Source organism: Pseudaquabacterium terrae (genome assembly GCF_013266755.1).
GTDB lineage: Bacteria > Pseudomonadota > Gammaproteobacteria > Burkholderiales > Burkholderiaceae_C > Pseudaquabacterium > Pseudaquabacterium terrae.
Genome location: NZ_JABRWJ010000006.1, coordinates 281864 through 617637, shown reverse-complemented (window position 1 = coordinate 617637; position 335774 = coordinate 281864). Strand labels below are relative to the sequence as shown.

307 protein-coding genes, 1 tRNA gene, 1 pseudogene and 1 riboswitch (1 of these 310 cut by a window edge) are annotated in these 335774 nt (G+C 70.4%); of the genes and pseudogenes, 149 read left to right on the top strand and 160 right to left on the bottom strand.

All coding sequences use genetic code 11. The features are described 5' to 3' along the window. Positions 1-168: 168 nt before the first annotated feature. Positions 169-1164: a Bug family tripartite tricarboxylate transporter substrate binding protein gene (locus tag HLB44_RS22080; protein ID WP_173127049.1), complete on the top strand. Its 996-nt coding sequence runs from the start codon at positions 169-171 to the stop codon at positions 1162-1164. 118 nt (positions 1165-1282) lie between these two features. Next, a complete protein-coding gene (locus HLB44_RS22075; protein ID WP_173127045.1) occupies positions 1283-1453 on the top strand; it encodes a hypothetical protein in 171 nt (56 codons plus the stop codon). 3 nt (positions 1454-1456) lie between these two features. Here the strand turns inward: HLB44_RS22075 and HLB44_RS22070 are convergent, their stop codons facing one another. The 3 genes from HLB44_RS22070 to HLB44_RS22060 are packed head-to-tail and all read right to left on the bottom strand — an operon-like array spanning position 1457 to position 3689. Continuing rightward, complete coding sequence (locus HLB44_RS22070; RefSeq protein WP_173127041.1) at positions 1457-2557, bottom strand: hypothetical protein; 1101 nt, start codon at positions 2555-2557, stop codon at positions 1457-1459. Positions 2558-2586: 29 nt separating this feature from the next. Continuing rightward, positions 2587-3099, bottom strand: a complete 513-nt coding sequence (locus tag HLB44_RS22065; RefSeq protein ID WP_173127038.1) for a hypothetical protein — start codon at positions 3097-3099, stop codon at positions 2587-2589. Next, complete coding sequence (locus HLB44_RS22060; protein WP_173127035.1) at positions 3099-3689, bottom strand: RNA polymerase sigma factor; 591 nt, start codon at positions 3687-3689, stop codon at positions 3099-3101. Before HLB44_RS22060 ends, HLB44_RS22065 begins: the two co-directional genes overlap by 1 nt. 159 nt (positions 3690-3848) lie before the next feature. On the opposite strand from HLB44_RS22060, the gene HLB44_RS22055 reads away from it, so the two are divergent. The 4 genes from HLB44_RS22055 to HLB44_RS22040 all read left to right on the top strand — a co-directional run bounded on the left by HLB44_RS22055 (position 3849) and on the right by HLB44_RS22040 (position 6890). Then, positions 3849-4007, top strand: coding sequence for a hypothetical protein (locus HLB44_RS22055; RefSeq protein WP_173127031.1), 159 nt, complete (start codon positions 3849-3851; stop codon positions 4005-4007). 119 nt (positions 4008-4126) lie between these two features. Next, a complete protein-coding gene (locus HLB44_RS22050) occupies positions 4127-5599 on the top strand; it encodes a sensor histidine kinase (protein WP_173127028.1) in 1473 nt (490 codons plus the stop codon). After that, positions 5599-6057: a hypothetical protein gene (locus HLB44_RS22045; RefSeq protein ID WP_173127025.1), complete on the top strand. Its 459-nt coding sequence runs from the start codon at positions 5599-5601 to the stop codon at positions 6055-6057. Before HLB44_RS22050 ends, HLB44_RS22045 begins: the two co-directional genes overlap by 1 nt. Further along, the gene (locus tag HLB44_RS22040) at positions 6054-6890 is read left to right on the top strand and encodes a LytR/AlgR family response regulator transcription factor (protein WP_173127022.1); all 837 of its coding nucleotides are present in this window, start codon (positions 6054-6056) and stop codon (positions 6888-6890) included. Before HLB44_RS22045 ends, HLB44_RS22040 begins: the two co-directional genes overlap by 4 nt. A gap of 19 nt (positions 6891-6909) precedes the next feature. On the opposite strand, the gene HLB44_RS22035 is transcribed toward HLB44_RS22040, so the two are convergent. The 3 genes from HLB44_RS22035 to HLB44_RS22025 all read right to left on the bottom strand — a co-directional run bounded on the left by HLB44_RS22035 (position 6910) and on the right by HLB44_RS22025 (position 10332). Further along, positions 6910-7443 (bottom strand): hypothetical protein, encoded by a 534-nt coding sequence (locus HLB44_RS22035; RefSeq protein ID WP_173127019.1) that lies wholly within the window; start codon positions 7441-7443, stop codon positions 6910-6912. 127 nt (positions 7444-7570) lie between these two features. Further along, a complete protein-coding gene (locus HLB44_RS22030) occupies positions 7571-8242 on the bottom strand; it encodes a lysoplasmalogenase (protein WP_173127016.1) in 672 nt (223 codons plus the stop codon). Positions 8243-8253: 11 nt separating this feature from the next. After that, positions 8254-10332, bottom strand: a complete 2079-nt coding sequence (locus tag HLB44_RS22025; protein ID WP_173127013.1) for an ATP-dependent helicase — start codon at positions 10330-10332, stop codon at positions 8254-8256. A gap of 101 nt (positions 10333-10433) precedes the next feature. On the opposite strand from HLB44_RS22025, the gene HLB44_RS22020 reads away from it, so the two are divergent. Then, on the top strand, positions 10434-14078 hold the full coding sequence (locus tag HLB44_RS22020) for a glycosyltransferase (RefSeq protein ID WP_173127010.1): 3645 nt from the start codon (positions 10434-10436) through the stop codon (positions 14076-14078). A 27-nt stretch (positions 14079-14105) separates the two neighbouring features. Here HLB44_RS22020 and HLB44_RS37955 read toward each other — a convergent pair whose 3' ends face one another. After that, positions 14106-14237, bottom strand: coding sequence for a hypothetical protein (locus tag HLB44_RS37955; protein ID WP_281375209.1), 132 nt, complete (start codon positions 14235-14237; stop codon positions 14106-14108). Positions 14238-14333: 96 nt separating this feature from the next. Between HLB44_RS37955 and HLB44_RS22015 the strand changes: the two genes are divergently transcribed. From HLB44_RS22015 to HLB44_RS37410, 5 genes are all read left to right on the top strand, one after another. Then, a complete protein-coding gene (locus tag HLB44_RS22015) occupies positions 14334-14750 on the top strand; it encodes a PhoD-like phosphatase N-terminal domain-containing protein (protein WP_173127007.1) in 417 nt (138 codons plus the stop codon). A 17-nt stretch (positions 14751-14767) separates the two neighbouring features. Beyond that, positions 14768-15721: an AEC family transporter gene (locus HLB44_RS22010; RefSeq protein WP_173127004.1), complete on the top strand. Its 954-nt coding sequence runs from the start codon at positions 14768-14770 to the stop codon at positions 15719-15721. A gap of 168 nt (positions 15722-15889) precedes the next feature. Further along, entirely contained in the window at positions 15890-16222 is a 333-nt protein-coding gene (locus tag HLB44_RS22005) for a hypothetical protein (RefSeq protein WP_173127001.1), read from the top strand. 4 nt (positions 16223-16226) lie between these two features. After that, the gene (locus tag HLB44_RS22000; protein ID WP_173126998.1) at positions 16227-17171 is read left to right on the top strand and encodes a hypothetical protein; all 945 of its coding nucleotides are present in this window, start codon (positions 16227-16229) and stop codon (positions 17169-17171) included. 25 nt (positions 17172-17196) lie between these two features. Continuing rightward, the gene (locus HLB44_RS37410; protein WP_246312380.1) at positions 17197-18087 is read left to right on the top strand and encodes a peptidoglycan-binding domain-containing protein; all 891 of its coding nucleotides are present in this window, start codon (positions 17197-17199) and stop codon (positions 18085-18087) included. 19 nt (positions 18088-18106) lie between these two features. Here the strand turns inward: HLB44_RS37410 and HLB44_RS21990 are convergent, their stop codons facing one another. Further along, positions 18107-20158, bottom strand: coding sequence for a primosomal protein N' (locus HLB44_RS21990; RefSeq protein ID WP_173127157.1), 2052 nt, complete (start codon positions 20156-20158; stop codon positions 18107-18109). Between the two features lie 389 nt (positions 20159-20547). Beyond that, a complete protein-coding gene (gene hemE / locus HLB44_RS21985; RefSeq protein ID WP_173126995.1) occupies positions 20548-21639 on the bottom strand; it encodes a uroporphyrinogen decarboxylase in 1092 nt (363 codons plus the stop codon). Between the two features lie 126 nt (positions 21640-21765). Here hemE and HLB44_RS21980 point away from each other — a divergent pair, with 126 nt between their 5' ends. Beyond that, positions 21766-22377, top strand: a complete 612-nt coding sequence (locus HLB44_RS21980; RefSeq protein WP_173126991.1) for an HD domain-containing protein — start codon at positions 21766-21768, stop codon at positions 22375-22377. A gap of 12 nt (positions 22378-22389) precedes the next feature. On the opposite strand, the gene HLB44_RS21975 is transcribed toward HLB44_RS21980, so the two are convergent. The 16 genes from HLB44_RS21975 to HLB44_RS21900 all read right to left on the bottom strand — a co-directional run bounded on the left by HLB44_RS21975 (position 22390) and on the right by HLB44_RS21900 (position 35691). Next, positions 22390-23148, bottom strand: a complete 759-nt coding sequence (locus HLB44_RS21975; RefSeq protein WP_173126988.1) for a hypothetical protein — start codon at positions 23146-23148, stop codon at positions 22390-22392. Between the two features lie 7 nt (positions 23149-23155). Next, positions 23156-24277 carry a beta-ketoacyl-ACP synthase III gene (locus HLB44_RS21970; RefSeq protein WP_173126985.1) on the bottom strand — a complete coding sequence of 374 codons (1122 nt, stop codon included), beginning with the start codon at positions 24275-24277 and terminating at the stop codon, positions 23156-23158. 149 nt (positions 24278-24426) lie between these two features. Beyond that, a complete protein-coding gene (locus HLB44_RS21965) occupies positions 24427-24843 on the bottom strand; it encodes a F0F1 ATP synthase subunit epsilon (RefSeq protein WP_173126982.1) in 417 nt (138 codons plus the stop codon). Positions 24844-24855: 12 nt separating this feature from the next. Continuing rightward, positions 24856-26268: a F0F1 ATP synthase subunit beta gene (gene atpD, locus HLB44_RS21960; protein WP_173126979.1), complete on the bottom strand. Its 1413-nt coding sequence runs from the start codon at positions 26266-26268 to the stop codon at positions 24856-24858. 53 nt (positions 26269-26321) lie between these two features. Then, positions 26322-27215, bottom strand: a complete 894-nt coding sequence (gene atpG, locus HLB44_RS21955) for a F0F1 ATP synthase subunit gamma (protein ID WP_173126976.1) — start codon at positions 27213-27215, stop codon at positions 26322-26324. A 26-nt stretch (positions 27216-27241) separates the two neighbouring features. Beyond that, entirely contained in the window at positions 27242-28795 is a 1554-nt protein-coding gene (atpA, locus tag HLB44_RS21950) for a F0F1 ATP synthase subunit alpha (protein ID WP_173126974.1), read from the bottom strand. A 58-nt stretch (positions 28796-28853) separates the two neighbouring features. Further along, positions 28854-29384, bottom strand: a complete 531-nt coding sequence (locus HLB44_RS21945) for a F0F1 ATP synthase subunit delta (RefSeq protein WP_173126971.1) — start codon at positions 29382-29384, stop codon at positions 28854-28856. Between the two features lie 2 nt (positions 29385-29386). Continuing rightward, on the bottom strand, positions 29387-29857 hold the full coding sequence (locus HLB44_RS21940) for a F0F1 ATP synthase subunit B (protein ID WP_173126968.1): 471 nt from the start codon (positions 29855-29857) through the stop codon (positions 29387-29389). A 133-nt stretch (positions 29858-29990) separates the two neighbouring features. Then, complete coding sequence (gene atpE / locus HLB44_RS21935; protein ID WP_009548357.1) at positions 29991-30254, bottom strand: F0F1 ATP synthase subunit C; 264 nt, start codon at positions 30252-30254, stop codon at positions 29991-29993. 71 nt (positions 30255-30325) lie between these two features. Beyond that, entirely contained in the window at positions 30326-31162 is an 837-nt protein-coding gene (atpB, locus tag HLB44_RS21930; RefSeq protein WP_173126965.1) for a F0F1 ATP synthase subunit A, read from the bottom strand. A 27-nt stretch (positions 31163-31189) separates the two neighbouring features. Continuing rightward, positions 31190-31681, bottom strand: a complete 492-nt coding sequence (locus HLB44_RS21925) for an ATP synthase subunit I (protein WP_246312379.1) — start codon at positions 31679-31681, stop codon at positions 31190-31192. Between the two features lie 173 nt (positions 31682-31854). Beyond that, positions 31855-32748 carry an SMP-30/gluconolactonase/LRE family protein gene (locus HLB44_RS21920; protein ID WP_173126962.1) on the bottom strand — a complete coding sequence of 298 codons (894 nt, stop codon included), beginning with the start codon at positions 32746-32748 and terminating at the stop codon, positions 31855-31857. A 9-nt stretch (positions 32749-32757) separates the two neighbouring features. After that, on the bottom strand, positions 32758-33627 hold the full coding sequence (locus tag HLB44_RS21915; RefSeq protein WP_173126959.1) for an aldose 1-epimerase: 870 nt from the start codon (positions 33625-33627) through the stop codon (positions 32758-32760). Between the two features lie 38 nt (positions 33628-33665). Beyond that, entirely contained in the window at positions 33666-34484 is an 819-nt protein-coding gene (locus HLB44_RS21910) for an HpcH/HpaI aldolase family protein (RefSeq protein ID WP_173126956.1), read from the bottom strand. 13 nt (positions 34485-34497) lie between these two features. Further along, entirely contained in the window at positions 34498-34989 is a 492-nt protein-coding gene (locus tag HLB44_RS21905) for a GNAT family N-acetyltransferase (RefSeq protein WP_173126953.1), read from the bottom strand. Between the two features lie 27 nt (positions 34990-35016). Continuing rightward, on the bottom strand, positions 35017-35691 hold the full coding sequence (locus tag HLB44_RS21900) for a cytochrome b/b6 domain-containing protein (protein WP_425500839.1): 675 nt from the start codon (positions 35689-35691) through the stop codon (positions 35017-35019). Positions 35692-35871: 180 nt separating this feature from the next. Here HLB44_RS21900 and HLB44_RS21895 point away from each other — a divergent pair, with 180 nt between their 5' ends. Continuing rightward, complete coding sequence (locus HLB44_RS21895) at positions 35872-36330, top strand: c-type cytochrome (RefSeq protein ID WP_173126948.1); 459 nt, start codon at positions 35872-35874, stop codon at positions 36328-36330. 55 nt (positions 36331-36385) lie between these two features. Here HLB44_RS21895 and HLB44_RS21890 read toward each other — a convergent pair whose 3' ends face one another. The 7 genes from HLB44_RS21890 to HLB44_RS21860 form a co-directional block, all read right to left on the bottom strand. After that, entirely contained in the window at positions 36386-37117 is a 732-nt protein-coding gene (locus HLB44_RS21890; RefSeq protein WP_173126945.1) for an alanyl-tRNA editing protein, read from the bottom strand. Next, complete coding sequence (locus HLB44_RS21885; RefSeq protein WP_173126942.1) at positions 37110-37766, bottom strand: VOC family protein; 657 nt, start codon at positions 37764-37766, stop codon at positions 37110-37112. The genes HLB44_RS21890 and HLB44_RS21885 overlap by 8 nt, the downstream gene beginning before the upstream one ends. Positions 37767-37771: 5 nt before the next feature. After that, entirely contained in the window at positions 37772-38608 is an 837-nt protein-coding gene (locus HLB44_RS21880; protein WP_173126939.1) for a PhzF family phenazine biosynthesis protein, read from the bottom strand. A gap of 19 nt (positions 38609-38627) precedes the next feature. Then, positions 38628-39611, bottom strand: coding sequence for a threonine dehydratase (locus HLB44_RS21875; protein ID WP_173126936.1), 984 nt, complete (start codon positions 39609-39611; stop codon positions 38628-38630). 15 nt (positions 39612-39626) lie between these two features. After that, the gene (locus tag HLB44_RS21870) at positions 39627-40832 is read right to left on the bottom strand and encodes an aminotransferase-like domain-containing protein (protein WP_173126933.1); all 1206 of its coding nucleotides are present in this window, start codon (positions 40830-40832) and stop codon (positions 39627-39629) included. A 106-nt stretch (positions 40833-40938) separates the two neighbouring features. Further along, a complete protein-coding gene (locus HLB44_RS21865) occupies positions 40939-41403 on the bottom strand; it encodes a GNAT family N-acetyltransferase (RefSeq protein WP_173126931.1) in 465 nt (154 codons plus the stop codon). Next, positions 41400-42323 (bottom strand): DMT family transporter, encoded by a 924-nt coding sequence (locus HLB44_RS21860; RefSeq protein WP_173126928.1) that lies wholly within the window; start codon positions 42321-42323, stop codon positions 41400-41402. The genes HLB44_RS21865 and HLB44_RS21860 overlap by 4 nt, the downstream gene beginning before the upstream one ends. Positions 42324-42524: 201 nt before the next feature. Here HLB44_RS21860 and HLB44_RS21855 point away from each other — a divergent pair, with 201 nt between their 5' ends. Beyond that, positions 42525-44012 (top strand): aminotransferase-like domain-containing protein, encoded by a 1488-nt coding sequence (locus tag HLB44_RS21855; protein ID WP_173126925.1) that lies wholly within the window; start codon positions 42525-42527, stop codon positions 44010-44012. A 161-nt stretch (positions 44013-44173) separates the two neighbouring features. Continuing rightward, the gene (locus HLB44_RS21850; protein ID WP_246312378.1) at positions 44174-44878 is read left to right on the top strand and encodes a hypothetical protein; all 705 of its coding nucleotides are present in this window, start codon (positions 44174-44176) and stop codon (positions 44876-44878) included. 79 nt (positions 44879-44957) lie between these two features. On the opposite strand, the gene HLB44_RS21845 is transcribed toward HLB44_RS21850, so the two are convergent. From HLB44_RS21845 to HLB44_RS21830, 4 genes are all read right to left on the bottom strand, one after another. Continuing rightward, positions 44958-46094 carry an ABC transporter substrate-binding protein gene (locus tag HLB44_RS21845; RefSeq protein WP_173126919.1) on the bottom strand — a complete coding sequence of 379 codons (1137 nt, stop codon included), beginning with the start codon at positions 46092-46094 and terminating at the stop codon, positions 44958-44960. 175 nt (positions 46095-46269) lie between these two features. Further along, entirely contained in the window at positions 46270-48186 is a 1917-nt protein-coding gene (locus tag HLB44_RS21840) for an ATP-binding cassette domain-containing protein (protein ID WP_173126916.1), read from the bottom strand. A 25-nt stretch (positions 48187-48211) separates the two neighbouring features. Next, entirely contained in the window at positions 48212-49162 is a 951-nt protein-coding gene (gene gshB, locus HLB44_RS21835; protein ID WP_173126913.1) for a glutathione synthase, read from the bottom strand. A 16-nt stretch (positions 49163-49178) separates the two neighbouring features. Next, on the bottom strand, positions 49179-50357 hold the full coding sequence (locus tag HLB44_RS21830) for a benzoate/H(+) symporter BenE family transporter (protein ID WP_173126910.1): 1179 nt from the start codon (positions 50355-50357) through the stop codon (positions 49179-49181). A gap of 107 nt (positions 50358-50464) precedes the next feature. Between HLB44_RS21830 and HLB44_RS21825 the strand changes: the two genes are divergently transcribed. Both HLB44_RS21825 and HLB44_RS21820 read left to right on the top strand, forming a co-directional pair. Continuing rightward, entirely contained in the window at positions 50465-51226 is a 762-nt protein-coding gene (locus tag HLB44_RS21825; protein WP_173126907.1) for a class II glutamine amidotransferase, read from the top strand. 139 nt (positions 51227-51365) lie between these two features. Further along, positions 51366-51899 carry a GNAT family N-acetyltransferase gene (locus tag HLB44_RS21820; protein ID WP_173126903.1) on the top strand — a complete coding sequence of 178 codons (534 nt, stop codon included), beginning with the start codon at positions 51366-51368 and terminating at the stop codon, positions 51897-51899. Here the strand turns inward: HLB44_RS21820 and HLB44_RS21815 are convergent. The 6 genes from HLB44_RS21815 to HLB44_RS21790 form a co-directional block, all read right to left on the bottom strand. Next, positions 51896-53779, bottom strand: coding sequence for a KUP/HAK/KT family potassium transporter (locus HLB44_RS21815; RefSeq protein ID WP_173126901.1), 1884 nt, complete (start codon positions 53777-53779; stop codon positions 51896-51898). The genes HLB44_RS21820 and HLB44_RS21815 overlap by 4 nt on opposite strands. A gap of 96 nt (positions 53780-53875) precedes the next feature. Beyond that, positions 53876-55165 (bottom strand): glutamate--cysteine ligase, encoded by a 1290-nt coding sequence (gshA, locus tag HLB44_RS21810; protein WP_173126898.1) that lies wholly within the window; start codon positions 55163-55165, stop codon positions 53876-53878. Positions 55166-55262: 97 nt separating this feature from the next. Further along, positions 55263-56009, bottom strand: coding sequence for a sensor histidine kinase (locus tag HLB44_RS21805; RefSeq protein WP_173126895.1), 747 nt, complete (start codon positions 56007-56009; stop codon positions 55263-55265). 153 nt (positions 56010-56162) lie between these two features. After that, the gene (locus HLB44_RS21800; RefSeq protein WP_173126892.1) at positions 56163-57692 is read right to left on the bottom strand and encodes an ammonium transporter; all 1530 of its coding nucleotides are present in this window, start codon (positions 57690-57692) and stop codon (positions 56163-56165) included. A 28-nt stretch (positions 57693-57720) separates the two neighbouring features. Next, complete coding sequence (locus HLB44_RS21795) at positions 57721-58059, bottom strand: P-II family nitrogen regulator (protein WP_173126889.1); 339 nt, start codon at positions 58057-58059, stop codon at positions 57721-57723. A gap of 17 nt (positions 58060-58076) precedes the next feature. Then, positions 58077-58805, bottom strand: a complete 729-nt coding sequence (locus HLB44_RS21790; protein ID WP_173126886.1) for a TorF family putative porin — start codon at positions 58803-58805, stop codon at positions 58077-58079. Between the two features lie 270 nt (positions 58806-59075). Here HLB44_RS21790 and HLB44_RS21785 point away from each other — a divergent pair, with 270 nt between their 5' ends. Both HLB44_RS21785 and HLB44_RS21780 read left to right on the top strand, forming a co-directional pair. Then, positions 59076-60602 carry a YifB family Mg chelatase-like AAA ATPase gene (locus HLB44_RS21785; RefSeq protein ID WP_173126884.1) on the top strand — a complete coding sequence of 509 codons (1527 nt, stop codon included), beginning with the start codon at positions 59076-59078 and terminating at the stop codon, positions 60600-60602. A 233-nt stretch (positions 60603-60835) separates the two neighbouring features. Then, entirely contained in the window at positions 60836-62218 is a 1383-nt protein-coding gene (locus tag HLB44_RS21780) for a hypothetical protein (RefSeq protein WP_173126881.1), read from the top strand. A gap of 89 nt (positions 62219-62307) precedes the next feature. Here the strand turns inward: HLB44_RS21780 and HLB44_RS21775 are convergent, their stop codons facing one another. The 4 genes from HLB44_RS21775 to metH all read right to left on the bottom strand — a co-directional run bounded on the left by HLB44_RS21775 (position 62308) and on the right by metH (position 68980). Beyond that, complete coding sequence (locus HLB44_RS21775; protein WP_173126878.1) at positions 62308-62574, bottom strand: H-NS histone family protein; 267 nt, start codon at positions 62572-62574, stop codon at positions 62308-62310. 80 nt (positions 62575-62654) lie between these two features. Continuing rightward, positions 62655-64214: a DUF1501 domain-containing protein gene (locus tag HLB44_RS21770; RefSeq protein WP_173126875.1), complete on the bottom strand. Its 1560-nt coding sequence runs from the start codon at positions 64212-64214 to the stop codon at positions 62655-62657. A 14-nt stretch (positions 64215-64228) separates the two neighbouring features. Further along, on the bottom strand, positions 64229-66046 hold the full coding sequence (locus HLB44_RS21765) for a DUF1800 domain-containing protein (protein ID WP_173126872.1): 1818 nt from the start codon (positions 66044-66046) through the stop codon (positions 64229-64231). Positions 66047-66238: 192 nt separating this feature from the next. After that, entirely contained in the window at positions 66239-68980 is a 2742-nt protein-coding gene (gene metH / locus HLB44_RS21760; RefSeq protein ID WP_173126869.1) for a methionine synthase, read from the bottom strand. 28 nt (positions 68981-69008) lie between these two features. Then, a riboswitch (S-adenosyl-L-homocysteine riboswitch) is annotated at positions 69009-69082 on the bottom strand. An 86-nt stretch (positions 69083-69168) separates the two neighbouring features. Here metH and HLB44_RS37950 point away from each other — a divergent pair. Next, positions 69169-69714 carry an OmpA family protein gene (locus HLB44_RS37950; RefSeq protein WP_173126866.1) on the top strand — a complete coding sequence of 182 codons (546 nt, stop codon included), beginning with the start codon at positions 69169-69171 and terminating at the stop codon, positions 69712-69714. Here the strand turns inward: HLB44_RS37950 and HLB44_RS21750 are convergent. The 6 genes from HLB44_RS21750 to HLB44_RS21725 form a co-directional block, all read right to left on the bottom strand. After that, on the bottom strand, positions 69708-70988 hold the full coding sequence (locus HLB44_RS21750) for a hypothetical protein (RefSeq protein ID WP_173126864.1): 1281 nt from the start codon (positions 70986-70988) through the stop codon (positions 69708-69710). The genes HLB44_RS37950 and HLB44_RS21750 overlap by 7 nt on opposite strands. A gap of 67 nt (positions 70989-71055) precedes the next feature. After that, positions 71056-72120: a homocysteine S-methyltransferase family protein gene (locus HLB44_RS21745; RefSeq protein ID WP_173126861.1), complete on the bottom strand. Its 1065-nt coding sequence runs from the start codon at positions 72118-72120 to the stop codon at positions 71056-71058. A 22-nt stretch (positions 72121-72142) separates the two neighbouring features. Next, positions 72143-73639, bottom strand: a complete 1497-nt coding sequence (locus tag HLB44_RS21740) for a putative bifunctional diguanylate cyclase/phosphodiesterase (RefSeq protein WP_173126858.1) — start codon at positions 73637-73639, stop codon at positions 72143-72145. A gap of 84 nt (positions 73640-73723) precedes the next feature. After that, the gene (locus HLB44_RS21735; RefSeq protein WP_217283756.1) at positions 73724-76042 is read right to left on the bottom strand and encodes an ATP-binding protein; all 2319 of its coding nucleotides are present in this window, start codon (positions 76040-76042) and stop codon (positions 73724-73726) included. Positions 76043-76163: 121 nt separating this feature from the next. Beyond that, complete coding sequence (locus HLB44_RS21730; RefSeq protein WP_173126854.1) at positions 76164-76427, bottom strand: BTH_I0359 family protein; 264 nt, start codon at positions 76425-76427, stop codon at positions 76164-76166. A gap of 52 nt (positions 76428-76479) precedes the next feature. After that, positions 76480-77577 (bottom strand): DUF3108 domain-containing protein, encoded by a 1098-nt coding sequence (locus tag HLB44_RS21725; protein ID WP_173126851.1) that lies wholly within the window; start codon positions 77575-77577, stop codon positions 76480-76482. 39 nt (positions 77578-77616) lie between these two features. On the opposite strand from HLB44_RS21725, the gene HLB44_RS21720 reads away from it, so the two are divergent. From HLB44_RS21720 to glcF, 11 genes are all read left to right on the top strand, one after another. Beyond that, positions 77617-78606, top strand: a complete 990-nt coding sequence (locus HLB44_RS21720; protein ID WP_173126848.1) for a fumarylacetoacetate hydrolase family protein — start codon at positions 77617-77619, stop codon at positions 78604-78606. Positions 78607-78699: 93 nt separating this feature from the next. Further along, a complete protein-coding gene (locus tag HLB44_RS21715) occupies positions 78700-79323 on the top strand; it encodes a hypothetical protein (protein ID WP_173126845.1) in 624 nt (207 codons plus the stop codon). 86 nt (positions 79324-79409) lie between these two features. Continuing rightward, on the top strand, positions 79410-80444 hold the full coding sequence (locus tag HLB44_RS21710; RefSeq protein WP_173126842.1) for a TraB/GumN family protein: 1035 nt from the start codon (positions 79410-79412) through the stop codon (positions 80442-80444). 128 nt (positions 80445-80572) lie between these two features. Continuing rightward, positions 80573-81394 (top strand): PhaM family polyhydroxyalkanoate granule multifunctional regulatory protein, encoded by an 822-nt coding sequence (locus HLB44_RS21705; protein ID WP_173126839.1) that lies wholly within the window; start codon positions 80573-80575, stop codon positions 81392-81394. Between the two features lie 33 nt (positions 81395-81427). Next, positions 81428-82666 carry an FIST signal transduction protein gene (locus HLB44_RS21700; protein ID WP_173126836.1) on the top strand — a complete coding sequence of 413 codons (1239 nt, stop codon included), beginning with the start codon at positions 81428-81430 and terminating at the stop codon, positions 82664-82666. After that, positions 82663-83223: a GNAT family N-acetyltransferase gene (locus tag HLB44_RS21695; protein ID WP_343051459.1), complete on the top strand. Its 561-nt coding sequence runs from the start codon at positions 82663-82665 to the stop codon at positions 83221-83223. Before HLB44_RS21700 ends, HLB44_RS21695 begins: the two co-directional genes overlap by 4 nt. Before the next feature lie 7 nt (positions 83224-83230). Further along, the gene (locus HLB44_RS21690) at positions 83231-84118 is read left to right on the top strand and encodes a LysR substrate-binding domain-containing protein (protein WP_173126833.1); all 888 of its coding nucleotides are present in this window, start codon (positions 83231-83233) and stop codon (positions 84116-84118) included. Between the two features lie 70 nt (positions 84119-84188). Further along, positions 84189-85688, top strand: coding sequence for an FAD-linked oxidase C-terminal domain-containing protein (locus HLB44_RS21685; RefSeq protein ID WP_173126831.1), 1500 nt, complete (start codon positions 84189-84191; stop codon positions 85686-85688). Between the two features lie 2 nt (positions 85689-85690). Further along, entirely contained in the window at positions 85691-86776 is a 1086-nt protein-coding gene (glcE, locus tag HLB44_RS21680; RefSeq protein ID WP_173126828.1) for a glycolate oxidase subunit GlcE, read from the top strand. Next, positions 86777-87436, top strand: coding sequence for a class I SAM-dependent methyltransferase (locus tag HLB44_RS21675; RefSeq protein ID WP_246312377.1), 660 nt, complete (start codon positions 86777-86779; stop codon positions 87434-87436). Positions 87437-87450: 14 nt separating this feature from the next. Continuing rightward, positions 87451-88689: a glycolate oxidase subunit GlcF gene (glcF, locus tag HLB44_RS21670; protein WP_173126825.1), complete on the top strand. Its 1239-nt coding sequence runs from the start codon at positions 87451-87453 to the stop codon at positions 88687-88689. Between the two features lie 13 nt (positions 88690-88702). Here glcF and HLB44_RS21665 read toward each other — a convergent pair whose 3' ends face one another. Beyond that, positions 88703-89659: a DMT family transporter gene (locus tag HLB44_RS21665; protein WP_173126822.1), complete on the bottom strand. Its 957-nt coding sequence runs from the start codon at positions 89657-89659 to the stop codon at positions 88703-88705. 102 nt (positions 89660-89761) lie between these two features. On the opposite strand from HLB44_RS21665, the gene HLB44_RS21660 reads away from it, so the two are divergent. Next, on the top strand, positions 89762-90436 hold the full coding sequence (locus HLB44_RS21660; protein ID WP_246312376.1) for a protein-L-isoaspartate(D-aspartate) O-methyltransferase: 675 nt from the start codon (positions 89762-89764) through the stop codon (positions 90434-90436). An 18-nt stretch (positions 90437-90454) separates the two neighbouring features. On the opposite strand, the gene HLB44_RS21655 is transcribed toward HLB44_RS21660, so the two are convergent. Both HLB44_RS21655 and HLB44_RS21650 read right to left on the bottom strand, forming a co-directional pair. After that, the gene (locus tag HLB44_RS21655) at positions 90455-92566 is read right to left on the bottom strand and encodes a TonB-dependent receptor plug domain-containing protein (protein WP_173126819.1); all 2112 of its coding nucleotides are present in this window, start codon (positions 92564-92566) and stop codon (positions 90455-90457) included. An 8-nt stretch (positions 92567-92574) separates the two neighbouring features. Beyond that, complete coding sequence (locus HLB44_RS21650) at positions 92575-93414, bottom strand: AraC family transcriptional regulator (protein ID WP_173126816.1); 840 nt, start codon at positions 93412-93414, stop codon at positions 92575-92577. A 155-nt stretch (positions 93415-93569) separates the two neighbouring features. Between HLB44_RS21650 and HLB44_RS21645 the strand changes: the two genes are divergently transcribed. The 3 genes from HLB44_RS21645 (at position 93570) to HLB44_RS21635 (ending at position 99240) form a co-directional block, all read left to right on the top strand. Further along, positions 93570-95129: a methyl-accepting chemotaxis protein gene (locus HLB44_RS21645; protein WP_173126813.1), complete on the top strand. Its 1560-nt coding sequence runs from the start codon at positions 93570-93572 to the stop codon at positions 95127-95129. 59 nt (positions 95130-95188) lie between these two features. Then, a complete protein-coding gene (locus tag HLB44_RS21640; protein WP_173126810.1) occupies positions 95189-98365 on the top strand; it encodes an ATP-binding protein in 3177 nt (1058 codons plus the stop codon). Positions 98366-98436: 71 nt separating this feature from the next. Continuing rightward, on the top strand, positions 98437-99240 hold the full coding sequence (locus tag HLB44_RS21635) for a hypothetical protein (protein WP_173126807.1): 804 nt from the start codon (positions 98437-98439) through the stop codon (positions 99238-99240). Here HLB44_RS21635 and HLB44_RS21630 read toward each other — a convergent pair. From HLB44_RS21630 to glpD, 10 genes are all read right to left on the bottom strand, one after another. Continuing rightward, on the bottom strand, positions 99177-101498 hold the full coding sequence (locus tag HLB44_RS21630) for an EAL domain-containing response regulator (protein WP_173126804.1): 2322 nt from the start codon (positions 101496-101498) through the stop codon (positions 99177-99179). The genes HLB44_RS21635 and HLB44_RS21630 overlap by 64 nt on opposite strands. Before the next feature lie 22 nt (positions 101499-101520). Beyond that, positions 101521-102858, bottom strand: a complete 1338-nt coding sequence (locus tag HLB44_RS21625; RefSeq protein ID WP_173126801.1) for a sensor histidine kinase — start codon at positions 102856-102858, stop codon at positions 101521-101523. A gap of 10 nt (positions 102859-102868) precedes the next feature. Beyond that, positions 102869-104035 carry an FIST signal transduction protein gene (locus HLB44_RS21620; RefSeq protein WP_173126799.1) on the bottom strand — a complete coding sequence of 389 codons (1167 nt, stop codon included), beginning with the start codon at positions 104033-104035 and terminating at the stop codon, positions 102869-102871. A gap of 174 nt (positions 104036-104209) precedes the next feature. Next, a complete protein-coding gene (locus tag HLB44_RS21615; RefSeq protein WP_173126796.1) occupies positions 104210-105940 on the bottom strand; it encodes an ABC transporter substrate-binding protein in 1731 nt (576 codons plus the stop codon). Between the two features lie 91 nt (positions 105941-106031). Continuing rightward, positions 106032-106340: a DUF2160 domain-containing protein gene (locus HLB44_RS21610; RefSeq protein WP_173126794.1), complete on the bottom strand. Its 309-nt coding sequence runs from the start codon at positions 106338-106340 to the stop codon at positions 106032-106034. A gap of 10 nt (positions 106341-106350) precedes the next feature. Beyond that, positions 106351-107163, bottom strand: coding sequence for a carbohydrate ABC transporter permease (locus HLB44_RS21605; protein ID WP_173126791.1), 813 nt, complete (start codon positions 107161-107163; stop codon positions 106351-106353). After that, a complete protein-coding gene (locus HLB44_RS21600; protein WP_173126788.1) occupies positions 107156-108040 on the bottom strand; it encodes a carbohydrate ABC transporter permease in 885 nt (294 codons plus the stop codon). The genes HLB44_RS21605 and HLB44_RS21600 overlap by 8 nt, the downstream gene beginning before the upstream one ends. Further along, on the bottom strand, positions 108037-109089 hold the full coding sequence (locus HLB44_RS21595; protein WP_173126785.1) for an ABC transporter ATP-binding protein: 1053 nt from the start codon (positions 109087-109089) through the stop codon (positions 108037-108039). The genes HLB44_RS21600 and HLB44_RS21595 overlap by 4 nt, the downstream gene beginning before the upstream one ends. Positions 109090-109168: 79 nt before the next feature. Continuing rightward, a complete protein-coding gene (locus HLB44_RS21590; RefSeq protein ID WP_173126782.1) occupies positions 109169-110248 on the bottom strand; it encodes an ABC transporter ATP-binding protein in 1080 nt (359 codons plus the stop codon). Continuing rightward, positions 110239-111894: a glycerol-3-phosphate dehydrogenase gene (gene glpD, locus HLB44_RS21585; RefSeq protein ID WP_173126779.1), complete on the bottom strand. Its 1656-nt coding sequence runs from the start codon at positions 111892-111894 to the stop codon at positions 110239-110241. The genes HLB44_RS21590 and glpD overlap by 10 nt, the downstream gene beginning before the upstream one ends. A 194-nt stretch (positions 111895-112088) precedes the next feature. On the opposite strand from glpD, the gene HLB44_RS21580 reads away from it, so the two are divergent. Continuing rightward, positions 112089-112874, top strand: coding sequence for a DeoR/GlpR family DNA-binding transcription regulator (locus tag HLB44_RS21580; protein WP_173126776.1), 786 nt, complete (start codon positions 112089-112091; stop codon positions 112872-112874). Between the two features lie 172 nt (positions 112875-113046). Beyond that, positions 113047-114540 (top strand): glycerol kinase GlpK, encoded by a 1494-nt coding sequence (gene glpK, locus HLB44_RS21575; RefSeq protein ID WP_173126773.1) that lies wholly within the window; start codon positions 113047-113049, stop codon positions 114538-114540. 36 nt (positions 114541-114576) lie between these two features. Here the strand turns inward: glpK and HLB44_RS21570 are convergent, their stop codons facing one another. After that, positions 114577-114960: a hypothetical protein gene (locus tag HLB44_RS21570; RefSeq protein ID WP_173126770.1), complete on the bottom strand. Its 384-nt coding sequence runs from the start codon at positions 114958-114960 to the stop codon at positions 114577-114579. Between the two features lie 113 nt (positions 114961-115073). Then, positions 115074-116276, bottom strand: coding sequence for an alanine transaminase (gene alaC, locus HLB44_RS21565; RefSeq protein ID WP_173126767.1), 1203 nt, complete (start codon positions 116274-116276; stop codon positions 115074-115076). Positions 116277-116399: 123 nt separating this feature from the next. On the opposite strand from alaC, the gene HLB44_RS21560 reads away from it, so the two are divergent. From HLB44_RS21560 to HLB44_RS21525, 8 genes and pseudogenes are all read left to right on the top strand, one after another. After that, complete coding sequence (locus HLB44_RS21560) at positions 116400-118745, top strand: penicillin-binding protein 1A (protein ID WP_173126763.1); 2346 nt, start codon at positions 116400-116402, stop codon at positions 118743-118745. 166 nt (positions 118746-118911) lie between these two features. Beyond that, the gene (gene queA, locus HLB44_RS21555) at positions 118912-119961 is read left to right on the top strand and encodes a tRNA preQ1(34) S-adenosylmethionine ribosyltransferase-isomerase QueA (protein ID WP_173126760.1); all 1050 of its coding nucleotides are present in this window, start codon (positions 118912-118914) and stop codon (positions 119959-119961) included. 36 nt (positions 119962-119997) lie between these two features. Beyond that, positions 119998-120399: a hypothetical protein gene (locus HLB44_RS21550; RefSeq protein ID WP_173126757.1), complete on the top strand. Its 402-nt coding sequence runs from the start codon at positions 119998-120000 to the stop codon at positions 120397-120399. Next, positions 120396-120944 (top strand): hypothetical protein, encoded by a 549-nt coding sequence (locus HLB44_RS21545; RefSeq protein WP_173126754.1) that lies wholly within the window; start codon positions 120396-120398, stop codon positions 120942-120944. The genes HLB44_RS21550 and HLB44_RS21545 overlap by 4 nt, the downstream gene beginning before the upstream one ends. Next, positions 120941-121835 (top strand): annotated as a pseudogene (sigJ, locus tag HLB44_RS21540) (RNA polymerase sigma factor SigJ). Before HLB44_RS21545 ends, sigJ begins: the two are co-directional and overlap by 4 nt. Before the next feature lie 135 nt (positions 121836-121970). Next, positions 121971-123197 (top strand): tRNA guanosine(34) transglycosylase Tgt, encoded by a 1227-nt coding sequence (gene tgt, locus HLB44_RS21535; RefSeq protein ID WP_173126749.1) that lies wholly within the window; start codon positions 121971-121973, stop codon positions 123195-123197. 63 nt (positions 123198-123260) lie between these two features. After that, positions 123261-125234: a DEAD/DEAH box helicase gene (locus HLB44_RS21530; protein WP_173126746.1), complete on the top strand. Its 1974-nt coding sequence runs from the start codon at positions 123261-123263 to the stop codon at positions 125232-125234. A gap of 24 nt (positions 125235-125258) precedes the next feature. Continuing rightward, positions 125259-125795: a hypothetical protein gene (locus HLB44_RS21525; RefSeq protein WP_173126743.1), complete on the top strand. Its 537-nt coding sequence runs from the start codon at positions 125259-125261 to the stop codon at positions 125793-125795. 19 nt (positions 125796-125814) lie between these two features. On the opposite strand, the gene HLB44_RS21520 is transcribed toward HLB44_RS21525, so the two are convergent. Next, entirely contained in the window at positions 125815-127809 is a 1995-nt protein-coding gene (locus tag HLB44_RS21520) for an ATP-binding protein (protein ID WP_173126739.1), read from the bottom strand. A gap of 127 nt (positions 127810-127936) precedes the next feature. Between HLB44_RS21520 and HLB44_RS21515 the strand changes: the two genes are divergently transcribed. Together HLB44_RS21515 and HLB44_RS21510 are read left to right on the top strand one after the other, a co-directional pair. Beyond that, on the top strand, positions 127937-128908 hold the full coding sequence (locus tag HLB44_RS21515) for a TAXI family TRAP transporter solute-binding subunit (protein ID WP_173126734.1): 972 nt from the start codon (positions 127937-127939) through the stop codon (positions 128906-128908). Positions 128909-128917: 9 nt separating this feature from the next. After that, positions 128918-129289 carry a DUF1850 domain-containing protein gene (locus HLB44_RS21510; protein ID WP_173126729.1) on the top strand — a complete coding sequence of 124 codons (372 nt, stop codon included), beginning with the start codon at positions 128918-128920 and terminating at the stop codon, positions 129287-129289. A 4-nt stretch (positions 129290-129293) separates the two neighbouring features. Here HLB44_RS21510 and HLB44_RS21505 read toward each other — a convergent pair whose 3' ends face one another. From HLB44_RS21505 to HLB44_RS21475, 7 genes are all read right to left on the bottom strand, one after another. Then, entirely contained in the window at positions 129294-130607 is a 1314-nt protein-coding gene (locus tag HLB44_RS21505) for a GGDEF domain-containing protein (RefSeq protein WP_173126726.1), read from the bottom strand. 9 nt (positions 130608-130616) lie between these two features. Beyond that, positions 130617-131291, bottom strand: a complete 675-nt coding sequence (locus HLB44_RS21500) for a CAAX prenyl protease-related protein (protein WP_173126723.1) — start codon at positions 131289-131291, stop codon at positions 130617-130619. 45 nt (positions 131292-131336) lie between these two features. Continuing rightward, positions 131337-133226 (bottom strand): MFS transporter, encoded by a 1890-nt coding sequence (locus tag HLB44_RS21495; protein ID WP_173126720.1) that lies wholly within the window; start codon positions 133224-133226, stop codon positions 131337-131339. Positions 133227-133283: 57 nt separating this feature from the next. Continuing rightward, the gene (locus tag HLB44_RS21490) at positions 133284-134120 is read right to left on the bottom strand and encodes a DUF2145 domain-containing protein (RefSeq protein ID WP_173126718.1); all 837 of its coding nucleotides are present in this window, start codon (positions 134118-134120) and stop codon (positions 133284-133286) included. Further along, the gene (locus HLB44_RS21485) at positions 134117-134533 is read right to left on the bottom strand and encodes a hypothetical protein (protein ID WP_173126716.1); all 417 of its coding nucleotides are present in this window, start codon (positions 134531-134533) and stop codon (positions 134117-134119) included. Before HLB44_RS21485 ends, HLB44_RS21490 begins: the two co-directional genes overlap by 4 nt. Positions 134534-134556: 23 nt before the next feature. Beyond that, positions 134557-135021: a YiaA/YiaB family inner membrane protein gene (locus HLB44_RS21480; protein ID WP_173126714.1), complete on the bottom strand. Its 465-nt coding sequence runs from the start codon at positions 135019-135021 to the stop codon at positions 134557-134559. A 102-nt stretch (positions 135022-135123) separates the two neighbouring features. Continuing rightward, on the bottom strand, positions 135124-136383 hold the full coding sequence (locus HLB44_RS21475; RefSeq protein ID WP_173126713.1) for an amidohydrolase family protein: 1260 nt from the start codon (positions 136381-136383) through the stop codon (positions 135124-135126). Between the two features lie 122 nt (positions 136384-136505). Between HLB44_RS21475 and HLB44_RS21470 the strand changes: the two genes are divergently transcribed. Next, the gene (locus tag HLB44_RS21470) at positions 136506-137303 is read left to right on the top strand and encodes a helix-turn-helix domain-containing protein (RefSeq protein ID WP_173126711.1); all 798 of its coding nucleotides are present in this window, start codon (positions 136506-136508) and stop codon (positions 137301-137303) included. Between the two features lie 3 nt (positions 137304-137306). Here the strand turns inward: HLB44_RS21470 and HLB44_RS21465 are convergent, their stop codons facing one another. Further along, on the bottom strand, positions 137307-138500 hold the full coding sequence (locus HLB44_RS21465; protein ID WP_173126709.1) for a CaiB/BaiF CoA transferase family protein: 1194 nt from the start codon (positions 138498-138500) through the stop codon (positions 137307-137309). A 95-nt stretch (positions 138501-138595) separates the two neighbouring features. Between HLB44_RS21465 and HLB44_RS21460 the strand changes: the two genes are divergently transcribed. Beyond that, complete coding sequence (locus HLB44_RS21460) at positions 138596-139690, top strand: alkene reductase (protein WP_173126707.1); 1095 nt, start codon at positions 138596-138598, stop codon at positions 139688-139690. Positions 139691-139711: 21 nt separating this feature from the next. On the opposite strand, the gene HLB44_RS21455 is transcribed toward HLB44_RS21460, so the two are convergent. Then, positions 139712-140311, bottom strand: coding sequence for an MOSC domain-containing protein (locus tag HLB44_RS21455; RefSeq protein WP_173126706.1), 600 nt, complete (start codon positions 140309-140311; stop codon positions 139712-139714). A 320-nt stretch (positions 140312-140631) separates the two neighbouring features. Here HLB44_RS21455 and HLB44_RS21450 point away from each other — a divergent pair, with 320 nt between their 5' ends. From HLB44_RS21450 to HLB44_RS21440, 3 genes are all read left to right on the top strand, one after another. Further along, complete coding sequence (locus HLB44_RS21450; protein WP_173126704.1) at positions 140632-142497, top strand: phosphoenolpyruvate carboxykinase (GTP); 1866 nt, start codon at positions 140632-140634, stop codon at positions 142495-142497. Positions 142498-142573: 76 nt separating this feature from the next. Further along, complete coding sequence (locus HLB44_RS21445) at positions 142574-143365, top strand: metallophosphoesterase (RefSeq protein ID WP_173126694.1); 792 nt, start codon at positions 142574-142576, stop codon at positions 143363-143365. 41 nt (positions 143366-143406) lie between these two features. After that, positions 143407-143829 (top strand): universal stress protein, encoded by a 423-nt coding sequence (locus HLB44_RS21440; RefSeq protein WP_173126691.1) that lies wholly within the window; start codon positions 143407-143409, stop codon positions 143827-143829. A 28-nt stretch (positions 143830-143857) separates the two neighbouring features. Here HLB44_RS21440 and HLB44_RS21435 read toward each other — a convergent pair whose 3' ends face one another. The 3 genes from HLB44_RS21435 to prsT all read right to left on the bottom strand — a co-directional run bounded on the left by HLB44_RS21435 (position 143858) and on the right by prsT (position 148038). Next, the gene (locus HLB44_RS21435; protein ID WP_173126688.1) at positions 143858-144067 is read right to left on the bottom strand and encodes a hypothetical protein; all 210 of its coding nucleotides are present in this window, start codon (positions 144065-144067) and stop codon (positions 143858-143860) included. 176 nt (positions 144068-144243) lie between these two features. Further along, positions 144244-145041: an exosortase-dependent surface protein XDP1 gene (gene xdp1 / locus HLB44_RS21430; protein ID WP_173126685.1), complete on the bottom strand. Its 798-nt coding sequence runs from the start codon at positions 145039-145041 to the stop codon at positions 144244-144246. A gap of 177 nt (positions 145042-145218) precedes the next feature. Next, positions 145219-148038, bottom strand: coding sequence for an XrtA/PEP-CTERM system TPR-repeat protein PrsT (gene prsT / locus HLB44_RS21425; RefSeq protein ID WP_173126682.1), 2820 nt, complete (start codon positions 148036-148038; stop codon positions 145219-145221). 199 nt (positions 148039-148237) lie between these two features. Here prsT and HLB44_RS21420 point away from each other — a divergent pair, with 199 nt between their 5' ends. The 3 genes from HLB44_RS21420 to HLB44_RS21410 all read left to right on the top strand — a co-directional run bounded on the left by HLB44_RS21420 (position 148238) and on the right by HLB44_RS21410 (position 151580). Continuing rightward, the gene (locus HLB44_RS21420; protein ID WP_173126679.1) at positions 148238-148858 is read left to right on the top strand and encodes a LysE/ArgO family amino acid transporter; all 621 of its coding nucleotides are present in this window, start codon (positions 148238-148240) and stop codon (positions 148856-148858) included. A 32-nt stretch (positions 148859-148890) separates the two neighbouring features. Further along, a complete protein-coding gene (locus tag HLB44_RS21415) occupies positions 148891-150219 on the top strand; it encodes a D-amino acid dehydrogenase (RefSeq protein WP_173126676.1) in 1329 nt (442 codons plus the stop codon). A gap of 68 nt (positions 150220-150287) precedes the next feature. After that, positions 150288-151580 carry an Hsp70 family protein gene (locus HLB44_RS21410; RefSeq protein WP_173126673.1) on the top strand — a complete coding sequence of 431 codons (1293 nt, stop codon included), beginning with the start codon at positions 150288-150290 and terminating at the stop codon, positions 151578-151580. Here HLB44_RS21410 and HLB44_RS21405 read toward each other — a convergent pair. Next, complete coding sequence (locus HLB44_RS21405; RefSeq protein ID WP_173126670.1) at positions 151577-152284, bottom strand: YecA/YgfB family protein; 708 nt, start codon at positions 152282-152284, stop codon at positions 151577-151579. The genes HLB44_RS21410 and HLB44_RS21405 overlap by 4 nt on opposite strands. Positions 152285-152317: 33 nt before the next feature. On the opposite strand from HLB44_RS21405, the gene HLB44_RS21400 reads away from it, so the two are divergent. From HLB44_RS21400 to HLB44_RS21390, 3 genes are all read left to right on the top strand, one after another. Further along, positions 152318-153250 carry a delta(1)-pyrroline-2-carboxylate reductase family protein gene (locus HLB44_RS21400; RefSeq protein WP_173126667.1) on the top strand — a complete coding sequence of 311 codons (933 nt, stop codon included), beginning with the start codon at positions 152318-152320 and terminating at the stop codon, positions 153248-153250. Between the two features lie 240 nt (positions 153251-153490). Beyond that, positions 153491-154660 (top strand): Acg family FMN-binding oxidoreductase, encoded by a 1170-nt coding sequence (locus tag HLB44_RS21395; RefSeq protein WP_173126664.1) that lies wholly within the window; start codon positions 153491-153493, stop codon positions 154658-154660. Between the two features lie 31 nt (positions 154661-154691). Then, positions 154692-155333: a TetR/AcrR family transcriptional regulator gene (locus HLB44_RS21390; protein WP_173126661.1), complete on the top strand. Its 642-nt coding sequence runs from the start codon at positions 154692-154694 to the stop codon at positions 155331-155333. On the opposite strand, the gene HLB44_RS21385 is transcribed toward HLB44_RS21390, so the two are convergent. Beyond that, positions 155330-156271: a LysR substrate-binding domain-containing protein gene (locus HLB44_RS21385; RefSeq protein ID WP_173126658.1), complete on the bottom strand. Its 942-nt coding sequence runs from the start codon at positions 156269-156271 to the stop codon at positions 155330-155332. The genes HLB44_RS21390 and HLB44_RS21385 overlap by 4 nt on opposite strands. A 137-nt stretch (positions 156272-156408) precedes the next feature. Here HLB44_RS21385 and HLB44_RS21380 point away from each other — a divergent pair, with 137 nt between their 5' ends. From HLB44_RS21380 to HLB44_RS21370, 3 genes are all read left to right on the top strand, one after another. Then, positions 156409-157929, top strand: coding sequence for a CoA-acylating methylmalonate-semialdehyde dehydrogenase (locus HLB44_RS21380; RefSeq protein WP_173126656.1), 1521 nt, complete (start codon positions 156409-156411; stop codon positions 157927-157929). A gap of 66 nt (positions 157930-157995) precedes the next feature. Continuing rightward, on the top strand, positions 157996-158964 hold the full coding sequence (locus HLB44_RS21375) for a chemotaxis protein CheX (protein WP_173126653.1): 969 nt from the start codon (positions 157996-157998) through the stop codon (positions 158962-158964). Between the two features lie 14 nt (positions 158965-158978). Continuing rightward, the gene (locus HLB44_RS21370) at positions 158979-159347 is read left to right on the top strand and encodes a response regulator (protein ID WP_173126650.1); all 369 of its coding nucleotides are present in this window, start codon (positions 158979-158981) and stop codon (positions 159345-159347) included. A gap of 31 nt (positions 159348-159378) precedes the next feature. Here the strand turns inward: HLB44_RS21370 and HLB44_RS21365 are convergent, their stop codons facing one another. Genes HLB44_RS21365 through HLB44_RS21355 form a run of 3 tightly spaced genes read right to left on the bottom strand, consistent with a single transcriptional unit; the run spans position 159379 to position 162068 of the window. After that, complete coding sequence (locus tag HLB44_RS21365; protein ID WP_173126647.1) at positions 159379-160206, bottom strand: ABC transporter permease; 828 nt, start codon at positions 160204-160206, stop codon at positions 159379-159381. Positions 160207-160209: 3 nt separating this feature from the next. Beyond that, the gene (locus tag HLB44_RS21360; protein ID WP_173126644.1) at positions 160210-161037 is read right to left on the bottom strand and encodes an ABC transporter ATP-binding protein; all 828 of its coding nucleotides are present in this window, start codon (positions 161035-161037) and stop codon (positions 160210-160212) included. Next, positions 161037-162068 carry an ABC transporter substrate-binding protein gene (locus HLB44_RS21355; protein WP_173126642.1) on the bottom strand — a complete coding sequence of 344 codons (1032 nt, stop codon included), beginning with the start codon at positions 162066-162068 and terminating at the stop codon, positions 161037-161039. The genes HLB44_RS21360 and HLB44_RS21355 overlap by 1 nt, the downstream gene beginning before the upstream one ends. Positions 162069-162125: 57 nt before the next feature. On the opposite strand from HLB44_RS21355, the gene HLB44_RS21350 reads away from it, so the two are divergent. After that, entirely contained in the window at positions 162126-162875 is a 750-nt protein-coding gene (locus HLB44_RS21350; protein ID WP_173126639.1) for an SDR family oxidoreductase, read from the top strand. A gap of 86 nt (positions 162876-162961) precedes the next feature. Here the strand turns inward: HLB44_RS21350 and HLB44_RS37400 are convergent, their stop codons facing one another. The 6 genes from HLB44_RS37400 to HLB44_RS21320 form a co-directional block, all read right to left on the bottom strand. Then, the gene (locus HLB44_RS37400) at positions 162962-163603 is read right to left on the bottom strand and encodes a PEP-CTERM sorting domain-containing protein (protein ID WP_173126636.1); all 642 of its coding nucleotides are present in this window, start codon (positions 163601-163603) and stop codon (positions 162962-162964) included. A 167-nt stretch (positions 163604-163770) separates the two neighbouring features. Continuing rightward, on the bottom strand, positions 163771-166008 hold the full coding sequence (locus HLB44_RS21340) for a TonB-dependent receptor domain-containing protein (RefSeq protein WP_173126633.1): 2238 nt from the start codon (positions 166006-166008) through the stop codon (positions 163771-163773). A gap of 90 nt (positions 166009-166098) precedes the next feature. Then, positions 166099-167049, bottom strand: a complete 951-nt coding sequence (egtD, locus tag HLB44_RS21335; RefSeq protein ID WP_173126630.1) for an L-histidine N(alpha)-methyltransferase — start codon at positions 167047-167049, stop codon at positions 166099-166101. Next, a complete protein-coding gene (gene egtB, locus HLB44_RS21330) occupies positions 167046-168326 on the bottom strand; it encodes an ergothioneine biosynthesis protein EgtB (RefSeq protein WP_425500838.1) in 1281 nt (426 codons plus the stop codon). Before egtB ends, egtD begins: the two co-directional genes overlap by 4 nt. 128 nt (positions 168327-168454) lie before the next feature. Beyond that, positions 168455-169447 carry a septal ring lytic transglycosylase RlpA family protein gene (locus HLB44_RS21325; RefSeq protein WP_173126624.1) on the bottom strand — a complete coding sequence of 331 codons (993 nt, stop codon included), beginning with the start codon at positions 169445-169447 and terminating at the stop codon, positions 168455-168457. Between the two features lie 39 nt (positions 169448-169486). Further along, a tRNA-Arg gene (locus HLB44_RS21320) sits at positions 169487-169561 on the bottom strand. A 126-nt stretch (positions 169562-169687) separates the two neighbouring features. On the opposite strand from HLB44_RS21320, the gene HLB44_RS21315 reads away from it, so the two are divergent. Continuing rightward, positions 169688-170257, top strand: coding sequence for a c-type cytochrome (locus HLB44_RS21315; RefSeq protein WP_173126621.1), 570 nt, complete (start codon positions 169688-169690; stop codon positions 170255-170257). A 115-nt stretch (positions 170258-170372) separates the two neighbouring features. Here HLB44_RS21315 and HLB44_RS21310 read toward each other — a convergent pair whose 3' ends face one another. From HLB44_RS21310 to purU, 4 genes are read right to left on the bottom strand one after another with little or no spacing between them, the layout of a single operon-like run. Beyond that, positions 170373-170906: a DUF2946 family protein gene (locus HLB44_RS21310; RefSeq protein ID WP_173126618.1), complete on the bottom strand. Its 534-nt coding sequence runs from the start codon at positions 170904-170906 to the stop codon at positions 170373-170375. A 15-nt stretch (positions 170907-170921) separates the two neighbouring features. Further along, the gene (locus HLB44_RS21305; RefSeq protein ID WP_173126616.1) at positions 170922-171893 is read right to left on the bottom strand and encodes a YheT family hydrolase; all 972 of its coding nucleotides are present in this window, start codon (positions 171891-171893) and stop codon (positions 170922-170924) included. A gap of 5 nt (positions 171894-171898) precedes the next feature. Continuing rightward, positions 171899-172348 carry a YybH family protein gene (locus HLB44_RS21300; protein ID WP_173126613.1) on the bottom strand — a complete coding sequence of 150 codons (450 nt, stop codon included), beginning with the start codon at positions 172346-172348 and terminating at the stop codon, positions 171899-171901. Positions 172349-172357: 9 nt separating this feature from the next. Beyond that, on the bottom strand, positions 172358-173242 hold the full coding sequence (gene purU / locus HLB44_RS21295) for a formyltetrahydrofolate deformylase (RefSeq protein WP_173126610.1): 885 nt from the start codon (positions 173240-173242) through the stop codon (positions 172358-172360). A 59-nt stretch (positions 173243-173301) separates the two neighbouring features. Here purU and HLB44_RS21290 point away from each other — a divergent pair, with 59 nt between their 5' ends. Continuing rightward, complete coding sequence (locus HLB44_RS21290) at positions 173302-173934, top strand: sigma-70 family RNA polymerase sigma factor (RefSeq protein WP_173126607.1); 633 nt, start codon at positions 173302-173304, stop codon at positions 173932-173934. A 78-nt stretch (positions 173935-174012) separates the two neighbouring features. Continuing rightward, complete coding sequence (locus HLB44_RS21285; RefSeq protein ID WP_173126603.1) at positions 174013-174741, top strand: anti-sigma factor; 729 nt, start codon at positions 174013-174015, stop codon at positions 174739-174741. A gap of 15 nt (positions 174742-174756) precedes the next feature. On the opposite strand, the gene HLB44_RS21280 is transcribed toward HLB44_RS21285, so the two are convergent. From HLB44_RS21280 to alr, 7 genes are all read right to left on the bottom strand, one after another. Further along, entirely contained in the window at positions 174757-176682 is a 1926-nt protein-coding gene (locus HLB44_RS21280) for a sensor histidine kinase (RefSeq protein WP_173126601.1), read from the bottom strand. Between the two features lie 10 nt (positions 176683-176692). After that, positions 176693-176905, bottom strand: a complete 213-nt coding sequence (locus HLB44_RS21275) for a zinc-finger domain-containing protein (protein WP_173126598.1) — start codon at positions 176903-176905, stop codon at positions 176693-176695. A gap of 2 nt (positions 176906-176907) precedes the next feature. Further along, positions 176908-177831: a branched-chain amino acid transaminase gene (locus tag HLB44_RS21270; protein ID WP_173126595.1), complete on the bottom strand. Its 924-nt coding sequence runs from the start codon at positions 177829-177831 to the stop codon at positions 176908-176910. 45 nt (positions 177832-177876) lie between these two features. Beyond that, on the bottom strand, positions 177877-178281 hold the full coding sequence (locus HLB44_RS21265) for a hypothetical protein (protein WP_173126592.1): 405 nt from the start codon (positions 178279-178281) through the stop codon (positions 177877-177879). After that, positions 178278-179087: a metallophosphoesterase family protein gene (locus HLB44_RS21260; RefSeq protein ID WP_246312375.1), complete on the bottom strand. Its 810-nt coding sequence runs from the start codon at positions 179085-179087 to the stop codon at positions 178278-178280. The genes HLB44_RS21265 and HLB44_RS21260 overlap by 4 nt, the downstream gene beginning before the upstream one ends. Before the next feature lie 214 nt (positions 179088-179301). After that, positions 179302-180663 (bottom strand): DNA repair protein RadA, encoded by a 1362-nt coding sequence (gene radA / locus HLB44_RS21255; protein ID WP_173127133.1) that lies wholly within the window; start codon positions 180661-180663, stop codon positions 179302-179304. Further along, positions 180663-181748 (bottom strand): alanine racemase, encoded by a 1086-nt coding sequence (gene alr / locus HLB44_RS21250; RefSeq protein WP_173127135.1) that lies wholly within the window; start codon positions 181746-181748, stop codon positions 180663-180665. Before alr ends, radA begins: the two co-directional genes overlap by 1 nt. A gap of 216 nt (positions 181749-181964) precedes the next feature. Between alr and lplT the strand changes: the two genes are divergently transcribed. Then, positions 181965-183242 carry a lysophospholipid transporter LplT gene (gene lplT, locus HLB44_RS21245; RefSeq protein WP_173126589.1) on the top strand — a complete coding sequence of 426 codons (1278 nt, stop codon included), beginning with the start codon at positions 181965-181967 and terminating at the stop codon, positions 183240-183242. 5 nt (positions 183243-183247) lie between these two features. Beyond that, positions 183248-184138, top strand: a complete 891-nt coding sequence (locus HLB44_RS21240) for a DMT family transporter (protein WP_343051448.1) — start codon at positions 183248-183250, stop codon at positions 184136-184138. 6 nt (positions 184139-184144) lie between these two features. Here the strand turns inward: HLB44_RS21240 and HLB44_RS21235 are convergent, their stop codons facing one another. Then, complete coding sequence (locus HLB44_RS21235; RefSeq protein WP_173126586.1) at positions 184145-185068, bottom strand: response regulator; 924 nt, start codon at positions 185066-185068, stop codon at positions 184145-184147. A gap of 144 nt (positions 185069-185212) precedes the next feature. Between HLB44_RS21235 and HLB44_RS21230 the strand changes: the two genes are divergently transcribed. Continuing rightward, on the top strand, positions 185213-185704 hold the full coding sequence (locus HLB44_RS21230) for a glutathione peroxidase (protein WP_173126583.1): 492 nt from the start codon (positions 185213-185215) through the stop codon (positions 185702-185704). A gap of 15 nt (positions 185705-185719) precedes the next feature. On the opposite strand, the gene HLB44_RS21225 is transcribed toward HLB44_RS21230, so the two are convergent. Continuing rightward, positions 185720-186406 (bottom strand): Crp/Fnr family transcriptional regulator, encoded by a 687-nt coding sequence (locus HLB44_RS21225; RefSeq protein WP_173126580.1) that lies wholly within the window; start codon positions 186404-186406, stop codon positions 185720-185722. 65 nt (positions 186407-186471) lie between these two features. Here HLB44_RS21225 and HLB44_RS21220 point away from each other — a divergent pair, with 65 nt between their 5' ends. The 5 genes from HLB44_RS21220 (at position 186472) to HLB44_RS21200 (ending at position 191035) form a co-directional block, all read left to right on the top strand. Beyond that, positions 186472-187611 carry a DUF2332 domain-containing protein gene (locus HLB44_RS21220; RefSeq protein ID WP_173126577.1) on the top strand — a complete coding sequence of 380 codons (1140 nt, stop codon included), beginning with the start codon at positions 186472-186474 and terminating at the stop codon, positions 187609-187611. A 60-nt stretch (positions 187612-187671) separates the two neighbouring features. After that, entirely contained in the window at positions 187672-188874 is a 1203-nt protein-coding gene (locus HLB44_RS21215; protein ID WP_173126574.1) for an amino acid aminotransferase, read from the top strand. Between the two features lie 183 nt (positions 188875-189057). Continuing rightward, positions 189058-189315: a BufA2 family periplasmic bufferin-type metallophore gene (gene bufA2, locus HLB44_RS21210; RefSeq protein WP_173126572.1), complete on the top strand. Its 258-nt coding sequence runs from the start codon at positions 189058-189060 to the stop codon at positions 189313-189315. Positions 189316-189377: 62 nt separating this feature from the next. After that, a complete protein-coding gene (gene bufB, locus HLB44_RS21205) occupies positions 189378-190226 on the top strand; it encodes an MNIO family bufferin maturase (protein WP_173126569.1) in 849 nt (282 codons plus the stop codon). Then, positions 190223-191035, top strand: a complete 813-nt coding sequence (locus tag HLB44_RS21200) for an HvfC/BufC N-terminal domain-containing protein (RefSeq protein ID WP_173126566.1) — start codon at positions 190223-190225, stop codon at positions 191033-191035. The genes bufB and HLB44_RS21200 overlap by 4 nt, the downstream gene beginning before the upstream one ends. A 12-nt stretch (positions 191036-191047) precedes the next feature. Here HLB44_RS21200 and HLB44_RS21195 read toward each other — a convergent pair whose 3' ends face one another. From HLB44_RS21195 to HLB44_RS21170, 6 genes are read right to left on the bottom strand one after another with little or no spacing between them, the layout of a single operon-like run. After that, a complete protein-coding gene (locus HLB44_RS21195) occupies positions 191048-192100 on the bottom strand; it encodes an alpha/beta fold hydrolase (RefSeq protein ID WP_173126563.1) in 1053 nt (350 codons plus the stop codon). Beyond that, the gene (locus HLB44_RS21190) at positions 192097-194547 is read right to left on the bottom strand and encodes a serine/threonine protein kinase (RefSeq protein ID WP_173126559.1); all 2451 of its coding nucleotides are present in this window, start codon (positions 194545-194547) and stop codon (positions 192097-192099) included. The genes HLB44_RS21195 and HLB44_RS21190 overlap by 4 nt, the downstream gene beginning before the upstream one ends. Positions 194548-194565: 18 nt before the next feature. After that, positions 194566-195345, bottom strand: coding sequence for a glucose 1-dehydrogenase (locus HLB44_RS21185; protein ID WP_173126556.1), 780 nt, complete (start codon positions 195343-195345; stop codon positions 194566-194568). A gap of 19 nt (positions 195346-195364) precedes the next feature. Continuing rightward, the gene (locus HLB44_RS21180; RefSeq protein ID WP_173126553.1) at positions 195365-195781 is read right to left on the bottom strand and encodes a type II toxin-antitoxin system VapC family toxin; all 417 of its coding nucleotides are present in this window, start codon (positions 195779-195781) and stop codon (positions 195365-195367) included. Then, positions 195778-196038: a ribbon-helix-helix protein, CopG family gene (locus tag HLB44_RS21175; protein WP_173126550.1), complete on the bottom strand. Its 261-nt coding sequence runs from the start codon at positions 196036-196038 to the stop codon at positions 195778-195780. The genes HLB44_RS21180 and HLB44_RS21175 overlap by 4 nt, the downstream gene beginning before the upstream one ends. A gap of 40 nt (positions 196039-196078) precedes the next feature. Further along, positions 196079-197533 (bottom strand): aldehyde dehydrogenase family protein, encoded by a 1455-nt coding sequence (locus HLB44_RS21170; protein WP_173126547.1) that lies wholly within the window; start codon positions 197531-197533, stop codon positions 196079-196081. 81 nt (positions 197534-197614) lie between these two features. On the opposite strand from HLB44_RS21170, the gene HLB44_RS21165 reads away from it, so the two are divergent. From HLB44_RS21165 to HLB44_RS21100, 14 genes are all read left to right on the top strand, one after another. Continuing rightward, complete coding sequence (locus HLB44_RS21165; RefSeq protein WP_173126544.1) at positions 197615-198577, top strand: ABC transporter permease; 963 nt, start codon at positions 197615-197617, stop codon at positions 198575-198577. 44 nt (positions 198578-198621) lie between these two features. After that, the gene (locus HLB44_RS21160; RefSeq protein ID WP_173126541.1) at positions 198622-198912 is read left to right on the top strand and encodes a nucleotidyltransferase family protein; all 291 of its coding nucleotides are present in this window, start codon (positions 198622-198624) and stop codon (positions 198910-198912) included. Beyond that, positions 198905-199258, top strand: coding sequence for a HepT-like ribonuclease domain-containing protein (locus HLB44_RS21155; RefSeq protein ID WP_173126537.1), 354 nt, complete (start codon positions 198905-198907; stop codon positions 199256-199258). Before HLB44_RS21160 ends, HLB44_RS21155 begins: the two co-directional genes overlap by 8 nt. Next, positions 199255-200103, top strand: coding sequence for an ABC transporter permease (locus HLB44_RS21150; RefSeq protein ID WP_173126534.1), 849 nt, complete (start codon positions 199255-199257; stop codon positions 200101-200103). The genes HLB44_RS21155 and HLB44_RS21150 overlap by 4 nt, the downstream gene beginning before the upstream one ends. A gap of 81 nt (positions 200104-200184) precedes the next feature. Further along, positions 200185-200994, top strand: coding sequence for a 3-methyl-2-oxobutanoate hydroxymethyltransferase (gene panB, locus HLB44_RS21145; protein ID WP_173126531.1), 810 nt, complete (start codon positions 200185-200187; stop codon positions 200992-200994). A gap of 10 nt (positions 200995-201004) precedes the next feature. Next, complete coding sequence (gene panC, locus HLB44_RS21140) at positions 201005-201844, top strand: pantoate--beta-alanine ligase (protein WP_173126527.1); 840 nt, start codon at positions 201005-201007, stop codon at positions 201842-201844. Positions 201845-201971: 127 nt separating this feature from the next. Then, complete coding sequence (locus tag HLB44_RS21135; RefSeq protein ID WP_173126524.1) at positions 201972-202661, top strand: flavin reductase family protein; 690 nt, start codon at positions 201972-201974, stop codon at positions 202659-202661. 48 nt (positions 202662-202709) lie between these two features. Further along, on the top strand, positions 202710-204122 hold the full coding sequence (locus HLB44_RS21130) for a hypothetical protein (protein ID WP_173126521.1): 1413 nt from the start codon (positions 202710-202712) through the stop codon (positions 204120-204122). Positions 204123-204162: 40 nt separating this feature from the next. Then, entirely contained in the window at positions 204163-204678 is a 516-nt protein-coding gene (locus HLB44_RS21125) for a class IV adenylate cyclase (RefSeq protein ID WP_173126518.1), read from the top strand. 1 nt (position 204679) lies between these two features. Next, a complete protein-coding gene (locus HLB44_RS21120; RefSeq protein WP_173126515.1) occupies positions 204680-205675 on the top strand; it encodes an ABC transporter ATP-binding protein in 996 nt (331 codons plus the stop codon). Then, complete coding sequence (locus HLB44_RS21115; protein ID WP_173126512.1) at positions 205672-206658, top strand: ABC transporter ATP-binding protein; 987 nt, start codon at positions 205672-205674, stop codon at positions 206656-206658. The genes HLB44_RS21120 and HLB44_RS21115 overlap by 4 nt, the downstream gene beginning before the upstream one ends. 19 nt (positions 206659-206677) lie before the next feature. Next, a complete protein-coding gene (locus HLB44_RS21110; protein ID WP_173126509.1) occupies positions 206678-208174 on the top strand; it encodes an ABC transporter substrate-binding protein in 1497 nt (498 codons plus the stop codon). A 73-nt stretch (positions 208175-208247) separates the two neighbouring features. Then, positions 208248-208721, top strand: coding sequence for a nuclear transport factor 2 family protein (locus tag HLB44_RS21105; RefSeq protein WP_173126506.1), 474 nt, complete (start codon positions 208248-208250; stop codon positions 208719-208721). Positions 208722-208728: 7 nt separating this feature from the next. Then, positions 208729-210111, top strand: a complete 1383-nt coding sequence (locus HLB44_RS21100; protein WP_173126503.1) for an amidase — start codon at positions 208729-208731, stop codon at positions 210109-210111. 122 nt (positions 210112-210233) lie between these two features. Here HLB44_RS21100 and HLB44_RS21095 read toward each other — a convergent pair whose 3' ends face one another. From HLB44_RS21095 to HLB44_RS21085, 3 genes are all read right to left on the bottom strand, one after another. Next, on the bottom strand, positions 210234-210749 hold the full coding sequence (locus HLB44_RS21095; protein ID WP_173126500.1) for a hypothetical protein: 516 nt from the start codon (positions 210747-210749) through the stop codon (positions 210234-210236). Positions 210750-210888: 139 nt separating this feature from the next. Then, a complete protein-coding gene (locus tag HLB44_RS21090; RefSeq protein ID WP_173126497.1) occupies positions 210889-211653 on the bottom strand; it encodes a CPBP family intramembrane glutamic endopeptidase in 765 nt (254 codons plus the stop codon). Continuing rightward, positions 211650-212456, bottom strand: a complete 807-nt coding sequence (locus tag HLB44_RS21085) for a M14 family metallopeptidase (protein ID WP_173126494.1) — start codon at positions 212454-212456, stop codon at positions 211650-211652. The genes HLB44_RS21090 and HLB44_RS21085 overlap by 4 nt, the downstream gene beginning before the upstream one ends. 66 nt (positions 212457-212522) lie before the next feature. On the opposite strand from HLB44_RS21085, the gene HLB44_RS21080 reads away from it, so the two are divergent. Further along, a complete protein-coding gene (locus tag HLB44_RS21080; protein ID WP_343051446.1) occupies positions 212523-214367 on the top strand; it encodes an ATP-binding protein in 1845 nt (614 codons plus the stop codon). 14 nt (positions 214368-214381) lie between these two features. Here the strand turns inward: HLB44_RS21080 and HLB44_RS21075 are convergent, their stop codons facing one another. After that, positions 214382-215431 carry an ornithine cyclodeaminase gene (locus HLB44_RS21075; RefSeq protein WP_173126488.1) on the bottom strand — a complete coding sequence of 350 codons (1050 nt, stop codon included), beginning with the start codon at positions 215429-215431 and terminating at the stop codon, positions 214382-214384. A 135-nt stretch (positions 215432-215566) separates the two neighbouring features. Between HLB44_RS21075 and HLB44_RS21070 the strand changes: the two genes are divergently transcribed. From HLB44_RS21070 to HLB44_RS21055, 4 genes are all read left to right on the top strand, one after another. Continuing rightward, positions 215567-215992 (top strand): Lrp/AsnC family transcriptional regulator, encoded by a 426-nt coding sequence (locus HLB44_RS21070; protein ID WP_173126485.1) that lies wholly within the window; start codon positions 215567-215569, stop codon positions 215990-215992. 155 nt (positions 215993-216147) lie between these two features. Further along, positions 216148-216687 (top strand): TRAP transporter small permease subunit, encoded by a 540-nt coding sequence (locus tag HLB44_RS21065; RefSeq protein WP_173126482.1) that lies wholly within the window; start codon positions 216148-216150, stop codon positions 216685-216687. Then, positions 216687-218195: a TRAP transporter large permease gene (locus HLB44_RS21060; RefSeq protein WP_343051468.1), complete on the top strand. Its 1509-nt coding sequence runs from the start codon at positions 216687-216689 to the stop codon at positions 218193-218195. The genes HLB44_RS21065 and HLB44_RS21060 overlap by 1 nt, the downstream gene beginning before the upstream one ends. A 39-nt stretch (positions 218196-218234) precedes the next feature. Continuing rightward, positions 218235-218567, top strand: a complete 333-nt coding sequence (locus HLB44_RS21055) for a DnaJ family domain-containing protein (protein ID WP_173126476.1) — start codon at positions 218235-218237, stop codon at positions 218565-218567. Positions 218568-218570: 3 nt separating this feature from the next. Here HLB44_RS21055 and HLB44_RS21050 read toward each other — a convergent pair whose 3' ends face one another. Further along, positions 218571-219230, bottom strand: coding sequence for a glutathione S-transferase family protein (locus tag HLB44_RS21050; protein ID WP_173126473.1), 660 nt, complete (start codon positions 219228-219230; stop codon positions 218571-218573). 74 nt (positions 219231-219304) lie between these two features. Between HLB44_RS21050 and HLB44_RS21045 the strand changes: the two genes are divergently transcribed. The 3 genes from HLB44_RS21045 to HLB44_RS21035 are packed head-to-tail and all read left to right on the top strand — an operon-like array spanning position 219305 to position 223501. Continuing rightward, positions 219305-221542, top strand: coding sequence for a hybrid sensor histidine kinase/response regulator (locus HLB44_RS21045; RefSeq protein WP_173126470.1), 2238 nt, complete (start codon positions 219305-219307; stop codon positions 221540-221542). 4 nt (positions 221543-221546) lie between these two features. Beyond that, positions 221547-221921, top strand: coding sequence for a response regulator (locus HLB44_RS21040; protein ID WP_173126467.1), 375 nt, complete (start codon positions 221547-221549; stop codon positions 221919-221921). A 5-nt stretch (positions 221922-221926) separates the two neighbouring features. Further along, positions 221927-223501 (top strand): response regulator, encoded by a 1575-nt coding sequence (locus HLB44_RS21035; protein ID WP_173126464.1) that lies wholly within the window; start codon positions 221927-221929, stop codon positions 223499-223501. Here HLB44_RS21035 and HLB44_RS21030 read toward each other — a convergent pair. Continuing rightward, the gene (locus HLB44_RS21030; protein WP_173126461.1) at positions 223471-224406 is read right to left on the bottom strand and encodes a LysR family transcriptional regulator; all 936 of its coding nucleotides are present in this window, start codon (positions 224404-224406) and stop codon (positions 223471-223473) included. The genes HLB44_RS21035 and HLB44_RS21030 overlap by 31 nt on opposite strands. A 146-nt stretch (positions 224407-224552) precedes the next feature. Between HLB44_RS21030 and HLB44_RS21025 the strand changes: the two genes are divergently transcribed. The 5 genes from HLB44_RS21025 to HLB44_RS21005 are packed head-to-tail and all read left to right on the top strand — an operon-like array spanning position 224553 to position 229339. Beyond that, on the top strand, positions 224553-225866 hold the full coding sequence (locus HLB44_RS21025; protein WP_173126458.1) for an NAD(P)/FAD-dependent oxidoreductase: 1314 nt from the start codon (positions 224553-224555) through the stop codon (positions 225864-225866). 12 nt (positions 225867-225878) lie between these two features. Then, positions 225879-226661, top strand: coding sequence for a 3-hydroxybutyrate dehydrogenase (locus HLB44_RS21020; protein ID WP_173126455.1), 783 nt, complete (start codon positions 225879-225881; stop codon positions 226659-226661). 46 nt (positions 226662-226707) lie between these two features. Next, positions 226708-227184, top strand: coding sequence for a cupin domain-containing protein (locus HLB44_RS37395; RefSeq protein WP_173126452.1), 477 nt, complete (start codon positions 226708-226710; stop codon positions 227182-227184). Between the two features lie 56 nt (positions 227185-227240). After that, positions 227241-228329 (top strand): patatin-like phospholipase family protein, encoded by a 1089-nt coding sequence (locus HLB44_RS21010; protein ID WP_343051467.1) that lies wholly within the window; start codon positions 227241-227243, stop codon positions 228327-228329. Next, complete coding sequence (locus HLB44_RS21005; protein WP_246312374.1) at positions 228329-229339, top strand: YeeE/YedE thiosulfate transporter family protein; 1011 nt, start codon at positions 228329-228331, stop codon at positions 229337-229339. The genes HLB44_RS21010 and HLB44_RS21005 overlap by 1 nt, the downstream gene beginning before the upstream one ends. On the opposite strand, the gene HLB44_RS21000 is transcribed toward HLB44_RS21005, so the two are convergent. Further along, positions 229248-229595 carry a hypothetical protein gene (locus tag HLB44_RS21000; protein WP_173126446.1) on the bottom strand — a complete coding sequence of 116 codons (348 nt, stop codon included), beginning with the start codon at positions 229593-229595 and terminating at the stop codon, positions 229248-229250. The genes HLB44_RS21005 and HLB44_RS21000 overlap by 92 nt on opposite strands. A 40-nt stretch (positions 229596-229635) precedes the next feature. On the opposite strand from HLB44_RS21000, the gene HLB44_RS20995 reads away from it, so the two are divergent. Further along, positions 229636-229794 (top strand): hypothetical protein, encoded by a 159-nt coding sequence (locus tag HLB44_RS20995; RefSeq protein ID WP_173126443.1) that lies wholly within the window; start codon positions 229636-229638, stop codon positions 229792-229794. Between the two features lie 2 nt (positions 229795-229796). Further along, entirely contained in the window at positions 229797-232154 is a 2358-nt protein-coding gene (locus tag HLB44_RS20990) for a YncE family protein (protein WP_173126439.1), read from the top strand. Between the two features lie 18 nt (positions 232155-232172). Here HLB44_RS20990 and HLB44_RS20985 read toward each other — a convergent pair whose 3' ends face one another. Both HLB44_RS20985 and HLB44_RS20980 read right to left on the bottom strand, forming a co-directional pair. Continuing rightward, entirely contained in the window at positions 232173-233471 is a 1299-nt protein-coding gene (locus HLB44_RS20985; RefSeq protein ID WP_173126436.1) for a YncE family protein, read from the bottom strand. Positions 233472-233561: 90 nt separating this feature from the next. Further along, complete coding sequence (locus HLB44_RS20980; RefSeq protein ID WP_173126433.1) at positions 233562-234566, bottom strand: XdhC family protein; 1005 nt, start codon at positions 234564-234566, stop codon at positions 233562-233564. Positions 234567-234755: 189 nt separating this feature from the next. Here HLB44_RS20980 and HLB44_RS20975 point away from each other — a divergent pair, with 189 nt between their 5' ends. The 6 genes from HLB44_RS20975 (at position 234756) to HLB44_RS20950 (ending at position 241168) form a co-directional block, all read left to right on the top strand. After that, positions 234756-235229: a (2Fe-2S)-binding protein gene (locus tag HLB44_RS20975; protein ID WP_173126430.1), complete on the top strand. Its 474-nt coding sequence runs from the start codon at positions 234756-234758 to the stop codon at positions 235227-235229. Positions 235230-235239: 10 nt separating this feature from the next. Next, entirely contained in the window at positions 235240-237600 is a 2361-nt protein-coding gene (locus HLB44_RS20970) for a xanthine dehydrogenase family protein molybdopterin-binding subunit (protein ID WP_173126425.1), read from the top strand. A 20-nt stretch (positions 237601-237620) separates the two neighbouring features. Then, entirely contained in the window at positions 237621-238409 is a 789-nt protein-coding gene (locus HLB44_RS20965) for an FAD binding domain-containing protein (protein ID WP_173126422.1), read from the top strand. 62 nt (positions 238410-238471) lie between these two features. Next, positions 238472-239380, top strand: coding sequence for an AAA family ATPase (locus HLB44_RS20960; protein ID WP_173126419.1), 909 nt, complete (start codon positions 238472-238474; stop codon positions 239378-239380). 15 nt (positions 239381-239395) lie between these two features. Beyond that, positions 239396-240595 carry a vWA domain-containing protein gene (locus tag HLB44_RS20955; RefSeq protein WP_173126416.1) on the top strand — a complete coding sequence of 400 codons (1200 nt, stop codon included), beginning with the start codon at positions 239396-239398 and terminating at the stop codon, positions 240593-240595. A gap of 33 nt (positions 240596-240628) precedes the next feature. Then, on the top strand, positions 240629-241168 hold the full coding sequence (locus tag HLB44_RS20950) for an SRPBCC family protein (protein WP_173126413.1): 540 nt from the start codon (positions 240629-240631) through the stop codon (positions 241166-241168). 9 nt (positions 241169-241177) lie between these two features. Here HLB44_RS20950 and HLB44_RS20945 read toward each other — a convergent pair whose 3' ends face one another. The 3 genes from HLB44_RS20945 to HLB44_RS20935 all read right to left on the bottom strand — a co-directional run bounded on the left by HLB44_RS20945 (position 241178) and on the right by HLB44_RS20935 (position 243378). After that, on the bottom strand, positions 241178-241861 hold the full coding sequence (locus HLB44_RS20945; RefSeq protein WP_173127127.1) for a helix-turn-helix transcriptional regulator: 684 nt from the start codon (positions 241859-241861) through the stop codon (positions 241178-241180). Between the two features lie 113 nt (positions 241862-241974). Further along, a complete protein-coding gene (locus HLB44_RS20940; protein ID WP_343051441.1) occupies positions 241975-242361 on the bottom strand; it encodes a VOC family protein in 387 nt (128 codons plus the stop codon). Positions 242362-242439: 78 nt separating this feature from the next. Beyond that, positions 242440-243378 carry a LysR family transcriptional regulator gene (locus HLB44_RS20935; protein WP_173126407.1) on the bottom strand — a complete coding sequence of 313 codons (939 nt, stop codon included), beginning with the start codon at positions 243376-243378 and terminating at the stop codon, positions 242440-242442. 118 nt (positions 243379-243496) lie between these two features. On the opposite strand from HLB44_RS20935, the gene HLB44_RS20930 reads away from it, so the two are divergent. The 6 genes from HLB44_RS20930 to recG all read left to right on the top strand — a co-directional run bounded on the left by HLB44_RS20930 (position 243497) and on the right by recG (position 251475). Beyond that, entirely contained in the window at positions 243497-244513 is a 1017-nt protein-coding gene (locus tag HLB44_RS20930) for a zinc-binding alcohol dehydrogenase family protein (RefSeq protein WP_173126404.1), read from the top strand. Positions 244514-244597: 84 nt separating this feature from the next. Beyond that, complete coding sequence (locus HLB44_RS20925) at positions 244598-245959, top strand: M16 family metallopeptidase (RefSeq protein ID WP_173126401.1); 1362 nt, start codon at positions 244598-244600, stop codon at positions 245957-245959. Next, positions 245959-247419 carry a M16 family metallopeptidase gene (locus tag HLB44_RS20920; protein ID WP_246312403.1) on the top strand — a complete coding sequence of 487 codons (1461 nt, stop codon included), beginning with the start codon at positions 245959-245961 and terminating at the stop codon, positions 247417-247419. Before HLB44_RS20925 ends, HLB44_RS20920 begins: the two co-directional genes overlap by 1 nt. Before the next feature lie 25 nt (positions 247420-247444). Then, entirely contained in the window at positions 247445-248452 is a 1008-nt protein-coding gene (locus tag HLB44_RS20915; protein ID WP_173126394.1) for a cupin-like domain-containing protein, read from the top strand. 55 nt (positions 248453-248507) lie between these two features. Further along, a complete protein-coding gene (locus HLB44_RS36805) occupies positions 248508-249332 on the top strand; it encodes a M90 family metallopeptidase (RefSeq protein WP_217283751.1) in 825 nt (274 codons plus the stop codon). A gap of 31 nt (positions 249333-249363) precedes the next feature. Further along, positions 249364-251475 carry an ATP-dependent DNA helicase RecG gene (gene recG / locus HLB44_RS20910; RefSeq protein WP_217283750.1) on the top strand — a complete coding sequence of 704 codons (2112 nt, stop codon included), beginning with the start codon at positions 249364-249366 and terminating at the stop codon, positions 251473-251475. On the opposite strand, the gene HLB44_RS20905 is transcribed toward recG, so the two are convergent. From HLB44_RS20905 to HLB44_RS20890, 4 genes are all read right to left on the bottom strand, one after another. Further along, positions 251472-252470, bottom strand: coding sequence for a hypothetical protein (locus HLB44_RS20905; protein WP_173126388.1), 999 nt, complete (start codon positions 252468-252470; stop codon positions 251472-251474). The genes recG and HLB44_RS20905 overlap by 4 nt on opposite strands. A gap of 136 nt (positions 252471-252606) precedes the next feature. Next, positions 252607-253086 (bottom strand): Lrp/AsnC ligand binding domain-containing protein, encoded by a 480-nt coding sequence (locus HLB44_RS20900; RefSeq protein ID WP_173127121.1) that lies wholly within the window; start codon positions 253084-253086, stop codon positions 252607-252609. 129 nt (positions 253087-253215) lie between these two features. Further along, the gene (locus HLB44_RS20895) at positions 253216-253728 is read right to left on the bottom strand and encodes an Lrp/AsnC ligand binding domain-containing protein (protein WP_173126384.1); all 513 of its coding nucleotides are present in this window, start codon (positions 253726-253728) and stop codon (positions 253216-253218) included. Between the two features lie 76 nt (positions 253729-253804). After that, entirely contained in the window at positions 253805-255073 is a 1269-nt protein-coding gene (locus tag HLB44_RS20890; protein ID WP_173126381.1) for a Glu/Leu/Phe/Val family dehydrogenase, read from the bottom strand. A gap of 201 nt (positions 255074-255274) precedes the next feature. On the opposite strand from HLB44_RS20890, the gene proC reads away from it, so the two are divergent. Continuing rightward, a complete protein-coding gene (gene proC, locus HLB44_RS20885) occupies positions 255275-256117 on the top strand; it encodes a pyrroline-5-carboxylate reductase (protein WP_173126378.1) in 843 nt (280 codons plus the stop codon). Between the two features lie 4 nt (positions 256118-256121). Here proC and ubiA read toward each other — a convergent pair whose 3' ends face one another. Continuing rightward, a complete protein-coding gene (gene ubiA / locus HLB44_RS20880) occupies positions 256122-257030 on the bottom strand; it encodes a 4-hydroxybenzoate octaprenyltransferase (RefSeq protein WP_173126374.1) in 909 nt (302 codons plus the stop codon). 37 nt (positions 257031-257067) lie between these two features. On the opposite strand from ubiA, the gene HLB44_RS20875 reads away from it, so the two are divergent. The 3 genes from HLB44_RS20875 to HLB44_RS20865 all read left to right on the top strand — a co-directional run bounded on the left by HLB44_RS20875 (position 257068) and on the right by HLB44_RS20865 (position 259854). Further along, positions 257068-258024, top strand: a complete 957-nt coding sequence (locus HLB44_RS20875) for a PfkB family carbohydrate kinase (protein WP_173126371.1) — start codon at positions 257068-257070, stop codon at positions 258022-258024. Continuing rightward, positions 258021-258953 carry a pseudouridine-5'-phosphate glycosidase gene (locus tag HLB44_RS20870; protein WP_173126368.1) on the top strand — a complete coding sequence of 311 codons (933 nt, stop codon included), beginning with the start codon at positions 258021-258023 and terminating at the stop codon, positions 258951-258953. Before HLB44_RS20875 ends, HLB44_RS20870 begins: the two co-directional genes overlap by 4 nt. A gap of 100 nt (positions 258954-259053) precedes the next feature. Continuing rightward, on the top strand, positions 259054-259854 hold the full coding sequence (locus tag HLB44_RS20865) for a hypothetical protein (protein ID WP_173126365.1): 801 nt from the start codon (positions 259054-259056) through the stop codon (positions 259852-259854). A gap of 174 nt (positions 259855-260028) precedes the next feature. Here HLB44_RS20865 and HLB44_RS38220 read toward each other — a convergent pair whose 3' ends face one another. The 3 genes from HLB44_RS38220 to HLB44_RS20850 are packed head-to-tail and all read right to left on the bottom strand — an operon-like array spanning position 260029 to position 265735. Then, complete coding sequence (locus tag HLB44_RS38220; protein WP_343051440.1) at positions 260029-261069, bottom strand: PoNe immunity protein domain-containing protein; 1041 nt, start codon at positions 261067-261069, stop codon at positions 260029-260031. After that, positions 261066-262583, bottom strand: coding sequence for a hypothetical protein (locus tag HLB44_RS20855; protein WP_173126362.1), 1518 nt, complete (start codon positions 262581-262583; stop codon positions 261066-261068). Before HLB44_RS20855 ends, HLB44_RS38220 begins: the two co-directional genes overlap by 4 nt. Beyond that, positions 262580-265735 carry a type VI secretion system Vgr family protein gene (locus HLB44_RS20850; RefSeq protein ID WP_173126359.1) on the bottom strand — a complete coding sequence of 1052 codons (3156 nt, stop codon included), beginning with the start codon at positions 265733-265735 and terminating at the stop codon, positions 262580-262582. The genes HLB44_RS20855 and HLB44_RS20850 overlap by 4 nt, the downstream gene beginning before the upstream one ends. 162 nt (positions 265736-265897) lie before the next feature. Between HLB44_RS20850 and tssA the strand changes: the two genes are divergently transcribed. Then, positions 265898-266797 (top strand): type VI secretion system protein TssA, encoded by a 900-nt coding sequence (gene tssA, locus HLB44_RS20845; RefSeq protein WP_173126356.1) that lies wholly within the window; start codon positions 265898-265900, stop codon positions 266795-266797. 20 nt (positions 266798-266817) lie between these two features. Here the strand turns inward: tssA and HLB44_RS20840 are convergent, their stop codons facing one another. The 6 genes from HLB44_RS20840 to HLB44_RS20815 form a co-directional block, all read right to left on the bottom strand. Continuing rightward, on the bottom strand, positions 266818-267615 hold the full coding sequence (locus HLB44_RS20840; RefSeq protein WP_173126353.1) for an OmpA family protein: 798 nt from the start codon (positions 267613-267615) through the stop codon (positions 266818-266820). 2 nt (positions 267616-267617) lie between these two features. Further along, entirely contained in the window at positions 267618-268607 is a 990-nt protein-coding gene (tagF, locus tag HLB44_RS20835) for a type VI secretion system-associated protein TagF (protein WP_173126350.1), read from the bottom strand. A gap of 70 nt (positions 268608-268677) precedes the next feature. Continuing rightward, a complete protein-coding gene (gene tssM / locus HLB44_RS20830) occupies positions 268678-272580 on the bottom strand; it encodes a type VI secretion system membrane subunit TssM (protein WP_173126347.1) in 3903 nt (1300 codons plus the stop codon). Between the two features lie 13 nt (positions 272581-272593). Continuing rightward, on the bottom strand, positions 272594-274045 hold the full coding sequence (locus HLB44_RS20825) for a hypothetical protein (protein ID WP_173126344.1): 1452 nt from the start codon (positions 274043-274045) through the stop codon (positions 272594-272596). A 38-nt stretch (positions 274046-274083) separates the two neighbouring features. Then, positions 274084-274353 carry a PAAR domain-containing protein gene (locus HLB44_RS20820; RefSeq protein WP_173126341.1) on the bottom strand — a complete coding sequence of 90 codons (270 nt, stop codon included), beginning with the start codon at positions 274351-274353 and terminating at the stop codon, positions 274084-274086. A gap of 40 nt (positions 274354-274393) precedes the next feature. Further along, complete coding sequence (locus HLB44_RS20815; protein ID WP_173126338.1) at positions 274394-275254, bottom strand: M15 family metallopeptidase; 861 nt, start codon at positions 275252-275254, stop codon at positions 274394-274396. A gap of 446 nt (positions 275255-275700) precedes the next feature. On the opposite strand from HLB44_RS20815, the gene HLB44_RS20810 reads away from it, so the two are divergent. Further along, the gene (locus tag HLB44_RS20810; RefSeq protein ID WP_173126335.1) at positions 275701-276354 is read left to right on the top strand and encodes a hypothetical protein; all 654 of its coding nucleotides are present in this window, start codon (positions 275701-275703) and stop codon (positions 276352-276354) included. Between the two features lie 101 nt (positions 276355-276455). On the opposite strand, the gene HLB44_RS20805 is transcribed toward HLB44_RS20810, so the two are convergent. The 14 genes from HLB44_RS20805 to HLB44_RS20740 all read right to left on the bottom strand — a co-directional run bounded on the left by HLB44_RS20805 (position 276456) and on the right by HLB44_RS20740 (position 292979). After that, positions 276456-276836, bottom strand: coding sequence for a hypothetical protein (locus HLB44_RS20805; RefSeq protein ID WP_173126332.1), 381 nt, complete (start codon positions 276834-276836; stop codon positions 276456-276458). A 27-nt stretch (positions 276837-276863) separates the two neighbouring features. Then, on the bottom strand, positions 276864-277526 hold the full coding sequence (locus HLB44_RS38215) for a GAD-like domain-containing protein (protein WP_173126329.1): 663 nt from the start codon (positions 277524-277526) through the stop codon (positions 276864-276866). A gap of 15 nt (positions 277527-277541) precedes the next feature. Beyond that, the gene (locus HLB44_RS20795; protein ID WP_173126326.1) at positions 277542-278909 is read right to left on the bottom strand and encodes a polymorphic toxin type 15 domain-containing protein; all 1368 of its coding nucleotides are present in this window, start codon (positions 278907-278909) and stop codon (positions 277542-277544) included. A 162-nt stretch (positions 278910-279071) separates the two neighbouring features. Beyond that, entirely contained in the window at positions 279072-282170 is a 3099-nt protein-coding gene (locus HLB44_RS20790) for a type VI secretion system Vgr family protein (protein ID WP_173126323.1), read from the bottom strand. Positions 282171-282194: 24 nt separating this feature from the next. Continuing rightward, complete coding sequence (gene tssH, locus HLB44_RS20785) at positions 282195-284990, bottom strand: type VI secretion system ATPase TssH (RefSeq protein ID WP_173126320.1); 2796 nt, start codon at positions 284988-284990, stop codon at positions 282195-282197. Between the two features lie 45 nt (positions 284991-285035). Beyond that, positions 285036-286109, bottom strand: a complete 1074-nt coding sequence (gene tssG, locus HLB44_RS20780) for a type VI secretion system baseplate subunit TssG (RefSeq protein ID WP_173126317.1) — start codon at positions 286107-286109, stop codon at positions 285036-285038. A 9-nt stretch (positions 286110-286118) separates the two neighbouring features. Continuing rightward, entirely contained in the window at positions 286119-287981 is a 1863-nt protein-coding gene (gene tssF / locus HLB44_RS20775; protein WP_173126314.1) for a type VI secretion system baseplate subunit TssF, read from the bottom strand. Next, on the bottom strand, positions 287974-288477 hold the full coding sequence (tssE, locus tag HLB44_RS20770; RefSeq protein WP_173126311.1) for a type VI secretion system baseplate subunit TssE: 504 nt from the start codon (positions 288475-288477) through the stop codon (positions 287974-287976). Before tssE ends, tssF begins: the two co-directional genes overlap by 8 nt. Next, positions 288474-289046 carry a hypothetical protein gene (locus HLB44_RS20765; protein ID WP_173126308.1) on the bottom strand — a complete coding sequence of 191 codons (573 nt, stop codon included), beginning with the start codon at positions 289044-289046 and terminating at the stop codon, positions 288474-288476. The genes tssE and HLB44_RS20765 overlap by 4 nt, the downstream gene beginning before the upstream one ends. Further along, positions 289009-289590, bottom strand: a complete 582-nt coding sequence (locus tag HLB44_RS20760; protein WP_173126305.1) for a hypothetical protein — start codon at positions 289588-289590, stop codon at positions 289009-289011. Before HLB44_RS20760 ends, HLB44_RS20765 begins: the two co-directional genes overlap by 38 nt. A 92-nt stretch (positions 289591-289682) precedes the next feature. Next, on the bottom strand, positions 289683-290201 hold the full coding sequence (locus HLB44_RS20755) for an Hcp family type VI secretion system effector (RefSeq protein WP_173126302.1): 519 nt from the start codon (positions 290199-290201) through the stop codon (positions 289683-289685). A gap of 24 nt (positions 290202-290225) precedes the next feature. Then, positions 290226-291713, bottom strand: coding sequence for a type VI secretion system contractile sheath large subunit (gene tssC / locus HLB44_RS20750; protein WP_173126299.1), 1488 nt, complete (start codon positions 291711-291713; stop codon positions 290226-290228). A gap of 21 nt (positions 291714-291734) precedes the next feature. Beyond that, on the bottom strand, positions 291735-292250 hold the full coding sequence (tssB, locus tag HLB44_RS20745; RefSeq protein ID WP_173126296.1) for a type VI secretion system contractile sheath small subunit: 516 nt from the start codon (positions 292248-292250) through the stop codon (positions 291735-291737). A gap of 33 nt (positions 292251-292283) precedes the next feature. Then, positions 292284-292979, bottom strand: coding sequence for a tetratricopeptide repeat protein (locus HLB44_RS20740; protein WP_173126292.1), 696 nt, complete (start codon positions 292977-292979; stop codon positions 292284-292286). Positions 292980-293012: 33 nt separating this feature from the next. Between HLB44_RS20740 and tssJ the strand changes: the two genes are divergently transcribed. From tssJ to icmH, 3 genes are all read left to right on the top strand, one after another. Then, entirely contained in the window at positions 293013-293849 is an 837-nt protein-coding gene (gene tssJ, locus HLB44_RS20735; RefSeq protein ID WP_173126288.1) for a type VI secretion system lipoprotein TssJ, read from the top strand. Positions 293850-293910: 61 nt separating this feature from the next. Beyond that, a complete protein-coding gene (gene tssK, locus HLB44_RS20730) occupies positions 293911-295257 on the top strand; it encodes a type VI secretion system baseplate subunit TssK (protein WP_173126285.1) in 1347 nt (448 codons plus the stop codon). Between the two features lie 13 nt (positions 295258-295270). Further along, positions 295271-296071: a type IVB secretion system protein IcmH/DotU gene (gene icmH, locus HLB44_RS20725; protein ID WP_173126282.1), complete on the top strand. Its 801-nt coding sequence runs from the start codon at positions 295271-295273 to the stop codon at positions 296069-296071. A 60-nt stretch (positions 296072-296131) separates the two neighbouring features. On the opposite strand, the gene HLB44_RS20720 is transcribed toward icmH, so the two are convergent. Continuing rightward, a complete protein-coding gene (locus HLB44_RS20720) occupies positions 296132-296902 on the bottom strand; it encodes a helix-turn-helix transcriptional regulator (RefSeq protein WP_173126279.1) in 771 nt (256 codons plus the stop codon). Positions 296903-297307: 405 nt separating this feature from the next. On the opposite strand from HLB44_RS20720, the gene HLB44_RS20715 reads away from it, so the two are divergent. The 22 genes from HLB44_RS20715 to sctR all read left to right on the top strand — a co-directional run bounded on the left by HLB44_RS20715 (position 297308) and on the right by sctR (position 322161). Further along, positions 297308-299251 carry a flagellar biosynthesis protein FlhA gene (locus HLB44_RS20715; protein ID WP_173126276.1) on the top strand — a complete coding sequence of 648 codons (1944 nt, stop codon included), beginning with the start codon at positions 297308-297310 and terminating at the stop codon, positions 299249-299251. Between the two features lie 4 nt (positions 299252-299255). After that, complete coding sequence (locus HLB44_RS20710; RefSeq protein ID WP_173126273.1) at positions 299256-299522, top strand: EscS/YscS/HrcS family type III secretion system export apparatus protein; 267 nt, start codon at positions 299256-299258, stop codon at positions 299520-299522. Beyond that, positions 299519-301225, top strand: a complete 1707-nt coding sequence (gene sctC, locus HLB44_RS20705; RefSeq protein WP_173126270.1) for a type III secretion system outer membrane ring subunit SctC — start codon at positions 299519-299521, stop codon at positions 301223-301225. Before HLB44_RS20710 ends, sctC begins: the two co-directional genes overlap by 4 nt. 23 nt (positions 301226-301248) lie before the next feature. Further along, positions 301249-305025, top strand: coding sequence for a hypothetical protein (locus HLB44_RS20700; RefSeq protein ID WP_173126267.1), 3777 nt, complete (start codon positions 301249-301251; stop codon positions 305023-305025). Between the two features lie 511 nt (positions 305026-305536). Next, positions 305537-305845 (top strand): hypothetical protein, encoded by a 309-nt coding sequence (locus HLB44_RS20695; RefSeq protein ID WP_173126264.1) that lies wholly within the window; start codon positions 305537-305539, stop codon positions 305843-305845. Positions 305846-306002: 157 nt separating this feature from the next. Then, the gene (locus HLB44_RS20690) at positions 306003-306446 is read left to right on the top strand and encodes a DUF2846 domain-containing protein (RefSeq protein WP_343051437.1); all 444 of its coding nucleotides are present in this window, start codon (positions 306003-306005) and stop codon (positions 306444-306446) included. Between the two features lie 92 nt (positions 306447-306538). Then, complete coding sequence (locus tag HLB44_RS20685) at positions 306539-307669, top strand: FHA domain-containing protein (protein ID WP_173126261.1); 1131 nt, start codon at positions 306539-306541, stop codon at positions 307667-307669. A 171-nt stretch (positions 307670-307840) separates the two neighbouring features. Next, positions 307841-308047: a hypothetical protein gene (locus HLB44_RS20680; RefSeq protein ID WP_173126258.1), complete on the top strand. Its 207-nt coding sequence runs from the start codon at positions 307841-307843 to the stop codon at positions 308045-308047. A 148-nt stretch (positions 308048-308195) separates the two neighbouring features. Next, positions 308196-308624, top strand: a complete 429-nt coding sequence (locus tag HLB44_RS20675; protein ID WP_173126255.1) for a hypothetical protein — start codon at positions 308196-308198, stop codon at positions 308622-308624. 41 nt (positions 308625-308665) lie between these two features. Next, positions 308666-309430, top strand: coding sequence for a type III secretion system inner membrane ring lipoprotein SctJ (sctJ, locus tag HLB44_RS20670; protein ID WP_246312373.1), 765 nt, complete (start codon positions 308666-308668; stop codon positions 309428-309430). Positions 309431-309497: 67 nt separating this feature from the next. Beyond that, positions 309498-313205, top strand: a complete 3708-nt coding sequence (locus HLB44_RS20665) for a hypothetical protein (RefSeq protein WP_173126249.1) — start codon at positions 309498-309500, stop codon at positions 313203-313205. A 23-nt stretch (positions 313206-313228) separates the two neighbouring features. Then, on the top strand, positions 313229-314023 hold the full coding sequence (locus tag HLB44_RS20660) for an Imm49 family immunity protein (protein WP_173126246.1): 795 nt from the start codon (positions 313229-313231) through the stop codon (positions 314021-314023). Positions 314024-314157: 134 nt separating this feature from the next. Next, entirely contained in the window at positions 314158-314487 is a 330-nt protein-coding gene (locus HLB44_RS20655) for a hypothetical protein (protein WP_173126243.1), read from the top strand. A gap of 58 nt (positions 314488-314545) precedes the next feature. Then, positions 314546-315478 carry a hypothetical protein gene (locus HLB44_RS20650; RefSeq protein ID WP_173126240.1) on the top strand — a complete coding sequence of 311 codons (933 nt, stop codon included), beginning with the start codon at positions 314546-314548 and terminating at the stop codon, positions 315476-315478. Between the two features lie 21 nt (positions 315479-315499). Continuing rightward, the gene (locus tag HLB44_RS20645; protein ID WP_173126237.1) at positions 315500-316156 is read left to right on the top strand and encodes a SctK family type III secretion system sorting platform protein; all 657 of its coding nucleotides are present in this window, start codon (positions 315500-315502) and stop codon (positions 316154-316156) included. Next, positions 316138-316752, top strand: a complete 615-nt coding sequence (gene sctL, locus HLB44_RS20640; protein WP_173126234.1) for a type III secretion system stator protein SctL — start codon at positions 316138-316140, stop codon at positions 316750-316752. Before HLB44_RS20645 ends, sctL begins: the two co-directional genes overlap by 19 nt. Next, positions 316749-318086 carry a FliI/YscN family ATPase gene (locus HLB44_RS20635; RefSeq protein WP_281375196.1) on the top strand — a complete coding sequence of 446 codons (1338 nt, stop codon included), beginning with the start codon at positions 316749-316751 and terminating at the stop codon, positions 318084-318086. The genes sctL and HLB44_RS20635 overlap by 4 nt, the downstream gene beginning before the upstream one ends. After that, the gene (locus HLB44_RS20630) at positions 318086-318580 is read left to right on the top strand and encodes a hypothetical protein (RefSeq protein WP_173126231.1); all 495 of its coding nucleotides are present in this window, start codon (positions 318086-318088) and stop codon (positions 318578-318580) included. The genes HLB44_RS20635 and HLB44_RS20630 overlap by 1 nt, the downstream gene beginning before the upstream one ends. A 10-nt stretch (positions 318581-318590) precedes the next feature. Continuing rightward, the gene (gene sctT, locus HLB44_RS20625) at positions 318591-319370 is read left to right on the top strand and encodes a type III secretion system export apparatus subunit SctT (protein WP_173126228.1); all 780 of its coding nucleotides are present in this window, start codon (positions 318591-318593) and stop codon (positions 319368-319370) included. Positions 319371-319382: 12 nt separating this feature from the next. Continuing rightward, entirely contained in the window at positions 319383-320420 is a 1038-nt protein-coding gene (locus HLB44_RS20620; protein ID WP_173126225.1) for an EscU/YscU/HrcU family type III secretion system export apparatus switch protein, read from the top strand. Further along, the gene (gene sctQ, locus HLB44_RS20615; RefSeq protein ID WP_173126222.1) at positions 320417-321481 is read left to right on the top strand and encodes a type III secretion system cytoplasmic ring protein SctQ; all 1065 of its coding nucleotides are present in this window, start codon (positions 320417-320419) and stop codon (positions 321479-321481) included. Before HLB44_RS20620 ends, sctQ begins: the two co-directional genes overlap by 4 nt. A gap of 20 nt (positions 321482-321501) precedes the next feature. Continuing rightward, entirely contained in the window at positions 321502-322161 is a 660-nt protein-coding gene (sctR, locus tag HLB44_RS20610) for a type III secretion system export apparatus subunit SctR (RefSeq protein WP_173126219.1), read from the top strand. Between the two features lie 16 nt (positions 322162-322177). Here sctR and HLB44_RS20605 read toward each other — a convergent pair whose 3' ends face one another. After that, on the bottom strand, positions 322178-322450 hold the full coding sequence (locus HLB44_RS20605; RefSeq protein ID WP_173126215.1) for a ribbon-helix-helix protein, CopG family: 273 nt from the start codon (positions 322448-322450) through the stop codon (positions 322178-322180). Between the two features lie 19 nt (positions 322451-322469). Continuing rightward, positions 322470-324098, bottom strand: a complete 1629-nt coding sequence (locus HLB44_RS20600) for a peptide chain release factor 3 (RefSeq protein WP_173126213.1) — start codon at positions 324096-324098, stop codon at positions 322470-322472. Positions 324099-324176: 78 nt separating this feature from the next. Here HLB44_RS20600 and HLB44_RS20595 point away from each other — a divergent pair, with 78 nt between their 5' ends. Next, complete coding sequence (locus HLB44_RS20595; protein ID WP_173126210.1) at positions 324177-325076, top strand: Fpg/Nei family DNA glycosylase; 900 nt, start codon at positions 324177-324179, stop codon at positions 325074-325076. Between the two features lie 12 nt (positions 325077-325088). Here HLB44_RS20595 and HLB44_RS20590 read toward each other — a convergent pair whose 3' ends face one another. Further along, on the bottom strand, positions 325089-326423 hold the full coding sequence (locus HLB44_RS20590) for a M20/M25/M40 family metallo-hydrolase (protein WP_173126207.1): 1335 nt from the start codon (positions 326421-326423) through the stop codon (positions 325089-325091). Between the two features lie 78 nt (positions 326424-326501). Here HLB44_RS20590 and HLB44_RS20585 point away from each other — a divergent pair, with 78 nt between their 5' ends. Beyond that, a complete protein-coding gene (locus tag HLB44_RS20585; protein WP_173126204.1) occupies positions 326502-327398 on the top strand; it encodes a LysR substrate-binding domain-containing protein in 897 nt (298 codons plus the stop codon). 87 nt (positions 327399-327485) lie between these two features. Next, a complete protein-coding gene (locus HLB44_RS20580; protein WP_173126201.1) occupies positions 327486-330266 on the top strand; it encodes a transporter substrate-binding domain-containing protein in 2781 nt (926 codons plus the stop codon). Positions 330267-330281: 15 nt separating this feature from the next. On the opposite strand, the gene HLB44_RS20575 is transcribed toward HLB44_RS20580, so the two are convergent. From HLB44_RS20575 to HLB44_RS20550, 6 genes are all read right to left on the bottom strand, one after another. After that, positions 330282-330779 (bottom strand): Dps family protein, encoded by a 498-nt coding sequence (locus tag HLB44_RS20575; RefSeq protein WP_173126198.1) that lies wholly within the window; start codon positions 330777-330779, stop codon positions 330282-330284. 51 nt (positions 330780-330830) lie between these two features. Next, the gene (locus HLB44_RS20570; protein WP_173126196.1) at positions 330831-331754 is read right to left on the bottom strand and encodes a LysR substrate-binding domain-containing protein; all 924 of its coding nucleotides are present in this window, start codon (positions 331752-331754) and stop codon (positions 330831-330833) included. A gap of 280 nt (positions 331755-332034) precedes the next feature. Beyond that, positions 332035-333168 carry a branched-chain amino acid ABC transporter substrate-binding protein gene (locus tag HLB44_RS20565; RefSeq protein ID WP_173126193.1) on the bottom strand — a complete coding sequence of 378 codons (1134 nt, stop codon included), beginning with the start codon at positions 333166-333168 and terminating at the stop codon, positions 332035-332037. A 28-nt stretch (positions 333169-333196) separates the two neighbouring features. Continuing rightward, positions 333197-334162: a porin gene (locus HLB44_RS20560; RefSeq protein ID WP_173126190.1), complete on the bottom strand. Its 966-nt coding sequence runs from the start codon at positions 334160-334162 to the stop codon at positions 333197-333199. Between the two features lie 331 nt (positions 334163-334493). After that, entirely contained in the window at positions 334494-335279 is a 786-nt protein-coding gene (locus HLB44_RS20555) for a CsgG/HfaB family protein (RefSeq protein WP_425500840.1), read from the bottom strand. 29 nt (positions 335280-335308) lie between these two features. Then, positions 335309-335774, bottom strand: the 3' portion of a protein-coding gene (locus tag HLB44_RS20550; protein ID WP_173126184.1) for a YggS family pyridoxal phosphate-dependent enzyme. The gene runs 239 nt beyond the window's last position; only the last 466 of its 705 coding nucleotides appear in the window; the start codon falls outside the window, past its right edge; it ends in the stop codon at positions 335309-335311.

The window sequence follows — 335774 nt, the reverse complement described above, 5'->3', positions numbered from 1 at the left end:
CGCAACGTCACGCGCTCGATCTGATCAAGCAGATCCGGCCGTAGACAGAAACGCGAACCCAGATCTCACGCCAAGTGCCTGTGGCACAAGAACAAACTCGTTCGGCGGGTGCTGGAACTTCGGCCTAGCCTGGGGTCACGGTTTCGACGCTGATCGGAAGGGGTATCGATGATCCATCGTCGCCAGTTTTTGCAAGGTGGTCTGGGCGCACCCGTGCTGGCCACCGGATTCGCAGCCGGGCTCGGGCTCCTGCCCACGGCCCGCGCGCAGGCGCTTGCACCGCGCGCGCGGCTGAAGCTGCTGGTGCCGGCCAATCCCGGCGGCGGCTGGGACCAGACCGCGAAGGCCGTGGCCGCGACGCTGCAGGCGACCAGGCTGGTCGAGCAGGTCGAGTTAGAGCACAAGCCCGGCAAGGGCGGCGTGCCGGGGCTCGCGCACTTCGTCGACAAGTACAGCGGCGATGCCGACACGCTGATGATCGGCGGCCTCGTGATGTGCGGCGCGATCGCGCTGCACCGCGCGCCGGTCGACCTGACGCAGGTGCAGCCGGTGGCCAAGCTGACGACCGACACCCTGGTGATCGCGGTGCCGCGCGAGTCGGCGTTGACCAGCGGCAAGGCGCTGGTCGAGGCGATGAGAAGTCGCCCGCAGACGCTGTCCTTCGGCGGCGGCAGCGCCGGCGGCGTCGATCACATGCTGCTCGGCATGATCGCCCGCGCGATCGGCGTCGACGCGGCGACGCTGAAGTACGTGCCCTCGAGCGCCGGCGCCGACTTCGCGCGCGCGCTGAAGCAGGGCGCGCTGTCCGCCGGCATCGCCGGCTACAGCGAGTTGAAGGACGGCATCGCCGACGGCTCGCTGCGCGCGCTGGCCGTGTCGTCGGCGCGCGGGCTCTTCAGCGTGCCCTCGCTGCGCGAGCAGGGCATCGCCACCGAACTCGGCAATTGGCGCGGCCTGTTCGCCGCGCCGGGCGCGCCGCGCGAGGCGGTGGAGGGCTGGGGCCAGCTGCTGCAGAAGATGGCGGGCACGACGGAATGGAAAGCGCAGCTCGAGCGTCACAACTGGCGCGCCGCGCCACTGTACGGCGCCGCCTTCCGCCACTTCGTCGACTACGAACAAACCAGCGCGCGCGTCGTGATCCACCTGCTGAAGATGCAAGCCTGATGGCCCATCGCGCGCGTCTCGACAGCCGCCGATAACAGCAGCGTAACGCTGCCTCGCCTACAACTGGAGCGAGAAGCCGGCCCGCCACGGGCCGGCATTCGGTCAGGCGAGGACAACGATGAACACACCCCTTGGCGCCACGCTGTGGGCGCGACCGGCGCTGCCCGACGAAGAACCGCTGCACGCGCTCGACCGCGAGGAGCGCGTGATGATGGGAGTGCTGCGGCTGATCGTCGCCGCCGGGCTGGCGGTCGGCCTGCTCGGCGCGACGGTGCGCCTGATGGGCTGACGCTCAGCCGCGCCCGCGCGGCGTGGACGGTGCCGTCGGCGCGGTCGGCGGCGTCGGCGCGCCGTGGCCGCGCCGGGTGTAGTCCGCCGGCACCTGCATCAGCACCGGATCGGGCTCGCCGCGCTTCAGGTTGGTCAGTCGGTAGCGCGTCTCGCCGCTGCGCGGATCGAAGTCGGTGGTCGACAGCGTCAGCAGCAGATCGGGCGAGCGCCAGACCTCGCGCAAGATGTGAATCGGCTTCTCGTTGCCGACCTTGCCGGCCTCGATGGTCCAGGTGCTGCGCTCGCCGCCGGCGCGCACGCCGTCGATGTCCTTGCTGCCGAGCGCGGTGACCACCGCCGGCCCGCGCGGCGCCAGCCCGGAAGCGCGCCAGGCCATGCCGGGCGGCAACGGCAGCTCGGCGCCGCCGGCGTGGTCGGCGCGCAGCACGCGCATCTGCAGGCCCTGCGCTCCGGGTTCGCCGGCGGCGATGACCACCGGCGCCGGTGCGGCGAGCGGGGCCACCTGCGGCACCGGCGGCAGGGGCGGCACCGCCGGCGGCGCGGCGCCCGGCGCGCCGTGCCCCCGCGACATGCGCTCCGACACCCCGCGCGCCCATTCACGCATGCGCTCCCCGTACTCGTGCCAGGCCGAGTGGTCGATCAGCGGCCCTTCGAACGCGCCCATCGGGCCGCGGCCGAGCTTGCGCGCGGTCTTGCGCTGCGGATCGAGCACCCAGTTCTCGCGGCCGACGGGATCGCGCAGATAGATGCGGCGCTGGCCCTGGTTGTCGACCTCCTGGCGCGTGCGGCCCTCGCCGTCGCGGCACAGCCGCGTCTGCTGCCGGCGCACGATGCGGTTGCCGATCGCGCCGTTGGCGTCGGGCAGCAGCTGCACGCTCTCGTGCACCGCGTCGGCGCAATAGGGCGCGCCGCGCACCGGCCGCTCGGCTTCGAGCTCGGCGGCCATGAAGGCCTGCGTGTCGTTCAGCTCGGCCTGCGCCAGCCGCATCACGTCGCCAGCGACGGCGCTGAAGACCGATTCGAAGGCCAGCGCCGGCGCCAGCGGCGCGAGGGCGAAGGCGGCGCCGGCCAGCACGGCGGCGCGGTGGATGGACGTGGCCATGGTGAGCCCTCCTGTAGCGTTGACCGGCCCTAGCGGTGGAGCACGCGCACCGCGAGCAGCTCGCCGGACGAGTGCAGCAGCAGTTCGGCGCGCACGGTCTCGCCGGCACGCGACGGGTCGTAGGGCAGGCCGAGCGCGGCCAGGCGCTCGCGCGGCAGCTCCGACGGCACGACCCAGGCCGCCGCGGCGTCTTCGCCGCGCAGCAGGTGCTGCCAGCGTTCGGCACCGGCCACCGGAACGAAGCCGCTGTCGGCCGACAGACCGGCCTGGTCCTGCGGCGGATCGAGCCGCTCGCCGCGCCACGGCCCGTCGTCCTGCAGCACCAGCACCACCGAGCCGAACAGCGCCAGAGCGCACAGCACGGCCCCCGGGAAGCCGAAGACCAGCCGGCGCCAGGCCGGCGGCCGCACGCGCCGCAGCGTGCGCACGACACGCGGCGCCAGCGGCGGCGGCGCGATGCGCGCGAGGTCGCTGCCCATGCCGTCGAGCAGGTCCTGCAGCGGCAGCGCCGTCGCGGCGGGGGGGTGGGTCGGTGTCGTCATCACGAATCTCCGGAGCCGGCACCGAGCAGATCGGCGAGCCGGTGGCGCGCACGCAGCACGCGCGTGCGCAAGGTGTTCAGTTCACAGCCGGCGATGCGCGCGGCTTCGGCATAAGGCCTTCCCTGCAGGTCGACCAGCACCAGCGCCTCGCGCTGCGGCCACGGCAAGGCGCGCAGTGCGAGCCAGACCTGTTGCAGCGCCTGCTGCTGCACCAGCCGCCGCTCGGGGCAGCTGGCTTCATCGGGCGCTCGCTCGCCGCTGTCGTCGTCCCATTCGATCTCGCGGCCGCGCCGCCGCCACTGCGCCAGCAGCGCGTGGCGGGCAATGCCGGCCAGGTACGCACCGAGCGTGCCGAGCCCGGCATCGAAGGCGCCGGGCCGCTCGGCCAGCGCGACGAAGGCGTCCTGCGTCGCATCGGCCGCCGCGGCCGCATCACCGGCCAGCGCCAGCACGTAGCGGTAGACCGCCGGCGCCTCCTGGCGGTACAGCGCGTCGAGCGCCAAGCGGTCACCCTGCGCCAGCGCCCGCAGCCATGCGGCGGTGCCGGTCGCGGCCGCGGGCGGAAGGGTCCAGGGGACGAAAGGCGTCATCGGCGCGAGTGGGTTGTCCAGAGCTATTGGCTCGAACGCGCCAAAAAGTTCCCGCGCGATCCGACTTCGTTGCGCTTAACGGCACGGTAACGGCCCGCGGCCTACAACCGGGACGCTTACCCGAGATGCCGGACAACGATGAATTCACCGGAGGATCCCATGATCAGCCCCCCGCTCGACCTGCTGCTCCCCGACGATCAAACCCGTGAACCACCCGGCCAGCGCCTGCTGCTGGCCGCCGCCGCAGCGGCGCTGGTGGCGCTGCTTGCGCTGTCCATGCTGCTCGGCGGCTGGCTCGGCCTTTCGCTTGCCGGCTGATCCGCCCGTGTTGCAGCCTGTCGACCCGGCCCGGCATCGCGTCACATGCCCCGTGCGCGGCCACGGGGTGCTTGCGTACAGTGCGGCTCATTGCTGCTGCCGTACCCAAGTTTTTCCTCATGACCGCATCCGCCGGAACCGACTGGTCAGACCGCTGGCAAAGCTTCGCCAGCTCGACCGTCAAGGCCTTCCACCGCTACGCCAACTGGCTGGTCGGCATCTCGTGGCGGCGCTTCGCCGTGCTGTCGATCCTGCTGCTGGTGAGCACGGCGATCCTCAAGGAGCTGCCGCCGTTCCGCTGGAAGTACACCGAGACGGTGTCGACGCCGCGCGTCGTGCGCGTGCCGACGCCAACGGCACCGCCGGCACCCCCTGCGGCCCCGAGCCCGCCGCGTGAAGCGCGCGAGCCGATCGTCAAGATCGAGAAGGGCGACGGCAACTCGCGCGCGGTGGACATCTCGATCGACGAGCGCGGCGTGCGCATCACGCCGCGGCGCAAGGCGGCCGAAGCCGCGGCATCGGCGGCGTCCGCGGCGGCCGCCGCTGCAGCGGCGGCCGAGAGCGCCAGAGAGGAGGCGGTCGACATCCGGCTGCCCGCCGGCACGCAGAGCGAAGCGGTGCGCGAGGCGGTGGCCGAAGCGCGGCGCGCCATCCGCGAATCGATTGAAACAGCCCGGCGCGAGGCCGCCGATGCGGCTCGCGAAGCCGCCGACGCCGCCCGCGAAGCCGCCGAGCAGGTCCGCGCCGAAGCGGAAGCCGAGGCCGACAACATCGACAAGCCCGGCCGCCACTCGGTGGTGATCGAGCCGCACCACCGCGTGCGCATCGTCGAGTACGGCGATTTCCTGCCCAACCTGGCGCTGCTGTGGATCCTGGCCTCGGCAATCATCAAGATCACCTACAAGCGCCAGATCCAGGCCGAGGCGCAGGCAGCGCAGGCGGTCGAGACGGCCGAGGCCGAGGCGCTGAAGCGCCAAGTCGTCGAGGCCCGCATGGCGGCGATGCAGGCGCAGGTGGAGCCGCACTTCCTGTTCAACACGCTGGCGTCGATCGACCACCTGATCGAGGTCGACCCGAAGCGCGCCAGCCAGATGCAGAAGAACCTGATCGCGCTGCTGCGCGCCAGCATGCCGACGATGCGCGAAGCCAGCGACGGCGGCGTGCGCGACCTGTCGCGCGAGCTGGCGGTGATCCGGCCCTACCTCGAGATCCTGAAGGTGCGCATGGAAGAGCGCCTGGAGACCCACATCGACGTGCCCGAGGGCCTGGTCTCGGCCGAGTTCCCGCCGATGATGGTGCAGACGCTGGTCGAGAACGCGATCAAGCACGGCCTGGAGCCCAAGCCCGAAGGCGGCAAGCTGACGCTGAAGGCCGAGATCGTGCACGGCAAGCTGGCGGTCACCGTCTCAGACACGGGCCTGGGCTTCGGCCGCGCGGCCACCGCCGGCACCGGCGTCGGCCTGGCCAACATCCGCGAGCGGCTGCAGCTGCTGTACGGACCGAAGGCCGGCTTGACGATCGCCGAGAACGAAGGCGGCGGCACGCGGGCGACGATCACCGTGCCCTACCGCCCGATCGAAGGAGCGCACTGATGACGAAGATGACGGTCTACCGCGTCGGCCGCCGCAGCGGCGGCAGCTCGCTGGTGCTGGTGCTGCTGGTGCTGCTGCTGGCCGGCATCGGCCTGTACGTCGGCCTCGACCAGGGCCTCGCCGCCTGGGGCGACACGCCGGTGCGCATCATCATCGACGGCGAGGAGATCGTCGACGGCCTCGAGCTCGGCACGCTGTCCGCCGGCGGCAAGCTGGTGCTCGTGCTGGTGCTGCTGTCGGTCGGCGTGATGCTCGCGCTGCTGCTGCCGATGGTGATGCTGCTGGTGCTGGTGGTGGTGGCGTTCGCGCTGCTGGTCGGCCTCGGGCTGCCGCTGATGGCGCTGGCGGCGGTGCTGCTGCTGGTGGCGTCGCCGCTGCTGCTGCTGATGTTCGCCATCGCCCGCTTGCTGCAGCGCTCGCCGCGGGGCCCCAAGGCCTCCGCTACGATCGTCGGATGAATACCGAAGCCGACCCCTCCCCCACCCCCGGCACCGCCGTGCGGGCGGTGATCGCCGACGACGAGCGCCTGATGCGCGAACAGCTGCGTGCCCGGCTCGCCGAGGTCTGGCCCGAGCTGCAGATCGTCGGCGAAGCGAAGAACGGGCTCGAGGCGGTCGAGCTGGTGCAGCAGCACCGGCCCGACCTGGTGTTCCTCGACATCCGCATGCCCGGGCTCACCGGCGTCGACGCGGCGCGCCAGATCGCGCAGATGGAGATCGGCGAGGACGAGTCGCTGCCCGAGATCGTCTTCATCACGGCCTACGACCAGTACGCGGTCGAGGCTTTCGAGCAGGGCGTCTGCGACTACGTGCTAAAGCCGGCCGAGCGTGAACGCCTGCAGCTGACCATCGCGCGCGTGCAGCAGCGCCTGCAGCGCCGCGGTACGCCGGACGCTGAAGGCGCGCCGCCGGTGCAGCAGCTGCTGCACAAGCTGGCCGCGCAGCTCAACCCCGGGGGTGCGCCGCGTTACCTCGAGTGGATCCAGGCCACCGTCGGCCAGGCGATCCAGATGATCCCGGTCGCCGACGTGCTGTTCTTCATCAGCGACGAGAAGTACACGCGCGTGCAGACGCCGACGATCGAGGCGCTGATCCGCAAGCCGATCAAGGAGCTGGTCGACGAGCTCGACCCGCAGCTGTTCTGGCAGATCCACCGCTCGACGCTGGTCAGCGTCAAGGCGATCGGCGGCATCAGCCGCGATTTCCGCGGCCGCCAGATCGTGGCCATCAAGGGCCACACGGAGAAGCTGGAGGTCAGCCGCAGCTACACGCACCTGTTCAAGGGCATGTAGCGGCGGCAGGAACTGCCGATTAATCGCTCGGCGCGGCCGGCGGTGCCGGATCGACCGCCGGTTGCGGCGGTGCCATGGGAGTAGGCGTCGGCGCCGGCATCGGCGTGACCGCGGGCTCGATCGGCTTCGGCGTTTCGGGCAGCGGCCTCAGCGCGGCTTCGGCGACCCGCGCCGGCGGCGTGGCGTTGGCGCTGCGCTCGGCGCGTGTCGCCGGGTTCGGCGACACGTTGCGGCGCGGCGCGGCGGTGCTGCGCACCTCGGCCGACGAGTCGGCGGCGGCCGCCGGGGCCGGCGGCAGTGCCGGCAGCTCGGTGACCGGCGGCGCGGTGCTCTCCGTCGGGACGGGCAGCGTCACCTGCTCGCCCGCCGGGGCCATGGCCACGGTGGACTTCGGCTCTTCCTGCCGCATGTACAGGCCGACCGCAGCCGCGACGCCGAGTGCCAGCACCACGACGCCGGCGACCGGGCCGACGGCGCGCGAGCGTGACTCGCCGCGCGGGTTCCAGGTCGGAGAACGCATCTCGCCGATCTCGCCGATCGAATCGTGCCGCACGGACGACTGCGGCGTTGCGGGCAATTCAAGGTCCAGGGGGGAAGTTTTGTATTCCATGCCCGGAACTGTGCTGGCCGCTCCGTGCGCCCGGCATAGGTCGTCGACGCGAGCGCTTGTGAGCGTCGTCCTACCCTGGTAACGAGGCTTTACGCGGCGCCAGCGTGCTGGCGATCAACCACTGCGCGGCCCAGTAGGCGGGCAGGATCCACAGGCTGGCGGCCGGCAGCGGCTGCGCAAAGCGGTCGATGGCGATTATCGCGTCGGAGAACACGAACAGAGCGCCGCCGATCGCCGCCAGCCGCGCGCGTGAGGCGTTCACGCTGCCGCGCTGCATCCACCACGCGACCGCGGCTTGCGCCGCCATCGAGGCCAGGCAGACGACGTAGGCCACGACCGGCAGCCGCAGCGCGGCAGGCACGCCGGACCACAGCAGCGCGAGCAGCCCACCCGCCACCACCGCATAGGCGATGAAGGCCGGCGGCCAGCCGACGAAACGCGCGCGGCGGGTGAAGGCGACCAGGTACGCGAGGTGCGCGAGCAGGAAGGCGACCAGCCCCGGCACGAAGCCGCGTTCCGGCCACAGCAGCGCGATGTCGCCTAACAGCGACAGCCCGAGCCCGGCCAGCACAGCGCGGCGCTCGGGGCTGCCCGGCTCGCCGCGCCGCGCCGCATGGGCGATCACCGCAATCGTCGCCAGCGGCTTGAAGATCCAGGCCAACCACGGCAGGCCGAGCGCCCACGGCGCGGCGAGCACCGCGAGCGCGGCGCTGATCACGAAGAGCGGAAACAGCGCGGCCATCGCCTGCAGGATCAGCCGGCGGCCGCCTTGGCGGCCAATTCAGCACGCAGCTTCTTCAGCCGCTCGCGCGGATCCTCGCGGTTCGGCGCCTCGTCGAGCTTCATCTCGGCGATGAAGCGGCTCGGGATGCCGACCACCGTGTCGCGGCCCTTCTTGCGCCGCTTCAAGGTCGACACCGCGAGCGTCGAGCGCGCCCGGGTGATGCCGACGTACATCAGCCGGCGCTCTTCCTCGAGCCGCTCGACCGTCATGTCCTCGGCGTCGCTCTTGAACGGCAGCAGGCCTTCATTGATGCCGGCCAGCAGCACGTGCGGCCACTCGAGGCCCTTGGCCGCGTGCAGCGTCGACAGGGTCACGACGTCCTGCTCGTCGCCGCGCTCGGCCAGGCTGATGATCACGCTGATCGTCTGCGCGACCTGCAGCACCGTCTGCCGCTCCGTTTCGAAGTTACCACTGTCCTGCGTGATCTGGCCGCCGCAGCGCTTGGCGATCCAGTCGACGAAATCCAGCACGTTCGACCAGCGCGACGCGGCGAGCTTCTCGCTGTCCTCGCCGTCGTACAGGTGCTGCTCGTAGCCGATGTCCTTGAGCCACTCCAGCAGCAGCGCCTTGGCGTCCTCGCCGCCCGAGGTGTGGCGCGCCTTGTGCTCGAGCTCGTTGACGTAGCGGCCGAACTCGTGTAGCGAGCCGACCGCCTTGGCGCCGAGCTGCGCGGGCAGGCTCTCGGCGAACAGCGCCTCGAACAGGCTGACCTTCCACTTGCCGGCGAATTCGCCGAGCTTGCCGAGCGTGGTATGGCCGATGCCGCGTTTGGGCGTCGTCACCGCACGCAGGAAGGCCGGGTCGTCGTCCTGGTTGACCAGCAGCCGCAGCCAGGCGCACAGGTCCTTGATCTCGGCGCGGTCGAAGAAGCTCTGTCCGCCGCTCACTTTGTACGGTATCTGCGCGCCGCGCAGCTTCTGCTCGAAGATGCGCGCCATGTGGTTCGCGCGGTAGAGGATCGCGAAGTCGCTCCACTTCACGCCGCCCCCGCCGCCGCGGCTGTCGGCCCCGGCACCGCCGCTGGCGCGCAGCGACTGGATGAATCCGACGGCCCGCTCGGCCTCGTGCTCCTCGCCGTCGCAGGCGATCAGGCGCACCGGCTCGCCGTCGCCGAATTCGCTCCACAGCTTCTTCTGGAACAGCTTCGGGTTGCCGGCGATCACGTGGTTCGCGGCGCGCAGGATGCTGCCGGTCGAGCGGTAGTTCTGCTCCAGCGGAATGACCTTCAGGTTCGGCCAGTCGGTGGGCAGGCGCTTCAAGTTCTCGATCGTCGCGCCGCGCCAGCCGTAGATGCTCTGGTCGTCGTCGCCGACCGCGGTGAAGAGGCCGCGCCGGCGCTCGTCGGGGTGGTCGACCAGCGCCTTCAGCAGCTCGTACTGCACCGCGTTGGTGTCCTGGTACTCGTCGACCAGCACGTGGCCGAAGGCGTCCTGCCACTTGGCGCGCGCCTCGGCGTCCTTGCGCAGCAGCTTCAGCGGCAGCCCGATCAGGTCGTCGAAATCGACCGCCTGGTAGGCCGACAGGCGCTCCTCGTACAGCTTCATCACGCGCGCGGCGACCTGCTCGTCGGCATCCTTGGCCACCGCGGCGGCGCCGTCGCTGTCGAGGCCCTGGTTTTTCCACAGGCTGATGGTCCACTGCCAGCGCTTGGCCAGCGCGTTGTCGCTGCAGCCGCCGGCGTCGCGCAGCACGCCCAGCACGTCGTCGCTGTCGAGGATCGAGAACTGCGGCTTCAGGCCCAGCCGCTGCCCGTCCTCGCGCAGCAGGCGCACGCCCAGCGAATGGAAGGTGGCGATCACCAGTTCCTTGGCGGCGCGCGGGCCGACCAGGCCCTTGGCGCGCTCGCGCATTTCCTGCGCCGCCTTGTTGGTGAAGGTGATCGCGGCGATCTGCTTCGGCTTGAGGCCGGCCTGCAGCAGGCGCGCGATCTTGTGCGTGATCACGCGCGTCTTGCCCGAGCCGGCACCGGCCAGCACCAGGCACGGCCCGGCCAGGTGGTGCACGGCGTCGAGCTGGGCGGGATTCAGCGAGGCGGGGGCGTCGGCCATGGGGAGGTTCGAGGAAGCGGCGGATGATAGGCGAGGGGCAGGGGCCGGCTGTCCCCGCGGGCGCGGCCGATGACCCGGATCGCGGACAATTCGCGCCGATCATGAGCCCAACCGACAACAACCCCGGCGATGCTCGGCCGCTGATCAGCGTGATCGTGCGCAGCCTGGACCGCCCGAGCCTCGGGCCCGCCCTGGCCTCGATCGCTGCGCAGGACCTTCGGCCCATCGAGGTGGTGCTGGTCAACGCCCGCGGCCCCGCGCACGGCGCGACCCCCGACCGCGTCGGCGACGTACCGGTGCGCCGCGTCGACCGCGAAGTTGCGCTGCCGCGTTCGGCGGCCGCGAACGCTGGCCTGGCAGCGGCGCACGCCAAGCGGGTGATCTTTCTCGACGATGACGATGTCTTCCTGCCCGGCCACCTGAACCGGCTGTACCAGGCCTTGCAGGACGACCCGCAGGCGGTGGCGGCCTACGCCGATGTGGACTACGGCCGCTACGACCAGGGCACGTGGGTCACCGAACATGTCTTCGCCGCCGACTTCGACCCCCTTCGCCTGCGTTTCGAGAACTTCCTGCCGCTGCACGCGGTGCTCGTGCGGCGCGATCAGGACCCGCAGCGGGCCTGCCTCTTCGACGAGGACCTGGACCTGTTCGAGGATTGGGACTGGTGGCTGCAGCTGGCGCGCACCGGCCGCTTCGTCCGGGTGCCCGGCGTTTCCGCCCGCTACCTGGCCACGGCTGGCGGCGGCTCGGGTGTCTTCGCCGATCAACCACGCACGGAAGCGATGCGGCGGCGGCTGCTGTCGAAATGGCTGGCGCGGGACACGCCGCAAGAGCGGCTGCAGCAGCTCGATGCGCTGCGAGTTCACTTCCGCGCGTCCCGCCAGCATGCCGAGCAACTGGCTTCGCGCGAGCATGAGCTGGAACAGGCGCTCGCGCAGCTGGCGGACCTGCGCGCCGTCGTCGCGTCGCGCGAGCAGGATCTGGTCGAAGCCGCCGCGCAGCAGGCCGACCTGCACGCGCTGGTCGGCGCCCGCGAGCGCGAGATCGCCGACGGACACGCGTACGCCGAGAGCCTGGCGCAGGTGCTTGCCGCGCGCGAGCAGGAAATCGCCCACCTGCACTGCGCAGCCGGTGTAGCCGGCACCGAACCCGCGCCGCCGGAATGCACGACGGTGTTCACGATCGTCTCGCGCAACTACCTGCACTTCGCGCTGAACCTGATGCAAAGCGTGGGCACCCACCTGCCCGGCACGCGTCGGGTGGTGGTGCTGTGCGATGCCGCCGACGGCGTGCCGACGCTGCCGGACGGTGTGGAGCTGCTGCCCGTCGACTCACTCGGCATCGCCCGGCTCGATCGCATGGCGGTGCAGTACACGATCCTGGAGCTGAACACCGCCATCAAGCCCTTCGTGTTCGCTCACCTGTTCGGCCGCGACGAAGCGCAGCGGGTCATCTACTTCGACCCCGACATCCAGCTCTATTCGAGCGGCGAGCCGCTGCTGCGCCGGCTCGACGTGGCCCAGGCGGTGCTGACGCCGCACCTGAGCGCACCGCTCGACGATGACCGGCATCCAACGGATCTCTCCATCCTGCAGAGCGGCACCTACAACCTCGGCTTCCTCGCGCTGCGGCGCAGCCCGCAGACCCGGCAGCTGGTGGACTGGTGGTCGCGCAAGCTCGAGCGCGACTGCGTCGTCGACATCCCGCGCGGCTTGTTCACGGACCAGAAGTGGATGGACCTCGTGCCCGGCTTCCTGCCCGACGCCCACATCGAGCGGGACGCCGGCTGGAACGTCGCCTACTGGAACCTCGCCCACCGCGACGTGCAGCACGACGCCGAGCACGGCACCACCGTCAACGGACGACCGCTCTTCTTCTTCCACTTCTCCGGCTACACGGCGGGCGCCGCTGCGATCAGCAAGCACCAGGACCGGTTCACGCTCGGCAACTGCACGCCGGCGGTGCGCGCGCTGTTCGACGCTTATGGCCGAAGCGTCGCCGACCAGGGGCGGGAGAAGTACGCTCGGCTGCCCTACGCGTTTGCGACGCTGGCCGACGGCACACCGCTGCCCGACTGTGCCCGGCAGCTGATCCGCGAGCAGCTCGACTGGCGTGCGCCGCTGCCCGACCTGCGCAGCGCCGACGGTGCGCGCGCGCTGATCGACTACCTCACCGCGCCGACGGACGCTCACGAGCCGCCGGTGTCGCGCCTGGCGCTGCAGCTGTACCGGTCGCGCGAGGATCTGCGCGGCGCCTTTCCCGACGTGCTGGGCACGCACCGCCGCGCCTACGTCGAGTGGTTCGTCAACCGGGCGCCGGAGGAGGCCCGCGTGCCGCCGCGCCTGATGGGCGCGGCCGCCAGCGCACTGCCGCCGCAGGCTGCGACCGCCGCGGCTCCGGCGCCGGGCGGCGCGATGCCGCTGCAGGTCGCCGTGGCGTCCGGTCCACCGCTGATGGCGCTGCCGTTCCGCGCGATCTACGCCCTGGCCTGGAATGCACGCGGGCTGCTGCGGCCGCTGACCACGCCGAACGTGCGCGCCCGCGTCCGCAGCTACCTGGTCCGCCGCGCCTTCCCGCCCCGACCCGCGGCGGCCCCGCTGCCCACGCCAGCGGAAAGCGCAGCGCCGTTTGCTTTCGGCGTCACCGTGATCGGCTACGTGCGGGCAGAAAGTGGTGTCGGCGAGTCGGCGCGCGCCACGCTGCGCGCGCTGGCCTGCACGCGCGTGCCGCGGTCGGTGCACGACTTCCGCGACGGCAATGTCTCGCGCATGGGCGAGCAGATCGACGGCGCGCTGCCGGTGGGCGTGCGCCACGCGGTGAGCCTGTTCCACATCAACGCCGACCAGATGCCGCATGCGCGCGCCGCGCTCGGCGACCACTGGTTCGGCACGCCGTACCGCATCGGCTACTGGGCCTGGGAGCTGGAGCAGTTCCCGTCCGAATGGCACGGCGCCTTCGATCTGGTCGACGAGGTGTGGGTGCCCTCGACCTTCTGCCAGCGTGCGGTGGCCGCGGATTCGCCGGTGCCGGTGGTCTGCATTCCGCACGCGGTCGCCATTCCCGACCACCTGGCGCCGGATCGCGCGCGCTTCGGGCTGCGCGACGACAGCGTCGTGTTCCTGGCGATGGCCGACACGATGAGCAGCTCCGAACGCAAGAACCCGCTGGGCGCCATCGACGCCTTCCTGCGCGCCTTCGAGGGCCGCGACGAGGTGGTCGAGCTGGTCGTCAAGGTGAGCAACGGCGCGCACGACCCCGACGCGATGGCGCGGCTGCGCACCCTGGCCGCACGCGACAAGCGCATCCGGCTGATCGACGACTACCTCGACCGGCCGACGCTGAACAGCCTGATCGACAGCGCCGACTGCTTCGTCTCGTTGCACCGGGCCGAGGGCTTCGGCCTCGTCAATGCCGAGGCGATGGCGCGCGCCAAGGTGGTGATCGCCACCGCCTGGTCGGGCAACACCGATTTCATGAACGCCGAGAACGCGCTGCCGGTGGACTATGCGCTGCAGCCGATCGCGAGCGACATCGGTCCCTACAAGGCCGGGCAGCGCTGGGCCGAGCCCGATCTCGACGATGCCGCGCAAAAGATGCGCCGCGTCGCCGCGGACCCCGCGCTGCGGCAGCGCCTGGGTGAACGGGCACGGGCGGACTGCGCGGCGCGGCTGGCGCCGGCCGTGGTGGCCCGCCTGGTCGAGACGCGGCTGGACGCGATCCGGGTGCGCCGCCACCTCGGCTGATTCGCGGCCCCGCGGCGGGGCCCCGGGTCAGGCCGCGGCGATGACCCCGACCATGCAGGCCAGCACGACGATCACGGCGGTCAGGCGCGTCTTCAATGCGCCGGCGTGCTTGAACAGGCCGGGATCGACGGGTTCGAGGTCCTGGGCGATGCGTTGCATGACGGCTCCTTGCGATCGAAGGGTGCGCACGGAATGGCGGCACCTGAGCGTTTATCGACGGGTCGTCCGCGCCGCTGAAGCAGGCAAACTGCGGCCATGCGGTCATCCTTCACACTCGACCGCCGGCGCCTGCTGGTGCTGGCGGCGGCGCCGGCCTTCGTGCGCCAGGCGCGAGCGGCCGACGAGCCGCGCTTTGCGCTCGGCGTCGCGTCGGGCCAGCCGCAGCCCGATCGGCTGGTGCTGTGGACGCGGCTGACCGGCGCGGGCTTGGCCGGAGCGGTCGACGTGCAGTGGGAGCTGGCCGAGGACGAGGCCTTCACGCGCATCGCCGCGCGCGGCCGCGAGACCGCTGAAGCCGCCTGGGCGCACAGCGTGCACGCCGAGCCCGCGGGGCTGCAGCCGGGGCGCTGGTACCGGTACCGCTTCGAGCGGCCCGAGGATCCGGCCAGCGCGGTCGGCGTGCAGGCGCGCTTCGCGGTGGAAGCCGGCCGGCCCGACCCGCAGCGCACCTAACGCACCATACGAGCGACATGCAAGCCATCCTCGCCGTCACCGTGCCGTTCTTCGCGCTGGTGCTGGCCGGGTACCTCGCCGCGCGCCGCCACGTGCTGCCCGAATCGGCGATCCCCGGGCTGAACGCCTTCGTGCTGTACTTCGCGCTGCCGTGCCTGCTGTTCCGCTTCGGCATGAACACACCGGTGCTGCAGCTGCTGAATCCGTTCGTGCTCGGGGTCTACCTGGCCTGCGCGCTGCTGATCGTCTTCTTCACGATCGCCATCACCTTGCGCGAGCCGGTGGGGTTGAAGGACGCGGCCTTCGGCGCGCTGGTCGCCGCTTTTCCGAACACCGGCTTCATGGGCGTGCCGCTGCTGGTGGCGCTGCTCGGTCCGGCGGCGGCCGGACCGGTGATCTGCACCGTGCTGGCCGACCTCTTCGTCACCAGCTCGCTGTGCATCGCGCTCGCGCAGGCCCACGGTGCCGCGCAGCACGGCGCGCGCGAGGCGCTGGCGCGCGCGCTGAAGGGCGCGCTGTCGAATCCGCTGCCGTGGTCGATCGCCATCGGCGCGCTGTTCTCGGTCGCCGGCATGACCTTGAGCGGGCCGATCGACACGATCGTGAAAATGCTCGCCGATGCGGCCAGCCCGGTCGCGCTGTTCACGATCGGCGCGGTGCTGCACCGCGCCAGCCAGCACGTGCACGCCCGCACGCCCGTCAGCCGCTTCCTGCCGATTGCCTTGATCAAGCTTTTCGTGCACCCGCTGCTGGTGCTGGCACTCGGCAGCGCGGCGCGCCAGCTCGGCGCGCCGCTGTCGAGCTTCCAGCTGCTGGTGCTGACGCTGGCCGCCGCGCTGCCGAGCGCCAGCAACGTCTCGCTGCTGGCCGAGCGCTACGGCGCCGACAACGGCCGCATCGCGCGCATCATCATGAGCTCGACGGCGCTGGCGTTCGTCAGCTTCTCCGGGCTCGCCTGGCTGCTGCGCTAGCGGCGACGGAAACAGGACCGCGCGCCAACGCATCCCCCACCTCATCCCCCATCGGCACGATGCGGGGCCGCGCTCTTTGCGGCTCAATGGCGGCGCACTCCACAGCACGCCCCGCCGATGCGCTCCGCCCTGTCCCTGCTCATTGCCGGATGGCTGCAGTCCGGATGCATGACCGTGCACATCGACAGCGGCGAAGGTGACGTGCGGATCGTGCGCCATGTCGGCCTGCTGCAGGTGCAGGTGGCGCAGCCCGAGCGCCAGGTGGTCGGCGCGCTGCACGGCATCGGGCTGGCGTCGACACCGCTGGGCCTGAGCGCCGGCTTCACACGCCAGCGCTGGACGGCGATCGGTCCGCAATGCCGGGCCGTGTTATGGGTCGACGGCCCTGAGGCTGTCGACGCCGCGATGCGGCAGACGCTGGCGCAGATCGCCGGCGTCTGCCTGGTGGACGAGCGCTCCGCGCCCGTCCTGATCCAGGGAGCGAACAACCCCACGAGGTGAAGCCATGAGCCATCGATCACTCCTGCCTGCCGCGCTGCTGGCCACAGCCGCGCTCGGCGGCTGCTCCAGCAATCCCCCGCTGATGTTCGGCGACCATGTGAGCTTCGGCCTGCAGCTGGGCACCGATACCGCCGGCAGCGGCGGCAGCGTGACGCTGGGCTACAAACAGCGCAGCGTCGCCATCGTGCCGGTCTCGGTGCTCGACGAACAAGGCAACGCGCAAGCCATGCGCGGCATCGACGGACAGGAGCGCGACGCGCTGTCGGTGTTCGCGGTGTTCGAGTCGGCAGCACCGGCCGCGAACGAGCGGCTGCGCATCGGCCAGGTGTTCTCCACCGGCTCGGCGGCGCAACTGCTCGCGCAGGGCTACGAGTGCCAGCTCGCCGCCCGCAACTGCGCGTCGCCCGCGGCGCCGGCAGCGGCGGGGGCAGTGAAGACGGCGCTGCCTGCAGCGGCCGCCGCCACGGTCTCGCCCGCTGCGCCCGCAGCTGCCCCTGCACCGTCGACTGCGCCGGCCGCCGCTGCCGGCGACCGGCCCTACCAGAAGCCGTTGCTGTACTCGCGCACCGATGTCGCGGGCATTCACATCGGCGGCTCGGCCGCCGAGCAGGGCGCCGCGTTCTCGCTCGGCTACGCGTCGCGCAACCTGGCGCTGATTCCGGTCTATGCGCCGCAAGGCGGCGAACGCGTCATCGGCCTGTTCGGCGGCGTCGGCGGCGCGACCAGCCGCGACGCCTTCTCGGTGATGGGCCAGTTCCAGGCCAACACGAGCACCACCGGCCTCGGCTACGGCCTGAGCCGCTATTTCGCCACCGGCATCGCGGCGCAGAACCTTGCACAGGGCCTGCGCGCGGCGGTCGCCGCGCCGTCGCCCGCGCCGCCCACGACGACCCCGGCGGCGACCGCCGCGACCACCCCCGCGTCGGCTGTCGCCGTCGCGGGTCAATAGCCAATAGCGCCAGAAGGGAGCAGCCATGCCGAAGAAGAACCATGCCGCGGCGGTCGCCGCCGCCGTGCCTTCGAGCGCCGACCTGCCCGACGCGCCGGATCTGGGCGACGCGCCCGACCTGGGCGGGGCGCCCGACCTCGGCGCGGCGCCGAACGGCCCCGTCGTCACGGCGCTTGCCGCCGCCAGCGCGCCCGCGATCGTCGTTCCGGCCGCGGCCGGCGCCAGCGGCGACGACGTGATCACGCTCGCCCGCCGCCACCTCGGCGAGCCCTACGTGCTCGGCGCCCGCGCGCCGATGCGCAATGCCGGCTGGCGCGGACCGTGGGACTGCGCCGAGTTCGTGTCGTGGTGCGTGTTCCAGGCCAGCGGCGTGCTGTACGGCACCGAGCCGCGCGACGATCCGGTGCGCGCCGATGCCTTCACCGGCTTCTGGGGCCAGCAGGCGCGCGCCGGCGGTCACATGATCAGCGTGCAGGACGCCGCCGGCATCCCGGGTGCCGCGGTGCTGCGTCTGCCGCAGACCGGCAAGATCGGCCACATCGTGCTGTCCGACGGGCGCGGCGGCACCGTCGAGGCGCACAGCAGCGCGCGCGGCGTCGTCGCCGACACGCTGTCGGGCCGGCGCTGGGACTTCGGCGTGCTGGTGCCGGGCCTGCGCTACTTCCGCGGCGAGGCAGTGGTGGTGCTCGATCCGCCGCCGGCGTTGGTGCTGCGACTGACGTCACCGCCGACGCGCGGGGCGCTGGTGCAGGCGCTGCAGCACGTGCTCGCCGATCGCGGCTTCGCGGTCGGCGCGGTCGACGGCGTCTTCGGGCCGCAGACCGCGCATGCGGTGCGGGCCTTCCAGGACTCGCAGGGCCTGGTCGCCGACGGCGAGGCCGGCCCGGCGACGCTGGCTGCGCTGGGCCTGCGCTGACGCCGGCACGCGACGCGCGTCAGATCGCCAGCGGATCGACGTCGATCGCCCAGCGCGCCAGGCCCTTGTGCGCGGCGCGCAGCGTGTGCAGCAGCGGCGACCAATCGGCCAGCAGCCGCTGCAGCCGCGCCCGCGAGGCCGATTCGACCAGCATCTGCACGCGCTCGATGCCCGCCACCTTCGCGATGCTCGCCGGCACCGGCGGGTAGACCGTCACCGCATCGGCACCGGGCAGTGCAGCGGCCGCGGCGGCGGCGGCCTGCAGGAAGGCCATGGCGAGCGCCGGATCGCGCGCCTCGGCGCGCAGCAATGCGAGGTGGCTGTACGGCGGCAGGCCAGCGGCCTGGCGCTCGGCCAGCTGGCTGGTGGCGAAGGCGCCGAAATCGTGCTTCTTCAGGGCCGCGTACAACGGATGTTGGGGATGCCAGGTCTGCACCCACATCTCGCTGCGCGCGGCGGCCTCGGCATCGCGGCCGGCGCGGCCGCCGGCCTGCATCAGCAGCGCGAACAAGCGCTCCGGCGCGCGGAAGTCGCTGGCGAACAATGCCGAGTCGGGGCTGACCGCAACCACCAGCGTGATGCGCCGGAAGTCGTGCCCCTTGGTGACCATCTGCGTGCCGACCAGCACGTCGACCTCGCCGGCATGCACCTCGGCGAGCCGGCTTTCGAGCTGCCCCTTGCCGCGCGCCGCATCGGCATCGATGCGCGCGATGCGCGCGCCGGGCAGCGCGGCGGCGAGCTGCTCCTCGAGCTTCTCGGTGCCGCGGCCGAGCGGCGCGATGTCCAGGTTGCCGCAGTCGGGGCAGCCGCGCGGCACGCGTTCGCTGAAGCCGCAGTGGTGGCAGCGCAGCGTGCGCTCGCGCTTGTGGAAGACGCGCCAGGCGCTGCAATGCGGGCAGCCGCTCTTCCAGCCGCAGGCGCCGCAATGCAGCACCGGCGCGTAGCCGCGGCGGTTCAGGAAGACGAGGCTTTGTTCGCCGCGCGCGAGCCGCTCGTGCAGCGATTGCAGCACCGGCGGCGCGAAGACGATGGGCGCGGCGTCGATCGCGCCCGACGGTCGCGGCAGCACGCCCATGTCGAACAGGCGCACGCGCGGCAGCACGCCGCCGCCGATGCGCTGCGCCAGCGGCACGCAGCGGTAGCGCGCCTGCTGCGCGCGCTGCCAGGTCTCGAGCGACGGCGTCGCCGAGCCGAGGATCACCGGCAGGCGCTCGAGGTGGCCGCGGTAGACGGCCAGGTCACGCGCCGAGTAGCGTGCGCCCTCCTGCTGCTTGTACGAGGGGTCGTGCTCCTCGTCGACGACGATCAGCCCGAGCCGCGGCAGCGGCGCGAACACCGCCATGCGCGTGCCGAGCACGATGTCGGCCTCGCCGAGCAGCGCGGCGAGCCAGTGCGACAGGCGTTGCGCCGGCGTCAGGCCGCTGTGCATCGCGACCAGGCGCCGGCCGGGGAAGCGTGCCGCGAAGCGCGCTTCGAGCTGCGGCGTCAGGTTGATCTCCGGCACCAGCACCAGCGCCTGGCGGCCGGCGTCGAGCACGCTTTCCGCAGCGCGCAGGTAGACCTCGGTCTTGCCGCTGCCGGTGACGCCGTGCAGCAGCATGGGCGCCGGTTGCGGCTGCGCGCGCAGCGCCTCGAATTCGGCGAGCGCGGCGGCCTGGTCGGTGGCCAACGCTGGCCGCTCGGGCGACGCGGCGAACGCGTCTTTCGGCTCGCGCGCCCAGCGCTTGATCAGCCGCGCCTGGCGCTTGGCCAGCGCCGGCGCGTCGAGCTTGCGCAACTCGGGCGGCAGCACCGACAGCGCGAGCTCGCCGACGCCGCGCTGATAGTAAGCGGCGGCAAATTCTGCGAGCGCGAGCCACGCCGGCGGCAGTGGCGGCAACCCGTCGAAGGCCGCGCCAATCGGACGCAAGGCGGCCTCGTCGACGGGGTCCTCAGCGCCCTCGGCGGGCCGCTGCCAGACGATGCCCAGCACATCACGCCGACCCAGCGGCACACGCAACAAGCTGCCGGCGGCGAGCGGGCGCTCACCCAGGTAGTCGAGCGCTCCACCGAGGCCGCTGTGCTGCGGCATGTCGACGACGACGGCGAGGCGTTGCGCGCTTGTCAAGCCCCGACTCCGGCGCACCTCGACAGCAAGCGAAGTTCCACATCAAAAATCGGCCCTAAGTACATGATTGGGAAAGAGTTTTCCACCTATCCCCTGCTTCTGTGGATAACTTTGTGGGAAAGCTGGCAGCGACGACGCTAAGTGCTTGATGCAATGGGCTTCGCGTTGCTTTGCCCAATTTCGGGGCAGCGGCCAAAAGTTCTTATGAATCAGGCACTTGGCACGTATTCGCGCAATTCTTCATGGTGCGCTGCGGAGCCGCTTCGGCCCGTTGGCAGGGGCCCACGTTTTGGGGATAAGTCAAGCCCTGAGTGCCCACTTACCGATCGCCGGCGAGCGAATTGAAATGCGGGTCAACCCGCTTGTCGCAGGGCCCTGGAATGGGCATGCACGGCCTCCACCAAGGCGGCGACATGCTCCGGCGGCGTGTGCTGGTTGATGCCGTGGCCGAGGTTGAAGACATGGCCGCCGAAGCGGCCGTCGGGCCGCCGCGGATCGCCGAAGCTGTCGAGCACCGCGCGCGCCTCGGCCGCCACCGCTTCGGGCGACGAGAACAGCACCATCGGGTCGATGTTGCCCTGCAAGGCCACCGCGTCGTCGATGCGCCGCCGCGCCGCGCCGAGGTCGCAGGTCCAGTCGAGGCCGACGACGTCGGCGCCGCTGGCGGCGATCGATTCCAGCCACTGTCCGCCGCCCTTGGTGAAGACGATCGCCGGCACGCGCTGTCCTTCGTTCTCGCGCTTCAGCTGATCGAGCACGCGGCGCGTGTAGGCCAGGCTGAACTCCGCGAAGGCGCGATGCTCGAGCACGCCGCCCCACGAGTCGAAGACCATCACCGCCTGCGCGCCGGCATCGATCTGCGCGTTGAGGTACGCGGCCACGGCGTCGGCATTGATGGCCAGCATGCGGTGCAGCAGGTCGGGCCGGCGGTACAGCATGGTCTTGACCTGGCGGTAATCGTCGGAGCCGGCGCCCTCGACCATGTAGCAGGCCAGCGTCCACGGGCTGCCGGCGAAGCCGATCAGCGGCACGCGGCCGTTCAGCGCGCGGCGGATCGCGCTGACGGCGTCGAAGACGTAGCGCAGCTTGTCCGGCGGCGGCACGGCGAGTGCGGCGACCGCGGCTTCGTCGCGCACCGGACGAGCGAAGCGCGGGCCCTCGCCGGCGGCGAAGGTGAGGCCCAGCCCCATCGCATCGGGCACCGTCAGGATGTCGGAGAACAGGATCGCGGCGTCGAGCGGGAAACGCTCGAGCGGCTGCAGCGTGACCTCGGTGGCGAAGTCGGGATTCGTCGCCAAGCCCATGAAGCTGCCGGCGCGCGTGCGGGTCGCGTTGTACTCCGGCAGGTAGCGGCCGGCCTGGCGCATCAGCCACAGCGGCGTGTAGTCGGTCGGCTGGCGCAGGCAGGCGCGCAGGAAGGTGTCGTTCTGGAGCGGCGCGGGCATCGGCGGATTATCGGTGCCGCTCCCCCCAAGAGCATCTGCCCTGCGCGGTCGTGCACGCGTGATAAGGTGCCCCGGCGCTGACGGTACCCGGCCGCGGCGACAGCCCATCACCGAGGAGCTTCACCGATGAACCGCAGCGTTCCTGAATTCGGCGGCGATGTGATCGAGCGCATCGCCGAGCTGTACCGGCAACACGGCAGCCGACCGTACGACGGCGGCCGGCGCGAGTCGGTGACCGCGCTGGAGCATGCGCTGCAGTGTGCGCAGCTCGCCGAATGGGCCGGCGCCGAGCCCTCGCTGGTGGCGGCCGCGCTGCTGCACGACATCGGCGATTTCGTGGGCGACGGCTCCGACGGCGCGGACAACCACCACGAGCTGCGCGCGCAGGACGTGATCGGCGACGGCTTCGGCGCCGAGGTCCTGGACCCGATCCGGCTGCATGTGGCGGCGAAGCGCTACCTGGTCAGCACCGAGCCGGGTTATGCCGACGCGCTGTCGCCGGCGTCGCAGCTGTCGCTGGCCTTGCAGGGCGGGCCGATGTCGAGCGACGAGGTGCAGCGCTTCGAGGAGGAAGCCTATGCGCCGCAGGCGCTGCTGCTGCGGCGCTGGGACGATGCCGCGAAGACGCCGGGCAAGCCGACGCCCTCGCTCGACTACTACCTGGTGCTGCTGCAGGAGCTGCGCGAGCAAGCCCGGCCGGCGCGACGCCGCACCGTCGTCGGCGCGCTCGACGCCTAGGACCTGTCGGCGCTACCAGCGCTGCGCCGGCCGCGTCATTGGCGCGTCAGGCCGTTCGCCGTGGCGCAGCCAGTCGCGCAGCAGGCGGTCGCCGCCGTCGGGCTGCGCCCAGTCCCACAGCAGCTCCGGCGGCACGACCCGCGTGCCGGCGGGCGCGCCGGGCAGCAGCCGGGCGAGCTCGATCACGAATTCAGCCACCTTCACGGCGCGCAGCGGCTGATCGCGTTGCGGCACCATCCAGTGCAGCTGCGCGAGCAGGCCGTTCGCCAGCGCCTGCAGGCGGCTGTGGCCCGCTGATGCCGGGCCGGCGGCTCGGGTCGGCCGCACGATCACCAGCTGCTCGAAGTGAAGCGCGGCCACCGCCTGTTCATCGAGTGAGGCCAGGCCGGCCTTCAAGGCCTGCGGCAGCAGCGCCGGCGCATGCGGCATCACGACCATCAACCGCCGCACGCCGGCGTCGCGCAGCCACGCCGCGAAACGCGGCAGCTCGTCCGGTAGCGGGCGCATGAACGCCGCCTCGCGCCCGTGCAGCGAGCGCTCGCGGTCGAACACGATCAGCGCGGTGGCCGGCGCGGCGGCGCCGAAGGTCGGCAGCGCGGCCGGGACGCCGGGCATCTGCAGCACCTGCAGGCCGCGCAGCGCGACGTCGATCGGCTGCGTCGTCAGCGCGATCACCGGTGCCCAGTGGGCGGTGCCCAGCGCTGTTTCCAGGACCGCCGCGCCCAGCGGTCCGGCAGCGCCGGCGACCAGCAAGGCTTCGGTGATCGGCACGCGCGCGCTACAGCTTGCGCACGACCACGCTGCCGACGGAATAACCCGCGCCGAAGGAGCAGATCATCCCCAGGTCACCGGCGCCCAGGTCGCCGCGATGCAGGTGGAACGCGATGATCGAGCCGGCCGAGGCGGTGTTGGCGTATTCGTCGAGGATCAGCGGCGCGACGTCGGGACCGGCGTCGCCGCCGACCAGCTTGCGCATCACCAGCTGGTTCATGCCGAGGTTGGCCTGGTGCAGCCAGTAGCGCCGCAGCTGCGTGGTCTCGATGCCCAGCGCGCCCAAGTGCCCTTCGATGTGCGCGGCCGCCAGCGGCACGACTTCCTTGAACACCTTGCGCCCTTCCTGGCGGAAGGTCTTGTCGCGCGCGTCGGGATCGGTGTCCTCGCAGCGGTTCAGGAAGCCGGAGTTGTTGCGGATGTGGTTCGAGAACTGCGTCGCAAGCTTGGTGCCGAGCACCTCCCAGCGCTCGCCGGACACGGCGTCGTCGTCGCGCTCGATGACCATCGCGGTGCAGACGTCGCCGAAGATGAAGTGGCAATCGCGGTCGCGCCATTCGAGGTGCGCCGACGTGATCTCCGGATTGACGATCAACGCACAGCGCGCGGTGCCGGCACGCAGCGCATTGACCGCCTGCTCGATGGCAAAGGTCGCCGACGAGCAGGCGACGTTCATGTCGAAGCCGTAACCCTGCGCACCGAGCGCCTGCTGGATCTCGACCGCCATCGCCGGGTAGGCGCGCTGCATGTTGGCGGCGGCGCAGAACACCGCGTCGACCTCGTCGCCGCGGCGGCCGGCGGCGGCCAGCGCCTGCCGGGCTGCATCGACGGCGATCTCGGCCATCAGCGACAGTTCTTCGTCGGCGCGCGGCGCGAAGCGCGGCTTCATGCGCGTCGGATCGAGCACGCCGGTCTTGTCGATCACGTAGCGCTGCTTGATGCCGGAGGCTTTCTCGATGAATTCCACGCTCGAGCTGACCATCGCCTCCACTTCGCCGGCGGCGATGCGCGTGGCGTTGCGCTCGTTCTGCAGCGCGGCGTAGGCGTTGAAGGCCTCGACCAGCTCGGCATTGCTGATGACGTGCGGCGGCCGGTACAGGCCGGTACCGGTGATGACGATGCGGGTCATGGGGACTCTCCCGGAAAGCTGGAGCGGGGGTCAGTGTGGCAGCTCGGCCACCGGACGCACAACGGGGCTACCCCCGTAGAAAGACCAACGCCCGCATCGCTGCGGGCGTCTCGATCGGTCGCGCCCCTCTTGGGCGGCGGCCGCAGGCCTTACTTCTTGCGCAGCTTGGCGATCGCCGCGATCTGCGCCGCCATCATCGCGAATTCACTCTGCGCGCGCGCAAAGTCGATGTCGCTCTTGGCGTTCTTCATCGCTTCTTCGGCCAGCTTCTTCGCTTCGGCGGCCTTGGCCTCGTCGAGGTCATGGCCGCGGATCGCGGTGTCGGCCAGCACGGTCACCGTGCCCGGCTGCACCTCGAGGATGCCGCCGGCGACGAAGACGAACTCTTCCTCGCCGTTGTCGGCGCGCTCGATACGCACCGCGCCCGGCTTGATGCGGGTGATCAGCGGCGTGTGGCGCGGCAGGATGCCGAGCTCGCCGTTCTCGCCCGGCAGCGCAACGAACTTGGCCTCGCCGGAGAAGATGCTGGCTTCGGCGGAGACGACGTCGACATGAATCGTTGCCATCGTGGGCTCCGGTTATTGGATCTTCTTGGCCTTCTCGAAGGCCTCGTCGATCGTGCCGACCATGTAGAAGGCCTGCTCGGGCAGATGGTCGCACTCGCCGGCGACGATCATCTTGAAACCGCGGATCGTTTCCTTCAGCGGCACGTACTTGCCCGGCGAGCCGGTGAACACTTCGGCGACGTGGAACGGCTGCGACAGGAAGCGCTGGATCTTGCGCGCGCGGGCCACGGCCAGCTTGTCTTCCGGCGACAGCTCGTCCATGCCCAGGATCGCGATGATGTCGCGCAGCTCGCGGTAGCGCTGCAGCGTCGACTGCACCGCACGCGTGGTGTTGTAGTGCTCTTCGCCGACGACGTTCGGGTCGACCTGGCGGCTGTTCGAGTCCAGCGGATCGACGGCCGGGTAGATGCCCAGCGAGGCGATGTCGCGCGACAGCACGACGGTGGCGTCCAAGTGCGCGAAGGTCGTCGCGGGCGACGGGTCGGTCAAGTCATCCGCCGGCACGTAGACGGCCTGGATCGACGTGATCGAGCCGACCTTGGTCGACGTGATGCGCTCCTGCAGGCGGCCCATTTCCTCGGCCAGCGTCGGTTGGTAGCCCACCGCGGAAGGCATGCGGCCCAGCAGCGCGGACACTTCCGTGCCGGCCAGCGTGTAGCGGTAGATGTTGTCGACGAAGAACAGCACGTCGCGGCCTTCATCGCGGAACGATTCGGCGATCGTCAGGCCCGTCAACGCGACGCGCAGGCGGTTGCCCGGGGGCTCGTTCATCTGGCCGTAGACCATCGACACCTTGGACTCGCCCAGGTTCTCCAGATTCACGACGCCCGACTCGGCCATCTCGTGATAGAAGTCGTTGCCCTCGCGGGTGCGCTCACCGACGCCGGCGAACACCGACAAGCCCGAGTGCGCCTTCGCGATGTTGTTGATCAGCTCCATCATGTTGACGGTCTTGCCGACGCCGGCGCCGCCGAACAGGCCCACCTTGCCGCCCTTGGCGAACGGGCAGATCAGGTCGATCACCTTGATGCCGGTCTCGAGCAGCTCCTGCGACGGGCTCAACTCGTCGTAGCTCGGTGCCTTGCGGTGGATCGACGCGGTCAGCGTCTGGTCCACGGGACCGCGCTCGTCGATCGGGTTGCCCAGCACGTCCATGATGCGGCCGAGCGTTGCCGTGCCGACCGGCACGGTGATCGCGGCGCCCGTGTTGCTGACCATCAGCCCGCGGCGCAGGCCGTCGGACGAGCCCAGCGCGATGGTGCGCACGATGCCGTCGCCGAGCTGCTGCTGCACTTCGAGCGTCAGCGCCGAGCCTTCGAGCTTCAGCGCGTCGTACACGCGCGGCATGCTGTCGCGCGGGAATTCGACGTCCACGACGGCGCCGATGCACTGAACGATCTTGCCCTGTGCTTGCGTGTTAGCCATTTCTTCGATCCTTCAAACAGTATTCGTTGCGTGCGGCCGCTGCGCTTGTCGCGTCAGCCGCTGATGGCGGCCGCGCCGCCGACGATCTCGGACAACTCTTTCGTGATCGCCGCCTGCCGGGTCTTGTTGTAGACCAGCTTCAGCTCGGCGATCAGGTTGCCGGCGTTGTCGGTGGCGGCCTTCATCGCGACCATGCGCGCTGATTGCTCGGACGCCATGTTCTCGGCGACCGCCTGGTAGACCAGCGCCTCGATGTAGCGCGTCAGCAGGTCCTCGATGACGGTCGCCGCATCGGGCTCGTAGATGTAGTCCCAGCCGTAGGCGGCCTTCTCGGCGGCGGTCTGCTCCAGGCGCGAGGCGGCAAGCGGCAGCAGCTGCTCGACCACCGGCTCCTGGTTCATCGTGTTGATGAACTTGGTGTAGCAGACGTACACCGCGTCGAGCTTGCCTTCGGTGAACGCGTCGAGCATCACCTTGACCGGGCCGATCAGCTTCTCGAGCTGCGGCTGGTCGCCGAGCTGCGTGACGTGGCTGATGACCTTCGCGCTGATGCGGTTCAGGAAGCCGAAGCCCTTGTTGCCGATCGCCACCGCCTGCGCCGACGAACCGGCGGCCTGCAGCTCGCGCATCTTCGTCGTCACCATGCGCAGCACGTTGGTGTTCAGGCCGCCGCACAGGCCCTTGTCGGTCGTCACGACGATGTAGCCGACCGACTTCGCGCCCTGGCCCTCGGCCGTCTTGCGCAGGTACGGCGACTTGTACTCGGGGTTGGCCTGCGACAGGTTGGCCGCGATGTTGCGGATCTTGTCCGCGTAAGGCCGGGCCGCACGCATGCGTTCCTGCGCCTTGCGCATCTTCGACGCCGCGACCATCTCCATGGCCTTGGTGATCTTCTTCGTGTTCTCGAAGCTCTTGATCTTGCCGCGTATCTCTTTACCGACCGCCATGGCGATGCTCCTTGTGGCGGTTCAGATCAGGCGAAGGACTTCTTGAACGCCGTGATGGCGGCGGTCAGCTCTTCTTCCGCGCCCTTGTCCATCGCCTTGTCGTTCTCGAGCTTGGCCAGCAGCGCGGCGTGGCTCGACTTCAGGTGCTGGTGCAGGCCGTGTTCGAAGGACAGGATCTTCTTGACGTCGACGTTGTCCATGAAGCCCTTGTTGACGGCGAACAGCGTCGCGGCCATCAGGCTGATCGGCAGCGGCGAGTATTGCGCCTGCTTCAGCAGCTCGGTCACGCGGGCACCGCGGTCGAGCTGCTTGCGGGTGGCGTCGTCGAGGTCGGACGCGAACTGCGCGAAGGCGGCCAGCTCACGGTACTGCGCCAGGTCGGTACGGATACCGCCGGACAGGCCCTTGACCAGCTTGGTCTGCGCGGCGCCGCCGACCCGCGACACCGAGATACCGGCGTTGATCGCGGGGCGGATGCCGGCGTTGAACAGCGCCGTTTCCAGGAAGATCTGGCCGTCGGTGATCGAGATCACGTTGGTCGGCACGAAGGCCGACACGTCGCCGGCCTGCGTCTCGATGATCGGCAGCGCGGTCAGCGAGCCGGTCTTGCCCTTGACTTCGCCCTTCGTGAAGGCTTCGACGTAGTCGGCATTCACGCGCGCGGCGCGCTCGAGCAGGCGGCTGTGGAGATAGAACACATCGCCGGGGAAGGCTTCGCGGCCCGGCGGGCGGCGCAGCAGCAGCGAGACCTGGCGATACGCGACGGCCTGCTTGGACAGGTCGTCATAGATGATCAGCGCGTCCTGGCCACGGTCGCGGAAGTATTCGCCCATCGTGCAGCCCGAGTAGGCCGACACGTACTGCATCGCCGCCGATTCGGAGGCCGACGCGGCAACGACGATGGTGTAGTCCATCGCGCCGTTGGCTTCCAGCGCGCGCACCACGTTCTTGATCGACGACGCCTTCTGGCCGATCGCGACGTAGACGCAGGTCATGTTCTGACCCTTCTGGTTGATGATCGCGTCGATCGCCACCGCGGTCTTGCCGGTCTGGCGGTCGCCGATGATCAGCTCGCGCTGGCCACGGCCGATCGGCACCATCGAGTCGATCGACTTCAGGCCGGTCTGCACCGGCTGGCTCACCGACTGGCGTGCGATCACGCCCGGCGCGACCTTCTCGATCACGTCGGTCATCTTGGCGTTGATCGGGCCCTTGCCGTCGATCGGCTGGCCGAGCGCGTTGACGACGCGGCCGATCAGCTCGGGGCCGACCGGCACTTCCAGGATGCGGCCCGTGCACTTGACGGTGTCGCCCTCGGAGATGTGCTCGTACTCGCCCAGGATCACCGCGCCGACCGAGTCGCGCTCGAGGTTCAGCGCCAGGCCGAAGGTCGGCTGGCCACTGGCGGTGGGCGGGAACTCCAGCATTTCGCCGGCCATCGCGTCCGACAGGCCGTGCACGCGCACGATGCCGTCGGTGACGGACACGACGGTGCCCTGGTTCTTGATGTCGGCCGAGGTGTCGAGGCCTTCGATGCGGCTCTTGATCAGCTCGGAAATCTCAGCGGGATTCAGTTGCATAACATTCTCCTAAGACGACGGATGAGCGGCACGTATGCGGCAAGTGCGCAGCTCGTGCTCACGCCGTCAGGGCGACCTTCATTTGTTCGAGACGGGCCTTGACCGAGGTGTCGAGCACCTCGTCGCCGACCACCACGCGGATGCCGCCGATCAGCTCGGGGTCGAGCTCGACGCGGGCGTTGAGCTTGCGGCCGAAGCGCTTCTCGAGCGCGGACACGGTGTCGGCGAGCGCGGCGCCGTCGATCGGATACGCGCTGTAGACGATGGCGTCCGAGCTGCCCGAGCGGACGTTGACCAGTGCCTTGAACTGCGCGGCGATCTCGGGCAGCGCGGCCAGGCGGCCGTTGTCGATCACCGTGCGCAGCAGGTTGGCGACCTGGCCGTCGAGCGCGGTCTTCGCGACGCTGGTGATCACCTCGTAGACCTGGGCGGCGCCGACCTTCGGGTTGTCGGCGAACTGGCGCAACTGCTCGTTGGCGGCAACGTCGCCCAGCGCACTCATCTGGCCGACGAGCGCCGCGGCGTTGGCGCCGGCCGCCTTGAACAGCGCCTCGGCGTAGGGGCGCGCGATGGTGGCGATCTCGGCCATGATCAGAGTTCCGTCTTCAGGCGGGTCAGCAGCTCGGCGTGCACGCCGGCGTTGACTTCACGGCGCAGGATCTGCTCCGCGCCCTTGACGGCCAGGCCCGCGACCTGCTCGCGCAGCGCTTCGCGCGCCTTGACGGCTTCCTGCTCGGCCTCGGCCTTCGCAGCGGCGATGATCTTGGCGCCTTCTTCGCTGGCGCGCGACTTGGCCTCTTCGACCAGTTGCTGCGCCAGGCGCTCGGCATCGGCCAGGCGCTTTGCGGCGTCGTCGCGCGCGGCGGACAGTTGCTGCTCGACCTTCTGGTTGGCCTGGGTCAGCTCGGCCTTGGCCTTGTCGGCGGCGGACAGGCCGTCGGCGATCTTCTTCGCGCGCTCGTCGAGCGCGGCGATGATCGGCGGCCAGACGAATTTCATCGTGAACCAGACCAGGATCAGGAACACGATCATCTGGGCGATGAGGGTACCGTTGATGCTCACTTTGATGCCTCAATCACGTGGGTTGGACCACCCCCGAAGCGGCTGCGCCGCCTCCCCCTCGAGGGGACGACGACGCCAGCGGCCCGGCTAGAGCGGCTCCGCGGCGTCCGCTGGGGGACGCGCACGCGCCGAATTACTTCGGGAGATTGGCGATCTGACCCAGGAACGGGTTGGCGGTGGCGAACCACAGAGCGATACCGGTGCCGATGATGAACGCCGCGTCGATCAGGCCGGCCAGCAGGAACATCTTGGTCTGCAGTTCACCCATCAGCTCGGGTTGGCGCGCAGCCGATTCGAGGTACTTGCTGCCCATGATGCCGATGCCGATACACGCACCGACGGCGCCCAGACCGATGATCAGACCGGCGGCGAGAGCAACAAAGCTGATGACTTCCATGGATGACTCCTAGTTAGAACGGTGAGGAAGAAAGGGAAAAGTGAAAACGTCGGACCGATGCGCTAACGCGATCAGTGAGCGTCGTGGGCCTGGCCGACGTAGACGAGGGCCAGCATCATGAACACGAAGGCCTGCAGCGTGATGATCAGGATGTGGAAGATCGCCCACGCGGTGCCGGCGATGATGTGGCCGATCATCAGGCCGATGCCGGTGGCCGACAGCGACCAGGCACCGCCCATCAGCGCTATCAGCAGGAAGATCAGTTCGCCGGCGTACATGTTGCCGAACAACCGCATGCCGTGCGAGACGGTCTTGGCGACGAACTCGATGATCTGCATCAGGAAGTTGAACGGGTACAGGACCACCTTGTCGCCGAACGGCGCGGAGAACAGCTCATGCACCCAGCCGCCCCAGCCCTTGATCTTGACGTTGTAGACCAGGCACACGATCAGCACCGACAGCGACAGGCCCATCGTCACCGACAGGTCGGCGGTCGGCACCACGCGCAGGTAGTGCACACCGGCCTTCTCGCCCAGCAGCGGCAGCAGGTCGACCGGCAGCAGGTCCATCGCATTCATCAGGAAGATCCAGACGAACACCGTCAGCGCCAGCGGCGCGACGAGCTTGCGACTGTGGGCGTTGTGCACGATGCCCTTGGCCTGCGTCTCGACCATCTCGACCAGGATCTCGATCGCCGCCTGGAAGCGGCCCGGCACGCCGGAGGTGGCGGTCTTCGCAACACGCCAGAAAAGGAAGCAGCCGATGATGCCGACGACAACGGCGAAGGCGATCGAATCGAGGTTGAAGACCGAGAAGTCGACGATCGACGTCTGCTTCTTGTTCTGCAGGTGCGTGAGGTGGTGAACGATGTATTCACCCGCGGTCGGGGCGTGACCTTCGGCAGCCATGTGTTGAGTTCCAGTCCCGTCTTGTCGTTACTTCCGGCGGCGCCACAGCAGCGCCACCCAATACACCTTGATGCAGAGCACCAGGCCGGCCAGCAAGGCTGGCCACACCAAGTTCTGCACGATCCGGTTGGCGACGACGAGCATCACCACCGAAACGCCAATTTTCACCATCTCCCACAACATGAAGCTGACGGCAGACGTGCCGGGCGACATGCTGGAGAACCGACTGGTCATGCCGCGCGCCATCAGGCTGCCCGGCACCACCACCACGGCCGCGCCGTACAGCGCGGACCATGCCACTTCGCTCCTGCCGGTGAGCAGCCAGCCGACCAAGGCTGCCAGCACACCGACCGCGGCTTGCGCCGCGACGACCCACCAGGGAGATACCGGCGGCTCCTTCGCCCTCAAGGCTGCCGCCTGTTCGCGGGTCAAGCTCTTGAAGGACGCGTCTGCCGCCTCATCTTCTGAATCTCGCCACCTGTTCGGCTGGCCCGTCTTCGTCATGGGCCGGTCGGACATCGTGGTTACGCTGGGTTTCGGCAAACCGCAGAAGTATACGTGGAAACCCGTGCCGGTCCGGGGCCGCCCCATTGGGCGAAATTACTTAACCTGGGGCACCCGGCCTCGCGGGTACACGAGGCCACCCGCCGAGCGGGTGCGCGGCCGCTTGGGGCGGCCCGGCGCCGGCCGCGCTACGGGCAGCGCGCGAAGTTCACCGGCAGGCCCGGCACCTCCACCCGCATCACCAGCACGCACCCAGCCCACGGCTGCAACGCCAATTCGTCGGCCGGCCGCTTGTCGCGCGCGGTCGTCACGTACAGCGTCCTCAAGTCATCGCCGCCGAAGCACGGCATCGTCGGGCAGCGCACCGGCAACGGGATCTCGCCGAGCGTCTCGCCGCTCGCGCTCAGGCGCAGCAGGCGCTGCCCTTCGTACATCGCAACCCAGTACGCGCCTTCGCTGTCGACCGCAGCCCCGTCGGGGCGACCGCCGTAGGTCTCGAGCGGCGCATCGGCCCCACGCATTGCAAACTGCTGAAAGACGCGGCGCCGGCTCAGGCTTCCATCGCCCGCATCGAAGTCGAAGGCGTAGACCGCATGCGCCTTGGTGTCGGCCCAGTACATCGTGCGCCCGTCGGGGCTGAAGCCGAGGCCGTTGCTGGTCGTCGCGCCTTCGGCCTGGCGCTCGGTGCGGCCCTTTGCGTGGCGGTACAGCGCGGCGCGCGGCTCCCGCAGGTCGTCGATGGTGCCGACCCAGAAGCGGCCTTGCGGGTCGGCCTTGCCATCGTTGAAGCGCTGGCGCGCCGGGTCGTAGGGTGGTGCGGCGAGCTGGCTGCGCGAGTTCGTCTCCGGATCGAAACGCCACAGCCCGTCGCGCATCGCCAGCAGCAGTCCGCCGCCGAGCAGCGGCGCACACGCGCCGGGCTCCGAGGCGAGCGACCAGTGCTCGTGCAACTCGCGCTGCGGGTCGTAGCGGTTCAGCAGCCGGCCCGGGATGTCGATCCAGTACAGCCGGCGCTCTTCGGGATGCCAGAACGGCGATTCGCCGAGCAGCGAGGGTGGCACCGGCAGTGCTTGGATCTCCATCGTCATCAATCAGACCGGCGCGATCTCGAGCTTCATCCACGCGTCGGTGGTCTCGCTGGCGCCCAGGCTGCGCAGCCCGTGCGCCGCGGGCTCGGCCATGTGGATCGCATTGCTGACGTGGCTGACCGGCTCGACGCAGAAGTAGTCGCGCTGCTCGGGCGTGTGCACGACGAGGTAGGGCAGCGAGGAGGTCAGCTTCAGCGACAGCTTCTCGTCGCGGATGCGCGCGGCGCCGCGCCAGCCTTCGAAGCAGTGGTCGAAGGCCAGGTGCGCGACGTCGCCGTCGATGCCGGGCTGCGCGAGCTTGCGGGTCGGCAGTTGGTTGGCATCGGTCTCCCAGCGCTCGGCGAGCTCGACGTGCAGCCGGCTGCGCGGACGCTTGACGAAATACGGATGCCAGCCGAGGCCGACCGGCTGCGGCTGGCTGCCGGTGTTCGTGAACACCAGGTGCTGCTCGAGCGCCGCGGCACTCAGCACGAAACGCTGCACCAGCGTGAAGTCGAAGGGCCAGTACTCGTCGCCGCGGTGCACGTAACGCAGCTCGGCTTCGGTCCCGCTTGCGCTCACCACCTCCCAGCCGCGCATCCACGCGACGCCGTGCAGCGCATGCGGCGTCTCGGCGACGTTGGCGACGATGCGATGGTCCTGCCCCTGCCAGCGGAAACGGCTGAAGCCGAGCCGGTTGCTGAACGGTGCGAGCGCGAAGCTGCCGGCGTCCCGCGCCGTGGCGATCGTGTCCGCATCGGGGCTGCGCATCACCGGCACATCGCCGCGCCACAGGCCGGCGATGCAGCCGCCGATGTCGGGCCGCAGTGCGAGCCGCAGATCGCCGGCCTGGAGTTCGATCGACTTGACAGGCGCGCTAGTGGTTGAGGTCATCGAGGAGCCGTGGTGGTGTGAGGGGAAGCCGCGCGCGTTCAGGCGCCCGGCTCGGGATTCGTGCCGCCGCTGAGCGTATGCACGTGCGCGGCGCCGTCCTGCGTGCGCAGCGCACGCAGCGTCGTCGCGGCACCTTGCATCAGCAGGTTCAGGTCGGAAGCGACGGCGAGGAAGTCGAAGGCCATCGCGCGATAACGCGTCGCTGCATCGGCCGTGAAGGCCAGGCTGCCGATCGGCACGCCGGCGGCCTTGGCGCGCCGCACCGCATCGGCCATCAGCGCCAGCACGTCGGCGTGCAGCGTCTGGCCGGGCACGCCGACGCTGCCCGACAGGTCGACCGGGCCGACGAAGAGCGCATCGACGCCCGGCACGGCGGCGATGGCCTCGATCTGCGCCACCGCCGCGGCGCTTTCGATCTGCACGATGACGCCGATCTGCTGGTTCGCGGTCTGCAGGTAGTTGGCGGTGGTGCCGAAGCGCGAGCCGCGGCTCATGCCGATCATCCCGCGCACGCCCTCGGGCGGAAAGCGCGTCGCGGCGACCGCCTGGCGCGCCTCGTCGGCGCTCTGCACGAACGGGAACATCACCGTCACCGCGCCGGCGTCGAGCACGCGCTTGACGGTCACCGCGTCGTTCCACGGCACGCGCACGACGGTGGCCATGCGCGTATTGCCGAGCGCCTGCAACAGGTGCGTGACGCCCATCATGTCCAGCGGCGCGTGCTCCATGTCGACGACGCCCCAGTCGAAGCCGGCCAGCCCGACGGCCTCGGCGACGATCGGGCTGGCGGACATGATCCAGGCGCCCAGCGGCGGCTGGTGGCCGGCGGCGCGCAACAGGCGGCGAAAGGAATTCATGGCGGGCTGCGCATCACGCCAGCGCCACTTTCAGGTAGTGCGCGCCCGCAATCGGATTGAAGTAGTACGGTGCGATCGCCTCGAAGCCGAGCGAGCCGTACAGCTCGCGCGCCGCCTCCATGTCGTCCATCGTGTCGAGCAGCATCGTCGAGTAGCCGGCCTCGGTCGCGTGGTCCATCAATTCCTGCGCCAGCAGCCGGCCGAGGCCGAAGCGCCGGAAGGCGCGGCGCACGTACAGGCGCTTCATCTCGCAGGCGTTCGGGTAGTCGGCGTCGGGCAGCGCGCGGAAGGCACCGCAGCCGGCCAGTTCGTCGTCGACGAAGGCGAGGAACAGCGCGCCTTGCGGCGGCGCGTACTCGCCCGGCAGCGAAGCGAGCTCGTCCTCGAAGTTCTGGAAGCACAGGTCGAAGCCCAGACCCTGCGCGTACTCGCGGAAGATCTCGCGCGTGGCGTCCAGCAAGGCCGGTGTGTCCGGCGTTTGCAGGCGAAGAACGGGCGACGACATCGATGCGGGCGTTTCAGGCGCTGCAGTCTACCCCCCGAGCCGGGCGATGCCGATCGACAGTGCCGCGCAGCAAGCGAACAGCACCAGCGCCAGCACGCGCTGGCGCAGGCTGTCCTGCGACGGCGGCACGCTCGCCGGCAGCAGCTTGTCGCCGCGCCACATCGGCGCCACCAGGCTGGTGCCGCGCAGCCGGTAGACGATGATCGCGCCGACGTGCAGCAGCACCAGGCCGATGATGATCCACTGCCCCGGCCCCTTGTGCCAGCTGGTGGCCGCCAGGCCGGTGGCCGTGTCGACGAAGCGGTTCAGCGGCCCGGTGGTGGCGATCTCGTCGTCGGCGAAGAGGCCGGTGCTGACCTGCACGACGAGGATGCCGAGCATCGCGAAGACCGAGAAGGCGCCGAGCGGGTTGTGGCCGACCTCGAAGTGGTCGCCGTCGCGGTGCTCGCCGCGCAGGTAGCGCAGCGTCGTCGCCGGCGCGTAGACGAAGCGCGCGAAGCGCGACCAGTGGCCGCCGACCAGGCCCCAGAGCAGCCGGAACACCAGCAGCGCGAGCACCGTCAAGCCGATGCGCATGTGCCAGACCAGCGCGTTGCCGCCGATCTTGCCGGTGATCACCAGGCCGACCACGGCCAGCGCCAGCGTCCAGTGAAAAAGCCGCGTCGGCAGATCCCAGACCCGCACCGGACGAAGTTCGGACAACGTTTCGCTCATGCTACGCCCTGCCTCGCGCCAACACCCCGATGGGCCGGGACGATAGCCGAAAGCGAGCGCGCCGTTGACAGTGAAGGCCCGCGGAATTTCCGCGGGAGCTCGCCCGTACACTGGGCTGCGCCGGGCGACGGTGCCCGCGCCGCACATCAATCCGCTTGGAGGATCCGCATGAAACGTCTGCTCCTGGTCTCCGCCATCGCCCTGGCCAGTGTGCCCGCCGCCGCGCAGTTCCAGAAACCCGAGGACGCGATCAAGTACCGCCAGAGCGCCTTCACGGTGATGGCCAACCACTTCGGCCGCGTTGCGGCGATGGCCCAGGGGCGCGTGCCCTTCGACGCCAAGGTGGCGGCCGACAACACGGCGATCGTGATGACGATGTCCAAGCTGCCGTACGCCGGCTTCGGCGACGGCACCGACAAGGGCCTGCCGAACCGCGCGAAACCGGAGATCTGGAAGGAGCAGGCCAAGTTCAACGACCTGGCCTCGAAGATGCAGGCCGAAGTCGTCAAGCTCGACGCCGCGGCAAAGAGCGGCAGCCTCGATGCGCTGAAGGCCGCCGTCGGCGCTACCGGGGGTTCGTGCAAGGCCTGCCACGACGACTTCCGGGCCGAGAAGTACAGCAACTGATCTTTTGGTGCGCGCGTCACGTGCGCTGCGCGCACATGAGCGCACCCCGAAGAAGTCAGCTCGGCCTGTCGGCCGACTCGGCAAAGCCGAGCACGACCCTGCGGGTCTTGGCTGACTTCTTCTCAATCTTCGTCACCACCACCGCGCCGATCTCCGCGGTGTTGGCGACATGCGTGCCGCCGCAGGGCTGCAGGTCGACACCTTCGATCTCCAGCACCCGCACGCGGCCCTGGCCGCGCGGCGGCTGCACGCTCATGCTGCGCACCAGGCCGGGGTTCGCGTCGAGCTCGTCCTCGCTGATCCAGCGGTGGCTGACCGGATGCGCGGCGGCGACGAAGCGCGCGATGCCCTCGGTCAGCGCCTGCTTGTCGAGCGCATCGGTCATGTGGAAGTCGAGCCGCGCGTAGTCGGCGGTGATCGAGCAGCCGTCGACCGGATGCGGCACCAACGCGCACAGCAGGTGCGTCGTGGTGTGAAAACGCATGTGGCGCTGGCGGCGTTCCCAGTCGATTTCGGCCTCGACGCTGTCGCCGACCGACCAGCCCTCGAGCGAGGCCTCCGGCGCTGGCAGGTGCAGGATCTCGCCGGGCGCCGCGCCTTTGCGCGTGTCGGCGATGACCAGCGTGCGGCCATCGGCCTGGCGCAGCACGCCGCGATCGCCGGCCTGGCCGCCGCCCTGCGGATAGAACACCGTGCGGTCGAGCTGCACGCCGCGTTCGTCGATCGCGACGATGCGCGCGTCGCAGCGGACCAGGCGGGCGTCTTCGCGGAACAGTTCTTCAGCCATCGCGCCATTGCTCCAGTGGAATGCGGCCGCGCGGGGTGTCGAGTTGCACCGACAGGCCCGGCGTCTCGGCGCTGTCGACCTGCCGCAGGCGCAACAGCTCGGCGATCGGCGCCGGCAGGCCGCCGAGGCTGACCGAGGCCAGCGTCAGCGCAGACACCGGCATCGCGTCGGTTGGATGAACGCCCTGCCACTCGATCAAGGTCGGCAGCAGGCCGTCGCAGGCGTTCAGCCCGTCGTCGCGCACTGCGATGCGCCAGCGCAGCAGGCCGGCCGGCGTCTCGCGCTCGGCGGCCAGCGGCCGGCCCGGATCGACGCCCCGGTTGATCAGGCCCCAGCGCAGCATCTCGACCTCGCGCGTGCGGGCGACCAGCTGCACCAGGCGTGGCGCCTCGCGCACCGCCGCCTGCAGTGCCGGCCGGTCGAGGCCGAACCAGCGCGTGCGACCGGGCGGCGGCGCGTCGGGATCGATGGCGATCAGCTCGAAGTAGGCGGCCGGAAATTCGCCGCCCAGGCGCAGCAACCGGTTGTGCGTGCTCATCAGCGGATGGCGGCCGCCAGGGCCCGGCGTCACGCCGAGCTCCTGCTCGCACCAGGCGACGCCCTGCACCAGCGTGTCGCAGGCAATGACCAGATGATCGACCTCGGTCATCGGCGTCAGAGGGTCAGGCTGCCGCTGATCACCGGCGTCACGTCGCCGCCGATCCAGATGTCGTCGCCCTGCCGATGTACGTGCACGCGGCCGGCGCGGCCGATCGCCGTGCCCTGCGCAGCGACATAACGCTCAGGCGCCAGGCCTTCACCGATCAACCACTGCGCGATGCCGGCGTTCAGGCTGCCGGTGACGGGGTCTTCCTGCACGCCGAGGCCGGGTACGAAGGCACGCACTTCGAACTGGCACTCGCTGCCGGCCGGGTGCGGGCCGACGACACCGAGGTCCATGCCCTGCATCGCGACGAAGTCCGGCTGCAGCGCGAGCACGGCTTGCGCATCGGCCAGCAGCACCGCCACCCACTGCGGGCCGTTGACGAGCCATTCGACGCGCAGCAGCGCGGCCCCGGGCAGCCGCAGCGCCTGCGCGATGCGCGCCCGGGTGGGCTGATCGGCCGGCCCGCTGCGGCGCAGCGGCGGCGCGGCGAATGCGAGGCGCCGGCCGTCCTGCCGGATGCGCACCAGTCCGGCGCCGCACTGCTGCACCACCTGGCCCTCGCCGCGCGGGCGGCCACCGGCGGCGAGCCAGGCGTGGCAGCTGCCGAGCGTCGGATGGCCGGCAAACGGCAGCTCGCCGCCGGGCGTGAAGATGCGCAGGTGGTAGTCGGCGGCCGGGTCGGTCGGCGGCAGCAGGAAAGTGGTTTCCGAAAGATTGGTCCAGCGCGCGAAGTCGAGCATCTCGGCGTCGCTCAGGCCCACCGCGTCGTGCACGACGGCCAGCGGGTTGCCGCGCAAGGCCTGCGCGGTGAAGACATCGACTTGCGAAAAGCGAAAGCTCGGCATGGCCGTGCTCCTTCGAGGTTCATTGGGCGAGGATCTCGGCGTAGACGCTGCGGTCGACATTGCCGCCGGTGAGCACGACCGCCGTGCGCCGGCCCGCGAGCCGCGTGCGCTCGGCGATGCGCCCGGCCAACGCGGCCGCTCCGGCACCTTCGGCGACCTGGTGCGTGCATTCGTAGAGCCGGCGCATCGCATCGGCGATCTGTACATCGCTGACCAGCACCACGCGCGCCAGCCCCGCCTGCATCAGCCGCAGCGCGTCGGCGTCCGGCGTGCGCACCGCCATGCCGTCGGCGAGCGTCGTCGTCACCGCGTGCGACACCGCTTCGCCGCACGCCAGCGACAACGCATAGGCCGGCGCGCCATCGCTGACGACACCGACGATCTCGGTCGACAAGCCCAGCGCGTCGCGCGCGGCGATCAGGCCGCAGGCGCCGGAGCCGAGGCCGATCGGCACGTACACCGTGTCGAGATCCGGCACGGCGCCGAACAGCTCCAGCGCATAACTCGCCACGCCGGCGACCAGGTCGCGGTGGAACGAAGGAACCATCAGCCAGCCGCGCTCGGCGGCCAGTGCCTGCGCGTGCTCACGCGCGGCCTGGAAGTCGTCGCCATGCTCGACCAGCTCGACGCCGAGCGCACGCATCGCCGCATTCTTCTCGCGGCTGTTGCCGCGCGGCACGACGATCAGCGCCGGGATGCCGTGGCGACGCGCCGCGAAGCCGATCGACTGGCCATGGTTGCCGCGCGTGGCGCTGACGACGCCGGCCGGGCGCTCGCCCCGGCTCAGCAGGCGCTCGAAATACACCAGCCCGCCGCGGATCTTGAACGCGCCCACCGGCGTGTGGTTCTCGTGCTTGACCCACAACGCGGTACCGTCGTCTGGACGCGGCGCGACCAACGCTTCGAGCAGCGGCCAGCGGTACTGCGGCGTCGGCGGCAGCACCGCGTGCACGGTGCGCGCGGCGGCACGCAGTTCGTCCTGACTCAGGAAGGGAGCGGCCATCGGAGAGCTCCCGACTCAGGGCGTCACTTCGGCTTCGACTTCCAGGTGTTCGCGCAGCACGCGGCCCAGCACCGCGACGCCGTCGGCGATGTCTTCCGGCGCCAGCGTCACGAAGGACAGGCGCAGCGTGCGCGGATCGGGCGCGTGGGCGTAGAAGGCCGCGCCGGGCACGTAGGCGATGCCGGCCTCGACGGCCTTCGGCAGCAACTGCATCGCGTCGCAGCCGGCGGGCAGGCGCACCCAGAAGAACATGCCGCCCTTCGGCTCCTGCCACTCGCTGCCTTCGGGCAGGTGCTGGCGCAGGCCGGTGGCCATCGCATCGCGCTGGGCCTTGTAGCGTGCGCGGATCGCGGGCACGTGCTGGTCGAGGAAGCCGTGGCGGATCACCTCGTAGACGACGCGCTGGTTGAAGCCCGGCGTGTGCAGGTCGGCCGCCTGCTTGGCCTGCAGCAGCTTGGGGTACAGCTCGCTCGGCGCGACGACGTAACCGAGCCGGAAGCCCGGCGCCAGCACCTTCGAGAACGAGCCCAGGTAGATCGTGCCCTCGGGCCAGCGCGAGGCGATCGGCGCCGGCGGCTCCTCGTCGAACCACAGGTCGCCGTAGGGGTTGTCCTCGACCAGCGGCACGCCGACCGACTGCGCGGCCGCGACCAGCGCATCGCGGCGCGCCGCCGGCATCACGCGGCCGGTCGGGTTCTGGAAGTTCGGCAGCAGATAGGCGAAGCGCGTGCCCGGCGCGTCGTGCTTCAGCGCGCTGAGCGCCTGGGGCAGCGGGCCGTCCTGGTCGCTGGCCAGGCTGGTGTAGATCGGCTCGTAGGGGTTGAAGGCCTGCAGCGCGCCGAGGTAGGTCGGCGTCTCGACGGCCACCGGCGCGCCGGCGTCGATCATGATCTTGCCGACCAGGTCCAGGCCCTGTTGCGAGCCGGTGGTGATCAGCACCTGGTCGGCGCCGACGCGGTGACCCATCGACGCGAGCTTTGCGGCGACCCACTCGCGCAGCGGCCCGAAGCCTTCGCTGCCGGCGTACTGCAGCGCCTCACGCGAGGCGGTGCGCAGCACGATCTCGCAGGCCTCGCGCATCGGCTCGACCGGGAAGGTGTCGGCCGACGGCAGGCCGCCGGCCATCGACAGGATGCCGGGCTTCTCGGTGACCTTCAGGATCTCGCGAATGATCGACGGGTTCATGCGGGCGCTGCGGCGCGCCTGGGTCCACAGACTCATGACTGCCCCTCGTCCGACGAGTACATCGGCCGATCCCCCGAGGGGATGCGGGCCGGCTTGGGAGCGGCCCGGCGCTCGGCCCGCCGAAAGTTTGACTCACGTTGTCTCATGACTTGTCTCCGGTTGGAATGGGTGATGCGGCGCGCTGGTAGACCTCGGGGTCGCTGCGTTCCATGTAGATCTCGGGGGCGGCCAGCGGCACCCAGCCGTGGCGAGCGTACAGCGGCGCGGCGGTGCTCGTGGCCAGCAGGCGCCGGCGCAGGCCCTGCAGCTCGGGGTGGGCGTCGGCCGCCTGCAGCAGCGCGACGGCAATGCCGCGGCCGCGCTGCTCGGGCAGCACGAAGACATCGGCCAGCCAGGCGAAGGTGGCGCGGTCGCTGACGATGCGCGCGAAGCCGAGCTGCGCGCCGTCGGCTACGCAGTAGGCGCCGAAGCACAGCGAATGGGCGATCGAACGCTCGACCGTCGCACGCGGAATGCCGCGCGCCCAGCGCGTTTCCTCGCTCAGGAAACGATGGATCAGCGCGAGGTCCAGCCGCGACGGATCGCTGGAGACCACGAAACCGTTCACGAGCGCACCGCCATCCGCTTCGAGATGAACACCGTGGCCATCACGGCGAGCGAGAACACCAGCGTCGCCGCATCCAGCGTTTCGCCAAGCAGCGGCACCGCGAACCACATCGACAGGAAGGGCTGCAGCAGCTGCACCTGGCTGACGCGCAAGGTGCCGCCGAGCGCCAGCCCGCGGTACCAGGCGAAGAAGCCGAGCCACATCGAGAAGAGGGAGACGTAGAGGAAGCCGCCCCAGGCGCTGGCCCGCACCGGCGCCGTCGGCCAGTGCATCAGCGCGATCGGCAGCGTCAGCGGCAGGCTCAGCACCAGCACCCAGCAGATCACCTGCTCCGGCGCCAGCGCCTGCGGCCCGATCGACAGCCGCGCGCCCTGCACGTAGCCATAACCGCCGAACAGCACCGCGCCCAGCAGCAGCGCATCGGCGGCCTGGAAGCCGGCGCCGCCCTTCCACCACGCGAAGCCGAGCACGAGCGTGGTGCCGAGCAGCGCGCAAAGCCAGAAGCCGAGACTGGCGCGCTGGCGCAGCAGCAGCGCGCCGGTGGCCGCGGTGGCGATCGGCAGCACCCCCGTGACCACCGACGCATGCACGGCATCCACGTGCAGTACCGCGAAGCCCAGCAGCAGCGGCCAGCCGAACACGACGCCGAGCGCCGTCAGCGCCAGCGGCCGCCACTGCTGCGGCCGCGGCCGCGGCGCGCGGGTGCCCAGCAGCCACAGCGCGGCGAACAGGCCGGCCAGCGCGGCGCGGCCGATGGCGACGAAGACGGCCGGCAGCTGCGGCTCGGCCGCGCTGCCCGAGGCCAGCCGCGTCATCGGGATCGACAGCGCGAAGATGCCGACCCCCAGCGCGCCGAGCAGCCAGCCGCGCGTGGCGGGGGACCAGCCGGAAGTGGTTTTCAGCACGGTGCTCGAGGACATCAGTGCCTGCCCGGCCGCCCGAAAGGCACTGAGCGCCCAGGGGCCCCGCAAGGGATCCTTCGGATCCCTGGGGCCGCGAACGAAGTGAGCTGGGGGCTGCTGACCATCCCTTCAGTCTAGGGCCGCGATCAGCACAGCGTCAGTACACTCGGCGATACAGATCACTCATCTGTACTGTCGACTCCGACGGTACATCTGGCCATGAACGCTCCCCGAGACCTGCCCCAGCGCGTCGTCAACCGCACACTGCAGCGCGACGGCGCCGCGACGCTCGGCGAGCAGCTCGCCGCCCGCTTCGCCGAGCGCATCGGCCAGCGCACGCTGCAGCCGGGCGCGCGACTGCCGTCGGTGCGCGAATGCGCGCGGCTGCACGGCGTCAGCCCGAGCACCGTCGTCGCCGCTTATGACCAGCTGCAGGCGCAAGGCCTGGTCGAGGCGCAGCGCCAGCGCGGCTTCTTCGTGCGCGAGGCGCCCGCACCCCGCGGCGGCGCCGGCGCGGCGATTGCCGGCGCCGCCGCCCGCCCGCCCGCGCTGCCGGCGCCGATCGACGCCACCGCGCTGATCCGCGGCATGTTCCAGGGCCGCCAGGGCCACGTCGGCCCGGGGCTGGGCACGCTGCCCGAGCCCTGGCTCGACGCCGCGCTGATCGAGCGCGCGCTGCGCCGCACGCTGCCGCATGCCGCCGACGCGCTGCGCTACGGCGATCCGGCGGGCGACCCGGGGCTGCGCCAGGCCTTGTCGCGCCGGCTCGATGGCGAGCTCGGCATCGCCGCCGATCCGGGCCAGATCGTCACCACGCTGGGCGCGACGCATGCGCTGGACATCGTCGCCCGCACGCTGCTGCAGCCGGGCGACGCGGTGCTGGTCGACGAGCCCGGCTGGGCGGTCGAATTCGCGCGGCTGACGCGGCTGGGCATGCGGCTGCTGCCGGTGCCGCGCGGGCCGAACGGCCCCGACCTCGCCGTCATGCAGGCGCTGATCGCCGAGCACCGCCCGCGCCTGTACGTCACGGTCTCGGTGCTGCACAACCCGACCGGCCACACGCTGTCGCTGGCCACCGCGCACCAGGTGCTCAAGCTCGCCGACGCGCACGACCTGCTGATCGTCGAGGACGACACCTACGCCTGGCTCGCGCCGCCGCATGCACCGCGGCTGGCGGCGCTGGACGGCCTGCAGCGCACGGTCTACGTCTCCGGCTTCTCGAAGATCCTGGCGCCGAACTGGCGCGTCGGCTACGTGGCGGCCACGCCGGCGCTGGCCGAGCGCTTCATCGACACCAAACTGCTGATGACGCTGACCTCGCCGGCACTGCTCGAACGCGCGGTCGCCTGGTGCCTGGACCAGGGCCTGCTGCGGCGCCATGCCGAGCGCGTGATCCAGCGGCTGGACACGGCCCGGCAGCGCGTGATGCGGCTGGCGACCGACGCCGGCTGCACGTTCGTCGCGCCGCCGCAGGGCCTGTTCGGCTGGATCGATACCGGTGTCGACACCGACCAGCTGGGCACGCGGCTGGCCGAACAAGGCTGGCTGGTGGCGCCGGGCAGCCTCTTTCATGCCCGGCCGCGCCCGAGCACGCTGATGCGCATCAACTTCGCGAGTTCGCAGGACGCGGCGTTCTGGCAATGCTTCACAGCCGCGCGCCGCGCGTTGCAGCAACCCACCCGAGTGCGGGGTGCCGCCGAAACGTAACGTCACCACTTGTGTCAAGTGCGAGACGTAGGATCCCCCCTAGATGCAATGCCCCCTGCTCACTTCGTTCGCTCCCCCCGAGGGGGGCTCAGCGCCCTTCGGGCGGCCGGGCGGGCGCTGACATGTTTCGTTCCACGCTACCGCAGGGTGCCCCTGACCTGATGCGTGTCAGCGAGTTTCGTCGTTACCTCGACGACCTCGACCGGCTGCATGGCACCGATGCCGCGAATTCGCGGCTGACGTCGCTCAGCCCGTCGCTGATGCAAGACTTGCAACGCTTTGAGCAGCGCGGCCAGCACAGCGAACTGCTCGACGTGCTGGCGGCCGGCGTGCGCCACGGGCAGCCGCTGGCGATCCACCTGCAGTGGGACGACCAGGTGCTGACGCTGACGATGTTCCCGGCGCAGAAGCTCACGCACTGCGCGGTGCCGATGACCCAGGTGCTGGCGAGTCGGCTCGACGCGCTGCAGGTGCTGCAGGTCGAGCGCGCCACGTTGCGCGCACCGGGCGATCCCGAGCGCGCGCTGGTCGGCGACCTGACGCGTTATCACCCGCTGGCACCGGTGCTGTGGGCGCTGGCGATGCGCGGCGCGCGCGAGGCGCTGCTGCCCGAGATCGCCGGCCAGGCCGCCTACCGCGTCGCGCCCGGCGTCAGCTTCGACGGCCTGGATCTGCCTGCGGCAATGGCCCGCTGCATCAGCCGGCTGCGCCGCCACACCTGCAACCTGCGCGAGATCTGCGACTGGCCGGGCATCGACCGCGGCCGTGCGCAGCGGCTGCTCAACGGCATCTACCTGCAGGCCGGCCTGATCGTCAGCCGCACGCACCCGGCGGCGACCAACGAAGGCTGGTCCGGCTACCGCTGACGCCGTTCTTGCCGACCCCCAGCTCACTTCGTTCGCGGCCCCCGGGGGGCGCAGCCAGCTTGGGGCGGCCCGGCGCCGGCTAGCGGATGAATCGCCCCCCCGGGCCGACGATCAAGAGGTCGACGAAATTCGAGCCGTGGTGGTTCTGCGGTCCGAAGTTCAGCGTGTAGCCGCCCAAGTCGACCTTGCCCAGGCCCTCGATCGTCGACACCAGGCTCTGTGACGTCAGCGCCCTGCCGGCGCGCTTGAGCAACTCGAGCAGCACGCGCAGGTTCAGGTAGCCGAAGAAGTGGTCGAAGTCGATCGGCAGCCTGGCGCGCTCCATCGCCGCCGCATAGTCGCGCGTCAGCGTGCTGGTCGCGCGCATCGCGTACGGCAGCGTCTGCGTGAAAGCCAGGCCGCGCGCCTCGTCGCCGAGTGCGTCGAGCAGCGGCTTGGAGCTGGCGATCGACAGCGCATAGACCGGCACGCCGAGCTGCGCCCGCGCCGCCTTGACGAAGGGCACCAGCGCCGGGCCGAAGGCGATGAACAGCACCGCCTGCGGTTGCGCGGCGGCCAGCGTCTGCACGACGGCCACCGACTCCTGGCCCGGGATGTCGAGCGCGGCCTTGGCCACCAGCGCCGAGCCGAGCTCCTTGCAGACCTCCTCGACCACCGGCAGCATCAGCTGGCCGAAGGGGCTCGCGTGGTAGGCGACCGCGAGCTTCGTGCGCCCGACCGTCGCCAGGTTCCGGATCATCTGCACCACTTCATCGCGGTAGCTGGCCATCGCGGTGAAGAAGTACGGATGCTGCTTCGCACGCAGCGCCGGCGCGCCGGTGTACACGCCGACCAGCGGCACCTTCTTCTCGGTGAGGATCGGCAGCACCGCGCCGACGTTGGCCGTGCTCGCCAGGCCGAACAGCGCGACCGCCTTGTCGCGCTCGATCAGCAGGTTGACGTTCTCGACGCAGCGCTTCGGATCGTAGGCATCGTCCAGCGTCACCAGCTTGACCTTGCGGCCGCCGACGCCGCCGCGGCGGTTGAACTCCTCCAGCGCCAGCTCCTGCCCGCGCACCACGGCCTTGAAGGTGGCGCTAAGCGGGCCGCTCAGGTGCGCACTCTGGCCGATCACGATGTCGCCCGCCGGCGCCTGCGCCAGCGCGGTGGTCCATGGGCTGGCCGCGAGTGCGCCGAGGCCGGCCAGGCAGGTACGTCGTTGCAGCGAGGTCGGCATCGGGGGCGCTCCAGGTCGGTCATGCAAAGCGCGCCACGGTAGGCGCGCGCGCCGCACCGCACCTGTCACCTGCGCTACACCCTGCGGATTACCCCAATGAACGTGAGCCCCCAAGCTCACTTCGTTCGCAGCCCCCCAAGGGGGCGCAGCCGGCTTGGGGCGGCCCGGCGCCGGCTTAACGTTGCACCGCTGCCAACAATTCCCAGCGTTCGAGCGCCGCCATCAGCTCGTCCTCGATCGCCGCATAACGTCCTTGCAGCTCGGCCACGCGTTGCGGCTCCTGCTGGTACAGCTCGGTACCAGCGAGGCGCGCGCCGATCGCCTGCTGCTCGGCTTCGAGGATTTCGATGCGGCCGGGCAGCTCGTCGAGCTCGCGCTGCTCCTTGTAGCTGAGCTTGGTCTTCGCGCGTGCCGGCGCTTCGCGCGGCGCCGCGGCGGCGGGCGTGGGCGCCGCGGCCGGCTTCGGCGATGTCGTGGAGGCTGCCTTCGGCAGCGTGGCCGCCGCCCGCTCGCGCGCCGCGCGCCAGTCGTCGATGCCGCCTTCGTACTCGCGCCACAGGCCGGCTTTCAGATCGCCCTCCCAGGCGATCAGGCTGGTGACGACGTTGTCGAGGAAGCGCCGGTCGTGACTGACCAGGAACACCGTGCCGGCGTAGGACTGCAGCAGCTCCTCGAGCAGTTCGAGCGTATCGATGTCCAGGTCGTTGGTCGGCTCGTCGAGCACCAGCACGTTGGCCGGCAGCGCGAACAGGCGCGCCAGCAGCAGCCGGTTGCGCTCGCCGCCGGACAGCGTGCGCACCGGCGAGTTCGCGCGCTCGGGCGCGAACAGGAAGTCGCCGAGGTAGCTCATCACGTGCTTGCGCGTCGCCTTGCTGCCTTCGCCGATCTCGATCCAGTCGCTGCCGGGGCTGATCGTCTGGGCCAGCGTCGAATCGAGGTCGAGGCCGGCGCGCATCTGGTCGAAATAGGCCACCTGCAGCTGCGTGCCGCGGCGCACCGTGCCGCTGGTCGGCTGCTGCTCGCCGAGGATCAGGCGCAAGAGGCTCGTCTTGCCGGCGCCGTTCGGCCCGATCAGGCCGATCTTGTCGCCGCGCAGGATCGTCGACGTGAAGCGCTCGACGATCAGCTTGTCGCCGTAGCTCAGGCTGACGTCGTCGAGCTCGGCGACGATCTTGCCGCTCGGCAGCCCGGTCGCCAGCTCCAGCCGCACCTGCCCGAGCTGCTCGCGCCGCGCGGCGCGCTGCTCGCGCAGGCGCTTCAGCCGCGTGATGCGGCCGACGCTGCGCGTGCGCCGCGCCTCGACGCCCTTGCGCACCCACACCTCTTCCTGCGCCAGCAGCTTGTCGGCGCGCGCGCTGGCCAGTGCCTCGGCCTCGAGCTCGGCTTCCTTCGTGCGTTCGTAGCTGCTGAAGTTGCCCGGGTAGCTGCGCAGCTCGCCACGGTCGAGCTCGACGATGCGCGTGGCCACCGCGTCGATGAAGGCGCGGTCGTGCGAGACGACGACCAGCGCGCCGCCGAAATCGATCAGCAACTGCTGCAGCCAATCGATCGCATCGAGGTCGAGGTGGTTGGTCGGCTCGTCGAGCAGCAGCACGTCGGGCCGCGTGACCAGGGCCTGCGCCAGCGCGACGCGTTTCTTCGTGCCGCCGGACAACGCGTCGATCACCGCGTCGGGATCGAGGTGCAGGCGCTGCAGCGCCTCGTCGACGCGCTGCTCCCAGGTCCAGCCGTCGAGCGCCTCGATGCGCGTCTGCAGCGCGTCGAGGTCGTCTCCCGCGGCGTGGGCCTCGAAGCGCGCGCGCAAGGCCTTGACCTCGGCCACGCCCTCGCTCACGGCCTCGAAGACCGTCGCGCCGGCGCGGAATTGAGGCTCCTGCGGCACGTAGGTGCGCCGCAGGCCCTGCTGGAACTGCAGCATGCCGTCGTCGAGCCGGTCGATGCCGGCCAGCACCTTCAGCAGCGAGGACTTGCCGCTGCCGTTGCGGCCGATCAGCGCGATGCGTTCGCCGGCTTCGAGCGAGACGTCGGTGTGGTGGAGCAGCGGCCAGTGCCCGTAGGCGAGCTGCGCATTGGTCAGGGTGATCAGGGCCATGCGCGGATTGTCCGCGCTCAGCGCCTCAGCTCCGGACCGCCGCCTCCAGCGCGTCGACGAACATCTTCGCCACGTCGAAGCCGGTCTGCTGCGTGATCTCCTGGAAGCAGGTCGGGCTGGTGACGTTGATCTCGGTCAGGCAGTCGCCGATGACGTCCAGGCCCACCAGCAGCAGACCGCGTGCGGCGAGGATCGGCCCGAGCGATTCAGCGATCTGCCTATCACGCGTTGTGAGCGGCTGCGCGACGCCCTTGCCCCCGGCGGCGAGGTTGCCGCGGATCTCGCTGCCCTGCGGGATGCGGGCCAGCGAAAACGGCACCGGCTGGCCGCCGATCACCAGCACGCGCTTGTCGCCCTGGGCGATCTCCGGCAGGTACTTCTGCACCATCAGCGACACCGCGCCGTCGCGGTTCAGCGTCTCGATGATCGAGCCCAGGTTCAGACCGTCGGGCCCGACGCGGAAGATGCCCATGCCGCCCATGCCGTCGAGCGGCTTCAGGATGATGTCGTGGTGCTCGGCATGGAAGGCGCGCACCGCGTCGGCGCTGCGCGTGACCAGCGTCGGCCCGATGAGCTCGGGAAACTCGAGGATCGCCAGCTTTTCCGGGTGGTCGCGCAGCGCCGCCGGCTTGTTGAAGACACGCGCGCCTTCGCGCTCGGCCTGGCCGAGCAGGTGCGTGGCATAGAAGTATTCGCTGTCGAAGGGTGGATCCTTGCGCATCAGCACCGCGTCGGCATCGGCCAGTGCCAGCTCACCCTGGCTGAGCACGCTGAACCAGTGATGTTCGTCGCCGGTCAGCGCGATCGCCCGCGCGGCGCGCGCAACGACGCGCGCGCCACGCACCCACACCAGGTCGCCCGGCTCGCAGGCCCACAGCTGGTGGCCGCGCCGCGCGGCCTCGCGCATCATCGCGAAGGTGGTGTCCTTGTAGGTCTTGAACGCCTCCAGCGGGTCGGCGACGAAGAGCAGTTTCATGGGTCAGGCCGGGGCGTCAGCGAAGGGGGCGCCAGTGTTGCACGAGGAGCGCGACGCTGCCGGCGACCACGCCCCAAAAGGCCGAGCCGATGCCGGCCATTGACACGCCCGACAGCGTGACGAGAAAAGTGATGGCAGCCGCGTCGCGGTGCTGCTCGTCCTTCAGCGCCGTGGCCAGCCCGCCGGCGATGGTGCCGATCAGCGCCAGGCCGGCGACCGCGGCGACCAGCTCGCGCGGAAACGCCGCCAGCAGGCCGGCGACGGCGCCGCCGGCCAGGCCGAGCAGCACGTAGAACACGCCGGCGGCGATGGCCGCGGTGTAGCGCCGAGCGGGGTCCTCGTGCGCCTCGCTGCTCATGCAGATCGCCGCGGTGATCGCCGCCAGGTTGATCGCGAAGGCGCCGAAGGGCGCCAGCAGCAGCGTCGTGACGCCGGTGGCGGTGATCACCGGCGACACCGGCGTGCGGTAACCAGCCGCCCGCTGCGCAGCCACACCGGGCAGGTTCTGCGAGGCCATCGTGATGATGAACAGCGGCAGCGCGATGCCGACCAGCGCCGCGATGCTGAAGCGCGGCGTCACCCATTGCGGCGCGGTCCAGCCCCAGTCCACCGTCTGCAGCGCGGCCAGGCCCAGCCGGCCCTGCAGCGCGGCGAGGACGATGCCCGCCACCAGCGTGCCGGGCACCGCATACCGCGGCCAGGCGCGCCGGCCGACGAGGAAGGCCACCCCCATGCCGAGCACCAGCCCCGGCGCCGTGCGCACCGCGAGCACCGCATCGAGCCCGAAGCGTGCCAGCACGCCGGCCAGCAGCGCGGCGGCGATGGCCATCGGCACCTTGTCCATCACGCGCTCGAAGGCCCCGGTCGCGCCGGCCGCGATGATCAGCAGCGCGCAGACGACGAAAGCGCCGGTCGCCTCCGGCAGCGGAATGCCCTGCGTCGCCGCCAGCAGCGCGGCGCCCGGCGTGCTCCAGGCAGTGAGCACCGGCTGGCGTGTCCACCCCGACAGCGCGATGGTTGACAAGCCCATCGCCAGCCCGAGCGCCCACATCCACGACGCCGTCTGCGCCGGCGTCGCGCCGAGCGCCTGCGCGGCCTGGAAGACGATCGCCACCGAGCTGGTGTAGCCGACCAGCACGGCGACGAACCCGGCCACCACGGCCGGTGTCGAGAGATCTGCGAAGACTTTTTTCATGCCGCGGCAGCATATCGGTGCGAGCGCACGCCGGCGCCGGCGCCGGGCTCAAGCCCGCGCCGGCGGCCGCCGATAAGAGATCAATCCCCCGTCCAACACCACCCACCATGTGCCGCCTGCTCGCCTACCTGGGAGACCCCCTGTACCTCGATGAGCTGGTCTGCTCGGCGCAGCACTCGCTGGTGCGCCAGTCGCGGCGGGCCACGCAGGCCAAGACCCCGACCAATGGCGACGGCGTCGGCATCGGCTGGTATGGCGACCGCGACGAGCCCGGCGTTTACCGCGAGGCGATGCCGGCCTGGGCCGACGAGAACCTGCAGTCGCTGGCCCACACGCTGCGCTCGCGCCTGTTTTTCGCTCATGTGCGCGCGGCCACCGGCACCTCGATGGCGCGCGAGAACTGCCATCCGTTCAAGCAGGGGCGCTGGCTGTTCATGCACAACGGCCAGATCGGCGGCTACGCGCGCGTGCGCCGCGCGCTCGAGGCGCGGCTGCCCGACCGGCTGTTCGCTGCGCGCCAGGGCTCGACCGATTCGGAGCTGCTGTTCCTGTTGACCCTGGCTCGCATCGAGGCCGGCGAGACGCCGGACCAGGCGATGCCGACGGTGCTCGACGACACGCTGGCGCTGATGCGCGCTGCCGGCGTCGACGAGCCGCTGCGCTTCGCCGCGGCGCTGGCCGACGGCGACCAGATCTACGCCTTCCGTTTCGCCAGCGACCAGAAGCCGCCGACGCTCTACGTCAACGAGGGCGACCGCGGCAGCATCATCGCCTCCGAGCCGCTGGACGCGCACAGCGGCCAGTGGAACCCGGTGCCGCCGAACAGCTGGGTGCGGCTGTCGCGCCTGGGCGCCACCGTCAGCGCCTGATCGGTCGAGCGCCTAGCAGAAAGCTCTGCGCCGCCGGCGGTCGAGCGCATTAGTTCACTGCACCATTGCCGCGCCGCCGGGCGCTTCCTAGCATCGCCCCAAACAACGTTGGGCGGTGGGCGTGTCGGATACGCATTGCTTGCGCGAGCTGCTCGGACTGGCACGTCCGGCGCAGCCCCGCGTGTTCGAGCGCCTGCAGGCGCGGCCGATCGCCCCGGGCGACGACGCCTTCCTGCGCACGCTGTTTGCCGACACGCGCAGCGCGCAGATGGGCGCGACCGGCTGGGCGGCGTCGCGCTGCCGCGCCTTCCTCGACCAGCAGTTCGACTTCCAGCAGCGTCAGTACCGGCAACGCCATGCCGATGCGCTGTTCCTGCTGCTGCTGCTCGACGACGCCCCCGTCGGACGGCTCGCCTGGTGCAGCGGGCCGGCCCGCGCGACGCTGATCGACCTGAGCCTGGCGGCCGGCTGGCGCGGCCGCGGCCTCGGCAGCAGCGTGCTGCGCTGCTTGACCGAGAGTGCCGACCAGCACGGCCAGACCATCGGCCTGCAGGTCGAGCCGGGCAATCCGGCGTACCAGTTGTTCCGGCGCTTCGGCTTCGAGCAGGAGCCCGATCACGCGGTGCATCTGCGCATGGAGCGCCGGCCGGCTGCCGTCTCCACGCCGGCTTAGATCTCGACCTTCGCGCCCAGCTCGACGATGCGGTTCGACGGCAGGTTCAGGAAGTCGGCCGCCGCCGACGCGTTGCGGTGCATGCTGGCGAACAGCTTCTCGCGCCACATCGCCATGCCGTGGCCGAAGGTCGGGATCACGATGTCGCGGCTCAAGAAGTAGCTGGTGTCCATCTCCGGCAGCGGGATGCCGCGGTCGGACAGCAGCTGCAGTGCCTCGGGCACGTCGGGATCGTTCTTGAAGCCGAAGTGCAGCACCACCTGCCAGCAGTCGTGGCCGAGCGACTCCATCTGGATGCGCTTGTCGAAGCCGATCCACGGCACCTCGTGGTGTTTCACGGCGACGAACAGGTTGTGCTCGTGCAGCACCTTGTTGTGCTTCAGGTTGTGCATCAGCGCGTTCGGCGTCAGCCCGGTCTCGGCGGACAGGAACACCGCGGTGCCGGCGACGCGCGTCGGCGGGTTGATGAACACCGCGTCGAGGAAGCCCTGCAGCTCGATCGCATCGTCGTGCATGCGTTCGCTGAGCAGCTTGCGGCCCTCGGCCCAGGTGACCATCAGCGTGAACATGCCGATGCCGATGAGGATCGGGAACCAGCCGCCCGACATCAGCTTGAGCATGTTCGACGCGAAGAAGGTGACGTCGATGACGAAGAAGAAGCCGGTCGCCAGCAGGCACGGCACGAGCGGGTACTTCCAGCCGTAACGGATCACGAAGAAGGTCATCACCGTGGTGATCGTCATGTCCAGCGTCACCGCGATGCCGTAGGCGGTGGCCAGGTTCGACGAGGTGCGGAACAGCACCACCGCCAGCACGATGAAGATGTACAGGCCCCAGTTGACGAAGGGCACGTAGATCTGGCCGGTGTCGCGCACCGAGGTGTGCCGGATCACCATGCGCGGCAGGATGCCGAGCTGGATGGCCTGCTTGGTGACCGAGAACGCCGCGGTGATCAAGGCCTGCGAGGCGATCACCGTCGCCGCGGTGGCCAGGATCACCAGCGGCAGCTGGGCCCAGCCGGGCGCCATCAGGTAGAACGGATTCGTGATCGCCTCGGGCCGCTGCAGCAGCATCGCGCCCTGGCCGAAGTAGTTGACCACCAGCGCCGGCATCACGATCGCATACCAGGCGATGCGGATCGGCCGCCGGCCGAAGTGGCCCATGTCGGCATACAGCGCCTCGCCGCCGGTGACACACAGCACCACCGCGCCGAGGCCGATGAAGGCGACCAGCGGGTTGTGAATGAAGAAGCCGATCGCATACGCCGGGTTCAGCGCCACCAGCACGTCCGGATTGGCGGCGATGTGCGGCAGCCCGAGCAGGGTCAGCACCGCGAACCAGACCAGCGTGACCGGGCCGAACGCCCGGCCGATGCCGCCGGTGCCGAAGCGCTGCGCGGCGAACAGCGCGGTCAGCACGACCAGCGTCAGCGGGATCACGATGTCGTGCAGCCGCGGCGCGGCGACGCTCAGTCCCTCGACCGCCGACAGCACCGAGATCGCCGGCGTGATGACGCCGTCGCCGTAGAAGACCGCGGTGCCGAACAGGCCCACCGTCATCAGCGTGCTGCGCAGCGCCGGCCGCTCGCGCACCGCGGTCGTCGCCAGCGCCAGCATCGCGATCAGGCCGCCCTCGCCGTTGTTGTCGGCGCGCAGGATCAGCAGCACGTACTTCAGCGAGACGATGATCGTCATCGTCCAGAAGATCAGCGACAGCACGCCGAGGATGTTGTCCGGCGTCGCCGCGACGTGGCCGCCGTGGAAGACTTCCTTCAGTGCATACAGCGGGCTGGTGCCGATATCGCCATAGACGACGCCGAGGGCGCCGAGGGTGAGCGCGGCCAACGCGGCCGGACTCTTGGGGGCATTCGCCGTACTCACTGAGGAGGTCGCCGGTGACCTGCGGAACCGGCGGGAGCCGAAAGGCGCGATTGTGCGCCTGCAGCAATGCGCTGCGTCAGGCCCCTGTTCAGGGGGCTATTCGTAGACCTCGGCGTCCGGATCGGTGGCTTCGAGCTCGTAGCTCGCCGCCAGCATCGCCAGCCGGCCGATCACGCCGTACATGTAGAAGCGGTTCGGCGCGCTGGCGCCGGGGCGCTCGCCCGGTCGCGGCAGCTGGTGGCTGTCGGCAAAGGCCAGCGGCACGAAGCTGGCGCCGGGGGCATTGAGGTTCTCGTCGATGCCGCGCTGCGCATGCACGCGGTAGAAGCCGCCGACGACGTAGCGGTCGATCATGTAGACCACCGGCTCGGCGACCGCATCGTTCATGCGCTCGTAGGTCGGCACGCCTTCCTGGATGATGACGTCGCTGAGCAGCGCGCCCCCGGCGGCGGCCTTCTCGCGCGCCCGCTCGCAGACGGCGTCGAGCTCCTTGGCATCGCGCACCGTGACGATGCCCAGCTCGCTCGGCCCGTTGTCGGCCTTGATGACGACGAAGGGTTTCTCGTTGATGCCGTATTCCTTGTACTTGCGGCGCACCTTGCCGAGCAGCGCATCGGCATGCGTCTTCACGCAGTCGAGGCCGGCATCGGCGCCGACGTCGACCTCGCCGCAGTGCGCGAACATCGGGTGGATCAGCCACGGGTCCATGCCGAGCAGCTTGGCGTACTTCTTGGCCACCTCCTCGTAGCTCTGGAAATGGCGGCTCTTGCGCCGCAGGTTCCAGCCGGCATGCAGCGGCGGCAGCAGGTACTGCTCGTGCAGGCCTTCGAGCACCTTCGGCCGGCCCTCGGAAAGATCGTTGTTCAGCAGGATCGTGCAGGGGTCGAAGTTCTTCAGCCCGAGCCGGCGCTGCGAGCGTTCGAGCGGCTCGAGCACCAGCTCGCTGCCATCGGGCAGGCGCAGCGTGGTCGGCGCCTTCAGCGCCGGATCCAGCGAGCCCAGCCGCACGTTCAGGCCGGCCTGCGTGAAGATGCGCACCAGCCGCTGCACGTTGGTCAGGTAGAAGGTGCTGCGCAGGTTCGTTTCCGGCACCAGCAGCAGGTTCTTCGCCTCCGGGCAGATCTTCTCGATCGCCGCCATCGCCGCCTGCACCGCCAGCGGCAGCATCTCCGGCGTCAGGCTGGCGAAGCCGCCGGGGAACAGGTTGGTGTCCACCGGCGCCAGCTTGAAGCCGGCGTTGCGCAGGTCGACCGCGCTGTAGATCGGCGGCGTGTGCTCCATCCACTCGAGGCGGAACCAGCGCTCGATCGCCGGCAGCGAGTCGAGGATGCGCGCTTCGAGCTCGTTGATCGGGCCGGTGAGCGCGGTGATGAGGTGGGGGACCATGAGGGCGGCCTGCGGACGACAGCGGTGAAAGATTGTAGGAACATGGTGCCGCCCCGGCCGAAGGCAAGTCACTGCGCGGCCGCTGGCCGCCGCGGGATCAATGCCCGGCGCCGGCTGCCGCCGGCGCGTGCCGCGGCAGGCTGAAGTACATCGTCGTGCCGCGGTCCGGGCGCGAGCGGCACCAGATGCGGCCGCCGTGCCGCTCGACGATCCGCCGCGCAATGCTCAGGCCCAGGCCGTGGCCCGGATAGGCGCCGCCGTGCAGGCGCTGGAACGGCGCGAACAGCCGCCCGGCATCACCCTGGTCGAAGCCGACGCCGTTGTCGCGCACGTAGAGCACGTGCTCGCCGGCCTGCTCGCGCCCCCCGACGAGGATCCACGGCTGCGCCCGCGCGCGCGTGAACTTCAGCGCGTTGCCCAGCAGGTTCGCATAGACCTGGCGCAGCAGCCCGGCATGGGCGCAGACCTCGGGCAGCGCCCCGACGACGATGCGGCAGCTCGATGGCGCGGCGTCGCGCGGCAGGTTGTCGAGCACCGAGCGCACCACCGTGTCGAGCGCCACCGGCCCCACCGGCAGCGGCTCCTCGGCGCTGTGCGCCAGCGCCATCAGCGCGGCCACGAGCTCGACGGCGCTGGCCGCCTGCGCATGGATCGCCGGCAAGGCGCGGTCGAGGAAGCCGAGGTCGCCGCGCGCCAGCGCCGCGCTGGCCAACTCGGCAAGCTGGGCGATGTTGCCCACCGGCGTGCGCAGGTCGTGCGCCACCTGGCGGTTGAAGCTCTCGAGCGCCGCGACGGTGGCTCGGCAGCCACCGCCTGCGGGGCGGACAAAGTCGGGGGCGGTCATCCGGCACCTCCCGGTCGTAGGCATATCAATGGTATGCCAATCATTGACGTTTCGCAAGTTTCACCAACACTGACCGCCCGAAAAAAAAGGGCTGCCCGCAGGCAGCCCCTTTCGTACTGGCGCCGCAGGGTGCGGCGCGCGTTGCCCAGCGTCTTACTTGCTGTACGCCGTCTCGCCGTGCGAGCTGATGTCCAGGCCTTCGCGCTCTTCCTCTTCGGTCACGCGCAGGCCGATCACCAGGTCGACGATCTTGTACGAGACCGCGGCGACGACGCCCGACCAGACGATCGTCAGCAGCACCGCCTTCAGCTGGATCCAGACCTGTGCGCCGATCGCATTCGAGCCGACCGTCGCGGTGACCCAGTCGGTCACCAGGCCCGGGCCGCCGAGGTCCTGCGTGTTGAACACGCCGGTCAGCAGCGCACCGACGATGCCGCCGACGCCGTGCACGCCGAAGACGTCGAGCGAGTCGTCGGCGCCGAGCAGGCGCTTCAGGCCGTTGACGCCCCACAGGCAGGCAAAGCCGGCGATGAAGCCGATGATGATCGCGCCCATCAGGCCGACGTTGCCGGCGGCCGGCGTGATCGCCACCAGGCCGGCGACGGCGCCCGACGCGGCACCCAGCATCGAGGCCTTGCCGCGCATCAGCGCTTCACCCAGGCACCAGGCCAGCACCGCGGCAGCGGTGGCGGTGAAGGTGTTCATGAACGCCAGCACGGCCGAGTTGCCCGCCTCGAGCGCCGAGCCGGCGTTGAAGCCGAACCAGCCGACCCACAGCATCGCGGCACCGACCATCGTCAGCGGCAGGCTGTGCGGGGCCATGGCTTCCTTGCCGTAGCCGACGCGCTTGCCGATCATGAAGGCACCGACGATGCCGGCGACCGCCGCGTTGATGTGCACCACCGTGCCGCCGGCGAAGTCGAGCGCGCCCCACTGCCAGATCAGGCCGGCCTTGGCGTTCATCGCATCGACGACGTCCTTGCTGGCGTAGGCGTCCGGGCCCATCCAGTACCAGACCATGTGGGCGATCGGCGCGTAGCTGAAGGTGAACCACAGCACCATGAACAGCAGCACCGCCGAGAACTTGATGCGCTCGGCGAAGGCGCCGACGATCAGGCAGCAGGTGATGCCGGCAAAGGTGGCCTGGAAGGCGGCGAACAGCAGCTCGGGGATGTAGACGCCCTTGCTGAAGGTCGCACCCATCGCGAAGACGCCGGTGGCCGGATCGAAGATGCCCTTCAGGAACAGCCGGTCGAGCCCGCCGACGTAGGCGTTGCCCTCGGTGAACGCCAGGCTGTAGCCGTAGACGGCCCACAGCACGACGATCAGCGAGAACGTGACCATCACCTGCATCAGCACCGACAGCATGTTCTTGCTGCGCACCAGGCCGCCGTAGAACAGCGCCAGGCCAGGCACCGTCATCATGATGACCAGCAGCGTGGCGACCAGCATCCAGGCGTTGTCGCCCTTGTTGGCGACCGGTGCCGGTGCGGCGGCGGCCGAAGCGGCTTCGGCGCCGGACGCCGCTGCGGCCGGCATGGCGGCTGCGGAAGCGGCATCGGCCGCCGGGGCCGCGACAGCGGTCGCGGCAGGCGCCGACGCCGCGGCGTCCTGCGCCAGCGCGGTGCCGGCGAAGCCGAAGACCGCGAGGCCCAGGGCCAGGGAAGCAATGAATTTCTTCATGGGTTGTCTCTGGTGTGTTCTAACGTGCTTAGAGCGCGTCCTTGCCGGTCTCGCCGGTGCGGATGCGCACGACCTGCTCGAGCGCCGAGACGAAGATCTTGCCGTCGCCGATCTTGCCGGTGCGGGCCGACGATTCGATCGCCTCGATGACGCGCTCGACGATCGCGTCGTCGACGGCGGCCTCGATCTTCACCTTCGGCAGGAAGTCGACGACGTACTCGGCGCCGCGGTAGAGCTCAGTGTGGCCCTTCTGGCGGCCGAAGCCCTTGACCTCGGTCACCGTGATGCCCTGGACGCCGATCGCGCTCAGAGCCTCACGCACTTCGTCGAGCTTGAACGGCTTGACGATGGCAGTCACCATCTTCATGGCATGTCTCCTGTCGTTCAGAAGTTGTACTTGACGCCGACAACGACGGCGGTCTTGCCGAGGAACTTGGTGCTGTTGGCGAACGCGCCCGGCACGTAGAACGCCTTGTCGGCATCGGTGCCGACGATCGCGATGCTCGGCACCAGGCCCTTGAAGTCCTTCGACAGCGTCACCGAGTAGTCGGTGTAGGTGGCCGGGTCGCTGAACGGGCCCTTGATCTTCTGGTAGCCGATGTGCGGGGCGATCATCCAGCCGTCGGTGATCTCGAAGCTCGCCGTGGCGTCGAGGTAGAAGCTGTTCTTGCTATCCAGGTTGCCGAAGGTGTCGGTCACCGCGTGCGAGTACTTCAGCGTCGCCGGGCCGAAGGTCAGCGCGCCGTACAGCTCGGTGGTGTTGGCGCTGGGGTTGAGCTTGTTGCGCGGGTAGTAGTAGGTCAGCACGCCGACGTCGTAGGCCAGGTCCTTGGCGATCTCGCCCTTGTAGCCGCCGTAGACGTCGATCTCGACGCCGGCGTCGCCGCCGAAGTCCTTGATCCACTTGATCGTCGAGGCCCAGGTGCCGATGTAGAAGCCGCCGGCGGTGAAATCGGCGCCGCCTTGCAGAGCGGGCTTCAGCCGGGTCTGCGAGATGCCGCGGTAGCGGTAGTCGGAGACGGCGCCGACATTGAAGGCAACGTCGGCGAACGATGCAGCGGGCATCGCGGCGGCGGCCAGGGCAACGGAAAGGACGAGCAGCGATTTCTTCATGTGGGGGAGCTCCGAGGGCATGGAAAAGGTCCACCGGGGTTTTGCAGCTTCCATGCCACCGCTCCGCCCGGCGAGTTTCGCCCCAGGATGGTGAACACGAACCGTTTTGCGGCGTGATAGCGCACCGTTGTGGCGCAAATGGCGCACAAGCACCTCAACGGTGCGCCAGTCATGGTCTTCGCTCCGACTGCGGACGAACTGGGGATGCACCGCCCGCCTGCACCCGTGATCCACCCACAATCGCCCGCTTCGAACGAGTGGGGACGGGGCATGACGCTGGCAGTGATCGGCAGCCGCGCGCTGGACGGGCTGCAGGCGCCCGAGGTGCAGGTCGAGGTGCACCTGGCCAACGGCCTGCCGAGCTTCACGCTCGTCGGCCTGGCCGACACCGAGGTCAAGGAAGCGCGCGAGCGGGTGCGCGCGGCGCTGGTCAATTCGGGCTTCGCCTTCCCGCACAACAAGCGCATCACCGTCAACCTGGCGCCGGCCGACCTGCCGAAGGAGTCCGGGCGCTTCGACCTGCCGATCGCGCTCGGCATCCTGGCCGCCGACGGCCAGCTCGATGCGGCCAAGCTCGCGCGCTGCGAGTTCGCCGGCGAGCTGTCGTTGGCCGGCGAGCTGCGGCCGGTGCGCGGCGCGCTCGCGCTGGCACTGGGGGCCGGCCGCTCGGGGGCCAAGCGGCCGCTGGTGCTGCCGTGGGCCAGCGCACAGGAGGCCGCGCGCGTCTCCGACGCCGAGGTGCACAGCGCCACCCATCTGCTCGAAGTCGTGCGCGCGATGCTGCCGGGCGATGGCGGCGAGCCGCTGCCGCGCGCAGTCGCGCCGCCGCAGGCCGCGCCCGCCGCGGCGCCGGACCTGTGCGAGGTGCGCGGCCAGGCGGCGCCGAAGCGGGCGCTGGAGATCGCCGCCGCCGGCGCCCACAGTCTGCTGATGGTCGGCCCGCCCGGCACCGGCAAGTCGATGCTCGCGCAGCGTCTGCCCGGGCTGCTGCCGCCGATGGGCGACGCCGAGGCGCTGGCCAGCGCCGCGCTGCAGGGGCTGGCGCCCGGCGGCTTCGATCCGCTGCGCTGGCGCCAGCGGCCGGTGCGCGCGCCGCACCATTCGGCGAGCGCCGCGGCGCTGGTCGGCGGCGGCGCGCCGCCGCGGCCGGGCGAGATTTCGCTGGCCCACGGCGGCGTGCTGTTCCTCGACGAGCTGCCCGAATTCCCGCGCAGCGCGCTCGAGGCCCTGCGTGAGCCGCTGGAGACCGGCCAGATCACGATCTCGCGGGCGGCGCGGCAGGCGCTCTTTCCGGCGGCGTTCCAGCTGATCGCGGCAATGAACCCCTGCCCCTGCGGCTGGCTCGGCGCGCCGGCCGCTTCGGGCCGTGCGTGCCGCTGCTCACCCGATCAGATAACGCGTTATCAGGGCCGCCTGTCCGGGCCGCTGATCGACCGCATCGACCTGCAGGTCGAGGTGGCGCTGGTGCCGGCGGCCGAGATGCTGGCGCAGCCGGCCGGCGAGCCGAGCGCGCTGGTCGCCGAGCGCGTCGCGCGGGCCCGCGAACGGCAGCTCGCGCGCCAGGGGGTGCCCAACGGCGCGCTGCTGCCGGCGCAGCTCGACCAAGCCTGCCGGCTGGCGGCAGCGCCGGCGCGTTTCCTCGAACAGGCGGCGCAGCGCTTCGGCTGGTCCGGCCGCTCGTTGCACCGCGTGCTGAAGGTCGCGCGCACGATCGCCGACCTGGCCGGCGACGAGGCCCTCGCCGTCACGCACCTTGCCGAGGCGCTGCAGTTCCGGCGCGCATTCGCCGCGGGTTGACACGGCCGTCGTTCATACCCCCGCGGCGGCAGAGAACTCCTCGCGCGAAGGCGCAACGCATCGGACCGCCAGCGTCCGATGCACCACCCGTTTCAGGGATGACGATTCGCACCGATCACAACGAAGGCGCCATCACGGCGTCCTATGATCCGCGCCAAGCGCAGCCGGCGGCAGCGCCGATCGCCTGCCAGCCGCCGGTACTGCAACAATGAAGACGCGAGGGAGGAAAACACATGCGCACAGCCGAACGCGGCATTCCGTTGTCGCCTTGCAGAAGCAACGGCGAGAGCACTTGGAAGCAGTCGAGGGGCACGGCGATCCGCGCCGTCGCCATTGCCGCAGTGGCCTTCGCCGCCTCGGCCGCCGATGCGCAAGCGCCACGCGGCGCCGTACCACGCTCCGCGGCATCGCCCACCAACGAGGCGCAACTGGTGATCCCGCAGACGCTGTTCGATTGGGCTCAGAAGGCGCACTACGCGCTGTTCCCGGGCTGGGGCAGCTGGAGCAGGGTCTACAACTCGCACTATTACTTCCGCACCCCGGAAACCACGACCCTCGACTCATACAGCTATCGCTACTACAGCAGCACGAAGAACTATGTGGGAATGGCCGGCGATGACGTCTACATCGCAGGACCCGTCGGCGGTGGCACCGTCCAATGGGTCGGCAAGGCTGCGGACTTTGCCTGCCAGATCAACCCGAACGCATGTGCCTCGAACGGCCCGGAAGACGGGCCGATGTTCGTGCTCGATGGGAACACGAACCAGATTTACGTGCTGCGCCACAAGGCGCCGAGAGCCGGTACGGTGGTCGTGGGCAGCTCGGCGAGTCCGGCTCCGAACAGCGGCCTGACCGAACAGGGATTCGGAAGCCACATGGCCTACGATGGCCGGAACGACCGCTTGTTCGTCGCCGCTCGAGGCGGGCTCTGGGTCTTCGATCAAGCCAAGAACATGTCCGGATCGGTCACGCCCACGCGCACGATCAAGGTCGAGGGCCTCGACTGGGGATGGCACATCGTGTACGACGCGGCTCGCGACATGATCTATCTCCTGGGCGTGAATGCCCAGTCCGAGGGGCGTTTGGCCGTGCTGAACAATGTCAGCACGATCGGCGGCCTCGTCACGGCCGACCGGATGCTGACGATCGACCGCCAGATCAACACGTTCACTGTCGATCTGAGTCGATCGATCGGCTACTTTTCGTTCGGGAGCGGCGTCATCGTCGTCACCAACATCGATGCCATCCGAAGCGGCGCACTGCCGACGACGCGCTCGTTCTCGCTCGGTTCCGAGGCCTCGCACCGCGGGCTGGCCGTCGATGCTCGGCGCGACCGCCTCTATATCGGGGACAACGGCTTGCAGAGTGGCGTTCACATCGTGACCAATGCGAGCACTGCGGCCGCCAGCAATGTCGCGAGCGAGCTGGTAGCCGTTCCCGGCGCATGGGGCGTCACCTTCGACGCTGCAAACGACCGTCTCTATGTCAACAGTGGTGGAAGCCAGCTGACCCTGCTACCAGGCGCCAGCGGTCTGAGGCGCGGCGCCTTGCCGAAGACCGCCGTGGTGTTGACAGGCGCGTACGCAACCGAGCTGAGCGCCGTGGCTGTGCCGTAAGGCGGCCGAGCGCCCTCAGGAACGGCGCCGATGCCATCGTCGTTGGCGATGAACTGCGTGAACACCACGATGCCGTCGACAAGCTGCGCTCAGCCGTCGAGCTTGATGTCACTGACGCGGTAACCCTCTGTCAGCAGCGCGCGGCGCAGCCACTCGGGGTGCTCGCCGCGCCCGTCCCAGGTCTCGCCGGAGGTCGGATGGCGGTAGCGCGCGGCGGCCGAGACGGGCGACGCCGGCAGCGCCACCTCGGGCGCCGCGTCGATTTCGTCGGCAGTGATCTGCCAGTATTCGATCAGCCCTTGGATGCGCGCGAGGGCCGCGCGCTGCTCGGGCGAAAGGGTTCGGCGCAGGGGCATGGTGACCGGGCGTGGCGCCGCCGCTCGATGGGGGCGGCTCGTGCGGGAATGATAGCCAAGCTCGCCATCGCCCCCGCCGCTCAGGCCATGAAACCCAGGTTGCGCTGGGAGAAGTATTTCAGGTTCGGGAAGATGTCCAGCAGCTCGCTGTCGCTCAGGCCGAACCAGCGCCCGAGCGTCGCGCCGAGCTGGTCGACCGAGGTCGACGGCAGCAGCGCGCCATTGCCGAGCTGGTCCGGGCTCGAGTCGAACTGGTTGTTGTTCGGATTCTTCGCGCCGAGCACCGGCAGGCTGCCGACCAGCGTGCCGCCGCGCACCGCGCCGCCGAGCACGACGTGGTGGCCGCCCCAGCCGTGGTCGGTGCCGTCGCCGTTGCTGGTGAAGCTGCGGCCGAAGTCGCTGGCCGTGAACAGCGTGACCTGGTTGCGCAGGCCCAGGGCGCCCATCGTCGCGTCGAAGTACGCCAGGCCCTGGCCGAGCCGCGCCAGCAGGTCGGCCTGGCCGCGGTTCTGCGCATCGTGGGTATCGAAGCCGCCCAGGCTGACGAAGAACACCTGGCGGCGCGCACCGAGCGTCGAGCGGCCGGCGTCGATCATGCGCGCGACGACCTGCAGCTGCTGCGCCAGGCCATTGCCCGCACCGCTGCCGGTCAAGGGGCTGGTGTAGCGCAGCAGCGGGTCGTTCTCGGCGCTGTAGTTGCCGCTCGCGGGCGGCGTGCCGAAGGGCGCGCTGTCGGCCGGGCGCAGCGCGTTGCGCAGGGCCTCCTCGGCGGCCATCGAGCGCTGCGCGACCGCCGCCAGATCGGCCTCCAGCACATGCGCGCCGCGCGGCGTGCCGGCGATGCGCTGCAGCGCCTGCGCGACGGCCGGCGAGCCGTAGACCCGGCCGTTCGCATCGCTGCCGAGGCGGATCGCGCCGTTGCTGCCGACCTGGTACTGCTGCACCGAGTCGCCGGCCAGCCAGACGGCATTGCCGGCGGCCGACACCGAGGTGAACACCGGCTGCGAATTCAGCCCCGCCAGCCGATCACCCATGCGGCCGCCCCAGCCGCGCGTGGCGCCCTCGGGCGCCAGCGCCTGCCAGGTGTTCTGCTGGTCGTTGTGGGAGAACAGGTTCAGCGGCCTCGGATGCAGCTCCTGGCCGAGCTGCGCCTTGGTGGTCGGCATCACCAGCGGGCCGACGTTCGAGACGATCGCCAGCCGGCGCTCCTGGTTGAACAGCGTCTGCAGGTGGCCGAGCACCGGATGCAGGGCAAACGCCCGCGCCGGCGCCACCAACGGCGCCAGCGGCAGCACGCCGCCCAGCCGCGCCGGCGTGGCGGCGGGCGCCGCGCCGTTCGGCGGCGTGCCCGGCGCCAGCAGCGCGATCGGATCGGGCGCCTGGTTGCGCACCGTCGTGTAGTTCAGCCACGAGGCGCTGTCGGTCGGCAGCACCATGTTGTAGGCGTCGTTGCCGCCGAACAGGAAGACGCAGACCAGCGCCTTGTAGTCGCCGGCGCTCTGCGCCGCGGCGCTGCCGGATACCGCGGCGGCGCTGCCGAGGGCCGCCAGGTTCAGCGCCAGCGGTGCGCCGGCGGCACAGCCGGAAAGCGCCGCGGCGCGGCCCAGCCATTGGCGGCGCGAAGCATCGAAGTGGTTCATCGTCGTGCTCCCGCTCACTTCTGGATCTGGAATTCGGGCGACGCGGCGGTCAGCAGCACCGCGGCATTGACCCGGTTGCGCTTGGCGCGCTCGACTTGCGTGGCATTGCCGGCGTTCGGCGTCGGGATCGTGATCGCGGCGACCGCATTGACGATCTCGGTGCGCAGCGGCTGCGGCATCGCGCCGCCCATCAGCTTCAACGCGACCCGGTCGACCAGCGCGGGCGGCTGCGTCGCCAGCGCCAGCTCGGCGCCGAAGTCCGGCTGCAGGTCTGCGCGCTGCAGCGTGGCGTTCCACGAACCCAGCCCCGAGCCGATCGCGTTGCGCAGCGTGTTGACGTAGCCGGCGGCCGTCGTCTCGTGGAGCAGCTGCATCTCCGGCACCGTCAGCCCCTGCGCCGCGGCCAGCGTACCGGGCGGCACGTAGCCGGGCCGGAAGAAGTTGAAGACCGACGGCGACTTCAGCGCCTGCTGGCCCAGCGCGGCCCCGGGATTGCTGGTGTCGCCGAGCCGGTACAACCCGCTGTCCGAGCTGTAGCCGAAGCCACGCAGCAGCGCGGTCAGGCGCAGCACCGGCTCGCGCAGCTTGCCCTGCGTCAGACTCGTCGGCGCGTTGCGCGCCTCGGGGTGCAGCAGCACGGCGCGGACCACCGCCTTCATGTCACCGCGCACGTTGGCGCCGTTGTTGGCGAAGGCCGCGGCGACCGAGCGGATGTAGGCCCGGCTCGGGTTGCTGGTGACCAGGCGCTGGATCAGCTGGCGAGCGATGAACGGGCCGACGTTCGGATGGTGGAACAGCGTGTCGAGCGCGACGTTCAGGCTCGCCTGCGGGTTCGGCGTCGACTGCGCCGGCACGACAGCGCCGAGGAAGCGTTTTTCCTCGGTGCTGTGGTACTGCGGGTAGGCCACCATCGGCTTGAAGCCGCGGTCCGGATCGCTGCGGCCATTGGCCTGGCCGTACAGGAAGCAGTTCTTGTGCGGCGCGTCGGGGCAGGCCCAGCTCCAGCCGGTGAAAACCTTGGCCATGCCGGCGATGTCGGCGCCGGTGTAGGTCGGCAGCGGCTGGCCGGCGCTGTCGCGCGGCATCGTGCCGTCGACATTGAGCCGCACCAGGCCGATCGAGAACAGCTGCATCACCTCGCGCGCGAAATTCTCGTCGGGCACGCGGCCGGTCTGCGGGTCGGCCTTCTGGTTGTGCAGGTGCGACAGGTACACGCCCATCATCGGGTGCAGCGACACCGCCTCGAGCAGCTGCCGGTAGTTGCCGAAGGCATGAGCCCCGAGCATGTCGTACCAGGCGGCGACCGCCCGCGGGTTGCTGTTCGGCGCGCCGTCGAGCGAGACCACGAAGATCTCCGACAGCGCGAACGCCACGCGCTGCCGCAGCTGGTCGGGCGCGCTCAGCGATTGTTTCCAGAAGCCGTTGTAGACCTCGGTGCTGCCGGCGCGCCGGTTCGGGTCGACGGCCTGGATCGCCGCATCGGCGGCCTCCCAGTACGCGCGCATCGTGCCGGGCGTGCCGAGGGTGAACTGGTGGTCGATCCAGCCGGCGCTGCCGCGAGCCTGCACGTCGGCGATCGCGGCTTCGGTCGGGCCGAAGCTCGCCTGGGTCAGCAGCCGGTGCGCCTCGGCGACGCTGGGCGCGGCCGCGGGCGCCGGGGCGGCTGTCCCGGGGCCTGGCGCGGCCAGCGCGGTCTGGTTCGCAGCCTGTTGCGGAGCAGTTTGCGCCGCCTGCTGCGGCGCCGCGTCCTCTTGTCCGCCGCCGCAACCCGTCAGCCCGAGTGCCAGCAGCGCGGCCGCCCAACGCGTCGATGTCCTGACGTTCTTGCGCATCTCGCCCTCGCCCCGTCCGTTTGTGGGGCGGATTCTTGGGGCTTGCCCGTCGCGCGAGTTGCAAACTTTGTCACGAACGGAGGGGCGCTTACGGGTGGTTGCCGGGCTTACAGCCCGTGCTAACCGCCATCGGCAGCGGCCGTCGACTGTCGCGCCGCGGCCGCACCTTTACGCCTTTACGCCTTTACGCCTTTACAGCAGCGCGGACAGCGCCCGCGCCGCGGCCTCGGCGTCGCGGCCCTCGGCCTCGGCCCAGGCCTCGAGTTGATCGCGGCCGATGCGCCCGACGTTGAAGTAGGTCGACTCGGGATGCGCGAGGTAGAAGCCGCTGACGCTGGCCGCCGGCGTCATCGCCAGGCTCTCGGTCAGCGCCATGCCGATCTCGCCGGCTTCCAGCACCCCGAACATCGGGCCCTTGACGCCGTGGTCCGGGCACGCCGGGTAACCCGGCGCCGGGCGGATGCCGCGGTACTTCTCGGCGATCAGCTCGTCGTTGCTCAGACCTTCGTCGGCCGCGTAGCCCCACAGCTCGGTGCGCACGCGCTGGTGCAGGCGCTCGGCGAAGGCCTCGGCCAGGCGGTCGGCCAGCGCCTTCAGCATGATCGCCGAGTAGTCGTCGTGGTCGGCCTCGAACTGGCGCTCCTTCTTGTCGATGCCCAGGCCCGCGGTGACCGCGAAGAGCCCGATGTAGTCGGGCTGCACACCTTTGGGCGCGATGAAGTCGGCCAGGCTGCGGTTCGGTCGCCGCACGCCCTCGATCACCGGCCGCTCGCTCTGCATGCGCAGCGGCCGCCAGCGCAACAGCACCTGGTCACGCGATTCGTCGGCATAGACCTCGATCGTGTCGTCGTCGACGGTGTTCGCCGGCAGCAGCGCGATGACGCCATTGGCCTGCAGCCAGCGGCCTTCGATCAGGCGCTGCAGCAGGCGCTTGCCGTCGCTGAAGACGCGCGTGGCCTCGGCGCCGACGACCTCGTCGCGCAGGATCTCGGGAAAGCGGCCGGCGAGGTCCCAGGTCTGGAAGAACGGGGCCCAGTCGATGCATTGCGCCAGTTCAGCGAGGTCGTAGTTGCGGAAGACGCGGCGGCCGATGAACTTCGGCTTCGGCGGCACGTAAGCGGCCCAGTCGAGCGGCGTCTTGTTGGCACGCGCGTCGGACCAGCTGACCAGCGGCGTCTGCTTCTTGTTGGCATGCTGCTGGCGCACGCGTTCGTAGTCGCTCTTCAGCTCGTCGAGGAACCGCGTCGCGCGTTCGTCGGACAGCAGGTCCGAGCACACGCCGACCGAGCGCGAGGCGTCCGGCACGTAGACCACCGGGCCTTCGTAGTGCGGCGCGATCTTCACCGCGGTGTGCACGCGGCTGCAGGTGGCGCCGCCGATCAAGAGCGGGATCTTCTTGATGCGGAACCACTCGTCACGCTGCATCTCGGCGGCGACGTGCTGCATCTCCTCGAGGCTGGGCGTGATCAGCCCCGACAGGCCGACGATGTCCGCGCCCTCGACGCGTGCCTTGGCGAGGATGTCCTGGCACGGGACCATCACGCCCATGTTGACGACCTCGAAGTTGTTGCACTGGAGCACGACGGTGACGATGTTCTTGCCGATGTCGTGCACGTCGCCCTTGACGGTGGCGATGACGATCTTGCCCTTCGAGCGCACGTCGTCGCCGGCGGCTTCCATGCGGCGCTTTTCTTCCTCGATGTAGGGCACCAGGTGGGCCACTGCCTGCTTCATCACGCGCGCCGACTTGACCACCTGCGGCAGGAACATCTTGCCGGCGCCGAACAGGTCGCCGACGACGTTCATGCCGGCCATCAGCGGACCCTCGATCACGTGCAGCGGCCGCCCGCCGCCGGCGCTGATCTTCTGCCAGCACTCCTCCGTGTCGACGACGATGAAATCGGTGATGCCGTGCACCAGCGCATGCGACAAACGGGCCTCGACCTCGTTGGCGCGCCAGGCCAGGCGCATGCTGTCGTCCTTGGCCGCGCCCTTCACTGCATCGGCCACCTCGAGCAGCCGTTCGGTCGAATCGGCGCGCCGGTTCAGCACCACGTCCTCGACGCGCTCGCGCAGGTCGGCGTCGAGGTCGTCGTAGACGCCGACCATGCCGGCGTTGACGATGCCCATGTCCATGCCCGCTCTGATCGCGTGATAGAGGAAGACGGTGTGGATCGCCTCGCGCACCGGCTCGTTGCCGCGGAAGCTGAACGACACGTTCGACACGCCGCCGGAGACCTTCGCGCCGGGCAGATTCGCCTTGATCCAGCGCGTCGCCTCGATGAAGTCGACCGCGTAGTTCGCATGCTCCTCGATGCCGGTGGCGATCGCGAAGATGTTCGGGTCGAAGATGATGTCCTCGGGCGGGAAGCCGACTTCGTCGACCAGGATGCGGTACGCGCGCGTGCAGATCTGCGTCTTGCGCTCGAAGGTGTCGGCCTGGCCGGTTTCGTCGAAGGCCATCACGACGGTGGCCGCGCCGTAGCGGCGCAGCAGCGTTGCTTGCCTCTTGAACTCGGCCTCGCCTTCCTTCAGCGAGATGGAGTTGACGATGCCCTTGCCCTGCAGGCATTGCAGGCCGGCCTCGATCACACTCCACTTCGACGAGTCGACCATGATCGGCACGCGCGCGATCTCCGGCTCGCTGGCGATCAGCTTCAGGAAGCGCACCATCGCCGCCTGGCTGTCGAGCATCGCCTCGTCCATGTTGATGTCGATGACCTGCGCGCCGTTCTCGACCTGCTGGCGCGCGACCGACAGCGCATCCTCGAAGCGGCCCTCGAGGATCATGCGGGCGAAGGCCTTCGAGCCGGTGACGTTGGTGCGCTCGCCGATGTTGACGAACAGGCTGTCGGCGCCGATCGAGACCGGCTCGAGGCCGGACAGGCGCATCGGCGGCGGCGCGGGACGGGAGGCAGTGGAATCGATGCTCATGAACGCTTCACCCAGGGCGACTGCTTGGCTTGGGTGAGCGCCGTTGCTGCGGGAAAGTCCCGAGCCTGGCGGCGGAGGGCCGTTGCAACGCTCCTCGGGAGGGCGGATTCTAAGAGCTGCTTCACGGCTGCATACTGCGCTTACATGGCTGTACGCAGATACAGCACGCCACTTGCTCCAATCGGCTCATGAAAAGAAGACTCCTGACCTGCGGACTCGTCTTGCTGGTGGCCGGCTGTGCCAGCCGCGCCCCGGCGCCAGCGCCGTCGACCAGCCCAGGCGCGCCGCGCGCCGAAGCGCCGAAGCCGGCCGCGCCGGCGCCGAAGCCCGCGCCACTGGCGGCCGAGCAGCGCTGGCTGTCGCAACTCTTCGAGGGCACGCCGGTGGTGATCAGCAGCGATGCCGACGGCGGCGTCAACCTGCTGGTGCCGATGGTGCACGCCTTCGACGGCGCGTCGGCCAAGCCGAAGCCCGCATTGAAGGTCGTGCTCGACAAGCTCGGCCAGAGCCTGAAGCGGCAGCCCACGAGCCGCCTGACGATCGGCGCCGCGGGCAGCGAGCGGGCACAGGCCGCGCGCGCGCACCTGGTGTCGCGTGGGGTGGCGGCACACCGCGTCGCGGCGCAAACGGCCGGGTCAGCAGATGGCGTTGCGCTGCGCCTGAGCCTGGCGCCGGCGGGCATCGGGCGCTTGGAGGACAGCGCTCCGGCGATGCAGCAGCGGTCGGGTCATTGATCCCAGCAGTACTCTGCCTCGAGCGCACCGACCGCCGCCAACGCGAGAACGCGCTTGTCCGCGTCCAGCAAAACGAGGAAGAAGCTGCGCAGGTCGGCGGCGCCTGCGGGGCACTCCACGCCCCATGACCACAAGGTAGTGCCGCCGGCATACGTGCCGGGGCTGTAGGGGTTGCGTTGACTGTGAACGAAGGCCAAGTCGTGGTAGCCACCCACCTCCATCACGCTGTCGTCGATCCGCAGCGCGCTCGGCCCGCTGTAAGCGCGCAGATACGTGCCTCCACCATCGAGACCTCGCAAGTCAGCCCGCAACTCATCGAAAGCGCGTGACAGCGCGGCCGGAGCCACTTCCAAGCCATCGGGGGCGAGCCCCGCACGCGGCAACACCATGGCGCCTTGCGGCAGCGCCACCAGCGTTGGCGCGGTGACGATCTGCACGACCTCTGTCAAGGCGGGTGACAGCCGCTGACGGGAGAAGGCCAGGGTGCTGGCCGCGGTGGGTTCGATCTTCACCAGCAGGCGACCGCCGAGCGTCAGCGCCTGTGCGACGAAGTCGCTGCCCCTGTGCTGCACGACACCGACGGTAAAACGCGTCATCGGCACGAGTTGTCGTACCTGGGCCTCGTCGGCGAAAATGCCGTCGAACAACTCGCCCTTCGGCATGGTGACGCGCTCTCGGAACTCGTCCGTCACCACCAGCCGAACATCCCCGCTGAAGCCGAGGTCGCCGGTTTCCTTGCCGACCCAGGCCGCGAGCGGCGGCAGCGGACCGTACGAATCGGTAGCTTCGAGGAAGCCGGGGAGGAAACGCGCGCCGGGCGCAGAGAGCAGTTGGCGTTGCACGCCTTGCGTGCGCAGCATCGACGAATAGAAGCCGGGCGCCGTCGCCGGGTAGGCACGCAGCAATTCGGCCAGCGTTTCACCGCGCGCCGCGGCAGCGACCGTCTGGATGAAGGAGGCCTGCAGCGGCGGAAGCGCGATGGCGTTGCCCGACGTCGGCAGCGCCGCCGCCACCTGGGCCACCGCCCGCTCGCGGCTGTCGTCGAAGAGCCAGGCACGCTCCTCGGCGGTCGGCGCCGGGAAGCCCTGCACGCTGACCCGATCGCCGCGGGTCGCGACGTAGGCAGCCAGGGTCGTCGTGGCTGCCGCCGGCGCCGTCGTCGTGCTGTCGGTCGGCGCTCTGTCGGTCGGCTGCGAGCCACCCGACCCGCCGCCGCAAGCGGCCAGTGCCGCGATCATCGTGGCCCCAATCAGGACCCGTGTGCTGTTGTTCATGTCCGCTCCCTCGAAGAGCGAACGTTCTATCACGCCAGCCGCACGGCCGCGACCCCTGGATCGCAGATCAGGCGGCGAGCAATCCGCTGAAGAGGGGATCGTGCCGCGTGCGCGGGCGGTACTCGCCGACTCGCCGGGCGATCTCGGCGATGTGGTCCGGCGTCGTGCCGCAGCAGCCGCCGACGATGTTCAGGAATCCCGCCTGCGCGAACTCGGCCAGCATCGCGCCGGTGATCTCCGGCGTTTCGTCGAAGCCGGTGTCGCTCATCGGGTTCGGCAGGCCGGCGTTCGGATAACAGCTGATGTACGTGTCGCCGGCAACCTTGGCCAGCTCCTCGATGTACGGCCGCATCAGTGTCGCGCCCAAGGCGCAGTTCAGGCCGATGGCGATCGGCCGCGCGTGGCGCACCGAGTTCCAGAACGCCGACACGGTCTGCCCCGACAGGATGCGGCCCGACGCATCGGTGACGGTGCCCGAGACGATCACCGGCAGGCGTTCGCCGGTGGCCTCCATCAGCTCGTCGAGCGCGAAGATCGCGGCCTTGGCATTCAGCGTGTCGAAGATCGTCTCGACCAGGAACAGGTCGGCGCCGCCTTCGAGCAGCCCGCTGGCCTGCTCGTGGTACGCGGCGCGCAGCTGCTCGAAGCTGACGTTGCGCGCGCCAGGGTCGTTCACGTCGGGGCTGATGCTCGCGGTGCGCGGCGTCGGCCCCAAGGCGCCTGCGACATAGCGGCGGCGCTCGGGCGTCGTGAAGGCGTCGGCGGCCGAGCGGGCGATGCGCGCGGCCTCGACGTTGAGCTCGCGGGCGACCTCGGCCAGGCCGTAGTCTTCCTGCGCGATCGAGGTCGCGCCGAAGGTGTTGGTCTCGATGATGTCGGCGCCGGCCGCGAGGTACTGCGAGTGGATTTCGTGCAGCACGTCCGGCCGGGTCAGCGGCAGCAGGTCGTTGTTGCCCTTCAGGTCCTTCGGATGATCGGTGAAGCGGCTGCCGCGGAAGTCGGCCTCGCCGAGCTTGTAGCGCTGGATCATCGTGCCCATCGCGCCGTCGATGATGACGATGCGCTGCGCGAGCAGGGCGGGCAGGTCGGCGGCGCGGGTGTAGGCGATCGGCGGGCGGGCGGCGGCATTCATGGCGTCGATTGTAGAAAGGCGCTCAATCGCTTTGCGGCGCCGGCACCGTCTCCTGGAACAGCGAGGGGCGGAAGTCGTGCTTCATCGTCGTGCGCTGGCCGTCGTCGAGCGCCCACAGCGTCAGCGCACGCGCCGTCATCGGCCGCGCGAACAGGAAGCCCTGCAGCTCGTCGCAGCCCATGGTCACCAGCAGGTCGCGCTGGGCCTCGGTTTCGACGCCTTCGGCGACGACACGCAGCTGCAGCGCATGGGCGAGCTTGACCACGGCGTCGACGATCGAGCGCGCGTCGGCGCTGGTGGCCAGGTCGCGCACGAACGAGCCGTCGATCTTCAGCTCGGCCGCCGGCAGCCGGCGCAGGTAGGACAGGCTGGCCTGGCCGACGCCGAAGTCGTCGATCGACACGTGCAGGCCGGCGCGGCGCATGCGCTCGAAGCTGCGCTGCGTGACGCGGGTGTCCTCCATCGCCAGCGATTCGGTGATCTCGCAGGTGAAGCGGCCCGGCTGCAGGCCGTGGGTCTTCAGTGCGGCGACCAGGCGGTCGACCAGGTCGTGCTGGCGCATCTGGTAGGCCGAGATGTTGATCGCCACGCGCATGCGCAGCCCGCTCGCGCGCCAGTCGGCGGCCTGCCGGCTGGCTTCGTCGATGACCCACTGGCCGATGGTGCCGATCAGGCCGTAGCGCTCGGCGATCGGAATGAAGATCCCCGGGCTGACCAGCCCGCGCAGCGGGTGGTGCCAGCGCAGCAAGGCTTCGGCGGCGGTGATCTGCAGGCTCTGGGCATCGATCTTCGGCTGGTAGAACAGCTCGAGCTCGCCGTTGGCGACGGCATGCCGCAGATCGTGCAGCAGCTCGGCCTGGTCGCGCGTATCGACCGCCATGCGCGGCTCGAACACCATGTAGTCGCCACCACCGGCCAGCTTGACGCAGCGCATCGCGGTGCTGGCGTGGCCGACCAGGCGCGCGCGCGAGCCGTGCTCCGGATAGGCGGCGATGCCGATCGAGCCGCTCAGCGTCGCCTGCCGGCGCAGCCCGAGCTTCACCGGCCGCGCCAGCTGGGCGACCAGCGCCTTGGCCAGCGCCCTGGCCACGTTCAGCCCGGCCGGCAGCAGCACCAGGAATTCATCGGCACCCAGCCGCGTCAGCACCGCCTCGGGACCGGCGCAGTCGACCAGCCGGGCGGCGATCTCGGCGATCACCTGGTCACCGCCGTCGTAACCATGCGCGTCGTTGACGCTGTTGAAGTTGTCGATGTCGACGAACAGCAGCGTCAGTTCCGCGAGGCCGCGGTCACAGCGCCGCACCGCATCGTCGAACGCCTCGTCGTACTGCGGCCGCGTGAACAGGCCCGGCAGCTCGAACAGCCGCGAGTCGCCCTGGCGTGTCGTCAGCGCTTCGAGCGAAGCGGCGAGCCGCCGGCCGGCGCGCCGCTGGCGCCAGTACAGCAGCGCGAAGCCGATGGCCAGCACGGCCAGCAGCAGCGCGGGGCCGAGGCCAAGCCAGCGATGAAACGAATCCATGGCTGACAGATCGACGCCCGGCGGCCTCGGCTTGAGCGCCAAGGCGCGCCGAAAGTCGCAAAAATGAACAACCGCTGCGCCGGATCAACTCGGCCGCGGCGCGCCGAAGCCGATCGAACGGCGCTCGCGCACCTCGGGCTTCACGCGGTGCTCGCCTTCGAGCTGGCTCAGGAACTCGTCCGGCTGCAGCGGCGCGCCGAGGATGTCGATCTGGCGCTGCACCGACGCGAAGTCCCCCGGCGTCAGCAGGTCGAGCGCGGCCAGGCGAGCGCGCTGCTCGGCATCGGGCTCGCCCTGGCCCTGCAGCGCCTCGGCGATGAACATGCGCTCGCGCTGCGCCGGCGCCAGCGCGCGGAAGGCGATCTTGAAGGTGAAGCGGCGCAGCGCCGCCTCGTCGAGGTCCTCGAAGAGGTTGGTCGTGCAGATGAAGATGCCGGCGAAACGCTCCATGCCGGCCAGCATCTCGTTGACCTCGGTGACCTCGTAGTGGCGCTCGGCGCGGCGCCGGCTGCGCAGGAAGCTGTCGGCCTCGTCGAGCAGCAGCACGGCCTGCTCGGCTTCGGCCTCGGCGAACATGCGCGCCATGTTGGACTCGGTTTCGCCGACGAACTTGCTGACCAGGTCGCTCGCCAGCCGCACCATCAGCGGCCGGCTCAAGGCCTGGGCGATGTACTCGGCCAGCGCCGTCTTGCCGCTGCCCGGCAGCCCGTGCAGGCACAAGGTGCCATGGCCGCGCCGGCGCAGCGCCTCGACGATGCGCTCGATCGGGAAGCGGCTCTCGAGGTTCAGCAGCGCCAGGTCGTAGCGGGTGACGATCGGCCGCGCCGGCGCGCCGGCGGCGGTCTGGCCGAGTGCGCGGTCGGCATTGCCGAGCTGGCGTTCGATCAGCGATTCGGTCTGCCCCGTTTCGCCGGCGAGCCGCGCGAAGCGCACCGCGGTGCGGATCTGCGCCGGCGTCAGCCCACGCCGCTCGGCGAGCTTGGCGGCGAAGCTCTCGCTGACCGGCTCGCCGTCGAGCGCCCGCTGCACCAGGCCCAGGCGCGCGCCGGGCGGCGGCGACTTCAGCTCCAGGTGGTACTGGAAGCGGCGCCGGAAGGCCGGGTCGATCTGCTCGATGCGGTTGGTGATCCAGATCACCGGCACGCGGTTGGTCTCGAGGATCTGGTTGACCCAGGCCTTGCCGCTGACGCTGGCCGACGGCGGCGACTCGGCGCCGGACGAATCGAGCCGCGCCATCCACTGCGCGGCATCGGCCGACAGCGGCGGGAAGACGTCCTCGACCTCGTCGAACAGCAGCGCGACCTCGGGGCTGCCCTTGAGGAACACCTGGCTGATCTGCAGCGAGCGGTAGCGGTCGCGGCCGGACAGCGAATTGCCGTCGCGATCGGCATATTCCACCTCGTAGAGCACCAGCCCGGCGGCCTGCGCGCAGACCTTCGCAAGCTCGGTCTTGCCGGTGCCCGGTGGCCCGTACAGCAGCACGTTGACGCCATGCGCCTCGCTCGATGCGGCGTTGCGCAGCAGCCGCGTCAGCATCGTGACGTCGTCGGCGACGAAGCCGAAGTCGGCCGGCTTCAGCTCCGACTTGGTGGCCGGGCGGGTGAACACCGCCATCAGCTCGTCGGGCCCCTTGTACTCGCGCATCAGCACCGGCGGCAGCTGCTCGCTGACCTTCATCAGGTCGGCCAGGTCGGTGATGTTGTGCTCCGAGATCAGGTTCTCGACCATGCCGATGCGCTCGAGCCGGCTGCCGGCGCGCAGCGCCTCGGCGACCTCGCGCTCGTCGACGCCGGCCACCGCGGCGATCGCCGCGTAGGCTTGTTGCGCATTCGAGACCTTGAACTCGACCAGCAGCCCGCGCAGCTCACGCTGGTAGCGCGCCAGCGTGCCGTACAGCAGCAGCGCACGCTCGGCCGGATTCAGCTGCAGCAGGCTGCCGAGCGCGTCGATGTTCTTCTGCACCAGCGTCGACTGCTTCTTCAGGTCGCGTCCGAGCCAGTCGCAGGTGGCCGACAGCACCGCGGCGAGGTCCTTGGGCGCGTCCTTGATGTACTCGTCGAGGTAGAAGAAGAGCGTGCCCTCTTCATACGGGCCGCGCCACAGGCCGTGGCGTTCGATGAAGGCCGCGTCGGCGAGCTCACGATGACCGCGCCACAGCACGTTGCCCTCGCAGCGCTTGTTCAGATAGGCACGCAGGCGGCCCAGCACGCTGGCCGGCCAGACGAGGTGGCGACCGACCAGTGCGAGCAGGCCGCCCCAGTCGCGCCGCAGGTTGAACTGACCGGCTTGCGCGCGCGTCAGCGTCAGCACGAAATGCGAGCACAGCCGATCGAGCACCGGCGCCTGGGCGAGGCCGGGCGACACGATCCACTGCGCGCTGCTGTGGCTGGTCGGGCCTTTCAAGATGAATGTCCCCTCTCGGGGCCATCTTGGCGCAGCGCGACCGCGCGGGCAAGGGGCCTGCCCGCTGCCCCGCACGGCTTCAGTGCCTCATCGGCCCTCAGTGCCGCCGTCAGTGCCGCCGTCAGTGCATCAACACCGGTTGTTGTGCCAGCGCCGTATAGCGGCTGATGTATTCGTCGAGGTCTTCCTCCGTCGGCCCGGCATCGACCAGCGCCTGCACGCCCAGCTTGAAGCTCTGGGCCAGCTCACCCTCGATGAAGATTTCCTTGCGATTGAACTTGTCGACGATCTCGTAGCCGCCGCGGGCGTCCGACACGCCCGGCTCGCCGGCGCTGAGCTCGAACGCAACGACGACGAAGTTGTCCGAGTTGTAAAGCAGCTGCATGGGGAACTCCTTCGCCCCCAGTTGACGCCGCAGCGGGGCAATTCAAGGTCGGTCAACGCCCCGCGGCCATGTCGGGCTCGGCCGACAGCAGCAGCTCGAGGGCCGGCCCGCCGATCGCCGGCCGCCAGCGCAGGCGCACCGGCCAGAAGCCGCGCGCCGGGTCGAGCCAGGCCTCGACGTGCAGGTCGCGCGCGATCGCCGGCCGCCGTTCGTAGTGCCAGGCCTCGACCGGGGTGCCGAAAGGCGTGGCGACCGTTTCGCGCCCCTGGCGCTGGAAGGTCCACCAGCCGGCGCCGCCGCGCGCGCCGACGACGAAGAGCCGGACCTCGGGCAGCGGCAGGCCGTCGGAACTCTGGTGCGCCGCAGCAGACTGGATCGCCGCCAGCTGCACGATCCAGCCGAGCCGGTCCTGCGCACCGGGCCAGGCGGGGTACGCATGGCCCGGCCCGCTGAAGTGGATGCGGCCGCCGCCGCGGTCGAAGTGCGCCGACTGCGCGCCGCGGGCGCGGCGGCGGTCGCTGAAACGATCGGGCGCCAGGCCGCCGGCATCGAGCAGGCCCTGGCTGTGTTGTTCGATCAGCGGCCGGCCGGCGCCGCCGCGGGCCTCGAAATGCAGCGTGTAGCGGTCACCGTCGGGCCGCCAGACGAGCTGCGCCTCGCCGCTCAGCGGGCCGCGCTGCATGCGGTAGCGCAGCTGCGTCGCACCGGGCAGCGTGGTGGCGTAGACCGGCGGCGGTGTGTCGCCGGCGGCGATCGGGGCTTCGTCGGCGTCGGCTTCCGCAGCGGCGGTCGGCGGCTCGGCGCTGGCCGGCGGCGCCTCGGGCACGCGCACGGTGACCGCGGGCAGCGGAAGCGCCGCTGCGTGCGGCAGCGGCGCGGCGGCCGGCGCCGGCGCGGTGATCGCCGGCATCGGGGTCGCCGGTGTCACCACGACCTGTTGCTGCGGCGGCGGCACGATCGCCTGCACCACCTGCATCACCGGCACCGGCCGCGACAGCGCGCCGGGCCGCTCGCCTTCGTCGCTCGGCGCCCAGCGCAGCAGCAGCGCGAGGTGCAACGCCGCCACCGCCAGCGCGAGCGGCGCCAGCACCCGCGGCCGCGGCCCGGGGCGGCGTTCGCGGCGTTCTGGACGGGCCGGCATCCACAGCATCGGACAATGCTGCCACCAAGCTGTCACCCGCTTCGAACAATGAAACTCGCCACCTACCAGGACGGCTCGCGCGACGGCCAGCTGATCGTCGTCTCGCGCGACCTCGCGACCGCCCACTACGCCAACGGCATCGCCACCCGGCTGCAGCAGGTGCTGGACGACTGGAACTACCTGTCGCCGCAGCTGCAGGACCTGTACGTCACGCTGAACCACGGCCGGGCGCGCCATGCCTTCCCGTTCGAGCCGCGCCAATGCATGGCGCCGCTGCCGCGCGCCTACCAGTGGGCCGACGGCTCGGCCTACATCAACCACGTCGAGCTGGTGCGCAAGGCGCGCGGCGCGACGGTGCCCGAGAGCTTCTACACCGACCCGCTGATGTACCAGGGCGGCAGCGATGACTTCCTCGGCCCCTGCGAGGATGCGCGCTTTGCCAGCACCGACTGGGGCATCGATTTCGAATCCGAAGTCGCGGTGATCACCGGTGACGTACCCGCCGGCGCGAGCCCCGATGCCGCGCTCGAAGGCATCCGCCTGGTGATGCTGGCCAACGACTGGAGCCTGCGCCACCTGATCCCCGACGAGCTGGCCAAGGGCTTCGGCTTCCTGCAGGCCAAGCCGGCCACCGCCTTCAGCCCGGTCGCGGTGACGCCCGACGAGCTGGGCGAGGCCTGGTTAGGCGGCCGCGTGCACCTGACGCTGCAATCGGCATGGAACGACCGCAAGGTCGGGCTGACCGATGCCGGCCCCGAGATGACCTTCCACTTCGGCCAGCTGATCGCCCACCTGGCGAAGACGCGCCGCGTGCGCGCCGGCTCGATCGTCGGCTCGGGCACCGTCAGCAACCAGGACTGGTCGCGCGGTTATTCGTGCATCGCCGAAAAGCGGGCCATCGAGACCATCGAGGACGGCGCGCCGAAGACCGACTTCATGCAGTTCGGCGACACCATCCGCATCGAGATGAAGGGCCGCGACGGCCAGTCGATCTTCGGCGCCATCGAGCAGCGCGTGGTGGATTCGAACGCCGAGTGACCTTGGTCACGGCGCTGAATGCAGTGGCGCTAGCGTTCGCCTAATGGTCGGTTTCTATCGTTCGGGCATCCCTTCTTCCACCGGAGCCCGACGATGAATCTCACGACCTTTCTGCGCAGCGCCGCCGCCCTGCTGATCTCCGCCCTGCCGCTGGCCGCCACCGCGCAGGACTACGGCGCGATGGTCCAGCGGTCGATGGCGGCGATGAACGCCAACATCGCGCGCGGCCAGCAGATGGTGCAGGGCATCGTGCAGCAGCGCATGCAGGACCCGCAGGTGCAGGCGATGTACCGCCAGCACGTGGCGCAGGCCCAGGCCAGCGGCCGCGCGCCGATGGACTACGCGAACTTCACCTACTACTACGTCTACACCAACGGCTACAGCGCGCAGGGCATGGCGCACATGCGCTCGACCGAGGCCGGCAACCAGGCCCGCGAACGCGCCGCGTGGCAAGGCCTGCAGCAGGCCCAGGCACAGCGCGCGCAGGCGCAGCAAGGCCTGCGTGACGGTTATTACGCCAACCAGGCCGAGGCCGGCCGGCAGCTGATGGGCAACAGCAGCTACCAGGCCCGCGACGGCAGCGCCCGCGTGCTGCCGCACACCTGGCAGCGCAATACGACCCACGTGCACCAGGGCCAGACCTACCACGTCGATGCCGGCGGCCAGTACTACCAGCGCGGCGCCGACGGCTGGTGGTACCCGCTGGCCGCGCGCTGAACGCGGCCAGGGGAAAACCCGGCCTCCGGTGCCGGGCGTGACAACCGGCCTTCGGGCCGGCGTGGAATTCATGGCATCGTCGGCCCATGAATCTTCGCTTCCGCGGGCGTCTCGCCCGGGCCCTGGCAACCCTTGCGGCACCGTTCGCCACCTTGTTCGTGCCGCTGCCGGCCCCGGCCGCGCCGCCGAGCGCGACGCCGGCCGCCTCGGCCGCGCCCCGCGTCGCCGACTGCCCGCCGGTGGCGCAGGCGCCGACGTCCGAGCAGGTGCAGGCCGCCGTGCAGGCGGCGCGCGACCGCGGCTTCCTCTGGCGCATCAGCAAGGACGGCCGCAATTCGTACCTGTACGGCACGATCCACGTCGGCAAGCTCGACTGGGCTTTTCCCGGCCCGCAGGTGCGCGAGGCGCTGATGGGCGCACAGGCGCTGGCGCTGGAGCTCGACCTGACCGATCCGAAGACGCTCGACGAGCTCTCCCGCAGCACCGCCGGCGATGCGCGATTTCAGCTGCCGCCGGCGATGCAGCAGCGGCTCGCGCGCCAGGCCGAAGCCGCCTGCCTCGGGCTCGAGCTGCTGTCCGGCCAGCACCCGGTGATGCAGGCGATCACGCTGACGGTGCTGTCGGCGCGGCGCGAAGGCTTCGATCCGGCCTATGCGCAGGAGCTGGTGCTGGGCGGCTTCGCACGCGCGGCAGCCAAGCCGATCGTCGCGCTGGAGTCGGCCGTGCAACAGGCCGCGCTGCTGGTGCCCGGTGATGCCAAGCAGGCCGTGGCGATGGCCGAGCAGGCGCTGTCGCAGCTCGAACGCGGCGCCTCGCGCACGGCGCTGGTGCGCGTCGCGCGGGCCTGGGAGCAGGGTGACCTGGACGTGCTGTCACGCTACGAACAATGGTGCGAGTGCATCGAGACCGACGATGACCGCGCCTTCCTGCGCCGCGTCAACGACGAACGCAACGGCCCGATGGCCGAACGCATCGACGCGCTGCACAGCGGCGGCAAGACGGTTTTCGCGGCCGTCGGCTCGCTGCACATGACCGGGCCGCTCGGCCTGCCGCACCTGATGGAAAAACGCGGCTACAGCGTGCAGCGCGTGAGCTTCGCACCCGCCGCCAAGCAAGACTGACTTCGTCGCCATCCCGGACTACCATCGGCGGGCAACTTCACCCGGCGCCGCCGGGCCGCCCCAAGGCGACGAGTGCCCCTCGGGGCCGGCGCCGAAGGCGCCTGGGGGCCAACATCAAAGGAGACCTCATGGCCGATCCGACCGCCGCGTTCAGCAAGCTCGTGCCGGGCTTCGATTTCCTGCAAGGCCTGGTCAAGAACGCCGGCGCGGCGCTGCCCTCGGTCGGCCAGTGGGTCGCGCCGACCTTGAATCCCGAGGAGCTCGAGAAGCGCATCAGCGAGCTGCGCACGGTGCAGTTCTGGCTCGAGCAGAACGCGCGCATGCTGGGCGCGACGATCCAGGCGCTCGAGGTGCAGCGCATGACCTTGTCGACGCTGAAGACGATGAACGTCTCGCTCGGCGACCTGACCGAATCGCTGAAGATCAAGTTGCCCGAGGCCCCCGCGCCGGCCGCCGACGATGGCGATGACGACCACGACGACGAAGCCGATGAGCCCGACCGTGAAGCGGAGCCGGCCAAGGCCAGCCCCGCGCGCAAGCCGCGCGCCAGCGCCGCGCCGCAGGTGCCGCCGGGCGTGCCCGACCCGATGCAGTGGTGGGGCGCGCTGACCAAGCAGTTCACCGAGCTGGCGGCCAACGCGATGAAGGACAGCGCGGCCGATGCCGCCAAGGGGCTCGCCGGCGCGATGGTCAAGCAGGGCTTCGATGCCGCCAGCGAAACGCTGAAGAAGGCGGCCGCGATGCCGGCGGCGGTGGCGAAGACGGCGGCCGATGTGGCGCAGAAGGCCGCGCGCGCCTCCGCCGAGCGCAAGGAGGCCGCGGGCAATGGCCGCGCCACACCGGCCAAACGCAGCACCATCGGCGACAGCTCGGCAGCCGGCACGCCGCCTGCCACGGGTGCACGCCAGCCGGCCGCGCGGCCGCGCAAGCGGGCCGCCACGCCGCGCTGACAGTCGCCGCCCCTTTTGCCCCGCTTTCCGCCGATGAGCAGTTTCTTCGCCGCGCACGCCACCCATCCCGACGCCGGGATGGCGCTGGCGCTCGTCGCCGCGCAGATCGACGCGCAGCGCAGCCAGCGCGCGCCGGCCTTCGTGCCGACGCTCGGCCTGATTTACCTGACCGACCACTTCGCCGCCGACGCCGAGCGGCTGCTCGAAGACGCGCAGCGGCGCTGGCCGGGCGTCGCCTGGGCCGGCGCGGTCGGCATCGGCGTGATCGGCAGCGGCGCCGAATACATCGACGCACCGGCGCTGTCGCTGATGCTCGGCGACTTGCCCGAAACCGATTTCCAGCTTTTCAACGGTCGGCGCCCGCTGTCGTCCAGCGATGCCCGCACGGCGCTCGTGCATGCCGATCCGGGCACGCCCGAGCTCGCCGAGCTGATCGCCGAGCTCAGCGAGCGCACGCAGTCGGGCTACCTGTTCGGCGGCCTGGCCAGCTCGCGCGAGCGCTCGCTGCACCTGGCCGACGGCGTCTTCGAGGGTGGGCTGTCGGGCGTCGCCTTCGGCCCCGACGTGGCGCTGGTCTCGCGCGTGACGCAGGGCTGCCAGCCGGTCGGCCCGGTGCGGCGCATCACCGGCGTGGCGGCCAGCAGCGACTCACCACGCGGCCGGCCCGGCACCGAAGTCAGCAACATCGTGCTCGAGCTCGACGGCCAGCCGGCGCTGCCGCTGCTGCTGGCCGACCTGGGCCAGACGCTGGACCGCCCGGAAGCGGCGATCCGCGCGCTGCGTGCGACGCTGGTCGGGCTGGCCGATGCGGACGCCGCGCCGCTCGGCCACGGCGGGCAGTTCGGCGTCGAGACCCGCGTGCGCCACCTGATCGGCATCGACCCGGCGCGTGATGCGGTGGCCATCGCCGACCTGGCGGTGGCGGGCGAGCAGCTCACCTTCTGCCGCCGCGATGCCGAAGCCGCGCGCCGCGACCTGGTGCGCGTCTGCAGCGAGATCCGCGAGGAGGTCGAGGCGCTGGCGCCCGACCGGCCGGTACCGGCGCTGCTCGGCGGCACCGGCGAGGCCAGCGCACCGCACATCGCCGGCGCGATCTACGTCTCCTGCGCCGGCCGCGGCGGGCCGCATTTCGGCTCGCCCTCGGCCGAGGCGCTGATCGTGCAGCGCGCGCTCGGCGACGTGCCGCTGGTCGGCTTCTTCGCCGGCGGCGAGATCGGGCATCGCCACCTCTACGGCTACACCGGGGTGCTGACGGTGTTCGTCGGCCGGTGAGCTCGTTCATGTTCGAGGGGCCGCGCGTGCGGCTGCGCGCCTGGCGCGACGACGACCTGCCGGCCTTCGCCGCGCTGAATGCCGATCCCGAGGTGATGCGCTACCTGAAGGCGCCGCTCGCCCGCGAAGACAGCGACGCGATGGCGCGGCGCATGGCCGAGCGGCTGCAATCGCAGGGATGGGGCCACTACGCGCTCGACGTGCCGGGGCTGGGCTTCGCCGGCTTCGTCGGCCTGTCGGTGCCGCCGTTCACGATCCCGCTGCCGGGCTTCGATGACGCGCCGCAGCTCGAGATCGGCTGGCGCCTCGCGCGGGCCGCCTGGGGCCAGGGTTATGCGAGCGAAGCGGCGCGTCTGCTGCTCGATTTCGCGCGCGACGAGCTGCGCCGCCCGCGCATCGTCTCGTTCACCACCGTCGGCAACCTGAAGTCGCAGGCGGTGATGCAGCGCCTGGCGCTGGCGCTGGCCGGCGCCTTCGATCATCCGAACCTGCCCGGCCATCCGCTGCAGCCGCACCTGCTGTACTGCACGCCGCCGGGCTGGAGCCGCGCGGCCTGAGCATCCGATGGCCGCGCCGCGCATCCCGCCGATCCAGAACCTGCAGGCCTTCGAGGCGCTGGCGCGGCTGCGCAGCGTGACGCAGGCGGCCGACGAGCTGAACGTGACGCCCAGCGCCGTCAGCCACCGGCTGCGCCAGCTCGAGACCCAGCTCGGCACGCGGCTCTTCGAGCGCGCCGATTTCACGCTGACCGCCGACGGCGTCGCCTGCCTCGCGCAGGTGCGGCCGGCGCTCACCGCGCTGGCGCAACTGCCGCGTTGCGGCGACGGTGGCGGCGCGCGGCTGCGCATCGCCGTCACGCCGACCTTCTCGCGCGAGCTGCTGCTGCCGAGGCTGGCCGGTTTCCGGCGTGCCTGGCCGGATGTCGAGCTGGTGTTGCAGGTGGCCATTCCCTTGCTCGATGTGACGGGGGAACCGGCCGATCTGGAGATTCGTTTCGGCGCCGAGCCCGCCGCCGGCAGCGGCCTCGACTACCGCCTGCTGCTCACCGACCAAGTCACCCCCGCCTGCAGCCCCGACTTCCTGGCCGAGCACGGCCCCTTCGACGATCACTTCGAAAGCGCCGCCGAGTGCAGCCGCGTGCGCCTGATCCGCAGCCCGCTCGAGCCCTGGTCGACCTGGTTCGCCGCCTGCGGCCTGGGGCTGCCCGAACCGCGCGAAGGTGCGCAGTTCAACGACGTCGGCCTGATGCTCGATGCCGCGGCGGCCGGATTCGGCGTCACGCTGGCGCGGCTGAAGCTCGGCGCGGCCTGGCTCGACAGCGGGCGGCTGATGCGCCTGTCGCCGCGCGTGGTCAACTCGCCGCACCAGCACTGGCTGTGCTGGAAGCCGGGAACGCTGAAACGCTGGGAGTGCGCCGCCTTCGCCGACTGGCTGCAGCAGTCGCTGGCCTGAATTTCCTTCACGCAGGCAGCGCAGAACTTTCAGCCGGGGGCGCGCGAGCGCTGCACTAGACTGCCCCGCGATGTCTTCTCCCCTGCTCGATTCGCTGCAGCCCGCCGAGCGCGCCACGCGCCAGGCCGCGGTGATCGCGGCGCTTGCGCCACTGCTGCCGCCGCATGCGCTGCTGTACCGGCGCGAGGACACCGTGCCCTACGAATGCGACGGCCTGACCGCGTACCGCGAGACGCCGCTGGTCGTCGCGCTGCCGGAATCCGAGGCGCAGGTGGCCGCCGTGCTGCGCGCCTGCCATGCCCTGCGCGTGCCGGTCGTCGCGCGCGGCGCCGGCACGGGGCTGTCGGGCGGCGCGATGCCGCATGCGCTGGGCGTCACGCTGTCGCTGGCCAAGTTCAACCGCATCCTGGCGGTCGACGTCGCGAGCCGCACCGCGCGCGTGCAATGCGGCGTGCGCAACCTGGCGATCAGCGAGGCGGCCGCGCCTTATCGGCTTTATTACGCGCCCGACCCGTCGAGCCAGATCGCCTGCACGATCGGCGGCAACGTCGCCGAAAACTCCGGCGGCGTGCATTGCCTGAAGTACGGGCTGACCTTGCACAACGTGCTTAAAGCGAGCGGCTTCACGATCGAGGGCGAGCCGGTCGAGTTCGGCAGCGAGGCGCTCGATGCGCCGGGGCTGGACCTGCTGCCGATCGTGATCGGCAGCGAGGGCATGCTGGCGGTGATCGTCGAAGTCACCGTCAAGCTGCTGCCGAAACCCCAGCTCGCGCGCTGCATCATGGCCAGCTTCGACGACGTGCGCAAAGCCGGCGATGCCGTGGCGGCGATCATCGCCGCCGGCATCATCCCAGCGGGCCTGGAGATGATGGACAAGCCGATGACCGCCGCGGTCGAGGCCTTCGTCGGCGCCGGCTACGACCTCGACGCCGCGGCGATCCTGCTGTGCGAAAGCGACGGCACGCCCGAAGAGGTGGCCGAAGAGGTCGAGCGCATGCGCGGTGTGCTCGCCGGCTGCGGCGCGACGCGGCTCGAAGTCAGCGAGGACGAGCCGCAGCGGCTGAAGTTCTGGAGCGGCCGCAAGAACGCCTTCCCCGCCTCGGGCCGCATCAGCCCCGACTACATGTGCATGGACTCGACGATCCCGCGCAAGCGGCTGGCCGACATCCTGCTCGCGATCCAGCAGATGGAACAGCGTTACGCGCTGCGCTGCTGCAACGTCTTCCACGCCGGCGACGGCAACCTGCATCCGCTGATCCTGTTCGACGCCAACGATCCCGACCAGCTGCACCGTGCCGAGCTGTTCGGCGCCGACATCCTCGAGACCAGCGTCGCGATGGGCGGCACGGTGACCGGTGAGCACGGCGTCGGCGTCGAGAAGCTCAATTCGATGTGCGTGCAGTTCAGCGCCACCGAGCTGGCGCAGATGACGGCGCTGAAGGCCGCCTTCGACCCGCAGGGCCTGCTGAATCCCGGCAAGCTGATTCCGACGCTTCAGCGCTGCGCCGAGTACGGGAAGATGCACGTCAAGAAGGGTCTGCTGCCCTTTCCGGACCTGGAGCGTTTCTGACGATGGCTGACGCCGCCCTCACGGCATTGATCGACCGCGTGCAGACCGCCCGAGCGAGCCGCACGCCGCTGTGCATCCGCGGCGGCGGCAGCAAGGACTTCTACGGCGAGGCGCCGCAAGGCGAGCCGCTGGACACACGCGCGCTCACCGGCATCAGCCGCTACGAGCCGAGCGAGCTGGTGGTCACGGTGCGCGCCGGCACACCGCTGGCCGAGCTCGAGTCGACACTCGCCGAACAAGGCCAGTGCCTGGCCTTCGAGCCGCCACGTTTCGCCGACGGCGGCACCGTCGGCGGCATGGTCGCCGCCGGCCTGGCCGGCCCCGCGCGCGCGGCCAGCGGCGGGCTGCGCGACTACCTGCTCGGCGCGACGCTGCTGAACGGCCGCGCTGAAGTCCTGAGCTTCGGCGGCCAGGTGATGAAGAACGTCGCCGGCTACGACGTCTCGCGACTGCTGGCCGGCTCGATGGGCATCCTCGGCGTGATCCTCGAGGTGTCGCTGAAGGTGCTGCCGATCGCGCCGGCGACGATCACGCTGCGCTTCGAGCGTGAACAGGCCGAGGCGCTGCGCCAGCTCAACGCCTGGGGCCGCGAGCCGCTGCCGATCAATGCCAGCGCGTGGTGGAGCGGCATGCTCGTGGTCCGGCTGTCGGGTGCGTCGGCGGCGGTGCAGGCGGCCGCCGGGCAACTCGGCGGCGAGCGCATCGACGCGGCGCTGGCCGACACCTTCTGGCGCGGCCTGCGCGACCAGCGCGACGAGTTCTTCCAGAGCGCCCAGCGCGCGCTCGCCGGCGGCGCGACGCTGTGGCGCCTGTCGGTCAAGCAGACCGCACCGCCGCTGGCCTTGAGCGGCGAGCAGCTGATCGAGTGGGGCGGCGCGCAGCGCTGGCTCGTTACCAGCGCGCCGGCCGCGCTGCTGCGTGAAGCGGCGGCCAAGCTCGGCGGCCACGCGGTGGTCTTCCGCGGCGACAAGTCGGCCGGCGTGCTGGCGGCACTGCCCGACGCGCAGCTGCGCATCCAGCGCGGCATCAAGCATGCCTTCGACCCCGAGCGGATCTTCAACCCCGGCCGCCTCTATCCCGACCTGTAGATGACCACGACCCCCGAAGCAGACATGGCCGTGTACTACGCGCGCCGCGCGGCCGAGTACGAACGGATTTATCACAAGCCCGAGCGCCAGGCCGAGCTGCGCGCGCTGGAAACCACGCTGCCGGCCTTCTTCAGCGGCCGCCGCGTGCTGGAGATCGCCTGCGGCACCGGCTGGTGGACCGTGCACGGCGCGCGCGACGCCGCGCACTGGCTGGCAACCGACCTGAATCCCGAGACGATGGCGATCGCCCGCGCCAAGCCGCTGCCGGCGTCGGTCGAGCTGCGCTCGCTCGACGCGTACACGCTGGCCGGCCTCGACGGCGAGCGCTTCGACGCCGCGTTCGCCGGCCACTGGTGGTCGCACGTGCCGCGCGCGCGCCTGCCGGCCTGGCTGGACACGCTGCACGCAAGGCTCGAACCCGGCGCGCGCATCGTGATGCTCGACAACGCCTACGCCGAAGGCAGCAGCACGCCGATCACGCGCCGCGATGCCGAGGGCAACAGCTACCAGCAGCGCACGCTCTCCGACGGCTCGATCCACGAGGTGCTGAAGAACTTTCCCGAGCGCGACGAGGCGATCGCGCAGCTCGGCGCGCGCGCCCGCGACCCGCAGTGGTCGGCAACGCGCCACTACTGGCGGCTGGCCTACACGCTGGCCTGAGCTCGCAGAGACATATGCAGACCGACCTCGCCCCCGAGTTCAAGGGCACGCCCGACGGCGAGACCGCCGAAGCCATCCTGCGCAAGTGCGTGCACTGCGGCTTCTGCACCGCAACCTGCCCGACCTACCAATTGCTCGGCGACGAGCTCGACGGTCCGCGTGGCCGCATCTACCTGATCAAGCAGGTCCTCGAGGGCCAGGCGCCGACCAGCGCGACGCAGCTGCACCTGGACCGCTGCCTGACCTGCCGCAACTGCGAAACCACCTGCCCATCCGGCGTGCAGTACGGCGCGCTGGTCGAGATCGGCCGTCGGATCGTCGAGCGCAAGGTCGAGCGGCCGGCGGCCGAGCGGATGCAGCGCTGGCTGCTGAAGGAAGGGCTGCCGTCGCCGCTGTTCGCGCCGGCAATGGCGCTGGGCAAGCTGGCGCGGCCCTTCGTGCCCAAGGCGCTGCAGGACAAAGTGCCGGCCGCCGCGCCGCCGCGCGCACATCACTGGCCGCGCCGCACGCATGCGCGCAAGGTGCTGCTGCTCGCCGGCTGCGTGCAGCCCTCGATGCTGCCGAACATCAACGCCGCGACCGCGCGCGTGCTCGATGCCGCCGGCATCCAGACGCGGGTGGCGCCGGACGCCGGCTGCTGCGGCGCGCTGCGCACGCACCTGAACGACCACGACGGCGGCCTGGCCGACATGCGCCGCAACATCGATGCCTGGTGGCCGCAGGTCGAGCGCGGCGAGGTCGAGGCGATCGTGATGAACGCGTCGGGCTGCGGCGTGATGGTCAAGGACTACGGCCACGCGCTGGCGCGTGATCCGGCGTATGCCGACAAGGCCCGGCGCATCGCGGCGCTGACCAGGGACCTGTCGGAGCTGCTGCCGGAGCTCGTGGCTGCGCTGCAGCCGAAGCTGCGCCGCGCCGATGCACGCAAGCTCGCCTTCCATCCACCATGCACCTTGCAGCACGGGCAGCAGCTGCGCGGCGGCGTCGAGGCGGGCCTGCGCGCCCTCGGCTTCGAGGTCACGCTGCCGCTGAACGAAAGCCACCTGTGCTGCGGCTCGGCCGGCACCTATTCGGTGCTGCAGCCTGAACTTGCCAAGCAATTGCGCGACCGCAAGCTCGGCCACCTCGGCGCGCTCGAGCCCGCGGTCATCGTCTCGGCGAACATCGGCTGCATCCAGCACCTGCAAGGCGGCACGACGACGCGCGTCGCGCACTGGATCGAGCTGGTCGACGAGGCGCTGGCCGGCGCCTGATCACGGGGCGAGTTCAGGCAAGCCGCAGGCCGCGCGGCGTGCGCAGCGCCCACACGACCCCCGCCACGAGCAGCGCGGCGCCGATCAGCGTCGCCGGCGCCGGCGCGTCGCCGCGCAGCGCCAGCGCATAGGCCAGCGCGGCGAGCGTCTCGAAGACGATCAGCTGGCCGACCAGCGCGGTCGGCAGGCGCTGGCTGGCGGCGTTCCAGCACAGCGTGCCGAGCCAGGACGCGAACAGGCCGATCGCGAACATCAGCGCCAGGAAGCGTTCGGGCCGCGGGCCGAGCGGCAGAGCGAACGCCGGCTCGGCGAACGACGCCCACAGCATCCAGCCGAGGTAGCCGGCCAGCGCCATCGGCAGCGTCGCCAGGCCTTGCGCGGTGGCCCAGGCGCGCGGGCTGCGGTCGGGGTGGGCGCGCAGCCAGTCGGCGTTGCGGATCGGATACCAGGTCCAGCACAGCAGCGCGCCGACGGCCAGTGCGGCGCCGGCGGCATAACGCCCGAAGTCGGCGGCCGGGGCGGCGCGCAGCGCGTCGAGCTCGACCTGGTTGACGCAGGCGATGCCGGCGCCTATCAGCAGCAGCGAGGGCGCGAGCTGTGTCCAGCCGAGGGCGGCATCGCCGCGGCCGCGCTCGCGCAGCCGCGAAGCGAGCGCGATCAACACCGGCAGCGTGCCGATGATCATCGTCGGCAGCGGCCCGCCGGCCTGCTGGATCGCGCTGGCGAGGAACAGGTAGTAGACGATGTTGCCGATGAGCCCGAGCCGCGCCGCTTCCAGCCAGTCGGCACGCGACAGTTGCGCGAGCTTCGCCCGATCAGCCCAGGCCAGCGGCACGGCGATCAGCCCGAAGGCGACGTAGCGGCCGAAGGACAGCAGCGCCGCCGGGTAGTCCGGCAGCAGCAAGGGGCCGATGAAGACCAGGCCCCACATCAGGCCGGCGGCGAGCGCGTACGAAGTTCCGATCCACATGCCGGAAGAGCTTAGGCCCCCGCATTCGCGCGGTCTTGTACCGGATTGCGCTGGCGCGCCAGCGGCGTACGATGGTCGGGCGATGGGTCAGGGCGGCACCTCATGACCGATACCGAATTCTCCGAACTGCGCCAGACGATGATCGGCGAGATCGTCGCGATGACGGTGTTCAGCTGCGGCCAGCTCGGCAAGGCCGCGCTGCAGCGCCGCGTGCTCGACGCGCTCGGCGACGTGCCGCGGCACCTCTTCGTGCCGCCGCTGCTGCGGCCGCTGGCCTACCTGAACCGCCCGCTGCCGATCGGCTGCGACAAGACGATCTCGCAGCCCTTCATCGTCGCGGTGATGACCGACCTGCTCGAGCTGCAGCCGACCGACCGCGTGCTGGAGATCGGCACCGGCCTGGGTTACCAGTGCGCGGTGCTGTCGGCGCTGGCGCGGCGGGTCTACAGCGTCGAGCTGATCGAGACGCTGGCGCTGCAGGCGCGGCGGCGCCTCGCCGACGCCGGCTGCGACAACGTCGAGCTGCGCATCGGCGACGGCAACCACGGCTGGCCCGAGCAGGCACCGTTCGACAAGATCATCGTCACCGCCGCGCCGGAGCAGATCCCGCCGGCACTGATCGCGCAGCTCAAGCTCGGCGGCCGCCTGGTGCTGCCGGCCGGGCCGCCCGATGCGCAGCGGCTGATCGTGGTGCAGAAGACGCTCGATGGCGCACTCGCCACGCGTGAGCTGCTGCCGGTGCGCTTCTCGCAGCTGGACCACGCCGCGCCGGGCTGATCCCGGCCCGCGGCGGCGTCAGAAACGCCAGCTCGCCTGCAGCACCGCCGCTCGCCCGGGCAGCGGAATGTCGTTCGGCAGGGACACACCCGGCGCGGTGCTCGGCTCGCGGCGGTCGGCGTCGAAGACGTTGTTGACGGCCAGCATCACGCGCCAGCCGCCGGCGAAGGCGGGGCTGCGCAGGTGGGCATCCCAGTTCGTGTAATCGGCCAGCGGCGCGCGCGCATCGCCCGGCGGACGGCGGCGGCCGGCCACCTCGCGCACCTGCATACCGAGCTGCCAGGCCTGCGGCAGCGTCCAGTCGGCGCGCAGGTTCAGCAACCGGCGCGGCGCGTAGCCGGGATCGCGGCCGGTGGCCTCGTCGGTCGAGCGCTGCCAGGCGGCGTGGCCGGCCAGGCGCAACTCGCGCGTGACATCCCAGCGGAACTCGGCCTCCAGCCCACGGCCGCGCTGGGCGCCGGTGTTCTGGTAGCTGCTGCCGACGGACGCGACGTCCGGCACCGCGCGGATGATGTCGCGCATGCGGTGGCGAAAGACGCTGAGCTGCCCCTGCCACGAGCCCCCCTGCCAGGCCAGCACCGCCTCCAGCGTGCGAATCGTCTCGGGCTTCAGCGCCGGGTTGCCGCGCTCGACCGGGTTGTTGATGCTGTGCTGCTCGTTGAAGGCCGGTGCGCGGAAGGCGTGGCCGTACAAGAGCTTGGCGGTGAGCTCGTAGTCGGCGTGCCAGACCAGGCCGGCGCGCGGGTTGGTGGTGTGGCCGGCGTCGGAGAACCGGTCGTGGCGCACGCCGGCGGTCAGCGACCAGTCTTTCGCCAGGTCCCACTCGTCCTGCAGGTAGGCATAGCGCACCGTGCGGTGCTGCGGCAGCAGGAAGATGTCGCCCGGCGACGCGGAAACGACCGTCGAACCATCGCCGATCGGCACCGGCAGCCCGGCAGCGGGGCCGCTGGTGATGATGTTGAAGTTCTTGAATTCCTGGGTGCGGTACAGGTCGAGGTCGTCGAAACCGACGCCGATGCGCAACCGGTGCCGCGCCAGCCCGGTGTAGACCAGCGCCGCCGACAGGCGCCACTGGCGCTCCCAGGTGTTGGGCGCGCCGAACATGCCGTTCGGGAAGCTGCCGCCGAAGGCACCGGGCGGGAACAGCTGCAGCGGGCGGTGGTGGTATTGCGAGTAGCCGTGCCAGCCGACGCCGAGGTTCAGCCGCCAATCGGGACCCAGCGGCTGCTCGGTGAGCGACAGCTCGGCGAAACGATGGTCGGTGCGGATCACGCCGACCGGGTCCAGCGCCTCGGCGACGCCGGCCCCGGCGCCGACCTTGTCGCGCAGCATCCAGGCGGTGCGCAGGCGCCAGCGTTCATGCGCCAGCTCGAGCCGCGCATCGACCGCCTCGTGGCCGTTGCTGATCGGCCCGGGCGCCAGGCTGGCACGGGTGCCGAACAGCGCATCGAGCGCGGTCTGCGCGTCGGCCTCGATGCGGTTGCGCGGACCGTCGCTGCGGCCCAGGTGCAGGTAGGCCGCGACGTCGAGCGGGCCGCGTCGCCCGCCGTACTGCCAATAACCCTCGCGGCGCCCGAACGAGCCGACCCGCAGCCCGGCTTCGTGGCCGTCGTGCTCGGCAGCCGACTTGGTGATCAGGTTGATCACGCCGGCATAGGCATCGGCGCCGTACAGCGCCGAGCCGGGGCCGCGGATGACCTCGATGCGCGCGATGTCGTCGAGCGCAAAGCTGCTCCAGGCCAGCCCGCGGTTGCCGACGAACAGCGTCGTCATCGGCATGCCGTTGAGCAGCACCAGCGTCTGCGGGTTGATGCGGTGGTAGATGCCGCGGATCAGGTACAGCGCCATCAGCTCGATGTGGCCGCGCCCGACGTGCAGGCCCGGCACCGTCGCCAGCACCTCGTCGAGATCGGTGGCGCCGAGCGCGGCGATGTCGTCGGCGGTGATCACGGTGGCCACCGCCGGCGCACGCTGGATCGGCTGGCGCCGGCCGGTGGCGATGCTGATCGTCGAGCGGTCGCCATAAACCTGCTCCAGGCCTTCCTCGTCGACCGCGGCGTGCGCGGGCGAGGCCGCCAGCGCCGCCAGCATGCACGCGGCGAAGAGCGGCACGGCGCGCGGCATCGACATCGCCGGCCCTACAACCCGAGCTGGCGCTGGTAACGCGCCGGCGTGACGCCGTACATGCGGGCGAAGCGCCGCGTCAGGTGCGCCTGGTCGGCCAGCCCGACCTCGGCGGCCACCGCTGCCGGCGCGCGACCGGCCGCCAGCAGCTGCTTGGCCCGCGCGAGGCGCAGCGCCATCAGCATCTGGTGCGGCGTGACGCCTTGCTGCGCCTTGAAGCGGCGTTGGAAGTGAAAGGGGCTGAAGCCGGCCGCGGCGGCCAGCTCGTCGAGCTGCAGCGGATCGGCCAGGCGGTCATGCATCAGCGCGAGTGCGCGGGCGTCGGCCCGATCGGCGCTGCGGCCGGCCGGCGCGTCATCGCCCGCATTGGCCCGCGCCCACGGCTGCAGCAGCTGCAGCGTCTCGAGCAGCAGGCCCTGCGCCGCGAGCGCATCGTCGGCGGCGGCCCACAGCGCGTCGAGCAGCGCGGCCAGGCGCTGCGCCGTGGCGGGGTCGTGGCCGACCGGCTGCGCGAACCACCAGCCGCGCTGGCCGCTGATGGCCTCGACCAGCGCCGGCGCGATGTAGACCATGCGGTAGCGCCAGCCGCCGTCGCTCTCGGCACGGCCGGTGTGCAGCACCTCGGGGTTCATCAGCACCAGCGAGCCGCGGCCGGCCAGGTGGTCGCTGCCGCGGTAGCGGAAGCGCTCGACGCCGCTGTGAATCGCGCCGAGGCCGAAGCCGTCGTGCGCATGCGGCTCGAAGGCGTGGCGCACGATGTGCGCGCGGTACAGCTCGATGCCCTCGACCCCGGCCAGGCGGCGGAAACGGGCTCGGTCGGCCGGATGGTCGAACGCGTCGGGCACGCCTTGCATCCCGTGAATGATGGCACGCGGCACGGAACTGAGGCCGGAAAGTTCGCGATTTCAGGACATCGCTCTGTCAGCCGATATAGACCATTGCGTGTGGGGGATTCTGGTCGCCGCTTGCCCCAATCAAGCCCTTGTCCAACCAGATCCCAGGAGACTCCATGAGCTGGATTCGCCACCTCACCGTCGGGCGCCGCCTCGCGCTCGGCTTCGGCCTGTCGTCGCTGCTGCTGGTGCTGATCGCCGGCAGCGCCGGCTGGGTGCTGCACCGCACCTCGCAGGGCGTCGACGTCATCGTGCGCCAGAACAACCAGAAGACCGACATGGCCTGGCGCCTGCGCGCCGAGCTGGAGGAAAGCGCGCGCTCGGTGCGCAACCTGATCGTCACCCGCGACAGCGCCGTGCAGGCCAAGCAGAAGGAGCTGCAGCTCGAAGCCCGCAAGCGCTTCGACGCCACCTACGCGTCGCTGGCGGCGCTGCTCGTCGACGACGAGGAGAAGAAGCTCTACGCGACGATCGGCGAGCTGCGCGGCGTCGTGCTGCCGCTGCTCGACGAAGCGATGGACCAGGCGCAGCGCGGCATGAAGGAAATGGCCAGCGAGACGCTGATCGACAAGGTGCAGAAGCCGCAGACGCAGTGGATCGACGCGATGCAGGCGCTGATCGACCTGCAGGGCAAGCGCACGGCCGCCGGCGCTGATTCGATGAAGGCGGGCGCCGCCACCGCGACCATCGGGCTGATCGGCGGCGGCGTGCTGGCGCTGCTGCTGAGCGCCGGCCTCGGTGTCGGCATCGGCCGCGCGCTGGTGCGCCAGCTCGGCGGCGAGCCGGCCTATGCCCGCGACGTCGCGCGCCGCATCGCCGCCGGCGACCTGGGGGTCGACATCGCGCTGCGCTCGGGCGACGACTCGAGCCTGCTCGCCGCGATGCACGAGATGCAGGCGGGCCTGCGCACGCTGGTCGTGCGGATCAAGCAATCGGCCGATTCGGTGTCGGTGGCCAGCGGCGAGATCGCGCACGGCAACCTCGACCTGTCGACGCGCACGGAGCAGCAGGCCTCGAACCTGCAGGAAACCAGCGCCTCGATGGCCCAGCTGACCGACACGGTGCGCGCCAACACCCACTCGGCGCGCGAGGCGAGCAGCCTCGCCAGCTCGGCGGCGCAAGTCGCCGGCGACGGCGGCACGACGGTCAACGAGGTGGTGCGGCGCATGGAGGAAATCCAGGCCTCGAGCCGCAAGATCACCGAGATCATCGGCGTCATCGACGCGATCGCCTTCCAGACCAACATCCTGGCGCTCAACGCCGCGGTCGAGGCGGCGCGCGCCGGCGAGCAGGGCCGCGGCTTCGCGGTCGTCGCCGCCGAGGTGCGCAGCCTCGCGCAGCGCAGTGCGCAGGCGGCGCGCGAGATCAAGACGCTGATCTCCGATTCGGTCGAGCGCATCGACGGCGGCAGCCGCCTCGTCACGCAGGCCGGCGCGACGATGGCCGACATCGTCGCCCGCGTGCAGCAGGTCTCGACCTTGGTCGCCGAGATCACGCACGCGTCGGCCGAGCAGGAATCGGGCATCGGCCAGATCGGCATCGCCGTCAACGACCTCGACACGATGACGCAGCAGAACGCGGCGCTGGTCGAGCAGAGCAGCGCGGCGGCGGAGAGCCTGAAGGGCCAGGCGGCGCGGCTGACCGAGACCGTCTCGCAGTTCCGGCTGACCGCCTAGCGCATCCGGGCATGGCACAGTGACGCGGCGGAGACGCTCGCCGCGCACCCTGCTGCTGAATGCTCAGACTGCTGCAATCGCCGAGTTGGCAAACCGATGGCGCCGAGGCCGTGCTGCTGCCGTGCACGCTGCCCTCGGCGCTGGCGATCCACCTCGCCGCGCAGCGCGGCTGGGTCGAGCGCGAGCGCGCCGCATGCCTGTTCTGGCCCGACCGGCCGCCGGCCGAGGCCTTGCACAACCTGCGCGTCAACCTGCACCGGCTGCGCACGCAGCTGCGCGGCTGGGGCCTCGAAGCCGACCCGCTGCGCAGCGAGCGCCAGCGCATCGGCCTGACGCTGCCGACCGACTTGCAGCAGCTCGAGACCACGCTCGACGCGCCGGACGAGCACACCCTGCTCGCGCAGCGGCCTTGGGCTCTGCTCGACGGCTTTCGCATTGCGGGCTTCGAGGACTACCAGCAGTGGGTCGACGGCGAGCGCCAGCGGCTGACCCGTGCCTGGTCGCAGGCGGTCGAGCGCGCGCTCGGCGCGGCGCTGGCCGCCGGCGGCAGCGAGGCGGCGGCGCGGCTCTTCGACGCCTGGCAGGCCCAGGAGCTGGCGAGCGCTGACGCGCTGGAGCGGCTGCGGCCCCACGCGCAGGTTGAAGCAGCCGCCGCGCTGTGGCGGCACTGGCGCGCGAGCGTCGCGGGCGCCGATCTCCCGTTGACACACACGGCCGCCACGCAGCCGTTGACGTATGCGCCGGCCGCGCAGCCGCTGGCCGGCCGCGGCGCCGAGCAATCCAGCCTGCGCGCACTGCGCGCGGCGGCCACCGTCGTCGGCGGGGAACCCGGCATCGGCAAGACGGCGCTGGTCACCGCCACCTTCCCCGGCGCACCGCTGCTGCGGGGCCGCGAAGGACTCGAGGCGGTGCCCTTCGGCCCGCTCGCCGAGCTGCTGCGGCGCGAACGCGGCTGGCTGGCCGCCGCCGGTGCCTACCGGCTCGACATCGCGCGGCTGCTGCCGGAGATCGCACCCGACGAGCCGCTGCCGCCGCTGGATGCGCACACCGCGAAGCTGCGCCTGCTCGAAGGCCTGGCGCGGCTCATCGAGCAGCACGCGCCGCTGCTGCTGGTCGACGACCTGCAGTGGTGCGATGTCGCGACGCTCGAATGGCTGGTCTTCGTCGCCCACCGCGGCCGGCTGCGCTGGGTGGCGACCGCGCGCACCCATGCGCTGCCGCTGCCGGCGAAACAGGCCCTGCAGGCGCTGCGCTCGGCCAGCCTGCTCGCCGAAGCCGCACTCGGCGCGCTCGACGCCGCCGGGCTCGACGCCCTCTGCCGCGCCCATTGGCCGCTAGAGCACTGGCCGGCGGACCGCATCCAGGCCCTGCTGCAGCGCAGCGGCGGCAACCCGTTCTTCGCGCTCGAGCTGCACAGCGCGGCGGCGGACCCCGCGGCCGTGCCCCAGCGCAGCAACGAGCTGCTGCAGGGCCGGCTGCGCGCGCTGCCGCCGGCGGCGCAAGCGGTGCTCGAAGCCGCCGCGGTGCTGGCGCAGCCGGTTGCTCTGCCGGTGCTGGCAGCGGTCAGCGGACTCGACCACGCGCTGCCGGACTGCGTCACCGGCTGCGAACAGGCGCTCGCCGCCGGGCTGCTCGTCGAATCAGCCGGCGGCCTCGAATGCCGCCACGACCTGATCCGCGGCGCGGTCACCAGCGCGCTGTCGCTGCCGCGCCGCCAATGGCTGCACCGGCGCGCCGCGCTGGCGCTCGGCCCGCTGGCCGCGCCGCTGGCGCTGGCGCAGCACTGGCAGGAAGCCGGCGAGCCGCAGACCGCGTTGACCTGGCGCCACCGCGGCGCGCTGCAGCACAAGGACTTCGGCCGCCTCGACGAGGCGCGCGCGCTGTGGCAGCAGATCGCGCAGCAGGCCAACGACCCGGCGCTGCAGATCCGCGCGCGGCTGGCGCTGGCCGAGTGCGCGCTGTTCGAGGACCTCGACGCCGGCCGCGATGCGCTGGAGGCGGTGCTCGAGCAGGTGGCGGCGATCGCCGACCCGGCGGTGCGCGACCAGCTCGAGGCGCAGACGCTGGCCGGCCTGGTCGACAACCGCGTCTTCGCCGGCGACCAGCCACGAGCGCGCCGGATGAGCGCGCAGCTGCGGCCGCTGCTGCCGCGGCTGGGCGCCGAAGAACGCGTGCATGCGATCGAAGTGCTGATCGAGCTGGCGATGCGCGAGCCGGACATCGACGACGCCAACGCGCTGCTCGCCGAGGCACGCCGGCTGCAGCCGATGCGGCCGTCGCTGGACAGCTTCGAGGGCCAGATCCACTGGTTCGGCGGCCGGCCGCAGGCGGCGCGCGAGGCCTTCGAGCGGCTGCTCGAGCGCCATCCCGAGTACTGCTGCGGGCTGACGATCGAGAACGACCTGGCGGTGATGTGCCAGGCGCTCGGCGACCTGGCGCAGGCCGAGGCGATGGCCCGCCGCAGCCTGGCGAGCTGGAAGGGCGTGGCGCACACCGAGACGCTGTCGCTGCTGGTGCTGGGCTCGACCTTGACCAGTGGCGGCCGTTATGGCGAGGCCGCCGCGGCGCTCGACCAGGCCGAGCAGCTGGCGCGGCGCCAGGGCTCGCAGCTCTTCGCCAGCGAGGTGCACGGCCGGCGCACGCGCCTGCTGGCCTGCTGCGGCCGCTTCGAGGATGCGCTGGCGCAGGCCGAGCGCGCGGCGCCGCTGGTGCGCGACGACGACAACCCGCTGCGGCTGTCGCAGCTGCTGGCCGCGCAGGTCACGGCCGCGGTGGCCTTGCAGCGATCGCCCGACGAGGCGCTGCGCACGCGGCTGCAGGCGGCCTGCTGGCGCAGCGCCCATCCGCTGGTGCATGCGCGGCTGGCGCGGGTGGAGGTCGAGTTCGCGCTCGCCGCCGGCCGCCCGGACGATGCGCTGGCCGCCGCCGCGCGCATGGCGGCGATTGCGCGCCCGGCGGGGCTGCTGGAAGTGCTGGCCGACGCGCTGCTGCTGCAGGCCCGCGCCGCGCCGGCGTGCGACGCGGCCGCAGCCTGGGTGCGCGAAGCGGCGACGCTGGCCGACAGCCAGGGCTACCGCGACCTCGGCTGGCGCGCCTGGTCACGGCTGGCCACGCTGGCGCGCGAACCGGCGCTGGCCGAACGCGCGCAGGCCGCGCTGGCGCCGCTGCTGGCCGACGCGCCGGCCAGTGGCTTCGACGCCGCGCGTGCGGCGCTGCGCGAGCCGCGCTGCGATTGACGCTGCGGAGACGCCCGCTGCGCAACATCGCGACACCTTTGTTGTTTCGGGAGTCGCGAATGAAGAGCTCGATGACATCGATGCTGGCCGGCCTGCTGCTCGCCGCCGCCGGTGCCGCGCAGGCCACGCTGGTGACCACGACGGTCGCCGATGTGGCCGACATGCAGGCCGCTCAGTGGGCGCAGCAGGTGCTGCGCGACACCGGCAACGCCGCGGTCGGCTTCTCCGCACCCGCGGCCGGCGGCAACGGTGGCAGCTTCTGGCTGACCGACTTCGCACGGCCGGCCGGCCCCGGCAATACCAGCGATGTGATCGCCAACGTGTTCGCCGGCGCGGCGTGGAATCCCGCGACGCAGGGCGCCGTCGAGACGATCCGCTTTTCGTTCGATGCCCGCGGCCTGCTGTCCACCGGCATCAGCAGTGCGGTCAGCGGCTTCGTGCGGCCGGTGATCGAGCAGGGCGGCGTGATCTATTCGGTGCTGAACACCAGCACGCGCATCGACCTGGGCAGCCAGTGGCTGACGATCGACCAGCTGTTCAGCGACGAGTCGGCGTGGGTCGACCTGGGCGGCACGCTGGCGCCGGACTTCTCCGCCACCGGCGCACCGCTCCACTTCGGCTACCGCTACGACCTCGGCCTGACCTGCAACGCGGGCAGCTGCACCGCGGCGCACACGCAGCTCGGCGTCGACAATTTCGCGGTGCGCGTCGGCACCGACGTCATTGCGCAAGTGAACGAGCCTGCGCCGTGGGCCCTGCTGGCGATGAGCCTGCCGCTGGCCGTCGCGGCCGGCCGGCGCGGCAGAAGTGTTCAGCGCCGCGCGGCGAGCAGCGCGGCGAACGCGCCTTCGGCCAGCGGCGGCGAGAACAGGTAGCCCTGCCCGCCGCGGCAGCCCATGCGCTCGAGCGCCTGGGCCTGCGCGGCGGTCTCGATGCCTTCGGCGACGAGGTCGAGCTTCAGGCGCCGGCCCAGCCGCACGACCAGCTCGGCCATCGTCGTGCGGCCGCGCGGCGCCGGAAAATCGCGCAGGAACGAGCGGTCGATCTTCAGCGTGTGGATCGGCAGCTGGTGCAGGTAGGCCAGCGACGAGAAGCCGGTGCCGAAGTCGTCGAGCGCGATGCGAACGCCCAGGCGCCGCAGCGCATGCAGCACGCCGATCACTGCATCGATGTCCTGCATCGCGATGGTCTCGGTGATCTCCAGCTCGAGGCCGGCGGCGGCCAGGCCGGTGGCCGCCAGGCAGCGCTGGACGCTCTCGACGAAACCGGGGCTGCGGAACTGGCTCGGCGAGACATTGACCGCGATGCCGAAGTCGGGGTGGCCGCCGGCGCGCCATGCGGCGGCGGCGCGGCAGGCCGCATGCATCACGCGCTCGCCGAGCGCGACCATCAGTCCGGCCGATTCGGCCAGCGAGACGATCTGCTCCGGCGGCACCTCGTCGCCGGCCGCGGTGCGCCAGCGCAGCAGCGCCTCGGCGCCGACGATGCGGCCGTGCGGCAGCGCAACCTTGGGCTGGTAGTGCAGCTGCAGCTGGACCGGCGCGGCCTGGTCGAGTGCCGCCTGCAAGTCGTTCAGCAAGCGCAGCCGGCGGCGCAGGTCACCGGCCATGCGGCGGCTGTAGTGGCAGTGCGCATCACCCTGCGTCTTGGCGCGGTTCAGCGCGATGTTGGCGCACTTCAGCGCATCGAGCCCGTCGCCGTCGACGTCGGCCAGCCGCACCTGGCCGAGCGTCGCGCGCACCGGCAGCGGATAACGCTCGACCTGGAACGGCGTGTCGAAGACGGCCGTGACGGCCGCCGCATCGATGCGCTGCTCGGGGCCGAGCAGTGCGAAGACATCGGCGGCGACGCGCGCCAGCAGCAGGCCGTCTGCGGCGCGCTCGCGCAGGCGCGCGGCGACCGCCAGCAGCAGCAGGTCGCCGGCGCGCGGCCCGAGCGCATCGTTGATCTGCGAGAACTGCTGCAGGTCGATCAGCAGCAGCGCCTGCGCCGGCGCGTCGATCGTTGGACGTTGACTTTGAAGGTTATCGATGTGCTCGATCAGCCGCTGCCGGTTCGGCAGCCCGCACAGGCGGTCGGTGTACGCCAGGTGGTTCAGGCGGCTGAACAGCTGCACGTTGGCGAAGCCGGCCGCCAGGTGCACGCCGAACACCGCGAGCAGCGGCCACAACGCGTCGTCGGGCGCCTGCGGCAGGTCGATCAGCAGCATCGCCTGAGCGCGTCCGGCGGCCACGTGCAGCACCAGCCGGCCGTCGGCATGGTGGTGGCGGCGTTCGGCCAGGCAGCGCCGCAGCGGCACGCGCAGCGCCGGCTCCAGCGCTTCGGCAGTCCGGCCGCGCAAGGGCCGGTACGGCCCGTCGGCCCAGACCACGCGCATCGATTCGAGCGCCTCGTCCGCGCCACCGTCGACCGCTGCGCAGACCAGCCCGTGCGGCGCGACGCGCAGCAGCGCGGCCGCCTGCTGCAGCACGCCCTCGGCGAAGTCGACCGGCTCGCGCTTGGTCGCCAGCTCGGCCGCCGCATGCACGATGTGCTGCAGCCCGGCCTGGCTGGCGCGGATGCGGCGCAACTGCTCGTAGCTGCGCACGGCGGTGGTGATCGTCGTCACCAGCCGCGTGCGCGTCAGCTCGGACTTGGTCTTGTAGTCGTTGACGTCGTACTCGCGGATCACCTGCAGCTCGGGCGCATAACCCGGCTGGCCGGTGCGCAGCACGATGCGCACCTCCGCCAGGCCCAGGTCCTCGCGGATCGCGCGCGCCAGCTGCAGGCCGGCGTATTCGTTCTCCATCACCACGTCGAGCAGCACGACGGCGATGTCCGGCGTCGAGGCCAGCAGAGCGCGCGCCTCGCGTGCGCTGTAGGCATGCAGGAAGGCGAGCGGCCGGCCATCGACGATCTCGCCGTCGAGCGCGATCGTCGTCGCCTCGTGCACCTCCGGGTCGTCGTCGACGACCAGGATCGACCACGGCGGCGCCAGCGGCGCGCGCAGCGCCAGCTCGTCCTCGGCGGCGAAGACCAGCGCGTCGTCGGTGTCCGGCGCCACGGCGTCGGCGCTCGCCGCCAGCGGCGGCCAGCCGGTCAACGCCGCCTCGACGCCGCGCCGCTGCGCCCACTGCAGATCGAAGGTGCCCATCCTGCGCTCCACCCCGTCGCCCTCAGGCCGGCTGCGGCGCAATGCGCGGCAGCAGCAAGCGGAACGACGTGCCCCGGCCGACCGTGCTGGTGACCGAGATGTTGCCTCCCAGCATGCGGCGCACCTGGTTGTAGGTGATGTACAGCCCCAGGCCCGAGCCGCCGCGGCCGAGCTGGGTGGTGAAGAACGGCTCGAAGACGCGGCCGAGCACCGCCGGCGCCATGCCGGCGCCGTCGTCGCTGAAGACCATCTCGAGCTGGCCGTCGTCGCAGGGCCGCGCCTGCAGCTGCATGCGGCCCTGGTCGCGCCCTTCGAAGGCGTGCGTCAGCGCGTTGGTCACCAGGTTCGACAGCACGGTGCCCAGCGCGCCCGGGAAGCTGTCCATCTCGACCGTGCCGTCGACCTGCACCGCCAGCGTCACCGGCGCGCGCCGCAGCTGCGGGCTCAGCGCAGCCAGCGTGTCGTCGATCACCTCGGCGACGCGGAAGCGCCGGCGCTGCTCGCTCAGCCGGTCGACCGCCAGCGGCTTGGTGTGGTGAATGATGTCCGCCGCGCGCACCAGGTTCTTCTCCAGCACCAGCGCGATCTCGTCGACGCGCGCGAGCAGCCGGTCGAGCGAGCTGCGGCGGATGCCGCCGGCCTCGCGTTCGGCGCGCAGCTGCGCGGTCTCGTGCGACAGCGCGGTGGCCACCGTCAGCGCATTGCCGATCGGCGTGTTCAGCTCGTGCGCGATGCCGGCGACCAGCGCGCCCAGGTGCGCGAGCTCGGCGCTCTTCAGCAGCTCGTTCTGAGTGGCCTTCAGCTCGGCGAGCGCCTGGTACAGGCCTTCGTTGGCGCGGCCGAGGTCGGCGGTGCGCTCGGCGACGCGCGCTTCGAGGGTTTCGTTCAGCCGGCCCAGCTCACCCTGCGTCGCGAGCAACTGCTGCACCTGGTGCTGCAGCCGGCCGGTCAGCTCGTTGTAGTCGTGGCGCGTCAGCTCGAACTCGCGGCCGACCCGCTCCATGCGGTGTTCGAGCGCAAAGACCTGCTGGCCTTGCGCATCGGCCTCGGCGATCGATTGCAGCCAGCCGCCGAAGATGCTCGGCGCCGCAGGCAGCCAGTCGGCCGGGATCGCCAGATGCCAGGCCAGCGGCGCCAGGCGCTCGCAGTGCGGCTGCGCGGCCGCCGTCGGCGTCAACACCAGGCCGATCAGCCGGTCGCCGAAACCGGCGCTGCAGGCCTGCCACTGCGCCAGGTCGTTCACCAGCACCGCGACCGGCCCGGCCAGCAGGTGGCGCTTGGCCAGCATCACCTGGCGAAAGCCCGCCGGCGCCGGGTCACACGGCGTCAGGAACAGCGGGCGGTCGCTCGGGTCGGGCATGTGACGGTGGTCAGCTGCCATTGCTGCCGATCAGCAGCAGCACGAAGGTCATGTTGTGGAACAGGTTGCGGGTGTACTGGCCGTCGTGACGCAGCGGGCCGATCTCGCCGAAGGACGCGAAGCCGGCCAGCGGCAGCGTGCGGCCGAAGGCGCCGAACACCGCGTCGACCTCGTAGCGGATGTTGCCGCCGACCAGCCACTTGCGGCCGGCGCAGGTGATCACCAGCGCGGCGGCGGGGTCGAAGCCGTCGGCCGCGGCGCCGGCGGCGAGGGTTTGCACTTCATGCAGCAGGTCTTGCGGGCTGCTGACGCAGACCTGCACGTCGTCGTCGGTGTGGATGCCGCCGTGCAGCGCCAGTGAGCCTGCTGCTTCGCCGCGGTCCTTGGCCACCGCGCGCAGCCGCTTCTCGCCAGGGCCGGCGGTGTTCAGTACCGCCAGCGTGACGATGCCCTGGTCGGCACGCAGGAACGGCTTGCCCGACTCGCGCGTGACGAACTCGGTGGCGTCGACGCCATCGATGCGGTGCACGACCTTGCCTTCGGCGGCCTGCACGCGCCCCGGCCGGCCGACCGGGCGGATCGAGTTGCCGATGTGCACGCGGAAGTCGAGCGCGCCTTCCGCGGCCAGCATCACCACCGCGTCGTCGAGCCGCTCGCCGTCGGCGAACAGCGAGCAGTGGTCCATGCGGTCGTTGTCGTCGCCGGCCATGCCGCCGACCACCGGCACGCTGACCTCGTCGCGCAGCACGGTCTCGATGCGGCTGGCGTCGGTGTCGAAGTCGGAGATGAAGTAGTAGAGCGCCGGCGTGCGGCCGCCCAGTTTGTCAGCTAGCGTTGCCAATGCGGCGCGCACCGTGGCCTCGGGATCGTTCTTGACGCCGCGCGCAAACGCGACATGCCAGCGCACCTGGCCGCCGCTGTTCAGGCCCAGCGCCGCAGCGCCGACGTCGACCGTGCGGCCGGCTTCGTGGATGCCGTCCCCGCTGGCGCCGACCAGGCGCACGTCGCGGTGCCCCAAGCCGTCGTACAGGCCTTCGATGAATTCATGCCAATCGGAGTAGTGCACGGTGGTGTGCAGAAACACCACTTCGGGCGCGATCTCGGCCAGCGATTCGCCGATGGCCAGTGCAGCCCGGTAGGGGTCGGGATTGGTGGAGCTGGCGGACTTGCTGCGCATGATCGAGACCTCCAATCACTACGCATTGCAGACCAAAAAGCACTCCGCACGGAGCGGGGGGAACCCGCACCGCCGGAGTGAACTGGAGGCATTCAGAACAATGAACATGCGATGCGGGGTCCCGGACCCCCTCGGTCCGGGGGCCCGCATCAGGCGCGTCAGGCCGTCAGGCGGTCAGCGCACCTTGCCGGCCTTCCAGGCGGCGAGCAGCTTGTTGTAGTCGATCGTCTCGCCCTTCGGCTTCTCGTTGGCCAGCTTGGCCCACGGCGCGGCCTTGTCGCTCAGGTACTTGGCCGGGTCGCCCTTGGCGTTGAGCTTGGGCGCGCACTTGGCCATGCCGGCGCGCTCCAGGCGCGACAGCACCTGGTCCATCTCTTCGGCCAGCGTGTCCATCGCGCCCTGCGGCGTCTTCTCGCCGGTCACTGCCTGGGCCACGTTCTTCCACCACAGCTGCGCGAGCTTCGGGTAGTCGGGCACGTTGGTGCCGGTCGGGCTCCAGGCCACGCGCGCCGGGCTGCGGTAGAACTCGACAAGCCCGCCGAGCTTGGGCGCCAGGTCGGTCATCGCCTTGCTCTGGATGTCCGATTCGCGGATCGGCGTCAGGCCGACGATGGTCTTCTTCAGCGACGTCGACTTGGCGGTGATGAACTGCGCGTACAGCCAGGCCGCGGCCGTCTTGTTGGCGTCGTGGTCCTTGAAGAAGGTCCACGAGCCGACGTCCTGGTAGCCGTTCTGCATGCCCTGCTTCCAGTACGGGCCGTTCGGGCCGGGCGCCATGCGCCACTTCGGCGTGCCGTCCTCGTTGACGACCGGCAGGCCCTTCTTGGTCATGTCGGCCGTGAAGGCCGTGTACCAGAAGATCTGCTGAGCGATCTGGCCCTGCGCCGGCACCGGGCCGGCTTCGCCGAAGGTCATGCCGGTGGCTTCCTTGGGCGCGTACTTCTTCATCCAGTCGACGTACTTGGTCAGCGCGTAGACGGCGGCCGGCGAATTGGCCGCACCACCACGCTCGACCGAGGCACCGACCGGCGTGCACTTGTCGGCGCCGACGCGGATGCCCCACTCGTCGATCGGCAGGCCGTTCGGCGTGCCGATGTCGGCGGTGCCGGCCATCGACAGCCACGCATCGGTGAAGCGCCAGCCCAGCGACGGGTCCTTCTTGCCGTAGTCCATGTGGCCGTAGATGGCCTTGCCGTCGATGTTCTTCACGTCGTTGGTGAAGAAGTCGGCGATGTCCTCGTACGCGCTCCAGTTCAGCGGCACGCCCAGGTCATAGCCGTACTTGGCCTTGAACTTGTCCTGCAGGTCCTTGCGCGCGAACAGGTCGGCGCGGAACCAGTACAGGTTGGCGAACTGCTGGTCGGGCAGCTGGTACAGCTTGCCGTCCGGCGCGGTCGTGAACTTGGTGCCGATGAAGTCCTTCAGGTCGAGGCTGGGGTTGGTGAACTCCTTGCCGGCGCCGGCCATGTAGTCGGTCAGGTTCAGCACCTTGCCGTAGCGATAGTGGGTGCCAATCAGGTCGGAATCGGAGATCCAGCCGTCGTAGATCGACTTGCCGGACTGCATCGAGGTCTGCAGCTTCTCGACGACGTCGCCTTCCTGGATCAGGTCGTGCTTGACCTTGATGCCGGTGATTTCCTCGAAGGCCTTGGCCATGGTCTTCGATTCGTATTCATGGGTCGTGATCGTCTCGGAGACGACCGAGATTTCCTTGACGCCCTTGGCCGAGAGCTTCTTGGCTGCCTCGATGAAGAACTTCATCTCGGCCATCTGCTGGTCCTTGGACAGCGTCGACGGCTGGAACTCGCTGTCGATCCACTTCTTCGCCTCGGCCTCGCCGGCCAGGGCGTGACCCGTCACCGCACAAGCGGCGGCCAGGGCGAGCGCGCTGTAACGCACCTTCATTGCTGATCTCCTCAGGGTGCTTCCCCGTATGGTGTGTGGGGTGCCACGGCCCCGGGGAAGCTCCGGGCCGGATCCCGCTCAAACGAGGGCGCTAGCCCTTGCGCATGATCAGCGCCAGTGCGCCCATCGAGATCACGAAACTGATCCAGATGCTGGGCTCGGCATCGAGCCTGAACCACTGGGTCAGCTTGCCGGCCAGGCCGACGAAGGCGAGGTTGATGTAGGCGGCGCTGAGCAGGCCGATGAAGAGGCGGTCGCCCCGGGTCGTCGCAATCGGCAGGAAGCCCTTGCGCTTGATGTTGGGCGCCTTGATCTCCCACACCGTCATGCCGACGAGCGTCAGCGCGATGCAGGTGAAGAACACGGCCACCGGGGTGGTCCAGACCATCCAGTCGAACATGGCGATTTCCTTAGACACGGCCCATCGCGAAACCCTTCGCGATGTAGTGACGCACGAACCAGATCACGATCGCGCCGGGCACGATCGTCAAGGTGCCTGCTGCCGCCAGGACGGCCCAGTCCATCCCCGAAGCGCTGACCGTGCGCGTCATCGTCGCGACGATCGGCTTCGCGTTGACGCTGGTCAATGTGCGCGCCAGCAGCAGCTCGACCCACGAGAACATGAAGCAGAAGAAGGCCGCGACGCCGACGCCCGCCTTGATCAGCGGCAGGAAGATGGTGACGAAGAAGCGGGGGAAGGAATAACCATCGATGTACGCGGTTTCGTCGATCTCGCGCGGGATGCCGCTCATGAAGCCTTCGAGGATCCACACCGCCAGCGGCACGTTGAACACCAGATGCGCCAGCGCCACCGCGAGGTGCGTGTCCATCAGGCCCAGCGTCGTGTAGAGCTGGAAGAAGGGCAGCAGGAACACGGCCGGCGGCGTCATGCGGTTCGTCAGCAGCCAGAAGAACAGCTGCTGGTCGCCGAGGAACGAATAGCGCGAGAAGGCGTAGGCGGCGGGCAGCGCGACGGTGATCGAGATCAGCGTATTGACCGCGACGTAGATCAGGCTGTTGATGTAGCCCGAGTACCACGAGACGTCGGTGAAGATCGTCTTGTAGTTGGCCCAGGTGAAGTTCTGCGGAAAGATCGAGAAGCTCGACAGGATCTCGTCGTTGGTCTTGAAGCTCATGTTGACCATCCAGTAGATGGGCAACAGCGCGAACAGGATGTAGGCGATCAGGAAGATCGTCCGCTTCTGGAATTTGCCGTCATGCATGAGGGGCCTCCGTCTTGTCGCCCGTGCCCACGCGCTGCATCCAGTTGTAGAGGATGAAGCAGACCAGCAGGATGATCAGGAAGTAGATCAGCGAGAACGCCGCCGCCGGTCCGAGGTCGAACTGGCCGACCGCTTTCTGCGTCAGGTATTGCGACAGGAAGGTCGTCGCATTGCCGGGCCCGCCGCCGGTGAGGACGAAGGGCTCGGTGTAGATCATGAAGCTGTCCATGAAGCGCAGCAGCACGGCAATCATCAGCACGCCGCGCATCTTCGGCAGCTGGATGTAGCGGAAGACTGCGAGCTTGCTGGCACCGTCGATTCGGGCGGCTTGGTAGTACGCATCCGGAATCGATCGCAGCCCGGCGAAGCACAGCAGTGCGACCAGTGGCGTCCAGTGCCAGATGTCCATCACCAGCACGGTGATCCAGGCATCGCGCGAATTGCCGGTGTAGCTGTAGTCGATGCCCAGCTTCTGCAGCGCGGCGCCGAGCAATCCGATGTCGGCGCGGCCGTAGATCTGCCAGATCGTGCCGACCACGTTCCACGGGATCAAGAGCGACAGCGCGACGATCACCAGCACCGCGGACGCCTTCCAGCCGGTCGCCGGCATCGACAACGCGAGCAGGATGCCGAGCGGAATCTCGACCAGCAGCACGGCCAGCGAATAGGTCAGCTGGCGCAGCAGCGCGGCGTGCAGATCGCTGTCGCGCATCACCGCGGCGAACCATTCGGTGCCGACGAAGACGCGACGCTCGGGCGAGATGATGTCCTGCACCGAGTAGTTGACGACGGTCATCAGCGGCAGCACCGCCGAGAAGGCGACGCAGATGAACACCGGCAGCACCAGCCACCAGGCCTTTTGGTTGACCGGCTTCATGCCACCGCCCCTTCGCTCAATTCGATGAGTTCTTCGTTCGCGCCGTACCAGCAGGTGTGCTGGCCGACGAGGCCCAGCCACACCGTCTCGCCCACCCGCGGTACGCCGGCGTCCGGGCTCAGGCGCACGCGCACGGCGGTCTCGCCGATGCGCGCGCTCATCAGCCAGTAGGTGCCGATGTCCTGCGCCTGCACCACCTCGGCCTGCAGCGCGCCCGGCGCGCCGGGCACGGCGAGCGTCACGTACTCGGGCCGCACGCCGATGGTCGCGGCCTGCGCCGGCGCCTTCGGCAGCAGCGCGGCCGGCAGGAAGTTCATGCCCGGCGAGCCGATGAAGTGGCCGACGAACATGTGCGCCGGCCGCTCGAACAGCGCATCGGCCGAGCCGATCTGCACCGCGCGGCCACGCGTCATCACCACCACCTGGTCGGCGAAGGTCAGCGCCTCGACCTGGTCGTGGGTGACGTAGATCAGCGTCAGCTTCAGCTCGTGGTGGATCTGCTTCAACTTGCGCCGCAGCTGCCACTTCAGGTGCGGGTCGATCACCGTCAGCGGCTCGTCGAACAGCACCGCCGAGACGTCCTCGCGCACCAAGCCGCGGCCGAGCGAGATCTTCTGCTTCGCATCGGCCGTCAGGCCGGCGGCGCGCTGGTCCATCTGGCCGCTCATTTCGAGCATTTCGGCGATCTGGCCGACACGCGCCTTGATGCGATCCGGCGCCACGCCGCGGTTGCGCAGCGGGAACGCGAGGTTCTCGGCCACCGTCATCGTGTCGTAGATCACCGGGAACTGGAACACCTGCGCGATGTTGCGCTGCTGCGGCGTCTTCAGCGTGACATCCTTGCCGTCGTACAGCACCTTGCCGTGCGACGGCGCGACGAGGCCCGAGATGATGTTCAGCATCGTGCTCTTGCCGCAGCCCGAGGGGCCGAGCAAGGCATAGGCGCCGCCGTCGTTGAACGTCATCTTCAGCGGCAGCAGCGCGTAGTCGCTGTCCTGCTTCGGATTCGGGCGGTACGAGTGCGCGAGGTCGAGGTCGATGCGGGCCATGATCAAGCCTCCTGCCGGGCCGCCCCAAGGGAGGCTTGCGCCCCCTCGGGGGGCAGTGAACGAAGTGAGCGTCGGGGCATTAGTTTCCCTTGGCCGGCGGGGCGACCAGCAGGTCGCCGCGCGGGTCGAACACGTAGGCCTGCGAGGGGTCCAGGTACAGCGTGATCGGTTGCCCGAGGTCGAAGTAGTGCACGCCGGTCAGTTGCGCGACGAGTTCGCCGGCGTCGGTGTGCACGTGCACGAAGGTGTCGGAGCCGGAGATTTCGGCCAGCTCCACCTTGCCCGGCAGCGCGACGTCGCCCGGCCGCTGGTGCACGCGCAGCGCGCCGGCGCGCAGGCCCACCGTCAAGCCGCTGTCGAAGCTCTTTTGCAGCGGCACCATCAGCTGCAGGCCCGAACTCAGCTGCACGCCCAGCGATGCGGCACGCGCCTCGACCAGGTTCATCGGCGGGTCGCTGAACGCGCGCGCGACGCGGATCGACTTCGGCCGGTGGAAGACCTCGGCGGTCGGCCCGTACTGCAGCACCTCGCCGGCATCCATCACCGCTGTGTAGCCGCCGAGCAGCAGCGCCTCGGTCGGCTCGGTGGTGGCATAGACGACCGTCGAATCGCCGGCGGCGAACAGCTCCGACAGCTCCTCGCGCAGCTCTTCGCGCAGCTTGTAGTCGAGGTTGACCAGCGGCTCGTCGAGCAGCATCAGCGGCGCGCCCTTGGCCAGCGCGCGCGCCAGCGCGACACGCTGCTGCTGGCCGCCCGACAGCTCGGCCGGCAGCCGCTTCAGGAACGGCTCGATGTGGAGCTTGCGCGCCAGCTCCTCGACCCGCTTGGCGATCGTTGCGCGCGTGCTGCCGCCGCGCAGCTTCAGCGGCGAGGCGATGTTGTCGGCCACCGTCATCGACGGGTAGTTGATGAACTGCTGGTAGACCATCGCGACGTTGCGTTCGCGCACCGGCACGCCGGTGACATCGTGGCCGTCGACCTTCACGCGGCCCTGGCTCGGCGCATCGAGGCCGGCCATCAGGCGCATCAGCGAAGTCTTGCCGGCCTGCGTCGCGCCCAGCAACACGGTGACTGCACGCGGGTGCAAAACGAAGTCCAGCGGGTACAGGTGCGTTGCCGCCCCGACCTGCTTGGAGACCCCTTCCAACTTCAGTTCCATGCACGCTCCAGAGTCGCTTTGCCGTCGCGCCCGGGCGCGGCGAGGTGTTCATCGCACCAGGCGCTGATGCGCGCGCGCTGCGCATCGTCCAGATGCAGGCCGAGCTTGGTGCGACGCCACAGGATGTCGTCGGCCGAGCGGGCCCATTCGTGTTCGGCCAGGTAGCGCAGCTCGGCTTCGTAGACGCCGGGGGCGACTTCCGCGCCCGGCGCGCCGCCGGCCATCAGCAGCTCGACGCGTGCGCCGTACAGGCGGGCCCAGCGCGCGAGCACCTTTTCCGGCAGCACCGGATAGCGCCGCTGCAGCGCCTGCACGAAGCGGCGCAGATCGGCATCGGGCCGCGAGGCCTTGTTCGGCGGGCCGATCCAGCGCGACAGGTCGCCGCCCGGCAGCACCGCGCCGTGCGTCCACGCGGCCTTCTTTGCCTGCAGCGGGCCGGCCAGCAAGTCGGCGGCTTCTTCGCCGAGCAGGCGGAAGGTGGTCAGCTTGCCGCCCCAGACGTTCAGCAGCGGCGCGCCGCCGGCCGTGTCGAGCTCGAGCAGGTAGTCGCGCGTCACCGCTGCGGCATCGCTCGACTCGTCGTCGATCAGCGGGCGCACGCCGGAGTAGCTCCACACCACGTCGGCGGGCCGGATCGGCTGGTCGAAATAGCGGCTGGACTGCTCGCAGAGATAACGCACTTCGTCCTCGTCGATGCGCGCGGCGCCGATCGCGCCGTTGTGCTCGACATCGGTGGTGCCGATCAGCGTGAAGTCACCCTCGTAGGGCTGCACGAAGATGATGCGCTTGTCGGGGTTCTGGAAGATGTAGGCATGGTCGTGGTCGAACAGCTTGGGCACGACGATGTGGCTGCCCTTGACGAGCCGCAGCGACTTGACGCCCTGCTGCTGCGCCTGCTCGCGCAGGAAGCGTTCGGCCCACGGGCCGGCGGCATTGACCACCGCACGGGCCTTCACGGTGGTCGCGCTGCCGTCTTCGGACTGCAGCGTCGCGGTCCAGCCGGCGCCCGCCGCGCCACGCATCGCGCTGGTCACCGCGCAGCGCGTCAGCACCGTCGCGCCGCGCTCGACCGCATCGATCGCGCACAGCACCACGAGCCGCGCGTCGTCGACCCAGCCGTCCGAATAGACGAAGCCCTTGGTGTAGTGCTTCTTCAGCGCCGCGCCGGTGACATCGCGGCGCAGGTCGACCGCGTTCGAGCCCGGCAGCATCTCGCGCTTGGCGAGGTGGTCGTACAGGAACAGCCCGGCGCGCAGCATCCAGGCCGGGCGCATCGACGGATCGTGCGGCATCACGATGCGCAGCGGCCGCATGATGTGCGGCGCGCCGCGCAGCAGGCCTTCACGCTCGGCGAGCGCCTTGCGCACCAGCGAGAACTCGTAGTACTCGAGGTAGCGCAGCCCGCCGTGGATCAGCTTGGTCGAGGCCGAGCTGGTGTGCTGCGCCAGGTCTTCGCGCTCGGCCAGAACCACCGACAAACCGCGGCCGGCCAGGTCGCGCGCGATGCCCACGCCATTGATGCCGCCGCCGACGACCAGCACGTCGCACGCGGCCGGTACGGCCGGCACGGCAGGGACAGCCGGCGCGACACCGGCAGCCGGCGGCGGGTGCAGGCGAACGTTCGGATCGGATGCGGGATGACGCATGGGAGGCAGCGGGGTTGGGTCGGGCCGGCGATGGTAGCGCCGGCCGGGCGGAGTGAGCGCGATTCGGTTCGTTTTCGTTTTCTTTTTTTCTTTATAGCTTGCGCTTCCCTTGTTTGAAGGCGTGGTTTTCCCTAGTTAGATTCGTTTTGGTTCGCTTTAGGCTCCGGTCCGCACAACCGTTTTCGTTTCCGAACATGACGCCCAACCCCCGCCAGGCCCAGTTGCTCGAGGAAGTGCAGGCGCGCGGCAGCGTCACCGTCGAGGCCCTTGCCGACAAGCTCGGCGTCACGCTGCAGACGGTGCGGCGCGACGTGCAGCGCATGGCCGATGCCGGCCTGGTCGCGCGCTTCCACGGCGGCGTGCGCGTGCTGAGCTCGACCACCGAGAACATCGCCTACCGGCAGCGCCAATCCTTGAACGCCGACGGCAAGACCTTGATCGCCCGGCTGATCGCGGCGCGCATTCCCGACGGCTGCTCGCTGATCATGAACATCGGCACGACGATCGAGGCGGTGGCGCGCGAGCTGGTGCGGCGCAAGGGGTTGCGCGTGATAACGAACAACCTGAACGTGGCGCTGATCCTGTCCGACAACCCCGACTGCGAGCTGATCGTCGCCGGCGGCCTGGTGCGCAGCCGCGACCGCGGCGTGATCGGCGAAGCGACGATCGACTTCATGCGCCAGTTCCGCGTCGACATCGGCCTGATCGGCATCTCGGCGATCGAGGCCGACGGCACGCTGCGCGACTTCGACTACCGCGAGGTGAAGGTGGCGCGCACGATCATCGAGCACTCGCGCGAAACCTGGCTCGCTGCCGACCACACCAAGTTCAACCGCCCGGCGATGGTCGAACTGGCACGGCTGTCGGAGATCGATCGCATCTTCACCGACCGCGAGCCGCCGGAGCCTTTCCCGGCGCTGCTGGCGGATGCGGGGGTTGATTGCGATGTGGTCGGGCGGGCGGTGGAGGCGACGGCATGACGACTCACGGTCGGTTGCGGTCGTTCGGCGCCGCATGCAGAGACAGAGCGAGCCAAGGCCACGGGGGACACGAGCGCAACAGGGCACTCTGGCGGCCTGATCTCGCTGAGTCTTCAATCGCAATGGCAGCAACGGGCCGCAAACAGCCACTCGCCAGCGCGGAGCAACAGAAATGACCTACCTGCTCGCCCTCGACCAGGGCACCTCCAGCTCGCGCAGCATCGTCTTCGATCGCGACGGCCACATCGTCGCGATGGCGCAGCGTGAATTTCGCCAGATCTTTCCGCAGCCGGGCTGGGTCGAGCACGACCCGGAAGAGATCTGGCAAAGCCAGCTCGCCACCGCGCAGCAGGCGCTCGCGCAGGCCGGACTGACGGCCAAGGACATCAAGGCGATCGGCATCACCAACCAGCGCGAGACCACCGTCGTCTGGAACCGCCGCACCGGGCAGCCGGTGCACAACGCCATCGTCTGGCAGGACCGGCGCGGCGAGCCGCTGTGCGCGCAGCTGCGTGCGCAAGGCCATGCCGAGACGATCCGCCAATCGACCGGGCTGGTGGTCGACGCGTATTTCTCGGCCACCAAGATCCGCTGGATCCTCGACCACGCCAGCGGCGCGCACATCGCCGCCGCGCAAGGGGAACTCGCCTTCGGCACCGTCGACAGCTGGCTGCTGTGGAAGCTGACCAACGGCCGCGTGCACGCCACCGACGTCAGCAACGCCGCGCGCACGATGTTGTTCGACATCCGCCACAACACCTGGGACCACGAGCTGCTGAAGGTGCTGCACGTGCCCGACAGCCTGCTGCCGCAGGTGCATCCGTCGAGCCATGTCTTCGGCGAGACCGATGCGGCGCACTTCGGCGGCGCGATCCCGATCGCCGGCATCGCCGGTGACCAGCAGAGCGCCCTCTTCGGCCAGGCCTGCTTCTCGGCCGGGCTCGCGAAGAACACCTATGGCACCGGCTGCTTCATGCTGATGCACACCGGCGAGAAGTTCCAGGTGTCGGCCAACGGGCTGATCACCACCAGTGCCGCGCAACCGTCGAACAAACCCGAATTCGCGTTCGAGGGCAGCGTCTTCATCGGCGGCGCGGTCGTGCAATGGCTGCGCGACGGCCTGAACGCGATCAAGGCCAGCGGCGAGGTGCAGGCGCTGGCCGAGAGCGTGCCCGACTCCGGCGGCGTGATGGTCGTGCCGGCCTTCACCGGCCTGGGCGCGCCCTACTGGGACGCGAACGCGCGCGGCACCATCACCGGCCTGACGCGCGGCAGCACGATGGCGCACATCGCGCGCGCGGCGCTGGAGAGCATCGCGTTCCAGAGCGCGGCGCTGCTGCAGGCGATGAGCCGCGATGCGCAGGCCGCCGGCGGCGCGGCGGTGGCGGAACTGCGCGTCGACGGCGGCGCCTGCGTCAACAACCTGCTGATGCAGTTCCAGGCCGACCTGCTGGGCATCCCGGTCGTGCGGCCGCAGGTCGTCGAGACGACTGCGCTCGGGGCCGCTTACTTGGCGGGTTTGGCGACCGGCGTGTATGCGGGGCTGGAAGAACTCTCCGCGCTATGGCAGGTCGAGCGGCGTTTTCATCCGACCTTGCCGCGTGAACGTGCGGCCGAGCTGATGGCGCGTTGGGAACGGGCGGTGCGGCAGTCGACGGTGGCCTGAGGTGGCTTCGCTCGCATCCGCGCGGTGGTCGGCCGTTCAGTGCGACTCGGTGCTGCCCGGCGGCAGCTCGGCCGCGAGCTGCTGCTCGGCCAGCGTCGCCGCCGCGCTCGAGCGGCGCCGGCAGGCGGATTGCGCGGCCTCGACCATCTCGGCGCGCACCTCGCGCACGGTGCCGACCAGCCAGCGCCCGCGCAGCGAGTAGATCACCAGCTCGTCGTCGCCGGTGGCCGGCTCGGGGGCCTCGGCGCGCCGCCGCGCGAGCTCCTGCAGCGCGCGGCCGGCGTACGAATCCTCGCCGCGCGTCTCGACGACGATGCGCGCCAGCGCCTCCTGGCAGAGGATCGATTGCGCGACGCGCCGATCGGGACCCCCTGACCGCCGATCGGGGCTGACACCGGGAATCCAGGTCGACGTGCCCATGGCCGCTCCTTCGGGAAGTCTGCTCGCAAACATTCTGCGCCTGCGCAGATCGAAAGCAAGCGGCATCCGGCACGCCCGCGGGCCAACCCATCCCCCGCGCTCGGGGGGCGGGATCAGCCCGCCACGCCGTCGGCCTTGAACATCGCCTTGATGCCCCGCACCGCCTGGCGGATGCGCGATTCGTTCTCGATCAGCGCGAAGCGCACATGCTCGTCGCCGTGGTCGCCGAAGCCGATGCCGGGCGAGACGCTGACTCGGGCCTTGGCCAGCAGCTGCTTGGAAAATTCCAGCGAGCCGAGCGCGCGGTAGGCCTCGGGGATCCTGGCCCAGATGTACATCGAGGCCTTCGGGCATTCCACCGGCCAGCCCGCTTCGCGCAGGCCCTTGACCAGCACGTCGCGCCGCTTCTGGTAGGTGGCCACGATGTCCTTGACGCACTGCTGGTCGCCTTCGAGCGCGGCGATCGCTGCGACCTGCACCGGCGTGAAGCTGCCGTAGTCGTGATAACTCTTGATGCGAGCGAGTGCGTGCACCAGGCCGGCATTGCCGACCATGAAGCCGACACGCCAGCCGGCCATGTTGTAGCTCTTGCTCAAGGTGAAGAACTCGACCGCCACGTCCTTCGCGCCCGGGATCTGCATGATCGAGGGCGCCTTCCAGCCGTCGTAGACGATGTCGGCGTAGGCCAGGTCGTGCACCACCAGGATCTCGTGCTTCTTGGCCAGCGCGATCACGCGGGCGAAGAAGTCGAGCTCGACGCACTGCGCGGTCGGGTTCGACGGGAAGCCCAGCACCATCATCTTCGGCTTCGGGTAGCTGCCGCGGATCGCCTTCTCCAGCTCGGCGAAAAAGTCGATGCCCTCGGCCACCGGGACGGAGCGGATGTCGGCGCCGGCGATCACCGCGCCGTAGATGTGGATCGGGTAGCTCGGGTCAGGCACCAGCACCGAATCGCCGCGGTCCAGCGTCGCGAGCATCAAGTGCGCCAGGCCCTCCTTCGAGCCGATGGTCACGATCGCCTCGCGCTCGGGATCGATGTCCACCGCGTAGCGCTCGCGGTACCAGTGCGAGATCGCGCGCCGCAGCCGCGGGATGCCCTTGCTCGCCGAGTAGCCATGCGTGTCGGGGCGCTGCGCGACCTCGGCCAGCTTGGCGACGATGTGCGCAGGCGTGGCCCCGTCGGGGTTGCCCATGCTCATGTCGACGATGTCCTCGCCGCGGCGGCGGGCGGCGGCGCGCAGCTCGGCGGTGATGTTGAAGACGTACGGGGGAAGACGATCGATGCGCGCAAAGCGGCGCTGGCCGGAAACCGACATGGAAGTTTGCTTTCAACGTAAGCGCCCGGAACCGTCCGAGCGACGCCGGCCGTGCTTTGCGCACAGCCGGTTGCGATGCTAACCGAGGGCAGCGCCCGCAACTTCGGATAATCGCGCGCTGGTATGAATCTCAGTCTTCCCCGCTTCGACCGCCGCCGCGCGCTGCGCTTCGGTCTCGGCGCGACCCTCGGCCTCGGCATCGGCGCCATCGCCGCGCTGGTGCTGGCGATCGCGCTGGTGCTGCCGCAATTGCCGGCGCTGGACCGTGTCACCGCCTACCAGCCGCGCCAGCCGCTGCAGATCCTGAGCAGCGACGGCGTCGAGATCGCGCAGTTCGGCGCCGAACGCCGCCACTACCGGCCGATCGAGGAAATCCCGAAGCTGATGCAGGACGCGGTGCTGGCGGTCGAGGATGCGCGTTTTCGCACCCACAGCGGCATCGACTGGATCGGCGTCACGCGCGCCGTCGGCGCTGCCTTGACCGGCGGACGCATCCACGGCGCGTCGACGATCACGCAGCAAGTGGCGCGCAACTTCTTCCTGAGCGCGCGCCGCACCCCCGAGCGCAAGCTGAAGGAAGCGCTGCTGGCGCTGCGCATCGAGCGTGAGCTGTCGAAGGACCAGATCCTGGGTCTGTACATGAACCAGATCTACCTCGGCCAGCGCGCCTACGGCTTTGCCGCCGCGGCGCAGACCTACTACGGCAAGAAGCTCGAGCAGCTGTCGATTGCCGAGGCCGCGATGCTGGCCGGGCTGCCGCAGAACCCGTCGTATGCCAACCCGGTGACCAACCTTGAGCGCGCGAAATCCCGCCAGCTGACGGTGCTGCTGCGCATGCGCGACACCGGCGTGATCGACGAGAAGCAGTGGAGTGCCGCGCGCATCGAGCCGCTGAAGATCCGCTCGGGTCGCGACGGCGTGCTGCATGCCGAACACGTCGCCGAGCTGGCGCGGCGCTGGGTCGTCGAGCGCTTCGGCCAGGAGGTGTACGCGCAGGGCATCCGCGTCACCACCTCGCTGCGCGCGGCCGACCAGGCCGCCGCCTGGGCCGCGCTGCGCCGCGGCGTGCTGGAACACGAGCGCAAGCAGCCCTGGCGCGGCCCCGAGGACCAGGAAGACCTGCCGCCCGAAGGCACGCCGGCGCCCGAGCTCGAACGCGCCGCCGCACTCGCGCTGAAGGAGCACCACGACGACGAGATGCTGCGCAGCGCGATCGTGCTGGCCGCGACGCCGCGCGAGGTGCTGCTGCAGCTGGCCAGCGGCGAGCAACTGGCGATCACCGGCGAGGGCCTGCGCTGGGCGCAGCCCGGGCTGCAGCCGAAGGCGCGCCGCGAGCTGGCGATCCGCCGCGGCTCGGTGGTGCGCGCGATGCAGCAGGACAAGCGCGGGCCGAAGGGTGAAGTGCTGTGGCAGATCGCGCAATGGCCCGAGGCGGAGGGTGCGCTCGTGTCACTCGACCCGCAGAGTGGCCGCGTGCGCGCCTGGGTCGGCGGCTTCGATTTCACCGAGCAGAACTTCGACCACGTGCTGCAGGCCTGGCGCCAGCCCGGCTCGAGCTTCAAGCCCTTCCTGTATTCGGCGGCCCTCGAGCACGGCGTGATGCCGGCGACGCTGGTCAACGACGCCGAGCTCTCGCTGCCCGGCGCCGACGGGCCGGGCAGCTGGTCGCCGAAGAATTCCGACGGCCAGTTCGACGGCCCGATGCGGCTGCGCGAGGCGCTGGCGCGCTCGAAGAACTCGGTCAGCGTGCGGCTGCTGCAGCACGTGGGCCTGGGTCCGATGCGCGACTGGATGCAGCGCTTCGGCTTCGACGCCGAGCGCCAGCCGGACAACCTGACGCTGGCGCTCGGCACCGGCTCGACGACCCCGCTGCAGCTGGCGCAGGCCTACGCGGTGTTCGCCAACGGCGGCTGGCACGTCACGCCGCTGCTGATCGAGCGCATCACCGATGCCAAGGGTGCCGTGCTGTACGAGGCGCCGCCGGCGGAGCCGCTGGCCGAGGAGGCGCGCGTGCTGCCGGCGCGCAACGTCTTCGTCACCAACAGCCTGTTGAACGAGGTCACGCGCTCGGGCACCGCCGCGAAGGCGCAGGCCCAGCTCGGCCGCAGCGACCTGTACGGCAAGACCGGCACCACCAACGACGCGGTCGACGCCTGGTTCGCCGGCTTCCAGCCCTCGCTGGTGGCAGTGGTCTGGATCGGCTACGACGTTCCGAGGAGCCTGGGCGACCGCGAATCCGGCGGCGGCCTCGCGCTGCCGGTGTGGATCGCCTACATGCGCCAGGCGCTGAGCGGCGTGCCGGCGCAAGCCCAGCGCGACCCGCCGGAAGGCCTGCAACGCAGCGGCAGCGACTGGCTCTACGACGAATGGGCCGACGGGCAGTACGTGCGCCAGATCGGCTTCGAGCTGGTGCCCGAGCCGCCGATGCCCCCTGCTTCGGCGGCGTCCGGCGCCGCCCCGGGCACCTGATCGAGCGGTCGGCCGTAAGCAAACACCTGCAAGCGAGCGCCCCCACAGCCCTTCGGGCTGGCCCCCCGAGGGGGTCGGTCGCCTTGGGAACGGCCCGGCGGCGACCGGCATGGAACAATCGCCCGGTCCCCGCACTCTGCCACCAGGCCGGTAAAGCCTGTGCACGATGAAGACGCCCCACGCCCACACCCTCAGCGATTTCGACTTCCACCTGCCGCCCGAGCTGGTCGCCCAGCATCCGGCGGCGATCCGCAGCGCCGCGCGGCTGCTCGACGGCCGCGGCCAATGGCCCGTCGACCGTGTGTTCCACGAGCTGCCCGGGCTGCTGCAGCCCGGTGACCTGCTGGTCTTCAACGACACCCGCGTGATCAAGGCGCGGCTGTACGGCGAGAAGCCGACCGGCGGCGCGGTCGAGGCGCTGGTCGAGCGCATCCTGCCGAACCACGAGGTGCTGGCCCACCTGCGCGCGAGCAAGGCGCCGAAGCCCGGCGGCACGATCAGCTTCGCCGACGGCGCGTTCGAGGCCGAGGTGCTCGGCCGCGCCGGGCCGGACGACGCGCTGTTCCACCTGCGCCTGCCCGCCGATCCGCTCGCGCTGCTGCAGCAGCACGGCCACGTGCCGCTGCCGCCGTACATCACGCACGAAGACGCGGCCGAGGACATCGAGCGTTACCAGACGGTGTTCGCCGAGCGGCCCGGCGCCGTCGCCGCGCCGACCGCTTCGCTGCACTTCGACGCCGCGGTGCTGGCGGCGCTGCAGGCCCGCGGCGTCCAGCGCGCGCAGGTCACGCTGCACGTCGGCGCCGGCACCTTCCAGCCGGTGCGCAGCGAGAACCTCGACGAGCACAAGATGCACAGCGAGTGGTTCGAGGTCAGCCAGGCCACCATCGACGCGATCGCCGCGGCGCGCGCACGCGGCGGCCGCATCGTCGCCGCCGGCACCACGACCTTGCGCGCGCTCGAATCGGCGGCGCTCGGCGGCTCGCTGCAGGCGGGCGCGCGCGACACCGACCTGTTCATCCGCCCCGGTTTCGCGTTCCATGTCGTCGACCTCTTGGTGACCAACTTCCACCTGCCCAAGAGCACACTGCTGATGCTGGTGTCGGCCTTCGCCGGCCACGAGCAGGTGCGCGCGCTGTACCGCCACGCGATCGAGTCGCGCTACCGCTTCTTCAGCTACGGCGACGCGATGCTGCTCGAGCGCCAGCGCGCTTGATGTCACACGGCGCCGGGCTGCGCCGTCTTGGTGGGTATGAACACCCATCGAAGCCTCTCCTCCCACGCGCCGCAGGCGCTGCGCGTATTGCTCGCCGGCGGCCTGCTGGCCAATGGCGCTGCGATGCTCGCCGCGCCGGCGACCTGGTACCGCAGCGTGCCCGGCGTCGAGTTCACCGGCCCGTTCAATCCGCACTTCGTGCGCGACATCGGCGCGGCCTACGCCACCGCGGCACTGGGCCTGGCTTGGCGCGCGTGGCGGGGCCCGATCGCAGCGCCGGCGGCGCAGCTCGGTGCGCTGTTCCTGCTGCTGCATGCGGCGATCCACGTCGGCGAGACGCTGGCCGGGATCTGCGGCTGGCGCACGCTGCTGGCCGATGTGCCCGGCGTGATCGTGCCGGCCGCGCTGGCGCTGGGGCTTGCGGGAGGCCGGCGATGATCGAATGGCTGATCCGCCGCCAGCTCGCCGCCTTCGAAACGCGCTGGAACTACCCGATGGACTACGCCCGCGCGCTGCTCGCCGCGAGCCGGCGCGGCTTCTGGCGCTTCTCGAAGATCCTGCCGCTGGCCGCCCACCGCGAAGCCGTGCCGCTCGCCGCCTGGCATGCGGCCAAGCTGGTGGCAGTGCGCGCCGAGGATTGCGGGCCGTGCACGCAGTTGGTGGTCGACATGGCACGCGCCGACGGCGTGGCCGATGCGCTGCTGCGCGCGGTGCTGGCCGACGACGACGCTGCGCTGCGCGCGCTCGATGCCGACGCGGCCGCCGCCGTTCATTTCGCGCGCGCCTGGGTCGCCGCGGCGCCCGAGCTCGCCGAGGCGCGCGCCGACGTGCAGCGCCGCTTCGGCGACGCCGGGCTGGCGTCGCTGGCGCTGGCGATGTCGGCGGCACGGCTGTTCCCGATGATCAAGTCTGCGCTCGGCCACGCCGAAGCCTGCCGGCGCGTGCAGGTCGGCGCGCAGGAACTGCGATTCGGCAAGCCATGAACGAGGCGGCGGTCTTCGAAGCCCAGCGCCGCCACCTGCGCGCCCTCGCCTGGCGCATGCTCGGCGCGCGCCGAGGCCGAGGACATCGTGCAGGACTGCTGGCTGCGCTGGCAGGCCGCCGATCCGGCGACGATCGAGCAGCCGCGCGCCTGGCTGTCGCGTGTGGCCACGAACCTGTGCCTGGACCGGCTGCAGTCGGCGCGCGTGCGGCGCGAGCACTACGTTGGCGTCTGGCTGCCCGAGCCGCTGGTCGACGGCGACGCGGCCGAGGTCGACGCCGGCCCGGAAGCGCGCGCCGAGTACGCACAGGAGGTGTCGGTGGCCTTCCTGCTGGCGCTCGAACGGCTGACGCCGCTGGAGCGCGCCGCGTTCTTGCTGCACGACGTCTTCGACATCGGCTTCGACGAGATCGCCACCCGCCTCGGCCGCAGCGCCGCCGCATGCCGCCAGTTGGCGGCCCGCGCCCGAGCGCACGTGCAGGCCGGCCAGGCGCGCATCGACGTGCAGGAAGAAGAGGCTATGCCGCTGCTGCGGGCCTTCGTCGACGCCAGCCGCTCAGGCGATGTCGAGGGCCTGGCCGCGCTGCTCGCCGACGATGCGGTATTCCTGTCCGACGGCGGCGGCAAGGTCGCCGCGGTGCCGCGGCCGCTGCACGGCGCGGCGCAGGTGGCACAGGTCTTCTCGGCGTTTGCGCAGCGCTGGGATCCGGTGCGCGAACCGGCGCGGCCGGCGCGCATCAACGGGCTGCCGGGCATGGTGATCTTCGACGCGCGCGGCGCGCCCCTGCAGACGATCGCGCTGCGCCCGGCGCGCCGCGCCGACGGGCGCCTGTGCGTCGATGCGGTGTACGTGGTGCGCAATCCCGAGAAGCTGCAGCACCTGCGGACCTGAGCTGGCCCCAAGACGGTCGGCATCGCCCCGCCGGCACCGGGCTGCCACAATCGCGCGCATGGCCGACCCCCTGCTCACTTCGTTCGCCCCCCCCGAGGGGGTCTCAGCGCCCTCCGGGCGGCCGAGCGGGCGCTGATGTTGCACTTCGAGTTGCTGGCCACCGAAGGCCTGGCCCGTCGCGGCCGGCTGACGCTGAACCACGGCGTCGTCGAGACGCCGATCTTCATGCCGGTGGGCACCTACGGCACGGTCAAGGGCGTGCTGCCGCAGTCGCTGCTCGACATGGGCGCGCAGATCATCCTCGGCAACACCTTCCACCTGTGGCTGCGCCCGGGGCTCGAGGTCATCGAGCAGTTCAAGGGTCTGCACGGCTTCGAGGGCTGGAACAGGCCGATCCTCACCGACTCGGGCGGCTTCCAGGTCTGGTCGCTCGGCGAGATGCGCAAGATCTCCGAGGAAGGCGTGAAGTTCGCGTCGCCGGTCAACGGCGACAAGCTGTTCCTGACGCCCGAAGTGAGCATGCAGGTGCAGACGGTGCTGAACTCGGACATCGTGATGCAGTTCGACGAGTGCACGCCGTACGAAGTGCGCGGCCACCTGACGACGGAGAAGGAAGCCCGCACGTCGATGGAGCTGAGCCTGCGCTGGGCCGGGCGCTGCCAGACCGAGTTCGAACGCCTGCAGAACCCGAACGCGCTATTCGGCATCGTGCAGGGCGGCATGTTCGAGTCGCTGCGCGAGGCGTCGCTCAGCCACCTGGTCGAGATGGACCTGCCCGGTTACGCGATCGGCGGCGTCTCGGTCGGCGAGCCGAAGGAGGACATGCAGCGCATCGTCGCGCACACGCCGCAGCGGCTGCCGGCGGGGAAGCCGCGCTACCTGATGGGCGTGGGCACGCCGGAGGACCTGGTCGACGGCGTCGCCGCTGGCGTCGACATGTTCGACTGCGTGATGCCGACGCGCAATGCGCGCAACGGCCACCTGTTCACGCGCTACGGCGACCTGCGCATCCGCAATGCGCGCCACAAGACCGACCCGCGGCCGATCGACGAGAGCTGCACTTGCCACGCCTGCGCGGGATCGCCGACCGGCGCGAACGCGGGATCGCCGACCGGCGCGAACGCGGGATCGTTGACCGGCGCGAGCGCGGGATCGTTGACCGGCGCGAGCGCCGGGGGAGTCAGCCGCGCCTACCTGCATCACCTCGACCGCTGCGGCGAGATGCTGGGCCCGATGTTGACCAGCATCCACAACCTGCACTACTACCTGAACCTGATGCGCGAGATCCGCGAGGCGCTCGACGTCAACGCCTTCGCCGCCTGGCGCGAGCGCTTCCACGCCGATCGCGCGCGCGGCGTCTAACCTCCAACCGAAGCGGCCGCGTTTCGACGCATGCCGTCCCGAACCCTCCGATCCGAACGCCCCATGGCGACCCGCCCCCGAACCCGCCGCGCTGCCGCTGCAGCCGCTGCCGACACACCCGTTGCCGAGGCCATCGTGCCGGCAGCGCCCGCCACCCCCGCTGCGCCGAAGCGCCCGCGCAAGACTGCGGCGGCCCGTGCCGAGCCGGCCGCTGAAGTCGGCCCGCCGGCGGCCGCGCCGGAAGCCATCGCTGTCGAGCCGGCGCCGCCGAAGCCGGCGCCGCGCGAACGCCCGCCGGCCAGGACGAAGGCCGAGGCCACGCCCGCGCCGGTCAAGCCTGCGACCAGGAAGCTTGTGACCGAAAAGGTCGTGGCCAAGAAGGCCGCGGCCGAAAAGACACCGGTCAAGAAGGCGCCTGCCAAGAAGGCGCGGCCGGCTGCGGAGCCCGAACCCGCAGCGGCCCGCAAGCCGGCGCGCAAGAAGACGGCGACCCCGGCCGCCGACCTGCTGCCCCCCGCACAGCCCTCGCCGCCAGCGCCGCCCGCCCCGCCCGCCGGTCCGCCGCCGCCACCCGACAGCGCCATCGTGCTGGTCGATGGCGACCAGCGCCACCTGCGCTGGATCGCCGGCGGCACCTGCCCGCCGGCCGTGCGTCAGGCCGCGGCAGCACGCGTCGACGCCGACGGCCACCTGCGGCCGGACGACGACGAGGCGCTGCCGCTGCTGCTGCGCCTGGCCGACGAGGCCGGCCATGCGCTGCACGTCGACCCTGCCGCCTGGCTGCAGCTGGCCCACCACCGCGACACACGCCACCGGCTGCACCAGCTCGAGACCGCGTATCCGGAAGGCCCGACGAGCCCGGCGCTGCAGGCGCTGCTGCGCGCGCCGCTGGCACCGTTCCAGGCCGAAGGCGCGCTGTTCGCCACCTGCGCCGGCCGCACGCTGATCGCCGATGAACGCGGCCTGGGCAAGACGGTGCAGGCGCTGGCCGTTGCCGTGCTGCTGCACCGCCACGCCGGCGTGCGCCGGGTGCTGCTGCGCTGCACGCCCGCGCGCCGCCTGAGCTGGCAGCGCGAGTGGGCGCGCTTCGTGCGCGATGGCGGGCTCGAGTTGCAGATTGTCGACACGGCCGACACGGCGGAGGCCGCCGCGCCGCCCGACCTGGTGCTGATCGACGAGCCACAGCGGCTCGAGACCTGGGACAGCATCGACGCGCCGTTCGCGCTGGTGCTGTGCGGCGCCGATCTCGACACGCAGCCGGATCTCGTGCACGCGCTGGTGCGCTTCCTCGATCGCCACCGGCTGGGGTCGCTGGCCCGCTTGTCGCAGGCGCCGGCGGATGCCGGCGCCGCTGAGCCGCTCGACGAACGACTGCAGCTGGTGATGCTGCGCCGCCGCCGCAGCGCGGTGTCGCCGCAGCTGCCGTCTATCGTGCAAAGCGAGCGGGTGCTGACCCTGGCGGCGCCGCAACGCACGGCCCACGACCGCGCGCTGGCCGAAGCCCGCGGCCTGCTCGAACGCTGGCGGCGCGCCGGGCGGCTGGCCGATGCCGAGCAATGGCAGCTCGGCGTCGCGCTGCGTGCCGCGCGCACTGCCTGCCATCGCGCCGACCCGGAGAGCGCCGACAGCCCGCTGGCCGAGGCCACGCTCGCCGCGCTGCAGGACCTGCTCGGCGAGCTGCGCGGCACGCCGGGCCTGCGCATCGCGCTGGTCTGCCCGAACGCGGCCGATCGCGTGCAACTGGAGCGCCGGCTGGCGATCGCCGATCGGCTGGCGCTGGTGCTCGACGGTGCCGCGCTGCCGCCGGCCGACGTCGTGATCCGCATCGGCACGCCGTGGCGGCCGGCGGACACGCCGGGCCAGTGCATCCACCTGGTCGCCGATGCCAGCCTGGACAGTGGCCTCTTCGACACGCTGGGCCTGCGCGCCGACGTGCCTTGCGGCCCGGTCGAAGGCGGGCGCGACGGCTTCCTGCAGGGTGCGCGGCTGCAGCGCTACCTGCTGGCCGCGGAAGCCGCCGTGCACGCGGCCGGCTGACGGGCTTCGTCCAGGCGGCCGAGCATGGCGACGCAGCGCACCGGAATCCCCGCCGCGCTGCTGCGTGGCCTGCGACTGGTCGGCAGCGCGCTGCTCGGCCTGTGGATCCTGTTCGAGGAATGGGGCTGGGAGCCGCTGCAGCGCGCGCTCGGCTGGATCGGCCGGCTGCCGCTGCTGCGCCAGCTCGAGGCGGCGATCACGCGCTTGCCGCCGGTCGCGGCGCTGCTGCTGTTCGTGCTGCCCTCGCTGCTGCTGCTGCCGGTCAAGCTGCTGGCGCTGTGGCTGATCGCGCAGGGCCAGGCGCTGGCCGGCATGGCGGTCATCGTGATCGCCAAGATCGTCGGCACCGCGCTGGTCGCGCGCATCTTCTTCCTGACGCGGCCGGCGCTGATGCGCCTGGGCTGGTTCGCGCGGCTGTACGGCCGCTGGACAGCATGGAAGGAAGCGCTGCTCGCGCGCATCCGCGCGTCGTGGGCCTGGCGCGCGGGGCGCGTGCTCAAACGCGGCCTGCAGCGCCGCTATGCGCGCTGGCGCGCCGCATTCGGCGGCCAGCAGCACTGAGCACGCCGCGAACGCTTCTTCAGCGCTGCACCAGCGTGATACCCAGGTAGCGCGCCAGCAAGGTCAGCAGCTCGTCGGCGCGGAAGGGTTTGGTCAGGAAGGCGTCCGCGCCGGCATCGAGCGCGCGCGCTTCGCCGTCGCCGGCGGCGCTGGCCGAGATCGCGATCACCGGCACGCGTTCGAGCCCCGGCAGCCGGCGCAGCCGGCGCGTCGCCTCCAGCCCATCGAGCACCGGCATCACGTTGTCCATCAGCACGATGTCGGGCCGCAGCGTCACGGCCTGCGCCAGGCCTTCTTCACCGTCGCCGGCCTCCTCGACCCGGAAACCGAGCGGCCGCAGCATGTCGGTCAGCACATTGCGGTTCTGCGCCACGTCGTCGACGACGAGGATGGTCTTGCGCGGACCTTCGTAGCCGGTGACGATGCGTGGCGCCGCCGGCAGCGCCGGCACGGCCAGCACCGGCAGCCGCAGCGCGAACGAGAAGCAGCTGCCCTCGCCCGGCATGCTGCGCACGGCGATGTCGCCGCCCATGTGGCGCACCAGCTGGCGGCTGATGGCCAGCCCGAGGCCGGTGCCGCCGCGGCGCCGCTGCTGCTCGCCGACCTGCTGGAAGGGCTGGAATAGCAGCGCCAGATCCGCAGCGCTGATGCCGATGCCGCTGTCGTGCACCTCGAAGCGCAGCGTCGTGCCGGCGGGCTCGTCGCCGGCCGCATCGGTGCGCACCAGCAGCCGCACGCTGCCGGCATCGGTGAACTTGGCGGCATTGCCCAGCAGGTTCAGCAGCACCTGGCGCAGCCGCCGTTCGTCGACCATCACCGCATGCGGCAGCGCACCTTCGGTGACGAACTCGAAGGCCACGCCCTTCTGCTCGACGCGCACGCGCACGATGTTGACGATGCCCTGCAGGAAGGGCAGCAGCTCGACCGGCGTGGCATGCAAATCGACCTTGCCGGACTCGACCTTCGCCAGGTCCAGGATCTCGTCGATCAGGCCGAGCAGGTGCTGGCCGGCCTGTTCGATCGTCGCCAAACCGGTCGTCTGCCGCGGCGTCAGCCCGGCGTCCCACTGCAGGATCTGCGCGTAGCCGAGGATCGCGTTCAGCGGCGTGCGCAGCTCGTGGCTCATGCTGGCGAGGAAATCGCTCTTCGCACGGCTGGCCTCGGCGGCCTGGTCACGCATCACCGCCAGGTGCTCGACCATCTGCGCGAGCTCGGCCTCGTGCTGCTGCAGCTGCAGGCTGGCAAGGCGGAACACCTCGACCGCCGCGGCCATCGAGCCGACCTCGTCGCGGCGCTCCATCGCCGGCACGCGGATGTCGTACTCACCCTGCGCCAGGCGCTGCATCACCGCGGTCATGTCGGTCAGCGGCGTGGCGATCGCGCGGCCGATCAGCCAGGTGGCGATCAGCCCCAGCACCAGGCTCGCCGTGACCGCCGCCAGCATCACGTCGACCGAGCGGGCGACGAAGCTCTCGGTGCGCGCCTGCCGCTCCCGGGCCGCGCGCACGCTGATCTCCGACAGGCGGCCGAGGTAGGCATCGAGCTGGCTGTAGTGCGCCATCAGGCTCGACACCTGCATCGGGTTGCCCTGCGGTCCCTGCGACGCCGACACGATGCGTGTCGCGACGACACGGTAGACGGCCAGCAGCTCGCGCGTGGCATGCAGCAGGTCGGGCTCGATCGAGGTGGCGTTGGTCTCGATGCTCTGCAGCATCGCCTCGACCTGGTCGAGCCGCCGCGGCAGGCTCGCGCGCAGCTCGGTGATCGCCTCGGCATCCGGCTGGCGGCCGCTCAGGTCGATGTGGCGGATCAGGTCCGACTGCAGACCGGCCACCGCCAGTGACACGCGGCTGCTGGTGATCGCGGTGTCGAAGGCGCCGCCGATGACGTCGCGGAACGCAGCGCCTTGCGCGCGCAGCAGCGCGATCGATCCGGCGGAGACCGCCACGCACAGCAGCATCACGACCAGGGGCGCCAGCAGCACCTTGACCCTGATCGACAGGCGAGTGAGCATCGGACCCGTTCCCCGCGCTCGGGACGACGGCGCCGTGCTCCCTGGATCTCGTGCCGGCGGCGCCTGCCGGATCAGCACCAGCGGCCAGACTAGCGCAATCGGCCGCGCGACGACAGGAGGGTGAACCATGCTGCGCGTACTGCGAGCCCTGCGGCGCCTCATCGCGCGGGGCCTGCTGCTGTCGGCGCTGTTGCCGGCGGCGGCGCTGGCCCAGGCGGACAACAACGAGCTCGTGATGCTGACCGGCAATACCGGCGGCGTGTACTACCCGCTGGGCATCGCGCTGGCGCGCATCTGGGAGCGCACGCTGCCGGGCACGCGCGTCACGGTGCAGTCGACGCAGGCCTCGGTCGAGAACTTCAACCTGCTGCAGCAGCGGCGCGGCAGCTTCGCCTTCGGCCAGGGCGATGTGATGTCCGACGCGTTCAAGGGCAATGCCGAGGCGGGCTTTCCGAGCTCGCGCGACAAGCTGCGCATGGTGGCCGCGCTGTTTCCGAACTACCTGCACCTGGTGGCCGCGCGCAGCGCGAAGGTCAGGACGGTGGCCGACCTGCGCGGCAAGCGCGTCTCGGTCGGCGCGCTGCGCAGCGGCAACGAGCTGAACGCGCGCGTGCTGCTGGGCGCCGCCGGCATGAGCTACGCCGACCTGCGGCGCGTCGACTACGTGCCGTACAACGACGCGGTGGCGCTGATGCGCGACGGCCAGATCGATGCGCTGATCGTCTCGGCCGGGCTGGGCGTGAAGGCGGTCGCCGACCTGGCCGATTCCGTGGCGGTGGAGATCGTGCCGCTGCCGCCGGAGATCGTCGCGCGCTCGGGCGGCGTGTTCGCGCCGGCGGTGATCCCGGCCAACACCTACGCTGGGCAGGACAAGCCGGTGGTCACCGCGGCGCTGATCAACTTCCTCGTCACGCACAGCGAGGTGCCGCCGCTGCAGGTCTATGCGGCGGTGAAGGCCTTGTACGCGCACCTCGGCGAGCTGCGTTCGGCGCATCCGGCGGCGCGCGAGATCCAGCGCGAACGCGCGTTGCAGAGCCGGCCGATCGCGCTGCATCCGGGCGCCGAGCGGTATTTCCGCGAGGTCGGCCTGCTGCCGTAAAGGGCGGTCATGGACGTCTGCGTCGCGCTGGTGGCCGGAGCCCTGCTGTTGCGGGCGCCGTCACCGGTCAGCCTGCACTGGCAGCACAGCGTCGAGCAGCTGCCGCTGGTCGAGGTCTATCACGCAATGTCCTCGGGTCTGCAACTGCGCGAAGTGCGCGGCCGCGGCCTCGGCGCCGGCATCGCGTTGCCGGAGGACATGCGCTGGTCGAGCGACGGCTGGTGGTCGTTCGCGCCGGCCGATGCGGCGCCGTTGTCCGCCTTGCAGCTCGCCAACTCGCGCCACGCGGCAGGCTATCGGTTGTGCTGGGCGGGCGGGTGCGCCGCGCTGGCGGAACTGCCCGGCGCTTTCGACCGGCCGCTCGTGCTGCGGCCATGCTGACCCCCTAACTCTCGATGGTCGGCTCGGCGACCACGCGGTCGCGCCCTTCGCGCTTGGCGCGGTACATCGCCGCATCGGCGCGCTCCAGCGCATCGGCCAAGGGCTCGGGCCGCTGCCATTCCGTGACGCCGAAGCTGCAGGTCACCTTCAGGCCCAACGGCCAGGCGTGCGCCGGCACCAGCTCGCGCAGCCGGTGCGCAACCTGCAGCGCGGCCGCCCGGTCGGTGTTCGGCAGCACCAGCACGAACTCCTCGCCGCCCCAGCGCGTCACCAGATCGTCGCGCTGCACGTGCTGGCGAATCAGCTGCGCCAGCGCGTGGATCACCTGGTCGCCGACCGCATGGCCATGCTCGTCGTTGATGCGCTTGAAGTGATCGATGTCGACGAAGATCAGCGCGATCGCCATGGCCGCGGCCTCGGCCGGCTGCGCGTCGAGCGCGCGCAGCGCCTCGTCCATGCCCTTGCGATTCAGCACGCCGGTGAGCTGGTCGCGCAGCGCCGCCTGCGCCAGCGTGCGCGTCTCGCTGCGCAGCGAGGCGTTGAGCTTCCACAGCGTCAGCTGGCGTTCCATGCTCTGGCGCAACCGGCGGCGCGCCTGGCGCGCCATCAGCAGCAGGTAGGCCAGCGCGGCCAGCATCCAGACCGCGATCAACCCCAGCCGCAGCCGTGCGGGGTCGATCCACTTGCCGATCAGCACCACGCTGCGCAGCCGGAAACGGTAATCGCCGGCCAGCACCTTGCCGCCGGTGGCCAGGCTCACGCTCATCACGTTGCGCAGGTCGGGCCCGGACAGCTCCAGCGGCAGCGGGTGCTCGTCGATCCACCAGGAGGCGACTGCAAAGCGCGTCAGCGGCACCTCGACGCCTTGCGGGTAGCGCGCCGGCGCAAAGGCCACCTCGTGGGTCTTGTAGGTGGTCGGCTGGCCGGATTTCGAGTAGGCCGGATCGAAGTTCTGCACCAGGATGCGCACCTGCGGCTGCGGCTCGGGTCCGGCGGCCTCGACGTCCATGTGCATGCTGTCGAAGCTGCTCAGGTCGAGGCCGTTCGGCACCTCGCCGAGCATCAGCCCGAGCTCGCAGAACGGGTACTGGTAGGCCAGTGCGATGCGGCAATCGAGCTGCCAGTCGCCGCCGACGCGCGACAGTCGGGCTTCGCTGCGGCCGCCCTCGATCGTGCGGTCGTCGACCGGCGCCGCGCCGAAGCGCTGCGGGTCGACCAGCTCGAGGCGCCGCTCCATGCCGAAGTGGTTCCACGCCAGCATCGCCAGCGTGAAGGCCAGCAGCAGCACGAGACCCCGGGTGATCGACGTCGTGCTCATGGCCGCTGGCTACCAGAAGCCCCATTGCCGCGTCGCGACGACGTAGACGCCGAGCGCGCCATTGGTCACTGCATGCGCGATCACCGCGGTCCACAGCTTGCCCGTCGCGCGGTACAGCAGCGCGTAGGCCAGCCCGGCCACGATCGCCGCCAGCCACAGCGGGTGCACCAGCACGAAGACGAAGGTCGACAGCACGATCGCGCGCACGCCGACCTGGCGCGGGTCCACGCCTTCGAACACCGGGCGCTCGATCCAGCGCATCAGGAACGAGCGCCAGAAGAGCTCCTCCATCACCGGGACGACGAGCGTCGCGCCGAGCCAGCGCACGGCGATCAATGGCCACGCGAGCTGGCCGTCGGCATCGAGCGGGCGGAACGGCGCGCTGGCCTCGCCGATCTGCATCCACGGGGCATCGAGCAACACCCACGCGACGCAGACCAGCGCTCCGATGCCGACTGCCGCGGCGGCTTCGCGGGCGGTCGGCAGGTTCTGGCGCGCCAGCTCGCCGTACTCGCGGCGCCACCACAGCAGCATCCCGCCGACGACCACCAGGTTCAGCGCATACAGCCAGCGCGTGTCGAAGCCCCATGCGCCATCGGCCGGGGCTGCGCCGCGCAACGCTAGCAGCACCATGAACGCCGCGAAGGGCGCGCTGCGCAGCACGGCGGCACGCGACAGGCTCATGCTGTCGCAGCCCGGGTGGTTCGCGGCCGACTGCCCGCGCTCACGTCACGCGCCCAGCAAGGCCTGCACTCGCGTTCGCAACAAGTCCGGACTGACCTGCGCCGGTTGCACGGCTTCGCCGGCGACTAGACATACGGGGCTCCAGAAGCCGCGCCGGAACGGTCGGATCATGGCGGTGCCGTTCTCGATGCGCGAGAAGTACGAGCCCCACAGGTTCTGCAGCGCCACCGGCACCACCGGCACCGGCCGGCGTTCGAGGATCTTCATGATGCCGCCCTTGAACGCCTGCAGGTTGCCGTCGCGCGTGATGCCGCCCTCGGGGAAGATGCACAGCAGGTCGCCTTCGGACAGAACCTTGTCGGCGGCGGCAAAGGCGGCCTCATAGGCCTTCGGGTCTTCCTTTTGCGGCGCGATCGGGATCGCCTTCGCCAGCCTGAACAGCCAGCCGAGCACCGGCACGCGGAAGATGCGGTGGTCCATGATGAAGCGGATCGGCCGCGGGCTGGCCGCCATCAGCACGATCGCGTCGACGAAGCTGACGTGGTTGGCGACCAGGATCGCGGCACCCTCGGTCGGGATGTTCTCGTCACCGCGCACGCGGAAGCGGTAGACGCAGCGCGTGGTGATGAAGGCGATGAAGCGCAGCAGGTATTCCGGCACCAGCAGGAAGATGTAGGCGGCGACGAAGGCATTCGCGATGCCCGTGGCGAGGAACACCTCGGGCACCGTGAAGCCCGCCGCCAGCATCGCGCCGGCGGCGATCGAGCTGACGATCATGAACAGCGCGTTCAGGATGTTGTTGGCCGCGATGATGCGGGCGCGGTGCGTCGGCGCGCTGCGCAGCTGGATCAGCGCGTACATCGGCACGCTGTAGAGGCCAGCGAAGAGGCTCAGCAGCAGCAGGTCGGTGAGAACCCGCCAGTGCTCGGCGCGATCGAGGAACTCGCCGACGCCTTGCAGCGCGCTCGGCGGCAGGCCGCGGGTGGCGAAGTACAGGTCGATCGCGAACACGCTCATGCCGATCGCCCCGGCCGGCACCAGGCCGATCTCGACGTGGCGCTTCGACAGCACCTCGCACAGCAGCGAGCCGGTGCCGATGCCGATCGAGAACACGACCAGCAGCAGCGATGCCACGCCGGGCTGGCCATGCAGCACGTCCTTCGCGAAGACCGGGAAGTTGGCGAGGAACACGGCGCCGAAGAACCACATCCAGCTGATGCCCAGCAGCGATCGGAAGACGACGATGTTTCCGTGCGCGAGCTTCAGGTTGCGCCAGGTCTCGCTGAAGGGGTTCCAGTTGATCTTGAGCCGGGGGTCGGTGGCCGGGGTCGGCGGCACGAACTGCGCGCACAGGCGCCCGAGAATGGCGACGACGACGCAGGCCACGGCGACGATCTGCGCGCCGACGCCGGGGATGTCGATCAGCGCGCCGCCGGCCAGGTTGCCGAGCAGGATGGCGACGAAGGTGCCCATCTCCACCATGCCGTTGCCGCCGGTCAGCTCGCGCTCGTTCAGGTGCTGCGGCAGGTAGGCGAACTTGACGGGGCCGAACAGCGTGGAGTGCAGACCCATCAGGAACACGCAGGCCAGCAGCACGGGGACATTGCGCGTCATGAAGCCGAGTGCCGCGAGCAGCATGATCCCGACCTCGATGTTCTTGACCAAGCGGATCACCGTGGTCTTGTCGTACTTGTCGGTCAGCTGGCCGCTGGTGGCCGAGAACAGCAGGAACGGCAGGATGAAGACGGCGCCGATCACCAACCCCGCCTGCGACGCCGGCAGCCAGCTGACCTGCAGCTGGTAGGTGACCATCACCGTGAACGCGAACTTGAACAGGTTGTCGTTGCCGGCACCCAGGAACTGGGTCCAGAAGAAGGGCGCGAAACGGCGCTGGCTCAGCAGCGCGAACTGGTTCGGATGTGCGTTGGCACTCAACGACGGTCTCCTCGATTCACCCGCGACGACGGCAGCGCCGCCGACTGTAGCGGCGCTTCAGCGCACGGTCACCGGGGTCGCACCCCATCCGCTGCGCGCCAGCCACTCGAACATCGAGTCGACCGTGACGGTTTCGATGCGATCGGCGAATCGCTTCTCGTTCGGATGGTCGTCGAAGGCGATGTTGGCCGACGTGGCGCGCGCGCCCAGGCGGCTGAACGCGCCGAGCTTCAGCGGCGTCGGCTGGTAGCCCTGGCGAATCAGCCATGCCTGCGCCCGCGCGCGCTCGGCTGCCAGGAGGGCGGGACCGGAGCGCTCCTGCACGGAGGTTTCGACCTGAGCCCGGTCGCGCGCACCATCGGCCGCGGCAGCCAGCGTTTCCAGCGCCCACTGGTTGCTCTGCTGGTAGCGCGTCGACCACGGGTAGGCGACCATGTTGTAGTGGCGCTCGTTGAGCAGCGCCGCACGCTGGTTGTCGCGCAGCAGCGGCAGCAGCTTGGCCTGCAGCTCGGCCGACAGCACGACGAAGGCGGCTTCGTAGCGGTGCGGGTTGTCGAGGAAGAACTCGCCGAGGCCCTGGCGGTACAGCGCCGCGTCAGCCGTGCCGCAGTGGTTCAGCTTGTGCATGACCCGCCACACCGGCCTGCCGCCCGCCTGCTCGCGGTAGACGAAGCCGAGATGCGAGTAGCGCAGCCCGTACTTGCCGAGGTCCTGGCCGGCGCGGGCCAGCAGCACCACCTGCGCGCCGCTGGCGTCGAGCTGCTTGGCGGTCGCCGCGGCGAGGTTCATGCCGCGTTCGACGCTGGCCGCTTCGGCCGGCTTCTGTTCGCACGGCCGGCCGGCGTGCGCGGTGGTGGCTGCCGCGATCAAGGCGGCAGCGAGCAGCGCCTTCATCGCGTGACCCGCTCGTTGTACAGCAGCGACGCGCCGACCTCGTTCGGAATGAAGGCGATCGCCTGGCCCGCCGCCGACAACAGCCAGCCGGCGCTGATAGCGGTGACGGCGATGCCGGTGCCGACCGCCATCGCCGACTGCCCGGCCAGCTTGACCGACGCGCGGGCACCGTCCGATGCGCGCTCCAGCACCCAGACCGTGCCTTCGGCCGAGACTTCGACCGCAGCCACCGTCAGCATCGCGCCGCCGGAGAGAAGCGCCGCGGGGGCTGCGATCACGACCGCGACCGGCAGCATCGAGACGGCGCTCAACTCGGACGCCGCGTTGTGGGCCAGCACCGGCTGGCTGGTGAAGGTCAGCAGCGCAGCGGCCGCGGCGGAGGCACACAGCGTGCGCAGGTAGGTCTTGCTCATGATGTGAAGGTCCTTTGAAGCGATCAGGCCAGCGGGGATTCGGCGGACTCGCGGCGGCCGGCCAGGCGCGCTTCGAGGATGTCGGCGTCGTGCGCGTCGCGCAGCGTCTTGGCCAGCGTGAAGACCTGGGCGATCAGGAACAGCCAGCAGACCATCAGGTAGGCCTTCCACACCGGCTGGATGTCCATGCGCCACATGCCCCAGCCGGTCAGCCCCATCGCGAAGAAGAAGCCGGCCCAGACGACCAGCTTCCACATCGGCGTGTCGACCGGCCGGTGCTGGTTGTCGCGCACGAACTTGGCGAGCGCGAAGGCCGTCGACAGGCAGAACACGTAACCCATCACCATGAACGCGCGGTCGATGTCGTCGCCCGGCAGCCAGGCCAGGCCGATCGCGCACAGCGACACGGCGACGCCGAACGAGATCCAGACCTGCAGGCGCCAGGCGGACGTATCGCGACGGATGAGCGGGGTGTTGGAGGGGGTCATGGTCAGCGTGCGATTTGCAAGCCGGTGGTTGAACATGGGGCGCGATGGTGAGGCGTCGGCCTCGCCGGTGCAATCGCAGCGGACGCGGTTGCAGCGAATGAATCAAACGGTACCGCTACGGGATACCTTTGATACCCCACGCGCCAGGTGAGCGCGGGTGTCGAACACGGCCGGCGCAAGGCTGCGGCCATCGGACCGAAGGCTGCGCTTGAGCGCGAGATCGAACAGCAGCGGGTTGCGCGCGCGCAGCGTATTCAGCGCCGGCAGCAGCGCCGGGTCGAGCAGCTCGGCGCGCACCAGGGCACTGAGCGAATACAGCGGCCCGATCCCGGGCAGCGGATAGTCCGAGCCATGCAGCAGCCGGCCATGCCAGTCGCCGCGCTGCAGCACCTCGCGCCAGACGCTGACGCGCCGGTTGCGCTGGAACATCGCCGAGACGTCGCCGAGCAGCCGGCCTCGCCACGCCGCTTCGTCCATCAGCCGGGCGAAGAGCTCGAAGGCCAGGCGCTCGCGTGGCCGTGCACTGTCCAAGTCCATTGCGTGGCCGAGCGACGCACAGTGCGCGGCGATCACCCGCACGCCAGCTTCGAGCGGTGCGCGCAGCAGCAGAGGATTGCCGAGCTCGTCGCGCCCGGCGCCGGGCACCGCGTGCTCCTCGCCGCAATGCACGATCAGCGGCAGGTCGGCGGCCGCCAGGCGCTCGTAGAAGGGCTTCAACCGCGCGGCGCGCAGGTCGATGTTCATCGCGCTCGGCAGCCACTTGATCGCCAGCGCGCCACCGGCGAGCGCGGCGTCGAGGCGCTGCAGCGCGTCGGCACGGTAGGGATGGATCGACGCCACCCAGGCGAAGCGGTCGGCTTCAGCCGCGGCGACCTGTGCGGCATAGGCGTCGGGCACGTGGAAGGTGCTCCAGTCGGGCCGCGGCGTGCCGCTGTCGTCGTGCGCCTCATCGAAGGCATAGAGCAGCCAGCGCGCGCCGGTGGGAAAGTCTCGCGTCAATGAACGCAGCCGATCGAGGTAGGCGCGATCGATCGACGGCGCGGCGGCGTCGACGCCCGCGGCACCGAGGATCACCTGGCGGCGCAGGTACTCGACCGGATGCCACCACTGCGACAAGTGCGGATGGATGCGGCAGCCGGAGCCGGCATCGCCGACGCCGAGCAGATGCGCGTGCGCATCCCACAATGCGGCCGGGTCCAGGCCGTCGAAGCAGCGGGCGAGCAGTGCGTCGACCGCCGCGTCGGGTGCCGGCGCGGCGGGCGGCGCAGCGGCAACATCGTCGGCCAGCAGGCCACTGAACAAGCCGGCGGCCGCGGCCGCGCAGCAGCCGAGCACATGGCGACGGTTCGGATGGGATCGCATCGGGCAGCTCCGTGGGTTGACGGGCCGCGATGCTGCGAGCTTAGGTCGCGCGGGGCCAGCGTGTCGATGCGGAGCAACCACCGGCTGGCCCGCCGGTATCCGTTGGTGCTACCGTGCGTGCCATGTCGACGACCCAATCGCTGATCGCGGTGCTGAAGGCCGAGCTGAAGACCGCCGGCGTGACCTACGCGATCCTGGCGCGCGAGCTGAAGCTCGCCGAATCGAGCGTCAAGCGCATGTTCGCCAAGGGCGACATGCCGCTGTCACGCATCGACGACATCTGCCGCGTGCTGAAGACCGACTTCGCGGAGCTGTCGCGCCAGGTCGCCGGGGCCAAGGCCTTGCGCCGCGAGCTGACGCCCGACCAGGAGGCTGCGGTGGTCGGCGATCCGAAGCTGCTGCTGTGCGCGATCTGCGTGCTGAGCCAGTGGACGCTGGAGCAGATCGTCGCCACCTACACGCTCACCGAGGCCGAGGCCGTCGCGCGCTTCGTGCAGCTCGATCGCCTCGGCGTCATCGAGCTGCGGCCGATGAACCGCTACCGGCTGCAGCTGGACAAGACCTTCCGCTGGCGGCCCGACGGGCCGGTGATGCAGTACTTCCGCCACAAGGTCGTCGGCGATTACTACAGCGGCGGGTTCGACGGCGAAGGCGAGATGCTGATGCTGGTGCACGGCCAGATCGGCCGCAGCCTGGCGGCGCTGTTCAACGAGCGCCTGCAGCGCGTGGCGCAGGACTTCGCGCAGCAGCACCTCGCCGACCAGAAACTGGCGCCGGACCAGAAGCGGCCCTATACGCTGATGATCGGCATGCGTTCGTGGCTGTTCGCGGCGTTTCGAGAGCTGAAGCGCGAACCGGCGGAGCCGGCACCGGTGGGCTTGAGCGTGCGGCAGTTCGTCGGCGGGCGGCGCAGCCCGTAGCGACTACGGCTTCGGCGCCGGCCGCGTGAGCGTGCCCAGCACAGCGCCGGTGTCGGCGCCGAGGGCCGGCGCAAGGCGCCGGATCGCTCCTGGCGTCTCGCTCAGCTTCGGCACGATGCCCGGCACGTCGAGCGCCAAGCCTTCGGCGGTGACGATGCGTTCGATCATGCCGCGCGCTCGGTAGTGCGGATCGGCAGCGATGTCGGCCACTGTGTAGATGCGGCCGACCGGCACGCTCGCCGCCTGCAGCCGCTCGACCACCTCGGCGACCGGCCGCAGCGCGGTCCAGGCGCCGATCGCCGCGTCGAGCTCATCGGCACGCGCGGCGCGCAGCGCGTTGTCGGCCAGGCCCGGGTCCGCCGCCAGCTCGTCGCGGCCGATCGCCTGCATCAGGCGCTTGAAGATCGAATCGCCGTTGCCGCCGATCACCACCTGGCCGTCGGCGCAGCGGTAGGCGTTCGACGGCGCGATGCCGGGCAGCGCCGACCCGGCAGGTTGACGCACCGCACCGAAGGCGCTGTACTCCGGCAGCAGGCTCTCCATGCAGTTGAACACCGCCTCGTAGAGCGCCACGTCGACCACCTGGCCACGTCCTTTGGGCGCCAGCGCCGACACGCTCTTGCGCCGCGCTTCCAATGCCAGCAGCACGCCGATCACGCCGTGCAGCGCGGCCAGCGTATCGCCCAGGCTGACGCCGGCGCGCACCGGCGGCCGCCCCGGCTCGCCCATCAGGTGGCGCAAGCCCCCCATCGCCTCGGCGACGACGGCAAAGCCCGGCAGGTCGCGGTACGGCCCGGTCTGCCCGTAGCCGCTGATGCGCAGCATGATCAGCCCGGGGTTGTCGGCCGCCAGCACGTCGGGACCGAGCCCCCACTTCTCCAGCGTGCCGGGCTTGAAGTTCTCGATCAGCACGTCGGCCTCGGCGGCCAGGCGCCGCACATCGGCGCGGCCTTCGTCGCTGCGCAGGTCGAGCACGACGCTCGCCTTGTTGCGGCTTTGTACCTGCCACCAGACGCTGGTGCCCTCGTGCAGCATGCGCCACTTGCGCAGCGGATCGCCGTCGCCCGGCGGCTCGATCTTGATCACCTCGGCGCCGAAATCGGCGAGCGTCTTGCCGGCGAAGGGTCCGGCGATCAGCTGTCCGAGCTCGAGGACCTTCAGGCCCGCCAGGGGGCCGGTGGAAACGGCGTCATCCATGGGGCGGGCACTGTAGCGCTGGCTCTGTCCGTAGCACAGCCGGCATCCCGGCGTCGGCCGTCAGGGCATCGCCCGTGCGGCTAACCTCTCGCGCCATGACGACCCTCTTCGACCCCCTGCAGCTCGGCGACATCCCGCTCGCCAACCGCATCGTGATGGCCCCGCTGACGCGCAACCGCGCGCCGGACCAGCTGCCGAACGACCTGACGGTCGAGTACTACCGCCAGCGCGCGAGCGCCGGGCTGATCATCACCGAGGCCAGTCAGGTGTCGCCCGAGGGCCAGGGTTACCTCGACACGCCCGGCATCCACTCCGCCGCGCAGGTCACCGCCTGGCGCCGCGTGACCGACGCGGTGCATGCCGAGGGCGGCCGCATCGTGATCCAGCTCTGGCATGTCGGCCGCATCTCGCACGTCAGCCTGCTGCCGGGCGGTGCGGCGCCGGTGTCGTCGACCCACCGCGCGGCGCAGACCAAGACCTTCACCCGCGACGGCTTCGTGCCGACCTCCGAACCGCGCGCACTGCGCACCGACGAGATTCTCGGCGTGATCGCCGCCTACCGCGCCGCGGCGCGCAACGCGATCGCCGCCGGCTTCGACGGCGTCGAGGTCCATGGCGCGAACGGCTACCTGATCGAGCAGTTCCTGCGCGACAGCATCAACGACCGCAGCGACGCCTACGGCGGCAGCATTCACAACCGCATCCGGCTGCTGCGCGAAGTGATGGAAGCCGTGACCGGCGAGATCGGCGCCGGCCGCACCGGCCTGCGCCTGAGCCCGGTGACGCCGAGCAACGACGCCGGGCAGGACAGCGATGCGCCGGCGCTGTACCAGGCCGCCGTCGAAGCGCTGGCGCCGCTGAAGCTGGCTTTCCTGCACGTCATCGAGGGCCAGACCGGCGGCGCGCGCGACCTGAGCGCGCAAGGCGTGCCGCCGTTCGACTACGACGCGCTGCGCCGGCGCTTCGGCGGCGCGTGGATGGTCAACAACGGCTACAACCGGCAGATGGCCTTCGAGGCGGTGCTGTCCGGCGCGGCGGACCTGGTGGCCTTCGGCAAGCCGTTCATCGGCAACCCGGACCTGGTGCGGCGCCTGCGCGACGACCGGCCGCTGCAGCCGCACGATCCGGCGCGGCTGTACGGCGGTGGCGCCGAGGGCTACATCGACTATCCCGCGCTCGGCGACGCCTGATTCAGCCGACCCGGCCCGGCTTCAGTCGGCCGCTTTTGCGGCCGCCTTGCCCATGCGCGCCTTGAACAGCTCGCGCACATTGACCTCGCGCGGCCCGGGAATCAGCTCGATCGCGTCGCCCGCCTCGATCGTCCCCGGGTTGATCACCGCCAGGTAGCTGCCGCAGTAGCCGGACTGCGACATCAGCTTCGCCGCCTGCGCGAAGCCCATCACCGCGTTGAACTTGAAGCAGGGATAACGCGGCTCGCTGACCGCCAGCTCGCAATTCGGCAGGCGCAGCCGGTCGCCGATCCACAGCTGGTCCTCGGCAAGACCTTCGATCGTCAGGTTCTCGCCCAGCGCGCCCGGTGGCAGCGGCTCGCCCGGCACGGCGGCGCGGGCTTGCGCGCGCACCGTCTGCCAGAACGGGTAGTGCTCGGCCGGGTAGGCGTAGACCGCCTTCGACAGCCCGCCGTGCACCGTCAGGTCGGCCTGCTCGTCGCCTTGCAGCCCCAGCGGCCGCAGCTCGACCGGCCCGGCGACGGCCTGCTTGCGGATCCCCGTCTGCACCGGCTGGCCCTGGATCATCATCGTCGTCGCCAACGCGCGGTTGACGCTCAGCACACGCAGCGGGATCGGCATCGGCAGCACTCGGGGTTCGGCAAGGCCGAATGGTAGCGGCGGCTTTCGTGCATCAAGTCATGCGGAACTTGCATGACCCCCCGGGGCCCGGTGATTACACGCCCATTACACTGACTCGACAATGCGCCACCCATGGTACGGAGACCCCACCCCCGGGCATGCGCTGTAACCCGCTGAAACCACACGACGGTTCTCGCGGCACCCCTCTTGCCCTCCCGATCCCACCTTCTCGGGCCATTCATCGCGGCATTGGTCCAGCCCCTGCGAACCCCGTCGAGGCTGCACCAATCCCGTTTTGACATCTCATGATTGGAACCTCGATGAACAAGCCCGTGATGGAAGGCCTGCGCCTGAACGTGCCGGCCTATGTGAAACATGCGCGCCTGGTGTCCTGGGTCGCCGAGATCGCCGCACTGACCGAATGCGCCGAGGTCTATTGGTGTGATGGCTCCGAAGCCGAGTACGACCGGCTCTGCCAGCGCCTCGTCGAGGCCGGCACCTTCCGCAAGCTGAACCCGGTGCTGCGCCCGAACAGCTACCTCGCGCTGAGCGACCCGAGCGACGTCGCCCGCGTCGAGGACCGCACCTTCATCTGCAGCGAGCAGGCCGAGGATGCCGGCCCGACCAACAACTGGGTAGCGCCGGCCGAGATGCGCGCGAAGCTGCAGGCAGGCGACGGCGCGCTCTTCCGCGGCAGCATGCGCGGCCGCACGATGTACGTCGTGCCGTTCTCGATGGGTCCGCTCGGCTCGCCGATCGCCCACATCGGCGTCGAGCTGTCCGACAGCCCCTACGTCGCCGTCAACATGCGCATCATGACCCGCATGGGCCGCGCGGTGTTCGACGTGCTCGGCGACGACGGCGACTTCGTGCCCTGCGTGCACACCGTCGGCGCACCGCTGCTGCCGGGCCAGCGCGATGTCGCATGGCCGTGCAATCAGACCAAGTACATCGTGCACTACCCCGAGACGCGCGAGATCTGGAGCTACGGCTCGGGCTACGGCGGCAACGCGCTGCTGGGCAAGAAGTGCTTCGCGCTGCGCATCGCCTCGACGATGGGACGTGACCAGGGCTGGCTCGCCGAGCACATGCTGATCCTCGGCGTCACCTCGCCGGCGGGCCGCAAGTACCACGTGGCCGCCGCCTTCCCGAGCGCCTGCGGCAAGACCAATTTCGCGATGCTGGTGCCGCCGGCGACGTTCGAAGGCTGGAAGGTGACGACGATCGGCGACGACATCGCCTGGATCAAGCCCGACGCGGACGGCCGCCTGCGCGCGATCAACCCGGAAGCCGGCTACTTCGGCGTGGCACCCGGCACCAACCGCAAGACGAATCCGAACTGCATGGAGTCGCTGGCCTGCGACGTGATCTTCACGAACGTTGCGCTGACCGACGACGGCGACGTCTGGTGGGAAGGCATGACCGACACCCCGCCGGCGCACCTGGTCGACTGGCAGGGTCGCGACTGGACGCCAGCGTTGGCCAAGGAAACCGGCGCGAAGGCCGCGCATCCGAACGCCCGCTTCACGGTGGCCGCGACCAACAACCCGGTGCTCGACGAGCAGTGGGACTCGCCGGCCGGCGTGGCGATCGACGCCTTCATCTTCGGCGGCCGCCGCTCGACGACCGTGCCGCTGGTGACCGAGGCCCGCAGCTGGGCCGAGGGCGTCTACATGGCCGCGACGATGGGCTCGGAAACCACCGCCGCCGCCGCCGGTGCGCAAGGCGTGGTGCGCCGCGACCCGTTCGCGATGCTGCCCTTCATCGGCTACCACATGGGCGCCTACTTCGGCCATTGGCTGCAGCTCGGTGAGGCGCTGCAAGCGCGCGGCGCGGCCCTGCCGAAGATCTACTGCGTCAACTGGTTCCGCAAGGGCGCCGACGGCAAGTTCGTCTGGCCCGGCTATGGCGAGAACATGCGCGTGCTGAAGTGGATGCTCGAGCGCGTCGACGGCTCGACCGCCGGCACCGAGAGCCTGTTCGGCACCAGCCCGCGCCACGAGGATCTGAACTGGTCGGGCCTGGACTTCAGCCGCGCGCAGTACCAGTCGGTGATCACCGTCGAGCACGCCGCCTGGCAGCAGGAGCTGAAGCTGCACGGCGAGCTGTTCGAGCAGCTGTCGACGCGCCTGCCGGCGCAACTGCTGGCGATCAAGGCCGAGCTTGAGCGCCGCCTCGAGGCCTGAGCGGCCAACGCGCCGGGGCTAGACTGCGACAGCGGCCGGGGATGCCCCCCGGCCGTTCGGCATTCTGGGGACCCCGATGCGGCTGCAACTGCTCTCCGACCTGCACCTCGAGACCGAGACCTACGACCCGCAGCCGCTGCCCGGCGCCGAGCTGCTGGTGCTGGCCGGCGACATCGACGCGACCTGGGCCGCCTTCGACCAATTCAAGGGCTGGCCGGTGCCGGTCCTGATGGTTGCCGGCAACCATGAATTCGACGGCCGCGAGCTCGACGAGGCCTGGCCCCGGCTGCGCGAGCGCTGCGCCGAATGCGGCATCCGCCTGCTCGAGCGCGAATCGCTGGTGCTGACCGATGCCGGCGGCCAGCGCGTGCGCTTCATCGGCACGATTCGCTGGTCCGACTTCGACTTGTTCGGTGCGACGCGGCGACCGCAGGCGATGCGCGCGGCGAGCTACTTCCTGCGCCTGATGGATTCGCGCCTCGGCGGTGAGGCGCTCGATGCCGAGCGGCTGCGCGCGGAGTCACTGGCCTGCCGCGACTGGCTGGCTGCGGCCTTGGCCGGGCCCAATGACGGCAGCTGGGACAGCACGATCGTGATCACGCACTTCGGCCCCAGCCTGCGCAGCGGCGATCCGCGCTTCGGCAGCCAGAGCGGCACGGCGAGCTTCTGCAATGCCGACGACGCACTGATCCCGCTGGCCGACCTGTGGCTGCACGGCCATCTGCACTGCCGCCACGACTACCTCGTGCCGCGGCCCGGGCGGGCGCCCGCGCGCGTCGTCAGCCAGGCGCTCGGGCTGCAGCGCAAGGGTGAGGATCGCGGCTTCGACCCGACCAAGCTGATCGAGCTGGTTGCCGCCGCGGCCTGAGGAACGCACACTGGGCGCATCCGAACCCACGGGAGTCGCGCATGAAGATCCTGGTCGCCGTCGATGGCAGCGCGTTCACCAAGCGCATGCTGGCCTACTTGGCCGAACACCAGGAATGGTTGGGGCCGACGCACGGGTACACGGTGCTGACGGTGGTGCCTGCGGTGCCCTCGCGTGCCGCGGCGGCACTCGCTCGCGACGTGCTCAAGGAGCATTACGCGGAAGAGGCGGAAAAGGTGCTGCAGCCGGTCCGCAGCTTCTTCGAGCAGCAGCAGATCAGCGCTGACTACGTCGGCAAGGTCGGCTCGGCCGGCGACGTGATCGCCGAAGTGGCCGAGCAAGGCAGGTTCGACCTGGTGATGCTGGGCTCGCACGGCCACGGCACGCTCGGCAAGCTGGTGCTCGGTTCGGTGTCGACCAAGGTGATGGCGCACTGCTCGACGCCGGTGCTGATCATTCGCTAGCGCCAGCGCGCCGCACTCGATCAGCCGGTCAGCGCGCGGTCCGGGCGCCGACCCAGCGTTGCCACCACGGCGCGGCCTTGTCCAGTGCCGTACCGTCGTCGTCACTCGACTGGGCTGGATGGTCGAGGATGTACTCGAGACCGAAGGCCGTTCCCATGTCCGCGGGATCGGGCTCGCGGCGCGCACGCCGCGGCCGCATCAAGCGCTGCAGCAGCGAGGGATTCAACGCGTCCGGCATGTCCGTCTCCGACAACATCCTGTTGCAGGAGTGTGGTGCGCACGCACCTGCGGCATTCGGTTGAAAAGGCGGCCGGCAGCGCCCCTGTTCGTTTGCGCAGTTCGTTTCCGCCGGTCCGGTTCGAACAAAGAAAAAGGGCTGGCAGCGCCAGCCCTTTTGTCGATCGGGCGTCCGACTCAGCGCTGCTTGCGACGCCGCACCGTGTTGCCGGCCACCAGCGCCAGCGCGACCAGTGCCAGCGAGCCGGGTTCCGGCGCGCTGCCGCCGCCGCCGCAGTCGGTGCACTTGACACCGGACACCGACAGCAGCTTCACGTAGTCGTTGTTCGTCGACCAGGTCTGGCCGCCATACGTGTTGTTGTAGGCGCTGATCAGCCACCACGACGACGCCTTGTCGTCCGGGTTGATGCTCGCCGTACCGCTGACGCCCACATCGGAATGGCTGCCGATCAGCTCCCAGCCGCTCAGCGTGTCGAGGTCGACCACGGAGCCGGTCAGCACGGGCGCAGTGGCGCCGGTGTAGCGCATCACGGTGACGTCCGAATCGCCGCTGTACCAGCCAACGCCCAGCTGGCTCAACACGACGCTGCTGTCGAAGCTGAGCAGGATCGCGTCGGTCGTGTTGTTGTAGCTGTCCATCGAGTGGTTCGGCGAGCCGGCGTTCAAGCCCTCGTACTGGTTCTTGACGCCGAAGCCGCCGCTGTACAGCGCCAGGTTGGCCGACGCCCACTTGCTGCCGCCGCTGACGTTGCTCGCCGTTTCGGCCGTGTTCATCGTTGTCGACCAGGCGGTGGCCGTGGCGGTGACGCCGCTGGCATCGCCGCCGCAGTTGAAGCTGTTGCCGTAGGTATTCGCGTTGCCTGCGTTCTGCGTGCAGCTGCTGAAGTTCCAGGTGGCGTGCGCCGAAGGGGCAAAGCCGCTGGCCAGCGCCGCCATCGCCAAGCCGGCGAGCTTGAGGGCGAACTTGAATGTCATTGCTTTTCCCTTTCGAGGAACTGTCTGGTACTCGGTGCACCGTGATTCGGTGACATCAAGCAAACTTGGTGCCGAGTAGAAATGTCTCGGTAGATCAACGACTTGGGATCTTGGGGCGGCATGCCACCCGGCTATTCGTAAAAATTCTCGACGATCTGAGCCGGCCTTGCCTAGCCCCTACTTGAGTGAGCGCAGCAGGTCCTCGGCCGCCGCGACGCTCTCCAGCTGGCGCTTGTCCTTCAGCGCGGTCTCGAGCTCGTCGCGCGCCTCGGCGCGCCGGCCGGTGGCGACCAACACCGTCGCCAGGTGGAAACGAATCTCGGCGTTGCCCGGATCGCGCAGGCGGGCATCGCGCAACAGCTGCAGCGCACGCTCGGGTTGACCGGCCTGGTGCGCGGCCCAGCCGGCGGTGTCGAGCGCATGCGGCGCGCTGGCGTTGCGCGCCAGCGCCTGCTCGGCCACCTTCTGCGCCGCCGGGTCCTTCATGCGCAGCAGCACGTTGGCGAGGTTGTTCAGTGCATCGGGATCGTCGGGCGTCAGTTTCAGCAGCGCTTCGTACGACTGCTTGGCCAACGGGTAGCGGCCGAGCCGGGCGTAACTGTCGGACAGCAGCCGCCGCACTGCGCGGTCCTGCGGCCGCGCCTTGACCCACTGCTCGGCCAGCTGCAGCGCCGGCGCGCGATCACCCCCGTGGGCGTAGAGGGCGTTGAACAGGCGCAGCAGCGTGTCGGTGGAGGGTTCGGTCTGGTGGGCCTTGCGGTACGCGTCGATCGCCGCCGGAAGCTGGCCGCGAGCGGCAGCGGCATCGCCGAGCAAGGTGTGCCCGATCGCCCGCTGCGGCTGCTTCTGCACGATCTGGCGCGCCCGCGCCTCGGCCTTGGCGTGCTCGCCCTGGCGGATCTCGACCTCGGTCATCAGCACCTGGGCCGGCAGGAAGTCGGGCTTGTCGGCGAAGGCCTTCTGCAGGTTGTAGGCGGCGCCGGCCGGGTTGCCCGCCGCCATCTGCAGCAGCGCGACCTCGACCTGCACCGCGGCGTCGTAGGTCGCCGTGCGCGTCGCGTTCGACAGCGTGCTGCGCGCATTGGCCGCGTCGCCGGCCGCCAGCTGCGCCCGGGCCAGCGCGAGCTGGACCGCGAGCTCGTCGGGCGCCTTTGCCGACAGCGCCCGAGCCGCGGCGAGCGCCGCCGTCGGGTTGGCGCGGCGCAGATGGAACTCGGTCAAGGCCAGGCCGGGCCGCAGCTCGCGCGCCGCGGCGTGATCAACGGCCTTCTCCAGCCAGCGCTGGGCCTCGGCCGGTTGATTGCGCCGGTCGGCCAGCAGCGCGAGCTCGAGCAGGATGTCGATGTTGGTCTCGTCGCTCTTCTGCAGCGCGGCGAGCCGCGCTGCGGCCGCGTCGTAGGACTTGGCGGCCACCTCGAGGCGCGCCAGGTTGAGCTTGGCGGCGACGAAGCGGTCGTCGAGCTTGATCGCCTGGTTGTAGGCCGCGAGCGCACCGGCGCTGTCGCCGGCCTGGGCCTTGACCATGCCGAGCAGGTTGTGGAAACCAGGGTTCGCCGGCCGCTGCTTGACCAGCGCATCGGCGACGGCGCGCGCCTTGGCCGTCTGCTGCGAACGAAGATAGAGGCCGACCAGCGCCGTGCCGGCCTGGGTCTGGCGCGGATCGGCACGGAACGCACGCTCGAGCTCGCCGAGCGCCACACCCGACTGCCCGCTGCCGATCAGGCTCAGGCCGAGCACCGAGCGCAGCGTCGGCGATTCCTTCTGCCGCAGCGACTCCTGCATCAACCCGGCCGCCTTGCCGTGGCGGCCCTGCGCCATCAGCGCCGACGCTTTCAGCGCCAGCGCCTGGCCGTCGTTGGGCTGCTGCCGCAAATAGGTATCGAGCACCTCGATCGCCTGGTCGAGCTGCCCTTCGGACAGGTGCAGCTGGGCCAGCAGCTTGGAGACCGGGCTGCCGGGTGTGCCGCGGTGAAAGGCTTCGAGATAGGGCTTGGCCTTCTCGCGCTCGCCGAGCCCGTACTGCGCCAGCCCGGCCAGCATCAGCAACTGCGGGCGGTAGCGCATGAAATCGAAGGGCACCGGGTCGAGCAGGGCAGTGATCGTGCGCAACGCGGCCCGCGCCGCGACGCCATCGCCTTCGCGCTCGGCCAGCAGTGCGGCCAGATAGGCGCCGCGGGTTTCGGTCGGCGCGATTCGGCGCAGCTCGGCAACGTCCTTGGCGGCTTCGGCGCCCCGTCCGGCATCGATGAACAGGCCGGCGCGGGCGATCAAGGCCTCGACGTGCGCCGGATCGAGCGCCAGCGCGCGCGTGTAGGCGGCCTGTGCGCCGGGCCGATCGCCCATCACGTGCGCCACCGAGCCCTTCTGGTACCAGGCATTGGCCGCGTTCGGCGCCAGCTTCAGCGCCTGGTCGACCGCCGTCTGCGCTTCACGGAACTGGCGCACGCGGATGCGCAGCGGCACCTCGGTCAACCAGACCTCGACATTGCCCGGTTGCAGCGACCGTGCTTCGTCGACCGCAACAAAAGCGGCCTTGTAGTCGCCCAGGTCGGCCGACGCGCTGGCGCGCAGCAGCAGCATCTCGAACTTGACCGCCGGCGGCAGGCCGGCGACGTCGAAGCGCTCGTGCTCGAACAGCTGCGCATGCTTGGCCTGCGCGACCAGCGTGCGCGCCAGCCCCGGGATCACTTCCGCACGATTGACGCCGAGCCGCAGCGCCTCGAGGTAGGCAACCTCGGCGCCGCGCGCGTCGCCCTGGGTCAGCAGCACCTTGGCCAGCAGCATCTGCACCGCCAGGTTGTTCTTGTCGGCCTGCAAGGCATTGCGCAGCTGGATCACTGCGCCGGGCAGGTCGTTCTTCTGGTAACGCGCGAGCGCATCCTCGTAGAGCCGGGCGGCCTTGGCGTTGTCGTTCGCCATCACGGCGAGCGGCAGCAGAAGGGCAATGAGGGCGCCGGCCACGGCCGAGCGCCCGCCGGTGATGAGGGCGCGGGTCATGGAGGTCACCGCGCGATGCTACGGGACGGCGCGGGACGAGTCGGGAGAGCGGCGAGCCACAGCGTGCGAAATTGCGAGCAATGGCCGGCTCGGATTATTAGCAATTGAGATGAAGCCGTAATTTCATGAAACGCACTACTCAAACGCTGCTCGACTCCACAGAATCCCGCGCCATGGCCCCCGCCTCTTCCCGCCGCACATGAACGCCCCCAGCTCGCTGCCGCTGCCGCTGCTGCAAGGCTGGCTGATGATGGCCGGGCTGATCGTCGCGATCGGCGCGCAGAACGCCTACGTGCTGCGCCAGGGCCTGTTGCGGTCGCATGTCGGCCCGGTGGTGCTGCTGTGTGCACTGTCCGACTGGGTGCTGACGGTGCTCGGCGTGTTCGGCCTCGGCGCGCTGGTGGCCGGCTCGCCGGTGGCGACGCAGGCCCTGCGCTGGATCGGCGCCGCCTTCCTCGCCTGGTACGCCTGGCGCGCGGCGCTGCGGGCCTGGCGCAGCAACGCGGCATTGATCGACGACGGTTCGCGCGTTCCGCTGTCCGGCACGCTGGCGACCGCCGCCGCGGTGACCTGGCTCAACCCGCATGTCTACCTCGACACCGTCGTGCTGCTCGGCGCGGCGGCGGCCGGTTTCGACCTGGCGCACAAGCAAGCCTTCGCGCTCGGCGCCGGATTGGCTTCGCTGATGTGGTTCGCAGCGCTCGGCTACGGCGCGGCAGCGCTGGCGCCGAAGCTCGCCCGCCCCGGTGTCTGGCGTGTCATCGACGCGTTCATCGCGCTCGTCATGGCGGCCACGGCGTTCCAGCTGCTGCACCCCTGATTCCTCCTTCCACGCTCTCTATCCGCTCACCCATGAAAGTCATCGTCCTCGGCGCCGGCATCATCGGCGTTTCCACCGCCTGGCACCTGCTGCAGCAAGGCCACCAGGTCACCGTGATCGACCGCCAGCCCGACGCCGCGCTGGAGACCAGCTTCGCCAACGGCGCGCAGATCTCGGTCAGCTTCTGCGAGCCCTGGGCCCATGCCGGCGCGCCACTGAAGGTCGCGAAGTGGCTGCTTCGCGACGATTCGCCGCTGCTGTTCCGGCCCAAGCTCGATCCGCACCAGTGGCGCTGGGGCCTGTCGTTCCTGACGCAGTGCACCGACGCCGCCTTCGAGCGCAACGTGCGCCAGCTGGTCGCGCTGGGCCGCTACAGCCACGAGTCGCTGAAGGGTGTCGTCGCGCAGACCGGCATCGAGTACCAGCGCCTCGAGCGCGGCATCCTGCACTTCTTCTCGTCGCAGGCCGACTTCGACAGCGGCGCGCAAGCTGCCGAGCTGATGCGCCGTTACGGCGTTGACCGCCGCGTGCTCGGCCGCGACGAGGTGCTGCAGATCGAACCCGCCTTGCGCGCCTTCGGCGACCGCATCCACGGCGGCACCTTCACGCCCAGCGACGAGTCGGGCGATGCCCGCGTCTTCACGCAGCGCCTGGCGAACCTCTGCCGCACGCGGGGTGCGACCTTCCTGCACGAGACGGCGATCGACGGTTTCGAGCGCCGCGGCGGCCTGATCGACGGCGTGCGCGTGCGCCACCTGCGCGACGGCACCGCGCTGACGGTGCGCGGCGACCAATACGTCACCGCGCTCGGCTCGTTCAGCGCGCCGCTGCTGCGCCCGCTGGGCATCTGGCTCAACGTCTACCCGGCCAAGGGCTACTCGGCGACGCTGAAGCTCAAGCGGCCGGACGACGCCAGCGTCGTCAGCCTGCTCGACGACACGCGCAAGCTGGCGATCTCCCGGCTGGGGGACCAGGTGCGCATCGCCGGCACCGCGGAGCTGGCGGGTTATGACCTCGGCCTCGACGGCGCGACCGCCCGCAAGCGCTGCGCCGCGCTGGTGCAACGCTACGAGGAGCTGTTCCCCGGCGTCGCCGACACCAGCGAGCCGAACTTCTGGACCGGCCTGCGCCCGAGCACGCCGAGCAACCTGCCCTACATCGGCCGCAGCAAGATCGCCAACCTGTGGCTGAACACGGGCCACGGCACGCTGGGCTGGACCCACGGCGCGGGTTCGGGCCAGGCGCTGGCCGAGCTGATCAGCGGCAAGCGGCCCGCGCTCAACTACGCCTTCTGTGGCAACAGCCTGCCGACGCGCCGCCCGCGCGTGACGGTCGCCGCACCGCAAGGCGCCCGCCCCTAGAATCGCGCCCCCGCCCTTCGACCCGCAGCCCGGCACCACCTCAGGTCCCGGGCTGCTGCCATTGCGCCATGCCCGACCCCCTGCACCCCGCCACCGACTTCTGCGCGATCGACTTCGGCACCTCGAACTCGGCCATTGCGCTGCCGACACCGACCGGCGTCACGCTGGTCGAGCTCGAGCCGGGGCAGCGGACGATGCCCACCGCCGTGTTCTACGGCGTCGAGGGCCTCGCGCCGCACGAAGAGCCGCAGCGCCACTATGGCCGCGCGGCGGTCGCCACCTATGTCGAGGGCCACGAGGGCCGGCTGATGCGCTCGATGAAGAGCATCCTCGGCTCGACGCTCGCCGACCAGGCGACCGAAGTCGGCGCCGGCCGCTCGGTGCGCTACCTGGACGTCGTCTCGGGTTACCTGCGTCATCTGAAGTCCCTGGCCGAGACCCAGGCGGGCGCGCCGCTGCGGCGCGCGGTGCTCGGCCGACCAGTGTTCTTCGTCGACGACGAGCCCGAACGCGACCGCGCCGCGCAGGCCGCGCTGGAGCGCGCCGCGCGCGAGGTCGGCTTTCGCGACATCAGCTTCCAGTTCGAGCCGATCGCCGCGGCGCTGGACTACGAGACGACCATTGACGACGAACAGCTGGTGCTGGTCGCCGACATTGGCGGCGGCACCTCGGACTTCTCGCTGGTGCGGGTCGGCCCGGCGCGCCGGCAGCGCGTCGATCGCAAGGACGACATCCTCGGCAACCACGGCGTGCACATCGCCGGCACCGACTTCGACCGCCACATCGAGCTCGCCCGCATCCTGCCGGTCTGCGGCTACCGCGGCGTCGGGCCGACCGGGCGCGAAGTGCCGAGCAAGGTGTACTTCGACCTCGCGACCTGGCACCTGATCAACACCGTCTATGCACCGGCGCGGGTCGGCGAGCTGCGGCGCATGAAGAGCTTCTACGCCGATCTGCAGCAGCACCGGCGCCTGATGGCGGTGATCGAGGCGCGCCTGGGCCATGCGCTGATCGGTCAGGCCGAGAGCGCGAAGATCGCCGTCGCCGAAAGCGGTGCGGCGCAGATCGACCTGGCGCTGATCGAGGCCGGGCTGTCGGCGGCGATCGACGAGCCGGCAACGGTCGCCGCGCTCGATGCCGACCTCGAGCGCATCGTGCGCGCCGCCGACGAAACGCTGAGCCAGGCCGGCCTCGCCAATCACCGCGTCGACGCGCTGTACTTCACCGGCGGCTCGACCGGCTTCCGGCCGCTGGCCGAGCGCATTGCCGCGCGCTTTCCGGGCTCCCGCGTGATGCGCGGCGACCGGTTCGCCAGCGTCGCGCAGGGGCTGGGCGTGCACGCGCGCCGGGTGTTCGCCTAACGCCGGCGCGGCGGGCCGCGGCGCGGCGTGGCGGCGGCCGCCTGCGGCCGCACGACATCGGCGATCAGCAGCACGCTGCGCACGAGATCCTCGACCGCTTCCGGCAGGTCGACCGGCAGCTCCAGCGTCTCGATCTCGGCGAGCAAGGCATCGGCGTCCTCGAGATCGTCGGGATCGAAGTGCCGGTAGAGCGTCGCCAGCGGCTCGAGGATCGCCTCCTCGTGGCGCTCGATCAGCGCCGGAAACGTGTCCAGCGCAGCGGCGAAGCCCGCCACCCACGGCAGCACCGCCTCCGACGGGCTCGCCTCGTCGTCGAGCTCGTAGACCCACGGATCGAACCAGCCGCGGCGCTCGATCGCGCGATTCAGCTCGTCGTGGCGGCGGCGCGCCAGCTCGGCCAGCCGCTGCAGCGCAAAGCCCGCAGGCGCCGGCTTGCCGTCGAGGTCGACGATGCGTGCCAGCCACAGGCCCTCGGGCACCGGCCGCGGCTGCAGCAGCACGCCGCAGAGGTAGCCGTCGACCATCGTCATGTCGAGCGCCTCGTGGCCCGCGGGCAGGCTGTCGAGCAGCGCCTCGAGCTCGCCGAGCTCCGCATCGCTCAGCGGCCCGATGGCCGCCGGCGCGCTTTCCGGCTTCGGCCGCGCGGGTGCCGGCGGTTTCGACGGTCGCGTCGGTTTCGACGCCGGAGGCCGACGGGGATTCATGCGCGGCATTGTCGCCTGCCTATCATCGGCACCATGATGGTCTACGACGCCGCCGCCACCGCCCGTGCGCTGCCCTGGGCGCCCCTGGTGCACGCGATCGAGCGCACGCTGCTCGACCTGGCGCAAGGCCAGGTGCAGGCGCCCGAGCGCTGGGTGCTGCCGCTGGCGACCGACACCTCGTGGTTCCTGATGCCGGCCTGGCTCAGCGCGTCGGCCGGCGACCTGGCGGCGATCAAGCTGATCACCTACGCCGCGGCCAATCCCGAGCGCGGGCTGCCGGCGATCCTGGGCGACGTGCTGGTCGTGCGCGCGAGCACCGGCGAACGCCTGGCGCTGCTCGACGGGCCGACCGTCACCGCGCGCCGCACCGCGGCGGTGACCTTGTACGCCGCGCACCGGCTCGCGCCGCGGCCGGTCGGCCCGCTGCTGGTCATCGGCACGGGGGTGCAGGCGCTGGCGCACGTCGCCGCGTTCACCGAGGCCCTGGGCGTCGACGAAGTCTGGGTGAGCGGCCGCACGCCGGCCTCCGGACGCGCGTTCACGCAGACCTTGCACCAGCACGGCCTGTTCGCCGAGGTCGCCACCGACCTCGATGCGGCACTGCAGCGCTGCCCGATGATCGTCACCTGCACGCCGGCGCAGGCCGTCTGCCTGCGTGGCACGGTGCGCGACGACGCCTTCGTCGCCGCGATCGGCGCCTTCACGCCGGCGATGATCGAGCTCGACCCTGCGCTGACGCGCGACATCGCCGAGCGCGGCCAGGTGGTGATCGACAGCGCCGCCGCTCGCCACGAAGCCGGCGACCTGATCGCCGCCGGGCTGACGCTCACCGACTGCGCGACGCTCGCCGAACAACCGGCGCGTCAGGATCGCGGACCGGTGCTGTTCAAGAGCTGCGGATCGGCGCTGTGGGATCTGGCCGCCGCCCGCTGCGTCGCCGAATCGCCCCGATTGCCTACTTTCTAGGGATGGCCGCGCCCGGGTGCGCGGGGCACAGTGCCCCCGGTTGCCACGGCCGGTCTGTTCCGGCGCAGCGGCAGCGGCGCAGCAGCCCACCGGGCAGTTCGCCGTGACGGTCCCAACGACGTCCTTTCTTTGAGGACTTCCAATGCCCGCCGATCACTCGGTGGGCATTTTTTTGCCCGCTTGCATTGTCACCAACTAGTGACTATCCTAATGTCACCTTCTAGTGACCTGGAGCGCTCGATGCAACGTCGTGGTTTCATCCGCCTGGTGGGCGGTGGTGTCCTCGGTTCCACGCTGGCCGGCTGTTCAACCGCCCTGCCTGACGAGGCGCTTGCCGCCTGGGCCGGCCCGGGCGACGAGCCCGATGTGCGCCGCTGGGCGCTGGCGCATGCGCTGCTCGCGCCGAACTCGCACAACCGGCAGCCCTGGCTCGTCGACCTGCGCGAACCGAACGCCATCAGCCTGCACGTCGACCGCCAGCGCCTGCTGCCGGAGACCGATCCGTGGTTCCGGCAGATCGTCGTCAGCCAGGGCACCTTCGTCGAGCTGCTGTTGATCGCGCTGCGCGAACGCGGGCTGGCGCCGCAGCTGCAGCTGTTTCCCCAGGGCGAATTCGCGCCGCGCACGCTCGACGATCGGCCGGTCGCGCGGGTGCACTGGGAAACGTCGGCCAGCGCGCCGGCGAAGGACCCGCTGTTCGCGCAGATCCTTCGCCGCCATACGGCGAAGCGGCCCTTCGACACCACGCGGCCGGTGAATCCGGCGCATGTCGCGGCGCTGCTCGATGCGCTGCCGGCCGATGCACCGGCCGGCCTGCGCTGCGGCCACACGCTGCAGGCGCAGCCGCTGGAGCGCCTGCGCGCGTTGTGCCTGGCCGCGGCGCGGGTCGAGGTCGGCACGCCGCGCACCGCGCTCGAGAGCGCGCGCCTGATGCGCATCGGCCCGGACGAGATCCGCCGTCACCGCGACGGCATCAGCATCAATGGCCTGGTGCCGCGCGCGGCGACCGCGCTCGGCCTGTTCGACCGCAGCGAAGCGCCGGTGCCGGGCAGCCGCACCTTCGAACAGGTCGTGAACACCTTCGCCGAGCACAGCCGCACCGCGATGGGCTTCGTCTGGCTGACGACCGAGGCCGCGCCCGGCCACACGCGCAGCGCCGAGGTCTGGGCCGGCCGCGCCTTCGTGCGCCAGCAGCTCGCGGCGACGGCGCTCGGCCTGCAGATGCATCCGATGAGCCAGGCGCCGCAGGAGTTTCCGGAGATGAAGCCGCACTACGACGCGCTGCACCGGCTGCTGATCGGCCGCGACGACGGCTCGATCACCGTGCAGATGCTCAGCCGCATCGGCTACTGCGACGCGGTCGCGCCGGCCCCACGTCGGCCGCTCGACAGCCTGATCCGGCAGGCGTGAGGCCACCCCGCCGGCCGCCACAATCGACGTCATGAGCGAATCCGCCCGCACACCGCGCGACCGCAGCGCGACCGAGCAGCGCATCCTGGGCGCCGTCGGCACAGTGCTGGCGCGCGAAGGCTTCGCCGCGATCGGCGTCAACGCGATCGCGCGCGAGGCCGGCGTCGACAAGGTGTTGATCTACCGCTACTTCGGCGGGCTGCCCGAGCTGCTGCAGGCCTGGGGTGCCAGCGGGCGCTTCTGGCCGCGCATCGACGAGCTGCTCGGCGACGATCCGCAGACCCTGCTGGCGCGCCCCGAGGCCGAACGCTGGGCGGCCTTCTTCGAGCACTTCATCGACGGCCTGCGCGCGCGGCCGCTGACGATCGAGATCCTCGCCGCCGAGGTGCTCGAGCGCAACGCCTTGACCGCCGTGCTCGAAGCCGAGCGCGAAGCCTGGGGTGAAGAGGCAGCCCGCGTGCTCGCCGGCCGGGCACTGGCCGAGCGGCCAGAGCTGCGCACGTTGACGCTGCTGCTGGTCGCCGGCGTGCAGTACCTGCTGCTGCGCGCGCGCCGCATCCGCATCTTCGGCGGGCTCGAGGTCCAGTCCGACGCCGGCTGGCAGGCGATCAAGCAGGACATCCGCCGCAGCGCCGTCGCGCTGTTCGCTCGCCCGGACCCGCCGCCGACCTAGGAAACGCCGAAGCCCTCGCGCAGGGACTCACGCAGGTAGCCGACCAGCGCCTGCACCGCGCGCGGAACGTAGGGGCTGTAGGGCCGGATCGCGTAGAGGTGCTCGCCGAAGCTGCCGACCGGCTGCCATCCCGGCAGCACTTCCACCAGCCGGCCGGCGGCCAGCGCCGCCTGCGCGCTGAAGTCCGGCAGCAGCGCGATGCCCAGCCCGCCTTGCGCCGCTTCGCGCAGCGCCTCGCTGTTGTTGGCGACAAAAGGGCCCGACACCGGCACCGTCACCTTCGCCGCGCGACGCCCCTGGGCCTGGGGCACCAGCTGCCAGGCCGACGCCTCGCCGGCACGCAGGTAGTGCAGGCAGTCATGCTGCGCCAGGTCGGCGGGCTCGGCCGGCGTGCCGCGCCGGCGCAGGTAAGCACGGCTCGCGACCAGCACGGAGCGCGTCGTGCACAGCGTCCACGCGACATGCGTCTCCGGAGGCGCGTGCGTGTGGCGGATCGCCAGATCGAAGCCTTCCTGCGCCAGCGGGACCAGCCGGTCCGACAGGTCGAGCTCGATGCGCACCTCCGGATGCGCGCGCAGGAACTCCGGCAGCCGCGGCACGATCTGCTGGCGTGCCAGCGCCACCGGCGCGGTCAGCCGCAGCAGTCCGCGCGGTGCGGCCGCCAGGTCCTTGATGCCGGCGAAGGCAGTGCCGATGTCCTCGAAGGCGCCCCGCGTCGCATCGACCAGCTGCTGCCCCGCTTCGGTCAGCCGCACGCTGCGGGTCGTGCGCCGCACCAGCGGCACGCCGGCGGCACGTTCGAGCTCGGCGATGCGCGCGCTCATCGCCGCCTTGCTGACGGCCAGGCGCTGCGCGGCGGCGGTGAAGCTGCCGGCGGTGCCGAGCACCGTCAGCCAATGCAGGTGCGACCACAGGGTCTCGACGCGGCGTTCGTCCACGGCAGCTGTTCTCGATTCGGAGCCGGCATTGTTCGCCGTTCTGAACAATGAATCCAGCCCCGGGCGCCTAGCGCGCGCCGGGAGCGCGGCCTAGACTGCCCGCTTCGATCCCCGAATCACACGCAGGAGACAGCGCCATGGGTGCCCCGGAAGCCTTCACCGCCACCACCGACGTCGGCCACTTCATCGGCGGCCAGCGTTTCGCCGGCAGCTCCGGCCGCCAGCAGGCGGTCTACAACCCGTCCACCGGTCGCGTCGCGCGCCAGGTGGCGCTGGCATCGGCCGACGAGGTGGCGGCCGCAGTCGCCGTTGCGAAGGCCGCCTTCCCTGCTTGGAGCCAGACGCCGCCGATCCGCCGCGCCCGCGTGCTGAACAACTTCCTGCAACTGCTGAACCAGCACCGCGACACGCTGGCCGCGATGATCAGCGCCGAGCATGGCAAGGTCTTCACCGACGCGCAGGGCGAAGTCTCGCGCGGCATCGACATCGTCGAATTCGCCTGCGGCGCGCCGCAGCTGCTGAAGGGCGACTTCACCGACCAGGTCTCGACCGGCATCGACAACTGGACGCTGCGCCAGCCGCTGGGCGTCGTCGCCGGCGTCACGCCGTTCAATTTCCCGTGCATGGTGCCGCTGTGGATGTTCCCGCTCGCGCTGGCCACCGGCAATGCCTTCATCCTGAAGCCCAGCGAGCGTGATCCGTCGCCCTCGCTGTTCATGGCCGAGCTGCTGAAGGAAGCCGGGCTGCCCGACGGCGTGTTCAACGTCGTGCAGGGCGACAAGATCGCCGTCGACGCGCTGCTGACGCACCCCGACGTCAAGGCACTGAGCTTCGTCGGCTCGACGCCGATCGCCCAGTACATCTACGAGACCGGCGCGCAGCACGGCAAGCGCGTTCAGGCGCTGGGCGGCGCGAAGAACCACATGGTCGTGATGCCCGATGCCGACATCGAGCAGGCCGTCGATGCGCTGATCGGCAGCGCCTACGGCTCGGCCGGCGAGCGCTGCATGGCGATCTCGGTCGCGGTGCTGGTCGGCGACGTCGCCGACAAGATCGTGCCGAAGCTGGCCGAGCGCGCCAGGGCGCTGAAGGTCGCGAACCCGATGGACCTGGCGGCCGAGATGGGCCCGATCGTCACGCGCGAGGCGAAGCAGCGCATCGAGGGCTACATCGCCACGGGCATCGAAGAAGGCGCCAAGCTGGTCGTCGACGGCCGCGGCCTGACAGTGCCCGGCCTGGAAGACGGCTTCTTCACCGGCGGCACGCTGTTCGACCACGTGACGCCGGCGATGCGCATCTACAAGGAAGAGATCTTCGGCCCGGTGCTGTCCTGCGTGCGGGCGCACGACTTCGCCGAGGCCGTGAAGCTGGTCAACGATCACGAATACGGCAACGGCGTCTCGTGCTTCACCAGCGACGGCAGCATCGCGCGCGAGTTCTCGCGCCGCGTGCAGGTCGGCATGGTCGGCATCAACGTGCCGATCCCGGTGCCGATGGCGTGGCACGGCTTCGGCGGCTGGAAGCGCAGCCTGTTCGGCGACATGCACGCCTACGGCGAAGAGGGCGTGCGCTTCTACACCAAGCAGAAGAGCGTGATGCAGCGCTGGAGCGAGAGCATCGGCAAGGGCGCCGAGTTCGCGTTTCCTGTTTCGAAGTAGACAGTCGGCGCGCGCAGCTTGTAGGGAGCTCTCAAGTCCGGCGACGGCCCGGCCGATAGACCAGCGATGCCGATGGTCGAACCGACATTCCTCGCCGCCAAGGTCCTGCTGCTCGAGCATGACGTGCTGCACTACCCGCGGCTGCTGGAGCTCTGCGAAGCGCTGGGCCTGGTGACCGTTCCCTGCGCCGCCGCGGATGCGATGGATGCGCTGGCGCAGCACAAGGACCTGGCCGGTGTGCTGCTGGCCGAGGATCTGCCTTGCGACGGACCCGACAGCCTGAAGCTGGCGATCGCCTTGCACCGGCAGCGGCCGGAGCTGCCGATCTTTCTGCGCCGCACCTCGTCGCGCGCGCTGAACGCCGCCGAGGCCCGTGCCGCCACCCACCCCTGGCCCAGCGACGACATGGCGCCGCTGCGCGCGCATGTCGAGCGCAGCCTCTTCGGCCTGCGCTACCCGACGGTGCTGGTGCAAGGCATCCTCGACCTGTCGCTGCATGCGCTGCGCTCGAGCTTCCCGAATGCCGAGGTCGAGCACGAGCCGCCCTACGTGGTGCACGACCGCATCATCTACGGCCAGGTGTCGACGCTGATCGCGCTGGAAAGCACCTGGTGCCGCGGCTACATGATGCTGCAGACCGAGGAGGGCGCGCTGCGCCAGGGCATGGCCCAGGGCATGGGCTATGAAGGCGTCGGCGGCGACCTGGGCTTTCGCGAGCTGAACAACCTGTTGGGCGAAACCACCAACCTGATCTGGGGCGCGTTCAAGAACCGCTACATCCCGCCTCAGGCCTTCGCCAACCAGCAGACGCAGGTGCCGATCGTCATCAACCACGAGCAGAAGTACATCTCGTTCGGTTCGCAAGACCCGCAGCTGTGCATCCGCTACCGGCTGACCGACCCGAAGCGTCCGCGGCAGCGGCCGCTGATCATCGTGCAGCGCTTCATCTTCAACCTGCTGTTCGAAGCCGAGGCCTTCGCCGAGTTTGCTCACCCCGCGGCCATCGCGGCGACCGGCGAGCTCGAGCTCTTCTGACCGGAACGCCGACCATGGCCCAGGTTCTCGTTGTCGACGATTCCAGCACGATGCGCGGGATCGTCTCCACCTTCCTGTCGCAGAACGGCTTCGAAGTCGCCATCGCCCACGACGGTCGCGACGGCCTGCGCCAGCTGCAAAACGACCCCGACATCCGCCTCGTGGTGAGCGACATCAACATGCCCAACATGGACGGGTTGACGATGGCCGAGATGATCCGCAAGGACCTCGGCAACACCGCCGTGCGCATCGTCATGCTCACCACCGAAGACAACGCCGGCATGCGTGCACGCGGCAAGGACATCGGTGTCAACGGCTGGATCGTCAAGCCCTTCCGCGGCGAGGCGGTGCTGGGACCCTTCCGCAAGCTCTGCGGGATGTGACGCCGGCTCAGGGGTGGTCAACCGGCCCTCCTTAGAGCTTCTCGGTCTCGCCCGCGCGCGGCTGCCACTTCATCAATTTGCGTTCGATGCGGCCCACCGCGGCATCGAGCGCCAGCGCGAAGCCGGTCAGCACCAGGATGCCGGCCATCACGGTGTTGATGTCGAACACGCCCTCGGCCTGGTGGATCAGGTAGCCGACGCCGCTGGCCGAGCCCAGATATTCCCCGACCACCGCGCCGACGAAGGCCAGCCCGACGCTGCTGTGCAGCGAGCTGAAGACCCAGCTCGTCGCGCTCGGCAGGTAGACATGGCGCAGCAACTGGCGCTGCGACGCGCCCAGCATGCGCGCGTTGGCCAGGATCACCGGGCTCACCTCCTTGACGCCCTGGTAGACGTTGAAGAAGACGATGAAGAAGACCAGCGTGACGCCGAGCGCGACCTTGCTGGCGATGCCGAGCCCGAACCAGACCGCGAAGATCGGCGCGAGGATGATGCGCGGCATCGAGTTCAGCGCCTTGATGTAGGGCTCCAGCAGCGCGCTGGCCATCGGCTGCAGAGCCAGCCACAGCCCGGCGCCGAGGCCGAAGACGGCGCCGAAGCCGAACGCCAGCACGGTCTCGATCAACGTGACCCACAGGTGCGCGTAGATGTCCGCATCGACGAGGAACCACTTCCAGATGCGGCCGAAGACCTTCAGCGGCTCGCCGAAGAAGAAGGCCGCCTGTTGATCGTTCTCGAACACGACATTCGGCAGCAGCCCGGGCGTCGTCAGCGCATGCCACAGCGCGAACACTGCCACCAGCAGGCCGACCTGCCACACGCGAAGGTTGCGCCGATTCGGTTTCAGGGCCTGCCACATGGTTCACGCGCCCTTCATCTGAAGCTGCTGCCGATAACCCTTCAAGACCTCGTCCCGCAGCACGGCCCAGATCGCGTTGTGGATCTCGATGAAACGGGGCGTCGACCGCACTTCGGCGACGTCGCGCGGCCGCGCCAGGTCGACCGCGAACTCGCCGATCGGCCGCGACGCCGGGCCGGCGCTCATCACGACCACGCGGTCGCTCATCGCGATGGCTTCGTCGAGGTCGTGGGTGATGAAGAGCACGGCCTTCTTCTTCTGCTGCCACAGCGCAAGGACCTCGTTCTCCATCAGCTGCCGCGTCTGGATATCGAGCGCCGAGAACGGCTCGTCCATCAGGATGATGTCCGGGTCGAGCACCAGCACCTGCGCGAGGCTGGTGCGCTTGCGCATGCCGCCGGAAAGCTGGTGCGGATAGCGATCACCGAAGCCGCCGAGGCCGACGCGACGCAGCCAGGCCTCGGCCTGCGTGCGCGCCTCGACCGGCGGCACGCCGCGGAACTCCAGGCCCGCCGACACGTTGGCCAGCGCGCTGCGCCACGGCATCAGGCTTTCGGTCTGGAACATGTAGCCGGCGCGCCGGTTCAGCCCCTGCAACGGCTCACCGAACACCTCGACGGTGCCGCTGCTGGGCATCAGCAGCCCGGCCGCGACGTTCAGCAGCGTGCTCTTGCCGCAGCCGGTCGGACCGACCACCGAGACGAACTCGCCGGCGCCGACCGCCAGCGACACCTGGTCGACAGCGGTGTAGCGCTGGCCGGGATCGTCGCGCGCGACGAAGGTGCAGCGCACATCGGCCAGCCGCAAGGCCGGTGGCACGGCGGCGGCCATCAGCCCTTCGGGTACTTGCTGTTGGCGACCTTGACGAAGTCGTTGGTGTAGACCGCCTTCAGGTCCAGCGCCGCCTTGGCGATCTCGGCATCGATGCTCGCGAGCGCGCGGCGCGCGGTCTCGGGCCCCGCCTCGGGAAACATCCCGTCGGGCGACAGCGCGCCCTTGGCCGCGAGGAAGGCATCGATGTAGACCGCGCGGTCGCCGAGCAGGTAACTCTCGGGCACCGTCTTGATGATCTCGCCCGGGCCGGCCGCCTGCACCCATTTGTCGGCGCGCACGATCGCGTTGACCAGCGCCTGCACGGTGCGCGGATGCTTGTCGATGAAGGTCTGCGGCAGGTACAGGCATCCGGCCGGCATCGGCCCGCCGAAGACCTTGTCGGCCTCGGCGACGATGCGCGTGTCGGAGACGATCTTCAGGTCGTTCGAGCGCTGCAGCAGCGAGATCACCGGGTCGAGGTTCGAGATCGCGTCGATCTGGCCCGAGCGCATCGCGGCGACCGCGCCGTTGCCGGCACCGACGCCGATGATGCTGACGTCGCCCGGCTTCAGGCCCGCCTTCGCGAGCACGAAGTTCGCCATCACGTTGGTCGAGCTGCCGGGCGCGGTGACGCCGATCTTCTTGCCCTTCAGGTCGGCCACCGTCTTGAAGTTCGGCATCGTCTTCGGATTGACGCCGAGCACGATCTGCGGCGCACGGCCCATCAGCACGACGGCGCGCAGCCGCTGGCCCTTGGCCTGCATGTTCACCGTGTGCTCGAAGGCGCCGCTGACGACATCGGCGCTGCCGCCGATCAGCGCGCGCAGCGCCTGCGAGCCGCCCGCGAAGTCGACGATCTGCACCTCGAGCCCCTCGGCCTTGAAGTAGCCGAGCTGCTCGGCGATCGTCAGCGGCAGGTAGTACAGCAGGTTCTTGCCGCCGACGGCCAGCGTCAGCTTCGGTTTTTCGAGCGCCTGCGCGTGCAGCAGCGCGGGTGCGGCGAGCAGTGCCGGCGTGGCGGCGATCAGGGTGCGGCGACGGAGCGACATGGCTGGAGGGTTCCCGGTTCGGAACCGACCACTGTACCGAAGCCGCACAATCGTCCGATGACTCCGATGACGATCCTGATCACCGGCGGCGGCCGCGGCATCGGCGCCGCGACCGCGCTCGCCGTCGCCCGGCGCGGCTTCGATGTCGTGATCAACTACCAGCGTGATGCCGCATCGGCCGAGGGCGTCGCCGAGCAGCTGCGCTCGCTGGGCCGGCGTGCGTTCACCGTGCAGGCCGATGTCGGCGACGAGCGCCAAGTGCTGGCGATGTTCGAGCGCCTCGATGCCGAAGCCGGGCGGCTCGCCGGCCTGGTCAACAACGCGGGCATCGTCGCGATGAAGGCGCGGCTCGACGAGATGGACGTCGCGCGCTGGCGCCGGATGATGGACACCAACGTGATCGGAACGCTGCTGTGCAGCCGCGAGGCGGTGCGCCGCATGAGCATCCGCCACGGCGGCGCGGGCGGCGCGATCGTCAACGTCTCGAGCATCGCCGCCGTGCTGGGCGGGCCGGCGATGTACGTCGACTATGCGGCCAGCAAAGGTGCGATCGACACGTTCACGATCGGCCTGGCGCGCGAGCTGGCGGCCGAGGGCGTGCGCGTCAACGCGGTGCGCCCGGGCATCATCGACACCGACATCCATGCCGCCAGCGGTGACCGCGCACGGCCGCAGAAATCCGCCGAGCTGATCCCGATGCAGCGGCCGGGCCGCGCCGACGAGGTCGCCGCGGCCATCGCCTGGCTGCTGTCGGACGAGGCGAGCTACACGACGGGCGCGTTGATGGACGTCAGCGGTGGCCGCTGAACGTCGTGGCCCACAAAGGCGAAGGCCGCGTCGAGACGCGGCCTTCGTCATCGGGACGGGGCGCCGAAGCGCCGGCCGTCACGCCATCAGGCGGCCTTGCGGCGCTTGGCTCCGGCCAGGCCCAGCAGCGCGGCGCCGACCAGCGCCAGCGACGCCGGTTCCGGCACATCGCTGGTGGTGACCGACAGCGTGGCGCTGAAGTAGTTCAGCGGGTCCTGGAAGACGGTGTCCTGGATGAACAGGGTCCAGTTGCCGGCCGCATCCGCGCCGTCCATCGACGACAGCAGGCCCACCGGCTTGAAGCTGCCCGACACGACGCTGTCGCCGCCGACGGTGGTCGCCGCTTCGTCGTCGAACAACACGGTCTGCTCGCCGCTGCCCGGGGTCTCGCCGCCATAGGTGCCGGCGCTGACGAGGTTGACGATCGTGCCGTTCGGGCTGGTCAGACGGAAGACGATTTCCGAGTTGAACGAGAAGCCGGCGCCTGCACAGCGGCCGCCATCGGTGTTCGACGGATCGTCGCACTTCGAGAAGGTGATCGCGATGTTGACGTCGGTGATCGAGCCGGCGCCGAGCGTGAAGGTGCGGGTGCCGGAGCTGGCATCGAACGCACCGGGCGTCGTGTCGGTGGCGGTCAGCAGGGCGGCTTGGGCACCGCCGGCAAGGGCAAAGGCGCTGGCCAGCACCGCGGCCTTGAGAACGCGGCCGACCGTGGAAATACGCTGCATGGAAACTCCGTGAAGTAGCGGGTTCGGGCCGCCGGACGGCGCCCTCGGGGGAACCCTTGCACGACCCATGCCAGATCAACAGATCCTGACAATTCAAGGACCTATGTGTTTCTAGTTGTTTCTGATGTAAAGCGATCCGACACCCCGGCCGGTATTTGTTGGCACCTTCAGAAACGCAGCTCGGCGCGCAGGGTCACCGTGGCGTAGCTGCGGCCCACGCTGTCCTGCGTCTGCCAGCCGCCTGCGTCGAGCAGCACGGTGCTGCCGGTTTCAAAGTCGAGCGGTGCGGCGTTGGACACCGACAGCCGAGCGCTCGCCGACGGGTTGAAGCGCCACAGCGCATAGCCGTCGAGTACGCGCTTGCGGCCCTGCCGGTATGCGCGCTCGTCGAGCTGCTGAATCTCGAAGCCCGGCGTGTAGTTCAGGTTGCCGCCGACCGTCAGCGGCGAGCCGCGCAGCGGCAGGTCGAAGCCCACATTCGCGGTGAAGCGCGGCTGCTGGTCGAGCCGGTTGTTCGGCCCGCGCACGCCGTCGACACGCGACCACAGCAGGCTCAGGTTGCCCCGCAGCGACAGCGGCAGCTCGGTGGCCCAGAGGTCCGATGCGCGCGCCTTGCCCTCGAGCTCGAGGCCCGCCGACAGGGCGCCGCCGATGTTCTGCGGCCGCGAGACGAAGCGCTGCCGTGCCGGATCGCCGGCCGGCTCCAGGCTCGTCACGCGGCGGATCAGGTTGTCGATGCGGCGCATGAAGACATTGGCGCTGACGATGCCGCCGGCGTCGAGGTAGTGCTCTAGGCCCAAGTCCAGCCCCCAGGCGAGCTCGGGCTTCAGCGCCGGGTTGCCGGCGCGGTCCGGGTTGGTCTCGCTGTTCGGCCGCAGCGTCGGCTGCGGCCGCGCGAGCAGGTCCGAGGTGTTCGGCGCCCGGTAGCTGCGCGTCAGTCCGAGGCGGATCTGGTCGCGCGGCGCGTCGGGCAGCTTCCACACCATGTGCAGCAGCGGCGTCAGCACGCTGCTGCGGTTGCGCAGTTGGTCGAGCGCGGAGTCGCTGCGTGTCTCGATGCCTTCCCAGCGCAGGCCGGCGTAGAACGAGAAGGTCTTGCTCCAGTCCCATTCGTCCTGCACGTAGCCGGCCAGCCGCAGCGTGCGCGCTTCGAGGTTGTCTCCGTACTCCGGGAACAGCGCGACGCCGTCGCGCTCGGTGCGGCGGCGGTCGCGGCGCTCGCCGCGCTGCAGCTCCCAGCCGGCGGAGACGCTGTGGCGCTCGGCAAGCAGCTGCGAGTACTTGCCGTTGAGATCGATCGACAGGTCGCGCTGCGCGCTGTCGTCCTCGCGCAGATGATCGCGCCCGTCGGCATCGTCGAATTCCTGCCGGCGCGAGCGGCTCTGATTCGTCGCCAGCATGCTGCCGAAGCGCAGCTGCAATCGGCCGCCGCTGCCAGTCGGCTTCATCCACGTGCCGTTCAGCCGCGCCATGCGGTTGCGGCCGCTGCTGTCGGCGTGCGCGCGGGTGTACGGCAGCGGGTCGACGCCGCTCGGCAACTGGCCCGAGGCCAGCGTCTGCTGCAGCGTTCCGTCATCGCTGCCGCGGCTGTTCATCAGGCTGAGGAACGGCTGCAGATCGAGTGATTCACCGGGCGCGAGCCGGAACTGCAGGCGCGAGGTCATGAAAACGCCCTGGCGCCGGTCCCGGCTGCGCTGCTGGCCGAGCTCCTCGAGCACGTGCTGTCCCGCAGCGTCGAAGCGCCGCGTGACGCCGCGGCTGTCACTGCCCTGCTGGTTGCGGAAGGCGGTGGCTGTCAGGTTGTAGCCGAGCTTGTCGTTCTGCCCGCTGTAGATCCAGTTGACACCGCCCTGCGGCCGGTCGTGCTCGAAACCGCCGCTGAGCTTGACGTCATTGGCCTGGCGCTTGAAGTCCTCGCGCATGATCACGTTGATCGTGCCGGCGATCGCCCGCGCGCCGTGCTCGGCGACCGGCGCACGCATGATCTCGATGCGCTCGATCTGCTCCGGGGCGATCGAGTCGAGCGAGAAGCCGAACGGCATGCGCTGGCCGTCGATCAGGATCTGCGTGTAGCCGCCGCCCATGCCGCGCATGCGGATCTGCCCGCCGCGGCCGGGCGGTCCGCCGAGCGTGACGCCGGGCAGGCGCTTGAGCACCTCGCCGAGGGTCGCGTCGCCCATGCGGTCGATCTCCTCGCGGCCGTAGACGATGCGCGAGGCGGTGGAGCGCCGGCGGTCGGCGTTGCTGTCGGCGCCGGTGTTGCCGATGACTTCCACCTGCTGCGTGCGTGCCGCCGGGGCCGACGCGGCCGACGCCGCCGGTGCCGGTGCGGCGGGGGTCTGCGCCAGCGCAACACGGGCGACGCCGGCGCCGAGCACGGCGGCAAGCAGGCGAAGGAGCGGCACGGCGGCGGATCGAGTCATCACGGCGCGGCAGCATGCCGCGCATCGGTAAACGCGGTGTGAAGCGCGCCGCGATTGTCGCGGCCGAACGACTCAGCTCTGCGCCGCCAGCCAGTGCACGCTGAACAGCTGCTGCGGATCGACCCAAACCGCCTGCGGCCGCCAACCCGCGCTGTGCGCGAGCGAACGGAAACCATCGACCGTGTACTTGCAGGAGATCTCGGTGTGCAGCGTCTCGCCCTGCTCGAACACGAAGGACTCGCCGCACAGCCGCACGACCTGGCGCCGCGCGCTGACCAGGTGCATCTCGATGCGCTGGGCCACCGGGTCGTAGAACGCGTAGTGATGAAATCCGTCGAGATCAAAATTGGCGCCGAGCTCGCGATTCGCGCGCGCCAGCAGGTTCTTGTTGAAGGCTGCCGTGACGCCGGCGTCATCGTTGTACGCGCGGTGCAGCAGCGCCGGGTCCTTGACCAGATCGACACCGATCAGCAGGCCGCCGCCGCGCAGGTCGCGGGCGCTGCGCTGCAGGAAGGCACGCGCTTCGTCGGGCGTGAAGTTGCCGATCGACGAGCCGGGAAAGAAGCCGACGCGGCGGCGCGCTGCCGGCAGCATCGGCGGCAGCACGATGTCGGCGGCGAAATCGGCGACCAGCGGCTGCACCGGCAGGTCGCGGTGATCCTCGGCCAGCTGCTGCGCATGCCACTGCAGGTGTTCGGCCGACAAATCGATCGGCAGGTAGCGCGCCGGGCGCTGCAGCGCCGCCAGCAACAGCCGGATCTTGCGCAGCGAGCCGGCGCCGTATTCGACCAGCTCCGCCGCCGGTCCGATGCACTCGGCCATCTCGTGCGCATGCGCGGCCAGCAGCGCGGTCTCGGTGCGCGTAGGGTAGTACTCGGGCAGCTCGCAGATGCGGTCGAACAGCGCCGAGCCGGCCGCGTCGTAGAAGTACTTCGGCGCCACCGCGCGCGGCCGGTGCCGCAAGCCCTCGAGCAGCGCGATCGCCAGCGGGTGGCGCACCCAGGGGTCGGTGACCGCATTCATCGGGCGTCGCGCGCCAGCCGCAGCCCGCTGAACTGCCAGCGCGCCGCAGCCGGGAAGAAGTTGCGGTAGCTGACCCGCGCATGGCCCGGCGGCGTCGCGCAGCTGCCGCCGCGCAGCACCAGCTGGTTGACCATGAACTTGCCGTTGTACTCCGCCGCCGGCCCGGCCAGCGGCCGAAAGCCCGGGTACGGCGCATAAGCCGACGAGGTCCACTGCCAGGCTTCGCCGAGCAGGCCCGGCGACGGCTGCGGCAGCATGCGGTCGAGCTGATAACGTGTCATTGAAGCGTCCGTCGATGAATGTCGTGCGGCGGTCTCCCACTCGAACTCGGTCGGCAGCCGCGCCCCGGCCCAGGCCGCGTAGGCGGCCGCTTCGTAGGCCGACAGGTGGCACACCGGCGCCGCCGGATCGATGGCCTGCAAGCCGTGCAGCGTGAACTGGCGCCAGCCGCCGTCGTCGTCGGGCTGCCAGTACGGCGGCGCGTGCCAGCCCTGCGCCTGCGCCAGCGCCCAGCCGTCGGACAACCACAGCGCCGGCCGGCGGTAGCCGCCGTCGTCGATAAAGTCGCGGTAGTCGGCATTGCTGACCAGCCGATTCGCGAGCTCGAACGGCGCGACGAAGACACGGTGGCGCGGCAGCTCGTTGTCGAAGGCGAAGCCGGCACCGTCGTGGCCGATTTCGACCAGGCCGGGATCCAGGCCGTGCCAGCGCAGCGGCTCGGCCGTGCCGCTGGCGGGCACGACGCCGCCGCGCCAGGCCGGCGCCAGCGGGTTCAGCGAGAACGCGTGCAGCAGGTCGGTCAGCATCAGCTCCTGGTGCTGTTGCTCGTGCTGCAGACCGAGCGCGAGGATCGGCGCGGCGGCGCTCCACGCGGCCGGCGACGCGCACTCGATGAAGTGCTGCACGGCAGCGTCGACATGGCGCCGGTAGGCCCAGACCTCGGCCAGCGTCGGCCGGCTCAACATCCCGCGCTGCGGCCGCGGATGGCGCGGCCCCAGCGCCTCGTAGTACGAATTGAACAGCAGCGCATAACGCGCATCGTGCGCGTGGTAGCCGGCCGCATGGGGCCGCAGCAACAGCGTCTCGAAGAACCAGCTGGTGTGCGCCAGATGCCACTTGGTCGGGCTGGCATCGGGCATCGACTGCAGCGCCTGGTCCTCGGCATCGAGGCCCTCGGTCAGCGTCGCCGACAGCGCCCGCACGCGCGCGAACTCGGGCCCCAGCGTTTCACACGGGGGCAATGCGGCCTGCAGCGGCAATTCGATCGGGCGACCCAAGCGCGGCTCCTTCGAGGTTCGGCGCAGCATGCCCGCAAGGCCCGCGGCCCGCAAGTCACTGACAAAGGCTGACACCAGTGGCCGCTGCAGCAAACGAAGGGCCCGCGGCCCAGCCGCGATGGGGCGGCCTAGCGTCGTTCGACGATCAACGGCAACAGCTGCAACACCTCGCGCAGCCGCTCGGCGACCTGGTTCGCTTCGTCGCGACTGGTGTACGGCCCCGCCTGCAGGCGGTGCAGGCTGCGCTCGCCGAACACCGCGAGCAGCGGCGCAAGCCAATCGACCCGGCGCTGCACCTCGCGTTGCAGCTCGAGGGCTCCTTCGCGCTGGCGAAAGGCGCCGAGCTGCAGCCAGAAGCCGCGGGCGGCCGGGGTCAGCGCGGTGGTCGAGGCCGGCGTCGCCGCGGCCATCTCCTGCGCCGGCCGGATGTCGGGCGCAACTGCTGCTGTCGCCGGCACGGTGTCGTTCGGGGGCGGCACGGCCGCAGCGAGCGCCGTGTCGGCCTCCGCGCGGCGCCAGCTGCCGGTTCGAATCGCCTCGTAGGTGATGCGCTCGAGCTCGACCGGCGCGATGCCGTTCAGCACGCCGAGCTTGAGCGCCGCGGTGTAGCTCAGGTCGACGATGCGGCCGCGGTGGAAGGGCCCGCGGTCGTTGATGCGCACGATGACCTCGCGCCCGTTGGCCGGGTTGCGCACCCGCGCATAACTGGGAATCGGCATCGTCTTGTGCGCGGCCGACATCGCGTACATGTTGTAGGTCTCGCCGCTGGCGGTCGGCCGGCCGTGGAACTTGCGGCCATACCAGGACGCGAGACCGCGCTCGACCAGCGCCGGGTCGCCCTTGGCCGGCTCGTAGCTCTGGCCGAGCATTTCATACGGCTTGTTCGGCCCGCCGCTGCGCGGGGTCTCGAGCCGCGGCTCGGCATCGGGCACGCGATGCAGGTCGGGCGGTGGCTCGGGGCCAGGGCCATCGCGGTCGTCACGGGCCGCTCCCGGTGCCGATGGGGGCGAGACGCCAGGCCCCGGCTTCGGCGCCGGCCCGCTGGCGCAGCCGGCCAGCAGCGCGACCAGCACCGCCACGCCGCACACGCACCCGTGCGAGCGAACGCTTTGCCACGGCAAGGTGGGAGGGGGTGGCCCGAACGGGAGCCGAGAGGGGGGTGGCGCGACCGGCAAGGATCGAACTTGCGACTAGGCCTTCGGAGGGCCCAATGATATCCACTTCACCACGGTCGCTGCGCCGATGGAGCCTGGCATTCTAGTGCAAGCCCGGACGGGCACGGACCGCTCGTTATAATCGACCGGTTTTGCTCGGGGGTCCGCCCCCGGCGCCCGAGAACGCCGCCCCGGCACGAGGATTCCATGAGCGACGCCCAGCATTCAAAACACCAAGACCACGCGGCGCACGATGCGCCTCACGAAGGCCCGATCAAGACCCCGAAGCAGTTGATCGTCACGATCGTCGCCTCGTTCGTCGTGCCGGTGGTCGTGATCATCATGCTGACCAACTTCGTCGCCTTCGGCACGAAGTCCGGCGCGGGCAGCGACGGCATGTCGGCCGAAGCGGTGGCCCGCCGCATCCGCCCGGTCGGCTCGGTCGAGGTCAAGGACGTCAACGACCCGGCCGCATTGAAGAACGGCGACCAGGTCTTCCAGGCGCAATGCGCCAGCTGCCACGCCACGGGCGCATTGAATGCACCCAAGCTCGCCGATGCCGCGGCCTGGGGCCCGCGCCTGAAGGCCGGCTACGCCGGGCTGCTGCAGGCGGCGCTGAAGGGCAAGGGCAGCATGCCGCCGCAAGGCGGTGGCGAGTTCAACGACGTCGAGATCGGCCGCGCGGTGGTCTACATGGCCAACCAGTCCGGTGCAAGTCTTGCCGAGCCGCAGCCCCCGGCCGCCGCCGCCAGCGTCGCGGCGGGTGCGTCGAAGTAAGGCCCGCCCCACCCCCATCGAAGAAGCCGGCCGCGCGCCGGCTTTTTTCATGCCCGCATCCAGCTGCCCCGATGCTGCGTAAGCATCCGGATCGGGGCCGAGGCGCCCCTGCCCGTCAGGAGCCGTCTTGCTGCGGATCGAGTTGATAGCCGAAACGGCCCGGTGCGTCGTCGAAGCGCAGCGGCATCGGCGTCCATTGCGAGGCCTCGACGGCCTGCGCGGCGGTGCCCATGTCCTGGCTGTGCACGAGGCCGAAGCCGAGCGTGGTGTCGAGGAACAGGCGCCCGTCGTCGTCGAGCCAGGCGCTGCGCAGTTGAGTCGGTTTGCCGGTATGGCTGGTGATCGCCGGCCGTTCGCCGGGCCCTTCGAGGCGCCAGATCCACGGCGCGACCTCGAGCTGCACGTAGACGCGCTGCGGGCCGTTCTGGAAGAACCAGCGGCCGGCGTCGTCGCTGGTGTAGTTGCGGCCGATGAAGGTCTTGAAGCGGTCGTGCTCGATGCGGCTGCCCTTGATGCGCGGGAAGGGACCAGCCCGCTGCGCCAGCTCGTCCCGCAGATACCAGTCACCGCGCGCATCGAGCGCCAGCCAGCCGTAGCAATGCGGCACGTTGGGCCACTTGCGCATCGCCGCCAAGACGATCTCGTCCATGCGGCTTACCTTAGCTCAGGTGACGTGCCGCATCCAGCCCAGCACCGCTTCCGGAAGGGTCAGCACATGGCCCGGGAAGCGGCCGCCCGGAAAGCCGACGTGCCCGCCGTGCGGCGGTTGCCACAGCGTGACGAAACGCGACACCTCGTGCGCCTGCGGCAAGCTGGCAGCCGGCACGAAGGGATCGTTGCGCGCGTTCAACACCAGCGCGGGGATGCGGATGCGGCGCAGGTGCGGCTTGGCCGAGGCCCGCGAATAGTAGTCATCGGTGTCGCGAAAGCCGTGCAGCGGCGCCGTGAAGACGTTGTCGAACTCGTACAGGTCGCGCGCGGCGAGCAGGCGCTGGCGGTCGAACAGCCCCGGATGCTGCGCCAGCTTGGCCAGCGCCTTCGGTTTCAGTGTGCGCAGGAACATGCGCGTGTAGGTCAGGCGGTTGAAGCCGCGGCCGATCGCGCGGCCGACCGCCGCCAGGTCGAGCGGCGAGCAGACCGCGGCGACCGCGGCGGCCACCGGCGCGGCCGCTTCTCCTGCTTCCTCGGCCCAGCGCAGCAGCGCATTGCCGCCGAGCGATACGCCGACGGCGCGCAGCGGCGCCGCGCTGCGCGCACGCAGGCGGCCGAGGATCCAGCCCACTTCCTCGTGGTCGCCCGAGTGGTAGCCGCGCGGCGCGCGGTTGAGCTCGCCCGAGCAGCCGCGGAAGTACGGCAGCGCGAAACCCCAGCCGCCGGCTCGAGCGGCGGCGGCGAACGATCCGACGTAGTGGCTGCGCACCGTGCCTTCGAGGCCGTGGAACAGCACCAGCCAGGGCGCGTCGGGCGTCGGCGGGTCGGCGAAGTCGACGTCGATGAAGTCGCCGTCCGGCGTGTCCCAGCGCTCGCGCCGCAGCGCCGGCACGGCGGCATCGGAGCGGCGCCGTGAGACCAGCGCCGGCCAGATCGTCTGGGCGTTGCCGCCCGGCAGCCACCACGGTGCCGCAAAACGCTCCATCGTCGTCAATGCAGTGTCGAGGGCGCTTCGGCGATCTCCGGCGTCTCGACATCGGTGCCCGGGCTGGCGTGGTGCGCCACCAGCCGCCAGCCCTGCGTCGTGCGGTGGTAGACGTTGGTCGCGACGACGAAGGCGACGTGGCGACCCTGCTTCGGGTTGCCGATCTCGATGCGCTCGACGACGTTGTGCATGGCCGCGTCCATCAGCTGCACGCGGTGCACCTTCTCCGGCTGGGCGACGATGCGGCCGCTGGCGAAGATCGCCTCGAACGCCGCACGCACCGCGCGCGGGCCGATCACGCGCGGGCCGCCGGGGTGCACGCAGACGATCTCGTCGTCGTCGGACCACAGCGCCATCAGCTTGTCGAGGTCGCCCTCGCGCAGTGCCTCGTAGAACTGGGCCTCGACCTCGTCGGGCGTGGTCATCAACACAGCGGGCGGCTTGGTGCGCGGCATGGCAGCCTTCTAGCGGAAAACCACGGTCTTGTGGCCGTTCATCAGCACGCGGCGCTCGACATGCCAGCGCACCGCGCGCGCCAGCACGACGCTTTCGACGTCGCGGCCGACGGCCGTCAAGTCCTCGGCCGACAGCGAATGGTCGACGCGCTCGACATCCTGCTCGATGATCGGCCCCTCGTCGAGGTCGGCGGTGACGTAGTGGGCGGTCGCGCCGATCAGCTTGACGCCGCGCGCATGGGCCTGGAAGTACGGCTTGGCCCCCTTGAAGCTCGGCAGGAAGCTGTGATGGATGTTGATCGCGCGGCCCTTGAGCGCGCCGCAGAACTCGGCGCTCAGGATCTGCATGTAGCGCGCCAGCACGACCAGGTCGATGCGCTCGCGTTCGACGATCGCCTCGATCTCGCGCTCCTGCGCGCGCTTGGTCGCCGCATCGCTGCCGGTGGGCAGCGGCAGGTGGTGGAAGCTGATGCCGTAGCTGTCGGCCAGCGTCGCGTACGTCGCGTGGTTCGAGACGATGCCGAGGATGTCGACATCGAGCTGGCCGCTCTTGACGCGAAACAGCAGGTCGTTCAGGCAATGCCCGTGCTGGCTGACCATCAGCAGCAGGCGCGGGCGCTGCGCGACGGCGTGGAAGCGCGCCTCCATCTGGAACTGGCCGCGCACATGGGCGAACAGGTTCTCGAGCATCGCCGCGTCGGCCAGGTGCGGCGGCGCGGCGAAGTGCACGCGCATGAAGAACAGGCCCGTGGCGTCCTCGCCCTGCACGTCGCCGAACTGCTGCGAGTCGATGATGTTGCAACCGGCCTGGAACAGCAGCCCCGAGACGGCATAGACGATGCCCGTCTGATCGCGGCAGGACAGCGTGAGGATGAATTCGTGTTCGCGCGGCATGGGCGCGGATTGTATGAACCCGCCTGCTCGCGGGCAGAATCGGCCCGCCGCCCCCGACCATGAAGACCGCCCCCGAAGATTGGAGCCAGAAGAGCCGCGTGCTGGCGCAGCAGCTGTCGCGCGCTGCGCTCGGCGATCGCCAGGCCTTCAAGCAGCTCTACGACGCGACCAGCGCCCACCTGTTCGGCGTGGTGCTGCGCATCCAGCGCGACCGCGCGATCGCCGAAGACCTGCTGCAGGAGGTCTATGTCAGCGCCTGGAAGGCCGCCGGCAGCTTCGATGCGCAGCAGTCGCAGCCCTTGACCTGGTTGACGCACATCGCCCGCAACAAGGCGATCGACAGCCTGCGCCGCGCGCAGTCGCAGCCGCGGCTGGAAAGCGTGCACGCCGACGATGACGACGACGACCGGCCCGACCTCGACCAGCGTTTGGCCGACGACAGCCCCGGCCCCGCCGAGCTGCTGCAGCGGGCGGCCGATGCGCGCGAGCTCGCGCACTGCATGCAGGGCTTGTCGGCGCAGCAGCGCCAGAGCGTCGCGCTGGCCTTCTTCGACGGCTTGTCGCACGCCGAGGTCGCCGAGCAGCTGCGTGAGCCCCTCGGCACCGTGAAGAGCTGGGTGCGGCGCGCGCTGATGACACTCAAGAGCTGCCTCGAACGCGCAGCGCAGCGCGACGCGGTGGCAGGCACCTAGGATGACCCCCCCACGCTCACTTCGTTCGCTGCCCCCCGAGGGGGCGCATCAGTGCCTTCGGGCGGCCGGGCGGCACTGATGGACTACGGCCGACGCGAACTCGCCGATGCGCTCGCCGCGCAATACGTCGCCGGCACCTTGCGCGGGCCGGCGCGGCGGCGCTTCGAAGCGCTGCTGACCGGCCATCCGGCCTTGCGCGCCGCGGTCGACGCCTGGCGCGATCGGCTGATGCCCTTGACCGCGGCCGTCGAGCCGCAGGCCGCGCCGGCGTCGGCGTGGCTGGGCATCGAGCGCCGGCTGTGGCCGACGGCCGAGCCTGCGCAGGCCGCCGCGGCAGCCGCGCCGTGGTGGCGCAGCCTCGGCTTCTGGCGCACGGCCTCGGGCTTCGCGACCGTGGCCGCGGTCGGCCTCGGCGTGCTGCTGGCCAGCCCGCAGCCGCAGGCGCCGCCGCTCGTCATCGTGCTGCAGGCCGCCGACGGCGCGCCGGCCGGCACCAGCGGCCCCGGCACCTTCGTCGCCAGCGTCTCCGGCGACGGCCGCTCGCTGGTCACGCGGCCGGTGCATCCTGTGGTGATGGACGTCAACCGCACGCTCGAGCTGTGGGCCGTGCCGCCGCAGGGCGCGCCGCGCTCGCTCGGCCTGATCTCGCCCGACGGGCTGACCGTGATCCGCCGCGACAAGCTGCCGCAGGCGCTGCTCGACCGGAAGAACACCGCCGCGCTGGCCGTCAGCGTCGAGCCGCCCGGCGGCTCGCCGACCGGCGCACCGACCGGGCCGGTGGTGTTCGCCGGCAAGCTGCAGCTTTAGAGGCAGCGCCCAGACCTAGAGCGCCAGGCCGCCAACCAGCGCTGCCGGCCAGATCACGCTGAAGGTGGAGCCCTGGCCCGGCTGGCTCGCCACCTCGATGCGCGCGCCCATCAACGCGACCAGCGCCTGCGTCACCGCCAGGCCGATGCCGGTGCCCTCGATCGGCCCATGGGCGTGCGACAGGCGGTTGAAGGGCTGGAACAGCTGGCCGATCTCGGCCTCGGTCAGCCCGCTGCCGCTGTCGATCACGCGCAGCGCGACCGCGCCATCGTCGAGCCGCAGGCAGTGCACCAGCACCTGGCCGCCGCGACGGTTGTACTTGATCGCGTTCGACAGCAGGTTCAGCAGCACCTGGCGCAAACGCTTGCGGTCGCCCTGCACCGTCAGCGCCGGCAAGGGCTCGTGCAGCAGCGTGACGCCGGCCTGCTGCGCCGCGGCCAGCACCATCGACAGGCAGTCGTCGACCAGGCCGTCGAGCGCCACGGCTTCAGTCTGCAGCGCCAGCCGGCCGGCTTCGATGATCGTCAGGTCGAGCAGGTCGTTGATCATCTCGAGCAGGTGCTCACCGGCCTCGCGGATCAGCGTGACGCGGCGCAGTTGCTCCGGCGGCAGCGTCGTCGCGCTGTCGACCTCCAGCAGCTGCGCGAAGCCCAGCACCGCGTTCAGCGGCGTGCGCAGCTCATGGCTCATGCGCGACAGGAACTCGGTCTTCGCGCGGTTGGCCGCTTCAGCCGCGGCGCGCTGCTGGTGCGCCTGCTCGACCGTCAGCGCCTCGGTGACGTCCTCGAAGTAGCCGTGCCACAGGCAGCTGCCGTCGGCCTCGGCCTGGGGTGTCGCGCTGCCGCGGATCCAGCGCAGCATGCCGTCGCGGCGATGGATGCGAAAGCTCAGCTGCCACGGCGTCTGGTCGCGCATCGAGGCCTCGATGCTGTCGAGCATCAGCCCGCGGTCGGTGAAATCGATGCGCCGCAGCATCGCCGCCGCGTCCTCCAACATCGCCTCCGCCGGCACGCCGAACAGGGACTCGCAGCGCTCGCTGACGTACGGAAAGCGCGAGCTGCCGTCGGGCCGGCGCACGAACTGGAACAGCATGCCCGGCACGTGCGAGGCGATCTTCGTCAGCCGCGCGGCCGCCTGCGCCGCGGCCTCCTCGGCGGCGCGGTGCTCGGTGATGTCGGCCTGGATGCCGACCATCCGCAATGGCTGCCCTTCGGCATCCCACTCGATGATGCGGCCGCGTTCTTGCAGCCAATGCCAGCGGCCACCGGCGGCGCGCGCGCGGTAGACACTTTCGTAGACCGAGACCTCGCCGCGCGCATGGCGCAGGTAGGCCTCGTGGTTCTCGTCCAGGTCGTCGGGATGGATCAGCGCGTCCCAGTCGCGCTGCGTGGCGCCGGCCTCCGGCGGCGGATAACCGAGCTGCGCGAAGCCTTCATCGGTTTCGGCGAATCGGTCGGTGCGGATGTCCCACTCCCAGACGAAGGTGCTGGTCCCGCGCAGCGCGGCCCGGATCAACTCCGCCTGGCTGCCGCCGGGCCGGCCGACGGCCGCCGCCTGGTCGCGCAGCAGCAGGCTGGCTGCCGTCTGCAGCAGCGGCTGCAGCACGCGCGCGCTGTGGTTCAGGTCGTCGGCAGGCTCGGCCGCCAGCAGCCAGGCGCCGACCGACTGGCCCATGCGCCACAGCGGCAGCCAGCAGAAGCCGTCGGCGAAGAAGGGTTCGTGGCGCCGCGCCAGCGGCGTGCCGGGCCGCACCGCGGCATCGGGCACGGCGCCGGTGGTCCAGCGCGGCTGGCCGTCGGGCGCGACGGCGAGCAGCCCGCAGGCGAGGCCGAGGTGCTTGCTCGCGTCGGCGACCAGGCGGCGCAGCGCGAACGCGGCGTCGTCGCGATCGAGGTGCTCCAGCAGCGCGGCCTGCGTCAGCGCGTGCAGGCCGCTGGGCATCGTCGCTCCCTCAGTGCCCGGCGTGCAGCTTCTCGCCGGCCTTCAGGCGATACGCCGTGCCGCAGTACGGGCAGCGGCCTTCGCCGGTCGTCGCGACGTCGATGAACACCTTGGGGTGGTTGCTCCACAGCGCCATCTTCGGGTTCGGACAGAAGATCACGCCCGGACCGGTGAGGTCCTTCGCGCTCAGCTCGACGACAGCCTTCGGTTCGTTGTTGCTCATGATCAGACGCGGGTCAGCCACTCGGCGTACTTCGGGTTGCGGCCGTTGACGATGTCGAAGAACGCGGACTGGATCTTCTCGGTGATCGGCCCGCGCGAGCCGGCGCCGAGCTCGATGCGGTCGAGCTCGCGGATCGGCGTCACTTCGGCGGCGGTGCCGGTGAAGAAGGCTTCGTCGCAGATGTAGACCTCGTCGCGGGTAATGCGCTTTTCGACCACCTTGAGGCCGAGGTCCTGGCAGATCGCGAACACCGTGTTGCGGGTGATGCCGTTGAGCGCACCGGCCGACAGGTCGGGCGTGTAGACGACGCCGTTCTTGATGACGAACAGGTTCTCGCCGGCGCCTTCGCTGACGAAGCCGGACGCGTCGAGCAGCAGCGCCTCGTCGTAGCCCTCGTCGGTGGCTTCCATGTTGGCGAGGATCGAGTTGGTGTAGTTGCTGACCGCCTTGGCCTGCGTCATCGTGATGTTGACGTGGTGGCGGGTGTAGCTGGAGGTCTTGACGCGGATGCCGCGCTTCAAGCCTTCCTCGCCGAGGTAGGCGCCCCAGGCCCAGGCGGCGACCATCAGGTGGATGGTGTTGCCCTTCGGGCTGACGCCGAGCTTCTCGCTGCCGATCCAGGTCAGCGGGCGCAGGTAGCAGCTTTCGAGCTTGTTCTGCCGCACGACCTCGCATTGCGCGTCCATCACCTGCTGCTGCGTGTAGGGCAGCTTCATGCGCAGGATCTTGGCGCTGTTGAACAGGCGCTCGGTGTGCTCGCGCAGCCGGAAGATGGCCGTGCCGTTGACCGTGTTGTAGGCGCGCACCCCTTCGAAGGCGCCGCAGCCGTAGTGCAGCGTGTGGGTCAGCACATGGACTTTCGCATCGCGCCAGTCGATGAGCTCGCCGTCCATCCAGATCTTGCCGTCGCGGTCGGACATCGACATGTGAGGAGCCTTTCGAAGCGGTGTGTCAGAAGAAGTGGCGCGATTTTAGGCGCCGGCATCCGCCGCGGCGGCCGCATCGGGCGGCCGCGTGAAGTGCCACTCGCTCAAGCGCCCGCCGTGCAGCTCGACCGTCACCGCGGCGCCGCCGGGATCGGTCCAGCGGTAGGTCTCGGGTTCGTCGCGCAGTTTTTCGCCCAGGCTGCGCGTCAGCGCGAGCAGCTCCATCAGACGCTGGCCCTTGCGCAGCTGGGACTGCAGCATCACCGCACTCGCCACCCGGCCGACCGGCGCCTGGCCGGCCAGGCGCATCACCCGCATCGCGCGGCTGAACTGCAGCAGCAGCCAGAAGACCATCACCGAGGCGGCGAGCGCGACACCCGGCCAGCCGTAGACGGCATAACCCAGCGCCGTCGCCACCGCAGCCAAGCCCCAGCCGATCAATGCATTCATGTCGCCGCAATCTCCCGTTCATAGCGCCCGACGAAGCCGGTGCGCAGCGCATCGGCCCAGTCGAAGCGCCCCTTCGATTCGGCCTGCAGCGCGGCCGCTTCCCAGTCGTAAGGCGTCAAGCGGTGCTCGACATGCCAGTGGCCCGCGCGCAGCTCGGCCAGCACCCAGCGCGCGTGCGGACTGCCGGCTTCGACGCGGTGGCGGTGCGGATGGTCGTCGTCGTAGGCCTGCAGCCCGACGCTGCCGGGGTTGACGACCAGCGTGTCGCCGAGCTGCATCGTGCGCGCGACGTGGCTGTGGCCGCACAGCACCAAGCGCGCGTCGGGCACGCCCAGCCGCGCCGCCAGCTCGGCCGGCGTCGCCGCGCGGATGCCCGGCGCGCCGGCCGGTTCGTGGTCGGCGGTGACCGTCTCCATCAGGTAGACCAGGTCCGAGCCCGGCGTGCCGTGGCAGCAGAACACGTCGTCGGTGAGCCAGCGCGTCGGCGGCAGCGCGGCCATCCAGGCGCGCTGCGCATCGTTGAGCAGCGGTGCGGTCTGCGCATCGGTGCGGCTCATGCGTTCGAGCGCTTGCGTCAGCACCTGGCGCTCGTGGTTGCCGGCGATCGTCGGCAGGTCCAGCGCCATCAGCCGCTCGGCGGTCTCGGCCGGCCAGAGTGGGCCGCTCAGGATGTCGCCCAAGTTGACGATCACGTCGGCGCCGGCGCGCCGAGCTTCGGCCAGCACCGCTTCGAGCGCCGGCAGGTTGCCGTGGATGTCCGACAGCACGGCCATGCAACGACGGGCGGGTGGATTCGTCAATGCCATCACGGTTCCCCCGAATTACGTGGCTGCGACCCCGTACACCGGGGTTGCGGGTCGGCGCGGCGAAGCGCAAGCTGTGCAACAGCCGGATGCTCTCGAGCGACGCATGCCGGCACTGTACCGGTGGCAGTGCACCGGGCCAGCGTGTGAAACTCCTCCAGGATGAATTTCCGGCCGCCACAAGCGGCCGGTTTTTTTTTAGGGGTGCTACGGGACTTCACAGCCCGCGCACCACGTCGATCGCTTCCTCGATGCGCTCCACCGCATGCACGGTGAGCCCTTCGATCGGCTTCTTCGGCGCGTTCGCCTTCGGCACCACGGCGATCGAGAAGCCGAGCTTGGCGGCCTCCTTCAGCCGTTCCTGGCCGCGCGGCGCCGGGCGCACCTCGCCGGCCAGGCCGACCTCGCCGAAAGCGATGAAGCCGGCCGGCAGCGCCTTGCCGCGCAGGCTGCCCTGGATCGCCAGCAGCACCGACAGGTCCGCCGCCGGCTCGCTGATGCGCACGCCACCGACCGCATTGACGAAGACGTCCTGGTCCATGCAATCGACACCCGCATGGCGGTGCAGCACCGCGAGCAGCATCGCCAGGCGATCCCGCTCGAGGCCGACCGACAGCCGCCGCGGCGACGGCCCACCCGAATCGACCAGCGCCTGGATCTCGACCAGCAGCGGCCGCGTGCCTTCCAGCGTCACCAGCACGCAGGAGCCGGGCACCGGCGCGCCATGCGTCGACAGGAAGATCGCACTCGGGTTGCTGACGCCCTTCAGTCCGCGCTCGGTCATCGCGAAGACGCCGATCTCGTTGACCGCGCCGAAGCGGTTCTTGATCGCCCGCACCAGGCGGTAGCTCGAATGCGTGTCGCCCTCGAAGTACAGCACCGTGTCGACGATGTGCTCGAGCACGCGCGGGCCGGCCAGCGCCCCTTCCTTCGTGACGTGGCCGACCAGCACGATCGCGCAGCCGCTGGCCTTGGCGGTGCGCGTCAGCTGGGCCGCGCACTCGCGCACCTGCGCGACCGAGCCGGGCGCGCTGGTGAGCTGATCGGAGTACAGCGTCTGGATCGAATCGATGACGCAGAAGGCCGGTGCTTCGGCGGCCAGCGCGGCCTGGATCTTCTCGAGCTGGATCTCGGCCAGCACGCGCAGTTGCGTGCCGGGCAGGCCGAGCCGGCGCGCGCGCAGCGCGACCTGCGCGCCGGACTCCTCGCCGGTCACGTACAAGACCTTCACCTGCGACGACAGCGTCTCGGCCGCCTGCAGCAGCAGCGTCGACTTGCCGATGCCCGGATCGCCGCCGATCAGCACGACCCCGCCTTCGACGATGCCGCCGCCGAGCACGCGGTCGAGCTCGGGCTGGCCGGTCGGCGTGCGCTCGACATCGGCGGCCTCGATCTCCGACAAGGTGGCCACCGGCTGCGCCGCGGCCAGCGCCTGGTAGCGGTGCCGGGGCGCGCCTGTGCTCTCGGCGATGGTCTCTTCCAGCGTGTTCCACTCGCCGCACTGCGGGCACTTGCCGAGCCACTTCGGGCTCGTGCCGCCGCAGGCGCTGCAGGTGTACTGGGTCTTGGTCTTGGCGATCACTCGATGCGCACCGGCACGCGTTGCGCCAGCGCACACATCAGCTCGTAGCCGATGGTGCCGGCGGCGGCAGCCGGCTCGTCGATCGCGAGCAGCGTGCCGTGCGGCCCGCGGCCCCACAGCGTGACTTCGCTGCCGACCCGCGCCGCCGGCACCGGCGTCAGGTCGACCGCCAGCATGTCCATCGAGACGCGGCCGACCGTCGTGCAGCGAATGCCGTCGACCAGCACCGGCGTGCCGCTGCCGGCCAGGCGCGGATAACCGTCGGCATAACCGCAGGCGACGACACCGATGCGCAGCGGCGCCTCGGCCCGGAAGCGGCTGCCGTAGCCGACCGTGTCGCCCGGCTGCAGCTGCTGCGTGGCGATCAGCTGCGCGCGCAAGGTCATCGTCGGCTGCAGGCCCCAGTGCGCGATGTCGTGCTCGGGGTAGTCGGGCGCGCTGCCGTAGCTCAGGATGCCGGCGCGCACCCAGTCGGTCTTCAGCGCGCGGTGGCGCAGGATCGCCGCGCTGTTGCTCAACGAGCGCTCGCCCGGCAGGTCGCGCGTGACCTCGTCGAACACCGCCACCTGGGCCTCGACGCCGTTCGGCCCGTCGGCGTCGGCGAAGTGCGTCATCAGCGAGATCTCGTCGACCTGCGGCAGCGCATTCAGCCGCGCCCACGCGCTGCGGTAGGCGGAAGGGGCGAAGCCGAGCCGGTTCATGCCGCTGTTGAGCTTGAGGAAGACGCGGTGCGGCTGGTGCGTCTTGTGCGCGCCGAGCCAGTCGATCTGCGCATCGTGGTGCACCGCGTGCCACAGGTTCAGCCGCGAGCACAGCTCCAGGTCGCGCGCCTCGAACACGCCTTCGAGCAGCAGCACGGGCTTGCGCCAGCCCAGGGCGCGCACGCGTTCGGCTTCGGCCAGGTCGAGCAGCGCGATGCCATCGGCGCTCTGCAGCCCCGAATAGACGCGCTCGATGCCATGGCCGTAGGCGTTGGCCTTGACGACGGCCCAGAGCTTCGCATCGGGCACTGCGGCGCGGGCGGTGGCCAGGTTGTGGGCCACCGCCTCGGGGTGGATCAGGGCTTCGATCGGGCGCGGCACGGCGGCTTTCGGCAGGGGTCGGACGAGCCGGCCATTCTGCCGGGTCATCGGATCGATGTGGCTCTGCCACTCGATTCGAGCCCCCCTCGGGCGGCGGCGGCGGCTCGCCGACGCCAGGGGGCTCTCGTCAAGGTGCCGTGCTATAACCGCCGGCCGGTCGCGGGGGTGCGGCCGTTCTCGTTGATGCCCTGAGGTTGGGAAGACCAGTCAGAACGAATGAAGAAGGGCTTCCACACCATCATGTCGGCGCAGTTCTTCAGCTCGCTGGCCGACAACGCTTTGCTGGTCGCCGCGATCGAGCTGTTGCGCAGCACGAACGCGCCGGCCTGGCAGATCCCGGCACTGACGCCGATGTTCGCGCTGTTCTACGTCGTGCTCGCGCCCTTCGTCGGCGCCTTCGCCGATGCGGTGCCGAAGGGCAAGGTGATGTTCGTCTCGAACAACATCAAGGTCATCGGCTGCCTGATGATGCTGTTCGGCGGCCACCCGCTGCTGGCCTACGCGGTGGTCGGGCTCGGCGCGGCGGCCTATTCGCCGGCCAAGTACGGCATCCTGACCGAGCTGCTGCCGCCGTCGCAGCTGGTCAAGGCCAACGGCTGGATCGAAGGCCTGACGATCGCCTCGATCATCCTCGGCATCCTGCTCGGCGGCCAATTGGTCGGGCCGCGCATGGCGCCGATGCTGATGGGCTTCGACCTGCCCGTCTTCGACACCGGCATCGACACCGCACCCGAGGCGGCGATCGCCGCGATGGTCGCGCTGTACGTCATCGCCGCGATCTTCAACCTCTACATCCCGCGCACCGAAGCGCCGCTGCAGCCGCTGTCGAGCAATCCCGGCGAGCTGGTGCGCGACTTCTCGCAGTGCAACGCGCGGCTGTGGAGCGACAAGCTGGGCCAGATCTCGCTGGCGACGACGACGATGTTCTGGGGCGTCGGCGGCAACCTGCGCATCATCGTCTTTCCGTGGGCCGCGGCGGCGCTGGGCTACAGCACGACGCAGGCCTCGTCGCTCGCCGGCGTGGTGTCGATCGGCGTCGCGGTCGGTGCGGTGCTGGCGTCGATGCGCATGCGGCTCGACCGGGCGACCTCGGTGATCCCGCTCGGCATCGCGATGGGCATCCTGGTGATCGGGCTCAACGTCATCCGCGACGTCTGGGTTGCCGTGCCGTTCCTGATGCTGCTCGGTCTCGCCGGCGGCTTCCTCGTCGTGCCGATGAATGCGCTGCTGCAGCACCGCGGCCACAACCTGATGGGCGCCGGCCGCTCGATCGCCGTGCAGAACTTCAACGAGCAGGCCTGCATCCTCGGCCTCGGCGCGTTCTACACCGGCATGGTCAAGCTCGGGCTGTCGGCCTTCACCGCGATCGCCGTCTTCGGCCTGGTCGTGGCCGGCACGATGTGGCTGATCGGCCGCTGGCACAAGCGCAACTGCGTGACGCATCGCGACGAGGTCGAGCGCCTGCTGGCGATCGCGCGCAGCGACAAACATTGAGCGCCGTGACGATCACTTCCAGCCGTGCCGATGCGCGGATGCTGGCGCCGCTGGCGCTGGTCTTCAACGCCTTCACCTGGGGCGTCTCGTGGTGGCCCTTCCGCCGGCTCGAGGCGGCCGGCCTGCATCCGCTGTGGCTGACGGCGATCACCTTCGCGGTGGCGGTCGCCGGCTTGCTGCTGGTGCGGCCGAAGGCGCTCGGCGAAGTGGCGCGCACGCCGGCGCTGTGGGTGCTGGTGCTCGCCGCGGGCACCACCAACGCCTGCTTCAACTGGGGCGTGACGGTCGGCGATGTCGTGCGCGTCGTGCTGCTGTTCTACCTGATGCCGCTGTGGGCGGTGCTGCTGGCGCGGCCGCTGCTGGGCGAGCGCATCCATGCCGGCGCGGTGCTGCGCATCGCGCTGGCGCTCGGCGGCGCGGTGATCGTGTTGTGGCCGAAGAGCGGCGCTGGCTTCTCCGCCTTCAGCCTGCCCGATGTGCTCGGCGTGGTCGGCGGCTTCAGCTTCGCGCTGAACAACGTGATGCTGCGGCGCGAGGCGAAGCGCAGCGAGCCGGCGCGCGCGCTGGCGATGTTCGGCGGCGGCATGCTGATCGCGCTGCTGCTGGCGCTGGCGCAGTGGCGATCCGGCGCCATCGGCGGGCCGCCGCTGCCGGCGGGGGGCTGGATCGCCGGCACCGCGGCGCTGGCCGCCTGGTTCGTCGCGTCGAACCTGGCGCTGCAGTACGGCGCGGCACGGCTGCCGGCGGCAACCACCGCGGTGATCATGCTGACGGAGGTCGTCTTCGCCAGCGCCTCGGCGCTGCTGCTCGGCGCCGGCGAGCTCGATGCGCGCACGGCGATCGGCGGCAGCCTGATCCTGGCCGCGGCGGCGCTGGCGGCGCTGCGCCGCGGCTGATCAGGCCTAGAGGGCCTGCACCGGCAACTCCGGCCCGCGCGACAAGCCCTGCTGGCTGAGCCAGCGGTCCAGCGTTTCGAAGTCGAGCGGCTTGCCGAGGTGGATGTCGGCGCCGGCGAGCGTGCTGCGCACGCGGTCGACCGGATCGTGGAAGGCCGAGACGACGGCCAGCTGCGGCGCCTTGCCGCCCGGGTGCACGTGCCGGTGCTTGATCTGCTGGCACAGCGAGAGCCCGTCGAGGTCGCTGTGCGGCCCGAGGTCGATGTCGACGAAGACGAAGCCGAAGGCCTGCGTCGACAGCAGCTCGAGCGCGCGGCCGCTGTTGTGCGCCCATTCGGTCGCCAGGCCGTAGCGCTGCAGCTGGCGGTCGAGGAAGTGCAAGGCAAGCTCGCTGTCGTCGACCAGCAGCGCGCGCCGCAGCGGCTGGGGCCGCAGAGCAGCTTCACGCCGGGCGCGCGAGCGCTCGGCGGCCGCGCGGCGCTCTTCGGGCGACACCACCGGTGTCTCCGGCTCGTCGGCGGCACGCCGCAAGGGGCTCGGCACGGCCTTGCCGATCGTCGTCGGCCGGGCATGCGCCGGTGTCGGCGCCAACAAGGGCAAGGGCCCGCTGCCCGGGTTGTCGCGCAGCGCGACCAGCGCATCGAGCTCGCGCAGCACGTGCACCGGATCGATCGGCCGCATCATCCAGCTGGCAGCGCCATCGGGCCCCTGCGCGCCGACGAACACCGCATCGGGGATGCGGCCCAGCGCCTGCAGCAGCTCGGGCACGCCGGACTGGTCGGCATCGGCGACGACGAAGCGCGCCTCGTCGATGTCCAGCACATGCGTGTAGTGCGGGCTGCGCCGGGCGGCGAGGCGGAAATAGGATGCCAGGGCATTGCGTTCGAAGGCGCTGAAGCCCAGCAATGCAACCGGAATCGGCACAGACATCGCTTGAGGAATGAATCGCTGGTTGTCTAGGGGACGGCCATGGTCCGGGGCGTTCCCCGGATCGTCAACCACGCAAGGCCGGCGAGCTAGGGATTAACATGCCCGGCCTACTGCGAAATGGCCATGGATAGGAGTGTGTCAGCAATGTCTGAACAAAGCATCGGGGATTTTGACGCCCAGACCATCGGTGGCAAGCGCGTCAAGCTGTCCAAGTACGAGGGCAAGGTGCTGTTGATCGTCAACACCGCCAGTGCCTGCGGCTTCACCCCGCAATTCGGGGGGCTGGAGAAGTTGTGGGAGCAATTCAAGGACCAGGGCCTCGTCGTGCTCGGCTTTCCGAGCAATGAGTTCGGCGCTCAGGACCCGGGCAGCGATGACGAGATCGCCTCGTTCTGCCAGGTCAACTACGGGGTCAGCTTCCCGATGATGAGCAAGATCGAGGTCAACGGCTCGAACGCCCATCCGCTGTACAAGTGGCTGACGAAGGAAGCGCCGGGCCTGCTCGGCACGCAGATGATCAAGTGGAACTTCACGAAGTTCCTGGTCGGCCGCGACGGGCAGGTGATCAAGCGTTACGCACCGCAGGATGCGCCGGAGAAGATCGCCGGCGACATCGAGGCCGCGTTGTCGGCTTGATGCCCGCCTCGCCGCTCAGGTGAGCAGCCGGATCCCGCCGTAGACCGGCTGCAGTCGCCCTTGCGCGGCCATGCGCTGCAGCCACTCGTTGACGGTCTGGCGCGACAGCCCGGCCAGTGCGGCGAGCTCGGCCTGCGTCGTGCGCAGCAGCACGCTGCCGTCGGGCGCGGGCGCTTCGGCGCGGCCGGCGTGATCGCGCAGGTGCGTGAGCGCGAGCGACAGGCGCTCGGACGCCGACTGCAGGCGCGAAGCCTGCAGCAAACGCAGCGCGCCATCGTGGCGCTGCGCGAATTCGCGCATCAGCGCGCGGCCGAAGCCGGGCAGGCCGTCCATCAGCAGCTCGTAGCCCGCGCGGCCGATCACCAGCACCTGGCTCGCCCGATGGGCGACGGCCTCGTAGCTGCTGGGCATGCCGCCGGCGAAAGCGGCGAGGCCGAACAGGCGGTGCCGCGCGGCGAGCTCGATCGTCGACACCGCGCCGTCGACGGCGCCGAAGCGCAAGGCAAGCTCGCCGTCGATCACGCCGTACAGCGCGGCGGCCGGCGCGCCCTGGGCGAACAGTGTCGCGCCGGGGCTCAGGCGCTTCAGCCGGCAGTGCGGCAGTGCAGCGCCCAGCGCCGCGGCCGCGGCCGCAGTGTCGAGCGGCAGTTCGGGAAAGTTGGCGCCGAGCAGCGCGCGCAGGCAGGTGTCGAGGCCGGGCATCGTGCGCCCATTGTCGGGCTCCCGACAATGGGCGGCCGCCCGGCCGGTTTACGCTGCGACGCACGATGAACACCCCGCCCCTGCTCACCGATGTCACCGCGCCCGGCGCCGAACCCGCGACGCTCGAACGGCGCCGCCAGCAGTTCCTGCGCTTTGCCGAGACCGAGTGCAGCGACGACCCGCTGTATGTCGCCTTGTGCCGGTTGCTGGCCGAGCGGCCGGCCGCGCTGGCGCTGCTGGATGCGGCGCCGCGCACGCAGCAGCGTCCGAACCTGCTGCTGGCGGCGATCCACGAACGCGTGCTCGCCGGCGCGGGCGGCGGCTTCGCAGCCTGGTTTCCCAGCATGCAAGGTGATCGGCCAGCGGGCGAAGCGCTGGCCGCCGCATTCGACGACTTCCTGGTCCGCGAAGCGCCCCGGCTCGCCGCGCATTGCGCGACCCGCGCGACGCAGACCAACGAGGCCGGCCGCTGCGCCGTGCTGTGGCCGGCGCTGGCGCAGATCACCGCGGCCGCCGGCGCGCGGCCGCTGGCGCTGTTCGATTTCGGCTGCAGCGCCGGATTGAACCTCGGCGTCGATCGTTACCGCTACCGGCACGGCAGCGCGCTGTCGGGCGCGCTCGACGATCCGGCGGCCCCGTGGATCGACTGCCATCCGGTCGGCGGCCTGGCCCCGCCCGAGCTGGCGCCGGCGCGCATCGTCGCGCGGCTGGGCGTCGACCCGGCCCCGGTGGACCTGCACGATGCCGACGCCACGCGCTGGCTGCAGGCCTGCCTGTGGCCGCACGACCAGCGCCGGCGCGCGCGTTTCGACCAGGCCGCGGCGATCGTGCGCGGCGCCGGCTGGGCGGTGCGGCGCGAGGCCGATTGCTTCGCGGCGATCGAGCCCTGGCTCGACACGCTGCCGCGCGAGACGCTGCCGGTGGTCTTCAACAGCTGGGTGCTGGCGTACTTCGACGCGGCGGCGCTGCAGCGCCACATCGACGCGATGCGCGCGCTGGTGCAGCGCCGCCGCGTCTTCTGGCTGAGCGCCGAAGGGCCGGGCCTGGCGCTCGGCACACCGCCGCCGCTGCCCGCCGGCGATCAGGGCGTCAGCGCGGCCGAGCTGGCCAACGCCTCGTCGTGGTGGCTGACGCGGCCCGACGCGGACCCCCGGCTGATCGCGCGCAGCCATCCGCACGGTCGCTGGGTCGCCTGGAATCGGTGAGCTTTTCGGCGCCGGGGCTTTGATAATCCCGGGTTCCCGCAACGCCACGAGAACCCGCGCATGTTCCAGCACATCACGCCGTACGCCGGTGATCCGATCTTCGCGCTCGTCGACGCCTTCAATGCCGATCCGCGGCCGCAGAAGGTCAACCTGTCGATCGGCATCTACTTCGACGAGGCCGGCAAGCTGCCGGTGCTGGACAGCGTGCGCCACGCCGAGGCGCAGATCGTCGCCGCCGACGGACCGAAACCCTACCTGGCGATGGAGGGCGACGCCGAGACGCGCAAGCAGGTGCAGATGCTGCTGCTCGGTGCCGACCATCCGGCGATCGCTGCCGGCCGCGTCGCGACGATCCAGAGCGTCGGCTCGTCGGGCGGCCTGAAGGTCGGCGCCGATTTCATGAAGACCTGGCTGCCCGAGGCGCAGGTGTGGGTCAGCGATCCGACCTGGGACAACCACCGCTCGATGTTCGAGGGCTCGGGCTTCCAGGTGAACACCTACCCGTACTACGACGCCAGCACCGGGGGCGTGCGCTTCGACGCGATGCTCGACACGCTGCGCACCCTGCCGGCCCGCAGCATCGTGCTGCTGCACGCCTGCTGCCACAACCCGACCGGCGTCGACCTGACGCGCGCGCAGTGGGATGCGCTGATCCCGGTGCTGCGCGAGCGTGAGCTGCTGCCCTACCTCGACCTCGCCTACCAGGGCTTCGGCGATGGCATCGACGAAGACGCCTACGCGGTGCGCGCGCTGGCCGATTCGGGCATCACCTTCTTCATCGCCAACTCGTTCTCCAAGAGCATGAGTGTCTACGGCGAGCGCTGCGGCGCGCTGTCCGCCGTCTGCGCCGATGCGGCCGAGGCCGCGCTGGTGCTCGGCCAGCTGCGCTACACCGTGCGCCGCATCTATTCGAGCCCGCCGATGCACAGCGCGCGCATCGTGTCCCGCGTGCTCGGCGATGCCGAGCTGCGCGCGCAATGGGAAGGCGAGCTGGCGGCGATGCGCGAGCGCATCGCGGCGATGCGGCGCGCGCTGCACGACCGGCTGATCGCGCTGTTGCCCGGGCGCGACTTCGGGTATTTCCTGAGCCAGCGCGGCATGTTCAGCTACACCGGCCTGAGCGCCGCGCAGGTGGACCGCTTGCGCGAGGAGCATGCGGTCTACCTGATCCGCTCCGGCCGCATCTGCGTCGCCGGGCTGAACACCAGCAACGTCGAGCGCACCGCGCAGGCGATGGCGGCGGTGATCGGCAGCGGCGGCTGATTCACGCCAGGCTGCATCCGATGCGCGCCGGGGCGCGTATCAGGTTCTGGTCGAATTGACCGGTGGCGCGTGCGATGTAAGGTACGCGCTGCCGGTCGCGACACACGTTGCGCGATGTCGGCTCCGGCCTCCCGGGCCGGGTGCGCTTCCAAGCTGTTCCCATCCATTCGAAAGGAAGAGACCATGAAGAACCTGAAGTCCGGTGTGGCGATCGCGACGGCCGCTGCCGCCCTGTTCTCGATGGGCCTGGCCCAGACCGCCAGCGCGCAGACCGCCGACAAGGGCGTCAAGTGCACCGGCACGAACAGCTGCAAGGGCAGCAGCGAGTGCAAGACCGCCAGCAGCTCCTGCAAAGGCAAGAACAGCTGCAAGGGCCAGGGCTGGGTCACCGTCAAGTCCGACAAGGACTGCACCGACAAGGGCGGCAAGGTCGTCAAGTAAACGGGCCGCGCGCGCTGCGACGCCGGAGGGCGTCGCACGCGCTCGCAGCACCGTCGACCACGATGAGCAGCAGCACCCCGATCGACGGTTTCGGGCTCGGGCTGCGCACCGAGCACTACGCCGACTTCGAGCGCGATCAACCGCCGCCGGTCGACTGGCTCGAGATCATCAGCGAGAACTATCTCGTGCCGGGCGGCCGGCCGCTGGCGCACCTGGACCGCATCCGCGCCGACTTCCCCATGGTGATGCACGGCGTGTCGATGTCGCTCGGCGGCACCGATGCGCTGAACCGCGACTACCTGCGCGAGCTGAAGGCGCTGGCCGCGCGCGTACAGCCGGCCTGGCTGTCCGACCACCTGTGCTGGACCGGCGTCGACGGCCGCAACCTGCATGACCTGCTGCCGCTGCCGATGAACGAGGCGGCGCTCGCGCATGTCAGCAGCCGCATCGGCCAGGCGCAGGATGTCCTCGGAAGGCGCATCGCGATCGAGAACCTGTCGAGCTACGTGCGCTTCGCCAGCGATCAGATGCGCGAATATCAGTTCGTCGCCGAGCTGCTGCGCCGCACCGACTGCCTGCTGCTGCTCGACGTCAACAACGTCTGGGTCAGCAGCGTCAACCACGGCTTCGACGCCCGCGCCTACATCGACGCGATGCCGGCCGAACGCGTGGTTCAGATCCACCTTGCCGGTCACTCGGTGCAGGGCGGGCTGCTGATCGACACCCACGACGCGCCGGTGTGCGCCGAGGTCTGGGATTTGTACCGCTACACGCTGCAGCGCATCGGTTTCCGGCCGACGATGATCGAGCGCGACGACCAGATCCCGGTGCTCGATGACTTGCTGGCCGAGCTGGACATCGCGCGTGGCATCGCTGCCGAGGTCGCGGCGGCAACGCCGGTCATGACATGAACGCCTTGCGCGAGCAACAGCGCGCCTTCGCCGCCGCGGTGGCCGACGGCGCCGACGCCGGCGCGCTGCTGGCCAACGACCCGCGCGGCGGGCCGCCGGCGCTGTCCGCCTATCGCTACGCTTACGCGGCCCGACTCGCCGAAGCGCTGCGCGACAACTTCGAGGTGCTCGCCCGCGCGCTCGGCGACGAGGGCTTCGACGCGCTGGCCCGGGCCTACATCGCCGCTCATCCGTCGACCGAACCGTCGATCCGCTGGTTCGGCCACCGCCTGGCCGACTTCATGGCCGCAGCGCTCGACGCCGACGACGGCCTGGTGCCGCACCCGGCCCTGGTCGACTGCGCACACATGGACTGGGCGCTGCGCGCCGCCTTCGACGCCGCCGACGCCGCGGTGCTCGAGCGCTCGGCGCTGGCCGCCGTCGCCCCCGACGCCTGGCCGGGCTTGCGCTTCACGGTGCATCCGAGCGTGCAGCTGGTGGCGCTTCATTGGGCGATCGAACCCGCGTGGCGCCTGCTGCGCGAAGCCGATCCGGACAGCGGCGACGAGCCAGACCTGCCGCCGCCGCAAGCCGCGCCGCACCGGCTGCTGGCCTGGCGCCAGGGCACCGAGACGCTGTGGCGCTCGCTGCCCGACGACGAGGCCACGCTGCTGCAGGCGCTGGTCGACGGCGCCGACTTCGCGACGCTGTGCGAAACCGCCGCGACGCTGCAGGACGATGATGAAGCGGCGCCGGCGCGGGCCGTCACGCTGCTGGCGCAGTGGCTCGACGAAGGTTTGTTATCGACCGTGTCGGTACCCGACGCCTAGCCGCCGAAGTACTCAGCCCGGTGGTGTCCAGCTGCGCCGCAGCGGCGCATGCGGCAGCGAACATTCGCAGTCGTCGCCGACCGTGCCGCACAGCCAGTCGCCGATGAAGGCGGTCTGGTTGCGATCGGCCAGCACCGGCGTGTGGCCGGTGTCGGGCACGTGCACCAGCGCCAGCGGCCGCGCCTGCTGCATGCGGCGCAGCGTCGGCTCGGTCAGCGCATCGGACTCTTCACCGTGCAGCACCAGCACCGGGCAGGCGAGCGCCGACCACTCGCGCCACTGGTCGACGCTGCGCGCCGCGTCGTCGCGATAGGCGAGCAGTGCGCGCAGGTCGTGGCGGTAGATGCGCCCGCCGTTGTCGGGCGACCAGCAGGTCTGGTGGTAGGTGATGAACAAACGCACGTCGTCGGCGACCGGCCCGTCGTGCTTCTGCGACGCGCCGGCCCGGCGCATCAGTTCGGCCGGGCTGCGGAACACGTAGTGCCGCGCCAGCGTCTCGGCGCGGCGCGCCCGGCGTGCGCGCGGGATGTGCGGCCCGACGTCGTTGAGCACCAGGCGCGAGACGAGCGCCGGCGACTGCGCGGCGAGCGCCAGCGCCGCGCTGCCGCCCATCGACGAGCCGAGCAGCGCGACCGGCCCGCCGCCGAGGTGAGCAATCATCTGGTGCAGCTGCTCGACGTAGCAGGCCAGCGTGTACTCGCTGTGGTCGGCCAGCCAGCCCGAGCGGCCGCGGCCGAGCCAGTCCATGCAGACCACGCGCCAGCCCTCGCGCGCCAGGTCGGCAGCGACGAAGGCGAAGCGCATCGCCGTGTTGGCGACGCCGCCGCAGCACAGCAGCAGCGGTCCGTCGCGCGGACCCCAGTCGGTGTAGGCGACCGGCACCTCGTAGGCCCGGCGCAGGCGCAGCGGCACCGCGCGCTGCAGCGCCAGCGGCTGCCGGTAGTCGAAGCCGCCGAACGCGTAGTGGCCGTCGAAGCGCCTGTCCAGACGCTCGGCAACGGTGAGCCAGTCGTGCCAGCCGGCCGGCGGCCAGGGCGGCTTGCGCAGTGGCGGCAGCGCGGTCATGGGTCCTTGGCCGGCGGAGCGGCCGTCTCGCGTTCCCGTTCACGTTCGCGCTGCCGCAGCACGTCGATCATCACGTTGAAGGTGCGCGCGAGCTGCCCGACCTCGTCGCGGCTGTGCACGGTGACGGTCGCGTGGTCGAAGTCGCCGGCCTTCAGCGCGTGCGCGGCGCCGGTCAGCGCCTGGATCGGCCGCACGATGCTGCGCGCGAAACGCAGCGCGAGGCCGGTGAACAGCAGGCCGACCAGCGCCACGCTCCACAGCAACTGCGTGTACAGCTGCTCGACCGGTGCCTCGAAGGCCGCGCGCGGCTCGCTGACGCCGACCACCCAGCCCTGGCCCGGCACCGGGGCGAAGCCGGCGATCTCGTCGACGCCGCTGATCGCCGAGCGGTAGCGCAGGTGACCCGGACCCTTGGCGGCAAGCATCGCGGCGCTCAAGTCCGGCTGGTTCAGGCTCTGGATCGTGTCGCGGCGAAAACGCTGGTCGGCGCGGATCGCCGCCAGCCGCTCGGCCGGCAACGGCGCCAGGCTGCGGTACAGCAGGTCCTCGCGCGGGTGGTAGATCAGCACGCCGTCGGCGTCGACCAGGAACGGCGTCAGCGCCGCCTCGCTCGACGCGACGCCGGCCGTCGCCGCCGCGTTGCGCATCTCGTCGAGGATCGCGTTGAACGACGCGGCGTGGATGCGCAGCACCACCGCGCCGATCACCTGGCCACCGGGCTCCTGCACCGGCATCGAGAAGAACACGCCGGCCTGGCCGGCGACCGCGCCGACGACCACGCCGGTGATGAACGGGCGGCCGGCCAGCGCCTCCTGGAAGTACTGGCGAAAGCGGAAGTTGCGCCCCATCACCTGCGCATCGTTGGCAATCTGGGCGGTGCCGTCGCGGTCCATCACCATCAGCAGGTGCACGTCACGATTGGCCTGCGCGACCGCGATCGCCTTGTCGCGCAGCACCGCCTTGGTGAGCTCGTCGGGCTTGGCCAGCCAACGCACGAAGTCAGCGTCCGTGCCGAGCACGCGTGCGAGGTTCTGGCTGTCGTTGATCAGCTGCGCGAGGCGCCCCGCGGTCTGGTGCGCGAGCAGCTCGACCTGGCCGATCTCGCTGGTCAGCAGCGCGTCGCGGCTGCGGTCGAGGTTGTAGGCCGCCGTCAGCAGCATCGGCAGCAGCGCCGTCACCAGCATCGCGACCGCCAGCTTGACCGCCAGCGGCCAGGCCGGCGGCGTGATCACCAGGCGCAGGCCATCGACGATGCGCGCGGCGAGGCTGCGTTGCGGCGCTGCAAGCCCGGCGGCCGCGCCGTCGTCGCGATGGAGCGCTTCCTTCAGGCCGAGCGAGGACGCATGGTCGGCGAGCAAGGCCTGGCGCCAAGCGGCGATGTCGCGCGGCCGCTGCCCCGCGCTGCTCGCGAGCGCCCAGTCGATGGCGCGCAGGAAAGCCTCGCCATAACGCCCGCGGCCGGCCTCGAGCGCCGTCTTCATCGCGACGCCGGCGGCGCGCGCTTCGGCATCCGGCGGCTTGTGGCCGGTCACCGCCCAATACAGCGTCGCGCCCAGTGCATAGACGTCGGTCCAGGCGCCCTGCTCGCCGAAGCCGTACTGCTCGATCGGCGCGAAACCCGGCGTGACGATCACCGCCTGCTGGTCGGCCAGCGTCACCGTCTGCGCCGCCGAGCCGAAATCGAGCAGCACGAAGCGACCGTCGTCCTGCCGCACCTGGATGTTGTCGGGCTTGATGTCGCGGTGCAGGAAGCCGGCGGCATGCACCACCGCCAGGCCGTCGAGCAGCGGTTGCAGCCGCTGCAGCAGGCCGCGCTCGCCGATCGCCTGGTGCTCGGGCCACCAGCTGCGCAGGGGGCTGCCCTTCTCGTACTCCAGCACCATGTAGGCGGTGCGATGGGCCTCGAAGAAACGCGCGACGCGCACGATGTTCGGATGGCGGAAGGTGGCCAGCGTGCGCGCCTCGGCGAGGAACATCTCGAGGCCGAGGCGGTAGCGCTCGCGGTGCTTGGAGGCATTCGGCGACACGCTGCGGTCGCCGGCGCGGAAGGCGATCTCCTCCGGCAGGTATTCCTTGATCGCCAGCGGCGCGCGCAGGTTGACGTCGGTGGCGAGGTACGTGATGCCGAAGCCGCCCTGGCCGAGCACGCGCTCGATGCGGTACTCGTGCAGCCGGAAGCCGGGCTGCAGCGCCAGCGGCGGCTGGCGCGGCAGCGGGATGTCCGGCGGCGGCGGCTCGCTGTCGGCGAGCAGATCGCGGTGATCGTCGCGCAGCCGCGTGGCCACGCGCACGCGCGTCGCCTCGGGGTCGAAGGCGGCCGGCCGGACGCGGGTGGCGTCGGGATCGCCCGCCGGGCGCACGCGCGTCGCGTCCGGATCGGCCGGCGGCCGGACGCGGGTCGCATCCGGGTCCAGCGGCGCGCGCGCGCGGGTCGCGTCGGGATCCATGGCTGCCGCCGCTAGGCGTTAAATGCAGCGGCCACCGTCGACTTCCATGCACACGCCGGTGATCATCGTCGCCTCGTCGCTGCACAGGAAGCAGGCCGCGTTGCCGAGGTCCTCCGGCAGCGAGAAGCGGCCGATCGGAATCGTCGACAGGAACTTCGCGCGCATCTCGGGCGTGTCCTCGCCCATGAAGGTGGCCAGCAGCGGCGTCTCGCCGGCCACCGGGTTCAGCGCGACCACGCGGATGCCGAACGGCGCCAGCTCGACCGCGCAGGCGCGCGTCGCGGTGATCACCCAGCCCTTGCTGGCGTTGTACCAGGCCAGCCGCGGCCGCGGGCTGACGCCTGCCGTCGACGCGATGTTCAACACCACGCCGCGCTGGCCGTGCACGCCGGCGGCACGGGCCTTGAAGCGCGGCACGACCTCGCGCATCGCCAGGTAGATCGCGCGCATGTTGACCGCCGCGATGCGGTCGAACTGATCCTCCGCCAGGTCTTCCAGCGGCTGCGGCTTGTGCCCTATGCCGGCGTTGTTGACGAGGATGTCGAGCCGGCCGAAATGCTGCTCGGCCGCCTCCATCATCAGCCGCACGTCGGTGGCATCACTGACGTCGGCGCGCACCGCGCGCGCCGCCGGGCCGAGCGCGACGGCGACCCGCAGCCCGGCCTCGAGGTCGCGATCGGCGACAAGCACCTGCGCGCCCTCGGCGACGAACTTGCGCGCAATGCCTTCGCCGAACCCAGAGCCGCCGCCGGTGACGATCGCCACCTTGTTCTTCAGCCGAGTGCCGCTGGTGATCATGGCGATGTCCTCTCGATGGTCAATCGGCGAGCAGGTTGTGGAAGGGCTTGCGCTGCTTCCACCGGTAGGTGCCGAAGTCGCGCTCATCGGTGGACAGGATGCGGCCGTGGCCCAGGTGCTCGGCCAGCAACACCAGCGTCGCATCGGCCAGGTCCATCGGCAGCTTGGCGTACTTGCGCATCAACACCGGCAGGTGGGCGAGTTGCTCCAACGGCGGCGACCAGATGCTGAAGCTTCCCTCGGCAACATCGTCCAGCAGATTGGACACATAGTCGATGCCAAGTCGTCGCCCCAGCAGGTGACAAGCCTCTGCGAGCACCGGCCAGGTCGTGATCCATCCTTCTTCGTGCGTGGGCCAATGCGCCACCGCGCGCTCGTGCCAGGCGTCGCGCCGGTCAGCCAGCGCGTAGAGGAAGCCTGCGTCTATGGCGATCACTTCTTGCCGAGACCGTACTTGGCATCGATGCTCTCGGCCACGTACTGCTTGTAGTTCGACGCAATGTCGCTGCGTCCGCTGTTGCCCTTGCCGATCATCTTTGCGAAGTGGCGCATCCCTCCACGCTCGGCACGCACGTCGCGGTAGTAACGCGCAACGCTCTCGCGCACCACGTGGCTCACGCTCTCGCCGGTGGCTTCGACCAGGTATTCGAGCTGCTGTTGCGTCTCTTCGTCGAGACGGGCATTGACGCGCATGGCGGGCCCCTTCGATGTGTCATCCATTGTATGACAACACTCACCCATGCCGGATCGCCACCGTCTTCAGGGTCGAGAAGCCGTACAGCGCCTCGAAGCCCTTCTCGCGGCCATGACCGGACTGCTTGACACCGCCGAAAGGCAGCTCGATGCCGCCGCCGGCGCCGTAGTTGTTGATGAAGACCTGGCCGCACTTCAGGCCGCGGGCGAGGCGGAACTGGCGCGCACCGTCGCGCGTCCAGACGCCGGCGACGAGGCCGAAGAGCGTGCCGTTGGCGATGCCCAGCGCCTCGGCCTCGCCGTCGAAGGGGATGACCACCTGCACTGGGCCGAAGATCTCTTCCTGCGCGAGACGATGGTCGGGCGCGACCGGCGCCAGCAGCGTCGGCGCGACATAACAACCGCCGGCCGGCAGCGTGGCCGGCAGGGTGGCCTGCGCAACCAGACCCAAGCCGCTGTCGCGCGCGACACCGAGGTAACCGAGCACGAGCTCGCGCTGGCGCGCCGAGATCAGCGGGCCGACGTCCGGGTCGTCGAGGGCCGGACCGATCCGCAAGCCGCGATAACGCTCGGCCATGCGCGCGACCACCTCGTCGAAGACGCCCCGCTCGACCAGGATGCGCGACGCCGCCGAGCAGGTCTGGCCGGCGTTCTGGATGCCGGCATTGACGAGGAAGGGCAGCGCCGCGTCCAGATCGGCATCGGCAAAGACGAGCTGCGGGCTCTTGCCGCCGAGCTCCAGCGTGACCGGAATGGTGTTGCGCGCCGCGGCCGCCTGCACCAGCCGACCGACGGCGACCGAGCCGGTGAACGACAGGTGCGCAACACCCGGATGCGCCGACAGCGCCGCGCCGGCTTCTTCGCCCAAGCCCGGCACGATGTTCAGCGCGCCCGGCGGCAGCCCGGCGTCCTGCGCCAGGCGGCCGAAGGCCAGCGCGGTCAGGCAGGCCTCTTCGGCGGGCTTGAGCACGCAGGCATTGCCCATCGCCAGCGCCGCACCGACCGAGCGGCCGATGATCTGCATCGGGTAGTTCCACGGCACGATGTGGCCGGTCACGCCATGCGGCTCACGCAAGGTCAACGCGGTGTAGCCGTCGGCGAACGGGATCGTCGCGCCGTGCACCTTGTCGGCCGCGCCGGCGTAGAACTCGAGGTAGCGGGCCAGCGCCAACGCATCGGCCTTGCCCTGCTTCACGGGCTTGCCGACGTCCAGCGCCTCGAGCCGGGCGAGCTCGTCGGCGGCATCGATCACGCGCGCTGACAGGCGCGCCAGCAGCCGCCCGCGCTCGGCGGCCGTGAGCCGGCCCCACTCGCCGTCCAGCGCAGCCTGCGCCGCAGCCACCGCGGCATCGATGTCGGCGGCCGTGCCGCGTGCGATCTGCGCCAGCAGCGCGCCATCGCTCGGGTTGATCAGCGGCAGCGTCTCGCCGCCGGCGGCGTCACGCCAGCTGCCGCCGATCAGCACCTGGTTCGTCGGGAAGGGGATCGCGGCCATCGTTGAAAGGCTCCGGGCAGCGCAACAAGGCGTTTCGGGCATGATAGTTCGCATGTTCCGCAGTGGACCGGCCCTCGACGGATGAGCGTCTTCCTCGCCAAGCGCTTCGCGACCTTCTTCGCCACCTTGGCGATCGCCTCGCTGCTGGTCTTCGCAGTGCTCGAGCTGTTGCCGGGCAACGTCGCGCAGGTGATGCTCGGCGACACCGCGACACCGGAGTCGATCGCCGCGCTGGAGAAGAAGCTCGGCCTCGACCGCCCTGCGCCTGAGCGCTACACACACTGGATCGGCGGCCTGCTGCTCGCCGAGACGGCCAACAGCCTGTCCTACGGCTCGCCCACCGCCGAGCTGATCGCCGAGCGGCTGCGCGTGACGCTGCCGCTGGCGCTGCTGGCGATGGTGCTGACGACGGTGTTGGCGCTGGTCTTCGGCATTTATGCCGCGGCGCGCCACAACCGCGCCGGCGACGTCGGCGTGATGCTGGCCTCGCAGCTCGGCATCGCGGTGCCGAGCTTCTGGTTCGCGATCCTGCTGATCCTGCTGTTCGCGGTGAAGCTGCAGTGGGTCTCGGCCGGCGGTTTTCCGGGCTGGAGCGAAGCCGATGGCGGCGGCATCGGCCCGGCGCTGCAGGCGCTGGCGCTGCCGGCGCTGGCGCTGGCGCTGGTGCAGGCCGCCATCCTCGCGCGCGTGACACGCTCGTCGGTGCTCGAGGTGATGCGCGAGGACTACGTGCGCACCGCCCGCGCCAAGGGCCTGACATCGCGCGCGACGCTGTGGCAGCACGTGCTGCGCAACGCGATGATCCCGGTGCTGACGATCATGGGGCTGCAGTTCGCGAACCTGATCACCGGCACCATCGTCGTCGAGAACGTCTTCGTGCTGCCGGGCATCGGCCGGCTCGTCTTCCAGGCCATCGCCAACCGCGACCTGGTGGTCGTGCGCGACGTCGTGATGCTGCTGGTCGCGGTGGTGATCGTCGTCAACTTCGTCGTCGACGTGCTGTACGCGCTGGTCGATCCGCGGCTGAAGGCCAGCGATGCGTGACAGGGCGGTTGCTTCGACGCCCGCAGCGACGGGACAATGCGCGTATGAGGCGCGATCAGGCCGTTGAATTGCTGGCACAGCACAAACCCGTGTTGGCGCAGCGCTTTGGCGTGCGTGATCTCGCGGTGTTCGGCTCGGTGGCGCGCGACGCGGCGACACCGGATAGCGACATCGACATCCTGGTCGCCTTCGATGGCCCTGCCACCTCGGCGCGCTACTTCGGCCTGCAGTTCTACCTGGAGGACCTGTTGGCGCGGCCCGTCGACCTCGTCACTGCGAACGCATTGCGCAACGAGCTGCGCCCCTTCGTCGAACGCGAGGCGATCCATGTCTGAGCGCGCGTGGCGCTTCTATGTCGACGACATGGGCACGTTCGCGCGCAAGGTTCAGGCGTACACCCAGGGCTTCGACCAAGCGGCGTTCATTGCCGATGCGAAGACCTATGACGCGACGCTGAGGAACCTGGAGTTGATCGGCGAAGCGGCAACGCATGTACCTGAAGAGGTGCGGCGCTTGGTTCCTGAAGTGCCGTGGCGGCTAGTGGTCGCAACTCGCAATCGCCTGGTTCATGGCTACCTCGGGATCGACAACGACACCCTGTGGAGCATCGTGCAAGGCGACGTACCGGCGCTGATCGCAGCTCTCGCGCAAGCCCAGTGGCCGGCCGACGACAGCGCATGAGCGACGGTTCCGCGCGTTTCCTGCACCGCGCGCGCCGCCATCCGAGCTTCGTGCTCGGCGCCGCGCTGTCGCTGCTGCTGGTGCTGGCGGCGCTGGTCTCGCTGGTCTGGGCGCCCTATCCGCCGGCCGACATCGACATCCCGAACAAGCTGCAAGGCCCGAGCGCCGCGCACTGGCTGGGCACCGACAGCCTGGGCCGCGACATCGCCTCGCAGCTGCTGGTCGGCTCGCAGAACTCGATCGTCGTCGGCGTCATCGCAGTCGGCATCGGGCTGATCGCCGGCGTGCTGCTGGGCTGCCTGGCATCGGCCAAGCGCGGCTGGGTCGAGGAGCTGGTGATGCGCGCGGCGGACTTCACCTTCGCCTTCCCGGCGCTGCTGTCGGCGATCATGCTCGGCGCGATCTACGGCCCCGGGCTGATCACCGGCATCGTCGCGATCGGCATCTTCAACATCCCCGTCTTCGCCCGCATCACGCGCGGCGCCGCCAACGCGGTGTGGGCGCGTGAATACGTGCTCGCCGCGCGCGCGGCCGGCAAGGGGCCGTGGCGCATCACGCTCGACCATGTGCTGCCGAACATCGCCAGCGTGCTGATCGTGCAGGCGACGATCTCGTTCGCCACCGCGATCCTCGCCGAGGCGGCGCTGTCCTACCTCGGGCTCGGCACGCAACCGCCGCAACCGAGCTGGGGCCGCATGCTGAACGAAGCGCAGACGCAGCTGTTCACCGCGCCGATGCTGGCCGTCTACCCGGGCGTCGCGATCGCCGCCAGCGTGCTGGGGCTGAACCTGATGGGCGACGGCCTGCGCGACCTGATGGACCCCAAGCTGGCCCGCAAACGCTGACGCAGCGTCATCCCAGCGACAGACCTTTGCTGCACCGCAGCGTTAGACTCGCCGCCCGCAGTACTGCCGCCCAAGCCCGCGATGACCGACGAGCGCAAACCGATCACGCTGCACCGCCTGCGGGCGATGCATGCCGCCGGCGAGAAGATCGCCATGCTGACCTGCTACGACGCCACCTTCGCGCGCGTGCTCGATGCGGCGGGCGTCGACATCCTGCTGGTCGGCGATTCGCTCGGCATGGTGCTGCAGGGCCGGCCGTCGACGCTGCCGGTGAGCCTGGCCGAGATGGCCTATCACGTCGAATGCGTGGCCCGCGGCAACCGCAGCGCCTGGGTCATCGGCGACCTGCCGTTCGGCAGCTACCAGGCCTCGGCCGAACAGGCGCTGGACAGCGCGGCGCGGCTGATGCAGGCCGGCGCGCACATGGTCAAGCTCGAAGGCGGCGGCTGGACCGCGCCGCTGGTGCGGCAGCTGGCCGAGCGCGGCATCCCCGTCTGCGCCCACCTCGGGCTGACGCCGCAATCGGTGCATGCGCTCGGCGGCTGGCGCGTGCAGGGCCGCGACGACGCCGCGGCCGAAACGCTGCGCCGCCATGCCAAGGAGCTGGCCGAGGCCGGCGCCGCGATGCTGGTGCTCGAGCTGATGCCCAGCGCGCTGGCCGCCGAGATCACCGCCGCGCTCGACATCCCGGTGATCGGCATCGGCGCCGGCGCCGGCTGCAGCGGCCAGGTGCTGGTGCTGCACGACATGCTGGGTCTGAATGCGGGCAAGCCGCCGCGCTTCGTGCGCGACTTCACCCGCGAAGGCGGCTCCGTGGCCGCGGCGATCGAACGTTATGTCGCTGCGGTGCGCGACGGCAGCTTCCCCGACGAAGCGCAGCACGGCTACTGAGGAGCTCCCGATGCGCACCGTGCACACCCTGTTCGACCTGCGCGCCGCACTCGCCGGCGCCCCGCGCAGCGCCTTCGTGCCGACGATGGGCAACCTGCACGAGGGCCACCTGTCGCTGGTGCGCCAGGCGCGCGCGGCCGGCGGCGGCCCGGTGGTCGCCAGCATCTTCGTCAACCGGCTGCAGTTCGCGCCGCACGAGGACTTCGACACCTATCCGCGCACACTAGAACGTGACGCGCAGCTGCTGCGCGACGCCGGCTGCGACCTGCTGTTCGCGCCGTCGGAGGCCGATCTCTACCCCGAGCCGCAGGGCTACAAGGTGCATCCGCCCACCGAGCTGGCCGACATCCTCGAGGGCCATTTCCGCCCCGGCTTCTTCGTCGGCGTGTGCACCGTCGTGCTGAAGCTCTTCAACTGCGTGCAGCCGGCCATCGCCGTCTTCGGCAAGAAGGACTACCAGCAGCTGATGGTGATCCGCCGCATGGTCGACCAGCTCGCGCTGCCGATCGACATCCTCGGCGGCGAGACGACGCGCGCCGACGACGGCCTGGCGCTGTCGTCGCGCAACGGGTATCTCAGCGCCGCCGAACGCGTCGAGGCGGTGACGCTGTCGCGCACGCTGCGCGGCGTCGCCGAGGCGGTCGCCGCCGGCCGGCGTGACTTCGCGGCGATCGAGGCCGAAAGCCTGCAGGCGCTTGCGGCGCGCGGCTGGGCGCCGGACTACGTCGCGATCCGCCGCCAGCGTGATCTCGGCCCGCCGCAAGCCGGCGACACCGCACTCGTCACGCTCGCTGCGGCGCGCCTCGGCACGACGCGATTGATCGACAACCTCGAGCTGGCGCTGCTGTAGTCGACAGTCGCCTGGTCCGCAAAGTAAGCGGCCATCGGCGTCCGAATCGAAGGTCCGAAACCGGCGAGCCGGCGGGCCGCCCGCTGCGCACACTGCCGTCATCCCCTGTCCTCCGTGGAGCCTTGTGATGCATGTGCGCAGCGAACCGCCGATCCTGTACTTCGGCACCCCGGTCGTCCTGCTGACGACCACCAACCCCGACGGCACGCCGAACATCGCGCCGATGAGCTCGGCCTTCTGGCTCGGCTGGCGCTGCATGCTGGGCCTGGGCGCCGGCTCGCAGAGCGCCGCCAACCTGCTGCGCGACCCGCAGTGCGTGATCAACCTGCCCTCGGCCGCCGAGGTGGACGCGGTCGACCGGCTGGCGCTGACGACCGGCGCCGATCCGGTGCCTGCGCCGAAGCAGCGCCGCGGCTACCGCACGGTGCACGACAAGTTCGCGCAGGCCGGGCTGACGCCGCAGGCGTCCGAAGCCGTGCGCGCCCCGCGCATCGCGCAATGCCCGGTGCAGATGGAGGCGGTGATTGAAGCCCGCCACGGCCTGGCAGACGAGGATCCGCTGCTGCGCGGCCACTGCTGGATCTTCGAGGCGCGCATCCTGCGCGTGCACGTCGCGCCGGCGCTGCTGGCCGAGGGTGAGCCGAACCGCATCGATCCGGACCGCTGGCGGCCGCTGATCATGAGCTTCCAGCAGTTCTACGGGCTGCAGGACGGGCCGCTGCAGCGCTCGACGCTGGCGCGCATCCCGGAAGCCTCGTACCGCAGCCCGGATGTCGACCGCGCCCGCGCGGCGCCGCTGCAACCCATGCCTGCGTGATGGACGCTGGCGGCGGCGCTGGGCACACTCGGGGCCTTTCGGCTCCTCGTGACGATCCTTTCTTCGCCCCGCCCGGCCGTCTGGCCGCCGGCGCCGCTGGATGCCCCGCCGCTGCGGCAGTGCATCACGCTGGCGCTGCTGCTGCACGTGCTGGCGGTGCTGCTGATCGGCACGCTGCCCGGCGGTACCGCGCGCCAGGGTGAAGGTGTCTGGGGCAGCCTGAACGTCACGCTGCGCGGGCTGCGCACCGATCCCGGCAATGGCGCGGCCCAGCCCGCGCCGCCCGTCGCCGCCGGCCCGATCGGCACGGCGGAGCGCCCGCGCTTCGGCGGCACGGTGCGTGAATCCGAACCGGCACCGGCCGAACTGCCGGGCGCCGCGCAGCCGGGCACCTGGCAGCCCACGCCGGCCGATGCGGCCCGCGAAGGCCCGCCGGAAGCGCCATCGACGACGGAGCCGGCAGCGCCGGCCCGCCCCGCCGATGCCGACGCGCCGGTGCTTGCGCCGCTGCCGCCGCGGGAGCGCCCCGCCGCGATCGGCCTGACCCCCGCCGAGCCGGCCGCGCCGAGCGCGGTCGAACGCGTGCCGATGCCTGCGGTGCGCGCCGCACCGGAGCCGCCGCCGCTCGCACCCTTGCCGTTGCGCGAACGCCCGGCGCCGATCGAGATGAAGCCGGCCGAGCTGGCCGCGCCGACGCCCATGCCGATCGAACGCGCGCCGATGCCGGCGATCCGCGCCGCGCCGGAGCCGCCACCGCTCGCGCCCTTGCCGCTGCGCGAACCGGCGGCGCCCATCGACATGCAACCGGCCGAGCTGCCGCGGCCGACGCCGGTCGAGCGCGTACCGATGCCGAGCGTGCGCAGCGAGCCCGCGGCGCCGAAGGTGCCGCCGATCGAGCCGATCGCGCCCAAGGCGGCGCCCGTCGAACCGATCGCGCCGAAGGCGGCGCCCATCGAACCCGTCGCGCCGAAGTCGCTGCCGGTCGAACCGGCGGCGCCGGCGGCCGAGCCGGCCGCGCGCCCGGCACCGCCCACCGTCACCACGCCGCCGACCAGCGCGCCGCCGAGCGCCAGCACCGCCGCGCCGTCGCCCGAAGCGCCGCCGCGGCCGGCCACCGGCACGACGCCGAGCCCCGAACCGTCGGCCCGCACGATCCCCGGCGCGCCCGATGCCGGTCCGCGCATCGGCCACGACATCGCAACGCCGCCGTCGACACCGCCGAGCGCACCGCGGCTGAACCTCGACCTGCCGCGCCCATCGCGCGGCGGCGAGCTGTCGGGCCAGGGCGCGCGCGGCATGCTGAACCTGATGCCGCCGCCGCCCGAGCGCAAGAACAAGCTCGCCGACCAGATCGAGAAATCCGGCAAGTCCGATTGCCGCCAGGCCTATGCCGGCATGGGCATTGCCGCAGTGGTTCCCTTGCTCGCAGACGCCGTCCGCGACAAGGGCTGCAAGTGGTAGCCCCGCAGCCTCCCTCGCGTTAGGCCGCACAATCAGTTTCATGCCCGCCAACGTCGAGATCAAAGCCCGCATCGACAGCATCGACGACTTCCTGCCGCGCGCCCGCGCGCTGGCCGAGGAAGACGAGTCACCGCAGTTGATTCACCAGGACGACACCTTCTTCAAGGTGCCCAACGGCCGCCTGAAGCTGCGCGTCTTCAGCGACGGCGCCGGCGAGCTGATCCACTACCACCGGCCCGACGCCGAAGGCCCGAAGGTCTCGGACTACGTCATCACGCCCGCCGCCGATCCCGACACGCTGCGCGAGGCGCTGGAGCGCGCCTGCGGCGTGCTCGGCCGCGTCGTCAAGCACCGCATCCTCGTGCTGGCCGGCCAGACGCGCATCCACCTCGACCATGTCGAGGGCCTGGGTGACTTCCTCGAGCTCGAGGTCGTGCTGCGCGAAGGCCAGACCGAGGACGAGGGCACGGCGATCGCGCGCGGCCTGCTCGATGCGCTCGGCGTGCCGCCGACGGCGCTGATCAGCGGCGCCTACCTGGACCTGCTGGCGAAGTGACATGAGCGCCGCGGGGGGCCGAGACTTGGCGCCGCTGCTGGCCGTCACGGACCTGCGCGTCACGCTGCAGACCCCGCGCGGCCCGGCGGACGCGCTGCGCGGCATCTCGTTCGAGCTGCAGCGCGGCCACACGCTCGGCCTGATCGGCGAGTCGGGCTGCGGCAAGTCGATCACCGCGCTGGCGCTGATGGGGCTGCTGCCGGAGGGGGCACGGGTCGCCGGCTCGATCAGGCTCGAGGGCCGCGAGCTGGTCGGCCAGCCGGAAACCGCCTGGTGCGCACTGCGCGGCAACCGGCTGGCGATGATCTTCCAGGAGCCGATGACGGCACTGAACCCGCTGCACACGATCGGCCGCCAGATCGGCGAATCGCTGCGCATCCACCGCGGGCTCGACGGCTCGGCCGCGCGCGCCGAGGCGCTGCGGCTGCTCGAACGCGTGCAGCTGCCCGAGCCGGCGCGCCGGCTCGATGCCTATCCGCACCAGCTCTCCGGTGGCCAGCGCCAGCGCGTGGTCATCGCCATCGCGCTGGCCTGCGGCCCGGACCTCTTGATCGCCGACGAGCCGACCACCGCGCTCGACGTCACGATCCAGCGCGAGGTGCTCGAGCTGATCGGCCAGCTGGTGGCCGAGGACGGCATGGCGCTGCTGCTGATCAGCCACGACCTCGGGGTGATGGCCGAGACGGTGCAGCGCATGCTGGTGATGTACGGTGGCACCGTCGTCGAGAGCGGGCCGACCGAGAGCGTGTTCGCGCGCCTGGCGCACCCGTACACGCGCGGGCTGTTCGCCGCGCGCCCGGCGCTGGGGCTGCCGCGCGGCACGCGGCTGAAGACGATCGCCGGCCGCGTGCCCGAGTTGATCGACCTGCCGGCCGGCTGCCCGTTCTCGGACCGCTGCGAGTGGGTGATTCCCGATTGCCGCAGTGCGCTGCCGCCGCCGATCGACGTCGTGCCCGACCATGCGGCACGCTGCATCCGGGTGCGGGAGATTGCATGAGAATCGGCCCCGCGTTGCTCGAGGTGCACAACGTCGTCAAGCACTACCGCTTGCCACGTGAACGCTTGTTGGCCGCGCCGCCGGTCGTGCACGCGCTGCAGGGCGTCAGCTTCACGCTGCAGGCCGGCCGCAGCCTCGGTGTCGTCGGTGAATCGGGCTGCGGCAAGAGCACGCTGGCGCGGCTGGTGATGGCGCTTGAGACGCCGACCGCCGGCCGGGTGCTGATGGGCGGGCGCGACCTGAATGCACTGACACCGGCCGAGCTGCGCCGCGCGCGCGCGGACTTCCAGATGGTGTTCCAGGATCCGTTCGGCTCGCTCGATCCGCGCCAGACGGTCGGCCGCATCGTCGCCGAACCGCTGGAGGCGCAAGGCGGCGTGCCGGCCGAAGCGATGCGCATCCGCGCCGCGGAGACGCTCGACGCGGTGGGCTTGCGCGCGGCCGACCTGGCGAAATACCCGCACGAGTTCTCCGGCGGCCAGCGCCAGCGCATCGCGATCGCCCGCGCGCTGGTCACGAAGCCGAAACTGATCGTCGCCGACGAGCCGGTGAGTGCGCTCGATGTCTCGGTGCAGGCGCAGGTGCTGAACCTGATGCAGGACCTGCAGGACACGCTCGGCGTCACGTACCTGTTCATCAGCCACGACCTGGCGGTCGTCGACCTGGTGTGCGACGAAGTGATCGTGCTGTACCAGGGCCGCATCGTCGAGCAGGGCGACCCGGACACGCTGTTCCACGCCGCCGCGCATCCGTACACCCGGCTGCTGATGTCCGCGGTGCCGCAGGCCCGGCCCGGCACGCGACGGGCGCAGCGCATCCCCATCGAGCCGGTCGCCGCGCCGGGGGGTTGTGCCTTTGCGCCGCGCTGCGCGTTCAGGCAGCATCGCTGCCTTGCCGAACCGCCGGCGCTGCGCGCGCTCGGCGCCGGGCACCAGGCGGCCTGCCATGAAGCCGAGCGGGTGCTGGGCGCGCTACCGGCTTGACCAGACAAGAGGAGAACCCATGTCGATCATCCGTCGTCACCTGATTGCCACCGTCGCGGCCAGCGCGCTGCTGGCGGCCGGCACCGCACCGGCCCAGGCGCAGACCCGCAAGGACAGCGTCGTGCTCGGCATGGTGCTCGAGCCGACCGGGCTCGACCCGACGACCGCGCCGGCCGCGGCGATCGGCGAGGTCGTGCACTACAACGTGCTCGAGGGCCTGACCAAGATCCACGTCGACGGCAGCGTCACGCCGCTGCTGGCCGCCGAGTGGTCGAGCGACCCCGACGGCAAGCTCTACACCTTCAAGCTGAAGAAGGGCATCACCTTCCAGGACGGCACGCCCTTCGACGCCGCCACGGTCAAGTGGACCTTCGAGCGCGCGAAGGCCGAGGGCTCAACCAACAAGGCCAAGAAGGCGGTGTTCGACAACATCTCGTCGATCGCCACGCCCGATGCGCACACGGTGATCGTGACGCTGAACAACGCCGACGCGACGCTGCCGTTCCGCCTCGGCGAGAACACCGCGGTGATCCTGTCGCCCAAAAGCGCGGCGACGACGGCGACCAACCCGGTCGGCACCGGCCCGTTCAAGCTCGACAGCTGGCAGAAGGGCTCGGCGGTGTCGCTGGTCAAGTGGGACGGGTACCGCGATGCCGCCAAGGTGACGCTGAAGAAGGTGACCTTCCGATTCATCAACGATCCGGCCGCGCAGGTCGCGGCGCTGCTGGCCGGCGACATCGACGGCATGCCGCGTTTCGCCGCGTTCCAGAACCTGAAGCAGTTCCAGGGCGACAAGCGCTTCACCGTCGAGATCGGCTCGACCGCCGGCAAGGGCCAACTGACGATCAACAACAAGCGCAAGCCCTTCGACGACGTGCGCGTGCGGCGCGCGATCGCGCATGCGATCGACCGCAAGGCCTTCATCGACGGCGTGCTCGAAGGCCTGGCCAAGCCGATCGGCAGCCATGCCGCGCCGACCGACGCGGGTTACGTCGACCTGACCGGCGCCTATCCCTACGATCCGGAGAAGGCCAAGGCGCTGCTGAAGGAAGCCGGCGTGGCGACCCCGCTGAACGTCACGCTGACCTTGCCGCCGCCGCAGTACGCGCGCAAGGGCGGCGAGGTGGTGGCCGCGATGCTGGCCAAGGTCGGCATCGTCGCGAAGATCGAGAACGTCGAATGGGCGCAGTGGCTGTCGGTGCCGTTCAAGGGCAACTTCGACCTGACGATCATCAACCACGCCGAGCCGCTGGACTACATGCAGTACACCAATGCCGCGTACTACTGGGGTTATCAGAGCAAGACCTTCGACGCGCTGGCGAAGAAGCATGCCGAAGCGCCGACTGCCCAGCGGGCCAAGCTCTACGGCGACCTGCAGCGCCAGCTGAGCGCCGATGCGGTCAACGCGTGGATCTTCAACCCGGCGCAGGTGGCGGTGGCCAAGAAGGGGCTGAAGGGCCTGTGGGCGAGCTCGCCGATCTTCGCCAATGACATGGCCGCGGTGAGCTGGCAATGAGCGCCGCCCGGCCGTTCCGAAGGCGCTCGCTCCCCCTCGGGGGGACGGCCCGCAGGGCCAAGGGGGTCCACCAATGAGCGCCGACGCGATCCGCCGTTTCTACAGTGCCTTCGCCCGGCTCGACGGCGCGGCGATGCAGGCGGCCTACGCCCCCGACGCGTCGTTCGAGGACGAGGTCTTCACGCTGCAGGGCCGCCCGCAGATCGGCGGCATGTGGCGCATGTTGTGCGACGCGACGAAGGCCAAGGGCCGCGACGTCTGGCGCCTCGAAGCCAGCGCGGTCACCGACCGCAGCGCGCACTGGGAAGCGCACTACCGCTTCAGCGCCACCGGCCGTTTGGTGCACAACATCATCGAGGCCGAGTTCGAACTCGGCCGCGACGGCCTGATCCGCCGCCACCGCGACCGCTTCAATTTCTGGCGCTGGTCGCGCCAGGCGCTGGGCACGCCAGGTGTGCTGCTCGGCTGGACGCCGATGCTGCGCAACGGCGTCCGGGCACAGGCGGCGAAGAACCTCGAGGCCTTCCTGGCCAAACACCCCAACTGAAGAGCGCATGGCTTCGTTGCACGAACTCAGCGCCGCCGAGCTCGCCGCGGCCTTTGCCGCGCGCACACTGTCGCCGGTCGAGGTGGCGCATGCGGTGATCGCGCAGATCGAGCGCCGCGAGAGCACGCTGTGTGCGCTCTACGCGTTCGATCCGGAATCGGCACTGGCCGAGGCGCGCGCCAGCGAAGGGCGCTGGATGCGCGGCGAGGCGCTGTCGCCGATCGACGGCGTGCCGGGCACGCTGAAGGAGAACATCGCGACGCGCGGCTGCCCGATGCCGGTGGGCACGGCAGCCACCGTGCTGCAGCCGATGGCCGACGACGCGCCGCCGGCCGCGCGCTGGAAGGAAGCGGGTCTCGTGCTGCTGGCCAAGACGACGATGCCCGACTGGGGCATGTTGTCGTCCGGGCTGTCGAGCTTCCACAAGCTCGCCCGCAACCCGTGGGATACGACGAAGAACCCCGGCGGCTCGAGCGCCGGCGCGGCGGCCGCTGCAGCCGCCGGTTATGGCCCCCTGCACGTCGGCACCGACATCGGGGGCTCGATCCGTCTGCCGGCCGGCTGGTGCGGGCTGGTCGGCTTGAAGCCCAGCCTCGGCCGCATCCCGATCAAGCCGCCGTACGCGGGCCGCGTCGCCGGGCCGATGACGCGCAGCGTCGAGGACGCCGCGTGGTTGATGACGGTGCTCACGCGCCCCGACTGGCGCGACACGATGAGCCTGCCGTACCAGAGCATCCCGTGGCTGCAGCTGGAGCGTGAAGTACGCGGCCTGAAGATCGGCTTGCAGCTCGACGCCGGCTGGGGGCTGCCTGTCGAGCCCGAGACCCGCGCGGCGATCGAGGCCGCCGCGCGGGCCTTCGAAAGCGCCGGCGCGATCGTCGAACCGCTGCGCGCCTTCAGCACACGCGCCATGGCCGACGGCATGGACCGCTTCTGGCGCATGCGCAGCTGGATCGACCTGCAGGCGCTGCCGCCCGAGCGCGCCGCGCGCGTGCTGCCCTACATCCGCGACTGGGTGGCGACCGGCTCGACGCTGTCGGCCGCCGAGGTCTTCACCGGCTACAGCGCGATGGGCACGCTGCGCGATGCGGCCGTCGCCGCGACGCAGCCCTTCGATTTCGTGCTGTCGCCGGTGAGCCCGGTGCCGAGCTTTGCGGCCGAGTGGGCGAGCCCGCTGAACGATCCGGCGCGGCCGTTCGAGCACATCAACTTCACGCTGCCGTACAACATGAGCGAGCAGCCAGCCGTGTCGGTGCATGCCGGCTTCACGGCCAGCGGCCTGCCGATCGGGCTGCAGATCGCCGGGCGGCGGCACGACGACCTGGGCGTGCTGCAGCTGGCGCGGGCGTGGGAGCAGATGCGGCCCGTCATGCGGGCGTGGCCGATGTAGGTTCTTGGCCTTGGTGTCTTCCATCCACCCCAGTCGGGCCCTGCCTTGGTAACCCCCCTTGCCGCCCGTCTCGGCAGTTGAACACGAAGTGCGACACACCAGCTGCGGCGCGGCCTGCGAGATCAGGGCCCGTCGCCATACAGCTCTTCGCGCTTCCTTGACAGAAACTCCCCGAGCTCATCGTAACCACGCAGCATGTTGGAGCACCAGATTCGCCGAACCTGACGTGTGCGCAGATAGTGACTCTGAAGAAGGCCGGAGTACGCAAGCTCTTCGACCTCGGACCAGGGAATGACCTTGGATCCAGCGAGCGGGGTTCTGTAGTAGACGTTGTGCTCGTCGTACGCAAACGAGACGAAGAACGCCTGATAGGCGAAGAACACCGCCCCAGCGACGAACGCTGCCGCGATGCATCCGGCGAGCGCTGCTTGGCTGGGACGCGCATGAGCTGCGGCATACGCAATGAACAAGGAACCGGGCACCAGGATAGCGGCGAACACCCGAAATCCGATTCCGTAGGTCAGCACTCGCACGTTGTCCTTGCGGGGCGTCGGCTTGCGTCCTGCACGAGCGAGCAAGTAGACGGCCAGACATCCCACAAGGCCGCTGAACACAGGTCGCAGGGAATCGAAGTCCATAGGGTCGCCCAAGTCGATATCAAGCGCCAAATGTGAGCGGCCAGATCGCCGACACGTCACGGATCAGGTTCTCCACTTCACTCGCACCGCTCACCTGCCGATGCACAGGGCTAGTTTCTGCATTACTGCTCCCGGTCCTTCAGCGCGCGCCGGCCGGCTGCAGCCAGCGCTTCAGGAACCACGCCGACAGCAGTGCAGTCGCCAGCGGCGCCACCGGCACGAGATCCGGCGCATGGTCGGCGGCGCCGGCTTCGAGCAGCGTGATGCTGGTGTTGTAGCCGGCGTGCAGCGCGATGCACGGCCACAGCGAACGCGTGCGCTCGTAGAGCCAGCCGGCCAGCAGGCCGAGCGTGAAGGCGGCAACGAACTGGTACAGGTTCATGTGCGCGAGGCCGAAGACGCCGGCCGAGTGCGCGATCGCCACGCCGCGCGAGTAGCGCTGCAGGAAGGCGCGCAGGATCACGCCGCGGAACAGCATCTCCTCGAGCACCGGCGCCAGCACGCAGACCATCACCAGCATGCCGGGCACCGGCTGCGACATCTCGGTGAAGGCGCGTGCCTCCCAGGCCGACAGCGGCACCAGCGTGGTCAGCCACTGGCTGATCCAGCCTTCGACCACCACCAGCCCCGGCACCAGCGCCAGCACCGGCAGCAGCGTCAGCCCGAGCGTCGCGCCGACGCCGGCCGGGCTGTCGTGGAACAGCTCGCGGTAGTTGAGCCGCAGGAAGGCGACCAGCCCGCTGAACAGCGCCGCATTGGCCACCAGCCGCGCCAGCGCCGCCTCTTCGGCCGCGCCGAGGCCCGGCAAGCCTTGCAGCAAAGCGGCGCACAGCGCTTCGAGCAGCATCGATGCCAGCACCAGCCACAACGCGCCCGCCAGCCCCGGGAACGGCGAGCGCTTCATGCGCCGTCGAGCGGATGCCGCACGAAGGCCTCGACCATCGCCGCCTGCGCCGCGATGCGCTCGCCGATCGGCGCCCGGCCCGGCGTCTCGACGCAGGCCGCGCGGCCGACGCCCTGCTCCATCATCCAGGCCTCGAACGAGCCGTCGTAGCGGTTGAAGACGATGCCGCCGCGCACGTGGCAGCCGTCGACGTCGCCGTCCGGCAGCAGCGGGAAGAAGCGGGCGTTGGCGGCCAGCAGCGCGTGGCTGAAGGCGCCCGGGCGCTCGGCGCGCTCCAGGCTGTAGACGTAGCCGTGCTGCGGCTGCTTGACGTCCTCGTGGCAGCTCAGCACGCCGCTGGCGCCGAGTGCGGCCAGCCGCGCGCCGTGCGCGGCGAGCACCCGGCCCTCGCGCGAGGGCGGCGCATCGGCCGACGCACCGTGGCCGCGGTTCGGGTTCTCGCCCCAGTCGTTGAAGCGCCGCCCGGCGCGAAAGCCGCTGGCATTGACCAGCGGCAGCACGGTGAGCTGCAGCCGGTCGAGCAGGCCCGCATCGGCGCGCTCGAAGAACTGCAGCACGCCCCAGGGGCCGGCGGGCTCCTCGCCGTGGAAGCCGGCCGCGATCAACAGGCGCGGCGCGGCCGCAGCGGCGGACGGCCGCACGTACAGCCGCAGCGCATCGTCGCCGACCTGCCCCAGCACCTCCGCCTGCCAGCCGCCGCGGCCGAGCAGCACCTGCCAGCGCGTGTCGAGCGCGGCCTGGTCGTTGCTGGCGCCGCCTTCCGGCAACGGCCAGATCCAGCTCTGCATCCCGGCGTCGTCCATGCCCGGATGCTAATGGAGCGCAGGCAGGCACACGCCTTGCCCAAGCGCTCGGGAAGGAACCTTCACGTGCTCGCTACCGCTGCACCGGGTTCGTGGGCCGTGCCGGCCGCGACCGGTCATTTCGTCCGTTTCTACGACCACGATGCGTTGCTGCTCGACGAGGTGGCAACGTTCATCGGCGATGCGCTGCGCGCGGGTGGCACCGGCATCGTGATCGCCAGTGCCGAGCACCTGGCAGCGCTCGAGCAGCGGCTCGGCCCCTCCGGCGCGCAGCCGGCCGGCGGCACGCTGGTGCTGCGCGACGCGGCGCAATGCCTGGCGCAGTTCATGGTCGACGACTGGCCCGACGAGCAGCGCTTCCGGAGCCTGATCGGCGAGGTGATCGCAGCGGCCGGCGCCGGCGGGCGCGTCGTGCATGCCTTCGGCGAAATGGTCGCGCTGCTGTGCGAGCGCGGGCGCTACGACGCCGCGGTGCGGCTCGAGCAGCTGTGGAACGCGCTGATGGGCGAGCACCGCTTCTCGCTCTTCTGCGCCTACCCGTGGCGGCTGTTTCCGACCGCCGAGCATGCCGCGGCGTTCGAGCGCGTCTGCGGCGAGCACCAGCATGCCTGCTCGCACAGCCACCGCTCGATCGGCGGCGATGCGCAGGCCCTGCAGCGGCGCCTCGCCAGCCTGGAGCAGCAGGCGCTGGCGCTGCAGGCCGAGATCGCCCGGCGCGAAACGGCCGAGCAGGCGCTGCGCCGGCGCGAGGTCGAGCGCGAGGCGATGCTCACCGAGCTGTCGGACTCGAGCCGCGCGAAGGACGAATTCCTGGCGATGCTCGGCCACGAGCTGCGCAACCCGCTGGCGCCGATCGTCAGCGCACTGCATCTGATGCGCCGCCGCGGCGGCGTCGACAGCACGCGCGAGCAGGGCATCATCCTGCGCCAGGTCGAACACCTGGTGCGGCTGGTCGACGATCTGCTCGACGTTGCGCGCGTCACGCGCGGCCAGATCGCGCTGCGCCACGAGTGCGTGGAATTGCAGGCGGTGCTCGGCCAGGCCGTGGAGCTGGCGCGCCCGCTGATCGAGCAGCGCGGCCATCGCCTGCACACCGACATCGCGCCCGGGCTGCGCTGCGAGGGGGACCCGGTGCGGCTGGCCCAGGTCATCGCCAACCTGCTGACGAATGCGGCGCGCTACACCGAGCCCGGCGGTGAGATCCATCTGCTCGCGCAGCCGGTGGATGACGAGCGCCTGTGCATCCGCGTGATCGACAACGGCATCGGGGTGGCCCTGCCGGTGCTGCCGCGCATCTTCGACCTCTTCTACCAGGGGCGCCGCGACCTCGCGCGCGCGGGCGGCGGGCTCGGCATCGGCCTGGCGCTGGTGCGCAAGATCGTCGAGCTGCACGGCGGCAGCGTCGAGGCGCGCAGCGAGGGCCCGGGGCGCGGCAGCGAATTCATCGTGCGGCTGCCGCTGCGCGCCGCCGCGCCGCGGCTGGCGACGCCCGCGGCCAACGACGGCGCGCCGCCGGTGCTGGCCACGCCGCAGCGGCGGCGGGTGATGGTCGTCGACGACAACGTCGATGGTGCGCAGACGCTGGGCTGCCTGCTGGCCGCCGGCGGCCACGAGGTCGAGGTGTTCAACGAGCCGCTGGGGGCGCTGGCGGCCCTGCAGCGCTTCGGTCCGGAGGTCGCGGTGCTCGACATCGGGTTGCCGGTGATGGACGGCTACGAGCTCGCCGGGCGCATCCGCGCGGCGATCGGGCCCGACGCCTGCCGGCTGATCGCGCTCAGCGGCTATGGCCAGGACACCGATCGCCAACGCAGCCACGACGCCGGCTTCGAGCAGCACCTGGTCAAGCCGGTCAGCGCCGAGCAGATCCTCGGACTGGTCGCCGCCGGGCAGCGGCCGGCCGCGGCAGCGTAGTCCGATCCGTCGACTCAGGCCGCCACCAGCATCGGCCGGCGCGGCGTGACCGGCACGAGCTGGCCGAACAGGTCCTTCGGATCGCTCATCGTCGGGATCAGGTCGATCGGCGTGCCCAGGCCGAGCTCACGCGCCGAGTCGCGCAGGAAGCGCAGCGCCGAGTAGTCCTCGAGCGCGAAGCCGACCGAATCGAAGACCGTGATGTCGGACGCGCTGCGGCGGCCCGGCGCCTCGCGCAGCAGCACGCGCCACAGCTCGGTCACCGGGTGGTCGGCCGGTAGCTGCTGCAGGTCGCCCTCGATGCGGCTTTGCGGCTCGTACTCGACGAACACCTGGCCGGCGCGCAGCACATCGGCGTGCAGCTCGGTCTTGCCGGGGCAGTCGCCGCCGACGCCGTTGATGTGCATGCCGGGCTCGATCATCTCCGGCGTGATGATCGTCGCGTTGGTCTTGTCGGCGGTCACCGTGGTGACGATGTCGGCGCCCTTCACCGCTTCGGCGGTCGATGCGCAGACGATCAGGCGCAGCCCGTGCACGCCGGCCAGGTTGTTCAGCAGCTTGGCGGTGGCATCGGCGTCGATGTCGAACAGGCGGATCTGGTCGATGCCCAGCAGGTAGTGGAAGGCGAGCGCCTGGAATTCACTTTGCGCGCCGTTGCCGATCAGCGCCATCGTGCGGCTGTTGGGCCGCGCCAGCAGGCGCGCGGCCATCACCGAGGTGGCGGCGGTGCGCATCGCCGTCGTCAGCGTCAGCTCGGACAGCAGCTCCGGCGTGCCGGTCGCCACATCCGCCAGCACGCCGAAGGCCATCACCGTCGGCAGTCCGGAGCGGGTGTTCTTCGGATGGCCGTTGACGTACTTGAAGCTGTACAGCGACGCGTCGGCGATCGGCATCAGCTCGATCACGCCGTCGTCCGAATGGCTGGCGACACGCGCGGTCTTGTCGAATTCGGGCCAGCGGCGGAAGTCGGCTTCGATGTAGGCCGCCAGCCGCTTCAGCGTCTCGGGCAGGCCGCGCTGGGCGACGATGCGGGCGATGTCATGGGTGCTCAGCAAGGTGGTCATGGGGGCTCCTGGGGCTGGGACCGTTTGCGATGAAGTGGATTGTTCGAGCAGCCCGTGGCAATGAAAACGGCCAACTCTGCTGCGAATTCATCAGTTGCTTGCCATTTCGACAGCCTCCGCTGACACTATGTAGAAATGGACACGCTGGACCAGCAACTCATCGCACTGCTGCGCGCCGACGCCCGCGCGAGCGTCGCGACGCTTGCACACAAGCTCGGCGTCTCGCGCGGCACGGTGACCAACCGCGTTGCCAAGCTCGAGGACGCCGGCGTCATCGTCGGCTACACCGTCAAGCTGCGGCCCGACGCGCAGCCGAACCAGATCACCGCCTGGACCAGCATCGCGGTCGAGGGCAACCAGACCCGCAAGGTGATCGCGATCCTGCTCGGCGAGCCCGGCATCGCGGCGATCCACGACACCAACGGCCGTTGGGACCTGCTGGCCGAGCTGCGCTCGTCGAGCCTGCAGGAGCTGGCCGAAGTGCTGGAGCGGCTGCGGCTGATCAAGGGCATCGGCGCGACCGAAACCAGCATCCACCTGCAGACCTACAAGCTGTCCTGAGCGCGCCCGAACGCGTGAACGCGCGTTCCTGAAAGCCAGCTGTCCAAGGGAATCCCCGGGGGTCGGCGCGACGGTCCCGTTCAGGGGTGATTCAGCCGCGGCTGCTTATAGTGGCGCCGCCCGTCGACTCCCGCGCCGCCCCCGGCGCTCCTCCCATGGACATCCTGCTCACGCTGGCGCGCTGGATCGATCACCTCAATGATCGTTTCGGCATCATCGCCAAGTACGCGGTCATCGCCTCCTGCCTGATCAGCGCAGGCAACGCGGTGATCCGCTACAGCTTCAACATCAGCTCGAACGCCTGGCTCGAGATCCAGTGGTACCTGTTCGCCGCCTGCGTGATGCTCGGCGCCTCGCAGGTGCTGCGCCTGAACGAACACGTGCGCGTCGACCTGTTCTACGGCCGCCTGACCGGCCACGGCAAGGTCTACGTCGACCTGTTCGGCCTGATCTTCTTCCTGGTGCCGGTGATGAGCGTGATGCTGTGGCTGTCGTGGCCGCTGTTCCTGCAGAAGCTGGCCAGCGGCGAGATGTCCAGCAACGCCGGCGGCCTGGTGCGCTGGCCCGCCGTGCTGATGCTGCCGCTGGGTTTCGCGATGGTGCTGCTGCAGGGCCTGGCCGAGATCGTCAAGCGCATCGCGTGGCTGATGCACCGCTATGAAATGGACATCCACTACGAGAGGCCGCTTCAATGATCACGATGGACCAGTTCGCGCCGCTGATGTTCGGCGGCCTGATCGTGATCATGCTGATCGGCTTCCCGGTGGCGTTCTCGCTCGCCGCGCTGGGCCTGATCTGCGGCACGTTCGCGATCTACATGGGGTGGTTCAACCCCGAATTCATGCAGGCGCTGCCGCTCAACGTGTTCGGCATCCTGTCCAACGAGCTGCTGCTGGCGATCCCGTTCTTCACGCTGATGGGCGCGGTGCTCGAGAAGTGCGGCCTCGCCGAGGACATGCTCGACTCGATGGGCCAGCTGTTCGGCCCGGTGCGCGGCGGCCTGGGCTACTCGGTGATCATCGTCGGCTTCATCCTCGGCGCGATCACCGGCACGGTGGCCGGCCAGGTCATCGCGATGGCGATGATCGCGCTGCCGGTGATGCAGCGCTACGGCTACAACATGCGTTATGCCACCGGCGTGCTGGCCGCCTCGGGCACCATCACGCAACTGGTGCCGCCGTCGCTGGTGCTGGTGGTGATGGCCGACCAGCTCGGCAAGTCGGTCGGCGACATGTACAAGGGCGCGTGGGGGCCGTCGATCCTGCAGGTGCTGATCTTCGCGCTCTACACCTTCTTGCTCAGCCGCATCAAGCCGCACCATGTGCCGGGTGTGCCGAAGGAAGCACGCACGCTGAACGGCTGGGCGCTGTGGGCCAAGTGCCTGCGCGGCATCATCCCCTCGGCGATCCTGATCTTCGCGGTGCTCGGCAGCATGGGCGGCCTGCCCGGCATCAACACCGCGGTGGCCACGCCGACCGAAGCCGGCGCGATGGGCGCGGTCGGCGCGCTGATCCTCGCCGCGATCCACCGGCGCCTGTCGTGGCCGGTGCTGCGCGACACGCTGGCCGGCACGATGCGCATCACCGCGATGGTGGTCTTCATCCTGATCGGCTCGCGCGTGTTCTCGCTGGTGTTCCAGGGCGTCAACGGCGGCATCTGGATCGAGCACATGCTGTCGGGCCTGCCCGGCGGCCAGCTCGGCTTCCTGATCGTCGTCAACATCTTCATCTTCTTCCTGGCCTTCTTCCTCGACTTCTTCGAGATCGCCTTCATCATCCTGCCGCTGCTCGGGCCGGTGGCCGACAAGATGGGCATCGACCTGATCTGGTTCGGCGTGCTGCTGTGCGTGAACATGCAGACCAGCTTCATGCACCCGCCGTTCGGCTTCGCGCTGTTCTACCTGCGCGGTATTTCCGACACGCTGGCCAAGACCGGCGCGCTGCCGAAGAAGGTGCTGTCCAGCGACATCTACATGGGCGCGATCCCGTGGGTCGGGATGCAGATCATCCTGGTGGTCATCGTCATCTTCTTCCCGCAGACGGTGACCATGTTCCTGCCCAAGGAGCAGAAGCTCGACCTCGACAAGGCCACCCAGCAGATCCAGAACATGGGTCTCGAGCCACGCGGCGAGCAGAAGCCGGAAGAGGACGCGAGCAAGCTGTTCGCGCCCGTGGAGCCGGCGGCCAGTGCGGCATCGCGTTAGGGCATTGAACCCAACCCGCGGCGGTGTACGCTGCGGGGCATGGCAACCCTCGACGACCACATTGCGCAGAGCCTGCGCGACAGTGAACGCAGCGGCGAGCTGCGTTCGGCCCCGAGCTACGGCAAGCCGCTGCACCACGGCGACGGCTGGGACGAGACGCCGGAGGAATTCCGGCTGCCGTTCAAGATCCTGAAGGACGCCGGTGTCGTGCCGGCGGAGGTCGAGCTGATGCAGCAGCTCGGCAAGCTGCGGCAGACGTTGGCCGCGACCACCGACGCCGAGCAGCGCCGCGTGCTGCAGCAGCGCATCAGCGAGCTGCAGCAGACGATCGCGTTGCGGCTGGAGAAGCTGCGGGTCAGCGGCAGCCTCTGAACATCAGACCCAGGGCTGCGGCAGCCCTTCGTCGGTCAGCACGCGCTGCACCGCCGGGCGTTCCAGCATGCGGTTCAGGTACGCGGCGATCACCGGCCGCGTGCGCGCCGGCGCCGCGGCCGGGCCGCTGAAGTTGCGCGTCCAGCGGCACAGCATGAAGCAGTACGGATCGGCGGCCGAGTAACCGGCGCCGAGCAGCCAGGGCTGGCCGTGGCCGGCGAGCTGCGCCTCGATCTGGTCGAGCAGGCTGCCGACGCGCGCCTGCGCTGCGCGCTGCACCTGAAGCGCGCCGTCGACATTGCCGGCGTCGACCAGACGATCGGGATAGAAGTAGTGGATCAGCGTCGCCTGCAGCGTGTTGGTCATCCACACCAGCCACTTGTAGTAGTGCGCGCGCTCGGGCGTGCCCAGCGCCGGCGCGAGCTGCGCCTGTCGCTCGCGGTCGGCCAGGTGCAGGCAAATAGCCGCCGCCTCGTACAGCACCAGGTCGCCGTCGACCAGCACGGGGATCAGGCCGTTCGGGTTGAGCTGCAGGTAGGCGCTGCTCTTGTGCGCGCTCTGCTCGCGGTCGACGAGCACCAGCTCGAACGGCAGCGCGAGCTCGTGCAGCAGGATGTGCGGCGCCATGTTGGCGCTGCCGGGGTGGTAGTGCAGCTGGATCATCGGGGACTCGCCTTTGCGCATCAGTAGTCTGCGGGAGTGCGGGCGCCGGGGTCTGTCGTACCCTTGCGAGCGCCATGTGGTCATTCTCCTCTGCGCCCCCCCGATCGGCCGTGCTGGAGCCGGGCTCCTCGGCGCGCGACGCCGAGGTCTTCACGGAGTGCATCGAGCTGCTGGACCGCAACGCGCGGCTGGGCGTGGCCACCGGGATCGCCGGTCTCGTAGTGGTCGGATTCGCGCTGTTTCCGATGCTGTGGCCGCCGCCGTCGTACTGGCTGCACGCATCGGTGATCGCTTCGGTGCTGGCCCTGCAGCTGCTGCTGCCGCCGCTGCGGCCGGTCGTGGCGCGTCTGGACCCCGCCTCACGCAGGCGCTACGCGCGCACGGTCCTCGCGATGGGCCTGACGACCAGCGTTGCCTGGGGCTCGCTGAGCCTGACGTACATGGGACCCGAGGCAGAGCGCGTGGCCGTGCTGCTGTGTGTCGTGATGGCGCTGATGGTGAGCTTCTCGATGGGCAGCGCGAGCTACCCGCCGGTGACCTATGTGCTGAACGTGCCGATCGCGCTGATGTTCATCGTCTCGGCGTTGCTGCAGCCGACGCCGCTGGCGTGGCTCGCGGCGCTGGCCGCGGCGATCGTGCTGGCGATGATGCTGGCGTTCGCGCACAAGACCCGCGACATGCTGGTGCATGCGCTGCTGATGCGCTTCGAGAACCGCGACCTGAACGAGGCGCTGACCGAGCAGCGCGTGCGCGAGCGAACGCAAGTGCTGGAGCAGGCCAGCCGCCACAAATCCGAGTTCCTGGCCAGCATGTCGCACGAGCTGCGCACGCCGCTGAACGCGATCATCGGCTACAGCGAGATGCTGCAGGACGACGCCGCCGGACTGAACGCCGCCGCGCTGGTGCCGGACCTGCGCAAGATCAACGCCGCCGGCAAGCAACTGCTGGAGATGATCAATTCGGTGCTCGACCTGTCGAAGATCGAAGCCGGCAAGATGGAGCTGTACGCCGAGTGGTTCAGCCTGCGCACGCTGGCCGCCGAGGTCCACGCCGTGGTCCAGCCGCTGGCCGCGCGAAACCACAACGGCTTCGACATCCGCCTCGACGCCGCCGTCGATCGCCTGCACGGCGACAAGGCCAAGATCCGCCAGGTGGTGCTGAACCTGCTGGCCAACGCCCACAAGTTCACCGAGGCCGGCGGCGTCCGGCTGGAGCTGGCGCTCGAGCCGCCGACGGCCACCGGCGCGGTGCTGCGCATCGTGGTCGTCGACACCGGGATCGGCATGACGGCCGAGCAGATCGGCCGCCTGTTCCAGCCCTTCAGCCAGGCCGATCCACGCACCGCGCAGCGGTACGGCGGCACCGGGCTCGGGCTGGCGCTGTGCCGCCGCATCTGCAGGATGATGGGCGGCGATGTCGCGGTGTACAGCGAGCCCGGGCGGGGCAGCCGATTCACGGCGCGCGTCGAGGTCGGCATCGCGGCGCCGGTGCTCGACGCCGGGGTGCCTTCGCAGGACACGACCACCTCGGCGCTCGCCGCCACCGCCGCGCCCGACGCCTCCCCATCGGCCGGCACGGTGCTGATCGTCGACGACGACCCGGGCGTGCGCGAGCTGCTCCAGCGCGTGCTGCAGCGCGAAGGTTTCGCCGTGCTGACCGCCGCCGACGGCGACCAGGCGCTGCAGATGGCCGACGCTTTCCGCCCCGACCTGATCACGCTGGACATCAAGATGCCGCACACCGACGGCTGGGAGGTGCTGGGGCGACTGGCGGCCAACCCGCGCCTCGCCGGCATCCCGGTGATCATCATCAGCATGCTGGACGATCGAAAGACGGGTTATGCGCTCGGGGCGGCGGACTACCTCACCAAGCCGGTGGACCGCCAGCGGCTGCTCGCGGCACTGGCGCGCCACCACCACGGCAAGCCGGTGCTGGTCGTCGACGACGACGCGGCGATGCGCACGATGCTGCGCCGCATCCTCGAAGCCGAAGGCCATGCGGTGGTCGAGGCCGAAAACGGCCGCGTCGCGCTGCAGCTGCTGCACACCGTGCGCCCCGGGGCGATCCTGCTCGACCTGCTGATGCCCGAGGTCGATGGTTTCGAATTCGTCGCGCAGCTGCGCCAGCACGACCCGGCGCACACGATCCCGGTGCTGATCATCACCGCGAAGGACATGACCGCGGCCGACCGCCAGCGCCTGAACGGCTCGGTCGTGCGCGTGCTCGAAAAGCGCGGCATCGGTCACGACGGGCTGCTCGCCGACGTGCGCGCCCTCGTCGCGACGCTGCTGGCCCGCCCCGCTGGAGAATGAACCCATGGTGCGCATCCTGCTCGTCGAGGACAACGAGATGAACCGCGACATGCTGTCGCGCCGCCTCGAACGCAAGGGCTACCAGGTGCTGCTGGCGATCGACGCCGAGCAGGGGCTGGCGCTGGCCGCGCGCGAGGCGCCGGACCTGGTGCTGATGGACCTGAGCCTGCCCGGCATCGACGGCCTGGAAGCGACCCGGCGGCTGAAGGCCGCCGCCGCGACGCGCAGGCTGCCCGTCATCGCGCTGACCGCGCATGCGATGGCACGCGACCGCGACCTGGCGCTCGCCGCCGGGTGCGACGACTTCGACACCAAGCCGGTCGAGCTGCCGCGCCTGCTGGCCAAGATCGAGGCGCTGCTGGCGCTGCCCGCGGGTTGACTCCGATGCACCACGACACCGCCTGGCTGGCGCACCTGCGGCACGAGCTGCGCACGCCGCTGAACCATGTCATCGGCTACAGCGAAATGCTGCTGGAGGACCTGGAGCCGCAGCCGCTGGCCTCCGCACTGCAGCGCATACGCTCCAATGCAAAGTTATTGCTCACGCGCATCGCGAGCCTGCTGGTCACGCCCGAGGACGCCGCCGCGCCGGACGCCGCGACGCTGGTGGCCGGGCTCGCGCCGCCGCTGCACGCGATCGCCGGCGAGCTGCAGGCGCTGCGCGGCCTGCAGCCGCCGGCCGGCCCGCCGACGCTGCGCCAGGACCTGGACCACATCGCCTCGGCAGCGGCGCAGTTGCAGCGCCTGCTCGAAGGGGGCCTCGTCCCGCCGCCGCGCGCCGAGCGCGCGGCGGTGGCGGCGCCCGCGCCCCGGCCGGCGGACCACCCGCCGCCCGCCGCGGGTTGCATCCTCGTCGTCGACGACGACGCGGCCAACCGCGAGATCCTCGGCCGCTGGCTCGCGCGCGACGGCCACCGCACGCTGTTCGCCGCCGGCGGCGCCGAGGCGCTCGCGCTGCTGCGCACGCCGGGCGCGCAGCCGCCGCCGGACCTGGTGCTGCTGGACATCATGATGCCGGGCATCAGCGGCATCGAGGTGCTGGCGCAGCTGAAGGCCGATGCGGCGCTGCAGGGGCTGCCGGTGCTGATGATCTCGGCCTACGACGAGGCGCCCAGCGTCGCGCGCTGCCTCGAAGGCGGCGCCGAGGACTTCCTGCCGAAGCCCTTCGACCCGGTGGTGCTGCGCGCGCGCGCCGGCGCGGCGCTGGAGCGCAAGCGGCTGCGCGACCGCGAGGCCCAGCACCTGCGCGCGCTGGCCGAGTGGAACCAGGCGCTCGAAGCGCGCGTGGCCGAGCAAGTCGCGCTGCTCGACCGGCTGGGCCGGCTGAAGCGCTTCTTCTCGCCGCCGCTGGCCGAGGCGATCGTGCAGGGCGGCGCCGACGACCCGCTGAAGTCGCACCGGCGCGAGGTCACCGTCTGCTTCCTCGACCTGCGCGGCTTCACCGCGTTCGCCGAGGTCGCCGAGCCCGAGGACGTGATGGGTGTGCTGCGCGAGTACCACGCCGAGATGGGCGCGCTGGTGATGGCGCACGAAGGCACGCTGGAGCGCTTCACCGGCGACGGCATGATGGTCTTCTTCAACGATCCGGTGCCGGTGGCCAACCCGGTCGAGCGTGCGCTGCGCATGGCCCAGGCGATGCGCGAGCGCGTGGCGCCGCTGGTGCAGCGCTGGCGCCAGCAGGGCCACGAGCTGGACCTCGGCCTGGGCATCGCCCAGGGCTACGCGACGATCGGCGCGATCGGCTTCGAAGGCCGCTGGGACTATGGCGCGATCGGCTCGGTGACGAACCTGGCGGCGCGCCTGTGCGGTGAAGCGCGCGCCGGCCAGGTGCTGCTGTCGCGGCGCGTCGCCACGCAGGCCGCTGGCTTCGCCGAGGTCGCCCCGGTCGGCGAGATGGCGCTGAAGGGCTTCGCGCGGCCGGCGCCGGTTTACGAGTTGCTGGCGTTGAAGGCCGGCTGAGGCGGCGCCGGCACGCACGCGGCGTCGGCCGCCGGCCACCGGTAGCCGCGCAGCGCGTCGATCACCGCCTGCTGCGCCGGCGTCGGCGGCCGCTCGGCCAGCCGCAGCAGTTTCACCTGCCTCACGATCGGGCAATCGACGGTGCGCGCATGCGCCAGCCCGGCGGACCGGGCCAGCGAGTGCGGCATGAACGCGATGCCGAAGTTGGCGCGCACGAAGGCCTGGATCCAGTCCTCGCGGTGCGATTGCTGCACCACCTGCAGCTCGACGCCGCGCGCGTCGAGCAGGCGCTCGATGTAGTGCGAAAACTCGCAGAAGGTGCGCTCGCAGTAGTGCTCGCGGTGCAGCTCGGCGGTCTCGATCTGCGTGCGGCCGTTGAAACGATGATCGTCGCCGAAGGCGATCACGTAGTCCTCATCGAACAGCGGCAGCGCCTCGAAGCGGCGCGGCGTCTCGTGCGGCGAGCACATCAGGCCGAGCTCGATGTCGCCGCGGTCGAGCGCATCGGTCAAGGCTTCGAGGTTGCCTTCGCGGAAGTTCAGCGCCACGGCGATGCGCCCTTCCAGCACCGCGGCGAATCCGGGCAGCACCTGCTCGAAGGCGATCGTGCACATCACGCCGACACGCACCGCATCCTTTTGCGCGCTGGTCAGCCGCCGCGCCTGCTCGCGCGCCTGCAAGGCACTGTCGTAGATGCGTCGGAAGTTCGGCAGCATGGCGTGGCCGAGCTCGGTCAGCTGCACCACGCTCTTGCCGCGGTCGAACAGCCGCCCGCCGATCGCCTCTTCGAGGCGCTGGATCGCCTTCGTCAACGCCGGCTGGCTGACGTACGAGCGCTCCGAAGCGCGCGTGAAGTTCAGCGTTTCGGCGACCGCCAGGAAATATCGGATCTGGTAGAGCTCCATCGCCGGAGTCGGTCGCGGCGGCGGCGCGATTCCTTACAGCGGCTTCGATAACCGCCGCGCATCGGCCGATGCGCCGAAGCGATTTCACGGCGCGCGCCGGGCTGCCTACGCTTCGCAGCCATCCACCCTTCCCACTGACCCGACCCATGCAGCCTCGAACCCTCGTGATCGCCGGCGGCGGCTTCGCCGGCACGACGCTGGCGCAGCAGCTGGCACCGCGCCTGCCCGCTGGCTGGCAGCTGCTGGTGATCAGCGAAGAGAGCTACACGACCTTCAATCCGATGCTGGCCGAGGTGGTCGGCGCGGCGGTGTTCCCGGAGCACGTGATCGTGCCGATCCGTGCGCTGCTGCAGCATGCGCCGGCGACGGTGCGCTTCGTGATGGGCCGCATCGGCCAGGTCGACAGCGCCGCGCGGCGCCTGCGCTGCGACACGCTGGCCGGCCCGCGCGAGATCGGCTACGAACACCTGGTGCTGGCGATCGGCCAGCGCGCCAACCTGGCGCTGCTCCCCGGGCTGGCCGAGCATGCGCTGCCGCTGAAGCTGGTCGGCGACGCGCTGCATATCCGCAACCGCGTGCTGCAGCGCCTGGCGGCCATCGAGCTGACCGGCGACGCGGCGCAACGTGCGGCGCTCGGCCGCTTCGTGATCGTCGGCGGCGGCTTTTCGGGCGTCGAGGTCGCCGGCTCGCTGGCCGACTTCCTGCGCAGCGCGCGCCGCTACTACCCGCGGGTGCAGGCAGGGGAGCTCAGCGTCACCTTGCTGCACGACGGCGCGCGGCTGCTGCCGGAGCTGCCGGCGCGCCTGGGCGACGCAGCGGCGCGCTCGCTGCGCCGCCGCGGCATCGACGTGCGCCTGGGCGCCCGCGCCGCGCGCGTCGAGGCCGAGGCGGTCGAGCTGGCCGATGGCACGCGGCTGGCGACGCGCACCGTGGTCTGCACCATCGGTACGCGGGCGCAGGCGCTGGCCGAGACGCTCGGCCTGCCGAGCGAGCGCGGCCGGCTGCGCGTGGCGCCCGATGCCTCGGTGCCCGGCGTGCCCGGGCTGTGGGCGATCGGCGATTGCGCCGCGCTGCCGAACGCCGCCGACGGCGGCAAGCCCTGCCCACCGACCGCGCAGTTCGCGGTGGCGCAAGCGCAGCGGCTGGCCGACAACCTGCTGGCCCGCATCGCCGGCACGCCCACGCGCGCCTTCGGCCACCGCTCCAAGGCAATGATGGCCACCACCGGGCACCTGAAGGGCGTGGCGCTGCTCGGCCGCCTGCCGCTGGCCGGCCTGCCGGCCTGGCTGCTGTGGCGCGCGGTCTACCTGCTGCGCATGCCGACGCTCGGCCGCAAGCTGCGCATCTGGGTCGAATGGACCTGGGGCCTGGTCTTCCCGCTCGACATCACCCACCTGCGCTTCACGCGCACGGCCGACGCGGCGGCAGAAGCCCCGTCGGCCGCTCCTTTTCAACGCTAGGAGTCCTTCACCATGTTCATCGGCAAGACCGCACTGGTCACCGGCTCTACCTCGGGTATCGGCCTGGGCATCGCCCGTACGCTGGCCGCGCAGGGCGCCAACGTCGTGCTCAACGGCTTCGGCGAGTCCGCGGCGATCGAGCGGCTACGCGCCGAGCTCGCGGAAACTCACGGCGTGCAGGTGCGCCACGACGGCGCCGACATGAGCCGGCCCGAAGCCGTCGAAGACATGATGGGCAAGGCGCTCGCCGAGTTCGGCTGCATCGACCTGCTGGTCAACAACGCCGGCATCCAGCACGTGGCGCCGGTCGACGAGTTCCCGGTCGACAAGTGGTACGCGATCCTGGCCATCAACCTGTCGGCGACCTTCCACACGGTGCGGCTGGCGCTGCCGGCGATGAAGCACCGGGGCTTCGGCCGCATCGTCAACGTCGCCTCGGCGCATGCGCTCGTGGCCAGCAAGTACAAGTCGGCCTACGTGACGGCCAAGCACGGCGTCGCCGGCTTCACGAAGACCGTGGCGCTGGAGGTGGCCGAGGCCGGCATCACCGTCAACGCCGTCTGCCCCGGCTACGTGCTGACGCCGCTGGTCGAACAGCAGATCCCCGACACCGCGAAGGCACGCGGCATCACGCAGCAGGAAGTCATCCGCGACGTGCTGCTGGCCGCGCAGCCGACGAAGAGGTTCGTCACCGTCGAGCAAGTGGCCGCGTTGACCGCGTTCCTGTGCTCCGACGATGCCGCATCGATCACCGGCGCCATCCTGCCGATCGAAGGCGGCTGGACGGCCCAGTGATCCCACCCCCCCATCCCCCCACCCACCCACTCACCAGGGAGTTGCCATGTCTCATCACCTCTTGCGCTGCGCCACCGGCGCCATGCTCTTCAGCGCGCTGCTGTCCGGCGCGTCGGCCGGCGAATGCCCGGCCGACAAGCTAGCGCCCAACCCGCTGAACGGTGCCGCCACCGCACCGATGGGCGTCACCGATACCGAGCTGGCGTCGATCGACCTCGCCAGGGAGAACGTCAAGCTGAACCAGCGCCGGCTGCGCATGCGCCACATGGTGATCCAGCCCGGCGGCGTCGTGCCGCTGCACAGCCATGCCGATCGTCCGGCGCTGATCATGGTCACGGCCGGCGAAATCCACGAACATTCGAGCAAATGCGCGGTGCCGATCCTGCACCGGGCCGGGGACATCGCGCGCGAAGCGCTCGGCACGCAGCATTGGTGGAAAAACTCGGGCAGCCAGCCGGTGCACCTGACGATCGCCGACATCGTCAACGACAAGAAGCCCGACACGATGATGGAGCAGATGTGAAAACCAGCCCGCAACCGCTCACCACCAAAGCGGCGGCGGGCTGGCGCCCGGCCGGCGTGCCGAACACGCCGCCCGGCCAGGTCGTGCTGGTGCTGCAGGGCGGCGGCGCGCTCGGCGCCTACCAGGTCGGCGTCTACGAGGCGATGCACGAGGCCGGCATCGAGCCGGACTGGGTCATCGGCACGTCGATCGGCGCGATCAACGCCGCGCTGATCACCGGCAATCCGCCGGCCGAGCGGGTCTCCAAGCTGCGGCTGTTCTGGAACCACGTCGAACGGCAGTCGCTGCTCGCCGGGCCGTTCGACTGGCTCGGCATGGGTAACCTGCTGGCCAACATGACGACGGTGATGCGCGGCATCCCGGCCTTCTTCGAGCCCAACGGCGCTGCGCTGCGCGGCGCACAGGCGGCGCTGGGCGTCGAGCACGCCGCCTACTACAGCACCGAGCCGCTGCGCCGCACGCTCGCCGAGCTGGTCGACTTCGACTACGTGCGGGCCTGCAAGACGCGGCTGACCGTCGGCGCGGTCAATGCCTGCAGCGGCAGGATGCGCTACTTCGACAGCCGCGACGAGCCGCTCGGGCTGGAGCACGTGATGGCCTCCGGCGCGCTGCCGCCGGCTTTTCCGGCGGTGCGCATCGATGGCCAGCCGTACTGGGACGGCGGCATCTACTCGAACACGCCGATCGAAGCGGTGCTCGACGACAAGCCGCGCCGCGACTCGCTGATCTTCGCGGTCAACGTGTGGCACCAGACCGGCCCGGAGCCGGAATCGATCTGGCAGGTGATGGGCCGGCACAAGGACATCCAGTACGCCAGCCGCGCCGACAGCCACATCGCCCGCCAGCAGCAGATCCACCGGCTGCGCCACGTGATCCGCGAGCTGGTCAAGCAGCTGCCGGCGTCCCGGCAGGCCGACACGGCGGTCAAGGAGCTGGCGAGCTGGGGCTGCGGCACGACGATGCACGTGGCGCACCTGGTCGCGCCGCGACTGGAGGGCGAGGACCACACCAAGGACATCGACTTCAGCGCCGCCGGCGTGCGCGCGCGCCGCGAGGCCGGTTTCGCCGATGCGCGGCGGATGATCGAGCGCGCGCCCTGGCAGGCGCCGGTGGATCCGATCGAGGGCGTGATCGTCCACGAATGATGGACGCCCCGGCCATCGCGGCGGGCGCCGCGGCAGCCGCCTGCGCGGCGCTGATGGGGCTGGCGATCCAGCGCGGCGCGACCTGCACCGTGGCGGCTGTCGACGAATGGCTGCGCGAGCGCCGCGCGACGCGGCTGGCGGCGCTGGCCGAGGCGGCGCTGTGGGTCGGCGCCGGGTTGCTGATCGCCCGTGCGTTCGGCGTACTGCCGCGGCTGCCCGCCGGCTACCCGCTGTCGGGCTGGACCTTCGCCGGTGCGGCGCTGCTCGGCCTGGGCGCCTTCGTCAACCGGGCCTGCGTGTTCGGCGCGATCGCGCGCTTCGGCAACGGCGAATGGGCGTACCTGGCGACGCCGCTCGGCTTCTTCGCCGGTTGCCTGAGCGTCGAGCCGCTGTTCGCGGCGATGGCGCCGGCGCCGCTGGCCGAGACGCCGCCGGCGCTCGCTGCGCCGGCCTCGGGGCTGCTCGCGCTCGCCGGCGCGTGGGCGCTGTGGCGCGTGGTCGCAGCGCTGCGCCACGCACACCAGCGCGCGGCAGCGCCTGCGCGCCAGCGCCTGGGTGGCGCCTGGACGCCGCGGGCCGCGACGACGGTGATCGGCCTGAGCTTCCTGGCGCTGCTGCTGCTGGCCGGACCTTGGGCCTACACCGACCTGCTGGCCGAGCTGGCGCACGGCATGGCGCACAGCGTGCCGGCCCGGGTCGGCCTGTTCGCTTGCCTACTCGCGGGGGCGCTGGCCGGTGGTGCCGGCCGCTGGCGCCGCGGCTGGCCGCCGGCACGGGACTGGGCGCGCTGCGTCGCCGGCGGCCTGTTGATGGGCTGGGGCAGCCTGCTGATTCCCGGCGGCAACGACGGGCTGATCCTGGCCGGCATGCCGCTCGGCTGGCCCTATGCGTGGGCGGCGTTCGCGATGATGGTGCTGGTCATCGCGGTGGCGATGGCCGCCCGGCAGCGGTGGGCGGCGGCAGCCAGTCCGGAAACGGCCAGCCGAGCAGCTCCGCCAGGCGCAGCGTGACCCAGGCCGCTTCGTCGGCCGACAAGCCGACCTCGGGCTCGCCGACGCCCGCGTGGCAGCGCGCGAGCACCTCGTCCTCGGCCAGGCCGATGTCGTGGTGCGCCGCCTGCGCCCGCTCGACGAGCTGTTGCGCCATGTCCTCGCACAGCTCGTAGCGCGTGCGGAACTCGGCCAGCGGCAGCGTCAGGCGGCCGCGCGGGTCGCTGTGCAGCGCGTGGAAGGACGGCGGGATCGGGATCTGGTAGTCGTCGGACATGCCGGTGCTTGTACCCCAGAAGGCCGAGCGGCACAGGCGCATGTCGATCACCGATCCGGACGCCTCCGTCCCGCTGGGCTGCGCCGCCCTGCGCCCGGCCCCTCGGGTGCGGGGGCGCGCGCACGGGCGCGTGACCCGCCGCGCATCGACAATCGCCGCTTTTTTGGCGCGCGACAGCGTGCTTGCAATCGAGCGGTGACGATGACGATGCGCTGGCTGTCCTCCTGGGTTCTTTCCACGTGCTTGCTGCTGACCGCCTGCGGAGGCGGTGACGATGCACCGACCCGGCAGCCCAGGGCCGCGCAGCGCGCGCTTGCCGCCACCGCCCCGTCGCTGCCGATGGTGTCGACCGCCGAAGCGGCGCGCCAGTTGCTGGACTTCGCGCAGACCCGTTACCCGGACGCCTTTCCCGGCCAAGCGCCGATGCAGTGGTTCTCGCCGTTCGCGTTTCGCCACTACCCCGAGACCGGGCTGTACCTGGGTGTCGCGCTGCACGACGAGGCGGGCTATCGCGCCGGCGGCGTCTACCTGCTGAGCAGCGCGCCGGGCGCCCAGCCGCAGTTCATGGGCCTGGCGAGCAGCTTCGTCGCGCCGAAACGCCAGCTGCGCACGCTGGACCTCGTGCACAACGCATTGATCGCGGATCCGGCGCGCGGCGTCTACTACGCCAGCGTTGCGGCGAGCGTCAGCGGCCACGGAAACCGCATCGCGACGATCGACGCCGAGTCGGGCAGCATCAGCTACTCGGCCGTCGTGGGGCAGGAGCCCGGCGCGCTGGCACTGGCCGCCGACGGCCGCTCGCTGTACGTCGGGCTGGACGGCAGCGGCGACGTGCTGCGCCTGGCACTGCCCGGGTTGCAGGAGCTCGCCCGCGTGCGGCTGCCGAAGTCCGACCCGTACTTCGCCGACAGCGCGCAGATGCTCGCCGACCGGATCGCGGCATCGCCGGCCGCCGCGGGTGTGATCGCCGTCTCGCTGCGCAGCCCGCAAACGTCGGCCGGTGGCGTCGTCCTGGTGCGCGAGATGGTGATCCAGGCGCGCCGCGCCTACCCCGAGGACGGCAACCAGTTGATCTTCGCACCCGACGGGCAACGACTCTTCGGACTCGACACGCGAAGCAGCGGCTACACGCTGGGGCGCTTCGACGTCGGGGCCGACGGCCTGACACGGCATTCGGAGGTGGCGACGGGCAGCGGGATGTTCGAGCACACGATCGGCCTCGCGGGCGACACGATCGTCACGCGCCGGCGGCTGTGGAACGCCCACGACCTGTCGCTGCGTGGCGTCGTCGGCTTCGACGCCGAATGCCTGCCGCGCAACGCGAGCACCCTGCTGTGCCACGCCTACGGCGACGCGGCGGCACCGCGCATGGTCAGCGTCGATCTAGCGACGCTGACCATCCGCGGCCAGCTCGCCGCGCCGCTGGATGCGGACAGCGGCCGCATGCTGCTGGGCCCCGGCGGCCATGTCGCCTGGCGATCCGGCTTCGCCGAGGCCGCCGCGCGGTCGGCCACGCGCATCACGCTGCTGCGCGACGAGATGCTGGGCGCCGAGGTCGGCGCGGCGACACTGCCGATCATCGACATCCCAGCCGTCACCGGACCCGACGGCACGCTGCGCGTGGCCCTGCCGAACACCGCGCTGATCGCCGATCCGGCGCGCGGCGTGTACTACGCCAGCGTGCCGGGCAGCGTGCCGGGCAACGGCAACCGCATCGCCAGCATCGACGCCACGACGGGAAAGATCAGCTTCTCGGCGATCGTCGGCTCGGAGCCCGGGGCGCTGGCGCTGGCCTCCGATGGCAAGTCGCTGTACGTCGCGCTCGACGGCAGCGCCGAGCTGCTGCGCCTGGCGCTGCCCGGCATGAAGGAGCTCGCACGCTTGCGCCTGCCGCGCGACACATTCCACTTGTCGCCGCTGCTGGTCCAGAGCATGGCGGCGTCGCCCACCTGGCCGGGGCTGCTGGCCGTTTCGCTGCGCGGGCTCGAGGTCGGCATGCACGCGCCGGAGCGGTTGCTGCTGATCGGGGACATGGCCTTGCTGACGCGCACCAGCGGCGGCAACGACTACGACCAGTTCGCGTTCAGCGCCGATGGCGCCTGGCTCTACGGCCTCGAGAACCAAGGCTCGGGCTTCGCGCTGGGTCGCATCGAGCTCGTCGGCTACGACCTCGTCGAGCGCTTCCCGCGCAGCTCCGCTGCGACCGGCTACCACTGGCACGCCTTCGACAGCGTCGGCAGCTACCTGATTGCCCGCAACAAGTTGTGGAAGCGCGCCGACCTGAGCCTGCAGGGCACGCTGGCCGTGGACGCGGAGTGCCTGCCGCGCAACGGCAGCAAGCTCCTGTGCCTGACGCGCGGTCAGGCCAGCCCACGACTGCTGGCGGTCGCAGTGCCCTCGCTGGCGGTGCAGGCCGAGCTTGCGGCGCCGTTCGACGCCGACGCGGCTCGCCTGGTGATCGGCCCCGGCAACTCGGTCGCGCTGCGCGAAGGCTTCAGCAGTCCCCGCGCCGAGGCGGCCGCCGGCCTGGTGCTGCTGCGCAACGACGCCTTGCGATGAGGCGCCCCCGCCGGTAGATCAGCGCAGCAGCTCGTCGCGCATCAGCACGATGCGCGGCGCGGTGGGCCAGGTCGGATGCGAGAAGCCGGTGCGAAAGGCGAGTCCCGCGCCCGGCCCGAGCACCGGGCGGCCCTCCCGCGCGTCGTTCGGCAGTGCCAGTTGATCCCGCAGCGCCAGTGTCTCCGCGTCGACGATCACGATGCGTCGGGGCTGATCGAACCAATCATCCGTCTTGACGCAGATGAGTCGGCCGCTGCTGCGGGCGAGACACTCGCCAGCCATCTCGACAACACCATGGAGACTCAGATCGGCGGCATTCCAGAGCCGGTTGCGCGCGATGATTCGCGAGCCGGCGTGACCGACGGCATGCCAGTAGGCGCCCGTGGCCGCAGAGGCCTCTCCGGCTTGCAACAGGCCATCGCTCGCGACCTGGTTGCGGTGCAAAGGCCACGCCGAGGTGTTGGTGTTGATGCCGAAGACGTAGGCGCCGGTGGCGTCGAACGAGATCGGGTCGCCGGCGTAGGCCCGCTTCGGCTGGACGACCATGTCGCGCAGAAGCACGGCCATGCCACCGATCGACATAGCGACCACCCCGCTCTCGGTCGGCGACACCGCGATCGAACTCGCCGCCCCGGGCAACTTCGTGCGCCGGGAGACGGCCATGTCCGGCAGTGACAGGCGAACCAGCTCCTGGCTGCCGCCAAGCGCGAGGTAAAGCCATGCGCCGTCAGGCGACATCGCCAAGGCACCGGGATCCACCCCGATCGGGGCGGAAAGCGTGTACTGCCCGGTGGCCGAATCGATGACCGCCAGGCGCCCGACCTCGCCCAATGTATTGCTGGGGACGCTGGCGTAATAGACGGCGCGCACGGGGTCGGCGATGACGGCGTTGTTCAGCAGATCGATGGTCTGCCGCCACGGCCGCGGGACAACGAACTGGCCGAGCCTGCCGACGAAAAGCGGAACGGGTCCGAAGGCGCCGCCCATGACGTAGACACCGTTGTCCATGAACGCTGCACCTTCGTTCAGCGCCACGCCGAGGTACGTGCCGGTCTGCGGGTAGTGACGGAAGACAAATGGCGCGGCGACCTGCGTCGCCGGGTGCGACGAAAAGAGCTCCGGATACGCCGTCTCGCCAAAGTCCATCAACTGGCGCGCGGCTTCTGCGGGCGAGACCGGGGGCGGCGCTTCGGCAGCGTCCGCGCGCAGCGCCTGCGCCGTGACGCGACGCTCGCTCGTCGCCTCCGCTTGCCCGCCGCCGCATGCGGCCAGCATGCAGCACGCGGCCATCAGCAGGCCGCTCGCGATGCACTTCATCCTGGAGTCCCCCGGTTCAACCGGGCCGGATTCTCGGTGCTCGCCGGTGGGTGGGAAGCGCGCCGGATGCCCTGACCGGCGGATTTGCGCTCAACTGACGCAACCCGCCTCGACCGCCGCCGCGCCCTTGACCACCACCGGCTCCGGAATCCGGTAGCCGTAGCGCACCGCGGTCAGCTCAGCGAGGATGCTCACCGCGATCTCCGGCGGCGTGCGGGCGCCGTTCTTCAGGCCCACCGGCCCGTGCAGCCGCGCCAGCTGCTCGGGCGTCATGCCGAAGTGTTCGGCCAGCCGCTCCTTGCGCTTGGCCTGGTTCACGCGCGAGCCGATCGCGCCGACGTAGAACGCGTCGCTGGCCAGCGCCTCCATCAGCGCCAGGTCGTCGAGCTTCGGGTCATGCGTCAGCGCGATGACGGCGGTGTGGCCGTCGGGCTTCAGGGCGGTGACGGTGTCGTCGGGCATCGTGCGCAGCAGCGTCGCGCCGGGCACCTCGAAACCCTCGGCGTACTCCTCGCGCGGGTCGTTGACGATCACCTGGTAACCGAGCGCGGTGGCCATCTGTGCCAGGTACTGCGTCATCTGGCCGGCGCCGATCAGGATCAGCCGCCAATGCGGGCCGTGATGGGTGGTCAGCGTGGTGTCGGTCAGTTCGAGCTCGTCGGTCTCGGTCGCCGGCTGCAGCTCGACCTCGCCGCTGGCCAGCGTCAGCACGCGCCGCGCGCGTTCGCCGCGCGCCAGGCGATCGAGCAGCTCGTCGACCCGCGTGCGCGGCAGCACCGGCTCCAGCACCAGCTCGATCAAGCCCCCGCAGGGCAGGCCGAAGCGGTGCGCGGCGTCGGCATCGATGCCGTAGCGCACGACCTTCGGCACGCCTTCGGCCAGCACGCCTTCACGCGCCTTGTCGACCAGGTCGTCCTCGATGCAGCCGCCGGAGACCGAGCCGGCGACCAGCCCGTCGTCGCGGATCGCCACCGCGGAGCCCGGCGGCCGTGGGGCGGAGCCCCAGGTGCGCGTGATCGTGCCCAGCACCACGCGGTGGCCGGCGGCGCTCCATAACGCCACCTGGCGCCAGATGTTGAGGTCGATGTTGTCCATTGCGGCTGTGCGTGGTGGGGCTCCGGTAGGTCGCCCCGGTGAGTGCCGGATTCTGGGGCGCCGCACTGTCCCGCGCCGCTTCAGGGTTTACCCATTGGTGCGCCCGGCGAGGCGCCGTCCTAGGATCAGCCGATCGAAGCGCCGCAGGACCCCAGCCCGGCGCTTCGCCACTTCAGAGGAGCAGACCGCATGGGCACCACGATCACGTTGACGGTCAACGGCAAGTCCGTGAGCCGGGAAGTGCAGCCGCAGACGCTGCTGGTCGAATTCATCCGCGAGGACTTGCGCCTGACCGGCACGCACGTCGGCTGCGACACCACGCAGTGCGGCGCGTGCACGGTGCACCTCGACGGCCGCGCGGTGAAGAGCTGCTCGATGCTGGCAGTGCAGGCCGCCGGCCGCGAGCTGACGACGATCGAGGGCCTGGCCGCCGCCGACGGCACGCTGCATCCGATGCAGGCCGCGTTCCGCTCGTGCCACGGCCTGCAGTGCGGCTTCTGCACGCCGGGCATGGTGATGAGCGCGGTCGACCTGGTGAAGAACCACGGCTGCAACAGCGAAGCCCAGGTGCGCGAGGCGCTCGAAGGCAACCTGTGCCGCTGCACCGGTTATCACAACATCGTCAAGGCCGTGCAGCAGGGTGCTGCGGCCATGAAGGGTTGAGGAGGCGCACATGAACGCACCCCAAGGTTTCATCGGCCAATCGGTCGAACGCCGTGAAGACGCCCGCTTCCTGACCGGCCGCGGCCAGTACACCGACGACATCACGCTGCAAGGCCAGACCTACGCCTACTTCCTGCGCTCGCCGTATGCGCATGCACGCATCAAGGCGCTCGACACCGCGGAGGCCGCCCAGGCGCCCGGCGTGCTCGGCATCTTCACCGGCGAGCACTTCAAGGCCGTCGGCGGCCTGCCCTGCGGCTGGTTGATCAACAACCTCGACGGCACGCCGATGAAGGAGCCCAAGCACCCGGTGCTGGCCGACGGCAAGGTCCGTTATGTCGGCGATCGCGTCGCGCTGGTCGTCGCCGAGTCGCTGGAGCAGGCCAAGGACGCCGCCGCGCTGATCGAGGTCGAGTACGAGGAGCTGACGCCGGTGATCGACACCGCGAAGGCCGCCGGCGCCGCCGCCACGGTGCACGACGAGGCCGACGGCAACGTCTGCTACCACTGGGGCATCGGCGACAAGGACGGCACCGACGCCGCCTTCAAGAACGCCGCCCACGTCACCACACTCTCGTTCCGCAACAACCGGCTGATCCCGAACGCGATGGAGCCGCGCGCCGCGAATGCGTCCTACGACTTCAACGCCGACAGCTACACGCTGTACGTCAGCAACCAGAACCCGCACGTCGAGCGGCTGCTGATGTGCGCCTTCGTGCTCGGCATCCCCGAGCACAAGATGCGCGTCATCGCGCCCGACGTCGGCGGCGGCTTCGGCTCGAAGATCTACCTCTACGGCGAGGAAACCGCGCTGGTCTTCGCCTCGAAGCAGATCAAGCGGCCGATCAAGTGGACCTGCGACCGCAGCGAAGCGTTCCTCTCCGACGCCCACGGCCGCGACCACGTCACGACCGCCAAGCTCGCGCTCGACAAGGACGGCAACTTCCTCGCGCTGCGCGCCGACACCACCGCCAACCTCGGTGCGTATCTCTCGACCTTCTCGACCTGCATCCCGACGATCCTGCACGCCACGCTGCTGGCCGGCCAGTACAAGACGCCGAAGATCTGGTGCGAGGTGACCGCGGTGTTCAGCAACACCGCGCCGGTCGATGCCTACCGCGGCGCCGGCCGCCCAGAGGCCACCTACCTGCTCGAACGCATCGTCGAGACGGCGGCGCGCGAGATGAAGATCGATCCGGCCGAGATCCGCCGCCGCAACTTCATCACCGAGTTCCCGTACGCATCGCCGGTCGGCCTGACCTACGACACCGGCGACTACTTCGCGACGATGAACCGCGCGGTCGAGATGGCCGATGTCGGCGGCTTCGCGGCGCGCCGCAAGGCGAGCGAAGCGAAGGGGCTGAAGCGCGGCATCGGGTATGCGGCGTACATCGAAGCCTGCGGCATCGCGCCGTCGTCGGTGGCCGGCGCGCTGGGCGCCCGCGCGGGCCTGTTCGAAGCCGGTGAAGTACGCGTCCATCCGACCGGCAAGGTCACCATCTTCACCGGCAGCCACAGCCACGGCCAGGGCCACGAGACCACCTTCGCGCAGGTCGTCGCCGACAAGCTCGGCCTGCCGATGGACGACATCAGCATCGAGCACGGCGACACCGGCAAGGTGCTGTTCGGCATGGGCACCTACGGCAGCCGCTCGATCGCCGTCGGCGGCACCGCGATCGTCAAGGCGCTGGACAAGATCATCGCCAAGGGCAAGAAGATCGCCGCGCACCTGCTCGAAGCGGCGGACACCGACATCGTCTTCGAGGGCGGGCAGTTCAAGGTCGCCGGCACCGACAAGGCGGTGCCCTTCGGCTCGGTCGCGCTGACGGCCTACGTGCCGCACAACTTCCCGCACGACAAGCTCGAGCCGGGCCTGAACGAGAACGCGTTCTACGACCCGAGCAACTTCACCTACCCGGCGGGCACCTACATCTGCGAGGTCGAGATCGATCCGGCCACCGGCGCGACCAAGATCGACCGCTTCACCGCCTGCGACGACTTCGGCAACATCATCAACCCGATGGTCGTCGAGGGCCAGGTGCATGGCGGGCTGGCGCAGGGCATCGGCCAGGCGCTGCTCGAGCACGGCGTCTACGACACCGAGAGCGGCCAGCTGCTGTCGGGCAGCTTCATGGACTACGCGATGCCGCGCGCCGACGACCTGCCGAGCTTCAACGTCGAAACGGCCAAGGGCACGCCGTGCACCCACAATCCGCTCGGCGTCAAGGGTTGCGGTGAAGCGGGCGCCATCGGCTCGCCGCCGGCGGTGATCAACGCGATCTGCGATGCATTGGGCGTCAAGGACGTGCCGATGCCGGCGTCGCCGTACAACGTCTGGAAGGCGGCCCAACAGACCGCACTGCATCGCTGATGCGCTGAAGGAGAAAACACATGCAAGCCTTCGCTTATTCGAACCCCGCCTCGGTGGCCGATGCCGCCAAGGCCGCGGCCGGTGCCAATGCCAAGATCCTGGCCGGCGGCCAATCGCTGCTGCCGGCGATGAAGCTCGGCCTGGCGGCGCCTGAAGCCCTGGTGGATCTGAGCCAGATCGCCGAGCTCAAGGGCATCACGGTGTCCGGCAATGTGGTCAAGATCGGCGCGATGACCACGCATGCGCAGGTCGCCGCGAGCGCCGAGGTCGCCAAGGCGATTCCGGCGCTGGCGGACCTGGCCAGCCACATCGGCGATCGCCAGGTGCGCAACCGCGGCACGATCGGCGGCAGCCTGGCCAACAACGACCCGGCGGCCTGTTATCCGGCCGCAGTGCTGGGTCTGGGCGCGACGATCCACACCAATACCCGCACCATCGCCGCGGACGCCTTCTTCACCGGCCTGTACGAGACCGCGCTGAAGGAAGGCGAGATCATCACCGCGGTCAGCTTCCCGGTGCCCGAGAAGGCGGCCTGGCAGAAGTTCAAGCAGCCGGCGTCGCGGTTCTCGATCGTCGGTGTGTTTGTCAGCAAGGGCGCGCAGGGCGTGCGCGTGGCCGTCACCGGCGCCGGTGCGTGCGTGTTCCGCGCCAAGGAGCTCGAAGCCAAGCTGGCGTCGAACTGGTCGGGCGCGGCGCTGCAAGGCGCGAGCTTCCCGCCGGACGGCTTGAACACCGATCTGCACGGCTCGGCCGAGTACCGCGCGGCCTTGATCCCGGTGCTGGCGCAAAGAGCGGTGGCGGCGACCTAACAACGGCTCATGCCATCATCGAAACGCCGCACGCGCTGCGGCGTTTTTTCTTGGACGCGCCCGTGACCGACCTCCCGACCAGCATCGACGACACCGCCAGCCGCCTGCTGGCCCATGACTACGTGCCCGACCGCCAGCTGGCGACGGTCGTCTACCTGGCGCTGAAGCTGCAGCGCCCGCTGTTCCTCGAAGGGGAGCCCGGCACCGGCAAGACCGAGATCGCGCGCACGCTGGCCGCGATCCTGAACCGGCCGCTGATCCGCCTGCAGTGCTACGAGGGCCTGGACCTCGCCGGCGCGGCCTACGAATGGAACTACGGCCGGCAGATGATGGAGATCCGTCTCGCAGAGGGAACGTCGACGAGCCGCGACGCCCTCGCCTCGGAGCTGTTCAGCGAACGCTTCCTGACCAAGCGCGCGCTGCTGCAGTCGATCGATCCGGCGAACCCGGTGGCGCCGGTGCTGCTGATCGACGAGCTCGACCGCGCCGACGAGCCCTTCGAAGCCTTCCTGCTCGAAGTGCTGTCGGACTTCCAGATCACGATTCCCGAGCTCGGCACCGTCAAGGCGATCACGCCGCCGATCGTCGTGCTGACCTCGAACCGCACGCGCGAGATCCACGACGCGGTCAAGCGCCGCTGCCTCTACCACTGGGTCGGCTTTCCGGACGCTGCGCGGGAGCTGGAGATCCTCAAGCGCCGCGTACCGGGCGCCGCCGACGCGCTGGCGCGGCAGATCGTCGCCTTCGTGCAGAAGCTGCGCGAGATCGAGCTCTACAAGCTGCCCGGCATCGCCGAGACGATCGAATGGGCGCGCGCGCTGATGGAGCTCGACACGCTGGTGCTCGACCCGGAGGTCATCCAGCACACGCTGGGCGTGCTGCTGAAGTACCAGGACGACATCGCCAAGCTGCAGGGCAGCGAGGCCGCGCGGCTGCTCGAGCAGGTCAAGCGCGATGTGCAGGCGGTGTAGCGCGCGAGGGCGGCGATGCTGATCGCGCAGAAGACGCCCGGCCACCTGGCCGAGAACGTCATGCACTTCGCCCGCGTGCTGCGCGCTGCGGGCCTGGCCGTCGGCACCGACCGCGTGCAGCTCGCGCTGCAGGCATTGCAGGTGGCAGGCTTCGAGCGCAAGCGCGATTTCCACGCGGTGCTCAGCGCCTGCCTGCTCGACCGCATCGAGCACCGCGAGCTGTTCGACCAGGCCTTCGTGCTGTTCTGGCGCGATCCCGACCTGCTCGGCCGCATGCGCGCGCTGCTGTTGCCGACAGTGCGCGCCAAGGACGGCGCGCCCCCGGCGCCGGAGAACCGGCGCCTGGGCGATGCGCTCTTCCCGCACCAGCCGCCGACGCCACCCGCCGAAGCGCAGGACGAGCAGATCGAGCTCGACGCGACGCTGACCTGGAACGACCGCGAGCTCCTGCAGAAGGCCGACTTCGACACGATGAGCAGCGAGGAATGGCGGCAGGCGCGCCGGTTGCTCACCGACCTGCCGCTGATGTTCGAGCAGCTGCCCACGCGCCGCAGCCGCCCCGCCGCCCCGCCGGGCCGGCCCGACTGGCGCGCGACGCTGCAAGCCATGGCGCGCCACGGCGGCGAGCTGTGGGACATGCGCTGGCGCCGCCAGCGTTTGCGGCCCGCGCCGCTGACGGTGCTGGCCGACATCTCCGGCTCGATGAGCCGCTATTCGCGCATGCTGCTGCACTTCGCGCATGCGCTCGGCCATGCCGAGGCGCGCGTCGAGAGCTTCGTCTTCGGCACCCGGCTGACGCGCACGACGCGGCTGCTGAAGCGCCGCGATCCCGACCTGGCGATTGCGCAGGTCGTGCATGCGGTCGAGGACTGGTCCGGCGGCACGCGCATCACCACCAGCCTGCAGGAATTCAACCGCCGCTGGGCGCGCCGCGTGCTGTCCAGCCGCGCCACCGTGCTGCTGATCAGCGACGGCCTCGAGCACGGCGATACGCGCGCTTTGAGCTTCGAGATGGAGCGGCTGCACAAGAGCTGCCGGCGGCTGATCTGGCTCAATCCGCTGCTGCGCTTCGAGCGCTTCGAGCCGCGCGCCGGCGGCATCAAGGCGATGCTGCCGCACGTCGACCGTTTCCTGCCGGCTCACAATCTGCAGAGCCTGGCCGAGCTGGTGCAGGTGCTGCGGCAGATGGACACCCCGCCGCGCCGCCCGCACTGACGGCGATAACCCTCAAAAGACGCGACAACACCTATGCAACTGACCAACCAGCAATCGCTGCCCGTCGGCCAGGCCCAGGCCTGGGAGGCGCTGAACGACATCACGCTGCTGCAGGCCGCAATCCCCGGCTGCGAGAGCATCACGCCGACCGGCCCGAACCAGTACGAGGCGCTCGTCACCGCCGCGATCGGCCCGGTCAAGGCCAAGTTCAAGGGCAAGCTGCAGCTGGAGAACCTGCAGCCGCCGACCTCGTACACGCTGCGCTTCGAAGGCCAGGGCGGCGCCGCCGGCCACGGCAAGGGCTCGGCCGAGATCCGGCTCGAAGCGGTGAGCGCGCGCGAGACGATCCTGCACTACACCGCCAACGCCCAAGTCGGCGGCAAGATCGCGCAGATCGGCTCGCGGCTCGTGGACATGGCGGCGCAGAAGATGGCCGCCGACTTCTTCGCGACCTTCAATCTGCGGCTGCAGGAGCGCTACCAGGTGGCGCCGGAGCCGGCGCCGGCGGCGGCTGCGCAAGGCGGGTTCGCGCGCTTCGTCGCCTGGCTGCGGCGGCTCTTCGGGGCGGCTTGAGAGCGCGCGTCAGCGCTCCGCCTCGAAGGCCCGGATCAGATCCGCCAGCGTCTGTCCCGGCTCGTCGCGGAAGCGCTCGTCGAGCACTCGCAGCTCGGCGATGCGGTCGACGCGGAAACTGCGAAAGCCGTCGCGGCTTTCGCACCAGGCGGCCAGCGTCCACACCTGGCCCCAGAAGAAGCAGCCGAGCGGGCGCACGGTGCGCTCGCTCTCGGCGTCCTTCAGGTCGACGTAGCGCAGCCGCAGCTTGCGGCGCGCTTCGGTGGCCAGGCGCGCGGCTTCGAGCCGGCTGCGCGTGGCCTCGTCCAGGCCCATCGAGGGCGCGTAGACCGCCAGGCTCTCGGCGGCTGCGCGGGTGGCCGGCGGCAGCACCGACAGGATCTTCGACAAGGCGCTGTCCGCCTGCTGCGACAGCGCTGCATCGAGGCGCGGCTGGGCCAGCCGCACCGCGGCCACCAGGGCCTTGGCTTCGTCGGCGGTGAACATCAGCGGAGGCAGGTCGAAACCCGATCGCATGCGGTAGCCGACGCCCGCCTCGCCCTCGATCGGCACCCCTTGCGCCGCCAGGTCGGCGACATCGCGGTACACGGTGCGCAGCGAGACCTGCAGCCGCTCGGCCAGGAAGGCCGCGGTCGACAGGCGCCGGCCGCGGATCAGTTGCACCAGCTGAAAGAGTCGATCGGCACGACGCATCGGGACGGCGGTGAGGTCTGGATCGGGCGGCGCATTGTCACCGCCTTGCCAGCGTTCCTCGAACACCGCCGCCTCCGGGCGTTCCACCAATGACTGCAGCTGCAGCGTCAGCATCAGCGCAGCGCGTGCAGCCCGACGCGGTTGCCTTCGCTGTCGATCACGTGCGCGAAGCAGCCCATGCCTTCGGGCAGCTCGACACGCGGCGTCGCAATGCGGCCGCCGGCGGCAACGGCGCGCTCGACCGCCGAGTCGAGCGAAGGCTCGGCGTTCAGGTAGACCAGCGTGCCGTTCGGGCTCGGGTCGGGGATGTGGTCGCCGGCCAGCAGCGCGCCGCCGACACCGGCCTGGTCGTAGGGAATCACCGCCAGCGTCTGCGGGCCCATCGCCTCGCGGCGCAGCGCCTTGGCCAGCAGCTTCTCGTAGAAGGCCTGCGCGCGGTCGAGGTCGCGCACCGGGATCTCGAACCAGTTGGCGGCGTTGTTCAGCGTGGTGGTGGTCATGCGTTTTCTCCTTGGTGGTGTTGACGAGGAGCGCATGCTGCGCGTGTGCTGCTGACAGCGGCGTGTCAGCAGCGGCGGTCAGCCGCCGTCGAGCAGGCGTGCGAGCCGTGGCTGCAGGAAGTCGCCGAGCGCACGCATGCGCGCGTTCAGGTGCGTGCCGCGCGCCAGCACCAGCTGCAGCGGATACGGCGGCGATTGAAGCTTCGGCAGCACGCGCACCAGCCGGCCCGCCGCCAGGTCGGCCGCGACGTCGAGTTGCGCTTTCAGCGCAATGCCCATCCCGTCGATCGCCCACAGCCGCGCGATCAAGCCGTTGTCGACGCTGCGCCGCGCGCGCAGCTTCACCTCGACCGGCCGGCCGCGTTCCAGCAGCCGCCAGCGCTGGCCGGAGCGGCTGGCGATGCGCAGGTCGATGCCCTCGTGCTGCGCCAGGTCCTCGATGCGCCGCGGCGTGCCGGCGCGCTGCAGGTAGGCCGGCGCGGCGACCAGGATCGCGCGGTTGTCGACCAGGTGGCGCACGATCTGGCCCGCGTGCTCGGGCACGCCGTAGCGCAGTGCGGCATCGATCGGCTCGCGCGCCAGGTCGCTGATGCGGTCGCTGACGAAGAGCTCGAGCTGCAGCTGCGGATGGGCCTGCAGGAACTCGTCGAGCAGCGGCCGCAGCACGTGGGTGCCGAAGTCGGCCGAGACGCTCAGTCGCAACGTGCCGCGCACCTGCGTCAGCGGCGCGTGCAGCTCGCCCATCGCCAGCTCCAGCAGGGCCAGCGCTTCGCGGCTGCGCGCGAGGAAGGCCGCGCCCTCGGGGGTCGGCCGCAGCGCACGGCTGGAGCGCGTGAAGAGGCGCACGCCGAGCTGCGCTTCGAGGCGGCGCACCGCGGCGGTGGCGGTCGCCGGCAGCTGGTTGAGCTCACGCGCCGCCGCGGCGACACCGCCCAGGTCGGCGACGCGCAGCGCCAGCCGCAGCGCGGCCAGTTCGGGACCGCTCTTGGCCGCCGCCAGGTCCGATGTCTTCACCATCCGGGCTCCGAATCGACAAATGCCGTTTGTGATTGGCGCAGTCTCGCACTGCTGGTTCGCGACGCCTCGCCGCGGCACAGTGGCGGCCATTCCCACTGCCATGCACCCAGGCACCACGATGAAAGCCGTCGGCTACCACCACAACCTGCCGCTCAGCGACGAGCGCTCGCTGATCGATCTCGACCTGCCCGAACCGGCGGCGCTCAGGTCCAACGACCTGCTGGTCGAGGTACACGCGGTGTCGGTCAATCCGGTCGACGTCAAGGTGCGCGCCGGCGTCGCGCCGCCGGCCGGCAGCGCCAAGGTGCTGGGCTGGGATGCGGCGGGCGTGGTGCGCGCGGTCGGCAGCGCGGTGCAGGGCTTCGCACCGGGCGACGCGGTCTGGTACGCCGGGGCGATCGACCGTCCGGGCAGCAACGCGCAGCGGCAGCTGGTCGACCACCGCATCGTCGCGAAGAAGCCGCCGAGCCTCGATTGGGCCGCCGCCGCCGCGCTGCCGCTGACGACGATCACGGCGTGGGAACTGCTCTTCGACCGCCTCGGCGTGCCGCAGGGCGGCGGTGCCGGCCAGCGCCTGCTGATCACCGGAGCGGCCGGTGGCGTCGGCTCGATGCTGATCCAGCTGGCGCGCCGCTACACGCAACTCGAGGTCATCGCCACCGCGTCGCGGCCGGCGAGCATCGACTGGGTGACGAACCTCGGCGCGCAGCACGTCATCGATCACCGCCAGCCGCTCGACGCCGAGCTGAAGCGTTTCGGCATCCCCGGCGTGCACCTCGTCGCCAGCCTCACCGCCACCGATCAGCATTACCCGGCGATCGTCGAAGCGCTGTTGCCGCAGGGCCGGCTGGCGCTGATCGACGACACCCCCGGCCCGCTCGACGCGCGACCGCTGAAGCGCAAGAGCCTGTCGCTGCATTGGGAAATGATGTTCACCCGCTCGCTGTTCGGCACCGAGGACATCGCGCGCCAAGGCCAGCTGCTGGCCGAGGTGGCGCGGGCCATCGATGCCGGCGAGTTGCGCACGACGCTGACGCGCCGCTTCGGCCGCATCGACGCGGCGAATCTGAAGGCCGCGCACGCCTGGGTCGAGAGCGGCCAGGCGATCGGCAAGGGCGTGCTCGAAGGCTTCTGAATCGAGCGGCGGCGGGCACGCGGCCTGCCGGCAACGAGCGCGTGATAGAAAGGCCGCCGGCCTTCACTCGTCCCAGCCTGCCGCATGCCGATCCACCTGAACCGCCGCGATTGCATCGCGCTCGCCGGCGCCCTGTTCGCCCCGCTGCCGGTGCTCGCCGCCACGGCAGCGGCAGCGCCGATCGCGCTGCCGCCGCTGGCACTGCGCGAGCGCCGCCTGCCCAACGGGCTGCACGTCGTCAGCGTGCCCGACCGCAGCAACTCGACGGTCAGCGTGCAGCTCTGGTACCGCGTCGGCGGCAAGGACGATCCGGCCGGCCGTTCCGGCTTCGCGCACCTCTTCGAACACATGATGTTCAAGAGCACGCGCCACATGGCCAACGAGATGTTCGACCGCCTGACCGAGGACGTCGGCGGCAACAACAACGCCTTCACCGCCGAGGACATGACGGCCTACCAGAGCGAGGTGCCGTCGAACCACCTCGAACGCATCCTGTGGGCCGAGGCCGAGCGGCTGGCGAACTTGAACGTCGACCAGCCGAACCTCGACAGCGAGCGCGCGGTGGTGCAGGAAGAGCTGCGCCAGCGTGTGCTGGCCGATCCTTATGGGCGCTTGTTCAACGCGTTGCCAAGCGAACACTTCACGGCGCATCCGTACAAGCGGCCGGTGGTCGGCAGCATGGAGGACCTGAACGCCGCGACGCTCGATGACGTGCGCCGCTTTCACAAGACCTATTACCGACCGGACAACGCGCTGCTGATCGTCGTCGGCGATTTCGATCCGCCGCAGCTCGACACCTGGATCGATCGCTACTTCGGCCCGCTGCAGAAACCTGCGGAGCCGATCCCGCGCGTCGCCGTCAAGGAGCCCCCGCGCACGGCCGACCGCCGCGTCGTGCTGCACGGGCCGAACGTGCCGCTGCCGGCCGTCGCGCTGCTGTGGCAGGGCCCGCCGGCGGCACATGCCGATGCGGCGGCGTTCGACATCGGATCGGCGCTGCTGTCGGCCGGCGACTCGTCGCGGCTCAACGAGGCGCTGGTCTACCGCGCCCAGGCGGCGCAGGCGGTCGGCTTCTCCGCCGAGCTGTATGCCGACGCCGGCATGCTGGCGGCCTATGCGATCGCTGCCAGCCGCGAGCCGTTGCCGCGCGTCGAAGCCGCGCTGCTGCGCGAGATCCACCGCCTGGCCAGCGGGCCGATCGCCGCCGCCGAGCTCGACAAGGTGCGCACCCAGCTGCTGACCGCCGCGCTGGTCAGCCGCCAGACGCCGCAGGGCAAGGCCGGGGCGATCGGCAAGGCGGTGCTGCAACGCGGCGATCCGCGCGACGCCGACCGCGAGCTCGTGCGGCTGCAGGCGGTGACGGCCGCCGATGTGCAGCGCGTGCTGCGCCAGATGCTCGCCGGCAAGCGGGTGACGATCCACTACACGCAGGAGGGCAAGCCGTGATGCGCCGCTGTCTCGTGGCGCTTGCCGCGCTCAACTTCGCCGTGCCTGCCCTCGCCGCCACCCCCGGCGTCGACGCCCCGCCGCTGCCGCAGCCGCCGCGCGCGGTGGTGATGCCGCCGCTGCACGAGCACACGCTGCCCAACGGCCTGACGCTGGTGGTCGCGCCGCGCAGCACCGCACCGGTGGTCACGCTCGGCGTGCTGGTGCGTGCCGGGCCGGAGCTCGATCCGCCCGGCCGCGCCGGCACCGCGGCGATGACCGCCGGGCTGTTGAGCAAAGGTGCGAAGCGCGGCGGGCGGGCCGTCTCCGCCACTGAGCTGGCGCGCCAGGCCGAGGCGCTCGGCACCTCGCTCGATGCGGGCAGCGGCTGGCGCTCGTCGACGGTCGCGATGACGGTGACGACACCGAAGCTCGATGCCGCGGCCGCGCTGCTCGCCGACGTCGTGCGTCAGCCGACGCTGGCCGCCGCCGAGCTCGAACGCGCGCGCGCGCAGTCGCTGGACGGCCTGCGCGTGACGCTCGGCGACCCGGCGCAGGTCTCGGTGCTGGTGGCGCGCCGCCAGTACTGGGGCGACACCGCCTACGGCCGGCTCGTCGCACCGGCGACGTTGAAGCGCCTGACGCGCAGTGACATTGCCGCCTTCCACGCCGCCTGGTACCGGCCCGAGCGCACGGTGCTGGTGCTCGCCGGCGACATCGACCTCGCGCGCGGCCGCGCGCTCGCCGAGCGCCTGTTCGGCAACTGGCGCGTCGCCGGACAGGTGCCGGTCGTCCCGGCGGCGGCCAAGCCCGAGCCGCTGCCCGAGGCGCTGCTGCTGATCGACATGCCCGGCAGCGGCCAGAGCGGCGTGATGGTCACCGCGCCCTTCGTCGAGACGCGCTCGAGCGAACGCCGCATCGGCCAGGTCGCCAGCACCGTGCTCGGCGGTGGTTACTCGGCGCGGCTGAACCAGGAGGTGCGCATCAAGCGCGGCTTGAGCTACGGCGCCTTCAGCGAGGTGGAAGTGCATCCGCAGGCCGGCATGCTGCATGCGTCGACGCAGACCAACCACCCGACCGCGGTGCAGGTGCTGGACCTGCTGCGCGGCGAGATCCGGCGCCTGGCCGATGCACCGCCGCCGGCCGATGAGCTTGCCGCGCGCCAGGCCACGCTGGTCGGCAGCTTCGCGCGGCGGCTGGAGACCACCGGCGGGCTGGCCTCGCTGGTGGTCGCGCAGCTGGTGGCCGCGCGGCCGCTCGACGAGCTTGCGCGTACCGTCGACGAGGTGATGGCGGTGACGCCCGAGCAGGTTCAGTCCTTCGCGAAAACGCACTGGAAGCCGGACGCGCTGCGCGGCGTGATCGCCGGTGACCTGAAGGCCGCCGGCGACACGCTGGTGCCGCTGAACGGCTCGGCCCGGCGCATCACGATCGACGCGCTCGACCTCGAGCAGCCGACGCTGGCCAAGCCGGCGAAGTAGCACCCGAAAGACGCGGCCAGCGGCGATGCCGATCATCCCCCGCCAGCGCGGCATCGATGCGGCGCGCTTCGCGCACGAGCTGATGCCGGCGTACCGGCCGGTGGTGCTCGAGGGCCTGGTCGACCACTGGCCGGCGGTGGCCGAGGGCGCGCGCGGCGCCGACGCGCTGGCGCAGTACCTCGCCGGCTTCGCCAGCAGCCACCCGGTCGACGCGGTGATGGTGCCGCCGGGCCGCGGCGGGCGCATCTTCTACGACGAGACGCTGGCCGGCTTCAATTTCCTGCGCCGGCAGCTGCCGGTCTCGGCACTGCTCGAGCAGGTGCTGCGCTACCGCCATTTCGACGCGCCGCCGTCGGTCGCCGTGCAGAGCGCGCTGATCAGCGACTGCCTGCCGGGCTTCGCCGAGCGGCACCTGAATCCGCTGCTGCCGGCGAGCGTCGCGCCGCGGCTGTGGCTGGGCAACCGCATCGTCACGCCGGCGCATTTCGACGAGTCCTGCAACATCGCCTGCGTGGTCGCCGGGCGGCGGCGCTTCACGCTGTTCGAGCCCGGCCGCATCGCCGATCTGTACATCGGCCCGCTCGGCTTCGCGCCGACCGGCACGCCGATCAGCCTGGTGGATTTCGACGCCGTCGACGAGACGCGCTTTCCGCGCTTCCGCAGCGCGCTCGCCGACGCCTGGGTGGCCGAGCTGGCGCCGGGCGATGCGCTGTACATCCCGCCGCTGTGGTGGCACCACGTGCGCTCGCTCGATGCCTTCAACCTGATGGTCAACTACTGGTGGCCGGGCGGCGGCGCGGCGACCGGCTCGGCGCTCGACGTGCTGCTGCACGCAGTGATGGTGCTGCGGCCGCTGCCGGCCGAGCAGCGCGCGGCCTGGGCGCAGCTGTTCGCGCACTATGTCTTCGGCCCCGAGGGGGCGGCGGTGGACCACCTGCCGCCCGAGCGGCGCGCGATGCTGGCGACCATGCGCCCGGCGCTGGCGGAAGACATCCGCGCCTTCCTGCGCAGTAAGCTCGATCCTGCGTCTTGAAAGCCCGGGCCGGCGCACCCATGTGCCCGGTTCGAACAACACGTGAGGAAGCGCCATGGCGATGGGTTGGCTGGCCGCCGCTGCCACGCTGCTGGTGCTGTGGTGGGCGCTGCAGGGCCGCTTCGAACAGTGGCGCCGTGCGCGCTGGCGGGCGCAGCCGTTTCCCGCGCCCTGGCGCCGCATCCTGCGCCGCCGCGTGCCGCTGATCAACCGCCTGCCGCCGCCGCTGCAGCAGCGGCTGAAGGGCCAGGTGCAGGCCTTCCTGGCGGAGGTGCCGATCATCGGCTGCCGCGGGCTCGTCGTGACCGATGAGATGCGCGTGACGATCGCCGCCCAGGCCTGCCTGCTGCTGTTCGGCCGCACCGAGCGTTTCCACAACCTGAGCCAGGTGCTGCTGTACCCGGGCCACTTCGTCGTCGAGCGCGCCGCGCCGCGGCCCGGCGGCGTGCTGCAGGACGAGCGCCGGCAGCTGGCGGGCGAGAGCTGGCAGCAAGGCCAGGTGATCCTGTCGTGGGAGGCCGTGCGCAACGGCGCCGCCTGGCCCGACGACGGCGAGAACGTGGTGCTGCACGAATTCGCGCACCAGCTCGACCAGGCCACCGGACCGGCGAACGGTGCGCCGGCGCTGCCCGGCCGGATGCATGCGGCGCAGTGGACAGCAGTGTTTCGCGCGGCGTGGGCGCAGCTGCACGCGAGCCTGGCGCGGGGTGAGACCGGCTGCCTCGGCGACTACGCGGCGCAGAGCGAGGCGGAATTCTTCGCCGTCGCCACCGAACGCTTCTTCGAGCAGCCGCAGGCGCTGCAGGCCGAGTACCCGGCGCTTTACGCCGTGCTCGCCGGTTACTACGGCGTCGAGCCGCTGCACTGGCAGCACGACTGAAAAGCCCGATCGGCGCGGGCAGAATCGCCCGATGTCCGCATCCCCGGAGGCCGCCACCGCCAGCAGCAAGGCCCCCGGGCAGAAGTCCGCGCCGCAGCGGGCGATGGAGAAGCTGGGCCTCAAGCGCGACATCGATCTCGCGCTGCACCTGCCGCTGCGCTACGAGGACGAGACGCGGCTGACGCCGATCGCCGCGCTGCGCGACGGCGAGGTCGCTCAGGTCGAAGGCACCGTGCGCGACGCGCGCATCGAGTTCCGGCCGCGGCGCCAGTTCGTCGTGCGCCTGGTGGATGGCAGCGGCGACGGCGGCGACAACGCTGACGACGGCGAGCTGGTGCTGCGCTTCCTGAACTTCTATCCGTCCCACCAGAAGGCGCTGCAGCCCGGCGTGCGCGTGCGCGCGCGCGGCGAGCCGCGCGGCGGCTTCTTCGGCCGCGAGATGGTGCATCCGCAGTTCAAGGCGGTGGAACCGGGCGCGCCGCTGGCCGCCGCCCTGACGCCGGTGTACCCGACCAGCGCCAGCCTGCCGCAGGCCTACCTGCGCAAGGCGGTCGAGAGCGGATTGAAACGCGCGCCGCTGCAGGAGCTGCTGCCGCCCGAGGCACTGCCGCCGGGGGCCCCGCTGCCGACCTTGCGTGAAGCGCTGCAGTGGCTGCACCACCCGCCCGCCGGCGCGTCGACCGCGGCGCTCGAGAACAAGCAGCACCCGGCCTGGCAGCGCCTGAAGTTCGAGGAGCTGCTGGCCCAGCAGCTGTCGCAGCTGCAGGCGCAGCGCCAGCGCGCGCAGCTCGCCGCGCCGGCGCTCGCCGCCACGCGCGGCGGGCTGCACGAGCAGCTGCTCGCCGCGCTGCCGTTCGCGTTGACCGGCGCGCAGCGCCGCGTCGCGGACGAGATCGCCGCCGACATCGCGCGGCCGCAGCCGATGCACCGGCTGCTGCAGGGCGACGTCGGCTCGGGCAAGACCGTCGTCGCCGCGCTGGCCGCGGCGATCGCCATCGATGCCGGCTGGCAGTGCGCACTGATGGCGCCGACCGAGATCCTGGCCGAGCAGCATTTCGCCAAGCTGGTGCAGTGGCTGGAGCCGCTGGGCGTCGGCGTCGCCTGGCTGACCGGCAGCCGCAAGGGCAAGGCACGCCAGCGCATGGTCGAGCGCGTGGCCTCGGGCGAGGCGGCGCTGGTCGTCGGCACGCATGCGGTGATCCAGGACGATGTGCAGTTCGCGCGCCTGGGGCTCGCGGTGATCGACGAGCAGCACCGCTTCGGCGTTGCGCAGCGGCTGGAGCTGCGGCGCAAGCTCGAAGGCGTCGATGGCGGCAAGCTCGAGCCGCACCTGCTGATGATGAGCGCGACGCCGATCCCGCGCACGCTGGCGATGGCCTACTTCGCCGACCTCGAGGTCAGCACCATCGACGAGCTGCCGCCGGGCCGCACGCCGGTGCTGACCAAGCTCTTCGCCGACAACCGCCGGCCCGAGGTCATCGGCCGCATCGGCGACGAGCTGGCGCAGGGGCGGCAGGTCTACTGGGTCTGCCCGCTGATCGAGGAATCCGAGACCCTGGACCTCAAGAACGCCACTGAGACGCATGCGCAGCTGAGCGCCGTGCTGCCGGGGCGCATGGTCGGCCTCTTGCATGGCCGCATGCCGGCGGCCGAGAAGTCGGCGGTGATGTCGCTGTTCAAGGGCGGCGAGATGGCGGTGCTGGTGGCGACGACGGTGATCGAGGTCGGCGTCGATGTGCCGAACGCCAGCCTGATGGTGATCGAGCACGCCGAGCGCTTCGGCCTGGCGCAGCTGCACCAGCTGCGCGGGCGCGTCGGCCGCGGCACGGCCGCCAGCGTCTGCGTGCTGCTGTACGGCACGCCGCTGTCGCCGACCGCGAAGGAGCGGCTGCGCGCGATGGCCGAGACGCAGGACGGCTTCGAGATCGCGCGACGCGACCTGGAGATCCGCGGCCCCGGCGAATTCATGGGCGCGCGCCAGAGCGGCGATGCGCTGCTGCGCTTCGCCGACCTGGCCGAGGACGCGCCGCTGCTGCGCGAAGCGCGCCGCAGCGCCGCGCTGCTGCTCGACCGCCACCCGGGCGCGGCGCGCGCGCATGTCGAGCGCTGGCTCGACACCCGGGCCGAGTACTTGAAGGCCTAGGAACCCCGGTAGCGCCGGGCTGACCAGAGCCCGAACATCGCGAGCAGGCACAGCGCCCAGCTCGCCGGCTCGGGCACGGCCGTCGGATCGAGCCATGGGTTGTTGGTCGGCGTGAGTCCCGTCAGCTCGAACGACACGCCCGTGTCGCCGCTGCGCGGATCGCGTCCGAACGCCATCGCACCGGTCTCGCCCTGGCCGGCATCGAACGCCTGCGTGCGCAGCATGAACGCCAGCGTGAACTCGCCGCCGAGCGGGATGTCCGCCAGGTCCACCAGGCCGGTGTACTGCCCATGCAGGCGCGCGGTGGCGATGCCGACGGCCGGGTACCAGCACATGTCGCAGCTCCATTCCCACGGCGCCATGCCCGACGCGAGCGGGCCATGGTCCTGCTCCAGCGCGAGGTCGAAGAGGTTGTCGTCCCGCCTGCCCAAGACCTTCACGTCCTGCCCCAGGTGCGCCGACTGCGCTTCGGTCCAGGTCTGCAGGCCGCTTGCGTGGTCGACGACGAAGGCCTCGAACATCATCCGCGCGTTGGCGTGGTATCCGTCGAAGCGCGCGCTGCCGTAGTGCATCACCTGGAGCTCGCCGCCGCTGAACGTGAAGCTCAGGTTCGCGTCGGGCGTGTCCTTGCGGAACGACTGCACGACATGGATCACCGCATCGCCGCCCATGCGGTCGCGCGACGACCCGCCCTGCAGCGGCGAGATGACGTCGGCCCAGAAGGTCTCGCCGCCGTCGAACGCGGCCACCGCGCCCTGCGCTGCGAGGCCGAATTGCGAATGGCCCAGTGGCTGCACCGCGAACACCGTGCCGCCGCGTTGCGCACCGGACTGCAGCAGGTTCTCGTAGAAGCTGAAGGTCACCGGCGGCGTGACCTTCTCGCGGTACTCGTGGAAGAAGTAGGCGTAGTACGGGTCGCCGATCAGCGACGCCTGGGCCGCGTCCGTGCAGACACTCAGCAGCGCAGCGCATGCCGCGGCTTGGAAGGCTCTCATTTCCGGACTCCTCGAACCGATGGGCGGCACCGGACCATTCCGATGCCTTCGGTGGTAAGGACGCGATGCGCGATGCGGCGCGGACACCGCGGCCACTTCGGTTCTAGGGACGGCCTGTGCGCCGCGCCCGTCGCGCCTAAGGCAAGGAAACGCGGACCGCGATGCGCGCGGTGTGCTTGATCTCCTCGACCACCGCAAACGTGCGCAGGTCGCGCACGCCGGGCAGGCGCCAGACCACCGCGGCGACCAGGTCGCGGTAGGCGATCATGTCTGCGACGCGCGTCTTGATCATGTAGTCGAAGCTGCCGGCGACCTCGTAACACTCGAGGATCTCGGGCCGCTGCTGCACCGCGTCGCGAAACGCATCGGCCACACCGGCGCCGGTGTATTCGAGCCGCACCTCGGCGAAGACCAGCATGCCGGCGGCGAGCTTGGCGGGATTGAGCACCGCCTCGAAGCCGAGGATGTAGCCCTCGTCGGTCAGGCGCTTGATGCGCTCGTGCGTCGCCGCAGCCGACAGCCCCACCGCATCGGCCAGCTTCTGCTTCGGCAGCCGGCCATCGGCCTGCAGCAGGCGCAGGATCTGTGCATCGATGTCATCGAGCGGCGGGGGCATGAGCGGAACAGCCACGGTGTTCCGCTACGGTGCCGCAGATCGCGCGATGGCTTTCACTGAATTGGCCGCCGCGGGCCGAGCGAAATACGGCAATCGGCACGGCCGGCCGAGCCGGCCAGCCTCAGAGCCTCAGATGGGCAACGCGGTGTGGTTCTTGACCTCTTCCATCACCGTGTAGGTGCGCGTCTCGCGCACGCCCGGCAGGCTCCAGATCACGGTGGCGATCATCTCGCGGTAGGCGCGCATGTCGGCCACGCGGGTCTTGATCAGGTAGTCGAAGCCGCCGGCGACGAGGTGGCATTCGAGGATCTCGGGCCGCGCCTGCACCGCGGCCTTGAACATGTCCATCACGTCGGGCGCGGTGCGGTCGAGCAGCACCTCGACGAAGACCATCATGCCGGCGCCGAGCTTGCCCGGGTTCAGCCGCGCCTCGTAGCCGAGGATGTAGCCGTCGCGCGTCAGCCGCTTGACCCGCTCGAGCACCGCGGTGGGCGACAGGTGCACCTGCTCGGCCAGCTTCAGGTTCGAGATGCGCCCGTCCTTCTGCAGCGCGCGCAGGATGCGGGCGTCGATCTTGTCGAGCCCGCGGTCGGCGGCGGCCGCTGCGGCGGGTGGTGCGGAATTCGGGTTGGTGTCGGCCATGGCGGCGAATTATCCAACTGCAAACGACCTCGGCCGAACATTCGACCGGGGGATTTCCCCCGGTCGAGCTACCGCTTCAGGGGTAGAGGCCGCGCTCCTGGCGCGCCATCAGGATGCGCTCGCAAGCCACCGCGAAGGTCGCCGTGCGCAATGTGATGCGGTGCTCGTCCGCGGTGTCCCAGATCTTGCGCAGCGCGCCGACCATGATCTTGTCGAGCCGCAGATTGATCTCGTCCTCGGTCCAGAAGAACGACGAGAAGTCCTGCACCCATTCGAAGTAGCTGACGGTCACGCCGCCGGCATTGCAGATCACGTCCGGCACGACGAGGATGCCGCGCTCGGCGAGGATGTCGTCTGCCGCCGAAGTGGTCGGCCCGTTGGCGCCTTCGAGCACCAGCTTGGCGTGCACGCGGCGCGCGCGGTCGGCGTTGAGCTGGCCTTCGAGCGCGGCGGGGATCAGGATCTCGCAGGGCAGGTCCCAGAAGTCCTCGTTCGAGCAGCTCTCGCTGTCCTTGAAGCCGGCGACGCCGCCGGTGTCGCGCACGTGCGGGATCAGCTTCGACAGGTCCAGCCCCTGGCTGTTGACGATGGTGCCGGTGTGGTCCTGCGCGGCGACGATCTTCGCGCCGGCCTGGCCGAACAGCTCGGCAGCGGACGAGCCGACGTTGCCGAAGCCCTGCACCGCGACGCGCGCGCCTTCCAGGTCCAGATTGATGCGGCGCGCCGCTTCGCGGCCGGTGACGAAGACGCCGCGGCCGGTGGCCTTGACGCGGCCGAGCGAGCCGCCGAGGTGGATCGGCTTGCCGGTGACGACGCCGGTGGACGTGGCGCCGACGTTCATCGAATAGGTGTCCATCATCCAGGCCATCACCTGGGCGTTGGTATTGACGTCGGGCGCCGGGATGTCCTGCTGCGGGCCGATGATGATGCCGATCTCGCTGGTGTAGCGGCGCGTCAGGCGCTCCAGCTCCTTGATCGACAACCGCTTCGGGTCGACGCGGATGCCGCCCTTGGCGCCGCCGTAGGGCAGGTTGACCGCGGCGTTCTTGACCGACATCCACGCCGACAGCGCCATCACCTCTTCGAGCGTGACGTCGGGGTGGTAGCGCACGCCGCCCTTGCCCGGGCCGCGCGACATGTTGTGCTGGACGCGATAACCCTCGAAGTGGGCGACCGTGCCATCGTCGAGCTCGATAGGCACGTCGACGATCAGCGCGCGCTTCGGGCGCTTGAGCGTCTCGGCCCAGCGGGCCAGCTCGCCGAGGTAGGGGATCACGCGGTCGACCTGCGACAGGTAGGTGCCCCACGGGCTGTCGGCGGTCGGATTGACGTACGAAAGAGTCATTGGTCGGTCCTGATGGGAGGGAGTTCGAACGGGGTGTTCGGCGGCTTCGTGAGCCGCACCGCGGCCCGTTCGGCGGGCAATGTAGGGGCCGCCGGACGCCTTGTGTTACGTCATGCATTCTTTGCATAATCCGACCAATCCGGGGTATGACGCGCTGCACAAGGGCCGCGCGGCGGGCGGCGTGCTGTCTACACTGGCCGCATGAATACGACGACCGACAGCACCGGGACCATCGCCTTCATCGGCGGCGGCAACATGGCCAGCGCACTGATCGGCGGGCTGCTCAAGAGCAGCCGGCCGGCCGCCAGCGTGCTGGTGCTCGACCCCGGCGCGCCGCAGCGCGAGCGCCTGGCGGCCGACTTCGGCGTGCGCACGCTGGCGGCCGCCGATGCCTCGCTGGCCGAGGCGGCGCTGGTGGTCTGGGCCGTCAAGCCGCAGCTCTTCGGCGCCGCGGCGGCGCCGTGCGCGGCCCATGTCGGCGGCGCGCTGCAGTTCAGCGTGATGGCCGGCATCCGCTGCGCGGCGATCGAGGCCGCGATCGGGGCAGAAGTGGGCAGCGCGCGCATCGTGCGCAGCATGCCGAACACGCCGGCGCTGATCGGCCGCGGCATCGCCGGGCTCTATGCCACCGCCGCAGTGCAGCCGGACGAGCGCGCGCTGGTCGAAGCGGTGCTCGCGCCGACCGGCCAGACGATGTGGCTCAACGCCGAGGCCGGGCTCGACGCGGTGACCGCGCTGTCCGGCTCCGGCCCGGCCTACGTCTTCTACTTCGTCGAGGCGATGATGGAAGCCGCCGCGGCGATGGGGCTGTCGCCTGAGCAAGGCAAGCGCCTCGCGCTGGCCACCTTCGACGGCGCCGCGGCGCTGGCGGCGCAATCCGACGAGCCGCCGTCGGTGCTGCGCGAGCGGGTGACCTCCAAGGGCGGAACGACCTACGCGGCGCTGGAGTCGATGCGCGCCGATGGTGTGCAGGCGGCGATCGTCAAGGCGGTGCGGGCCGCCCAGCAGCGCGCGCAGGAGCTCGGCGACGAGTTCGGCGGCTGAAGGCTCAGCGCAGCGCCAGGTCCACCACCACGCCGGCGAACACCGCGAAGCCGAGCCAGTGGTTGATGCGGAACGAGCGGAAGCAGCCGTCGCGCGTGCGCTCGCGGATCAGCGTGTAGTGCCAGGCGGCGATCGCCGCCGCGACGCCGATGCCGAGCAGGTACCAGCGGCCGAGACCGAGTGAGCGGCCGATCAGTCCCCAACTCGCCAAGTACGCGGCATAGAAGGCCATCACCGCCACGACGTCGAACCGCCCGAGCGTGATCGCCGAGGTACGCATGCCGATGCGCAGGTCGTCGTCACGGTCGACCATCGCGTAGGCCGTGTCGTAGGCCAGCACCCAGAACAGGTTGCCGATCAAGAGCCACCACGCGTGCTTGGGCACCGCGGCGGCCACCGCCGCCAGGCTCCACTCGCGCCCGCCCTGCACCGCGGCGAAGGCCATCGGGATGCCGAAGCTGAAGGCGACGCCGAGCACCGCCTGCGGCATCGAGACGATCCGCTTGGCATACGGATAGGCGATGGCGATGACCAGCGCCGCAACGGACAACAGGATCGTCGGCGCATTGGTCGTCAGCACCAGGCCGAAGGCCGCCAGCGCCAGCACGGCGCCGAAGGCGAGCGCGTCCTTGACCGCCAGCGCGCCGCGGGTCACCGGCCGCTGCGCGGTGCGCTTGACGTGGCGATCGAAGTCGCGGTCGGCAACGTCGTTGACGCAGCAGCCGGCGCTGCGCATCAGGATCGTGCCGGCGACGAAGACGAACAGCAGGTGCCAGCCGGGGAACCCATCGGCCGCGATCCACAGCGCGGCGAGCGTCGGCCACAGCAGCAGCAGCCAGCCGGCGGGCCGGTTCCAGCGGATCAGGTCGAGGTACAGGCGCAGGCGCTCGGGCATCGCGGGGGATTGTTGCATCGCGGGATGTGCAGGGCGGCTTGTTAAGCTGACCGGCATGCGGATTCAGCGCGTGGTCGTCATCGGCGGCGCCAACCTCGACCTCGCCGGCCATGCCGACGAACCCGCCCGGCCGGGCGATTCGTCGCCGGGGCGCGTGCATGCGGCCGCCGGCGGCGTCGGCCGCAACATCGCCGAGAACCTGGCGCGCCTGGGCCGCCGCGTGCGGCTGGTCAGCGCGCTCGGCGACGATGCGGACGGGCGCTGGTTGCGGCGCGTGACCGCCGCGGCCGGCGTCGACACCGGCGGCTGCCAGGTGATCACCGACGCGCGCACGGCGCGCTACCTGTCGCTGCACGCCGCCGACGGCCGCCTGCTGCAGGCTGTCAACGACATGGCGGTGCTCGACGCGCTGGGGCCGGCGCGGCTGGCCACCGAATCAAACCGGCTGCGCCGCGCCGCGGCCATCGTGCTCGATGCCAATCTGCGCGACACCGCGCTGGCCTGGCTGTTCGAACAGCGCTTCGAGGTCCCCTTGCATGCCGACGCCGTGTCGGCGGCCAAGTGCCTGCGCCTGAAACCCGGCCTCGCGCAGCTGCACACCTTGAAGCTCAACCGGCTCGAAGCCGAAACCTTGAGCGGCCTGCCAGCGCGCACGCCGCACCAGGCCGCGCGCGTGGCCGACTGGTTCCACGCGCAAGGCGTGCGACGCCTGGCACTGAGTCTCGGTCGCGACGGGCTGCGCCTCAGCGATCGGGATGGACCGCACTGCGAGCGCCCGGCCTGGCCCGTGCCGCTACGCAACGTCACCGGCGCCGGCGACGCGCTGATGGCCGGCCTGGTACACGCCCAGCTCGGCGGCTGGCCGCTGCCGCGCGCGGCCGACTTCGCGCTCGGCTGCGCGGCGTTGACGCTGACGGTCGATGCCAGCAACCATCCCGCGATCAGCGAGCGCGCGGTGCTGGCGCTGCGCCGCCGCTGCCGGGTCGCCCCGTCAATCGACAATCCCTCATGAGCTCAACCCATCCCCTGCTCGACCGGCATTCCGAGGTCGCCGACGCGCTGGCCGCGGGCCAGGCGGTCGTCGCGCTCGAGTCGACGATCATTTCCCACGGCATGCCGTGGCCGCAGAACGCCGAGACCGCGCTCGCCGTAGAGGCCGAGGTGCGCGCGCACGGCGCGGTGCCGGCGACGATCGCGATCATCGACGGCCGCCTGAAGGCCGGCCTCACGCCCGATCAGATCGAGCGCCTCGGCCGCAGCGGCCACGCGGTGGCCAAGGTCAGCCGGCGCGACATCGCCGCACTGGTGGCCCGCGGCGGCACCGGCGCAACCACCGTCGCCGCGACGATGATCGTCGCGGCGCTCGCCGGCATCCGCGTCTTCGCCACCGGCGGCATCGGCGGCGTGCACCGCGGCGCCGAATCGAGCTTCGACATCTCGGCCGATCTGCAGGAGCTGGCGCGCACGCCGGTGGCGGTGGTCTGCGCCGGCGCCAAGTCGATCCTCGACCTCGGGCTGACGCTGGAGTACCTGGAGACCCACGGCGTGCCGGTGATCGGCTACCGCAGCGATCGTCTGCCGGCGTTCTTCACGCGCGACAGCGACTTCCGTCTAGACCTGCGTCTCGACGAGGCCGCCGACGTCGCCCGCGTGATGCATGCGCAATGGGCGCTCGGCCTGCCCGCCGGACTGGTGATCGCCAATCCGATTCCCGAGGCGCATGCGCTGCCGCGCGAGGCCATCGACCGGGCGATCGCGCAGGCGCTCGACGAGGCGCGCACGCAGGGCATCGCCGGCAAGGCGGCGACGCCCTTCCTCTTGGCGCGGGTCAACGAGCTGACCGGCGGCGTCAGCCTGGCCGCCAACATCCAGCTGGTGCTGAACAACGCGCGGCTGGCGGCGCAGATCGCGCGCGCGTTTTCGGCGCTGTCATCGGGCTGACGCGGGGAATCCCTAGCATGCGCCCCTTTTCGAGAGGGGTTGGGACATGCGAGCGCAACAGGCTGGGAAGAGAGCACGCACGCGGAGACTGTGCGCGAGCTTGGGCGCGATCGGCGCGCTGGCACTCGGCTCGGCCATCGCCGCGCCGGTACGCGCCGGCGACGCCTCCGTGCTGGCGGCGGCCGAGCTGCGCGTCGGCGTCGAGCGGCTGGCGAAGCTGCGGCTGGAGCTGGCCGCGCTGAGCGACACCGCGCGTGCCCGCGACGAGCTGGGCCGGGAGCGCAGCCGCGTCATCGGCGCGCTCGAAACGCTGCGCGGCGACACGACGCTGAGCACCCGCCGCCGCGGCCAGGTGCAGCGGCTGTCGGACGGCGTGACGGCCTTCGTCGAACGGGTCGACGGCGGACCGCAGGCCGCCGGCGCGTCCTGGCCCGAGGTCTACCGCGACAGCGAGGCGCTGGCCGCGCAGATGAGCTTCGTCAGCACCGGCCTGTCCGGCGAGATGAGTGACGGCTCACGCGCGACGCTGGTCGACCTGCTGACGCGCGCCGCTGCCACCGCGCTGCGCGTCGGCAAGCTGAACTTCGCGGCCGCCGCCGGCCCCGGCAGCCAAGCCATCGCCGTCGACGTCAGGCAGGCGATGGGCGAGTTCACCGCCGCGCTCGAAGCGATCTCCGGCAGCAGCCTGCACGACCAGCGCATGCACGACGAGCTGGCGCTGGCGCGCAACCAGTGGGTGATGTTCAGCGCCGCGCTGAACGAAGGCGGCCTGGTCAAGGAACGCCGGCGCCTGAACGACGTCGCGACCACCGCCGACCGCATCGCGCAGTCGCTGCTGGCGATGGCCCAGCGGGCGATGCGGCCGCCGGTGCCCACCGAGCTGGCGGCGCGGCGCGGCTGAGCGCCCAAAAAAAAGGCCCCCGCGCGGAGCGCGGGAGCCGCAATCCCGGTCAGCGGCTCAGGGAGGAAAGAGACGCTCCGCGCGCGGCGCGGTCGGGCCGGGAAGGTGCGATTCAACCAGAGTTTCGTAACGGAGACGTTTCGGGGATTGCCCGAGGGGGAGTGGCCCGGGCGGCTACCGGTCGTCCCATTGCCAGATCGTCGCGCCGTAGTCGCCGCCGAGTTCGGGCATCACATCGCCTTGCGCAAATTGGCGACGTGAGTCCGGGCGCGCCGGCGTGAACCAGAAGCCGGATCGAGGGCAGGGCTGACCGGCGGTGCAGCGCAGTCGGTCCGTCGAATCGGTATCGCTCGCGGGCGGGCCACCGAGAACGACGGGCCGCGGCAGGCTTCGCGCGAAGTCGGCGAGGTCCCGGGGATAGAACTCGTGATCGCGGAAGGTCGTGTCGTCGATGTCGAGAACGTACGCAACGGCCGCAGCCTCGAAGCTCCAATAGCCGAGGAAGCTGTGTTCGCGGCCCTTGGTGTGCGATTCGTAATAGGGTTCTCTGCGGCTGGCGACGTACCACTCGTCCATGTACTTGGCCATCAGGGCGGACCGCTTGTCCGGATCGGCAGCAAGGACCTTCAGAAGCTTGAAATACGGCAGGTGGCGCGTGCAGGTGTCCGGTGGCGGCGCGCGTCCGGGAACAAACGGCGCAATGAGACGCTCCAGCAGGCCGTCCATCTCCTCGTTCTCGTAGTCCCACAGCGGTGCAATGCTCGGCAGTAGTCCGTGCTGACCGAACAGAATGGCGAAGCTGGTCAAGCGGATTGCGTTCCAATAGTCCTTGTCATGGAGGTCAATGTGAGGAACTCGCCTTCCTCCGGCCGCGGGACTGCTGTCGTATGCCTTGTCGTAGGCCGCAAACTCAGTCCAGAAAGCAACGGCATCGGGAAGGAATTGGCGCAATCGGTCGACCGGCATTCCGGCCGTGTACTGGAGATGCAGATAGGTCACCGCGTCCCACGCCCTGGATCGTGTCGCCCCCATTGGTCGGGACGGATCCATGCGCGCAACCCGATCGCGGTCCTGGAGTGAGCGCGTGACGACATCAAACGTTTCCACGACATCAGTCGTGATCTCGTGATATGCAGGAAATCCGAGCAGGACGGATCGACGCTTCGCGACAAACTCGCCATCTGCGAGAGGCGTTGGCTCATATGTGTTCGTCACTTGGCCAAGACTCCATCTGGTAGCGGGATTAACGGCGGCTGAATCTGGTGTTGATGTCCTTGCTTCCTCTCATGTAGGGCCTTCTGCCTCCCGGTCACCATCGTGATCCATCGGGCGTAGGGCGGCGTCGATGTTTCGTCCATCAGTAGAGTCTTCCAATACCGCTTGACGTGTCGATTCAATTCCTGGCCCTGTGGCGTCATTCGTTCATCGGGCAGCGACTTGTAAATCCATAGGTGGCTCATCTGCACGCCCTTCGTCTTGGTATCACCGAGGCCCTTCTTGAGCTCAGCCTCCGCCTCGGCGGACCCATCGATCTTGGCCCGCGATGTGACGCTATCTCGCTCCTTGCTGTCGAATATGTTCGGCGTCGGCTTTTCGGAACCCGCTGTTGCTGCTGTCGGCTTCGATGCTTCATCGGCGCTCAAGGCACTCAGTTGGGCGCGGATGTCCTCAGGCAACGCCGCCAGAAACTTGAACGCCCCTAACAAACTGCTCTTCGTCTCGCCAATCACGCCCGGCCGATCCGAATTGCCCCTCTGCATCCATACGTGATCGATTCCCTGTCGCCCGGGTCGGTCTGTTTCTTCCCACAAGCGCCCGCCGTTGTTCGCCTTCTTCAGATTGCGCTTCGTCCGCGCCACCCAATAGTCCGTCATGTGCTCCGCAGGCACGCCGGTCTCGAAGCCCTGCTTCTTCTTCGCCGCACGCCGCTGCTCCGTTCGCGGCGTATCCGGCGTCGTGGTCGGCTTGTCGCTTCGGTCACGCTGAACCGTCTTCGGCGGTGCTTTCGGATCCACCTCGGGCGCGCGCCCGCCGCCTCCCGAGCTGCTCGACGGCGCCGAGGCCTTCGCCGGCGTGCCGTGCGCGGTGCTCGTCGGCAGCTTGTCGCCGAGCGCCTTGTTCCACATCGCCTTCAATTCACCGATCGCCTCGTCCAGCATCTTCGGCGCCTGCTTGCGCATCTGCGTGAGCTGCTCGATCAGCAGCTTGACTTCGCCGCGGCCCATCATGGTCTTGACGACCCAGGAGTCCAGGCCGTCGATGAACGCGCCGAGCACCTTGTCGAAGGTGCCCTTGACGGTGCGCGCGACCTGGCCCCAATCGATGTCGCGGAAGAAGCGCTCGACGTTGCCGCGGATCGCCGGCGACAGGCCGTCGAGGATGCGCGGCAGCGAGTCGCCGCGCTTGAGCAAGCGGAAGGTCGTCTTCAACGCGTCGCCCGCCGCCGGGATGCAGCCGACCAGCGTGATCGCCATGTCGAGCCAGGCCATCGGATTGCCCGGCGCGCTGGCGATCGTGATGACGCCGACGACGATGTCGCGCAGGTCCATCGCCTGGCCCAGGCCCGGCACGACGCCGAGGATGCCCGAGACGATGATCTGCGACGGCGAATTGCCCTCGCCGGTGACGATGCCCTTGAGCCAATGGCCGACGCTGTCGTCGGCGGCCTTGACGGCACCTTTGACCGCCCCGGTCGTGGCGCCCGTCGCTGCCGCGGTGGCTCCGCTCATCCCTGGCCCTCCTTGCCTTCGGGATGCTCGGCCCGGTAGTCCTCGTAGTTCAGCGCCTGCTCCGAGGGCGACTCGGTGCGGTAGTCATCGACATACAGCTCGACTTCCTCGCTGCGGCTGCCGCCGACCTCGGTGACATCGCCCGTCATCGCGGCGATCTCGTCAGGGAAGAAGTCATCCTGCAAGGCCGCCATCTCCATCTCGCTGAAGGCTTGCAGACGCTGCAGCGCTTCCTCGGTGCCGGTCGCCGGCCCGCCGCCGAAGAACGGATTCGGCGTTCGCTCGTGCCGCGGCTTCGGCGCCTCGCTCGACTCGCCGAGCTTCACGGTGTAGGGCTCGTAAGGCACACCGTCGATGCGCGCGAATCCTTGTCCGTCGAGCTGGCCCTTGATGATCACGCCGCTCGCAAAGCGCAGCGTGTAGTCGGCGCCGGCCATCGGCACGGCGGCGACGTCGCGGTAGTTCAGCTCGACCCAGTGTTCAGCCTTCTCGGGGCTCGGCAGGTTCGGCAGGTCCGGCGTTCCCTGACCCGGCGCCATGAACTCATGCGTGCTCATCGGCGCCGAGAACAGCCCCGGCATCGTGAACGTGATGTCGCCGCCTTCGAGCACGATCGAGCTCTCGCCGTCGCGCAGCTCGATGCGATTCTTCGCATCGATGTGGATCTGATCGTTGACCGAGATCACCGTCAGTTCCTGGTCCGCCAGCAATTGCATCGCATCGGTGTGCGCGCGGATGCTGACCGGCCCGTTCGCCGCGAAGGCCTTGATGCCGCCTTCGTGCGCATACAGGCTGGTCGTGCGGCCGGAGACCGAGGCGTAGGTGTGCGCTGCCGTCTGCTGCACGTCGCCGTGCGCGGTGACCGACAGGTTCTGGCCCGACATCGTGGCGATCTGCGCTTCGCTGGTGAAGGCCGTGCCGGCCGCGCTGTCGAGCACCGCCAGCGGGTCGGCGAAGGCATGCACCGGATCGCTCAAGGTGCGCGCCGCATCCGCCTGCTGGGCGGCCTGCCCGCCGACTGCGCCTTCGTGCTTGCCGCGCTGCTGCGGGTCGATGGCGTCGGTGGTGCGCTGCATCGCCTGGCCGCCGTCGTGCGTCGACAGGCCGTGCGCCTGGGCGTGGCGTGCCGCGGCGGTCAGCGATTGGCCCAACTCGCGCGCTGCCTTCAGCTTGGCGGTGGCCTCGTCGGCATCCATCTGCGTCGAGCGGGCCGAGCCGTAGCTGCCGCCGCGCGCGCTGGTGCTGATCAGCAGGCCCTTGGCCGCGCGCAGGCTGATCCAGGCCTGCGTCGCCAGCTCGAAGCCCGCGCCGCGCCAGGACCCGCGCTGCGCCGAACCGGCCGATTGCTGGATCAGGTGCCCGAGCCCGACCTCGGCCAGCGTGTAGCTGCACAGCAGGCGCATACGCAACTGGCCCGTGGCGTCGTCGATCACCCACTGGTTGTAGCCGGCGCCGTCGAGCGCGTGGCTGTGCAGGCCCGACAGCACGCCCGGGTGGTTGACGCCGGAATCGACGCCGGCCGAGTACGGCGGCAGGTCCTGGCCGTTGTACAGGCTGCCGACGATCAGCGGCCGGTCGATGTCGCCTTCGACGAATTGCACCGCGACCTCGGTGCCGATGCGCGGCGTGAAGATCGCGCCCCAGTTCGCGCCGGCCGCGGGCGAGGCCACGCGCACCCAAGTGCCGGAGGTCTGGTTCCCGGGGGCGTTGCCTTCGGTGTCCGGGCTCGTCGCATCGTGGGCCAGGCCACCGGCCAGCGGCTGCTCGCCGCGCTGCCAGCCGAACTGGATCTTGACGCGGTGCTCGCGTTCCGTGCTCAGCGGTTCGCCCGGCACGCCGACCACCAGCGCGGTCTGCAGCCCGGGTGCAGTGGGCTTGCGCACGAAGCGCGGCACGATCACCGCCGCCGCCGGCGCGGCATGGAAGTGGTTGCGGTAGGTGCCGCGCTCCAGCGCCGACAGGCCCAGCAGTTTCGCCGCCTGCGCACCGAAGTTGTTGGCCATGTGGTGCTCGATGGCGAGCAGCGTGAACTGGTTGTCGGCACGCGGATGGCTGACCAGCCCACTGGCGAGCCCGCTGCCGTACAGCGGATGGTCGACCAGCTGGAAGCGCCGGCCGGCCTCGAAGTGCCGCGTGCTGCCCTGGCCTTCGAAGCGCTTGAAATCGAGCTCCAGCGCCTGCAGCGCGAGCTCGGCCGCGCGTTCGGCATGCGGCGCATCCTGGTAGCGATAGGCACCGGTGCCGTCGTAGACCTCCAGCGCCGGCAGCTCGCCGATGTCGAGCGCGCTGCTGATCTCGGCGCTGGTGCCGGCGAGCTGCTTGTAGTTCCACGACGCCAGCGTGACGCTGTTCGGCTGCAGCCGCCGCATCGCCGCGAAGTGGGTCACCGCGTCACGCTGGCCTTCGAGATTCGCCGTCGGATGCTGGCTGGTGAAACGTACCGTGCCGTGCTCGGGCCGCGCGGCGCGTCGATCGCTGATCACCAGCGTGTGCAGCGCGTTCTTCGCGCTGTCGAGGCTCGCGCCGGTGGCGTCGTGCTCGAAGTGGTAGCTCAGGCCCTCTTCGGCCAGCAGCCGGCTGACGAACGCGAGGTCGCTCTCGCGGTACTGCACGCACAGGCTGCGTTCGCGCAACGGCTCGCTGATCTCGAAGCGGAAGTTCGCCTGCGGGTGGTCGGCGAACACGTCTTCGAAGATCGCGCGCGCGTCGCGGTCCTGGTAGACGAAGCAGTCGCGCCGCAGCGCCAGGAAATGCAGCCACGGCCGCATCACCAGCCGGTAGCGCGCGAGGCCGCCGTCGGCGCCGAGCTGCGCGGCCTCGGTGACGTAGCCGTGCCAGGGCTTGTAGCCTCCGTCGGGCTGCAGCAGCGACAGCGTCATCTGCTCGCCGATCAGACGCTTCAATTCGAAGTGCGCCGAGCTGGCCAGCGCATCGACGGTCAGCTCGAAAGGCTGGCTCACCGCTTCGCGCATCACCGCGCGTTCGGGCACCAGCGCCAGCGTCGGCAGCGCGGTCTGCATCTGCAGCAGGCGGCCGCGCTGGTGGAGCAGCGCCGTGAAGTCAAGGCGGCTGGTGATGGATTCGGCCGCGAGGCCGAGCAGTGGGCTGATCAGCGAGCCGATGGCGGCAAGCCCTTGCGACGCGGGCGGCATGCCCTCTCCTGGCACGAATCTTCGAGCCGGCGGATTATGAAGTTGGCCCGCCGCGGTCGACCCCCCCAACTTCGACAGCTGCGCTGTAACGGGTTGTTCGCACACCTCGCGCGTTAGGCACGTGCCGGCAGAATTCCGATCCTTCGCCTCCCGGGTCCGACGATGGAAGTCACCGCCACGCTGCTGCAACCGATTGCCGAGGCCTCGCCCTGCGGCGAGGACCTGTCGTTCAGCGACGAGTTCGACTTGATCGCCGAGCTGCGCCGCGAAGACGACGCGAGCCTGCCGCTGGGAGAGTGGAAGGAGAAGGGCAAGGAGCCGAAGGTCGCCGACTGGGCCGGCGTCGAGACCTTGTGCGCACAGCTGCTGCGCACACGCAGCAAGGACTTGCGGCTGGCCGGCTGGCTGGCCGATGCCTGGGCGCAGCGGCGCGGGCTGGCCGGGCTGGCCGACGGCCTGGCGCTGTGCACCGGCCTGATCGAGCAGCACTGGGACGAACTGCATCCGCGCAGCGAGGACGGCGACCGCGAGCAGCGCATCGGCAGCCTGAGCTGGCTATTGACACGCAGCGTGCCGCTGGTGCGGCTGGCGCGTGAAGCGCCTGCCGTGCCGCTGCGGCGGGCCGATGCGGCGGCCGCGCTGCAGGCGCTGACGGTGCTGCAGCAGGCGGTCGATGGTCGCCTCGGCGACGACGGCCCGAGCTTCGTCGGCGTGCGTGATGCGTTGAAGGCGCTGCTGGCGGATCTGCCGGCCGAAGTGGATTTCAATGCGCCGGACGGTGCCGTCGTCGGCATCCCCGGCAACGGCGTGTCGCACGCCGGTTCGGCGCTTGCCGGGGGGCCGTTGCAGACGCGCGCGCAGGCGCTGCAGCAGTTGCGTCAGGTCGCAGACTTCTTCCGGCGCACCGAGCCGCACAGCCCCGTCGCCTACCTCGCCGAAAAGGCCGCGCGCTGGGGTTCCACCGACCTGCACGGCTGGCTGCGCACCGTCGTCAAGGACGGCGCGTCGCTCGCCCACCTCGAAGAGCTGCTCGGCATCGAGCCGCCGAAAACGCCCGGCTGAATCACCGAGCGTTTTGCATGTTATGCCAGCAACCGGAACTCGATGCGCCGGTTGCGCGCGCGCCCCTCGGGCGTCGTGTTGTCGGCCAGCGGCCGGTCGGGCCCGAGCCCCGAGCTCACCAGCGCCGCGGCCGGGATGCCGCGCTGCACGAGATACGCCTTGACGCTTTCGGCGCGCGCGGCCGACAGCAGCAGGTTGGTGCCGCGCCCGCCCGCGGCGTCGGTGTGGCCGACGATCTCGAAGCGCCGCCCCTGCAGCTGGCGCAGCACCGGCAGCAGGTCGTCGAGCACGCGCTGGCCGTCGGGCGTCAGCGTGGCGTTGCCGGTGTGGAACTCGATGATGCGGTTGGCGATCGCCGCGTCGAGCTGCTGCTGGCCGCTGGCGCCGATGCGCAGGCTGTCGCGCAGGCTGTAGGTGGGATTGTCCAGGCGCGCTGTCAGGCCCTTGATCAGCAGGCCTTGAGTCTGCGCGCTGTCGACCGCGCCGGCCAGCTCGATCATGTTGCCCTCGATGCGCAACTGGCCCTGCGAAACGCGCTTCAGCTCCGGCGTCAGCAGCTTCTGCACCTGCTCGCTCCACTTCGGCGGCGCGGCCAGCGCCGCCACGCCGAGTTGGTCGACCACCCGCTCGGCGCCGTAGAGCTCGCGCACGCGGGCGACGATCGCCGCGCGCGTCGCTTCATCCGGCACGCTGCCGGAGACCACCACCTTCGGCGCCGCTGCCGCAGGCGCGGCAGGCGGCGCCGTCTGCGCGGCGGCGGCGATCGTCGCGACGGCGGCCGCGGCGGCCACGATGCGGCGCAGGCAACACACTGCCATCGTCATTCCCCCAGGAAAGCTTCGTTGAAGGTCGCGCGCGCCTGCGCCAGCGACAAAGGCGGCTGCTGCAGGTAGCTGCCGAGCTTGCGCAGCGCGTAGTCGGCTTCGGCCGACTCGTCGACCCACAGCGGGGCGAGCAGGTCGACGAACTGCTCGCGTGCCGCGGCCTGGTCCAGCGCCGCATGCAGCAGCGAAGGCGCATCGCCCGAGAAGCCGACCGCCAGGCTCGGCGCATGGCCGTTGATCGTGCGCGGCAGAAAGAGACCGATCTCGAAGTCGCCGCGCGCGAGGAACTTCGCGACCAGGTCCAGCCACCAGGTGGCGGCATAGGCCTGCGTCGCCGGATCGACCGGCAGCGGCAGCCGCAGGCCTTTCTCGAGCCGGTGCGCGCCGCTGGCCGGCACCGGCTGCAGCAGCAGCCCGAGCGCCAGCAAGGCGCGCCGAAGGTCGACCGCGGGCTCGGCGGCGGCGAGCAGCGATTGCAGCGAGCCGACGGTCTGCAGCTCGAGGAAGTCGCGGTAGCCGGCTTCGAAGGCCAGCGGGTCGGTCTCGATCTCGACGCGCCACTGGTTCAGCTGGTTCAGCAGCGGCACCGCGTCCGCTGCGGCATGCGCGGCTTCGGCACGCTGAGCAAGCTCCAGCCACAGCCGCGCCAGCGCCATCGGCGCGCGCTGCATGAAGGCCAGCGGCGCATCGACTTCGAGCTTGCCGACGACGACGAACGGAAAGCGCCGGCCCGAGGCATCGGTGCTGGCCAGCAGATGGCCCGCCACCAGCGCGCGGCTGCGCACGCCGAGGAAGGCGAAGCTGCAGGCGCCCGCCTGGTCGTAGACCTCCTTCCAGCGCGGGTCGCGGGCCATCAGCTCGAGCGCCTGCGTCAACCACTGGTCGAGGCGGCGCGTCAGGCCGTCGCCGTCGACGTTGCGCAGGAAATCGCCGCGCGAGGGCAGCTTGCCGAAATAGATCAGCTCGACCGGTGCGGCGCGGCTCATGTCGCCCCCTTGGCGCTGCGCGCCGTCCCCCCGAGGGGGAGCGAGCGCCTTCGGAACGGCCGGGCGGCGCTCATTGCATTGCCTTCGTGCCACGGCCGGGACCGGACGCCGCCAGCGCCACCGGCATTGCCGCCGGCATCGCTTCATCGCCACCGGCGATCGTCGCCGGCAGCTTCAGTGCGCGCAGGCCCCCGCCGGCGGCCGGTGTCGCCGCGGCCGCGGCGGGCGCGCCGGGCTGGCTGATGACGCGCAAATGCAGCGTCACCGAGAGTGACCCCTGCGCCCAGCTGAGCTCGTTCGCGCCATCGGCGAGCTTGCGCCGCTGGGCGGTCTCGAACATGCGCTGCAGGCCGAAGCGGCCGGGCACGTTCAGCAGCTCGATCGTGCGGCCCTCGACCGTCACGCCGGTGATGCGCGCGCCCGGCGTGCCGGCGGCATTCGGCCAGACGAAGGGCGTCCAGACGGCAGCGCCATTGCGGTAGCGCAGCACCTGGCCGTCGATCTCGACGCTGTATTCGCTCAAGCCGGGCGCACCCTGCGGCAGGATCTGGAAGCTGGTCTGCGCCGCCGCGGGCGATGCGGCGGCGGCCGGCGCCGCGCCGCCGGCGGCGCCATCGAGCGGCGCGACCCAGTGCGCGAACTGCGTGCCGAATTCGGGCTTCAGCCGCACGCCCATGTCGAGCCAGGTGCGCGCGACGATGCTGTCGCCGCGCCGCAGCACCAGCGGCCCGAGCGACTCGTCGGCGAACTTCGCCACCGCGCCGCCCGGGCCGAACAGCTTGGCAATCTCCTGCGGCACCGCCTCGACCTTCGATTGCGCATCGAACGGGTACTTGCCGGCCAGCGTGCGCTGGAAGGGCTCGTGCACCTGCGCGGCCCAGGCGCGATTGAGCTCGGTCTCGGCGGGGGTCAGCAGCACCGCGAAGCCCTGCATCAGCGGGCGCAGCAGCAGCGGCCGCAGCGATCCGCGTGCCGTCTCGGTCATGCCGGCGAGCATCTGCTCCTCGACCAGCCGCACCGCACCGACGAATTCCGAGCTGCCGCCTTCGAGCGTCGTCGCCATCAGCTTGCGCGCGGCCGGGCCGGGGTCGCCCTGCGTGCCGATCTCGTTGAAGCGCGTGCGCAGGGCGCCGAGCGCCTTCAGGTAGTCGCCGAGCAGCGAGGCCTGGCCGTCGCGCGGCGCCATCAGCTTGTGCAGCGCGGCGAACTCGCGGCCGATCGGCCCCATCGGGATCGCGCCGTTGCCCCCGGTGACGTCGACCTTGACCTCGACCCGCGACGGCGCCATGCGCAGGATGCTCTGCTTGAACCACTCGATGAAGCCGCGCTGCAACTGGCCGGCGCGTTCGTTGATCACGCTCGGGTTGTCCCACGAGGTCTGGTCGTTCAGGGTCGTCAGCACCTGCTTGATCGGCGAGCTGGCCGGATCGCCGAGCCGATTCATCTGCTGCACCGCGACGGCGAAGCTGGGGAACTCGGCGATCGCGATGCCTTGCAGGAAGCGCTGCCATTCGCGCACGTACTCGGTCTTGTACAGCTCGGTCAGCGACTTGCGGATCTGGTCCGGGCTGCCTTCGAGCGTCAGGTCGTCGCGCGCCGCCGTCTGCAGCACCCAGTCGGTGCTCTGCAGCTCGCCGTTGGCGGCGTCCTTGAAGGCCTTCTCGATGTAGCCGTCCCAGGCTTCGCGGGTGAAGGTGCCGGGCACGACGACGCTGCCGGCGATCACGTTGCGGCCGGGCTCGCCGACGATGTTGGCGACGGTGATCTGCGCGAAGCGCGTCGATGCGCGCGCCTTGACCTCGGCGTAGACGCGCTCGCGCGCCGGCATGCCGCGCATCACGCGGCGGAGGTTGGCGCGCGTCACGTCGACCAGCGCGAAGTTGTTGTCCAGCGTCGGGAAGGCGGGATCCTGCAGCTGCGCCATCGCGAAGCCGATCACGTTCTCGGCGCGGCGCTTGAAGACCTCGGGCGGCTGGTTGCCACGCTGCCGTTCGAGCCAGCCACGCCAGAAGCGCGCGATCTGGTCCTTCAGGTGCCCCGGTTCCATGCGCTGGCGCTCGGCCAGCATCAGGTACGTTTTCAGCGCGTTGTAGGCGTCTTCGACGTCGGTGGGCGAGGCGTCTGCGTAACGCGACGTTGCAGCGGCCACCGCGGGCGCTGCAGCGGCGGCGACCGGTGCCGCCGCTGCGAACGCGGCCGGCACCGCGCGGGCACCGGACTCGGGCGGGCGCGTCAGCGGCTGCAATTGGTCGGCATGGGCGTTGACCTCGCCCAAGTAACCCTCGATCGCCCTGGCCACCGGCTGCAGCAGCACCTGGCGCAGGCCGGCGTAGTACTCCTGGCGCAACTTGCGCTCGATCGCCTCGCCCTGGTAGAGGCCGAGCCCCAACCCGAACGGCCGCTTGTCCTGCCAGCCGGCGAGCTGCTCGATGCGGTACTGCAGCAGCTCCAGCGCCTCGAGCCGCGCGGCGAGGTCGACGCGCCCGTCCTGCAGCCGCGCGGCCTGCGCGAGGTCGGCCTGCACGTCCTGCAGCAGCTGGCGGTTGCCGAGCCAGGTCCAGCTCCAGCCGGTGAGCGCCAGCGCCAGCACGCCGACGGCCGCGGCGAAGGTCAGCATCCGCGCGCGCTGCTTGCTGCGGCTGGCGTACTGCCGCACCAGGTGCTTGTCGGCAAAGATCACGCGCTGGAACAGATCCTTCAGGAAGAAGCCGTTGGCGGCGACGACACGAGCGGTCGTGCGCTCGCGCCGCGCACCGAGCGCGAAGCGGCGCGCCACCTCTTCGCTGGCGCGGCTGCTGGCCGAGCCCTCCTGCACCGCGCTGGTGAAATAGAAGCCGCGGAACACCGGGCGGAACTGGTACGGGTTGTCCTCGAACAGCGTCGCGACGAAGGCGCGCAGCGCCGGCTTCGCGGCATCGAACTCGAGCGGGAAGGTCAGCAACCCCGTCGGCAGCGCCTGGCCGCGCTGCAGCGACATGCGCGCCAGCGCGATCTCCTTCAGCCCGTCGCGCAGCTCGTCGAAGTGGCGGTCGAAGGCGGCGACGGCATCGATGCGGCGCTCGCCGCCGCCGTCTTTCGCCGCGCCGCTGTCGGGCGCGAAGGGCAGCGTCGCGCCCCACACGCGGTCGCGCTCGGCGCGGTCGAAGTCCTCGAAGAACTCGGCGAAGCCGGCGATCAGGTCGGCCTTGGTGAACACCAGGTACAGCGGCGCGAAGACCTCGAGCTTCTCGGTCAGCTCCTGCACGCGCTGGCGCAGCCGCTTGGCGAGCTGGATCGCCTGCTCGGGCTTGCCCTGCGTCAGCTCGGCGACGCTGACGGCGACCAGCACGCCGTTGATCGGCGCCATCGGCCGGTGCTTCTTCAGCAGGCCCAGGAAGCCGAGCCATTCGGCGCGGTCCTCCTCGTGCACCGAGTAGCGGCCGGCGGTGTCGAGCAGGATGCCTTCGCTGGTCATGAACCAGTCGCAGTTGCGCGTGCCGCCGATGCCTTGCACGACCGCCGATTCGAGCCGCGTGCCGTCGGCGGCGAGCGGGAAATTGAGCCCCGACTTGATCACCGCGCTGCTCTTGCCGGCCGCCGGGTTGCCGATCACGATGTACCAGGGCAGCTCGTACAGCGCGGCCGCGCCGCTCAGCTGACCGAGGCGCGAGGTGCGGATCGTCTTCACCGCCGTCAGCAGCCGGTCGCGCAGCGCCTCGGCGGGCTTGCGGTCCTCGGCGCGGATCGTCAGCGTGGCCTGCTCGGCATCGTCCTCGATCGCTTCCTGCAAGCGCTTGGCGGCGCGGTTCGCGCGCACGCGGCGCACGCTCCAGATCACCAGCGCGACCAGCAGCGCGACGCCAAGCGCCAGGCCGGCGTAGATCAACGCGACTTCGAGCTCGCGCGCGCCGAGGAACAGGAACGCCGCCAGCGCCGACAGGCCGAGCACGGCCAGCACGCGGGGATCGAACAACAGGGACCAGAAACGGTTCATCGGGGAGGGGGTATCAGGAGGCCGCCGGCGCGCGCGCCAGCAGCGCAAAGCGCCAATGCGTGTCGCCGAGCGACAGCGCGAGACAGGGCTGCCGCTCGGTGCGCGCCTGCGCGGCCGCCGCGGCGATGACCATCAACGGCGTCGCGCCGCCATGGCCGGCGACGCTGCCGGTCATCGCCAGGTGCTCGGCGGGGTCGAGCTGCGGCAGCAGCTTCAAGGTGGCGCCGAACAGCTCGGTGCCGCGCTGCGAATGGCGGTCGGCATCGCACACCAGCTGCGTCAGCTCCGTGGGCGGCAGCTTGGCCAACGTGAGCGCGCCGCCGAGCACGTCGATCAGTGTCTGACTCGACACGCTGCCGGCCGCTTCGATCGACTTGTCGCGGCGCAGCGCCGCCGCGCGGTGCAGCTGCAGCGGCGGCTCGTCGCCCTCGGCCGCGGCCGGCCAGTCGTGCGGCGCCAGCAGCAGCGCCGCGGCGCTCTCGGCGGGCATCAGGCCTTTCGGATGGCTGGCCGCGTTGAAAAGGCGACGCTGATGCTCCAGCGCGGCAATGGCCTCGTCGCTCAAGTCGCTGTGCGCGGCAGCGACCAGCAAGGGCGCGGCCGGCGCCTGCGGATCGCGACGCTGCAAGCGGCGCTCGATGTCCAGCCACAGCTCGGCGCCGCCGAGCGTGGTGCTCTCGATGCGCAACTGCGACGGCTCGATCGGGCCGGCGTGGCACTGTTCGCGCGCCCAGGTGTCGGCGAGCGCGCGCTCGGCGTCGGTCCAGGCGGCGGGCCAGGCCAGCAGCACCTGCAGGCGCGGCCAGTTGGCGGTGGCGGCCGGCTCGGTGGGCAGGCCGGAGGCGGCGATGTCGAGGTCGGCATCCGGATCGGCGAAGCGGTTGCGCCACGGGGCGATCGCCTGCAAGGCCGCGGCCAGCGGATCGTGCAGCGCGGCGAGCGCGCGCTGCAGGTGCTCGGGCGGCGCCGCGTCGTCGGCGTGCGTCGGCAGCGATTCCTTCAGCTCGTCGAGCGGCAGCTGGGCGATGCGCAGGCTCATCACCGGCAGCCCGTCGGCATTGCGCAGCTGCGGATCGAGCAACGGCAGCGGCTGGTTCGCCTGAGCCGCCTTCACCAGGTCGGCCGGCGCTTCGGCGGCCGCGCAGCGCAGGTGGGCGGCCAGCAGCTGCAGCGGCGGCGGCGTCTCGTTCGCGGCGTTGCCGGTCGCGGGCGCCGCGGCCGCACCGGTCGCGGCGGACGTTGCGCCCGCCGCCGCGCCCACCGGTGCCCGCACGGCCGCCGAGCGCCAGGCCCAGCGCAGCAACAGCAGCAGCACGAAGACCACCAGCGGCAACAGCAGCAGGTAGCGCAGCAGCTCGTCGCCGCTGGGGGCATGGCCGCTGGTGCGCCAGTGCCAGGCCACGCTCAGCCAGGCCAGGCAGCAGACGGCCACCAGCATCGCGGTGTGCTTCAGGATCTTCGTCATCGTCTGGCGGGCAAGGGCGATGGGGGCACGGTGGCAAGTCAGAGGTGATCGATGGTCGGCTGCTGCGAATGGAAGATGCGCGCGCCGCAGGCGGTGACATCACCATCGCGCGCCACCGGCTTGCCGTCGACGATGCAGGTGCTGTCACCCGAGGCGATGAAGTTCACGCCGTGGCCGGGCACCGGGCAGACCACCTTGTCGCCCATGCGCGCGATCGGGATGCCGTGGGTGTCGGTCGACGGCGCGCCTTCGATGACGAAGCCGCCGTGGCTGTGGCGGTCACCGAGGATGATGACGGGGCGGGACATGGTGGTTTGCTCCGTGAGGTCTGTTCGGGTTCGATCGAGCTCAGCGTGCGGGGCCGGCGGCCTGCCGCTGCACGCCGGGCCGGCGCAGCTCGACGTGGCCGTAGTCGAGCAGGCTGCGCCAGCGGCCGCCCCATTGCAGGCCCAGCGACTCGGCCAGCGCGCCGTAATGCTCGTAGCCGCGTTTGGCCCAGGGATCGGCCTCGGAGATCACGATGCGGCCATCGCGCAGGAAGGCGACATCGGCCGCCAGGCCGTGCTGGTGATAGCTCTCGAAGGGCGCAGCCTGCGTCACCGCCGGCCCGAGCGCGGCCAGCGCCGCCTGGCGCTCGGGGCTGCGGTACCCCTCGAGCAGCACCGCGTCGTAGCCGTGCTGCTCCTTCAGCTGCTTGAACACCAGCAGCAGGCGCTGGCGGAAATCGGCGTCCAGCAGCTCCCATTGCCGGCTCGCGCTGCCGAGCAGCGGCCTGGCAACGGCCAGCTCGCCGGCGGTGAACAGCTCCGGCGGCAGCGGCGGCGGCGCCACCAGCTGCTCGCCCTGCAGCAGCGCGGCGATGCGTTCGTCGACCGCCCGCGCCGCCGTGTGGTCGTAGCCGTCGAAACGGTGCGCGGTGCGCAGCAGCAGCGCGCCGGCGGGCAGCAGCAGCAGCACCGCCAGCGCAGCGGCGATCGGCCAGCGCTGGCGCAGCAGCGTGCGCAGCACCGCAGCGCCTCGGCGCCATGCGCCGGCCTGGACCTGCGTCACGGCCGCCCCGCCGGCACCGAGCCAGCGCTGCGTCGCGGCATGGCCCCGACCGGCGGCGCCCAGCATCCACGCTTGCGCGCGCACGCGCACCGGCGGCAGCAGCCAGACGGCGAGCAGGACAGTCGCGGCGAGGAAGTACAGGACGATTCCGAGCAGCATGCGTGGCGCCCATCGACTCCGGCTGCGTCGAGCCATCCGGTAACCGATGGACGTGGTTTTCAGGTGATATCCGCGTCTAGAATCCGCGCCCAACTCGGGCGCGTGGCCCCCGTGGCAACCCGCCGACTGCAGTGAAAGGCGACGCCTTGTCCCATACCGACCCGACCCCGCCCCACTCCGCACCGCGGCCCAGCCTGTTGCCCGCGGCCGGTCACGGATTGGAGCCGATGCCAGCACGCCGAATGCTCGACGGATTAGGGGGGCGCACGCCCGATCCCCGCGATCGGGGGCCTTGGGCGTGGTGGTTCGGATCGGCCGCATTGCTGCTCGTGGCCCTCGGAGCGTGGCAGCTGGCGCCGCTGTCGATCCCCAGGCCGCTCGAGCTAGTTCGCAAGTTACACGGCCATACAAACGATACGATTGCTGTCGCGGCAGCGCCGACGGCGGTGGTCGAGCCAGCGGCGCCAACGGCCCCGCTGGCCGATGATGCGGCGCCGAGCGTCGAGCGCGCGGCGCCGGCAATGGTCGCGCTGGCGCCGACGGCGGCACAACCGGCGGCAGCACCCGTGCCGGCGCCGAACGCTCAGAAGACGGCACCCGTGCCGACAGTGCGTGAGCCGATGCGCGCGCCGGTCCGCATGGCAGCGGCACCGAAAGCAGCGCCGACCGCGGCCGCACCGAAGGTCGCGCCGCCGACGCCGATCACCGACACCGCGGCGCGCCGCAGCGCCAGCGGCAGCGCAGCGCCCGAAACGCGCGACCGCGATGCCGAGCTGGTCGCGGCGCTGATGGCGCATGTCGCGCCGCGCGGCGGAACGGCGGCGGCTTCACGCAGTGACAAGGCCGCGCCGCCGTCGGGGCCCGCACCCGTGCGCACCGTCACTGGCGCCGAAGCGCCGCTCGAACCCGGGCTGCGCGCGCGGCTCGACCAGCGCGTGCAGCGCTGCAAGCAGCTCAACGGACGCGACGCGGTGGTCGCCTGCCGGCGCCGCGTCTGCGAACAGCATTGGGGGCGGGTGGCGGCGTGTCCGGTGAAGCTGATGCCGGCGCCGGCGGTCGTGCACGCGGGCGCGGCGAATCGTGCGGCGGCGATGCCGTAATGGGTGGGTCTCGGCGACTTGCTACGAGGGCTTCAACGTCTTGATTTTCGATGTTCGCGAAGCCATCGTCGTCGCGGCGAACTGACGCAGCACAGTCACTATCAGGTGGCTGATCGTGGCCCGTCGCGCCGAGGCGATGCGTCGATCACGCGTCGGCGCCGCTTCACGATGACGACCGGAGCAGCCATCGCGGCGATCGGTTGCGCCGGCGGGACTGTCTCGGCATCTGCGCGCCTGTGCAGGGCGGCGTGGCGCCGGGCGAACTTGCCGCCGCCCGACGTCTTGCGCAGCGCGCGCAGGATTGGATGGCGGCTCAACTCCGTTTCGTGGGCACCGTTGACCAGCACAAACTGGCCATCCTCGCGCAGGCCCAGCGCCCCGATCTGCGCCTGTTGCTGCGCCGTGCCCAGGAACTCGATGTGCGGGGCCGCGGTGGCGAAGCGTTGCCAGGATGGACCGAGCTGAATCTGCCAGGTGCTCATCGTCGCCGCGGCAGCATGCCTGCCTGCTCAAGCTCCGAAAGCGCGCTTTGCCAACGCAGCTCTATCAAGGATCTCCCGCGGCGTCACTTGAGCCAGAAGGTCAAGGTGAACATGGATGTTCCGCCGCGCCAGGTGATCCAGTTCTTGCTTACCACCGAGCGCCAGCATCGGTTCAAACGCAAAGACTTCGTCAGCCGCCAGAGAACCGAGTTTGGCTACCGCTCGATCGAACAGCCGACGCTGCTGCTTGTCCTTGATGTCCAGACTCTCGGGAGCCGTTCCGCTGAAGAACCATCGAAGCGACCGGTCGGCTTCACCTGTGGCGATGTCTGCCCTGGAGCCGCTCTTCTGAAGGATCCAGCCGGTCGAGCTCACGATCTGGTAGCGAAAGCCGCTCTGCGTACCCCACAAGAGCAACTCACCGAAGCCGCTGCGCGCGATGACGTGGAAGGCATCTTCTTCGGCGATGCTCGTGTCGCCGATCCAAGCCTCCAACGCGGACTCGTAATCTTCGGGATTCGTGATCCACAAGAGTCCGCCCTTGAATCCGCAGAATCCAAGCTCCTGCCAATACCGAAGCAACTGGTCCGGCAACCTGCCTCGATACCGCTCCACCGTCGTCGAGGTGACGGGTTGAGCAGCCATGGGAGGGCCGAATTTGCTCAGGAAATACTCAAAATCTTCGTCCACTTCTCGCCTCGACTTCTAATGCGGACAGCGCTCGAGCGTGACATTCATCTTGGCATCTGGGCCGTGCTGAGCCATTGCTTCCTGCGCCGCCTTGTCCATTTCTGCCAATCGATTGCCCTTCGACCATTGTGAACCGATGGAGGAGTTGACTTGCGAGCTGCCCAACGGCAACGGTTTCGAGCCGGATCCGCCGGGGTCACTTCCCCCAGCGACCATGTCGGGTTCATGCAGCGCTGCAAGTGACTCCATGATTTCGCTGGCCCTCTCCTTTGCGCGCCTCTCTGCTTCGGCGGGCCCCATTCCCGCACGCCGGTTCGACTCGTTGATCGACCGCTGGATATCGTCGAACAACCTATCGCGGGCCAGTTCCTGGGCCTCGCCCGTGCCGGCGCGCTTCACCTGGGCATACCGGGCCCGATTGTCCAGGTACTCCTTGACGGTCAACTTGTTGAGGCCGGCTTCCTGCCCCTTCAGCTGCTCGTAGAACTCCTTCTCGAGCTTTCGAGGATCGCCCTTCCAGTTCTTGCGCAGGTCGTCACCCGGCTTGAAGCACTTGGGCCTGTGGGGACCCATTCTTGTCGGTTTTCGAGGTGGCGGCCCCTTCGGCGGCTGCACCTCATCCTGCGTATGCAGGTTGGGCTTGTCCCCGGGTGTTGCGTCGTAGTTCCCAGCCTGCTTCTTTTTGGTCTTCAGCATCTCGTCGACGCGCGCCTTGATGCGCTGCGCGACCTCGGACAACACGCCGGCGATCTTGTCGACGATCAGCTTGAACAGATCGGCCAGTTGCTGCAGCTTGGCCTGGATGGCGCCGATCGCGTACTTCGCGGCCGCGGCGGCCTTGGCCTGGGCACTGGCGAAGGCCCGCCTGGCGTAGGCCGCAGCCTCCTGCGCGGCCTTCTGCCAATCGAACTTGCGCAGCCAGTCGATCGGCGCGCGCGCCCAGGGGCAGCCGGCCTTCAGGCGCTGAAAGTTGCGCTCGATCCACTCCATCTGCTTGAGCAGATCGAGCAGCACGGTGCCCTTCTTGATCGCCACCTTGGCCACCGTCTTGATCGCGCTGCCGAACTCCGGCACGAAGCCGATGCAGGTCAGGCCGAGCGCGATCCAGTTCTCGTTGTCCTTGCGCGCCTCCTCGTCGCTCAAGGTGATGCAGTTGGCGATGACGTCGCGCACGTCGCAGGCCTGGTCGACGAGCGGGATCAGGCTGATGATGCCGCCGACGATCACCTGCCCGGTCGTCGGGTTCTTGTTGAAGTCGCCCTGCAGCGCGCCCCACAGCCACTTCGCGCCCTGCACCGTGGCCTCGGCCTGGTGCACGTTGCTGACGGCTTGGTTGTACTGCCCCTGGCCGACGTAGAAGAGCAGCTTCTCCCACCACGGCATGCCCGGCGGCGGCTTGCTCAGGTCGTAGTCGAGCCGGCGCGGTGTCGGCGGCTCGCCGATGTGCTGGCTCAGGCTGACGCCGGCGTCCCAGAACGACTGCTGCGCCGGCTCGGGCAGCCTGGCGATGTTTTGCCAGAAGGTGGTCGCGTCGCTCATCGCGGGTCAGTCCATCCAGCCGAAGAGCGGATTGGCTTCGTCCTGGCCGAGCGGTCCCTTGCGCGCGTCCTCGCCGTAGTGCACCCTCGCCGCGCCGGGCGGCACGTCCATCAGCAGGGCCTTGCCGGAGGCGTCGAGCACGCCCTTGCGGCGGCTGCCGTCGGCGAATTCGACGTCGTAGGGCGCGCCCTGCACCGGCACCTCGTCGCTGTGCAGGTAGTGCAGCGCCAGGTCGAGCGGCTGGGTTTGGACGTCCTGCGGCGTCGGCAGCCGCTTGAAGCCGTGCGGCACGTTCCCCCCCGGCGAGTTGAAGACCTTCTGGCTCGCCTTGAACAGCACCGAGCCCGGGCCGGTGCACGAGATGGCGCCGTTCTCCATGCGGATCGCCGCGCCGGCGGCCCACAGCAGCACGTGCTTGGGCGCCGCGATCGTGACCTTGCCGGTGACCGAGGCCAGGTGCACACCTTTGTCGGCGGCGATCTTCGTTGCGCCGGTCTGGCTTTGCGTCTGCACGTTGCCCGAGGCCGCATGCAGGGCGATGCCGGTTTCCTGGTTCGGCTTCGTCGCGTTCTGCGCCTTGCCGTGGGTGTAGAGGATCAAGGCGTCCTTGACCGCAGTGGCATGGTTGGCCTGGGCGATGGCCTGGATGTCCTGGGCCGCGGCGAAGGTGACGGTGGCCGCGGCTGTCAGCAGCGTGCTGGCCGGCGTGAATGCGCCGATGCCGGCCGGCGCGGCGAACACGAGGTCGGGGCGGCTCCAGGCGGGCACGGTGCCGGCGCCACCGCCGATGGTCGCCTCGTCGCCCTCGGCACCGCCGCGCGTCTCGGTCGTCTCCAGGCTGTCGAGCGATGCATGCATGCCCTGCTCGGCAGGCAGCTGCTTCGCCTTGTCGGGCCTCTCGCCTGGTTTGGCGCCGAGGATGTCCGGCTCCTTCGGTGCCTTGGCGTTGTGCTGCTGCGCGCTCTCGGCCAAGGTGTGGATCAGCTGCTGGCCCGATTGAATCAGCGCGATCGGCTCGCGCACGTCGACCTGCTTGCCGGCCTGCTCGCTGTTCGGCCGCCGGTGCGCGCTGAGCAGCATGCCCGCGCCGGCGCGCACGGCGCCCCAGGCGGCGGTGGCCAGGTCAGCGCCGTGGCCGCGCTGCTGCAGGCGCCGGTTGTCGACCTGGTGCCGCAGGTGGCCGAGCTGCAGCCGCGTCTGCGCGCTGCTGCTGTAGAGCTCGATGCGGCCCTCGCCCGCCGAGTCGTCGAAGACGAGCTGGTTGTGGCCGCCGAAGCCGCCTTGGCTGGTCGACAGCTCCTGGCTCTTGTAGCCGGCATGCACCTGCGTGTGCTGGTGCGCCTGCAACTTGTCCTCGGCGCGTTCGCCCGGGAACCACGGTGGCGCCGAGCCGGCGGCACCGGCAGCGCCGGAGGGCAGCTGGTTGCCCTGTGCATCCATCTGCCCCTGCCCGTTGTAGACGACGCCGACGATCACCGGCCGGTCGACATCGCCGCCGGTGAAGGCCACCACCACTTCCTGGCCCAGCCGCGGCGTGAAGTTGCTGCCCCAGTTGACGCCGGCCACGCTCTCGGCCACGCGCAGCCAGGTGCCCGAGGCATCGGAGGCCGGCGCGTTGTCGGCGCCGCTGGGGCTCAGCAGGCGATGACTGGCATTGCCGCCGCGTTGCCAATGGAACTGGACCTTGATGCGGTGGTCGCGGTCGGTGTGCACGGGCGCGCCTGAGCCCACGACCAGCGCGGTCTGCACGCCGGTGATCAGCGGCCGCGGGTGCAGGCGCGGATCGGGCAGGCCGCGCTCGTCGAGCGCGGCGATGCGCAGCGGCAAGCGCGCGGGCTGCGCCGTCAGCGTGCACTCGTAGATCGGCTCGTCGGTCGCGTTCGCCGGGGCCGCGTGCTGCTGCGTGCTGTCGCGCTGCAGCGCATCGAGTATCCCGAGGCCGGCTTTCGCATCGGCCGCCAGGTTGTTGCGCGCGCGGTGCGTGACACCGGTGATGACGAACTGATCACGCGCGCCATCACTGCCGTCGTGCACCGGATGGTCGGTCAGCGTGAAACGCGTCGCCGGCGCGGCCGTGCGCCACGAGCCGCGCGCGACCACCTGCTCGCGCAATCCGTCGATCGCCTCCATCTGCACGCGTGCCAGGCGTTCGCCCTGCGCGCCGTCTTCGTAGGCGTACAGCCCCGGCACGTCGTGCAGGCCGAGCTCGGCGAGCCCGCTCGAGCCCGCCTCGACACCATCGCGCGCCTGGTCGCGCAGGTTCAGCGTGCGGTAGTCGCGGCTGGCCAAGGTCAGCGCGGCGGTGTGCACGCGGCGGCGCCGCTGCCAGCGCACGAGGCTGTCCTCGGGCAAGACCGTGCCGCTCTGCGTGTAGCGCACGCGCGGCTGCGCATTCGCGGCCAGCGCGCCGTTGTGGTCGGCGATCACCAGCGTGTGGGTGCCAAGCGCCGGGTGGGCTGCATCGCCTTGGTGCTCCCACCAGCAGAAGAGGCCCTCCTCGCGCAGCAGGCGCTGCACGAAGTGGAGGTCGGTCTCCTGGTACTGGATGCACAGCGAGCGCTGCGGGTAGACCGCGGCATCGGCCAGGTCCCAGCGCCACGCCGGCGCCAGCTGGCCTTGGCGCCCGTAGTCGGCGAAGACCTGCTCGACGATCTCCATCACGCTCACGCCCTGGAACACCCAGCTGTCGCGCCTGGCCCCCAGGAAAGCGAGCCACGGCTCGATCACCAGCCGATAACGCGCAAAGCCGCCGTCGCTGCCCATCAGGCTGGCTTCGGTGACATGGCCGTGCCACGGGCGCAGCGCGGTGCGGCTGGCCTGCGTCAGCAGCTCCAGCAGCACCGGCTGGCCGAGCAGGCGCTTCAGCTCCAGGCGCGTATCGCTGGCCAGCGCGTCGATCTGCAGCTTGAGCCCCGCCGCTGCGGTGTCGCCCGGGCCGGGGCCGATCTGCTCGTCGATGCGCACACGCTCGGCCAGCAGCACGTCGGGCCCCAACGGCGTGTGCAGCCGCAGCAGCCGGTGCTGCTGGCGATGCGGGCCGAGCGTTCCGCTCAAGTGCGGAAACAGCGCGGCGAGTGCATCGGAGGCTGGGTCGAGCAGGTCCATCGCGGCGGATCAGCGGTGCTTGGCTCAGGCCACGCTGTACTTGAAATCGCCGCTCTTGCTCGCCGAGACCTGGATGCGCGCGAGCTTCGTGCCATCGACCATGCGCGTCAGCACGCTTTCGGCGATCTGCGGCAGCAGCGTGCCATTCAGGATGTGGTCGACGTTGCGGGCGCCCGAATCGACCTCGGTGCAGCGCGCGAGCACCGCGTCGACCAGCTTGCCGTCGTAGTGGAAGCCGGCCTTGTGGTTGGCTTCGATGCGCGCGGCGATGCGGTCGAGCTTGAGCCGGATGATGCGTTCGAGCACCTCGTCGCTGATCGGGTAATACGGCACGACCTTCAGGCGGCCGAGGAAGGCCGGCTTGAAGTGCTTGCAAAGCACCGGCCGCAGCGCGTCGGCCAGTGCATCGGCGGCCGGCCAGGCCTCGGGCGGCTGGTTCAGGCAGGCCTGCATGATCTGCGGCGAGCCGACGTTGCTGGTCAGGATCACGATGCAGTTGCGGAAGTCGATCTCGCGGCCTTCGGCATCGTCGAGCACGCCCTTGTCGAAGACCTGGAAGAACAGCTCCAGCACATCGGGGTGCGCTTTCTCCACCTCGTCGAGCAGCACCACGCTGTACGGATTGCGGCGCACCGCCTCGGTCAGCACGCCGCCTTCACCGTAGCCGACGTAGCCGGGCGGCGAGCCCTTCAGGCCGGCGACGCTGTGCGCCTCCTGGTACTCGCTCATGTTGATGGTGATCAACTTGCGCTCGCCGCCGTACAGCGCCTCGGCCAGCGCGAGCGCGGTCTCGGTCTTGCCGACGCCCGAGGGCCCGACGAAGAGGAACACGCCCTTCGGCTTGTTCGGGTCCTCGAGCAGCGCACGCGCGGTGCGCACGCGCTGCGCCACCGCGCCGAGTGCCTGCGGCTGGCCGATCACGCGCTGCTCCAGCCGCGTGTGCAGCTCCAGCACCGCGCGCAATTCGTCCTTGACCATCTTGCCGAGCGGAATGCCGGTCCAGGCCGCGACGATCTCGGCGACGACATGGCCGTCGACCTGCATCGGCACCAGCGGCTCCTCGCCTTGCAGCGCGGCGAGCTCGGCACGCTTGGCCTGCAGCTGCGTCTGCGTCGCGGTGCTTGCGCCGCTCGCCGCTGACGACGCCGCGGCGAGCTGCTTGCGCGAGGGCTTGCGGCCGCCGCGCGTGCTCGCCGGCGCAGCCGCTTCGGCCAGCGCCGGTTCGGGCGCTGCGGCGGTCGCTGCCGGCGACGCGGGCGCCGCGCTCTCGGCCTCGGCCGCCGCGCGCAAGCGCACGATCTCGGCGACCAGCGCGCGCTCGGCCTCGCAGCGCGTGCGCAGCGCGGCGAGCTCGGCCTGCAGCGTCTCGGCCTGCTGCTTCAGCTCGGCCAGGCGTTCGGCATGCGGCGTGCCGGTGGCCACCTCGCGTTGCAGCGCCGCCTGCTCGGCAACCAGCCGTTCGAGCGCCTTCTCGCGCTGCTCGATCGGTGCCGGCGCCGCGTTCAGGCCCAGCGCCACCTTCGCGCAGGCGGTGTCGAGCACGCCGATCGCCTTGTCGGGCAACTGGCGGCCGCTGATGTAGCGCGCCGACAGCCGCACCGCATCGGTGATCGCCTCGTCGAGCACGCGCACGCCGAAGTGCTTTTCCATCAACGGCACCATGCCGCGCAGCATCGCCGCGGCGACCGGCTCGCTCGGCTCGTCGATCTTCACGACCTGGAAGCGGCGCGCCAGGGCCGCGTCCTTCTCGAAGTATTTCTTGTACTCGCTCCAGGTCGTCGCGGCCACCGTGCGCAGCTCGCCGCGCGCGAGCGCGGGCTTCAGCAGGTTCGCCGCGTCGCTCTGCCCGGCCTGGCCGCCGGCGCCGATCATCGTGTGCGCCTCGTCGATGAACAGGATGATCGGATGGGGGCTGCGCTTGACCTCGTCGATCACGCTCTTCAGCCGGTTCTCGAACTCGCCCTTGACGCTGGCGCCGGCCTGCAGCAGGCCCATGTCGAGCGCATGCAGCTCGACGCCTTGCAGCGGCGGCGGCACGGCGCCGGCAGCGATGGCCAGCGCCAGGCCCTCGACGACCGCCGTCTTGCCGACGCCGGCCTCTCCCGTGAGGATCGGGTTGTTCTGGCGCCGCCGCATCAGGATGTCGATCGCCTGGCGGATCTCGCCGTCGCGGCCGATCACCGGGTCGAGCTGCCCGTCGCGGGCACGCTGGGTCAGCTTCGTCGTGTAGCGGTCGAGCGCCGGGGTCGGGCTGGGCGCGCCGGCAGCGCCGGATGCGGTGGCGGCGGCCGCGGCGCCGTCGTCGACGGCCTCGGCCGGGTCGACGTGCAACGACTCGGCCGCTTCCTGCGAGCCGACGGTGAACTCGCCGAGGCGGTGCTTCAGCTCGTCGAGCCGGAAGCGGCCGAACAGCCGGCTGCCGCGGTGCGCCAGCTGCTTCAGCCCCGGTTCAGTCAGCAGCGCCAGCAGCAGGTGCGCGCTGCGGATGCGCGCATGGTGGGCGTCGAGCGAGGCGATCAGCCAGGCGTGCTCGAACAAGGTCGGCAGGTGCGGGCTGAACACCGGCGTGCGGGTGTTGCCGTTCTTGAAGCGGTTGAGCTCGGCCTCGAGGTCCTGCTGCAATGCGCTGGTCGAGACGTCGAAGCGCCGGCACAGCAGGGCGAAGTCGCTGTGCGGCTGCTCCAGCAGCGCGAGGAACAGGTGCTCGAGGTCGACTTCGTAGTGGCCGCGCGCCAGGGTCATGTTGGCGGCGCGCTCGGCCGCGGTGCGGCAGGTGGTGTCGAGCTTGGAGATCAGGGTCTTCAGGGTCGTCGTGCTCATCGTCGTGCTCATCGTCGTGGGCTCGCAAGTCTTGGGCGCCGGCCGTCAGGCCAGCGCATGCAGGTCATAACCGGCGTCGCTGCGGTCTTCGTGCGCCGGTCGGGTGATCAGGAAGCCGTCCCAGCCGAGCCGGGGGCCGTCGTTCGCAGCGAGCCGTGCCGGCTGCACGTCGCAAGCGCGCAGCGTCAGGCGGATCTCGTGCTCCAGGCTGACGCCGGTCATCAGCGTCATCAGCTCATGCAGCGCGACGTGGCCGGGACCGCCGGGCAGGAAGCGCGCGAAGGCCTCGCGGCGCAGCGGCCCGAGCGTCAGCCGCAGGCGCAGGTCGCGCTGCCAGACGCGCTCGCCGAGCACCGCGCCGGCACCGAGCACGCCCGCGCCAAGGCCGAGCACCGACTGCTGCTCCGCGGGCAGCGTGAACCAGCGGCCGATGAACGAGTCGAGCCGCACCGGCACCTGGAAGTAGTCGCCCAGGATCTGGCGGATCGCCGCCACCGACACCGGCCGTTGCCGCAGCAGTCCGGCGTAGTGCGCGAGCGCCTCGTCAGCGACGCCGCCCTCGCGGCTGCGCAATCGCCGCCGCAGCGCCGCCTGGCCAAAGCCGGCCAGCGCCAGCATCTGCGGCAAGGCTTCGCGCTGGCGATCGCCCTCGAAGCGCAGCGGCAGCCGGTGCTTGCGCCAGGCTTGATAGAACAGCACGACCGCGCGATGCACGAAGACATCGAGGAAGCGGCGCGCGCTGTGGTCACGCTGCAGCTGTTCGCGCTGCGCGAACAGCTCGGTGTAGAAGGCCGGCAGCGCGCCGCCCGCGCCGAGCAGCCCCATGAACGCGGGCGTGATCTCGATGCGCTCGAAGGTTGCCGCGCTGCCGCTTGGGCGGTGCGCCGCCAACGCCCGGGCATCGAGCGGCAGCGCAATCGGCTTGAACTCGGCGATCTCGCTCGGCGGAAAGGCCATCGACAAGGAGTTGCGAAAGCGCAGGCGCCGGCTCAGCACTTCTTGCGACGTCAGCCGTTCGGCTTTCACCTGCCAACGCTCGAGCAGCCGCACGGCCTGCATGAAGCCGTAGCGGTGCGGCTCGGCCAGCAGGCGGTCGATCGGGCTCGAATGCGTCGCCATGCTGACGCCTTAAAGCAGCGGCCCCGCGCCGGCGCGGCGTGGGAACAGCAGCAGGCGCTCGCGCGTCTGCGCGGACACCACTTCCAGCTGCGAAAAGCTGTTGGCCTGCACGTAGAGGCCGAAGAAGTGATCGAGCACCTGCGCAAACAACCGCAGCCCGTGGCCGCCGTAGGCATCGGCATCGACCGTCAGCCGCACCAGCACGCCACGCACGAAAGTCGGGAACGGATTGCCGGGCAGGCAGGCGCTGGTCGGCTGGTAGCTGATGTCGATCAGGCCGTCGACCAGGCGCGCATTGGTCGCGCTGCGCGGCAGGTCGTACAGGCGCAGCATCTCCTGCAGCGCCTGCACGCCGGCGCCGCCGATCGACAGGTGGTTCAGCGACAGGTGCGACACCAGCCGCCACAGCGCGCCTTCGCCGCGCTCGAAGCGGTGGCTCGTCGTCGGCACCCGCAGCAGGCGGATCTCGCGCGCGACGCTGCCGCCTTCGACGAACAGGTCGCCGCCGCCATGGCCGATCGTCAGCTGCGACGGCAGGTCCCGGTTGGTCGCCAGCACGTCGATCGACAAGGTGTCGGTCTGCGGCTCGGCCGGATCGAACTCGATGTCGACGATGCCGATCTCGGTTTCGTAACCGGGGCTGCGCTCGGCCAGGCTGTCGCTGCGCTGGCTGTACCAGTAGCGGCCGGCCTGCTCGCCTTCGCGCAGCAGCTGCTCATGGCGCAGCGAATAGAAGGGGTGGAAGGCGTGGATGCTCTCGCCCTGCGGCGTCTGCTGCACGCGGAAGACCCGCTGGATCGAATGCACCTCGTAGCCGTAGGCGCGCCGGCCGCCGTCCGGCAGCACCGGGTAGGTGGTGCCGGTGTGGGTGATGCGGATCGGATCGGCACGCTGCTCGAAGAGATTGACCACCGGCGTGCAGCCGGGCACCAGCGCGGCGGCGGTGGCGAGCTCGAGCTGACGGGCCGCTTCGCCGTCGGTGCGCAGGCCGGCCATCGGGAAATGCAAGGTCAGCCGCCGCGTCTTCGGGCACGCCGCGCCGGTGGGCAGCGGCAGGTCGAGGAAATTGAACTTCGCCGGGAAGGCGAAATATTCGGTCAGCAGCCGATAGGCCGGATGCGAGCGCGGATCGTGGTCGACCAGCGCTTCGTCGTCGGCAAAGCCGACGATGCGCGGCAGCGCACCCTGCTGGCCACCCGGCAGCGCCGTCCAGGCGCCGGGCGCGTCGGCCTGCACCAGCGTGGCGAGCACCTGGCCCGTCAGCGCTTCGCGCAGCGCATGGACCATCGAGGTTTCGCCTTGCAGCGCAACCCGCAGGGTCGACGCGCCCAGCGTGGCCCAGTCGAGCTGCGGCGACTGCAGCTCGAGCGTGACGAAGAACTCGGTGGTCGCCTCGCGCGGCAGCAGCGTGCCGGCCGGCGCATTGATCGCGCCGCGAAAGCCGGCGTCGACCACGCGCAGCGGCAGCAGCGTGACCTCGTAGGCGCTGCGGAAGCGGCACTTGACGCCGCGCACCGGCCGGCTGTCGAGCAGCGTGCCGCGTGGCACCTGCACCGGCTTGCTCAGCTGCGCCGCGCCGGCACCGAGATCGAAGCAGGCGATCGAGCAGGACGGGAACGGCCGCAGGTAGTGCGGATACAGCACCTCCAGCAGCGATTCGGTGACCAGCGGAAAGTCGTCGTCGAGCCGCTTGTGCACGCGTGCGGTCAGCAGCGCGAACGACTGCATCAGGCGTTCGACATGCGGGTCGTCGAGCAGGTCGCTGGCGGCGGCGAGGCGCCCGCCGACCTCGGGGTACGCCGCGGCGAATTCGCTCTTGTGCGTCTGCAGGAAGTTCAGCTCGCGCTGGAAGTGCGGCAGCAGGTCACGCATCGCGCACCACACTCAGCGGGTCCGGTCGCGCCGCCTTCGACACCGCATAGCGGTTCGAGCCCGGCTGCAGCACCGCATCGAAACTCACCGGCTCGACATTCGGCTGCAGCAGCAGCTTGGCGCGGATCGAGAAGACCAGGCCGCCGAAGCCCGCCTGCGTCGCGCGCACCTTCACTTCGACCTGCGTCAGGCGCTTGTCGTGGTCGGCCAGCGCCTTGCGCAGCGCCTCGGTGATGCGCGCGCGATCGCGGTCGCTGGCCAGGCTCAGCGACGAGATGTCGGTCAGGCCCAGCGTCAGCAGCGAGCGGCCGACCAGCGGCAGGCCGTCGAGCTCGGCCAGCTCGAAAGGCGCATGGGTGTTCAACAGCATCTCGATGTCGCGCGCGACCGAGTCCTTGACCTGTTCGACGGTGAAGCGCGGGGCCGTGCCGCCGCCGCGCAGCGCGGTGCCTTCGCCGAGCAGCTTGTCGAGCAAGGAGGGGGCGAAGGTGTTCATTTCGACGGTCGCGCGGCTGGCGCGCGCAGCGCCGCCTGGTATTGGCGCAGCGCGGCACAGTTCGTCGCATCGGCGGCGCCTTGTGCGGCTTTGGCGAGGCAGCCGGCATCGGCGGCCAAGGCCGCGCGCAGCGCGGGCTTCAGGGTATGCAGCTGATCGTCCGCCGCGAGGGCGGTCGAGTAGAGCGCCCCGATCTCCTGCCAATCGGCGTGTTGCCGATCGGCCGGCGCACTTGCGGCCGCGCGAGTGGCCGCGCGCTCGTGCAGCAGGGCGTGGCCGTAGGCCATCAAGGCCTCGGGCGACGGGAACAGCAGCGCACTCTCGCCGAAGCTCTTGCTCGCGGCGCCCCAGCGCCCGGCACGGCGCGCCCGTTCACCGAGCGCGAGGAACTGGTTCGCCTGCTCGCGCGGCGCGCTGCCGCGGTTCGCTTTCAGCCAGGCGCCGACCACCTGCGCATTCTTCAGGTCGTCCGCAGCGAGCGCCGCGCCGCCGGACGCCCAGGCGCCGGTGGCGACCGACCCCAGCAGCACGCTAGCGCAGAACAGCAATCGAACCGAGCGTTGCACCATCGTTGTTCCTGGACAGGATGAGAGCCTGGTAGAGCGCCGTCCAATCGGACGGATCGACCGTCACGCAACCGGCGCTGACCCGGCCCGTGTGCAGGTAGCGGTCGTTTCGGCCGCGCACGGCCGGGCCGCGGCCCATATAGAACCACGTCATCGCGAAACGCGATTGCGACATGTAGCCGGCGCCGAGCTCGTGCGGGAAATCGGGCAACTGGATCGGGTGCGTGCCGAGCGGGATCGGATTCGCGGCATCGGTGATCGCTCTGGCTTGCCCGCCCGGAAAGCTCAACAGCTGGCGCGAGAGACTGAATTCCACTCGCGCCGCGGCGCGATAGCCCGGATTGCCGAATTTCAGGTTGCCGGCGACGACCGAGCAGGCCTGCCCCCGGTGGCTGCCCTCACGCACGACGAAGTACTCGCGCCCGAGGCGGTTCTCGCTGATCTCGACGCTCAGGTATTGCGGCAGCGCGATCACCTGACCGTCAGGGTCCTTCTTGACGTTCAGCCAGCCGTCGGCTCCGCCGGCGATGTATCCGATGTCAGGCATCGAGGGTCTCCTGCCGTCGTTCAAAGACGGAAAAGGCGGCGGCCCGGAAGCCGCCGCCTAACACGCAACAAGCGTAGTCGCGGGCCTTGAAATCAGCCGGCGATGTTCTTGCCGTTGTCCCAGCTGGCGACGCCGGTGGAGGTCGACGAGCCGTCCATCTTGTGCTGCTTGTACTCCCAGGAAATCTTGCGGTACTTCAGGCCGAAGGTTTCCGAGGGCAGCTCACCGGAGCCGATGTTGGTCGTGACCGACGAGATCACCACGTCCTCGAGGACGATCTTGTAGTAGTCGACGCGGGTCTGCGACGTGGCGGTCGCGCTCTTGCCGCCATAGGCGCGGTAGAACGTGATCAGCACCTTCGGGTACACCGTGCCGGCCGAGCACGCGCGAAACAGCTTCGACGTCGCCTTGTCGATGTCCTTCGTGAACAGCACTTCGCCGTGCTCGGTGCGCTCGGCCGTGTGGCCACCGGCGCTCGAAGCGCTCGACGACTTCGGCTGGAACACCGAGTGCGAAAAGGTCGTGGCCTCGATCTCGTTCGCGTGCTTGGTGTCGGTGCTGTCGCCCTGCAGCTCGCTGGCACCTTCGAACTTGACGTAGATATCTTTCATTGCTGCTTAACCTCCTGGATGTGATCAACCCTTCTGGGACGATGGCAGCTCTGCGACGAGACGAAGGGAGACGGAAAGCTCGTCGAGCTGGAAATGGGGCCGAACGAATGCCACGGCGCGATACACACCGGGTCGGCCCGCCACTTCGGACACCTGAATGTTCGCTTCGCGCAGCGGGTAGCTGGCCTTGGTTTCCTGCGTCGCGTTGTCGTCCTCGACGACGTACTGCCGAATCCAGCGATTGAGGAATTCCTCGACGTTGTTGGCTGACGCGAAGCTGCCGATCTTGTCGCGCATCATCGCCTTCAGGTAGTGCGCGATGCGGCAGACGCTGAAGATGTACTGCAATTGCGCCGACAGCACCGCATTGGCATTGGCCGCGTCGGAGTCGTACTTCTTGGCCTTCTGCGCCGACTGCGCGCCGAAGAACGCCGCGTAGTCCTTGCCCTTGCAGTGCACCAGCGGCATGAAGCCGAGGTCGCTCAATTCCTTTTCGCGGCGGTCGGTGATCGCCACTTCGGTCGGGCACTTCAGCGCGACCTCGCCTTCGTCGGTCTTGAAGGTGTGCGTCGGCAGGTCCTCGACCAGGCCGCCGCCCTCGACGCCGCGGATCGCCGCGCACCAGCCGAAGTTCTCGAAGGCCGCTGTCAGCCGCGCGCCCATCGCGTAGGCGGCATTGACCCACAGGTACTTCGCGTGGTCGGTGCCGTCCACGTCCTCGACGAAGTTGAAGCCCTCGACGGTGGTGCCGTCCTTCGGGTCATACGGCAGCCGGCCGAGGAAACGCGGCACCGTCAGGCCGACGTAGCGCGAATCTTCGCTTTCGCGGAACGATTGCCACTTCGCGTATTCGACGGTGTCGAAGACCTTCGACAGGTCGCGCGGACGGCCCAGCTCGGCGAACGAGTCGAGACCGAACAGCTCCGGCGACGCCGCCGACAGGAAGGGCGCGTGCGCAGCCGCCGCGACATGCCCCATCTGCTCGACGAAGTACATGTCCTCGGCATTGCGCGTGCATTCGAAGTCGCCGATCAGCGTGCCGAAGGGCGCGCCGCCGAAGGTGCCGAATTCTTCTTCGTAGACCTTCTTGAACAGCGCGCTCTGGTCGAAGTCGATCGCCGCCTTGAAGTCCTTGACCAGTTCCTTCTTCGTCGCATTGAAGACCTGGATCTTCATGCCGGCGCCGGTGGAGGTGTGCTTGCACAGATAGTGCAGGCCGGTCCAGCTCGATTCGAGCTTCTGGAATTGCGCGTGGTGCATCACCTCGCTCAATTGCGCGCTGATCAGGCGGTCGATCTCGGCGATGCGGGCGTCGAGCGTCACCGAGAGGTTCTCGGAAACGACGACCGTGCCCTGCATCACCTCGTGCACCAGCTCGCCGATGATGTCCTTGGCGCGCGCGCGCTCGCCGTCGGAGCGGGCGACGCGGCTTTGCGTGACGATCTGGTCGAGCAGGCTCGATTCGGCGCCGGCGACGGCGGAGGCCTGCTGTTCGGCAATGGCGGCATTCATGGCGCGGATTCCTCGTTCAAATCATTCCGGCCGCGGGCCGGCTTCCTGGCTCAGCTGCGCCAGCTTCTCGGTGCTGGCCAGTACCTCGCCGAGCAGGTCCTCGAGCTTGTCGTTGCCGGCCAGCTTGTTGCGCAGGTCCGAGAGCTTGCCGCGCGCCTCGACCAGGCGGCGCAGCGGCTCGACCTGCTGCACCACCGATTCGGGGCGGAAGTCGTCGACCTTGTCGAAGGCCAGGTTGACGGCGAACTCGCCGCCGTCCTCGCTCAGCTTGTTCTTGACGCGGTAGCTGGCCTTCGGCGCCATGCCCTTCATCACGTCGTCGATGTTGTCGAGGTCGACGCTGACGAACTTGCGGTCCTTCAGCTTCGGCAGCGGCTTGGTCGGATCGGGCGCGCCGGTGAAGTCGCCGAGCACGCCGACGACGAAGGGCAATTCCTTCTTCTCGATCGCATCGCCGATCTCGACGTCGTAAGTCAACTGCACGCGCGGCGGACGCACCTTCTGCAGCCGCTTCTGGATGCTTTCCTTCTTTGCCATCGGGCAGTCCTTTCTAGCGATCTCTCGAGAAACTCAGTTCAACAACTTGAACGGGTCGTTGGTCTTGGCGGCGGCCGGGGCGGGTGCCGGCGCCGGCGCGGGGCGCGCGGTGGCGGTGGGCGCCGCTGCCGGGCGTGGGGTGACCGGTGATTGCGTGGCCACCGGCACCACGGCCGCGGGTGCCCGCGCCGCGGCCGGTGCGCTGAGCTGCCGCGTCGCGCCATTCGTGTGCGCGGCCGGCGCCGGCCGCGCGGCGACGGGCCCCTCGGCACGCACCGGCGGCACGAGCGTCACCTCGCCGAGCGCCTCGCGCATCGCGCGGGCCAGCCCGAGCGCTTCGTCGCGGCTGCCCACCGGATAACTGCTGCGTTCACGCAAGGCGACCAGCGAGACGGTCGACAGCCGCAAGCCGCTGACCGCCAGCACGCTGTGCGCCAGCGTGTCCTGCCCATCGCGCTGCAGCACCTCTTGCGCGGCGAGGATCGCATTGCCGTAATCGGCACTGTCGAAATAGTCCTCGGCCAACCGCTGCCACGGTGCCTTCTGTGTCGGATAGGCCCTTGCAGCGGCGCGCCAGGATTGGCGCGCACGCTCGCGCTGATTGGCCTGCAGCGCCGATTGCGCCTGCTGCATCAGCTCCTGCAGGCTGGGTTGTGCCGGCACTTGCGCCGGTGTCGTCGCCGGTGACAGCGACGCCGGCGCGTTGGCACATCCGGCCAGCAACAGCACCGCCAGCCAGGCTCCCGCCGAAGCAGGAGACGGGTGCCGGCATCGCCCATTCAAGCTGCGCAACTCGACCCCCCAATTTGTGCTATCGGCAAAACGACGCGGCCCCCACGGCTGCATCGGAGCGGCGAATGTACTGGCATTCGGCGCACTGGATCCCCCACGATCTTGGGATCGCGGGAGCGCAGCGATCAATGCGAACGGCGAGCTCGCGCGCCGACAATCGGGGCCATGCGATCGCACCCTCATTCCTTGCCGCGGCAAGCGCTCGGCCGCTCGGCCAGCGCGTTGGCGATCGGCTTGGGTGTGGTGGCGTGCGGTGGCTGCGCCACGAGTGGAGACAGCACGATCGGCAAGGCCCTGGAGCTGGTCGGATTGAAGGCCCCGGCGGTGCCCGAGGGGCTGCCGAAAGAGCTGCCGCAGGGCCCGCGCAAGGTCGCGTTGCGACTGCATGCCGGCGATCTGCTGAACACCGACAGCGCCGGACGCTCCCTTTCGATTGTTGCGCGTGTTTACAAGCTGCGCGCCAGCATGGCCTTCATGCAGGCGCCTTACGCCTCCTTCGGCCAGGACACGAATCCGCGCGACGCCGCGTGGTCGGGCGATGTCATCGAATCGCGCGAGCTGGTGCTCGCGCCGGGTCAGCGCCACGAAGTCATCGAGACGCTGGCACCGGACGCCTCGCACCTGGCGGTCGTCGCGCTGTTTCGCGCGCCGGCAGAACAACGCTGGCGCTTCGTTTTCGATGCGCGTGCTGCCGCGCGGACCGGCATCACGGTCGGCCTGCACGGTTGCGCGATGAGCGTGGCCGAAGGCCCGGCGGTCGACGCCGCGCCGGAGACGCTGCGCCTGGCCGGTGTGCATTGCAAATGACGGTGGCCGCGTCTTTCATCACCTAGAACCCTCCCCGATCCTTCACCCCCAGAGGTTGCCCTTGATCCCGTCATCCAAAGTCCTGTGGGGCGAAGGCCTGTTCCTGCGGCCGCAGCATTTCCAGCGCCAGGACGCGTACCACGAGTGGCGCCTGGCCGAGATCGCGCGCACGCTGCATCCGTATGCCTGGGGCGTGCGGCGCCTGAAGCTCGATGCCGAGGCGCTGGCCTCGGGCGTGCTGCGCTTCGACGAGCTGCAGCTGGTGCTGCCCGACGGCGAGCTGTATTCGGCCCCGCAGGACGACGAGCTGCCGGAGCCGCTGTCGCTGGCCGGCATCGGCGCAGGCGTCGTCGAGCTGACGTTCCATGCCGCGCTGGCGCCGATGCGCAGCCAGGGCGCGAACTTCAGCAGCGTCGAGCGCGGCGACGGTGCGCTGCGATATGCGCAGCGCAATGCGCCGGCGAGCGATTGGTTCACCTCGGCCGCCGAGGCCGACATCAGTCTCTTGCGCCGCTGCCTGCGCATCCTGCCCGACGACGAGCCGCGCGACCACCTGGTCCACCTGCCGCTCGTGCGCCTGAAGCGCAGCGCGACCGGCGTGTTCGAGCTCGATGCGCGCCACGTCCCGCCGTCGACGACGATCGCCGCCTCACCGGCGCTGCTGGCGCTGCTGCGCCGGCTGCTCGACGTGCTGCAGGCCAAGGTCGATGCGCTGTACGGTTTCCATCGCGAGCCCTCGCGCCACGTGATCGAGTTCCGCTCCGGCGACATCGCGTCGTTCTGGCTGCTGCACACCGCCAGCGGCGCGTTCGCGCGGCTGTCGCACTACCTGCAGCATCCGGCGCTGCATCCGGAGCGGCTGTACGAAGCGCTGCTCGAGTTGGCCGGCGCGCTCCTGACCTTCTCGAAGAGCTATACGCTGGCCGACCTGCCGCCGTACGACCACCGCCAGCCCGGGCGCGCCTTCGGCCGGCTCGACGACATCGTGCGCGAGTTGCTGGAGACGGTGATCTCCACGCGCTGTTTCTCGATCGCGCTGGAGGAAGTCAAGCCGTCGTTCCACCGCGCGCGGCTCGACTCCCAGAAGATCGGCGCGCAGACCGGCTTCTACCTGTGCGTGCAGTCGGCGCTGCCGCTGATCGAGCTGATCGAGGTGGTGCCGCCGCGCTTCAAGATCGGCGCGCCGGACGACGTCGACAAGCTGGTGCTGGCGGCCACCGCCGGCGTGCGCCTGTCGCACGTGCCGCAGGTGCCGGCGGCGATTCCGGTGCGGCCGGGGGCCGCCTACTTTGCGATCGAGCCGCGCGGGCCGCTTTACGAGCGCATGCTGCAGGCGCAGACCGCGGTGGTCTACGCCCCGGCCGGCCTGCCCGAGCTGAAGCTCGAGCTGTTTGCGCTGAATGCCTGAAGGAACACCGACGATGAATGCCCGCAGCCCGCTGCCTTCGCTGTTCGGCCAACAGGAGCCGGCCGGCGTGCGCGCCGCCGCCGCCGAAAGCGCCCACGAGTCGCCGCGCGATGCGCGCAGCCTGCTCGACCTGCTGTACGACGGCTGCTACATGATCTTCCTGCTGCGCAACGGCCAGGCGCCGGCCGATGCCGGCGCGTTCCGCGAGCGATTGCGCAGCTTCCTCGGCGGCTTCGAGCGCGGCGCGCAGCGCCTGAACCAGGGAGCAGACAACGTCTTCCTCGCCAAGTTCGCGTTCTGCGCGCTGGTCGACGAAGTGGTGCTGACCTCGGACTTCCGCATCCGCGACGAATGGGAAGTGCGGCCGCTGCAGCTCGAATTCTTCGGCGAGCAGCTCGCCGGTGAACGCTTCTTCGAATACCTCGACCAGCTGCGCCAGGACGGCGCGCCGCGCGTGCAGGTGCTGGAGGTCTACCACCTGTGCCTGCTGCTCGGCTTCCAGGGCCGCTACCTGCTCGAAGGCAGCGAGAAGCTGGGCTACCTGACGGCGCGGCTGGGCGAGGACATCGCCCACCTGCGTGGGCGGCGCGCCGCCTTCGCGCCGCATGGCGAGCCGCCGGATCGGATCGTGCACCAGTTGAAGCGCGAAGTGCCGCTGTGGGTCATCGGCGCGGTGTTTGCGCTGGTCGGCACGCTCGGGTTCATCGGGCTGAAGTGGTCGTTGAGCCGACACACCGCGACCGAGCTGGCCGCGCACCAGGGCGTCGTCAAGCTGGCGCCGCAGGCGGCGCATGTGACGATCACCTTGCCTTGAACGCTCGGGCGGTCGCTCCGCCTTCAGTTCGACGGCCAGCCGTCGCCGCGCAGTGCGGGATCAGTCCAGTTCGAGGTCCGTCGTTAGCCATCCATTCGCTCGGCACTTCCTGATTGCCTCCAGCTTGTCTTTAGAGTCCGTACGGTACAGGGCCTCGTGAAGCACATTGTTGACGGTCGCGGGACTTCGTCCGACTATCCTGGCAGTCTCTTTGACGGATAAGCCTGTCGCACTAAGAGACAGGTACGTCGTCATGGCCGGAGTGAGCGGCGAGGTCCTCCGCCTCTCAGCATGCAGCCGCGGGTACAGAACCCGCTTTGCGGCATCAAGCGTATACAGCGCGAGGTGAGCCAGATCCCCGATCAAGGGATCCGCCTCTGCAGACCGTATTGCCTCATGCCGTGGCAGCATCAGCAGCACAGCGGCCGGCATCGCCGTCGCTCGCATCGGGATCGTATTGCGAAGAGCAAGGCCGTTTCCGGCATCTGCTTTCCTCAACGCGTCGTGAAAATCGGCCATCCCGACGTTTAGGTAGGTCGACTGTCCCCAGACGATCGGGAGTTCCCCCCTGCGCATTCCTGTTAATACGGGATCGTCAGCAGGAAAGAGAGGACCGCCAAGGCTGCTGCCGACCGCCAGTGCCCGGTCGTACTCGACCACAGTAGGACTCCGCTTGATGCAGCGAAGGGTGATAGGGCTGTCCTCCACCATCACCATGGTCATGTTCACCGCTGGAAAGCCGATGCATTGCGCCGCCTCGAGTAGCGCTACTGCAACTTCTTCCGGCTGCACGCAGTCCACGAGGCTCTTGAAGGAATTGTTCCGTCGCATGGTTCCGGCTTCAACACGGCAAGCGACCCGAATTCTGCCGCCCGCCGGATCTGGTCTTCATAGTCATGCAACACACGAGTTAGGGGTGCGCTACATCAATGACATCAAGAACCGCGCGCGCTTCATTCTGCAAGACTCAATGCTCCCCATAGCGCACCAGGCCGAACCTGTCAATGGTATGCCGCATACCATTCCTCGACCGAAGGCGCTCTGGCCCAATGCTCACCGAACGCAATGCTCGGATGCTGAATAGGCAAATGTGGCCACCCCCCTTAGCCGCTAGCAAGCGGGGGTCATTTCCCGGGCGCGGAAGACCTACGAATTGGGGGTTGTGTGTTCAGCGACCCTGATCAGAATCGCGCCCCAAAGGGAGGAGCGGCGACACGATCGCCGCCAAGATCGACAATGAACTCGCAGGGCTTCGGCGCCGCTTCAGGCGCCCGTTCGCCGCTATTGCAATTCGGCCGCTACAGCGATCTTGCGCTGGCCGGATTGCTCGTCGGCATCGTCGCGCTGTTCGTGCTGCCGCTGCCGCACGCGCTGCTGGATCTGCTGATCGCCACCAACCTCGCGCTGAGCCTGGTGCTGCTGATCGCGGCCATCTACGTTCCGTCGGTGCTGTCGCTGTCGACGTTCCCGTCGCTGCTGCTGTTCACCACGCTGTTCCGGCTGGGCCTGAACATTGCATCGACCAAGCTGATCCTGCTGCACGCGAATGCCGGGCAGATCATCGACACCTTCGGCCGACTGATCGTCGGCAACAACGTCGTCGTCGGCGGCGTGGTGTTCACGATCATCGCCGTCGTGCAGTTCATCGTGATTGCCAAGGGCTCCGAGCGCGTGGCCGAGGTCGCCGCACGCTTCGCCCTCGACGCGATGCCGGGAAAGCAGATGAGCATCGACGCCGACGTGCGTTCCGGCGCGCTGTCGTCGAGCCGGGCGCAGCAGCGCCGCGCGCTGCTGGAGCAGGAATGCCAGCTGCACGGCGCGATGGATGGCGCGATGAAATTCGTCAAGGGCGATGCAATAGCCGGGATCGTCATCGCACTGGTCAACATCGGGGCCGGCATCGCCATCGGCACCTTGATGCATTCGATGAGCGTCGGCGATGCCTTGCAGCGCTACGCGATCCTGACGGTCGGCGACGGGATGGTGTCGCAGATTCCGTCGCTGCTGGTGTCGGTGGCCGCTGGCATCGTGATCACGCGCGTGACGTCGTCCGATGACCGGCAGCCGCAATTGGCCGCCCAGATCGGGCATCAGCTGTTTTCTCATCCGCGGGCACTGGCCATCGCGGCCGTGGCACTCGCCAGCTTCCTGCTCGTGCCGGGCTTCCCCAAATGGGTGTTCATCCTGCTGTGCGTCGCGCTCGGCGCCGCGGCCTTCGCGGCCCGCGCCGCAGGCTTGCGCGGCAGCTCACCGAGCTGGATCTCGCACCAGGATGTCGCCGATGCCGAGCAGACCCTCTCTGCGCCGCTGGCCGTGCGCCTGGCCGAAGGCCTGCGCGACAGCATCGACCGCCACGTGCTGGAGACAGGTCTGTCGGCGACGCGGACGCAACTCGAGCGTGAGCTCGGCCCCGTCTTTCCGCGCCTGCAGCTGCTGACGTCCCCGTCGGTCGAGCCCGACAGCTACGAGATCCTGGTGCATGACGTCGTGGTCTCCGTGGGCACGCTCCCGGCGCCGCCCGGAGTCGGCGCGCTGCCCGGCGAGGCGGTGATCGCGCGCCACGTCGAGCAGGTGGTGCGTGACCATGCATGGCGCCTGCTCGGGCTGCAGGAAGTGCATCGCCTGATCGCCATCGTGCAGCGGGAAGCACCGGAGCTGGCGGCCGAAGTCGCCCGCGCGCTGCCGCCGCAGCGCCTGGCCGAAGTGCTGCGACGGCTGTTGCAGGAAGGCATCCCGATTCGCAACCTGCAGGGCATTTGCGAGAGCGTCACGCTGTGGGCTGCGAAGGAGCCGGACACGATCGCATTGACCGAGCTCGTGCGAATCGATCTCGGCCGCTTCATCACCAGCCGGCACGTCGGCTCGGGCCGGAAGCTCGCAGCGATCCTGTTCGAGCCCAGCCTGCTGGAGCGGGTGCACGGCGCGGTCGAGCGGTCGCCGCGCGGCAACCTGCTGCTGCTGAGCCCGGCCGTTGCGGACGATGTGCGCTCGCAGCTGCAGGCCCTGCTGGCACAGGCTGCCGGGCCGGTCGTCGCGATCACTTCGGTCGAGACCCGCCGCTACCTCAAGACCCTGGTCGAACCGGTCGCGCCGCAGCTTGCCGTCCTGTCGTACCAGGAAGTGGATGACGACGTGCAGTTGCAGCCGGTCGGCTGGATCAGCAACCCGCAGGCGGCGTGACACGATGAGCCCTGCCAACGTTCTCGACATCACCCGCGAGGCCCTGCTGCTGGTGCTGTGGGCCGCCTTGCCGGTGGTCCTCGTGTCCGCTGTCGTCTCCCTCGGCGTGGCCGTGCTGCAGGCCGTCACGCAGATCCAGGATCAGAGCATCGGGCAGTCGGTGCGCATCATTGCCGTACTGGGCACGATCGTGCTCGCGGGCGCCTGGCTGGCCACCGGCGTGCTGCGCTTTGCCGAGCGCGCGCTGCAGACGCTGGGGTACCTGGGATGAAGGCTCGGTCCTGGATCGCTGCGTTGCTGCTGGGCTCCGCCCTGCTGCCGCAGGCGCAGGCCGTGGAACTGCGCTGGCCTGGCCGGTCGTTCCAGATCGTCGCGGCGGACAAGCCCTTGCCGGACTTCCTGCGCGAGCTCGCCGCATCGCAGGGCACCACCGCGGTGATCGACGCCAAGGTCAGCGGCGTCATCAGCGGCAAGTTCGCCGGCGCGCCGTTGCAGACGCTGGACAGCGTCTGCACGACCAACGGCCTGGCCTGGTACTTCGACGGCGCCTTCCTCTTCGTCGAACCGGCGTCGGAGGCCCGCAGCGAGGTGCTGGCGGTGAACAACGCTACGCGCGTCGCCGACACGCTGCATCGGCTGGGCGTGGGCGATGCGCGCTTCCCGATGACGGTGGTGGACCGCGAGGGGCGCGGCGCGATTCATGTCGCCGGCCCGAAGCGCTACCTCGAGATCGTCAAGCAGACGATCAAGCTCGCCGACGCGCCGATGCTGCCCTCCGAGGTGCCGGAGATCCGCGTCTTCCCGCTGAAGTACGCGTGGGCGGCCGACCTGACGCTGCCGCGCGGCGGCAAGGAGCTGGCCGTGCCGGGCGTGGCCAGCGCGCTGCGCGGGCTGTATGCGAAGGCCTCCGCCACAACCGCACTGTCGCCGCGTGCGGCGGTGATGCCGTTCCGGCTCGGCGGCCAGCGCCGGCTGAAGCTGCGCAGCGGTGACACGGTCGATGCACCGAAGATCGAGTTGCCCACCGGCATCGGCTCCGGCAGCGAGGAACCTGCGGCCGCGCCCGGCGAAGAGCTGCCGCAGTTCCAGGCCGATGCGCGCATCAATGCGGTGATCGTGCGCGACCTGCCGGCCCGCATGCCGCAGTACGCACGCCTGATCGAATCGATGGACCTGCGGCCGCGCCTGGTCGAGATCGAGGTGACGATCATGGACATCGGGACCGACACGCTGCACAGCCTGGGCATCGACTGGCGGCTGCACGGCAAGCATCTGGACCTGCAGCTCGGGCGTGGCAATGGCACGCCGCTGACGTTCGACGGGCAGAACGCTGAGTCAGGCGCCGGCAGCGGCACGACCGGCGCGGGCGGTCAACCGCTGTCGCTGCCCGGCGCGCTGCTGAACGTGGCGATCGGGCACGACGCGCGCAACTACCTGCTCGCCCGCGTTCACGCACTGGCGCAGCGCGGCAATGCCAACTTCGTCGCCCGGCCGAAGGTGCTGACGCTCGACAACATCGAGGCGGTGCTGGAGAACCAGACCGAGTTCCACGTGCGCGTCAACGGCTTCCAGGACGCCGGGCTCTTCAGCGTGACGGCCGGTACCGCGGTGCGCGTGACGCCGAAGGTGATCGACGACGGAACACCGGGCGTGATGATGTCGATCCACATCGACGACGGCGACCTGAGCGCCGCCGCAGTCGACCAGATTCCCGTCGTGCGCCGCCGCGCCATTCAGACGCAAGCGCTGGTCGACGAAGGCCAGAGCCTGCTGATCGCGGGCTACACATCGGAAGAGAAAAGCAACGCGACCACCGGCGTGCCGCTGCTGTCCGACCTGCCGGTCATCGGGCGCGCATTCCGCTTCGAAGAGAAGAAGCAGGTGAGCATGGAGCGCTTCTACCTGCTGACGCCGAGGCTGGTGTCGGCGCGGTCTGCTGCGTCGGCGCGGCTGCCGGCACAGCCCTCGAATTGAACAAGGCTCAGGGAGGAACTCACATGACCGTCAGGCCGATAGACGCCCGCTTCGAGGTGCTGGACATGGAAGACGTGATCGCGCTGGAGCGTGCGCACCGTCCATTCGCGCCGATGCCAACCTGCGAGCGTTCGATCCCCGCTGCGCCGCCACCACCGCCGCCACGCCAGGAGCCATCGGGCGCCGCGCCGGCAGGCAGTCCGCCAGCGCAGACCGCGGGCACGCAGACCTGGGCTGCGGACACGGCGGGCACGCTGACCGGCCTGCTGGACCTGTCCGCCACCGGCGGCAACGGCGGAGCCACCGCGCTGCTCGCCGGCTCCAACAGCACCGCGGCCGCCGCCGACCCGGGCGTCATCCCGGCGTTCGCCGGCCTCGTCGTGCTGGGCTCGAACGCACCCGATGCCATGGTCGGCCCGTTCCCGCTGGCGACCGCCGACACGGCCCCTGCGCCGCCCACTGCATCGGCCGATCAGATCGCCTTGTGCGAGCTGCTGCTCGGCGATCCGCTGCTGCGCGAGGTCGTGCAAACGTACTGCCCCGATGTGCCGACAGCGCTGCCGCACAACGCGACCACCGACGCCCTGGTCGCGCAGTACGGCCAGGACCTGACCTGCCGCATGCTGCAGGCCTCCACCGCCATCCGCGCCGTGCTCAACGAGTACCTGCGCGACATGGACCGCGCCGCGATGCAGGGCCACGACGCCGGCGGCAGCGGCTGGGTCTTCACCCCCGGCACCGCGGGCCAGGGCGAGCAGGACGGCATCGCCGCGAAGTGGCGCTTCGACCCGTCGCTGTTCACCGCCGATTACGCCAAGGGCGACAACCTGGCGGCACGCGCCTTCGCTTCGCTGCACGGCACGGATGGCGCCTTCGCCACGATCACCCGCACGCTCAGCGGCATCAGCGACGCCGGCGAGATCTACACCACTGCCTCGGGCGGCATCGACATCGACAGCGCCCAGTTCAAGCGCCACGACGTGGGGGACGCGGGTAGCGAGCTGCGCTGGGAAGGTGCGCGCATCGGCAGCCACTCGCTGGTCCACGTCGACCTGAACGAGCCGCCGGAGATGTTCGATCCGAAGGCCGTGTGGTTCGACCCCGCGCTGGGCTTCGTCACCGCCAATCAGAACCTCGTGCCCGAGGACTCGTGGGCCGAGACGATCGTCATCACGGTGGTCATCGGCGTCGTCACCTGGGGCATCGGCAGCGTGGTCTGCGCCGGCGCTGGCGTCGCCACCACCAGTGTCGTCGGCGGCGCGATCATGGGCGCCACCGGCGCGATCGTCGGCGGGCTGTTCCAGAACGGCACCGTCAGCTTCGAGGATGTGGTGCGCGGCGCCGTCACCGGCGCGATCATGGGCGCGGTCACGGAGAAGCTGGGCAACGTAGGCATCGATGCCAAGACCGGCGCCGTCACCGACTGGGGCGCACGCCTGGGAGTCGCCTCGGGCAAGGCCACGCTGCAGGGCATCCTCGCCGAGCTCACCGGCGGCGAGTTCAAGGATGCCTTCGGACCGGCCTTCGCCAGCAGCTTGGCCGGCGATGTCGGCCGCAGCATCAACGCCGCGATTGCCGAGGCTGCCCGCGGCGGCGGCCTCAGCGCCGAGCAGGTCAGCGCCTACCGCACCATCGGCCGCGCGGTCACCACCGCCATCGCCGCACTCGGCAACCCCGATGACCCCGTGCTCGCCAGCTTCGCCCAGGACTTCCTCGGCGACACGCTCAAGGCAGAGATCCAGCCGCCCACCAGGGGCGGCGCCGGCACCGCGGATGCAGGCAGCACCAATGCCGGCACCGGCGCCAGCGCGCTGTTCTCCAGCACCGATTCCGGCGCGCCGGACGAAGTGTCCGGGACCTCGGCAGCGACGACCGGTGCCGAAACAGGTTCGTCAGGCTCTCAAGGCGACCCGATTCAGGGCAACGGGCAACCGAGTGCTGACGCTGCAAGGACTGAAATTGATGACCTCGCCAGTCGATGGAATTGGTTTCAGCTCGCGAGCGAGTCCCATCAGCAGACGGTGTCGTTTCTCGACGATTGGCGGGCGACATGGCGCGTGGGCAATCCCTGGGCAATCGACATGAACGGCATGCTGGAGTACATCGCCGAGTGGGACAAAGCCCATGTCGATGTCCTCCAGCCGAGAGTCGAAGACTATTTCACGCCAGAGGAGTTGGCGCGTCTGTTCGGCGGTTCAAGCCCGATCGGCGAGAACACCTCCACGCAGGACCCCGATGGTTCAATCGCCGCCGAGGTGGTCCACGATGCCGACGCCATCGGCATGGACGCGCCCGTCAACGTCGAGGAATCGAACGGCGGAGCGACGCACCTCACAATCGTCGACCTGTCCGAGACAACCTCGGCAGTGGGCAGAACGGAGACCGCGGACACGGACGGCTCGGCACAGGCGAATGACGAGCCTGGCGGCGGCGTAGCAGATGCGGACCAGGACGCTGCGGAGCGAGGCGGCGCCTCCTCTTCGTCGCCGGCAACCTCCGACGCCACCACCTCCACCGGCACCGCTTCCGACTCCGGCGACCCCGCCCCCACGCGAATCGTCGTCACTGGCGCGCTTCTGCACAAAGATCAGCACGACAACCAGATCGAGTTCGACGCCCAGGGCAATGGTTTCGTCCACTTGAAGGGCGGCGGCACGATCGTGCTAGGAACCGTCGATCCCGCGCTGCGCGGCGAGCTCACGGCCAACACCGTCTTCACAGGGTCCTTCCTCGAGCGACTCGGCGGCAGCAGCGGCACGAGCCTGGCCGCCTCGCTCTCGGAGCTGAGCCTCACCGCGCCGCTGCACCAACTCGTCGGCCAGGCCCCTCGCGAAGTCAACGCCGCGGACCTCTTCCGCGTGATCGGCAGGTCGAGCTTGCCGGGCCTCGTCATCTTCACGGGGGCCAACGGCCCGACCGACTACACCTGGACCGCCGCCTCGGGCCCGAGCGAGCGCGTCGTCGGCAACATCGACCAGCCCTTCCCGATGCTTCAGCGACTCGCCGGCGACGGCGAGTGGCAATCCGCCGGCTATGTCGAATACCTGCCCGCAGGCAACGAGCTGCGGTACCTCCGCAGCGTCGAGCAGCCCTACGGCCAACTGCAGCGCCTGGAGGACGGCCAATGGACCGCCGTGGTCGACAACGTCCGCCTCTACGGCAACGACAACGGCGGCTTCGCCATCCTCACTGACGAGCAGCTCGCTCGGCTGCGCGATCCGGCGATCAACGTGCCCGTGTCGCCGGGGCCGGGTGGCACGCCTGGATACGTCGCAGACAACCGCGATACGTCGACGCCGGGATATCAGCTGCCAGACCTCCTGCCGATGCTGACGACCACGACACCACGGACGGAGCCGACTTGGAAGGACTTGATTGTCAATGCCCGCCAATTTGAAAACCAGTTGCCCGAACAGCTTTCCGCCGAGCTGGATCGAGCCGCATCTGTCGGTGTTCGTCCGATCACGGCGACCGATCCGACATTCGACAGCGTCTTGAATGACGGGAGAATAAAGTTTGTAATCCTGGAGTCAGGGCAGCTCGTCGTTGCCCCTCATACCGTAGGCAACGTCGAAATTTCTCATGCAGTACTCTCGGGCGGTAGGGTCGTTATCGCCGCAGGTGAAGCAGACATTGCCGGCACGTCGGGCTCGTACATCGGAATCGGCATTCTGCCTCACAGCGGGCACTATCTGAATGGTTCTTCGCCTGCCGTAAGCAAAGAGGTCGAAGATCTCGCCAGGCGAGCGTTTGCTGAACTCGGAATCACCTTCCCCACCCCGCCAAAGGAGCCATCGTGACAGAAAGCAACGACACTGAGAAGATGCTCCGGGAGCAGTTCCCGGCGCCGCGCTATCGCGTATCACGAGGAGAGTATCCCGCTGGCACGCTTCTCCCATGCGCCATGTCGGAAGGAACCTGCTACGTCATTGCAGGCTCCTGCAAGTACTCGAGCCCCTCTTTCGAACTCTTACTCAGCGCAGGGGAAAGCGGAAGACTGAGATCCGGAGAGTACCAATTCGAAGTCCTCGGCAATTCCAGCGCAGTCCTTGTTCATGTGTGGGACTTGGAAGCCCTCAAGACGACTTGAAATCAAGGTCGCATGGATCAGTTCGCAAGGCCGCGTCTCTACTGAATTGGAGCGGGCCTGGGAACGCTGCTGGGCGCCGGCTCCAAACCGGTCTCCATCGAGGGATTCGTGGCGGATCTTCCTGTGGGAGAAAAGGGCGGCGTCACCGATGTGAAAAGCCACATCGATCCGACGAACAGCGATCAGTTGCGCGCGTTTCACACCCATGCCATTGAGAACAAGTGCCCTTCAACATCATCATCGGCCCGAGCACCCAGACCATCTCCGAACCTTTGCTTGACAACATTCGATCCTCAGGAGGACGGGCTACGAAGCCGGCAGAAGAAGCGCAATGGCTGGACGGTGCGGCGCGATATCTCGGTGAAGTGCTCAGGCAACGGACGGCTTCCAAATGGAGCATTCGCCTGAGCGATCCGAAAATGCTCTTTGTTCAACAGCTTCAATGGGTCGGCTTGGGCGCCGACAGCGGCTTCGCCTTCAAGAAGGCGTGGAGCGACGACAACACACAGGGCCACAGCGAACGTCCCTAACTTGAATATGGAGCGTATTTTCGAACTACGCCATGCTGTCTACCCAGGGCCCCCTAGCCACGCATGAGCCACCGTCTGCAACGGACCTCGATCCAAATCCCCATCACCCGTCCGCGGGACATCGGCTGCATGCCAGCCACATCAACAGGAACCTCTCGTGACCACACGTTCCCTCCTGGCCGCACTGGCCATCGCCACCACCCTGTCCGGCTGCGGCACGCTGCAGATGGCCGACGAGCAGCAGGACGCCGCCCGCAAGACCTTCGCCGTCGCGTCGGACAAGGCGGGCGTCTACGTCTATCGCAATGAACACATGGGCGGCGCCATCACGATGAAGGTGTCGGTCGATGGCAAGGAGGTCGCCCGCACGGGCGCGATGACCTACGTCTACGCCGAGCTTGCGCCAGGCGCGCACAGGGTCACATCGCATGCAGAGAACGACGACAGCATCGAGTTCGTCGCCAAGCCCGGCACGCTCACCTACATCTGGCAAGAAGTGAAGATGGGCCTGCTGTCCGCGCGCACCAAGCTGCACCTGGTCGGCGACGAGCAGGGTCGCAAGGGCGTTGCGGAGACCCGGCTCGTGCGCAGCGGGCAATGAGGACTGGCCGCGGGCATTCGATGTGGACGAGGCGCCGACGGCCCGCCTGATTTCCAGCACAACAAGACTTAAAGATGCACAGGGAGGACTTGATGACCGCGACGTCCAGCGGCACCTGGTGCCTGCGCTTCCTCAGCGGCGCAGCGAAGGGCCGCACGCTCGCGCTCGAGCATGGCGAGAACATCGTCGGCTCGGCGAGCGATTGCGACGTGCTGCTCGCCGGGGGCGACACGCGTGCGAAGCACCTGGTCGTGCTGGTCGGCGACATTGCAGTCGCCCTGCAGCGCATCGGCGACGCGCCGGTGCGCCTGAACGGCGAAGAGGTCACGCAGCGCCGCCGCAGCCTCGTGGCCGGCGACGAGATCACGATCGGCAGCTTCCGCCTGCAGCTGGACCGTTCCTACGCGCCGGCCGCTGCCGCGGACACCGGATTCCCGGAGAGCATCCTGTGCGACGACGGTCATCTGGTCGAAGCGGTACCACCCGCGCGCCGCCGCTCCGGTACCGGTCGACGCGCCGCGGTGCTGCTGATGGCGTGCGCGGCTCTGGGCCTGGCCGCACTGGCGGCCTGGCCCGGCCTGCAGGACCGCACCGCCACGCCGCAAGGCCCCGACGCTGCCGCCATCCAGAGGGCGATCGCCGGCTTCGATGAAGTCGAGGTGCTGACGCTGCCCGCCGGGCAGTTCATGGTCCGCGGGTATGTGGAGACGCGCTCGCGGCGCCTGGCGCTGCAAGGCGCGGTCGAGCCCTTCGGCCGGCGTGTCGGCGTCAGCGTGCACGCGGTCGACGAAGTGATCGAGCAGGCGCGCCGCTACGTGGCCAGTTCCGGCATCGCCTTGAGTTACCAGGGGCAGGGGCGCATCGTGCTGTCCGGCGTCAGCGACGATCCCGCGCTGCGCAAGCGCGTTCGCCAACTGGCCGAGGACCTGCAGCCCGCCGTGCTGGTCACCGACCGCGTGCGCTACCGCGACGATGCGCAGGCGCGCGATGCAACACGCCGCGCGCCTGCGCAGGCCCAGGCCGCGCAGTGGGCGGCCTGGCAGGCGGAGTTGCCCGCGCGCATCGTCGGCGTCACCGACGACGGCAACGGCACGCGCTACATCCAGCTGGCCAACGGCAGCCGCTACTACGAAGGCTCCGTCCTGCGCTCGGGCACGCGCCTGGACCGCATCGACGGCAGCCACCTTCACCTCGGCACGGGGCGCGACGATGCTGCGCGCTGACTGCCGACACGGAATTTCGCGCACAGGGCCCGGCCGGACCTGCGCACGGAACGTCGGCCTGCCGCGACGCGGCGAGCCGGCTTCACCCCCAGTCACCCCGCTGCGACCGGCCCGGGCCGGCCGTCGCGGGCGACTGCTTCAACGACCACATTCACCTTTCAGGAGAGACACATGGCAGGTTCGGTTGACGATTCCATCGCCCAGATGAACCAGGCTGCCGCCGACAACGCGAAGTTGATGGCCGCCAGCATCGATTGCAACGTGAAGATCCAGACCGCTTCTTCGACCACCAACACCGTCAACGGCGCCAGCAGCGCCGGCGGCGAGGTGGCCAAGCAAGTCGGCCAGGACATCCGCATGGCCGCCAAGGCCAGCTAAGGGCTGAAGCCGGCCGCATCGGCGCCTTCCGGGGCGGCGGTGCGGCCTCGGCATGCGCCGCTCGGCGGCCATCCCCCCATTCGTATTCGCTTTCGCGGGGCGACGAGTCGCCCTATTGAATAACTCGTTATCTAGAAGGAGGCGCGCGATGTCCGCCACGACGATTGCCGCGATGGCCCCGATCGATGCGGCGCAGGCGCTGAATCCGGCGACCTCGGCGGCCGGCGCGCTGGCGCCGCACGAGCCCGCCGATCCGCAGCAGGCCCGGCGCTTCGCCCAATTGCTGGCTGCACCGGCCGGTGGGTCCGCCGCCGCTGCGGCCGGCGCCACCGATCCCGCGGCCTTGCGCGAGATCGCCCAGGTCTTCGGCCAGCAGCTCGAAGCGTCGCGCACGCTGCAGGAGATGCGATCGAGCATGCTCGCCTCGGTGGATCTGCGCGATCCGATCGGCACGATGTTCGCGCTGACCGACCACTCGCTCGAAGCGCATGCGATGTTCGCCCGCCTGCACATCTCCAGCGGCCTGGCCAGCGCGGCGACGAGCCTGTTCGGCACGCTGCTGAAGAACCAGCAGTGAGGCCGGCAATGGCACATCGGACCCTTCGGGTGTCGCGCGCAATGCACGCCCTGCTTGCACTGACCCTGGCCCTCCTGCTCTCGGGCTGCACGGTCGAGCTGTATTCCGGCTTGTCGGAGCAGGAGGCCAATGAGATGCTGGCCGCGCTCAGCGCCGAGGGCATCGATGCACGCAAGCAGCGCGGCGAGGGCTCGCAGTGGGCGGTGCAGGTCGACGAAGCGCGGCTAGGTGCCGCCGTGGCCGTGCTGCGCAACAACGGGCTGCCGCAGGAACGCTACACGACGCTCGGCGAGGTGTTCCAGCGACAGGGCCTGGTATCCACGCCGGCGGAGGAGCGCATGCGCTACATCCATGCCGTCTCGCAGGAGCTGTCGCAAACGCTGCGCAAGCTCGACGGTGTCGTCGTCGCGCGCGTGCACGTCGTCATACCGGCCAACGATCCGCTGAGCGACAAGCTCAAGCCCTCGTCGGCATCCGTTTTCATCAAGCACCGGCCCGACACCGACCTTCGACTACTGGTGCCGGCCGTCAAGGACATGGTGGCCCACGGCATCGAGGGCCTCGCTCACGAGCAGGTGTCGCTGACGTTAGTCGAGGCGCGGCGGCTCGCGGTGCCGGATCGCGCGGTGCCCGAAGCGCAAGGGCCTGCGGTTGCAGGACTCGCGGAGTGGTTGCCGGGACGCACGGCCGCCGTGCTCGCCGGACTGTTCGCCGCTGCGGCATTGGCACTTGCGGCGCTGCCGGCGTTGCTGCGCCGCCGCGGGCGGGACTGGCGCTGGTTCGCGCGGCAGGTGTTCCGGCGCTGACACCCGACGCCACAAGAACGACAACCACGCGCCACTCGAATCACACAAGGCTCAGGGAGGAACTCACATGACCGTCAGGCCGATAGACGCCCGCTTCGAGGCGCTGGACATGGAAGACGTGATCGCGCTGGAGCGCCGGCCGTGGTCACCGACGCTGCCTGCGGCACGTGAACACTCGATCGCCACTGCGCCGCCAGCACCGGCGCGCCCGGAGCAATCGAGTCCCGCCTCGGCAGGCGTGCCGCCACCGCCGGCCGCAGCGCCGCCGTCGACGCAGGCGCCTCAAGCGCTAACCGGCTCGTCGCTCCCGGGCCTGCTGGACCTGTCCGCCACTGGCAGCAACGGCGGAGCCACTGCGCTGCTCGCTGGCTCCAACAGCACCGCGGCCGCTGCCGACCCGGGCGTCATCCCGGCGTTCGCCGGTCTCGTCGTCCCGGGCTGGAACGCACCCGATGCCATGGTCGGCCCGTTCCCGCTGGCGACCGCCGACACGGCACCTGCGCCGGCCGCCGATGGCCACGCAAGCACCGCCCTCGGTCTCGCTCCCGCTGGATTCGCCGCTGACCTGGCCGCCATCGATGCGCTCCTGGCCGACCCGCTGAACGCGCAACTGGCCGCCGCCTATGGCGGCAGCGCCGCGCTGCGCCCAGAAGGCGTGGATCCGATGCTGATCGGCCGCTACGGCGCCGAACGGCTGGGGCTCATGCAGCAGTTCGACCGCGCGCTGCGAGTGGCGCGCGACGAGCACGAACAGGCCCTGAACGCCGCGCGCCATGTGCACCGCCCCGGCGAGACGGTGACCGTGGATCGCCACGGCAACCTTCGGCCCGGCGCCGACTCGCCTGGCTGGAGCGTCGTCGAGCGCAGCCGGCGTGGGTCGGACATGCACCTGTACCAATTCAGCGAACGGGCATTCAACGACTGGTATGGCGCGCAGCCGGGCTTGTCGCACAGCTTCTTCGCGCAGCGACCTGCGCAGGTGGTCGACAGCCCGCCGCTGGTGCTCGCGGCGGGCATCCTGCTCGAGCGCGATGTGATCGACCTGGCGTTGAGCGACCCGATGAATCAGTCGCTCATCGCGGCTTATGGCGGCGCGAGCACGCCCGATACGACCGGCGGACTCAACCCGATGCTGGCCGAACGCTTCGGGGCCGACCGCCTGGGCCGCATGCAGCAGCTCGACCGGGCGGTGGAAGGCGCGCGCAGCGCCTACCTGCGCGCCCTGGACGCGGCGCGCGCGAATCCGCCTGTCGTGGACCTGAGCTCGGCGACCACCCCGATCGTGGACGGTCCCGTGGCGGGCAGTGTCGGGTGGTCGCGGGTCAGCAGCACGACACGCGACGAGCACGGCAACGTCACGTCTACCGAGCAGACGCTGAAGTTCGACGAAGCGGCCTATACCGATTGGTACGCGGCACAAGACGGTCTGGCCAACCGCGCGTTTGCGCAATGGCATGGCGGCGTGCACTGGACGGATGCCGTGGTCGCCGGCGGGGGAGACGGCGGTTCCTACGTCGAGCACCAGGCTCAGCTGGTGACCAACGATGGCTCGCTGGCGCTGGATGGCCGGGGCTTCTACGACACCAGCGGACTGGTGCAGGTGGACCCGGCCAACCCACCCGAATTGCACGACGCCGGCGGGGTCTGGCTGGATCCCAGCCTGGGCTTCGTGACGAGCGTCGAAAACCTGGTCCCGCGCGAAAGCCTGATCGACGTGGTTGCGCCGATCGTCTTCATCGCCATCGCCACCTTCGGCACGGGCGCGGCACTCGGCCTGACGGCCGCATCCGCCAGCGTTGGCGGCGCGATGGTCGCCGGCGCGGCCATGGGCGCGATCGGTTCCTTCTGGAGCGGGCTGGTGTTCGATGGTCGGGTCGACTTCAAGGACATGCTGCGTGGCGCCTTCACCGGTGCAGTCACCGCCGGCGTGATCAAGGGTGCCAACCTCGACACCGCCGGCATCGATTCCGTCACCGGCAACGTCACCAGCCATGCCACCCGCGCGCTGGTCATCACCGGCCAGGCGACTCTGCAAGGCGCGCTACAGGAAATCATCGGCGGCAAGTTCCGCGACGGCTTTACCTCGGGCCTGGCCTCGGGGCTGGCCGGCGAAGTCTGTCGCGGGCTGAACCTGGACATCGATGCACGCGAGCAAGCCGGCAGCATCACCGTGGCCGAGGCCAGCCAGCTGCGCATGCTTTCGCGCGCCGTCGGCGGTGCGATCAATGCGCTGGCCAATCCGGACGATCGCGGCGCGGCATTCGCGGCCCAATTCCTCGGGGACCTGATCAAGGATTCGGCCAGTGCCGGCGCGACGCCCTCCACAGCGCAGGAAGACTTCCGCGCCAGTGAGATCGTGGAGCAGAACGCGGGCGGTGCGGACGTGGCGGGCACCGGCGATGTGATTGCCGTGGACCCGTCCGGAAACAGCAACAGCACGGACAGCGGCGTCGAGACGGAAGACTCCGATGTGGGAACGGACGATGTCGACGACGTCGACGCCGATGCCGCTGCAGAGGCAAACGGCGATGTGGCCGGATCGGGCAGTTTGCAATCGCCCGGCCAGCAGGCCGAAGCCGCGATCGCACTGCTCGCGGAAAAGTACGGCGGCATTGACAACATTCCCGCCGGCGAGTTGCGCGCACTGATCGAGCCGCTGCTGCCGACGGAAGCTGATGTCGACGCCCTGCCGCTGATGCTGGGGCCGGTGGAAGTCGCCGGCCTGGGCGACGATCTGCACAGCGTGTGGCGCGACACGAGCAAGCAGGTCTCGATTGGCGCCGGTGTGATCGCCGGGCTGTTCCAGGGCGTCGGCGACAGCGTCATCGGCCTCGGCCAGTTGGCGCTCACCACTGCCCAAGCGCTCGAGTACCTCCGGCTGGGCGGCGATACGCCCCTCGGTCGCCTCGTGCCCGGCGGCAAGGAGGCATGCCAGACCCTCCTGTCGATCGGACACTCGGTTGCCGAAATCGTCCGAGAGCCGCGCCACTACCTCGGCGCGGCCGTGGCCCACTCGGTCGAGAGCGTGAACAACGCACTGGCGACTGCGTCGGCCTCCGACCATCGTGGCGACTGGTTTCTGTATGGCGCCGCAGTCGGGCGCGTGACCTTCGACGTGGCCGGCCTCGTTCTCGGCGCCGCGGGCCTCGCCAACGGGCTGACGACAGCCGCTGCGCGTCTGCAAACCTTCGTGCAACTGCGCGCGGCGGCAGCGGCCGGCCTGCCCGAGTTCGTTCCCACGGCTTCCGGCAATTCCGGGTTGCGAGCCTTGTCCGAGCTGACCTCGACAGAGCCGGTGGCCTCCGGTGGCATCAACGCCACCAAGGTCAACAGCACGGGCTATGCGTTGACCGACTTGACGGCCGCCGAACGCAATGCCGTGCTCGACATCGTGAGACTTGGTGATGCTGACGGTATGCTCACCGAGAGCGTCGTCGAGTCGGTCGCCGCGCGCCAGGGGCTCCAGTCGCTCTCCGGTGGCAAATACGGCAGCAACAACGGATTCGATCACGTGTTTGTCGACCGGGACGGGAATGTCACGTTGTTGATCGATTCCAAGCAAATGAGCAATGGGGCGGTATCGCTCGACCCGATGGCTGCAGGGCGCAACATGCAACTGTCGGACGACTGGGTAAGAGCCGTACTCGGCGAACTTGACCAGTCATCCGAAGCGTACATCGCAGTCAGCAAAGCAATGAAGAACGGCACCTTGATCAAAGGCATCGCCGCGGTCGACAAGACAAGCGGGAACGTCCTGATCATTCGCGTCAGCTAAACACACCCTACCGAGAGGCTCAAATGGCAGCTCCACAAGACAACTGGACGGCGCGGCAGCGGCGCGTGGCACACATCAAGTCCCATCTTGCCGATCCGTCAGAAATCGAGCAGGACGTCGACTACATTCGAAACAACAAAGGAGACCCTGCGGCCTGCGTCCTTGATCTGAATTCAAAGGCATTGGCGCAGGCAATGCTCGCTTGGTTCGACAGTCACGATCTTGCGGGCCTCCGGCAGTGGTGTTACGTTGGTGCCAAGCTCCGCCTACTGCGCTTCAAGATGAAGCCAGACACCTTTGGACCGGGCGGCAAATTCCTTGAGCTGCGGCTTCCGCTTCTCTCCAACCACGCTGGTGTCATCCAGCAGTTCATCGACGCCGACTCGATGTACGACATGAAGCGCGCCGAAAGCCACAAGACGCACGACTTCTGCGCCTATCAAGCGATCGTTGCATTGCGCGGCGAATGGACGCGGCTGGCCGAACGCGCGGAGAGAGTACTCGCCGACCCGCCCGCAGGGCACGAGCACCAGAAGTACCTCGTGGAGCATCGTTTCTACTTGGCTCTGGCGCGCGGCAACGTCAACGGGATGGAAGACGCATTGGCCGAGATCACCGCACCCAAGGCCGTCAAGTCTCGAAGCAACGACGAAAGCGGCTTTACCGAGGACCTCATCTCCACGGCGGCCGTCAACCTCGCAAAGATCGCGTGGCGCAGCGGCTACCCCATCAAGGTGGATTCGCCTTTCGTGCCGGCGGAGTGGTTGCCGATGGACCCCTTGCCGCACTACGACCTCCACTACGACTTTCTGAAGTAGAGCGGGCGCAGACGACGCCGCCGCTCGGCCTCGTCGTTCCGAAAAGTTCGACGGCTGCCATCGGTCGATGCCTATCGCATGAATGACACGTCCCACCTCTTAGGGACTGCCACCGAGGCAACATCACAGCAGAATTGCAAACGGGCCGCCATGCACGGTCCTTTAGGGAGGAGTTCCATGTATTCGAAAACGTACTGCCGGCCGGCAGTCCGCCGCGCTGTCGGCGATCGAAGCTCGGCAACCACTACACGAATGCCGCGCTGGTCGATCTGGTCTACAGGAACGTCACGAACACCGCGCCGACCGCGCTCGACGTTCAGCTCTATGGCTCGATGCTGGACAAAGGCCAGTTCACCGGCGCTGAACTGACCTGGGCCACAGCCGACAGCGCCATCAACGCGGCGACCATCGACCTCACCGGGCTCTCGACGACCGGGCTCGACTACCTCCCGTGGCAGGGATGAGAGCCGAAACGGCACAGCGTTCCCGTACCAAAGCAACCTTCAGGGAGAAACACCCACCATGGCCACCATCAATTTCATCTGGAACGGCAAGGACGACGTTGTCCCGGAGAACACGACGTCTTACCACCTGGGCGCGACCAGCGGGCACATGAGTCCGCCCGGCTACACGGAGACCTGGACGGGCGTGAATCTGCGCTATTCGCCAGGCACGGGATATGGCTATCCGACCGGCGGCGCCATTCACTCGTGGAGCCTGAAGCAGACCGGCACGACCTTCTCTTTCTCGATGACGGGCCTGAATCACAAGGTCACTTCGGGCACTTCCTACGAGACGCTCATTTCCGACCTGATGGCCGGGCGCGACGACTGGCACGGCAACGCCGGCAACAACTACTTCTACTGGAGTGCCGGCGGCGACACGTACCACGGCGGGGTCGGAATCGATACGCTGGACAGCCTCGGTTTCTCGAAGGCGCTGATCATCGGCAACAAGCCCAATTTCACGCGCAGCGGCGAAGTCATCGCGCTCACGGCCACCGGCGATCTGGATGTCACGCTGAACTCCGTCGAGCGTCTTCGTTTCAAGGAAGTCTCGGTCGCGCTCGACCTGAACGGCAATGCGGGCGCGGCGGCACGCATCGTCGGCGCCGTATTCGGCCGTGACCAGATCAAGAGCAAGGACCTCGTGGGTATTGCCATCGGTCTGCTCGATTCGGGGATGGCGCCGCTGGAACTCACGCGCATCGCGCTGGACGTGAAGCTCGGCGACAACTACACGCATGCCGCGCTGGTCAATCTCGTCTACAAGAACGTCACGAACACGGCGCCGTCCGCGCTCGACATGCAGCTCTACGGCTCGATGCTGGACAAGGGCCAGTTCACCGGCGCCGAGCTGACCTGGGCCGCGGCCGCGAGCACCACCAATGCGGCGACCATCGACCTGACCGGGCTCTCGACGACGGGCCTCGACTACCTCCCGTGGCTGGGATGAGACCTGCAGCGGCATTCGTCGATGGCCAACACGATCCTGTCCCCCGCCGGTTTGCAGCACGTCCTGCGGCTGCAACTGCGGCCGCACGAGGACATGCACCCGAGCTGGCTGCCGCCCGCCTGGCCGTCGCACTGGCGCCGCTGGCGAACGCTGGGTCCGGCGGGCCAGGCGGTGCTGGCGTCCTGGCTGCGCGGCAGCCTGCCCGACCTGGACTACCGCTTCGATTCGCCGTGCAAACGGTTGCTGTTGATGGACAGCCGTTCGCTGCGGCGGTTGAGCCTGTATTGCGGCCTGGCGCTGCACGCTCGCCTGATGAGCGATCGGGATGCCCTGGGGGCGCAGTTGCGCCGCCAGGCGCGTCGCATCGACGACGATGCGGTCGACTTCGTGATGCACAGGCTGCCGCCGCCATCGGCTTTCCGAATCGATCCCACGCCGCTGCGCGAGCGGCCGATCAGTGCCGGGCGGGTCGTCGTCGACCGCGGCTATCGCCTGCTGCAAGCGGCGGTCGCCGGCGAAGGCGAGGCCGTGCTGAAGCGCGTGCAACGCAAGCTGCCGCGGCGCGCGGCAGCGCTTCGCCCCCTGTCGCTGCAGCCGCACCAGCTCGCGCAGCTGGATGAACTGATGCTGATGTGCATCGTCCCCGAGAGATTGCCCCAATGGGATTGGCTTACCTGATCACCAGCGATCGGCTGCAGTTGCTGTGCGAGCGCAAGGTCCTCAAAGAGGCCGAATACAGCGCGCTGCTCGACTCGGCACGCCTGATCGAGACCGCGCGTGCCGAGGCCGCACGCATCACGACAGCGGCCAGCCAGCAGGCGGCCCAGGCCCGGCGCGACGGCTACGCGGCCGGCCTGCGCGAAGCCAAGGCGGCCCATGCCGATCGGCTGCTGTCGGTGGCGGCCGACGATCACGCACGCCTCGGCCGCATGCGCGAAGCGATGGCGCACCTGGTGGTGAGGGCGATGTCGCAGATCCTCGCGGACATCGATCCGGCGCGCCTGTACGAAACCGCGCTGCAGCGCGTGCAGGAGCTGCTGCGCGCCGAGGCGCAGGCGGTGGTGCGGGTGGCGCCTGCCGGCGAGCCGGCGCTGCGCGCAGCGGTGGCGCGGCTGCGCGAGGGCGCGGGCTGGGCCATCAACCTCAGCGTCCACGCCGATGCCTCGCTGCCCGCCGGCGGCTGCGTGCTCGTCACCGCGGCCGGCACGCTCGACATCGGCATCGAATCGCAGCTCGACGTGCTTGCCCGCGCGATGCGAGGTCACGAGACATGACCGATCACGGCATGGAAGCCCTGGCCGCCGAGCTGGAACGCGCCATCGGCCGCAGCGCGCCGGTGGCGATGCGCGGCCGCGTGAGCCAGGCCGTCGGCCTGACGATCGACGCCACGGGCATCCAGGCGCGCATCGGTGAGCTGTGCGAGCTGGTGACCCCCGGCGAGACGTCGCAGTGGGCCGAGGTGGTGGGTTTCCGCCACAACACCGCCGTGCTCACGCCCCTCGGCCCGATGACCGGCATCTCGATGGCGACCGAGGTGCTGCCGGCAGGGCGGGGCCTGCGCTGCCCGGTCGGTCCCGGCCTGCTCGGGCGCGTGCTCGATGCGCTGGGCCATCCGATCGACGGCCGCGGCCCGCTAGCAGGCCACGGCCGGATGCCGGTGCACCGCGAAGCCATCGCGCCGCTCGCACGGCGACCGGTTCAGCAGCCCTTCGTCACCGGCCTGCGCGCGATCGACGGCCTGCTGACGCTGGGCATCGGCCAGCGCATCGGCGTCTTCGCGCCGCCCGGCGTCGGCAAGAGCACGCTGCTGGGCATGCTGGCGCGCGGCTCGAACGCCCAGGTCAACGTGATTGCGCTGGTCGGCGAACGCGGCCGCGAGGTGCAGGAGTTCGTCGAGCACAACCTCGGGCCGGCGGGGCTGGCGCGCAGCGTGCTCGTGGTATCGACTTCGGACCGGCCGGCGATGGAGCGCATCAAGTGCGCCCAGGTCGCGACGACGATTGCCGAGTACTTCAGGGACCAGGGGCAAGCGGTGCTGCTGCTGGTCGACTCCCTGACCCGCTTCGCGCGTGCGCAGCGCGAAGTGGGCCTGGCCAGCGGCGAGCCGCCGACGCGCCGCAGCTACCCGCCGTCGGTTTTCTCGGTGCTGCCCCAATTGCTGGAGCGCGCCGGCCAGGGTGCGCAGGGCTCGATCACGGCGGTCTACGCGGTGCTGACGGAAGGCGAGGACGACAACGACCCGATCGCCGAAGAGGTGCGCTCGATCGTCGATGGCCATCTCGTGCTGTCGCGCCGGCTGGCCGAGGCCGGCCAGTTTCCTGCGATCGACATCCTGGCCAGCGTGAGCCGGGTGATGACGCAGGTGACCGACGCCGCACACCGCGCCGACGCCGCGCAGGTGCGCAAGCTGCTGTCGCGGCATCGCGAGCTCGAGCTGCTGCTGCATATCGGCGAATACAGGGCCGGCCAGGACGCACTGTCGGACCGCTCGGTGCAGACCTTCCCTGCGTTGCAAGCCTTCCTGGCGCAAGGCACGGGCGATTCGGTGGCGTTGGCCGACACGCTGGCGTCATTGCGCAGCCTGGTCGGCGGAGCGAGGAACGGGTGATGAGCAGCGACTGGCCCCGACTCATCCGCGTGCGCGAGCAGCAGAAAGCCGCGGCGGCGGAAGCGCTTGCGACCGCCCGCCGCGCTGCCGAACACACCGCCGCCCGCCGGGACGAGGCGCAGCAAACGCTGGCCTGCCGGGTCAGCGAGCGCGCCGGGTCGTGGCATGGCGCGGCCGACCGGTTCTCAGCCGGATCGCTGGACATCGAGCAACTGCGCCGCGTGGCCACGTTCGATGCAGTCGCCGGCCGACACATCGCCGATGCCAGGCGGTGCTGCCACGCCGCGCAGGCGCAGCATCAGCTTGCCGAAACGCAGGCCGAGGAAGCTCGGGGCTGGTTGCATGGCCGTCGCGCGGCACTCGAGAAGGCCGAGCGCATGGACGAGCGCGCGCGGGCAGCGCTGCGACGGCAGGAAGAGCAGCGCGCTGAAGAGTCTGCAGAAGTCGCGGCGCTTGCAGCGTGGCAGCGCGGCCCTGGTCGGCGGACGGCATGAACCGGACGGCATGAACTCCCACGAGATCGGCGCGCTGCAGGCCGAGGTGGTGCCCATCGTGCTGGCGCTGCCGCGGCTGCTGGCCGCCTTCCTGGTGCTGCCGTACTTCGCGGGCACCGCCCTCGGCGGCGCCGTGCGCGGCGCGTTCGTGCTGGTGCTCGCGGCCTTCGTCGCGCCCGCCGTGCCGGTGACGGCGCTGCCGGGCGCGGGCCCCTGGCTCGTGATCGTCTGCAAGGAGACGCTGATCGGGCTGCTGCTCGGCCTGGGCTTCGGCGTCTTCGTCTGGGCGCTGCAATGCGTCGGCGAGCTGATCGACTTCCAGAGCGGCACCGCCAATGCCGCCTTCTTCGATCCGATCGCGGGCCACGAGATCGGCCCGACCGGCGACCTGCTGTTCCGGCTGGCCGTCACGCTGTTCGTCAGCGCCGGCGGGCTGCTCGGCCTCATCGGCGCGCTGTTCGAGTCCTATCAGCTGTGGCCGGTGGCCTCGTACTTTCCGGACGCGCGCGCGGTATTGCAGGCCTTCGCAGTTCGCGAGGGCGACGCGATCCTGGCCTGGATCACCAAGCTGGCGGCGCCGGTGATCTTCGTCCTGGTGCTGGTCGACCTGGGTGTGGGGCTGGTCGGGCGCGTCGCGCCGCAGTTGAACGTCTTCGTCGTCGCGCAGCCGCTGAAGGGCCTGCTCGCGATCCTTGTGCTGGCACTGGTGCTGCACATCGTCTACGCCGGGCTGCAGGACTTCCTGCGGCCCGACAACAGCGTGCTGCAGTTCCTGCGCCACGTTCTCTAGCAGTCGGCATCAATGACCGAGAAGAAACACGCACCGACACGCCGCGCCCTGCGGCTCGCACGCCGGCGCGGTGAGGTGCCCTACAGCGCGGATGTCACGTCGACGCTTGTCTTTGCCGCCACGAGCGGGGCAGCGGCGGCCCTGGCGGGCTGGTGGTTCGACAGCCTGCACGGGTTGTGGCACCGCGCCACCGGCGCGCCGGTGCTGCGCCAGCCGCTGGAGCACCTAGTCGCGCTGCTGCTGGATGCCGGCCGCGTGAGCTTCGGCGGCATGCTGCTGATCTGCGCCGTGGCGCTGGTGGCGGCCACCGCCGGCGGCATTCTCCAGGTCGGCGGCATGATGGCCTGGCAGCGGCTGCAGCCCGATTTCTCACGCCTGAATCCGGCCAGCGGGCTGGAGCGCATCGTCTCGATGCGCAACCTCGTCAATCTGCTGAAGCTGCTGGTCAAGGCCGCGCTGCTTGCCGCGCTGATGTCCGTGGTCGTGCGCATCCACCTGCAGACGGCTGCCGGCCTCGGCCAGCTCGCGCCGGCCATGCAGGCCGCGGCCGTCGGCCAGGCGCTGCTGTCGACCTTCGCCTGGGCCGGCCTGATCTGCGCGGCGATGGCGGGAGTCGACCACTGGCATCAGCGCTTCGAGTTCATGAAGCAGCATCGGATGTCGCACGAAGACCTGCGCCGCGACCACCGCGAGGCCGAAGGAGACCCGCTGAATCGTTCGCGCCGGCGCTCGGCGCATTTCGAGTCCGTCTACCTCAGCCTGGCCGATCGGATGCGCGCTGCGTCGCTGGTCGTGCAGTCGCGGCGCGTCGCGATTGCTCTGCAGTACGTCGGCGAACAGGACCTGCCGCGCGTGATCGCGCGCGGCGAAGGCGCCGTCGCCGACAGGCTGCAGCAACTGGCGGCCGATGCGCAGGTGCCGGTGCAGTTCGATCCGGCGCTCGCCGAGCGATTGTTCGACGAGGCGGCGCTCGATCGGCCGATTCCTGCCGGCTGCTTCGAGGCCGTGGCTGATCTGTTGCGGCGCGCGGGGTGGGAGGTTACCCAGTGATCGATGCCGACCTCGTGCGCGGGCTCGATGAGGCCAGCGGCCTGCCGCGGCTCGACCCGCGTGCCTGCAGCGCGCTGAACCGGCTCTACGGCTGGGCGCCCGACATCGGTTTCACGCTGCGTGAGCAACCGGTGCAACTGCGGCTTCGCTATCGCGCTACCGGGCCGCAGAGCGGTGGCAGCGCCTACGCGTTCCGCCTCGGCACGCAGCGCGGCTTCATCCGCCTCGATGACGCCGCGCTGGCGTTCCTGCTGGGCGAACCGCTTGCCGCCGTGCTGCCGCACGAGCTGCGCACGATCCTGCTGGCCGACGCGCTGCAGCCCTTGATCGAGCGCGTGACGGCCGCACTGGGCGTCGGCTTCGAATGGTTGCCCGACCCGGCGCCGCCGCCACCGACGGCGGATGCACTGTGCTTCGTGCTGCAGCGCGCGGACGGCTCGGCGACCGCCCGAGGCTGCCTGGATTTCGAAGACGACGACGCCTGGGCCGCGGGCGTGGCCCGCCTCGTCGCACCCGCGGCCCGGACCCTGCCGCCGGCGCTGGCCGACCTGCCGGTCCCGCTGCGCCTGGAGATCGGCCATGTCGCGCTGCGGCTCGGCGAGCTGCGCAGCATCACCCGCGGCGACATCGTTGCGATCGAGCCCTGGCACTTGCAGGGCGCCGTGCTCGGCGTGCGGGGCTGCGTGGGCCGGCACGCGCGGCCTGCCTTCCGTGCCGAGGTGCGCGGATCGGCCCTCACCGTCCTTTCCTCTGAAGACCCGATGATGATGAAGACCATTGATCCCACGAACAAGGCCGCAGCCGGCGATGCGCTCGATCCGTCCCTGGAGAGCCTGGAAGGGCTCGAAGTCACGCTGCGCTTCGAGGCCGGGCAGCTGCAGCTGCCGCTGCGCGAGCTGGGGCTGCTGAAGCCGGGCCATGTCTTCGACCTCGGCCAGCCGCTGACGCAGAGCGTGGTGCGCATCGTGGCCCACGGCAGCGTCGTCGGCAAAGGGCAGCTCGTCGCGGTCGGCGAGCGGCTGGGCGTGCGCGTCATCGAGTTCGCCGCGGGCGAGGTCTGAAAAGCGCGCGGACTCAGACGATGCAACTCGATCTGCCCGATCCGCTGACCCTCGCGGCCATGATCCTGGCCTTCGGCGCCGTGCCTTTCGTGGCATTGATGGCCACCTGCTACACCAAGCTGGTGATCGTCTTCGGCCTGCTGCGCAGTGCGCTGGGGCTGCAGCAGACGCCGCCGAACATGGTGCTCAACGGCATCGCGATCGTGCTGTCGGTCTACGTGATGGCGCCTGTCGGCATGGACATTGCCGATGCGCTGCGCGGCCGCCCCTTCGGCGCCAAGGGCGAAGGGCTGAACGACATCGTGGCGGTGTTCGACGCGGCGAAAGCGCCGATCAAGGCCTTCCTGAAGCAGCACACCGACGAGCGCGAGCACCGTTTCTTCCTCAAGTCGGCCGCCAGCGTCTGGCCGAAGCACCGCGCGGAGACACTGCAGCCGGACGACCTGATGGTGCTGATTCCGAGCTTCACGCTCAGCGAGCTCACGCGCGCCTTCCAGATCGGCTTCGTGATCTACCTGGTCTTCGTCGTCGTCGACCTGATCATCGCGACGGTGCTGCTCGCACTGGGCATGTCGATGCTGGCGCCGACGACGATCTCACTGCCCTTCAAGCTGCTGCTCTTCGTGATGCTGGACGGCTGGGCGCGGCTGGTGCACGGGCTGGTGCTGTCGTATCGCTGAGCCCGCCGAGCCTCGATCAGCGCGGCACGTTGAGCAGCGGCTTGCCCTCGGCGTCGCTATGGACATCGAAGTCGGCAGCCTTGCGCCGAGCCGCCAAGTCGGGCGGACCTCGGTGCTTTCCGAACAAGCCCTCCCCCAAGACGTAGGCCGAGGCCCGCTCGGGGCCCGGGTCACCGAGATAGGCGGCCAAGGCCTCGCGAATCAAGACACTCGCAGGACGGCCCTGAGCATCGCTGAGCCTGCGCAGCTGCTGTTCCATCTCCGGCGCGAGCTTGACGGTCACTCTCATGGCGTCACGTCTCCGCGTCTCACCCATCCAACTGCTTCTGGAACACCAGCCCCGCGTGCTCGCGCAGCGCGTGGAACTTGATCTTCGGCCAGTTGTTCTCGATCGCCCGCAGCTCGGGCGCGTATTCGACCAGCAGCGTCGGCGCATTGACGGCGTCGTGCGCCATGCGGTGGCTGTTGCCGTCGATGAAGCGCTGCAGCTCCTTCGCGCCGCCATCGGCCTCGTCGCAGGTCACCCAGCGGGCGATCGAGAAGCGGCACGGGCTGATGCGCGCCTTGCAGCCGTATTCGTGTTCCAGCCGGTGCGCGACGACCTCGAACTGCAGCTGGCCGACCGCGCCGAGCATCAGCACCGAGCCGGCGATCGGGCGGAAGACCTGGATCGCGCCCTCTTCGCCGAGCTGCTGCAGCCCGGCCTTCAGCTGCTTGGTCTTCAGCGGATCAGCCACCTCGACCATGCGGAACATCTCGGGCGCGAAGAACGGCAGGCCGGTGAACTGCAGGCTCTCGCCTTCGGTCAGCGTGTCGCCGAGCTGCAGCACGCCGTGGTTCGGGATGCCGATGATGTCGCCGGCGAAGGCTTCGTCGAGCAGCTCGCGGCGCTGCGACAGGAACGAGACCACCGTGTTCGGCCGCAGCTCCTTGCCTGAGCGCACGACCTTCAGGCGCATGCCGCGCTCGAAGTGGCCGGAGGCCACCCGCACGAAGGCGATGCGGTCGCGGTGCGCCGGGTCCATGTTGGCCTGGATCTTGAAGACGACGCCGGTGAACTTCGGTTCGGCAGGCGCCACCTCGCGCTGGATCGCCGGGCGCACCGCCGGCGGCGGCGCCAGGTCGACCAGCGCATCCAGCACCTCGCGCACGCCGAAGTTGTTGACCGCCGAGCCGAAGAACATCGGCGTCTGGCGGCCGGCGAGGAATTCGGCCTCGTCGAACGACGGCGCCGCCTCGCGCACCAGCTGAATCTCCCCGTGCGCCTGCTCGTACTGCATGCCGAAGCGCGATGCGTAGGCCGGGTTGTTCAGGCCGGCCAGGATCTCATCGTCACCGCCGGCGCGGTCCGCGCCGGCGCTGAACACGCGCATCTGCTCCTCGCGCAGGTCGAGCACGCCGTGGAAGACCTTGCCCATGCCGACCGGCCAGGTGAACGGCACCACCGTCATGCCGAGCTCGCGCTCGATCTCGTCCATCAGGTCGAGCGGCTCCTTGACCTCGCGGTCCATCTTGTTGACGAAGGTCAGGATCGGCGTGTTGCGCGCGCGGCAGACCTGCAGCAATCGCCGCGTCTGCGGCTCGACGCCGTTGGCCGCGTCGATCACCATCAGCGCGGCGTCCACCGCCGTCAGCACGCGGTAGGTGTCTTCGGAGAAGTCCTGGTGGCCTGGCGTGTCGAGCAGGTTGATGACGCAGTCGCGGTACTCCATCTGCATCACCGACGAGGCCACCGAGATGCCGCGCTGCTTCTCGATCTCCATCCAGTCGGAGGTCGCGTGGCGCGAGGCCTTGCGCGCCTTGACGCTGCCGGCGATCTGGATCGCGCCGGAGAACAGCAGCAGCTTCTCGGTCAGCGTGGTCTTGCCGGCGTCCGGGTGGGAAATGATCGCGAAGGTGCGGCGGCGGCGCACCTGGGTCGGAATGTCGGCGGACATGGAGCTCGGTTCAGAAGGCGGGCAACCGGTGATTATCGGTGCCGGCCGCGCGGCGGCGGCTGCAGGCACACTCGGCCGATGCCCGAGCTGCCCGACGTCACCGTCTACATCGAGAGCCTGGCGGCCAAGGCACGCGGCCAGGTGCTCAAGCGCCTGCGCATCCTGAACCCCTTCCTGCTGCGCACGGCGCTGCCGCCGATCTCGCAGGCCGAGGGCTGCACGCTGCAGGGCATCGAGCGGCTGGGCAAGCGGCTGGTGCTGGTTTTGCAGCCAGCCGCCGGCGCCGAGCTGCTGCTGGTGATCCACCTGATGATCGCCGGCCGGCTGCGCTGGCTGGCGCCGGGCGCCAAGCCCCCGGGCAGGATCACGCTGGCGAGCTTCGAATTCGAGACCGGGCAGCTGGTGCTGACTGAGGCCGGCACGCAACGCCGCGCCTCGATGCACCTGCTGGCCGACCGTGCGGCGCTCGCGGCGATGGACCCGGGCGGGCTCGATGTCTTCGCCATCGATGGGGCTGCGTTCGCCGCGCGGCTGCAGAGCGAGAACCACACGCTCAAGCGCGCGCTGACGAACCCGCAGCTCTTCAGCGGCATCGGCAACGCGTATTCCGACGAGATCCTGCACCGCGCGCGGCTGTCGCCGGTGAAGCTCACGCGCGCGCTCGATGCGGCGGAGACGGCTCGCCTGTTCGACGCCACCCGCGCCGTGCTCACCGAATGGACCGAGCGCCTGCGCGCCGAAGCCGCGTCACACGGCGGCTGGCCCGACAAGGTCACCGCCTTCCACCCGCAGATGGCGGTGCACGGCCGCTACGACCAGCCGTGCCCCGATTGCGGCACCCCCGTGCAGCGCATCGTGCATGCCGACAACGAAACGAACTACTGCGCGCGCTGCCAGACCGGCGGCAAGCTGCTGGCCGACCGCGCGTTATCGCGCTTGTTGAAGGCCAGCTGGCCGAAGCACATCGACGACCTCTGAGGGCGCGCAGCGTCAGCGCCGCTTCGCCAGCAGCGGCTCGCTGATGCCCTTGACGCCGACCAGCCCGAGCACGGTGACCAGCGAGCTCTGCGCGCCCTTCCACGCATCGGTCAGGTCGATCCACTCGGCCAGCGAATGGAAACCGCCGGACTTGCCGCCGCCGCCGATGATGATCGCCGGGATGCCGAGCGCCATCGGCACGTTCGCATCGGTCGAGCCGCCGATCAGCGCCGACTTGCGCTCGAATGCGGTGTTGGCGCGGATCGCCGCTTCGACGATCACCGAGTCCACCGGCGTGCGGCCGGCGGGCCGGTCGCCGATCAGCTTCGTGCTGGCGCTCAGGGCGGTGGTGCCCCAGCGCCTGTTCTCCTCGGCCACCGCCTCGTCGACCGTCGCGAGGATCTTCTTCTCGGTCGCCAGCAGGCTCTCCATCTGCTCCGAGCGGATGTCGATCGCCATGCGCGCGTCGGGCGAGATGGTGTTGACCGAGGTGCCGCCGGCGATCGTGCCGACGGTGAAGGTGGTCTTCGGGAAGCTCGGTGTCTGCACCTCGGCGATCTTGGCGATCGCGCGGCCGAGGCCGTGGATCGCGCTGGGCACCTGGCCGAAGGCGATGTAGCTGTGGCCACCCGGGCCCTTGAAGCTGACCTCGTAGCGGTGCGAGCCGGTGCCGAGCACGGTGATCGCGCCATCGGGCGCCGGCTCCAGGCCGACCATGCCGTCGATGTCCGGATGGTCGGCGAAGATGCGCTTGATGCCGCGCAGGTTGCCGAGCTCCTCCTCGCCGACGTTGGCGGAGATCAGCAGGTCGCCGACGGTCTGCAGCTTCTTGTCTTCGAGCACCTTCAGCCACGACAGCAGCACCGCGAGTCCGCGCGTATCGTCGGCGATGCCGGGCGCGTAGAGCTTGCCGTCGCGCTCCTTCACCGTGACATCGGTGCCGGCCGGGAACACCGTGTCCAGGTGCGCCGCGATCAGCAGCTTCGGCCCGCCACCGCTGCCCTTGCGCAGCGCGATCACGTTGCCTTCGCCGTCGATGCGGCCATCGATGCCCAGCGCCTTCAGCCGGGCCAGGAAAGCCTCGGCGCGGCGCTGCTCCTTGAACGGCGGCGCCTCGATCTCGGTCAGCAGCTTCAGGTCGTCGATCGAGCGCGCATGGTCGGCCTTCAGCGCGTCGAGCACGGCGCTCACCGACGGCGCGGCCATCAGCTTGACAAAGGCCTGGTCGACCGCCGGCCGCACCTGCGTGGGTGTCGGCGCAACCGCGTTGAACTGGGCGTGCGCCGGGGCGCACAGGACACAGGCCGCCGCGGCGGCCATCGAAGCGAGCAGGGGGCGATGCAGCATGGCCGGTATCGTGCGGCAGTTCCCGCCACCGCGCTGCGCATTGATTTCGGGAGCCCGCAGTTTTTCTAACATCGGGGCATGCGCCGCCATATCCCCACCACCCGCGCCCTGCTCGCGTTCGACGCCGTCGCGCGCCATCAATCCGTCGGCAAGGCCGCCGACGAGCTGTGCCTGACGCACGGCGCCATCAGCCAGCAGCTGCGCCTGCTCGAAGACCAGCTCGGCGTGCGGCTGGTGCAGCGCGGTGCGCGCGGCTCGGTGCTGACGGAGGCCGGCAAGCGCTACCACGCGCAGGTGGCGGCCGACCTGCTGCGGCTGGAGAACCACACGCTCGAAGCGATGGCGCGCCGCCCGGGCGGCGCGCACCTGCTGATCGGCGCGCTGCCGGTGTTCGGCGAACGCTGGCTGCTGCCGCGGCTGCCGGCCTTCGCGCTGCAGCACCCCTCGTGCACGATGCACCTGCAGGTCTTCCCGACCCACATCGCGCTCGACGAACCGCCGTTCGACGTCGCCGTGCAGTACGACGATGCGCCGTGGCCCGGCGCGCAGGTCCGCACGCTGCTGCGCGAGACCTGCGTCGTCGTCTGCGCGCCGCAGTCGCGCCAGCGCGCAGCGTTCACGCGCGGCGACTTCCGCCAGGCCAGCCTGCTGCAGCTGAGCTCGCGCCTCGGCGCCTGGGAGGGCTGGTTCGCCGGCGCGGGCATCGAGCGCGTGCCAACGAGCATCGTGAGCGGCCACCGGTTCGACCTGTTCTCGATGCTGATCGAGGCGGTGCGCGCCGATCTGGGCGTCGGCCTGGTGCCGCAGTACGCGGTGCAGCGCGAGCTGGCGAACGGCGAGCTCGTGCTCGCGCATCGCCACGCGGAAAGCGGCCGGCGCGGCTATAGCGTGTTCGTCGGCCCGCACAAGGCGGCCGACCCGCTGGCGGCGGCGTTTGTCGACTGGCTGAGCACTGCGGCCCAGGGGGCGGACTGAGGCCTGCGACGGGCCGCCGCACCGCCTTCGGGCGTTGACGACGGCCCACCCGGCGCGGGATAGTCGTCGGCGACGACGGAGCGAGCCTTGACCCACTGCTTCCGGGGACGGCATGCCGGCGCGGCCGCAGCGCGCTGGCTGGCGGCGTGCCTGCTCGCCTTCAGCGCCGCGCTGGCGTCGGCCCAGGTCGAAACGCTGCGCTACGGGTTGCTCGCCGAGTTGCCGCCGTTCCAGGTCTGGCCCGAGGGCGGCGAGCCCGGTGGTGCCGATCTCGCGCTGGTGCAGGTGCTCGCCGGGCGACTCAACCTGCAGCTGCGCCCGGTGCGCTACACCAGCTGGCGCAGCCTGGAGGCCGACCTGCTGGCCGGCCGCATCGACCTGGCCAGCGCCGTGCGCCGCAATGCCACGCGCGAGCAGGACCTGGCCTTCACAACAGCCTATTGGCGGGTACGCCAGGCGCTGGTGACCCGGCGCGATGCGCCCTCGGGCGCGCTGACGCCGGACCTCGCGGGCCGCATCGTCGCGGTGGTCAACGGCTACCCGAGCGAGGTCGAGGCGGACCAGCTGTTCCCGCTGGCCACGCGCGCGGTCGTCGACACGGTGCGCCAGAGCCTGCGCGACGTGGCCTCGGGCCGCGCCGACGTCGCCTTCGAGGCGCTGCCGGTGGTGCTGGAGCTGATCGAGCACGAGCAGCTCAAGGGCCTGCATGTCGCGCGCACGCTCGAGCTGCCGACCGGCGCGCTGCACCTGGCGCTGCCGGCGTCGCGCCAGGCGCTGGCGCAACGGCTGTCGCAGGAGATCGTCGCGCTGGCGCCGGGCGCGGTCGAGGCGCTGGTGCGGCGTTGGAGCGCGACCTTGCCGCTGGCCGAGCGCGGCGCCACGTTCGTGCTCGACGAGCGCGACCGCAGCGCGCTGGCGGCGCTGCCGGCGCCGGTGATCGCCGTCGTCGGCGGGCACCGGCCGTTCATCGACGTGACGCCCGGGAGCGAACCGAGCGGGCTGACGATCGACATGCTGCGCGCGGTGCTGCAGCGGCTGGGCTTGCAGCCGCGCGCCTGGCGGGTCGTGCGCCTGGAGGACCTGGCCGGGCTGCTGGCACGCGGCGAAGTCGACTGGGTGATCGGTGCCGAAGAGAGCGCGCAGTACGACGGCCAGCTGCGCTTCATCGGGCCGTACATGGAGCAGCCGGTGACGATCATCGGCCGGCGCGACGCGGTGCTGCTCGACCTCGGCCAGCTGCGCGGCCGGCGCCTGGCGCTGCCGGCCGGGCATGCCGGGCGCACCTGGGTCGACTCGCGCTACCCGGCGATCGACGTCGTGGCCTGCCTGCAACTGGCCGACTGCGTCGACGCCGTCGAACAAGGCCGCGCCGATGCGACGCTGGCCGACGTGATCGGCGCCGCGACGCTGCTGGCCGAGCGGCCGCGCGCGACGGTGCAGCTGATGGGCGCGGTGCCCGAGCTGCGCGTGCAGCACAGCCTGGCGCTGGCCGCGCGCCACGGCGCGCTGGCCGCGCTGGCCCAGCGGGCGCTCGACGCCAGCGCCAGCGCCGACCTGCCGGAGCTGAAGACGCGCTGGCTCAACGCGCCAACGCCCGCGGCCGTGCAGCGCGAGGCGGTGCGGCGCTGGGCGCCGTGGGTCGGTGGCGTGCTGGCCGGGCTGCTGGCGCTGTGGTGGGCGCACAGCCGGCGCCTGAAGCGCGAGGTGCGCCGGCGCCAGGCCGCGCAGCAGCACGCCGAACGCGCCAGCCAGACCAGCGCGCGCTTCGTCACCTTCCTCGCGCACGAGGTGCGCAACTCACTGCACTCGGTGATCGCCGGCACCGAGCTGCTGCGCCACACGCAGGGCAACCAGCCGAGCATCGCCGCCGGGCTGCGCGAATCGGCGCGCTCGACGCTGACGCTGCTGAACAACCTGCTCGACCGCGACCGGCTCGAGGCCGGCCGGCTGTCACTGCACCTGGAGTCGGCGCACCTCGATCCGGTGCTGCGCAGCGTCGCGCTCGAGATGGGGCCGGCGGCGCAAGCACGCCAGCTGACGCTGCGTTACCGGCCCGGCGCCTGGGACCCGCTGCTGCGCATCGACGCGATGCGCGTGCAGCAGGTCATCCGCAACCTGGTCGCCAACGCGATCAAGTACTGCGAGCGCGGCGAGATCGCCATCGAGTCGCGCTGCGAGGTCGAGCCGGGCACGCAGCCGCGCTGCCGGGTCGAGATCGTCGTGCGCGACCAGGGCCCGGGCGTCGCGCCGGAGGACCAGGCGCACCTGTTCGAACCCTTCTTCGTCGCCGGCGACAGCACCGCCGCGGGCGCGCGCACCGGCCTCGGGCTGGCGCTGTGCCGCGACATCGCGCAGCTGATGGGCGGCGAGCTGACGCTGGACAGCCGCCGCGGCGAGGGGCTGGCGATCGCGCTGCGCTGGACCGCCGAGTTCGAAGCCGAGCCCGAGCCGGCGGCTCGGGCCAAACCCGCGCCGCCGCGCCGCGTGCTGCTGGTCGAGGACGCCGAGGTCTACGCGATGCTCATCGAGCATGCGCTCGCCGCCGAGGGCTGCCCGGTGGTCGTCGCCGGCTCGGTGGCCGGCGCCGAGGCGGCACTCGCGCGCGAGGCCTTCGATGTCGTGCTGACCGACCTGCACCTGGTCGACGGCGGCGCGGCGCGGGTGATCGCCGCGGCACGCCGGGCCGCCGGCGAGGGCGCGCTGCCGACGCTGGTGGTGATGTCGGCCGAGCTGCACGATGCCGACGTGCAGGCGCTGCGCGACGCCGGCGCCGAGTTGGTGCTGGCCAAGGCCAGCGACGCGACGCTGTTCGTGCGCCAGCTGCTGCAGCACCCGGCGCTGCGCGCGCCGGCCGAGCTGGCGGCCTGACGCGTGCTTTGAGAGCTACTCTTCCAGCAGCGAGCGCAGCATCCACGCCGTCTGCTCGTGCACCGTCAGGCGCTGCGTCAGCAGGTCGGCGGTCGGCTCGTCGCCGGCCTTGTCGACCAGCGGGAAGATGCTGCGCGCGGTACGTGCCACCGACTCGTGGCCTTCGACGAGGATGCGCACCATCTCGAGCGCCTTCGGCGGCGCCGCCGGCGCGTCCTTGATCGACGCCAGCGCGCCGAACTGCGCATACGAGCCGGGCGCAGGGTGGCCGAGCGAGCGGATGCGTTCGGCGATCGGATCGACCGCGTTCCACAGCTCGGTGTACTGGGCCATGAACATCGCGTGCAGCGTGTTGAACATCGGCCCGGTGACGTTCCAGTGGAAGTTGTGCGTCGTCAGGTACAGCGTGTAGGTGTCGGCCAGCAGCCGCGACAGCCCGCCGGCGATCGCGCTGCGGTCCTCCGCGCTGATGCCGATGTTGATCGACAGGCCTTGGTTCCTGATCTCGGGCATGGGGAGCCTCCTTGAACGGTATCGGGCGACTCTAGCGCGGCCTCGAGCCGCTCAGGGCGTCAGCCGCTGCGCGCCCTTCAGCTCGCAGGCATACACCGCATTGCGCAAGGCGGCGATGGCCTCGTAGCGCGTGAAGCTGCGGCGCCAGGCCAGCACGACGCGGCGCGTCGGCACCGGTTCCTCGAACGGGATGTAGGCCACGTGCGGCTGCGGATCGCGCGGCATGCTCAGCTGCGGCACCACCGTCACGCCCATGCCCGAGGCGACCATGTGCTTGATGGTCTCCAGCGACGAGCCCTCGAAGCTCTTGCGGATGCCTTCGGCGTCGCTGGAAAAACGGGCGAACTCCGGGCACACCTCGAGCACGTGGTCGCGGAAGCAGTGGCCGGTGCCGAGCAGCAGCATCGTCTCCTTCTTCAGCTCGTCGGCGCTGATGCGCTGGCGCTGCGCGAGCGCATGCCGGATCGGCACGGCGACGACGAAGGGTTCGTCGTACAGCGGCGCGATCGCCAGGCCGGTGTCCGGGAAAGGCTCGGCCATGATCGCGCAGTCGAGCTCGCCGGTGCGCAGCATGTCGAGCAGCTTGACGGTGAAGTTCTCCTGCAGCATCAGCGGCATCTGCGGCGTCTTCTCGATCGCGTGCTTGACCAGCTCGGGCAGCAGGTAGGGGCCGATCGTGTAGATGATGCCTAAGCGCAGCGCGCCGTTCAGCGGGTCCTTGCCGCGCTTGGCGATCTCCTTGATCGCCGCGGCCTGCTCGAGCACCGATTGCGCCTGGCGCACGATCGCTTCGCCCAGCGGCGTCACGCTGACCTCGCTGGCGCCGCGCTCGAAGAGCTTCAGGTCGAGCTCTTCCTCGAGCTTCTTGATCGCCACCGACAAGGTCGGCTGCGAGACGAAGCAGGCCTCGGCGGCGCGGCCGAAGTGCCTTTCGCGGGCGACGGCGACGATGTAGCGCAGCTCGGTGAGCGTCATCGGTGCGGAGGAAGGGTCATTGCCCGCCCGGCCGCCCGAAGGGCAATGCGCCCCAAGGATCCCGCAGGATCCTTCGGATCCCTGGGGGCCGCGAACGAAGTGCGCTGGGGGGCCGGCATCCGGCGATTGTGCCCAGCCAGGACGAAAAAAGGGGCGACCGTTGCCAGTCGCCCCTGAAGCTCGCCCCTGGAGGGGCCCGTCGATCAACCTTGGAGATGCCGTGCTGCGGCTGCCTGAAGCGGCCACGCGATTCCCGGTCGCGCGGCCACGCAGCCGGGCATCACAGCGGCAGCTTCTTGCCGTCCTTGTAGGTGTACAGCGTCATCGCCGGATTCTTCAGCTCGCCATCGGCCTCGAAGCCGATCTTGGTCGTCACGCCCTGGTAGCTGGCGTCCTTCAGCTTCGCCAGGTAGACCTTCGGGTCGGTCGAGTTGGCGCGCTGCATCGCATCGACCAGCACGTGGACCGCGTCGTAGGTGTACGGCGAGTAGACCTGGAACTGGCCCGGGTACTTCTTGTCGTAGCGGTCCTTCCAGGCCTTGCCGCCGGGCATCTTGTCCAGCGAGGCGCCGCCTTCGGCGCAGGTCACGTTGCCCAGCGTCTTGGCGCCGCCCGACAGCTCGGCCAGCTTGGCCGTGCAGATGCCGTCACCGCCGAAGAACTTGACGTTCGCCAGACCCAGCTGCTCCATCTGGCGCAGCATCGGACCGGCTTGCGGGTCCATGCCGCCGTAGAAGATGCCGTCCGGCGCCTTCGACTTGATGGCCGTCAGGATGGCCATGAAGTCGGTCGCCTTGTCGGTCGTGAACTGCTCGTCGACGATCTGGATGCCCTTTTCCGTCGCCGTCTTCTTGAAGACCTCGGCGACACCCTGGCCGTAGGCGGTGCGGTCGTCGATGATCGCGATCTTCTTCAGCTTCAGGTTGTTCGACGCGTGCAGCGCCAGGCCGGCGCCGAGCGCGTTGTCGTTGGCCAGCAGGCGGAAGGTCGTCTTGTAGCCCTGCTGCGTCAGCTTCGGGTTGGTCGCCGAGGGCGTGATGTGCGGCAGGCCGCACTGGTTGTAGACCGTCGACGCGGGAATCGTCGTGCCCGAGTTCAGGTGGCCGACCACGCCGGCGACCTTGGCGTCGCACAGCTTCTGCGCCGCGGCGGTGCCCTGCTTCGGATCGGCGGCATCGTCTTCAGCCACCAGCTCCAGCTTGACCTTCTTGCCGGCGATCGTCACGCCCTTGGCGTTCAGATCCTCGATCGCCATGCGCACGCCGTTCTCGTTGTCCTTGCCGTAGTGCGCCTGCGCGCCCGAGACCGGGCCGACGTGGCCGATCTTGACGACGTCCTGGGCCTGCGCCTGAGCGGCCATCATCGCCAGTGCGGCGACGGCGATCGAATGAATGACGAAGTGCTGTTTCTTCATGCGTTGCTCCGAGGGTTCGCGTCAGCGATCAGAAGTTGTGGCGCAGGCCGACGGCCAGCGAGCTGAAGTCGCCGTAGATCCGGCCCTTGTCGTCGACCTTGGTGTAGAAGCCGTAGACCTTGGTGCGCTTGCTCAGCTTGTAGTTGATGCCCACCGTGCCCTGGTTGGCCGAGCTGTCCCCGGCGACCTTGCTGTAGTTGCCGGCATGGCCCCAGTTCAGGTGGAACTCGGTCAGGCCGCCGAGCGTGTACATCGCCGTCAGGCGCGTCGTCGTGCGGTTGCCGGCGGCATAGCCGTTCTCGTCGCGCTGCACGTAGGCGCCGAGGCCGAAGTCTCCCAGCTCGTAGAACACGCGCACGGCGAACTGGTTCTGCTGGTCGTTCTTCTCGTAGCCGGCGCCCAGGTGCAACGGACCCGCGTCGTAGTTGGCGGCGAGGTCGAAGCTGTTCTTCAGCGGCCGACCGCCGGAGACCTGGCTCTCGTGCAGCGACACGGCGCCTTCGAGCGTGAAGCCGCCCATCGACGGCAAGCGGTAGGCGATCTTGTTCGCGTTGCGGCCGACGTAGGCGTAGAACGCGTCCGACGACGTGCCGGTGTCGTGGTTGTGGTTGCTGATGTAGTCAGCGGTGGCGTAGTACGCCTCGCTGGTGAAGTTGCCCAGGCGCACGGTGCCGAAGTTGCCGCCGAGGTTCACTTCGCTCTGGCGGCCCCAGAAGGTCGCCGCGGCGACGCCGGTGTCGGCGGCGAAGCCGTGTTCGAGCTGGAAGCCGGCCTTCAGGCCGCCGCCCAGGTCCTCGGTGCCCTTGAAGCCGATGCGCGAGGAGTTGTTCTGCAGCACGGTCGAAGTGGCGCCGGCGGCATTCTTCTGCCGTTCGACGGTCAGGTTCAGGCGGCCGTAGGCGGTGACGCTGGACTGCGCCTGCACGGCGCTGACGCCGGCGAGCGTGGCGAGGGCGGCGACGATCGCGCGGCCGAGGATGGCGGTTCTCTTCATGTAGGTCTGGTCCGGTCAGGGGTGGCGCAACTCCGGCCGAGCGCCGCGACCCCCTGTCGCGCTGCTTCGTCCGGCTTCCGCGGCGTAAAGGCTTGTTGCCGTGACGCTGCGCGGCGCAGTGTTGCGGAGAAGCGCGTCGCTGACCGACGCTTCTGGCCCCCTGAAAGGCGCGATGAATCCGCTTTTGCGGCCGTCAAACCGCGAAAGCTTCGCCCGCGGCTGGACTAGCGTCGCGGGTGCGCGCAGGCGGCGCGGGCCGGCTCAGCCGATCCGGGTCCCCCGGGCGGCTGAATCCCCCTCGGGGGGCGACGCCGAAGGCGTCTTGGGGGTCTCACCCCTTGGTGCGCACCGGTTCGGGCAGCGGCTTGGCCGCCAGCCTGCGCAACTGCTGCACCAGCTGGTTGTGCGCATCGAGGAAGGCGGCGGAGATCACCTTGGCCTCGTTGGTATTGCTCCAGCCGAGTCCGCCGACACCACCCCCGCCGCCGACCATCATGCCGCCCAGCCCCAGATCGGTGCTGCGCGCCGCGCCGGTGGCCGACGAGAGTTGTTCGGTGGTCTCGTTGTCGGTCAGCAGCAGCACGACCTGCGCTTCCTTGAACTTGACCTGCTCGGCGGCGCCGGCGAACTTGTTGAGCACCGGAATCGCCGCCAGGATGCCGCCGAGCTGGCGGCCGGCGTCCTGCTCGCTGAAGGTCAGGCTCGGCACGACGCTGTACTGCGCGACGATGCCGCGGCCCTTCTTGACGCTGCCGTCCTCGCGCAGGATGCCCTGCTCCTTCAGCTCCTGCTCGCGCACCGTGGCCTTCAGGCCGCTGTGGCGGTCGACGATGCGGAAGCACCCGCTCTGCTGCATCAGCACGCGCACCAGCGGCAGCGGCGATTCGGGCAGGCCGCCGCGGCCGATGCCGACGTAGCCGCCCTGGTTCTCGACCAGCGAGACGACCGCCACCGGCGCATCGCACTTGACGAGCTGCTTGGCCGCGTTGCTCGCGCCCTGCGGGCCGCCCGAGCCGGTGACCACCGAGCCGCCCTGGCCCAGCTCGACGCCTTGTTTGCCGCAGCCGGCGAGCAGCGCCAGGCCGATGGCGGCAGCGGCCAGGCCGCAAGACCGAATATGCATGTGAGGAACTTTCGAAATCCGTTCTAGGGGGCCGCCACCGCGGCCGCCGGCCGGCTGCCGAAGATGGCCGTGCCGATGCGCACGATTGTGGCGCCCTCGGCGATCGCCGCTTCGAGGTCGGCGCTCATGCCGATCGACAGCGTGTCGAGCGCCAGGCCGTCGTCGCGCAGGCCCTGCCACAGCGCACGCAGCGCCCGGTGGGGCGCGCGCTGCGCGGCAAAGTCGCCCTGCGGCTCGGGGATCGCCATCAGCCCGCGCAGCTGCAGCCGCGGCAGCGCGGCGACCGCGCGGGCCAGCGCCGGCACGTCGGCGGGCGCCAGACCGCTCTTGCTGGCCTCGCCGCTGATGTTGACCTGCAGGCAGACCTGCAACGGCGCCCGCCCGGCCGGCCGCTGCTCGGACAGGCGCTGCGCGATCTTCAGCCGGTCGATCGAATGCACCCAGTCGAAGGCCTCGGCCACCAGGCGCGCCTTGTTGCTCTGCAACGGG

Excerpts from the sequence above, each read along its gene's own strand:
- sctL (WP_173126234.1), top strand. The coding sequence starts at position 316,138 with ATGGGATTGGCTTACCTGATCACCAGCGATCGGCTGCAGTTGCTGTGC.
- HLB44_RS21310 (WP_173126618.1), bottom strand. The coding sequence starts at position 170,906 with ATGGACGAGATCGTCTTGGCGGCGATGCGCAAGTGGCCCAACGTGCCG.
- atpA (WP_173126974.1), bottom strand. The coding sequence starts at position 28,795 with ATGCAACTGAATCCCGCTGAGATTTCCGAGCTGATCAAGAGCCGCATC.
- HLB44_RS21650 (WP_173126816.1), bottom strand. The coding sequence starts at position 93,414 with ATGCAAGGCGTGCCCGACGCGTTCGACCATCCGGCCGACCGAGCCCGT.
- HLB44_RS20680 (WP_173126258.1), top strand. The coding sequence starts at position 307,841 with ATGGCAGGTTCGGTTGACGATTCCATCGCCCAGATGAACCAGGCTGCC.
- HLB44_RS20875 (WP_173126371.1), top strand. The coding sequence starts at position 257,068 with ATGCGGATTCAGCGCGTGGTCGTCATCGGCGGCGCCAACCTCGACCTC.
- HLB44_RS21915 (WP_173126959.1), bottom strand. The coding sequence starts at position 33,627 with ATGACCTCAACCACTAGCGCGCCTGTCAAGTCGATCGAACTCCAGGCC.
- HLB44_RS20605 (WP_173126215.1), bottom strand. The coding sequence starts at position 322,450 with ATGAGAGTGACCGTCAAGCTCGCGCCGGAGATGGAACAGCAGCTGCGC.
- HLB44_RS22030 (WP_173127016.1), bottom strand. The coding sequence starts at position 8,242 with ATGGCCGCGCTGTTTCCGCTCTTCGTGATCAGCGCCGCGCTCGCGGTG.
- HLB44_RS21380 (WP_173126656.1), top strand. The coding sequence starts at position 156,409 with ATGGGTGCCCCGGAAGCCTTCACCGCCACCACCGACGTCGGCCACTTC.
- HLB44_RS20790 (WP_173126323.1), bottom strand. The coding sequence starts at position 282,170 with ATGGACCTGCTCGACCCAGCCTCCGATGCACTCGCCGCGCTGTTTCCG.
- HLB44_RS21805 (WP_173126895.1), bottom strand. The coding sequence starts at position 56,009 with ATGACCGCCCCCGACTTTGTCCGCCCCGCAGGCGGTGGCTGCCGAGCC.
- HLB44_RS21305 (WP_173126616.1), bottom strand. The coding sequence starts at position 171,893 with ATGGAGCGTTTTGCGGCACCGTGGTGGCTGCCGGGCGGCAACGCCCAG.
- glcE (WP_173126828.1), top strand. The coding sequence starts at position 85,691 with ATGGCTGACGCCGCCCTCACGGCATTGATCGACCGCGTGCAGACCGCC.
- HLB44_RS21400 (WP_173126667.1), top strand. The coding sequence starts at position 152,318 with ATGATGGTCTACGACGCCGCCGCCACCGCCCGTGCGCTGCCCTGGGCG.
- HLB44_RS20565 (WP_173126193.1), bottom strand. The coding sequence starts at position 333,168 with ATGAAGAAACAGCACTTCGTCATTCATTCGATCGCCGTCGCCGCACTG.
- atpG (WP_173126976.1), bottom strand. The coding sequence starts at position 27,215 with ATGGCGGTCGGTAAAGAGATACGCGGCAAGATCAAGAGCTTCGAGAAC.
- glcF (WP_173126825.1), top strand. The coding sequence starts at position 87,451 with ATGCAGACCGACCTCGCCCCCGAGTTCAAGGGCACGCCCGACGGCGAG.
- HLB44_RS21870 (WP_173126933.1), bottom strand. The coding sequence starts at position 40,832 with ATGAGTCTGTGGACCCAGGCGCGCCGCAGCGCCCGCATGAACCCGTCG.
- alaC (WP_173126767.1), bottom strand. The coding sequence starts at position 116,276 with ATGTCGGTTTCCGGCCAGCGCCGCTTTGCGCGCATCGATCGTCTTCCC.
- HLB44_RS21990 (WP_173127157.1), bottom strand. The coding sequence starts at position 20,158 with ATGCCGCAGCACAGCGGCCTCGGTGGAGCGCTCGACTACCTGGGTGAG.
- HLB44_RS22045 (WP_173127025.1), top strand. The coding sequence starts at position 5,599 with ATGACGAAGATGACGGTCTACCGCGTCGGCCGCCGCAGCGGCGGCAGC.
- HLB44_RS21830 (WP_173126910.1), bottom strand. The coding sequence starts at position 50,357 with ATGAAAAAAGTCTTCGCAGATCTCTCGACACCGGCCGTGGTGGCCGGG.
- HLB44_RS21640 (WP_173126810.1), top strand. The coding sequence starts at position 95,189 with ATGCTCAGACTGCTGCAATCGCCGAGTTGGCAAACCGATGGCGCCGAG.
- lplT (WP_173126589.1), top strand. The coding sequence starts at position 181,965 with ATGAAGAAGGGCTTCCACACCATCATGTCGGCGCAGTTCTTCAGCTCG.
- HLB44_RS20560 (WP_173126190.1), bottom strand. The coding sequence starts at position 334,162 with ATGAAGAGAACCGCCATCCTCGGCCGCGCGATCGTCGCCGCCCTCGCC.
- HLB44_RS22060 (WP_173127035.1), bottom strand. The coding sequence starts at position 3,689 with ATGACGCCTTTCGTCCCCTGGACCCTTCCGCCCGCGGCCGCGACCGGC.
- HLB44_RS21090 (WP_173126497.1), bottom strand. The coding sequence starts at position 211,653 with ATGAAGCGCTCGCCGTTCCCGGGGCTGGCGGGCGCGTTGTGGCTGGTG.
- HLB44_RS21035 (WP_173126464.1), top strand. The coding sequence starts at position 221,927 with ATGCACCACGACACCGCCTGGCTGGCGCACCTGCGGCACGAGCTGCGC.
- HLB44_RS21645 (WP_173126813.1), top strand. The coding sequence starts at position 93,570 with ATGAGCTGGATTCGCCACCTCACCGTCGGGCGCCGCCTCGCGCTCGGC.
- HLB44_RS20825 (WP_173126344.1), bottom strand. The coding sequence starts at position 274,045 with ATGACGAAGATCCTGAAGCACACCGCGATGCTGGTGGCCGTCTGCTGC.
- HLB44_RS36805 (WP_217283751.1), top strand. The coding sequence starts at position 248,508 with ATGGCGATGGGTTGGCTGGCCGCCGCTGCCACGCTGCTGGTGCTGTGG.
- HLB44_RS20805 (WP_173126332.1), bottom strand. The coding sequence starts at position 276,836 with ATGAGCACCTGGCAGATTCAGCTCGGTCCATCCTGGCAACGCTTCGCC.
- tssE (WP_173126311.1), bottom strand. The coding sequence starts at position 288,477 with ATGAACACCTTCGCCCCCTCCTTGCTCGACAAGCTGCTCGGCGAAGGC.
- HLB44_RS20630 (WP_173126231.1), top strand. The coding sequence starts at position 318,086 with ATGAGCAGCGACTGGCCCCGACTCATCCGCGTGCGCGAGCAGCAGAAA.
- HLB44_RS21120 (WP_173126515.1), top strand. The coding sequence starts at position 204,680 with ATGAGCGCCGCGGGGGGCCGAGACTTGGCGCCGCTGCTGGCCGTCACG.
- HLB44_RS21500 (WP_173126723.1), bottom strand. The coding sequence starts at position 131,291 with ATGAGCCTGTCGCGTGCCGCCGTGCTGCGCAGCGCGCCCTTCGCGGCG.
- glpK (WP_173126773.1), top strand. The coding sequence starts at position 113,047 with ATGACCTACCTGCTCGCCCTCGACCAGGGCACCTCCAGCTCGCGCAGC.
- HLB44_RS21365 (WP_173126647.1), bottom strand. The coding sequence starts at position 160,206 with ATGTGGCAGGCCCTGAAACCGAATCGGCGCAACCTTCGCGTGTGGCAG.
- HLB44_RS21105 (WP_173126506.1), top strand. The coding sequence starts at position 208,248 with ATGAGCGCCGACGCGATCCGCCGTTTCTACAGTGCCTTCGCCCGGCTC.
- HLB44_RS21715 (WP_173126845.1), top strand. The coding sequence starts at position 78,700 with ATGAATCTCACGACCTTTCTGCGCAGCGCCGCCGCCCTGCTGATCTCC.
- HLB44_RS22070 (WP_173127041.1), bottom strand. The coding sequence starts at position 2,557 with ATGGCCACGTCCATCCACCGCGCCGCCGTGCTGGCCGGCGCCGCCTTC.
- HLB44_RS21000 (WP_173126446.1), bottom strand. The coding sequence starts at position 229,595 with ATGTCCGACGACTACCAGATCCCGATCCCGCCGTCCTTCCACGCGCTG.
- HLB44_RS21185 (WP_173126556.1), bottom strand. The coding sequence starts at position 195,345 with ATGATCACCAGCGGCACTCGGCTGAAGAACAAGGTGGCGATCGTCACC.
- purU (WP_173126610.1), bottom strand. The coding sequence starts at position 173,242 with ATGCCGCGCGAACACGAATTCATCCTCACGCTGTCCTGCCGCGATCAG.
- HLB44_RS21445 (WP_173126694.1), top strand. The coding sequence starts at position 142,574 with ATGCGGCTGCAACTGCTCTCCGACCTGCACCTCGAGACCGAGACCTAC.
- HLB44_RS20915 (WP_173126394.1), top strand. The coding sequence starts at position 247,445 with ATGCCGATCATCCCCCGCCAGCGCGGCATCGATGCGGCGCGCTTCGCG.
- icmH (WP_173126282.1), top strand. The coding sequence starts at position 295,271 with ATGAATGCCCGCAGCCCGCTGCCTTCGCTGTTCGGCCAACAGGAGCCG.
- HLB44_RS21790 (WP_173126886.1), bottom strand. The coding sequence starts at position 58,805 with ATGAAGAAATCGCTGCTCGTCCTTTCCGTTGCCCTGGCCGCCGCCGCG.
- HLB44_RS21660 (WP_246312376.1), top strand. The coding sequence starts at position 89,762 with ATGACCGATACCGAATTCTCCGAACTGCGCCAGACGATGATCGGCGAG.
- HLB44_RS21065 (WP_173126482.1), top strand. The coding sequence starts at position 216,148 with ATGGACATCCTGCTCACGCTGGCGCGCTGGATCGATCACCTCAATGAT.
- HLB44_RS21490 (WP_173126718.1), bottom strand. The coding sequence starts at position 134,120 with ATGAAGGCGCTGCTCGCTGCCGCCTTGATCGCGGCAGCCACCACCGCG.
- HLB44_RS20940 (WP_343051441.1), bottom strand. The coding sequence starts at position 242,361 with ATGACCACCACCACGCTGAACAACGCCGCCAACTGGTTCGAGATCCCG.
- sctT (WP_173126228.1), top strand. The coding sequence starts at position 318,591 with ATGAACTCCCACGAGATCGGCGCGCTGCAGGCCGAGGTGGTGCCCATC.
- proC (WP_173126378.1), top strand. The coding sequence starts at position 255,275 with ATGAATACGACGACCGACAGCACCGGGACCATCGCCTTCATCGGCGGC.
- HLB44_RS21860 (WP_173126928.1), bottom strand. The coding sequence starts at position 42,323 with ATGTCCTCGAGCACCGTGCTGAAAACCACTTCCGGCTGGTCCCCCGCC.
- HLB44_RS21225 (WP_173126580.1), bottom strand. The coding sequence starts at position 186,406 with ATGCCCGGCCTCGACACCTGCCTGCGCGCGCTGCTCGGCGCCAACTTT.
- HLB44_RS21890 (WP_173126945.1), bottom strand. The coding sequence starts at position 37,117 with ATGGCTGAAGAACTGTTCCGCGAAGACGCCCGCCTGGTCCGCTGCGAC.
- HLB44_RS21905 (WP_173126953.1), bottom strand. The coding sequence starts at position 34,989 with ATGTCGTCGCCCGTTCTTCGCCTGCAAACGCCGGACACACCGGCCTTG.
- HLB44_RS20600 (WP_173126213.1), bottom strand. The coding sequence starts at position 324,098 with ATGTCCGCCGACATTCCGACCCAGGTGCGCCGCCGCCGCACCTTCGCG.
- HLB44_RS21285 (WP_173126603.1), top strand. The coding sequence starts at position 174,013 with ATGGACTACGGCCGACGCGAACTCGCCGATGCGCTCGCCGCGCAATAC.
- HLB44_RS21750 (WP_173126864.1), bottom strand. The coding sequence starts at position 70,988 with ATGAACAACAGCACACGGGTCCTGATTGGGGCCACGATGATCGCGGCA.
- HLB44_RS20985 (WP_173126436.1), bottom strand. The coding sequence starts at position 233,471 with ATGAAGTGCATCGCGAGCGGCCTGCTGATGGCCGCGTGCTGCATGCTG.
- HLB44_RS21580 (WP_173126776.1), top strand. The coding sequence starts at position 112,089 with ATGACGCCCAACCCCCGCCAGGCCCAGTTGCTCGAGGAAGTGCAGGCG.
- HLB44_RS21880 (WP_173126939.1), bottom strand. The coding sequence starts at position 38,608 with ATGCCGAGCTTTCGCTTTTCGCAAGTCGATGTCTTCACCGCGCAGGCC.
- HLB44_RS21605 (WP_173126791.1), bottom strand. The coding sequence starts at position 107,163 with ATGCATGACGGCAAATTCCAGAAGCGGACGATCTTCCTGATCGCCTAC.
- HLB44_RS21215 (WP_173126574.1), top strand. The coding sequence starts at position 187,672 with ATGTTCCAGCACATCACGCCGTACGCCGGTGATCCGATCTTCGCGCTC.
- HLB44_RS21135 (WP_173126524.1), top strand. The coding sequence starts at position 201,972 with ATGCATGTGCGCAGCGAACCGCCGATCCTGTACTTCGGCACCCCGGTC.
- HLB44_RS20585 (WP_173126204.1), top strand. The coding sequence starts at position 326,502 with ATGCGCCGCCATATCCCCACCACCCGCGCCCTGCTCGCGTTCGACGCC.
- tgt (WP_173126749.1), top strand. The coding sequence starts at position 121,971 with ATGTTGCACTTCGAGTTGCTGGCCACCGAAGGCCTGGCCCGTCGCGGC.
- HLB44_RS21620 (WP_173126799.1), bottom strand. The coding sequence starts at position 104,035 with ATGCGCAGCAAGTCCGCCAGCTCCACCAATCCCGACCCCTACCGGGCT.
- egtD (WP_173126630.1), bottom strand. The coding sequence starts at position 167,049 with ATGAATGCGGTCACCGACCCCTGGGTGCGCCACCCGCTGGCGATCGCG.
- HLB44_RS21685 (WP_173126831.1), top strand. The coding sequence starts at position 84,189 with ATGTCTTCTCCCCTGCTCGATTCGCTGCAGCCCGCCGAGCGCGCCACG.
- HLB44_RS21980 (WP_173126991.1), top strand. The coding sequence starts at position 21,766 with ATGAACCGCAGCGTTCCTGAATTCGGCGGCGATGTGATCGAGCGCATC.
- HLB44_RS21610 (WP_173126794.1), bottom strand. The coding sequence starts at position 106,340 with ATGTTCGACTGGATGGTCTGGACCACCCCGGTGGCCGTGTTCTTCACC.
- HLB44_RS21475 (WP_173126713.1), bottom strand. The coding sequence starts at position 136,383 with ATGCGATCCCATCCGAACCGTCGCCATGTGCTCGGCTGCTGCGCGGCC.
- HLB44_RS37395 (WP_173126452.1), top strand. The coding sequence starts at position 226,708 with ATGTCTCATCACCTCTTGCGCTGCGCCACCGGCGCCATGCTCTTCAGC.
- HLB44_RS21030 (WP_173126461.1), bottom strand. The coding sequence starts at position 224,406 with ATGGAGCTCTACCAGATCCGATATTTCCTGGCGGTCGCCGAAACGCTG.
- HLB44_RS21420 (WP_173126679.1), top strand. The coding sequence starts at position 148,238 with ATGAACGCCCCCAGCTCGCTGCCGCTGCCGCTGCTGCAAGGCTGGCTG.
- glpD (WP_173126779.1), bottom strand. The coding sequence starts at position 111,894 with ATGCGTCATCCCGCATCCGATCCGAACGTTCGCCTGCACCCGCCGCCG.
- HLB44_RS21460 (WP_173126707.1), top strand. The coding sequence starts at position 138,596 with ATGACGACCCTCTTCGACCCCCTGCAGCTCGGCGACATCCCGCTCGCC.
- HLB44_RS20595 (WP_173126210.1), top strand. The coding sequence starts at position 324,177 with ATGCCCGAGCTGCCCGACGTCACCGTCTACATCGAGAGCCTGGCGGCC.
- HLB44_RS21405 (WP_173126670.1), bottom strand. The coding sequence starts at position 152,284 with ATGAATCCCCGTCGGCCTCCGGCGTCGAAACCGACGCGACCGTCGAAA.
- HLB44_RS21350 (WP_173126639.1), top strand. The coding sequence starts at position 162,126 with ATGACTCCGATGACGATCCTGATCACCGGCGGCGGCCGCGGCATCGGC.
- HLB44_RS20700 (WP_173126267.1), top strand. The coding sequence starts at position 301,249 with ATGACCGTCAGGCCGATAGACGCCCGCTTCGAGGTGCTGGACATGGAA.
- HLB44_RS20945 (WP_173127127.1), bottom strand. The coding sequence starts at position 241,861 with ATGCGTCGTGCCGATCGACTCTTTCAGCTGGTGCAACTGATCCGCGGC.
- HLB44_RS21025 (WP_173126458.1), top strand. The coding sequence starts at position 224,553 with ATGCAGCCTCGAACCCTCGTGATCGCCGGCGGCGGCTTCGCCGGCACG.
- tssM (WP_173126347.1), bottom strand. The coding sequence starts at position 272,580 with ATGAACCGTTTCTGGTCCCTGTTGTTCGATCCCCGCGTGCTGGCCGTG.
- HLB44_RS21370 (WP_173126650.1), top strand. The coding sequence starts at position 158,979 with ATGGCCCAGGTTCTCGTTGTCGACGATTCCAGCACGATGCGCGGGATC.
- HLB44_RS20765 (WP_173126308.1), bottom strand. The coding sequence starts at position 289,046 with ATGGTGCAACGCTCGGTTCGATTGCTGTTCTGCGCTAGCGTGCTGCTG.
- prsT (WP_173126682.1), bottom strand. The coding sequence starts at position 148,038 with ATGACCCGCGCCCTCATCACCGGCGGGCGCTCGGCCGTGGCCGGCGCC.
- HLB44_RS21730 (WP_173126854.1), bottom strand. The coding sequence starts at position 76,427 with ATGCAGCTGCTTTACAACTCGGACAACTTCGTCGTCGTTGCGTTCGAG.
- HLB44_RS20890 (WP_173126381.1), bottom strand. The coding sequence starts at position 255,073 with ATGACTCTTTCGTACGTCAATCCGACCGCCGACAGCCCGTGGGGCACC.
- HLB44_RS21390 (WP_173126661.1), top strand. The coding sequence starts at position 154,692 with ATGAGCGAATCCGCCCGCACACCGCGCGACCGCAGCGCGACCGAGCAG.
- HLB44_RS21630 (WP_173126804.1), bottom strand. The coding sequence starts at position 101,498 with ATGGGCACCTTCGATCTGCAGTGGGCGCAGCGGCGCGGCGTCGAGGCG.
- HLB44_RS20815 (WP_173126338.1), bottom strand. The coding sequence starts at position 275,254 with ATGCTGCTCGGAATCGTCCTGTACTTCCTCGCCGCGACTGTCCTGCTC.
- HLB44_RS22055 (WP_173127031.1), top strand. The coding sequence starts at position 3,849 with ATGATCAGCCCCCCGCTCGACCTGCTGCTCCCCGACGATCAAACCCGT.
- HLB44_RS21155 (WP_173126537.1), top strand. The coding sequence starts at position 198,905 with ATGTCTGAGCGCGCGTGGCGCTTCTATGTCGACGACATGGGCACGTTC.
- HLB44_RS21085 (WP_173126494.1), bottom strand. The coding sequence starts at position 212,456 with ATGGACGACGCCGGGATGCAGAGCTGGATCTGGCCGTTGCCGGAAGGC.
- HLB44_RS21675 (WP_246312377.1), top strand. The coding sequence starts at position 86,777 with ATGACCACGACCCCCGAAGCAGACATGGCCGTGTACTACGCGCGCCGC.
- HLB44_RS20930 (WP_173126404.1), top strand. The coding sequence starts at position 243,497 with ATGAAAGCCGTCGGCTACCACCACAACCTGCCGCTCAGCGACGAGCGC.
- HLB44_RS20795 (WP_173126326.1), bottom strand. The coding sequence starts at position 278,909 with ATGCCGTGGTGGGAGAAGCTGCTCTTCTACGTCGGCCAGGGGCAGTAC.
- HLB44_RS37950 (WP_173126866.1), top strand. The coding sequence starts at position 69,169 with ATGAAAAGAAGACTCCTGACCTGCGGACTCGTCTTGCTGGTGGCCGGC.
- HLB44_RS22015 (WP_173127007.1), top strand. The coding sequence starts at position 14,334 with ATGCGGTCATCCTTCACACTCGACCGCCGGCGCCTGCTGGTGCTGGCG.
- HLB44_RS21595 (WP_173126785.1), bottom strand. The coding sequence starts at position 109,089 with ATGGCCCGCATCGACCTCGACCTCGCGCACTCGTACCGCCCGAATCCG.
- HLB44_RS21780 (WP_173126881.1), top strand. The coding sequence starts at position 60,836 with ATGCGCACAGCCGAACGCGGCATTCCGTTGTCGCCTTGCAGAAGCAAC.
- atpD (WP_173126979.1), bottom strand. The coding sequence starts at position 26,268 with ATGGCTAACACGCAAGCACAGGGCAAGATCGTTCAGTGCATCGGCGCC.
- HLB44_RS21615 (WP_173126796.1), bottom strand. The coding sequence starts at position 105,940 with ATGAAGGTGCGTTACAGCGCGCTCGCCCTGGCCGCCGCTTGTGCGGTG.
- HLB44_RS21435 (WP_173126688.1), bottom strand. The coding sequence starts at position 144,067 with ATGCCGGACGCGTTGAATCCCTCGCTGCTGCAGCGCTTGATGCGGCCG.
- HLB44_RS22000 (WP_173126998.1), top strand. The coding sequence starts at position 16,227 with ATGAGCCATCGATCACTCCTGCCTGCCGCGCTGCTGGCCACAGCCGCG.
- HLB44_RS21300 (WP_173126613.1), bottom strand. The coding sequence starts at position 172,348 with ATGCCGCGCACCAAGCCGCCCGCTGTGTTGATGACCACGCCCGACGAG.
- HLB44_RS21945 (WP_173126971.1), bottom strand. The coding sequence starts at position 29,384 with ATGGCCGAGATCGCCACCATCGCGCGCCCCTACGCCGAGGCGCTGTTC.
- HLB44_RS21020 (WP_173126455.1), top strand. The coding sequence starts at position 225,879 with ATGTTCATCGGCAAGACCGCACTGGTCACCGGCTCTACCTCGGGTATC.
- HLB44_RS21745 (WP_173126861.1), bottom strand. The coding sequence starts at position 72,120 with ATGAATGCCGCCGCCCGCCCGCCGATCGCCTACACCCGCGCCGCCGAC.
- HLB44_RS21195 (WP_173126563.1), bottom strand. The coding sequence starts at position 192,100 with ATGACCGCGCTGCCGCCACTGCGCAAGCCGCCCTGGCCGCCGGCCGGC.
- HLB44_RS20650 (WP_173126240.1), top strand. The coding sequence starts at position 314,546 with ATGGCCACCATCAATTTCATCTGGAACGGCAAGGACGACGTTGTCCCG.
- HLB44_RS21590 (WP_173126782.1), bottom strand. The coding sequence starts at position 110,248 with ATGGAACTGAAGTTGGAAGGGGTCTCCAAGCAGGTCGGGGCGGCAACG.
- HLB44_RS20980 (WP_173126433.1), bottom strand. The coding sequence starts at position 234,566 with ATGGACAACATCGACCTCAACATCTGGCGCCAGGTGGCGTTATGGAGC.
- HLB44_RS21635 (WP_173126807.1), top strand. The coding sequence starts at position 98,437 with ATGACATCGATGCTGGCCGGCCTGCTGCTCGCCGCCGCCGGTGCCGCG.
- HLB44_RS21795 (WP_173126889.1), bottom strand. The coding sequence starts at position 58,059 with ATGAAGATGGTGACTGCCATCGTCAAGCCGTTCAAGCTCGACGAAGTG.
- sctC (WP_173126270.1), top strand. The coding sequence starts at position 299,519 with ATGAAGGCTCGGTCCTGGATCGCTGCGTTGCTGCTGGGCTCCGCCCTG.
- metH (WP_173126869.1), bottom strand. The coding sequence starts at position 68,980 with ATGAGCATCGATTCCACTGCCTCCCGTCCCGCGCCGCCGCCGATGCGC.
- HLB44_RS21545 (WP_173126754.1), top strand. The coding sequence starts at position 120,396 with ATGATCGAATGGCTGATCCGCCGCCAGCTCGCCGCCTTCGAAACGCGC.
- HLB44_RS20660 (WP_173126246.1), top strand. The coding sequence starts at position 313,229 with ATGGCAGCTCCACAAGACAACTGGACGGCGCGGCAGCGGCGCGTGGCA.
- HLB44_RS20665 (WP_173126249.1), top strand. The coding sequence starts at position 309,498 with ATGACCGTCAGGCCGATAGACGCCCGCTTCGAGGCGCTGGACATGGAA.
- HLB44_RS21280 (WP_173126601.1), bottom strand. The coding sequence starts at position 176,682 with ATGCCCAGCGGCCTGCACGCGCTGACGCAGGCCGCGCTGCTGGAGCAC.
- HLB44_RS21315 (WP_173126621.1), top strand. The coding sequence starts at position 169,688 with ATGAGCGACGCCCAGCATTCAAAACACCAAGACCACGCGGCGCACGAT.
- HLB44_RS21775 (WP_173126878.1), bottom strand. The coding sequence starts at position 62,574 with ATGCCCCTGCGCCGAACCCTTTCGCCCGAGCAGCGCGCGGCCCTCGCG.
- HLB44_RS20710 (WP_173126273.1), top strand. The coding sequence starts at position 299,256 with ATGAGCCCTGCCAACGTTCTCGACATCACCCGCGAGGCCCTGCTGCTG.
- HLB44_RS20900 (WP_173127121.1), bottom strand. The coding sequence starts at position 253,086 with ATGCCCCCGCCGCTCGATGACATCGATGCACAGATCCTGCGCCTGCTG.
- HLB44_RS21515 (WP_173126734.1), top strand. The coding sequence starts at position 127,937 with ATGCTGCGCGTACTGCGAGCCCTGCGGCGCCTCATCGCGCGGGGCCTG.
- HLB44_RS20760 (WP_173126305.1), bottom strand. The coding sequence starts at position 289,590 with ATGCCTGACATCGGATACATCGCCGGCGGAGCCGACGGCTGGCTGAAC.
- HLB44_RS20990 (WP_173126439.1), top strand. The coding sequence starts at position 229,797 with ATGACGATGCGCTGGCTGTCCTCCTGGGTTCTTTCCACGTGCTTGCTG.
- HLB44_RS21200 (WP_173126566.1), top strand. The coding sequence starts at position 190,223 with ATGAACGCCTTGCGCGAGCAACAGCGCGCCTTCGCCGCCGCGGTGGCC.
- HLB44_RS21655 (WP_173126819.1), bottom strand. The coding sequence starts at position 92,566 with ATGTCGATGCCGCGCGCCGTGCCGCTCTTCGCCGCGTGCATGCTGGCG.
- HLB44_RS20995 (WP_173126443.1), top strand. The coding sequence starts at position 229,636 with ATGTCGATCACCGATCCGGACGCCTCCGTCCCGCTGGGCTGCGCCGCC.
- atpB (WP_173126965.1), bottom strand. The coding sequence starts at position 31,162 with ATGGCTGCCGAAGGTCACGCCCCGACCGCGGGTGAATACATCGTTCAC.
- panC (WP_173126527.1), top strand. The coding sequence starts at position 201,005 with ATGCGCACCGTGCACACCCTGTTCGACCTGCGCGCCGCACTCGCCGGC.
- HLB44_RS21110 (WP_173126509.1), top strand. The coding sequence starts at position 206,678 with ATGTCGATCATCCGTCGTCACCTGATTGCCACCGTCGCGGCCAGCGCG.
- HLB44_RS21520 (WP_173126739.1), bottom strand. The coding sequence starts at position 127,809 with ATGCTCACTCGCCTGTCGATCAGGGTCAAGGTGCTGCTGGCGCCCCTG.
- HLB44_RS20855 (WP_173126362.1), bottom strand. The coding sequence starts at position 262,583 with ATGAGCGGAGCCACCGCGGCAGCGACGGGCGCCACGACCGGGGCGGTC.
- HLB44_RS21700 (WP_173126836.1), top strand. The coding sequence starts at position 81,428 with ATGAGCAGTTTCTTCGCCGCGCACGCCACCCATCCCGACGCCGGGATG.
- HLB44_RS21160 (WP_173126541.1), top strand. The coding sequence starts at position 198,622 with ATGAGGCGCGATCAGGCCGTTGAATTGCTGGCACAGCACAAACCCGTG.
- HLB44_RS21875 (WP_173126936.1), bottom strand. The coding sequence starts at position 39,611 with ATGGCCGCTCCCTTCCTGAGTCAGGACGAACTGCGTGCCGCCGCGCGC.
- HLB44_RS21125 (WP_173126518.1), top strand. The coding sequence starts at position 204,163 with ATGCCCGCCAACGTCGAGATCAAAGCCCGCATCGACAGCATCGACGAC.
- HLB44_RS21895 (WP_173126948.1), top strand. The coding sequence starts at position 35,872 with ATGAAACGTCTGCTCCTGGTCTCCGCCATCGCCCTGGCCAGTGTGCCC.
- HLB44_RS37400 (WP_173126636.1), bottom strand. The coding sequence starts at position 163,603 with ATGCAGCGTATTTCCACGGTCGGCCGCGTTCTCAAGGCCGCGGTGCTG.
- atpE (WP_009548357.1), bottom strand. The coding sequence starts at position 30,254 with ATGGAAGTCATCAGCTTTGTTGCTCTCGCCGCCGGTCTGATCATCGGT.
- HLB44_RS20905 (WP_173126388.1), bottom strand. The coding sequence starts at position 252,470 with ATGAGAGCCTTCCAAGCCGCGGCATGCGCTGCGCTGCTGAGTGTCTGC.
- HLB44_RS21100 (WP_173126503.1), top strand. The coding sequence starts at position 208,729 with ATGGCTTCGTTGCACGAACTCAGCGCCGCCGAGCTCGCCGCGGCCTTT.
- HLB44_RS20950 (WP_173126413.1), top strand. The coding sequence starts at position 240,629 with ATGCAACTGACCAACCAGCAATCGCTGCCCGTCGGCCAGGCCCAGGCC.
- HLB44_RS22075 (WP_173127045.1), top strand. The coding sequence starts at position 1,283 with ATGAACACACCCCTTGGCGCCACGCTGTGGGCGCGACCGGCGCTGCCC.
- HLB44_RS20635 (WP_281375196.1), top strand. The coding sequence starts at position 316,749 with ATGACCGATCACGGCATGGAAGCCCTGGCCGCCGAGCTGGAACGCGCC.
- tssB (WP_173126296.1), bottom strand. The coding sequence starts at position 292,250 with ATGGCAAAGAAGGAAAGCATCCAGAAGCGGCTGCAGAAGGTGCGTCCG.
- HLB44_RS20685 (WP_173126261.1), top strand. The coding sequence starts at position 306,539 with ATGACCGCGACGTCCAGCGGCACCTGGTGCCTGCGCTTCCTCAGCGGC.
- HLB44_RS21920 (WP_173126962.1), bottom strand. The coding sequence starts at position 32,748 with ATGGAGATCCAAGCACTGCCGGTGCCACCCTCGCTGCTCGGCGAATCG.
- HLB44_RS20575 (WP_173126198.1), bottom strand. The coding sequence starts at position 330,779 with ATGCCCGAGATCAGGAACCAAGGCCTGTCGATCAACATCGGCATCAGC.
- HLB44_RS21725 (WP_173126851.1), bottom strand. The coding sequence starts at position 77,577 with ATGCTGTGGATGCCGGCCCGTCCAGAACGCCGCGAACGCCGCCCCGGG.
- HLB44_RS21220 (WP_173126577.1), top strand. The coding sequence starts at position 186,472 with ATGAACACCCCGCCCCTGCTCACCGATGTCACCGCGCCCGGCGCCGAA.
- HLB44_RS22040 (WP_173127022.1), top strand. The coding sequence starts at position 6,054 with ATGAATACCGAAGCCGACCCCTCCCCCACCCCCGGCACCGCCGTGCGG.
- HLB44_RS20590 (WP_173126207.1), bottom strand. The coding sequence starts at position 326,423 with ATGCTGCATCGCCCCCTGCTCGCTTCGATGGCCGCCGCGGCGGCCTGT.
- HLB44_RS37410 (WP_246312380.1), top strand. The coding sequence starts at position 17,197 with ATGCCGAAGAAGAACCATGCCGCGGCGGTCGCCGCCGCCGTGCCTTCG.
- panB (WP_173126531.1), top strand. The coding sequence starts at position 200,185 with ATGACCGACGAGCGCAAACCGATCACGCTGCACCGCCTGCGGGCGATG.
- HLB44_RS21550 (WP_173126757.1), top strand. The coding sequence starts at position 119,998 with ATGAACACCCATCGAAGCCTCTCCTCCCACGCGCCGCAGGCGCTGCGC.
- HLB44_RS22010 (WP_173127004.1), top strand. The coding sequence starts at position 14,768 with ATGCAAGCCATCCTCGCCGTCACCGTGCCGTTCTTCGCGCTGGTGCTG.
- HLB44_RS21275 (WP_173126598.1), bottom strand. The coding sequence starts at position 176,905 with ATGAGCAACAACGAACCGAAGGCTGTCGTCGAGCTGAGCGCGAAGGAC.
- HLB44_RS21115 (WP_173126512.1), top strand. The coding sequence starts at position 205,672 with ATGAGAATCGGCCCCGCGTTGCTCGAGGTGCACAACGTCGTCAAGCAC.
- HLB44_RS21600 (WP_173126788.1), bottom strand. The coding sequence starts at position 108,040 with ATGAAGCCGGTCAACCAAAAGGCCTGGTGGCTGGTGCTGCCGGTGTTC.
- queA (WP_173126760.1), top strand. The coding sequence starts at position 118,912 with ATGAAGACGCCCCACGCCCACACCCTCAGCGATTTCGACTTCCACCTG.
- HLB44_RS21480 (WP_173126714.1), bottom strand. The coding sequence starts at position 135,021 with ATGACCCCCTCCAACACCCCGCTCATCCGTCGCGATACGTCCGCCTGG.
- gshA (WP_173126898.1), bottom strand. The coding sequence starts at position 55,165 with ATGGTCCCCCACCTCATCACCGCGCTCACCGGCCCGATCAACGAGCTC.
- HLB44_RS20840 (WP_173126353.1), bottom strand. The coding sequence starts at position 267,615 with ATGGCAGTGTGTTGCCTGCGCCGCATCGTGGCCGCCGCGGCCGCCGTC.
- gshB (WP_173126913.1), bottom strand. The coding sequence starts at position 49,162 with ATGAAACTGCTCTTCGTCGCCGACCCGCTGGAGGCGTTCAAGACCTAC.
- HLB44_RS21270 (WP_173126595.1), bottom strand. The coding sequence starts at position 177,831 with ATGTCGATGTCCGACCGCGACGGCAAGATCTGGATGGACGGCGAGCTC.
- HLB44_RS21765 (WP_173126872.1), bottom strand. The coding sequence starts at position 66,046 with ATGCGCAAGAACGTCAGGACATCGACGCGTTGGGCGGCCGCGCTGCTG.
- HLB44_RS21395 (WP_173126664.1), top strand. The coding sequence starts at position 153,491 with ATGCAACGTCGTGGTTTCATCCGCCTGGTGGGCGGTGGTGTCCTCGGT.
- tssF (WP_173126314.1), bottom strand. The coding sequence starts at position 287,981 with ATGCGTGACCTGCTGCCGCACTTCCAGCGCGAGCTGAACTTCCTGCAG.
- HLB44_RS21410 (WP_173126673.1), top strand. The coding sequence starts at position 150,288 with ATGCCCGACCCCCTGCACCCCGCCACCGACTTCTGCGCGATCGACTTC.
- HLB44_RS21040 (WP_173126467.1), top strand. The coding sequence starts at position 221,547 with ATGGTGCGCATCCTGCTCGTCGAGGACAACGAGATGAACCGCGACATG.
- HLB44_RS20970 (WP_173126425.1), top strand. The coding sequence starts at position 235,240 with ATGAACGCACCCCAAGGTTTCATCGGCCAATCGGTCGAACGCCGTGAA.
- HLB44_RS21415 (WP_173126676.1), top strand. The coding sequence starts at position 148,891 with ATGAAAGTCATCGTCCTCGGCGCCGGCATCATCGGCGTTTCCACCGCC.
- HLB44_RS20965 (WP_173126422.1), top strand. The coding sequence starts at position 237,621 with ATGCAAGCCTTCGCTTATTCGAACCCCGCCTCGGTGGCCGATGCCGCC.
- HLB44_RS21235 (WP_173126586.1), bottom strand. The coding sequence starts at position 185,068 with ATGTCTGTGCCGATTCCGGTTGCATTGCTGGGCTTCAGCGCCTTCGAA.
- HLB44_RS21825 (WP_173126907.1), top strand. The coding sequence starts at position 50,465 with ATGTGCCGCCTGCTCGCCTACCTGGGAGACCCCCTGTACCTCGATGAG.
- HLB44_RS21720 (WP_173126848.1), top strand. The coding sequence starts at position 77,617 with ATGAAACTCGCCACCTACCAGGACGGCTCGCGCGACGGCCAGCTGATC.
- HLB44_RS20620 (WP_173126225.1), top strand. The coding sequence starts at position 319,383 with ATGACCGAGAAGAAACACGCACCGACACGCCGCGCCCTGCGGCTCGCA.
- HLB44_RS21505 (WP_173126726.1), bottom strand. The coding sequence starts at position 130,607 with ATGAGCACGACGTCGATCACCCGGGGTCTCGTGCTGCTGCTGGCCTTC.
- HLB44_RS21265 (WP_173126592.1), bottom strand. The coding sequence starts at position 178,281 with ATGAATGCATTGATCGGCTGGGGCTTGGCTGCGGTGGCGACGGCGCTG.
- HLB44_RS20955 (WP_173126416.1), top strand. The coding sequence starts at position 239,396 with ATGCTGATCGCGCAGAAGACGCCCGGCCACCTGGCCGAGAACGTCATG.
- HLB44_RS21190 (WP_173126559.1), bottom strand. The coding sequence starts at position 194,547 with ATGGATCCCGACGCGACCCGCGCGCGCGCGCCGCTGGACCCGGATGCG.
- HLB44_RS21375 (WP_173126653.1), top strand. The coding sequence starts at position 157,996 with ATGCCGATGGTCGAACCGACATTCCTCGCCGCCAAGGTCCTGCTGCTC.
- HLB44_RS21470 (WP_173126711.1), top strand. The coding sequence starts at position 136,506 with ATGTCGACGACCCAATCGCTGATCGCGGTGCTGAAGGCCGAGCTGAAG.
- HLB44_RS21355 (WP_173126642.1), bottom strand. The coding sequence starts at position 162,068 with ATGTCGCTCCGTCGCCGCACCCTGATCGCCGCCACGCCGGCACTGCTC.
- ubiA (WP_173126374.1), bottom strand. The coding sequence starts at position 257,030 with ATGCAACAATCCCCCGCGATGCCCGAGCGCCTGCGCCTGTACCTCGAC.
- HLB44_RS21260 (WP_246312375.1), bottom strand. The coding sequence starts at position 179,087 with ATGGCATTGACGAATCCACCCGCCCGTCGTTGCATGGCCGTGCTGTCG.
- HLB44_RS21165 (WP_173126544.1), top strand. The coding sequence starts at position 197,615 with ATGAGCGTCTTCCTCGCCAAGCGCTTCGCGACCTTCTTCGCCACCTTG.
- HLB44_RS20675 (WP_173126255.1), top strand. The coding sequence starts at position 308,196 with ATGTCCGCCACGACGATTGCCGCGATGGCCCCGATCGATGCGGCGCAG.
- tssH (WP_173126320.1), bottom strand. The coding sequence starts at position 284,990 with ATGAGCACGACGACCCTGAAGACCCTGATCTCCAAGCTCGACACCACC.
- HLB44_RS21360 (WP_173126644.1), bottom strand. The coding sequence starts at position 161,037 with ATGGCCGCCGCCGTGCCACCGGCCTTGCGGCTGGCCGATGTGCGCTGC.
- sctJ (WP_246312373.1), top strand. The coding sequence starts at position 308,666 with ATGCACGCCCTGCTTGCACTGACCCTGGCCCTCCTGCTCTCGGGCTGC.
- HLB44_RS21175 (WP_173126550.1), bottom strand. The coding sequence starts at position 196,038 with ATGCGCGTCAATGCCCGTCTCGACGAAGAGACGCAACAGCAGCTCGAA.
- HLB44_RS21840 (WP_173126916.1), bottom strand. The coding sequence starts at position 48,186 with ATGGCCCTGATCACCCTGACCAATGCGCAGCTCGCCTACGGGCACTGG.
- HLB44_RS20715 (WP_173126276.1), top strand. The coding sequence starts at position 297,308 with ATGAACTCGCAGGGCTTCGGCGCCGCTTCAGGCGCCCGTTCGCCGCTA.
- HLB44_RS21290 (WP_173126607.1), top strand. The coding sequence starts at position 173,302 with ATGAAGACCGCCCCCGAAGATTGGAGCCAGAAGAGCCGCGTGCTGGCG.
- HLB44_RS21005 (WP_246312374.1), top strand. The coding sequence starts at position 228,329 with ATGGACGCCCCGGCCATCGCGGCGGGCGCCGCGGCAGCCGCCTGCGCG.
- HLB44_RS21705 (WP_173126839.1), top strand. The coding sequence starts at position 80,573 with ATGGCCGATCCGACCGCCGCGTTCAGCAAGCTCGTGCCGGGCTTCGAT.
- xdp1 (WP_173126685.1), bottom strand. The coding sequence starts at position 145,041 with ATGACATTCAAGTTCGCCCTCAAGCTCGCCGGCTTGGCGATGGCGGCG.
- HLB44_RS21440 (WP_173126691.1), top strand. The coding sequence starts at position 143,407 with ATGAAGATCCTGGTCGCCGTCGATGGCAGCGCGTTCACCAAGCGCATG.
- HLB44_RS20870 (WP_173126368.1), top strand. The coding sequence starts at position 258,021 with ATGAGCTCAACCCATCCCCTGCTCGACCGGCATTCCGAGGTCGCCGAC.
- HLB44_RS21230 (WP_173126583.1), top strand. The coding sequence starts at position 185,213 with ATGTCTGAACAAAGCATCGGGGATTTTGACGCCCAGACCATCGGTGGC.
- HLB44_RS21885 (WP_173126942.1), bottom strand. The coding sequence starts at position 37,766 with ATGACCGAGGTCGATCATCTGGTCATTGCCTGCGACACGCTGGTGCAG.
- HLB44_RS20720 (WP_173126279.1), bottom strand. The coding sequence starts at position 296,902 with ATGCGACGGAACAATTCCTTCAAGAGCCTCGTGGACTGCGTGCAGCCG.
- hemE (WP_173126995.1), bottom strand. The coding sequence starts at position 21,639 with ATGCCCGCGCCGCTCCAGAACGACACCTTCCTGCGCGCCTGCCTGCGC.
- HLB44_RS20755 (WP_173126302.1), bottom strand. The coding sequence starts at position 290,201 with ATGAAAGATATCTACGTCAAGTTCGAAGGTGCCAGCGAGCTGCAGGGC.
- HLB44_RS20850 (WP_173126359.1), bottom strand. The coding sequence starts at position 265,735 with ATGCCGCCCGCGTCGCAAGGGCTTGCCGCCATCGGCTCGCTGATCAGC.
- HLB44_RS21710 (WP_173126842.1), top strand. The coding sequence starts at position 79,410 with ATGAATCTTCGCTTCCGCGGGCGTCTCGCCCGGGCCCTGGCAACCCTT.
- sctR (WP_173126219.1), top strand. The coding sequence starts at position 321,502 with ATGCAACTCGATCTGCCCGATCCGCTGACCCTCGCGGCCATGATCCTG.
- HLB44_RS21910 (WP_173126956.1), bottom strand. The coding sequence starts at position 34,484 with ATGAATTCCTTTCGCCGCCTGTTGCGCGCCGCCGGCCACCAGCCGCCG.
- HLB44_RS22025 (WP_173127013.1), bottom strand. The coding sequence starts at position 10,332 with ATGGCCGACGCCCCCGCCTCGCTGAATCCCGCCCAGCTCGACGCCGTG.
- tssG (WP_173126317.1), bottom strand. The coding sequence starts at position 286,109 with ATGGCGACGCATTCGAGCCCGATCGACCGCCTGCTGGCCGAGCCGCAC.
- tssC (WP_173126299.1), bottom strand. The coding sequence starts at position 291,713 with ATGAATGCCGCCATTGCCGAACAGCAGGCCTCCGCCGTCGCCGGCGCC.
- HLB44_RS21170 (WP_173126547.1), bottom strand. The coding sequence starts at position 197,533 with ATGGCCGCGATCCCCTTCCCGACGAACCAGGTGCTGATCGGCGGCAGC.
- HLB44_RS21770 (WP_173126875.1), bottom strand. The coding sequence starts at position 64,214 with ATGAACCACTTCGATGCTTCGCGCCGCCAATGGCTGGGCCGCGCCGCG.
- HLB44_RS21465 (WP_173126709.1), bottom strand. The coding sequence starts at position 138,500 with ATGGATGACGCCGTTTCCACCGGCCCCCTGGCGGGCCTGAAGGTCCTC.
- HLB44_RS21045 (WP_173126470.1), top strand. The coding sequence starts at position 219,305 with ATGTGGTCATTCTCCTCTGCGCCCCCCCGATCGGCCGTGCTGGAGCCG.
- tssA (WP_173126356.1), top strand. The coding sequence starts at position 265,898 with ATGGAAGTCACCGCCACGCTGCTGCAACCGATTGCCGAGGCCTCGCCC.
- HLB44_RS21785 (WP_173126884.1), top strand. The coding sequence starts at position 59,076 with ATGACGCTGGCAGTGATCGGCAGCCGCGCGCTGGACGGGCTGCAGGCG.
- HLB44_RS21625 (WP_173126801.1), bottom strand. The coding sequence starts at position 102,858 with ATGCCCGACCCGAGCGACCGCCCGCTGTTCCTGACGCCGTGTGACCCG.
- HLB44_RS21850 (WP_246312378.1), top strand. The coding sequence starts at position 44,174 with ATGCGTGTCAGCGAGTTTCGTCGTTACCTCGACGACCTCGACCGGCTG.
- bufB (WP_173126569.1), top strand. The coding sequence starts at position 189,378 with ATGAGCAGCAGCACCCCGATCGACGGTTTCGGGCTCGGGCTGCGCACC.
- HLB44_RS21450 (WP_173126704.1), top strand. The coding sequence starts at position 140,632 with ATGAACAAGCCCGTGATGGAAGGCCTGCGCCTGAACGTGCCGGCCTAT.
- HLB44_RS21855 (WP_173126925.1), top strand. The coding sequence starts at position 42,525 with ATGAACGCTCCCCGAGACCTGCCCCAGCGCGTCGTCAACCGCACACTG.
- HLB44_RS22065 (WP_173127038.1), bottom strand. The coding sequence starts at position 3,099 with ATGACGACACCGACCCACCCCCCCGCCGCGACGGCGCTGCCGCTGCAG.
- recG (WP_217283750.1), top strand. The coding sequence starts at position 249,364 with ATGTCCGCATCCCCGGAGGCCGCCACCGCCAGCAGCAAGGCCCCCGGG.
- HLB44_RS20645 (WP_173126237.1), top strand. The coding sequence starts at position 315,500 with ATGGCCAACACGATCCTGTCCCCCGCCGGTTTGCAGCACGTCCTGCGG.
- HLB44_RS20570 (WP_173126196.1), bottom strand. The coding sequence starts at position 331,754 with ATGACGCTCACCGAGCTGCGCTACATCGTCGCCGTCGCCCGCGAAAGG.
- HLB44_RS20920 (WP_246312403.1), top strand. The coding sequence starts at position 245,959 with ATGCGCCGCTGTCTCGTGGCGCTTGCCGCGCTCAACTTCGCCGTGCCT.
- HLB44_RS21690 (WP_173126833.1), top strand. The coding sequence starts at position 83,231 with ATGGCCGCGCCGCGCATCCCGCCGATCCAGAACCTGCAGGCCTTCGAG.
- HLB44_RS22020 (WP_173127010.1), top strand. The coding sequence starts at position 10,434 with ATGAGCCCAACCGACAACAACCCCGGCGATGCTCGGCCGCTGATCAGC.
- HLB44_RS21965 (WP_173126982.1), bottom strand. The coding sequence starts at position 24,843 with ATGGCAACGATTCATGTCGACGTCGTCTCCGCCGAAGCCAGCATCTTC.
- HLB44_RS21050 (WP_173126473.1), bottom strand. The coding sequence starts at position 219,230 with ATGATCCAGCTGCACTACCACCCCGGCAGCGCCAACATGGCGCCGCAC.
- HLB44_RS21845 (WP_173126919.1), bottom strand. The coding sequence starts at position 46,094 with ATGCCGACCTCGCTGCAACGACGTACCTGCCTGGCCGGCCTCGGCGCA.
- HLB44_RS20935 (WP_173126407.1), bottom strand. The coding sequence starts at position 243,378 with ATGGTGAAGACATCGGACCTGGCGGCGGCCAAGAGCGGTCCCGAACTG.
- HLB44_RS21070 (WP_173126485.1), top strand. The coding sequence starts at position 215,567 with ATGGACACGCTGGACCAGCAACTCATCGCACTGCTGCGCGCCGACGCC.
- HLB44_RS21800 (WP_173126892.1), bottom strand. The coding sequence starts at position 57,692 with ATGAAGAAATTCATTGCTTCCCTGGCCCTGGGCCTCGCGGTCTTCGGC.
- HLB44_RS21665 (WP_173126822.1), bottom strand. The coding sequence starts at position 89,659 with ATGTGGATCGGAACTTCGTACGCGCTCGCCGCCGGCCTGATGTGGGGC.
- HLB44_RS21530 (WP_173126746.1), top strand. The coding sequence starts at position 123,261 with ATGGCGACCCGCCCCCGAACCCGCCGCGCTGCCGCTGCAGCCGCTGCC.
- HLB44_RS21075 (WP_173126488.1), bottom strand. The coding sequence starts at position 215,431 with ATGACCACCTTGCTGAGCACCCATGACATCGCCCGCATCGTCGCCCAG.
- HLB44_RS37955 (WP_281375209.1), bottom strand. The coding sequence starts at position 14,237 with ATGCAACGCATCGCCCAGGACCTCGAACCCGTCGATCCCGGCCTGTTC.
- HLB44_RS21485 (WP_173126716.1), bottom strand. The coding sequence starts at position 134,533 with ATGAGCAAGACCTACCTGCGCACGCTGTGTGCCTCCGCCGCGGCCGCT.
- HLB44_RS21560 (WP_173126763.1), top strand. The coding sequence starts at position 116,400 with ATGAATCTCAGTCTTCCCCGCTTCGACCGCCGCCGCGCGCTGCGCTTC.
- tagF (WP_173126350.1), bottom strand. The coding sequence starts at position 268,607 with ATGAGCCGCGCCGCACCGGTCGAGCTGATCTATTTCGGCAAGCTGCCC.
- HLB44_RS21925 (WP_246312379.1), bottom strand. The coding sequence starts at position 31,681 with ATGTCCGACCGGCCCATGACGAAGACGGGCCAGCCGAACAGGTGGCGA.
- HLB44_RS21095 (WP_173126500.1), bottom strand. The coding sequence starts at position 210,749 with ATGGACTTCGATTCCCTGCGACCTGTGTTCAGCGGCCTTGTGGGATGT.
- HLB44_RS21055 (WP_173126476.1), top strand. The coding sequence starts at position 218,235 with ATGGCAACCCTCGACGACCACATTGCGCAGAGCCTGCGCGACAGTGAA.
- HLB44_RS22005 (WP_173127001.1), top strand. The coding sequence starts at position 15,890 with ATGACCGTGCACATCGACAGCGGCGAAGGTGACGTGCGGATCGTGCGC.
- HLB44_RS21455 (WP_173126706.1), bottom strand. The coding sequence starts at position 140,311 with ATGCCGATCCCGCTGCGTGTGCTGAGCGTCAACCGCGCGTTGGCGACG.
- HLB44_RS20975 (WP_173126430.1), top strand. The coding sequence starts at position 234,756 with ATGGGCACCACGATCACGTTGACGGTCAACGGCAAGTCCGTGAGCCGG.
- HLB44_RS21510 (WP_173126729.1), top strand. The coding sequence starts at position 128,918 with ATGGACGTCTGCGTCGCGCTGGTGGCCGGAGCCCTGCTGTTGCGGGCG.
- HLB44_RS20895 (WP_173126384.1), bottom strand. The coding sequence starts at position 253,728 with ATGGCCGACACCAACCCGAATTCCGCACCACCCGCCGCAGCGGCCGCC.
- HLB44_RS20925 (WP_173126401.1), top strand. The coding sequence starts at position 244,598 with ATGCCGATCCACCTGAACCGCCGCGATTGCATCGCGCTCGCCGGCGCC.
- HLB44_RS20820 (WP_173126341.1), bottom strand. The coding sequence starts at position 274,353 with ATGTCCCGCCCCGTCATCATCCTCGGTGACCGCCACAGCCACGGCGGC.
- HLB44_RS21150 (WP_173126534.1), top strand. The coding sequence starts at position 199,255 with ATGAGCGACGGTTCCGCGCGTTTCCTGCACCGCGCGCGCCGCCATCCG.
- HLB44_RS21525 (WP_173126743.1), top strand. The coding sequence starts at position 125,259 with ATGGCGACGCAGCGCACCGGAATCCCCGCCGCGCTGCTGCGTGGCCTG.
- HLB44_RS22080 (WP_173127049.1), top strand. The coding sequence starts at position 169 with ATGATCCATCGTCGCCAGTTTTTGCAAGGTGGTCTGGGCGCACCCGTG.
- HLB44_RS22050 (WP_173127028.1), top strand. The coding sequence starts at position 4,127 with ATGACCGCATCCGCCGGAACCGACTGGTCAGACCGCTGGCAAAGCTTC.
- bufA2 (WP_173126572.1), top strand. The coding sequence starts at position 189,058 with ATGAAGAACCTGAAGTCCGGTGTGGCGATCGCGACGGCCGCTGCCGCC.
- HLB44_RS21740 (WP_173126858.1), bottom strand. The coding sequence starts at position 73,639 with ATGGATTCGTTTCATCGCTGGCTTGGCCTCGGCCCCGCGCTGCTGCTG.
- HLB44_RS21970 (WP_173126985.1), bottom strand. The coding sequence starts at position 24,277 with ATGACCCGCATCGTCATCACCGGTACCGGCCTGTACCGGCCGCCGCAC.
- HLB44_RS21570 (WP_173126770.1), bottom strand. The coding sequence starts at position 114,960 with ATGGGCACGTCGACCTGGATTCCCGGTGTCAGCCCCGATCGGCGGTCA.